Source organism: Qipengyuania sp. NPDC077410, from assembly GCF_044543405.1.
Classification (GTDB): domain Bacteria; phylum Pseudomonadota; class Alphaproteobacteria; order Sphingomonadales; family Sphingomonadaceae; genus Qipengyuania; species Qipengyuania pacifica.
This window is the reverse complement of record NZ_JBITWB010000001.1, coordinates 112,974-563,238: the sequence shown is the minus strand read 5'-3', so window position 1 is coordinate 563,238 and position 450,265 is coordinate 112,974. Positions and strand designations below refer to the sequence as shown.

The following is a 450,265-nucleotide window of genomic DNA, read 5'->3' as shown; positions in this document are numbered from 1 at the left end:
GATGCGCGGGCCGATCGCGATATTCTCGCCCACGCTCATGTGGGGAAACAGCCCGACCGACTGGAAAACATAGCCGATCCGCCGCCGCAGTGCGGCAAGCGGCAGGCTTTCTACCGGATCGCCATCAATCAATACCGTGCCGGAGCTCGGATCGACCAATCGGTTGACCGTCTTGAGCAAGGTGGACTTGCCCGATCCGGATGCCCCGACAAGCGCAACGAATTCGCGCCGGGCGACGGCGGCCGAGATGCCCGCTACCGCCTGGGTACGTTCATAGCTTTTACAGACGTCGCGAAATTCGAGCAGCGGTTGCGTCTGCTGGTTCACTCCGCCTGTTCCGATCCTTCGCCGGGCGGGGCGTATTCGACGCGCGTAAGTTCGATCTCGGTGTCGCCGCTTCTTGCGCGCATGGTATCCCCGTTCATTCGCTCGGGCCTCCAGCAGCGCTCCGCTCCGTTCTCGCTGTCGGGTGTGAAGCAAAGGAGCTTGTCTCCCTCGTCCTTCGAATACGTCCAGCTGCCGGTCTGCCACGGATCGCCATTGCGCAGATCGCGATAAGTGCCGTCGGGATCGATCTCGGTAACATAGCGTGCCCCGTCTTCCGCGATCGCTCGCCAGGCGGTGGAACTGAATGCTTCGGGGACAGTCCGGGAGGAAGATGGTTCGGTCGTTGCGACAGTTTCGAGCCCGTCGGTCCCGATAGTTCCGCCTGCCGTGTTCCCAGTCGGAGAACAGGCGGCCAGCGCAAGCGCAACAAACCCCGATGCAAATAGAAATCGCATATGTTCTGCTCCCCTTTGTATCGGCGTGTGGGAAAGCACAGCAATTGAGCTGGTGCAAGGCAGCTGGGATCAGTTCCCTATCGACTGCCGCGGGAAAGCGATACGCACGCGTAGTCCGCCGTCGGCAAATTCGCGCTCGAACGACCCCTTGAGCTGCCCTTCAACCGCCATCCGCAACAGGCGCGAACCGAACCCTTCGCGTTCCTGCTCGTCCGGAACCTGATAGCTCGGGGCGCTCTCTTCCCAGATCACGCAAATGTCGTCGCTATCGTCGCTATCCCCTTCGACGGTGACAGTCACCTTTCCTTCCTCGCTGGAAAGGGCGCCATATTTCGCAGAGTTCGTAGCAAGCTCGTGGAAAATCAGGGCGAGTGGCGTAGCGGCGCGTTCGCCGACGGCAACGCCGGGGCCGACGATGCTGAAACGCGCGTTTCCAGCGGTATCGTAAGGTGCCAGCAAATCGGACAGCAGCCCGGATAGCGTGCCGCCCTTGTGCCCATGGCCCGGGCGGACATAATCGTGGGCTGCCCCCAGGGCGCGAATGGTTTCACTCAATTCAGATGCGAATTCCGTAACCTCCGGCTTGCCGCGCGAACGGATTGCCACGAGGCCCGAAATGACGGCGAAGATGTTCTTGATACGATGCGAAAGTTCATTCGCCAGCAAGTCGCGGGCTTCGGCCATTCGGCGCTGGCGGTCCACGTCGATGACTGTTCCGAACCAACGCGGTTTTCCCGTTCCCGCAGACGTTCGAACGGCTCTCGAGAGCATCCAGCGATAATCGCCATCTGCAAGTTTCAGGCGCCATTCGTATTCGAAGGGTTCCCCGCTCTTCAGCGATGTCCGAAAGGCATCGATCGCAGTTTCCCAATCTTCGGGGTGAATGGCAGTCTGCCAGTCATCCAAATTCTGCGGCTGGGACAGACCAGTCAGTTCATCCCACTGCACATTGACGTAATCGAAATTACCCGATGCATCAGCCGACCAAGCAATCCCGGGAACGCTGTCGATCATCCGCTTGAGATCGCTTTCCCGCTCGTTGACAGCTTCCTTTGCCGCATCGCCCAGGCGCTGCTGGGATATGCGCCGCATCGTAGCCTTCGCCAGAACCGACAGCGTGTTTTGCTGAAGCTGGGACAGCCCGTCTTCGTGAGGCTCGCTATCGATGAGGCAAAGAGCGCCCAGGGCCGCGCCCTCGGCAGAGATCAGCGGCTGGCCGGCGTAAAAGCGGATATGCGGCTCACCCGTGACGAGCGGATTGTCCGCAAAGCGAGTGTCTCCCTTCGCGTCGCGAATGACCATAGCTTCCGTGCCCAGCATGGCATGCGCGCAGAAACTGGTCGAGCGCGGTGTTTCGCGCGCGTATATTCCCGTTCGAGCGAGGAACATCTGACGGCCCTCTTCGACCATGGTGACCATGACCATGGGTACATCGCAAACCTTCGCTGCAAGATCGACGATCTCCTGCAGTTCGGGATCGTCGATCATGGCGTCCGTACCGTGCGCAGCAAGGATCGCGAGGCGCCGTTCCTCGTCGCAATAGGCTTCCGAAGGGGGTTTGCCTTCGGGCCAAAGGATGTTTTCCTTACGGTACATGCTCTCGTCCAGAGGCGCTTTAGACTCAAATTTAAACGAATACCTAACGCAAAAAGCAAGTTCGCAGCTTCAGTCTGCCGTGCAGTCCAATCGGTTTGCTCCGCAGCCTTGGCTCGGCTATCGGCCCTGACGACAGTTACTTTCGCGAGCCCTTGAGGAGAGACGATGCGCGCGACCCCCCAGTTCGATTTCCAGCTCGGCGAAAGTGTCGAGATGATCCGCGAGGCTACGGCCCGCTTCGCAGACGAGCAGATTGCCCCGCTCGCCGAAAAAATCGATCGCGAGGACTGGTTTCCGCGCGACGAGCTCTGGAAGCAGATGGGCGAACTCGGTTTGCATGGCATTACCGTATCTCAGGAGGACGGTGGCCTGGGGCTCGGCTATCTGGAACATGTCGTCGCCGTGGAAGAAGTGAGCCGCGCCAGTGCCTCGCTCGGCCTTTCCTACGGCGCCCATTCCAATCTGTGCGTCAACCAGATCCGGCGGTGGGGCAACGAAGAGCAGAAGGCCAAATATCTTCCGGGCCTGATCAGCGGCGAACATGTCGGCTCGCTCGCCATGTCCGAAGCCAGCGCCGGATCCGACGTCGTTTCGATGAAACTGAAAGCGGAGGCGGTCGATGGCGGCTATGTGCTCAACGGCACCAAGTTCTGGATTACCAACGCGCCTTTCGCCGATACACTGGTGGTCTATGCCAAGACAGATGGCAGCGCGGGCAGCCGCGGTATCACCGCCTTCCTGATAGAAAAGGACGACCCAGGCTTTTCGATCGGGCAGAAGATCGAAAAGGTCGGCATGCGTGGCTCCCCCACATCGGAACTGGTTTTCGACGACTGCCGCATTTCCGAAGATCGGGTGATGGGGCCGGTCAACGGCGGTGTCGGCGTTCTGATGAGCGGGCTCGATTATGAACGCGTGGTGCTTGCCGGATTGCAGCTTGGTATCATGCAGGCGTGCCTCGATACGGTCATTCCCTATCTGCGTGAAAGAACGCAGTTCGGCAAACCCATCGGCAGCTTCCAGCTTATGCAGGCCAAGGTGGCCGACATGTATGTCGCGCTGCAATCGGCCCGAGCCTACACCTATGCGGTGGCCAAGGCCTGCGACAGTGAACAGACTACCCGTTTCGATGCGGCAGGGGCCATCCTTCTCGCATCGGAGAACGCGTTCCGCGTTGCGGCAGAATCTGTTCAGGCGCTGGGCGGGGCTGGATATACGCTCGATTGGCCAGTGGAACGGTATATGCGGGATGCGAAACTGCTCGATATCGGCGCTGGAACGAATGAAATCCGTCGGATGTTGATCGGCCGTGAACTGATCGGGGCATGACTTATGAGCGACACCGTCCTTACGGCTCTACAATATTACGGTGCGGGGGCGGCGCTGGTGGCGGCTTTCGTCGTGTCTTTGAACATCAGTACACGCGTGACTGGCTGTGCGTTCGTCTTATTCGTCACCAGTTCGATCGCCTTGGTTGCGTGGGGATTCCTGAAACAGGATGCAGAAGGAATCGGCTGGCAGAATATCGGTCTGCTCATCATCAACATCGTCGGCGTCTATCGCTATCTGATTGCAGCGGGCGGTAACGATGATGGATCCCAAGCAAGCCGCGGTTGATGTGCCGGACCTGCTGGGCGAATGCCCGTGCGGCAATTCAGCCTGCGCTTTCTGCGGGCGTTGCGGATCACCCGTGTATTCTCGCCGTAACAGCGTCCCGGGAAAATTGCAGCCGCGCACCGGACTGATCCTCGATTTCCAGCAACCCGAAGAATTGACTCGGCAACATGGCGAATTTGCCCTGCCGTGGATCGGCCCGCTAGCCCGCATGGCCGAAACGCCCCAGAAGGAAACCGCATGACCGCCCCCGTTCTTATGTCCACTCTCGATCGCGAAGCTCCCGAGGCCAAGGCGCGTTTTACACACAATGCGTCGCTCGCGGCCGACTTGCGGGCCAGCGTTGCCGCCGCTGCGCTGGGCGGTTCGGAAGGTAGCCGGGAACGGCATGTCGGGCGGGGCAAACTTCTCCCGCGCGAGCGCGTGGAGCGCCTGCTCGATCCCGGCAGTTCCTTCCTCGAAATCGGCCAGCTTGCCGCCAATGGCATGTATGGCAAGGACGAGATCAATGGCGCGGGTCTGATTGCCGGGATCGGGCGTGTCTCCGGCCGTCAGGTGATGATCGTGAGCAACGATGCCACCGTTAAGGGTGGTACCTATTACCCGATGACGGTGAAGAAGCACTTGCGTGCGCAGGAGATCGCGCAGGAAAACCGCCTGCCCTGTATCTATCTGGTCGACAGCGGCGGGGCGAACCTTCCCCACCAGGCCGAGGTCTTTCCCGACCGCGACCATTTCGGTCGTATCTTCTTCAATCAGGCGAACATGTCGGCGCTCGGCATTCCGCAGATTGCCTGCGTGATGGGATCGTGCACTGCCGGTGGAGCCTATGTGCCCGCCATGTCCGACGAGACGGTAATCGTGCGCAATCAGGGCACGATCTTCCTCGCCGGGCCACCGCTGGTGAAGGCGGCCACGGGCGAGGAAATCAGCGCCGAGGAACTCGGCGGCGGCGACCTGCATGCGAAGAAATCCGGCGTGGTAGATCATCTGGCGGAGAATGATGAACACGCGCTCACCATCGTGCGCGATATCGTGAGCCACCTCGGCGACAACTACGCTCATGCAAAGGATATCCAGCTGAAAGAGCCCCGCGCGCCGAAATTCGACGCCGAGGATCTTTATGCGCTGGTGCCGGAAGATGTGCGTGCGCCTTACGACGTTCACGAAGTCATCGCGCGGCTGGTCGACGGCAGCGAATTCCACGAATTCAAGGCGCACTACGGCAGCACACTGGTCTGTGGCTTCGCCCACATCTGGGGCATGCCGGTGGCCATCCTGGCGAACAACGGCGTGCTATTCTCCGAAAGCGCGCAGAAGGGCGCGCATTTCATTGAACTTGCCTGCCAGCGACGCATCCCGCTCCTCTTCCTGCAGAATATCTCCGGTTTCATGGTTGGCGGCAAATACGAGGCCGAAGGCATCGCCAAACATGGCGCGAAGCTGGTGACGGCTGTCGCGACCGCCAGCGTGCCCAAGGTGACCGTGGTCATCGGCGGCAGCTTCGGCGCCGGCAACTATGGCATGTGCGGGCGCGCCTACTCCCCCCGCTTCCTCTTTACATGGCCCAACGCGCGGATCAGCGTGATGGGGGGCGAACAGGCGGCATCGGTTCTGGCCACGGTGCACCGCGATGCCGACAGCTGGACGGCGGAACAGGCGGAAGAATTCAAGGCCCCGATCCGGCAAAAGTACGAAGACGAAGGCAATCCCTATTATGCCACTGCGCGGCTTTGGGACGACGGCGTCATCGATCCGGTGCAGACGCGCGACGTGCTTGGCCTGGCTTTTGCCGCAGCACTCGAAGCGCCGATCCCCGAACGCCCGCAGTTCGGGGTCTTCAGGATGTAGCGCCGCGGAACCGCATGGCCCTCACGCGCATTGCGGTTAGTAATTATGGGGATTGGGCGGGTGTCTAGGAGAGATATCCATGTCGGGCCAGGAAATTACCCTTGCCGTCGTTATTGCTGCAGCAGTTGTCATCCTGTTGCTCGTCTGGCTCTTCATGCGTCGGCGTCGCACGCAGGCGCTGCGCGATGCCTTCGGCGAGGAATATGATCGTACGGTAGAGGCGCGAGGAAAGCGGAGCGCTGCCGAAGACGATCTGATCGAACGCAGGGAACGCGTAGCGAAACTCCAGATACGCCCGCTCACTGCTTCCGAACGCGACGGCTATGCAAACGACTGGAATGAAACCAAGGCGTTGTTCGTCGATAGCCCGGTAGAGGCGGTGAGCCGCGCCGATCGCCTGCTGACCGATGTTATGAACACCCGCGGTTACCCGATGGGCGATTTCGAAAACCGCCACGCCGATCTGACCGTCGATCATGGCGATGTGGCCAAACATTACTTCGCCGGCCACGAAATCGCTGCCCGTTCGAGCGACGCGACGACCGAAGAACTCCGCAGGGCCATCAACCACTACGAAGCGCTATTCGCGGATATGACCAGCGAAATAGCCGACGAGACCGGCGCTTCTGGCGAAAGAGAAATCGATGGGGCCGACCGCCGGGAGGCTCCCACGAAGCCGGCGGCTTTCAGTACCACAACGCGCCGCCCCGGCGACTGAACTCCCGTATCGACCCGCTCTGGATTCCTGACAGCTCGGCACTCGCTTTCGCCGCGTCTTGGTCTATGGGCGGGTTCAGGGAGAGACCATGCCTACTGATCCAAACCGTCGGCCAGCGCTTTCGAGCCGAATGGTACAGCGCATCCTGCTGGGCCTTTACCGCTGGAAGGGATGGAAAATCGAAGGCCGCAGGCCCGATTGCGAAAAGTTCATAATTCTAGGCGCGCCCCATACTTCGAATTGGGACTTCGTTTTCTTTCTTGGCGCGGCAAACCAACTCGGTATCAAGCCAAGCTTCATGGGCAAGACCAGTCTGTTCAAATGGCCGATGACCAACTTCATGCTCGACATGGGGGGTGTGCCGGTCGACCGGACGAAGCGCGGAAAATATGTCGACCAGGTTGCGGCCGCCTTCGAGGCTTCCGATGAATTGGCGCTTGTGATCGCGCCGGAAGGCTCCCGCACCTTCAAGGGTGGCTGGCGAACGGGCTTCTACCATATCGCCGTGGCGGCGGGTGTACCCATCGTCCCTGCATGGGTTAACAATAAGACAATGCGCGGAGGTATGGGAGAAGCCATGATGCCAACCGGCGACTATCGGGCCGATCTTGCGCATCTTGCTGCATTCTACCGCGAGAAACGTCCTGATTGTGACCGCTTCGTCGCTCTTGAAAAGAGCGCGCAGACGCTGGGGGAGATGAAGGGTGATAGCTGAAGCGCTGCTGGCCAATGCGGCCATATTGTTCGGACTGGCCATGATCTTGTGGGTGGTCGCGGTACAGATCGACGATGTCAGCTTCGTCGACGCCTATTGGGGTGGGGGAATGGCTGTGATGGCTGCGGTCAGCTGGTTACGGCTGTTCGACCCGGGCCCTCTCGCCAGCTTGCTGATGGCGATGACGGTAATCTGGGGAATGCGGCTATGCATCCATCTGCTTATCCGCTGGCGGCGTGAAGGCGAGGATAAACGCTATGCGCGCATACTCAGGAAAGATCGGGAGAAGGGCCGCTTCGCCTCAGCCGCGCTGACAAAGATATTCCTGAGTCAGTCGGTGCTGCTGTTTCTTGTTTCGAGCCCCGCGCAATATGGGATCCTGGAAGCCAGCAGCTTGACGCCGATAAGCGGCCTCGCGCTTTTCGGACTTGGCCTGTGGGCGACCGGCATAGCGTTCGAATGGCTTGGCGATTGGCAACTCGCGCGCTTCAAGGCTGACCCCGAGAACAAGGGCAAGGTCATGGATCGCGGGCTTTGGCGATACACCCGCCATCCCAATTATTTTGGTGATGCCTGTGTCTGGTGGGGCATCTGGATTGCAGCTGCCAGTGCAGGGTGGTGGGTGGCCGCTGTCACCGTGGTCGGCCCCCTGTTCCTTACATTCACGCTGACGAAATGGTCCGGCGCTCCACTCCTCGAACGCGGCATGAAAGCCTCGCGCCCGGGTTATGACGAATACAAGGCCCGTACGTCGGCGTTCTTCCCGCTCCCTCCGAGAAAAAGATCGTCGCGTTCGCGGGAAGGGGTTTAACCGCCGCGCCTCCCATCCTAATTGAACTGGCAGGACGAGACGGGAGCGCCTTGCCGTGAGTGACGACGACATCCAGGAACTGCGGAGCCGCTTTGCGCGCGAGGCCATGCGTCTGATGGAGCGCCGCGGCGAGGAAGTAACCCGTACCAAGCTGGCCGCCGAACTGGGTGTCGCACGCGCCCGGCTCGATGCCGTATTTCCCGAAGAAGGCGATCTGCTGGAAGCGGTGACCGGCGAATGGTTCGCCCCCAAACTTGCCGTCATGGACGAAGTCATGGCTTCGGGTCTGCCGCCGCGGCGCAAGATGTATGAATTTATCGCGCGCCGATTCCTCCTGCTGCGACAGAATTATCGCGACGATCCGGCGACCTTCAATCTCTATGTCGAAATGGGTGAACGATATTTCGAATATGCGCGCAGCTATATCGATCTCGCCGATCACTATCTGTGCGAGCTGATTGCGGAGGCACAGGCCGAAGGGTATTTGCAGGGTCTCGAGGTCGATACCGCCTTGTCGCTCATCAACCAGATGGTGAACTGCTATCTTCAGCCCTACATGATCGCGATGATCGACGAACGGCTGAGCGAGGAAAAGCTGGCGCTGATCGTCGGTGCGATCTTCGATGGATTAAACGCGAAGGATGGCGGCGCTGGCGGTACTCAGGATATCCGCGCGGCCTGATCCGGCTGGTTCGTGGCCGCGGGCGAATTACCGCCTTCACGCTGCTCTGCGAAAATGCCCCAAGCGGCGAGGAACAGGCCGCACACCAGCGGGCCGACGACGATGCCCGACAAGCCCATCGATGCGATCCCGCCTAGTGTAGTCACCAGCACCAGCCAGTCGGGGATCCCCGTGTCGCGGCCCACCAGGATCGGACGCAATACGTTGTCGGCCATGCCGATGATCGCCACGCCTGAGATGATAACTACTACGCCCTGCCATACCGCTCCCGTCGCCAGCAGATAGATCGCTGCCGGCGCCCAGACGATCGCCGGTCCGACGGCCGGCAGCAGCGAAGCGATCGCCATGATCACGCCCAGCAGCAGGACGGATGGAATGCCCACTATCCAGAAGGTAATGGCCCCAAGCGCCCCCTGCACCAGTCCGACGACTACCGACCCCTTGATGGTGGCGCGAACGATCGTCAGGAAACGCAGCGCCAATCTGTCGGCAATGTTCCTGTCCATCGGCATCGAAGCAAGGATTGCCTCCCCGATCGTGCGCCCGTCGCGTAACAGGAAGAAACCGACGTAAAGGGCAATTCCGAAGCTCAACACAAAGCCGACGACACTACCGCCTATCGCCAACGCCTGTGCGGCGATAATACCCAGAGAGGCCTGGATGAAGGTCTGCGCGCGTTCCTGTATATCGCCCAGATCGCCGAACCCTGCGCTATCGAGCGAAGATTGAATGTTGGCAGGCAAGGCTCCAAACACCCGCTCGAAATACATCGCTACATCGATCTGGCCATCCTGGAAGGCAAGGAACAGCCCCGCTGCCTCGTCGATCACCGCGCTGCCGATCCACAGTGCCGGCAACACCACCGCAAATAGAATGACGAGCATGCTGGCAAGCGCTGCCTGCGTCGTTTTCAGCGGGCGCTTTGCCAGAAACCAGCGGTAAAGCGGCTGGAACAGGATCGCGGCGAGCGCGGCCCACAACATCGGCTGGAGAAAAGGCAGTACGATCGCCAGCAGCGCCAGCGATACGAGCGCGAGGAACAGCAGAAATCCGCCCTGTTCGACCTGCCTTGTTTTCGGATGATCGTGCAAGGTGTTCAGCGCCCTGCCATTGGGACGATCGCAAACGGCCACAAAACCGCTGCAGAAAGGTTGGGGCTGGTCCTGAACATGTCGCGTGGTCCGGCTTCGCCGAACTCGATCCTCCCGGTAGTTGCGCTTTAGATAAGCGCGGCGACGGATCGGCGCAAATGTGAAATTCGCTATATTAGCTCGCAGCTGACCGCTCGAGCATGGCTGCCAGTTTCCGCAGCGTCTGGACGGAAATATCGAACGCCTGAAGCTTCGCCATGTAACCTGCCACTACCGCCGGGTCGTCGGCCAGTTCATCGCCCAGTATTTCGAGGGTGTCCGCGACCTTTGCGACATCGGCCGCGGTCAGCGCGGTCGAGATGAGGGGCGTGGCTGATCTGGCAATCGGGGCGTGGGTCAGTTCTGCTTTGGTCTGCGCCACGGCGCGGTCTACGTCGGTCTGGGTGTTCTGGCCGGAGGGCAGCCAATCGGCGACTTTTGCCCGGCCGTGGAACTGCAGTCCGACCCTGCTGGCCTGCAGCCAGACGATCTGCGCTTCGAGCGAGATATCTCCGCGAATGAGCCGGCATGGCGTTCCTGGAGGGGGCAGGGCCGCGCCTTCCACCAGGGCGCCGCCGGACGAGATGTTGCGAACCTTCACCGTGCATACGCTGCCGCCCGCCGCCAACTTGGCCATGACGAACAGATTGGTCCGCGCTTCGGCACGCATGCAGTTCATATGCGGCGAAAGCGTTTCGTATGCTGCCGAGATCATAGTTAACTCCCTCGCTCCCTATTGACTTGGTGGAGCGAATTTTCGCTTTCCGGCGGGATCAGCGTTAACGCGTAGTCATTCTCTGGCCCGGCGGAAAAGCGTAAGGCCCGCCGCTCTTGCGAGCGACGGGCCTTGCTTCTCGTTGCCTGGGTTCAGGAGGTTAGCGGAGCAACGAGAGGACGTTCTGCTGGCTCTGATTGGCCTGTGCGAGCATGGCGCTCGAAGCCTGGCTCAGGATCTGCGACTTGGCGAGCGCGGTCGTTTCAGCCGAATAATCGGTGTCTTCGATGCGCGAACGAGCGTCGGAGAGATTGGTGACATTATTCGACAAGCTGTTCACCGCCGATTCCAGCTGGTTCTGTGCTGCACCCAAATCGGCACGAACTGTCGAAACCTGCGAAATGGCTTTATCAAACTGGTCAAGCCAGTCCACATCTGCACCAGCGTCGGTACCGTCGGCCGTTTCGAATTTCGTAAGGTCGATGGCGAGGGCAGTTGCGATGGCAGTCGGGTCATCGGCCGTGCCGTCGGCGTCCACGTCATCGGTGTTCAGGTTTCCAAAAGTCAGAGTAACTTTGTCTGCCGCGTTCGCACCTGCTTGGATTGTAACAGAGCCTTCGTCACCCGCTGTTCCGTCGAAGAGCTTGTTGCCATTGAACTCCGTATTGGTGAGAACGCTTCCAATCTGAGTGGAAAGCGCTGTCATTTCCTTCTGAATATTGGCTTTATCGCCGCCCGAATAGCTACCATTCTTTGCCTGAACCGTCAGCTCGCGCATACGCTGCAGCATGTTGGTGACTTCGTTGAGCGCGCCTTCAGCGGTCTGCGCCATCGAAATACCGTCGTTTGCGTTGCGGATACCCTGACTCATGCCGCGCACCTGCGAAGTCATCGAGCTGGCAATTGCGAGGCCGGCGGCGTCGTCCTTGGCGCTATTGATGCGCTTGCCGGTCGACAGACGTTCCATCGCGGTGCCCAGAGCTTTGCCGGCAGCGTTCGCGGAGTTTGCGGCTTTCATCGCGCCGATATTGGTGTTGATCACGTTCATGGCTAAATTCCCTTTGGTCTACGATCACTTTGTCTACGATCACTGCCCCCCAACAGGATGCGGCAGCCGAGAACCAGACCGGCAGGAATTTAACCGGCTTAAGGGTCAAATTTTTCAAGGCCTTAACGAACGTTAACCATAATACGTGTTTTCACTAGGCCTAAAATTATCCAAAAGTTGGACGTCCAGGCCGCAAATCCCCCTTCGTCGCTAAGACTTGCCAAGTGGGGGCACTGATGGACGGGATTACGAAAACCCAAAATTTTTCGAAAATACATGGGACGATCGATGCACGGATGGCGGGAATTGCCTCGTCCTTGTTCATGGATCGACCTGTGACGTTGGCCGATCAGGGCGATCGTTCATCGGATTGCGGTGGACGGACTATCCGATTGGCGCGTGGGGACGCGTCGGGGTTCGAACTGTCGGGCGCCGGTGGTACGATCACCTACAGCGATCCCATCGCCGAAAGCAGTATCGCCGCGCTGGTTGCGATGACATATGCCGGTGAAGGTCCTGTTGCTGCGGATCCCGCCTCGCTTTCCATCATCGCACTGGCGGATCGTCTCGCACGCACGAACATCCCGGTGCTGATCAACGGACCCACGGGTACGGGCAAGGAAGTGCTGTCGAATTTCATCCATCGCCGTAGCGCCCGCGCCGCCAAGCCCTTCATCGCTGTCAACTGCGCCGCCATTCCCGAAACCATGCTGGAAGCGATGCTGTTCGGCCATGAAAAGGGCTCGTTCACAGGCGCCAATGCCGCGGGCGAAGGCTTTTTCCGTGCTGCCGACGGCGGCACCCTGCTGCTCGACGAAATCGCTGAAATGCCGCTCTCGCTTCAGGCGAAGCTGCTGCGTGCCCTTCAGGAAGGCGAAGTCGTCCCGATCGGTGCGACCCGGCCGATCAAGGTTGATGTGCGCATCATTGCCTGCGCCAACCGCGACCTCCCGCATGAAGTTCAGGAAGGCCGTTTTCGTGCTGACCTTTATTATCGCCTCAACGTGTTTCCCATCGAAATGCTGGCACTTCGCGAACGCCGTGCCGATATCGCTCCGTTGGCATTTGCCATGCTGCTGCGCCATGTCGGCAAGGGCGAACGCATGCCCTGGATCAGCAATGCAGCGCTTGCCGCGCTGGCCAATTATCCATGGCCAGGCAATGTCCGCGAACTCGAAAACGTCATGCGCCGGGCACTCTTGCTGTCGCAGGGCCATGCGGAAATCGGTATCGAGCATATCGTCTTCGACATGACTGCGCGCGCCGTCGAAAAGCCGGTCGAAGCACCGGTTGCCGCTGAACCTGAAGCATCGGCAAAACTGTCGAAGATTGTCCAGATCTCCGAAGCGCGCGCCATCATGGAAGCGCTGGAATCGGTCGGCGGTCACCGCGCCAATGCCGCCCGCGCTCTGGGCATAAGCGAACGCACGCTGCGCTATCGCCTCGCGTCCTTCCGTGATGCCGGCATTGCCGTAGGAGCAGGTCGATGAACCCCGTAGGAGGCATTGGCGGTGGCGGATCGCTGGAGCAGATTATTGCGCTGCGTCAGCAGATCATCGATCGCTCCAAAGTCCTGCAGGACGTTCATCAGCCCAAGTCTGCCGGACCGGCCGAAGCGACGGGTGGGGCGCCCAGTTTTGGCGATTCACTCCGCACAGCGCTGGATAACGTCAATTCGGTCCAGGCAGAATCCGGCCGCATGACCGCCGCGTATGAACGCGGCGAGGAAACCGATATCGCCAAGGTGATGCTGGCCCGGCAGGAAGCCGGGGTCGCCTTCGAAGCAACTCTCCAGGTCCGCAACAAGCTGCTTGCCGCGTACCAGGAAACCATGCGGATGGGAATCTAATCCATGAACGGTCTGGTACCTGCCGAGAGCCAAGGCTCCGGCATGCTGACTCCGCTCACAGCCGGGGGTGGCTCGTTTGGCGACCGCCTTCGCGCCTTCACCGCGCAGCCAGCCGTGAAGCGGGCGCTGCCCTGGTTCGGCGGAATGGCCGGTCTGGGTCTGCTGGCACTGACGTGGGCGACGTTGTCCCCCGCGCCGCAGCGTGTCTTGTATTCCTCCCTTGCCGATTCCGAACGCGCCAGCGTGGTAGAGACGCTCGACAAGGCCGGGATCGATTATACGATCGACAATGGCACCGGTGCGCTGACGGTCGGCGAAGACGACGTCTATCGCGCGCGGATGCTGGTGGCGTCCGATGGATCGCTCGCATCCCCACAAAGCGGTACCGACCTTATCGAAAGCCTCCCGATGGGGGCCAGTCGTACGCTGGAAGGCGATCGTCTGCGCGCGGCGCAGGAACGCGAACTGACCATGACCATCGCGGAAATCGACGGCGTCGAAGCGGTCCGCGTCCATATCGCCAAGGCCGAACGTTCGGTGTTCGTGCGCGAAGATGTCGCACCTTCCGCATCGGTGATGGTCCGTCTGGCGCGCGGTCGCCAGCTTACCGACGGACAGGTCACGGCTATCACCAATCTCGTGGCTGCATCCGTACCCGGCCTTGGGATCGATGCGGTCAAGGTCGTGGACCAGCACGGCAAATTGCTGACTCAGGCTCGCGATCCGAACAGCGGCCGGCTCGATCTGCAGGCGCAGATGGAAGCAAAGCTTAATGCGCAGGTGGATCACCTGCTTGCACCGATGTTCGGCAGCGATGCCTTTACCTCGCAGGTTCAGGTAGAGCTGGACATGAACGAGGTCACCTCCGCGCGCGAAAGCTACGACAAGGATGGCACCGTCCGTCGCGAAACCACGCAGCAGTCGCAGAGCGGCAACGCACCTGCCGGCGGAATTCCCGGTGTGCTGGCGAATACGCCCCCTGCTGAAGGGGAAGCGCGGCAAGGCGCGCCGCAAGATACGCAGGGCGCCCAGGCTGCTGGCGGCGTGGGCGAAAGCAGTGCGACCCGGGTCTATGAAATGGGCCGCGAGGTCTCGGTTTCCAATCTCTCGCCCGGTTCGATTAAATATCTCTCGGTCGCCGTCGCAATCGATCAGGCTGCCTTAGCCAAGGCTAGCGCGGCGGACATTAACAAGGTCAAGGAACTGGTTACGGCAGCCGTCGGCGCGCGTCAGGATCGCGGCGATCAGGTGACCGTGGTGATGCGGCCTTTCGAAAAGGTGGAAGGGGATGAACTGCCCTTCTACGAAACGAGCTGGTTCGGCATGGCCGTGCGCAACGGCGTCGCCATTCTTGCCGTGCTGCTCGTCCTGCTTTTGGCCGTGCGGCCTGCGATCAATGCGCTGCGCAGCAACGCCAAGGATGGCAGCACGCTCGAACCGCAGGGCGCCGGTGGCGAGGTTGCCGCTCTGGGCGGTCCCGGCATGGGCGTCGTCACGCCCTACGACCGGGAAGCTCTCGACGGTCAGATCGAACTCGCCCAGCGCATCGCGCGCGAGAATCCCGATGATGCCGTCCTGGCACTACGTCGCCTGCTCGCCGAAGATATGCGCCAGGGAGCATCGGCATGACGGCGCCTGCACAGCATCTGCTTGGCGGCACCGACAAGGCGGCGATCATGGTGATGCTGCTGGCCGAAGAAGACGCGTCGCGAATTCTTAGCCAGCTGACCCCTGACGAACTGCGTCAGCTTGCGGGCACGATGTGCGGCATAGGCGAAGTCGAGCCGCAGGCGATCTCCGACGCCATCGCCGGCTTTTCGCGCTCGACCGAGCATAGCGGCATTTCCGGACATGGCCGGGTCGATAATGTCCGCCGGTTGCTGAACGGCGCCGTCGGCGAAGTGAAGACCGACAATCTCATGCGTCAGGTGGCTCCGGAAGCGGAAGAGGAAGGCTTGCCTGCCCTCGGCCTGCTGCGCTGGCTCGATCCCAAGATCATCGGTGAAATCCTCGCCGACGAACACCCGCAGGCGATTGCCGTTTTGCTGCTGCAGCTCGATACTGATGTCGCTGCTGCCGCCCTGGCTGCGCTGCCCGAAGATCTGCACACGCCGGTGCTGCACCGCGTCGCGCGTCTCGGCCCGGTGTCGCGCCAGGCGATCGAAATTCTCGAACACACGCTCAATGCCAAGATCGAGAAGCTGCATGGTACGATCCCGCTTAGCATGGGCGGTATTCGTCACGCGGCGGACATCATCAACCGTTCGCATCGCAGCATCGAGAAGAACGTTATGCCGAAGATCGGCAAGATCGACAAACAGCTCGCCAAGGAACTCGAGAACGAAATGTTCAAGTTCGAGCACCTGTTCGTGCTCGATACGAAGATGACCGGCGTGCTGCTGCGCGAAATCGAAAGCGATACGCTTATTCTCGCACTCAAGGGCCTGGAAGAGGAACAGCGCGAACAGTTCTTCGGTGCCATGTCCTCGCGTGCGGCAGACGGTTTGCGCGATGAAATCGAAGCGCGTGGCCGGGTCAAGAAAACCGAGGTCGAAGCCGCACAGAAGGACATCGTCACCATCGCCAAGCGCCTGATTGCCGACGGCGAACTCATCATGGGCGAAGGCGACGAAGACTATGTCTAGGATCGCCTACGCCGCCCTCGGCCGGCCGGGCAGTTTCGCCCGCGACGGACGCTATGCGAAGCCGCAGGTTCCCGAAGAACCGGTCGAGACCGAAGACGTGGCCGAAAAGGCCTATCGCGCTGGCTATGAAGATGGCCAGCTGTCCGCCCGTGCCGATTTCGATGCCCAGCTGACTGCCGAACGGGCTGCCCGATCGGCCATCGAACTCGCCTTCGCCCGCTTCGATGCGGAAAGCGAGCGTCAGCTGCGCGACCGTATGCTCGCGACCGTCCACGCGCTGTGCGAGGAAGCGGTACTACCGCTCGCCCTCGACAGCGAAGGGCTGGCCCGGCGGGTTGAAGCGGCGGCCGCCATGCTTCAGCGCAAGCACGACCAGCGGATCATCCATATCCATCCCGAAGATCTCGAGCTCGTCAAAGCCAGCGTCCCGGCGAGCCTGGAACTGGTTGCCGACGGCAGCGTCGAGCGGGGCGGATTGCGCGTCGAAACCGACGACGGCGGGGTCGAGGACGGACCGCAGCAATGGCGCCGCGCACTCGCCGAAATCTTCGATTCATGCACGCGCTGATCGATCGCACATTCTCGACCGTCGCCTCTGCCTCGCTCGATTTGGCCCCGCGCCGGTTCGGGCGGGTGGTCGCCTGCGATGGCGGCCTGATCGAGGTCTCCGGCCTTGGCGTACCCATCGGCACGATCTGCGCGATCGCGCAGGGGGAATCGTCCGAACATCGCGCCGAAACCATCGGCTTTCGCAACGGGCACACCATGATGATGATGCTCGGCGATACGGTTCTGCTGCGTCCCGGTGCGATCGTACGTCCCGAAGGGCGACCGGGCATGCTCGGTGTCGGGCAGGAATTTCTCGGCCGTGCGGTCGACGGATCGGGCGAACCGATCGATGGCGGCGGCCCGGTCATGGCCACCACCAGCTGGCCGGCGGGCGGTTACCGTGTCGGTGCGCTCGATCGGTCGCGCGTGACCCAGGTGTTCGACAGCGGCATCCGCTCACTGAACGCGCTGACCACCTTCGGCGTGGGCCAGCGCATCGGTATCATGGCCGGATCCGGCGTCGGCAAATCGGTACTGATGGACATGATCGTCGACAATGCGCAGGCCGATGCCGTCGTCGTCGGGCTGATCGGCGAACGGGCGCGCGAAGTCTCCGATTTCGTGACCCGGCACATGGCCGGCGATCGCGCGGCGAAAACCGCTATCGTCGCGGTTCCAGCGGATCACGCGGCCAATTTGCGACTGCGCGGCGCCATGCTCGCGACATCCATTGCCGAACATCTTCGCTCGCAAGGCAAGCGCGTTCTCCTGATCCTCGACAGTCTGACCCGCGTTGCGCATGCGGCGCGCGAGATCGGGATCCTGCTGGGCGAGCCGGGCGCGGCGCGCGGGTATCCGCCCTCGGCCCTGTCCGCCATTACCAAACTCATCGAACGCGCCGGCAATTCGGAAGAATCCGGCGGGGCCATCACCGGCATCTACACCGTGCTCGCCGATGGCGACGACCAGAACGATCCGGTCGTCGATACCGCCCGTGCGATCCTCGATGGTCACATCGTGCTTTCGCGGGAAATCGCCCAGCGCGGCCAGTATCCGGCAGTCGATGTCGGCGCCTCGCTCAGCCGCGTGATGAACGATATCGTTGCGCCCGAACATGCCGTGAATGCGCGGCGGTTCCGCGCGCTCAGTGCGACGTATGAGGCCAATCGCGATCTCGTGATGATGGGGGCATATCGGCAAGGGTCCGATCCCCTGCTCGACGAAGCCATCGCCCTTCATCCACACATGAGCCGGTTCCTGTCTCAGGGCCATGGCGAATGCGTGGATATCGCCGCCGCATCCGAACAATTGACGCAGCTCGTCAGCCGTGACGCCTGAACGCCGGAAGCTGAGGCGCGCCGAGCTCATCCAGCGCATCCGGTCGGTGGAGCGCATTCAGTCTGTCGCGGCCGCCAGCGAAGCGGAGGCCACCCGCGCGCGCCTGTTCGGCGTGGCAGAACGCACCCGCAGTCTCGCCGCGCACTATGCCCAGCGCGAAGGCGACATCGTCGGCGCCGATCTGCGCAGCGGCAAGGCCATGGGCGACCAGTTGCAGCGCCTTACCGAACTGAGTGAAAAACAGGCGGAAGAAGCCGAACTTCAGTCGCAGGCCAAGCGCGAAGTGCTCGCCCAGTCCGACATGCGTCTGCGCAAGGCCAAGGAAAGCCGGCGGGATCTGGTGCGCCAAATCGTTGCCAGCCTGGAAAAGGGGTAGCAGAGCGAGAGTTTGGCACGCTTCTTGATAGACTGTCCGTGAACCTAACACGGACTTGCCATGAACATCTCGTTTGCCCATTCGAAAACGCCCGACACCCAATCCGTCGCCGCCGGTCTGGATGGCGAAAGCGGGCGTAAAAACGGTGCTTCGCAGGGCGTGGACGGCTTCGCCGACCTGCTGAACCAGCTCGCATCGGTCTTGCCGGTCCTGCCGGCCGGACTCGGTATGGCAGAGAGCGGCACCCACGAGCGGCAGGACGGTGAATTGCCGACCGGCAATATCTTGCCGCTTTTGCCGGTCGATCCGGTTGCCGATGCCGATGTCGAACTTGCCCTGGTGGCTTCGCCCCTCATGTCTCTCGTGCCTCCGCCGGCCCAGGCTCCAGTTGTCGCAGGCTCGTCCGATACGCCGCTCTCGGCAGGCAAACCCATAAATAACGCTTCGGGCATCGCGCCCCAGGCCATCGCTGCCGAACTCGTCGCCACCGGGGTCGAGGCACCGTCTTCCGAAAGTTCCGAACCCACATCCTTCGTCGTGCGTATCGCCGCGGCCGACAAACCGGTAGATGCCAAGGCGGCCGATCTGCTCGTCACCGCGCCCGAGGGCAAGGCGCAGTCCGCTTCGCCTGCTCCTGCCACGAACGACCGCCTTTCCCAGGCCGTCGCGGCTGGCACGGCACAGGCTACGCCGGTCGATGCGAAAGCCGTATCGGCTTCTGCCACGACCAGCCAGCCAGCCGTCCAGCCCACCCTCGATCCCGCCAGCGGCGACCGCAAGCAGGATGGTGACCGTCCCGCCAGCGACAGGCAGGCTCCCGCCAGCCAGACCACAACGGCCGATCTCGCCAAGGTATCGCCGCAGCTCGTCTCGGCCCGTTTCGAAGATACGATGGTTGCCGCCCGGGCTGGCACTGTAACGCCGCGTACGGTGACCACCGACCAGTTCGCTCAGGTCGAACGCGTCGTCGAACATCTCACCGCAGCCCGGCAGATGGATCTGTCCAAACCTGCTGCCATCGCCGTGGCCCATAAGGAATTCGGCGCTCTGACCGTGACCTTCGATCAGTCCGCCGGCAAGATGAACGTCGAGATCGCAGCCGAAAATCAGGAAAGCCAGCGCGCGCTGGCGGCAGCGATGGCCAGCGATCGCGGAATGCCCCGCCAGCAGGATATGGGCGGTCATTCCCAATCCGCGCAGAACCAGAACAATCACGCCGCTGCGGACCGTCATGGCGGCAACGGCAATTCCAGCGCGGCATCCGGTCAGGGCAATGCGGGGGACAATGGCCGTTCGCAGCAATTCGACCAGCGTGGCCGCCACGATGAACGTGCCCGGCCGGGCACCCAGAAGCCTGCCAGAAACTCCGGCGATGACGCTCTCTACGCCTGATCTGTCAGCATTCCATTCAACAGGATTACCCCATGTCGAACGATAAAACTTCCGAAGAAACCGTGAAAAAGAAAAAGGGCGGCAAGCTCAAGCTGGTGCTTTTCTCGCTGGTTCTGCTGGGTGCAGGCGGCGGCGGTACCTATGCCGCATTCGCCAGCGGCATGCTCGGTGCGCACGGGGCGAAGGAAGAAGATCGCAATCCCAAGCTGGTGCTCAAGGGCGAAGAAGATCCCTATCCCTTCGTCGCAGAAGGCGGAGAGAAGGAAGCGGCGCCCGCCATCCACGGTGGCGGCGGGGGCAAATACCGCACGGCCTATTACAATTTTTCCGACGAGTTCACGTCCAACCTGGCGAATGGAACTGCGCTGATCCAGGTCAGCCTCGCTGCATCGACTCATTACGATGGGCGCGTGATGATGTGGCTGAACGAGCATGAAACCGCTCTGCGGTCGCGCATTCTGGCCGAGCTTGCCGCAACCAGCGAAGAAGATCTCGCCAGCATCCGCGGCAAGGAAGAACTGCAGAAGCGTCTGACCAAGGCGATCAATGAAACGCTTGAAGAACGCGAAGGCTTCGGCGGCGTCGACAGCGTCTATTTCCGGTCCTTCATCGTCCAATGATCACGACCGGTATCCCCGAGGCTGTGGCCCGGGCAGCATGTCACTGCGACGAGCTGCTCAGCCGCGCGGCAACTCCGCCCGAACTCGATATCGAGTTCGCCCGGTTTGCGCGCGGCATCGCCCAGCAGTCGCAGCATCAGCTGTCCCAACTGTGCGATGATCGCGGGCTTGCCGTGGACATTGCCGACGCCGAACTGCTGCCTGTTGGCGAATGGTTTGCAAAGGTCGGGGCGGCTCATCGCCACAGCTTCTATTCGATCGGGCAGGAAAGCCGTGGAATCCTGATTTCGGTCCGGATCGGCGAACTGGTTGGCCAGTTCGAACGGATCCTCGGCGGCACGGGCGAAGTGGACGAAAAATGCACCGTCCTGCCTGCCTCCGCCAACCGTTTCGCACAGCAGTTCGAGGACCGCATGGCCGAAGTCATTCAGGCAGCCAGCGATCGGCGCGGCATCGCGGCAAGCGCGAATGGCGAAGAAGTCGAACAGGTTGCACCCTATGCATCGGGCGATCGCGTCTGGACGGTAACGCTCACCATCACGTCTGCCAAAAGCGCGCGACCGTGGAAGGTCCGGCTTGCGGCGTGCAACTCGACGATCGCCGAAATCGTCGGCACGCGCGCCGTCTCGCCGGCTACCGGCCGGACGATCGGTGCACGCGGTCTCAATGGGTCGGCCATTGCCGAAGTCGATCTTCCGCTGCGCGCCGTACTGGTCGACGTTCCGATGTCGATCGCGCGGCTCGCCAGCCTTGAACCCGGCTCGGTCATCCCGGTCGCGGTCAACCGCAACGTCCCGCTGATGACCGGCAATCTCACCATCGCGCATGGCTGTGTCGGCGAACTCGACGACCGTGTCGCCCTCGAACTTACCCAAACATTCCTCTCGGAGTAGAACCCATGGTTTCGCACGCAGACGGCTTCGGCCTCATTCAGGACATCGACGTCCGCCTCACCGTTGAACTCGGCCGCAAATCCATGCGCCTGCGCGACGTGCTGGCTCTGGGCGAATCCAGCATCATCGAACTCGACCGCCTGACCGACGAACCGCTCGACATGTTCGTCAACGGCAAGCTGATTGCGCGCGGCGAAGTCGTCGCCCAGGGCAGTCGCTTCGCCATCCGCGTACTCGAAATCGTTGGTGCCAGTTCCAGCGAACCCGCGATCGACCGCCGCACTCCGCCGCTGATGGTCACGCCGACCGGTGCAGGCGAGCACGCCTGATGTTCTGGTACGTCCTCAAGCTCCTGATCCTGCTGCCGCTGATTGGCGCAATGATCTGGGGCAGCCTCAAGCTTGCCAAGAAGATGCAGGGTCAGTTCGGTGCCCCCGCTGGCGGCAGCAAGGCGGTTCGCATCGTGGAAACCACCATGCTTTCGCCCACCCTGCGTCTGGCCGTGATCGAATTCCATGGTCGCGAGATCCTCGTGTCCACATCGCGCAACGGCCTCACCCGCCTGGCCGAAGCGCCGGCACGCCCGCAGGCAGAGGAAACCGTTCAGTGATCGCCCGTTTCGCCAGGCTGACAGCCTTTCTGACTGCTCTCGCCTATCCGGCGCTGGTGCATGCGCAGGCCTCGGATACCGCGGTTTCGGGCGCACTCGACCGCGCCTTCGGCCAGATGGCAGGTGCTGGCGGCGAACCGCTGAGCCTGTCGCTCCAGCTGTTGCTGGTGATGGGCCTGTTGACGATCCTGCCAGCGCTTCTTCTGATGATGACGAGTTTCACGCGCATCATCGTGGTGCTGGCGATCCTGCGTCAGGCACTCGGTCTGCAGCAGTCGCCGCCCAACCAGGTGCTGATCGGTATCAGCCTGTTCCTGTCCATGTTCATCATGGCGCCGACTCTGGAAAACGTGAACCAGAACGCCATCGCCCCCTATTCGGCGGGTGAAATCGGCGCAGAGGTCGCGATCGAGCGGGCAGGCGACCAGTTTCACGCCTTCATGATCCGCCAGACGCGCGAATACGATCTTCAGATGTTTGCCGACATCGCCGATGCCGGCCAGTTCGCCAGCCCGCAGGACGTACCCTTCTCGATCCTGCTGCCCGCCTTCGTGACCAGCGAACTCAAGACCGCATTCCAGATCGGGTTCATGCTGTTCCTGCCGTTTCTCGTCATCGACCTCGTCGTCTCAAGCGTGCTGATGAGCCTCGGTATGATGATGATGAGCCCGATGATCGTTTCGCTACCCTTCAAGCTGCTGCTGTTCGTCCTCGTCGACGGGTGGGCACTGCTGATGGGTTCGCTCGCCTCAAGTTTCGGATAATATCATGGACGAAAGCGCCATCCTTCTTTCCATGGCCGACCGGATGCTGTGGATCGCCGCCCTCGTTGCGGCGCCGATCCTGATCGCCAGTCTTGCCATCGGTCTCGTCATCGGCCTCGTGCAGGCCGCGACCTCGGTCAACGAACAGACGCTGACCTTCGTGCCGAAACTCGGCGCGGTGGCCTTCGTGCTCGTTATTCTGGGGGCGTCGATGATGTCGGTCGTGGCCGATTTCACGCAGGACATCTTCACTGAAATCGCGCGGATCGGCGACTGAGACTGACGCGGTGAACGGGCTCGATCTCGGCATTGGTGCGCTGGAGCAGGACATGTGGCGGGTCGTCTTTCTGATGACCCGGCTGGGTGCGGCCCTGCTTGCCGCCCCGTTCTTCGGGGCGACATCGGTGCCCATGTCGGTGCGCATATCGATCACCGGCGCGCTTGCCATATTCGTGTCGATATGGATGCCCGCCATCGCCACGCCGCCGGCACTGCTCTCGCTCGACGGCGTTCTCACCATCGCCGGCGAGGTGATCGTCGGTCTGGCTCTGGGCTTCGTGTTGCAGCTCGCCTTCGCCGCGCCGACCGTTGCCGCCGAACTGATCGGTGGCGGGATGGGGATGAGCATGGCGGTGTCACAGGATGCGATGGGTGGGGGGACGACCACGTCCTTCGGTCAGTATTTCATGATCGTCCTGACGCTGATCTTCCTCGCGACCGGCGCGCATCTCCACTGGATCGCGCTGGTGACGGAAAGCTACAACGCGTTTCCGCCCGGACAGACCTGGCTCGGCGCCGAACGGTTCGGCGCCATCGCCGGTTTCGCCAGTTTCATGTTCGAAACCGCCTTGCGGATCGCGCTGCCGGTAACGCTCATCCTGCTGCTGGTGCAGGTGCTCACCGGCATCCTCAGCCGTTCGGCCCCCTCGCTCAACCTCTTCGCATTGGGATTGCCCGCAGGCGTCCTTGCCGGAATGGCCGCGCTCATCATTTCCGCCCCGCTCATCTACGACCAGTTCACCGGCCTTGTCGGCGACGCGCTGGACCAGACCGAAAGCGTGATTGTGCGATGAGCGAGGAAACCGCCGGCGAAAAAACTTACGCGCCCACTGAAAAGCGGCTCGTCGACGCCGCCAAGAAGGGGGATGTGCTCCGCTCCAAGGACGCCGGCACCGCCGCCGTCATGCTGCTCGGCGGCGCCTGGCTGGCCATCGCGGGCCCATGGCTCCTAGAAGGCCTCTCGCAGCTCGCCCGCGAAGCCTTCATGTTCGATATGCGCGATGTTAATGATTTCAGCGTCGACGCGCTCCTGCACCAGAGCCTGCTCCTTGCTCTCCCCGCTATTCTCACACTGGCCGTACCGGTCATCCTCGTGACCCTCCTGTCCCAGCTCGCATTCGGGCGGGGACGCTGGGTGGTCGACAATCTCAAGGCGAAGGGGCAGCGTATCAATCCCCTGTCCGGCCTGAAGCGCATGTTCGGCCCGCAAGGCCTTATCGAAATGGGCAAGGGCCTGCTCAAGATCGCCCTTCTTGGGAGCATCGCCGCTTGGTGGTGGTGGACCAGCATGGAGACGGTCGTCGGTCTGGGCAGAGGCAACCTATCCGCGCAATTGTCCGCGGCCTGGCATGCCATCATCTCGCTGATTTTCGCGCTGGCTGCCGGGCTCGTCGTGATCGCGTTCGTCGATCTTCCGATCCAGTGGATGCGCCAACAAAAGCGCCTCAAGATGAGCCATCAGGAAATGCGGGACGAAAACAAGGAATCCGAAGGCTCGCCCGAAATGAAAGCCGCCCGGCGCCAACGTCAGCGTGACATCGCGACCGGCTCCGTAGCTGGCGCGATGCGAGAAGCGCAGTTCGTCATCACCAACCCGACCCATTTCGCCGTCGCCATGACATACGATCCGCTAAAGGCGTCCGCACCGATCGTTCTGGCCAAGGGGCGCGGCGACAAGGCGATGGCCATGAAAGAACTGGCGCGCGAGCTCGATCTCCCGACACTCGAGATCCCGCAGCTTGCGCGTTCGGTCTATTATACGACCCGCGAACGGCAGATCATTTGCGAAGACCTGTACGGCGCGGTCGCATCGGTCCTTGCATACGTGTTCTCGTTGAAACGGGGCGAAACGCCGCCGCTGCCTGCCGTCGACGTGCCTGCAGCCTTGTGTTTCGATGCGGATGGTCGTTTGACGGTTAATCCGCACGCTGAAGCGTCGTTATCATAGCGATGAGTATCTCAGCTTCCTCTATCGCCTCCTCTCTCGGGATCGGCAGCGGCGTCGACATGACCGGCCTGGCGGTGCAGTTGGCTGAAGCGCAGTTCGCAGGTCGCAACCAGCGGCTGACAACCCAGTCCGAGACGCTCGAACGGCGCATCTCGCTTGCCGGTTCCATCCGCAGCAGTTTCTCGACCTTCGCTACGGCTTTGGGGGAGCGTTTGCGCACTGGCGACCTTGCACCTTTGCCGACCATCTCGAACCCCGCTGTTGCAGCAGTGTCGAGCCCGCTGGGCTCGATCGGGAAGGGTAGCTATTCGCTGGAAGTCACGAAACTTGCCAGTGGGCAGGTTCTGACCGGCGGCTCGTACGCGAGCGCGCAGGATACTGTCGGTGCCGGTACGCTGACGATCCGTTTCGGAGAAACGAACTCGGCCTCGTTTGCCGAGAATGCCGGCAAAGCTCCGCTGACGCTGGACATCGCTGCCGGTGCGACTTTGGCCGATGTCGCGCAAGCCATAAACGGCAAGAATGCCGGTCTCAGCGCCTATGTCGCCCAAACAGCTACGGGTGCGCAACTTGTCATAAAGGGTGCTGACGGGGCGAAGAACGGTTTCGTCATCGAAGCGACTGAGGATCCTGCAAACCCTGGACTATCCGCAATGGCGTGGCAGCCTGGGAGCGATCCTGCACGATTGGTAAAGACGTCGGCCGATGCCGAGTTCGCACTCGATGGGATCGCGCGCACGAGTTCGTCCAATAAAATAGACGGGATCGCGCCCGGTTTGTCGCTGGCGCTGACAGGTACCAATGTTGGTGCGCCAGCGGTCATCAACTTCAACAACCCCTCCAGCGCGCTTTCGTCTGTGATGCAAGACATCACCGGTGCTCTCAACGAAATTTCCGGTGAACTTCGCAGCGCCACCGATCCGAAGACGGGCGAACTTGCGCGGGACACCGGCGCGCGAGCGCTGAGGACCCAGCTGGCCGCGCTCGGGTCCACGGTGATCATGCCCAACGCCCCCGAAGGATCGCCACGGACCCTAGCCGAGCTTGGCCTTGCAATTCAGCGAGACGGTAGCTTCACATTCGACAGTTCCAAACTGACTGCTGCCATGGCCCGCGACCCCGCAGGCGTGGCCGCGATGTTCACCACTGGCCTAAATGGCGTTTATTCGACCATCGATCGGATGGCCCGGTCAAACAGCGTTTCCAGCAACCCGGGGACACTGGCGGGATCCGTCGCGCGCTATCAATCGCAATCGCAACAGATCAACCGTGATCTGGAAAAGCTCGCCGACCAGCAGGAAGCCTTACGAGCCAACATGGTCGCGCGCTTCGCAAAGGCGGACAGCCGCATCGCTGCATCGAATTCGACGCTTACCTTCCTTCAGTCGCAAATCGACGTATGGAACTCTCAGCGGGATTAAGATGCTTAGCCGGTCCAAACCCAATGAAGCCTATCGTCAGGCGAGTTTCGATGCCCGTCTTCTTGGCAGCTCGACAGAGGATCTCGTCATCTTCTGCCTCGAAGATTTCATCGAGAACCTCGGGCGGCTCGAAATGGCGGATAGCCGCTTCGATGCAGCCGGGCGAAGCCAGGCCATTACCCGCTGTGTCACTGCTTTGACCGCTCTGGAACTCGGCATCGACCGTACGGCCGAACTGGGAACCAGCCTCGCGCATCTTTACGGATCTGCCAAAGGCGTCTTGCTCAATTCGATCCGGCAGACCGATGTCCCTGCCGTCACGGCCATCAAGGACGATTTCAACGAAATCGCTGCTGCGTTTCGCGGCGCAATGCACAGATAGACTGACCTGGGCATAGGTATTTTCACCTATCCGCTTGGCAATCGGGTATGAACCATAATCCAGCAAAAGTAGCCCTACACCAATCGGGGGCTGTTATGGATATCGCTGACTTTACCTTTTACGTCATCGACCAAAACCTGCAGAGGCGAAATGCTCTGGCGCGCCTGCTGAGCAAATATGCGCGCGCTGTTCCGCTGGACAATGTCTCGGAAGTTGGTTCTGTGAGCGCCGGTAAACCCTGCTTTCTCGTTTATGACGAAGAAAGGCAGCTGCAGGCGTGTCTGGGCGAAAAGAACGTCCAGGAGGCACTGGCTGCGGTTCTGGCCTATTCCGAAAAGCCCGAGCTCGAGAGAGTATTCGAAATACTTGATCAGGGCGCGGGCGGATATTTCGATTATGATGGCGGGGAGGCAGATCCCACCCAATCGATCATGCGTCTGCTGCGTCGGAACGCAAAGTTCGAAGGTATGCGACGGCGCCGCCAGGCCGCAGCTCAGAGACTGCAGGCCCTGAGCCAACGTGAACAGGAAGTGCTTCGTGCCGTTTCCGAAGGGCAGTCGAACAAGGCTATCGCACGGCACCTGTCGGTCAGCCCCAGAACGATCGAAGTTCACCGGCGCAATATGATTGCCAAGCTCGACGTACCATGTTCGATTTCGGCGGTGCGGCTCGCTCTCGAAGCCGAACTCTGACCTAATCCGGCCTCGTCATTCAGGCCGGATCTTCTCGATCGACGCGCCTCCCAGAAGGAGAAGTGCGCGCGCGCAAGCTGCGACGAGCGCGATTGCCGGATCGTCTCCGAAGAAGTTGCCTTCTTCTATTTCTCCGGAAAAAGAAACCAGCGCCGAAGATGGGCCACTGGCCGCACGGGTAACAAGAATTCCGCAATATGGTCCCACGAGTTCCATCGCCGCGCAAACAAACGCGCGCGCATTGCACAGTTCTGCCAGACGTTCTTCAGTGACGGGTTGATCGAATAGCGCCGCGTATTTCGCCGGCGCTATTAAACGCAATTCAGCGAAAGCTTTAAGCGCAGCATGGGGATCATGCAAACGGCCTTCAACGCAATCATCGACAAATTGCTGAACACTAATTTCCCACGGCGACATTCGCCCATAGCTCCACTTTGTCTGGGGGATCATTGAAAATTTCAATAGATCAAATTGAGTGCGCCAACATACGTCAATGCACTTAAGTTCCCCAAGCTTTGGAGCCGGTGTCTACTTATGGCACGGAAATAAAGCTTCTAAATGGATTCGCGCGCCGTCAAACCGATGCGCAGTTTTTCAAGCGCATTTGCCTTGAGTTGATGGACCCGCGGAACACTCACATCGAGGATTGCTGCGATCTCGGTCAGATTGAGTTCTTCGAGGAAGTGCAATTGAATAACCAGTTGCAGACGCTCGGGAAGAGCCGCAATCGCGTGCGCCAAAGCGGCCTTGTCGGCAGCATCCAACAGCACCGCTTCGGCGGTGGGTTCTTCACTGGTGAAGGCAGGATTGCTATCAGAATAACTGCTCTCCAGATCGACTACACGAGTGGCAATCTGGTTTCGGGCCTTGTGGTACTCCTCGAGTGAAATTCCCATGGCATGGGCCATTTCATCGGCGCTCGGATCGCGGCCAAGCGTGCGCCGCAATTCGTCGGCGGTGCCGTCCATTTTGCGCCTGGTGGCCGCCGCGCCGCGTACGTGATGGGATTGCGATCGCAGGAGATCGATCATGGCGCCGCGAACCCGCATTTTAGCGTAGGCCGCAAATCCGTCCTCGCTCGGCCGTTCGTGTCGCTGCGCGCATTCGGTCAGCGCGATCATCCCGGCCTGCAGCAGGTCGTCCACGTCCAGCGACCCGCCGCAGCTGCCTTCGTAGAACCATGCCAGTCTGTGAACCATCGGCAGGAATTTCTCGATCCGTTCGTTTATCTCGCTCGCATAGGCGCGCTGCGCATTGAAATTGGCGTGGTCGTATTTCATGCTGCGAGGGCCTCCATTTCATGGCCAAGTTGTGCGGGTTGGGCCGGTGCTTCATCGCCAATTACGGCGATCACTTCGATCGGCTGCGCGGCGGGGAGTTCGTTGATGGATAGAACGATGCATTGTGGCGCGCGCAGCCGTAGTAGGGCCGAAAGCGCACGGCGCGCACGAGGTTGGACGATCAGTGCGGGACGCGTAGCCGCAGGATCGCGTTGCGAAAGGATCGCCGCAATCCGTTCGCCGATCGACCGGGCAAGATCCGGTTCGATCACGATTTCGCCCGATGCCGGATCCTGCAGTCCGCTTACCACCATATCCTCAAGCGCTGCTGCCAGCGTGAGCACCGGCAGCTTTGCGTCGGGTGGACAGACTTCGGCTACGATCATGGCGCCCAGATCTGCGCGAACGATGTCGATCAAGCGATCATGATCGGCTGTCTGCTGGGCAGCGAGGGAGATGCTGGAAAAAACACGCAGGCCGTGGCGCAGAGAGATGCCGTCTGCCAGCAGCGCTTTCAGCAGGCGCGTCACGGCGGCGAGTGACAGTGGCTGCGGCGTGATGGTCTCGATCAGTTGTCCATGCCGCGCGCGCAGATGATCGATAAGGTCGCGTACCTGATCCGGCCCGAGAAGATCCTGCGCGCGTGCGGCAAGCAATTGGTGGATCTGCGTCGCGATCACGCTTTCCGGATCGACCGCGAGGTATCCTTCGGCAACAGCCAGGTCCCGCGCACCAGGGTCGATCCACAGGGCAGGGCAACCGAAGCTCGGATCGATTGTCGATTCACCCGGAACGGCCTGCGAATGCATGACTTCTCCCGTGTCGATAGCGAGCATGTGGCCGGGCTTGATTTTGCCACCGCCGATGGTCGCGCCGCCCAGAGTGATGCGGTAGCTGTCGGGCTCGACCTCGAAGCTGTCCTCGATCCGGAACTGGGGAACGATGAAACCGAAATTCTGGCACATCTGCTTGCGCAGGCCTGTGAGCCGCGCAACCAGCGTGGCGCCACGCTTCTGATCCGTCATGCTGATAAGTCCGTAACCCAGCTGGATGGTGACCAGCGTCTGGTCGGTCACGTCCTCGATCCCGATATGTCCCGGATCGGGCGTGACGACCGGTTCCGGAATGTTCTGTGCGGCATGCTGGCGCTTGCGCAGAGTATGCCATAAGCCGAACGTGCCAGCAGAAAGTGGCAGTATGATCGATTGCGGCATGGCCGGAATACAGCCGATTGCGAGCAGAATGCAGGCAACCGGTAGCCATATTCTTGGGTCAGCCAACTGGCCGCCGATCTGTCCGGTCAAATCGCGAGCATCTGAAACGCGCGTGACGATAACTGCCGCCGCGATGGAAAGCAGGAGCGCGGGCACCGAAGCTACCAGAGCGTCGCCAACGGCCAGCGTGACATAGAACTCGGCCGCTTCACCAGCCGAGAGCCCATGCGTCGAAATACCCAGCACGAGACCGGCGATGACGTTGATCAGCAGGATCAGCAATGCAGCAACCGCATCGCCCTTCACGAATTTGCTGGCACCGTCCATCGACCCGTAGAAATCGGCCTCGGTGGCGATTTCGCGGCGGCGAGCCTTGGCTTCGTCGGCGGTGAGCAGACCTGCAGCCAGATCGGCGTCGATCGCCATCTGTTTGCCGGGAAGCGCATCGAGGGTGAAGCGTGCCGAAACTTCCGATACGCGGCCCGCGCCCTTGGTGACGACCATCAGGTTGATGATCATCAGGATCAGGAACACGAAGATGCCGACGGCGAAGTTGCCGCCGATAAGGAACGCCCCAAACGCTTCGATCACCTTGCCCGCTGCTGCGCCACCTTCGTGGCCATTCAGCAGCACGATACGGGTAGACGCCACGTTGAGTGCCAGCCGCAGAAGCGTGGCAAACAGCAGGACCGAAGGGAAAGACGAGAAGTCGAGCGGCTTTTGCGCGTTCATCGCCGCCATGAGGACCGAAACCGAGAGCGCGATGTTCATGACGAAGAACACGTCGAGGAGCATCGCCGGGATCGGCATGACCATCAGCAGAATGATCGTGAGGATCCCGACGGGTAGAGCCAGGCCGGGATTAAGGAACTGACGCGCGCTCACAGGCCGAATGCCCTGAATTTGCTATATGCGGCTGCTACCTGCTCGGTAGCCCGTCCGCCTCCCGAACTCACATCACCGAATGTCGCGCGAAGGGTATCGGCCATCGATGCTCGCCGCCCGCCGTCGGGAAGCGAGGGGACGGCAAAACCGCTTCGCGATGCACCGGGCTGGCGCATCGGTGACTGGGCGGCAAACCGTGCAAAATCGTAACCGGCCGGCTCTCCGTTGCGAGGAATGGATGTATCGCCGTAGGCTCCGGTAACCTTTTCCTGCATGACCGCCATGACCTCTCCTACCGAGCGGGGTGTACCGCCGGAAAAGAAGATCGATTTATTGGCGTGCGCAGCCTGTGGCAGCAGAGCAACCGCCGATTGAGAAGGGTTGCTTCCTAGGGCACCGAGGAACTGTTGCGCGCCGCCAAGGCCCAGAAAGTGAGCAAGATAGAGTTCGGCCGGTTGAGGTTCGCGTCCCAGCGTGGTGCGTAAACCTTCTGCATTTTCGCGCGTGAGCTCGGCCGCCATGAGCGAGGAAGTGTCGGCATCGTAGCGAAGCGAGAGGAGATGATTGCGAGTTGCCGCATCGGTCACACGCCCGCCCGGTCCGATGGCCGCATCCGCCCAGTCCATTCCGTGTTTGGCACCGTGCCGGTCAAGCGTCCGCAGCCAGGTTGAATCGATGAACTGGTACAGACCGGTCGCGCTCGAAGTCTGTGCCTTGGCGCTAGGGTCCAACCCAGATTCAAGCCTCGCCTGCGCCAGGAGGTAATCGAAATCGACCCCCGTACGCGTCGCAGCGCGGGCGATAGCGCCCTGCACTTCGGCGGTCTGGACTGGATTAATGGTAGGCACGCTTCCTCCGGGATCTGGTTCCCCGGAAGTTCAGCAAGATGCGTGCCAAAAAGTCCTGCGCCTAGCTAATGCCCTATCAGGCGAGCGCCATGCTCGTGCCCTTGCGCGGTAAGGCCGCATAGGGAGCATTGTTGCCGGTCAACGCGCCCAGACGGTTCTGCACATTGCTGGCGATGAGGTTACGCAAGCGCCGATTGATCTCGTTCAGGCGCCGAACCGCGTCGAGTACGCCGAGGCATTCTTCGTCCAGGCTGGCCTTCTCGACGGCTTCCAATTTTACGCACAGGTCCATCTTGCCGCTTGTGCATGTAACAATACGATCGAGGTCGAGAGCGGCAAGAGCCTGCCGCTCACCCTGCAAAAGTGCGAGCATCTGTTGCAGGGTTGCGAGCGTTTCCTGTTTGGCGGTCATTTCCCAATCTTTCCGTACATGCCCGCGGCGATGATTGCGTCGGCGATCTTGGTGGGGATCAGTGGGTAGGTGCCAGTTTCGAGTGCTTTGCGAATCTCTGAAACGCGATCGCTATCGATCGGAGCTTCACCACTTGTGGAGAGGCGCGATGTGGCAACGGCTGCTTCTGCTTCGCGCGAAGAGCCAGCCGCTTTCTGCACGGCGGAGACCTTCGCGGTTGGCTCCACGGCATTGCTTGGCCGCACCAACGCTCCTGAGAATTCCGGCAATCCGACAATACGCATCGTTTCGCTCCATAAGCTGGTTACCCAACAGAACGGCTCTTGATGCGATGGTTTAACTCCCCGGCAATGAATTTTGCCGATTACGGCAAATCAATGCCGACCTGGCCCGGGCGAAGGACGAGGGCGCGCAGCGTTTCCGTCCGTTGGTCGGAAGCGCGGACCTTGATCCACTGGCCTTCTGCACCGTCCTCAACGGCGGCACCCTGGCGGGTCAGCGTAAAGCCCTTTCCGCGGACCAGAATGCTCACGTTTTCACCGCGTTTGATGATCGCTTCGCCAAATTGCTGTGGCATCCGGTTCGCATTGGAAAAGCTCGCATCCACGGCGACATAGATACGCCATCCCGCACCCGGACACACGACCTGAACAGATCGCTGATCTCGCCCGAACCACTGCATATCAAGGGGGGACTCGCAGTTCGCTAGCTTCAGGCGCCGGTCCACCGGCAATTTGGCACCGCCCGGTTGACCGACTTCGGCGCCGGTAAAGTCCGCGACGGCACGATCGATGATCGTGAGGTCCATCGGCGATGCTGCTGCTGCGCCTGTCGCCAAAAGCGCGGTCAGGGCGGCTGCGAAGAAGGGTTTACGCATGGTCGTTACTCACTCCGGTTCACGGGGCCGCACGGTTATCGTGCCGTATCACGCTTGGGCGGAGCAAGGTTCGTGCCATTCCTTCATTGGTGTCGGAGATAATCGACCGTAATTACGACATCGTCTGTCGCGTTCGGCGTGGCTATCAAACGTGCTGGGACGCCCGCGCTGTCGGCCTCGGCCAGCAACCTTTCCGCCTCGGTCAGGGCTTCGGCCCGTTTTTCCTGAGTATATCCCACAGAGATCGTCGCCATCTGCCTCTGGTCCGTGGTCGAAGCGATCAGCCAGTCTCGAACGGACTCGCCCTTTTCCGGCCGATGCACCGCCAATGCGGACGAGGATGCAGGAGGCTGCCTTTCCTCCTCCGCATGGCTTTGCGTTGCGGGTTTCTTGCCAACGGCCTGCGCGGTAATCAGAAAGAGGATTAGCGCGAGGTCTGCTATGACGGTTTGCCAACCGGATGCGGCGCGCACAATCATGCCACTGCCTTGGCATGCTCGGCAAAAGTCACTGCCACCCCGCTTTTACGAATGCCGTGTTCCAGCCACTCCAGAACTTCGTCGCGGTCCAGTTCTTCACGTCGCGATTTGCGTGCAATGGCGTTGCCCAGTGGCGAGAAAAGGAAATTGGCCGCTATCAGCCCATACAGCGTGGTCACTACGGCCATTGAAATTGCGCCGACGATACCGGTCTGTTCTGACGCGGATCCCTGCGCATGGCCTAGAGCGATCAATGTGCCGGCGAGTCCAAGAATAGGGGCCAGTTCCGCCGCGTTGTCGAAGACGCGTATTGCAGTCTGAGCGGTGGCCACCCGTATTTCCTTGAATTTGTGATGTTCGCCATGCAGCGACTGGATCGATCGCTGGCTGATTATAAGATCCGACAGGCTGTCGAATTCATTGTCTCCGAAATGCTGCGGCTCGGCGCGCAGAAAGCCATCGTCGGCAATTTCGCGTATTTGGACGGAGAGCGCTGCCTTGGCCTGAGTTACGTTGAACGGCGTTTCGAAAAGTCCGCGCAGAGCGCTGATAGCTACACGGCTATCTGCCACCCCGCACCGAAGCAGGGTCGCAATGATCGTACCGACGAGAACTATGGCGATAGAGGCCGGGTCGAGCCAGGTTTCCAGCATGGGGTAGCTACTCCTTGCAGACAAGAACGGCCCCATTTCGCGCAGATTTACGGGGAGGACGAACTTTGCCGCTCCCCGGCAAAAGCTTGCCGCAATCTGCCGATATTGCCCTGTGCTGCCTCAATTTTGGATTTTGGCACGCCCCTTGCTGAACACTTCACGTAATCTTTTGCGGAGGCTCGTATGAGCGAAGGACTGTTTGGCATTCATGGAGCGGCGCTGGAAATCCGGTCGCAGCGCATGGGTGTGCTCGGCTCGAATATCGCGAACGCAGCGACGCCCGGCTACAAAGCGCGCGACGTCGATTTCGCTTCTGCGCTTCAGGCGCGCCTCGGCGGTGCCGAAGCTGAGCAGGCGACGGGTCGCTCGATCCAGTATCGCGTCCCGACCATGGCAACGCTCGACGGTAACACGGTCGAAATGGCGACCGAACAGGCCGCCTTTGCTGAAAACGCCGTTGCCTACTCGGCAACCCTCAACTTTCTGCGCGGGCGGGTGGAAACCGTAACCCGCGCGATCAGAGGCGAATGACGATGGCCGGACCGACATCCTTCTTCGAGGTGGGGCACCGCGCCATGTCGGCGCAGCTCGTGCGCATGAACACAGCTGCTTCCAACCTTGCCAATGCCGGCTCGGTCGCAGGTAGCGAAGCAGAAGCGTACCGCCCGATGCGTACCGTGTTCGAACAGGAACTCGACCGCGCAAGCGGCCTGTCCTCTGTCCGTGTCGGCGGTGTGGTGCGCGAAGATGTTGCACCCATTCGTCGCCACGACCCGGGTCACCCGCTGGCCGACGAGAATGGCGATGTCTGGGAAACTCCGGTCGATGAAAACGCCGAAATGGTCGAGATGCTCGAAGCGTCCCGTCAGTACCGCAACATGGTCGAAGCTCTGTCGACCGCCAAGCAGCTCATGCTGGAAACGATGAGGATGAAATGATCAATTCCGTCACCAACACCACGCCCGGGACAAGTTCCGTCGGCCAGGTTCAGGGCCGCGGCATGGACTCGCTCGGGCAGGGGGATTTCCTCAAGCTGCTGACAGTCCAGATGCAGCAGCAGGACCCGTTCGATCCGGTCGATAACAAGGAAATGCTGGCACAGATGGCGCAGTTCTCTTCGCTTGCCGGTGTCGCTGAAACCAATGCCTCTCTCGAGCGGATCGCGGACAAGCTCGACCTGCTCATCAAGTCCAACCAGTCGCCGTCCGACGACTGATCCAGGAGATAATCCATGTCCTTCTATACTTCGCTCAACGGCATGAAAAATGCGCAGACCTCGCTCGGGGTCATCGCGCACAATATTTCGAACTCGGAAACCTATGGTTTCAAACGTAGCCGTACGGAATTCTCCGAAATCGTCGCTGGTTCGGCGCTGACCAATCCGCGCATGATCCAGGGTATCGGCGCGTCGGTGAAATCGATCACGCAGAACTTCGCGCTTGGTCCGGTGGAACAGACCGGCTCGGCTCTCGATCTCGCGATCACGGGCGACGGCTTCTTCACGACCCGTTCGGCTACCGACGGATCGACGCTGTACACGCGAGCCGGATCGTTCACGCTCAATGGAAACGGCAACATCGTCAGCAACAGCGGCAACCGCCTCCAGCTGTTCCCGGTCGATGCGAACGGCCAGGTCACTGGCAATACGCTGGCCGATGCCAATCTCCCCCCACAGAACGCCGCCGGTTCGGAATTCGTCGGGGTTACGATCGACGATGTCGGCGTGGTGTCGGCATCTTATGCTGACGGTTCGGTCGAACCAGTCGGTGCCGTCGCACTTGCCACTTTTATCGCTCCCACTGGACTGAAAAAGGTCGGTGACGCGAACTGGGAAGGCACAGGCCTTTCCGGTCAGGCTGCCTACGGGTCGCCGGGAACCGGAGCGTATGGCTCGCTCTTGTCGGGCGCTCTTGAACGCTCGAACGTCGATATCGCGGAAGAACTTGTCGGGCTGATTACCGCCCAGCGCAATTTCCAGGCGAACGCCAAGGCAATCGATACTGCCACCCAGATCTCGCAGACCGTCATCAACCTGCGGACCTGATCGCCATGGACCGCCTTATCCACACCGCGCTTTCGGGCATGCGGGCATCGATGGACAGCCAGCGCGTCATCGCGAGCAACATGGCCAATGCCAATACGCTCGGTTTCCGTGCGGAACTGCTCGATCAGCGCGCCGTCACGATCGAAGGCCAGCCCCTCGAAGCCCGCGCGATGCAAGTCGCACGGGTGCGCGGTGCGGATATGGTCGCCGGCGAAATTATCGAAACGGGCCGCGATCTCGATATTGCGATCGCGACCGATGCCCTCATGGCAGTGCAGGCTGAGGATGGCACCGAAGCCTACACCCGCCGCGGTGACATGTCGATTTCGGCCACCGGCCTACTGGTCAATGGCGAAGGCCGTCCGGTGCTTGGCGATAACGGGCCGATCACCATTCCGCCGGTCGGAATTCCGGGCATTGCACCGGATGGTACGGTGACCATCGCGGATCCGGCAACGCCCGATCAGCCGCCGGCCGAAGTCGGCCGGATCAAGCTGGCAGCGTGGCAAGGCTCGCCGATCAGCAAGGGGCTCGACGGACTTTTCCGTGTCGAAGGCGGTGGAATTCTGCCGACCGACGAAGCGGCGACCGTTCAGGTCGGGGCGCTCGAACAATCCAACGTTAAAACCACCGAAGTGCTGGTGGAAATGATCGATGCTCAGCGGCTTTTCGCCATGCGCAGCAAGGTCATCGCGACGGCACGTGAAATCGACGAAAGCGGCGCGCAGCTCATGCGCCTCGGCTAACCAGACAAGAGGATAGTCAATCATGCCCATTTCAGCTCTGCAGGTCGCCCGCACCGGGCTCGAGGCTCAGGATGCGCGCATGCGCGTCATTTCGAACAACCTCGCCAACGTCGGTACCACCGGCTTCAAGCGCGACCGTGCCAACTTTGCGACTCTCGCCTATCAGGATGCCCGCGTTGCCGGCCAGCGTTCGTCGGGCGAAACGGCTTATGCAACCGGGCTCAACCTCGGTACCGGCGTGGCGGTCCAGTCCACCAGCCAGATCATGACGCAGGGCGCCCTTAACACGACAGGCAATGCTTTCGACCTCGCGCTCGATGGCGATGGCTATTTCCAGATCGAAATGCCGGGCGGCCGCATCAGCTATACCCGAGCCGGGAATTTCACGCTTTCCGCCGAAGGCCAACTCGTGACCCAGCAAGGGTATGCGGTCCAGCCAGCCATTACGGTGCCCGAGGGCGCTACTGCGATCGCAGTTTCACCGGACGGCATCGTCTCCGCGACGTTGCCGGGAGAAGCCGAGCCGGCCGAACTGGGCCAAATCCAGGTTGCCCGCTTTACGAATCCTTCGGGCCTTCAGGCCATCGGCGACAACTTCTTGGTCGAAACCGCAGCCAGCGGTGCCGCCGAACTGGCGCCGGGCGGTGAGAACGGCCGGGGCAACGTCCGGCAAGGCATGCTGGAATCTTCGAATGTCAACATCGTCGAGGAACTCGTCGAGATGATCGAATGTCAGCGTGCCTACGAAATCAGCTCGAAAATGGTGTCCGCCGTGGACGAAATGCTCCGCAACGCCAATCAGACCCTTTGAGTATCTTCACCATGAAATCCGCACTCTGTCTCGTCCCACTCGCTCTCGCCCTTGCTGGTTGCGGTGGCGGTTCTGCCCGGCCCGAAGGCTTTGCAGTCGCACTGCCGCCAGCGCCGCAGGTCGAGCCTGATCGCCACCGGGATGGCGCCATTTATCAGGCCAGTCATGGCTATGCGCCTCTGTACTATGGCAATCGCGCGGCGCGGGTGGGCGGCATCGTCACCATCGCACTGGTCGAACGGACGCAGACGTCGAAATCCACCAGCGGGTCGACCAAGCGCGACGGCAGCCTCGGACTTTCGCTCCCCAGCTGGACCGGAATCGATAGCAGCGACCTTAATGCTTCGGGTGGCGGGTCGTTCAAAGGGGCAGGCGATGCTTCTCAGGCGAGTTCGATCCGGGCCGATCTTACCGTTTCGATCGTGGAAGTACGCCCGAACGGGACGGCGCTGGTACGTGGGGAAAAGGTCATGCAACTCAGCCAGGGCGAAGAGTGGGTCCAGCTTTCGGGCATCATCCGGCTGGCTGATATCGATCAGGATAACCGCATTCCATCGATCCGCGTGGCAGATGCCCGCATTTCCTATTCGGGTGCCGGATCCGTGCAGCGGGCTAGCCGCGAAGGCTGGCTGTCGCGCTTCTTCGGCGTGATCTCGCCCTTCTGAGGATGTCGAACATGATCCGCCCCCTTATCCTTCTGTTCGCGGCTCTGGTTTCCGCGCTCCCGGTTCCGGCTATGGCCGAACGCGTGCGCGACCTTGGGCAATTTCAGTCGGTGCGCTCCAACCAATTGACCGGCTACGGTATAGTTGTTGGCCTGGACGGTTCGGGCGATGACAATTTCGCCTATGCGACGCAGGCCATGCGCGGCGTGTCGGGTCGTCTCGGGCTGCAATTGCCGCCCGGCGTCAATCCAGCTCTCAAAAATGCGGCCGCCGTCATCATAACCGCTGATCTGCCTGCGTTTGCAAAACCTGGTCAGCGCATCGACGTCACTGTTTCGACCATGGGTAGGGCCAAGTCTCTGCGCGGTGGTGCGCTGGTGATGACGCCGCTTTATGGTGCGGATGGCCAGATATATGCTATGGCACAGGGCAATCTTGCCGTTGGCGGCCTCGGCGTTTCCGGCAAGGACGGCTCGAAGCTGACCGTCAACGTACCCACTGTCGGCCGCATTGCCGACGGCGCGACTGTCGAACAGGCAGTGGCCAGCAATTTCGACTTTTCCGAAGTGCTGCGCTGGAACCTCTACAATGCCGACTTCCTGACCATCTCGCGCGTTCGCGATGCGATCAACGGCGCTTACCCCGGCATGGCGCAGGTCGAAGACGGCGTGACGCTGGCCCTGATGCTGCCGCCGGGCGCAAATACCCGTGCGGAAATCATGGCGCAGATCGAAATGCTCGATGTGGATCCGGCCGAACGCGCTGCGAAGGTCGTGATCAACAGTCGCACTGGCACGATCGTCATCTCCAGCGCCGTACGGTTGGCCCCGGCCGCGATCAGCCACGGAAGCCTGGTGGTCCGGATCGACGAGGATCCTGTGGTGGTCCAGCCCGCACCGTTCTCGCGCGGTCAGACCGCCGTTGAACCCAGCAGCACCATCACGGCGAGCCAGAAAGAGAGCGTCGTCTCGCGCGTCGGCCCGGGTGCTTCACTGGCCGAGGTTGTGGATGCGCTCAACGCATTGGGTGCGAGCCCCGCCGATCTGGTCGCGATCCTGGAAGGTCTCAAACAGGCGGGTTCGCTTACAGCGGAACTGGTGATCATATGACGAGCTTTCCGATAAATGTGGCCGGCGCTAGGCCGCTTTCCGAGCGCGAGGCGGCCCCGCTGAACAAGGAGTTGCGGGACGCTGCGCAGCAGTTCGAGGCAATCCTGCTCCGCCAGATGCTTTCGAGCGCGCGCAGCACCGATTTCGGGGGCAACGATCTGTTCGGCGGCGAGGGCGAAGGCACATTCCGTGAAATGCGCGATGCGCGCTTTGCCGAGCTGACCGCGCAGACCGGCCAGCTTGGCTTTGCCAGTGCCATCGAGAAGCAGCTTGCCCGCTTTCTTCCAAAGGGTGAAAACTGATGGCTTCTGACCTTCTTTCGATCGCCGTCAGCGGTGCCCGTGCAGCGCGCGGCGCACTCGACGTCACTGCGCAGAACATCGCCAATGCTTCGAGCGATGGCTATGTTCGCCGCAGTTTGCGGATTGAGGAGGTCTCTGCATCCGGTGGAGCAGGCCGGATTGGCGACATTTCGCTGTCAGGTTCGCGCATTGCGGAAATTCGCCGCAATGCGGATTCCTTTCTCCAGGGCGAAGTTCGCCGCACATCTGGTGATCTGGAACGTGCGAACACCGAACTGAAGGGTTTGCGCAATGTGGAAAGCGCGCTCGAACAGTCGGGCGTCTTTTCCTCCATCGTCGAATTCGAAGCAGCGTTGCAGCAGCTTGCAGGCGATCCGGTCGACCCATCGAGGCGGGCTGCGGTCATCGGCGAAGCGACAACGCTCGCAAGCAAGTTCAACATCACGGCGTCCAGTTTCGACGCAGTGGGCGAGGGCCTGCGGTTCGAAGCCGACGCGCAGGTATCCGAAGCCAACGTCATCGGCGGCGAACTGGCTCGCGTGAACCTGCGCCTGACGCGCGCGGGTGCGGGCAGCAGCGATCGGGCAGCCTTGCTCGACCAGCGCGATCAGTTGCTGGAACGGCTGTCGGGCTTCACTTCCATTACCACGAATTTCGAAAGCGACGGGACAGTTGCCGTCGCGCTCGGAGCCAGTCCGACCCAAAGCTTTGTGCAAGGAGGCACGTCGCAGACCCTGTCCTCTGCAGTGGCTGCCGATGAAACGCTCAGCTTCGCTGTCGACGGCCAGCCGGTCAGTCCGGGGTCGGGAAGTCTTGCTGGTGCCTCGCTCGCGCTGACCGAACTGGCATCGGTCCGCGGCCGTCTCGACACGATCGCGGCCAGCCTCGCGGATACCGTGAACAATGCCCAGGCGGCTGGTGTGGCGCTCGACGGTACGCAAGGTCAGCCGATCTTCTCCGGCACGACGGCAGGCACGCTGACGGTCGTCATGACGCAAGGTCAGGGCCTCGCGACCGCGCCGACCGGTGCTGGCGCGGGAAGCCGCGACGATTCCAATCTCAATGCCCTTCGCCAATCGCTGGCAAGCCTGAACCCGGCACAGCAACTCAACGGGCTTCTTTTCGACGTGTCCAGCAAGGTGGCTGGTCGCACGGTCACGCAGGGCGCGCTGGATACCATCGCGTCCTCCGCGCGCATCTCGCTCGAGCAGCAATCAGGCGTGGACCTCGACACCGAGGCCGCCAACCTGATCCGCTTCCAGCAGGCCTTCCAGGCTTCGGGACGCGCGATGCAGGCGGCGAGCGACATATTCGACACTCTACTGGGGATCGGCCGATGATCAATCTCAGCACCGGCGCGTTTTACGAACGTAGTAGTCGTCAGATCGGCGGCTTGCGGGCTCGCGCGGAAACGCTTCAGCAGCAGATCGGTACGGGGGAGCGGCTCGAACGCTCGTCGGACGATCCCGTGGCCGCAGCGCGGCTGCGCATGCTGAGCCGTACGGAGCGCATCGCCAATGTCGATACGCGCAACTCGCAGCTTGCCGAAGCAGACCTCTCGCTTGCGGATCAAACGCTTGATTCGGTCGTCGATATAGTCGTTCGGGTCCGCGAACTGGCCGTTCGGGCCAATTCCAGCACGCTGAACGACGAGCAACGCTCGGCGATCTCCACCGAAGTTGCCAGTCTGCGCGAAAATCTCGTCGTGCTCGCCAACAGCCGGAATATTTCCGGCCATGCCCTCTTCGGCGGCCAGACTGCCGGTAACGCCTATGTCGATAACGGCACCGGCGTCCAGTTTGTCGGTACGCCCGACATTACCCCGCTCGAGATCGGCGAGGGGCAGTCGGTCGAACCCGGCCTTGCCGGACCTGAAATATTCGAGTTCACGACGGCGAATGGCCCGACCGATCTGTTTGCGGTGCTGGGCAATCTGGCCGCGGCTCTCGCGACCGGCGGGCAGACGGCAATGGATGCCAGCTCTGCGGCGCTGGAAGAATTGGACATCGGGCTTGAAAAGGTAACGACCGCGCAGACCGTCGTCGGTTCACGGCTCAACTGGATCGACCTGATGTCGGATCGGCGCGAAAACAACGCGGAGCGTATTGCCGAAGAACGCGCCGACGTGGGCGGCGCGGATATCGCGGTAACCATGACGCGGCTCCAGGAAACCCTGACCATTCTGGAAGCGAGCCAGGCGAGCTTCGTTCGCCTCGCCAACCTTTCCCTATTCTCGATGCTGCGCTGATCGCGGCCCTATCTGACAGGAATTCAAAGTGTTTGCGGCAATCGGCATAGTCATCCTGCTGGTCATGGTCTTCGGCGGCTTCGCGCTGACGGGCGGTGCGCTGGGTCCCGTCATGGAGGCCGTGCCTCACGAAATGCTGATCATCGGCGGCGCCGCGATCGGCGCGCTGGTCGCCGGCAATTCCATGGACGGACTGAAGGCCATCGGCAGGTCCATGAAGGTCATCTTCAAGGGGCCGCAGCATACCAAGCAGGACCATATCGATGCCATCGCGCTGACCGCGCAGTGCATGAAGCTGCTCAAGAACGAAGGCCCGGTGGCGCTGGAAAGCCATGTCGAAAACCCGCAGGATTCGACGATCTTCAGCGCCTATCCGAACCTGCTCAAGAACGAGCCGCTGATAGGATTGATCTGCGACACGCTCACCCTGCTGGTCGTATCGTCCGGCACGCTGGAAACCCATGCGGTGGAAGAAGTCATGGACAATGCCATGAAGACGCATTTCCACGAGCTTCACGAACCCCAGCATACGCTGCAGTCGCTGGCCGACGCACTGCCTGCACTCGGGATCGTGGCCGCCGTCCTGGGTGTGGTGAAAACCATGGGTTCGATCGACAAGCCACCGGAAATCCTGGGCGGCATGATCGGATCGGCCCTTGTGGGTACGTTCCTCGGGGTTCTCTTGGCCTACGGCATCGTGGGTCCGCTCGCGGGACGCCTGAAGCAGGTGCTGGAGCAGGACGAACAGATTTTCCACGCGGTGAAGCAGGTGATCATCGCCTCGCTCTATGGCCATCCGCAGCCGCTGGTGGTGGAAAGCGCCCGTTCGGGTCTGGGCCATACGGTCCGGCCGGGGCTGACCGAACTGCTCGACGCGCTGCGGGGCCGGTAAGATGGCCAGCACCCCGGCGGGTCGCAACGACCCGGTCCCCATTATCGTCAAGAAGGTAACGGTGGTCGCCGCCGGCCATCACGGCGGCGCCTGGAAAGTCGCCTATGCCGACTTCGTGACCGCGATGATGGCGTTCTTCCTGCTGCTTTGGCTGCTGGGTGCAACGACAGAGGATCAGCGCAAGGGACTGGCGGATTATTTCACGCCCACTCTCGTCAAGACCAAGGAGCAGAGCGCAGGCGCCGATGGCGTGCTGGGCGGATCGTCCCTGGTCGATGTCGACAACTACCCGCATGCTGCGGGCCAGACCGGCACCAAGACGCTCACCGTCCCGCGCGATGCGACGGGCGGACCGAAAGAAGGCGCTGCCACGATCAAGCGCATTCGCGAACGTGTTTCGGAAGCGATCGCCGAGGAAGAGCGGCTGAAAAGACTGATGCGGCAGGTACGCATGATCGATACCACCACCGGGATCAGGATCGATCTGGTCGACGACGCCAATTTCTCGATGTTCTCGCTCGGCACGACTGTCCTGACCTCAGATGCGCGCGCTTTGCTGGATGTGGTGGCCGAGGCAATCTCGCCCGAAGGCGGCAAGATAACCGTGCGCGGCCATACCGATGCACTGCGCTATCGCGACCCGAGCCGGGTGAACAATTGGTCGCTGTCCGCCGGCCGGGCCGAAGCCACGCGGCAGACGCTGATCCGCGAAGGAATAGCGTTCAACAGGTTCCGCCGGATCGAAGGCGTCGCCGATACCGAACCGCTGATCGCAGACGACCCGGCGGATCCAAGAAATCGCCGGATCTCGATCTCTCTCGAGAGGTGAGATCAGGCAAAGGGACAGGCTTTATCGGCAATCGGCGGGTTGCCGCCAACCTGCCCCCCGTCCCGTTCAGACTTCCGACCAGTCCGGTGTTTCATCCTCGCGCTTCCATTCGAAAGACGCGTCGATCCCCGCCTCGAAGGTCTTGTCCGTGACAGTGGAGACCGTTCGATAATCCACTCGCGCCGAACCCGGACGCAGGGTGAGCAAGGTATATCCCTTTGCATCCTGATTGCAGTAGATCGTGTCCGGATTAGCCTGCTCGATATACCGCCCGATGCCCGGCAAGATGGATCCGTAAGAGGGACTGGTGATCGCGGTGCAGCCGGTTTCCAGGCCAACTATCTCACCGTCAGCGCCGCGCAGGCGGTTCGCCCAACCCGCGTGGCTGTCGCCTGCGAGGACAATCGGCCTGGAGCCTGCATCCCGAAACGTCGCATAGAGCCGCTCGCGTGCGGCAGGGTAGCCATCCCAACTGTCGAGATTGAACGGTACGCCCTTTCGATAGCCCACCTGCGCCGCCGCGATGCGATCGTCAAGTCCGCTCGGTAGGCTGGCAATCAGGTCGGCATATTGATCGGGCCCCATTCCTGCCTCCAGATCGGGACCGGCGACGCGGCCCATCACCACCTGGTTTCCGACCACCTGCCATGGCTTGCCTGCCGCGACCGAAGTGGACAGAGTATTCCTTAGCCAGTCGCGCTGCTCGTCCCCGATCAGTTGACGCGTCTCGTCCGCCAGCGTCTCGGCGAAGGCGGCATAAGCGTTTGCATCATCCGGATCGCCTGCGAATTCGAGTTGCTCGCTGCGGACCAGCAGGCGTGTTTCCAGCATGGCGAGCGTTGCCAGATCGCCGAATTCGAAGCTGCGATAGATTGCTTCCTTCGCCCGCGCCGCCGAAGGATCGCGGATGGGCATCCATTCGAAATAGGCCTGCATCGCTACCGCCTTGCGGCCCGCCCAGTCGCCTTCGGTTTCAGGCTGGTGGTTCTGCGCACCGTGCAGCCAGCCATCATTGGTGATTTCGTGATCGTCCCACACACAGATGAAAGCCGCACGCGCGTGCGCGGCCTGCATGTCCGGGTCGGATTTCGCCTGCGCATGGCGCAAGCGATAGTCTGCCAGCGTCACGATTTCATGCGGCGGATCGGGAAGCCGATTTAGGCGTCGGCCAATATCGGCGCCGTAACCGGCATCGCCATATTCGTAGATATAGTCGCCAAGATGAATGACCGCGTCGAGCCGCTCGGCACGAGCCATGTCGGCAAAGGCGTTGAAATAGCCGCCGGGGTACAACTGGCAGGAAGCGACCGCAAAGACGAGTTGGTCCACCGCACCCACGGGCAGGGTGCGGAAGCGACCGGAGGGTGACTGCGCGCCGTCGGTAGCATGGAAGGCATACCAGTATTCCCGGCCCGGTTCGAGACCGTCGACCTCCACCTTGGCCGTACGATCGGCAACCAAGCGTGCAATCGTCTCGCCTTCGCGGACGACCGGCCCGCCTTCGGTTTCACGGACTTTCCAGCGCAAGGGAACATCGCCTGTGCCATCGACACTTGCGCGGGTCCAGATCACTGCCCCGTCCGCAGCGGGGTCGCCGCTGGCGACCCCGTGATCGAAACGAACGGGCCCGGTTGCCTGTGCCGATGCGCCGACGGGTAGCGCGGCGGCTCCCGACGCGCCAAGCAGACCGAGAACCGTGCGCCGATCGAGGCCCCCGCTCACCGCCCGATCCGCGCGGTCAGCTGGACACCGTAGAAGCGCGGCTCGGCAGGAATGAAGGTCGGCCGTCCGAAGGCCCCGCCGGTATTGCCGGCATCGAGCAGATAGCGCTCGTTCGTGGCATTGCGGATGAAGCCAGCGACTTCGAACCTTTCATCGGCAAAGGAGACACCGGCGCGCGCATTCAGGAGCGTGACGGCTTCCTGCGAGATACGCAGGCTGTTCGGCACTTCGAAGAAAATGCGGCTACGGTGCGTAACCGAAGGCGTTGCGAAAATCCGTACACCGGGAGCGACGGGGTAATCGATGGTGAAACCGCCGGCAGCCTGCCATTCGGGCTGAAGACGGAAACGATCGCCCGCGACCGTTCCGTTGATCGGATCGTCGTCGATCCCGCCATCGATGTAGCCGACATTGGCGAAGACGCTCAGCCAGCTGGTGGGCCGTATGTTGATCTCCGCCTCGACACCAAGGTTGCTGGCCGAGCCGACGCTTTCCGTGACCGTGGTGCCGAGCGGCAGGCCAGAAGGATCGTTCGGGTCCGAGATCGTGCGCGTCGTCTGGAAATTGCTGTAATCCTGATAATAAACACCCAGCGAGCCGGAGACGGCGCGCGAACCGAACTTGATCCCACCTTCGTAGTTCCACACCACTTCCTGCGGGATGACATTAATGCTGGGCAGGACCTCGGTCCCGGCACGGCGTGCGCCAAGCGATACGACCGGGGAGCGGCGGCCCTTCGAAACCGTTGCGAAGACATTGAGGTCGGGCGTTATCCGATAGAGCGCATTGAACCGCGGCAGCACGGCGGAAAAACTGTCTTCGGCTTCGAACGTGCGGCCACCGGTATCGATCTGGCCAGGGATAAGCGGCGCGCCCGTCAGTACCGAATTGGGCACGGACGTAACGAAGCCCGAACGTCGCTGCTCGATCAGCAGGCGGGCGCCTGCGGTCAGTTCGAGCGAGGTGGTGGGAATGAAGGTCGCATCGGCGAAGAGCGAATAGCTCTGATTGTTGCCCTGGTTTTCGAACACGGAACTGTAGGGGATTGCGGTGGCGGCACCGCCGGTCGCGAGCTGGGTAACCTGTGCGGCGGGCACACTGCCGTCGGCGGCTACGCAGGGGATACCCGGAATGACCGGAGCCAGTCCCAGCGACGTGGTGAGGCACTGCAGGAAAGTGCCCTCCTCGGTCGAGAATGGCACGCGCTGGAGATTGTCCTCGGTGAAGAAATTCCAGCCGAAGGCTGCGCGCCATCGCGGATCGACATAGGTGAAGCGGCCTTCATGGCTGACCTGATGCCCCTTTGCGATCTCCGCAAATTCCAGGAACGGTGCCGGGCCGCCATCGGCGTCGAACACCTCATGGCTGTCGAATTCGCGATAGCCGTTGACGGTGGTGAAGGTCAGGCTGTCACCGATGAGGTATTCCGCCGTCAGATTCGCATCGTAGACTTCACGGTCGAGGCCGAGCTGGCTGTCCCCTAGGGCAGCTTCCGAATAGGGGGACCCGCCCAGGAAGGCGCGACCGAACGGATCTGCGGGCCCGTCGGGAGTGGCAAAAGTATCCGAGATGAACGGCGTGCCGCCGTGCCTTTGCCGGTCGAATGTGCCGATGAGGTCGACCGTCAAGCGGTCGTTCGGCGTGAAGCGGAGCGAACCGCGCGCGCCGAACTGGTCTTGCGCGTAAAGATCCTCTTCCTGCGAGGGGGCCAGGTTCTCGACATAGCCATCGCGGGTGCGCCATTCGAAGGCGATGCGGCCTGCGACGACATCGGATCCGGCATTCACGAAGCCCGAAACCAGCGTCTGGTCGAAATTGCCGTAGCCGCCGGTCACTTCGGCCGAGTAGCCGGCGCGAGGCCGCGCGGAGACGAGGCTGATCGCGCCGACGGCGGAGGCGGTGCCGAACAGCGTCGCCTGCGGCCCCTTGATCACTTCGACACGATCGAGATCGTAGATCGCCTGATAGGAACCGCGCGAGCGCGAGATATCGACCCCGTTGTAATATAGCGTGACGCGGGGTCCCTGCTGTGCGGACCCGCTGTCGGATGTGATCCCGCGGATCACGATGCCCGGATTGTTGGCGCTCTGTTCCTGAATGTTGAGCCCGGGAATATAGTTCGACAGTTCGTCGAGATCAGTGACACCCAGTTCCGCAATCGCATCGCCGGTGAGCGCGGAAATGGTAATCGGCACGTCGAGTGCGCGCTGTTCGATAAGCTGTGCCGTGACGATGATCTGGTTATCGGCAGGCGCGACATCCTCGTCGTCCGGTTGCGCCGGTGCCTGGGCCTGAAGGGCCTGAAAGGGAATGGCCGATGCTGCGCAAAACAGTGCGGCGTGGGAAAGCGATCTGATGTTCATGTAGCCCCTCGTTTTCGATGTGAGGGGCCTTTCCCAGAGCTAGGTGAAAAGCTCGCGACGGTTTTCTTTCAAACCGGAGACTGCGACGCGATTGGGGCGAAATACCTGTTTTTTGTGAAAGGTGTCTGCGGGTGGGAATTTCCGCATAAAAAGGGCCGGGATAGGCAATGACGCTTTTCCCGGCCCTTTCTAAGGCGACTTCAATGCTGCCGCATGCCCTGGCTGTGTTGAGCTCAGGTCATCAAACGTCCAGATTTGCCACGTTGAGGGCATTGTTCTGGATGAATTCGCGGCGCGGTTCGACGACGTCGCCCATCAGGCGGGTGAAGATCTCATCGGTCACGTCGGCATCCTCGACCTTCACCTGCAGTAGTGCGCGGTTGTCGGGGTCGAGGGTGGTTTCCCACAATTGCTCGGCATTCATCTCGCCAAGACCCTTGTAGCGCTGGATCTTCTGCCCCTTGCGCCCGGCGACCATCACCGCGTCGAGCAGCTGGGTCGGCAGGGTGATCGCGTCGTCGGTCAGGATCGGCGCATCGTCATCCGCCTCGTTCGCTTCGCCATCGTCGGGCTCTGTTTCCGCACTGCTGCGCACGAGGCGCAAGGGCGATGCGTATACATCGGCGAAATCCTGCGCGATCTTGTGCAGTTTGCGTGCCTCGGCACTTTCGAGAAATGCCGGGTCGATTTCGTGTACGTCCGTAACACCGCGCCAGACGCGGCTTAGGCGGACCTTGCCGTCTTCGCCCGTCTCGGCCTTCCAGCGAGCATCGGGATCACCCATCTGGAGGTGGGCGGCAGCACGATCGAGAGCAGCAGATCGATCTCCGGCAGGGTCGAGCGCGCCGGCCAGAGCCATCGCCTCGATCAGCTCCGAATTGTATTTGCGGGGTACGAAACCGAGCATGTTGCGCATGCGCAGACCGTGGTCGACCAGCGCCTGCAGTTCGCCGCCACCGCGAACCGGCCCCCCCTGCGCTTCGAGCACCCGCCCGTCGAGCCCCTGTGCGATCAGGTAACGGTCGTATGCCGGCTGATCCTTCAGATAGACTTCGCTCTTGCCTCGCGACACTTTGTACAGCGGAGGCTGAGCGATGAAGAGGTGCCCGGCCTTGACGATCTCGGGCATCTGGCGATGGAAGAAGGTCAGCAGGAGCGTGCGGATATGGGCGCCGTCGACGTCGGCGTCGGTCATGATTACGATCTTGTGATAGCGCAGCTTTTCGAGATTGAATTCGTCGCGCAGGCCGGTGCCCATCGCCTGGATCAGCGTGCCGACTTCCTTGGACGAGATGATCCGGTCGAAACGGGCACGTTCCACATTGAGGATCTTGCCCTTCAGCGGAAGGATGGCCTGTGTCTTGCGGTCGCGACCTTGCTTGGCCGACCCGCCTGCCGAATCGCCCTCGACCAGAAAGAGTTCGCAGTTTTCGGGATTGCGGTCCTGACAATCGGCGAGTTTGCCGGGCAGCGACGCGATGCTCATGGCGCCCTTGCGGCTCATCTCGCGTGCCCTGCGGGCAGCTTCACGCGCGGCGGCCGCGTCGATGACCTTCTGGATGATCTGCTTGGCGTCGTTCGGGTTCTCTTCGAGCCACTCCGTCATCTTTTCGCCCATGAGCGATTCGAGTGGCTGGCGAACTTCCGAAGACACCAGCTTGTCCTTGGTCTGGGACCCGAACTTGGGGTCCGGCAGCTTGACCGATACGATTGCGGTTAGCCCTTCGCGCATGTCTTCGCCGGACAGGCTGACCTTTTCCTTCTTCATCAACCCGCTGGCGGTGGCGTAATTGTTGAGCGTGCGCGTCAGCGCGGTGCGGAAGGCCGCAAGGTGGGTCCCGCCGTCACGTTGCGGAATGTTATTGGTGAAGCACAGGACGTTTTCGTAATAGCTGTCGTTCCATTCCAGCGCGACGTCGATGCCGATACCGTCTTTCTCAGCGCTTACCGAAATGGGTTCGGCGACCAGCGCCTGCTTGTTGCGGTCGAGATATTTGACGAATGCCGCAATGCCGCCTTCGTAGAACAGATTGTGTTCGAGCGGTTCTTCGTGCCGCTTGTCGCGCAGGAGAATTCGCACGCCCGAATTTAGGAAGGCGAGCTCGCGATAGCGGTGCTCCAGCTTTTCGAAATCGAATTCGATGACGTTCTTGAAGGTGTCTTCCGACGCCTTGAAGGTTACGCGGGTGCCCTTCTTGAAGCCTTCTTCGTCGGGATTCTGTTCGACCTTGGGAGCATCGCCCACGACACGCAGGCTTTCGACCGCGTCGCCATGTTCGAAGCGCATCCAGTGTTCCTTGCCGTCGCGCCAGATGGTGAGTTCGAGCCATTCGGACAGCGCATTGACGACCGACACGCCGACACCGTGAAGCCCGCCCGAAACCTTGTAGGCGTTGTCGTCACTGGTGTTTTCGAACTTTCCGCCGGCATGCAGCTGGGTCATGATGACCTCTGCCGCGGACACGCCTTCTTCCTTGTGCATGTCCACCGGAATGCCGCGACCGTTATCTTCGACCGACACGCTGCCATCGGCGTTGAGTTCGATCAGGACGAGGTCGCAATGCCCGGCAAGCGCCTCGTCGATCGCATTGTCCGACACTTCGAACACCATGTGGTGGAGGCCCGAGCCATCGTCGGTATCGCCGATGTACATGCCAGGCCGTTTGCGCACTGCATCGAGGCCTTTGAGGACCTTGATCGAATCTGCGCCGTAACCGTTTTTCTTCGGCGCTTCGGCGCCCGTGTATTCAGGGGTATCGTCCATATCGATCATATAGGCTTTCGAGGCCGAAATTCCAAAGTTTCAGCGTCGATTTTACCCACAGATTGCCGTCTGTCCGGCAGGAGCGGCAACTGGTTGATTTCAGGCGGTCGAAGGCGCATCTCGCCAGCCATGCTTTCAGTGCTCGATATCTTCCGAATTGGGATTGGTCCTTCGTCCTCGCATACGGTGGGTCCAATGCGGATCGCCCGCACCTTCGCGAGGGCGCTGGCAAAATCGGACAAGCTCCAGCGAACGGCCCGCATCGCGATCGAACTGCAGGGTTCTCTGGCGCTTACGGGCGTTGGGCACGGGACGGTCGATGCCAGCATTCTGGGTCTGATGGGGTTCGCACCCGACAAGACATGTCCTGACGAAGCGGCTTCGGCGCTTGCAAAGGTTCGCGCCAGCAAGCGGCTCGATCTTGGCGGGGGGCGTGAAATTGCCTTCGACCCTGCGGTGGACATCGATCTGGCCGGGCACATCATTCCCGACCTGCACCCCAACGGCATGAAGCTGACCGCCTTCGATGCCGATGGCGGCAAGCTGTCCGAGCGGACATACTACTCGACCGGCGGGGGTTTCGTCGCATCCGAAGCTCAGCTCAAGCGCAAGCCCAAGGGCGACCGCATCAATACCGGCACACAGGTTTCGCACGATTTCGGTTCGGCAGCAGAGCTTCTGGCGGCGTGCGACACGGCGGAAGTCTCGATCGCGGATCTGATCCTGACCAACGAAGACGCTTTCCGACCGCGTGATAAAACGCTCGAGGGTATCGACCGGATTGCAAAGGCCATGGATCAGTGCATCGACCGTGGCCTCACCCAGCGCGGGATATTGCCGGGTGGCCTGAAGGTCGAACGGCGTGCGCCGGACCTGTGGGACAAGCTTTCCGCGAACCCCCAGTCGAACGAGCGTGAACAATTGTTCGACTGGCTCAATTGCTATGCCATGGCCGTAAACGAGGAAAACGCTGCGGGCGGGCGCGTGGTCACCGCGCCAACCAATGGCGCGGCGGGCATCATTCCTGCTGTGATACGGTTCTATTGCGTCGCAAACGACGAACAGCCGTGCACGGATAGTCGGCGCACATTCCTCCTTACGGCAGGGGCAATCGGCCTGCTTTACAAACAGCGCGCGAGTATTTCCGGTGCCGAGATGGGCTGTCAGGGCGAAGTTGGCGTTGCCTGTTCCATGGCGGCGGGCGGACTCGCGGCCCTGTGGGGCGCATCGCCGGTGCAGGTGGCCTCGGCAGCGGAGATCGGCATGGAGCATAACCTCGGCCTGACCTGCGACCCGGTTGGCGGGCTGGTGCAGGTGCCGTGTATCGAGCGTAATGCCATTGGCGCAGTGAAGGCGGTCAACGCCGCGCGACTGGCCCTTCATCGAACGGGGGCGGAAAGCCTCGTGTCGCTGGATCAGGTAATTGAAACCATGAGGCAGACCGGGCTCGACATGAGTAATAAATACAAGGAGACGAGCCAGGGCGGGCTCGCGGTCAACGTGATCGAATGCTGATGCTTTTTGCCGTGGTGCTGGTGGTGTCGGGCGCTCTTGTCGTCGGCGCCGCATGGGGCATCTACGGCAAGCTGCCCGAACGCCTCGAAGGCTTTCTCGTCGCGCTGGCTGGGGGCGCGCTGCTGCTTTCGGTGACGACTGAACTCATCCAGCCCTCGATCGAGAAGTCCAGCGTATTTCACGCCATGCTCGGCGTTGGCGCCGGCGCAATCGTCTTCGCGATCTGCGATTATCTGATCGACGAAAAATGGGGTTCCAACGGAGGCGGAGGGTTGCTGGCGGCCATTACCCTCGACGGTATTCCGGAAAACCTTGCCTTGGGCGTCGCGCTCATCGGTGCGGGGGGACTGGAGATTGCCGCCCTGGCCGGATCGATCCTGCTGTCGAACTTGCCCGAGGCGGCAGGCGGGGCACGCTCGATGGCGCAGGACGGGCGGTCGAAGGGTAAGATCATGTTGCTGTGGGCAGGCACTGCCGTCCTGCTGTCTCTTGCCGCGATAGTCGGCAATCTGGCGCTGACCGGCGTGGGAGAAGGTGCACTGGCGCTTATACGCTGCTTTGCTGCCGGTGCAGTGGTCGCCAGCCTTGCCACCGAAGTTTTCCCGCAAGCGTTTCGGGAGGACCGGCACTGGGCCGGCATCGCTACTGCACTGGGGGTGATCCTGGCATTTTCGCTCGGCAGTCTATCGGGCGGCTAGACAGACGCGCGGTCAGCGATAAGGGTGTGGGTATGGGAGATACACAGATCGCCGCCAAGCTTGCCGAACCATTTGGCAGCTATTCGCAAATCATCGCCGACAATGCTGCTGAGTTGGGCGAAAAAATCGCCATTCGGGACGATGATGCCGAAATCACCTGGGCGCAGCTCGGCGAGAAGGTAGAGCGTATCGCTGCTCGGCTGTTGGAAGAAGGGCTGGAGCGCGGGCAATCGGTAGCGATCCTTGGGTATTCGTCCATTCCCTACGCGCTCGTATTTCTTGCGGCTGTGCGGGCGGGCGGAGTAGCGGCTCCACTGACTACCAGCGCCAGTCCCGATCAGCTGGCCGGAATGGCGAAGGATTCCGGCGCTACCCATATCTTCATGGATCGCGCGAAGTTGAACGAGTTGGGCGACGGCTGCTTTGCGGACATGACGCGTATCGCGCTGGACGAGGACCTCGACACGTGGATGGCGCCGGAAGGCGCCAAGGCCGCTTCGTTCGATCCTGAACCTGCCGATGCCTTCAACATTATCTATTCAAGCGGGACCACCGGCGTTCCCAAGGGTATCGTCCATTCTCACCAGATGCGGTGGCGCCAATTCGCTTCAACGGCATCGAGCTGGCTGGAGAACGGGATGCGGGTGTGCACCTTCGCATCCACGCCGCTCTATTCGAACACTACGATGGTTGCGTTCCTGCCGCCCCTGCTCGCTGGCGGCACCGTACGGGTAACGCGCAAATTCGACGCGCTGCGATGGCTTCAGTTCGCAGAGCAAGACGGCACGACTGCCACCATGCTGGTGCCGGTACAGTACCGCCGCCTGATGCAGGAGCCACGCTTCGACGAATTCGACCTCTCTTCGCTACAGCTCAAATACTGCACCTCTGCGCCGTTCCCAGCCGAACTGAAGCGGGAAGTGCTCGCTCGGATGCCGGGAGCGTTGGTGGAAATCTATTCCATGACCGAAGGCGGTGTGGTGTGTCTTCTGGAAGCCCACAAATTTCCCGACAAGCTTCATACTGTCGGTCGCCCCGCTCCAGGCAGCGAACTCAAGGTGCTCGACGATGAGGATAAGCCCGTAGCACCCGGTGAGGCGGGAAATCTCATCGGCAGAAGCCAGACGATGATGACGGGTTACAAAAACCAGCCCGACAAAACACGGGAAGGATACTGGACCGATCCTGAGACAGGCGAAATGTGGCAGCGCATGGGTGATATCGGGCGGATGGATGCCGAAGGTTTTGTTGAATTGGTGGGCCGCGCAAAGGACATGATCATTTCCGGCGGGTTCAATATCTTTCCCGTCGATCTCGAGGATGAACTGAGCAAGGAAGTCGATGTCGTCGAAGCGGCCGTCATCGGCGTTCCCAGCGAACGCTGGGGTGAGACGCCGGTTGGCTTCATCACATTGAAGGAAAGCGCCCGCGACTGCGATACGATTCGCGACGCGGTCAATTCCCGATTGGGAAAGACGCAGCGGCTGGCTCAGCTACATGTTATCGATGAAATGCCGCGCAGCCACATCGGGAAACTTCTCAAGACGGAACTTCGCGAGGAAGCGGTACGGCGCGGTTTGCCCGCGTGACGCTCGCGGTGGTTGCGGCTTTCGAGACGCGGCGCCAACTTCTTGGGGGGAGGGAGAGGAATGTCGGCGGCCGCGTCTCTACTCGCTGCCATATCGCCTCGCAGACCCGGTAGGCATGTTGCCGACCGCTCTTGGCGAGGAAGGCCAGAAACGCGGCTGCTTGGACTGCCGTCGTATCTGTAATTCGTCCGAAACGGCTCCTCATGGGTCGCCGTCTGGCTGTGAGGGTTGTAATAATCTTTCACGTCTTTGAACTAAAGTGTGAAAACTTGGATGGGTGTTGCGTTTTACGCAACCCATTTCGAGTATGTCCCTTGTTTATTACTGTGGTCGCCGAAGACGTGAGAATCCAATAGGTTGCATGGAAGTGCACATTTTGCCGTTGATCGCCACAGCGAGGCGATCAACAGCGCCTATCCCCGACCAGCCTCTTGTTGGCCATGGGGACAATTTCCTGAGCGTAAGAGCCAATGCTGGACAGCGGGCGCGCGCTGCCTTTAACGGACCGCATGCAGCCAGAGCACCTCCCCGATTCCATACTCATTGTCGACTTCGGCAGCCAGGTCACCCAGCTTATCGCACGCCGCGTGCGTGAGGCGGGGGTCTATTCCGAGATCGCGCCGTTCACGCAGGCCGAGGAAGCCTTTCATCGCCTGCAACCCAAGGGGATCATCCTTTCCGGGTCGCCTGCGAGCGTGTGCGACGAAGACAGCCCGCGCGCACCGCAGATTCTGTTCGATAGCGGACTGCCGATCCTTGGCATCTGCTACGGCCAGCAGGTGATGAGCCAGCAACTTGGCGGCGAAGTGCGTCCCGGCCACGAAACCGGCGATGGTGGAGAGTTCGGGCGAGCCTATCTGACCGTGACCGAGGAGTGCGCGCTTTTCGACGGCCTATGGAAGAACGGCGAACGTCATCAGGTCTGGATGAGCCATGGTGACAAGGTCACGCGCTTTGCACCCGGTTTCAAGATCGTCGCGACAAGCGATGGGGCGCCGTTTGCGGTCATCGCCGACGAAGAGCGCAAATATTACGGCACGCAGTTCCACCCCGAGGTGGTGCATACCCCCGACGGCGGAAAACTGCTGGCCAATTTCGTGCGCCATGTCTGCGGCCTCGCCGGCGACTGGACGATGGCCGAATTCCGCAAGACCAAGATCGAAGAAATTCGCGCGCAGGTTGGTGATGGCAAGGTTATCTGCGGCCTGTCTGGCGGCGTCGATTCCGCGGTTGCCGCAGTGCTCATTCATGAAGCGATCGGCGATCAACTGACCTGCGTCTTCGTCGACCACGGGCTGATGCGCATGAACGAGGCCGAGCAGGTCGTGACCCTGTTCCGCGACCATTACAACATCCCGCTCGTCCATGTGAATGCCGAAGAGATGTTTCTGGGTGGACTGGAGGGCCAGACCGATCCGGAAAAGAAGCGCAAGTTCATCGGCGGGGCCTTCATCGATCTGTTCGAAGCCGAAGCGAAGAAAATCGGCGGCGCGGATTTCCTTGCGCAGGGAACGCTTTATCCAGACGTAATCGAAAGCGTCAGCTTCACCGGCGGGCCGAGCGTCACGATCAAAAGCCATCACAATGTCGGCGGCTTGCCCGAACGCATGAACATGAAGCTGGTCGAACCCTTGCGCGAACTGTTCAAGGACGAAGTGCGGGAGCTGGGCCGCGAGCTGGGGCTGCCGGAGATTTTCGTCGGCCGCCATCCGTTCCCCGGGCCGGGTCTCGCCATCCGTATTCCGGGTGAAGTCACCAAGGAACGCTGCGACATCCTGCGCAAGGCGGATGCGATCTACCTCGAAGAAATCCGCAACGCCGGGCTTTACGACGCGATCTGGCAGGCCTTTGCGGTGCTGCTGCCCGTCAAGACCGTAGGCGTCATGGGGGACGGTCGCACCTATGACAGTGTTTGCGGCTTGCGCGCCGTAACCAGCACCGACGGGATGACGGCCGACATCTATCCCTTCGATGCCAGCTTCCTCAGCCGCGTTGCAACGCGCATCATCAACGAAGTGCAGGGCATCAACCGGGTGGTCTACGACTATACCAGCAAGCCGCCGGGTACGATCGAATGGGAGTGAATTGGAACTCCCGCTAGGGTCCGATCCCCGCACGGACGTCATACGGCGGCTCCAGGCGCTGCTTGTCCAACGGTTCGGACGTATCGAACGCGCTGCCGCCGCGTGGCGGCAACCGGAATGGGTACTGGTCCAGGGTGTGATCGGTGCGCAGACGAAATCGGAGATTTCGAACGCTGCTACCGATCGCCTGCTAAAGCGGTTCAAGAGCTGGGAAAAGGTTGCGACCGCTGCGCTGGACGAGTTGCAAGCCGAACTCGCGACGCAGACTTATCCCGGCGTCGCAGCCGAACGGCTGAAGGCCAGCTTGTCGGCGATTGTGGCCTCGCGCGGCAAGGTCGATCTTTCGCATCTTGGTGAAATGAAAACTCACGAAGCCATGAACTGGCTGGAGCAGCTACCCGGTGTGGGGCGCAAGATCGCTGCCGGGGTCATGAATGCATCCACACTTGACCGGCGCGCCATCGTTCTCGACGGTCATCACAAGCGTATCCTTCAGCGAATGGGCCTTGTCCCGCCGAAAGCAAACACGGAACGCGCCTTCGACGCGATCATGCCTGTAATGCCGGAAGAATGGTCCGGCGCTGACTATGATGAACACCACTTGCTGATGAAGAAGCTGGGCCAGACATGGTGCCGACCGTCGATGCCGGATTGCGTCACCTGTCCGGCCCTGGCCCTGTGCAAGACCGGCTTGACAAACACATGATTGCTGCATTGTCCCGCTTGCTGCAGAAAGGCAGTCGATGAAGCGCCTGGCCTCGATCCTGTTATGGTCCGCGATTGCGGCAGCGTTCATCGGACCGGGCACGGTCACGGCTGCCGCCAGCGCCGGTGCCGATGCCGGTACGGCGCTGCTATGGGCAGTGGTGTTCTCCGGCATTGCCACATTTACTCTTCAGGAATTCGCTGGCCGGCTGAGCGTAGCTACGGGCGATGATCTGGCGACTATCCTGCGGCGTCGGTACCCCACCGGTTTTGCACGCATCGCCACCCTTATCCTGATTGGTGGTGCTATCCTGCTGGGGTGCGCTGCCTATGAAGCTGGCAATATCCTGGGCGGTGCGGCGGGCGCGATGCTGGCGTTACCTTGGTCCAAGGAAGCTGTTACCCTCATCCTGGCCGCGATCGCTGCGGCCCTCCTGCTTTCGGGATCGCCGCAAGGCGTGGCCCGGACGATGGCGATTTTCGTAGCGCTCATGGGCGCGGGATTTCTCGCCGTGGCGATCTCGCTGGCGCCCCCGCTTGCGTCGCTCGTTGCCGGACTTGTGCCCACACCGGGCTTCGGCGACGACAGTGTCGCATTGCTTGGGGTACTTGCCCTGGTCGGCACCACGGTGGTGCCGTACAATCTCTTTCTCGGCGCTGCCTTGGCCCGGGGGCAGGGGTTGAACGAAATGCGCTTCGGACTGGCCGTGGCCGTCGGCCTCGGCCTGCTGATTACCGCTGGTATTCTCGTGGTAGGAACTTCGCTCACCGGCGAATTTTCGTTCGATGCACTGGGCGACGTTCTGGCAGTCGAACTGGGCGGTTGGGCGCGGACCGGTTTCGGGATCGGCCTGCTCGCTGCTGGCGTCTCGTCGGCAGTGACTGCACCGCTGGCCGCCGCCCTGACGGCGCGGGGCCTGTTCGGCGCGCCAGACGATGCCCATTGGCAGGCATCCGGATGGCGTTTTCGTTCAGTATGGCTGGTCATCCTGATCATCGGCGTGGGGTTCGGGCTGGCCGACATCCGGCCTACACCCGCAATCCTTGCCGCGCAGGCGTTCAACGGCGTGTTGCTACCGCTGGTCGCCTTATTCCTGCTTGCGGCGATGAACGATGGGGCTCTGTTAGGCGAGAACGCCAACGGACCTGTCGCCAATGCGTTCGGCCTGCTCGTCGTCGGGGTTGCTACCATGCTGGGACTGACTGCGCTGGTGCGCGCAGCCGGTACCGCCTTCGGCTTCGAATTGCCCGAGCCGGGCCTGATGCTCCCGGCCTTTGCCGTGGTCGGCGTATTCGTAGCGAGGGCAGTTATCCGGGCGGCGGGCCAGAAGGCCTTACCCGCGACCTGACCGGGCGATCAGCCTTCGGTGTCGATCTTTTTGTAAGGGACGAATTCGTCGAGCAGCAGGATTCCCGACAGGAAGCCATTGACCCGATCGACCAGCTTCACCTGATCGGTACGGCACAGGCTCGATCCGCTGAACCGGTCGATGACCATGATGTCGCGATCATCGATACTGTCGGGATTGCGCGTATAATTGACCCATACCGTGTCGCCGTCGCGATAGGTCAGGGCCGTGCCGTCGATCTGGCTGAGATTGCGACTGCCCAATGTGCGGATGCAGCTTTGCGGCTCGCCTGCAACGCGACCGTCAAGCAGCTTGGCCAGCTTCTCTTCGCCGCGTGTCATCTGGGCGTTTTCATCCGCCAGAACGGGCGAGGAGAGCATTCCGAAAGCGGCAGTGGCTAAGGCGATGTGCTTGAACATGTCGAATCTCCTGAAGGATGTTCGGATACTAGACCCTCGTGACTGAACCTTCGATGAGTCGAACGCCTGGCGGGGTCAGGCCGTTCCGCCCACGGTGATGCCATCGATAAGCAGGGTGGGTTGCCCAACGCCGGCGGGCACACTCTGACCTCCCTTACCGCAGACGCCGATGCCTTCATCGAGAGCCATATCGTTGCCGATACCGCGCACCTTGGTCAGCACGGTCGGCCCGTCACCGATCAGGGTGGCACCCTTTATCGGGGCAATCACTTTGCCCTTCTCGACCTTATAGGCTTCCGTACAGGCGAAGACGAACTTGCCGGATACAATATCGACCTGCCCGCCGCCGAAGCTGGTTGCGTAGATTCCGTCGTCCATACGGCTCAGAAGTTCTTCTGGATCGTCCGTTCCGCTTTGCATGAAGGTATTGGTCATACGCGGCATGGGCGCGTGTTCGTAGGACTGGCGTCGCCCATTACCGGTCGCCTCCACGCCCATCAGCCGTGCGTTGAGCCGGTCCTGCATGTATCCTTTGAGAATGCCGTCCTCGATAAGGACGGTTTCGCGTGTGGGGGTTCCTTCATCATCGATGCTGAGTGAACCCCGGCGGTTTGCGATGCTGCCATCGTCGATGACGGTGACGCCGGGCGCCGCCACGCGTTCGCCGATGCGGCCGGAAAAGGCGCTCGTGCCCTTGCGGTTGAAATCTCCCTCGAGCCCATGTCCTACAGCTTCATGCAACAGCACACCCGGCCAGCCGGGCCCGAGCAATACAGTCTTCTCGCCCGCAGGGGCCTCGATGCTCTCCAGATTTACCAGCGCTTGGCGCACAGCTTCATCGACCGCGTTCATCCACCGGCCTTCATCGAACAGAGTGTCGTAGAGATAACGTCCGCCGAAGCCGAAACTGCCGGTTTCGCGGCGCCCGTTCGCTTCGGCAACGATGCTGACGTTTAGTCGCACGAGGGGGCGAATATCGCGCGCCGTGAAGCCATCGGCGCGGATGATGTCGATCGCGCTCCAGCTGGCCGACATGCCCGCAGTAACTTGCGCTACGCGCGGATCCTTAGCTCGTGCAACAGCGTCGATCTTCTCGAGCAAGGCCACCTTTTCGGCGAACGGCACCAGATCCAGCGGGCTGGCATCGGTGTAAAGATGGCGATTGGTCCGTTCTGGCGGAGCGGAATGCGGAGATTTGGTCGCGTCCAGCAATTGCAGCGTCTCGCCTGCGCGGGCGATGGCTGCGGCGCTGATTTCGTTCGCATGGGCAAAGCCGGTTGTCTCGCCGGAAACGCCGCGCAGGCCGAACCCCGAATCTCGACTGTAATCAGCGGTCTTCAGCCGACCATCGTCGAAGGCGAAGCTCTCGGTCGCCATGAACTGGAGATAAAGCTCGCCATCGTCGCAAGGCGCCAGCAGCCGTGCTGTCAGTGCCTTGGCTTCCTCGGGGTCGAGCTGGTTGTAAAGAAGGGCGTGGGGATCGTTCGCTGGCGTCATACCATCCTATGTAGGGATGGCTGAAGCCAAAGGCGAGGGGCCACTGCCAGGCTTACGGGTGCCCGGGATCGGCGCCTTCGGAGATGTCCATCAGCTGCGACTGATCGACGCCATCTGCTGGTCCGCCGATCAGCACGAAGCGCCGGTCGCAATAGCCGCAATCGACGTAACCATGCTCGTCGATCTCGAGATAGACTTTCGGGTGACCGAGTGCGGCGGGCTTGTAATTCACGCCGGTACGGATGTCGGTTGCGCCATCGCACCACACGCGCCGCGTGGTGACCTTGGACAATTCGGGAGGAGGCAGGCTCATGAACAATGCCGATAATATGTGCATCGCGCCTACGCAAGCATTCGCCGCTTGTCGCATTGGCGCGCTGCACCTAGGTCGGCTGCATGACTACTCCCCCAGCGATACGCATTGACGACCTTGTCAAGGAATATGCACCTGCCGGCCCCGGCGAAAAGCCCAAGCTTGCGCTGAAGGGGGTAAGCTTCGATGTCCCGCAAGGTGGCATTTTCGGATTGCTGGGCCCTAACGGCGCAGGCAAATCCACCCTTATCAATATTCTCGCAGGTTTGGTCAGGAAGACCCGCGGCAGCGCCGAAATCTGGGGCTTCGATATCGGCGATAACCCGCGCAATGCGAAGCGATCCATCGGGATCGTTCCGCAGGAGATCGTCTTCGATCCCTTTTTCACGCCTTTCGAAGTGCTGGAAAACCAGGGCGGCTTTTACGGCATCCCCAAATCGGAGCGGCGCAGCGAGGAACTGCTGAAAGCTGTGCATCTTTGGGACAAGAGGGATGCCTATGCACGCACGCTATCTGGCGGGATGAAGCGAAGGCTTCTGATCGCAAAGGCGATGGTTCATTCGCCTCCGATCCTCGTGCTCGACGAACCGACTGCAGGAGTCGATGTCGAATTGCGCCGCCAGCTCTGGGAATTGGTGACCGATCTCAACCGGCAAGGTGTGACGGTCGTTCTGACTACGCACTATCTCGAAGAAGCGGAGCAGCTTTGCGATCGCATCGCGATCATCAACCATGGTGAACTGATTGCCGAAAAGCCGACGAGAGAACTGGTGGGAATGGCGCGGGAAAAAGTCGTGTCAATCACGGTGGACAAGGATCTGGGCGGTCCGATCATGGAAGAGGCTTTCACCAAAGCCGAAGTAATCGAACCGCGCAGGCTGGAAATCACATACGATCGCGACAAGGCGAGCGCTGGGCAGGTGCTGGCCCTGGTCCAGTCACATGGCTACGCTATCGAAGATGTCACCACGCGCGAGGCAGATCTTGAAGACGTCTTCGTCCAGTTGACCGGCGCGGGGTGATAACAACCGCTACATAAAGGCGCGGGGCCCCAGGCCAGCATCCTTTACCCGCTGAAGTTCCCAGTGATGCGGCTCGATCTCTTCCATCGGTGCCTTGCAATTACGGCAGCGCCCTACCTGCTGGCCTGCTGCGCGCTTTACATTCGTGCGATCTACGCTGTGCTTTCCGACAGCGCAGGCAATACGTCCCAGTCCCATTTGCGACCCTCTGCGTCCCTTGTGATATTCCCCTATCGATTCGTGCCTTAAGGCGGCCGTGACGCTGCGTTAACCGTGCTGCGCCGAATCGTGGCTGGCATGCTGCGAGTTTGAAATATCCGCGGCGAATTGAGCAGTTTCACTGTATTTCGCGGAAGTCTGTTTTTCTTGCCGCCCGCATTCTGGCCAGCCATGACGTTGTGATGACAGCAATTCCTCATGACGTCCTGGTGATCGGTTCAGGCGCTGCCGGCCTGACTGCGGCACTGGCCCTGGCCGAAACGAAAAAGGTGCTCGTTCTGGCGAAGGGGCGGCTCGACAGCGGTTCGACTGCTTGGGCGCAAGGGGGCATCGCCGCCGTTCTCGATGCGGGCGATACGTTCGAAAACCACGTTCGCGATACGATGATCGCAGGCGCGGGCCTCAATAATCGTGAAACGGTGGAATTTGTGATCGAGCGGGCACCCGCCTCGATCGACCGGTTGAGCGAACTGGGTGTTCCTTTCAATCGCGAAGCGGGCGATCTTCATCTTACTCGGGAAGGCGGGCACTCGCATCGCCGCATCGTCCACGTAAACGACGCGACGGGGTGGGCCGTGCAGGCAGCATTGCTCAAGGCGGCGGAGGAAAATCCTAATATTACCCTGCTGCCAGGCCAAAGCTGCGTGGACCTAATTACAGGACGCAATCAGGTCGACTATTCCGGTTCGGGTCGGGTGTGGGGTGCCTATGCGCTCGACGAGGAAACCGGCGAGGTCGTGTCACATGTCGCCCGCGCAACGGTGCTGGCGGCAGGCGGCGCAGGGCGCGTCTATCTGTTCAGTACGGCTCCACGGGGCGCGACTGGCGATGGTATCGCCATGGCCTGGCGGGCAGGCGCGCGCGTTTCGAACATGGAGATGATGCAGTTCCACCCGACGTGCCTCTATAATCTCGACGTCAAGAATTTCCTGATTACCGAGGCAGTGCGCGGTGAAGGCGGGCGCTTGCTGAACCCGATCACGGGCGAGCGGTACATGAAGAAATATGACCCGGAGCGGATGGAGCTCGCCCCGCGCGATATCGTGGCGCGGGCCAACGACGATCAGATCAAACGTCACGGCCTCGATTACGTCCATCTCGATATCAGCCACGAGCCGCCCGAATTCGTGATGGAGCATTTCCCCACCATCCACGAAAAGCTGCTCGGGCTGGGGATCGACATTACCAAGGGACCGATCCCCGTCGTCCCGGCTCAGCATTATACCTGCGGCGGCGTTAAGATCGGGCTCGATGCCAAGACCGATCTGCCGGGTCTGTGGGCGGCTGGCGAATGCACGGAAAGCGGGCTGCACGGCGCCAATCGCCTTGCGTCGAATTCGCTGCTCGAATGCTTCGTGTTCGGCGAGGCGGCGGCCAAGGACATCCTCGAATGCTGGGACAAGCTCGACGATCCGCCGGAAATCCTCTCCTGGGATGAAAGCCGGGTAACCGATTCCGACGAGGAAGTGGTGATCAAGCAGAACTGGACGGAAATTCGCCGGTTCATGTGGAACTACGTCGGCATCGTACGTACCACCAAGCGGCTCGAGCGCGCCGCGCATCGCATTCGTCTTTTGCGGGACGAGGTCGAAGATTATTACGGCCATTTCCGTGTGACGACCGATCTCATCGAACTGAGAAATCTGCTCGAATGCGCGGACCTCATCGTGAGCAGCGCATTGAAGCGGCACGAAAGCCGCGGGCTTCACTTTATTCTCGATTATCCCGAAACCAACCCGATCGGGCGCGATACGGTACTGGTCCCCTAGGGCGATGCCCTAGTCGGCAAGGCCCCGGTCGGGGCGCATGGGAGGAAACCCCCGGCCGAACTGGTCGACGGGTATCTCGTCCCGCGCATGCTGCAACGTGCCGAGCATGAAATATTTCACCGTGGCCTCGCCGATCGGGCGGGCAAACCCGATCCCGATTTCTTCGCCTTCCGCCCACATGACTTCGCCTTCAACCGCCACGCCTTCGAGCAGGGTAACCGTCACGGCTTCGCCCACCTCCGCATTGATGCGGGTGCCGGTGATCTTGCAGCCTTCGCGTGAGAGGTTGAGCATTCTGCCGCGCGCAGCAACGCCGTTGATGGAAACCATCACGTCGTCGTCGGTCTTGGAGCGATTGCCCCTACGCTTTTCCATCCCGGTGCCCCCGCGGATTGAGATCCCGCAATAGCAGAGCCAGACAGTTCGCGCGTTGTATTGTAGGAAGGCGACATAAGCGAAATAAAGGTGTCATTCTACCGTGACCCAAGCGCCGTATCATGCGGCTTATGGCATGCGCTCATTATTCTTATGTCGCACACTTCCCATGGACAACGCGTTGCTTTTCGGTTGAACCTGCGATTCTGTGAACCACGGGAGAGGCATGTGCCGAAGGCGACAGCGAACGGGATCGAAATCCACTACGAGGAAACCGGCAATCCCGCCGATCCAGCGATGCTGCTGATCATGGGGTTCGGCGCGCAGCTTACCCTGTGGCCCGACGAACTGGTCGAAAGACTCGCCAGTCACGGCTTCCGGGTAATCCGATATGACAATCGCGACATCGGCCTCAGTCAGAAATTCGATGGGGTAAAGGCACCCGGCCTGATCAAGCTGACCTTGATGTCCAAGATCGGCCTCACGCCCAAGGTTCCCTATACTTTGGCCGACATGGCTGACGATGGCGCCGGTCTGCTGGACGCGCTCGGAATCGACAAGGCGCATATCGTCGGCGCGAGCATGGGTGGAATGATCGCGCAGCATCTTGTGCATCGCCATGCGGACAGGTGTCTTTCGCTGACATCCGTATTTTCGACCAGCGGCAATCCCAAACTGCCGCCCGCCAGGCCGGAGGCGATGAAGGCGCTGGTGACCCGTCCCGACAGTACGGACGAAGACGTGCTCGTCGATCACGGGGTGATGCTGGCGCGAACCATCGGATCGCCCGGCTACCCGACGGCGGAAGACCGCCTGCGCGATCGCACGCGCGCCAGCATTCGCCGCAGCTTCTACCCTGAAGGGCCCACGCGCCATCTCTCGGCCATCGTGGCGGATGGGGACCGGCGGCCTATGCTGAGGGATATTGCCGTGCCCACCCTCGTGCTGCATGGCGAAGACGATCCGCTTGTGTCGTGCGAAGGCGGCAGGGACACCGCCGCATGCATTCCAGGCGCGACGCTGAAGACCATTCGCGGATGGGGCCATGACCTGCCTCTGGAACTGGTCGATGAGGTGGCCGATGCCATCGCCGGCCACGCCAAATCTGCGACAGGCTGACCCACTTCCTCACAAGCTGGCGCAGGTAATGGTCCTAAGGAACCTCGCAGCGAGCGGGACAGCGTTGGGTTGAAAATTGCGCGCCGGGATTCGAATGATTCTCAACCCGGCACGATGATTTTTGCCCGCAAAATTTTTTTCCCGGATTCATTTTCGGGCTTGCGTGTTCGGCAAGTCCAGCTTGATCCACGCGTCGCGGCGTTGCACCTGGATAAAGCACTTCGCCAACAGGCTGCCGACCTTCTTAAAAGTTCATTTACGGTCTTGCACACGAGTCCCGTCTGATTCAGTATCTAGTAGTCGGGATACCGGGGGTACCCACAAGACCTAGCTATCGGCGGTTTGCTCCCCATATAGGGAGAAGCCGCTTTCACGCCGGGGCTGTGGGGAAAAGCGGGATAAGTTTTTACCCTCGAACCGCACAAAATTGCTAGGTGGGAAGACAGTCCCGCCGACTCGAACACAAGCGGAACATGCGCAGCCCGGTCATGGGCGGGCGGTACACTCAAACGGCGGGGCAGACGATGGATTTCAAGAGCGGGAACGACACGGCGATGGCACTGGATCTGGATACGCACGACACTGTCGACGAGCCCACCACCAAGAAGAAGGCGGTCGCCATGGACAAGTCCGACAACGGTAGCGAACAGCTGGTTCAGGAAGCCGCGGGCGAAGCTCTTGCCGGCGCGGTTGCGGCCGTTGCTGCGCAGGCGACCAAGGAAGACAGCAAGAAGGTTCTCGATCGCCGTTTCGACGTGCAGATCGACGAAAGCCGCGATGCGCTGCTGACCGAATTCGGCAAGGAAACCCTGACCGACCGCTATCTGCTTCCGGGTGAGAAATATCAGGATCTGTTCGCCCGCGTCGCGGACTATTTCACCGACGATGGCGATCATGCGCAGCGGCTCTACAATTACATTTCGAACCTGTGGTTCATGCCCGCAACGCCCGTGCTGTCGAACGGCGGCACCACGCGCGGCCTGCCGATCAGCTGCTATCTCAATTCGGTGTCAGACAGCCTCGACGGTATCGTCAACACATGGAACGAAAACGTCTGGCTCGCCTCGAAAGGCGGCGGCATCGGCACGTACTGGGGGAATGTTCGCGGTATCGGCGAACCTGTCGGCCTCAACGGCAAGACCAGCGGCATCATTCCCTTCGTGCGTGTAATGGATTCGCTGACTCTCGCGATCAGCCAGGGTAGCCTGCGCCGCGGTTCGGCCGCTTGCTATATCGATGTCACTCACCCCGAGATCGAGGAATTCCTCGAAATCCGCAAACCCAGCGGGGACTTCAACCGCAAGGCGCTGAACCTGCATCACGGTGTGCTCGTAACCGATGCCTTTATGGAAGCGGTGCGCAATGGCGAGGAATTCGACCTCGTATCTCCGCGCGACGGATCGGTCCGCAAGACCGTGGATGCCCGCAGCCTGTTCCAGAAGCTGGTCGAAACCCGTCTCGCCACGGGCGAACCCTATATCGTCTTCTCCGACACGGTGAACCGGATGATGCCCAAGCATCACCGCGAACTGGGCCTCAAGGTTTCGACGTCGAACCTGTGCGCCGAAATCACCCTGCCGACCGGCATCGACCATCTCGGCAACGATCGTACTGCGGTGTGCTGCCTGTCCTCGCTCAACCTCGAAAAGTGGGACGAGTGGAACGGTGACAAGCAGTTCATCGAAGACGTCATGCGCTTCCTCGACAACGTCCTGCAGGACTATATTGATCGCGCGCCGGACGAGATGGCGCGCGCCAAATATTCCGCCATGCGCGAACGCAGCGTCGGCATGGGCGTGATGGGCTTCCACTCTTTCCTGCAGAGCAAGGGCATCGGTTTCGAAAGCCCGATGGCGAAGGTCTGGAACCTCAAGATGTTCAAACACATCAGCGCCAAGGCGGAAGAAGCCTCGCTGGTGCTCGCCCAAGAACGCGGACCGTGTCCGGACGCGGCCGAAACCGGCGCGATGGAACGCTTCAGCTGCAAGATGGCGATTGCGCCGACCGCGTCGATTTCCATCATTTGCGGCGGCACCAGCGCCTGCATCGAACCGATCCCGGCCAACATCTATACGCACAAGACGTTGTCCGGCTCTTTCATCGTCAAGAATCCCTATCTGGAAAAGATTCTCGACAAGAAGAGCAAGAACTCGACCAATATCTGGAACTCGATCCTGGAACGTGGCGGCAGCGTCCAGCACCTCGATTTCCTGACTGCGGAGGAAAAGGCCGCGTTCAAGACCAGCTTTGAAATCGATCAGCGCTGGCTGCTCGAATTCGCGGCCGATCGCGCACCCTATATTGATCAGGCGCAATCGCTGAACCTGTTCATCCCCGCCGATGTCGACAAATGGGACCTGATGATGCTGCACTTCCAGGCATGGGAAAAGGGCATCAAATCGCTCTATTACCTGCGGTCGAAGAGCGTGCAGCGCGCCGGCTTTGCTGGCGGCGTGGAAGCCGACAACACGGCCGATGCCGCCAAGTACGAACTGGCTGCCGGCGGCGAACAGACCGATTACGAGGAATGCCTCGCCTGTCAGTAAGGTGATGGACTGACCAAATCTGCGGCCCCGCGAGTGTTCGGCACTTGCGGGGCCGTCTGCTTCTTCGGAACCTATTCGCGCGCTCAAGCGCTCCTTTCAGGGTTCGAGGAGATTTCGATGGCAGCGCGCGCATATTGGCAGGGACAGATCAGGCTGGCGCTGGTTTCGATACCGGTCGAAATCTATTCCGCCACCAAATCGGGTGCGCGCATCAGCTTCAATCAGATCCACGAGCCCAGCGGCAAACGTATTTCCTATGAAAAGGTCGTCCCTGGCATCGGCCCGGTCGATCGCGATGAAATCATCAAGGGCTATGAAGTTTCCAAGGGTAATTACGTCCTCTTGGACGATGAAGAGATCGAAGCGGTCAAGATAGAAAGCAAGCGCACGCTGGAACTCGTCCAGTTCGTCGACGCGTGCGAGATCGACCCGCTCTATTTCGAGAAACCATATTATGTCGTCCCGAATGATGAGCTCGCCGAAGAAGCGTTCATCGTCCTGCGTGAAGCCTTGCGAAAATCGAAGAAGGTGGCGCTGGGTCAGCTATCCGTGCGCGGCAGCGAAAAACTGGTCGCCATCAAGCCATGCGGCAAGGGTCTGCTTCTCGAAACGCTCCGCTATGCCAACGAAGTCCGGCAGGGACAGTCCTTCTTCGATGACATCGGCGATGCGAAGCCGAAGAAGGAACTGCTCGACCTCGCCAATACGCTGATCGAACAGAAAAGCGCGCCTTTCGATGCAGGCGAATTCGAAGATCACTACGTGGAGGCGCTCCGCAAGCTGATCGACAAGAAGGCGAAGTCGAAAAGCAAAAAGGCCATCATCGAAGATGTCGACGAGCCCGAAGCCGCCGATGGCTCCAATGTGATCGATCTGATGGCGGCCCTCAAGAAGTCTGTCGGGAAGGAACAGCCCAAGAAGACGACGCGCCGCAAGAAGTCGGCCTGATCGATGGCCGCGCGCACGGATCCGCTGGCGGAATATAATGCCAGGCGCGATTTCAAGGCGACGCCCGAACCGGCCGGCCAGCGGAAAGGCGGAAAAGGGGGCAACCTCTTCATCGTTCAAAAGCACGACGCGACACGGCTTCACTGGGATCTTCGGCTCGAAGTCGATGGCGTTTTGAAAAGCTGGGCAGTTACCAAGGGGCCATCGCCAGACCCCGATATCAAACGGCTGGCCGTCAGGACCGAAGATCATCCCATGTCCTACGCCGAGTTTGAAGGCGTGATCCCCAAAGGCGAATATGGCGGCGGAACCGTCATGCTGTGGGACCGGGGGCAATGGCAGCCTGTAGCGGGCAAGACTGCCAAGGATCTCGACAAGGGGCACCTTCACTTCACCCTCGACGGCGAGCGCATGAAGGGCGAATGGCTGTTGATCCGGCTGAAGAAAAAGCCCGGCGAGAAGCGCGAGAACTGGTTATTGCGCAAATTGCAAGACGATCACGCCGAAGATGGTGACGCGCTCGTCCAGCGCGAACTGACCAGCGTTCTGACCGGGCGTGCAATGGCGGAAATTGCGGCGGACAAGAACGGCGAATATCCACTGGCGGGCAAGAAGGACGATGCCTTCCTGGCGCAGATGGAAAAGGCGTCTGCGCATAATGCGCGAAAGGCCAAGCCGAAGAGGCGCAAGTCGGCGCCGATACCGAAATACCGCAAGCCACAGCTTGCAACGCTCGTCGACGATGTCCCGGCCGGAAATGGCTGGATGCACGAAATCAAGTTCGACGGCTATCGCGCGTTGATTGCTGCGAAGGGCAAGACTGTTCGCGTTTACACTCGCAATGGGAAGGACTGGACCGACAAGTTCGGCCCCCTAGTTGACACTATCGCCGCACTCGATTTGCCGGCCTGCCTTATCGACGGCGAAATCGTCGCCCATGATGCCAAGGGCAATCCCGATTTTTCCAGCCTGCAGAAAGTCCTGAAGCGCGGCAAGGGAGCGCAGACCGCAGCGGACAGTCTCGCTCTCTATGCCTTCGATCTGCTTTCTCTGGACGGCGAGGATCTGACCGGCCTGCCCAACATAGAGCGCAAGGAACGGCTCGAAGCGCTGCTCGATACGGCGGAACCGCCGATCCATGTCGCGCAGCATGTCCTGGGGGCAGGTGAAAAGCTCTACCGGACCATGTGCAATGCCGGGCAGGAAGGCATCATCTCCAAGACCGTCGACGGCTCCTATTCCGGGCGTCGCAGCAAATCCTGGGTCAAGGTGAAATGCACGCGGCGGCAGGAATTCGTCGTGGTCGGGTGGAAGAAGTCTTCGGCCAAGGGCCGGCCCTTCGCCTCGCTGCTGCTCGCTCAGAACGAAGGTGGCGAACTCGTCTACAAGGGGAATGTCGGTACGGGCTTTTCCACAGACGATCTCGATGATCTGGCCGCGAAACTGAAACGGATCGAACGCAAGACCAGCCCCGTCGAAACAGACAAGGCGAGCGCGCGCGGCGTTACCTGGGTCACGCCCAAGCTGGTCGCCGAGATCGCCTTTGCCGAATTCACTGCGGACGGGAATGTCCGGCACGGCAGCTTTCTTGGCCTGCGCAGCGACAAGGATGCCGGCAGCGTCGAACCCGAACAGGCGAAAGCCTCTCCCGCTCCTGCCGCGAAGGTCGAAATTTCCAGTCGCGATCGGGTCGTCTTTCCGGATAGCGGCCAGACCAAGGGGCAATTGGCCGATTACTATGCGGCAGTTGCATCGATCATGCTGCCCTTCGCTGCCAATCGGCCCATCAGCCTCGTGCGATGTCCGCAGGGCCGCGCCAAGAAATGCTTCTTCCAGAAACACGATAGCGGCAGTTTCGGCGATGGAGTGCATCACGTTGCCATCCGCGAAAAGGACGGCGGCCACGAAGACTATCTCTACATCGACGATCCCCAGGGGCTGCTCCAGTGCGTGCAGATGGGGACCATCGAATTTCACGGCTGGGCCGCACGGTCGGGCGATGTGGAGGCTCCAGACCGGATGATCTTCGACCTCGATCCGGACGAGGGTCTCGGTTTCGACGAGGTCAAGCAGGCCGCACGCGACATTCGCGACCGGCTGGCCGATCTGGGGCTAACCAGTTTCGCCATGCTGTCGGGCGGGAAAGGCGTGCATGTGGTGGTTCCGCTGACCACCGGGCACGACTGGGATCAGCACAAGGATTTCGCGCGCCGCTTTGCAGAAGCGCTCAGCCTTGCAGAGCCCGATCGCTTCATCGCCACGATGAGCAAGGCGAAGCGCAAGGGGAAGATATTCATCGACTGGCTGCGCAACCAGCGCGGATCGACCGCGATCCTGCCCTATTCCGCCCGCGCCCGGTCCGGTGCGCCGGTGGCCATCCCGCTCGCTTGGAACGAGCTCAAGGGGATGAAGGACGCCCACCCCTATTCCATCGACGATGCGAAGAAACTGCTCGATCGTGCCCAGTCGAAATCGCTGCATGGCTGGGGCTTTGCCGACCAGCGCCTGCCGGACGTCTGACCCTGCAGCGAACGCCTATGTTTCGACCATTGTGCGGTTCCGCCCGTCCGCCTTGGCGCGGTAGAGGGCGGCATCCGCCGCGGACAGCATGCGGGCCAGATTGGGCGCCTCGGGCCCCTGATGCAGCGCGATCCCGATGCTGGAAGTGCAGGTGGCGGTCGACGTTGCGCCATGGTCTTCGATCTCGATCCGTTCGATCGCGACGCGCAGTTCCTCTGCAATGGCCTGGGCCCGGCCCGCATCGTCGGCGCGCAGCAGGAAGATGAATTCTTCCCCGCCGAAGCGCGCGGCGAGCCCGCCGTGGCGGCTGGCGGCGTGGCGCAGCACTTCTGCCACCGCCCGCAGGCACGCATCCCCGGCCTGATGGCCCCACCGGTCGTTGAACGCCTTGAAATGATCGAGGTCGAGCATGAACAGCGCCGGGCCCGCCTGTCCCGCCGTGGCGGGCATGGAATAATGTTCGGCAAAGGCCTGCTCCGCCCGGCGGCGATTGGCGAGGCCGGTCAGTGGGTCTTCCATCGACAGTTCGGTCAGCCGGGCGTTGCTCCCTTCCAGCGTCGCCGCGCGGCTGCCCGCTTCCAGCGTCAGCAGCAGATTGCGCCGTTCGAGCCAGTGTACGCGGTGCGCAATGATCGTCGCGGTCGCGGCGGTTACGATGGTGATCGCGGCGAAGGCGCTCGTCTTCACGATGTCGTGCTGGCTCATGTAGAGAAAGCCGCCGACCGCCAGCACATAAAGCAGGATGAAAGCGACCAGCGCCGGCCCGCGGAACGGCAGCACCGGCAGCGCCAGCGCCAGCAGAGTAACCACGCCCAGCGCCAGCAGCGCATCGCCGGGCGAGGGGACGAACAGGCTGGCGAACGCCATGCTCAGCCCGAACGCGATCAGCGCCAGCGCGATCATCACCTTCTGCAGCCCCACCAGCCGCCGCGGCAGAAGCAGGGCGATCCCGCTCAAGGGAAGGACCAGGCCGAGCCGCACGGCCGCCACCTGTCCCAGGTTCTGCGGCGCCACCAGCAGGTCCGTCGCCAGCGACAGCACGGCCACCACCATGATCACCACCAGCAGGAACCGCCCTTCGCGGTAATGCGTGTCGGCCAGGGCGTCTTTCAACGCAGCGCGCAGGCGATCGTCCCACGCAGACGGTGGGTTGTCGCCGGCAAGCGCGGCATGCGCTGCCTTGCCAAGGTTGAAATCGTGCGCCCGGTTCATTGTTGATTACGTACTTACCCGAATACCGCCTGCGCGCAATGATTTGGCTCGATTTTGGACCCGTCCCATAAGTTTTGGACCCGTCCCACAAGAAAGCCCCGCTCCGGCAAAACCGGGCGGGGCTTCATCCGATCCGCTGATGGGATCGCTATGTCGCGGGATCAGGCGCGTTCTGCGGCCTTGGTCCCCAGACCTGCGGGAATGCGTGCGCTTTCCTTCAGGTAAATGCGGTTGTCGTCGATCTTTTCGACATCGTCCATCGACAGGAAGTGGTGGATGTCATCGCTGCTGTCCGATTTGGTCAGCTTGATGGCATCGCCTTCGACTTCATCGACCGTGCCGACATGGATGCCCTTGCAATCGGCGACTTCCATGTGTTCCTTGATGCGTAGCTTCTCAAACATTGAAAACCCTTTTATTTTGTGTGACTTACACTAAACCAACGGGTGGCAGCGCATAAAAGGTCCACGGTCCGTCCGGCGTGAGGCACGCCCTGTTGGATCACCCCTCCAGACCGCCTGTTTCTGAACGATCGGCGCCGCGATGCATTGGGAAGGGGAAGCATCAAGGAGACAATTCGATGAATGACGACCGGCTATGGGAATTCGAACGCACGTTGTGGACCGGCGGGGCCGACGCTTATGAAACGCAGGTGGCAGAGGATGTGGTGATGTCGCTTCCGGCAGCGCCCTTCCTCTACGATCGCCGCGCGGCGGTGGAAGCGGTGAAGAACACCCCGCGCTGGGACGAGGTCGAATTTGCCGACACGCGGGTGGAACGCCATCAGGAAGGGCTGATCGTCATCGCCTATCGCGCCAGGGCGAAGGGCGGCGAACGCACCTATGATGCGCTGTGCACCAGCACGCTGCTGCGCCTCGATCATGAAGAATGGGTGGTCATCCAGCACCAGCAGACCCCGCTGGGCGTCGAAGTCGCCGATCCCAACGGCTGAGCTCGCACCGCGCCGTCCGCAGTCCTTGGAACATCCAAAAAAATTGGCGCCCCACCCCTCGCAGGAAGGGCAGGGCGCCGGGGGCTGCGGACATCGCCCGCAAAAGGGGAAAACCGAACGATGTCGCTATCCCCGTGATTGTCCTGCCGACCGGTGGCTCCGGAGACAGGACCGTCTGATTATCTAACCGGCCTCAAGCCCGCAGGTTCCTGCGATTCGTCACACCTGCTAGAGAATTCATGGCCAGCTTATCCCCGCCGAATCGACAAGGCTTGCCTTCGAATCCGCTCTCTGATTCACTATATGAGTCGTTCACGCGAATACGGAGACCCACAAGATGTCGTTGCTCGAAGCCCGCAAGACCTACAAGCCCTTCGAGTACCCCTGGGCCTACGAGTTCTGGAAACGCCAGCAGCAGGTGCACTGGCTGCCCGAAGAAGTGCCCCTGGGCGAGGATTGCCGCGACTGGGCGCAGAAGCTTTCCGATCACGAACGCAACCTGCTCACGCAGATCTTCCGCTTCTTCACGCAGGCCGATGTCGAAGTGCAGGATTGCTATCACGACAAATACGGTCGCGTGTTCAAGCCCACCGAAATCAAGATGATGCTGACCGCCTTTTCCAACATGGAAACGGTCCACATCGCCGCCTATTCGCACCTGCTCGACACCATCGGCATGCCCGAAAGCGAATATGGCATGTTCCTCGAATACGAGGAAATGAAGGACAAGCACGACTACCTTCAGGAATTCGGCGTCGACACGGACGAAGATATCGCCCGCACGCTCGCCATGTTCGGCGGCTTCACCGAAGGGCTGCAACTCTTCGCCAGCTTCGCCATGCTGATGAACTTCCCGCGCTTCAACAAGATGAAGGGCATGGGCCAGATCGTCAGCTGGTCGGTCCGCGATGAAAGCCTGCACTGCGAAGGCATCACCCGCCTGTTCCACGAATTCGTGCGCGAGCGGGACTGCCTGACCAAGGCCGTCAAGGAAGACATCATGGACATGTGCCAGAAAACGGTACGCCTGGAAGACAACTTCATCGATCTCGCTTTCGAAGACGGCCCCGTGCCCGGCATGACGGCGAAGGAAATCAAGCGCTACATCCGCTACATCGCGGACTGGCGCCTCAGCCAGCTCAACCTCCAGCCGATCTACATGATCGAAGATCACCCTCTGCCCTGGCTCGCCCCGCTGCTGAACGGCGTGGAACACGCCAACTTCTTCGAAACCCGTGCAACGGAATATTCGAAAGGCGCCACCAAGGGCGATTGGAACACGGTGTGGTCCAGCTTCGACAAGCGCAAGAAAGCCAAGGCTGCGAACGAACAGGAAGCCGAAGCCGACGACGGCCCGGGCCTGTTTGGTGAAGATGCTGGGGTACAGGCGGCTGAGTAGGTTAAATGCTTGAGCAATTCCGAATTTCTGATTTTTTAGAATGGCACGAAGCGAAGACGCTACTGATAAACAAAGATTTTCAGCGGGGTTCGGTATGGAAGCCCGCCGCGAAGATAATGTTAATTGATACCATCCTTCGCGATCTGCCGGTACCGAAGATTTATATAAGATCAATTATTGACCGCGATACTCGTAAATCAAAGCGAGAGATTGTCGATGGTCAGCAGCGATTGCGCGCCATCATCGATTTTGCTCAGGACAAAATAACACTATCTTCGCGCACTAAGGAGTATGCCGGCAAGAAATTCTCGACGTTAAGTGACGAGGATAAGGACCAATTTCTTCAATATCCACTATCGGTTGATCAATTGGTGAACGCCGATGATCAGAAGGTCTTGGAAATTTTCGCGCGGTTGAACTCCTATAGCGTAAAACTGAATGATCCGGAGCTAAGACATGCTGAATTTCAAGGTGACTTCAAATGGTCGGTGCACGAATTAGCTAACTCTCTTCACAACTTTTGGGTCGATAGCGGCCTTTTCTCTCCTGCGACTATGGTGCGAATGTCGCATACATCCCTGCTGGCAGAGATGTACGGTGTGGTATTGAATGGCATTCAAGATGGCGGTCAGCCGAAGGTACGCGCCTTATACCGGCAGTATGATAAGTCAGATAATTTCGAAAGAGAGGATGTCGAAGGTCAAATAAAGCGAGCGTTGGACTGGATATCTGAAAATATACTTGAGGACATCGAAGGAACGGTTCTGCTCCGTCCTGCTCATTTTCTTATGCTTTTTGCCGCCGTAACTCATTGCCTGGACGGCATCCCGAAGGGCGCTTTGAATGACGATGAGTTTGACGAACACGCGAAGATCGGCGACGCAAATGCAATACGCGAAGCGCTGACGGAGTTAGCCGCTACCGTTGAGTTAGATGAAGAACCAGATGAGCGTTCTGACTTCTGGAATGCCTCAAGCTCGTCGCTGCAACGAATATCTAGCCGACGTGTTCGCTTCCCATATTTTGTAGAGGCTTTGAGTTCTGAAGAATGAGTTCAACTGCTGTGCGCTCATTTGCGACCAGCGCACATAAACTCCTTGTTGATTTCCCTTTTTCAGCAAATCTGAGTGGCTGGAATGTGCAAGTCGAAAAGGCAAAAAGATATCAAGCAGCCTATCTTTTGATCGAGCTAAACGATTTGTGGGCTGATTTCTGCAGAACCCTGATCTTACAAAACGCGATGGGTCGAGCAACTGACCTCGGAGGCAATCCAATCGTTCCGGTCCGAAATTTCGCTACAGAAGAGGACGTTCTCAACGCTGTGCGTGATAAGAGAGGCTATGAGCCAAGGTGGCACAACGCTACTAAGGCTACTCGCGCAGAAGGGAATTGTGCGACCAATAAGAGCAGACAAATTAGAGACGCTCTAACCTCTAGTCAGTCGCCTGCCCCTATCGTTAACTCGGTTCGTAATTACCTCGCTCACCGCCGTTCTGACTGCCGTGAAATTCTTTCGAGCCAAAATGCCTACGTTTCAGCGACTAACTTCGACCCTTTCAAAATTGGAAATTTTCCAAAGCGAGATGGTCGCCGCACAATTGAATTTTGGGTCGATGAAATGATCACCATAGCAATCGCATGCTCGACATAATCTAAACACCACCCATCCCTGAACCCGCCCCAATAGCCCCGCGCACCGCCTTCGCGTTGCATATAGTCCGCCAGCCGGTCCTCGCTGCCATCGGGGCGCAGCCGCACGACGCTGCGTAGCGCGCGGCCATAGCGGTCGGTGGGTTCGTCCAGCCGCGCGGTCATGCGAAAAGGTCCGCGGTTGAGCCAGCCTTGCAGCGCCCTGGCCGATGCTTCGGCCTGCACCGCCTCCGCCGGGCATTCCGCATCCCGCTCCGCCGTGTCCACGCCGACCACGCGCACGCTGGTATCGCCCAGCTTGAAGGTGTCGCCATCCACCACGCAATAATACCCGCGGCCCGGTCCGCAGCGGGTGAAGCGCCCCTCGATCACCTGCGGTTCGCTCGACAGGAAGGCAGGCGCGGGCATCACGCCGGGCAGGGCAAAGACATAGGCCATGCTCGCCAACGCGATCAGCAGGATTGCCGGGCGCATGGAAACCCACGCCGCGCGCCAGCTCGTTCGCCGCTTCGCAAACCGCGCCGGACGGACCCTGCGCCCGCGCCGGGGCTTGCGCCGTCTCGGATTGAAGCGAAGGATTCTGCCCATCCGCTCCTTCATAGCGCCCTTCGCCAGAGGGGCCAGCGCCCAGGCTCGCTAGGGACATTTACGGGTATTTCCCCTACGGAACCGCCACTTGGCGCAATCCGGCCCCCTACTGTCGCAAGCGCTGAAACCCGATCGCACCGATACGCTTTTTCCGGTGCAGCACGGCTTTTCCGCGCCGCATATAACCCAAGGACCAAGCAGATGGACCAGAAGGACAAAAAGCCCGCACAGCCCCAGCAGGGCGATAAGGCAAGCAACGACCGCAACCCCCAGCAGGAACAGCGCGACAGCGGTTCCAAGCAGCAGGGCGGCGGCGGCAAGTCCGACAACAAGTCGCACCAGAACCGCTAAAGCTCGCCTTATACGCGCCACCCGGCGCAATGCAGCGGCCGCTCCTCACGGGGCGGCCGCTGTCGTTTGGGGGCGGGCGCGCAGCCGCAACAACCGCAGCCCCACACACATCCATTTTCCTACACGCGCGAAATCTGCTCCATCATCCGGGATGAAAACATATCCTCCCAAGCAGCCCCGCGCCCTTCCGCCCCGGCGGCGGCGCATTCCCGCCTTTCATCCGGTGCCGCTCAGCCCGCGCAGCGATGGCTGGACGCATGAACGCCAGGCGCAGTTCATCGGCGTCCTTGCCGAAACCCGCTCCGTCCTTGCCGCCTGTCGCCGTATCTGCATGGGCCGCGAAAGCGCCTATCGCCTGCGCAAGCGGCCCGGCGCGGCGGGCTTTGCCGCGGCGTGGGATGCGGCGCTGGGCAAGCCGCATGAGCGCGTGGATCTCTCGTCTGCCAAGTCCACAGGGCTCGATGCGGGAACGCGCTTTCAGTCGGGCCGCCTGCAGGTGGTCATGGACGCAGGCAAATTCGTCGGAATCCGCCGGAAACCGGACCATTCGGCCCATCTCCAGCATCTCGCCCGGCTCGACCGCGCCTGCGCGCATATCGATTGGAAGTGAGGAAAGTCACACTTTCTAAAACCCGAATGGGCGGTCCACGAAAGGCCACACTCGCGCGGCCCGCCGCCGCCTTGCCCGGCTCTCTACCAGCCCCAGGCAGGCGGCGGCGGGCTTACCGGATCGCGGGCGTCGAATTCCACGCGGAACAGGCGGGTCGGGTCGTTGGCGCGGGTGAGCTGATAGGCGAAAGCCGCATCGCTCGCGCTCGCCGGGTCCACCTCGACGCGCCAGACATTGGTCAGCGACACGTCCAGCCCCTCGCGGGTGAACAGTGCGATGCTTTCCGCGTCCACGGGGAAGTCCTGCGCCCCCGCGCTGCCCGCCGCGTCGGTGGCGCCGCCATAGAACGTCACCGCGTCCGCCTCGCCATCGGCATGGCGGTGATCGTGCTTGAGGGTGAAGCGCGTGTTGGCGCCCGAGCCCGTGCGGGTGAGGATCCAGGTGCGGCTGCGGTTCCATCCGCCGTGGGCATCCTCGTCCGCCACGTGGAAGGCGATGGCGATCCTCTCGTCGCTGCAGTCGGCCCAATGCGCGATCATGGGCTTGCCCGCCCAGTCGGCATCGCGCGCATCCTGCGTGGCGAGGCTGCCCGCATAGGCCTTGCCGCAATGGCTCGACAGGGCGCTCCAATAGGCCTCCTGCGGGCTGGCGGGCGCATCGGGCACGCTCGCACAGGCGGCGAGCAGGGAGGGAAGGGCGAGCGCGGCTATCGCGGACAAGGGGATCTGCATGGCCGCGACCCTAGCCGCGGATGGCGCGCATGCAAAAGGGGCGGCGGGATAATCCCACCGCCCCCGTGCGGCCAGCTCTCGGAACTAGGAGGGGTTTGTCCGATGCGGCCTGAAGGGTTGCGAAGCTTAGGCTTCCGGTTCGTCCACCTCGGCATCGGCCGCAACGTCGGCTTCGGTGTCGGTCACCGGCGTATCGGCTTCGACGCTGGCGTCCGCATCGACATCGGCTTCGGTGTCGAGCGTGTCATCGACCGTGTCGGTGGTCGTGTCGACGGTATCGGTGGTCGTGTCCATGGTGTGATCCATCGTATGGTCCATGGTGTCCGTGGTCGAATCGACCGTGCTGTCCATGCTGTCGATGGCTTCTTCGGTGGTCTGGACCGGCGGCGTCGTCTGGACGGTGGCGCTGGTGGTCGCATCGACATCGCCGGTGGCGGGCGAAACGATCTGGGCGCTGGCGGCGGTGGCGCCGGTCGTGGCGAGAAGGGCGGCTGCAAGAACTGTAAGCTTGGTCATAAATCTGGTCCCGTGGATTAGGATAGGAACCTCAATTACGGTTGCCGCAGACCCCGGCTCCCGCGGTTGCGCCGAAATGTGGCGGAATCTTGGCAGGGCGAGCCGGTTCATCTGCGGTTTAGCCCGCGTTCCCCTTTCGCCCCCGTTTTTAGGGGCCGCTATTCCTTTGCCTCCGCCGCCGCGCGCCGCTAATCGCCACGCGATGACCCAGACACCCGACATCCACGCCAAGGCCGAAACGCTGATCGAGGCGCTGCCCTATTTCCAGCGCTATGCGGGCCGCAGCTTCGTCGTGAAATATGGCGGCAATGCCATGGGCGACGAACGCGCCGCGCGCGAATTCGCCGAAGACGTGGTGCTGCTCAAGGCAGTCGGTATCAATCCCGTCGTCGTCCACGGCGGCGGACCGCAAATCGGTGCCATGCTGGAAAAGCTGGGCGTGGAAACCCGCTTCGTGGATGGCCTGCGCGTCACCGACAAGCAGACCGCGGACGTTGCCGAAATGGTTCTGTCCGGCGCGATCAACAAGGCGATCGTTGGCTCCATCGCCCGTGCCGGCGGCAAGGCGATCGGCATTTCGGGCAAGGATGGCGGCCTCGTCACTGCCACCAAGCTGCAACGGACACACCGCGATCCTGACAGCAATATCGAAAAAGTGCTCGACCTCGGCTTCGTCGGCGAACCGTCGCGGGTCGATACCACGATCATCGAAACTGCAAACGGGGCGGGCATGATCCCGGTCGTCGCGCCGATCGGTGTCGGCGAAGATGGGCATACCTACAACATCAATGCCGATACCATGGCGGGCGCACTGGCTGCTGCCCTCGGCGCGGCGAGGCTGCTGTTGCTGACCGATGTTTCCGGGGTTCTCGACAAGCAGGGCAATCTGCTCACCGATCTTACCCCCGCCGACATCGCGGATCTGCGCGCCGACGGGACCATATCGGGCGGCATGATCCCGAAGCTGGAAACCTGCGTCCAGGCCGTCGAATCCGGCTGCGAGGCGGCAGTCGTACTCGATGGCCGCGTGCCGCACGCCATGCTGCTCGAATTCTTCACCGCCCGCGGCGCCGGTACGCTGGTCGCGAAAGGTCGGTAACCCGCTTGTCGGGGGTGGCGCGCTCCGTATTGCTCTTGTAGGACGCGCAACACGGCACAATTCCACGGGAACGCTCGACGAAATGCAGGCACTCAGCACCGTTTACCAGATCATCGCGATGCTCACCAACATCCTGGTGATGCTGATCATCATCCAGTTCATCATCGGGCTCCTGTTCGCCTTCAACGTGGTGAACCGATCGAACGATTTCCTCGCCAGCTTCTACATGGCGATCAACCGTTTCCTCGAACCGGTCTTGCGGCCGATCCGGAACATTCTTCCCAATACCGGCGCGATCGACTTCTCGCCGCTCGTCCTGATCATCCTGCTGAACGTCGTCCTGATCGTTCTCGGAAATGTGATCCACGGCTGATGACTGCAGAGGTTATCGACGGGAAAGCCTTTGCCGCGCAATTGCGCGAACGTGTCGGCGTCCAGGCTTCTAAGTTCGAAGAGCAGGCGGGCCGCAAGGCGGGGCTCGCCGTGGTGCTGGTCGGGGAAGACCCTGCAAGCCAGGTCTATGTGCGCAGCAAGCACAAGGCGACCGTTGCGGCCAACATGGAAAGCTTCGAACATCGTCTGCCCGCGGACACATCCGACGCCGACCTGCTCGCACTGGTGGAGCGGCTGAATAACGACGCAGCGGTCGACGGGATACTCGTTCAGCTGCCCTTGCCCGGCCATCTCAATGAACAGGCAGTCATTGCCGCTATCAGCCCGGACAAGGACGTCGACGGGTTTCATGTCATCAATGCCGGCCGGCTGGCCGTTGGCCAGACCGGGTTCGTGCCCTGTACACCACTGGGCTGCATGATGCTGCTTGCCGATCGGCTGGGCGACCTGTCCGGCCTTGAAGCAGTGGTGATCGGACGCTCGAACATCGTCGGCAAGCCCATGGCGCAATTGCTGCTCGATGCGAATGCTACCGTGACCATCGCCCATAGCCGGACCAAGGATCTGCCCGGTGTGGTTCGCCGCGCGGACATCGTTGTCGCCGCCGTTGGTAGACCCGAGATGGTCAAGGGCGACTGGCTCAAGGACGGGGCGACAATCATCGATGTCGGCATCAATCGACTTCCGCCAGAGCCCGGATCTGACAAAGGCCGGCTGGTGGGCGATGTCGATTATGCGGCGGCACAGAATGTCGCATCCGCAATTACCCCCGTCCCGGGAGGAGTAGGGCCGATGACCATTGCGGTGCTGCTGCGCAACACGCTGGTTGCAGCTCATCGCAATGAAGGGCTGGACCTCCCGGAAGGCGCATTGTGAGAATTGCCGCGGTCCTGCTTGTTCTGGGAGTTGCCGGCTGCGCCGGTGGTTCCGGAGATTACTATTCGCGGCTGCTGAAGCCAGTCGCCAATCCCTCAAGGGTTGTCGCCGCCGAACTCGCCTTTGCAAGAGCGGCGCAGGACAAAGGGCAGTGGACCGCGTTTCGCGATTTTGCACATGACGAAGCCGTTATGTTCGTGCCGGAACCCGTGATTGCGCGTGACTGGCTGAAGGGGCGTGATAACCCCGCACAGGCGGTGAAGTGGCAGCCTCACCACGTATGGTCGAGTTGTGATGGATCACTGGCAGTGACACGCGGCGCGTGGCAACGCGCCGATGGTACCACCGGCTATTTCACGACTGTCTGGCAACGCCGTGCCGACGGTGAATATCGCTGGAAACTGGATCAGGGCGATACGCTCGAAACGCCGCTGGAAGCGCCCGAATTCGTGCGCACGGATATCGCCGATTGTCCCGACAGGGGCATGGCGGCGGAACTGCGCAATCAGGCCGAGCAGTCCCGCCCGGCAGGAGGCGGCACCTATTTCGATCAGGTAAGTGGCGACAGCAGCCTGTTTCTTACCTTCGTCGTATCGCCCGATCTGTCACGCCACTGGAAGCTGATGTTGTACAAGGACGGTTCGATGATCGATGCCATGGCCGGTAGCGTCAGCGCGTCGCGGGACGAATGACATGACAGCATTGTTCTTCTCTGCCTTCATCACGCTTTTCGTCGTGATCGATCCTCCGGGATGCGCCCCGATCTATGCCGGACTGACCAAGGGCGCGACCGCTGCCGAGCGCCGGAATATGGCCATTCGCGCCAGCGGCATCGCCTTGGTGATTCTCTTGGTCTTTGCGCTTTTCGGCGAAGATCTCCTCGGGGCTCTCCATATCGAGCTCGACAGCTTTCGTATCGCAGGCGGACTGATGCTGTTCTGGATCGCCTTCGAGATGGTCTTTGAAAAGCGCACGCAGCGGCGCGAGGATCGGGCCCAGAAGGTTGCCGCGACGCCCGAAGTAGAAGACGTGTCGGTCTTTCCCATGGCGATACCCATGCTGGCCGGACCGGGCGCGATTGCCGCAATCATGCTGTTGATGAACGAAGCGCGCGGGTTGCAGCAGGATCTGGTCGTTCTGGCTGCGCTTGCCGCAGTTCTGGCCATTACCATGATCGCGCTAATGGCCGCAGGACCGATTATGCGGTTGTTCGGCGACAAGGTGGAGGCGGCGATTACCCGCGTGCTGGGCGTGCTGCTATCGGCCCTGGCGGCGCAATATGTCATTGACGGCTTGCGCAACAGCTTCAGTATCTGAAGCGCTATTGCAAGGTGACGATTTCGTCTCCGTCATCGCGCAGGGCAAAGAACTGCATCAGCTGGATCATCAACTCGCAGCGCTGAGCGAGGTTGGGAGCTTCGAGAAGCGCCTGCTTGCTGGCAGCGTCGAAGGGTGCGATCTGGGCTACGCCGTTGATCAATGTTTCGTCGTCGAGCCGCTCGACCGAATCCCAGTCCACCGAATAACCCTGCATGTCCGCAAAACGCCGAGCTTCGAATTCGAAACCGGCCCGTTCGACGCTGGACAGGACTTCGTCCTCGGCATCGTCGATTATTTCCGCCTCGATCTGACGGAAGCTGGTCCGAACATCCAGTTCGCGCACAAGGCGAAATCGCGTCTCACCATCGAGAACGATGTTATAACGACCGTCCTCCAGCGCTTCGACATCGCCGATCCGCCCCAGACAGCCGATATCGTAAAGCGGGGCGCCATCTTTCGACTGCAGTGGCTGGATCATCCCGATCAGACGATCTTTGGCGAGCGCACTCCCGACAAGATCGCGATAGCGCGGCTCGAAGATGTGAAGCGGCAATTGCAGGCCGGGAAACAGGATAGCGCCTGGCAGCGGAAAAATGGGGAAGCGGATGATCGACCCCCTATCCAAAAAGGATCTTGGAAAGGCGGCGCCGGGTGGCGACTACCCAAGGATCCTCCAGCCCGACCGCTTCGAAAATCTGCAGCAGCTTTGTTCTGGAAGCGCCATCGTTCCATTCCCGGTCGGCTTCGAACATGGCAAGCAGTTCGTCAGCCGCCGCATCGCGATGGCCTGCTGCAAAGGCTGCCTCTGCGTAATCAAAGCGGGCTTGCATGTCCCCGCCTGCCGCGGCTTCCTTCAGGGCTGTAAGTTCACCTTCGTCAACTCTGTTGCCCGCCAGTTCCAGCGCGCTCCTGGCCTGCTCGATCTGCGGATCGGTAGCGATCGCAGGATTGGTCTCGGCCGCCGATAACGCCGCCTGAGCCTGTTCCACATGTCCTGCCTGGACCAGCGAACGAACGAGGCCCGCATGGGCTGCCGCATTGTCGGGAGCCATCTGCAGAACCTGGTCGAAAATACCGGCTGCCCGCTCGGCATCTCCATCGGCCAGGATCTGTTCGGCCATCGTGACGAATTGGGAAACGTCCTGCTCCGGCTTGGCGTCCTGCGCGGCACCCGCTTCTATCGGCAATTGCGACAGGATCTGATCTAGCGTCTGCTTCATCTGCGTTTCGCTACGTGCGTTGGTCAGGTCGGCGACCGGCTGCCCCTGAAACAGCGCGTACACGGTCGGTATGGACTGCACCTGGAACTGGGCGGCGATGAACTTTTCTTCATCGACATCGATTTTCTTCAGCACCACGCCCTTGTCGGCATACTCACCGGCAATCTTTTCGAGCATCGGAGCCAAGGCCTTGCATGGCCCACACCATTCAGCGTGAAAATCGAGGATCACGAGCTTGGTCATCGACGGTTCGACGACTTCGGTCTTGAAGCGTTCGACCGCCTTCTGCTCATCCATGCTCAGGCCCATGCTCGCCACGTAAGTCCACCTTTCAACTGAAAACCTATCCGCCCCATGTGGGCATTGCGGAGCAAATGTGAAGAAGGAGATGCCACCCTGCAAGCTGCGTAAAAAATCTGCAAATTTCGGCTTGCGGGACTCGTGGACCGCTGCTAGTTGGCCGCCTCCCCACCGGGCCATACGGTTTCGGTAGCGCCAGTGAGCGGGCGTAGCTCAGGGGTAGAGCACAACCTTGCCAAGGTTGGGGTCGGGCGTTCGAATCGCCTCGCCCGCTCCATTTTTCGTAGTCAATTCAATGGTTTAAAAGAACCGTTCTTGAAGCTGACTAGCGATTTTTACGGCAGGTGACCACCGGGTGACCACCGTTTTTACGCTGGAGAACAGGTCGTCTCGGACGGCTAGATATTCGCCAGACGCGTACCAACCCGTCCCACCGCCGATCCTGCGAGGGCACTGGCGATTCGCGACACGACTTTGACCTTCGGGGAATTCAGCGTGGGGGCACGGCATGTCGATGGTCTCGTCATGTGAGCTGTGGGGTATACCTCGTCGCACGCACACATCATCACCGCGCCGCAATCCGCCCAGCGGTATTTGCGGATCAGTTCATGCTGATTGAGGAAGGCGCGGTCTGGGTGATGGCAAGTAGAGGGAGGTTGCCTAGCCATCTTCGATTGCTAACCGGAAGCAGGTGGCAAAGCGGCCTCTGTTCGCAGGACTTAACCCCGCCTCTTCGAACAATGGCTGCCAGCGCGCTGCAACCATCACGCGTAACTCTTCGGTCATGGCCGAGGCCTCCTCGGGGCCGAGGTCGAATACTGCTGCTCCGGCAAGCGCATTTCCGATGGTCGCATTGCGTCCTTCCGGACCAACGCCCAGCACAAGGCGTCGCTCCGGCCCCACTTGGGGTTTGGGGACGACATCGTAGAGTGGAGACAACCGCCAACCAGTTCCGTCGCAAAGAAATCCGTGATTGCGCAGGTGGTCATTGTCATTCGTTACGAGAATATTGAACACCATTCGGCGGAACAGCTCATGGAGGTCTGCGCGGACCTTCGTCCCGTGCTGACGTATCGCGCCAGCGAGATCAGCGTAGCTGTAGCTGCTTACCTCGCTTTCATGCGCGCCCAGCATGGTGAGCCCCGACGCGAACGGTCTCCGCTCGAGCCAGTTGCCGTGCGGCACGCGGTCGAACCGTTCGATCAGATAGATATCGCGGTCAAGTAAACAGCGGAAATCGAGCGCGGGTACATTGAGGCCGCATTCGCTGGCCAGCTGCATAGTCGCCAGCTCTACGCGGCATTCAGGAAAGCTGTCGCCGTGCTTCTGGAATTTGGCGATCCAGGGTCGATCGCCGATTTGTGTTGCCGCCTTCGGACGGGCGCCGCCGAGCGACGAACCGGCAGCAAGGAGCGCGCGCAAGTTGTCATCCAGCTCATCGACGTGTTGCGCTCGTTCGGCTGCCTCGGCGAGTTTAGCGAGGGTGAACTCCTCGCCAGGAGCAGGACCATCGCCCCATGGAGTGATGCGCTCTGGTCGCTCCGGAGTTGGCCCGAATGCGAGCGCGCCGACGCGGTGTTCTCCCGAAGCAAGGATGAGGTCGATCTCGCTCGGCAGACGGTCGCCCATAGCCTTGTACATAAGATATTGGCCCCAGCCATCGGGAGCGGCGTCGCGGATGCCGCCGAAGACAGCAAACCCTTCCTCCGTGCGGAAGGTCCGGCTGGTCCCGGCATCGTGCAGCGGGAGGGCCACCGGATCGACGGGGATTCGGTCAGGGCGCTCAAGATACCGGCGTCCATAAGCGAACGTTGCAAATTGGTTGCGCGGTTCGTCGGTCATCGTCAGCAGTCCCGCCGGGACAGGACCTTCGGGAAGATGGACGAATACGTAGGAGCGGACGATTGTCATGACCGATCAGAAATCCAGCTCGTCATCGCTGGCTGCATGCGTTCGCTCGGGCAAGCGCGAGAGGTCCTCGCTTATGCCCGCTCGATCACTCTCTGGCGCAACCAAGCTGGCAAGGCGCTGGGTCATTCCCAGCACATGCAATGCGCTCACAAGGACTGCGAGACCAACTGTCGGATCACCAGCTTCGAGCCGCTGAAGTGTCTGAACCGACACCAGCATTCGTTCCGCCATCAACCGCTGCGGCATTTTGCGGCGACGCCGGGCAAGCGCGATGTCCTTGCCGAGCTGAGTTATAGCTCGCTGGCTTTGTGGCGGCAGTCCGCTAGCTGCTCTGGAAGCGCGTGGCATAGGCAGTACATGACATATCATGTTAATTTATGCAATAACGCATGATATGTCATGCATTCTATGACCAGACACGACAAGCTGTTGCGGTCGCCGCTTCCTGTCAGGGTACTGCGGACGCCAGTAAGAGCAGAGGTAGGCTGTGGGGAGCGAGCCAAAAGGACCGCATAACCCATGCCCACTCATGAAGCGACAAGACCCACACTGGAAGGGACCGCACGCCGTATCTGCGAAAGTCGAGGCGGCAGATGGTCGGGCACGAAGGGCATGGCCTGTTGTCCTGCACATGATGACAGCATGCCATCGTTGGGCGTGACGCTCGGTCGCAAAGCCATCCTTTTTCACTGCTTTGCCGGTTGCGATCAGCAGGCAGTGCTTGCTGCGCTGGCACGCAAAGGCTTCAACGCTTCCATCCTATTCTCGGACTCTTCGTCAGCTGACCAGTTCGAGCCAATTGAAAAACGTAATCTCTCGCCGGCGGCGCTGAGGATCTGGCGCGAAGCGGAGCCTGTGCGTTCCAGCCCGGCCAAAGCCTATCTGGAGAGCCGCGGCATCCTCGCCGCCTCTTCTGCTCTTCGGTTCCATCCACGAACACCGCTCGGGCCGAAAGGGCGAACCCGTTTTCTTCCAGCCATGATTGCGGCGGTAAGCCTCGACGAGGGGCCGGTCGCGATCCACCGCACGTTCTTGTCTACCGAGGCCTCAACCAAGGCCACCTTCGAAAGGCCAAAGCGCGCGCTCGGCTCGCTCGGTGAAGCTGCCGTCCGGCTCTTCGCCCCGGCGGATGGCAAGCTCGGACTCGCTGAAGGGATCGAGAGCGCGATGTCAGCTTATGCCCTGACCGGCATCCCCGCCTGGGCAACATTGGGCAATGAGCGCTTTGGTCTGATCAGCATTCCCGAAAGCGTGACCGAGCTTCATCTCTTCGTCGATCACGACGACGGTGGTCATCTCGCAGTCGAACGGGGCCTATCCGCCTATGCGCGAAAAGGCCGCACGATCCATGTCCGCACACCATCTGTGCGAGGCACCGACTGGAACGACGAACTCCAGGCATGGCTGCGCCGCAAGGCAGTGCGGTGAGAGGAGAGAGGGCTTTTCGATTTCCTGATCCGGCAGAGGGCGCGTGTCCCGATGCCTCAATCAGGAGGACTTTTCGCCATGTTTCAGTCAGACCTTTTTCCCGCCCACCGACAATCTCAGGCCGTTCCGTTGGCCTGCGCTATCGGCGTCAAAATTACCGAGCGCCTCGCTTCTGGACGTCATCTCACTCGAGCCGATATTTCCGCTTTGTTCGCTGACGAGACCGGAGTTCAGGACTGGGGCAGCGCCTGGACCATCGACGACTACAACAATGCGATCGAGTTAGGCTCCCTGCTCTGGCTGCGTGGATCTTCGCGGATCGATCTGACGACCGGCTTCCACGAAGCGAAAGCGCGCTTCGACTGGCTCGAGGCGGCTCTACCGCCTCGTCATGTGCGCAGCGAAGCCCAAGTCGAACTTCAGCAATTTTCGACCCCGCCGATGCTGGCCTGGCTGCTTGCGAAAGCCGCAGCGCTTTCCTCGCGCGACACCATGCTCGAGCCCTCCGCCGGCAATGGTGCTTTCGCGACCTGGGCCTACGGCCAAGCCGCATCGCTTACTCTGAACGAGATCGATGCTGGCAGACGCGACAGCCTGGCACACATCTTTCCGAATGCCGCGATCAACTCCTACGATGGCGAACTTATCGCCGACTTGCATCGCGGCCCGATCCCCTCGGTCGTCCTGATGAATCCGCCCTTTGCGCGTAGCGAGGAGCGCGGCAGCGACGGCGGTACAGCGCTGCGCCATCTTCGAAGCGCAATCCGGGCCTGCGCCCGTGGCGGCAGGATCGCCGCGATCATGCCAGATGGTTTCGACGCTTCGCGCTTTGCCAAGGCACAGGACAAGACTTCGCTGCTGCTCGATGTTCGATTGCAGCGAATGTTTGCCCGCACCGGGACGGGTATCGCCGTTCGCCTGGTCGTGTTCGATAAGGTTCCGGCGGGTAAAAGCCGACCGATCACCGGCGATACGTCCGAGTTGAGCCAGCTCCATGCACTCCTCGCGGGTCTTTCGCCTCGCGCCTTAATATCGGCCGATATACATCGCCTGCCGGTGCGAACTCTGCCGAGCCCCGTGGAGCATCGGATAGCGATCCGACCTTCGGCACCGTTTGCGACGAAACCAGTTGCCGAGACCGATGCGGTCGAACTCAGCTATGTTGCACTGGCGCAAGCTGCACCTGTGCCCGAGCAGGCAGGCATCTACCTTCCTTATCGCCCAAGCCGCATAGCGTTTGCCGATGCTCCGATGCATCCTACTCCACTGGTGGAATCGGTCGCGATGGGATCGGTCGCGGCACCTGTTCCGGAGGTCAGCCCGCTGCTCCCATCGAACTGGAAAGTGGATAAGCTCATCTCCGCAGCCCAGTGCGAGACGCTCATCTACGCCTGCAAGGCCTTTGATCGCGATCTGCCCGAACAGTTTCTACCGAGTCAGGAAGGGACGATGCTTGAGCTGGCCGAAGATGGCCATTCTTACCGACAGGGCTTCTTCCTTGGCGATGGGACCGGAGCGGGCAAGGGGCGGCAGATTGCGGCGGTCATGATGGATCGCTGGCTCGCAGGTGAACGTCGGCATATCTGGATCACCAAGAACGAGGCGCTGCTGGAAGATGCGCGCCGCGACTGGGAAGCGCTTGGCGGGCTGCCGCTCGATATCCAGCCCCTCTCGCGCTGGAAGCTTGGGCGACCCGTAACGCTGTCCGAAGGCATTCTGTTTGTCACCTATCCGACACTGCGCTCAGGGCGCGCCGAAGACACGCGCCTCGACCAGATCCTTGCCTGGACGGGCGAAGAGTTCGTAGGCGTGATCGCGTTCGACGAGTCCCATTCGATGGCCAATGCGCTCGGGTCTTCGAGCACGCGCGGCAAGGCTAAGGGATCGGAGCAGGGGATGGCGGGCCTGAGGCTGCAGAACCATCTACCGCGCGCCCGCGTGCTTTACGCCTCCGCCACCGGCGCCTCGGAGATCGCTAATCTTGGTTACACCGCGAGGCTCGGCCTCTGGGGTCCCGAAACCGCTTTCCCGACGCATGAAGGCTTCATGACCGAGATCCGCGCCGGTGGTGTAGCAGCGATGGAACTCGTTGCGCGCGACCTCAAGGCACAAGGTCTTTACCTCGCCCGCGCGCTGTCTTTTGCCGGTGTCGAGTACGATATCCTAGAACATTACCTGACCGAAGCGCAGATCAGTATCTACGACGCCTATGCCGATGCTTGGGCGATCATCCATCGCAATCTCGATGAAGCGCTCGAAGTGACGCGCGTTGTCGATGAGGACAGCGGCGATACGCTCAATCGCAATGCCAAGGCAGCGGCGCTGTCGGTCTTCGAGGGCACCAAGCAGCGCTTCTTTGCGCAGCTCCTCCTCTCAATGAAACTGCCAAGCCTGATCCCGGCCATGGAAGACGCGCTCGGCGAGGATCATTCGGTGGTCGTGCAACTGGTCTCGACCGCCGAGGCTATGCTCGACCGGCGTCTCGCCGATCTCACCGACGCGGAACGTGAAGAACTCGATATCGACCTTAGCCCACGCGAATATGTCATCGACTATCTCGCCAAGAGCTTCCCTGTTCGCCTTATGCAGGTGTTTACCGATGAGGATGGCAATCTGCGCTCCGAAGCAATGAGCGACGATGACGGCAACCCGGTTCTGTGCTCGCGCGCCATCGCCGCGCGCGATACGCTGATCGAGCAGCTGTGCGCGCTTCCGCCGATTGCGACCGCGCTCGATGCAATCATCGAGCATTTCGGGACCGAGGCCGTGGCCGAAGTTACTGGCCGCACGCGCCGTCTCGTCATCGGAAGGGATGGGCAGCAGCGCCTCGAACGCCGAAGCGGCAGTGCGAATGTCGCCGAAGCGCAGAGCTTTATGGAAGGCACCAAGCGTATCTTGGTATTCTCGGATGCCGGGGGAACGGGGCGATCCTATCACGCCGACCTCGACTGCCAAAACCAGCAGCGCCGCGTCCACTTCTTACTCGAACCAGGCTGGCGGGCCGATAATGCGATCCAGGGGCTTGGGCGTACCAACCGCACCAACCAGGCTTCCGCTCCACTATTCCGTCCAGTGACGACCGATGTGAAGGGCGAACGGCGGTTTATCTCGACCATCGCACGCAGGCTCGATGCGCTCGGTGCGCTCACGCGCGGGCAGCGCCAGACCGGCGGTCAAAATCTATTCGATCCGACCGATAATCTTGAGAGCGATTATGCAAAAGACGCCCTCAATCGCTGGCTCCACCTGCTCTATGATGGCAAACTGGAGGCGACGAGCTTCGGCGATTTCGTCGAGCGAACCGGCCTTCGGCTCGAGAATCCCGATGGCGGGCTGACCGACAACCTTCCGACTATCCAGCGCTGGCTCAACCGCATCCTTGCTCTGCCGATTGCGCTCCAGAATGCTATCTTCGATGAATATCTGGGGCTGGTCGAAGCGCGAATCGAGGCGGCGCGTGAAGCTGGAAATCTCGATCTGGGTCTTGAGACGGTCCGCGTCGATAGCTTCGAAGTTCTCAGCGACGAGCTTTTGCGAGCGGATCCTGTTACCGGCGCAGAAACCCGCCTTGTCTCGCTTGAGGTGAACCGCCACCTACGCCCGCTCCGACTGAAGCGTCTCGTGCGGATGCACGAGATCGGGTCGCTTCATGCCATCCCGTTACGCAATGCGCGATCGGGCAAGGTTGCTCTCTCGGTCCCGGCCCGGCGGCTCATTGCCGATGATGGCGCGGTGATCGAACGCCGTCGGCTGCTCCGGCCGCTCAAATCGGCTAATTGGACGATCGAGGCACTCGGTGAAAGCTTGTGGGAAGAGATCGGCGTGACCGAGTTCACCAAGGCCTGGTGCACCGAGGAAGATGAGGCTGCCGCTTCGCCAGTGACCGAGCGCCTCCACCTCGCAACCGGGCTGCTTTTGCCGGTCTGGAAGCGCTTGCCGGGAGATCATGTTTGCGTCACCCGGCTCGTTGCCGAGGACGGCCAGTCGATCATCGGGCGCGAAGTGCTCAATGTCGATCTCGCCAAAATCGCCGAAACGTTCGGGCTGGCAGGGGTGGCCGGTCCCGCTCCCGACGAACTCGGGAAGCTGGTTCTGGCAAGCGGGACGCCACAGCCGCTCGCCAGTCATGACGCGCTGATCGTCAAACGCTCGCTGGTCGGAGGTGAGCAACGGCTCGAACTCACCGGATACGCGCCTGACCGGCTCGACTGGTACAAGGCCAAAGGCTGCTTCACCGAGATTATTCGCTACCATACGCGGCTGTTCGTGCCAGTCTCCAAGGCATCGATCATTCTACCCGCGCTGACCGTCTGAACCTGCGGCCAGCCGCATGGCGATGGGTTAGAGGGGAGGGTGCCTTTGGGCTTGTCGGACCATGCATGCCGCATGGCTCCTTCCCATCAGGAGACTACCCATGATCCAGTCAATTTCCGTGAAAAAGCTTGTACCGAGCCCGCGCAATGTGCGCAAAACCAGCGATCCTGCTGCCGACGAACAATTGAAAGCCGATATCGCAGCACGAGGTCTCTTGCAGAACCTTGTCGTGCGCAAGGCGAAGCGCGGCAAATTCGAGGTCGAGGCCGGAGGTCGCCGCCTCGCGGCGCTTCAGGCGCTTGCCGAAGACGGTACCCTGGCCAAAACCCATGAAGTGACTTGCCTGGTCATCGAAGGCGAGGAAAGCGAGGTCCGTGAAGCAAGCCTTGCCGAAAATTTCCAGCGTCTCGCCATGAACCCGGCCGATGAAGCGCAGGCATTCTCGGCCATTATCGAGGCTGGTGGCTGCGTTGAGGACGTCGCGCGTCGGTTTGGCCTGACTGTCCGCTTCGTTGAAGGCCGCTTGCGTCTGGCCGCGCTTGCCCCCTGCGTGTTCGAAGCGCTTGCGGATGGCACAATCACCCTAGACATGGCCAAGGCCTATGGCGCGATCTCTGATGTCGATCGTCAGGCGCATGTCTACGCCGAACTGCAGGACGCTTGGTACCAGGTTACGCCGGACACGATCCGGCGCATGGTACTCGATGCCACCGTGCGCGGGTCCGATCCGCGCGCTGTGCTCGTCGGACGTGAGGCTTATATCGCCGCTGGAGGCCGGATAGAACGCGAACTGTTTGATGACGATGCCAGCGAAAGCTGGATCGATATCGCGTTGCTTGAAGACCTCGCTCACAAGGCGATGGACGAAGCGGCATCGAAAAGCGCCCAAGAGCATGGTCTTGCCTGGGTACGGCCCACGCTTGATTGCTATGTCAGCCACGACCTTGTTGAGGGTTTCAACCGGCTGCCATGCGAACCGGCTCCCTTGAGCGCGCAGGAAGCGCAGGAGCTGACCGAACTCGAGGCCGACTATGATCGTACTGCCGCGATTCTCGAGAATGAGGATAGTGACGAAGCCGAGGTCGCCAAGGCCGAAGAAGAACTGGTCGAAATCGATCGTGCAATGCGTGCGCTCAACGATCGGCCACCGGTGCTTGCCGACGATCTCAAGGCAGATGCCGGCGCCTTCCTCGTTCTCTCGCGCAATGGTGAGCCCGCTCTGGTCCCGCAATTTTACACTGAGAGCGAAGTAATTTCGGAAGACGACGGTGTGGTCGAGCCGGTCGCCGGGGGCACCGAGACCAAGGGTAGAGGCAATTCGCTCTCTCAGCGCCTGCTCGATGAGTTGGCCATGCAGCGCCGCGATATCCTGGCGATCCATCTCGCTAACGATCCGGCACTGGCGCTCGACTTCATGGTTTTCACGCTTGCCGATGCTGATGGGCAAGACTGGCGTGCGAAGAAGGCTTCGACGATCTCAGGTTCGGCAGAGACTGGCCCCGTTACAGGTTTTGAGGCCAAGGATGCACCCGCTAGCGCCGCGCTCGCCGAGTTCGCCGGCAGCCTCGACGAGAGCTGGCGCTCTGGCGAAAGCGATGTCGAACGGTTCGAAGCTTTCCGGGCACTGTCCCATGAAGCAAGGTCCGCATGGCTCGGCCATGTCGTGTCGCGCACGCTCGTAGCCAGCCTGGCTTGCGAGGGTGAGCGCTCGGCTCCTCTCCACGAGGCAATCGGCGGCTTGCTTGAAATCGAGACCGCACATTGGTGGCGACCAACTGCGGCAAATTATTTCGACCGCGTGGCGAAGGCAAAGACGCTCGAGGCGCTTGACGCTGCGGGCGGGCCTGAATTGGTCAGCCGCTATTCGGCTTCCAAGAAGGCTGAGCTTGCCAGCGCTGCCGAACGAATATTCTCGGGCAATTTCATCGGTGAGGCGGGCACCAAGGAGCGTGCGCTCGCCTGGGTTCCGGACATCATGCATTTCCGAGGAACCGCTGAACCCGACGAAACAGTCGATCCCGATGAAGATACCGAAAGCGATGGCGAGATCACCGAGCGGGCCGCCTGATCCCTCCTGACAGGTTGAAGCCGTTCGGTAGGCGGTCCGTCCCTTCGGGGCGGGCCGCCTTTTCTCGTTAAGACCAGCTTGGGTTCCGCCATCGGCAAGGATCAGAGGGGAGGGGGCTTTTGGGCATCTGGCCCGGTGCAATTTCGTCCGGGCAATCAGGAGATTTCTCATGCGCAAGTTCAAACGCTCGTTAGCCTCCCGTTCACCGGCCCAGTCTCCGGCAGTTCGGATTACGGCCACCATCATCGAAAAGCTTGAACAGGGCACCAAGCCCTGGGTCAAACCCTGGCGCGGAGTTCCAACGTCCCGCCCTCTGCGCAGCTGCGGCACGCCCTACCGGGGCATGAATACCTTCTGGCTGTGGATGATGGCCGAGGCGTCAGGCTTCGCTTCGCCTTACTGGATGACCTACCGCCAGTGCGCAAAACTCGGCGGACAGGTGCGAAAAGGCGAGAAGTCGAGCATCGCCATCTTCTACAAGACCTACGACAAGGAGGTGGAAGCGTCCGACGGCGGCGAAAAGACAGAGACACGCCGCGTTCTCAAATCCTACGCAATCTTCAATGCTGACCAGTGCGATGACCTTCCGGCCATGTACAGACCAGCACCGCTCATGGAGCCGGTAGAACCCGCCGGGCGACAGCATAAGCTCGATGCATTCTTTGCGCAGATCGATGCGCAGCTGCGGCACAAGGGTAGCGAAGCCTATTACGAGCCGGTCCGCGACCGCATCACCATGCCGCCTGCCACGCTGTTCGAGGGATTTGACCATTACTATGCGACGCTTGCCCATGAGCTGTCGCACTGGACCGGGCATTCATCCCGGCTGGATCGCGATCTCAAAAACCGGTTCGGTAGCAAAGCCTATGCCGCTGAAGAACTCGTAGCCGAGCTTTCTTCGGCGATCCTGGGCGCTGAACTGGGACTTCCCGTTACTCACCTCGACAATCATGCCAGCTACATATCGCACTGGCTGAAGCTCTTGAAATCGGACGACAGGGCCATGCTGATGGCAGCGGCTAAGGCTGAGGAAGCATCATCGCTGTTACTCCGTCTTGGCGGCCATGACGAACGCAGCGACTCTGCATTCGGCGATGATCTCGCCGAAGTTGCGTGAGGGGAGCACATCATGGGACGCTCTGTCAGCTACCCGCAAGGGGCCATCGTCGCTTTCCGCCTGATCGAGAGCGGAGCGAGGGGCGACCTCGACTGGCAATATGAATGCCTGGTCGAAGATGTTGTCAGCACTGCGCGCCAAGCCTTCCCCTCACTGTTGCCTTATGCTGGCTGGCGTGGACGCGAAGATCGGATACTGCTCCGGAATGCCTATGCCGATTGCGGCATTTCCACTTATTGCGGTCTCGCAGCCATCTGGCTCGTCGAACGGAATGACAGCTTCTACTGGGAAGCCGATTATGACCGACCCAGAACTGGCCGAGCTCAGCGATGGCTTGGCCAAGTGTCCGGCAACTTCTTGCAGATGTTCGGGGAGATTCGTCAGATCGGGCGCTTCTCCAATGGCGAAGGCGTATTCGAGCGGATCCATGTCTCACCGCAAAGGCCACGAGATCGGCAGGCAGCCGAAAACTAGTTGTTCGTGCAGGCCCCGCTGATGATGTTGGCAAAGGAACTACGTCATGCCTCGTGCCTGTCCGCCGGGAGAGGCCCTGGACCGGCCGTGGTCTGGCGCAACCTGCAAGGCTGCGGCCCGTGTGGCCCGCGCCAGCCTTGCCTTGCAGGTTTCCCGCTTCGCGGTGCGCCAACCCCCTTAAACCGGCCCTGATCGGGCTCCGGCGGACAAGGAGCGAGACATTCCGGTTTCGTAAGCTTTGCCGCCTGAGCACATCAGGAGGCTTAATCATGTACGATAGTTTTACCCAACAACTCGCCGGGCTCGACCTTGCAGGTCTAACCATCAAGCCTGCACCTTTCGATCCGTCCGATTTTCCAAGTGAAGAAGCAGTCGAGCAGACGCTCGCTGCCGTTTGGTCCGACATGTTTGTCATGTTCTCGGGAACATCGCTCGAAGCGGATGCCGAAGACGTGGCTTGGGGCTTCGTCAATCTGTTTCACCGTGCTGCCAGCCGTAAGTCTACGCAGCTCGACCGGGCGAGCGATGAAGTCCGGGCGCTCCTCGCCGCAGCTGACGGATCCGAAGTCCATTCAAGCAATCTCGAAGAGCAGATCGAACGCGCTCAGGCAGCCGAGGCAAGCATGATGGCATTTGAACAGATGCGCGAAGTTGCCGCATCGCTTTATCTCGATGAAACCGGTTCGTCATGGAAGCCATTTGGCGGTTCGCGTTCGAACCATTCGCGCAAAGTGACCTCTGCGGTTGTTGAGGCCCGCGATTTCCTGCGCGCGAGGGCTGAGCGGCGCCGGGATGCCCATAGTCCTGAGGGCACTGCAGTTATATTCGCCGGTGGGCGATCCTCCTTTGCCAGCGCCGACGAGGCCAAGGCCTTCGCTTCGAACGTATGGGCTACGCTCGACAAGGTGCGCGACCGGGTTCCGGATATGTTTATCCTGCACGGCGGCGACAGCAAAGGTGTTGACCGGCTGGCAGCCTCCTGGGCCGAACGCCACAATGTCCAGCAACTGGTATTCAACCTCGATAGGAGGCTCGGAGCCCGTGCCGGCTTCAAGCGCAACGAGCAGATGCTCAAAATGGACCCGCGCTATGTCATCGCCTTTCCCGGCAATGGCGTACTTGAGCGACTCGTGATTGAGGCAAAATCACGCCGGGTCAGCGTAGTTGACCGTCGTGGACCTCTTGGGACAAATCCTCGCGAGAGGTGAAACTCTCTGTCAGCAAATCCATGTACCGGCCACTCCAAACCAAGCGAGAAAATGAGCAATCTTCTCATTCATCCGCAGAAGCCTTGGTCGCTCCGTAGATCGATATCAAGCCAGTGATGGTTTGATACCTCTTGCATTCTGTGATGCTGAGAAATCCAGCTTGTTCCATAAGCGGTACAAGCGCGCCGTCCGCGTTTGGCTGCGTGTCTGAAACACCGTCGAGCTGCTGTATCGTTGCTCTGAACAGGACACGCATGAGGCGTGATTGCTGCTCGCCGTAGTCTGCTATGAACAGGCGTCCACCTGGCTTAAGTGCTTCGTTTATGTCGCACAGCAAGCGGAGCTTCTCTTCATAAGGCACTTGATGGAGAACGAGGCAGAGTGTGGCGATGTTCGGCGCTGGCCATTTGGCAACAGTGGCCACCGAGAATAATCCATGTTTGAATTCAGCATCTATTCCAGCTCGCCCCGCTTTCTTTCGTGCGATCTGGATCGCATCTTCGTCTGGATCGATCCCGAAGTACGTCGTGGCTGGGTTTTTCGTGGCCAGTAGTGGCGCCAGGCTGCCGGTACCCGCCCCAATGTCGAGCAGGACCTCGTTACACTTGGGCTCAATCAGGTCCACAAGGTCTCTACGCCACCTTTTTTCGCGGGTCGAAAGTCGGACCCCGATATCGTAGAGTGGCGTGAGAATAGGATAACCGGCTGGCGGCGTATAGACTGCATGTTGATCGGTCATGCCTGTCTCTCGCTTTGTGGGCCGAGCTCCGGCAGAGACTGTGCCTGCTTTCTAAATGGTTCGGCCAACTGTGCTAGATAGGCATCCGGATAATCTTCGATGCCAGCGAGGCCAATCGCCCCCGCTCTGATATGCTGGCTCGACCCAAAGCGCGCTGTACCAAGCAGAACATCCCAGAGCGTCAAGAAGAGACCGAAATTGACGTCGCCGTCCGTTTCGGATGCGAGGTGGTGGTGCCGATGGACTGGAGCGACGGCCCAGATATATGCCAACGGCCCGACCCGCATGTCGACGTTCGAGTGCTGTAACTGGAGCTGTATCAGCACCGCAAAGGAAGCCACGGCGGCGACATCGAGAGGGATTCCCAGAAGAAGCCAGGGCAACGCACCGGCGGTAACCTCGATGAACTGGTGGACTGGATGCTTCAGTAGCCCGTTGAAGCCGTACATGCGGCGTACCGAATGATGCACGGCGTGAAAACGCCAGAGAAACGAAACCCTGTGACTGGCGAAATGGGCAAGGGTAATCCCCACGTCGAGGAGTACAATAGCCATTGCTACATCGGCCCATAAGGGCAGCGTCTTTGGCCAGGCTGATTCCCAAGGGACAAGGCTTGTGATGAGCGGAAGAAGCAGCACCATAGCCACAAGAGATCCTTCATTCACGAGGGCATGCAAAATGTCTCTACGGCCATCGCCATGGCTCGAGTTCCACTGGTTTTCGAAAGGCGCGATACGCTCGGCGGCGAGCGAGGACCCAATCGCGGCGATGATCAGAACGAACAACCAGGCCGGCGAACTACCCGAGGACACGATCGCCGTAGCGCCCCCGACAAAGCCGAAAAAATAGAGCGGGCCATAGAGATAACGAAAAACGGCCATTGCAGCCTCCATCAAACGATGGTTCCGTCTACGCTCCCTTAGGGCCCCGGTATTGAACGTTTCGCTGGTGTCTTAACGCACGATGGTAATCTCGATTTTTGCGAGACCCTGTGATGGCGTCACGCCGAACCATTCGACCAAACGACGGGTAAAATGCGCTTGATCGGAAAACCCACCTGCGGCCGCGGCGGCAGCTAGACTATGAGACTGGTGGAAACCTTCGATGGCACGCTGAACTTGCAACCATTGCAGGAGCTTGGTCGTCGGCACTCCAAAATCTCGAATCGCAATTTCCCGCATCCGCGTGGTCGAAACACCGACGGCTTTGGCCAATTCCGAAGGTGTCGCCCCGGGTTCGATCCGTTGCAGCGTAGAGCGGAGGCGCGGGTCGATTTGGCTCGAACCCTTCCGGTTCAAAAAGCCTTCCATCCATTTGCGTGCCTCGTTCCCAGATCCAACCAGAGCCAATGCATTCGCTTCAGCGGTCGAAAGCCGTTCCAGTCCAACACTCTTGTTGAGGTCACGGGTTCCCATGAAAAACGGATCGACATACAGATTTCGCAGGATGGCACCGGATGGCGTCAAGCGGTGAACCGTGGTGGCAGGGATGAGAACAGCTTCACCGGGCGACAAGCGAAGATCTCGGTCAGCGTTAATGCTGCAAGAGTCGACCAGCGAAAGACTGATCTGGTGTGCCAGATGACTGTGCGGACGGTTCTCTCCTGTTTGGGCGTCGAGAAGTGCCCAGCCAAATCCGAGCATCATGTTGCCCTCCCATGAGGCGTCGGTGCTTCTCAAAGAGCGATTTCGTCTTAGCTGCTGTGCAATCGGACGTTCCTTTCTGAGAGATCTCAACGCGTTCCCGGCTCTCCTCAAGTCTCTTTCAAAGACCGCTCACTGCGCCGGATATCCTCGAGAATGATCTTGCTGCCTGGCAGCGCCGGCATCCGGGAACGATCGATGCGCAGATCCTGCGCGGGAAGCCGATATTCCATTTCGCAAAGAAGCATTCGCAACGAGCGCTCCATCACTTCGAGCACGACTGTCTCACCGGGGCAGCGATGATTTTTCGAGACATCGCCGCCGCCCTGAGGGATTAATGCGAACGCGGAAAAGTCTTCCTTGCGAAAGCGATCCGGATTGACGATTTCCGGCTCGTTCCAGAGATGAGGATCAGTGTTGGTTGCGTGTAAGTCGAGCAGGAAACGTCGGCCGGCGGGAAAACGGACATTTCGCCAGCGAAAGTCCTTTCGGCTCCTGGCAGCGACCGCAGGGAAGAACGGATAGAACCGGCGCACTTCCTGCACGAAACGGCCTAACTCAGAGCGATCGGATGCAGGGGTCGGAGCCACATCGGGAAATGAATGGAGAGCATGCGCCAGGAGAGTGATATAGACAGACGTAGCGACGGTTGGGCGCAGAACGTTCAGCAGTTCGACGGCAGCGATCCTGGGACTTAGCAGCGCACCATCCTCATCCCGGTGCGCAGCAATCACAGCCAGCGCCGATTCAGCGGGTGGGACCAGACGGCGGTCACGCGCATCCTTGATGACGCGAGCAAGCCACGCTTCGGAACGGCTGCGAGCGCGCCGGGCCCGAAAATGGCCCAAGCCGAGCGCGGCCGCGCGGTCGAAGAGTAGAACAAGGTCGCGAGTTCGCTTGATGCGCTCTTCAGCCGGTAGTGGCACACCGGCCCAGTCGCACACTGCTTCGGCCAATATGGGATGCAGCGCTTCGTAGAAGATTACCTGCGATTCCCGGGTCCATGCCGGGAGCTGGGCCAACCACATTTTCTCGAATTTCTCTCCCAGAGCCTCGACACGCTCTTGCGTCAGCAACGACACGAACATTTCCTTGCGCCGCAGATGCCGCTCGCCATCCAGACCCTGGACTCCGCCCTTGCCAGTCAAAGTCGCCCGAACCGGTTCCGGCATCGCGCCGTCGCGCGACATTCGCGCTTTATCGTAGAACATCTCGGCCGCAGCTTCGCCGCGCAGGCACACAGTCCGCCGGAGCAACAGGCGGGTTTCGAACATATTGCCACCGGTTCGCGAGCAGACCGTGTTTACGAAGTTATAGGGCCGCCTCAGGAAATGGAGTGTGCTGTCGAAGGGCCCTTGCGGTATGAGTTCTTCGCTCTGTTTTATGGAACGTTTCATAGACCAATACCGTCCTCTCGATTTGGCATATCGGTGCCGAGCCAGGCACCAACCGGCGCGCTTTTGATTATGCTCCCGCCGATAAGTCTCGCATTGCCCCTTATGCTGCGATCAATCCTGCGGCTGCGGTGTGACGCGCAGATAAGGTTTTACCGTCTCCCAGCCTTTGGGGAATTTCTCACGCGCTTCTTCATCGCTGAGCGAAGGCACGATGATGACGTCCTCGCCCTGCTGCCAGTTCACAGGTGTGGCCACGCTGTGGTCCGCCGTCAGTTGCAGCGAATCGATAATCCGCAAGATCTCTTCGAAATTTCGTCCCGTGCTCGCGGGATAAGTGAGCGTAAGTTTCACTTTCTTATCGGGACCGATGATGAACACCGAGCGGACGGTGAATGAATCATCAGCCTGCGGATGGATCATTCCATAGAGATCAGCGATTTCACGATCCGGGTCCGCGACCAGCGGAAAGTTGAGAGCATGACCCTGGGTTTCGGCAATGTCGCCCGCCCAAGCTCGATGATCTTCGAGCGGATCGACGCTGAGACCGATCACTTTGACGCCGCGTTTGTCGAATTCAGGCTTGAGGCGGGCAACCTCACCAAGTTCCGTCGTGCAAACAGGAGTGAAATCCGCAGGGTGCGAGAACAGCACCGCCCAGTCGTCACCCATCCATTCATGGAATTTGAGCGTGCCATCGGTTGTGTCGGCCTCGAAATCGGGTGCGGTGTCGCCAAGTTGAAGTGTCATTGAAAATCTCCTGTGGTGAGCGCTAAAGCAACGCAGCTACACGTACAGATGGGTGCTACAGTTGCTGTAGGTGCAACCGAGATCGCGACCAAGCGGCGTTCAGACGCGATAGACGGCATCGCCAGCGTGCTGGTGTGGCGACCTTCCGCGCTATGCGGAAGCGTTCGTCTTTTCTCATTGCGTCCGGTCTTAATCAGCTCGTATTCGCGCTGGTTTCAGGCTGGTCTTCGCCCACCAGGATCAAAAGCCCCAGTCCCGCTACGATCGCGACGTCGGCCAGATTGAATGATGGCCAATGAAAATTGTCCCAGTACAAATCGATAAAGTCCCTGACGGCGCCAAACATCAGCCTGTCTGCAACGTTGCCGAGCGCTCCGCCAATCGCCAAGCTCAAGCCGAGCGCATGGATGGGGGATCGGGTTCTCATCAGCCAAATCCCGAGCATGCCCGAAAGCAGAACGCCGATCGCGATAAGGATCACGGGGGCTGCTCCACCGGCCAGTCCGAAAGCCACGCCGCTATTGGCGATGGCGACTAGATTGAAGCCCGGGAACACTGCGATCACGTTACCCGAACCAACCAAAGAATGCGCCCAGGTTTTCGACAATTGGTCGAGGCCGAAGCTAACCAGAATCAAAACGGGCGCAAGCCGTTTCGCCGCGCTCAAGGTCATCGGACGCTGGATGGTGCATTCACGACCACCATCTTTTCTTCGCTCATATCGACCATCGTATAACCTATACCGCCTGTTCCGAGACCCGACTGACGACGTCCTGCGAACGGCATCCAGTCGACGCGAAATGCGGTATGATCGTTGACCATTACGGCTGACGCGGCCAGCGTTTCGACGCAGTAATCGGCCCAGGACATTCGGTCGGTAAACACAGCCGCCTGAAAGGCGTAGGGAAGCGCGTTCGCTTGGCCGATCGCAGCATCGACGTCGTCGTATCCGTAAATGCAGACCACAGGGCCAAACACTTCCTTGCGCGATACATCGGCGTCGCACGGCGGATCGACAAGGACCGTGGGCTGGTAAAGGGTGGAACCCATGCGCTTACCCCCTGCGGCGAGCCTGGCGCCGCCCTGAACGGCTGCATCGACCCAGGATGCGACGCGGTCGACTTCGGCAGGACGAATGAGCGGACCGCATTGGGTTTCCGCTTTGGTCGGATCGCCCACAGTCAGCGCTTCTGCTCCCTCAGCGAGCTCGGCAGCGAAGTCCGGCAGTTCGGCGCGCGGAACGAACACGCGCTGCACCGAGACGCAGACTTGTCCAGAATGATAAAAGCCGCCTTTCAGGAGAGGAGGAATTACCTTGCCGCTTGCGACGCCCTCATCGACGAGGACTGGAGCCGCGCCACCGTGTTCCAGTGCCAGGCGGGTGCCCGGCGCCAGTTTGGAGCGGAGCATCCAGCCAACTCTGGCCGAACCGATGAAGGAGAAAAATGCCGTCCGCGAATCGATGACCATTTGTTCGGCGACATCGTTCGAACATGGCACAAAGCGGCACCAGCGTTCATCGAGTCCGGCTTCATAAAGGATTTCGACGAAGCTCTTGCAGGAAAGGGGCGTGTCCTTGGCCGGTTTCACCAGAACAGGGCATCCGCTTGCGACTGCCGGTCCCACCTGATGGGCGATCAGGTTCAGAGGATGATTGAAAGCGGAGATCGCCACGACCGGCCCAATCGGCTCACGGAAGGTATAGGCTTTGCGTCCTGCCCCCGCCTGCGTCAGGTCCATCGGGATTTCGCGCCCGCCGCTGGCGAACAATTCGTGTATGCACAATTCGACGCTCTGAATGGCGCGACTGGTTTCCACGCGCGCGTCGACGATGGGTTTACCGCCCTCGAGCGCAATCTGCATTGCCAGTGTCTCCGCGCGCTCGCGCATCAGCCCGATGGCGCGCTGCAGGATGGCGATGCGTTCATGCGCGGGGAGCCGCGCTTGTCGGTCTTCGTGCAGCGCGCGCGCCTCGTCGAGCCAACGATCGACTTGCGGCCAGTCGACCAGCTCAACGCTGCCAATGCATTCCTGGTCGTAGGGATTGAGGACCTGCCACGTCATTGGGGACACTCCATCGCCTTGAGTTCATCGATCAGAACCTTGCGGTTCTCGGAGTAATCCACCGGCAAGTCGACAAGGTGAACGCCGCCGCTTTCAAACCCTTCATTCAAGGTCGGTACCAGTGCTTCGCTGCTTTCGATCCGGTGGCCCGTCGCACCATAACTCTTCGCATAGGTAACGAAGTCGGGGTTGGCGAAGCTCAGACCGTAATCGGGAAAGCCAAGTTCTTCCTGCTTCCACCGGATCATACCGTAAGCGGAATCATTGAGGATGAGTACGACGAGGTTGAGGCCGAGCCTGACCGCGGTTTCCACCTCCTGCGAATTCATCATGAACCCGCCATCGCCGCATACGGCGAGCACGCGGCGCTCGGGCGACAGCATCGCTGCCATCATCGCCGAGGGGAGACCCGCTCCCATCGTCGCCAGCGCGTTGTCGAGCAGAATCGTGTTCGGCTCATGCGCGATATAGTTGCGGGCGAACCAGATCTTGTAGATGCCGTTGTCGAGTGCGACGATGTCGTCGCGGCCCATGACCGCCCGTACATCTGCAACGATGCGCTGGGGCACCATCGGAAAGCGGCCATCGTCGCTGCCTTGGCGGATGTGCGCCGCGATGTCCTCATGGACTTTGGCGTAGGCTGCCGGGTCACTAGGGTGTTTGCCGCGCAGCCGGTTTCCCAGTCGCTCGACAGATCCGGCAATATCGCCGATGACTTCCAGCTGCGGGAAATAGACCTGGTCGACCTCTGCGGCCTTGTAATTTATATGGATAACAGTGCGTCCGTCAGGCTCCATGAAAAAGGGCGGTTTCTCGACCACGTCATGGCCGATATTGACGATCAGGTCTGCGCGATCGATGGCGCAATGAACATAGTCATCCGATGATAGAGCCGCCGTTCCAAGATACAGGGGGCTTGCCTCATCAAGCACTCCCTTGCCCATTTGCGTATTGAAAAACGGAAATTGGGTGTCGTCGACGAACTTTCGGAGCGCCTTACAAGCGCTACGTCGGTTGGCCCCGGCACCAACCAGTAGCAGCGGGCGATCGGCGGCCAGAATACGCTCGGCGGCTTCGTCTAGCGCGGCATCTCCGGCCACCGCATATTGTCGGGGGTGGGGCGCCACGACAGGTTCGGAGGTTTCTTCCTCGGCAATGTCTTCGGGCAGCTCCAGCAGAACTGCACCGGGTCGCTCTTCCTGAGCTCTCCTGAAACCTTCGCGCACGAGCGAAGGAATGCGCTCCCCATTCACGATCTGCTTCGCCATCTTGCACAAGGGAGTGAAAAGCGAGACAACATCGACGATCTGGAACTGCGCCTGCTTCGAGACCTTGATGGGTTTTTGGCCGGTTATCATGACCAGCGGGAAAGCGCCCAGAGCGGCATAAGCTGCGGGCGTCGTGAGGTTTGTCGCCCCTGGTCCCAGCGTGGCAAGGCATACGCCGGCTTTACCGGTAAGGCGACCGTAGGTAGCCGCCATGAAACCCGCCCCTTGCTCGTGCCGGGTAACGATCAGACGGATCGACGAGGTGCGCAGCGACTCCAGGAGATCGAGGTTTTCTTCGCCAGGCACCGCAAAGATATATTCGACGCCTTCGGCTTCCAACGCGGCGACAAGGAGATCGGATGCTTTCATGGAATAGTTCTCGCGTTGGTGTGAAAAGTCTTTGCTCTGCGTCTTATTCAGGATGTGCCGGTGAATTACCGCCTCATTCCGGCGTCTCCTTGTTCGAAGGTGTGTCAGCGGTACATGCAAGGCATATTCAAGTCGGTGTAGTCCTCGAACCGCAAAAGAAGCCGCAAGGCCTTGCCTAAATATAGGACAACCGTTCCATCTAACCCCTGTTCCGAGACTTCAGGCGCCGGTCGTTGCGGGATAGAACAAGGAGCTGCCCCTCGAATCGCACAGTCCAGCTGCATCCCGGTTCGATCGATTGATCGCCGATTCAGAAAAAGTGCGGCTTGCATTCATCAGAACCGTATCGTCGGCTTCCCGATGTCTTCGAAGTATTGCGAGACACCGTGGCGCAGATTGAGATCAAAAACCCGCTCGCCGCTTTCTCGTTCGTATGAACAAAGTGTAGGAATGTGAAATTGGCAGCGCTCGGTTACCGAAGCGAGCGTCGCACTCCTGCCTGTTAACAGGTCACGTCCGCCGTACACCGCTGTTCCCCAAGCACCAGCGCCAAGCACCGCAGCGCCAAAGATAGAATGTCTATCGATCATATCGCTTCCCTGCGCCCGGGGCGCAATCAACCGGTTTCGGCATGCAGTGTCCGAACTTGCGTGCCCTTTCTTTTGTTGCGCCAATATCCCAGCGCAATGAGGGCGAGCGTGAGAATTTGCGCGACCACCGGCTCGAGCGCCGGTGCCACACCAAGGATTGGTAAACGGGGCAGCCCCGGGAGCGGGGTGATGCGCATCAATCCGGCTTCCTGGAGGCCCGAGATACCCTTCCCGGCCAGAACAACGGCGAGAACGCCGATGAGGACCGAACTATACGCGAAGAAGGTTCCGATCGGCAGTCGGCGGCTGTAGCGCAGCATCACCCAGGCAATCAGCGCCAGTAACACGACTGCGGACGCGGAGCCGGCGAAAATCGCGCCGGTATGGCCTTGCGTCCAGAGCGCTGCGAAGAACAGGATCGTCTCGAAGACCTCCCGGTAAACCACGAGAAACGCCAGCCCAAACAGAAACCATGCGGACCTGCGCGAGAGAGCGTGCTGCATGGTTTTCTGGATATAGCGTTGCCATTCGCCGGCCTGCGATTTGCCGTGCATCCATATGCCGACCGACAACAGTATGAGAGCGGCAAAAAGCGATCCGAACCCCTCTACGAGTTCACGACCTGCCCCACTTATGCCGATCAGGTAAGTCGCTGCCACCCAAGTCAGGCCACCGGCGACAAGGGCCGACAGCCATCCGCCATGGACGAAGGGCAGAACTTCCGTTCTCTCGGCCTTGCGCAGGAACGCGATCATCGCGATCACGATCAGCAATGCCTCGAGCCCTTCGCGCAACAGGATCGCAAAGGCTCCTGCGAATGCCGACGCCTCACTGGCATTGTCCGGGGCGAGGACCGTCTCGGCGCGGTAGAAAAGAACGTCGAGCGCATTCACCCTTTGGGCGACGGCGGCCAGCGGATCCCCGCGACCTATTGCCGCTCGAAGCTCCGCCATGCCGGTTTCGACAGATGCGAGCAGGTCTGCATCGCGCGTGCTTAAAACGGCTTCCAATGGTTCGAAGCCATCCAGATAGGCCGAGAGTGCGAGTTCGCGCGCTTCGGCCTCATTACCCGCTTCGTAAGCGGCAAGACTTTGCTGCAAGCGTTTGCGTGCCAAAGCGAGTGAGCCGGTCGTATCGCTCGCCATGGCTTCGGGATGAGCCCGCAAATAGGCCATAACGGCATCGGCACGCTCGGTGCTGATCGCCTCGCCAAGGGTTGCCGGCGTAAGGCCGGATAGAGCGGCGAGGTCAGGAATACGCGCCCGGATTTCCGGATCGTCGTTCCAGATCCGTCTGCCGCGCTCCACATCCTCAAATGCGATCGACCCTGAATAGTAGGCCAGGCTCCAGCGATCTTCCGCCCCGAGATCGGAAAAGCCCGGCATGGCCGTTCCCTCCAGACCCTGTCCAATGACCTGGTAGAGCGCGAAAGCGCTTCGCTCGCGGGCACGGACGACGTCGTCGAACGCGATTGGCGGGGGATCGAGTCCCTCTGCCGCGGGGCCGTCGCCTCCTCCGCTCACGCCATGACAGCTTGCGCAGTTCTGGGCGTACAGCGCGGCACCTCGCGCGAGGTCGGGTGCCGCCTCGGGAGCAAGCGGAACGGGAAACGCCGCGATCAGCTCGCTTGCCAATCTGCGCGCGTCTCGTGCGACGACAGCAGGCTCCACCTTCGTCGAGATTGACTCGACGAGAGCCTCTGCCTCCGCAACCAGCTGGGCACGGTGCGCGTTTGCGGGCAGGGCAGCCATGCGTTCGGCTACCGAGGCAGAAAATTCCTGCATTTCGGCATACTCCAGCTCGTTCGTGACTTCACCGCCGCTAACGGCTTCGGTGTAATCCACGGCGATGTAATCGAGCAGGCGCCAGGTCGTCTGAACCGCGTCATGCGTGCCTGCAGAAGCGGGCATTGCGACTGCGATCGACAAGAAAGCGATCAATTGGACCGCAAAAGCACGTAGCGTCATTTGGAGGCGGCCTTTCCGAGAGCCGGAGCATGTTGCGCGCGAAGTTCTTCGGTCGCGCGTTTTACAATGAGGTAAGCCGAATGCAGGAAGATCAGGGCGATCACCGCTGCGACCAGCAGATCGGGCCAAGCTTGCCCGGTCCAGGCGACCAGGGCAGCAGCGATGATCACTCCGACATTGGCGATCGCGTCATTGCGGCTGAACAGCCAGATCGCGGATACATGTGCGTCGCCTTCGCGAAACCGCATCAGCACAAGCGCCGCCGCGATGTTGACTATCAAGGCTGCGACGGCGATCCCGCCCATCAAGCCGGCTTCCGGCGCGACCGCGTTAAGCGATCGCCAGACCGCCAGACCGATCACTCCGAGGCCTAGTACGCCCAGAAACAGGCCCTGTGCCAGCGCGACCCGGGCGCGCGTGCGGGCAGTCCACGCAAGAGCAAGGATGCCGATGAGCGTGATCGATCCATCGCCGATGAAGTCGAGAGCGTCGGCCTTGAGCGCTTGGCTGTCCGCCAGAAACCCGCCGAAGGCCTCGAAAACGCCAAAGCCCAGATTGAGCAATACGACGATCCAAAGGGCGCGGCGATAGGCGGGGTCTGCGCCTGCTCTTTGCGTATCGCCTGTGCAGCCGCAATCCGATGTTTCGTTATTCGACATGAGGCATTAGGTAACACCTCTAGCAACTGTAGGAGCAAGCCAAAATTGCGAATGGTTCGCGGTTTCGGAGCTGGAGGAGTGAGTTCATGCTTATCGGAGGTCTTTCGAAGGCGACGGGCACCAAGGTCAATACGATAAGGTTTTATGAGGATATCGGACTGATGCCCGAAGCCGCGCGTACGGCAGCGGGGCAGCGAACCTACAAAGAGCAGGACGTCGAGCGCCTTTCCTTTATTCGGCATGCTCGAAAATTGGGGTTTTCGATCGATGAAACACGCTCGCTTTTAAGCGTGAAGGCGAGACCGGATCAGAGCTGTGACGAGGCGGGTGACATCGCTTTGCGGCACCTTCGAGCCGTGGACGAGCGCATCAGTCGGCTACAAGCGCTTCGTTCCGAACTGAGAAGTGTGGTCGCGGCCTGCACGGGCGGCGAGGTTTCCGAATGCAAAATCATCGAAACGCTTTCTCGAAACCCAGCCGCCTCTTCCGCGGGTCGCTGACGCGAAAGCTATAATGGGACTATGGACACCGAACCCAGACAGCAAAAAAGTGCTTGCACCTCCAGTCGCTGGAAGCGTTATCATCGTGATAATCCAGATTCTGATGTCGTGATCTAGGATTGGATGGCTGATTATGACGGAACTTGGGTAATTTGAATATTAATCAGCTTTCGCCTTATAAGAACGCTGCATTCATTCCATGGAATTTGGTCGAAAAAGAAACTACTCGAACAATATTCATTGTCCGGACGCTTCGTGACAATATCACATTACAGCAACCGAGAAGATTTTTGTTTCAACTTTCGTTTCACCTTGTTAGGGGCCACAGGATGTTCGATCTGAACGCCTTGATTCCCGTCAGGATTGTCGCCGCCCTTTTGGCGGTCGCAGCGCTGATGGCGTCTCCGGCGGTCGAAGCAGCGCAATGTGCGGACGAGCTGTCAGAAATAGCCTATTCGGTCCAGATGTTCGACATTGATGCGGACGAGAGCCCGCAAAACGAAAGCCCGGAGCAGCAGGAATGCGCCCACGGGCATTGCCATCACGTCGCCGCAGCACTGAAATCGAAGCTTTTAAACGACATGCCCGACCGGCTTAACATCACGGTTGGGTCGCATATGGCCGAAGAATTATTCGGCGATGCGAGCAATTTACCCAAACGCCCTCCTCGCGCCTGACGACCGTCACTGCGCTGCTTGACGCAGCGCATTTCGATTTGTCAGCAGAGAGAGTTTTGAAAAATGCCAGCCATCAAATGGCGAGGGGCCCTAATAGCAGGGCTAACCCTCGCCGCAATTGTCACGCCTGTGGCAGCGCAGGAGCGGGAGCTTCTGACGCTCGACGAGGCGTTGGGCCGGACAGGCGTGGTTGCCGAACCCGCTAACACCGAGTTAAACCCGCGCATCGTCGGCCCTCGAGCGGAAGCCGAGGCGGCGCAGGCTCTTGTCGGACAGGCGCGGTTGCGGCCCAACCCTGAAATATCGCTCGAGGTCGAGAACATCGCCGGGAGTGGGGCCTTCTCCGGGCTAAGCGCCACCGAATATACGCTTGCTGTCGGACAGCGGCTCGAACTTGGAGGTAAACGCGGCACACGCGTCGAGGCTGCCCGGGCGCAGGCACAGCTGGCGGATCTGCGGGCTGACCTTGCGGGGGCCGAACTCGGATTTCTTGTCCGTGAACGCTACGTAGCAGCGGCTGCAGCAGCCTCGCGCGTCGAACTGGCCCTCGATGTGGTTGAGCGAAACGAAGAGCTCGCCCGCATTGCCGGTCTCCTCGTAGAAGTCGGGCGCGAGCCCCCGCTCCGTGCTCTTCGGGCCGAAGCGGCCTTGGCGGAAGCGCAAGCCGAACTTCAGGCCGCCGAAGCGACAAGTCTTGCAGCCCGAACGGCCCTCGCCTCGCTATGGGGCGATCAGGGGGCGCCGCCGCTTGTTCCGAGCAGGTTCCCCGGGATCGAACCGCCCGGTGCTGTAATGGCGACAGCAAGCGGTCTGCAATTGCGAGTGGCGCGTGCGGAAAGCACCGCCGCCGCCGCCGAGATCGATCGTGAGCGCAGCCTGCGCATTCCCGATCCCGTCGTTTCCGCCGGTGTTCGACGCTTCGAGGAAAGCAATGACAGTGCCTTTCTTCTCGGTGTCTCGATCCCGCTTCCCTTCTTGAATCGTAATCAGGGCAATATCGCTGCAGCCGAAGCAAGGCTGCGCGCCGCCAATGCTCGCGAGGCTGTAGCGTTGGCCGATTTCGAGCAAGCCGTGACGCGCGCACGATCGCAATATCTTGCTGCCGAAGCGCGCGTCGAGACGCTTTCCACGACATCACTCCCCCAGGCCGAGGAGGCTCTTCGGCTCGTCCGCATCGGTTATCGCAATGGCCGTTTTCCGTTGATCGAAGTGTTGAGCGCAGCCGAAGCGCGCGATGCCATTCGCGAGGCGTTGATTGCTGCGCAAGAAGACCGGGGACAAGCTGCCGCCGAACTGATCAGGCTGGCCGCACAATGAGGAATACCAAAATGAACCGCAAAAGACTGGCGATCATCGCCGGAATTGTCATACTTGTTTCGGCCTTGATGCTGATGTTCTGGCCTGACAGCCAGGTCGACACCCACGCGGACGAAGAGGTCGCAGAGACAGAACTGCCCGAGGGGCTCGTGCTAATCGAGCAAGAGCAGATCCGCACCGCCGAGATCGAGGTCGCAGCGGTGCAAACGGGTGCCGCTGTCGAACTCGTATTTCCTGCAACGGTTGCGGCAAGTCCGACCGCCAGCGCACGCATCGATGCACGGGCTTCCGGTGTCGTGCGCAGCGTTGGCAAGACGCTTGGCGATTATGTCCGGCAGGGCGAGACCGTCGCTCGGATCGAAAGCGCCGATGCGGCTGCACTCGCTTCCCAGCTTAGTGCCGCCCGCGCCCGCGTAACCGAGCTTTCGGCGGCCTATGAACGGGAGCGCCGGCTATTCGAAGCCAACGTGACCGCACGCCAGGATCTCGAAGCGGCGCGCGCCAATCTTGACGTTGCCCGTTCCGAACTGAACCGGTCGCAGGCGGCCGTCGCCGCGGCAGGCGTGAGCGGCGATGGACGCTCGCTCGCTGTCACCAGTCCGCTTTCGGGCCGTGTGACCGCCGCTCCAATCGTGCTCGGCTCGTTCGTCGACGCCGGGGAGGAGCTTTACAGCGTGGTCAATCCCAGCGGCTTGCAGATCGAGGTTGCGCTGCCTTCCGAAGATGCTTCACGCATCCAGCCTGGCGACGAGGCTGCGTTGATCCTCGGCGATGGAAGGGAGATCGGCGCTCGCGTCCGGTCGGTAACGCCTTCGCTCGATGCCGAGAGCCGTAGCGCGACAGCGGTTCTTACCTTGACGCGCGCCGTTCCCGGTCTGCAGCCCGGATCGTTCCTTCAGGCGCGTATTCGCCCCTCGGGCGAATTGGACCAGAGCCGTATCGCGGTACCCGAAGATGCTGTGCAGGTGCTCGAAGGACGCGATGTTGTCTTCGTGCGGACACGACGCGGATTTCAGGCTCGGGAGGTCGAGATCGGCAGCCGGTCTGCCGGAATGGTGACGATCCTCTCCGGGCTCGAGCCCGGTCAGCGGATCGCGACTGCCAATGCCTTCCTGTTGAAGTCCGAGCTCGAAAAGGAGGGCGCAGAACATGGCCATTGATCAAACCACGGCATCTTCTCCCATGTCTTCGGACGAAGGTAGCCACCGTCACGGCCCGATCGGAGTCATCCTCGATGTCGCCGTTCGTTTCCGCTGGGCGATCATCGTCCTGACCGTGTTCGCAGCGATCTACGGAGCGTTCAATCTGGTGCGCCTGCCGATCGACGCGGTTCCCGACATCACCAACACGCAGGTCCAGATCAACACCAGCGCTGCCGCGCTCTCACCTTCGCAGGTCGAGACGCAGGTGACCTTCCCCATCGAAACCGGACTTGCCGGGATCGAAGGCCTGGAGATGACACGATCGATTTCGCGCAACGGCTTCAGCCAGGTCACCGCGATTTTCGAGGAGGGCACCGACCTCTACTTCGCCCGGCAGCAGGTGAACGAACGGCTCGCGCCGATTGGCGCTTCATTGCCCGAAGGAGCGGAGCCTACCATGGGGCCGATCTCCACCGGCCTTGGCGAAGTGCTGATGTATACGATCGAGTATGAGCATCCCGGTGGCAAGGGTGCGACCACTGGTGGCCGCACAGGCTGGCAGTCCGATGGCAGCTTCATCACCGAACGCGGCGACCGCCTCGAGAGTGAGGTGGCTAAGGCGGCCTATCTGCGCACTGTGCAGGATTGGGTGGTCGCGCCGTTGATGCGCTCGATCGACGGCGTGGCCGGCGTGGATTCGATTGGCGGGTTCGAAAAGCAATTCCTTGTTCAGCCCGATCCGGCACGTCTCACCGGCTATGGCCTGTCATTCGACTCACTCATCGATGCTCTAGAAGCCGCCAATCTGGCGGCAGGCGCCAATTTCGTCGATCGTGCCGACGAAGCCCTGCTTGTCCGCGTGGACGCGAGGCTGGGCAGCATTGCCGACATCGAAGAAGCCGTCATTGCGACCCGCGAGGGCGTGCCCATCCGCATCGGCGATGTGGCCGATGTGGAGATCGGCGGCGACCTGCGAACCGGTGCTGCTTCACTGAACGGTGAAGAGGCGGTGGTGGGAACCGTGCTGATGCGCGCGGGCGAGAACAGCCGGACCGTTGCGGCTGGTGCTGCCGAGAGACTTGAAGAGGTCCGCGCATCGCTTCCGGACGGAGTTGTCGCTGAGATTGTCTACAATCGTTCCTCACTAGTCGATGCGACGATCTCCACCGTCGAAAAGAACCTGCTCGAAGGCGCATTGCTCGTGATCGCCGTCCTGTTCCTCTTGCTCGGCAATATCCGCGCCGCCATAATCACCGCACTGGTCATTCCCGTTTCGATGCTGATGGCAGCGGTGGGGATGAACCGGCTTGGTGTCTCAGGTAATCTGATGAGCCTGGGCGCGCTCGACTTCGGGCTGATCGTCGATGGTGCGGTCATCATTGTCGAGAACAGCGTCGCCCGGCTTGCGGCCCGGCAACATCGCGAAGGACGCTTGCTTACCTTGGGTGAGCGGCTGACCGAAACGCGTCTCGCAGCGCAGGAAATGATCAAACCGACCGTCTACGGTCAGGCGATTATCTTCCTCGTCTTCGCGCCGCTGCTGACCTTTACCGGGGTCGAGGGCAAGACGTTCTCGCCCATGGCGATCACGATGATGCTCGCGCTGGCTTCGGCCTTCGTTCTTTCATTGACCTTCGTGCCAGCGATGATTGCGGTCCTGCTCAACAAGAAGCTGACCGAAAAGGAGGTGAAGCCCATTCGCTGGGCCAAAGAGCGCTACGGTCCCGCCGTGCGCAAGGTCATTGCGCGGCCCTGGCCGATGATTGGTGCCGGGGTTGGTCTCTTCACAGTAGCGGTTTTTGTGTTCGGCTTTCTGGGCAGCGAGTTCACCCCGCAGCTCGATGAACGCGACATCGCGGTGCAATCCTTGCGCATCCCCTCGACATCGCTCGAACGCTCGCTGGCGATGCAGCGGCGGGTCGAAGACCGGCTCGAAGAGTTTCCCCAAGTTGATCTTGTGTTCTCACGGACGGGCACGGCCGAAGTCGCCAGCGATCCAATGCCCCCCAATGCTTCGGACGCTTATGTCATCCTGAAGCCTCGCGACGAATGGCCCGATCCCGATTTGCCGAAAGATGAGCTTGTTGGTGAAATGGAAAGCGCGCTCGGAGGCCTCATCGGCAATCTCTACGAGTTCAGCCAGCCTATCGAGCTGCGCTTCAACGAGCTGATCGCCGGTGTGCGCGGCGATGTCGCGGTCAAGCTCTACGGCGATGACCTCACTGCGCTCACCGAAGCTGCGGGCGAGGTCGCGGGCGTGCTTGGAGGTGTCGAAGGCGCCGCGGACGTGAAGGTGCAGCAGGTGACCGGCTTTCCTACGCTGGACATCGCCTTCGATCGCCCGACCATCGCGCGCTATGGTCTGACCGTCGAGGAAGTGGCACAGTCGGTTGCTATCGCGCTCGGCGGGCGGCCAGCAGGACTGGTGTTCGAGGGCGATCGCCGTTTCGATGTTGTCGTGCGCCTCGAGGATGCTACGCGCGACGATTTCGACCAGCTCGGCGCGCTCCCGATCGTGCTTGAAAACGGGGTCACCGTTCCTTTGCGGACATTGGCCGATTTTCAGGTCGTCGATGGCCTTGCCGAGGTTCGGCGAGAGCAGGGCCGAAGGCTTGTGATCGTCTCGGCCAACGTACGCGAGCGCGATCTCGGCTCCTTTGTTGAGGAAGCGCAGGAAAGGGTTTCGACCGGCGTCGATATGCCGCCGGCCTCCTTCATCGAATGGGGCGGACAGTATCAGAACCTGCAGGAAGCGCAGGCGCGGCTCACCATCGTCGTCCCGATTGCCTTCGCTCTGGTTCTCCTCTTGCTGTTCATGGCTTTGGGTGGATGGGTTCCAGCGCTTGCCGTGTTCAGTGCCATTCCCATGGCCTTGGCTGGCGGGGTGTTCGCTCTGGCGCTGCGAGGCTTGCCATTCTCGGTGTCGGCAGCGGTCGGCTTTATCGCGCTTTCCGGCGTGGCGGTGCTCAACGGTCTCGTCATGATGACCGCGATCCGGCAGCGACTCGACAGCGGGATGTCACTGGATGAGGCGATTGCCGATGGCGCGCTGGCGCGACTGCGACCGGTGCTCATGACCGCGTTGGTGGCGTCGCTGGGTTTTGTGCCGATGGCGATTGCCACAGGAACAGGTGCTGAGGTGCAACGTCCCTTGGCTACGGTGGTTATCGGCGGGCTGATCACAGCCACTGCGCTCACGCTGTTCGTTTTGCCAGCGATCGCTCGCCTGGTACTCGATGATGGCAAGGAGAAGCGAAGCTGGCGCCAAAGATGGTGGGACCGCCTGCGTCGCAACGTCACGCCTGAGGAACGTAAAGAACTTCGGGATGTTACTTGAAGGGGAGGGCTAATTGAAGTTAGCTAGGTCAATTTGTCTGCCTCAGATCGCTTCGGGACTGACAAGTCTCGAAGCGATCCGGTATCGGACTCAATTGCGGGCGCGCGGAGCCTCGGCAGAACGCCCGGCTGCGATACGGGCACGGCGTGGGTGTTTTTCGCCGATGGCTTCTATGCAGAGGTGCAACCTTCGGACGGTGATCTGTCCGCTGTCGGCATCTGGCGCGATGAGGGTGAGGCCATCGCATATACCATGACCATAAGCCCTTCGAACGGCATGCGCGGCCAATGCAAGTGCGCCATCTTACGATCGAAGATTGTAGCCCGGGACGGCCCTTCACCTGCAACTATCGAGGTTTCGAGCGCATCTTTTACCGCTGTCCAGAGGACGCGCCAAAGCCGCTCGACGGTCGCGCGGAACATTCAAGAGGAGAAATCGCCATGCTCACCGCAATCGAAGATAACGGTCTGTTGCTCATCAGGGCGGACGGAACGCTTTCCGATAGCGACTATGACCGCTTCGTTCCGTTTTTCGAGCGCGTCGCGGCGCGAGTTCCTGGGACGGTTCCGATGCTTATCGAACTTGCTCCCGACTTTTCTGGCTGGGATATGGGCGGTCTCTGGCGCGACCTGAAATTCGATGCGAAGCACAAGGACAGCTTCGGCCGGATCGCGATGGTCGGCGATAGTAGTTGGGAAGAGTGGGGCACCAAGCTTTTCGATCCGCTATTCCGCGCGGAGATGAGGTTTTTCACACCTGTCGAGCGGGTTGCCGCCGAAAGCTGGGCGAGAGACGGAAGGAATGCGTCATGAGCGGCGAAGGCGAACTCAACCTCGATTCGGCCGAAAAGCGCCGCACTCTCTGGATCGTTTTCTGGCTCAATGTGGCGATTGCGATAGGGTTTTTCATCACCGGGGTAATCGGCGATTCCAACGCGCTGATTGCCAATGGGCTCGACAATTCGTCGGACGCGATTGTCTATGCATTGAGCCTGCTTGCGCTCACCCGCTCCCGGGTCTGGAAGCGCGGAGCCGCGCGTTTTTCCGGGGTCATGCTGCTTGTGTTCGCAGGCGGTGTGATTCTCGATGCCATCCGGCGCTTCATGGAGGGTTCGGATCCGATCGGCGGCGTCATGATGGTGATGGCGCTGGTTGCCGGTGCGGTGAACCTCTGGTGCCTTTACCTGCTGAAACGTTTGCAGAATAAGGATGTCAATTTACGTGCAGCCACCACGTTCAGTTTGAATGATTTCGTTTCGAACGGCGGGATTATCATAGCGGGTATCGTAGTGTTTTTCACCGGATCGAATTGGCCCGATCTCGTCGTCGGGATCGGTGTGGCCTGCATAGCGATCTACGGCGGCATCGAGATCCTGCGCGATGCGCATATGGACATCCATGAGGAAGAGGGCACAGAGCACGAGGGCTGGCGCAAGTGATCGCGGTCTGGGCAGCGGTTCTCCTCGCCGCCGTCTGGGCCGCTCATTGGGGCGCGGAACGCCTGTCCGCACCGCTCAAGAAATTACGCAAGCAATGGGGGTTCTCCGTCGCGGCGGGGGGCTCCTTTTTAGGTCTAGCCGCCGCTTCGCCAGAGATGGGCATCAATGTGACGAGCGCTGCTCGTGATGTGTCCGATATCGGCCTTGGCGCCATGCTGGGTTCGACCGTTCTGGTGATTCCGGTGATCGTGACGACCGCTTATCTGGCGACCCGTAAAGGGGCCCTTGAAGGTGCTGACAAGGAGCACAAGAAGCATCGTCGTGATCATTACGTCGCGGTCGATAAGGGGGCTCTTACCGTCCAGGCGCTGCCTTACCTGGCGATCCTCGCGGTCTTCGCTCTACTGACGCTTCCCGCCCCTTGGCGCGGGTTGCAGCCGATCGATGGATGGCTGCTGCTGATCGCGTATCTCGCCTATCTCCTTCAGGCTCTCGTTCGGGGCCGAGAGAAGGGAGAGGAGGTAGAGTGGAGTCTAAAGGAGAAATGGATGGCCATAGCGGGCGTCGGCGCCCTGGCGGTCGGGGCCTACTTCACCGTATTCTCGACCGAAAGGATCGTGAGCGCACTCGGCATCCCGAATATCGTCGGCGGTCTTTTCATCACTGCCGCCGTCGCATCGCTGCCCGAGGTGTTCACGACCTGGAGCGTCGCGCGCTCCGGTCAGGTGACCTCCGCCAGCACAAGCGTGATCGGCGACCATGTCGTGACCATGACGCTCGCCTTCATCCCGCTCACCATCATCGGAACGCCGATCGAGAATTTTCAACTCTTCTGGGTCAGTCTCGCGTTCGTCGTGCTGATGGCCGCGCTATACGCTCTCTTTCTTTCGTTGGGAGACGAAGAGAAAAGAGGCTTTGGTCGATGGCACATCTTCGCGTTCTGGGCAGCCAATGCGGCTTTTATTGCCGTAATATTCCTGTGGGTGAAGCCTTTGCAAGTCTCCGGAGGAGCCGGATGAGCAATGACAACCGAGATCAGGGTGAACGGAGCGGCCATAGCCACCGCGAAGAGGATCATGACGATCAGCCCTTGCTTATGAGGACATCTCCCCGAAAAGATTTTGATGGAGATTTGCCTGTCGCGCGGAAGAAAGTCGCAGACGAACTTCCGGCGGTACGGGGTTTGAAAAGCTAATGAGCCTTTTCGACACTATCTTTGAGACACAAAGCCGATCGCATGTTTTGCTTCTTGCGATATTCGCAAGCACCGGCTTGGTCGTAGGGACGTTGTGGGTCGAACGTGTGGGGGCGGGATTGCGCCGGTCCGATCTGTTGTATCCTGCTGCTGCGGGCGTTCTGTTTGCGACCGCTGCGCTAGCGGTTACGCCGTTCGTCCAATCGGCAGTCGACAGCTGGGCCATCCCTGTGCTCTTTTTGCTCGGTGGAGGAGCCTATGTTCTTCTGTGCAAGGCAGCCGGCTATCTCAGAGGCCGTTTCGCGGACGGCAAAAGAAAGCAGCATGATCATGACGAGGATTTGTCCAATGTTGCTGTATCGTCGATCTTCTCCATCGTCGATCTGATCGGCTATGGTTTGACCCTCGGTATTGCAGCAGCCGCTTCCGTGACTTTGGCAATAGTCACCGCGGCAGGGTTGGCCATGGCGAATGTCTTGGTCAGTCGTCAGATTGGCTCCAGGTTCATAGCCGCTAGCTCAAGCCGAATGGACCGCATCGCGCTACAGGTCGGTCTCGCTCTGGCCTTCATCGGTTCTGCGCTGTTGGCATTCTGGATGGTACACAGTGTCGATAGTTTCGGGCTGCCTTGGCTCCTCACCGTCCTTGCAGGGTTGCTCCTGGCTGCGGCGGTAAGAGCTTTGCTTCTTCATCAAGCGGCACACACAGCGGGGCACTTCAAATCGCTTCTTGTTTTTCTCGTCGGGTTCGCCCTTCTCGCACTCATTTTCGCCGGGCTTGATGAATTATCAGACGCGGTGGATCTTCCGAATTCGGGTTTGGAGCATCCCGTAGAGCGACCGGCAGTCGCGTTTAGCATTGAACCCTTCACAATGGGACGCGAGTAATGGAGCAATCCCACGGTCACGCCGGACATAGTCACGGCGAAGAAAATCTCAGCGATCGCCAGCTGATCTTTGCAGTGGCGATCAACGTTTTGCTTACAGTTGCCCAAATCATTGGCGGGATCGTCTCAGGGTCGCTCGCGCTCATAGCCGACGCCTTGCACAATTTCAGCGATGCGGCTTCGCTTGGCCTGGCCTGGTTCGCGCGCAAAATCGGGCGGCGACCCGCCGACAAACTTATGACCTTCGGTTATGCGCAAGGCGAAGTCGTCGCCGCACTCATCAACCTCACGACCCTGCTTATCATCGGCTTCTACCTGTTGGTGGAGGCAATCAACCGGTTCGCCGATCCCCAACCGGTCGAGGGATGGACCGTCATAGGCGTGGCGGGCATAGCGCTGGTCATCGATCTGGTGACTGCCTTCATCGTCTATCGCGGTTCGCATGACAGCATCAACATGAAGGCGGCCTTTCTGCACAACGTCTCCGATGCTCTCGCGTCGGTCGGTGTGATCGTTGCTGGCGCGCTGATCCTGCTATACGATCTCTACATCGCGGATCTGATCATCACCCTAATCATCGCCGGTTATGTCATCTGGCAGGGGGTGACCCTGATGCCGCGGACAGTCCGGCTCTTGATGGGCGCGGTTCCCGACGAGCTGGAGTTTGATCGGATCGTTTTGGCACTCGAAAAGTTGGATGGGATCGACGGAGTACATCATGTTCATGTTTGGTCGATCGGCGAGCATCACCGGGCGCTGGAAACGCATGTAACCCCTGAAGGCGCTTCACTTGAGCAATTCGAGAAAGTGAAGGGCCGGGCTAGGTCGATGTTGAAAGAAGAATTTCAAATTGAGCATGCGACATTCGAAGCGTGCTTTGAAACGGACTGCGAAGCCGATCTCGTTCCCGCGCATCAAACCGCACATCCGCATGAAGTTGGCGGACCCCATCAGCCTTAGATTTGTGTGCGTATTCGATGACGTCTGCAGACCACGATAATTGCTGAAAAACCGGAAACCCGGGCCGTCAAAGCTCGGCCGCAAGGTTTGGGTGCGTACGAGTGTTCGTTGAACAACCCTAACTCAGGCTTGCGAGGATTGTCGGGCTTGCCATCGGCCTGGCCCTGCTCGTGCAAAAAGGACCGCGCTGCGCAAGGTGTTAAATGCGTTGCAGTTGCTCGGTTACAAAGGAAAACAGCCGACCGCAGGCTTACTCTTTGAAGCTCAGGTAAATCACCACATCCTTGCCTCATCGGTGTCGCAAATCCCCCGCGCTGCGCTGCACAGCTACGCGCACGAGCGCTACCGAGAAGTTTTCCCAAAGCGTGTTTTTGCTCTTGCGAGGCAATCGCAATAAGGTTAGGGCCCGGATTTCCACACTCGGAGAACAGGAAGTTTTTATGTATCGTACTGCCGTCTCGTCCCTCGCAATCGCTTTGTCCGCACCGGCGGTGGCACAAGAGACTACCGGGCCTGATGACGGAGAGGTGCGCGCCGAACAGATTGCAGACGAGCGCCGGGAGAATCCGGTGGATTCGATCATCGTGGTCGGCGGCCGGATCGATCCCTACCGTATCGCGGGATCGGCCGATCTTATCGACAGCGAGGATCTGCGCCGGTTCGATTACGGGGATGTAAATCGCGTCCTGCGGCAGGTCCCCGGCATCAACACGCAGGAGGAAGACGGGTTCGGCTTGTTCCCGAATATCGGTCTGCGCGGCAGTCCGGTCGAACGTTCGAGCAACATCACGCTCATGGAAGACGGCGTGCTGATCGCGCCTGCTCCCTATGCCGCGCCGGCAGCGTATTATTTCCCGGCCATCGGGCGCATGCAGGCGGTCGAAGTCACGAAAGGGGCCGCCGCCATTCGCTATGGGCCCCGTACGATCGGCGGGGCGGTCAATCTTCGGTCGACCGACATTCCGGCCGACGGGCTGGCTGGCTACGCTTTCGGGCAATACGGGTCGCGCGACTATTATCAGGGACAGGCCTGGGTCGGTGGAGACACGGACTACGTCGGCGCGCTGCTTGAAACCTACCAGCAGGGCAGCGACGGCTTCAAGACGATTGATGGGCTTCCCGACGCCGACACCGGTTTCGAGCGACAGGATTACCGTGGACGCTTGGCTGTTCACACAGCACCGGACGCGCCTGTCGAGGCGCGACTGGAATTCGTCTATGGCCGATCGGACCTTGAAGCCAACGAGACGTACCTTGGACTTGCCGACACCGATTTCGCCGCGGAGCCCTATCGTCGCTATGCGGCAAGCCAGCGCGACGCTTTTTCCGGTGAGCACGATCAATATCGCGTTACCGGCAGCTTGGCATTTTCTGACGGAACGAGGATCACAGCTACGCTGTACCGGAACGACTTTGCCCGCAGCTGGTCCAAGCTCCAGGATATCGACTTCGACGGCGATGGCAGCTTCGATTCAATTAGCTCGGTTTTCGTTAATCCAGAGGACAATGCCGGGGCGCTTAGCATCTTGCGCGGGGCGGATAGCTTCGAGGGCGCGGTTCGCATACGGAACAACAACCGCGTCTATCGCAGCGAAGGCGCTCAGATTTCGCTTGAGCGCCCCTTCGAGATGGGCGGCGCGAGGCACAACCTTGCCGTATCTGTCCGCTACCACGAGGATGAGGAAGACAGGCTGCAAAACGAGGAATTCTACTCACAGATCGGGGGTGATCTCGTCTTCGAACGGCAGACCGATCTTGGTCAGCAAGCCAACCGGGAAGCGAAAGCAAAGGCGATCGCGTTCTATATCGAGGACCGGATCGAGATCGGTGCCCTGACACTGACTCCCGGCTTGAGGTATGAAGGGATTGACCTGACCCGGCTCGACTATGCCGGGTCAGACCCGGATCGCTCGAATGGGCCCACCCGTGTCCGTCGGACCGATATCGATCAGTGGTTGCCAGGTCTTGGCGCCACCTACGAGTTGGGTGATGCCATATTGCTGGCAGGTGTGTCGCGCGGTTTCTCACCTCCCGGTCCAGGCAATCCTGATGCACGGGCCGAGGAAAGCTGGAACTACGAAGCCGGGGTCCGCTATCGGAGCGACAAGGTCCAGGTCTCCGCGATCGGCTTCTACAACGACTACTCGAACCTTCTGGGCAACTGCACTCAATCCGTGGGCTGCAGCGTCGGTGATATTGGCGATCAGTTCAATGGCGGCGCGGTTACGGTCAAAGGGCTGGAACTGTCGGCGGCGGTTGAACCTCGCCTTTCCAATTCGGTCTCGTTCCCGCTCTCGCTTGCCTACACGTTCACGGATGCAGAATTCGACAGCAGCTTCGACAGCGAATTTTTTGGCGACGTAAACGAAGGCGATGACCTGCCGTACATCGCGCGCCATCAGCTCTATGTCGAAGCGGGGGTAAACATGGGACGTGCGGCGGCTACCGTTGGCGCCAACTACGTTTCCGAGTTGCGCGACAATCCAGGAAGCGGAGCCGTTGCTGAAAACGAGAGGATCGATGATCGCATCGTCTTCGATATTGCGGGAAGTTACGCGCTGACTGACAAATTCTCCCTGTTTGCGCGCGTCGACAATGTTCTCGACAATCAATACGCCGTGAGCAGGCGCCCGTTCGGTCTGCGACCAGGGGTTCCGCGGCGCATTGTGGGTGGTGCTCGGGTCAGTTTTTAAACTCCGCGTGAGGCTTTTGGCGTTGATGTTCGCGCCCCCTTCATTTTGCGTGCTTGGAGGCGAGAACTGAGATGAAAGCTGACCCTAGATCGAATGCCAGACGGGATTGGGCAGGGCGGAACTCCCCACCAAGACTGTTGCGGACGCCTGGGGGTGAGCTCGTCCGCGAATCCTGGTTCTCGAACGACAATCGTATCCCTGAAAAGTCGACCGGTGTTTTCAGTATCAGGGATTCGTCGCGATCTTTCAGGCCACGCGTGGCGCGAAAAGGATGACTGTGGCACCGCCGAGGCAGATCAATGCTCCTAGCAGATCCCAGCGATCCGGCTGTGTATCTTCGACGAGCCAGAGCCAGCCAAGCGACGCGGTGATATAGACGCCGCCATAGGCGGCGAAGGCTCGCCCTGCAGCATCCGCCTCAATGCGAGCAAGGAGATAGGCGAACAACACGAGCGCCAATACTCCGGGAAGGAGCCACCAGGCGCTCCTGTCCATTCTGAACCAGGCCCAGAACGCAAAGCACCCCGCAATCTCGGCGAGCGCGGCAAGGGGATAGATCCATATCGCGTTCACGCTTCAGTCCCCTCGGCGAGCGCTTCAATGACCAGACAGGTGCCGACCGTTCCTTGCTCGCAGTTTTCCAGCATCCGGCGCAGTTCCCTTCGGAGAGCCTCCAGATCGGCAATCTTGCGGTTGACTTCGCCCAGGTGCGCTCGTGCCAGCGTGTCGACCGCATGGCAGGACCGCGACCGGTCGTCGGCCAGTTCGAGAAGGTCGCGAATGCGCGTCATGGAAAACCCCAGGTCGCGCGCGCGGCGAATGAAATTCAGCCTCCGGGCGTCCTTGGGACTGTAGTCGCGATAGTTGGCCTGTGTACGGGGCGGGGACGCGAGAATGCCCTCACGTTCATAGTAACGGATGGTTTCCGCTTTTACGCCCGCCGCGCGGGCGAGTTCACCGATCCGCATAGGCTTCCCTCGATCGCTTGACCTTGTAGCGACTACAAGGTGTATAAATCGATTCGACACAAGGAGTCGAGCGAATGGGAAAAAATTGCTGCGGTCCTGTCGAGGACGTCGAGGCGAATAATGATCCGCTGTGGCGCCGTATCCTGTGGATCGCTCTCATTCTCAATGCGGTTATGTTCAGCGTCGAAATCGTGGCGGGCCTTGCTGCTGATTCGCGTGCATTGCAGGCTGACGCACTCGATTTTCTGGGCGATGCGGCAAATTACGCCATAAGTCTCGGCGTTGCCGGAATGGCGCTTGCGTGGCGCGCTTGCGCAGCCATTGCCAAAGCAGCGACCATGCTGGCGTTCGGGCTATGGGTGCTTGGCTCCGCGATCTGGGGTTTCTTTGCCGGTGCCTCGCCGGACGCCGGGACCATGGGCATTATCGGAACCGTCGCGCTTGCGGTGAATCTCGCAGTTGCCGCGATGTTGTTCCGGTTTCGCACGGGTGATGCCAACATGCGCTCGGTGTGGATTTGCTCGCGCAACGACGCGATCGGCAATGTGGCGGTTCTGGGTGCGGCGCTGGGGGTCTTCGGAACCGGGCGCGCATGGCCCGACCTGGTTGTCGCCGCGATCATGGCGGGCCTTGCTCTCTGGGGCAGCATCGAGGTGTTTGCGCAGGCGCGCGGGGAGCTGCGCTCTACCTGAGAAGGAAATCCAAGAGGCAGTTACGTTATTGTACGACCTGTGCCGGCTTAGGCTGACTTCCTTACAAAGCCCGTTGAAGGCTGACCGCTTTTGATTATTGCAGGTAGCCGCATAAGTGCTGGTCCACCAAAACCTTCCTCGTGGTGGACTCAGGGAGATGATGATGTTCTCGGCGACGGGGCGACGATTTTCTCTCCTGGTGGAGACAGTCTTTATGCAATTCGTAGCGCTGCTCATCCTGGCGACCGGTGCTCACTAGGTATCACTTTCGATCGCTTCGACTAGGCTGACCCAAGTCCCATTTTCCGTGAGAGCCAAAGGGTCGCGGTCGGGACAAGGACCCACATGATTATGGGAACGAGTCCAATCTTTGTCCTAGGGACTAGCGGCATAGTGGGACTGTAGGTCCAGCCCCAGGCAGACCCAACGGCCAATATTTCGACCACGGATGTTATCGCCAGACCAATGGCGAGATAGATAAGGAAGCGGGATATTGGCCAGTCGACAAGCCAAGATGTTCGGCGGTTTCCCAACGAGGCGCCCAGATAGGCCGCCACCATGATGCCCGCGTCACCGAACGATGCCAGACCACATCGGTATGCGGCTTCAGCAGGACCAAGCCCGTCAGTGCTGTAGAACGGGAGCTGGAACATTTCCCAGGCGAAGGCAATCAGTCCGCCGAAAATGGCGATCCACAGGCGGGATGCGCGCCTCGCCACACTGCTTCGGGCCTACCCGTATTTATAGGATCCAAACCTCACCATCCTATTTCAAGCCTGCGCTATTACCATGCAGAACCGTTAAACGACGAACCGGTCGTAATTGACTGCTAGCTTCTTGACGATGGCTGACCCGATATATCCGCTCGAACCGGTGACGATCACGACAGGCTTGTCTGGATCACTCATGTGCGAAATGCCATCGTGCGAAGGTCGAGACGCAAGCCGATAATCATATGCAAGGGCTCACTTCCGCAGATATTTAATAAGCGCAGCGATCGCGAGCAGCAGGGCGACAATTACCAGTAACCAGACCAGGCCCATGCCGATCATCATCATGCCGCCTCCCATCATCGAACCGTCACCCATGATTGTCTCTCCCTTTTTTGCGGCGAAGCCGCAGTGTCGATACGCCTTCTACGCCCGAAGCGGCTTCAACCCTCACTCAAGGCGACTTCATATCGCATCCCTGGTAATCCCCGTGATGACATAAGTCTCACCGCTCTGGCCAAATTCGAAGTTCACGGGGTCGCCGACGGAGAATTTGTCGATCATATCCGGAGATTGCGCCACGAAGGTCATGGTCATCGCGGGCCATTCCATTGTCTCGACCGGACCGTGCGAGATCGTAATACGGCTGCCATCGATTTTGGTGATGTCACCGCTTCCTGTGTGGAGAGGTCCTTCGATCTCACCTGCTGGCGTCTGATCCTCTAAACCCGCTGGTACGCCTGCTGTCATGCCGTCTTGAGGCTCCTGCGTGGTGCCTTCCTCGCCACACGAAGCAAGCGCGAGCGAGGCGACAGCCATTATACCCAAGGCGATTTTGCTCATGTAATATTTCTCCGTTTTAAAAGCAGTGGGCGGCTTTTCGTCTAATGCGGCCAACGTTCATGGGCGCGAGAGTTTCCCTGGCCGGACTGTGTGACAGTTGAACTTATCCGATGAACTGCCTCGGCGCAGGCAACGACAGGAGAATTCTCATCGTGGAGGTCATTGGTGAGGGCCTGCTGCGCGCGAATTGGGGCCGGGCCGATCATTGGCTTCCCTGAAAACGGCCCTTGACCTTACCATGATGGGAAGCCCTATCTTTGCTACTGGAATACGAAAGTAGACTGATCGGAAGGCGCCAGATCATGGCAATGAGCATTGCAAAGCTGAGCCGCCGTGGCTTTCTCGCGGGTGGCGGAGCGGTGGCCGTGACTGGCACTGCGGCGCTGTTCATGCAGCGTGGCGGCAGCGTGATCGCGGGATCTGCGGTCCGCGGACCGGTCGATATGCGTCTGCGCGCATCCCCCGCGACTGTGCCGCTCCTCGGCGATGCGCAGGGCGGGGTCGACGTATGGGTCTACAACGGCCAGGTGGCGGCTCCTGAAATCCGTATCAGGCAGGGAGAGCGTCTGCGCGTCGCGCTCGACAATGACCTTGCGCAGGAAACCACCATTCATTGGCACGGTGTGCGGGTTCCCAATGCGATGGATGGCGTGCCGCATCTCACCCAGGATCCCGTCCGGCCGGGCCAGTCGTTTACCTATGATTTTGTGCCTCAGGATGCCGGCACGTTCTGGTATCATCCTCATCACCGTAGTTTTGAACAGGTCGCGCGAGGTCTTTATGCCCCGCTGATCGTCGAAGAGCGTGAACCGATCATGGTGGACAGGGATATAACCTGGATGCTCGACGACTGGCGGATCGGTGCAGATGGTCAGATAAATGATGATTTCGGGAATCCGTCCGACGCCTTCATGTCCGGCCGCGTTGGTAACACGATGACGATCAACGGGCGTCCGCCGCAGCCTTTTGTAGTACGCAGCGGGGAGCGCATCCGACTGCGGCTGATCAATGCCGCGAACGCGCGGATCTTCGCGCTCGATTTTTCCCGTCTCAATCCGCGGATCATTGCCTTGGACGGACAGCCGGTAGCTCCGCACGAGGTCGATGGAGCGCTGCACATTGCTCCGGGAATGCGGATCGATCTGATTTTGGATCCTGAGGGCGCGCCCGGATCGCGCGTCACGATCGGAGACAGTTTCTATGAGGGTCTCGAATTTGCGCTGACGGACGTCGTTTATTCGGACACACCGCTGCGCGCAGACCCGTTGACGACTCCGATTGCGTTGCCGCCTAATCCCATCCCTGAGCCGCAAACAGAAACGTCGACCCGCCACGAAGTTGTGTTCGGTGGTGGAATGATGGGACCATCGGCGACCGGCAAGATGGACTGGACCGTAAATGGCGTGGCGGCCTCGGGCCACAATCTCGACCCCGTTCTGACCCTACCCAGAGGCGAGAGTGTCATTCTGACCCTTCGTAACGAGACGGTCTGGTGGCATCCTATCCATCTGCACGGGCACAGTTTCAGAGTACTTTCCCGAAACGGCAAGCCGACGCGATATCGCGAATGGCAGGACACGGTGCTCATAGCACCAGACGAGATTGTGGAAGTCGCTTTCGTGGCTGACAATCCCGGAGACTGGATGTTCCACTGCCACATACTCGAACATCAGGCCGCAGGCATGATGGCGACAGTCAGAGTGACTTAGATCAAAGGAGACGAAAGATGAGAAATGTAGTGGAAATCTTCGCCGCACTGGCGGTTCTCGTAGCAACACCGGCCCTTGCAGCGCCCCCCGAGAAGCCGCTTGCGACCCTTTTCAAGAATCCGCAATGCGGCTGCTGCGAAAGCTACGCGGCGTATCTGCGGGAAAATGGCTACGAAGTGAAGGTCGAAGCGACCAACGACTTGGCGTTAATCAAGCAGAGGCAAGGTATTCCGCAAGAGTTGGGGGGCTGCCACACCACGTTCGTGGGAGGCTATTATGTTGACGGGCATGTGCCGATCGGAAGCTTCGACCGCCTGCTGGCTGAGCGTCCGGAACTCAATGGTATAACGCTTCCCGGAATGCCCGCTGGCTCCCCAGGGATGGGTGGAACAAAATCCAGCCCCTTCACCATCTTTGCTTTGGCTCAGGGCGGCGAGCGGTCGGTCTACGCTGTCGAATAGGGGGCGGTAAGGGGCGCCCGACCAGGGTGGCCTGATCAGCCGGAGCGCATAAGAGAAAATCGCGTCGATACGACGGGCAGGCTTTTGCCACCTACCTGGGTCGGCCGGTAAGGGGATTCGGCACTTGATAGGGTAAAATTGCATCCCATCATTGGAAGCTTGGAAAGTGCCGAGAAAATACCAATTCGCGGGACTGTGCCAATATGAAGGAGAAATGATCATGAACATCGGGCAGGCAGCCGACAAATCCGGCGTCTCGGCCAAGATGATCCGCTATTATGAAAAAACCGGATTGATTGAGCCAGCGGAAAGGGCGGCTTCGGGGTACAGGGTTTACGAGCCGCGAGACGTCCACACGCTTCGGTTCGTTCGCCGTGCCCGAGATCTCGGTTTTTCTGTGGAGCAAATCCAGGAATTGCTTGCACTTTGGCAGGATCGAAGCAGCGCCAGCGCCGATGTAAGGGCGGTGGCATGCGCTCATATTGAGCGTCTACGCGAAAAGATCGTCGGGATGCAGTCAATGGTTGCCACGCTCGATGAATTGGCGGCGAAGTGTACCGATGACGATAGGCCCGACTGCCCGATCCTTCGCGACCTCGCGCAGGGTAGTCCGTCCGATTGTGCGAGCGCTTTAGATCATCGGTTCGGTCCCGGGCGCCTGCAATAGGCCGGTACCCCGATCAATTGAAAAGGCGTGTGTTCGGGGAGCGCCAAGCGAACCGGCTTGCATACGCAACGGGTCGCGGATGTAATTGGAACCGAGAGCTTTTTTAGATCATTTACTACGCGAGCGCATAAATGCGCCGAAACACCAAAGTGGAGATGAACAATGGAAGCCCGAGATGTCATGACAGCCGACCCAGCCTGCTGCAGCCCATCAGATAGCGTCAAGGATGCCGCGACGCTGATGGTTGATAACGATTGCGGCGAAATTCCCGTCGTCGATGAAACCGGTGCCCTCGTCGGTGTCGTAACCGATCGCGATATCGCATGCCGCTGCGTCGCAGAGGGCCAATCAGCCGACACGCGGGTTGCGGATGTGATGTCCCCATCCCCTGTGACAGTCACCGCTGACACGAGCGTTGACGATTGCTGCAAGAAAATGGAGGACAACCAGGTCCGCCGACTTCCGGTGGTCGACGATGGAGGCAAATGCTGCGGCATCGTTTCGCAGGCCGACATTGCGCAAAACGCCGAGAAGAGCGAAACGGGCGATCTGGTCCGCGAGGTCTCGGAGCCTACAAAGGAAGCCGCTTCGGCGGGATGTTGCTAGGCAATTTTTAGGTCCTTGCTTCAAGCAGGTCACCGCAATCATGTACCATAGCTTTGTTGCTGACGCTGATTTCGGCGACGTCTAGAGTGCGCCGGTTGTCGATTAGATACGGCGCCGGTGCACTCTATGCCGTTTAGCACGGCGGACCAGACGAAGCCGAGCGATTGCCGACGAACAGTGTGCGCTAGCGCCAAGAAAGCCACCCTTTCTTCCATTTCAGAAAACTCTGAGAAAGGCCTTGACCTTCCCATGATGGGAAGGCCCATCTTGTGGCTATCAAGGACGAATCGAGGAGTACCCAAATGACGTCGAGTTCCACCGCGCTTGTTCCGTGGACGCCACAATTAGGAGCCCAGCAGCTTCAGGCGGCGACCTCGAAGTCATCGGGAGGCAAAAGTTGCGCGAGCCCTGCACGCTGGTCGACCAAGACGAAGTGGCTGATCGCCGCAAGCGTCGTTCTCGCTCTAGGCGCAGCAATACTGGGTTCGATGTGGTTCGGGTTCGCGGCGGTTTTGCCCCTGCTCTACCTGTTCCCATGCCTGGCGATGATGGCCATGTGCATGAAGGGTATGAAAAGCACGGGCCCAGAGGGCTCGGGCACCCAAAGTTGATTGAGCGCCTCCCTTTGTCACCGTATAATCTAAGGAGAATACCAATGTATCGTAATTTCAAAACAATGTTGACCGGCGCTGCTGTCGCTCTTGGTCTCGTTTCCACCGCCGCACTTGCCCAACAGGCTGACCGCGCTCCACAGGATGCCGATTCACACATGAATATGGACAGCGAAGCTGGAGCGGAAGGGGCAATGCCGCGGGGTGAGATGATGGCGATGATGCAGGATCCGGAAATGCGCCGCAAGATGATGGCGATGATGGAAAACTGCAAAGCCATGATGGAACGCATGGAGGCCATGTCCGCCTCGCAAGACATGTCGGCCTCGCGGGATATGCCCGCGTCCTCGCAGGATGAGAGGTGACGCGGAACCGGGCGCCGATCTATCCAGTTCGGCGCCGCTCCGTTTCGACCTTGTGCGCAGGCAGGCTGAAGGATGGTCCGTTAATGCGCATATTCGCAGAAGGGCTCACCGCCGGTTTCAGCGCACAGCGCTATCTGTTCTTCGACGGTCGCACCGTCATCCAAAACTCTTGGTGACCGAGGCTAAGGCTAAGATGCTTATCCATCGCTTCCATGATTGAATCAAAGGACGGACTTCAACGTGACATCGGGAAGCTTTCGTCAGCAGGCGTGGAACGCCATGAAATTTTCGGGCCATCAATCGGTCTTCGCACTTGCGTTTAATCGGCGGTCGACTTATCGCAAAAGAGTGTCGATAGGTCGTTTCCTTGCTGTTGTACTTTTTGGCCTCGGCCTTTTTGTACAAAGTGCTGCCCAAGCGGCGGCGGTTCCACAGTTGGGGGCAGCCGGGACCGTCCATTGCTCGGAAATGGGCGATATGATCATGGAAGGGGTGACGGATGGCAATTCGTCCGAAGAACCTCCATGCGACCAGAGGACACTCGATTGCGTCGTCGCGATGGGATGTCTTGCGCCAGCAAATATCCCCGGCACCAATGATAAGAGTATGGTTCCTTTGCGGGCCGATCGTGAGATCTATCTGACGGGCGATCTGATGGGTCTCCAGGGACGCCTGCTCACACCCGAATCCCCCCCTCCACAAGTTAACCTCGATATCTAGTCTTCTGTAGTCGGTGCCATGGTGCCGTATACAAGCTGGAATAGTCTATATCCGCTCGCTTCGCACCGCGAAGCGAGAAGCCTTGGACTGTCCAGCATCAGAAATTCTACGAGGTTACACAATGAAATGGCGAAGCAGCTGCGCTTTCGTGGCTCTCATATTTGTCGCTCAAGGAGCGCAAGCACAGTCTGTCGGCTACGAAGAGGCTTTGCGCGCGGCCCGCGTCGAACAGCCTGTCCTGCAGGCGCGTGAACTTGAGGTGGAAGCTCTGCGGAACGCGGCGGAGGCTGCAGACGAATTGCCCGATCCGCGGCTACGAGCGGGCATCGTCAATTTGCCGGTCACCGGGCCGGCGGCGTTCGATCTCGACCGGCAGCTTCCGACCCAAGTCCAGGTGGGTGTCGAGCAAGAAATTCCCAATCTAGCCAAGCGACGCGCGAGGGCTGGGCTTGCGGTATCGGATATCCGCTTGGCCGAAGCTCGCCTCGGCGTTGTTGGCCGGGATGTCGAAGTCGCCGCTGGTCGCGCGTGGATATCACTGGCTTATGCGCAGCAGCGACTGGCGCTGGCCGTCGAGGCTCAGGATGAATTGCGCGAGCTCGTGCCGGTTGCTCGCAGCGCAGTCGCATCGGGTTCGGCGCGCCCTGCGGAAAGCCTCGAGATCCGCCGTGCACTGCTCGAGATAGACGATGCCCGGACGCGCATCGAAGCCGATCGGGAAGCGGCGCAGGCGCGGTTGACGCGGTATATTGCAGGGGAGGAGCCGGTGGCGCAAGGTCCGGTACCGCCCGCCGATGTCGATCCGATCGAGCTGCGCACTACGCTAGAGAGCAACCCCGGGATCCGTCTGGCGGACACTGCCGAGCAAAGGGCCCGCGCAGCCATCGATCTTGCCCGGGCGGAAAAGAGGCCCGACTTCGGCGTCAATGTCAGCTTCGGACGGCGAAATCCTGATTTCGGGAATGTCGTCTCGGTCATGGGTTCGGTAACATTGCCGATCTTCGCCGGTCGGCGGCAGGAGCCACGCATTGCCGCGGCCGAAGCGCAAGCGGCTGCGGCGCTGGCCGAGCGCGCGGACGAGCTACGCGAACTTGAAGCCCAGTTCGCGGCCGATCTCGCTGCCTGGCGCAGCGCGGCGCGCCAATGGCAGCGTGCCCGCGAGGAACTATTGCCCCTCGCTCGTGACAGGGCAGACCTTGAAATGGCGAGTTTTGCTGCAGGTCGCGCCGATCTGATCGACGTCATCGAGGCCCGGACAGCCTTGGCTCTACTCGAACTGGAAATCCTCGAACGCGAAGAAGCGACGGTCGAAGCCGCCGCGACTTTGCGACTTACCTACCGGGAGCACATGCAATGAAAGCCGCCTGGCAAAAACTCACCCCTCGCCAAAAGTCCTACACGCTTGCAGCCGGCATAGTACTTGTGAGCCTCGGCGCCGGCTACGGCATCGCCCAGCTTGGGGAAGGTTCCTCCGGTGCTTCGACCGGAGACAGCGCCGCAGCGGGAGCAGGCTGCGAGGAAGTGCTCTACTGGTACGATCCGATGGTGCCTGATCAGCGCTTCGACGAGCCGGGCAAGTCGCCTTTCATGGACATGCAACTGGTCCCGAAATGCGCCGGTGGAGACAGTGCCGGAGCGGGGGGCGTCAGCATCGATCCGCAGCTCGTGCAGAATTTCGGCATTCGAACGGCCGAAGCGGAAATGGGCGTGCTCGAACCCGAGACGAACGTCACCGGCACACTCGCTTACAATGCCCGGGAGGTGTCGATCGTGCAGCCCCGCGCCAGCGGCTTCGTGCAACGAACCTATGGCCATGCGCCCGATGACATCATTAGACAGGGTACCCCTTTGGTGGATTTGCTGATTCCCGAATGGGGCGGCGCGCAGCAGGAATATCTGGCGGTCGCCGCGACCGGCGATGAAGCGCTTACTCGCGCGGCGCGCGAACGGTTGCGGCTTCTTGGAATGCCTGATGGCGTAATCTCGTCGGTCGCGCGCAGTGGTCGCCCACGTTCCACCCTGACGATTACGGCGCCTTCTTCGGGCGCAGTGACAATGCTCGGTGTGCGACCGGGAATGAGCGTGAGCGCGGGCCAGACCTTGGCCGAAATCACCGGACTCAATCCGATCTGGCTGGAAGCGGCGCTTCCCGAAATCCTTGCCGCCGACGTACGGGTTGGCCAGCCCGTAAGCGCGACTTTAACTGCTTATCCGGGGGAACGTTTCGCGGGGCGGATTACTGCGATATTGCCCAGCGCACAGGAGGCCAGTCGAACGCTCACCGTTAGGGCCGAACTGCGCAATCCCAACCTTCGACTGCGTCCTGGCATGTTCGCACAGGTTTCGCTTTCTCCGGCTCGCCGCGAAGCGGTGTTAATTCCTTCCGAAGCAATTATCCGCACTGGCGAACGCACGATCGTGATGCTGGCGCAGGACGAGGGTGGCTATCGCCCTGCCGAGGTGCAGATTGGCCGTGAAGCGGGCGGTCGGACCGAGATACTCGCGGGCCTCGCGCCGGGCGAGGAAGTAGTCACATCGGGCCAGTTCCTGCTTGATTCCGAAGCCAGTCTCGCGGGGCTCGATGTCCGCGGCATCGACGAAGTGCCGACGGCCGCGGGTGCAAGCGAAACGCAGGACGATGCTGACGAGCCGCGCACCTACCGGGCAAGCGGCACTATCGAGCGTATAACTGCCCGCAATATCACCTTGCGGCACGGGCCCGTTGCCGCGCTCGAATGGCCGGCGATGACAATGACGTTCGCGACCGAGGGGGCAGCGCAGGTGCGCGGCTTCAAGCGCGGCGACCGCGTCTCGTTCCAGTTCGTACAGGGAACGGACGGCCCACGCCTCACCGGCATCAGGAAGGCAGGCGACCAATGATCGCGCGCATAATAGAAAGCTCGATCGCCAATCGCATGTTCATCGTATTGGCTTCGATCGCCATCGCGCTCGCGGGGTTCTGGGCCGTGCGGACCACGCCTGTGGATGCACTGCCTGACCTATCCGACGTTCAGGTGGTTATTCGCTCAAATTATCCCGGTCAGGCGCCCCGGCTCGTCGAGGATCAGGTCACTTATCCGCTGGCGACGACGATGCTCTCCGTACCCGGAGCCAAGACCGTGCGCGGATACTCGTTCTTTGGTGACAGCTATGTCTATGTCATTTTCGAGGACGGGACTGACCTTTACTGGGCGCGTTCGCGCGTGCTCGAATATCTCAACCAAGTGCAAGGGCAGCTTCCCGCAGGCGTGGAGAGCAGCCTCGGCCCCGACGCCACAGGTGTAGGCTGGATCTACGAATACGCGCTCGTCGACCGAACCGGTGGCAACGATCTGGCGGGTCTACGGAGTCTGCAGGACTGGTTCCTGCGCTACGAGCTCAAGACCATTCCCGGCATTGCCGAAGTCGCCAGTATCGGCGGTATGGTCAAGCAGTATCAGATTGTCCTGCAACCCTATCGGATGGCATCGCTCGGTGTGACGCATGCCGACGTCGTGCAGGCGGTTCGGGCTTCCAACCAGGAAGCGGGCGGCTCGATCGTCGAGATGGGCGAAGCCGAATATATGGTGCGCTCATCCGGCTATCTTGGCAGCCTCGATGATTTTCGGGCGATCCCCTTGCAAGTCGCAAGTGGAGGAGTCCCGGTGACGTTGGGCGACGTAGCGACCATCCAGATCGGACCCGAGCTGAGGCGCGGGATAGCGGAGCTCAACGGTCAGGGCGAGGTCGCCGGCGGGGTGGTGATCTTGCGTCAAGGGGCCGACGCGCGATCCGCAATCACCGCGGTCGAGGCGAAGCTCGAACAGCTTCAGCAAAGCCTGCCCGACGGCGTGGAGATCGTTACCACGTATGACCGCTCGCAACTGATCGATGCGTCGGTCAAGAATCTCACCACCAAGCTGGCCGAGGAGTTCATAGTCGTAGGCCTGATATGCGCCTTGTTCCTGTGGCATGTACGTTCGGCGCTGGTTGCCATCGTTACATTACCGCTGGGTGTGCTCGCCGCTTTCGTGGTCATGCGCTTTCAAGGGGTCAACGCCAACATCATGTCGCTTGGAGGCATTGCCATCGCGATCGGCGCGATGGTCGATGCCGCGATCGTCATGATCGAGAATGCTCACAAGCATATTGAGCGCTGGACGCATGAAAACCCCGACAGCGTGCTGGCGGGCGACGAACGCTGGCGGGTCATCGGGGATGCAGCGAAGGAGGTTGGCCCGGCGCTGTTCTACAGCCTGCTGATCATCACCTTGTCCTTCATTCCCGTGTTCACCCTCCAGGCGCAGGAGGGCAGGCTGTTTGCGCCGCTCGCCTTCACCAAGACCTATGCCATGGCCGGTGCAGCAATCCTTTCGATTACGCTGGTCCCTGTGTTGATGGGCTGGATGATCCGCGGCAAGATTCCGCCCGAAGACAAGAACATCCTGAACCGGGGCCTGACCCGCGCCTATCGTCCGGGTCTGGACTGGGTAATGCGCCGGCCGAAGGCAACGCTGGTCATTGCGGCGCTGGTCTTCGCGACGACACTCGTCCCCTTTACCCGGCTTGGTGGCGAGTTTCTTCCGCCGCTCGACGAGGGTGATCTGCTCTACATGCCCAGTGCGCTTCCAGGCCTGTCTCCCGGGCAGGCTTCTGCGCTCCTCCAGCGGACCGACCGCTTGATCAAATCAGTGCCTGAAGTCGAAACGGTATTCGGCAAGGCGGGCCGTGCCGACACGGCGACTGATCCAGCGCCATTGACGATGTTCGAAACCACCATCCAGTTCAAACCGCGCGACGAATGGCGTGAAGGCATGACGCCGGACAAGCTGGTCGAGGAACTCGACCGGGTGGTGCAGGTGCCGGGTCTCGCCAACGTCTGGGTGCCGCCGATCCGCAACCGGATCGACATGCTCGCGACCGGGATCAAGAGCCCGATCGGGGTCAAGGTTTCGGGTGAGGACCTCAGCGATATCGACCAGGTGGCGCAGGCTATCGAACAGGTCGGGAAGCAAGTGCCGGGCGTGAGCTCCGCCCTGGCCGAACGATTGTCGGGCGGGCGCTATGTCGACGTTGATATCGATCGCTTGGCTGCCGCCCGATACGGCCTCAACATCGACGACGTTCAAATGATCGTATCTGGCGCGATCGGCGGCGCCAATGTCGCGCGCACGGTCGAAGGGCTGGCACGTTATCCGATCAATGTGCGTTATCCGCGCGAAATCCGCGACAGCGTGGGCGAACTCAGAGCGCTTCCTCTCCTGACACCGTCAGGGCAGCAGATCACGCTGGGTAGCGTAGCGCAAATTAGCGTAAGTAGCGGGCCGCCCATGCTCAAAAGCGAGCAGGGTCGACCGACGAGCTATGTCTATATCGATGTTCGCGGACGAGATCTCACTTCGGTCGTCAGTGATCTGCAGGAGGCGATCGCGGCAGAAGTCGATCTTCCGGCGGGCGTCAGCATATCCTACGCTGGGCAGTTCGAATATCTTACTCGCGCTGCCGAGCGTATGAAGATCGTTATCCCGGCGACGCTCGCGATCATTTTCCTGCTGCTCTATCTGATCTTCCGCCGCTTCGATGAGGCGCTGCTCATCATGGGTACATTGCCTTTCGCGCTGACCGGCGGGTTTTGGCTTCTGTATATGCTCGGCTACAACCAATCGGTCGCGACTGCTGTCGGTTTTATCGCTCTTGCCGGTGTTTCGGCAGAGTTCGGCGTGGTCATGCTGATCTACCTGAAGGCGGCGCTGGAGGAACGCCCTCCCAACCCTTCGGAAGATGAGGTTGATCAGGCGATCCGCGAAGGCGCGTTGTTGCGCGTCCGGCCCAAGGCGATGACCGTAGCGGTCATTCTTGCCGGACTGTTTCCGATCCTGATCGGCACCGGCGCCGGGTCCGAGGTGATGAGCCGTATCGCGGCCCCGATGATCGGCGGGATGATCACCGCTCCCCTGCTCTCGATGTTCGTACTACCCGCTGCATATCTGTTGATGCGGCGCCCCCGGACCAAACGGTCCAAACCCTCTGAAGGAGAAGAAGAATGCGTATTACAACCCTCGTGACCCTATTGGCTGCGCCGTTGGCTCTCGCTGCCTGCGATTCCGGCGACAATACCGAAGAGATGAACGAAATGCCGATGGCAGACGGCCAAATGGCAGACGGTCAGATGCCGATGGACGATGGCGATATGCCTATGATGGGATCGGATAGCGCCATGCAGACCGCCAGTGCCGAAGGAACCGTGACCGCCATCGACGCCGATGCAGGAACGATCACTGTCGATCACGGCGCTGTCCCCGCGATCGAATGGCCGGCCATGACGATGGGGTTCGAAGCCGATGAGCAACTGCGTCAGGACGTGGCGGTTGGTGACGCGATCTCGTTCGAATTCACTACCGGTGAAGGCGGCAACACGATCACTTCGATCACCAAGAAGTAATTTGCGAGCCGGCCCCGGACCGTATCCCCGGGGCCGGTATAATAGGAGAAGTACCATGATGAAGGGTGACATGCCATTGGCAATGATGGGAATCATGGGTCTGTTCTGCTTGTTGCTGATCGTCCTGGCGGTGTTAGGCATCGCTGCGCTGATCAAATATCTCCGGAGCAAGTAAGATGGACCAGTGGGCGAATGCATGGGGTCTCAATCGACGCGCCTTGCTGCGACGGGCCGGCGCGGCGGCGACCGGCCTGGTGACTCTTCCCCTTTCTGCATGCGAAGCGCAAAATTCGCTGCTTAGTGCCGATGGAGCCGGCGCCAATCCGCTCGCCATTCCCAAGCTCGATCAGGGAATTGTCGAACAAGGTGAGCGGGCCTTTCGACTGTCGATATCCGCGGGGCAGCAGGAATTCGCTCCCGGAGTCGCTTCGCCTACGATCGGAGTGAACGCGCCTTATCTGGGTCCGACATTGGAGATGCGCCGCGGCGAGCGCGTTCGGTTGCATGTCGACAACGGCCTGGACGAAGGAGCCACAGTCCACTGGCACGGGTTCGAACTCCCCGCCGCTGCGGACGGCGGGCCGCACCAGCTTATCCGCCCCGGCGCCCGCTGGAGTCCGTCTTTCGAAGTTCGCCAGCGTGCCTCGCTCTACTGGTATCATTCGCACCTGCATCGCGGCACGGGACCGCAGGTCTATGCCGGTCTTGCCGCACCGATCTATGTCCGTGATGATGAAGAGGACGCGCTGGACCTGCCGAGCGAATACGGCGTGGATGATATTCCGCTTATCGTTCAGGACCGCTTGCTCGATAGCTCCGGCAAGCTCCTCTATCCGCAGAACATGCATGCGCAGATGATGGGCGTGCGCGGGGATCGGATCTACGTCAATGGCACGCACAACGCGGTGTTCGACGCTCGGACCGGCCTGTTACGCTTGCGGATCCTCAACGGATCGAACGCTCGTTTCTACGATTTCTCGCTGTCCGGTGGTCAGACCATGCAGCTCATCGCCAGCGATGGTGGCTTGCTGGAACGTCCGCATGCGGTCCGCTCGCTCAGGCTCGCACCGGGTGAGCGGGCGCAGATCCTCGTCGATCTTTCCGAGGGGCGCCCACTCAGCCTTGTGGCGACCAGTCCTGACAATTCGATGGGCATGATGGGCGGCGACGGCGGCGGCATGATGGGCGGCGGTATGATGGGCCGAGGCCGCGAAGATACCCAGACGGACGAGCCGTTCCGCGTCCTCGATATCAGGCCCGCCGGCTCCTCGCCGCGAAGGAATCTTCCGCCGCAGCTTGCTGCGCTCCCAGCACTCGACCCTTCACTTGCAGTGCGAACCCGGCGGTTCGTGCTCGATATGGGAATGATGGGCGGCGGGATGTCTATCAATGGTGCCAGCATGGACATGAATGTCATCAACGAGCGGGTGCCGGTCGGCGAGTGGGAGATCTGGGAAATCGCCAATGCTTCGATGATGGCGCATCCGTTTCATATTCATAACGCGCAGTTCCGCGTGATCGACCGCAATGGCCGCACTCCGCCGCCATTGGAGACCGGTTACAAGGATACGGTTATTGTCGATCCGCGCGAGCAAGTGCGCCTGCTATTACGGTTCGAGGAACACACGGACCCGGACCTGCCGTATATGTATCACTGCCACATTCTCGAGCATGAGGATGCCGGAATGATGGGGCAGTTCGTCGTCGTGGACAGCTAGGAAGGAACGATCATGAGCAAGGAAGACAACGTCCTCGAAGGCACCGCGATTGACCCGGTCTGCGGCATGAGTGTTCAGATCGAAAACGCGAAATATGTTGCCGAGCATGACCACTCCCAGCATTATTTCTGCTCGTCGCGCTGTCTCGACAAATTCGAGATCGATCCGAAGCTTTATCTCTCAGGAGCGCATCTCGACGCGGTGGAGGACGTGCCGGAGGGCGCGATTTACACCTGCCCGATGCATCCCGAGATACGTCAACCGGGGCCCGGGTCGTGTCCCATATGCGGTATGGCGCTAGAGCCCGAAACCATCAGTCTCGACGAGGGGCCTGATCCCGAGCTTATCGATATGCGTCGCCGCTTCTGGTGGAGTGCGCTCTTCACCATACCGCTGTTTGCGTATGCAATGGGCGATCTCATCCCGGGGATCAGTTTCGAACGGCTGATCGAACCGGTCTGGGCGCAATGGGCTCAGTTGCTATTGGCGGCACCCGTTGTCCTGTGGGGCGGCTGGCCGTTCTTCGTTCGCGCCATCCAATCCGTGAAAACCCGCAATCTGAACATGTTTACGCTGATCGGGTTCGGCGTGGCGATCGCCTATTTCTTCAGCGTTGTAGCGACGGTAGCACCGGACATTTTTCCTGCAGCGTTCCGCGACCAATCAGGGCGCGTCGGCGTCTACTTTGAGGCTGCCGCGGTTATTACCACGCTCGTCCTCCTTGGCCAGGTGTTGGAGTTGAAAGCGCGTGGTTCGACTTCAAGTGCCCTTAGAGCGCTTCTTGAGCTTGCCCCGCCCAGCGCCGTCAAGATCTTTGGTGAGGGCGATGAACGCGAAGTTCCTCTCGATGAGCTGACAACAGGGGATCGCTTGCGCGTGCGGCCAGGCGACAAGGTTCCGGTTGATGGCGAAATCGAGGAAGGATCGAGTGCGATAGACGAATCCATGATCAGCGGCGAACCGCTGCCCGTGGCAAAATACGCTGGCGACACGGTTATCGGTGGCACTGTGAACCAGACCGGCGGCTTCATTATGCAGGCTATCAATGTCGGCAAGGACACGATGCTGTCCAAAATCGTGCAGATGGTTGCCGAAGCACAGCGTAGCCGGGCGCCGATACAGCGTTTGGCCGATCAAGTAACCGCATGGTTCGTACCTGCAGTCGTCGTTATCGCAATCGCCAGTTTTATCGTCTGGTCGATTTGGGGTCCTGCCCCAGCACTCGCCTATGCACTCGTCAATGCCATCGCGGTCCTGATTATCGCTTGTCCATGCGCTCTCGGCCTCGCTACGCCGATGTCGATCATGACCGGCACCGGCAAGGGCGCCCAGCATGGCATTTTGATCCGTAATGCCGAGGCGTTGGAAACGCTGGAAAAGATCGACACGCTGGTAGTCGACAAGACCGGGACGCTGACGATGGGTAAACCCGACCTGGTGGCCGTTCATCCGGTTGAAGGCATCGATGAAACCGAGTTCCTTGCCGCGGTCGCGGGCGTCGAGATGGGCAGCGAACATCCGCTTGCTCACGCAATCGTCGAGGGCGCGCGGGCGCGCGGGGTGTCGCCGGCCAGCGCAACGAACCTGGCTTCTACCACGGGGGAAGGCGTCGAGGCGACTGTTAGTGCCCGCCGCGTTGCAATCGGCAACGAGAAGATGATGCGGCGTGTTGGGGTCGAAGACGAGACCTGGCTTGGCTCGGCGGAAAGCGGTCGCTCTCAGGGGCAAACGGTGATGTTCGTGGCGTTCGACGGGCGGCCCGCCGGTCGCATCGCCGTGGCCGATCCGATCAAGCCGACAAGCGCCAACGCCATCGCCGCATTACATGCGCGCAACATTCGCGTGGTCATGCTGACAGGCGACAGCCGGGGAACTGCTGAAGCAGTCGCGCGGGAAATGGGCATCGACGAAGTGCACGCCAATGTCTCGCCCGAAGACAAGCATCGCGAGGTCGAGAGGCTGAAGTCCGACGGACGCCGTGTTGCGATGGCCGGCGACGGGATCAACGATGCGCCTGCGCTGGCGGCTGCCGATGTCGGCATCGCCATGGGCACCGGCACCGACGTGGCGATCGAGAGCGCCGGCGTCACGCTGGTGCGCGGCGATCTGACCGGCGTGGTGCAGGCGATTGTCCTGTCGCGCGCGACCATGCGCAATATCCGACAGAACCTGTTCTTTGCCTTCGCCTACAACACGCTGGGCATTCCGGTTGCCGCAGGTGTGTTGTTTCCCTTTACCGGCTTGCTGCTGAACCCGATGATCGCTGCGGCAGCGATGAGCCTGTCATCGGTTTCGGTGATCGGGAATGCTCTGCGGTTGCGGGGCTTGAAGCTTCCGGTTCTTGGGGGCCAAGGAGTAGACAGAGCTTAAACCATTGGATCGGCCTCGCTGGGGACGGGCTATGCACGTGGCTGCTCTCGGGCAATCAATTGAAACAAACCCATGCTTAGTCTTTTCAGCCTTGGGGGTGGAAACCGACCTGGCGACGAATTGTTGGAAGAATGGAATCTCGCAAGCCGGCCTTGACCTTCCAACGATGGTAAGCACTAGGTTTGCAGAACCCGACGATTCGATGCGGCGGTCACGTCTCCCAAAGTTCCTTAGGCGGATGCGGCTTCCCATCGAACGGAACGCCAAACCTTTGGAGAAACAGATGAAAACCAGCGAAATAATGACTAGCGATCCGGCATGCTGCAAGGAAGACCAAAGCCTTCAGGACGCTGCCAGGCTCATGGTCGACAATGATTGTGGGCAAATTCCGGTCGTCGACGATGATGGTGGTCTTGTCGGTGTGATCACCGATCGCGACGTGTGTTGCCGGGCTGTGGGCGAGGGAATGTCGGCGGAGACACGCGTCGGAGACGTGATGACCCGGTCGGTCGTGAGCGTTACCCCCGATACCTCTCTGGAAGACTGTCTGGCGTCCATGGAAAAAAACCAGGTTCGCCGTGTCCCGGTTATCGACGATGACGGGAAATGCTGCGGCATGGTTTCGCAAGCCGATGTCGCCCGTACCGGTAACGATGCAAAGACGGCCGAGCTCGTGCAGGAAGTTTCCCAATCACGCGCAGATGGGAAATCCTCCGGCTGTTGTTAGGGCGACGATATACAGCAGCCGCTCTTTGAAAGGGGGCGGCTGCCGTCTGCTTCGTACGGAAGTGGAACATCTTCCGGCTATTAAATCGAGGGCACTCCCATGGACAGGCGTATCGTTCTGATTACTGGCGCGAACGGATATATTGGCCGCGCGCTGACGCAGCGCCTTGGCAGCGCATATCGCGTCATTGGTCTCGACCGGTCTCCCGTCGAGGACAATCCCGATCTCACAGCCTCCTATTCCATGGATCTCGGCGATGACGCGTCCGTGGCTGCTGCCCTCGAAAAGGTCAGGGGCGATTTCGGAAACGAGCTTGCTGCCTGTATCCATCTGGCCGCCTATTTCGATATCACCGGCGAGCCCAATCCTCTCTACGAGAAGGTCAACGTTGAGGGTTCACGCCGACTGATCACGGCGCTGCAGGCCTTCGACATCGAACAGTTCATCTATGCAAGCTCAATGCTTGTACACGAGCCCAAACCGCTGCCGGGCGTACGTATCGACGAATCGAGCCCGCTCGGACCAACCTGGCCTTACCCCCAGTCGAAAGCCGATGCGGAACAGGTACTGCGCGAGAACCGTGGCGACATTCCGGTTGTATTCCTGCGGTTTGCCGGGGTCTACGACGACGAGGGGCATTCCGCCTTTCTCGCCGAGCAGATTGCCGGCGTGTATGAGCACCGCGTGTCGGCGCATCTGTATCCGGGCATGTTGTGCGCTGCGCAGTCGGCACTGCATCTTGAAGATCTGACCAAGGCGGTCGAGCAGACTATCGCGCGTCGCGCTGACCTCGAGGGCGAGACGCCGATACTTGTCGGCGAGCCCGAAACGCTGGGCTACGCCGAGATTCAGGACATCGTCCATTGCCGGATCCACGGCGAGGAATGGACGACAGTGCGCATTCCAAAGAGCGTGGCGAAACTGGGCACGTGGATCGAGGAAGAAGTCCTTGGCCATGACGGATTCATCAAGCAATGGATGGTCGATGATGCCAATGCTCACTACATCCTTGATATCTCCCGTGCCCGGAACCTGTTGGGGTGGGAGCCAGAACATTCGCTCCGCGACACGCTTCCGACCATCATCGACGCGTTGAAAGCCGACCCGCAGGACTGGTACGAAACGAATAAGCTGAACACGTCCCGCGTGGCTTGGCATCCAAAGAGTTCGGATGCAGGGAAGACCGAACCGGCGCGGCCCCAATCGCATGACACCGATATGGCTCATGATGGGCACCAGATGGACGGCGACATGCACGACATGGACGGCCCCCAGCGTGGTACCCGCTGGACGCAGTTTGCTGTCATCGGGCTCGGCCTGTGGCTCGCTGCAAGTCCGGGTGTCTATGACGTCGTATCCGCCGATACTGCCCGTGCGTCGGTCGTAGCGGTCACTCTGGAGCGGGGTTTGCCATCGATCGAATGGCGGGCCAACGCTCTTGCCCTAAGCGATATGCTGAGCGGGATCGTATTGATGATCTTCGGCGCGATGTCGCTTTCGAAGCGCACCGCCTGGTTCGGACAGTGGGCGACAGCCTTCATCGGCATCTGGCTGCTTTTCGCGCCCTTGTTCTTCTGGAGTCCGAGCGCGGCCCAATATCTGACCAATCTGCTTGTCGGTACACTGGCGATCGCATTTTCGGTGCTGGTGCCAATGATGCCCGGCATGAGCATGGAAGGGATGATGGACAAGAAGTCCATCCCGCCCGGGTGGACCTACAGTCCCTCGACAGATGCCCAGCGATTCCCGATTGTTGCGATGGGCATTATCGGCCTGTTGATATCGCGCATGCTCACCTCCTACCAGCTTGGCCATATCGATGTGGCGTGGGAACCGTTTTTTTCCGGATCGCTCGCCGATCCCAAGAACGGGACCGAGGAAATCATCACTTCGGATGTATCCAAGGCCTGGCCGATCCCGGATGCCGGGCTTGGCGCGGTCAGCTATGTGCTCGAAATCCTGATGGCGGTCATGGGAACCCGCGCGCGCTGGCGCACGATGCCGTGGATGGTCACCTTTTTCGGCATTCTGGTCATTCCGCTGGGCGTGGTCAGTATCTACTTCGTGATCATTCAGCCGATCATGATCGGAACGTGGAGTACGCCGGCTCTGATCGCTGCCCTTGCGATGCTCATCATGATCCCGTTCTCGCTCGATGAGGTCATCGCCATGGGACAGTATCTCTACTGGTCGAAAAAGGAAGGCAAACCGCTTATCCGAACCTTCTTCAAGGGCGGCGCAGTGTCACACGGCGAAATCGACGATACCGACTATATGACCGATGCGCGCTCGATCTGGAACAACACGGTGCGCGGCGTGACCTTCCCCTGGACCCTGATGGCCAGCACGGCTCTGGGAGCCTGGCTGATGCTGACAAGGATCACGCTTGGCAGCGAGGGCGCGATGGCTAACAGCGATCACGTGGTGGGTGCTTTGGTGATTACGGTGGCAATCATCGCGACTGCGGAAGTCGCGCGCGCCCTCCGCTTCATCAATGCTGCATTCGGTGCCTGGCTTGTCGCGGCGCCATTCCTCCTTGCGGGGGCGTCGTCTGCCGGAACGGTGGCGTCGGTTGTGGCCGGCCTGCTCTTGATCGGACTGAGCCTGCCTCAAGGCAAGCGTAGCGGTGAGCATTATGCTGGCTGGGATCGGTTTGTCGTATGACCGGTTGACCCGAGCAAAGCGGATCTGGTGCCCATCTTTGAGGAACAGGATGAAGACGAGGTCGGACCCGCATTCTTCTCAGAGCATCGCTAGTAATGAGCCCTGAGTTCCCACAAGATAAATAGGAGTATCTACATGACCCTTTCAATTGGCTCGACAGCCCCCGACTTCACAGCTCAGACCACACAAGGCAGCATTCACTTCCATCATTGGATGGGTGACAGCTGGGCAATCCTCTTTTCCCATCCCAAGGCATTTACACCGGTTTGCACGACCGAGCTTGGTTACATGGCCGGGCTCGGCGAGGAATTTGCCAAACGCGGCACTAAGATTATCGGCCTGTCGGTCGACAGCAGCCAGGATAATCGCGATTGGCTTCCCGATATCGAGGAGGTGAGCGGAAATAAGGTCGACTATCCCGTGGTCGGCGACAGCGACCTTCAGGTCGCCAAGCTTTATAATATGCTGCCGGCCGACGAAACGGGCAATGCGGAGGGGCGAACCGCAGCCGACAATGCCACCGTCCGCGCTGTCTATATCATCGACCCAGACAAGAAAATTCGTGCCATGCTGCTTTATCCGATGAGCAGCGGGCGGAATTTCGATGAAGTGCTCCGGCTGCTGGATTCGGTTCAGCTCACCGAACGCAAGGGCGTCGCGACGCCGGTCAATTGGCAAAAAGGTGATGACGTGATCATCCCGCCTTCCTTGTCGGACGAGGATGCGAAAGCAAAATACCCTGCTGGCTGGGACGAAAAGAAACCGTATTTGCGCGTGATCCCAGAACCGCTCGACTGATTGAGCGAGCAGGTGACCGGCGATTGAGTGTTGGCGAGAATGCAGCATGCTCATGCTAAGTTTTGCGTGCGTCGCCACATCTACGAGTGGATCTATCCGTTCGAATTATGGATTTGCAAAAAACGTGAACGCTCAGGTGCAGCGAACAACCAAATCCGTTCCCGGCCGGATTGCTCCTCGTTAATAGAATGGCGGCCCCGTCTCCCCCCGAGCCCTGCGGGTCGCAGGTGTCCCGGGGCCGTTCAGGAACCCCGCGCTTGACCCAACCCTGGGCGCGGGGTTCCGTCTTTCTGGTACAATGGGTGTTGGGCGCAGCTATGCTGGCCAAAGGACTGCGGTGTCCAGCAACCTAGGACACCAGGGCTGCGTAATGCGGGCTTCAGGAGCTGCCAGAAAGTTGGGACGCAATTGACCTCGACCTTCAATTGGTTGAAGGCTATGCCACATTCGCGAAATACGAAGAACCCTTGCTTGGAAAGCCTCTGGTCGAAAGAGTACTATGGCAGATCTATTTAAAGATCACATGTGGTTAAGGGCCGCCCGTGGCGACTAGTCGTTCCATGGCTAAACAGATTAATGCTGTCGAGACATTTCCTTTGAATGAAGGCAAGACCGCCTTTGTGAGTGTCATAAGCAGTTCGGCTGCTGTTTTGGCAGCTTGCTCTTGCTGCATTCTACCGTTGGTGCTGGCCGCTGCCGGATTAAGTGCGAGCTTGAGCAGTATTTTGACGCCTCTGGGCTCGCTTCACTGGCCAATGACCGCCCTTTCGATGATTGCGGTGGCGGCTAGTTGGCTCATTTTTCTACGGAAATATCGGCGCAAATGTCATTGCGATTCCCAAGCCGCACATAAATGGTTCTTGAACCCTCAGATAATTATGCTCCTAGTTGCAACTGCGTTGACCTTCATCGCTGCCGCTTGGGGCTTGTTCGAGCCAACTCTTATGAAAGCATTTATGTAGTCTCATGCTCTGAGAGAACGCCACTCGCATGTATGCTCCGTTTGATGCGATAGCTGAAGCCAGCGTAGAGATTCGATGGGCCATTGCGCAACGATGGTTCCAGACGCTTTTCGGCCTGCCATGTCATGCAGGCTGATGCTGCCTGGCAAGGTTTGAGGGGAAGCGTTTCCGTTATCGAGCGGATCCAAGGCGATCTTGATTTCGACGGATTTGGAAAAACTCATCGATCCCGAAGCATAGCAGTTCGATTTGCCATCCAGACATGGTTCTGGTGATCGTCTCCCAGTTCGATCAAATGATGGGTGCGCGCGGATAGCGCGCAATAACCGGCGCAGGCTTTCGTGCGATCTATGGCAGGCCAACCTATCCCTGCGGCGACTTCCCGCCGAGCTCATGCAATTGCTCAACCGCTTCTTCGACGCAATCTCCGCATTTCAGATTGGCAGGCACGGCCACGTCGATCTTCTTGGGATAGGGCAGGTCAAGATCGGCCATGATTTGCTGGAATTCGGCAAGCGAAACATCGTCATTCAAGCGGGGATTGCGTGTGCGTTCCTGCATGATCGTCGAAACGCGGCGACCAGAATAATCATGAGCTGGATAGACCAGCGTGTCTTCCGGGAGGGCGAACAGCTTTTCGCGGACAGACCTGTAAAGGGTTTCGGAATCGCCGTTCTGGAAATCGGTGCGGCCGCAGCCATCGATCAGCAGCGCGTCACCTGAGAAGATCTGCCTATGCCCGCCCTGCTCTATCAGATAGCAGTGATGCTTGTCAGTGTGGCCGGGTGTAAACAGCGCGCGGATGGTCAGGTCGCCTACCGCTAGGGGCGCCTCTTCGCTCACTTCCACATCCGCACATGAGATATTGTCATCGACAGGGTAAGCTACCTTGCACCCTGTCAGACTGCGCAGTCGGCATGCACCCGTGATGTGGTCAGCGTGGATATGCGTGTCGAGCGTGAAGGACAGGTTGAGACCCAATGCAGCGACGGCTTTCAGATCCCTGTCGTACGTCTCGATGACGGGGTCGAGCAGAACCGCCTCACCCGTGTTCTCGCATCCGATCAGATAGGTATAGGTAGAGGACTCCCGCTCGATAAGCTGTCTGAAAATCACGCTTGGGCCTCACTTTCTACGAGCATTGGCGATAGCTCGGCTTCGCTGATGTCCAAGCCCGATTCCCGCCCGCGATCCGCAGCGGCGGATGCACCGCAATTGTGCTGATGCGCCCACGATACAAGCGCCATCAAGCTGGCCCGGCGGCCACTTGCACAGTGAATGGCCACGGGACCGGGAAGCTGTTCGAGCCGAACTGCAAGACCCTTCGCCTTCGCCGCCGTCAGATCGGGCGGCGAGACGGGATAGTGAAGATATTCGAGGCCAGCTTCGCGCACTTCTTCCGCTTCGGTCTGCGGGCTCAGCTTTTCCCCTTGCTCGCCTGCCTGTCTGAGATTGACGACAGTCTTGAAGCCAGCCTCTGCAAGATTTTGCATGTCGTGCGCTTCAGGCGGAAAATTCAGTACTGAAAGGTCATTGTCAATCTTGACGCGATCCATGGTGGCTCTCCTCTGAGCGTTTTAGTCATATCTTTCGAACCTATGCCTCGCAGCCGGGTTCCGCTTACAATCAACTCCGCACAATCAGCTCATACAAACCGATCACGAGGACAGCGCCGACGAGTGCTCCGATCACCGACAGCACATGTGGCAGCCGCAGGGCAAAAAATGCATCGTCAATCCATGATGTGAACTTGAGCGCGAGAGGCTTGTGCTGCGGCTTAACGACTACTTCAGGCTCGAAGATTTTCGCCGCGCGGCGACCGCTTTCGACCGCTCCCTCGATGCTCCAGATATCCGCCTCGGTGTCCGTATGGGCACCCGCCAGGACGAGGTTTGGTATCGATGTCGCCTGACAGGGCCGATGGTCGCGGGTGTTCGTGGTGGTCACCCATTTGGGCTGCTCTGGCCTGATGCCGGAAGGGTCGAATTCCCATTCGTCCCAGACTTCGGTCTTGAGGATTGCAAACTCCTCCATTCCGCGACCGCCATTCGTCCTTCGAATCATTCCGTCCAGCACTTCCGATGCGCGTATCTGGGCGAGAACTTCGTCGATAAATTCGCTTTTGGTACAATTGCGAAGCGGCTTGCCGTGGATTATTCCCGGAACGGTCGCAACGCATGCGGTACACGTCCAGAGCGATTGCACCTCCTCGCCTAGATCGATGTGGGAAGGCCACGATTGCTCATTTGCGAACAGCGTGATGTTGAAGGGAGAATCAGTCAGCGCGATCGCGGTGCGTTCGCGCGGCCAGGCCATGCGTTCAGCGAAGGCGATACGAAAGGAAACCTGAGTGTGCGGGCCGTCCTCGATTAGCGGCCTCAGTTTCGCCAACTGGGGGTCAACCAACAAAGCGGGCGTTCGCTCTACGATTTCGGCAGACGAGAACGGAGTGCTGGCCAAGACGTATATATCCGCACGCACTCCATTGCCTGAAGATAGGCTTGCGCCGGTGATCCGCGCTCCATCAAACTGAAGCGCTTCGAGGGGTGCCCGCCAGTGAAACGCTACGCCGCTTTCTTCCAGATGCTCGACCCAATTGTCGAACCACACTTCATTGCTCGGCCCCTTGAGGAGCGACCATCCCCCATCGATCGGTGTTCCCAGGCCGCGCCGTTTTCATCGGCGGGATGCTTGTGCGCAGGACCCGACCTGATGTTGCGCCCGAAAAATAGACCGACATGGTGCAGGGACGCGTAAGGCCAATCTGCACCGATCCACGGCCCGAACAGAGCCTTCCAAGTTTTATGACCTGTCAAGGTCATGCGTGGCTGCCAGTAGGCTGCCGCATTCGTCTGAGCATACCGGTGTTTTGACCGCTTGTTAACGGACCAGGCCTTGAGGATGCCCCAGGCGAGAGAAACCTTGTCTGATAGCGACATGCGAAATGCGCCCGGCTTTTCAAAGAAAGCGGCTATTTTCTGGTCGTCATTAAACCTGTTCGGGACAACCGCATATTCCATCGGCCTCGACAGAACGCGGTCATACAGTGATGCCTCGTCATCAAAGGGTATCTGGCGAAGAACGTCGAAGGTGTTGTGATACCAAGGACCAAAGCCATGCCACGAATATTCGGTCGGCAAGTTGTCGGTTTCACGGCGGGTACTGCGAAAAAAACCACCGGCGGTGTCGTTGCGTTCGTACACCGACACCTCGTATCCGCGCCGGACAAACTCATGAGCTGCTGTCAGGCCGCCAACACCAGCGCCAAAAATTGCTACCTTCCTGGCCATTATATTTTCCCTTTTGCCGGTAAATTTCTTTTTGCGAGCATTAATAGTCTTTGGAAAAGCGGTGGCTGCGTTTGTCTCCTTGTCACTTTTGGATGCTACTGCATGTTGCATGGCCAACAGCCGGGATCCTCTGGCCGATTGCGCTTCGGTTACTGGTGGGCTGTTCAATCCAACTCGAGTTCTACTTTGAGGGCACTCATCTCCTCAAACCGCTCCGCTTCGGGTCGGCCGATTGCGGGCTTCGCCTTCAGCCAGGTTCCCTCGGCTACGAATTCGATGAGGCTTTCAGCAAGGTCGCCGTGGCGGCACCGGAAACAACGTTCCGCCAAGCGCTCGTCCGTTATGATTGCTTCACCCGTATAGGGTTCATCAAGCAGCCAGCCGGGGCGCGCGGAGGTCCAATCGAGGCCGACTTCCTGCTCGAGCATGTCTTCCATGGCTCCCATCTGTTCGAGTATGTTGAACAGGGCGGAGCGCGCGGTGAGCTCAAACCATGCTGGTATGCTCGGCTGGTGTACGACAAACGCAGCCGAGATCACGACAATCCGTGTGATGTCGGTCTCTCGCATGGCCTCCAAAAGATGGCGCGTGCCATCGGTGTAAAGAGGTGGCGGATCTATGGCGGTTGAGGGACTGAACCCGATCCCCAGCGCGGATATCACTGCGCCGCAACCCCGAAGCTGGTCGGCGAAGGAATCCTTGAGCACATCGCACTGGACGTATTCCACCCCTTCTACGCGATCACCTGGCTCGGGTAGATTGTGCTCGAAGGCGCGGACTGCGAGCCCGCCCTGCCGGGCGCGGTGCAAGACTTCGGTTCCGGCTTTGCCGCCGGCTCCGAAGACGGCGATGGGTGACGAAATGCTCATGAGCTCATGTCCGCGGTTTGAAGTTGATTGATCCAATCCGTGCAGCACTAGAATGAGTTTCTGCACGTCCTTGCCGGACAGCGGACACCGGACGTGACCGGTGTCCGCCTATCCGTTTGTCAGGCGGGATCGCCGCTGCAGGTCGTGTAGCCCCAGAATCCGAGCTCGTCTTTGGCTCTTGGGGCCGCGACGATCAGCTCCTGCATCTGCAGTCCGGCAGTGCCCTCGTCGTCTAGCACGCGGATCTGGATACGCAGCTCCCCGCTTGCATAGCTGTCGGGACCGCTCGCGGTGACCGGAATGAGCTTTCCGTTAATCTTGATTGCGCCCCGTCCGTTGCCATCGTAAACGAAAGATGGGAACGCCACTTCGGTCAGCCGGAACTGGCACGAATTTTCCGCGCCGAGCGCAGAAAGGTCAGCATCGGTCATCGTCTCGGGAAGCATCAGGCCGGGACTCAGATTGGCAAGAGCGCTGGCCGCGCTCTCGATCGGGGCCGCGGTTGCAGGCGGGTCCAGCTGCGCTTCACGGTCGTTTCCAGGTGCGGTGTTCGAATTGCAGGCGGCGAGCGGCAGCGCGAGCACTGTCATGTATGCGAACTTGTTCATTGTTGCATCTCCTCTGGCAGGCGTTCTTCGGTCCTTGGGCCGTTCTCCTCGATATCATCGATCAGATATTTCATTTCAGCGATCTCACGGCGCTGCGCGACGATGATTGCCTGCGCGAGTTCGCGCACCCGGGGATCCTTCAGACTGGCGCGCTCGCTGGTCATGATGGCGATCGAGTGGTGCGGGATCATTGCGGCCATGTATTCGGTATCATCGACCGTCGTCTGGCTGCGGACCAGCCACAGCGCCAGGGCCATGGTGATCGCGCCGACACCCAGAATGATGAAGTTCTTAGTCCGGTCCTTGTACATGCCCCACATGAAAAGGAGCATCACGATCATCATCGCGCCGCCCATGACGAACATCATCCAGAAACGCGTTTCGCTCCAGAACAGGTCGTCGGCATCGAAGCTGTTGGTGTACATCAAGAAAAACATGATGACGGTCGAGGTCGAGACCATCGCCATGAAGCGCCAGTAATTGCCGCCCCCTCCCTTGTCCGAATGTGAATCTTGGCTCATTTACCTTCTCCTTCCTTCATCATTTTCCAGAAAAGCTGCGCCGAGCAGCTGATAAGCGCGAACCCGGTCAGGGCTTCGATCCCTGCGATCACCCGCAGGTGATCAGTTGGATAAATGTCGCCCAGTCCGAGTGTCGTCAGATTGATCAGCGAGAAATAGAAATAGTCCATCCAGTTCATGCTGGAGGTTTCGTCGAAACTCCCCAGACCCCATTCGGCGCCCAACCAGAAGCCTACTGCAAACAGGACAGCGACGAGCAGGTGCGAAAACAGCACCAGGAGGGATATGGTGAGCTTTGCCAAGAGATCCTGACGCTCGCTCGCAAGAGAATGACCGACACCCAGGATCGAAAGGTGCGCGTAAATGGCGACCAAAAACAACACGATACCAAGGAGTAAGGCGGCTATGATGTGAACACCTTGATGCTGATCCAGAGGCCCATTGTGCTCATGTGTCTTTCCCGGAGCTTTTGCTGCTATCGCGAGGCGTGTTTGCGTTTTTCGCTAGGTAGATCCACTCGGCCAGAAAGACGGCTGCAATCCCCAGCACTGCGTAGGCAACGACCGCCGGATCGCTCTTTAGTTTCACCCAGGTAAATGCGACCAGCACGACCGCATCGGCCGCGAGTGCCGCGAGCAGGATCGATGCACGTGCGCCGACTTCACCGCGCAGACGGCGAAACACGCCCCAGTGAACGAGCATGTCCATAATCAGGTAGAAAAACGCCCCCAGCGAAGCGATCCGGGACAGGTCGAATAGAACCGCAAGCGTGCCTGCGATAACCACGGTGTAGACCAGCATGTGGCTGCGGATCCCGCCGCTCATGCCAAAATGACTGTGCGGGATCATCTTCATCTCGGTCAGCATGGTGAGCATCCGTGAGACGGCAAAAACGCTTGCAATCACGCCCGACGTGGTCGCGGCAATTGCAATCGCAACAGTGAAATAGAAGCCCAGCTCCCCCAGTGCCGGACGCGCCGCCGCCGCGAGCGAGTAGTCGCGTGCTTCGGCGATCTGTGGGATCGTGAGGCTTGACCCGACAGCCACAGCGACAAGCAGATAGACCACGATGCATACGGCGATCGAGATGATAATCGTACGTCCGACATTCCTGTGCGGATCCACGATCTCACCGCCGCTATTGGTGATCGTGGTGAATCCCTTGAAGGCAAGGATCGAGAAGGCGACGGAGGCGAGCAACGCCTCGAAATTCGTAAGTGCGGCAGGCTGCGTAAATGAGCCGCCACTGATGCCGCTGGCCCAGATCGCGGCTACAGCGAACAGCGCGATACCGCCGATCTTGATCGCCGACATGACTACCGAGAAACCGCTTACCGACTTGTTTCCTGCGGCATTGACGAGGTAGGCAAAGACGATAAGGGCGAGCGCGGCGGCGGAAACGAGCCAGCCGGTGCTTTCCAGACCGAACGGGCGAAGCGCATAGGTGGCGAAAGTACGCGCAACCAGGCTTTCATTGATGACCATCGAGAGCGCCATCAAGAGCGATGCCGAGGCTGCCACTACGCCTGGACCATAGGCTTTTTGCAGGATCATCGCGATACCGCCCGAGGATGGCCAGCGGTTCGACATCTTGATGTAACTATAGGCCGCAAGCGATGTAACGAGGGCACCGGCGATGAACGAAAGTGGAAAAAGCGGGCCGGCAAGCTCGGCGATCTGTCCCGTAAGCGCGAATATTCCTGCGCCGATCATGACGCCGGTTCCCATCGCGATACCGCCCAGCAGCGTTATGGATCCGGCGGTATTGCCCGTTCGATGGTGACCATGGTCTTGCAATACATCCCCCTATGGATGTCCTCCCGTCCGAGAAACATCATTGCCGAACCGTACGTTCGGCAGGGCTTCACCCCTCAAAAAAGATTCTGTGAAACTCCAGGCACCTGCGTGCGACCGGGTTATAGTCACATCGGCCCGGCTTCTCTTCGTTGAAGGTGCGCCTGAGCTTCGCGAACATCCAGCTCCCGGGTACTGTTTCCGGTGCGCAGCATGAGATGAGCGACACCCCCTTCGGTGTAGTAGACCGGATGCACGCTTTTCTCGACGATCACCCTGCAAACGGTCAGCCCGCCAAGCCCATGAAAACGACTATGGACCAGGGCACAAGCATCCCCGCCCAGGGCGTCTCTTGCAGTGTCCATCAAAAGTCGTTCGAATCCATCCTGGTTCGCGTGCTTGAGCGTTCGCATATCCGCTTCAATTCCCGCAACAGTCCCGTCATCTTCCACGCCGATCAAAAGCGTGCCACCTTCATGGTTGAGAAAACCCGCTATCGTCTTCACGACAACCTGCTGCAGGCGCCGGTTTACGCGCTCTTCGCGTCTGTCCCAACGCATAGACGACTTGAACTCGACATGCTCTCCTTCGCCCCGGGCAATGAGCAAGGGTAGTTCTTCTTCGAGCTCGCGTTCGAGGAAACGAACTTTCGAGCGTTCATCCAAAAGGCGGCTGTGATAAATACCAAATCCGAGCCCAATCGCAGCGCCCAACGCCACATACACAGCGCTCATCGTTAGCATTTCGAACGCGAATGCCGAAGACAGGCGGTCAAGCAGAAAAGCGAGCGCGTTGCTTTGGGCAGCAGTGTTCGAAGCGCCGAATTCGTACCAGTAGACAAGTGTCGTCGCCGGATGAAGGATCGCGAAACCCATGACTGCGCCTATGGCAGTGTGCAGGAGCAGACCCTGTATATCGTCGCTGGATCGATGTCGCGAAATTGTTCCTCTCCTGTTGGGGGCGTCTTTACTGGCTGGTGCCGCCGGCCTGCTTTTGACGCATCAGACATCCGCGCGAAATCGAGTGCTCGATCCGATCGAGAGAGCGCCGTTTCAAGCCAGTTTGATTTCCTCAAGCGTTATCTGAAGTACCGGTACAAAGGCACCACGATCACGGCGATGTACCACCCATATAAGAAGCTGCCGATTGCGCCTGCGAGAAATCCAGGGAGTGTCAGCCATTCGAATCCGGGAAGCAGCGGTTCCCAGGCCTCATGCATATGGAACCGTTCGGGCGCGAGCAGGCCGAAAGCTATGCAGATCAAGTAGCTGAGGAGCAGAAACAGGCTGAGTGTCCAGCCCCAGGCGAGGATCGACGATTTGAGCGAGCGGTCTTGCATGAGTGATCTCCTATTGCATTGCGATTATACAGATCGGGTGGCGGTCACGGATAGGATGCAAAGACTTTGTGGCCGTCCGGACCAAAAGCGATGACCTCATAGGGCTGCACTCGATCGCCCATTTCCATGCCGGGGGAGCCTAGCGGCATTCCGGGAACGGCGAGGCCGGTTACGCCCGCGGGCCGTTCACGCAGGAGCCGCGCGATCGCTTCGGCGGGCACGTGACCTTCGATGATATAGCCCTCGACTTCCATTGTGTGGCACGACCACAGATCCTGCGGTACGCCCTTGGCTGCCTTGAGCGCACTCATATCGTCAGTATCGACCGAAGCCACTTCTGCTTCCATGCCGCCCTCGACATGTCCTGCCCAGCTCAGGCAGCAACCACATCCCGGATCCCGGAACATCGTGTAGGTGGCGGCCTGTGCGGCATTCGAGCACGCCGCAAGCGTGAGAAGAACCGATGCCGTCAGCGAACGGCGCAGCGGCTTCGATGGGTTGTCTTTGATCATGTTACATTGCCTTTCCTGGAGCCGCGCCAGAGCGAAATGGTTCCGGTTGCGGTGTGGATCTGAGCGAACAGCTCTGCGCTTGCAAAAATTTCGCCGAGCAGTTTCTCGACTGCTCCGTCAGCGCTCGGCTGGGTATCCTCGACGCCGTCGAGGAATTGGACGGTTGCCCGGAACAGGGCGCGCATCAGCGGATGGTCCTGCCGCATATAGTCCGCGACCAGTGCTACACCGTTCGCCGAGAGCAACCTCTCGATCTCTTCGAGAATCGCGCGTTTTTCCGGCAATGGAACCTGGTGCAGGACGAGGCTGCTGACTATTATGTTGGGCCGCCAATCATCGGCAAGCACGAGGCTGTCGAGAAAGCCGTTGTGCCACCGTACCATATCGGCACCCTGACCGAACTTGCTGCGGGCTATGGCCAGCGCGGCAGGGTCGGGTTCGACGCCGACCAGGCCCGCTTCGGGACAGTCTGCCATCAAGGCCCGCAGTAACGTACCTGTGCCACACCCGACATCGATGACGCGGTCGCCAGGTTGAAGCCGAGCCTGACTGACGATCTCCCGGCGCCATTTCGCCTCACGGGTGAATATACCAATTGCACGATCATAGAACGGTGTAAGCCAGCTCTTGCCAAGCAGCGGAGTGAACTCCCGTTCCGCTTCTGTGAGGCGTGCATTTTTCACCAGATGATTCCCGATCTATTCAGACAGACTTCGCTATTGTCCGTTGCACGTTCTGATACGCACAGCCGGGCCCCAGCCCTCAAAAAAGAAACTTAAGGGTTCGGGTATTCTATCGCGTATAGGATGCGGGCAACCGACAGGAGCAATGGATGCGTGACAATCAGACACTCGATGCGATGCTTGGGACGCTGGGCACACAGGACTCCTTCGAAGTCCCGGACGATTTCATGACCGGCGTATGGCAACGGGCAGGCCAGCTTGGCGAAATCGTTGAAAGACGCCGCAGGATGGCCTTGTTCGCGGGCCTGTTCGTCGTCGGTCTGGGAGCCGGCGCAGGCACCAGCGGGTGGCCCGCACAATTTGCTGGTTCGCAACCTGGCATAGCAGATAGTATCATTGTCGGAGAGCGGCTCTCGCCCTCCGCGCTGCTGCATGTGGAGCGCTAGACATTGAAGAAATTGCATATTGCCCTCGCGGTGCTGCTCGCGGCGCTCGCCGGTAGTCTCGGTGCGCTCGGCGCGGATCGCTGGGCCAATCACGATGCTGATACGGGCCTGCATGCGTTCGTGCATGATGAACTCACGCTAACCAACGAGCAGAAGCAACGCCTTGAGGCACTCGAAGCGCGCTTCGCTGTGGAACGGGCCAGGCTCGAGGCCTCTGCGCGCGCTGCCAACGCCCAACTCGCGCAGGCGATGGAAGCCGAGCACGAATACGGCCCGGAGGTGGGGGCGGCCATCGACGAGGTTCATGCCCGCATGGGCGATCTCCAAAAAGCAACGGTTCGCCATGTCTTCGACATGCGTGAAATTCTCGACCCCGATCAGCAAAGACGATTTGACCAGCAAGTGTCCAAAGCTCTTACCGACAGCCCGCGCAGCTGACCCCGCATGCCGGCAAAAAAGGGGGGCAATTCAGAACAAACACTTGTCGCGCAGGTAGTGGCCGGCAGCAGGCAGGCGTTTTCGTCTCTTGTCGAAGCGCACATCGCGCGGCTGATTGCGTTGGCGACGCGCATGCTGGGGTCTTCCTCGTCCGCTCAGGACGTGGTCCAGGACAGCCTCGCATCGGTCTGGCTCACTCGGCATCGTCTCGATGCCTCCAAGCCCATCGGCCCTTATCTTACAACCATTGTCCTGAACCGGTGTCGCGACCGAGTTCGCCGAAGGAAGATCGTCGGTTTCTTCGGTTTTTCGGGTTCCGGCGAGGTACAGGCGGTGGCCGACGATACGCCCGATCCCGAAAACCTTGCAGCCAGCCGTGAGCAACTCAGGCTCGTCGAGGCGGAGATCAGGCAGTTACCCATACGCCTGCGCGAAGCGCTCGTGCTCGTCAGTGTCGAGGGCCGAAGCCAGGCCGAGGCCGCCGCGCTGCTCGGGACGACCGAGAAGGCGATCGAGACCCGCATCTATCGCGCCCGGAATCGTTTGAGAGAACGGGTTAAAAACTTTGAGGGGTTCAGCTGACGGGCGCGTAAGGGTCGGTGTATGTCACATCAGGAGCCGCACGTATGATCTCCGTCAATCGACGAAAATTTCTTGGCGCAGGAGCGGGCGGCATGGGCCTGCTTGGTCTGGCCGGCGCTGTTCCGGCCTGGGCGCGCGGAGCCGATCTGCTGACCGGCGCGGCCCGCAAGGGTATCGACGAGGCAACTGGCCCCAATATCGATCTGACGGTGGCGCGATCGGCGTTTTCAACCGGCAACCGCCGCGGCGGTGCTATCGCTGTCAATGGCAGCATTCCCGGACCCCTCCTGCGCCTGAAGGAAGGGACGACAGTCCGGCTCAACGTTCACAACCAGCTTGAGGAAGATACGTCCATTCACTGGCACGGTCTCCTTGTGCCGTTCGAGCTCGATGGCGTCCCGGGTGTGAGCTTCCCGGGCGTCAAGCCAGGCGAGACCTTCACGGCCGAATTTCCCGTGCGGCAATCGGGAACGTACTGGTGGCATTCGCACAGCGGCCTTCAGGAACAGGCGGGCCATTATGGGCCGATCGTGGTCGATCCGGCGGGTGCCGATCCGGTTCAGGCGGACCGCGAATATATCGTCGTGCTGAGCGAATTCAGCGAGATGTCGCCGCACACGATCTTCGACAAGCTCAAGAAGGGCGAAGGCTACTTCAACTACAACCAGAACACCTGGACGGATGATTATCCGCTGTCGGGTGAGGACCGGCGGATGTGGGCGAAGATGCGCATGATGCCGACTGACATCCTCGATGTATCGAGCGCGGCCTACACTTATCTGCTCAACGGTCATGGGCCGCTCGACGGGCTGGAATATCTGTTCCGGCCCGGCGAACGCGTGCGTCTGCGCTTTATCAATGCAGGGGCAATGACGTTCTTCAATATCCGCATTCCCGGCCTGCCGATGACCGTGGTTCAGGCAGACGGGCAGAATGTCGAGCCGGTCGAGGTCGACGAGTTCCAGATCAGCGTGGCCGAGACATATGATGTCGTCGTGACCCCCGGTGAGCAGGCTGCATATACGCTAGTGGCAGAATCGATGGACCGCTCCGGCATGGGCATCGCGACGCTGGCGTCTGCGCCAGGTGCGCGCGCCGCCATTCCTCCGCTGCGTGATCCGCCGCTGCTGACCATGGCCGACATGGGCATGAGCGGTATGGATCATGGCAGCGGCGACAGTGCCACGGCGGGCATGGATCACGGCGATGGCGATATGGCCGGTATGGATCATGGCTCGGGCGACACCTCTGGTACGGAAGGTATGTCGGGAATGTCCGGTATGCAGATGCGTGACACGTCGCGCCTGCCTGCCGACGTGGAAGTCGGACCGGGCCTTGATATGGTCGCCATGAACCCGGTCGACCGGATGGGCGATCCCGGAATTGGCCTTGATGATGTTCTGCACCGCACACTCGATTACCGCAAGCTGCGCGCTCTGACGCCGCATCAGGAGGGCAGAACGCCTTCGCGCCGGATGGAGCTTCACCTGACCGGAAATATGGAACGCTATATGTGGTCGTTCGACGGGAAGAAATTTTCGGCGGTAGCGGACGAGCCGATCCGCTTTGCCTACAACGAACGCGTGCGGGTTAAGCTGGTCAACGACACCATGATGGCGCACCCGATCCATCTGCACGGGCACTTCTTCGAGCTGGTCAATGGCGCACCTGACAACCGCCAGCCATTGAAGCATACGGTGATAGTGCAGCCCGGTGGCAGCGCGCAGTTCGATCTGACCGCCGATGAGCCGGGCGACTGGGCGTTCCATTGTCACCTGCTTTACCACATGCATGCCGGGATGTTTCAGATCGTCACCGTCGCCAATCCGGCTGGAGGCGAAGCATGAAGAAAGTCGCCATAAGTCTGATCGCCTCCCTCGCCGCCGGAACCGCGGCCACGCCCGCTCTGGCGCAGCACGCTGGCCATACCACCAGCGAGCCGCAGCAAAGCGCCGAACAGGCGGCAGCCGACGAAGCTGCCGCGCAATGCGCACTGGAAGCACAGCGCCACCGCGCAATGGGCCACCAGGTCCCGGAAGGCGCGTGCGAACCGGAATCCGCCACGCCCGGTTCGATGGATCACGGCGCTATGGATCACACCGAGATGAACCACGGGGCAATGGCTGCAGACGCGGCAGAGACTGGCATGACCATGCCGATGGATCAGCCTGAAATGGATCATAGCCAAATGGATCAGGGCCAAATGGATCAGGGCTCGATGGCGACCGGCAGCATGGAGGGAATGGATCATTCCGCGATGCAGGACAGTTCCAACTCCGATGCCGCGATCCCGCTACTGCCTGCGCCGCCAGAAGCCGGTAGCGGGCCCGCCCGCGCGGCAATCGCGATCTGGGGGGCAGAAGCTATGGAAGAGGCTCGCGAAGCCTTGATCAGGGACACCGACGGCGGCATGCGCCTGTGGTTCCAGGGAGACCGTCTCGAATATCGTGTGCGCGCGGGCGAGGATGGTTATCTGTGGGATGTGCAGGGCTATTACGGCGGTGACATCAACAAGTTCTGGTTCAAATCCGAGGGCGAAGGCAGTTTCGGCGAGCCGGTTGAGGGAGCCGAGGTCCAGGCGCTTTGGAGCCGGGCCATAGCCCCCTTTTTCGATCTGCAGGGCGGTATCCGGCAGGATCTGACCGGACCGGAACGCACGCATGCAGTCATCGGCATTCAGGGCCTGGTCCCATACCAGTTCGAAGTCGATGCCGCAGCGTTTGTGTCGAACAAGGGCGATGTTACCGCAAGGATCGAAGCCGAAGTCGATCAGCGGATCACCCAGCGATTGATCCTTCAACCTCGCGCCGAAATCGCTCTGTCCGCTCAGGATATACCTGAGCTTGGAGTGGGTGCAGGCCTCGATACGATCGAGGCGGGCTTGCGCCTGCGCTATGAATTCGCGCGCGAGTTCGCGCCATATATCGGCATCTCTCAGGAATGGCGGATTGGCGACAGCGCCGATTTTGCGCGCGCTGAGGGCGAAGATCCCAGCGTGACGAACTACGTCGTCGGCCTCCGGTTCTGGTTCTAGAAAAGGAAAGACCAATGAAGAATTCGATGATCATTCACGGTTTGATGGCTTCGGCCCTCGCAGTTTCCGCAGTACCGGCGATGGCGCAGACCATGGATCATTCGGCGCATCAGGAACAAGCTGAAGCGATGGAGATGGACCATTCGGCGCAAGGCATGAACCATGCCGATCACATGGCGGCCATGAACGACGATGTCGCCGGTGCAGAAGCGGTTCTGGTCGCCTACCGTGAGGCATTGGTTGCCCGCGACGCTGACGCAATGGATGCTCTTTTTGCCGACGAATCTTTCGTTTACGAGAACGGCAAGGACGAAGGCAGCTTCACGCATTATATGGAGCATCATCTCGGGCCCGAACTGGGTGCAATTACAAGTTTCACCTTCGGTGATCCGACCGTTGCGGTCACCCGCATGGGACATCACGCTTACGGGCGCGAGACCTATACCTACCGGATCGAACTGACGGATGGGCGGGTGATCGACCGCGAGGGCGTGGCAACATCCGTACTTGCCCATGACGCCGATGGCTGGAAGATCGTGCAATACCATTCTTCGTCGCGCGCGCCGCGCAACCGCTGATCGGAGTGCGAGGGGCCAACCGGGTGGCGAAGCGCTCGTTCAAGCTGCGCCTGCATATCCTGGGCAGCAAGCTGCACAAATGGCTGGCGATCTTCGTCGGCCTTCAGGTGCTTCTGTGGATGGCCACCGGAGCTCTGATGTCCTTTCTCGATCTGGAGGAAGTACGATCCGAACACGTCATCTCGCGTGCAGCACAGACGCTTCCCGCCGATGCCGCCATCCCGCGATGGCTGTCCGACAGCGATGACATTACCGCAATCACGACCCGGGCCCTTGATGGCGAGACTGTTACTGAAGTGCGGCGAGCCGATGGCGCCGTGAGCCTGCATGAGCCACAAAGCGGTCGGATATTATCTCCCATTCCCGCAGCCACGGCACGTTCAATTGCGCGGCGCGCCTGGGTCGGTCCGCAAACATCCATCCATGCGGCGCGCCTGGTCGACGAAAGCGTCGGCACCGAATTCAGAGGTCCGTTTCCTGCATGGCAAATCACCTATAATGACGTGGCTAACACGCGCGTCTATGTCGATGCATCGAGCGGTGCGGTCCTTTCCGCGCGAAGCGACACGTGGCGGTTCTTCGATTTCATCTGGGGGCTGCACATCATGGACTGGACACAGCGCGACCGGATCAACAGCTGGTGGCTTTTGCTGTTCGGCATCGGCGGGACAATTATAGCGATCTCGGGCTTCGTCTTGCTGGCCAACAGGTTCCCGAGGATTAAGCGCCGGGCGAGACATGGCCAAGTCGCTCGTTGAGACTGCTTTCAGTTCAGTTGCGCGCGTTTTGAGCAAACCGAACCAGAAGGATCGTCAGCGCAGGCACGATCGTCCACATCGCGATCGGGATCAGCGCCATGCCGGTCAATGGATCATGGGGCATCAGATCGCTATAGCGCCAGCTCAGCAGGCTGTCTGACGGTAGCGACGTCGCCATGATTTCGACAGCGATTGCAATGACAAGGCCGAAACCGAAGTAAATTGCATAAGATATCTTGGCGCCTTGGCGAAACCAGGCGCGCCCGCCCTTCAGGGCTGCGAGCGAGTACGCTGCGAGCAGGATAAGTCCATCGCCCAAGCTCGCAATGCCGCAGCGAATGGTCTGTTCATAGGGTTCGAGATTGCCCGGAACGAAAAACGGCATCTGGTAGATTTCCCAGACGAACGCGATCAAGCTTCCGCAAATATAGACAAGCCAATGGGTTCTGGTCACCTTGCCAGGACACCGCAGATTTGTGCATCACAAAGCCGCGCCCGGCCTGCATTCTCGGCCCTCAATCGCGTCTCCATTGCCAGATTACTCAGCCTCTCCATGATCCGCGCTGTCGGTAAGCCGAGCAGCACGGTCAAGAAATTTGCGCATGTCATTGGCTGCCAGTTCGGTGAGGGGGTGCCTGCTCGCCCCGGGGCGCGGTTCAATCATGTCCGCGCGCTTTCTGATCTGTTCGATCTGCTCACTGCTCGCTCGGGACAGCAGGCCAAGAACGATGTTTTCGAGCGTTATGAGACGAATGCGCATCTGCACCAGTTCGGCCTTGTCCGGTTCCGGGACTTGCCAGCTGCCATCCTTATTGACCGCGCTCATGGCAGCATTCCCGGCGCCTTTTCCGATGTCATGACGTTACCTCTCTTTTTTCTCCCGGCTTCTGCCGAAAACTTGGCTGAAAATCAGCAATGCTGCAACCGGTCGGCTGTTGGCCTAGCCTTCGCCATGGCCATCTTTTGCGTGATTGTTTGAGGGGAAGGCGCGTCCGCTGCGTAAGATTTATGAATGCACAAGGCATCCACCACATGCCCATAGAAGGGAATTCGACGATGAACCGCACAGCCCTGGCCCTCTTGCTCGCAACGGGCCTGACAGCCTCCCCGGTAATGGCACAGCAGCAGCACGACCACACAAATCAAGCTGCAGCACAGCAGCAGGATCACAGTGGCCACATGATGCAGGATTCCGAGGCCATGACGGCCCATCGTGAGAAGATGGCTCAAATGCGCGCACTGATGCAGCAGGCCCGCGCGGCGAGCGATCCTGCCGAACGCCAAAGGCTGATGGCCGAGCACCGCGAAAAGATGCAGGAGCACATGGCGGGCATGATGCAGGGGGACAACGCCGGCATGATGGCGGCCTGTCACCAGCGCATGACGATGATGCACGATATGATGGAGCAGATGGCTGCGCAGCAGGATATGGCGCAGCAAGACTAGGAACCGGCGACCCGGGTCGGTGCTGACGCTCCTCCGGGCTGCGATCGCTGCAATGGGACGCAATTCGGGCAGACGTTCCATTGCCCGAGCACACAAAATTCGAATGCATCCCGCGCTAGCGCACCCTCAATAAATTGTTCTGAGGGGTGAGAGCTCCAGATGCGTAGTAATCTGCATGGGCAGCGGTAAGCCGCCATGAAAGGGCACCCGTCAGTATGAAACCAATCCAACTGCTGGCGCTTGTTTGCGCAAGTCTTCTTTGGGTCAGCCCGGTGCACGCGCATGGCGACGAAGCGCATGGCGGGGCCGAGAGCGCAGCTGCGCCTGCGACAGGCAGTCCAGCAGACAACTCCGGTGAAGCCCAGGAATTATCGAATGGAGCATCGGGCGACGCCCATGCTTCCGGCGGGCACGACGAAGCATCGGGAGAGACCGCCAATGTGAACCAGGAGGGCTTCGTTGGTGTGCTCAAGAGATTGCATCCCGCCACGATACATTTCCCGATAGCTCTGTTTCTGATGGCAGCGCTGACCGAGCTCTTCGTCGGTAAGCGAAGAGAAGCCGGCTTGGAGCCCGCCGTACGCGTGCTCATTTACGGCGGTGCGGGCGGCGCCGTCATTGCGGCCATATTCGGGTGGATACACACCGGCCTGTGGTTTGGCGGTGATACGGCTATGCAGCTCCATCGCTGGAACGGCATGCTCATTGCCGTTCTGGGTGTTGTACTCGCCATGCTGGCGCACCGCCGCCCGGAGAGTAGGACGGTGCTGCGCATTGCGCTTGTTTCGATGGCTGGGCTCATTCTCGCCCAGGGGTTCCTCGGAGGCGAACTGGCGCACGGCCAGAACCATCTCGGCATTTCCTGGCTGTAGGGAATCGTATGATACGCAAAAGCAAATCGAAGATGATAGCCGCCGGTCGCGCTCCAGCTGTGGCTGCTCTGTTTTTCCTCGCCGGGTGTGACGAGTCGCAGGTTTCGGCACCTGACGCGCAGACGCCAATTGCCATCGGAACTGCGCCATCGGCTGCCACAGCTTCCCTCGCTGTTGATGGCACGGAAAATTCCTCGGATGCTAACGGCGAGGCGCAGCCGGTGACTGCAGGAACTTCCCCTGAGAGCATGGACGAGGTCTCAAACAGGCCGCGCTCCGGCAACTCGCGCGCGGCACCAGTGCCGCCTGTTCAGCCGACAGATGCCAGCGCGGTCACGCCGACGGCCGAGCCCGCCGACCCGCATGCAGGTCACGATATGCGGACGATGCCGGATCACGACATGAAAGACATGTGACGCGAGCGGGAAAGAACATCGAGCGTCTTTTGCATCGCTCACCGAACAGGCGGTCCCGACGTCCCCCCGGAGCCCTGCGGGTCGCAGGTGCAATGGGGCCGCTTTGAAACCCCGCGTATGACACGCTCATGCGCGGGGTTTCTTCTGCACAAGGTAATTTTCAGGAGAGCCGCGATCTGAAATGAATATTGTGTCGTGCAAGTGCCATCCCTGTCCCGAACAGGCGACCGGAACAGTGCTATCGGCGCTGTGATACTAACGGTTCTGTAGACGCTGGGCCTCTGCCCGATACGATGATTGACTGCTGGGTCGCCGCTTCAATTTGGAGAATTCCATATGGTGATCGAGAAGAAGGATAGAGACATTTTGCGATGGGAAGAAGAAGGCGGCGCGCTGCCTTGTGGACCGCAAGAAGCTGTGGGAGCTGCATGTGACAAACGCGATAGTCCCGAACGCTCTGATGCAAGCAACGTAACGCCTGATGGCGCAGAAATGAAAATCGGCTAGCTTGTCACCGTAACTGCCAGTGATTTCCTTTTACGCTATGTCCTTGGCAACCGATGTGTCGCCGGTTAGCCCCGATATGATGGCCTCGGGTGTCGAGCGCTGTCGGATCAATTTCGGCCTTGAGCATGGCCGGGAGAAGCGCTTCGCTTGGTAGCGGTTGACGCATTGGCTTGGGTCTGCGCCCGAATTTGAGCCGTGTTGGAGTCTCCTGATGATTGCGGCGCTGCCCGCGATTTCATGGACCTTCTTGCTGCAAGCGGAGGCACCGCGGCCTGCGAATAAAGCGTTGGACCATGGCGCTGCCTTCATGCCCACTCCGAACCCAGTCCGGCTTTTCATGCGAACCTGTCTGAACCAGGTCAGCTGAGCCCGGCAACCCATTTTCTTTCCGGCCGTGTTGCCCGCTGCGCGGGCTGCCCGCACCACCCGGCGTAAACGGGTTTCCCTTGGCGCTGCGCGCCTGCGGTGCAGTCCTCCCATGCCCTGTTTCTCATCGACGGTCGCAAGCCGGAAATGGTTTCCGGGTTGAGAGCTGAAGGAGAATTTATCATGACCAATATCGTTATCCTCACCGGCCGCATTGCCCGCGATCCCGAAACACGGGAAACCAAGAGCGGGACCAGCGTCACCGGGATCACCGTCGTCACCGATCGCCCCGCACGCGACAAGGACGGCAAGACCTACAAGGATGACAACGGCTACACCGCCAAGGACAGCGAATTTCACCGCGTGACCTGTTTCAACGGCCTCGCCAAGACTGTCGGCCAGTATTGCTCGAAAGGCCAGCTGGTGTCGGTACAGGGCCGCCTGCACTACACCCAGTGGGACGATCAGGACGGCGTGAAGCGGTACGGCTGCGAGATTCTCGCCGACAAGGTCGACTTTCTCTCGCGCGGCAACCCTCAGAGCGGTGAATCTGGCGGCGAAAGCGACAATCGCGACGCTCCCGAAATCGACTGATCTCTCCCAGTCGATCTCTCCCGAAGGGGTCCTGTCCTCACCGGACAGGGCCCCTTCTTGTGTTGTTCAGGAGCGTAAGAGCGGGGAGGGGCTGACCCACGGAAATCTGATCATGACGGGCGTGCAGCCACCGCATCAAGGACGGCGGGGCCCCACCATTTTGTCTTCTTTCGCTGCGCTGCAGTTCGACAAAATCGTTCCCCCCACCGCCACTTCGTGGTCGCCCGTGCGGGCGATCCTGTGACCCGGTACCTGCACGCCCGTCTGCCGGTCCTCCTGCCGTTTCAAGGCAGACATCAGGAGGATATCATGGCTACACTCACTCAATCTGTACCGAGCTCGGACAGCTATTTCGCAGCTCTGGCTGTTGCCGAACGGCGTGCTTTGCACAGCTTCTTTGACCAGCACGTCGTCGAGGATGACGATCTCGGTCACTTCGCCTTCGATGAGGGCGACTACAATGCGCTGCCGGCGCATCTGGCAAGCCGCATAGTGCATACTGTGCCCGGTGCGATGCTCGAGTTCTGACGCGCGATTGGGCAGGAGCCCTCTCCGGTTCCTGCCTTTTTGCGTGTCCGCATGCATGAGGGATGGCTGTGAAAAGCGGAGCGGGGCTGGGGACGCGCTCTGTCCCGCGCTGCCTCTAGCAGCGCTCCTGAGGGCGCGGCATATTCGTTTTGGGCCCCGCGTGCACTGCGAACCGGCAGCGGGTCGGACCGGCGCGAAGCTGGCGGGACCGACAAGTCCCGGTCCCTGGCTCCGCACGCAATCCTTTGCCGCCGCCTTGTTCGCGGTGCGGAGCTTGTTGGGGGCATCGCTCATGATCGGGTGGGCGGATAGACTCTCGTGCGTCCGCACGGCCAGCGACACATATTTGGCGGCAGGGCAGCAAGGCACGGGCGACAATTGTTCTCGCGTAGTTCTGTCGCTCCCCCATGGGACCAATTGCCCGCCATCACTCTCTGCAACAAGCGGCAGCTCGCCGCACCATCCACCCCATGTTTTGCGGAGATTACCCATGACCGCCGTTCCAGAACCAGTTCGCCCCCGTTTCCTGCGAACGCCCGACGCCGCTGTGCATCTGGGCCTCTCACCCAGAACGCTTGAGAAACACCGCTGCTACGGGACCGGTCCCGTTTACCACAAGCTGGGCGGGCGGATCGTCTACCGGCGCGAGGATCTCGATGCCTGGGCTGAGCAAGGGGTGCGCCGCTCTACCAGCGATCCGGGCAAGGGCGTGGTCCATCCGGCCAAAAGGATTGACGGCTACACCGGCCCAGTTCGGCGCTGAGGGCCTGTTCCATGACGGCCCGCACGACCTTTGCCAGCGCAGCACAGCAGCTCGATCTGTTCGTCGGAACCAGCGCAGCAATCGCGGCGCGCGATGCGCAGGATCTGATGGCATGGCCCTTTTTCAGCCTCGCCAAATCGAAGCGGGTGAAGCCCATCGACTTTCGCATGGGCGACATCTCAATTCTTGTCGAGGCAACTGCCGAACATGGCATGGCAACCATATGGGACGCCGATGTGCTGATCTGGGTGGCCAGCCAGATCGTCGAGGCGCGCGATGCCGGAAAGCCGACGTCGCGGCTCATTTCCGCCACGCCGCATGAAATTCTCGCCTTTACCCGCCGCGGTACCGGCAAGGCCGCCTATGAGCGACTGAAAGCCGCGCTCGACAGGCTGCAATCAACCAGCATCGCGACATCGATCCGCCAGCTGGGCGCACGCCGTCGCCACCGCTTTTCCTGGATCAACGAATGGCGCGAATGCCTCGATGGCAATGGCCGCGCGCTCGGCATCGAGATGATCGTGCCGGACTGGCTCTATGAAGCGGTCATCGACCGAGCGCTCGTACTCACGATCGACCCGGCCTATTTCACGCTGACCGGGGGCCTGGAGCGCTGGCTATACCGGATCGTGCGCAAACATGGCGGCAAACAAAAGGGCGGATGGAGCTTCGACATTGCCCATCTTCACCTCAAATCTGGTGCGCTTTCACCGCTCAAACGGTTCGCTTTCGAGATGCGCGCAATCGTCCGGCGCCAACCGATCCCGGGCTATACCCTCTCGCTCGACCACCAGCTGGGCCTTGAGCGGCTCAGCTTCGTGGCAATTCCCGTCGATCCCTTCGATATCGCCCGTCGGCGGATCGGCATGCCCCCTGTGGACAAGTCGGTGTGATGTTCGGACTATCAGGAACCGCCGCGCACGGACTATCAGGAACCGGAAGTTCGGACTATCGGGAACCGAAATCGACCGCAAACCCGCAGAAATGCTGGCCTTGCGAGCTCCTTAACTATCCTAACAAGGAATCTTATCGATTCCTGCTAACGTCGCCGCGCCTGTGTACGGTCGGCCGACTGACACCGCCGCGCAGCAGCGCCGGGCGATGCGGCGGCGATCCGCCGCTGACCCACGTCACACTGGTGTGGCAGGAAGGCCTGCGCGAAGACTGGCTGCGTTTCGGCAAGCCGGTCGGTCAGCGCATTATTGATCGCAGGACACGGGTCGAAAGCTATAAGCCGGGGCAGCTCTTCGCTTTCGTGCGCTGGGCATCCAACGAATATGGCACCATCCGTTCGGCTCTCGCCATTGCGCGCGCGGTCGCAGCTGGCGACACCTATTCCACTGTGCCGCAAGTCGATCCGGGTGCAGAGATACTGCTCTCGGTCCGGGGCTGGCCGAAAGTGCGCCGGGTTCTTGGCCTGATCGATGGAATCGAGCAAGGCGGCACCGATCCGTGCGATGTCGCGCCCGAGCACTGGCGGCATATGCACAACCGGCTTGCGGCTGGAATGCAGCCGCGCGCCTATCATCCAGACCGGCACGGCGTCTGGCTGCGCTATCGGAATCTTCGGCCATGAAGCGCCGCACTCTCATCATCGCATGCACTGTCTGTGCCGCCGCTTTGGTCAGCGCCGCGCTACCCCTCTCGCGCATTCTGATCTGGAATACGACCGCCAGTGTGCCGACGGGGCTGTATCATGTCCGCGGCACGGCAGGTCTGCAGATTGGCGAGCGCGTGGCGATCGATCCGCCGCCTCGGCTGCGCGATTACCTTGCGACACGCGGCTATCTGCCGACGGGAATTCCGCTGCTGAAGGAAGTCGCGGCGCGTCCCGGCGACACTGTCTGCAGGCAGGGTCTGGCCATCACCATCAATGGTGCACGCGCCGCTGTGGCGCGCTCGGCAGACAGCATCGGGCGCGCTCTGCCGGTCTGGCAAGGCTGCCGGACCATCGCAGCAGGCGAGATATTCGTCATGAACCGGCGCGCGTCAGGCAGCTTCGACGGGCGCTATTTCGGACCCATCGCGCGCGACCGCGTGCTTGGCCGGGCCAGTCCTGTCTGGACCGACGAGCACGGTGATGGCGCGCATATCTGGTTCGCGCAGCCAGGCAATGTTGCAACCTCAATCAACAACCAAGGAGACGATCAATGACTTATATCGGCACATTCACAGCGACGCGCGATGGCTTCGAAGGGCGTTTGCAGACGCTCACACTCGATACAAGGCTCGCCCTCATTCCTGCAGAACCGTCCGAAACCGAAAATGCGCCGGACTACCGGATCATGGTGGGTGACGATGACGCCGTCTACGAAGTCGGTGCGGGCTGGAAGCGCGTTGGCGACAAGGCCGGCGACTTTATCGCGGTGCTGATCGACGATCCGGCGTTCGCCCGGCCGATACGCGCCAATCTGTTCGCATCCGATGACGGCTCCCACGTTCTGACGTGGTCGCGCCCTGCGCGGCGCGCCAGCAAGGCTTGAGCCGTGCGCCACGGTATCGCGCTAACCGCGCTTCTCGCCGCACTGGCGCTTGCGTACCCGCTGCACGCGAGCGGGCAATCGCGCGCAGTGCAAACGCCCGCAGCTTCGATTGATATCGCAGCGCATGTGCGCGAGGCCTCGCAGCGCTTCGGCATTCCCGAGCACTGGATCTATGCTGTGATCCGCATTGAAAGTGCGGGCCGGACGCGCGCAGTATCGTCGGCAGGCGCGATGGGATTGATGCAGCTCATGCCCGGCACCTGGGCGCGCCAGCGCGATCGGTACTCGCTCGGCAGCGATCCTTTCGACCCGCGCGACAATATCCTCGCGGGCACATCGTACTTGCGAGAAATGTATGACCGCTACGGCGTAGCTGGCTTTCTTGCAGCCTATAATGCGGGGCCGGGACGCTACGAGGCCTGGCTTGCCGGACGGCGCTCGCTTCCCCTCGAAACCCGCCGTTATGTCGCGAAGATTGCGCCCCTGCTGCAGATCGAGCGCATCTTCGTCGCGGCGGGTTCACACTCTGCGGACGCTCCGGGCGCGCCCGATGCACCTGTTTCCACTTCGGATTATGCCCCCGGCGATCGGGGTCTCCCGGAGGCCTCGGGCACCGCTTTTGTCCGCCCGGTACGGCCCGCGCATGATCTTTTCGCGCCCATATCGACAGTTGCCGACCAATGACAGCCAGGCGGGCATCCCTGCGTTCTGCGTCGTCCGCTAGCGAAGTTTTGCGAACGGGTTGCGGGCTGGTCAGAAAGGGTACGAGAGGATGGCGAGATAAAAGCAGCGCCGTCGGCCGGGCTGCATGTGGTTGGTTTTCTTGGAAAGTTTGCGCCGTCTTTTTTAACGTCCTGCCGTCGCTTCTGGCAAATTCTGCATATTATTCAGCGCTAAATGCGCCGTCGCTCGTCAATTTTGAGCATGGTTGACGAGGATTTCAACGTCAGGCCGGGTCGCTCGGGCGACAGCGGGGAGCGCCAATATCGCAAAGCCAGTACGCTGGTCGGCCGCGTTCTTCAATCATCTCGACGGGCCGGCCACACACCGCTTCACCAAGGCAAGGGTCGGACGGGAACGGGCCATTTCGGTCGGGGCAGACACGCGGCACTCGGACTCCGCCGAAGTCCCGTCCAGCGCCGTGTGGTGATCAAGGCGCGCGTTGTGCGGCATGGGGGTGCCCGTTTCCGGTCGGCGCCGCTCGCACGTCATGTCTCCTATCTTGAGCGCGATGGTGTCACGAAGGACGGATCGCATGGCCGGATGTTCGATGCCGCTTCCGACCAAGCCGATGGGGACAGCTTTGCCGAGCGCTGCGAGGACGACCGGCACCACTTCCGCTTCATCGTCTCTCCTGAGGATGCTAACGAGATGGGCGACCTGCGCGCCTTCACTCGCGAGATGATGAACGACATGGCGAGCGATCTGGACACCAGGCTCGAATGGGTCGCGGTCGATCACTGGAACACCGACAATCCGCATATCCATGTGCTGGTGCGCGGCGTCGCAACAGGCGGTGAGGACCTCGTGATCGACCGCGCCTATATCAGCGAGGGGATGCGCGCCCGCGCCGAGGAACGCGTGACCATCGAGCTGGGACCGCGCAGCGAGCGTGATATCCGCAAGGCTCTGGCGCGCGAGGTTGACGCTGAACGCTGGACCAGTCTCGATCGCCGCCTGCACAAGCAACGCGGCGCGTTTGGCGAGATCGATCTGCGGCCCGAAGCCGGTTCGGCAGCACGTAAGGATCGCTCGATCTTGATTGGACGCGCCAAGGTCCTCGAACGCATGGGACTGGCTGAGCAGGTGGGACCAGCAAGCTGGACGCTGGCATCCGATATCGAGCCCACGCTTCGGGCACTTGGAGAACGCGGCGACATCATCAAAACGATGCACCGGGCCATGACCGGGAAAGGCTTGGATGCGCACCCGGCGCGGCTGGCTTTGCATGACGATGCGAACGGCGGGCGTGTGATTGGCAGGCTCGTCGAGCGCGGGCTGCATGACGAGCTGTCTGGCAAGGCCTATGCCATCGTCGACGGGACCGATGGGCGCATTCATCACCTGCGTTTTCCCGACCTCGAGCGGACAGGTGATGCCGCGCCGGGCGCCATCGTGGAGACGAGCGCATGGACCAATCGGAAAGGACGGCAACAAATGAGCCTGCTTGTTCGCTCCGACTTCACTCTCGAAAGACAGATCGGTGCAGGCGGTGCGACCTGGCTTGATCGGCAACTCGTATCGCCCCGCCTCAAGACCGTGGCAGGCGGGTTCGGGTCGGAGGTGCGCGAGGCATTGGGCAGGCGGGCCGATGTCCTCCTGGAGCAAGGTCTTGCCAAGCGTCAGGGGCAAAAGATCGTCTATGCTCGCAATCTGCTTGGTACTCTGCGCGGACGGGACCTGGCCAATGCGAGCGATGCGCTCGCCGCGCGTTACGGAAGCACCATGCAGAGCGCGAGTACCGGGGATCATGTCGCAGGCGTTTATCGGCAACGCGTCACACTCGCTTCGGGCCGGTTTGCGATGATCGACAACGGTGTGGGTTTCCAGCTCGTCCCCTGGCGGCAGGATCTGGAGCGCCATCTGGGCCAGACGGTAACTGGCAGGGTCAACGAACGCGGCGGTGTCGACTGGAGCTTCACACGTTCCCGGGGGCCTTCTGTCTGACGGGGCTGTGCAGACAAATCTGTCCTTGACGAAACACCATGTGAGGCGTATATAAGCGTCAGGAGATGCGATATGGCAAGTATAGCATTAGAGCAAGCCGAAGCACCGCGAGGCATTCAGACCTTCGCGGCCAGTGATGATCGTGACCGCCTGACGGGCGCGGCGGTCAAAGCCGTTCTGCGGCTTGTCGACGCCTGGGGTGGCAGTAATGCCGAGGGCGCTGCGCTGCTCGGTGTCTCTGAAAGTACCTGGGACCGGATGAAGGCCGGAACTTGGGAGGGCGCGCTTAGCCAGGACCAGTTGACGCGCGCTTCGGCGTTGATCGGCTTGTTCAAGGGGCTGCATCTGCTGTTTGCCGACGACATGGCCGATCGCTGGCCCAGGCTCGTCAATACGGCACCCGTGTTCGACCGGCTTTCGCCAGTCCAGGCGATGATCGAAGGCGGTATCCCGCGTATGCTTGAAACCCGCCAGTATATTGACGCGCTTCGTGGCGGGCTCTGAGAGCGATCCCGAATTGCCGTCGGCCGATCTGGCTACCAAACGAGAAGCGTTCGAGCGCACCATCCGGCTGGTTTCGAGTGCGCGCCTGCGCGATGCGGTGATGGCGCCGCTCGCTGACGATGACGATGAACTTGCGCTGCTTGCGGAGATCGAAGGAGCGACTAGCTCGCGCCTGATAGCCGAGGAGCGCGGCCATGGCGGCCTTAGCGCCGAAGAATTGGTGCACGGCGTGCCGCATGCCAAGTTCATCAATGCGAGTTTCGCTTACGCCAAACCTCGCGAGCCGGGGCGATTTAACCCCGCAGATCGCGGGGCTTGGTACGCGGCCCTGGCAGTCGAAACCTGCCTGGCCGAGGTCGGACATCACCTGACCCAGGCGTTGGCGGATGCAGGCGATTTCAATGCCGTGGTGGAATATGGCGAGATGATTGCAAGTATGTCCGGCATCTTTCTCGATCTGCGCGAAACGCCCGGCCACCCGTCGCTCGATCCGGAAAAGAGCAAGGGCTATCCCGTCGGTAATGCCCTGGCAGCGCAAGCCCGCGCCGAAGGTCATAACGGCATCATCTATTCCTCGGTTCGCCATCCGGACGGGACCTGCATCGCGGCGCTATGGCCCAATGTCGTGCAGTCGGTGACGCAGGGTGCCCTGTACCGTCTGACCTGGTCGGGTAGTCCTGAATTTACATGGGAGGCCGCGTAGGTTCTAGACGCTCACTCTGTCTCAGCGGTTGGGCGGGACGGACATCTCATTCTCACTAATCTGCCGATTTCGCATGCTCGACTATCATCAGGACAAGCCCTGCGAAAACCAACCCGAAGCCCAAAAGGTGAGACCAGCGAAATGATTCGCCAAGTAGGACGTAAGATAGGACAAGCGCGCTAAGGGGCATGACTGCCATCGCACCTGCCGTGAGTGCTCCTGGCGCTTTGCGGGCACCATTATACCATAGAACAGGAGCGAGCCCTCCTGTGGCCGCACCCCAAAAGGCGAGCGCGAAATAACCATCCCGACCTACGCCGGAAAAATCGAACGGTCGGGAATCGAAAACAAAAGCCAGAACGACAAAGAGCAAAGCGGCAATGAGCGATGCGGCCAGTGTTGCTTCCAGCGAGCTGATCCCGTCGGACAGTTTACGTGCAAGCAGGGTGTAGGCTGCCTCGAAGCACACGGCCATTGCGACAAGCGCTGCGCCAAGAATCGGCGCTTCGGTGGCTCCGCTTCCCCCGGTTCGCAGCAGATTGATCATCACTATCCCCGCGACCGCAAGGGCCAATGCTCCTGATGTGCGCCAGTTCATTGCGGCACCGAAGAAAACTACGGCCGCGGCGGCAGTCACTGCCGGTGTCGCGCTCATGATCGTGGAGCCAATCACGCCTGTGGTGAGACGCATGCCAAAAAGCATGGCTGCGGTGAAACCGACCATCCCGAATAATGAGATCGCGACAATCACCCACCAGTCCGACCGCTTCGCATGAGCAAACCTTTTCGTCAGCAACCATGTGAATGGAGCAAGGACCAGACAAGCGATCAGCATGCGCATGCATGACGCTGTGAAGACCGAGAACTGCTGCCCGATTAACTTGCTGAGCGGCGTTGCACTGCCAAAGAGTGCCATGCCCAGCAAGAGCTGCACGACAATCGCAGGAGTGGTCAAGCGTCTCTCGTATACCATGATACTGCAAAGACTTAACACGCGGGGCTCTGTTCGGAAACATGGTCGTGTTTGTATGCGAAAGTTGCTGGCGCAAGTTTTACTATTGATTGCTTTCGGCCGTACCCGGCCTGCGGCGCGACAAGGCGACGTTCCGCATGGGCTACTATTCCATCGCCGTGCTAATGGCTTATGACGCGGGGATGGCGGTAATCCTGGGCGGAGTTTTCGCCGAATAGCTAGCCGACGATTGCGGGGAGCAGACTGAACAGGATTCCGGTGGCAGAAATGGCTATGCCAAGGCCAGGGATGGACGCCCACGAGGCGACGGCTCCGCGCCGCCACAGCCACCACAATGTTCCCAACGCGGGCAGGGTGAGGATCGCCGCGATCCAGCGGGCCGCCGGTTGGTCTGGCAGCACGCTACTCGCCGCCCAGAGGAGCAAGAAGTGCGCGGCCCATGCGCACAGGGCCAGCGTCGGCGTCAGCCAGTCGATGTCGTTGCGGTATTCGCGCATCGTCTCAACCTCCCGGAAACAGCCGGACCACGAGCGCAACGGCGAGGCCCTGTAGCGCAGCATAGCCGATGAAGCGCACCACAATGTCGAGCGTGACGCTGGCAGGTGCCACCAGCAAGCCCCTGCCGCTGCGATAGCCAAGATAGAGCGCCATGATGGCGGCGATCACAGCGGTGCAAGCCTGGAAAGCAAGCAGCGCGAAAACCGTAGCGCCCTGTCCGCTGGCGGTCGGGTCGAGCCCCGCGCCGCTCCAGCCCCTCCAGTCCCACCAGATCGCTCCGCCGAGCAGGCAAGCGCCGACCGCCGCCATCAGCCAAGGACCCTGTCCGGGGAATGTCGCCTTGGGCTTGGATGCGAGGATCCGGCGGGAGAGCCATGCCGAACCCAGCGCCAGTAACAGACACATAACGATCCCGGCGGTCTGCGCGAGACCGGGAGGGGCAATCCAGACATCCGGATTGATGCCGTAGAGGTAGAGATAGCTGAAGATCGCCATGAAGACGATCATGCCCATGACCACAATCAATGTATTGAGCGCCCACCACCCGTGGCCGGAGGGTCCGGTAATGCCGATGGGCACCACGATTCCCGCGCCGATATCGGCCGTCTGTTGCTGGATCGGGCGGTCGGTCTCCCACAGCCAGCGCAACACGCAGGCGAGTGCCACGACGCCGGCGAAGGCGGAAAAGGCATAGGCCTGCACGGTCAGCGCAAGGAAGAAAGCCGCAGTGAAGACGGCCGCACTCACCGGCCAGGGCGAAGGGCCGGGCATCAGCTGGAGATATTGCGGCTCTGCATTGATTGGCGAGGTGATAATCGTTTCGCGCAGGCCCGTGGCGCTGTTCGGGAGGAAATAGCGGCCTTCCTTCACATCGTCGCAGATATGCGGATCGTCCCAAAGTGGCTCGCGGCTCTTCACCAATGGGATCGAACGGGTCGAATACATCCCAGTGGGGAGCCATTCGAGCGTCCCGCCGCCATAGGTGTTGCCCGCGTCCTGATCGGTCGTGAACCGGAACCTGCGCGCCAGGTCGATCAGGAACAGCAGCACGCCCGCCGCGATCACGAAAGCACCGATCGTCGAGACGAGGTTGAGCAGGTCCAGCCCGCGATCGGGAAGATAGGTGTATACCCGCCGCGGCATGCCCATAAGGCCGGTCAGATGCATCGGCAGGAAGGTGATGTGCAGGCCGGTGAACATCAGCCAGAACACCCATTTGCCTAAACGTTCGGACAAGGCGTTCCGGCTGGTCATTCCGTTCCAGTAATAGAACGCGGCGAACATTGGGAAAACCATCCCGCCCAGCAGCACGTAATGGAGGTGCGCGACGATGAAATAGGTGTCGTGTGCCTGCCAGTCGAAGGGCACCATGCCGACCATCACGCCGCTCAGTCCGCCCATGACGAAAATCATAATGCTGCCGACCACGAACAGGGCGGGCGTCGACCAGCGGATTTTCCCTGCCGCCAGTGTGGCGATCCAGCAGAACACCTGGATTCCTGCCGGGAGGCTCACCGCCATGCTCGCGGCGCTGAAATAGCCGGTGGAGACGCGCGGCATGCCGGTGGCGAACATGTGGTGCGCCCAGACGCCGAAGCTGATGAAGCCGGTCGCCACCAGCGCCAGGACGTTGAGGCGGTAGCCGACCAGTTCGGTGCGCGCGATGGTCGCGACCATCATGCTCATCAGGCCTGCGGCGGGAAGGAAGATGATGTAAACTTCGGGATGGCCGAAGAACCAGAACAGGTGCTGCCACAACAAAGGGTCGCCGCCTCGGGTCGGATCGAAGAACGGCCAGTTGAAGGCGCGCTCCAGTTCCAGCAGCAGCGTGCCCAGGATAATGCTGGGAAAGGCGATCACAATCATTACCGCGAAGACCAGCATGGCCCAAGCGAACATCGGCATGCGGTCGAGCGTCATCCCTGGCGCGCGGGTGCGCAATACACCAACGATGATCTCGATCGCCCCGGCGATGGCGCTGATCTCGATGAAGCCGATCCCGAGCAAATAGAAATCCGTATTGATTTCGGGACTGTAGGCGATGGAGGTAAGCGGCGGGTACATGAACCAACCGCCATCGGGCGCGAGACCGACGAAAATGCTTGCGAAGAAACACAGTCCGCCCACGAAATAGGCCCAGAAGGCGAAAGCGGAGAGGCGCGGGAAGGGCAGGTCGCGCGCGGCCAGCATCTGCGGCAACAGCATGATGCCGATTGCTTCCACCATCGGCACTGCGAACAGGAACATCATCACCGTGCCGTGCATCGTGAAGAACTGGTTGTAAGTATCCGGCGGCAGGAATTCCTGCATCGGCGCGGCGAGCTGCACCCGCATGCCGAGCGCGAGAATACCCGCCAGCAGGAAGAACAGGAAAGCGGCCGCGACGTAGAAGAAGCCGATGTAATTGTTGTTGACGACCGTCAGCAGTCCCCAACCCTTGGGGTTGTCCCATATCTTCTCCAGTTCCTCCACCTCGCCTTCGGGGCGGGGCCGGTGCGTGGGAAAGAGCCGGTAGAGTTCGTGATCGAAGCCAGTTTCGGACGTGCGCCCTTCCATGGCGCCCTGCGTCCTGTCCAGCGGACCTGTGCTCATCGCTGTTGCTCGAGCCAGATTGCGATGGCTTCCAGTTCCTCGGCCGAGAGCATGTCGTAGCTCGGCATGCGATTGCCCGGTTTGATCGACTGGCTGTCGCCGATCCACCCGATCATCGTGCCGCGATTGTTGGGCAGGATGCCAGCACCAAGCGTCAGGCGGCTGCCGACATGCGTGAGGTCGGGACCGATCAGACCGTTCGCTTCGGTCCCGGCTACACGGTGGCATGCAGCGCATCCGCTATCCATGAACAGCTGGCGTCCACTCAGGGCATTGGTCGCAGAATGCGCGACAGCAGAGGTGATGGCCGGCACCTCTCCCGGTACGTCCTGGTCAGCGACACGAGGCCGTGAGCGGCTCCGCCCCGCGATCCAGTCGTTCCAATCCGCACGGTCATGCGCCACGGTGACGAAACCCATCAACGCATGCTGGCCACCGCAATATTCGGCGCACACGCCCCCATACCGGCCCGCGCCATCGGCCTGGATCACGAGTTCGTTCAAGCGGCCGGGAATCATATCCTCCTTCCCGGACAGATTGGGCACCCAAAAGCTATGGATCACATCCTCGCTGGCAAGTTCGACCACCACGGGCTCACCGACCGGCAGGTGCAGCTCGTTGGCATCGCGCATGATCACATTGCCTTGCTCGTCGAGATATTCGACGTCAAACCACCACATATACCCCGTCACGCGGATGCGCATCGCGTCCTCGGGTACGGGCTCTGTCAGCGAAGCGGTCAGCGTGAGCCCCCAGACCAGCAGGCCGGTGAGGACCACGCCGGGAAAGGCGATGCCGCCTATCCAGATCGCCTTTTCACCACCCAGCTTCGCTTTCCAGCGGTCGGGCCCCTTGATCGCGACATAGACCGCGGCGACCACGATAGCGGTCACCGCGACGCCCATGCCGATCAGCGCCCAGGCCAGCACCACTACGCTGTCCGCATAGGGACCGGCCGGGTCGAGAACGGGTGGCGGCCAGCCCCACCAGGCATCGAAAATGTCGGAAGACCCACTAGTCATCGTCGAGACCATAGAGATACTCCGCGACATCGCGAGCCTCTTCTTCGCTCAGCGGCATGGCAGGCATGGCGGAGCCGGGCTTGGCCGCAGGCGCGTTGCGGACGAAGGCGGCGAGGTTTTCGGGCGTGTTCGGCAGCGCACCGGCGATTAGGCCGATGTCGTCGAAGCCGACCAGCGAGGGACCGGTGCGACCTTCCGGCCAATCGATCCCGGGAATCTCGTGACAGGCGGCGCAGCCCACGCGCTCGATAGCCTCCAGCCCGCGCTCCGCCGTCTCCCTATCGGGCCCGTACCGCGACCCGGGAGGCTGCTTGCAGGCCGCCAGGCCCGCACATAGAGCAACGAACAAACTGATGGACAGATACGCGCGCAAGATGCTCCCCCAGGTCAAAACGGGAACCAGCCCGTCGCGCCGGAGGTTCCCGAAAGGATGCACAAATCATCCGCGATATCCATGAGCATTGCCATGCTGGCGTTGATCGCAGCGTGCAATGAGGCCGAACCGACTATCGACAGGTACGAGATCTCCGGCGAGGTTATCGCATTGAGCGGAGGGGATGCGGGTGCGCGTGGGGCCTGCGTCACCTGTCACGGCCTCGAAGGGGAAGGGGACGGTAATCTGGTCCCCCGCCTCGCGGGCCTCGACCCCGGATACCAGCTTCGCCAGCTCGCAAATTTTGCCGAGGGCCAGCGCCGGCATCCGCAGATGGTCTGGATCGCCGACCACCTCGACCGGCCCGCCCGCGAGAAGGTTGCAAATTACTACGCCGGTTTGCCGGTGCCCGAAGGTTCCGCGAGCGCGCCGGACGCGGGCGATTGCGCGGCGGCGGAGCTTTATCTGCGCGGCGATCGCGAACGCGGGCTTGCGGCTTGCGCCAGCTGTCACGGTCCGGACGGCGCGGGGGTCGGTTTGGGCAATCCGCCGCTTGCTGCGCAACCCGCGCCTTACCTGCAAGCGCAGTTGAAAGCCTGGGCGAATGGCGAACGCTATGGCGGCGACAACACCATGACGCGGATCAGCCAGCTTCTGACGGAGGCCGAGATGGCTCGCCTGGCTGGCTATAGTTCGGCCCTCCCGGGTGCCCGTGGGTATCCGGAACCTCCGGAAACATGCCCTCGAACACGTCGTCCCGATCCCAATAATGATGCTTGATGGCCGCAAAGGCATGGGCCGGGATCAGTGCGGCCAAAAGCACGACGCAGAAGACATGGATATCCTCTGCCACATCGAGGATCCAGAACTGCCATTCGGGCGACATGTCCTGGAACGGCATGGCCGGAACCGGAACGATACCCGCCAGGCGAAGCTCGCGAGCCGGCTGGATCGCCGACCACATCGCCCATCCGGACAGCGGCAAAAGCGTAAAGAGTGCATAAAAGATCGCGTGGGTCGCATGCGCGACGGTCGTTCGCCAGCCCTGCTTGTCTGCATCGTTGATCGGCCCGGGAACGATCAGCCGCCAGAGCAGGCGCAATGCCCCGAGCACCAGCAGCGTCAGCCCGACTTCGGAATGCACTGCGTAGGCTTCCAGCTTGTCCGGTCCAACGAGATAGCGCTGCATCCTCCAACCGGTGACCAGTTGCCACATCACCACGGCGGCCATGATCCAATGAAAGGCCACGCCGACCGGTGTGTATTTTCCCCGCTCGCGATAGCTGACCGACCACTCCCGCCATTGCTGGACCCAAGGCTTCATCGCGCGTAGGCTGGTTGCATCGATCGATAGAGAATGGCGAGCGCGATCAGCAGATAGGCCGCCGATGCAGGCGCCCACATGATGAGGCCCGCGATTTGCTGATCTTCCAGCGGTGTCCAGCCCCATGCCTGCGTCGTCGCAAAATGTGGAGCGTAGAAGGCCCGCCCGGCGAACGTCAGGAGAGCGCCGAGCGCACCCATTTGCACCATGGTAGCCAGGGTCGCCGCAACGGCTGCGGGAACCTGCGCCTGGCGCATCGAAGCCCACCAAAACGCCGCGGCCCCCGTCAGACTCAACTGCATTACCCAGAAAACGATGTCGCTGGATAGCGCGGCGGAATACACCGGCGGTGCGTGCCAAAACCAGAAGATGATCGCCTGGATACCGGTCAAGGCACCCAGCGCCCTTGGGCCGACAAATCTTCTGAGATCAAGAGATCTCGCCAATAGCGGGGCCAGAATCAGCGCCAACGCGACATGATGGATTGTGCGTATCGAAAAAAGCGCGGATCCCAGGGCACAAAGCGGTGTAACGAACAGGATTAAAGCGACACCGGATGCGGCGAAGTGATACTTTTTTGTTTGCGGAGCATACCTGAGACCCAATCCGAGGCAGAGAGTGATCATGAGAATCAGAATAGGATCACCATTCCAAGCTCCTAGCCAGTCAGCGGGAACAGGTGCAACGCCGCAATATGGCGTCCAGGAATGGGAGCTTCCGTGCATTAAGAAGACTCTACCTCATTTGGTTCCGTCCTGTCACGAGGGTAAACCTAGCGTTTGTTACGTTCTGCCCGAAGCAGTAAAAATCCTCGCAGAGAACGAAACAAATCTACAAGAATCGCCTGACGACCGCATGCGCGCCTTGCGGCGCTATCATCGCAGATGCGAGGAGTTGGTTTCGCAATTGCTCGGTCGGCTCTCGGACAGGTTCCGACGATCAATCCTGCGCCGCTTTCCACGCGCCCATCGAACCCAGGTACACATCCACATCGTCAAAGCCGTGCGCATCGAGCCAACCCGCCGCCACTGTCGCCCGCATTCCGCTTGCGCACATGAGGGTGTAGCTTCGGGCCGGGTCCAGATCCTGCCAGCGCTTGGACAGTTCGCCGACATAGATATGCTTTGAGCCGTCGATCGCGGCTGCCGCCCGTTCATCGGCATCACGCACATCGAGCAGCGTCCATTTGTCGTGTTCGTCAGTCAGTCTCTGCTTGACTGTCTCGGTATCCACCATTGGAATGGATTGCATCGTCTTGCCCGAAGCGGCCGCGGGCACCACGCCGACGTAACCACCGAGGACGTTGTCCAGTGCGATGCGAACCAGATGTTCCATGGCAGCATTCAGCTGATCCTGCGACGACGCGACCAGGGCGACACTCTCCCCTTCGCCGATAAACCACCCGGCAAAAGCGGGGATCATCCCAACCGGCAGATTGATACTGCCGGGCAGATGGCCCGACGCATAGGCGAGCGGCTCGCGGATATCGATGAGGTGATCCGCGCCGCACTCGCCCAGCTCCCGTAGCGATATTGGTTTCGGCTGCATGACCTGCGGAGCGGGATCGCCGCCCTCTAGGTTCAGCCGTTCCATCAGTCTGAAATAGGGAGGCTGGTAGTGGTTCTCCCCAACCTTGTAGTCGATGAAGGCTTCTCGGTCCTGAATTTGCAGACCCGGGTTATTGCACCGCTCGTGTCCGACGGTCGAGAACTCGCGCTCGGCCATGCCCGACCCGCAGACCGAACCGGCACCGTGGGCCGGATAAATGATCGCCTGATCGCCCAGGTCGCAGATCTTGCGCAGCGAATCATAGAGCAGGCCTGCGACCTCGCGTTTGCGATCGGGATAGAAGTCGGTGCGTCCCACATCTCCGACGAACAAGGCATCGCCCGTAAACACCCCAACGGCTTTTTCGGGATATTCGCTGTCAAACAATGCGTAGACGACATGATCGAACGTATGGCCTGGCGTCTCCAATACACGGATTTCTAGCTGGCCGATCCGGTAGTTGTCGCCTTCGTACGCCGTTTGCGCATAAGCGACTTCGCCATCGGCGTTCGGTCCGTGCAGCACCTTTGCCCCGGTCATTTTGGCCAGGACCGGCGCGCCGGAAACAAGGTCCTCATTGCGATGCGTCTCGAAAATATGCGTGATGGCTAACCCTTCTGCGCGAGCCTTCTCGGCATAGATGTCGCAATCGCGGCGGGGATCGATCACCGCCGCCTGCCCGCCGGACCCGACGAGATAGGAGAGGTGAGACAGGCCGGGCGTCTTGATTTTTTCGAGAAGCATGTTGGTTTCCTTCTGGTCGGTTTACGAGGGTATATGGGCTGGGCCGAAAGCAGGATTCTGAATAAACCGGTTGGCACCTGTAAAGGGATGCGGGTTCATGGGAAAAGTGCCGCCTCTGCGCACGATGAGAAAAGCGGGCGCGGCCGAAACGCCTATGCCGATTGATGGCATCAGATATGACAATCTCGATTTCCTCTTTCGATATTTATTCAAATCAAGCCTCGGGCGATATCGTCGGGCGGAGGCGGGCCCCCGTTGTTTCGTGACAATTCGTGAAAGGCGCGGTTCTGCGACAGGAACACACGCCCGCCGAGCTCCTGAAGAAAATCGGTTCGCTTGAGACGATCCATCACTGGCCCCTTAACTTCCGACAAATGGAGGTCGATCCCGGCATCTGCGAGCCGGTGATTGATCGCCTCGAGGCTTTCTAACCCCGATGCATCCACTTCGTTCACTGCACTGCACATCAGGACGACGTGGCGTACTTCTGGCTGGTCCGCGACGCGTTCGAGCACATATTCCTCTAGCCAGCGAGCGTTGAGATAGGTCAGGCTTTCGTCGATGCGGATCGACAGGACATGCGGAACGGTGAAGACCTTATGCCGCTCGACATTGCGGAAATGTTCCGTCTCCGGGACACGCCCGACGATTGCCGCATGCGGCCGCGATGCGCGCCAGAGATACAGCAGCAGACCAACCGCGACGCCGGCAATGACGCCCAGTTCTACGCCAGCCAGCAGAGTGATGACGATGGTAGACAGATGCGCCGCGAAATCCGCTTTCGAATAGCGCCACAGCTGACCGGGTGTCTTTAGATCGACCAGGCTGAGCACCGCGACGATGATCGTTGCAGCGAGCGTCGCGATCGGGAGGCTGAAGAGGAGCGGTGTGAGAAAGACCGACGCCAGGGCAATCCCGATGGCCGTATAGGCGCCTGCGGCCGGCGTTTGCGCGCCTGCATCGAAATTGACCGCAGACCGGGCGAATCCGCCCGTCACCGGATAGGCGCCCGAAAAAGCGCTCGCAATATTCGATGCGCCCAGCCCGATGAGTTCCTGGTCTGGCGAGATACGCTGACGTCTCTTGGCGGCCAATGTCTGCGCAACCGAGACGCTTTCCACGAAACCGATAATTGAGATCAGAAGCGCAGGCACCCATAGCCGCGCGATCAGGTCCATATCGGTCGACGGGGTCGCAAAAGGGGGCAAACCCTGCGGAATGGCCCCGACCAGGTCGACGCCTTTCTCGCCAAGATCGAGGACAAAAGCCGCCAGAATAGCGAGCGCCACCGCGATTACCGGGCCAGCTTTTGCGGCGATATCGGCAGCGCGCGGCCTCAGGCCGATGCGGATCAACGCCGGTTGGAGCCCACCCCTGACCCAGAACAGGAACAGCGTGGCCGGGATACCGATGGTCAGCGCCCAGGGATTGGTGAGGCCAATATTGGACGCGAGCGATCCGAGCATTTCCGGCCAAGTGTCGCCGCCGCCCGAAATTCCGAGAATGTGCTTGATCTGGCTGGTGGCGATCAGGACGCCGCTGGCCGTGATGAAGCCGCTGATCACCGGATGCGAGAGCAGGTTGGCGAGGAAGCCAAGCCGAAGAAAGCCCAGCACTGCCAGCATGATGCCCGACAAAGCAGCCAGCGTGATCGCCGCTTCAAGATATTCGGCCGTGCCCTGGGCAGCAACAGCCCCTGCCGCCGAAGCCGTCATCAGCGACAACACTGCGACCGGACCCACCGCTAGTGTACGGCTCGTTCCAAACAGCGCGTAGGCCACCAATGGCAGGATCGAGGCGTAGAGTCCAACGACCGGCGGCAGTCCGGCCAGCAAGGCGTAAGCGAGACTTTGCGGGATGAGCATGATCGTGACGATCACCGCCGCCACCAGATCGTTCGTCAGAACCGCGCCATTATAGGTTCGGCCCCATTGGAGAATGGGAAAGTAGCGTGCCAGCAAGGGGGGTTCAGCCATGGCTTCGACTACTCCGGCAACACTTTATGACTGCCGCTCAATCAGGCGAACGATCATCATCCCGGCCAGCATCGCCGCGACGAAAGCCGCCGCCTTTGCCGGCACGATCACAAGCGCGGCGAAGCCTGGACCGGGACAAAGGCCTGCTATCCCCCAACCGGTGCCGAACAGCGCCGCGCCGCCGATCAGGCGAGGGGTGAGATCGCTCCGGTCGGGCAGGGCAAATTTCGCAGCGAGCAAGGGCTGCGCCATGCGTGCCTGAATCCGCCAGGCAATCGCCATCACTATCACCGCTCCGCCCATCACGAAGGCCAGCGTAGGATCCCAGTCCCCAAATATGTCGAGAAAGCCGCGCACACGCGCCGGGTCGACCATTCCGCCCAGCGCCAGCCCGGCACCGAACAGGCTGCCCGAAAGCAGAGCCACCAGCCAGGAGCGCGTCATGACAGCACCTCCAGCCCTAGGGCGTTCATGATGGCGACGGTCGCGATACCGGCCGCCATGAACGTCGCCGTGGCGACGAGTGAGCGCTGCGACAACCGGCTGACGCCGCATACGCCGTGGCCGCTGGTGCAGCCGCTGCCGATGCGCGTTCCGATTCCGACCAAAAGACCCGCCGCAACGAGTGGGAGGTATCCGGCAAAGCTTGCCTCGATACTGCCGCTGATCCACGCAACCAGCAAGGCGCCGAACGGCAGGCCCAGAACGAACGCCCACGCGCCGGTCTGCGGCATTCCGTCCCCGCTGACACCGAAGGCGCGTGCGGCGATACCGGACACGCCGGCAATCCGCCCTGCACCCAGCAGCATCAGCGCGGCGGCCAGGCCGATGAGCACACCGCCGAGCAATCCTGCGAGCGGGGCGGCATCGGGAAATCCAAGCACCATCACAGCTTGTTCACGGGCACCTTGAGGTAGGATGTGCCGTCGCTTTCGGGCGGCGGCAGGTGGCCGCCGCGCATGTTCACCTGAATGGCGGGCAGAATCAGGCGCGGCATTTCCAGCGTCGCATCGCGCTGCGTGCGCATTTCGACGAACTGATCCTCATCCACGTCTTCGTGAAGATGCACATTGGCTGTGCGCTGTGCGAGCATGGTGGTCTCCCACACGAACTCGGTGCGATTGGGCGCCTTGTAATCATGGCACAGGAACACCCGCGTCTTGTCCGGCAGGCGCATCAGTCGCCTGACCGAGTGGTACAGCTTGCGAGCATCGCCGCCGGGGAAGTCAGCCCGGGCAGACCCATAATCCGGCATGAACATCGTATCGCCGATAAAGGCCGCATCGCCGATAATATACGCCATGTCAGCGGGGGTGTGACCGGGAACGTGCAGAGCGATCAGCGGAATATCGCCGATCATCAACTCGTCACCATCTTCCAGCAGGCGGTCGAACTGCGAGCCGTCGCGCTCGAATTCGGTACCTTCGTTGAATACCTTCCCGAACACGCCCTGCACGGTCACGATCTCGCGACCGATGACGAGTTCGCCGCCGAGCTGTTCCTGTAGATACGGCGCAGCGGATAGATGATCGGCATGCGCGTGGGTTTCGAGGATCCAATCGACGTTAAGACCTGCCTCGCGTACATAGCCGATGAGTTCGTCAGCGGCTTCAAAACTGGTACGACCCGAAGGCTGATCGAAATCCCAGACGCTGTCGATGATGGCCGCGCGCTTGGTCTGATCGTCGCTGACCACATAGGTCGCGGTAAAGGTCGGCTCGTGAAAGAATGCCTTGACGTGAGGCGCCCGCGGATCGCCCGCAAGGACGCCGTTCACCTGCTTGCAAGCCTTTTCGATATTCGTGTCTTCACTCATGTGTTGTCTCCGCTATCATCGCTCGGCTGAGGGGATTGACCAAGCTCGGGGCAAAAGATCTCGTGCAACAATTCGAGAACCCGCTGCGCATTGGGATCGCGGACCCTGTAGAATACCGACTGGGCTTCCTTGCGCGTCGCGACCAACTTGTCTTCGCGGAGTTTCGCAAGGTGCTGCGACAATGCGGACTGGCTCAGCCCGACGCGCCCCGCCAGATCGCCCACGGAAAGCTCGCCGGCTTCGGCCAGAAAGCATAGAACGAGCAGGCGCGATTCATTGCCCATCATTTTCAGCAGGCGGCTGGCCTCGCTGGCCTGGCGCGTGAAATCGGTGGGAGAATCGGTGGTGCTCATCGCTGCCTCTTTTAGGAATTCCTAATTTAGGAAAGCCTAATGGTTCGTCAAGGATGCAATTGCCTTATTCGGATGGATCGTCGACTTCTTCGTGCACGGCCTCGGAGTTTAAATTGTCCCATGATTCGTGCACTGACGTGAGGCTTGAGTAACCATGATTGACGCCCGCCTCTTGCTTGGTTGTCGATAAAGCAAATGGCGAAGAGTCTCGCAGGCCAAGGCTAGTTTCGTGCCCAGAGCGCATCGATTATCGGACATTCGGGCACATCGGAACCATCGCATTGCGCCGCCACTTCCGAGAGGGTCTGCTCAAGCTTCATCAGATCGGCAATCTTGCTTTTCACACCTGCGATATGGTGCCGTGTCAGCTCCAGCACCTCGCCGCAGGTATAGCCGTGAGAATCGACGAGACTCAGCAAGCTGCGCAATTCGTCGATTGAAAACCCCAGTTCTCGACCGCGCAGGATGAACCCTAGCCGTGCCTGATCTTCGGGAGAATACACTCGGTGGCCGCTCGTCGTCCGTTCGGACTGATTGAGTAACCCGATGTTCTCGTAATAACGGATCGTTTCGATATTGCAGCCTGCGCTTTTGGCTAATGCACCTCGCTTGATCGGTCGATGATCGGTCAAAAACCTCACGCCCCAAAAAAAACTGCTTGAACCTGCAGTTACTACAGACCCTATATTCAAGGTCACTGAGTAGCAATAGAACCAGGCAGGCCGAAAACGCAATGGACGCCAATTTGAGAAATGTTGCCCGGGCTCAGGACGATCGTCGCCAGCGGTGGTTCGCCACCGGTGGCATTGTCGGAGCCATACTGGCTTCGACCTGCTGCATCGTGCCGCTGGTCCTGGTCGTGCTGGGCAGCGGCGGTGCCTGGGTAGGAACCCTTACCAGTCTTGAGCCATACCAACCCTATTTTCTCGCCCTGGCGGCGGTGTTTCTAGGTCTGGGATTTTGGCACGTCTATTTTCGCAAGGCGCCCGCCTGCGAAGACGACTCGTACTGTGCGCGACCATCATCATTGATCGTCACCAAGACGGTGCTCTGGAGCGCCACCGTGCTTATCATTTTGACGGCGACCATGGGGTGGTGGGCCCCGCTATTTTATTAGGAGAAATGTCATGAACCGTACCGCGATTGCATTAGTTGCTACAGCCACGCTCGGATTGGGAGGCCTTGGGGCGGTCACCCTTTTGCCCGAGACCGCCGCGCAAGCCGAGGCGTCCTCGACACTGCGCACGCAGGTGTTCTCGATCGAGAAGATGACCTGCGCAACATGCCCGATCACAGTCAAAACCGCGATGGAGCGCGTGAAAGGCGTGCGTTCCGCAAACGTCGACTTCGATACGAAGACCGCAACGGTAGTCTATGATCCGCGCGTCACCAATCTTGGAGCAATTGCCGCAGCCTCTACCAATGCTGGTTATCCTGCACGCGCAGCGGGCGGATAAGGCTGCGGACGATCGGACAATCCTGCGCCTTGGTGTAATCGGCACCATCATCATTGCACTCTGCTGCTTTACCCCGATCCTTCCTATTGGTCGCTGTGGTAGGTTTGTCCGCAATCTCGGGCTATCTCGACTACGTGTTGGTGCCCGCGTTACTATTTTTCGTCGCCCTTACGATCTTTGCCGTCCGGCGGCGTAACCGCGACACCAATCACAGCTAATCGGAAATAATTATGACTGAGAAACGCGCGTCGGGCACCGGCGAACACTACGACCTTGCCGTCATCGGGGCTGGATCGGCAGGCTTTTCTGCCGCAATTACCGCTTCCAACGAAGGAGCAAAGGTTGCGCTTATCGGCCACGGCACAATTGGCGGGACGTGTGTGAACGTCGGATGTGTGCCATCCAAAACGATGATCCGTGCCGCCGAGGCGCTGCATCACTCCAAATCGGCTAGTCGGTTCCCCGGGCTTTCAGGCGAGGCTTCTGTCACCGACTGGAAATCCCTGATCGCGGCCAAAGATGACCTCGTTACGACCTTGAGGCAGAAGAAGTATATCGATTTGCTGCCAGATTATCCGGGGATCACATATCTGGCAGGCGCTGCACGGCTGGTCGATGGCGGCGTCAGCGTGGACGATGAACTCGTCAAGGCCACAAAAATCATCATTGCGACTGGCGGTCGCCCAGCGGTGCCGGCCATTCCGGGGATCGAGAAGGTTCAGTATCTCACCAGCACCACCGCGCTGGAACTTACCGAGCAACCGCGATCGCTTATGGTAATCGGGGGCGGCTATATTGGCTGCGAACTGGCTCAAATGTTTGCCCGAACCGGGACCAAGGTGACAATGGTTACCCGGTCGCATCTTCTTCCCGGGGCTGAACCGGAGATTTCCGATGCCTTAGCCCGCTTCCTGGCCGATGAGGGCATCGTTGTTCGCACCGGCCTGGACTATCGCGAAATCCGACAGTCCGATGACGGGGTTTTGCTGACCGTCGAGACTGCCAATGGTATCGAGACACTGCCTGCCAAACGGGTTCTGTTGACGACGGGGCGCACACCCAACACCGCCGGTCTTGGGCTGGAGGAAACCGGCATTGCCACGGCGCGCCGTGGGGGCATCGAGGTCGATAAATACTTGCGCACTTCGACGGCGGATATCTACGCAGCAGGCGATGTTACGGGACGAGACCAGTTCGTTTACATGGCCGCCTACGGCGCCAAGCTAGCGGCGCTCAACGCGCTAAATGGCGACAGTCATGTGTACGACAATGCGGAGATGCCTTGGGTAACCTTCACCGATCCGCAGGTTGCAGCTGTCGGCTTGTCCGAGGCTGCCGCTACGCAAGCGGGGTTCGACGTCAAGATCTCGATTGTCCCGCTCGATCAAGTGCCGCGAGCGCTCGCGGCCCGCGACACGCGCGGGTTGATCAAACTGGTCGCGGATGCCGAAACCGACAGGCTCCTTGGCGGCCAGATACTTGCGCCCGAAGGTGCGGACAGCATTCAGACTCTCGTTCTGGCGATCAAATTCGGAATGACCGTTCAGGCGCTGGGGGAGACAATTTTCCCTTATCTGACGACGGTCGAGGGGCTGAAGCTGGCCGCGCAGGGGTTCGGCAGAGATGTGACAAAACTCTCCTGCTGCGCAGGCTAAAGACTCCGCGCTGACCGGTGTCTCGCTATCTGAGCGCAGTGGTTGGGAAACTTCCCTAAAGCATAACCAACAATAAAGAGAACTCTATGATCGACGCCAGGCAATCGAATGACGACAACCCAACCCGCCTTGATGTCGTTTACGATCATCTCAACACATCGGATGATGCACGCGAGAGGTTGGCAAAAGCGAAATTGGCCTTCCATGTGAACATTCCGGTTCGTATGGATGACGGGTCGCTGCGGACCTTCGAAGGCTGGCGAGTCCAGTATGACGATACCCGCGGTCCAACTAAGGGCGGGATTCGATTTCACCCTCAGGTGACTGCTGAGGAAGTGACTTCGCTTAGTTTCTGGATGACCATCAAATGCGCGGTTGTCGATCTGCCTTTCGGCGGAGCGAAGGGCGGCGTAAATGTCGATCCAAAAAGTCTCTCCCGGCTCGAACTGGAGCGTCTTTCTCGCGGATATATTCGCGCGGTCTATGACGTCGTCGGTCCCGATCGCGACATCCCGGCGCCCGATGTCAATACGAACGCCACAATCATGGGCTGGATGGCAGATGAGTATGCTCAGATCGAACGCCGCCAGGTCCCGGCGGTCATCACCGGCAAGCCGCTAGGCCTCGGCGGGTCCGAGGGCCGTGTAGCTGCTACGGGGCGCGGTGCGCTTCAGGTTCTGAATATCTGGGCCAAGCGCGAAGGCAAATCTCCCGAAGATCTGACTGTCGCAGTGCAGGGCTTTGGCAATGCAGGTTATCACTTCGCACGTCTTGCGCATGAGGCGGGATACAAGATCGTTGCCGTCTCTGACTCCAAAGGGGCAATTTACTCGGATGAAGGCCTCGATCCCGAACCGATCTGGCGCCACAAGCACAAGACCCGCAAGCTCAAGGGAATGGTTTATTGCGATGCTTCGGTCTGCGAGGAGGCCGCATTCGACACCCTTACAAACGATGAGCTTCTCGAGCTCGATGTCGACATTTTGGTTCTGGCCGCTTTGGAGAACGTGATCACCAAAGACAATGCGAGCAAGCTAAAGGCGGCCGCGATTCTGGAGATTGCGAACGGCCCGGTAAATTTCGAAGCCGATGAGACCTTGGAGGACAAGGGAATTGCGGTACTCCCTGACGTGCTGGTCAATTCCGGTGGTGTAATCGTAAGCTATTTGGAATGGGTCCAGAACCGCAGCGGCGATTACTGGCCACAAGACGTTGTTGAAAAGCGGTTGGCCGAACGTCTCGACCGCGAAGCCGAGGCCTGTTTTCAGCTGGCTGCCGACAAAAAAGTGTCCTTCCGAACCGCCGCTTACATTCAGGGCATTGGTCGCATCGCCGAGGCCATGGGCCAACGCGGAACTGCGAGCTACTTTGGCGAACAAGACGGAAGAAAGTCAGCGTGATCGTCCCTAATTTGGGGACCTATATACGTTTGTGACCACTAGGCTGGGCGCGGGCCGAATAGAATGATCGCCGCGCCACCTAGGCAGACCGCCGCTCCAATCACATCCCAACGATCCGGTCTCCCGCCTTCGATCACCCACAGCCAAAGCACAGCTGAAACGATATAGACCCCGCCATAAGCAGCGTAGGTCCGTCCTGCGTGCTCTGCTTCAATAAGGGTCAGTAGATAAGCGAATAGCGCCAGCGAAAGAACGCCGGGCGCGATCCACCACGGCGATTTGTCCATGCGCAGCCAAGCCCAGAATGCGAAGCACCCGGCGATTTCGGCAATGGCTGCGCCAATATAGGCGAAGGCAGTCACTTGCATTAGCTCTTGAAATACTCACCGACGAAATCCAGCCACTTGCGGGTGATTTTGAACCTGCCTCGGATATCCTGCGCGTAGGCTTGGTAGATGGAGTTTGATTTGCTGTTTTGTGCGATTTCAGGTTGCGCCCGATTTGGGAGAACTTTGAGTCTTTTTCGGTTTTCATTAACCGCAAGGTGCTCATCAGACAGAGCGATGTAGTCCGGCAGTGCCTCAATCATCGCGGAAGTTTTCATTTCACTGTCAGATTGCACAGAAAGCACCAGAAGTCCACATTTCCAGAGGTCCATCGTAAGGTCGATTTCGATTGGCGTTGCCTCACTCGGGCGCTCAAAGGCTGCGAGTAAGTGCAAGCGTTTCCTCTAAAGCAATCTCCCTGTGGCGTCCTGCGCGTCCTCTGTCTTGGCCATCGGGCCGGCCGCAACGCGTCGCGGCACCGTAGTCACGCCAAAGGACTCTTTAACTCGCTAGCGACGCCACAGCTTAAGGGTCATAGCATGTAACCAATATCCGATGCCCCGGTCGGGTACGCGAACATTGTCGTCTTGATCTGCTCTGCCGTGATTCCGTTGCGGATGGCGAGCGCGAAAAGGTTTATGACCTCCTCGGCGTGCGGGCCGACCAAGTGCGCGCCTAGTATGAGGTCGGATTCATCGTCCACCAGCACCTTAAATCCGTAGACTTTCTCGGCCGCCTGACGGGCCGTAAACCAGTTCTCGGCACGTTCGCTTTTCAGTTGAAACTTGAGGCCTTTGTCTTTCGCCTCGGCTTCGGTGAGCCCCACCGCCGCTATCGGCGGAATGGTGAAGGCGACGCTTGGAACTCCTTTATAGTTAGGCGTTTCAGTATTTCCATTAAGCAGGTTGGTTGCAACCACCTTGGCATCGTGGCTGGAGACAGGGGTAAGGGGCGGACCCATTTGAGCGGCATCGCCGGCGGCGTAGACGGCGGGGTTCGAAACACTTTGCAGGTGCTCATTCAGCACGAGCCTCCCTTTCTCGTGCCTTATTTCCGCGGCATCGAGATCCAGCGAAGCAAGGGCCGGCTTGCGGCCAGCCGCATGAACTACGAGGTCGGCGTCCACTGTGGTTTCGCCGTTCGCGCCCTTCGCCGTGACCCGATAGCCGTCTTGCGTTTTCTCGATCGAGGTCACCTCCATTTCGGTTCGAACGTCGATCCCCAGTTCATCGAACTTTGTCATGAGCCATCCGACGAGATCGGGATCGAACTGCTTCAGCATCCGCTCGCCGTGCTGGAGGATCGTGACCTTTGCGCCGGCGCGAGCGGCAATGTGCGAAAATTCCGAGGCGATGTAACCCCCGCCGACCAGCACAATCCGCTTCGGTAGGCGCTCGAGTTCGAGGAACCCCTCGTTGTCGACCAGATGCTCCTCGCCCGGGATTTCAAGCGGTATCGGCTTGGCTCCGGCGGCAATCAGAATGTGCTTTGCTTCGACAACCGCGCCTTCGATGTCGAGCGTGTTCGGTCCGGTAAACCGCGCCCGCCCATGGTACGTATCGATGCCCTTGTCCTTGTAACGCTGCTCGTGTTTTCCGGGGACCGGATCGGTAAAGCTGCGCTTGAAGGACAGGAGACCCGGCCACTCGAGACGGGTATCGCCTTCCACGCCTTTGTCTTCCATGCGCCACGCGTGGTCCACCGCCTCCGCGCCTCCAATCATCATCTTCTTCGGGTCACACCCTCTTAGCGCGCAGGTTCCCCCGAAGGGTCGGAAATCCACTACCGCGACGCTCCATCCCTCGGCGCGCACGCGCATGGCAGCGACCATTGCCGCAGTTCCGGTTCCGATGATCAGAAGGTCATAATTCGTGGCCATGTTCATTCCTTTGGGTGAAATTTGCGGCACTGGGGGTGTTATTCGGCCTGACCCGATGTGTTGTCGGACATACCGGCGCTGGGTCGGCAGAAATTAGATAACGCAAGTACGGACGCCTGCGTTCCGCGATGTGAGCCCTTCCGGCGGAGGGGCTTGTGCTCAGCAGCGCGCTTCGACCGATCGGCATTCGTGCCGGTAAGAGCTTCAGCACCCCCCCGTTCGTGAAGCTCAAGATGAATGGCGCTGTTGATGAGAGCGAGGTGGGTGAAGCCCTGCGGAAAGTTCCCGAGAAAGGAGCCACTGGCAGGCGCAATTTCTTCGGCGTAAAGGCCAAGATCATTGGCCTTCGCCGACAGGCGTTCAAACAAGCTTCTGGCCTCGTCAGCGCGCCCGATCGCCAGCAGAGCATCGACAAGCCAGAAGCTGCATATCAGAAAGGCACCCTCTCCGCCGGGAACGCCGTCCGGAGTCCGGTACCGGAGGACGTAATCTCCTTTGCGCAGTTGCTCTTCGACCGACTCGATCGTGCGTGCGATAAGGCTTTGGTCGATCGGCGCACCAAATTGCGGCGTGAGCAGAAGCGCCGCATCAGCCTCGCGATAGCCGAAAGCCTGAGTCAGCCCCTGATCGGGATCGACTCCTTCTTTCAGGATCGCTTGCAGCAAAGCGTCTTTCTCCGTCTCCCACCTGTCGTTGGGCCCAAGGAGCCGGAGCGCCCTGTCAAGCGCCACCCAGCCCATCAGTTTGCCATGTACGTGATGGCGCGGCTCGCCGCGCATCTCCCAGATCCCCTGGTCTGGCTCCTGCCAGCTTGCAGCGACATGGTCCGCTGCGCAACGAACCATAGTCTTCAGAGTGTCGTCCAGCGGTCCGCCGAGCGCATGATACATAAGCGCCCAATCGGCGATCTCACCATAAATGTCGGCCTGCCGCTGGTTGTAAGCGGCATTTCCGACGCGGACCGGCCTACTCCCGCCGTAGCCGTCGAGGTGCTCAAGCGTGCGCTCGGGAAGTTCTGTTTCTCCGCGGACACCATACATAATCCGCAGATGGGGCAGTGTCTGCACACAGCAAAGGCGCAGAAACTCGCAATAGCGGCGCGCCTCGCCGACGAAGCCAAGAGCGGCCAACGCCTGCAGGATGAACGCCGAATCGCGCAGCCAGCTGTACCGGTAATCCCAGTTACGCACACCACCGGGTTCTTCGGGCAGAGACGACGTGGGCGCTGCGACAATCGCTCCGGTGGGTGCGAAGGTAAGAAGCTTGAGTGTTAGAGCGCTTCGCAGCACCTTCGATTGATATTGGCCTCCGTATTGGCAACCCTCGCACCACTCTCGCCAGAAGGTCCGGGTAACATGCAAGAGCTGCTCCGCCACGCCGACTGGATCTGCATCGGCAGCCGCCGAAGGGGCCAGCACAAAGATATGCCGCTCTCCGGGCGCAAGTCTGATTGTTTGGTCGACCTCTCCCGGCGATCCGAGACAAGCGCTCGATGTGTAAAGCTGGAAGGTTTGGTCGTTCGTATGGGTGCCCTCGGCGGAAGGCGCTTGCTCGAAGGGTTCCGCCGCTTCCTGTAGCCTGATCCTCGCCCTCGGCTGCCCCTCTTGTCCTTCGACAATCCTTACGAGCCAGCCCGGCGCGGACAATGTGACGAAGTCGTCCGGCTCTGCATTCGGCGCACGCCCGACCGGGAGGAAATCCGTGACGGTGAAGCGCCCATCTTGCACCGTCCAGTCCGTCCGCAGGATGTTGGTGTCGGGCAAATAGGCCCGCCGGGCCTTGCCCCCTTCGGCGGGTGCGATTCCGAAGCAGGGTCCCTTGCGCTTGTCGAGGAGGCGCCAGAGTGTCGGCTCTTCGTCGAAGCGCTCCCGGCACCACCAATCCACACTGCCGTCATAGCCTACGAGCGCAGCGCCATGACAGTCTCCGATCAGGGCATAATCCTCGATCGGCAGATAGCCACTTCTAGGTTCAGAGCTGAACAGCCGTTCGCCGATGCCATCGCGAGGCACCGATCAGCCCCCTTTCCGGAAGCCAGGGTAAAGCATCATGCCGCCGTCGACAAAGAGCGTCGTTCCGACAACATAGTCCGACGCGTCCGAGGCGAGCCAGACGGCGGCTTGGCCAACGTCCTCTGGTTCGCCGATGCGTTGATAGGGGATCAGCTCCAGCAGCTTTCTGCGCGCCTCCTCGTCTTCCCAAGCATCCCGGTTGATATCGGTCTTGATGGCGCCTGGAGCGATGGCGTTGACACGGATCTTCTCACAGGCGAGCTCCTGCGCCATGGTTTCCATCAATAATTTGAGACCGCCCTTGGCTGTCGCATAGTTCGCGTGTCCCGCCCACGGGATCTCCTGGTGTACGGAGTTCGTGAAGATGACCTTCCCGAGCGCAGGGGATCGATCTCGATCAATCCCCTGTTGACGGAAGCGACGTATCGCTTCCTGGGCGCATAGAAACTGCCCGGTGAGATTGACGTCTATCACCTTGCGCCAGTCCTCCAAGCTGAGATCGGTAAAGGCGGCATCGCGCTGTATCCCGGCGTTTGCGACCACGATGTCGACTCCGCCGAACAGCCGGTCCGCCGCATCGAAGAGTTTCTCACAATCCTCCGGCTTCGAGACGTCCGCTTGGACCGGTTCGGCTCGACCGCCGGTCTCCCGGATTTCACTGGCGATCCGCTCGGCAGATTCCCTATCGGAGCGGTAGTTGACGATGATAGAAGCTCCCGCCGCGGCGAGAGCCCGGGCGATGCCTTCGCCGATGCCGGAACTGGCACCCGTTACGATGGCACGATTTTTCTCAAGTGATAGCTGCAAGATTCCCGACCTCCGTTAGTTCAAGCGATTTTGTCCAGCGAGAGCTGGCGTGAGGCGGTAAAGCCCTTCGGCCGTGCCCGCGACCGCAAGGCCGTAGACGAGGTGACCCAGCAGCCCTCGGACATGGGCTGCGGCGGGATAGTCCTCGTCCGGCGCGCTGAAGCCTAGCGCCGGCGTCAGGAATTCGTCGAGGATGAGCGACATACTCATACCCGTCGCCACTCCCGCCCCTAGGGGCTTTATGCCGAAAGTCCTGCGCAGCAGGCAGTAGACAGGACCCCATCCGATGCCGGAGGCATAATGAAAGGCCTTCCCGAGACGCTTCGTATCCTGTTTGTCGAGCTCAAGATTTGCAAGACTTGCCGACTTTTCCGCCGCCACGCGGTAGGGCGGCCCAGGACGAACGCGCTGTTCCCTTTGTCTCGTTTTCTCGGGCGTAGCGGCCCAAAGCGCCTTCTGGGCATATTCTGTCACCTTTGTGGCCAGTAAACCGGCGACCAGGCCAATGCCAATGTCGAGAATAAGGTTACTCTTCATGATCCGCTCCGTTGCGCATAGGACATGAACGTGCCGGTCGCCGTTGGTTTCCAAATTTGTTCTGCCGTTCTCCTGCGATGTTCCAGCCTGACTGGTCAGACTCAGTTACAGCTTGTGTGTTGCGAGCATCCTGCCAGAGGCGTAGGATCTGTAGGGAATACAGGATTGAGGGCGAACTCGATGGTGGACAGAGGCATTTTTCAGGATCTGGTGCCCAGAATCGGCGTGATGGCGCGGAAAACTGGCTGCAACATCGAAACCATTCACTACTACGAAAAGGCTGGTGTTATCCCTCATCCAGCTCAATCGGCGAGTGGTCATGGTCGATATGGCAGCATCTGAAGCGGCTGGCCTTTGCCATGAAAGCCCGCGTGCTTAGCTTCACGCTTTCGGAAGTGAAAGCGTTGCTGCGGCTGATCGACGAGCGGGACTGCTCTTGTGCTGAAGTCCGCGATGTGACGGCTTCGCATCTTCAAGATGTTCAAGCAAAGCTTGCGGATCTCCGTCTCATGGCGTCAGTGCTAAGGAGCTGGTGGTCAGCTGCGACAAAGAGAAATCCACCGACTGCCCCTTAATCGAGCGCATGTCCGATGAGCCCGAGATACTGCAAAGTGCCGAAGGACGCGCGTGCCAGGGTCGCAAGGCCGCCAACATCCGCTCCGCGCCGACCTCCCCGCATCTTCCATCCTAGCCGGGCCACGATGGTTACTTAACGCGATATCAAAGCTCGGGGCTCGCTCAGAAGCATGGCATAACTCGGACCTTAGCTACCAAGCTGACGGCCATTCGGGCCTGTAACTTCCGCACAGATCTGAAATTTAGGCCTTGCATCTGTAGCCGCTACAGGACCTATTAAGGATCTGCCGAGAATCGAAACCAAAGCTCCTGGTGCATACAAATCATTGAGCCATACACTGCGCCTGTTGCATCCAAGTACAACCATGTCGGGAGCCTAGGCTCAGGACCCATTGAAGGGATTCCCCAGGGCTCGCTAATCTGATTGTGCTCCGCACGCCTTCGGCTCCACCGGCAACCCTAAGGAGGCGTTGTTGTGAGTGATCTGTTCTGGTTGTCGGAGGCGCAGATGCGCCGGATCGAGCCGTATTTCCCGCTGGCGCATGGAGTGCCGCGGGTCGATGATCGTCGGATCATTAGCGGGATCATCTTCGTAATCAGGAATGGGTTGCGCTGGCGGGATGCGCCGCGCGAGTATGGTCCGCACAAGACGATCTACAACCGGTTCATCCGCTGGAGCCGGCTGGGCGTGTTCAACAAGATCTTTGCCGCGCTCGCCGCCAAGGGCGGCAAGCCGGATCAGCTGATGATCGATGCCACGCATCTCAAAGCTCACCGAACAGCTGCCAGCTTCTTAAAAAAGGGGCTCTTCCCAGACGTATCGGACGCACCAAAGGCGGCCTGAACTCCAACCTTCATGCGGTCTGCGATGGCCAGGGGCGGCCTCTCGTCATGCTGCTCAGCGAAGGCCAGATGAGCGACTTCAAGGGCGCGGCGCTGATGCTCGACGCGCTTTCCAAGGCCAGCGCACTGCTTGGCGACAAGGGCTATGATGCCGACTGGTTCCGCGCCGCTCTGGCCGACCGCGGGATCACAGCCTGTATCCCGTCAAAGGCCAATCGAAGGGTCCAGATTCCGCACGACAGGACCCTCTATCGCCAGCGCCACAGGGTCGAAAACATGTTCGGCAAACTCAAGGACTGGCGCCGCATCCATACCCGCTACGACCGCTGCGCCCACACCTTCATGTCCGCCATCTGCATCGCCGCAACCGTCATCTTCTGGCTCGATCAACGAGTCCTGAGCCTAGAATGAACTCATCACGCAACGAGATTGATACGTCCGATACGACGGATCACAGTGCGAAGCCACCCATGGGCTTCACCATCGTGGCACTGAGCGCACTTCACGTTCTATGCTGTGGGCTGCCACTGCTGTTGCTGTCGGGCGTGTCCTTGGCCACCGTCTTTCCAACCTGGCCCGCCATCGGTGGCGCTCTCGTGATTCTCGGGCTCGTGGGGTTCGCCTGGTACCTGAAGAAGGGCTGCGCGACCTGTCCGGGTTCGCGCAGTTGCCGAGCACAAAACCAGCAAAAAAGGAAACCCGATTAGGAGAGGTCCATTGCAAGATGAATTTGACGAAATAGAGCTGCTGAAATCGGTCGTCCGGAAGGTAAGGCACCCGACAGTGGCTACGCGGAAGAGTGCTATGATAAGATCAGAAACAAGCGCGACGCTTTAAGCACGAGCGAAGTGATACTGGTAAATGCTCTTCGTTCGGATATGCCACTGAACATAAATGGCGACCGGCTGGTCGCCCCTTTTCGGCGGCGCCGATGACCTATGTAGTGACCGAGAACTGCATCAGATGCCAATACATGGATTGTGTCGAGGTTTGCCCGGTCGATTGTTTCTACGCCGGCGAGACGATGCTGGTGATCAATCCGGACGAATGCATTGATTGCGGTGTATGTGAGCCGGAATGCCCCGCCGAAGCCATTCTCCCGGATACCGAGTCGGGGCCGCAAAAGTGGCTGGAGCTGAACGCCACTTTTGCTCCCAGATGGCCAAACATCACCGGTAAAGGCGTTCCGCCGGCCGACGCTGACGAGCACAACGGAGAGCCAGATAAATACCAGAAGTATTTTTCGCCCGCGCCCGCTTCGGGGGCAGGGTAGGTCGTGGAGGCGCTAATGGCAGCAGAGCATCGGGGCGGCACTATAGGAGCGCTCGCTATCGGCACCCTTTCCCTCGCGTAACTACGCTTCAGTTCCCGCAGAGTGGAAGACGATCCTGCTTCATACCGCTCGCTCAAGCGGCGCTCACAACATAACCGGGTTCTGCATCAGAAAATCGCACCACGCATGTCTGACGGAGATCCACCTCGCCGCAGTCTTGCAAATTGCTCAAGCTGCAGTCCGGAACTCGCCCAAATAACAAGGAAAGCCGCAGCATGATCGAGAAGCTTCTCGGTACTGTAACTTGACGTCTGGAAATTCGTTTGAGGCGGGTGCGATGCGCCTCTGCTGGGGCGAGCCCCAGCAGAGGCGGTCCAATCTGGTATTCCATGGAGTTGGAACACAACCATGGAGCAGAAAGAATGGACAGACAGAAGGATACGGCCTTTGAGGCAGTCTTGGAACAGTTGATTGAGCATGGGCCAGGCGACATCGCCTCGGTGTTTGCCCGGGCCTTCGAGCTGGCGATGCAGATCGAGCGCGAGCGCTTTCTCGGCGCGGGCCTTTACGAGCGCACAGCGGAGCGTCAGGGCTATGCCAACGGCTACAAGCCCAAGCGGATCGATACGCCCGTAGGCACGGTCCACGTGCAGGTGCCCAAGACGGCCGGGCATGACGGGGAGCCGTTCTACCCGCAATCGCTGGAGCGCGGGCGCCGCTCGGTCCGGGCCGTCATGCTGGCGGTGGCCGAGATGTACATCAAGGGCGTCTCCACCCGCGAGGTCGAGGCGGTAATGCGCGAGTTCGGGATCGAAAGCCTGTCGTCCTCGCAGGTCAGCCGCGCCACCAAGATGCTCGACGAGGAATTGCAGGCCTGGCGCGACCGCCCGCTCGGCGAGATCAAATACCTCATCCTCGATGCGCGCTATGAGAAGATGCGCCATGGCGGGATTGTGCGCGATGTCGCCGTGCTCTCGGCCATCGGCATCGGCCCTGACGAGCGCCGGCGCGTTCTGGGCGTCTCGGTTGCCCTGGCGGAGGCCGAGGTCCACTGGCGGGCCTTCCTCGAAAGCCTGGTCGCGCGTGGGCTGCGCGGGGTCGAATTCATCGTCTCGGACGACCACAGCGGTCTGCGCGCCGCCCGTCGTGCCGTGCTCGGCGGCGCGACATGGCAGCGCTGCCAGTTTCACCTCGCCCGGAACGCCATCCACCACGCGCCAAACGTCGAGATCCGCAAACGCATCGGCAGACAGCTGAAATCGATCTGGACGGCGGACGACCTCGCCAAGGCCGAAACCGCCTTGGCCGAGCTGGTCGCCAGCTATCGCGACACCGCGTCGAAGCTGGCCGATTGGCTTGAGAAAAACGTCCCCGAAGCCCTCGCTGTCTTCACCCTAGCCGAACACCATCGCAAACGGTTGCGGACCTCAAACCCGATCGAGCGGTCCGTCCAGCAGGAGCTGAAACGGCGCACCGTCAAGGTCAGGGTCTTTCCAAGCGAAGACGCCCTCCTGCGGCTGGTCAGCGCCGTGCTGGTCGAGATCGACGAGAAATGGGCCTCCGACACAAAGGCCTACATCAAATGGGAATGCCAGGATGCATGACCCCCTCTCAGCAGAATTTCCAGACAACAGGTTGCTCAATCCTCTCGTTGCGCCAGCGCTGCGCAACTCCGACGACCTCCAGCGCGCGGTCCATGAAGCCCAGCGCATGGTAATGGCTGTGAAAAGCCTGTCCATAACGGCGCTACGCGACTGGTGTTGCTGATTGCCACGACGATGATCGGCCTGTCCGCGCTATGGAGCTTTATTGAACAACCGCTAATGCGCGCTCGGAGGAGCGTGATGCAGACTGTTTCCACGATCACGTGCCCCTGTTGCGTAGCGCTCACGACCGAAACCATGCCGACAAACGCATGCTGGTTTTTCTACAAGTGCCCGCATTGCCACAAAAGGCTGAAGCCGCTGGCCGGAGACTGCTGCGTCTTCTGCTCTTATGGGGATGTGCCATGCCCGCCCATTCAGGAGGCGCGGGAAAATGGCAGCGGTTCTACGTGCTGCACGTCGCAGTAGAGACTCACATCGTCCACGATGCCTACGAGACGGCTGTTTGATCGCCGAGAGCTTGGCGCTTTTCGTCTTTCCGCTCTTGGCGCTGGTCGATGCCCGCAACGCCTGCTTGCAAACCTCTCACATGGTTCGCCCCCGTCCCCCCAGCTTAGGGTCAGGATTTGAAAGAGTTGAAATGCAGGCCACAGGCCCCAACAATGACGGATGAGGTTTGCCAAATGGCACTATATGCGCTATATGATGCCATATAGGAGCATCACGATGACTGCATTTCAACCGGTCGACACCACGATCCGTGATTTCCGGCCCGTGCCGATTACCGATGACGAGGCCGCGGCGATGTTTCGTGCGGTGGTAAACCTGTTCGAAAAATGGGACGTGACCGACGAACAAGCGTCCACACTGCTCGACGTCACCGTGCGGTCTTACCGCCGCTGGAAAGCCGACGGTCAGCCTGGCCGGATCGACCGCGACAGCAAGGCGCGATTGTCCAACCTGATCGGTATCCACAAGGTGCTGCGCTATATGTTTCGTGAGACACGGCGCGCGTATGACTGGATCAAGGCACCCAATAGCGCTTTTCAGGGTCGCTCCGCGCTCGATATCATGCTGGGCGGCGAACTGACCGATCTGATGCGGGTGCGCCGCTATCTCGACGCCGAGCGTGGCGGCTGGTGATCGATCCCGACACGGTCCCGGTTTCCACCATCGAATGGCAAGGCGCGGTCCGTATCATCCGCAGCATTCACCCGCCGATCGATCTGTTCGAGGATATTGCCGATCCCGCCGACTGGCCGCTGCTCATATCTGCAGAGCAAAAGACCAATCCGAGATTAATGGAAAATATCGGCAATCTCGACCTCGTGCCGCAAGAGCGCCGTGTCGGCGGACCGGGAGCGACGTATCTCATGGCGCCGTTCACGCATGTCAGCCAAGACCGGCCCACGCGATTCAGTGATGGCAGCTATGGCGTGCTCTATGCGGGCAATAGCTTCGAGGTCGCGCTGCTCGAAACCATCCATCATCATAGCCGCTTCATGGCGCGCACGAACGAAGCTGCGGGCTGGACATCGCAATTCCGCGAGATCGTGATGGACATAGATGCGCGGCTGCATGATCTCCGCGCGGGTGACGGACGGTTTAAGGAAGCCGTCGATCCGAACGACTATTCGGCAAGCCAAACGCTGGGAGGGCGATTACGGGCAGGCGGATCGAACGGCGTGGCCTATCCGAGTGTGCGTCGCGATGGCGGCGAATGCGCGGGCCTGTTCTATCCCGACCTCGTCGCACATGCGATCCAGGGTCGGCATCTCGATTATCATTGGGATGGGGAGCGAGTTGATCTCTACCGCGATACCGGCACGGGAGAAGTGTTCCGGATCGTGTGACATGTGAGATGCAAATTTTCGGCGGAAATTTTGGAAGGGACGCGGCGCTGACCATACGCCCACAGCTCTGGTTTAATATTGCTGTGGGCGGCCTGTCGATATCCCCGCGACTGCCTGCTCCATCATCAATCGTGTCGAACGCAAAGCGCAATTCAACAAAATGCGATCTTCTTGAGTGCGGCCGATATAAATTCGCGCGTCTTCGGGATCGACAAGCATATCGATCAGAGCGGTTTCGTCGACGCTTCGATCGCCATCTTCGCCAGCAACAATGGATCGTTTCATAGTCGCTTCGCAAAGAGTCATCAGGCTATCAAAAACCGGGACGAGAATTTCAAGCCGATGCCGCGCCAGTGTCTCGTATATGTAGGGCTGAACCGCTTCGCCATGATCCTTGGCATCGCGCCAGCATCGCATGACGTCCAGAATTATGCCTTCCGGCATATCCAATGCTTCATCGAAGCGGACCGCGTGAGCCTCCGCCATTGTTTAAAGCCTCTCTAGTCTCTCGAACAGAGTCTTGGGTCAGGACGCGCGGAACCAATTCCTTGTATCACATACCGAGCGTTCGCCTAATCGACAAAGCTCCAGTACGGCGATACCGACAATCAATCATCCTTGTCGGCATGCTCGGGTTTCCCTTGGCGCTCGCCCTTGGCGAAATCCTCAAGTTCGTCCTCGCTCATCGAGTCGTACATGTCTTTCGAAGCGCCTTGCAGATCGCTCACCTTGGTATCGCCGCGCTTTGCGGACAGAGCTGCTCCTGCGGCTTTTTGCTGGGCTTTCGATTTTGCCGGAATGGTATCTGCTCCTTGTCTCCACTCAATATGCTTCTCGGCACTTCGTACGCGCGAAGTGCGTGGCTTTCGTCACCAGTAAGGTGTGACCGCCCAATAGTCGTACGACCGCGTCTGGTAATCGCGGTCATAAGCGGTGTCGCGCTCGCTTTCCTTATAGGTTGGCGCGCCCTTCAACTGATCCTCGGTCACGTCAAGCTGATAGCCACCCAGATCGGTATTGTAGTCGAACTTCTCCCAAGGAAGGCTGTGCAACTCGCCGCCCATACCAAGGAAGCTGCCCACCGAAATCTCGACGTCACGGGCCTGACCACTGCGTTTTTCGATCAGGACACTTTCGACAGTACCAATCTTGTCGCCATCGGATCCATAGACTGCCGTTCCTTCGACGCGGTCGCTGCCAATCAGATCGCTGCTCCTTACGTTTTCATGCGACATCGTGATAACTCCTTTCCGACTGAAATTGACCAAGAGAGACTTGATCACAGCGGAGTAACGCTCGCACCGCGATGATAGTTTCTCCGGTCGTCGCAAAAATCCTCTATGATAACAAAGGTTAGACACTGAAGCAGTAGGCTGATCGCCATTTAATATGAGCAAGGCGCTCGAACGGCGCGGCGGTTTTCTCGTCGAGAATGGTCTGGCAGCACGGCAGGAAAGCGCGTCAAGTTTGCGCGCAACTTGCTGGGGGCGCGCCGCGCGATCACATTAAGGCGGCTCTGAGAATCCCTTTATCGGTCCGGAGCCTAATCTGCCGACTTCGAATGCTCGACTATCATCAGAACAAGCCCTGAGAAAACCAACCCAAAGCCCAAGAGGTGAGACCAGCGAAAGGGCTCGCCGAGCAACAAATAAGATAGCATAAGTGCGCTAAGGGGCATGACCGCCATAGCACCTGCCGTGTGTGCTCCCGGCGCTTTGCGGGCACCATTATACCATAAAACAGGAGCAAGCCCCGCTGTAGCCGCGCCCCAGAATGCTACCGCAAACCACCCCGTCTGACCTACGTCGGAAAAATCGAACGGTTGGGGGTCGAAAACAATAGCCAGAACAACAAAAACCAACGCAGCAATCAACGAGGCTGCCAGCGTAGCTTCCAGGGAGCTTATTCCGTCGGACAGTTTCCGAGAAAGCAAGGTGTAGGCAGCTTCAAAACACACGGCCATTGCGACAAGCGCTGCCCCAAGGATCGGAGCTTCCGTAGCGCCGCCTCCTTCGGTTCGCAGCAGATTGATTGCTACTATCCCCGCGACCGCAAGGGCCAGTGCTCCCGACGTCCGCCAGTTCATTGCGGCACCGAAGAAAACTACGGCCGCGGCGGCAGTCACTGCCGGTGTTGCGCTCATGATCGTGGAGCCGATCACGCCTGTGGTGAGACGCATGCCGAAAAGCATGGCTGCGGTGAAACCGACCATCCCGAATAATGAGATCGCGACAATCACCCACCAGTCCGACCGCTGCGCGTTGCCAAACCTTTTCGTCAGCAGCCACGTGAATGGGGCAAGGACCAGGCAAGCGATCATCATTCGCATGCATGATGCCGTGAAGACCGAAAACTGCTGCCCGATTAACTTGCTGAGCGGCGTTGCACTGCCAAAGAGTGCCATGCCCAGCAAGAGCTGCACGACAATCGCAGGAGTGGTCGATGGTCTCTCGGATACCATGATACTGGAAAGATTTAACATGTCGGGTTTTATTGGCAAATCATAGCCTTGTTCTCTTATCCGGCACAGGGTCCAGCAAGTGGGTTCCGTGCTAGCCGCGCTGGATTGATCCGTGTTGCAACGACCCCTCCTCCTGCTTCTTTTGCTACGCTGGACCCCGATCACACGCATTCGAACTTGATACCGGCGTTACAACTGCCTCCAGTTATTGAACGAAAGGAGGCGACTGTGTCGGCAACCAAGATCCTGTGGGGCCAGATCCTGGCTGTATTTGCGCTTACGCTCGCTGGAATATGGGCGGCCACCCAATGGACTGCTGCAACGCTCGGCTACCAGCAAGAGCTCGGTCCAGCATGGTTCACCGCGTTTGGTCACCCGGTCTATCCGCCATATTCGATCTTATGGTGGTGGTTCAGCTACGAGGCCTATGCTCCGCGAATATTCGAAACCGGCGGGATGATCGCCGCATCGGGCGGTCTGATTGCGGTGGTTGTGGCAATCGCCATGTCGGTCTGGCGTGCCCGGGAGGCCCGGACCAGCGCAACCTATGGCTCCGCGCGCTGGGCAACCCGCTCCGAGATCGCCCGCGAAGGGCTACTCAGCGGCAAAGGCGCAGTGATTGGTCGCCATGCCAATCTCTATTTACGGCATGACGGACCCGAGCATGTGCTGTGTTTCGCCCCAACCCGCAGCGGCAAGGGCGTGGGGCTCGTTGTCCCGACGCTGCTGACCTGGCCGCATTCGGCCATCGTTCACGACATCAAAGGCGAAAACTGGGACCTCACCGCAGGCTTTCGTTCGCGTTTCAGCCGCGTGCTGCTGTTCGATCCGACCAATGAAGCCTCGGCGCCATACAATCCGCTGATGGAAGTGCGGCGGGGAATTAACGAAGTGCGCGACGTGCAGAACATCGCCGACGTGCTGGTCGATCCCGAAGGCTCACTCGAACGGCGCAACCATTGGGAAAAGACCAGCCATGCCTTGCTGGTCGGAGCGATCCTCCATGTCCTCTATGCCGAGCCCGACAAGACCCTGGCCGGAGTGGCGTCGTTCCTGTCCGACCCGAAACGCTCGATCGAGACGACGCTCACTGCAATGATGGCTACGCAGCATCTGGGAGAGGAAGGCGTCCATCCGGTCGTGGCGAGCGCCGCGCGCGAACTGCTCAACAAGTCGGAAAACGAGCGATCAGGCGTGCTCTCAACCGCCATGTCCTTCCTCGGCCTCTACCGCGATCCGGTGATCGCGAAAGTCACGCGGCAATGCGACTGGCGGATCGCCGATCTCGTCGATCCGGCGCGCCCCGTCACACTCTATCTCGTCGTGCCGCCGTCCGACATCAGCCGCACCAAGCCGCTCATCCGGCTCATTCTCAACCAGCTGGGCCGCCGCCTGACCGAAGACCTGAACGAAGGATCGGACCGCAACCGATTGCTGCTGATGCTTGACGAGTTTCCGGCGCTCGGCCGTCTCGACTTCTTCGAAAGCGCGCTTGCCTTCATGGCAGGCTACGGCATCAAGGCATTCCTGATCGCGCAATCGCTCAACCAGATCGAGAAGGCTTACGGTCAGAACAATGCGATCCTCGACAATTGTCATGTCCGGGTCTGTTTTGCGACCAATGACGAGCGCACGGCGAAGCGCATTTCTGAATCGCTTGGCACCGCTACCGAACTGCGCGCGATGAAGAATTACGCCGGGCACAGGCTCTCGCCATGGCTTGGTCATCTGATGGTCTCGCGCAGCGAAACCGCCCGGGCCTTGCTTACCCAGGGCGAGATCATGCAGTTGCCCGATACCGACGAGATTGTGATGCTTGCAGGCGCGCATCCGATCCGGGCGAAGAAGGCGCGCTATTATGCCGATCCCAGATTGGCGAAACGGGTCAAGCCGCCGCCGGTGGCCAAACAATCGCCCAGTCAGCCCGGCGCCGGAGAATGGGAAGGGGTGATTGCGCGCGCACCCAAGCAACCGCTTGTCGCGTCGGATGCCGCTGAGCCGGAAGATCGCGACACGGTTGCCGATGGCGGTGTCCGGCGCGAGCCCGAACTACCCCAGCATGAGGATATAGCGCCCGCGCCACCGCCACCGCGCAATGAATTCGACTTCGACGACCGGCGCGATGACGAAGAGGCGGGTAGAAACCGCCGGATCGCCGACCAGATGCGCGCGAATGCACAGCGGGCGGCGCTCGATCCCGATGACGGGATCGAATTGTGAGCAAGGGCAACCGCATCAAGCACACTTTCCGCCTGCCGCCCGCTCTCTCGCGGCAACTCGCCGACTTTGCTGGGCGCAAGCGGGTATCGCAGGCTTCGTTGGTGGAAGCGGCGATCGCTTCGTTCCTGTCGCCCGACGGGTCTGAGAGACTCGAGGCGGCATTCAGTCGGCGCCTCGACCGGATTTCGCGGCAGATCGACAAGCTCGACTATCACGTCGAGGTCGGCAACGAGGCGTTTGCTCTGTACCTGAGGCGCTGGCTTGAAGTCACGCCTGCACTCGGCGCCGGTGCCTCTGCGGCAGCACGCGCCGACGCCGAGAAACGCTTCAGTCATCTCGTCGAGGCGCTGGCACGCAGAATGGAAACGGGAAAGCACCTGTCCGATGAGCTCATTCGTCTGGAGCCAGCACATGATGAAGAGGGAAATGGGCAATAGTCCATTGGAAGCGCGCTTCGATGTATTCACGGCAACTTCGCGCGCGAAGACGCGCAGACCTTAGTCAAATGTTTCGGTTGGGTGAGAGCAGAGGTGCGCTCTGGAGCAGGGCGAAATGCCGCTGCGCCAGTCTATAGGTGCAACTATTCCAACTGCTTGCTAGAGGTTGTGTCATGCGCACCGAACTCAATCATCTGCCACCGCAAAAACAGCGCGAGCTTGAGCGCGTGGTGCAGCTGATCTTCGAAGAATTCGATGACGCCTTCGCGCTGGCCAAGCATGACTGGAAGAAGGCCGGGCGCATTCTGAAGGTCATTCTCTACGGCAGCTACGCGCGCGGAACATGGGTCGATGAACCCCATACTGCCAAGGGCTACCAATCCGATTACGATCTGCTCGTCATCGTCAACGACAAGCGCCTGGTCGATCGCATCAAGTACTGGTCCAAGCTCGATGACCGGCTGATGCGCGAATACGGCGTCACCAAAACGCTCAACACGCCAGTCAATTTTATCGTCCACACTCTGCAGGAAGTGAACGACGGGCTCGCGCACGGGCGGTATTTCTTCATGGACGTCGCGAAGGACGGGGTGGCGCTCTACCAGGCGGACGACACCGAACTGCATAAGCCTAAGCCAAAGACGTCTGAGCAAGCACTCGCGATGGCGCAAGAGTATTTCGATGAGTGGTATCCAAGTGCACTCGTCTATCTCAAGACCGCGCGTGGCCTTTGGGAAGAGGGGCGTACAAAAGAAGCAGCCTTCATCCTCCACCAGTCGTGTGAGAGGCTGTATCATACGGTCCTGCTGGTCTGCACTTTCTACACACCCCACGTACACAACCTTGGCTTTCTCCGCACCCAGGCCGAGCGGATCGATCCGCGACTGACGTATGTCTGGCCCCGCGACACCCGCCGGGATCGAGCGCGGTTCGAGAAGCTCAAAGAGGCCTACGTCAAGGCCCGCTATTCAAAGCACTACCGCATAACGAAGGAAGAGCTCGAATGGCTTGGTGAGCAGGTCGAGGAACTTGGTAGAGTGGTGCACGAGATATGTTCTGAGCGGCTCGCCACATTGCGAAGCGAGATCTTGTAGACTTCTGCCATGGACCGATGGGAGCGCGCGATCCCGACCCTGCGGTGGTAATTACCGGCGCTTAGAGGTTGGTCCAGCGTACTTCTCTAGAATTAAGGCGGAGCTTCTATCGTTGCGCTATGACGCTCTAAAAAATCGGCGCACAGCAAATGATAATGCCACACAAGGTTCAAAAGCCACTTTCTCGTGATCCAACTGTCAAGACAAGCCCCTTGGCGAGCGCATCGTTCTTAGTAACGTTTGCTGGCAATGGCTCGCCATTCCAGACTACCGTGACCAGAGGTAATTCTCCATGCTTGGTGTTCACCTTACAGGGCTCCTTGTGTCCTGGCTTCAGTCCTTTTAATTCAATCCCGTGCTCGAGTATTTCATATAAACTGTTGGTTGATTTAAGAACTTCGATTGAATTTTTTGCGTTGGGCGCAACTAAGTTTTGATCGACGTTGTCAAGCTGGCCAATGAGCTGGTCGCACCCCGTCTCGGACAAGACGACCCTCGCGACTTGGTTCGATTTGGCATCTCGTCCGACAAAGCACATACTCTCACTCTGTATGTCCGGCGTATCGAGAGGCGTGAGCTCTAACTTGTCCGAGTAGTAGAATGCCCGGACATCAAGCGGGAGGACGGCTGGAAGATGCGCCGGGAGGCCAACCCGTCCCAATGACGACAATAGCTTCTGCTGAATCTCTAGTGCATGCTGTTCGCGCAATCGGGCAATCCGAATAAGCGATTCCTCGCGATAGAGAGTTGTCGCCGCGGCAAGCGGCATCGTTTCGTATTGGAGTAGATTCCAATCTACTCGATAAAGATTACCACCAATATCGAGCGCAGGGCTTCTGACGCCTTTATAGAGCCAATTATCCTCGGATATCGGTTTTGCCTTACCTTTAAGTAGTAAAATGGATTCTGCATCGCCGCGAGCTAGATCGCAGGCCGCGGTAACTACTAGAAGCAGATCGCCAGTCTCAACCTGTGCAACGGTTGGATACGACGACTCTGCATCGAGCGTTAACGTGCCTCCAGAAACACCGCTTTCGGCTTCTTCCAACGCAGCGTCCGCCAACGCGTCCTGCATTTCGTTTGCGGCCCGAAACAGAACATCGCCAAAAGTCAAAGGGAAATCCCCGCTACCTCCAAGCGGTAGTCGTTCCGGAGCCTGCGCAGTCATTCGTTTGACGACTTCCTGGAACCGCATTGGGCTGGCGATATATGGGGGCCCCGAGTTTGCTCTATCGAACCTATTAAGCTCAATCGCTGCGTCAATGATTTCGCTTTGCGATTCAATTTCATGCTGCAAGACGCGGTCAAACACGTCGACCAAATAACCACCCATCGGACGCCCTTCAAACTCTAACAGTAGTTGGCGAATTTGCGCCAGATCGGACAGTCCAAGTCCGCGCATCTTTGTGAGCGTATCTTGTGCTGCCTGCTCCATGCTTCGATTGAGAGCGTAAAAGAAGCGCGCGAGGAGCTTTGTTTCGTCTTGTCTTTCAGCTAGTCTCTCCAACTGCCGAAGGAGAGGAGCAGGGGTTTCGAGCTCGTCCTTTCTGAGAATACGAAATCCAGATTCGAGCAGTTGGGCTTCGTCTCGATAGACGCCCCGATTTTCAGTCAGACGGCTACTGTTGGAAAATAGCAGGACCGGAGGCATATCTGCCTGCCTTTGCTCAACGGTTTCTCTTAATCTATCTTTTGACAATTTGGACGCGTCGTCATCTTGAGCAGCGCCGAGAAACAAATCTATGACGATCAAATCGGCTTCTAGAGCAGCATCAACAAAATCGCGTCCGCGTCGCTCGCTCGTTAGTCCTAAATCTGCGAGGTAGCCTTCAAGTGCGTTGACAGACTTCAAGTCGTGCCGTTGTTTTGAATTGTAGTCCTCGAATAGCGGGCGAATGTTTTCGCCCAGTTCATCTTGCTTCATCCAGAGAGCGGCAATGTAAGTGTCGTCTTGGCGGAGCTGAAAGGGTTCTTCGAGATCTCCAAAATACGCGCTGCTTATGACGGCCTCGATGTCTTCGTTCCAGTCATCGTGAAAATTCGCCCACGCGTCTTCGACTCCGACGAGGTCATTAGCTAGTGGAATTTCATCAATACAGTCATCGACCACTAGAACCTTCTTTATGCCCCTTGCATTAAGCACTTCTTGAAGGTTCATCATCGAGCTGCCTCTTCGGGTAGTTCCAATATAAAGCGATGCAATCGGCCGGTGCCTTCGTCAATGTGGTCGGACAAAGTTAGATCACCCTTATGATATTTCGCAATTTCGCGGGCGATGAAGAGACCGAGCCCGCGCCTTCTGCGCTTGTCCTTTAATGAGAAAAACGGGTGGAAGACCTTTTCCGCGTTCTCCAGACTAATACCCTGTCCGTTATCCTCAAATACGATGGCCGGTGGATGGGAGACGACCGAAATCCGTATTTCTGGTTCAAGGCTGGCATCGCGTTTGGCGCGCACATCGAGCCAATGTACGGAATTTGAAATCAGATTTTCAAGGACTTGGATAATCATTCCGCGAACGGCATGAACACGCACTGCCCCTTTGTCGCCGTTGTGAACGACCGTGATTTTATGGCGTGAGAATTGTGTGAAGTGGGCTTCCTCGATTTCTGAAACAAGCGCCTTCAGATCGAATGTTTCACGAGTTTGGCGGCCGGACACGCTCATTGGATCGAGAATTCGAATGCGTTTGCCAAGCGATTTTAACGCCGATTGCAGCGTGGAAAGCTGCGCTTGAACATCGTCGGGCATACCTTCGTCGTCTAGCCCCTTGAGAACGCTCAGAGCATTTTCCGATGACCGGGCGAGCTCGTGCGCAACCACTTCCACCATCAGTCCCACGCCTGCCATATCAAGAAGGCGCCGCCCTTCCTTTTCCGCTTCATCAATGCGGGAGCGGAGCAATGCTGCAAAGGCGAGAAGCTCTCGAAGCGTATGCTGGACCTCGTCGACGCTATCCATCTCGTCAATTGGTACGACCCGCTTCAAACCGCTTACTGCATTCTTAACACGGCTTTCGAGTTCCTTCAGGCGGTCGGCAGCGCCCACTATCTCGGTTTTATCGATCTTGTATTCGCGCTCAGTCGTAGCGATTGCATCACCAAGCGCGTCTTGGATAACCCAACGGAGCATTTCTAGAAATATTTGCTGCTCGTTATTCTCACGGAGCCCTTCTCTGTTGGTTTGGTCTATGAGCTTTGAGTTGCGAGTCCGTGATATAGAAACACGACCGATGAACTGGGTTTTGTTGAGCAAGTAGCCGCTACGTCGCAGGGCTTTTCGATCGAGATCGAGCCAGTCGTCCCGATCCTCGCCGTATGGGAAAACGCGAAATCCATTGCGGAAGAGCATGATGCCGGACCAACGGTTTTGCTGATCGCGCAACGACATCGTGGTTCCGGTGCTATCCGCGCGGCTGAGTCGGCGCCGATTGTACCAGTTCATATCGAACTTAAACGGCCCAAGACCGTGCAACGCTTCATCGAAGGTCTCACCGAGCTCTTCACCGAACGTACTTTCCATTTCTTTCAAGCCCAAGACATAAGTCTCGGTGTAGACAGGGTGCTCAAAGCCCAGATCGCGTATTTCCGCAGTACAGGTCAATATCGGTTCGCCATCTTGGTATTCGAGGCGACCCTCAATACGGGCGTGCGCAGCGTCGAGAATAGATTTTGGCATCCTTGGAATACTTACCCGCTCACCGTTGAAGAACACGGTGACCTTTGGTCGCTTTTTCTGCGGCATCCGCGGATCAATAAGCCGCGCAAAATCATATTGGCAAAGCTCATAGACCTTTTCGAATGACCAGGACGCCTGCAGTTTGCCGATCACGAGCTTAGTCCCGTGATAAATCTCGTCGTCCTTTTCGTCCCCCTGCTCAGGTTCAATGTCGATTTCGCTGAGCATAGCCTCAGGCTTCGCAAAATCGTTCCAATCGATCTGCAGAAGATTGTAGTGCGTATCATCTTTGGTCGCACTGATGACCGCTAGTGTATCGCCCAACCGCATGGCAGAGAGACGGCCAATTCCTTTTTCACCAAGGTAGGGAGCATCGTCCGCCCCCGTCTTGATAGCAGCTTCTACGTCCGTTCTGCGCGATGAAGTGCCAATTACGAGAAAGGCATCTTGGAGATCGCCTGCTGACATTCCGCTCCCGGTGTCCTCCACAATGACGCGATTGTACTTGGAAGGTGCCCGTGACACGATTGCTTGCGCCGCTGAAAGCGTTTTTGCCTTCGCAAGTTCGCCGGTGAAAGCCTCGACGAGGGCTTTAGGAGCATTATGTTCTAGAGCTTCTTCAACATTCTCTTTTAATACTGCGACACTATCAACTTTTATTCGCAAGGCAGCCTGCGCCGCCTTTTGAGTGAGTAAAGTCTCGAAGCGAATCGCCACGCCATTTTTGGACCCAGCGTCGAAGCCGTTTTTGATCAGCTCGTAAAAGGCGATAACGTCAGATGAGATCAGTTCAGCACCAAGTTCGAGGACGGTCCTGGCAGTTACTGTGAACATTCTACCTCAACTAGTTACTGAATCATTTTCGTGAGCGCATTTTCGAGCCATTGTAAATAACGTATTACCCCAAGAGGCGCGGCACCGAGAATTTAGAACGCAAAGAAAGCGGCTATTTGTGACAAACGAGGCAGCCGCTTTCGTCTTCCTCCAGGGCCTCGTCGATACCCGCATCGGCAAGGCGCGCTCGTAAGAGGTTCGGCATACGTCGCGCACGAGCTTGCGCCCTGCGTTGTTCATGTTGACGCTCGATCTCCGACACTCTTTCGGGCCGGGAAAGTTCGTCCAAGCTTTCATTGGCTGTCCATGTGAACGGCGATCCGTGCTCGATCGCCGACTTCTCGTAGCGCTTGGCTTCTTCAAAAGCATCTGGGTGCTCACGCATCAAGCGGACCCATTCGATCTTCTGCTGGTAGAAACAGAACGTGCAGCCGCTGCGCGAGCGCCAGCGGTAGTAGTCCGGAAGACCCAAACCGGAGTTCTCCAGCAATCCGATGACCGATGCTTTGTCGAGCCCGGCTTCTCTGAGAGGGAAGTGGACGTGCATGTTGGGGTGCGTGGCGATCATACCTGACCGGCTCGGTTCGTCCGCCCGGATGGCAACGTAGGAATGCACCTCGACCCCTGCATCGAGATGGGGCTTGAGCCACTTCTGGAATGGCTGGATCTTGAGCTGCCGGGTGCACCAGCGGGTGCGCGGGGAGGGCAGAAAATGACCGTACTCGGTCAGCCAGAAATCGAAATCCCGCCCCGGGTTGAGCATCTCGATGGTTTTGCCGAGGAACCCTTCGAGACGTCCCAGATAATCGTAGACTTCAGGAAGTTCCTTGCCGGTGTCGGTGAAGAAATACTGCACGTCGAGTTCGGGCCGGTGATCGCGCATCCAAACGGCAAGCGCAGCGCTGTCCCGCCCGCCGGAAAGTCCCAACACATGCATCGCCTGCTCCGTCATGCCTCCTTCTCCTTACTGAGGGTGGCCGTAACGTCGCGCTCCCCATCATCCTGGATGTGGCGCTGGGCGAGTTCCGCGATCACGGCGAGCACCATGTCGGGTTCAAGCTGTGCGGTGTCCAGCGTCTTGCCGATCTCGTCGAGGAGAGGCTCGAGCCGCTTCTGCGCTTCGGTCGCGATTTGTGCTCGGCGCACAACGCTTCTCTCGGTCGACCCGACCCCCGCCATCACCATTACTGCGGTCTGGGTGGGTTGCTGACCGTTGTTGCCAAACAGCTCCACGCGGCGGAACCGGTAGGCATATTCCGAAAGCTGCATGGCTGCGCGGCTCGGTTCAAGATCGTGCCAGGTCGTGACGGGCTTGCCCATCACGAGCCCGCATATGTCTGCCATGCCCTCGAGCGACCCATCGAACTCGGCAAGCCTCGTAATGAAGCCCCGGAGCTTGAGGTCGTCTCCGCCATGTCCTGCAATTCGCGTGGCCCGTTCCACCAACTCACCGAGATTTGCTGCATCGCCGTGCTTCAAGCGCTCCAACATTCGGCCTTTAAGGTCATCAATCATGGCCGGGTAAGCGCGATCGAGTTCCCCCAATACCGTGCGCAGCGCTGGCGCGATGTCATTGCCCGAAACATCCAGGACTTGGGGAATATCGACAAACAGCAGCTGGTAGGGATCGTCTGCATCAAGCAGCAAGCGGCGTACGTCGATCGCCTGCCTAGAGAGCGTGGCCTGCGCTTTACGCGACCAGTTAGGAAGCGTGTAGGCAAATTGTACGAGGGCCTGCGCTATTTCGAGCGGCTCCTGCGACGGCGGATCATCGACGAACTCGGCCGCAACGGCTGCATATTGTTTCAGCACGGCCGAGTTCGCGGCATCGCTCGGAACAGATCGCAGCGCGATCTGCTCGGGGTCCTGCAAGAGCAGGTCCATGACCAGATCGGAAATGGCTGGCTGGAAGGCCTCCTTCGCATAGACAGCCGTGCTGGTGCGGCGCGAGAAAAGAAAGGTTACGAGCAGAAGCGGCATCACGCCCTGTTGGACGCCGTAAGGCGGCTCACTCCACCTTTGGTAGATGTCGGCAACGCAAACCTGCTTGCCTGCTTCAAGCAGCCTGTCGGTCAGCGACCAAAGAGGGGCAAACGTACTGTCGTCGCTGGGCGGAACGAAGTCCCATCGGTCGCCTTGCCGTGCATACAGACCTGATCGTTCCAGAACGGTGACCGCTAGACCCTTTTCCGCGGGATATCCCTTGATCCCGAAATGCTGCTCGCCGCGGGCGACCGCCATAGCGTGGAGCAGCGCTCGCAGGGCCGCATTCGTGTTGCTAGACGGCCGCCGCCTATTGATTAGCTCGGAATGCACAATCGGTGCCTGCCCAAAAGTCCGCCGGGCAATGTCGCTCGCCGCCTGCGACAGTCCGTAGGAGAGTGATTTGATATCGAGCGGTTCACCGTTGTCGAACCAGTCCGCGCGCTCGAATCCTTCTCTCAGTAAACCTTCCAGTCGTGCGGACAGATAGGCTATTCGAGCATCAATTTCGCGTCGGGCAGCCGCATCGCCTGCAAGTTCCGGACTCTCATTGCGTACGTCACGTGCCGCCTCGAGCTCGATAGCGGTTTTGCGTATATCCTTGCTGTTCGAAGCAAGACCGACAATCACGGGCAGGCCGTGCCGATGCTCCGCCTGTGAGGCCTCAATGACACTCGTCTGTGCCTTTTCCAATTCGACCTCGACCCCAGGCAGAAGCAGCAGAAACTTGCCGGCCGCTCCGGCGCTGATCCGACCGTCTTTCGGGCTAAGTCCTTGCTGCGGCAGCTCGGCTATCTGGGCATCGAACCAGCGGGGCGTGCCGTATTCGGCGTAATGTCGCTTTGCCAAGATCGGCTGTAGCGAAGCGAGGTCGTTCACCGCCGCTATCTCGAGCCGTCCACGCTCGGCAATACGAGCCTCGATTTCCCCTTCGATGTCGAAATCACTTCCGGCATATATCGCGTAGGCCCCGAGATGGCGGCGATAAACCAGTGCCGAAATTTTGACGAGCTCGGTGAGCTGCTTTTCGGTCTCGGCATGAGGCTGGTCGAAACTTGCCGCAATCGTTTCAAAGGAGGCTGCCAATCCAGATCCATTGCTGAAAAGATCGATAACCGCGACGGTCTTCGCGATCTGCAACCGCAGACCATTACCGTCACGGCCAGCCCTCGCGATCGCCTCCGCGGCCTGTGCCCAGCGATGGCCGTCGGGCGACGCCATGATCGCCGGCTCGAGATTGACCTGGAGATAATCCCACAGCTCGGCTGGTCCGAACGTTTCCCCCGAGGCGATCGTCGTGCGCTGGAGGAATTCGGTGAGGCCATTCGGCTCGGCCGAGGCCAAAAACCCGAACAGGCTGCGCTCGTTCTGGCTGAATCGCCGGCGGGTAATTGGGCCCAGGAGCGCTGCTGCGACAGGATGTATCGGCCAACAATCGTCGAGCCTTTCTGCAAGGTCCTGCGGAACGCCCGGACGACGTCCTGCAATCTCTCTGGCGACGACGGCAGCTACTTCGTGCGACTGGGCGTGCGCGCACTCTGTCGCGACGGCACGGCCCACAAGTTCGATAACCTCGTCGACCGCCGTGATAATCGGCACATCCGCAAAGCGGCCCTGGATCTTGCGCCATTCATCCTGGACGCCCTGGCCGAGACGATCCGCATATCGCTCGAAAGCCTGGTGCAGCACGCCGACCACGATCAACTGTCCGTCGCTACGATTAGCGGCCTCTGCGAGGTCCTGGAAGAAGTGAATATCAATGGCGTGATCGGCAGCGCCATCCAGGTATTTGCCAAGCTCGTCGATAATAACGAGTACGCCGCCCTTGGGACGGGCCTCGACCTCGCGCTGCAAGCGCTCGACGATATCGCGCCCGTCGGCAGCTTCCGTCTTCGACCTCTTGGTCCGAGCGCGGCCCGGGTCGCTACTGATCGCGACTGCGAGCGCTTCGCGTAGATCGAAGACCGGATCACCCCGGCGCCCGCTCAGCGGCACGCAAAGCCAGTCCTTGGGGGCGCTCCCAAAGACGTCTGTTACCTCGGGCACATTGCCAAGAAGTTTTTTGGCTTCCTTGTAGGCAGGTCCGCGTCCAAGCGAGTAGGAGGCAAGAGCGAGCGCGAGGCTCGACTTGCCCCCGCCATAAGGACCTGTCCAGGTAAACGCGCCCTGGCCATTCGCCGCCAGACGCAGCGTCGTGGCCAAAGCATCACGCGCTGATCCTTGCAGAACATAGCCGGAAAGAGGGTCGGCCTGGCCGAAATCGGCATCAATCCTGACAGATCTCTGGTAGCGCGCGGCGACCGAAACATGGTCTGCGAGATAGGCCTGGCTCATGCCGCTAACGCCTTGATGCGCGGGTATGCGCTGGCGAGAAATGAGGCCGGATCGGGCAAGTGCTCGTTCCGTCTGGCAATCGATCGCACGCCTGCGCTATCGGTCCACAGAAATGTGCCCTTGGCGGTCCTTTCGATGTCGACAAGCCGGTCGATCAGCGCGTCTTCATCAAGCTTGAAGATCCGGCCCGGCGAACCCGGCTCGTACACAAGCGTATCGATGGCGAGCGTCGCCTGCTCGGGCGCACGCCTTTTCCAGAAATCGGCAAGAGCGAACAGGAAGATGCCGTCGGGCAGGCCGGGCTTGGGGCCGTGCCGAAAAGCGAAGGAGCGCGATGACACTTCGCGCATGAGGCCAAGCTCGCCGAGCACGGTCTCTACCTGATCGTCGACAGCCCCTGCGCCGACCTTGGCGACATACGACCTGACGAAGCATTCGACATCGCGCTTGATCGTCGTCGAGGACGCTCGAGACCGGTCGAGCTGCGCACACAGTACTCTGATCGGTTCGGCGATGCCATCACGGTCAAACCCGTGTGCATTCAAATGATTGAAGGCATAATACCAAGTCGTGGCGCGTTCGAAATTGCTGGCGATCTGCCAATGGAATAGCCATGTCGTAGCGAGGCTCTCCATGAATGGATCGAGCCCAGCATTTCTGTCGAAGATGAGATCGCCGAGGTGCGTAGTCGCAAACGCACCGGCGCCTCGCTCAGGGTTTTCTTCGACGATCCTGCATGAAAGGGCCCAATGCTTGATAGCAGCGACCATATTCTTGCCGACCCCGAACCGGATGATCCCCTCGTCCTTGTCGAATGTATTGGGCGTCGGATCGCCTGCGTCCTCGCACACGGCGTCATAAGCCTTACGTAACCACAGCCGACGGAGCGGGAAAGTTTCATGTCCCGCGAAGCGCGTCTTGACGCCGGGTTGTCCAAGAGGTCCTCTGAGCATGATTTGTTCCTACTGGTGATTTCCCCCAGTTGGCAACCCTATCGCGCCTCTTGTTCGAAATTTAGCGCCTCATGCAGCAGCGCGGTAGGCTGTCTCGTGCGCGGCAAACAAGGCGAGGACGGCCCGGTCGATGTCAGCTTCGGTGGTAGTGCGGCCAATCCCGATGCGCATGGAAGCCGAGGCCTCCTCGAAAGTAAGGCCTTGAGCCATGAGAACGTAGGAAGGCTCGATGCTGCCTGAGTTGCAGGCCGAACCTGTCGATGCCGAAATCTCGGAGCGAGCATGAAGGAGAATGTCTTCGGCATTAACTCCGTCGGCGCGCAGACTCGTGCAGCCGGGGATCCGTTCGGCATGCGAATTGATGATGAATGGCCCGCTGTCACGTGCCATCCGATCTTCGAAAAGTCTTTGTAATGATTGAATATGTGCGCCGGCGGACTGTCCGTGACGCTCATATAGGCGGGTCGCCGCAGCAAGCCCGGCGCAAAGCGGGGCCGGTACCGTGCCGCTGCGGCCGAGAGGTTGCTGGCCGCCGCCGTCAAGCTGCGGTACGAGCTGAAACGGTGCCGCGCGCGAGACGATTAGGCCGCCGATACCTTTCGGACCGTAGAACTTGTGACCCGAGAAACTCAGCAGATCGGCATCGATATCGTCGAAATCAACATCGATCTTGCCGACGGTCTGCGCAGCGTCTGTGTGAAAGAGAATGCCATATTGGTGGCAAATTTCGGCGATTTCGCGCACGGGCTGGAGCACGCCGGTTTCATTGTTCGCATGCATGACCGAAACGAGAGCTGTATCGGGTCTTAGAGCCTGCGCGACCGCTTCCGCGCTCACGAGGCCATCGGTGTCTGGCTGGACTTCGGTCACCTCGACACCGCTCTGGCTGAGCGAATACGCTGCTTCCAAGACACATTTGTGCTCGATCGATGTCACTACCAGATGGTTTCCGCGTCGTGCGGCGGAGGTCATGACCCCCTTGACGGCGAGATTGTTCGCCTCCGTCGCTCCGCTGGTGAAAAGGATCTCGTCCGGGTCGGCACCGAGCAGCGCGGCAATTGCTTCCTTGGATTGGTCAACAATTTTCGAGGCCTGAAAGCCATGCGCGTGATCCGAGTGAGGATTGCCCCAGGTCTCGCGCATAGCTTCGGCCATGACATCGATCACGGACGCATCGACGGGCGTCGAAGCCATGAAATCGAGATAGACGGGATCGGAACGGCGCAAAGCAAAACCTCTTTCGTAAACGCGGCGATATCACCAAATCTTGAGTGTCAACGCAACCAAGATCGGTCTTATTGCGGTGCGATGGTATCGAGCAAGGCTAGATAGGCTCGCCAATTACTTTTTCCTTTTCGCAACATCGCGATCAATAGGCTTCGTTTTCTCCAGTTGCGGTCCTTCTGGCATTATAACCCAACAGACAGGAAACAGCCCGTAGCTGAAAAACCATACAAGCTACTTCGATTGCGAGATCCGCTTGCAAGCGGGTCCGACCATCGACCAGATGGTTTCGATCACTTCCTCGAGGCTGACTTTTTCCAGGTCGATTGACTCGGCGTATGCGGCCCATTGGCTTTGCTTGGTTCCATCCTGCGTCATCTCTTCCGACAGGCCGGGTGGGCGATCGGTTGGGATTGCGGTCCCTCTGCGTGCGAATGTCGCCGCTATGGCAGCGTCGAGCTCGTCGTCCGAGATGTCGAGGGCCTGGGGCATCGCCCAGAGGTCGTAATAATCCTTCATACGTCCGTTCGCGATGCCCAGCTGAACCATCGCCTGAAATTTCTCGGCTATCACTGTGGCAGGCGGATAGGCGCGAATGTCGGGCGGTGGAAGATCGAGCAATGTCGGGTAGGCGAGTTCATGGGATGGGTCGGCAAGGGCGTCACCAAATCCGATGTCGATGGTCACCGGGATCCTCGTTCGCTCGAGATAGGCGAAGGTCTTGAGCCTCGTCCCGCCATATTCCATCTCTTCTCTGATGGGATTGGCTTTCAGAGCGTCGAGATCGAATTCTATGCCGTCATCAACCGCGATGCTCATGATCTCCCGAAAGTCCGCAACGAGTTGCTCGGGGCCTTCATCGCCATGACCCAGGAAGTCGGCATCGCGCGTTTCGCGGCTTTCGCTTTCCAGCCAGACGGTAACCAGCATTCCGCCCTTGAGGACGAAGCGTTCGCGATGGGCGGACTGCGACAGGCGATAAAGCAGGCGTTCGAGCGCAAAGCGAACGAGGACAACGTCAAACACCCGGCCGTTCGCACGTGCGATGTTGAGCAGCCGGTCTTTGACCGATTTTGCCAGATTGATGGGCTTCTCAGCCATTCGAGGTCAGCGCCTCGAGATAAGGCTTCATCGTGCTCCAGGCTCCGCCTTCAATCGCGGCCTGAGAGATTTCAGCCGGTGTGGCCTTGCGCTGTTCAAGCGCGGCCTTCAGTCCCTCAATTGCGACTGATCGATCGACGAGCTTTGGGTTTCGAAACATATCGGCAAGCGTCTTCGGCACAGAATATATCGGAACGGATACGCCGGAGACCTTGTGATGCTCGATCCCTTGCTGGTGATAGGAATCGCTAAATCGAACAGTGCGTGTAGGGGGATAGGAGGGGGCGGGAGACCAGTCGCTGCTGCCGATAGCAACCCACACTTTGCGCGGCATCTGATCGGTCAGTTCATGAAAGGCGAGCGCTGAGACCATGGCGATCACGCCATTGGGGATGCGTTTTGCAATTTCAGCGAGCGATTGGTCGGCATCGATGTCTGCGTCGGCGGTCTGGTAGAGCCCGCGCGAGATGCGGTTGATCTCTCCATCGTCGACCGCCCGGGCTATGGTTTTTCCATCGACACCCGCTTCGCGCAGCTCGCGCGCGCGCAGGATCGGTTGCTGCGCAAAGAGCCCGCGCATGATCTCACGTTGTGTGGGTTGGGTCGCCGCCTTCATGTCACAAATCCTTACACTCGACATGCCCCTATCAGAGGTTTTGTGACAAGTCACGGTGAAGGGTTTTCGAAAATCGGGAACGCCTAAGATACCATGAGCAGGCGCCATTGGGGGCAAACACGAGAAATTCACAACCCAGCAAGCGAGGGCGGCATCGACACGAGAACCGTACCTGCTGGATGTCGCACCGCCCTTTCCGGCCAATTTCACTCTACTCTACGCTTCGCGCAAATTCCTGTTGCCTGACAGCATTTTGATGTCCTTTTGATCTGCCTCGCGAGTGCAGCCGGTGGTCGGTTGCCGCAATTCGAGGCAATTCATGAGCGTTATTCCGATCCGGTCCGAGGCATTGTCGCGCGGCGCGCGCATGCTGCGCACGGCGCTTGGCTGCGAGATCGCACGCTGGCTTGAAGAGCCTGCGGTGATCGAAGTGATGCTCAATCCCGATGGCCGTCTGTGGGTCGACCGGCTGGGCGAAGGCCTTGCCGCGACCGACTGCCTGATGAGCGCCGCCGACGGAGAGCGGATCATCCGGCTCGTTGCCCATCATGTCGGCGCCGAGGTGCATACTGGAGCTCCGCGCGTCTCGGCAGAGCTTCCCGATGGCGGCGAACGCTTTGAAGGTCTTCTGCCACCGGTGGTCGCCGCGCCGAGCTTTGCCATCCGCAAGCCTGCTGTCGCCGTCTTCACGCTCGCCGACTATGTCTCGGCGGGAATCATGGATGCATGGCAGGCCGAGGCGCTTGGCGCTGCGGTTGCGGAGCGAAAGAACATCCTGGTCGCGGGCGGCACGTCGACCGGCAAGACGACGCTTACCAATGCTTTGCTCGCCGAGGTCTCATCGAGTCCCGACCGGGTTGTCTTGATCGAGGACACGCGCGAACTGCAATGTGCCGCGCCCAATCTCGTCTCGCTGCGGACCAAGGATGGCGTTGCAACTCTGTCCGATCTGGTCCGCTCGGCGCTGCGTCTGCGCCCCGATCGCATTCCCATTGGTGAAGTGCGCGGCGCTGAAGCGCTCGATCTGCTCAAGGCCTGGGGAACGGGTCATCCAGGCGGGATCGGCACAATCCACGCAGGCTCTGCGCTCGGTACGCTGCGGCGGCTCGAACAGCTCATTCAGGAAAGCGTGGTGACCGTACCGCGCGCGCTCATCGCCGAGACCATCGACGTCATCGCTGTGCTGGTGCGCGATGGCGCCGGACGGCGGCTCGCCGAACTGGCCGAGGTCCGCGCTCTCGATGCTTCGGGCGAATACGTCCTCGTCCCTCTTCCCAATACCCAAGGAGACCCTTCATGATGATTATTCTGTCGCGGGCGCGATCGCGCCTTTCCGCTATCGCTCTTGCCGGTGTTGTCGCACTTACGCTTGCCGCGCCGGCCCATGCCGCCGGCTCGTCGATGCCATGGGAAGCACCGCTGCAGGCGATCCTGGAATCGATCCAGGGGCCGGTCGCCAAGATCGTTGCGGTGATCATCATCATTGCGACCGGTCTCGCTCTCGCTTTCGGCGATACATCGGGCGGCTTCCGGCGCTTGGTGCAGATTGTCTTCGGCCTGTCGATTGCCTTTGCAGCTTCCTCGTTTTTCCTCTCCTTCTTTTCGTTCGGCGGCGGAGCGCTCGTCTGATGGGCGCCGGTTCAACTGGATTGCCGCCAGGCTTCGCCGTTCCCGTCCACCGGGCACTGACCGAGCATATCCTGCTGGGCGGTGCGCCGCGCGGGCTCGCGATTGCCAATGCGACACTTGCAGGAGCTATCGGGCTCGGTCTGCAATTGTGGATCGCAGGGATAGCCTTCCTCGCGCTGGGCCATATGGCCGCGATGTGGGCGGCGCGGCGCGACCCGCAATTCGTGGATGTCGCCCGGCGGCACTTGCGCTTCCCCGCGCATCTGCAGGTCTAAGCCATGCTGAGCTTGCGCGAATATAGAAACAAGGCCGAACGGCTGGCGGACTTCCTGCCCTGGGCGGCCCTGATCGGTCCCGGCGTGCTGCTCAACAAGGATGGCAGTTTCCAGCGCACCGCGCGTTTCCGGGGACCTGATCTCGATAGCGCAACGCCTGCTGAGCTGGTTGCAACGACCGCGCGGCTCAACAGTGTGCTGCGCCGCCTTGGCTCGGGCTGGGCGCTGTTCGCGGAAGCAGTCCGCCGACCTGCGCAGGAATATCCTGCATGCAATTTTCCCGATCCTGCTTCTGCGCTGGTCGAGCGCGAACGCGCGGCCCAGTTTGCCGAAGAAGGCGCGCATTTCGAAAGTCGCTATTTTCTGACGCTGCTCTGGATGCCGCCTGCCGAGGATGCCGCGCGCGCCGAAAGCTGGATGTATGAAGGCAAGGCCCAGAAAGGCGTCGATCCCCGTGAATTGCTCGATGGCTTCATCGACCGGACGGACCGTTTGCTGCGCCTGTTCGAAGGCTTCTTTCCTGAAGTCCAATGGCTCGATGATGGAGCAACGCTGACATACCTTCACAGCTGCATTTCCACGCGCATGCAGCAAGTTCGCGTACCCGAAACGCCGATGCATCTCGATGCGCTGCTCGCCGATGAACCGCTCTGCGGAGGGCTCGAACCGCGGCTTGGCGCAGCGCATCTGCGCACGCTGACTGTAGTCGGGTTTCCAAGCGCGACATTTCCGGGACTGCTCGACGACCTCAACGCGCAGGGCTTCGCCTATCGCTGGTCGACCCGCGCGATCATGCTCGACAAGAGCGACGCGGCCAAACTGCTCGGAAAAATCAGGCGGCAATGGTTCGCCAAGCGCAAGTCGGTCGCCGCGATCCTCAAGGAGGTGATGACCAATGAGGCCTCGGTGCTTGTCGACAACGATGCAGCCAACAAGGCCGAAGGTGCCGATGCAGCGCTGCAGGAACTGGGGTCGGACCATGTCGGGCTGGCATTGGTCACGGCAACCGTCACTGTCTGGGATGAAGACGCATCACTCGCAGCCGAAAAGCTGCGGCTCGCCGAAAAAGTCATCCAGGGCCGCGACTTTACCTGTGTGACGGAAGGCATGAACGCGATCGAAGCCTGGCTTGGCTCGCTGCCGGGCCATGTCTACGCCAATGTTCGTCAGCCACCGATCTCGACGCTCAACCTCGCGCACATGCTGCCGCTTTCGGCAGTCTGGGCAGGGCCGGAGCACGACGAGCATCTCGATGCGCCGCCGCTGTTCTACGCGCAGACCGAAGGCTCCACCCCGTTTCGATTTTCGCTTCATGTCGGCGATGTCGGTCACAGCCTGGTGGTCGGCCCAACCGGCGCCGGCAAGTCTGTCCTGCTGGCCTTCATGGCGATGCAGTTTCGCCGCTATGCCGGCGCGCAGATATTCGCCTTCGACTACGGCGGGTCGATCCGCGCCGCGGCGCTTGCATGCCGCAGCGACTGGCAGGATCTCGGTTCAAGCCTTTCGCAAGACAGCGACGATGCCGTCCTCCTGCAGCCGCTTGCGCGCATCGACGAACCGGCCGAACGAAACTGGGCCGCCGAATGGCTGCAGGCTATCCTTACCTCGGAAGGTGTCGCGGTCGATCCGGCCACCAAGGACCATCTGTGGACTGCATTGACCTCGCTCGCCACAGCGCCTGTTGCAGAGCGAACGCTTACCGGCCTCGCGGTCCTGCTCCAGTCGCAGGCATTGAAGCAGGCGCTCGCGCCCTATTGCATCGGCGGCCCGTTCGGACGGCTGCTCGATGCCGAAAGCGAACGGCTCGGTGAGGCGCGCTTCCAGGCGTTCGAGACAGAAGGGCTGACCGGCTCTGCGGCAGCGCCTGCGGTCCTTTCCTATCTCTTTCACCGGATCGAAGGGCGGCTAGACGGATCGCCTACCCTCCTTATCGTCGATGAGGGCTGGCTGGTGCTCGACAGCCCTGCCTTCGCTGCGCAACTGCGCGAATGGCTCAAGACGCTGCGCAAGAAGAATGCGAGCGTGGTTTTCGCGACCCAGAGCCTCGCTGATATCGAAACATCGGCGATTGCGCCCGCCATTATCGAAAGCTGCCCGACCCGCATCTTTCTGCCCAATGAGCGCGCGATGGAGCCGCAGATACAGGCGATCTATCGCCGCTTCGGGCTCAATGACCGGCAGATCGAAATCCTTAGCCAGGCCGCGCCAAAGCGCGACTATTATTGCCAGTCGGCACGCGGCAATCGCCTGTTCGAACTCGGGCTTGGAGAGGTGGCGCTCGCTTTCACGGCTGCCTCTTCGAAAAGCGATCAGCTCGCCATTGCCCGGATTGCCGAAAACGAAAGGCTCGCAGGTTTTCCCGAAGCCTGGCTGAGGCATCGCGGCCTCGACTGGGCCGCAGAGCTGCTCGCTATTCCCGAGCCGAATTCGGCTTTTTCAACCCCCCAGAAAGAAGGAGACTTCCAATGATCTTTCATAAGAATTTGAACGGACTGGCTACCGGCCTTGCGCTTGCTGTCGCCGGCGTGGTTGCCACAGCACCGATGCCTGCTCATGCGCAGTTCGGCGGTATCGTCTACGACCCGTCCAACTATGCCCAGAACGTGCTGACCGCGGCGCGGACCCTCGAGCAAATCAACAACGAAATCCGCATGCTGCAGAACCAGGCGACTTCGCTCGTCAACGAAGCGAGGAACCTGCAGAGCCTGCCGCTCAATATCGTCCAGCCCCTGCGGGAGCAAATCCAGCAGACCCAGCAATTGCTGCAGCAGGCCCAGCGCATCGCTTACGATGTGCGCGAGATCGAGACGACGTTCGAGGCGCAATACAAGAACATCCCGCTCGGTGCTTCGCAGCAGGCCTTGGTGACAAGCGCCGAGGCGCGCTGGCAAAATAGTGTCGCCGCTTTCGAGGATGCGCTCAAGGTGCAAGCGGGAGCGGTTGCCAATATCGAAGGCTCGCGCGAAGCGGTTAATAGCCTGCTGGGCGCGAGCCAGTCGGCCGCCGGTGCCTTGCAAGCTGCGCAGGCCGGGAACCAGCTGCTCGCGCTGCAAACACGCCAGCTCGCCGATCTTACCGCGACCTTGGCGGCCATGGGACGAGCGCAAGCACTCGACGCTGCCGAACGTGCGGCGGCGAAGGCTCAGGCGCGCGAGCAGTTACGGCGCTTTCTGGCGACCCGCCCGCGCGATCTTCCGACCAAATCGGACTGACCCACCATGGACAGCAAACTCCTCGCGCGCACCGGTGCAGCCGTTTTTGTCGGCCTCGCTATCGCCATGACGCTCGTGCAATTGCGCGAGGAGCCTGCAGCGCGCCCTGAAGCTGCCCCGACCATTTGGGAGCCCGACGGCGATCCGCTGCCCGCGCAGCTCAGGGCCTGCGCGCAAATGGGCGAGCTCGCGCTGTCCTCGCCCGACTGCCGTGCGGCCTGGGCCGAGAAACGCCGCCGCTTTTTCGGGGTTGAGCACCCCGACGCTTACGTCCCAGTTGGTGAGAATTCCGTGACGAGCGCTCCTGCGCCTCAGTCTCCTACGCCTCAATCGCGCGGGGAGAATTGACATGGGAGGCACCGGCGTCGTCGACCGTTTTCTGGCGATTTTCTCGCAATATATCGACAGCGGGTTCGGCCTGCTTTCGGGCGAGGTTGCCTTCATCGCGACGACGCTGATCGTTATCGATGTCACGCTCGCTGCGCTGTTCTGGAGCTGGGGCGAGAATGACGACATTATCGCGCGCCTCGTCAAGAAGACGCTCTTCGTCGGAATCTTCGCCTATATCATCGGCAATTGGAGCGCGCTGGCCAATATCATATTCCAAAGCTTTGCCGGACTTGGCCTCAAGGCCAGCGGTTCTGGCCTTGGCGCTAGTGATCTGCTGCAGCCGGGATGGGTCGCGCAGGTGGGGATCGATGCTGCCGCGCCTTTGCTTGCGTCGATGGCCGATCTGCTCGGCTATATAAGTTTCTTCGAGAACTTCCTGCAGATCATCATCCTGCTGGTGGCCTGGGCCTTGGTGGTCATCGCCTTCTTCATTCTGTCGATCCAGCTCTTCGTGACGCTCATCGAATTCAAGCTGACGACGCTTGCAGGCTTCGTGCTCATCCCTTTCGGCCTGTTCGGCAAGACCGCTTTCATGGCCGAGCGCGTGCTTGGGAACGTCGTCTCTTCAGGGATCAAGGTGCTCGTGCTCGCCGTGATTATCGGGATCGGCTCGACGCTTTTCGCTGAGTTTACCAGTGCCATTCCGGGCGAGCCGACCATTGAAGATGCGCTGGCGATCGTGCTCGCCAGTCTTACCCTGCTCGGGCTCGGCATATTCGGTCCCGGTATTGCCAACGGCATCGTCGCAGGCGGCCCGCAGCTCGGCGCAGGGGCCGCGGCAGGCACCGCTGTGCTGGCCGGCGGGGCAGCCGTCGGCGGCATTGCCGGCGGCAAGCTTGCGGGCGGCGCTGTAGCCAGCGCAGCATCCTCGGTCGCCAGTGGCGCATCGCGCGCTGCAGGAGGCGCCACCATGGCCTATGCGACAGGTTCGGCAGGCAAGAGCGGCGGCGCCGCTCTTGCAGGCGGCATGGCCGGTGTCGGACGCGCCGCAGGCGGTGCTGCCCTCTCGCCTCTGCGTAGGGCGGCGGATAGCGCCAAAGGAAATTTCCGCGAAGGAGCGCGTGCAGCAGCCAGCAATATGGGTGGCCGGGTCGCCTCCTCGCCGCCGTCTTCGCCAGCGTCCAAAAACGGCCCGCCGAACTGGGCGAAATCCATGAAGCAGCGCCAGTCTCTGGGACATTCCGCGTCGCTCGCCGCGCACACCGTTCGCTCTGGCGACGGGCACGGCGCAGGCGCTTCCATCGACACTCAGGAAAAGGACTGACGCCTCATGTTTAAACGCCCTTCGATCCGATACGGCAAGACACCGCAAGCCGAGACACCTTACCAGCGCGCGGCCCAGGTCTGGGACGAGCGCATCGGTTCCGCGCGGGTGCAGGCGAGAAGCTGGCGCTATGCTTTTTTCTGTGCGCTTGGATTATCGGCAATCCTGACTGGCAGTCTCGTCTGGCAGAACGCGCGGGGAACCATCGTTCCCTGGGTGGTCGAAGTGAACAAACTCGGCGAAGCGCGCAGCGTTGCGCCCGCCAATGCCGCATTCGACCCAAGCGATCCCCAGATTGCGTTTCATCTTGCCCGGTTTATCGAAAACGTGCGCGCCATTCCCGACGATCCGATCGTGGTGCGCGAGAACTGGCTGTCAGCCTATGATTTCGCCAGCGACAAAGGTGCGCTTGCGCTCAACGACTATGCGAGGGCCAACGATCCGTTCGCCGCGATCGGCCGCGAACAGGTTGCGGTCGATGTCACAAGCGTAATCCGCGCTTCGCCAAGGAGCTTCCGCGTTGCCTGGATCGAGCGCCGCTACCGTGACGGCTCGCTCGCCGAGACGAGCCGCTGGACCGCGATTCTGGGCATCGCCGTCCAGCCACCCACCAACGCGGATGCGCTTCGCAAAAACCCGCTCGGAATTTTCGTCACTTCCATCAACTGGTCAAAGGAGCTCGGCTGATGTCCCGCTCGCATACAATTCCCGCAGTCGGCCTTTTCGGCCTTGTCTCCCTCGCTCTTGCCTCGCCTGTCGCGGCGACACCTGCCCCGCAAGCGGCGGCGTCAATCGAAGCATTGGGCGCGCTCGCAAGGGCTTTCCCGGTCCTGCAAGACAACATCGGAATTCCTCACCTTTTCAGTTCGCGGCAGTCCTCCCCCACTGCCGCGCGCCGCTCCCCTGGCTCTGGCCCCGCCCCTGACCCCCAAAGCCAAGTGGGAGCGGCGAACGATGCCGCACGGGTCGAGCCCGACGATGTCGGATTCGACAATGCGATCCAGCGCTATCCCTATACCGAGGGCGCGCTGTTTCAGATCTATACCAAGCCGGGCCAGGTGACCGATATCGCATTGCAGGAAGGCGAAAAGCTCGTCGGTCCCGGACCGGTTGCTGCCGGCGATACGGTGCGCTGGATGATCGGCGATACGCTGAGCGGGACCGGCGCTACCGCGCGCGTCCACATCCTCGTCAAACCCACCCGGCCCGATATTGCGACCAATCTCGTGATCAACACCGATCGGCGAACCTATCATGTCGAACTGCGGGCCAACCCCAGTGTCTATATGGCGTCGGTCAGCTGGAGCTATCCGGCAGACGAATTGATCGCTCTTCGCCGGGCCGAAGAGGACGCAGCGCGCGCCGCGCCGGTTGCAAGCGGATTTGCGCTCGAGAATCTCAATTTCGACTACCGGATTTCGGGCGATAGGCCCGACTGGCGACCGGTGCGGATATTCGATGACGGGCAGCGCACCCTGATCGAGTTTCCGCCCGATATTGCGCAAGGCGAGATGCCGCCGTTCTTCGTTATCGGCGAGGATGGGCAGGCGGAGCTGGTCAATTACCGCGTTTCGGGCCGCTACCTGATTGTAGACCGCCTGTTCGAGAAGGCCGAACTGCGGCTCGGCGCCAAGCGCAGGCAGGTTCGGGTCAAAATCACCAATCGGGCGTGGGGCCGGTCATGAACAGTGAAGCCGAACCGGACCGGCCTAGTGATGCTGAATCCATCGTTCGTTTACGCGGAGAGGGACCGCGCGTCGTCCGCCTCTCGCGCAAAGCCATCGGCATCGCCAGCGCCGCTGCTCTGACACTGGTTGGCGGCGCGTTGATTTACGCCCTGCAACCGGTCTCGGAGGCAGGGCCGGATGAGCTGTTTGGAACCGAAACAGTGGCGGTCGCCGACGGTCTTGCATCGGGCCCGAGCGACTATTCGCAGGTACCGCGTCTCGGCCCGCCGCTTCCCGGCGATCTCGGCGAGCCCATCCTCAATGCTCAGGACCGCGGAGCTGTCGCTGCGCTTCCACCAGTCGGAGCGCAGCCCGCCCCGCCGCAGACGCAGGGAATAAGCCCTGCAGAGGCAGCGCGCCAGCGCATCGAGCAGGAGCGCGAAGTGGCGCGGGGCAGCGAGCTGTTCTTTGCGGGCGCTACGGCGGTTTCAAGCACCGATGCATCGCCCACAGCCAATTCGAACGCATCGCAGCTTGTGAGCCGGGCCGATGCCGTGGGATCTGCGCCCGCTTTCCTCGACCGCCCGGCCGATCGGCGCACCTCTGCATTGCAGCAGCTCGCCGCGGCGCCGACGGATGCAGTGCTTCAGGCAGGCTCGGTCATTCCTGCAGCGCTTATCACCGGCGTCCGGTCAGACCAGCCCGGCCTTGTGACCGCGCAAGTCACGCAAAATGTCTATGACAGCCTCACAGGGCGGATTCTGCTTATTCCTCAGGGCACACGCCTGATCGGCGACTATGCGTCCGATGTCGGCTTCGGGCAGCGCCGCGTGCTTCTGGCATGGAATCGCCTGATCCTGCCTGACGGGCGCTCGCTCGTTCTCGAACGCCAGCCCGCCACCGACCCTTCAGGCTATGCCGGGCTCGAGGACGGCGTCGACTATCACTGGGGCGGGGTGGTCAAGGCTACTCTTGTCTCAACCCTGCTCGGCATCGGCAGCGAACTCGGATTGGGCGGTGACAGCGATCTCGTTCGCGCGCTTCGCCGGGGCAGCCAGGACACCGTCAACCGTGCAGGGGAGCAGATCGTCTCGCGCGAGCTCGATATTCGTCCGACGCTCACCATCCGCCCGGGCTACCCGGTACGGGTGCTGGTGACGCGTGATATTATCATGGAGTAGGTACGGTGACCCGGCTCAAACTCTCCGACATTACCGACGTCAAACCAGTCAAACTGTCGATCGAGATTTCTGCGCGCTTGCATAGTGACCTTGTCGCGTATGGTGTCGTGTTGAATGGGGGGAACGAAAGGGATGCTCCTCCACCGGAGCAACTCATTGCGCCCATGCTCGAGCGTTTCGTGGCTACCGACCGTGACTTTGCGAAGGCACGTCGTGCCGCAAAGCGAGCAGAGGTTTAGCAGTAGTCTCGCGTCGAGATTTTCGGTGGGTGGGCTGTCTCTCTGCGACTCAAATCGGGCCACTCAATTGCGAAGAGCAAATGCTCAGCCAATTGTCTTTGGCGATCATTCGCTGGCGGGCTCCACTGATCTGCCCAGCGCCGCTGAGAGAGTAGCGCCTACCCGGTCGGCGGCCTCTTTGGCCGGATCATAATCGATGTGGGCATAAATCATGGTCGAGCGCATATTGGCGTGGCCGAGGATAGCGCCAGTCATAGCGAGGGCTTCGCCACTCGAAGTGGCGATCGCACCCATGGTATGGCGCAGTGTGTGCGGCGTCACGTTCTTGAGACCGGCCTTGGCAACGATCTTTGGCCATAGTTTCTTGGTTCCCTGGAAGTAGCCTTCCCCGGAGTCCGCTGGGAATACATATTCGCTGTCGTCGTTTCTTGAGATCGTCCTGATCAATCCGAGCGCCGCCCCTGAAAGTGGCCGAGTCGATTGCCCGGTCTTGCTGTCGGCCAAGACCAGCAATCCACGCTCGAAGTCTACTTCGTCCCATTTAAGCTCGACGATCTCCTGGCGTCGACAGCCGGTCAGGATCCACATGCGGGTGATGTTGAGAGCCTTCGGATTAAAGCCCTCTCCCTCTAGCTTGTCACAAGCTTCGCCGAGCTTCCTGATTTCGGCGAGTGACAGAAAACGCGTCCTTCGACCGTCGGTTTTCTTGACCACGGCTTTCTCGCAAGGGTTCGAATCGACCAGTCCTCGTCGGACTGCGAAGCTGTACATGGCAGAAAGGTCCCGAAATGCTTTTCGGGCAGCACCGGGACCGCCTCGCACGACAATACGTTTTCGGTGGCCGATCTTCTGGTCCTTACGTGACTTGCCCTGCTCGACATCGCGGAAGAAACGTTCGATATCGCCAGCGGTCAGTTCGTTGATCCGCTTATGACCGAGCAGGCGAACCACGTGATGACGCAAGCGACCAATCGTGTGTTTCTTGGTCAAAGGTTTCATCGGCTCGCCCTGCCGTAGACCGCGCTGGATATAGCATCCTTCTTCTTCATAGAGATCGACCAGCCCGGCGATCTTCAGTTCAAGGCGCTTGGCATTGCGTTCGGCCGCAGGGTCGGCACCAAGAGCTGCTGCTGCAAGAACCTCCTTCGCGCGCTTTCGTGCCTGCTCGACAGTCAGCGCACCAAATCGACCGATCGACACGAAGCGTTTGGGTGCCGAGCGACCGCCGCCTTCGGCCCGGTAGCGAACAACGAAAGTCTTGATCCCGCTTGGGCCTACTCGCACTCCGAAACCCGAAATCTGACTGTCCCAGATCTCATAGCGCCTAGATCTTGGCGCCGTCGCATCAAGCAAACGCTTTGTGATCAAAATCGACTTGGGACTCGCCATTTTATGCTCCGTCAAGCGACCCCAACCTTGGGTGTCGGGGTGACCACCGGGTGACCACGGGAACGGAAATCGCCGGTCACCTCTGGAAAAGCCTAGCGTAGGCGAACTCAAAAAATAATCAAGATATCAGACATTTGATGGCATTTTGGCGTAGAATCGAAAAGCATAGAAAAGGCGACTGGAAAGTTTGCCAAGGTTGGGGTCGGGCGTTCGAATCGCCTCGCCCGCTCCATTTTTCTTTAGAAAATTGAACCGCTTAAGCGGATCGCAAGTTGGCGAATTCTGCTTCCCCGCTCTGTCGGTTGCTCCGGGGAAGCGCGGGGGAAGCACAAATCGGAGTTTCGTGGCGCACTCTGGCGTTTGCATTGCGACACACTGAACCTCCCGATTCCAAGGTGCAAGGATTGGTTTGGCGTGTGTCCAGCTTGGAGTGCGATCAGTGAAGGTGTCCAATCTGATTGCCCAATTCGCTTGTAATTTGAAGCGGCGGAATTTGGGCCGGTTGAAGACGGTCCGCTTTTAGGTGGCTGAGTGCTGAATGCTGCTGGTGCATCTTCGTTCTAAATTGTCTTGGATCAATTACGCCTTCGTCGACCCGTCCTATCCTTAAGGGAGTTCGGACGGAACTCTCCGTCCGTGTTGGAGGGCAAATGATGAAAACGATCCTATTCAATGCCTATAACGACGAAGATTACCCACGGCGCTTGGATCTGGTTCTCGATCTGGCCCGATATCTTGATGGCCATCTCACCCTTCTGAACTCGATGCCGTTCGAAACGACTGTTTCAGCCGGTCCCTATGGCGCGGCGTTCGCAGCTATGGTGCCAATTTGGCGTGAGGAAGCACGCAACCTTCGCAAGAAGTCCGAAGTCGATCTCGCAAACGAGAATGTGCCTTGGGACTGGATAGAGGATAGCGGCCCAGTTTCGCATGCCATGCTTCGCCGTTCGGCTTTGACGGATATAATAGTTCTAGGTGCTCGAGAGCCTAGGGTTGGTGGATCGCTACCGTCATACACGGCGGGTGAAATCGCACTGACAGCTGATTGTCCAGTGCTTGTCCTGCCGGAGAACATCGAACGGCTTGAGTTAGACCAGCCAGCCCTTGTCGCTTGGGACGGGTCGGCGGAGGCATCCCACGCGCTGCGTGCAGCCACCCCACTGCTAAAGCGTTCGAAAAGTGTATTCCTGGTCACCGTCGCGATGAAAAAGAAGAAAGGGGCGCAATTCGATTTTCCCCCGATCGCCGGGGCAGAGTACCTCTCTCGGCACGGTATCGAATGCGATATGGTTGAACTTCAATTCGATGGCATGCCAGTGGCGCAGACGATAACAGAAGCCGCGGCCGCGAGAAGATGCGGGCTAATCGTGTTGGGCGCTTATGGCCGCATGCGGATCACTGAACGCATTTTTGGTGGTGTCACCCATGACATGCTTTCGAACTTAAGCATTCCTCTTCTTCTGCGGCATTAACAACAACACGCGTTTTCCTGGGAAGAGTACCAGCGATAATGCAAACGCGGCGCTGGGCGTTTCATTCGGTGGGTTAAGCGCAGTAAACTGGCGCAATGATAGCCAATCTTGAAGCCATGGCTCTGAGACTATTTGCGCTCCGGTCTGGACGCGACCTCCGCTAAAGATGCTGATGGCGGTAGCTTGCAAAAACGTAGTTCACTAGACGCAATCAGCGCGTTTTAGCTGTCAGCGGGAGCCCACAGGCGAGCGAATACAAACCGGTAATGCCACGCCACTACGCCCCACCAAATGGGTTCATGAAACCTGACCGGTTGAGTGCGCCCGTGAAATCTCCCGCGGCTTCGACTTGCTCCGATGGATGGTTGCCGCCAAATTGGATCACAACAATTAGCGTCAGGCCTATAAGGGAAAGACCGAATAAAACGCGAGTGAGGTTCGAGCCGATCCATTTCCATCGCATTGCTGCAGTCCCCTACGATGCCACAAAGGGTAAATAGAAGCATATCAGTTCTAACAAAAGTCTGAGCAGGGTTGCCATACCGGGAGCGGACAAATGCGTTCACCAAGCAAGTTCAATGTGATTGCTCATCGTGGGATTGAATAACGAACGCGCTGCTGTTTCCTCACCAGTGCATGTCGCACATGACTGTTTAAATTCGGCGGTAATGTGCGACCCCGCGGAACGCCGTCCGTTGCGCGTATCCTTCTATGTCATACGTATTGTGGGAACTTTCATTGCCCCCGGCGGCTTTGAGAATTCGCGGACCGGGCCCCTCTAACGATGTAATACAATCGTGATGTCGGACCGCATCGGTTTATCCGGTGTCGGGGTGCAGGCTTGGGCTATTCGCCACGCCGTTCGATGCCGATCGTGCAGGTCAATCCTACCCATCCGGTTCGGCGCGACCGATACCTGCGATCTAAATCGGGCCAACGCTAGCCCCACGCTGATGAGGATAATATGGACGAAGATGCTATGTCGGTTTGGTCTGGTTTCAAGCTGGTTCTCGGTAAGGCAGCTGGTTAGCGAATGGAGAAGCTTTCCGCCCTGCTCGAAAATACCGCTGAGACCATCGAAGATGCAGATGCGGCTCTTGTCGAGAAAGTAGCGCCGTCGGACAAAGCTGCTGTCCAAGCGCTCTCCCTGATTGGTGAGATCGGCGATCAGCCGCCCATGCGCGCCCTGTGCGCTTCAATTATCATCTTTGGGCTGATCAGGCGCGATGCGAAGCTGACGCTGGCCGGAGTACGTATGCTTACCGCCCATACGATTGCGACCAAGGCCAAGAATGTTCTGAAGAAGCGCGTCGACCGGGTGCGCCCGGACGCGCGCGAAGGCGAAGACGATCATCGCGTGAAAGCAGGCGTTTCCGCCAGTCATGACGAGACCAGTTTTCCATCGGGGCACTCGGCGGGCGCACTGGCCGTGGGCGCAGCGTTCGGGCGCGCTTTCCCCGAGCATAAGGCTGTCGCCGTGGGATCCGCCACCGCTATAGCGCTCCTACAAGTGCCGCGCCGCTCTCATTATCTCAGCGATGTGATCGTGGGCTCGGCGATCGGCTTGGTATGCGAAGGTGTAGTAGACCGGCTGATACGCGGCTTTGGCTTATCCGGCAGGCGCCGGCGCGCCTAATGAAGGGACCAGGCGGTTAGCGGCTTGGTCCAAGCAATCAGCTGCGGCTTGCGGGGGCATTCGTCAGGCGCCGGTTACATTTGCGCGAACGTGAGCGCTGCCGGTCTTTTTGATTTATTCTGTAGAGGAAGAAGTCCGTTGAGACTCAATGAAGGCGCCGACTGCACAGGCGACCGCGTTCTCTGCGCGACGCGGCTCTCGAGCTCCGAGGAGCGTGATTCGAAGACGATATTTTCCAATCTCGCTGGTGCCAAGTTCAATGTCGCAGCGTTCAGCCTCCACTTGGCTCGAAGAGCTATTACCCTCGGCTGCGACGGTTTTAGCGAGGGCCTCAACTGCAATAGCACGAAGTTCGTGAACCCTCGAAAATAGATTGACGTCGGGTTCGAAGGTCATGGTGAATGCATGCTCTATGCGTGCGCGAGAGTGGGGCAGGACTTTTGCCGGGGACGAAAACAGAAGACTGTACGGTAGGGTCACAATACGGCCGGTTGGCACAACTGAACCATCGATGCCTTCGAACTCTCTCAGCTGGGTTGCAAGCAGGTTTAGATCGAGCACCTCGCCTTTCGTTGTGCCGACCTCAATTATGTCTCCGACCGAGAATGCTCTCGTGAATGTCCGAAGGGCAGCGCCGGAAAGGCACAAGATCAGTTCCTTGGTCGCCACAACGATCGCGACTGCCACCGCTGTCAGGGATAGGGCGAAAGTTCGTAGCTGCGGCGCCCAGATCATGATCAAGCCGACCACGGCGACGAGGATGAGAACGTTGCGCACGTTTGCGGTCCACCGCCGGGCGACCTTTTCCGTTATATCGTCGCGCCTCAGCAAGGCGCGGCCAGCGATCATGCGTGAGGCGAGGAGACCCAAGAGCAGACAGGCAGACGCCAGCACATCGGAGTTGAAAAATGTCGAGGGCAACTCAAAGCTCATTTGTTTCCATCCGCTACGCGAGGCTGCCTTCTATAGAGGCACCCGAGAACTGCTCAACGCGGTATGGCTTGGAAATGAGGACGGCCCCGGATATTGGGCGATGATCATCGGCTAATTTGGCTTCTCCAAATGTACTTCAACTGAGTCTAGTGGCGGCTAAAGATGCAAGCCTGTCCTATGCACAATCCAACATGCGAGCACGGCGCTGCATTGATGGTTTCGGGCATGGCGCTCAAGCGGATCTAGCAGCGGCGGTACGCGTACACTACCGCATTCGCATCGTTGCGGCACTCGCCGCAACGGCTCTGACACGCTAAGCGCGCGCATCGGTACGGACCTTAAGCCATGACTTACTTACTGCTTTTACTTGGTCTCGTTCTGCTCATCGGAGGAGGTGAGCTACTTGTGCGAAGCGCCGTTCGCATCGCGGAACATCTCGGCCTCTCACCGATGCTCATCGGCCTGACGATTGTCGGCATGGGAACATCCATGCCTGAATTGGCGGCGAGTATACAGGCAGCCTTGGCTGGCTCGCCTGGGCTGGCCCTTGGCAACATCGTCGGCTCGAACATAGCAAATCTTCTGCTCATCCTCGGTGTAGCAGCTGTGATCGCGCCATTTGCAGTGCCGCGAAGGGTTCTCTGGCGTGATGGCGGAATGGGATTGCTTTGCATCGGCATGCTGATCATTGCTGGCCATACGGTCGGTCTGACCCGAGCCGTCGGAATGTTCTTCGTCTTCGGTATAGTTGGATATATCTATCTTGCCATTCGTCAGGAGCTCGCAGGTGGTGAACACGGAGCTGTCTTCGATAAGGCCATGGCGCTTGAAGAGGTTGACCCCGCGCTTGTCCCGAGGGCGGAATCGCGCGGCTCGGTAGTCCTGGCAATCGTTTTCCTGCTCGCAGGAATGGCTCTGATCATCTGGGGCGGCAGCATGCTCGTCGATGCAGCGATTACCATCTCGGCCAGTTTGGGCGTATCGGACGAAGTGATCGGCCTGACAGTAGTGGCAGTCGGTACATCACTGCCGGAATTGGTGACGTCGGCGATCGCAGCGCTCAAACGCGAAGGCGAGATCGCTCTCGGCAACGTATTGGGTTCGAACATCTACAACGTTCTTTTTATCGGGGGCATAACCGGGATGGTATCGCCGACGCGAATACCTGCGAGCATTTTGCAGTTCGATCTTTGGGTCCTGCTATGTGTATCCGCGCTGGTGATGGCCTTCGCTTTCACAGGCAAACGGCTGTCCAGACTGGAGGGTGGTTTTCTGGTGGCGGGATACGCGGGGTATACTGCATTGACAGCTGGGCTTTGGGGATAGGAACGGGGCGGTCGGGATCACTTGTGAAGGGAGATGCGTTCTCTCGCGCGCACGGAGGCTTACTTCGTAGAGGCCCTTCTAGAAAACCAAGAAAGCTAGGGGGAATTAGTGAGGCTGGAGCGAATGCAGCCGTATCAGAAACGTCCTGTCCTGTCCTGTCGAACGAGAGACGAACTTCACAATCTGACAATTCTGAATGGCCTACGCCCAAGCGCCCGGTCGGGGATGCAATGCGTACCCATGCCGGCGTACAGCTGAAAATACACTTTGACAGGTGTGACGAAATTTGGCGCTTGGGAGTTGGCTACAGGATGTTCAGTCGAACAGTTCCTCAAGGAAGCTCTTCTTGCGCTTGCGCCCTGAATGACCGTGCGAGGAATAACTTCCGCGATTTCCAAAGTCGTGCGAAGGAGATGTAGGCTGTGCCGGTGCCCGCGAGGGGGCGGGCTGCGCACTACGTTCGATGATCTTGTCCAGCTCCCCGCGGTCGAGCCAGACGCCCCGACATGTGGGGCAATAGTCGATCTCGATGCTCGAACGTTCGCTCATAACCAAGGTGGTTCCATCCACTGGGCAGGTCATCCGGCCATTTGCTGCACTCATCTTTTGTGTCCTTTCACGGGCTCTCGGCCTGTGAAATGGTAACTGGATATGGAATTCCAACTGCTACCGGAGACCCGGCACACAAGATCGGTACCGATCGATCATCCGCACAAACGGCGTAAAGGGGCATCAAGCAATGTGTAAGCAGCCCTTGGCAGAACTGTGCGTGAAGCAGCCCAGATAAATTATCTGAGATCTAATTTTCGTAGTTTCGCTCAAGCTTTCGGCCGGACGTTTGTGCCGTACTGAACGTAATCGGTATCCTCTTAAAAAGCGGAGGTTCTGCTTTCGAGCGTCTTTACTCTTCATCCGGATGTCCGGAATGAGGGCGCATAGCTGTCCGAGGGCCTCTGGGCCGTGAGCTGCCGTATAGCTATAGGCGGCTCGAATGGGTTAACTGCTAGTAGACTCTGGCGGAAAAACACGAGATTTTGAACGAAAGTGCTTTGGTCGCAGATGAGGCTCAAAGGATTGAACCGGCGATCCGCAAAAAAAGCACACTTGTGAGCGTAGCGCCGCAGCTCGCCGCGCTGCGCGGAGTATTTGTGCCAAAGGCGTCCGGCAGGAGAGGCGAGAGGTTTTGCGGGCGTCTCTAGAACACTGCGCCTTCAGTTGCGCACAGCAATACCCACTGCGTTCACCAGCTTTCGGGTTTTCCAATGGCGATCGCCAATGGCATGGCCGTCGCAGGAATTAAGGAGTTGATCCGGACGAATAGAGCTCAAAAGGGAAGAGTGCAGGCCATTATAGCGATTTAAATCGCTGCTCCCGCTGTAGCCGAAACTACTATAGCCGGGAGTACGCCCATGAATGTGCTGAACACGTATTTTGATCGACCAAGTGAGCCCAACGCACATAACGCCGTAATGATAACGTGGGGGATGCCAATGATGCGTGCGCCGATGATCGGGAGAATACCTGCTTTTGAAGTGAACTGTTCTGCGCGCGCCAGCCTGTCAGCGTAACGCTCTAGCAACGCAGCTTGCGAGCCGCGCTCAAAAAGCAGGTACAACACTAGAGAACCTACGGTCGCGCCCAATGCCACGACCAGGATGGCCAGCCATCCACCTAGCAGAGCTCCTGACGAGAATGAGATCGGAAGAAGTGTGCCGGGTATTCCAGAGGCAAAGGCTGAAGCGGTCACGCCAACAATTGCGGCAGCCAACCAAACTTCAGCAAACGGTAATGTACCTGCCAACAAAACATCAAATGAGAGAGAAGTGGCAAGCGATGGATCCATAACGCATAAGCGTATGGATCAAGCGGGCGGTTCCCGCAACTAAGGCGTTTTCGCGCCACATCGTGCGCAATTTCCGCCCACTTGGTTTTAATGAAACATCACTAAACTTGGCCGAGAGTGATAACCCCTTCGAGATTGCAAAATAATGTCTCCGCATCCAATCAAGCGTGTACTGTGCCTTCACAATCCGAAGGCGCGACAAGGCGTCAGGGCGCTCCAGCCAGTGTGCGACCGACTCGAAGCTGGAGGTTTGACTCTCACAGTAGAGCCGTTTCAAAATCTCCCGGAAATTGCTCGAGACATTGCGCGGCTTCATCAGACCGCTGACGCGGTAGTTGTTTGCGGGGGAGATGGGTCGATTTCGTCTGCAGCCCCAGCAATAATGGAAAGCGGATTGCCGCTCGGGATCATTCCGGCAGGCACTGCGAACGATCTGGCAAGAACTCTTTCCATTCCGCTAGATCACGCAGCGGCTGCCGACTTGATCGTAAGGGGGTATACCCGTCGAATTGATGTCGGCTTGGTCAATGGCCATGCGTTTTTTAATGTCGCAAGTATCGGACTTAGCAGCGAGTTAGCCGAAAAACTCGATCCCCAAACCAAGAAACGTTATGGGCGGGTTGGCTATGCAGTTGCAGCCTTTCGTGTGCTGAGCCGTGCAAAGCGCTTCAGCGCCCGAATTGTTGAAAAGGGCCAAGAAACTAACGTTAAAACCTATCAAATCGCGATTGGGAATGGCCGTCTCTACGGAGGGGGTAATGTCATAGCGGACACTGCAGCGATCGACGATGGTAGATTGGATCTCTATAGCCTCGAGATGTCCAACCTATGGAAGTCGGTACTGATGGCGCGGGCTTTTCGCGCTGGAACGCATGGTGCATGGCAAGAGGTTCGAACTGCGCGGTGTGTCGAATTCAAAGTGGAAACGCGGCGCACGATGCCGATAAACACCGACGGTGAGATCGTTACTGCTACCCCAGCCCATTTTCGAGTCCTGCCTGGCGCGATTAGTGTCTTTACCTCACCACAGCTTGATCAAGGATCCCGAACTCTTCCGCTGCATCATCGTTGATGCGAAAGGAGTTGAAGGAGAGGGCGCCGGAGCAATAGTTCGAAGGATTAACTGCCATACCGTATCCTATGACGGATCTCGACGATGATAGTCCTGTGCCGTAAGGATCGATCACATCGATGTTTTCCCAAAGAAGTGATCCGATCCATCGAACTAGCCCAATGAGCAGGCTGCTATGACGACCAAGTATCTCACGGGCATGTTGGCCAAGAACGATCGTTCAAATTTGGAAGAGCGCACCACTCGCGAGCATCTTTTCCAATTAGCTTATGGGGCGCTGCAGTGGCCGTGGCTGCTCAAAAGTCTTTACGGAGGCACTCAGGCCGAGAAAATCAGGTTGTTGGATCGGTTGGAGCTCGGTCGCGATGCTCTTCCGCATTTGGGGAGCTGGAAAGCAGATACATACTTCCTGAACCGGATCGTAGATACGATAGAGGAAATGAAGCCCGCAATAACGGTGGAGCTTGGTGCGGGTGCCAGTTCACTCGTAATTGCAAAGGCGCTCCAACAACACGGTGGAGGCCGGCTTCTCAGCTATGATCAACATTTGCCATTTGTCGAAAAAATGGAGGCTTGGCTGGCCGAACACCATTTGAGAGCGGATTTTGAACACGCTCCCTTGACCCAGCGCGATCCGCGCTGGCCTGGCTTATGGTATGATCTTCCTGAAATGCCAGCGAGCATCGATTTGCTCATCATCGATGGGCCACCTTGGGCGGTGCATCCGTACTGCCGGGGAATTGCCGAACGCCTTTTCCCCCTGATCCCGCCAGGCGGCGCAATAATGCTGGACGATGCAGCTCGGCCGGGCGAGCGTTACGTAGCACGAAGATGGCACCGGAACTGGCCAAATTTCGATTTCATCTACGAGGGTGAAGGAGTGAAAGGTCTTCTCATAGGTCGGAGGGACAAGATTTAACGGGAAGGGCAAAAGCCAAACCGGAAGGCAATACGGACATAACGGCGAATAGATTTGCTGAATGCCCAGCTTTTAAAGAACTTACGATCACTCCTAAAGTAGGACGTGATCAGGGGTAATAGCCAGTCTCGTACAGGGGCCTAGGATGCGGAGCATGTCATTGCGCGTGGCAATTGGCGGACACAACGCCCGAGCCGGCGCGCATGCGGCTGAAACTGGAAATGAGAACTGGCAATTGTTGCTCTGGCAGCTTTCGCTCGAGCCTAATGGTCTGGGATATGCAGGGTGACGATGCGAACGGTGATGGGCATCCAAACATCGAAGAATATCTGAACATGCTGGCAAAGGACGATTTCCATTGCGAAACGCGGTTCGACAGTTCCCGGCAATTGCCAGCACCAGACTGTGGTCGGGGTTGAACGGGAAAGCCAACTCCTCCCTCGGCACTAGGCGGGATGCATTTCCCAGCTCTGGCAAATCAGGTGGAGGGTATACCAAAGAGAATTTGAGTTTGCGGCTGGCGGCGAGCAAATGACGCTGATCTACCGGGCACTGGTAAAAGAAGCGCAGCCTGCCGTGAACATAACAGACAGGAGTAGCCTCTCGTCTCAATAGCGGGCGCGCTTCGGCGTGATCGCCTTTCAGAGGAGATCATTCTCATGCTTGCTTCGATCCAAGACCTCGACGGTGCGCTCCAAAGTCCCATCACTGGAGAGGCGCTTAAATTCGAAAACGGACGCGTGAGCCGCCGGACCTCGGTCGGCGGAAGCGAGCCCTGCGACTTTCCAGTAACCCGTGGAAAACCCGTGCTTATCGATTTTGCGAATTCGGTAATCCGCCGCGAAGATCTTGAAACAACGAATGCAGAAAGCGCGATCGCGCGGCCACGATATTCCTTCGCCACGAGACTGATCAAATCCCTGCTGTCGCCCGAAAAGAAATCGACGCGCAGAAATGTCTGTCGTCTGATTTCCGAACTCAAGCGCCGGTCCGATCGTCCCAGGGTTCTCGTGATCGGTGGCGGGAGCGAGGGACAGGGAATGAAGGCGCTCTATGCCGACCCCGATGTGAAAATTTTTGCCTTCGACATCTATTCGACGCCGCAGGTGCAGTTCGTCGCCGATGCGCACGATATTCCGATCATCGATGGCTATTTCGATGGGGTCGTGGTGCAGGCTGTGCTCGAACACGTCCTGGAGCCGCAGCGAGTGGCAGACGAAATCTGGCGGGTGCTGAAGCCCGGAGGCCTGGTTTATGCCGAGACCCCCTTCATGCAGCAGGTCCACGAAGGGGCTTACGATTTCACCAGATTTACCGAGAGCGGTCACCGCTATCTGTTCCGCCGATTTGCCCTGATCGATTCAGGCGCATCCGGCGGACCGGGAAGACAGTTGATGTGGGCAGTCGATTATTTCGTGCGCAGCGTTTTTCGCTCACGCGCCGCCGGCAAGATCGCCAAGCTGGCCTTTTTCTGGGCAGTCTATTTCGACGCGATCATCCCTGGCGACTATGCCATCGACGGTGCCAGCGGAGTTTATTTCCTGGGCACGAAATCTGACCAGACGGTCGGTCCGGATGCCATCATCGCGCATTATGGTGGGGCGCAATAGCTGTTTCACCCGAGTGAACATCATACAGCGCCACATCCAGGCACGATGCATGTAGTTCCTCATAAGCAGCGCCGAACTTTTCGAGCGCGTAATCTCTCGCCACGGTGGATGGCGGGTCATTTGCAGCAATGGAATGAGGGCGCAAATGCGATCGTGGTACCTTGTTCAAACATCCCAGGACCCGATGGATGCCTTTCTGATCCAACCACGAACAGGACAACACAAATGCGTTGGTCCAGAAAGCCCAACAAATGCTCGAAGGTTTCTCTGCTAAAGGCTTCACGGATGACTGTGAGCAATCGAAGACGGGTGCCGCAGAAAGCGTACCCTTTGCTGGCAGCAAAAAGGCCGCTTCCGGACAGTCCGCTTTTGGGTTCGCTAATGCAGGAAGCGGACTTTCGGGTAACGACCCCATTACGGACATTCACTGGACGGGTGATGGCCAGCATTCAAGACGCGTGTTGTCGGTCGAGTTCATTCCCCGTATTACGAAATCAGGCAGTTGTTGCAGTCGAGCCAGGACCTCAGTCTCGCCGGTCGCCATCTGAGGAAAGGCGACCTTTGTTTGGCCGGTGTTGTCGTTGAGAAGCCACCAAACGTCTGCTCCCCAAGGGCCATCATCTTTGGTCTCTACATAAACAGCAGCAAGGTCTGTCATCTTGATGCGCTGCTCGGCCTGCTTGGGCGCTCGACAGACAATCTCATCGTCCGCTGTCAGTTCGACCACGAATTGCGCTTCAGGATGCTTCATCCGAGCATGATGCCTTCAGGAAGGGTCTGGCGCAATGTCCGCTTCCCACCCCAGTTCTTGCCGTCTCCGCCCAGTGCGGTGCTAATCAAAAGCAGACATTTTGCTAAAAAGGCCGTTGCTGCCCGTCAGCTTTTGGAGCAGTTACTTATTAATGCCATTTTCGATACGCCTGCCAACCACACTTCTCAGCCTTGTTCTAATCGGCTGCGTGGCGGGGGAAGCTGAGGATCAACCCGAGATGGCAGCGTTCGAGATGGCCTACGCCGATGCGCCATTAACTCCACGGCCGGATGACGTGCGATTTTTCGAAAGACCAAATCTTCTTTCGGAGATGCGAAATGGGCAATCACCCATGGCTGAAGTCGTCTTGGTAGAGCGTGATCCATGGAAACAGGTGATTGGGTCCGACTCACCTAGGTTCGCCCTCTATGAAGATGGCCGGGTCATTTATCGTGAAGGTGATGAATATCGCTCCGTGGAACTGAGCGCAGCAGAATTAGAGTCATTCCGCAAATCATTCGCGACTGCGCATAATTCGGCCCTTTCGGGTGGCTATGACGTTGCCTTGGCGACCGACCAGCCTGACAATTCGCTGCTGCTATATCGCGGCGAACCAGTTTATCTCAATGTGTATGGCTCGCTCGACGACGAACAAGTGATTGCTCGCCTACCTCGTTCCGTGCGCGATGCGTATGAAACCGTGCGCACATTTAGCCACACCCGCTCTGAACCATGGATGCCCGAAAAGATTGAGGTCATGGTCCAGCCATACGAGTATGCGCCGGAGCCATCGATAAAATGGAACGAGGATTGGCCGGGACTCTCTCACCCGACTACGGTTCAACGGGGCGAAAGCTACAGCTTGTTCTTGCCCACTTCCGAGCGGAAGAACCTGCAACAGTTTCTTGCCGCTAGGAACGAAAGGGGGGCTATCGAGATCGATGGCCGCAAATGGGCGGCCTCAACTAGAATACCTTTCCCCCGCGAAGAGCTTTGGATGGCCCCCAACCAGGAAGTTGACGGCACGCCGAACTAAGTCCGACTGTCCGCTTCCCACCCTATAATCGGACGTTTGCGTTGCTCAGTGCCGAAGCAAAGCTGTCGGTCCGCTTTTAGGTGTTCTCAAGAAGAGCCTGAACGTCCGGAATTGGGGCGCGTAGCTGCCATAGCCAGAGAGCCTAGGATCGCTGCGAAAGCGCAATCACCAATCTGGCGGCCAGCGCTTCTTCTGCGTTTGCACGCCGCGCTTTGATCTTCGAGACCAGCTGACGTTTGGAATGATCTGGCATGCTCACGATTGCGGCAAGCACCACAGCTTTCAGCAAGTCAGGATGCGCCGTAATCATATAGCGGTCCCCGGTACCTGATCGGCAGGACGACGTAGCCGCTCAACCAGCGAGCGCAGGCTGGCTGTGAGCACGAGGGTTGCGCTCCCCATCTTGATGATCTCGATCTCGTCTCTGGAAATGAGCACATAGAGTGTGCTGCGTCCGATCCCGAGATAGCGACAGGCTTCGGGTACGCGCATGGCGATCGGTTCGATGGCCTGGGGCCCGCATTGCTCGCAAGGATGCTCTGTCGTGCTCGCAGATGGCATAGCCGTCGATCCTTTCATCTTTCGGGTGATGACGGACCGACCTTGGGAAGCATGGAGGGAACAGGCCGGCCCGCCATCAGCACTGAGTATCGATCGATTAGGGCACCCTGCGCCACATGACGTTCCTACGCCGCAGCTGTCGTTCTTTCGCCGCAGCGCAGAGGCGTGGGGGCAAGCACTCCAGTCAAATGCACCGATGCTCATCGGGACGGCGAAGGACGTCCGGGCGAAAGCGGGTTACCGAACGAAAACAGCGCAGAACGCCAAGCGCCGTCGCCAATCTGTTTGATAGCAAAGAACTTTTTGAAATTAGCGCCGCAGGGGCAATATGGGTGCCGTCGCATATTACTGAACGAAACCAACCACCTGCGCCCCGACCGACGGCGGCGCTTTTATCTCGCCCTCATTTTCTTTCTTCAAATCAGACGCTTACGGACAAATACCCCACGCCGATTACGCCTGCAAGCGGAGTGCATCGCGACTGTATCCGGCGCTGCCAGCGACCTGCAGTGATAGCGTTGCGAGTGTGCTTCTGATTAGCAACCAAGCTGCAAAGTTTCTGTAGCGGCAGTGTCTAAGAGCGTCGCTAAATGATGCAACGCCAAGGCAGCGCAACGACGCGATCATCGCACACCAAGCGCCAGATATTCGGATTACGAGCGCACACGGGATACTCGACGATTGGTTGCAGCCACGCTCGTGGACGGCCTATGTGTCAGCTTCTGGGTCAATAATGTTGACGCTTTAATGTCGTGGTTTAGGGTGGGTGTGCGACGGTCGGCTTTTAGGCCGCGCATTCAATATAGAGGACATTGAACCGGCGACGAAGTTGGACCGTATGCGATCTGTCCGGCTTGCGCATTAGAAACTAAAATGCTGCCGTACGGCTTCCGACACCATTCGCGATATTTAAGAAAGGGTTGAGAATCGATCTCAGACGAAAGCGAAAGCTGGTGCCAATCCAAAGGTCGACGGATCAACATCTGGGCATTTCAGTTGGTGACCTAAACAGATACGATGGATTAAGTCCACCTACCCCCTAAAACGGCGACCATCGTCTTGCTGCGTTGCTCTGGAACTGCGCGCTTGCCGCTCATTCGACCAAAGTCTATGAGACGAGCGTCGGCAGAATCAAATGTCGATAAAGCGTGCCGGTAACGGGAACGCAGTGAGGTCTCGATAGGCCAATTCTGCGGCTGTCCCTGCAACTGTAAGCGGCGAGCGCGTAACATGGGTGGGGTTGGCTCCACAACCACTGGGCGGCAATTGTCGTCTGGGAAGGTATGTTTCGTGCGACAACCCGTGAGCCAGGAGACCGACCGGCGCGTGTCGCTCTTGCCGGGCTCATGGGATTGGCCAGGCGCGAAACGAATTTCGTCCGGGCGACGAGTAGCGGTTGGAGCCGCATCGGCAGGACTGCCGGGGGATGCACGCGTCCGTCCCTAGCAGTCTCGTCGACCGCACTCGTGCGGACGCTCCGGCCAAGTCGCCCGGCGCCCCGGAAATTCGTTCTCATGAAATACATTCACCTGTCGCTTCTGTCTTCCGTGCTTCTGCCGGCTCCATCGCTCGCTCAGACCATCGATCCCGCTGCCGATCCAGAGACATCCAACACCTCGATCGTCGTCACCGGGAACCGCGCCACCGATCCCATGCCGCTCGACCGGATCGGCGGATCGGTCACCGTCCTCGACGAGCAAATCCTCGACCGGAGGCAAGTCCGCGAGGTGTCCGACGTGCTCCGCGACGTCCCAGGGGTCGCGGTCGGACGGGTTCCCGGTCAGACACAGCTTCGGTTGCGCGGTGCTGAAGCCAACCATACGCTCGTCCTCGTTGACGGGATCGAGGTGTCGGATCCCTATGCCGGCGAGTTCGATTTCGGAACGCTTATCGCCGACGAGGCTTCGCGGATCGAGGTGCTGCGCGGACAGCAGAGCGCGATCTACGGGTCGGACGCGATCGGCGGCGTCATCCAGTACATCACTCTCGACGGCCGCGATGCGCCCGGGGCGGTCGCGCGGATCGAAGCCGGTTCGTTCGGCATGGTGAACGGTGCTGCCCGGATCGCTGGATATAGTGGCGATCTCGACTACGCGCTGTCCGCCACACTCAATACCACCGATGGCACGCCAGGCGCCCGGAACGGCACGCGCGATCTTGCGAACGACAGTGGTGCGGTCTCGCTGAAGACGACGTTCGCGCCATCAACCAATGCACGCCTCACTGGTGTATTACGCTACGCGCGCACCAATGCCGAATTCAACGACAGCGATTCCGATCCGGGAAGTCCGACCTTCGGATTCCAGGTCGATAGCCCCGGCAACCGCTTCGAGAACGAGGCTATCTATGTGCTCATCAGGGGCGAGCTAGACTTGCTCGACGATCGCTGGACCCAAGCGTTTTCGGCCCAGATCGCGGATACCCGGCGCGACGGTTTCGCTTCGACTGGACGCAGCTATGGCAGCGAGGGCCAGAGGTTGAAAGGGTCCTACGATACGACGTTGCGTATCGAGGCTGGCGGTCTGACCCACCGGGTCACGGCGGCTCTCGATGTCGAACGCGAACGCTTCCGTAACACCGATCCGACCGGCTTCGCATTCACCGGTCGCCGACAGATCGACAATGTCGGTCTCGTCGGCCAGTATGCGATCGATCTCGGAGACCGAGCGAGCGCGTCCGCATCCATCCGCAGGGACTGGAACGACCAGTTCGCCGATACAACCACGTACAGGCTTCAGGCGAGCTATCGGATCGCTGCGGCTACGCGAGTGCGCGGGGCCGTCGGATCGGGGGTGAAGAACCCCTCGTTCTACGAACTATATGGGTTCGTGGACGGCCGTTTCATCGGCAATCCCGACCTCAGGCCCGAGAAGTCGAGCGGATGGGAGATCGGGATCGACCAGTCGCTGTTCGGTGAGCGCGCTTCAATCGGGGTCACCTATTTCGAGAGCGAACTGGACGAAGAGATCTTCACTTCTTTTCCGCCCCCGAACTTCGTCGCCAGCCCTGGCAATCGCGATACCGTATCCAAGAGAAACGGCGTCGAAGTGTTCGGCGAGGCGCGCTTCGCGGAAGCTTGGCGCGTCAATGGAGCCTACACCTATCTGCGTTCCCACGAGGATGGCGCGCGCGAAGTGCGGCGGCCCTCCCATACCGCCAGCCTGGCTGTCGACTGGCGCGCTCCCAAGGATGCCGGAGGGGTCACGCTCGTTGCGCGCTACAATGGAGAGACGATCGACAGCGCTTTCATCGATCCCTCGTTCGTGCCGGTTCGCGTGCAACTGGACGACTACTTTCTGCTGAACGTCAACGCCGACGTGAGGGTGATGGATAATGTCGAGCTGTTCGGCCGAGTCGAGAATTTGACGGCCGCCGATTACGAGGATGTCTTCAGTTTCGCGACGCCCGGACGCTCGTTCGCCATTGGCGCGCGCGCGCGTTTCTAAGGAGAATTTCGATGACGGATGAAATGATAGCAAAGTCCGACATTGCGAGGTTCGCATGGCCTGTCACACTTGCCTTGGCGACGGTGGGCGGATCGCTGGTTGCCGCCTGCATGATGCCGTTCGTGGCTGTTACGATCGTGACCGCCGCGACCATGCGCCGCTCGCTCGCGTTAACGACGATCCTCGCGATCTGGGCGACCAACCAGTTGCTGGGGTTCACCGTCCTCGGCTACCCGCACACGGGATATGCGTTCGCCTGGGGCGGTGCGCTGGGCATCGCATCTATTCTCGCCATGCTCGCCGGTGCCATCATCATGGGAGAACAAAACGAGCTGAGCACCCTTCGGACATTTGGCGCCTTTCTGATCGGCTTCGCTGTTTACGAGGCTGCGCTATTCGGGTTTGCTTTGGTGGTAGGCGGGACAGAGACTTTCACGATGGCGATCGTGGGACAGATCTTCGCGAACGATGCATTATGGTTCGCAGGACTGTTGTTGGCGTCCTGGCTCCTCGCCAGAGCCGCTCCCACGCTATTCGGACCTTCTCCGCGAATACGGTTCGCCTGACATGGCGCAGCCGCGCATCGTGTCCCTCCTGCCGAGCGCGACCGAAATCGCCGTCGCACTCGGATTGGGAGAGAGCCTCGTCGGTCGCTCGCACGAATGCGATTATCCGCTTTTCGTAAAGGCATTGCCGGTCGTCACGTCGACCAGACTCGAGAAAGGACTGACGTCGCGGCAGATCGACGACCGGATCCAGGAAATCGTGAGGCAAGGACTGTCGGTATACGAAGTCGATACCGCGCTTCTGCGGGACTTGCGGCCCGACCTCATCTTGACCCAATCGCAATGCGCGGTCTGCGCGGTCACCCCTGCCGATCTGGAAGAAGCACTCGGCGACTGGATCGGAACCGCCCCGACGCTGCTGTCGCTGGCACCCGATACATTGGAAGATGTATGGAGCGATTTCGCTAAGGTCGCCGAAGCGGCGGGAATTCCCGAGCGTGCATCATCGGTCGTCGGTGACTTGAAGGAGCGGATGTCAGGGCTATCCCGAAGTAGCGCGGAGAGGATGGATCGCCCGCGTGTCGCCGCGATCGAATGGATCGATCCGCTGATGGCCGCAGGAAACTGGGTACCCGAACTAATCGAGGCGGCCGGCGGTCACCCATTGTTCGCGCGAGCCGGAGAACATTCCTCGTGGCTGAATTGGGACGACTTGATTGCCGCCGATCCCGATCTGATCGTTGCGATGCCCTGCGGATATCTGTTGCCACAAACGCTCGCCGATCTGGGGTCGCTCGTCGACCACTTCGGTTGGAAAGACCTTACCGCGGTTCGCAAAGGGAAGGTCTTTGCCGTTGATGGCCACCATCTTTTCAATCGTCCTGGCCCACGACTCGTCGAGTCGGCTGAACTGATCGCGCAGTTGGTTGGGGCGACGCCAACACAGGCATTGGAGATGGGACGGGATTGGATCTCCATCGATGGGGTTTGACGATGTTTTTCGCGCTATTCGACGCGAAACGAGCGCATCAGCCCTTGTTTTCAAAGCTGCGTACCGATACTCAAAATCAGCTGCATGCAAAGTTGCGCGCATTCAGCTTCAAGTTCGCACCGGTAACGGGAACACAGTGAGGCCCTCCAAGGTCAAATCTGCGGCTGTCCCTGCAACTGTAAGCGGCGAGCGAGAAATACTGGCGGGTCACTCCGCAACCACTGGACTGATTGTTTGGTTCGGGAAGGTGTATTTCAAGTGATGACCCGCGAGCCAGGAGACCGACCGGAGCGAGTCGCTCTTGCCTGATTCATGGGATTGGTCAGGCGCGGAATCATTTTCGTCGGAGCGACGATAAGCGGCTTGGATTGCTCCGAGCACGCCCGGTCGGCGTATCGCGTCCGTTGACCAGGCTGCTCGGCCGAGGTCCGGAGATCCAAGCCACTATATCGGCGTGAAGGGCTCAGAGCCCACGGAGAAAATACCATGTTCAAAACTAAAACGAGGGTTCTGGCACTCTCGGCTGCAATCGCATTTGGCTCTTCTGCCGCGGTTGCTCAGCAAACGGATATCGGGCCATTTCTACCCGAAGTGGGACAGGCCATAGCTGCGGCCGAGCAAGGTGCGCAAAACATCTGTGCTTCGAATGGCGGTCTGGCATCTTTCAACGTCATTCGCATAATCCAGAACGCCGGTTATTTTGCGGCGCAATTTGAGTATTCATGCAACGGTTGATTCTCAGGCCACTTCGCATTGAATGAGAACGATGAACGGCGCTGGCTTAAACCCGGCGCCGTTTTCGACTGCGGTTCGCGACCGCCCTTTTGTCGACCGCTGACATTCTGAATTTTTCGCGACGATTTGTTGTGTCTCGGAGAGTGTAGCGCGTAGCTGCCGCTATACGATCAACTGTTTTTGGGCGTTCAGATCTCGTACCAGAATGGCTGGGATTGAGGCGCGTTACCAACGACAACCGGTTCTTCATGAACGACCGCTTTTGGCGATAGGTCGAATGCGCTGCTACCACCGAAATGGGGTCGATAGCCGAAGGTCTGCTTCCGGCAAGCCAGATCGATAAGCTGCCGGCCAATCAAATCGGCGTCTACTGCTTATCCGGGCACGATTTGGCATCGGCTTGAAGCTTTTCGAGGCGTTCTGTGCATACATCGTGGACGACGCGACCCAGCTCTTCGACTTGCTCACCGAGCCAATCGAGTTCTTCCTTGTTGATGCGGTAGTGCTTCGAGTAGCGCGCCTTCACGTAAGCTTCCTTGAGCTTCTCGAAGCGTGCGCGATCACGCTTCGTTTCACGCGGCCAGACGTAAGTAAGACGCGGGTCGATCCGTTCAGCCTGGGTGCGCAGGAATGCAAGATTGTGGTTATGCGGCGTATAGAAGGTGCAAACGAGCAGAACGCAGTGATAAAGGCGCTCAGCCGCTTGGTGCAGTTCAAACGCTGCTTTCTTGTTCCAGCCTCTTTTCGTGGCCTCGTTCCCCTGGATGAGAAACTGCTCGGCTGACGGCATCCACTCGTCAAAATACTCCTGAGCCATCGCCAGCGCCTGTTCCAGCGTCTTCGGCTTGGGCGTATGCAGGTCGGTGTCGTCGGATTGGTAGAGCGCAACCCCGTCCTCCTTCACATCCATGAAGAAGTAGCGCCCATGTGCCAGCCCGTTATTCACCTCTTGCAGGGTATGCACGATAAAATTGACCGGCGTCTGGAGCGTACCGGTAACGCCATATTCGCGCATTAGCCGGTCATCGAGCTTCGCCCAGTACTTCACCCTGTCAGTGAGTCGCTTGTCGTTGACGATGATCAGAAGATCAAAGTCGGAGCGGTATCCCTTGGCCGTGTGAGGCTCGTCGACCCAGGTCCCGCGAGCATAGCTGCCGTAAAGAATGACCTTAAGTATCCGCCCGGCCTTCTTCCACTCATGCTTAGCGAGCGCGAAGGCATCGTCGAATTCTTCGAAGATAAGCTGCACGACGCGCTCGATCTCGCGCTGCTTTTGCGGGGGAAGATGATCGAGGTCGGTCTTCATCGTTTAATCTCTAGCAAGCAGCCGCGAAGCTTGCACCTGCCGAGTGCATAAGGCGCGCAGTGACGGCGCACCCCAAAGCGCTGAGGAGCCGCGCGCCGCTGTGCCTAGTGTTAGCAACAATCCGAGAAGGATTGTCGTTAGCATTGTTAAGGGATGCTGGAGCCAAGCATTTCTGCGGGTTTGAGGCCTGTTTCGGTTCCTGATCGTCCGAGCTTTGGGTTCCTGATAGTCCGTGAATCCCGGTTCCTGATAGTCCGAACAGACCACAAGCTTATCCACAAGGCCCATCCCCATTTCTGGAGACGGGCTTTGATTTGGAGCGCTATCCACGAGCTACCGCAGTTTTTCAATCTGACTTTTGGGCAATCTTAGCCAAGTAGGCGTCATGCAACTGCACGCAAAGCTGCCAGTGTGCGCGCTTGCTTGATCTCCCGCACGCTCCGCAACTCGCCACCGTCCAATAGTCGCGCAATCTCTGCCGCCACTTGATCCGCCGCGATGATGAGCGCGGTATCCAGGTGCACATAGCGCTGGGTTACGCCGCGCGGGGCGTGACCGAGTAGGCCCGAGATGGTCAGTTCACTGAAACCTTGCGCCGCTGCCATGCTGGCAAAGCTGTGGCGCAGGGTGTGCGGTGTCACTTTGTCCAGGCCTGCACGCGCGCAGACTCGGCCCAGCACCCGAACGACGCCTACGAAATGCCCATCGCCCCAATCCGCCGGGAAGATGAAGGGCGAATGACTGGACAAAGCCTGAGCCTCCAGCACGTGCATTGCTGAGTCTCCGGCCACGCGGATCTGCGGACCGGACTTGGTATCCGGAAAACGGACGAGATTGTCGTCGGGCTGAACCCATGCCTTGTGCATTGCCAGCACTTCCATGCGGCGAAAACCGGTGAGAAGCATGACGCGGATCGCAGCGAGGCCGGCCGGGTGTTCGCCCTCGCGTTCCATCTGCGTCATCACCTTGCCAAGGTGACGGATTTCGCCAGCGCTCAGATATCGCTTCACCTTCTGCGAGGCCATGATGCGCACGCCTGTTGCCGGACTAACCTCAATAATGCCGAGGCGGCGGGCGTGATTGAGTAGAGCGCGAAGCGTGCTGATGGCGCGGGCAGCAACGCCTGAGCCGCCAGCCGTTTGCCCACCTCGGCTTGTGCGCCTCGCTCGGGCGGTTCGACCAGCCGCAATATCACCTTGCAAGCGTTCAATATCTGCCAATTTCAATTGGCTGACCACGCGATTGCCGATCAGCGGCTTAATGTGGAGTTCAATACGGCTTCGATCACCTGCGACCGATGACGCCTTGATGGGGCGGCGGTTTCGTCCGATCAGCCGACCGGCTTCGGCCTCGGCAAGATACCAATCGCAAACTGCTGCGATTGTCAGCCCCGTACGGACCGAGTGCCGTTCGGCGGATGGGTCGGCCCCGTCGATCACAGCGGCGAGCTTCTTTTGGGCGAGGTCGCGGGCTTGCTCGACAGTCAGAACACCATATTGGCCTATAACACAGCGACGGGTCCTCGCCTCTTGGTTTCGATATTGGATGATAAATGTTTTGGTGCCGCTGGGTTTAACGCGAACGCCAAAACCGCGCAGTTCGCTGTCCCAAAGAAAGGTGTCGCGCTCTCGGTTGGATTTGAGCGCCTCGACGGTGCGTTTAGTTAGTCTGGTCATGCGATTTGTCCTTGATTTGAGTTGTCATTCCTTTCGAAGTTGCTCCTGCGCTCCGGTGGCCCACGCGCTTGATATTTGCTTCCCCACACAGGTGCAGCATGGCCGGGGAAGCAGGGGGGAAGCAGTAGGAGGGAAACCGCCGGAAATCGCAGCGTACCAATGGGGACTCGATGTGAGAAACAAGCAATTGATATTGCCTGGAATATCGTAGATTTTACTGAATACGAAAACGATAGCGAAAATGCCGAGAGGCAGTTGCCAAGGTTGGGGTCGGGCGTTCGAATCGCCTCGCCCGCTCCATTTTCTCCGGATATTCGAGACATAACTCATGCGCGTGCGCGTTTGACGCAGTGCTATGCCGGCGGTGGTGAGCCGCCGACGTTACGTTCGCGCACTTCAATCTGGATCAGGCTGGACGTGTGGGACGATCATCGTGGACTACGGTGGTCGTAGCCTCGGCCTTTCCTTCTGCTCGCGCCGCTTTGATTTCGGCATCATGAGCACGGTCCCGTTCTCGCCATACGCCGACCTGGCCACGAACCTGACCATAAGCAAAAACCATGAGCAACCCGCCGATCACGGCCAGGTTCTTAAGTGCCATTGCCGCCTGTGCCTGATCGGTGACCCGTTCGTGGAAGAACAAAGTGGCCAGTGCCGTGAAAACAATCAATGCGACGCTGGCGATACGGGTCATGAAGCCGCTTGCCAGAACCAGGCCGGCAACGATCTCGAACACGCCGACGGCGAGCGCCAAGCTGCCGGGGAAGGGCGATTCCGCTTCCATGTAGGCTGCCGTGCCTGCCGGATCCATAACCTTGCCGAGCCCGGCGAAGACGAACAGTGCGCCGAGCAGTATGCGCCCGATGAGCGCCGCGATGGTAGCCATTGATGCTTCTCCCCTTGGATATGGTTTGAAAGCACCTGAGGGTATGTAGTTCCCTACTCTTCTACCGCAAAGGTCAGTGCGGCGTGCTCCCGAAGGCGTTCGACCAGTGCTTCGCCCAGGAATGCCCCCGGCGTGCCCACACCCCCTTCGGCGTCGCTTTTAAGCAGTGCGATCCCGGTTTCGGCGAGCATTCGGCTGGTTGAACCATAGCCGGGATCGTATCGGCCTTTCACGCCATAGTGCAGGCGCTGCCCATCCGGCCATTCGCCGATGAACACTACGTCGTAATGACCGTTCTCGCGTTCTTCCTTGCTCGGACCTTCGCCAGGTTTGGGGGGCTTGGCGCCGAACGGGTTCTTGAGCATGTCTACCACAGCATTGGCAGCGGCCTTGCCGGCGTCGCCAGGACTTGTGAGCATCATTTCGTCGTAACGAAAATCTTTGCCATAGGGGTGGCCGAGTAGGAAGTTGGTGCGGTGGACGTTCTTGGTATTGATCGTCGCCATGATGAAGGGAGCGGCCCATTTGCCCAGATCGTCTTCGTAATGAGGGATCATTCCGCCGGGCTGGTCAGGGCCATCGAAGTCCGGCGTCAGGCCGAAGGGATTATTGAGTACCTTGATGATTCCCGGGTTTCTTGCGGCGGCCTTCATTGTCGCAGTCAGGCTGGCTGCGGTTCCGCCGGAAAAGGTGCCTTGCATGCTGCGTACGCGGCCGCGAACGCGCGGGGCCGGCGAGCCATGGCGGGAGATACCTTCCTTTTGCAGCATGAGAACACCCAGGTCGAAGGGTATGGAATCGAAGCCGGACGAGAAGGTAATCCTCGAACCGGATTTCCCGGCTGCCGCATGATGAAGGTCGATCTGCTCACGCATCCAGGCCGGTTCGCCGCAGAGATCGGCATAATCCGTGCCCGTCGCCACACAGGCTGCCACCAGTCTGTCGCCATATAATTGATAAGGGCCAACGGTCGTCAGGATGACCTTGACCCTTTTGCACATCGCTTCGAGACTGGTTTTGTCATCGGCGTCGGCAACGACCAGCGGGATGGTTTCTGGTGCCCCGATCTCGTCGCGGACAGCCTCCAGCTTGCTCAAGCTGCGGCCGGCCATCGCCCACTTGGGGCCATCGACGGTCGAGCCGTATTCGCGCAAGAAATGCTCTGCCACCAGGCGTCCCGTATAGCCCGTGGCGCCATAGACGATGATGTCGAATTCACGATCTGCCATAACACTTCTCTCCTCGGCCGGCATGATTGCGCGTGCCCGAAGGGAGAGTCAAAGACGCAGCGTCAGGGCCGCTTTGCCTAAAGCCTAGGCAGCGTCACCCCGCGCTGGCCCATGTATTTGCCAGCACGATCCTTATAGCTCGTTTCGCAGCGTTCATTCCCTTTAAGGAACAGGAACTGGCACGCCCCTTCGTTCGCGTAGATTTTTGCTGGCAGAGGCGTGGTGTTCGAGAACTCCAGGGTCACATGGCCTTCCCAGCCCGGTTCCAGCGGTGTCACGTTCACGATGATCCCGCACCGGGCATAGGTGCTCTTGCCGAGACAGATGACGAGAACATCCTCCGGCACGCGAAAATATTCGACCGTCCGGGCGAGCGCGAAACTGTTGGGCGGGATCACGCAGATGTCGGTTTCGCGATCGACGAAGCTGTTGCTCGCGAAATCCTTGGGATCGACCACCGCAGAATCGACATTGGTGAAAATCTTGAATTCGGGAGCAACGCGCGCATCGTAGCCGTAGCTCGAGAGGCCGTAACTGATCACGCCTTCGCGACGCTGCGCTTCGACGAAAGGCTCGATCATGCCTTCGTTCTGCGCTTTGTCGCGGATCCACTTATCGGAAAGAATCGCCATAAAGGGACGATTCCCCAGCCGCCGCCATTGGGCAAGCGGCCGGGGCGATTTATCCGCCTTTAGCTGGCAAGAAGGGTGGCGTTTCCGCCCGCCGCCGTCGTGTCGACGCACACGACGCGTTCCGTCGCGAAGCGTTGGACATAATGCGGGCCACCGGCCTTCGGACCCGTGCCGGACAGTCCTTCGCCGCCGAAAGGCTGACTTTCGACGACCGCGCCGATCTGGTTGCGGTTCACATAGAAATTGCCGACCTTGACCCGCGCTTCGACAAAGGCACGCGTGTCGTCGTTGCGGCTATGAAGACCCATCGTCAGACCGAAACCGGTAGAATTGATATCTTCGATCACACGCTCCAGATCGGCCGCACGGTATCGCACGACGTGGAGAATCGGTCCGAAATTTTCTCGCTTCAGGTCGAGGATCGAATCCATCTCGATGATCGTGGGGGCCACAAAGCAGCCGGCGTTGGCACCGCGATGCAGGCGGCGACGCCACACCGGACGGCCACCCTTCTTGCGCCGGGCGATATGACGTTCGAGCGAAGACTTAGCATCCGGATCGATTACAGGGCCAACATCGGTGGCCAGATGTTCTGGGTTGCCGATCGTCAGAGCTTCGAAACCGCCGCGGATCATACGCAGCATTTCGTCGTACACATCGTCTTGAATGTACAGAACACGCAGTGCCGAACAGCGCTGTCCGGCGCTTTGGAAGGCCGACGCGACGACATCGCGCGTGACCTGTTCGGGCAAAGCCGTGGAATCGACGATCATGGCATTCTGACCGCCAGTTTCGGCAATCAAGGTCGCGATGGGCCCATCACGCGAAGCGAGGCTGCGATTGATGGCCTGTGCCGTCTGGGTCGAGCCGGTAAAGGCAACGCCCGCAATGCGTGGATCCGACGTGATCATCTCGCCGACCTCGCCCGCTCCGGGGAGAAGCTGGAATGCTTCCTCAGGGATGCCGGCCTCGTGACAAAGGCGCACGGCCAGTGCGGCAATCAAAGGGGTCTGTTCGGCAGGCTTGGCGACGACCGTATTGCCTGCTGCCAGCGCAGCCGCAGGTGTGCCGATGAAAATGGCGAGCGGGAAGTTCCATGGACTGATGCAGGAAAAAACGCCGCGACCATGCAGGCTCAGCCGGTTTTCTTCGCCGGTGGGTCCGGGAAGAATGATGGGGCGGGTGAACTGACGCCGCGCTTCGTTGGCGTAAAACCGCAGGAAGTCGACTGCTTCGCGCAGTTCCAGAACGGCATCCATCAGTGTCTTGCCAGCCTCACGCTGACACAGGCTGAGGAAATCGTCGGTGTGCTCTTCGAACAGGTCTGCTGCCGCTTCGAGCAGGACGGCGCGCTTTTCGCCGCCGAGCCGGTCCCAGCCGGGCTGGATCGCCTGGGCACGTGTGATTGCTTCTTCCACTTCGAAGTCGAGCGTGTCGCGCCGCGTTCCGACTTCCGCAGTCAGATCGTGCGGCTTGTTGATAGGCGCGATTTCCGCTTCGGAACCCGACTTGAACGTCGGCTCTGCAACCCAGTGCTTGTTTTCGAGTTCGGCCAAGCGTTCCTGCAAAGGCTCGAGTACGAGAGGATCGGACAGGTCGATCCCTGCCGAATTGCGACGGTCCGCGAAGATGTCGGCTGGCAGGGGGATGGTCGGATTACGGTATGGTTCGAGTGCCGCCATGTCGGCCATGGGATCGGTAGCCAAGTCGCTTGCCGGAACTTCGGCATCCGCCATCCGGTTGACGAACGAGCTGTTGGCGCCGTTTTCGAGCAATCGCCGTACGAGATAGGCGAGCAGGTCCTTATGCGTCCCGGTCGGCGCATAAATTCGAACGCTCGTGCGTTTGTTGCCTTCCATCTGCGCCAATGCACCGTACACATCCTCGCCCATGCCATGCAGGCGCTGGAATTCGAGGGGCTTTTCGCCTGCAAGCGCCTTGATTGCGCCGATGGTGTAGGCGTTATGCGTTGCAAACGCCGGATACATTGCATCGTCGGCCGCGAGCATTTTCTCTGCGCACGCAAGGTAGCTGACATCCGTGCCCAGTTTGCGGGTAAACACCGGAAAATCCTTGAAGCCGCCAACATGGCTAAGCTTGATCTCGGTGTCCCAATAGGCCCCTTTCACAAGCCGGACGAAGAATTTGCGGTCATGCTTTCGAGCAAGGCGGGCAACCCAGTCGACCATCGGCACGCCGCGTTTCTGATAGGCCTGGATAGCGAGGCCGAAACCTTCCCAACGGCTGCCGTCCGGCCGGGTGAAGAGACTGTCATCACGTGCCAAAGCTTCGATGAGATCCATCGAAAGTTCGAGCCGGTCAGCTTCTTCTGCGTCGATCGTGAAATGGATGTTCGCATCGCGCGCGGCCGTGGCCAGATCGCGTACGATCGGCAGCAAATCGGCAATCGCGAGATCTGCGTGGAGGAAGGTGTACTTCGGGTGCAGTGCCGAAAGCTTGACCGAGATACCAGGCGACGTGCGGACATCTCCTGTCGCTTCGCGGACCAGCCGGTCGATCGCCTTGTGGTAATTGACGCGATAGCGTTCGGCATCGTCATAGGTCATCGCCGCTTCGCCAAGCATATCGAAGCTGTGCGTCAGGCCCTTTGCACGTTCTGGCTTGGCACGCTTGAGCGCTTCGTCGATCGTGCGACCATAGACAAACTGCCCGCCGAGAATGCGCATGGCCTGCAAAGTGGCCGTGCGGATCACGGGTTCGCCAAGCCGATTGACCGCACGCTTGAGCGTCTTGCCCATCCCCCTCTGCGCTTCTTCGGGGCGCTCGAGAACCTCTCCCGTCAGCATCAGCGAGAATGTCGCTGCGTTAACGAAGGTGGACGAACTTTCGCCCATGTGCTCCGCCCAATCGATGTGCCCTATCTTGTCCCGGATCAAAGCATCTGCCGTCGCAGCATCCGGCACACGCAGCAGAGCTTCGGCGAGGCACATCAGCGCTACGCCTTCTTCCGTCGCAAGACCGTATTGCTGCAGGAATGCATCGATCCCACTGGCTTTGCGCTTGCGCGCGTCCTCGATCAGCCGGATGGCTATCTGCGCTGCTTCCGCGTGTTTGGCGCTTGCGCCGGATGCCTGTGCCATGCGTTCCGCGACACAGGTATTTTCTTCCGCTCGGTAAGCTTCGCGAACGGACTGACGGGAGATGGGGGACAGGCGGACAGGATCGTGCAGGGCCATACGACTCCGAAAGGAAAGGAGGATTAAAGCAAGCCCCTTGGACCCGCCGTGTTTCCCTTACAAGCTTTGTGAAACGTCCTTGTTCCGTAGCGGCTTATGAGGTTTGGGCCGCAAACCAGTCTGCGACCGCCTGCTGGGCGGCAACAGGCAGATGAAGACCGAGTTTGCTGCGTCTCCACAATACGTCCTGCGCCGTACGCGCGTATTCGGCGTCCACAAGGTAGTGCAATTCGGCCTCATAGAGATTTCCGCCCATGTGCGCTCCAAGCTCCCCAAGTGAGCCAGCCGAGCCGATGACGGCTTCAATCCGCGTACCGTAGGCGCGTGCAAGGCGAAGGAGCATTTCCGGCGGCAGCCATTTATAGCGCTCGCTAATGCGCCACAGGAAGGCTGCAAAATCGCCATCCGGCATGTCACCACCAGGTAGCGGGGCGTTAGCGGTCCAGGCTTTTCCGGGCAAAGCCAGCACTCTCCCAAGCTTTTCCAGCGCATGTTCTGCAAGCTTGCGGTACGTTGTGATCTTGCCGCCGTATACCGACAGGATCGGTGCGCCGCCCTCGTTATCGAGTTCGAAGACGTAATCACGGGTTACGGTGGAGTTGCTGGCGGCATGATCTTCGTAGAGCGGACGTACGCCAGAGTAGGACGAGACAATCTCGTCTTCGGTAATTGCACTGGAAAAATATCGGGAAGCCGCCTCGATTAGATACGCGATTTCCTTTGGAGAAATGACCACGTCATCGAGATCGCCTTCGTACAGGAGATCGGTGGTGCCGATCAGTGTGAAATCCCGTTCGTAGGGTATGGCGAAGACGATCCGCCCGTCCGTTTGCTGGAAGATATAGGCATGATCTCCGGCAAACCGACGCGAAAGGATTATGTGGCTACCTTTCACCAGTCGCAAATGCGCTGGCGTTCCTTGCCCGAGTGCGGTCACGGCTACGCGGTCGACAAAGGGGCCGGCCGCATTGACGACAGCCTGCGCAGTTATGCTGCGTACCCCCGCCCCGCCTCGCAGATGCGCAGTCCAGTTGCTCGCATTACGTTCCAGACCGGTGCATTGGGTACGAACCCGGATTTCGGCGCCGCGCTCCTCCGCATCCTTCGCCGTCAGCACGACAAGGCGGGAATCTTCCACCCAGCAATCCGAATATTCGAAACCGGACTTCAGCCGCCCCTGGAGGGTGTTGCGGTGGGGAGCGATACGCAAATCGACGCTCTTGCTCTTGGGCAGGCTCGTTCGGCCGCCGATCCGATCGTAAAGGGCGAGGCCAAGGCGCAGCATCCATTTCGGGCGCATGCTGGGGTCGTGCGGCATCACGAAACGCAGGGGCCAGATGATATGCGGCGCATTGCGAAGCAGCACTTCGCGTTCGCGCAGGGATTCCGCGACCAGTCGGAATTCGTAGTGTTCGAGATAGCGCAAGCCGCCATGCACCAGCTTGGTGCTGGCGGAAGATGTATGCGAAGCCAGATCGTCCTTCTCGACAAGTAGAACCTTCAGGCCCCGCCCTGCAGCATCCCGCGCGATCCCGGCGCCGTTGATCCCGCCGCCGATGACGAGGAGGTCGTAGCTATCGGTCATCCTTGCCGAAACAACCGCCCTGCAACCGCGTCGAGCTTGGCAAGTACCGCCTTGTCATGTCTTTCGGGCGCGGTGATGACGGCGTCGGTCAGGGCATGATCGATGGGGGACGGGCTGCGTTTCTTCGGCAGGCCCTTGCAGAAAGCTTCGATCGCTTTCCTTGCCAGTTTCGCGTTGCCGCGCATCTGTTCGACCACTTGCGCAACGTCCACCGTATCGGCATCGTCCTTCCAGCTGTCGTAGTCGGTAACCATAGCCAGAAGGGCATAGGGCAGTTCCGCTTCGCGAGCGAGCCGGGCTTCGGGCATGGCCGTCATTCCGATCACTTCGGCACCCCAATGCCGGTACAGGCGGCTTTCGGCACGAGTTGAAAACTGCGGGCCCTCGATAGCGACATAAGTCGCGCCCTGCGCACATTCACCGCCAGCGGTGGCAACGGCCTTTGCAGCGTGTTTCGACAGCCGTGGGCACACCGGGTCGGCCATCGACACATGGGCAACGAATCCATCTCCGAAGAAGCTCGATGGGCGCCCGCAGGTGTTGTCGATAAACTGATCGATGGTGACGAACCTGCCCGGAGAAAGTTCTTCCGAAAGCGATCCGACTGCGCTCACGGCAAGGATGTCGGTGCAGCCCGCGCGTTTTAGCGCATCGATGTTCGCCTGTGCATTGACGGTAGAAGGGGCCAGACGGTGGCCACGTCCGTGCCGCGGCAGAAAGCGGACGCGAACATGCCCGATTTTGCCGCACAGGATTTCGTCGGAGGGCTCGCCCCAAGGCGATTGAACCGGGATCCATTGCGCATCTTCGAGGGCATCCATGGCATAGAGCCCAGATCCCCCGATGATGCCGATCGTCCAATCGCTCATGAGTTTTCTTCGTCTCGCATAATCCCGGTCATCGGTAACGGGTGGGCCTTGCGACCTTTTGTGTCCAGCCCTTTAGCGGTTGATGACGTCCCTGCTCATCGGTGCCAGCTTGGACAGGAAACGGTTCTGGGCAGCGAACGGCACATCCTGTTCCCGCATCGCCTGCTGGAGGTTCTCGACTATGGCATTGAGGTCGGCCTTGCGCGAGCCAAGCCCTTCGTGAGAGCTTTTCATATCGCGTCCGGTATAGTCGCAGCCAGCGTTCAGGATGTAACAGAACTGTTCGAAAATCGTGCGCCGCAATCGGACTTCGTCGTGGCCGGCGAATATGCCCTGAATGCGCGGATCGGCGAAATTGATCTCGACGAACCTTTCGGCGATCTGGCGGATGCCGTCACGGCCGCCGAACGTTTCAGCCATGTCATCGCCGGTGAATGGCTTGGCGCCGGCGTTTTCGTTATTTTGCTCGTAAGGTTCGACGGGAATTTCCCTGGTTGCAGGATCGCGTTCGACTTCTTCGACGCCGAATTCGGCATCCCAGTCGACATTTTCTGCAGGAGCTTGCTGCATGAGCAAGAGCGAGAGGGTGGCAGTGAGCAACATGGGCATAACTCCTAGAATGCGACCTGCGCCTGCAGGAATGCGCCGCGCTGACCCGTGAATGTCGCGATCGAGCCAAGATCGGCATATGCTGCGGTCACGGTCAGATTGTCGCTGGGCGCATAGGCGGCAAAGACATCGAACCAGTCGCCTTCGCCAAGGCCGAGATTGTCCGGCTTGGTGCGGAACTCGGTCCCCAGAACGAAGCGACGGGAAAACTGATAAGCGACAGCGCCCTCGAACTGGACCGCGTAACTGTCGTCTGAAACGCTGCCGAACCCCAGCAAGCCGTTCTGATTGGCCTTTGTCAGCCGCGCCGTCGTATTGACCAGCACGCTGTGGCTGAGAAAAAGCTTGGTCGCGCTCAACGTAACATCGACACCTTCGTCATGCGCTGCCCCCACCGCGCTGCCGACGGCGCCGTCGAGACTGCGTTTATACTGTGCGCCCACAGCGACCTGAGGGACCATTGTATTGCCGTAGACGACGTCACCGAACAGTCTGACCTTGGCGCCGAATACATCCTGATTGAGCATATAGCCCTGTCCAATGCCGAGCGCGGCACCGACATCCTGCGTGTCGAAATTCTGTCGTGCGTAGCTCAGCTCGATCCTGTCGGCGATTCCCAGCGCCACCCCATGCGACTGATAGAAGAAGTCCGGCAGAAGCACTGCCGTCAAATGAGCCTGAACGCCCACGCCGCGTGTTTCCTGCCGTCCTGCGATGGTCGCCCAGTTCGAAATGCCGCCACCGCTCGCACCATCGACGGCGCTGACCGCGTTGGTTAGCAGTAGTTTGGCATTGTATTCCGGGAAGGTTCCGGCCTGGTCGACAGTTTGCGTATCCGAAGGAACTTCCTGAGCGCAGAGCGACATCGGCAGCAGAGCGAGAGGCGCCACGATCAAGCAGGTGGCAAAGTGATTGAAAACAGGGGTCATGCGCAATTGATGGCAGGATGTGGTGCAAAAGTTATTAACCGTATGCGGACACTTTCTTAACTCCTGACCCCGTACGATACCGGGGATGTGGACGCGTTTTGCCTTTCTCGCAGCCCTTGTGGCGATACCGGCTTCCTTTGCATGGGCGGCCTCTGTCGGCCCGGTCCGGGTCCAGGTGGTCGATGAACGCGGTGTCCCGGTGCGCGATGCCGTGGTCGAACTGGACGCTGCGGGCGGACGCGCAGGGCGCATCACCTTCCCCTGGCGGATGGCGATGGCGCAGCGGAACGAGCAATTCGCGCCCGGTACACTGGTGGTCGCACGTGGCAGCACCGTGGCCTTTCCCAACCTCGATAAGGTGCGCCATTCGATCTACAGCTTTTCGAAGCCTGCACGCTTCGAGATCGACCTCTATGGCCGGGACCAGACCCGAACCCATACCTTTCCCATTGCCGGCGCCGTGGCGCTCGGGTGCAATATTCACGATGAGATGCGCGGTTATATCCGCGTGGTCGATACGCCCTTTGCAGGCAAAACCGATGCCAATGGCTACGTGACCCTGGCCAATGTGCCCTCGGGATCGGCCAAGCTGACCGTCTGGCATCCCCGACTGCGCGGTCCGGGCGGTGAAATGTCGAAGCAGATTTCCGCATCGGGTAATCACAAGGTGGCGGTGCAGCTGCGGTGATGGCCATGCTCGCGACGATCAAGTTGCCGCGCTTCGCTTCACTGAAGCTGCGGATTGCCATACTTTACGCAGGCCTTTTCGCGGCAGTGCTGGCGGTGGTGCTGGCGCTGGTCAACGTCAGCATCGAGCGTTTCGGGGAGAACAGCGCGAGCCGCGATCTCGCCGCCAGTGCGCGCGTTTTCGACGAGATTATCGAACTGCGCGCGCGGCAGATGCGCGGTGCGACAGATGTCCTGGCGCGCGATTATGGGTTTCGCGAAGCCCTGGCGACGGAGGATGAGGCCACACTCGCCAGCGCCTTGCGTAATGTGCGTGACCGGACGAACGCCAGCTCCGCTTTCGTCGTTGGGCTCGACGGGGACATCATCGGTGATGGCTCGGGCGCACTTCCTCCGGCAGAACCGATCTGGTTCGCTTTGGATTCTGGCGAAAACAAAGGGGTGATCCAGCTCGGCGACACGCTTGCGCTTGCCGCTGCGTCGCCGATCGAGGTGCCGGATCTGATGGGCTGGCTGGTCCTGGCATCGCCGCTCGACAAGGCGGAAATGGCACGCCTGGGCGAATTGGCGGCGGTCGATTTCCACTCGGAGGTCCTGCTCCACGATGACTTGCCGGACATAGCAGCCTCACAGCCGCCGGGGACCGTGATTGAAGCTCACGACGAAGCCCGAAATCTTTTCCGCGTCAGCGTTCTTCCAAGCCTGCAGGATGGGCTGGATCCTCGCCTCGTTCTGCGCCACTCGCTGGCATCGGCGATGGCGGAATATGCCGTTCTGAAATATCTGATCGTGCTGGTCGGTACATTGGGACTGGCGCTGGTCGTGGCACTCGGGTGGCGGATCGCACGCGGCATTACCAAACCGCTGTCCGCGCTTGACGATGCCGTCCGGCAGTTCGGCCGCGGCGAAGAAGCCGTATTGCAGGCCGAAACCGACGACGAGGTCGGCCGGCTTGCGACAAGTTTCAATTCCATGGTCGAGGCAATTGCGGAACGCGAACGCGAGATCATTCATATCGGTTTGCACGACGGGCTCACGAACCTGCCCAACCGCAAGCTGTTCGTCGAACAGCTGGGGCAGGCTTTGGCGCGGCGCAAGGAGGGCGAACGAGTCCTTGTCGCATATTGCGATCTCGACGATTTCAAGGTGGTCAACGACACGCTGGGCCATCCAGCAGGCGATACCCTGCTTCGGCAGATTGCCGCGCGTCTCAACTCCGAACTCGGCAATGCGCGGATTGCGCGGCTGGGCGGGGACGAGTTTGCCGTTCTTACGGTGGTCGAGAACGAGAACGAAAGTCTGCTCCCCATCGCTCAGCATATCCAGAACTGCTTCGCCCAACAGGTAGAGATCGGCGGCCATACGGTCGATTGTTCAGCCAGCGTGGGCGTCGCGGTTGCGCCGATAGACGGCGAAACCGGCGTCGACCTTCTGAAGCATGCCGACCTTGCGCTCTATCGGGCCAAGCGTGGGGGCAAATCGGACTTCCATTTCTTCGAGCCTTCGCTCGATGAACAAGCCCGTGTCCGCCGTGAGATGGAGCTTGATCTCCGCCTGGCCATAAAAGACGGCGGCTTCGAGCTCTATTTCCAGCCGCTTTACAGTCTCGCGCGGGAAGAACTGGAAGGGTTCGAGGCTCTGATCCGCTGGAACCACCCCAAGCGCGGCATGATCAGCCCGGCAGAATTTATACCGCTGGCCGAGGAGACCGGCCTCATTCTGCAAATAGGCGAATGGGTCGTGCGCGAAGCATGCCGATCGGCGCGCGAATGGCCGGAGCATCTGTCGGTCTCCGTCAATGTTTCGGCGAAACAGTTCTCGACACCCGGCCTCACGACGACGATCTTGCAGGCCCTCACCCAATCGGGCCTCAGACCGAACCGGTTGGAGCTGGAAATTACCGAGAGCATATTCATTGCCGATGTCGAAAAGACATTGAGTACGCTTCACAAATTGCGGGATCTCGGGGTCCGCATCGCCTTGGATGATTTCGGCACCGGGTATTCCTCACTCAGCTATCTGCGCAGTTTCCCGTTCGACAAGGTCAAGATCGACCAGAGCTTCGTGCGCGATCTGAACGTGGAGGGGAACAATGCCCACGCGGTCATTCGGGCGATCACCACGCTTGCGTCAGCGCTGGGCATGCGCACGCTGGCTGAGGGCGTGGAGTATGCCGAGCAACGTGAAATCCTGAGGCGAGAAGGGTGCGAATATATCCAGGGCTTTCTGCTCAGCAGGCCGGTGCCTGCGAGCGATGTGGCTGCGCTCATCAACTGCCGGGATGTCGGGGGATTGATCCGCGCGGTCGGATAATGTCACCTGCATCCGTATTCATGCGGCTCGCGAAGCTCGTATCTTGACACAAAGGCAGCGTTGCCGCGGAACTCGCACCCGGATCCAGGGGTAGAGTAGAGCAATGGCAGAAACGACAATCGAACCGACCCTCGCAAGTCTGAGCGATCGCCTCAGGGTGCTTCATCGCCAAACTCGCGAGACTCCGCTCTTCAATCCGGTTTTCCAGCTTTCGCTCGATATCTCGCGAAAGCTGGAGAATGGCGAACTGGATATCGGACAGCTTGCCGGGTTGGTCGATGAACTCGAAGCGCAGTCGCTCGATGCTCGGGCGTCACGGCTGAAGAAGCTCCTTCGGCCCGACCGCGCAGGCGAAAGGCTTTCGCAGCTCTCGGCCCCGAAAGGCGATTTCGAAGCATTCAGAGCGTTCTGGGAACGCCCGCACATGCATGCGGTCTTCACCGCTCACCCGACCTTCCTGTTATCGCCGCAGCAGAGCGATGCGGTCGCCGCCGCGGTCGGCAACGGGGGCAAGGCGACGGTGCGCGATGGCGAAAGGCCGGAAATCACCCTGCGGTACGAGCACGGGTGCGCGATGTCAGCGATGGCCAATGCGCAGGATGCCCGCGACAAGTTAATCGCCACAATACTACGTCAGGCGGGGGAGGCATTCCCCGACCGGTGGACCGAACTGCAACCGCTGCCGTTCCGGTTCGCCACCTGGGTTGGCTACGACATGGACGGGCGTACCGACATCAAATGGTACACCTCCATCGCTTTCCGCCTCGCTGAAAAGGCCGAGCGGCTGGAGCGTTACGCTGCCAGCCTGGAGGCGATCGATCCCTCGCACGAACTGATCGCCACATTGCGCTCGGCGCAGGAGCGGGCGCAGACCAGCGCGGACGAATTCGCGGGCGACCTTTCTGCCCCCGAAAACATGTCGGCCGCGGCCAATCGCCTTACTCAGGATCACCCCGACAAACTGCTTTCCCTGGCTCCGCTTATCGAGCGCCTGGAAGGCGAGGCGGACGATCAAGGTGTCGATACGGCGGTGGCGCTTCGCACGCTTGCGGCTGCCATGCGGGCCGATGGCTTGGGGATGGGTTGGATCCATTTCCGGGTGAATGCCAAGCAATTGCACAATGCCATCCGTACACGGCTCGGCGATGCGGCGGATATCGACCTTTCCAGCCGCGGGGCAGTCGCGGCGCTGCGAGAATTGCTCGCCGAGGTCGAACCGCAGAGCGCCAATTTCGCCAGCCTTGCGGTAGAAAGCTCTACTGCGATCAGGCAATTTCTCGTCATGACGCAGATACTGAAGCACGTCGATGCGGATGCGCCGATCCGCATGCTCGTGGCAGAATGCGAACAGCCGTCGACCGTGCTCGCCGCACTGTATTTCGCCAGGCTCTTCGGCATCGCGGACAGGGTCGATGTCTCGCCGCTGTTCGAGACCGAAACCGCGCTGGAACATGGGGGGCGTTTTCTCGACCTGCTGCTCTCCGAACCTGACTATCAGGCCTATGCGAAGACGCGTGGGCGGATTGCCATCCAGACCGGTTTTTCGGATGCGGGTCGGTTCGTTGGCCAGATCCCTGCAAGCCTCGCGATCGAGCGGCTGCAGGGTCGGCTGGCGGAAGCGATGGCGGCGAACGGTCTCACCGATGTAGCCGCACTGATCTTCGACACACATGGCGAAGGTATGGGCCGCGGGGCGCATCCTTCCAGCTTCGAAGATCGCATCGAATGGGCACTAAGCCCTTGGGCACAAAGGCGTTTCACGCGCGCCGGGATCGCGCTCGAGCCCGAGGCGAGCTTTCAGGGCGGGGACGGCTATCTGCTCTTCGCGACCCCCGAAATCGCGCTGGCGACGCTTACGCAGGTGGTTGCGCATAGTCCGGCGCATACGGATCCGGATGTGCCGACGGACCCGTTCTATCGCCGGACCGATCTCAGCCTGGATTTCTATCGGGCGATCAAGGAGCACCAGCGCGACCATCTGGAAAGCCGGACCTACAGCCGCGCGATCACCGCGTTCGGGCTGGGCCTGCTGAACGAGACGGGCAGCAGAAAATCACGCCGCCAGAGCGACTTATCCGCCGATCGCGAGATGAGTCTGCGGCAGATCCGCGCCATCCCGCACAATGCCATTCTGCAGCAGCTGGGCTATCCGGTGAACATCATAGCCGGGGTCGGTAGCGCGGCCGAAAGCCAGATCGAGGAGATGGGCGCCCTGCTTGCCGACAGCCCGAGAGGCATGCAGATCATACGTTTGATCAGGGCATCGAACGCCCTTGCAAGCATCAAGACAGTGGCGGCGTTCGGCGAATTGTTCAATTCGGCCTATTGGGCTAGCCGCCCCTATCGTGGGACCGAGCCGCATCTGGCGGAAGCCTGCGAAGCGCTGGCCGAATATCTCATCAAGGACGATCGCAACGGCGTGTTCCGCCGCCTGTCGTCCCGCCTGCGCGTCGATGCGCTCAAGCTGCACCGGCTGCTGGACCTCGTGCCGGACGACGATCCGCATCCCGAACGGGAAAGCGTGCGCCGCGCAATCGGCGTCTTGCAGGCCGTGCGGCTGGCGCTGCTCCAGCACATGTTCTTAAAGGTGGTGTCGGTGCCGGCCTTCAGCCGGGCCAACGACATCAGCCGGACGGATGTGCTGGAAATGGTCTTCACACTGCGGATCGACGATGCGCTGGCACAGCTGCGCCGCGCCTTCCCGACCAGTTTCCCGCGTAAGGACGACTTCGCGCTGGAGGAGCCCGGACAGTATCCGATCGGCGCGGGCGAAGGCTATGCGGCTATCCGCGAGAAGTACATCGACCCGATCGAGCAGGCCTATGCACTGTGCCTGCGCATCTCGACTGCCATTGCAAATGAGTTCGGCGCGCACGGGTGATTGCCGGGTTTATTTGCGCACTACGATTCTTCGCGGAACGTCCATCGGCAGCGCCGGTTCTGGAAGGGTACGCAAACGCGAAGGATTCCTGCCATGGCCGATACCCCCAAATGCCCATTCACCACGACCGACGCCGGCATTCCGGTTCAGAGCGACGAACATTCGCTGACGGTCGGGCGCGACGGCCCCATTGTCCTCAACGATCATTACCTGATCGAGCAGATGGCGAACTTCAATCGGGAGCGCATTCCGGAGCGCCAGCCCCACGCGAAAGGCTCGGGCGCATTCGGCACGTATGAAACCACGGCGGACGTGTCGAAATACACCAAGGCGAAGATTTTTCAGAAGGGCGCGAAGGCCGAAGCGGCAGCGCGCTTCAGCACGGTTGCCGGTGAGCGCGGCAGCCCGGACACCTGGCGCGATCCGCGCGGCTTTTCGGTCAAGATCTATACCGAGGACGGCAATTTCGACATGGTCGGCAACAACACGCCGATCTTCTTCATTCGCGATCCGCTGAAATTCCAGCATTTCATCCGCAGCCAGAAGCGCCGGGCCGACAATGGTCTGCGCGATCATGACATGCAGTGGGATTTCTGGACCCTGAGCCCCGAAAGCGCGCATCAGGTCACCTATCTGATGGGCGACCGCGGCATTCCGAAGAACTGGCGCGAGATGAACGGCTATTCCAGCCACACCTACATGCTGGTCAATGAGGAAGGCGAGAAATTCTGGGTCAAGTTCCACTGGCACAGCGATCAGGGCGACGGGAATGCGCATCTGACGCAGGATGAAGCCGACAAGATGGCCGGGCAGGATGGCGATTATCACCGCCGCGACCTGTTCGATGCCATCGCGAAGGGCGATCATCCCAGCTGGACCCTGAAATGGCAGATCATGCCGTTCGAGGATGCCAAGACCTACCGCATCAATCCGTTCGACCTGACCAAGGTCTGGCCGCACAAGGATTACCCGCTGATGGAAGTCGGCAAGCTGACGCTGACCGAAAATCCGGTCGACTGGGACACCCAGATCGAACAGCTCGCCTTCGAGCCCAACAACATGGTCCCCGGCATCGGCCTGTCGCCCGACAAGATGCTGCTGGCCCGCGGATTTTCCTATGCCGATGCGCACCGCGCCCGGCTGGGGGTCAATTACAAGCAGATCCCGGTCAATCAGGCGAAGAATGCCGAGGTTCACAGCTATTCCCGCGCGGGACAGGGGCGCACGGTCAATGCCGTCGACCCGGTCTATGCACCCAATTCCTATGGCGGCGCCGGCGCGCAGCCGCAGGTTGGCGGCGAAGCGACCTGGATGTCCGATGGCGACATGGTACGCCAGGCATATACGCTGCGCGAGGACGACGACGACTGGAGCCAGGCCGGTGCGCTGGTGCGCGAAGTCATGGACGACGCGCAGCGCGACCGGTTCGTCGACAATGTCGCCGGGCACCTTGCCGATGGGGTCAGCGAGCCGATCCTCGTGCGTGCGTTCGATTACTGGCGCAATGTGGACAAGGCCATCGGCGATCGCATCGAAAAGGCAACGCGCGATCTGGTCGGCGGCAAGTCCAAGGCCCCCGGCATGGCAAGCGCAGAGTCCATCAAGGGCTATGCGGGCGTGCCGGCGACGTCGGATCTCGCCAAGGGCGAAGGCGACAAGAACGCAGCGAAGAACCTGCGCGAGCCGGCCCCTGCCAACTAACGACATATAACCCGTCGATATCGACGCGGTGACAGATCGCCAGGTCCGGCAATGTCCGGGTCTGGCGATCATCGTATTGGAACAAGATAGATGCCTGAGCGGATTAGGGCTTTTGCTATGTGTCCGCATTGGTTACGCCACGCGGCATGGGTTCCATAATTCGACCGCTCGGCCTTTTGGGCGGGATACTTCTTGCAGGCTGTTCGCCAGAGGGCGCAGAACGTGCGGAAGAGGCGATCCCGGTGGTGGCCGAAACAATTCGCCTGTTGCCGGAACAGACCCGGATCGAGGCAATCGGCACTGCGCGGGCCGTTACATCCGCCCAACTGTTTCCCGAAACGGCAGGCCGCGTAACCCGCGTGATGTTTTCCGCCGGCGACTATGTGCAATCGGGCCAGCCGCTGCTGGAACTGGATGCGCGGCAGGAACGGCTCGCCGTGGATGCCGCGCGCGTCCAGGTACGCGAAGCGGAGCAATTGCTCGGGCGATACCGGCGGATCGAAGATACAGGCGCAATATCCGAAAGCCAGATCGAAGCGGGAGAGACCGCACTCGATTCTGCGCGAGTGGCATTGCAGCAGGCACAGGTCGCGCTGGCGGACCGGACCATCCGGGCGCCGTTTTCGGGCCATATCGGGCTGACCGATGTCGATCCGGGCGACCGGGTGAGCGACGCGACCGCCATTGCACAGCTCGACCAGCGTAGCCGCCTCTATATCGACTTCCCGGCACCCGAAGAGGTGTTCGCCTCGCTCCGCGAAGGGCAAGTGGTCGAGGCAGTGGCATTTTCCGAACCCGGAACAACGCGCGATGCACGCATCATCTCGACCGACAGCAGCATCACGAACGACAGCCGCAATTTCACCGCGCGGGCAGAAATTTCGAATTCGGACGATCGCCTGCGCCCAGGAATGAGTTTTCGCGTGACCTTCACGCGCAACAACACCAGCCGCCCTTCCGTCCCCGAAGAAGCCATAGTCTGGGGCGGCGAGGGATCACATATCTTCGTGGTCCGCGACGGCAAGGCCGTACGCGTTCCGGTCACCATAACCTCGCGCCGCGACGGTCAGGTGCTGGTCGACGGCAAGGTCAATGCCCGGGACCGGGTCATCGTGAAGGGTGTGCAGAAGGTCCGCGACGGGCAGGCCATCCGCCTGGTGCGGCCGACCCGTGTGCCGGCCGAAGATGTCGAACTGCGGCCCAGCGGCCAGTCCGAAGCCGGTAACGATGGCGGATAGATCCGACCTGCCGATGCTGGCGGTCAAGCGGCCGCTGCTGGTGGGCGTCCTCAATCTGCTTATCGTCATTGCCGGGCTTGCCGCCTTCGCCGGGATCGAAGTGCGCGAATTGCCCAATGTCGACCGGCCCATCGTGTCGGTTTCCGCGACCTTTCCCGGCGCTGCCCCCGAAACGATGGACCGGGAGGTGACCAGCATTCTCGAAGACGCGATCGCGCGCGTAACGGGCGTGAGGCAGATCCGGTCTTCCAGCGAGGAAAACAACAGCCGCATTCGCGCCGAATTCAATCCCGGGGTGGATCTGGACACGGCAGCATCCGATGTCCGCGAGGCGGTCAGCCGCGTGACGCGCGATCTTCCCGACCGGGTGGAACAGGTCAATATCGTCAAGGCGGATGCCGATGCGCAGCCGATCATGACGCTGGCCGTGTCGAGCGAACGCTATGGCGAGGCCGAGCTCACCCAGCTGGTCGAAAACGATGTCGTGCCGGAACTGCTTACCGCCGACGGCGTGGCGAGCATCGACGAGTTCGGCACGCGCGCCCTGCAGATGCGCGTTTCGGTAGACCCCGCGCGGCTCAACCGTTTCGGCCTGACCATGAGCGACGTTTCCACGGCGCTGGAAGGCGCGCCGTACGACGTGCCGGTAGGATCTTTCCGGTCCAACGCGCAGGAACTGGTCGTGCGCGCCGATGCCAGTGCGACCGATCCGGGCCTTGTCCGCGACGTCATCGTGGCGGGCAACACGCGCATCGGCGATGTCGCGGACGTAACGCTGGCCCCTGCCGATGCGACCAATTTCGTGCGGCTGGACGGGCGCCCTATCGTGGGACTTGGCGTGGTGCGGCAGGCCAGTTCGAACACGATCCAGATTTCCGATTCCATCCGCGCGTCGGTCGACCGGATCAATGCGCGTTACGAGGACATAACCATCAGCATCGTGTCCGACGATGCCGATTTCATCAAGATTTCGGTGCGCGAGGTGCTGATCACGCTGAGTTTCACCGTGCTGGTCGTCGTGGGCACGATGCTGCTGTTCTTCCGCGCATGGCGGCCGACCGTGATACCGAGCACGACCATCCCCGTGGCACTGATCGGCGTGCTGGCGGGTATCTGGGCGCTGGGATTTTCGGTCAATCTGGTGACGCTGCTGGCGCTGGTGCTGGCAACGGGGCTGATCGTCGACGATGCCATCGTGGTGCTGGAGAATACCCAGCGCCTGCAGGACAAGGGACTGGGACGGCGAGCGGCCGCGGTTGTCGGGACCCGGCAGGTCTTCTTTGCCGTCGTGGCCACGACGGCGGTACTGGTATCGGTATTCCTGCCCATCAGTTTCCTGCCATCGGAAGCGGGCCGGCTGTTCCGCGAATTCGGTTTCGTGCTGTCTTTCGCGGTGATCATTTCATCCTTCGTCGCCCTGTCGCTGGTACCCGCGCTGGCGGCCAAGTTCGACCTGCGCACGAGCGGCGATCGATCCGACCGCCTGTCGCGCTGGGGATCGCGAATGCGCGACCGCTACATCGCCGCACTCGCTTGGTGCCTCGACCGCGGGAAAGCCGTGGTGGGCGGCGCGGTGCTGGTCACGGGCCTGACCGCGCTGCTGTTCACGCAGCTCGACAGCGAACTGGTACCCGATGAAGATCGCGGCGTGATCGAGGTCGATGCGACCGGCCCCGACGGCGTGGGACTGGACTTCATGGATCGCGAACTCGACGAGATCGAAATGGTCCTCCAGCCCTATCTGGACAGCGGCGAAATCGAGAGCACCTTTTCCATCGTGGGCAGGTACGATCCCAACCGGGTGCGCGTGACCGCGCAGCTTGCCGATTGGGGCGAGCGCGATCGCGGCCAGTCGGACATCGTCGAGGAGCTGAACGGACCGCTGCGTGAAATTCCCGGATCGCGGACCAATGCGCGCGGGCGCGGCACACTGAGTTTCGGTGGTGGAGGCGGCGGAAACATCGAAGTCGCCCTGACCGGCGCGGAATATGACCAGATCTACGCCTCTGCCCTGAAGCTGAGCGAGGCGATCGACACGCAATCCACCATATTGTCGAACCCCGACATCTCCTATCAGCCGACCCAGCCGCAGCTTTCGATCCGCATCGATCGCCAGCGGGCGTCGGATCTGGGCGTGGACCTCGACGATGTCGCCCAGACGTTGCGGGCGATGGTCGGCGGGGACGAGATCGTCGATCTGAACGTCGGCGATCAGGCCGTGCCGATCTTCCTGACATCGCAGGCGACGACGATCACCAATCCCTCCGATCTGCGCAACCTCTATGTCCGAACCGAAGGCGATGCGCTGGTGCCGATGTCGAGCATCACGCAGATCGTGGAACAGGGGGTCGCTGCCGAACTGAATCGCACCGCTCAGCGCCGCGCGATCGAGGTGGAGGCCGATATTGCCGAGGGAACACCCCTGCAGGACGCCATCGACGAGATCGAACGGCTGGCGGCAGAAACGGTCGCGGACGATACCGACATGATCCTGCAGGGCGATGCGGAAAGCCTCGAGGAAACGTCGAACGACGTCCTGCTGACCTATCTGTTCGCGCTGGTGATCGTGTTCCTGGTGCTGGTCGCACAGTTCGAAAGCCTGACGAGCGCGCTCGTCGTGCTGCTGACCGTTCCCTTCGCGCTCGTCGCGGCCATCCTGGCGCTGTTCCTGTCGGGCATCTCGCTCAACATCTATTCGCAGATCGGCCTGGTGATGCTGATCGGCCTGATGGCGAAGAACGGCATCCTGATCGTGGAATTCGCCGACCAGTTGCGCCATCAGGGCCGCACTATCCGCGAGGCCGTGGAAGAGGCGACGGCCATTCGCCTGCGGCCGATCGCGATGACGCTGATTTCGACCGTGGTCGGGGCAGTTCCGCTGATCCTCGCGTCCGGCGCCGGTGCCGAGGCGCGCCAGTCGATCGGCTGGGTGATCTTCGGCGGCCTGGGCATTGCCGGGGTCTTCACCCTGTTCCTGACGCCGGTGATCTATCTGGGCGTGGCGCGCTTCGGCAAGCCGCGCAGTGTCGACCTCGCCAAACTGCAGGAAGAGATCGACGACATCGACGAAGACATGACGATGGCGCCTGCATGATCGCTGCGCGTTTCCATCTGTGCGCGCTCGCGCTTGTGCTCGGCGGATGTGCCGCGGTTCCGACCGACTTGCCCGAGGCGCAGATCGCTCCGCCGGAAAGCTACCGGGCGGACTTGCCGCCTGCCGGCATGGACGGCGTGTGGTGGCGTGCCTTTTCCGATCCGGTGCTGGATGCGCTGGTCGATCGCGGCCTTGCGGCGAACCTCGATATTGCAGCGGCGGAGGGACGGCTGGCAGCCGCCGAAGCCCTGCTGCGGGCAGAGCGCGCGGACCGGCTTCCCACGATCGACGGGTCGGCCGAGGCAAGCGTCGATGTGGGCGAGGGGACTTCGCGAACGGGTGCAAGTGCCGGGCTGTTCGGCACGTTCGACCCCGATTTTTCCGGGCGGCTGCGCGCGGAAGTGCGCGCGGCGGCTGCGCGCTATGCCGAGGCGGGATATATTCGTGCCGATCAGCGCCGCCTGATCGCCGCCGCCATCGCCGCGCAATATGTGGAATACCGCCGGACGGGGGCGCAGCTGGAATTGCTGGCCGAATCGACCGATCTCCAGCGGCAGACGCTGCGGATCGTGACCCTGCGCTTCGAAGCCGGGCTGTCGGCCAATCTCGACGTGCGCCGCGCTGCAGCCGATCTGGCACAGACGGAAGCGCGGCTGGGCCTGATCGAAATCGCCCGGGCGCAGGCAGCCCATGCGCTCGCGATACTGGTAGGCGAGGCGCCGGGGACGCTGGTGATTGCGGAGCCCGAAAGCGAGACGACCATACCCAATTACGGCGATGGACCACCGCTCGGCGGACCAGCCAATCTGCTGCGGCGGCGCGGCGATGTGCTGGCGGCCGAGGCGAGGCTGGCTGCCGCGGCGGCGCAGGTCGGGATCGAGCAGTCGGATCTCAGGCCTTCGCTCGTCGTGCCGGGATCGATCATCATCGGCGACGGCTCGATCGATGGCCTGTTCTCGGAATTTCTCGCAACGCTCGGCGCAGCGCTGGATCTACCGCTGTTCGACGGTGGGCGGCGGCGGGCCGAAGTTGCGGCGGCGCGGGCGGAACTGGATGCGAGCCTGGCCGAATATCGCCAGGCCTTCCTGGAGGCGCTGGGCGAGGCCGAAACGGCGCTGGTCGCAATCACCGCCTACCGCGCCCGTGCCGGATCGCTATCCGAGGCGATCGAGCAGAGCGAGACCGCGCTCGGCCAGTCCAACGCCTTGTACCGCGAAGGGCTCGCCTCGCTGTTCGATGTGCTCGATGCGCAGCGCCAGCTGATCTCGAGCCGGGAATCGCTGCTCGACAACGAGGCGGCGCTCGCGAATGCGTTCATCGCACTCCACTCGGCAGCGGCCAGCCCGGATGACGAAGCGGTGGCGGCTAGCGCTGGCGGCGCCCCTCCTCCGCAATGACGGCTGCCACTTCGGCATAGAGATCCGAAAAGGCTGCACTCGCGCGCCATGCGGCGGCAATGCTGCGATGCTGTTCCCACCCCGCCGGTTCGGCGATGCGCACGACATCGAGGCCGCCCGCTTCCGAGCGGATGTAGAAATGCGGGAGGATGGCCAGACCCAGACCTGACCCGACCATCTGTTGCAGGGCATCGAGGCTGGTGCCTTCGTAATCGGCCAGAATGGTGGCGCCGAGATTCTTGCAGATATCTTCGAGCTGGCGGTGGTAATGATGGCGATGGTCGAGCGAGAGGAACATGCGGCCTGCGAAATCTTCCTTCCGAAGTTCCGGCAGGGACACCAGCGGATCGTCGGGCGGAGCGATGATCCGCAAGCGTTCGCGGAACAGCGGTTCCACCCTGAGGCCCTTGCCTTCGATGGGCATGGGCGAAAGCAGCATGTCCAGTTGACCCGCGGCCAGATCCGCCTGCTGCTTCGACGGAATGCCTTCGCGGATGAAGAGGCGCAGATCGGGATAGCGTTCGTGGAGGATCTTGATGACGCGCGGCATGAGATAGGGGCCGAGCGTAGGGCTGACGCCAAATCGTATCGTGCCGGCGGGGCGAGCGGCAATGTGATCGGCCGCATCGGTGAAGTCGCGCGTACTGGCAATGACAGTGCGGGCCTGCGCGAGCAGCTTGCGCCCGCTGGGTGTGAGTTGCATGCCCTTGGGCACGCGTTCGAACAACTGCAGGTCGAGCTTTCTTTCGAGCGCGCGCAACTGCTGGCTGAGAGCGGGCTGGGTCATGCCCAGCGCGGTGGCGGCTTCGCCCATATTGCCGATGGCGGCGAGCCTTACGAAGATATCGATCTGTTTGAGCGTCACCATGGTCGACGTCATTAGTAAAACTTATCGATAGATGGCAAGTTTTCGAATTGGATTATCGCCCGCGAAGCACGCATATGTACCCTACCAAACGAAGGAGAGCGCGATGAGCAAGACGCCCGACGAGAAGATCATGATCCCGTATCTGCGCAAGCTGGTGCGCGAGCATCGCGCCCTCAACCGACTGATCGACACGACCAAGGCGATCGGCGCGCGCGACGATTTGAAATCGCTGAAGCGCCTGCGCCTGCGCCTCAAGGACAAGATCGTCGCACTACAGCGCCATTATTACGGTCGCAGCTTCGCTTAGCTGCGGCATAGGGCGGCGGTCCGTTCCCTCCCCCCCACACTTGACGGATCGTCGCCCGCTTTGATCATATGACCAGACAGACCCCCACGCAGCGCCTTCGCGCTTTCATCGCCAGCGAGAGTGCAGGCGGCATCGTGTTGATCGTTGCCGCCGCAATTGCGCTTGTCATCGCCAATTCAGCGCTGCTTGCCGGCTATCAGAGCCTGCTTGCCACGCCGGTGAATTTCACGGCGGGCGAACTCGTTTCTATCGACAAGCCATTGCTGCTGTGGATCAACGACGGCTTGATGGCGCTGTTCTTCTTCCTGATCGGCTTGGAAGTGAAGCGCGAGATCGTGACCGGTCAGTTGTAAAGCTGGAAGCAGGCATCGCTTCCGGTTTTTGCCGCGGTTGGCGGTATGGTCATTCCTGCGCTGGTATTCGTGGCCATCAACGCCGGTTCGCCGGACAATATTCGCGGCTGGGCCATTCCCGCCGCAACCGACATTGCCTTTGCGCTTGGTCTCCTCGCTCTGCTGGGCAGCAGGGTACCGGTCGCGCTGAAGGCGCTGCTGCTGGCCATCGCCATCATCGACGACATCGGTGCGATCGCCATCATCGCGCTGTTCTATACCGAAAACATGAACGTGGGCGCACTGGCGCTTGCACTGGTCCCGGCGGCGGGCATGCTGTTGCTCAACCGCGCCGGAGTGGCGCGAACCATTCCCTATTTCCTCCTCGGCGCCTTTCTGTGGGTTTGCGTGCTGAAGTCCGGCGTGCATGCTACTCTGGCGGGTGTCGTGACGGCCATGTTCGTCCCCATCGCGACAGGTGACGAACAGCCGCTCGAACGGCTGGAACACGCACTGCATCCCTGGGTCGCTTTCATGATCCTGCCGATCTTCGCCTTTGCCAATGCCGGCGTCTCTTTCGCTGGAGCCGGGCTGGAGGCGCTGTTTGCGCCGCTATCGCTCGGCATTGCGGCAGGCCTTGTGGTCGGCAAGCAGATCGGCGTGTTCGGCGCATGCTGGCTGGCAGCGAAAACCAAGCTTGCATCCATGCCGCCCGAAGTGACCTGGCGCCATATCTATGGCCTGTCCTGTCTGGCTGGTATCGGCTTTACCATGAGCCTGTTCATCGGCGGCCTGGCCTTCATCGATCCGGACCAGATCGATGCGGTGAAGATGGGCGTTCTGGTCGGTTCCCTGATTTCGGCGGTGATCGGCATGACAGTGCTCGCCACCGCTCCGCGCGCCGCGACCAGACCTCTAAACGAGGTGCCGAGTGCCTGATTTCCTGCTGGCGTCATGGCTTGGTACCCCGGTCTGGTTCTGGGGTGCCTTTCTTGCAATCGTCGTCGTACTGACGGCCTTCGATCTCGGCTTCCTGCATAAGGAAGACCGGGAACTGGGCATTGCAGAAAGCCTGAAGCTGTCGGTCTTCTACATCACCGTGGCGCTGCTGTTCGGCGTGTGGGTGTGGTTTGAGCGCGGCGAGACCGCGGGCATGCAATATTTCACAGGCTTCTTCATCGAGAAGGCACTGTCGATCGACAACGTCTTCGTGATCAGCCTGATCTTCACCTATTTCGCCATCCCGGCGAAGTATCAGTACCGGGCGTTATTGTGGGGCATCATCGCGGTCATCATCCTGCGCGGCCTGATGATCGCCGGGGGCGCGGCCCTGCTGGCCGAAGCCTATTGGGTGCTGTACCTTTTCGCCGCCTTCCTGGTGTTCACCGGGATCAAGATGTTCTTCGCCGGCGACGAGCCGATGGATGTCGGAAGCAACCCCGTCGTCCTCTGGATCAGCCGTCACATGCGGGTGACGCCGGATCTGCACGGACAGAAGTTCCTGGTGAAGGTGCAGGACGAGAAGACGGGCAAGATGGTCCGCGCGGCCACACCGCTGCTGCTGGCGCTGGTCGTCATCAATCTGGCCGATCTCGTGTTCGCCGTGGACAGCGTGCCGGCGATCTTCGCGATCACGACCGACACGTTCATCGTCTATACCAGCAACATTTTCGCCATTCTGGGGCTGCGCGCTCTCTATTTCGCTCTCGCCGCCATGATCCACCGCTTCCACTATCTGAAGTATGCGCTGGCAGCGATCCTGGTGTTCATCGGCAGCAAGATCTTCGTCACGGACTTCCTGATGGACGGTGAGAAATTCCCGGCCTGGATCAGCCTCGGCGTGACGTTCGTGCTGATCGCAGCGGGCGTGCTCTATTCGCTATGGAAAACGCGCGGGCACGAGGAAGCGGACTGGCCAGCAGAACCGGAAGACGAACCGCTCGCCTAGGTCGGGTGGCAGGCGTCACGGGCGTCAGCCCCTTAGACCATCGCATTGATCGCAAGACAGGTCGCCAGACCTACCACGACATTCATGGGCGCACCGATCTTCAAGAAGTCGGCGAAGCGGTAATTGCCGGCGGCATAGACGATGGTGTTGGTCTGATAGCCGACGGGCGTTGCGAAGCTGGCCGATGCGGCGAACATCACGGCGAAGAGCAGCGGGCGCGGTTCGACCCCGAGATCGGTGGCGAGCGCCAGCACGATCGGGGTCATGATGACCGCGACAGCATTGTTGGTAACCGTTTCGGTCAGCACGGACGTCAGCAGGTAGACCGCAAGCAACAGGTAAAGCGGCGACAGATTTGCGAGTAGCGGCAGGGCGGCATCGACGATCAGGTCGACGGTCCCCGCGCTTTCCAGACCCAGACCGACGGCAAGCATGCCGAAGATCAGCACGATGACATTGCCATCGATGCTGCGCCAGGCTTCTTCCGGATCGATGCAGCGCGAGAGCAGCACGATAGCCACGCCCGTTATGGCCAGAAGTTCGATCGTCCATACGCCGAGCGCGGCGAGCACGATGATGCCCATCATCGTCACAACCGCGATCGGTGCACGCAGGCGCCGGAACGGGCGCGTGTCCGGCGTGGAGATGTTGATCAGATTGATATTGTTTTCGATCGCGGCGATGCTAGCGGGACTGCCTTCGATCAGCAGATGATCGGCTGCGCGGATCCGCGCATCGGACAGGGTGGGGCCGGGGAAGTGCCGCGCGCGCGACAGGCCGAGAATGCGGGCGCCCGTCTTGGTGAGGAAGGGTACTTCCGAAAGCTTGCGACCGAGGGTCGGATGGCTGGGCGAAATCGCGGCTTCGACGATACGGTTTTCATCGGATGCGGGTGCGGCACGTGCAGAAAGGCCGAGTTCCGACCCGCGCCCGGCGGCTAGCGACAGCATTTCGGCCTGATCGGCGGCGATCTGCATGATGTCGCCTTCCTCCACAATCAGCTCGTCGAGGTCGCTGCGCAGGATGGCACCGCCGCGTTCCAGACCGACGAGGCGCAGCCCGGAGCGACCGAACTGGGAAAGGTCGCCATAGGCCTTGCCGATATCCTTATCGTCTTGCGTCACGCGCAACTGCGTAAGGTAGCGTTCCTCCAGCGGTCGGCCGCTGTCGCGATCCGCGGCATCTGGCCGGTTGGGCAGAAGAAACCGCCCGCTGACGAGAAGAAAGATGGTGCCGGTCAGTGCCGCGACCAGGCCCACGCCGGTTAGTTCGAATATGCCGAAGGGCGGCTGGCCGGAGCGCTGGGCCACGCCATCGACGAGAAGGTTCGTCGACGTGCCGATGAGCGTGAGCGTGCCGCCGAGGATCGAGAGATAGGATAGCGGGATGAGGAGGCGGCTGGCCGTACTGCCCGCCAGTCCTGCGATCTTGCGAATGACCGGGACCAGAATGATCACCACCGGCGTATTGTTGACCAGCGAGGAGGCGAGGAACGTGCCGCCGAAGAGTTCCGTAATCGACCGGCGCGGATGGCGTTCGGTCCGGCGCTCGGCGATGCTGGCCAGCGCTTCGACAACGCCGGTACGGATCAATGCACCCGAGAGGATGAACATGGCCGCGATGGTGATGGGGGCGGGATTGGCGAAAACCTGTTCCATCTCGCTGCGCGGAAGATAGCCCAGCACCAGCATGACGGCCGCGCCGCCCACGGCGACGGTCACCGGCGGAAACCGTTCCGTGGCGAACAGAATGAACAGCCCGACCAACAGGCCGAGGCCGATCCAGGCCGAATAATCGGTAAGGAACGTTCCTAGCATCGGCGCCCCCTAGCAGGTCTTTGTCAGGGAGCCGAGTTGGAAAAGTCCCGGATTATGAAGGCGTTTCCACGGCCAGGCCGCCGCCCAGCGCCACGAACAGCGACGTGCCGTTCTGCAGAAATGCGCGCTGGGTGGTGAGCAATTGCTGCTGCGCGGTGAAAAGATTGCGTTCGGCATCCAGCACTTCGAGATAATCCGCCACACCTTCGCGGTAGCGCAGGCGCGCAAGCCGCGTAATGCGTTCCTGCGCGGCGACACCCTGCGTCAGCGCAGCCACCTGTTCGGCCAGCCAGCGCCGCCCGGCAAGGGCGTCGGATACCTCTCGGAAAGCTTCCTGCACGGTCTTTTCATAAACGGCGACCTGTTCCACTTCGCGCGCCTTGGCCAGATCCAGATCGGCTTCGCGGGCGCCCCAGTCGAAAATCGGCAGGGAGATCGATGGGCCGAACGACCAGGACAGCCCGTCGGAAGAAAAGAGATTGTCGAGATCGTTGGACGAGAAGCCGGCGTTTCCAGTCAGGGAAATGGTCGGGAAGAAAGCTGCACGCGCCGCGCCGATATTGGCGCGGGCCGCGCGAAGCTGCTCTTCCGCAGCGACGATGTCCGGACGGACCAGCAGAAGGTCGGATGGCGTCCCGGGATCGAGCTCCATGCCGTTTTCCTGACCGCTCATCGGAAGGGCAACGGGGAGGTTCTCCGGCGTGGTTCCGCCGACGAGCACCGAGAGCTGGTTGCGCTGCTGGGCCTGCGACAGGCGCTGTGCGGCAAGTTGCTGTTCGGCCGTCGTCAGCAGCGTTTCGGACTGCCGGAAGGGCAGCGCGGAGGTGACGCCCGCATCGAGCCGGAGCCGGGCAATCCGGAGACCCTCCTGGCGGCTCTCGAGGGTGGCCTGCGCCAGATCGATCTGCGCTTCGCTTTCGAGCAGGGCGAAATAGGTCGTCGCGACATCGGCGATGAGCGAGAGGTAGAACGCGCGCTGGTTGGCCTCGGCAGCCAGGTACTGGGCGCGGGCAGCCTCCGACAGATTGGCGATGCGGCCCCAGAAATCGAGTTCGAAGGACGAAACGCCGACGCCCACGTCGTAGCGGTTGATAGTTACCGAGCCGGGCGTACCGGGCGCGATCGAGCCAAGCGGGATGCGGCTGCGCGTTGCCGCGGCATCCGCCACGGCGGTGGGCAGGCGGCGGCTGTCCTGAATGCGGTACTGCGCCCGGGCCTGCTCGATCCGCGCGGTGGCGGCGACGAGATCGCGATTGTTCGCCACTGCGGTATCGATGAGCGAGACGAGCCGCGGGTCGCTGAACCATTCCCGATAGGACAGGGTCGAGGCGACCACCGTGCCATCCGGCCGGAATTCCGGATCATAGGCGGGCGCGCTGGCGAGGGCAGGCCGTTCGTGATCGGGGGCAAGGTTCACACACCCCGCCAGTGCGAGCGCCATCAGGCTGGCAGATAGCTTGCGGATCATGCGCCATCTCCTTCGAGTGTGCCGGCCGGCTTGGGCTGTCTCCCGCCGATCCGCGTGCGGATGAGCATGTAGAGGAGCGGGATGACGAAGATGCCGATCGCGGTCGCGGCGATCATTCCGCCCATCACGCCCGTGCCGACGGCGATGCGGCTGGCAGCGCCCGCGCCGGTGGAGATCACCAGCGGGACCATGCCGAGAATGAAGGCGAGCGAGGTCATGATGATAGGGCGCAGGCGCAATCTGGCAGCTGCCTTTACCGCTTCCATCGGGCTCTTGCCTTCGGCCTCTTCCTCGATCGCGAATTCGACGATCAGGATGGCGTTCTTCGCGGCAAGCCCGATGATCGTGATCAGCCCGACGTTGAAGTAAATGTCTGCCGACAGCCCCCGCAGCATGGTGAAGAGGACTGCGCCGAGAACCCCCATAGGCACGATCAGCAGCACCGCAAAGGGGACCGCCCAGCTTTCATAAAGCGCCGCAAGGACAAGGAAGACGATGATGACCGACAGTCCGAGCAGCAGGCCGATCTGGCCGCCGGCCTGTTTTTCCTCGTAACTGATGCCGGTCCATTCGAACCCGATGCCTTCCGGCAACTGGCTGGCAAGCTGTTCCATCTCGGCCAGCGCGGCGCCCGACGATTCGCCCGGCGCGGCGGTCCCGGAAATGGTCATGGCCGGATAACCGTTGTAGCGCGCAAGGCTGGGCGGGCCGGCCGTCCACTCCGCCATGGCGAAGGAACTGAACGGTACCAGTTCGCCCTGGGCATTCGGAATGCGCAGCGAAAGCACGTCTTCAGGCGTCATGCGGTGTTCGGCATCTGCCTGCACCAGCACCTGCAGCACGCGCCCGTCCCGGTTGAAATCGTTGGCGTAGGCCGAACCGAAATTGATCGACAGGGCATTGTTCACGTCGGTCATCGACAGGCCCATGGCACGGGCCTGAACCCGGTCCACTTCCACATGCAATTGCGGTGCAGGCGGCTGGTCTTCGGGGCGAAGATCGGCGAGCAGGCTGCTTTGCATCGCCATGCCGAGCATCTGATCGCGCGCTGCCGTCAGGGCTTCACGCCCTACACCGGCGCGGTCCTGCAGCTTCATGGTGAAGCCGCTGGCCTGTCCGAGCGACTGGATCGCGGGCGGCTGGATGGAGAAGACCATCGCATTGTCGATGCCCATGAAGGTGCCCATCGCACGGCCAACCAGCGCCTCCGCCGAACTTTCCGAGCCGCTGCGTTCGCTCCAATCCTTGAACGGGGTGAACATGATGGCATTGTTCTGACCCTGACCGAAGAAGCTGAAGCCGCGCACCACGACGACCCGTTCGACTTCTTCCTGCGAAGCCCAGAAGCTTTCGACCGGGGCGATGGCTTCATCGAGCCGTTCCCGCGTGGACCCTGTGGGGGACTGCACAATCGTAATGGCAAAGCCCTGGTCTTCGGTCGGGAGGAAGCCGCCCGGCAAGCGGAAGAACAGCAATGCCGTGACAAGTGCCAGCATGAGGAAGACGGCCAGGCCGCGCATGGGCCGACCGAGAATGCGTTCATTGGTCCGCCCGTATTTTTCGGTCATGCGCCCGAACCAGCGGTTGAACTTTCCGAAGAAGCCACTGCTGCGCCGCCGCAATTGTTCGACACGGCCGCGCCATCCTTCTGGAATCGGTTCCTGCTCGGCGTGGTCGTCGAACTCGTGGGCGTCGTGGGCTTGGATATCCTTGGTGCGCAGGAATGTGGCGCAGAGTGCCGGCGTCAGCGACAGCGCGAGGACCGCGGAGAAGAAGATGGAAATAGCCAGCGTGACCGAGAACTGGCGGTAAATGCCGCCTGTCGATCCGGGGAAGAAGGCCATCGGCACGAAGACTGCAACCAGTACCAGCGTGATCCCGATGATCGCACCTGTGATCTGATCCATCGCCTTGCGGGTCGCCTCGACAGGGTCGAGACCCTCTTCGCGCATGATGCGCTCTACGTTCTCGATCACGACGATGGCGTCGTCGACCAGAATACCGATCGCCAGCACCATGCCGAACAGGGACAGCACGTTGATCGAAAAGCCGAACAGCCACAGGCCCAGACAGGCGCCTGCAAGCGCAATGGGCACTACCAATGTCGGTATCAGCGTGGCGCGCCAGTTCTGCAGGAACAGGAACATGACCAGGAAGACGAGGACCATGGCCTCGACCAGCGTCTTGACGACCTCTTCGACCGAGATCTGGACGAAGGGCGTGGTGTCGTAGGGAATGGACCAGGAGATGTCCTGCGGCAGGCCGTTGCCCAGTTCTTCCATCCGCTCCTTCACGCCTTCGGCGGTGGCCAGGGCATTGGCGCCGGTAGCGAGCTGGACGGCCATGCCCGCCATGGGCTGGCCGTCGAGAGTGGTGGAGGTGGCGTAGCTCTGCGCGCCGATTTCCACGCTTGCGACATCGCCCAGGCGAACGCTGGCACCCCCGCTATCCGCCCGCAGGATAATGCTGCGGAACTGTTCTTCGGTCTGGAAGCGGCTTTCCGTGGTAATCGTCGCCGTGATCTGCTGCCCTTCCTGCAATGGCAGGTCGCCGATCGCACCACCGGCCGTCTGGGCGTTCTGTTCGCGAATTGCCGACACGACTGCGCTGGGCGAGAGATTGTAGGAAGCCAGCTTTTCCGGATCGAGCCAGATACGCATCGCGTAGGCAGAGCCAAACAGCGTGACATCCCCGACGCCGGCGACCCGGCGCAGTTCATCGATCACCTGATTGGAGGCGATATTGCCCAGATCGGTCGTGTCCAGAGCGCCGGATTTGGACGTCAGGGCGACGATCATCAGGAAGCCGGAATTCGCCTGACGGACGGTAATACCCTGTCGCCGGACCTCCTCGGGCAAACGCGCCTCGACTGTGCTCAGACGGTTCTGAACTTCGGTCTGGGCGATGTCGATATCAGTGCCGGCTTCGAAGGTTAGCGTGATCGAAGCCGTGCCGTTGGAGAGGCTGGACGAGGCCATGTAAAGGAAGCCTTCGACCCCGTTGAGCTGCTGCTCGATTACCTGCGTGACGTTCTGTTCAAGTGTGGATGCGTCGGCGCCCGGGTATACGACGTTGATCGCCAGAGACGGCGGCGCGACCTCGGGATATTGTTCGATCGGCAAGGCCCGCAGGGCGATGAATCCCGACAGGAGAATGGCCAGTGAGATGACCCACGCAAAGATGGGTCTGTCGATGAAATAGCGTGCCACGATCAGTCAGCCTTGGCCGTTGTTTTCGGGGTAGCCGCTGCGGGTTTGCGGCCGGTCGCGGCATTGGCGATCTGAACGGGCATGCCGGGCTGCAGTTTTTGCAGATTGGATACGATAACCCGATCGCCGGGCTTGAGCCCGCTTTTGATGACCCATTTTTCACCCACGAGTTCACCCAGTTTGACCGGGCGGACGGCAGCTTTGCCATCCTTGTCCACGATCATGACGGTGCCGCCATCGTCGGCCACGGTCACGGCGAGCTGGGGGATCGCGATGATGTTGGTCAACTTGCCTGCGAAGATACGCGCCTTCACGAACTCGCCCGACAGCAGCAATCCTTCAGGATTGGGGAATTCGGCGCGCAGCTGGACCGTGCCGGTGGCTTCGTCTACCGAGAAGTCGAGAAATTCGATCAGGCCCGGCGTGCCGTATTCGCTGCCATCGGGAAGGGTCAGACGCACTTCTACCGCATCGCCCGGCTGCAGGTCGAGCTCGCCGCTGGTTATGGCGCGCCTGATCTGGAGAACTTCCATGGCCGATTGCGAGAAGGAGACATAGATGGGGGAAATCTGTTCGACCCGCGTCATCAGAGTGCCTTCGGGCTGCGAAACCAGTGCGCCCTCCGTCACCACGGCGCGGCCGGCCCGGCCCGCAATAGGCGCACGCACGGTTGTGTACCCCAACTGGAGCGATGCAGCGCGAAGCTGAGCCTGGATCTGCGCGACATTGGCATTTGCTTCACGTGCAGCAGCCTGGGCCGCGTCGAATTCCTGCCCGCTGATGGCGTTTTCCGCCACAAGGGGCCGGTATCGCGTAACGACGGCGTTGGCGTTCGCGGCCGTGGCGCGTGCCCGATCGAGGCTAGCCTTGATCTGCGCGTAACTGGCCCTGAGCTCGGCCGGATCGATGCGGAACAGGGCCTGGCCCTCGCTGACATCCGTTCCTTCCTCATAGGTTCTTTGCTGCACGATGCCGGTGACACGGGCCCGCACTTCGGCAACCCGGACGGGCTGAACACGGCCGGGAAGTTCGATCACATTGTCGATATTCGTGGCGGATACCGTGATGGTCCGCACCGGAACGGCCTGTCCTTGCTGCGCAGTTTCCTGCGATCCGCAAGCGGCAGTCACGAGCCCTAGCACGAGCAGGAGCAGTGTCCGGTAAAACGACATGGAGTTCCCTCATAAAACGAATCACCGCCCCACCGACGGCTCGACAATTGCGCGCTTTGACATTTCCTATACAAATGTAAATTGACAATTTTGCATCATATGTCCATCTGCCTGCATGGAAGAGAGAGCATGCAAGATAGCAGCCGCTGGTTATGCGGTCATCAGCCAGTACGGCGTACGGCGCGCGACCATGAACGATATAGCCGAAGCGGCAGGCGTCTCGCGGCAGACCGTCTACAACATATTTCCCAATCGCGAGGCGCTGCTGACCGGGGTCGTGCGATTTCATTTCAACTCGAAATGGGACGCCATCCTCACGCGTTGCTCCTCCGAGCAGGACCGCAAGACCCGCTTTTCGATATTGCTCGACGAGATCGTGATCGAATCGTGGAAATCCATGCAGGCGATGCCGCATGCCGACGAGCTCGAGCTGGAACTCGCGACCACCATCAAGGAAGAACTCGCCGACATCCATGTCGAGGCGCGTCGCAATCTGTGCGAATTTCTCCTGCCGTACGAAGCCGCGCTCGAAAGCCGTGGCATCACGGCCAAGGGGATGGGCGAAATGCTCCATCATTCTATCATGGGGCTGAAGCTGAGCACGACGACGTCGGAAGAAATCGAATCCGCGACGGCAACCATGCTGGCGTGCCTTATGGCTGTTACGGACGCACCGGCGACGGTCCAGTAAGCCTCACGCCACCAAATGCGAATCGCCATATACGATCTCGACAATACGTTGACGCGGCGGGCGACCTTTACGCCTTTCCTGATCTTTGCGGCGCGGCGCATCACGCCATGGAGGCTAATGCTGCTTCCGGTCTGGGTCGCCATGATGATCGGCTATCGCGCCGGGCTGTACGATCGTACGACACTCAAGACCGGCGGGATGAAGCTGATGGTCGGCAAGGTCGGGATTGCGACGTTGCAGGATGTCGGACGAGAGTTCGCCGATCGGCGCGTTGCCGATGATGGCTTGATGCCGGCGACACTCGCTCTGCTGGAGGAAGACCGCCGGCAGGGCGCGCGCATCGCCATTGCGACCGCGGCGTTCGAATTTTACGCGGCGGCCTTCGCCAAGCATCTCGATATCGACACCGTGATCGGCACGCGCTGGGATGGTCGCTCCATCGTGGGCGGCAATTGTTATGGCGAGACCAAGCTGGCGCGGGTCCGGGCATGGGCGGCGGAGCAAAATCACCAGCTGGAAGACGCAGAGTTGCGCTTTGTGAGCGACAGTTTCGCGGACGCGCCGCTGCTCGATCTGGCCGATGAGGCGATCTTCATCAGCGCAAGTTCCCGCAAGCGGGAAAAGGCCAAAGCGCGGGGCTGGCGGATAATCAGCGCCGACTGACCAAGCCATCGAGGCGGCGAACGATCTCAGCCGCGTTCAACTCGAACCTCTCCTGCGAAAATCTGTTCAGCACCCGTTCGCGCGCCGCGCTTCCCATTGGGGCGAGGCTATGCGGAGTATTCAGCAATTCGCCCAGCGCCGCGGCCAGCGATTGCGCATCGGCAACCTCCACCACTCGCCCGATAGTGGGCGTGTCGACCGTAAGCGGCATTTCGCCGGTTTTCGAAACGATCACGGGCAGGCCCGCCTGCATGGCTTCATGCGCGGCGATACAGAAGCCTTCGCGGCGCGAGGGTTGAACATAGAGGTGCAACCCCGCCAGGAAATCAGCGCTCGTGTCGGAAAATCCCGCGAAGTCGAGCTGATCCACACCCCGGTCCGCCGCAAGGCTGCGCAGGCTAGCTTCGTCAGCCCCTTCCCCCGCGATCGCGACGCGGTAGGGCGGCATTGCTGGCGTGGCCGCCGCGTTCACCTTGGCAAGGGCCTCGATCAGAATGTCGTAGCCCTTGTTGGGGTGAAGCCTGCCGAGGCTCCCGATCAGCAACGTTTCTCCGGGCTGCCACGGCCTGGCCTGGGGCGCATCGGGATCGGCGGCGAAGATCGGCCAGGTGACCAGCTTTTCTGCAGCTACTCCGAGACGGTCGAGAGTGAGGGCCGCCACCTGCGCGCTGTCCGCCACCCACAGATCGGCCGCATCCGCACGCCAGCGCAGGAGCCGCTCGTTCCAGGGCTTGAGAAAGGCGTTATGCTGCCAGCTCACCACCGGGATTCCCAGCCGCCTGCCCGCGATCTGGCCCAGCAGCGTCGCCCGCGTCAGCGAGGTCCAGATCGCATCCGCCCCCCATTCCCGGGCCTGTTCGCAGATCCAGCGATAGGCAGCGATCTGGTCGCTTTCACCACCTTCGCGCACGAGCGGATCGATGCCAGCGGCTTGCAACCGTTCGATCGCGTGCCCGTTTCGCCGCGTCAGGGCGAGGACACGCACGCGTGCTCCCGCCTTTGCCAGTGCGGCGACGATCTTCGGCAGCGGGGTCTGCGCGCCGCCGCCCTCCATCGAATTGATGACGTAGGCTATCCGCATCACATAGCGCCGTTTCGCCGCGCAATGGCGGCGGCGATGGCATCGGCCGCGCGCTGGGATGCTGGCACTTCGGACAGCGCGAAAGTGTGTGCGATCAGTCGCTCCTGCTCGGCACGGTAACGCGGCCCGATCTCGTCCCACCCGCCGATCGCCGATCCCAGATCGTTTACGCTCTCCACCCTTGGCCCGGTGCGCAGGAAGGGCAGCACGTCCTCGCCCTGCGAGCCGAGCGCGGCGTTCGGATCGAGCAGGAATACCGGCCTTGGCCGCATGAGGAACTCGTAGATCTGGCTCGATGCATCGCCGATATAACCGTCTGCTGCGAGCATGTAGGACATGTCGAACAGGTGCGGGCCATCGGTGTCGATCAGAATATTGGGCGCTGCCCGCGCCTCGTCGGGGATGTCCGGGCGGACCCTGCCTACCTTGTATTCAGGGGAGATGTGGACCGACTTGCGGAACAGCATCACATGCGGTGCGAAGATCAGATTAAAGGCCTGCCCCGCCTCGCTGGCGAACCAGCGCAGCACGTCGGGCCCGGCATCGTACCAGCTCGACAGATGCGGATCGAAATGGGGGTTGTAGACGATGGTGGGGCGACCGTTGCCGAAGAAATCGGGCTGCGCATCGAAATCGATGCCCTCGAACTTGGAATAACCGGTGACCTCGATTTTCGCCGCATCGACGCCATTGGCGACGAGCTGTTCCTTCAACTTCGGTCCGGCCACGAGGCTGAGATCGAACTGGCGATGGTCGGGATGGAATGTGACGCTGCGATCCCCCGTCCCATGGGGCACCCTGATGAACAGCGGTGCGGTGCCGGGGCGCAGCCGGCGTTTTACCCTCAGGCAGGTCCGCTCGGTCGAAACGACCGCATCGCTCGCCCTGAACAGCGGCTGGTGCAGGCGAAGACGGGCGAGCCGCGTCACCGGGGCGATCTTGTCCAGCACACCGGTCGCGGCTGCGATGGGGCGGGGCAGGGCGAGTTCGTGCCAGCCCATGCGCGCGGCATCTTCTGGCCGGACAAGTCGTTCGATCTGCGCACGAACGGTCTGGCTGGCATAGGCGACCGTCGTCTCGACTTCGGGGTGATGCCGCGCCATAGCGCCGGCGATCGGCGCGAGGTGAGACACCTGATGCGCCGCATCGTGATTGAACAGGAAAACTGCCCGGGCCATAGGCGGCGCGGATAGGGCAACCGCCCGCCGATGCAAAGTGAATAGCCAGCGCCCGGCATTTGCGTAGAATGATCGCAGCCGCTACCGCATCGCCGACTATCGGCGCACATGCCGCATTAGGATTGAGAATGACACTTGCGGCAATGGAGGAAGATCGAACCGGTCCGCACCGGCGCGGCGGTCTGCTCAACATCTTCAAGAATGTCGCCTGGCTGATGGGGGGCAAGGGCTTCGGGGCGATCTGCTCCATCGCCTATCTCGCCATCCTGTCGCGCTCGCTCGGTCTCAAGGACTTCGGTCACTTCTCGCTCATATTCGCGACCGGCCTTGCGCTGGTCGCCGTGGCGAGCTTCCAGACCTGGCAGACCGTCGTGAAGTTCGGCGCCGAACCGTCGCGCCTCAAGGACTGGCGCAGTTTCGGGCGGATCGTGTGGCTGTGCGGCGCCATCGATGTGTCCGGCGCGATGCTCGGAACGATGGTCGCCTTCGTCGTCTATTACGGCTTCGGGGAAGCGCTTTCGCTCAATCCCGAATTCATCGACATGGCTTTCTGGTTCAACGTCGCCCTGCTGTGGTCGCGGATGACGACGCCCAATGGCATCGTTCGCGTGCTCGACCGGTTCGATCTGGGCACCTATGTCGAAGCCGTGGTTCCTGCGGGCCGATTGATCGCGTCGCTGATCATCATTCTGGTCGGGCCGACCGTGGGGCGCTTTCTGTTCGCCTGGGCCTTCTTCGATCTGCTCACGGGATTGCTCTACTGGATCGTCGCCTGGCGCCTGGTGCCCAAGGCGCTCAATCGCGAAAACTTCGGCCATTTCCGCGAAACCGTGTCGACGCACCCCGATCTGCCCAAATTCTTCGGCATAACTTACGGCAGTTCGACGCTCGATGCGATCTACAAGCAGGGGCCGGTGCTCGCCGTCGGTTTGCTCTTGGGTACGAGCGCGGCCGGTCTCTACCGCCTCGCCGACCAGCTGGGTCAGGGCATCGGCAAGCTGTCGGGCATACTGACGCGCGCGATCTTCCCCGAATTCGCGGTCGCACGCACCACGCAGGCCATCGACATGTTCCGCAAGCTGGTGCGCCAGGTGTCGCTGATTGCAGCGTTGAGCGGGGTCTGTGTCACTCTGGTCGCCATTTTCCTGGGCGAACCGCTGCTGATGCTGATCGGCGGCGATGCCTATATCGCCGGTGCGGCAGTGCTCATCCCGCTGGCGGTCGCGGCGTCGTTCGAACTCGCATCGGTCGCCTATGAGCCGATGCTCTATTCGACAGGGCATGCCCAATATCCGCTGATGATCCGGCTGGCGGCTGTCGCCGTTCTAGGGGTAGGGATCATGCTGCTGTCACCGATGGGACCGATCGGCGTCGGCATCGCGGTAGCTTTCGGCATGGCCGTATTGTGGGTGCTGATGAGCGCGACCGTGTGGCATGTGATGCGCAGTCTGGTGAAGGCGGAGCAGACCAAGTGACATCGGCACTGGTGCTGGCCGGCACGCGCGCAGGCGGCGATCCGCTTGCCGGACTGGAAGGCAAACCGCACAAGGCGCTCATAGAGATAGAGGGCAGGCCGCTGCTCGAGCGGGTCGTGGCGGCGCTGCGACTGGCCGGGATGGAGCGCATCGGCGTGTCATGCGACGAAGGACCTGTCGCAGACCTCGCCCGATTGCTGGAATGCGAGGTTGTGCCCACAGGGGCGGGGCCGAGTGAAAGTGCCGCAATCGGCTTTGTCCGGTTCGGCGCACCGCTCGTCCTGACCACCGCCGATCATGCCCTGCTGCGTCCGGAATGGGTCCGCGAACTGGTGGATGGGACCCCGGACGATGCCGATCTCGGCGTCGCGCTGGCGAAACGGGATGACATCGAACGCGCCTTGCCGGGAAGCCGGCGAACCTATCTGCGGTTTGCCGACGGGGAATGGTCGGGCTGCAATCTGTTCTACCTGCGAACCTCCCGGGCCCAGCACGCCCTTGCGACGTGGAACAATGTCGAAAAAGATCGCAAGCGGCCATGGCGGATAGTCGGCAAGCTTGGGGTGTCCACGCTTGTCTCATATGCCTTGGGCCGTCTCGGTCTGGGCGATGGCATTGCGCAACTGGGGCGGCGGATCGGTATCGAAGCGCGGTTGGTAAGGGCTTCCAACGGGCTTGCTGCCGTCGATGTCGACAAGCTCCAGGACCTCGAAGATATCCGCGGCTTGCTGGCGCGGTCCTCGGCCTAGTCGGATGGGGCGGGTCTGCCTGACCGCGGGCTACTGGATGCCCAGGATCAGGAAGGCGATCAGGATAAACCCGATCCCGATGAGCGCCACCGACAGCGCACGCCAGCGGCCCATGCCCTGCCACATGCCTGTAAAGCCCCGCCGGATCGCTACCCTGTCACCTCGCTCGCGTGCGATCCGCAACGAATAGATGGCGGCCCCCGAAACGGACAGCGCCGTCATCGCCAGACCGAACAGGAACCACACCAGCTTGGTCCAGTAGCCGCCGAAAGATCCGAAATGCAGCGGGTCTGCCATTTCGCCGATGCGCTGGTGAAGGCTGAGATCGCGTCCATCGGTCGTCAGCAGCACCTCGTTCGTGTTGGTGTCCACATAGACCGCGTTCGAACGTGGGCGGACCAGCACCGCTTCGAAAACGCCGTTGATCTGAAGTACCGCATCGTCGGTGGGCAAGGCTATCGCCTCCACGCGAAGGCCCGGATAGGCTGCGAGCGCGGCATCGATTGATGCACGCAAGTTTCCGCTGCCGGTCCGCTCGCCGGCGACGGCTTCGCGTTCTACCTTCGGTTGGGGAGGAGCCTGGCCACCCAGGCTTTCAATGAAATACCAAACGCCGGTCAACGAAATCAGCGCGACGAACCACAGCGACCACACCCCTGCCAGGCGGTGAAAGTCGCCCCACCACGTACGGGCGTCGCGTTTGCGCAGCGGCTTGGCAAAGCCCCTCCACCACTTCTTGTACACGAAGAAGGACGTGATCAGGGTGATCAGCAACAGGAAGGCGAGCGATGTGACGATCGGCACGCCAAGCCACGTGGGCAAGTTGAGATGGCGGTGCATGTTCCTGAGCACACGCTGCGCGCCTGCCCAAGGGCCGGTTCCCTGAATTTCGCCGGTCGTGGGATGCGCGTGCAGGAAGAACAGCTCGCCATTCTTGTTCTCGACCGTGACCTTCGCTGCAAAGGCCGAAGCGGTTGGCGCGTTGATATATGTGACCTTTGAAACCCCGGGATATTCGGACGCATTCTCGGCGATGTCCGCCCAGGCGACCGGGCCTTCGACAGTGGAGGGCGCAACCCGCAGGCTCGGCTGGAGGACCCAGTCGATTTCCGCGCTCAACACGGCCAGCGTCCCGGTAAAGAGAATGAAAGTCATGAACAGGCTGAGCTTCAGCCCCGTCCACTGATGCACGACCCACCATATGCGCGCAGCCTTGGGCCTGGGCTCGGATTTGTCGAGCGGGCGTACCCCGCTATCGAGCGTGCGCGCCATGTCCATCAAAAGCGGTAGCCGATTTCGAGAAAGGCCGAACGCGGCTCGCCGGGGAAGTGTCCGGTGCGCGAGATGAAACCCGAGGCGGCGTAAGTCTTGTCGAACAGATTGTCGACGCGCACCATCGCCCTGATCGGGCCGGTCTCGTAGATGAGCGAGGCGTCGAACACCATGTACGCATTGACCGGCTGGCCATCGATGCTCACCCGGCTCGATACGTAATCGCCGCCGACTGCCGCCGCCAGACCGAGCATGGGAAACTGATAGCGGGTCCAGAAGCCGAGCTGATGTTCCGGTGCGTTGGCGAAACGGTCGCCTACAGCGTTCGAAAAGCCGCCACCGCCATTGTCCGCAGTGATGCGGGTGTCGTTATAGCCATAGGCAACCGTGACTACCCAATCGGGCGTGATGTCCGCCGCCAGATCGAACTCGATCCCTTTGCTGGTGATTTCGCCAATCGACACGAGATCGTCGACCCCGTCATCGCCGATATCGCCCCGTGGGTCGGTCTGCAGGATATTCGTGCGCCGAATGCGATAGGCGGAAAGGGACGATTGTATGCGGCCGCCCATCAGCGCGGTTTTCAGCCCACCCTCGTAGATGTCGCCCTCGGTCGGTGCGAACGGGCCGCCGGCCAGCGGGTTCTGCGAACTCGCGCTCTGCGGCTCGAAACTGGTGGCATATTGCCCGAAGGCGGAAATATCGTCTGTGATCCGATAGACTGCACCTGCGCGATAGGTCGTTTCCTTGTCTTCGAACACCGTTCCGTCGGCATCGTCGCGGAAGCTGTCGCGGCGAATACCCCCTGTAAGTATGAGACTGCCGATCGTGAGTTCGTTCAACAGGTAATAACCGGTGCGCGTCCCTTCGGTCAGCGTCACATTGAACGGCCCCTGCTCGTAGGTTGCAGGGTCGGACAGGCCGTATTGCGGATCGAACAGGCTGATGGGGTTGGGGAGGCCGGGTGTGGCCTGCGTTGTCCCGCGCAGCGAGCGGCCCTGGAAATACTGGTCCGAAATGAAATGGTCGAACCCGGCAAGCACACGGTTTCCGATCGTGTCGGACAGTTGCGTTGCCCAGACCGCATTGCCCCCGAACGACCAGGTTTCCTGCGTGCGCATCTGGTCGCGAAATTCGCGGATCGACGCATCGATCACGCCGTCCCCGTCGGAATCGAACAGGCCGCGCGGCTCATGATAGTTCTGCACCTCGACCGCATTGTTGTAGCGTGCCGTCGCATCGAGCGAGAGACCATCGAACGGTTCGGCTTCGAGGCGCATCTGGAACACATCGGATTCGAGATTCAGGAAATCGCCCGGCTCGTTGTGATTCCACCGCCGATCGGTGAGGAACTTGCCGTTATTATCCACCGGCACACCGCGGATGCGGTTGGCGTCGAGCTCCTGGTCGTAGTGGGTCGCCTGGATGTCCACACGGATCGGACCGGGATCGAACGACACCCCGCCATCGGCAATCAGCGTGCGCGAAGCGGCATTGAACCGGAAGGTGCCGCGATCTTCGTAGAACAGGCCGCCGCGTGCAGCGAAGCCTCGACCAAGCGGCACGTTGAGTTCGGCCGAACCGCCCCAGCGATCTTCGGTGCCGGCGATCGCCTTGACCTGACCTTCGAACCTGTCGGCCTGCGCTTTCTTGGTGATGTAGTTGAACAGGCCGCCCGGAGCGCCGGGGCCATAGAGCATTCCGCTCGGTCCCTTCAGGAATTCGACCCGCTGCACGTTGAACAGCTGCGGAACGGAAAAACCGGCATAGGGGTCGCCGCGCAGCCCGTCATAGAAGATTTCCTCCTGCCGGAAGCCGCGCGCCGTCACCCCGGCGTAGGAGAAGAAACTCACGCCGGAAATGTTCCGATAGAGATCCTGTGCATCCCGCGCGCCCTGATCTTCGATCAATTGCTCCGTGATCGTTGTGATGACGAGGCTGGATTCGAGAGGCGGGGTGTCGAGCTTTCCCGAGCTGGTCTCTTCCACCCGGTACAGCTTCTGCGCGCGCCCGGTGACGACGATGGCATCCGCATCGTCATCGGAAATGGCGCCCACACCGTTCTGCGAGCCTGGGGCCGTTTGATGCTGTTCGACCGGCTCCGCTGCAGCCGGCGCATTACGCAGGGCTGCACCTGCCGCGCCGATCTGCGGGCCTTGACCCGCATCACGCTGTTTGACCTGTCCCGCTGCAGCCGGCGCATGAAGCAAAGCCACAGCCGCCGCACCGATCGATAGATAACCCCTCACGAACACCCTCCTGCGAATCGTTCGCAAGTCGCCTAGGTGGATCGCACGGTGCCGTCAATGATAATGGCTCTCAATAGCAGGGCCGCGCACTCGCTATGGCTGAGTTTGAATAGGATCAACGCCGCGCCAGCACCTCGATCGAAGCCGGCCGCACGCGATCGAGCGGCGCATCCGTGGTCAACGCGGCGCCGCGATCAACGCCATCCGATGGCTCCGTCGTCGGAGCCGATTGTCAGGGGGATGGACTGTTTGGTGCGGTCGAGAAGACTCGAACTTCCACGGCCTTGCGGCCACAACGACCTCAACGTTGCGCGTCTACCAGTTCCGCCACGACCGCACACAGTCTGCTCGGGAGCGAATCCGCTTGGCGTCGCCCCCGTCGGTAGGAGCGCGCCACTAGCAGCGGTGCATCGCCCCGGCAAGCATCTTTATTGCGTGAAATGGAAACCTAGCGCGGTGCCCAGCCCACATCGGCGAAAACCGCCGATTTGGGCACGTCGGTTACCGCTTCATTGATCGTCAGATCCTCGCCTGGCGCAAGGCTCGACTGCGGCGGCTGCACGACCCAGCTATAGACCTGCCGTTCGCGCTGATCGCGCAAAACGATCAGGATCGGCGGGATTGGCCGGGTTTCGCGCGCCGTGTTCTTGACGATGATCCGCGCCCCGAAAAACTCGGTGCCGTTGGGAAGCGTGCGTCGTTCCTGCTGCTCGACGGGGAACGATAGTTCGAGATCGGGTTGGGCAGCGCCGAACAGTGGACGCGTGACCGGCACCCATTCGGGCACGCCGACGTAATTGACCGCCACCACGGTCCCCAGGGCGATCACCGCAAAGATCGCTGCCGCCCAGGTCCACAGGCGATTGATGTTGAGCCGCCGCCTGAAGGGCGGGGCATGATCGAAGCGCGACGGCCCGCGCTCGTCTTCCGGCCTGGGGGGAGGAGGCAGATCGTCCTGCACATCGCCATAGGGCGGGGCAGTCTCGTCGAAATCCGGTCCATCCCGCGGCGGCATCTCTTCTGCTGCGGGAGCCCGATTTCCGCGATCCGCCACTGCGGGATCGGTGTAGACCGCTGCGCTGGTGCGGGGTGGCGAAGCCTTGGGCGGCGCCGGCGGCGGAGCGGGCGGTGCGGGTGACGGCGCAGGAATATCCTGAACTGCCGCGAGCCGATCCGCATCGGGCCCATCCTGGAACCAGCTGTGCTTGCATTTCGCACAGCGCACGGTCCGCCCTTCGATACCGATAGCGCTGTCGGGAACGACGTAGCGCGTGGCACAGGCAGGACAGGCAATGATCATGATGACCCAAGCCTTAAGGTGCCATGCGAATCACGACAAGCGACGGGCCTGTTCGCAAAGCGCAAGAACCGCTTTTTTCCACATGCAAGCGTGGTTATAGGCTGTTTGCGACGATGGCGGGTGCTCCTTTTCTCTTTATCCCACTGGCCGGGCAGTGAGCATGGCCGAAGATGAGATCGTGCAATTCGACAATGTCGGCTTGCGTTACGGTACTGATCGCGAAGTGCTGTCCAACGTATCGTTCACTCTGTTCCCGGGCCGTTTCTATTTTCTCACCGGAGCCAGCGGGGCCGGCAAGACGTCTTTGCTCAAGCTGCTCTATCTCGCCCAGCGTCCCTCGCGCGGGGCGATCCGGATGTTCGGCACTGACGTGATCACGCTGCCGCGCGATCGCCTGCCCGCCTATCGCAGGCGCATGGGCGTGGTGTTCCAGGACTTCCGCCTGGTCGACCATCTGTCTGCCTTCGACAATGTCGCCCTGCCCCTGCGCGTTGCCGGCGTGCGCGAAGCGGATTTGCAGGCGCCAGTTGCCGACATGCTGGAATGGGTCGGGCTCGCGCAGCGGGCCGATGCGCGGCCCGCCATTCTTTCGGGCGGCGAGCAGCAGCGTGTCGCCATTGCTCGCGCGGTAATCGGACGGCCCGACATGCTGGTGGCTGACGAGCCGACCGGAAACGTCGATCCCGAAATGGCGCTCAAGCTCATCCGCCTGTTCGAAGCGCTCAACCGGCTGGGCACCACCGTGGTGGTCGCGACCCACGATGTGCATTTGCTGCGCAAGGTTCCCGATTCGCTGATCATGCGGCTCGACAAGGGAATGCTGGCCGATCCGACCGGCGCCCTTCGCTATCCCCCGCGCCGGGTCGGGGCCGGTACATGACCAAGCCGCCGGCGCTCACCCGGGCTGTGGAACGCGGGCTCGCGCCCTTTCGGGGGCGCCGCGCTGCGCATCTGCTGCCCCGTGCACGACTGGGCGGACCGATGCCTTGGGTCATCGCGATCATGGTGGCGCTGACCGTGCTTGCCGCGGGCGGAGGGCTGGCGCTGGACAATCTATCCGATCGGGCACGCGGCGATCTGGCAGGCAGCGCAACAGTTCAGATCGTCGAAGCCGATCCGCGCCAGCGCGACCGACAGGCGCAGGAGGCCGCCGCCATTTTGTCGCAGGACGGCGCTGTCGAAGAACTCGAGATCGTGCCTCGGGAAACTGTCGAGCAATTGCTCGAACCCTGGCTGGGTACCGACAACCCACAGGATACCGTCCCTATCCCGGCATTGATCGATCTGCGGCTGACCGACGACGCCGACGAGGCGACACTCGAACGGCTGCGCGACCTGCTGGCCGAGCGTGCGCCCGCCGCGCGTATCGATGCACAGGCGCAATGGCTTGCGCCGGTTCTGTCTGCATTGTCGGCACTGGGCTGGGCGGCATTGGGGCTGATCGGCCTGCTGGCCTTCACCGGGGCAGCCGCCGTCTGGCTGGCAGCGCGCAATGCGCTCGGCACCAATCGCGACACGATCGAGATCGTTCACTTGCTTGGCGGTAACGACGACCAGATCGCGCGGATCTTCCAGCGATCCATCCTTGCCGATGCGGCAGTCGGCGGAACGCTCGGCTTCGTGATCGGCGCTGCAGCGGTCTGGCTGATGGGCCTGCAGTTCTCGGCGCTCGATTCCGGCCTGGTTGCAGGGGGCGGGCTGCAAATGTCGGACTGGCTGGTCTTGGCACTTGTCCCCGTGGGGGCGGTTGTTCTAGCGGTGCTGACGGCGCGGTTCACCGTGCTTGCCACGCTCAGGAAAATTCTGTGATCCTCCGTTTCTTTGCCGCCGCTTTGCTGGTTTACGCATTCGGCTTCCTCGGCTTTGCCGTTTCGCTGCCAAAGCCCCTCGCGGGCGAGCCGACCGATGCCGTCATCGTACTGACCGGTGGTCCAGGCCGGATTGCGCGCGGCCTGTCGGTTGTGGATCAGGGGCTCGCGAAGGAAATGTTCGTGTCCGGTGTCGATCCCGAGGTTCGTCCCGCCGAATTTGCAGCTGAATTCGACGTGTCGCGCGGCACGATGGAATGCTGCGTAAAGCTCGGCTACCTTGCCGTGGATACGCGCACCAATGCGGGTGAAGCCGCCCAGTGGCTGCGTGAAAACAAGTTTACCTCCGTCCGTCTGGTGACGACCGATTGGCACATGGCCCGCGCCAGTTCGGAATTCGAAGAAACGCTGCCACCCGATATCCGCGTAGTCGAGGATGCCGTCTCGTCCCACCCCAGCCTGGCGACGCTGTTTCTGGAATATAACAAGTTGCTCGCCGCAGTGGTGTCGCAAGGCTTGCCGAGCTGATCCGTGATGCGCCTCATCCGCAATATCGCCTTTTACTTCGCTTTTTACATCGGCAGCCTGCTGATCACCTCCGCATCGCTTATCGCCCTGACTTTCAGCGTCGAGGCCTTCCGTCGGCGCGTGCGCAACTGGGCGCAGTGGCAGCGCTGGTGTCTGGTCAATCTGCTCGGTTGCGAACTGGTATTGGAAGGCGCCCCGCTTGAAGAACCGGTGCTCTATGCGATCAAGCACGAGAGCTTCTTCGAGGCGATCGATGCGCCTGCCCTGTTCGACACGCCAAGCGTGTTCGCCAAGCAGGAACTCTTCAACATTCCGCTATGGGGCCGCGCCGCTGCGTCTTTCGGCCTTGTGCCTGTGGCCCGCGAGGCTGGCGCCAAAGCGCTAATGCAGATGATCCGATCGGCCAAGGCACTGGTTGCTGACGGACGCCCGCTGGTGATCTTCCCCGAAGGCACGCGCGTACCCCATGGCGAAGTACGCCCGCTGCAATCGGGCTTTGCCGGACTTTACAAGATGCTCGGTCTGCCAGTGGTCCCCGTCGCCGTGAATAGCGGGCCGGTCTACCATAAACGGCTGAAAAAGCCTGGCCGGATCATCTACCGCTTCGGTGAGCCGATCCCGCCGGGGCTGCCCCGTCCCGAGATCGAAAAACGCGTCCTCGCGGCAATCAACGCGCTCAATGAAGAGGGGCTCTGATATCGCGCCTCGATTATGATCTGCTGAGGCAGGGACTAGGATTCGCGATCGAGAGTAGTTGCAAGCTCCAGTAATCGGGTGCCCTCAATCTCGCCGACCAAGGCGAGCGCGGCCTCGCCATCTTCCCAGTACGCAACCGGAACACCGTTGTTCAGCTCCATCGAAGGGCTGTCGCCGATGGATGTGTCTTCTTCTGCTGCAAACAGGGATACTCGCTCGTCATCTGCCGTGACCATGGTCAGGACGACCGAATTTCCCAGATCGGAAGGGTAGAGCTGGGCATCGGTCACGACCCAGTCGACGGGAATTTCGGGCAGATCGACACCGGTGGCATCGAAAATCTCGCCTTTGTCGACGGCGCTGGTCTCTATTTGCGAAACCATTTTCGCGCGCACGCTGCTCGCGACATAGGCTTCCTGTGCTTCACTGATAAGCGATGCCGCGCTCGCGGGCGGTGCGAAATTCGCATCGAGCTCGTTGGCGATCCAACCGCTGGCGAACAAGGCGACTGCTGCGGCCAGCCGCATGAATCGCTCGCGGCGATGGTTGTCGTTGCTCGCACGCAATTCGGTGTTCTGCGCCAGTCCAATACTGGCGATGGTAGGTGCCTGGATCTGTCCTGTGGTGGGAGCAAGTTCCTTCCCGGAGAGCGCCACCTTCTCTTTGCTGTAATAACAGGCAAAGAACGGATGGAGGTGCCGGTCTATGTAGGCATCGACATAGGCGATGTCTTCGCTGGAAAGATAATCGACATAGCCGCCCACTTTCCCTCGGCGTACCTTGAAGCTTTCCGGATTATGCGGATCTGCCGGGCGTAGGCGTTCATGGCGGAAGCTGTCATGCAGCTCGGCCTTGCGCATGTTTCGGAACGATGCCTTTTCGACGATTTCCCGAAGCAGGGCTTCGTCCGGATCGGGAAGACCGAGAAATTTCGCCGTGCTGCGGATGACCTGCCGAGGATCTGCATGCATTTCCTCGTAAGAAACCCAGAGGAAATCACGCGGCACATAACGCGCATCGGCCCAGACATTATAGAACGCTACGATTGCGTCGATGCTGCCCTTTTCTTCGTGAATGAAGGTCGAGATGTCGCAATCGATCACCTTCATTCTGTTCTTGGCGTCGAAATAGTAGGATACCAGAACGTCACGCGGGTCGCGCGTGAGTAGCAGAACCCGCTTATTGCGATAGCGGGACTTGTCTTCTTCTACCTCGTGCCCGAACTTGAGGTTGGGGCTGTCGTCATGAGTGAAGCCGATATTCGGAATGTCTGACGAAAGTTTCCAGAAGTGCTGAAGCTCCATCGGGTTTTCGACCTTGAGCCCATATTGAGCGCACACCATGCTGCCGAGCATCGTTCGAAGCCAGGTTCTGCCGGACTTTGGATAGGACAGGACATAACCGTCTCTCGCCCACGCACTCGCTAGGCGCCTCATCGCGAGCAGCGCGCCTTTGTTCCGGATCGATTTGGGTAGAAGCAACTCGCCTGCCGAAAACGCGAAATCCCGGAAAAACATGCGAATCGCCATCAGACATGGCTCCGAGGTTGTTGATGTGCAAGCGAGCTCAGTCAGTCGACAATATAACGTCCCAGCCTTCTTACCAGACCCGCAAATGGGGGTATCATTATGGTTAATGGGCGCGCCGAGACGGTACAATTCCCCTGACGATGCAGCGCTTCAATGATCTCCGCGTCCGAAATCGGGTCTGGCATCGTCCTGGCCTTCCTCGATGATCGAGCGGCGGATGGTGCGGGTCTTGTCGAACAGGTCGAACAGCGTGTCGCCGTCGCCATTGCGGATGGCGCGCTGAAGGCGGCTGAGATCTTCGGTGAAGCGGCCCAGTACTTCGAGCACGGCATCGCGATTGGACAGGAAGACATCGCGCCACATGGTGGGGTTGCTGGCGGCGATACGCGTGAAATCGCGGAACCCGCCGGCCGAATATTTGATCACCTCGCCCCGCGTCACATCCTCCAGATCGCTGGCTGTGCCTACGATCGTATAGGCGATGAGGTGCGGAATATGGCTGGTCACCGCGAGCACGAGGTCGTGATGTTCGGCATCCATGATCTCCACCGTCGCCCCCAATCCTTCCCAGAACCGGGTGAGCGCGTCCACAGCGTCCGGCGGTGTATTCTTGTCGGGCGTGACGATGCACCAGCGATGCCGGAAAAGTTCGGGAAATCCGGCATCCGGCCCGCTATTCTCCGTCCCGGCAACGGGGTGCGCGGGAATGACGATGGCATTCGGAAGGGCAGCCGCAAGGGCGTCGCCAACGCTGCGCTTGGACGATCCGACGTCGCTGACGATCGTGCCGGGTTTGAGATGCGGTGCGATCGCTTCGGCAGCATAGCCCATCGCGCCGACGGGTACGCAAAGGATCACCAGATCCGCCCCGCGTACCGCCTCGGCAACCGTGTCGCAGACCTCGCCCACAAGCCGGCGCCCGGCTGCGCGCTGGCGCACATCGGCATCGGCATCCCATCCCGTCGTTGTCATGCCGGGTAGCATCTGCTGCACCGCCAGCCCGACCGATCCGCCGATCAGCCCGAGCCCGACGATGGCGACGCGTTCGATAGTCATGCCTGCGCTCCACAAAGACCGCGCAGCACGGCAGCGATCTCGTCCATCTGGGCCGATGTGCCGATGGTGATCCGCAGCGCCTGCGGCAGGCCCTGGCCGGGCAGATGGCGCACGGCGTAGCCGGCCGCGGCGATGGCTTGCAGCGCAGTTTCCGCCGCAAGCGCGCCCTCGAATACGACAAACACGAAATTGGCTTTGCTCGGCAGCGCGCGAAGGCCATGATTTCCCAGCGCCTCGATCTGTCCGACGAAGCGGGTGCGTGCCGCAATGTTCGCATCCCGCGACGCGGCGACGAAGCTCTGGTCGGACAGCGCCGCCAACGCTGCACGTTGCCCGCTCGCCGTGATATTGAACGCCCCGCGCAGCCGGTTCAGCCCATCGATCAGATGCGGCGCACCGGTCGCCCAGCCCACGCGTTCGCCCGCGATGCCATAGGCCTTGGCGAATGTTCGGGTAACGAGCACATTGTCGTTGTTCGCGGCCAGATCCATACCCCCATCGTCCTCGCCTTCGTCGAGGAATTCGGCATAGGCCTGGTCGATCACCAGCAGCACATTCGTCGGCAGCCCGGCATGCAGTCTGGCGACTTCGTCACGCGACAGCCATGTGCCGACCGGGTTGTTGGGATTGTCAAGCAGGACGACCCGTGTGCGCTCCGTCACCGCGGCGAGCAGCTTGTCCACGTCGGGCGCATAATCCGTGTCTTCAGCCAGCACGACCGTCGCGCCGACCTTGTGCGCAAGCAGGGGGTAGAGCGAAAAGGAATAGCGCGGGAACAGGACCTCGTCGCCGGGGCCCGCGAACGCCTGTACCGCGCCATGGAGGCATTCGCCAGAACCGGTGCCGCACACGATCCGCGCCGCATCGATGCCGTGAAGTGCGCCGATCGCTTCGCGCAGCGCCGTGGCGTCGGGGTCGGGGTAGAGGCTGGGTTCATGCCCCTGCGCCAGAGCGGCGAGCACAGCCGGGCTGCAACCCATCGGGTTCTCGTTGGCCGACAGCTTGATCAGCTTGCGCCCGTCCTCACCCCTGGACTTGCCCGGAACATAGGCATGGATGCCCTCGATCCAGGGTTTCATGTTGGGCCGGTCCATTTTCTCGCTCGCTGCCATGTCAGTTTCTTCGCATGAAAGAATATCGGCCCTTCGACAAGCGCAAGGCTAGGCGATAGAGACAGGGTTTGATTGTTTCACCCCAAGGTCCGATTTGAACGCCCACTCGCAAACACTGACGCTCCCCGGTTCGCTGCCGCTCGATGGCGGGGGCGAACTGACGCGCGTGGAACTGGCGTTTGAAACCTATGGCGAACTGAATGCGGACCGGTCGAACGCGATCCTTCTGTGCCATGCCCTCACGGGGGACCAGTATGTCGCCTCTCCGCATCCGATAACGGGCAAGCCCGGTTGGTGGGAACGGATGGTCGGGCCGGGCAAGCCGATCGACACGGACCGTTTTCATATCATCTGTGCCAATGTCATCGGCAGTTGCATGGGTTCTACGGGCCCGGCGAGCGAGGCGAGCGATGGCCATCCTTACGCCATGCGCTTTCCCGTCATCACCATCCGCGACATGGTCCGCGCGCATATCGGGTTGCTGGATATGCTCGATATAGAAACGCTCCACGCCGTGGTCGGCGGTTCGATGGGCGGGATGCAGGCCCTCAGCCTGGCGGCGAACTGGCCCGATCGGGCGCGCCGCGTGCTGGTGATTGCATCGACCAGCCGGCACTCGGCGCAGAATATCGCCTTTCACGAACTTGGCCGTCAGGCGATCATGGCCGATCCGCGCTGGCAGGACGGGAGTTATTACGGCGGCGATGGGCCGGACAACGGCCTGGCCGTTGCGCGCATGGCAGCGCATATCACCTATCTTTCCGAAGAGGCGCTGACGGGCAAGTTCGGCCGCAACCTTCAGGATCGTGAGGCCAAGAGCTTTGGCTTCGATGCCGATTTTCAGGTCGAAAGCTATCTGCGCTATCAGGGCAGCGGATTTACCCGCCGCTTCGATGCCAACAGCTATCTCTATATCACGCGGGCGATGGATTATTTCGATCTGGCCGAAGAACACGGCGGCAAACTGGCCGATGCTTTCGCCGGGACGGATGCGCGTTTCTGCCTCGTCAGCTTCGACAGCGACTGGCTCTACCCAACCAGCGAAAGTCGCCATGTGGTGCATGCGCTCAATGCTGCAGGGGCTGCGGTCAGCTTCGTCGAACTGTCTGCACCGCATGGGCATGACAGTTTCCTGCTCGATGTGCCGGCGCTTGACCGGGTGATCGGGGGGTTCCTGGGATGAGCGTGGCGGCAATCGATCAACGTCCCGATCTGGCAGCGATTGCCAGTCGGATCACGCCCGACAGCAGGGTTTTGGATATCGGTTGCGGGGACGGCGTGCTGATGATGGCTCTGCGCAACAAGGGCTGCGACGTGCGCGGGATCGAGATCGACGGCGCCTGTGTCGAGCGCTGCGTATCGCAGGGCCTTTCGGTGGTGCAGGGCGATGCGGACAGCGACCTCGGCGATTATCCCGACAAGGGCTTCGATTATGCGGTCCTCAGCCAGACGCTGCAGACCGCCTCGCGGCCCGACCGGATGCTCGACGAATTGCTCAGGGTGGGCACGCGGGCCTTCGTCAGCTTTCCCAATTTCGCCCACTGGCGCACGCGCGCGGCGCTGATGTTCGGCGGGCGGATGCCGGTGACGCGGAGCATTCCGGTAAGCTGGTATGAAACGCAGAACATCCACCACGTCACGGTCCACGATTTTCGCGAACTTGCGCGCGAAAAAGGCGCCACGATCGTGCGGGACTGGTATTTTGCCGGCAAGCGGCCGGTATCGCGGGCGGGCGCCAATATGCGCGCCGAATTCGCTGTCTTCGAACTTTCGCGCTGATCCTTCAGGCCGACTTCTTCGGTACGGCCGCCACCACCGGGTCGTGACCCCAGTGCCGCACCAGCGCGAGCACGTCGGCGCCAGCAAGGCCCAATGTCCCGGTATTGCGCAAGGGATGGACGTTCATCCGGTCGCTTCTGGCCAGTTCCTCGTCCACCACCACGGTGATGCTGCCCGGCTGCGCCTCGATCATCGCCAGCGGCGTCACAGATCCGGGCGCTACGCCCAGCAGGCGCTCCATATCGTCGGCCTTGCCGAAACTGACGCGTTTGCAGCCGATGGCATGGGGAAGGGCTTTCAGATCGACCCGGGCCTTTGCGGGAACAGTAACCAGCCAGAAAGCCCCGCCTGCATCCTTCAGGAATAGGTTCTTGGTGTGGGCGCCGGGAATATCCGCGTCGATCGACCGGCTCTCCTCGACGGTGAAAACCGCGGCATGCTCATGCGCGGCAAACGGGATCGCAAGCGTCGCCAGGTCGGCCAGCAATCCCGCTTCGCCTCTTTGCACGTGGTTTTACGATCCGATGCGGTGAAGGGCGCACAGCTTGTTGCCATCGGGATCGCGCAAATAGGCGAGATACATGCCCGAACCGGGGCGTTCGCCCGGCGGGTCCTCGATCGCGGTGCCGCCGTTCGCCACGCCAGCGGCGTGCCATGCATCCGCCTGCTCCGGCGTCATCGCAAACCCTACGGTGCTGCCGTTGCCGGGGGTGGCGTCCTTGCCGTCTATCGGCTTGGTGACCAGGAAAGCACCGCCGTTATGAAGATACATAAGGCGCCCTTTGTCGTCGACGATGGCTTCCTTTCCGCCGATCGCCTTGAAGGTCGCGTCGTAGAATGTTTTCGACCGATCGATGTCGTTCGAACCCACCATCATGTGACTGTACATCCGGTACTCTCTCCTTTGAGTTTCGATTCGCCACCTTAAGCGCTCGCCATAGGCTGGCAAGCCGCGATTGGCGCTGGTCGCTTGCGGTTCAGACTGGCAGGTCTAGAAGCGCGTCATGCTGACCTTTCTCGCCCCCATCGCCCTGACACTCGCCCAAGCGACGACCGGCGCGCCGCCGCTGCCGAAACTTACGCTCGAACAATCGAGCGCGCTGCGCTGTTCGGTCGCCTTCGGCATCGTTCATCGCCAGCAGGCTGATGGGGACGCTGCGGCAGCGCAGTATCCCGCCATGGCGCCCCGGGGGCAGGAATTCTTCGTCCGCGCCACTGCACGGCTGATGGACGATCTCGGCGCGGATCGCGAAACCATCATGGCGCTCGTGAAAAGGGAGAGCGCGGATCTGCTCGATACGCCCGAACGGATCGACGAGGTTATGCCCGCCTGCCTGATGATGCTGGACGCATCGGGGCTGTGAAGGTGCGTTCAGACAAAAGTCACCGCGCGCGGCCTAGATCGCTGACCGAATCGCAGATTTCGCCGGGGTCTTTCATGCGCAAACTCGTACTTCCCGTGATGCTCGGTGCGCTCGCGTTGCCCGCTCCTGCCATTGCGCAGGCTAATGTGGATGATGCAGTGGCGGCACTTGGCGATCTGAGCCACCAGTTGCGCGACCCGGAGCGCCAGCGCGAAATGAAGCTGATGATGCAGGCAATGACCGAAGTGCTGCTCGACATGCCGATCGCCCCGCTGGCGCAGGCTGCCGCCGATATGGCGGGTGAGAAAGCGCAGGATATCGATCCCGCTCTCACATTGCGGAAGATGGCACCCGAAGCAGGCCGTGTCGGCGGTGACATGATGCGCAGCCTGCTACGCGCTGTGGAAGCTAACGAAGAACGTCGCGAAGGCGGGAAATAAGCCCCCTCTTTTCGGGTTCGCGCAGCAAATCGACCAGAATGGCGGCATCGTAAGGCTTTTCCAGAACGCAGCCGAGCGCGGCGATATCTTCGGGAATGTCCTGCGGCGCACCGGTCGAAAAGATGATGCGCGGGCTGTCCGGCCCAAGGGTGCGGACCAGTTCGGCAATCGCCCAGCCGTCGTCTCGGTCGGCCAGATGAACGTCCAGCACGATCGCATCGGGGCGCTCGTCGCGAAGATGTTCCATCGCCTCTTCGGTAGAGGTCGACAAGGCGACCTGCTTCACGCCGGCATCCAGCAGCGCATTCTCTATCGTGAGGCCCAGCACCGCGTCATCTTCGACCACCAGCACAAAGGCAGGCAGCTTCTTACGCGCGGTCGTAACGGATTGCTGCTTCATCGGGTCTCTTGAAATTGGCGAGTGCCGCGCTTCATCCAACAACGGGATGGTGGCCGCCGGGGTTCCCGGCAGTTGCATTTCAGTTCCACGCCGTGGCACAAATACGACAGCCGATAACTCTCAGGAGTTCAGCGACTTTTCGAAAATGGCATATTCGCGATTGATGGTGCTCTGGATGGCATCGGCAATCGCCATCATCCCCTGATTGTCGTCGAGGATCCAACCAATTTCCGCCCGGCGGGTCTCGTATTTGTCTACCGCCACGTCGCGGATCTGGCTGATCATCATGAAGGCCAGCTGGCTGGCGAGCCGCGAATTGTGCAGCTCTCGAAGCACGCCCATGAGTGGTACACGCATGCCCATCCGCCGCGGCTTGCGTAACCAGCGAAGGATATGGAACCAGCCGAACGGAAACAGCTTGCCATCCACCTTGCGCAGCACGTCGTTCATATCCGGGAACGTCAGCATAAACGCGACCGGCTTGCCGTCCAGTTCGGCGATCAGATTGAGATCGGGGTGGATGATCGGCTTCAGTTTTTTGCCGGCATAGGCGATCTCGGCATTGGTGAAGGGCACGAAGCCCCAGTTGTTGGACCACGCATCGTTCAGGATGGCGAGGATAGTTTCCACTTCCTCGTCCCATCGGCTCACATCGACGGGCCGCAGGGTGATGCGGTCGTTACGCTGCCCCGACTGCACGATGCGGCGGATCAGCGGCGGAAATTCGCTGGTTACGTCCAGATCGTATGTCAGCAACGTCTTCGTACGCGAGTAGCCTGCACTTTCGATCCATTCGCGGTAGATGGCCGGGTGGTGCCCCATCATGATCATCGGATCGTGATCCTGCCCTTTGACCAGCAGACCCGGTTCTTCCCAGATCGACATCGATATCGGCCCGATGGCACGGTTCATGCCCTGGCTGGCGAGCCATTCTTCGGCGCGTTTCAGCAGAGCATGGGCGACGGTTTCGTCCTCGGCGTCGAAATAGCCGAACATGCCTGCACCCGGGCCAAATCCCTGCTCGCGCGGCAGTTCGAGCGCCAGGCGGTCGATATGCGCGGAAATGCGGCCTACCGGCTTGCCGCCGCGACGGGCCAGGAAAAGCTGGTGTGCGGCATGGCCGAAAAACGGGTTCTTTTCCGGATTGACCAGTTCTAGCTGTTCGGAGCGCAGTTGCGGGACCCAGTGTGGTTCACGCGCCGCAAAGTCGCGACCGGTGTCGACGAAGGCCGCCCGCCCCGCCTTGCCCTCGACCAGTTCAATCACCACATTTGCTTCGGACATTCGCGCAATACCTTCGTTCAGATTGCGTTAGCCCTGAGTGCGCTAGCTGATCTTTGTCAAGGAAACGCGGATGTGCGATCACTATGATCGACAGCGGGTGCTGTATCGCTCGCGTTATTTCGGCTAAGGCCTCCCGGGAAGCTTAATAATGAACGTGCAACAGACACAGATTTCGGCCGCCGATATCGTCTCGCGTCGTGACGCGGGATCGGGCTGGCACGCGCAAATTCCGGATGACAAGGCGATGCTCCGGGCCGCGCGCGACTTGACCAAGGACATCTCCGAACATCGGGCGGACATCTACTGGCCCGATATGATCGGATCGGCGCTGGTCGGCTATGGCCTGCTGGCGGGCGCGATTCTGGTCGAAAGCGTGCCTTTTGCCGTCGGTCTGGGCGTTCTGGCGGTGCTCGCGCTTTATCGTGCGCTGTTGTTCATCCACGAAATTTCGCATTTCAGAAACGGCGCCTTGCCGGGTTTCAGCACCGCATGGAACGCGCTTGTCGGTGTCCCGATGCTGACGCCTTCCTTCATGTACGAACAGGTGCACACGCTGCATCACAAGCGCACGCAATACGGGACCACCGCGGATCCCGAATATCTGCCGCTGGCGCTGATGAAGCCACTCAGCCTGCCAACCTTCGTGCTCGTCGCGCTTCTTGCGCCTGCTGCGCTGCTGTTCCGCTTCGCCATGCTGGTGCCGCTGGGCGCGCTTTTTCCGCCCGTGCGCCAGCTGACGTGGCAGCGTTTCAGTGCGCTGGCGATCAATCCCGAATTCCGCCGCCGCCCGCCCGAAGGCGATCTGCCGCGGCGGGTGTTCTGGCTCGAGCTGGGCGGTATGCTGTGGAGCTGGGTGCTGATCGGCAGCATCTTTGCCTTCGGCTGGAAGCCCTTGCTGGTGGCCCTGGCGATCTTCTCCGTGGTTGCCGTGCTCAACCAGTTGCGCACGCTGGTCGCGCATCTGTGGGAGAACGAAGGCGACGCGATGACTGTCACCGCGCAGTTCCTCGACAGCGTCAACGTGCCGCCGCCCGGACGCATCGCCGAACTGTGGGCCCCCGTGGGCCTGCGCTATCATGCGCTGCACCATCTCATGCCCTCGATGCCCTATCACTCCCTCCCCGAAGCGCACCGCCGGCTGGTGGCGGAGCTGGAGAATACTTCGAGCTATCACGGTGCGAACCATGCCGGGATGGGCGTGCTGGTCGCACGGATCGCGCGCAACACCATGCGCCCGCGCGGCTGACGGCGCGCTGCGCAGCAAAAAGGCCGCTCCCCTCGGTGGGTGGGAACGGCCTTCGCATTTCACCCTGCCATCGACAGGGTAAACCAAACTTTTTCCCGGCCTATTCTTCCGTGCGGATAAGCACGGTTTCCCCGATCAGCAGGAATAGCAGGAACGGCGACCAGGCTGCAAGGAAGGGCGGATAGCCGCCAAAACTGCCCATGGCCAGCGCTGCGTTGTCGACCACGAAATAGGCAAAGCCCAGCGCCATCCCGATCACCGCGCGCACGAACAGCTGGCCCGACCGCGCCAGTCCGAAAGCGGCGACAGCGCCCAGCAGCGGCATGAGGAAAGCCGAGAGCGGCCCGGAAATCTTGTGCCACCATTTCGCGCGCAGTTCGGACGTGCGGCGCCCGGCGCGTTCGAATTCCGCGATCGAGCTTCCCAGCGTCCAGAAGGGTTCGCCATCGGGGTCGATCTTCGCCAGGTCGATCTGTTCGGGCAGCAGGCCTTCGCCCACCACGACGCTGGCCGGATCGTCGGTCACGGCATTCTGGACGTTGAAACGGGTCAGTCCCCCTTCGAGCCGCCATCCCGGCCCGGCATAGCGTGCCCGGTCGGCATCGATCTGTTCCACGATCATCCCGTCGGGATTGCGCCGGTACCAGGTCACCTTGCGCATGGCGATCGCCTCGCCTGATCCGGCGACATAGGCGGCGGTCAGGATATTGTCGCCATCGGTCAGATAGACATTGGTCTTGACCCCGCTTTCCGTCGGGATCGGCCCGTATTCGACCGCCTCCCACGCCTTCAGCGTCTGGGTCGATTTCGTCACGACCTGTTCGTTGAAGACGAAGGTCGCCACCGACACGATGCCTGCCGTCAGCAATAGCGGCGCCAGCACCTGATGCGCCGACAGGCCGGCCGCCTTCATCGCGATCACCTCGCTGTTCTGGTTCAGCGTCACCAGCGTGATCAGCGTCGCCAGCAGCACGGAATAGGGCAGGAAGCGTGAGATAAGCTGCGGCACGCGCAATCCCGCATAGGTCAGCAATTCGCCTTGCCCGTTACCCGGTACGGCGAGGATTTCGCCGCTCTTCGACAGCAGGTCCAGCATCAGCAGCACCAGCACCAGCACGAACAGCATCGCCGCGATGCGGACGGTGAAGAGCTTTGCCAGATAGACGGTCAGCGTGCGCGAGGGGAAGAAGTCGAGTTGCATCGGATCCCGTTATTCGGCCGCAGCCAGATCGATCTTGACCGAACGGCGACGGAACAGCCTGCCGATCCGCTTGGTCATCTTCTCGAACCAGATTTCCAGCGCACCGATGGCCTGCCCGCCGGGTACATGCGCCACCCGCCAGTACATCCATATGATCAGTGCCGCGAACAGGAAGAATGGCCCCCACAATGCCAGGATCGGATCGACCCGGCCCAGCGCGGCGACATCTTCGCCGTACTGGTTCACCTTGTGATAGGCGACCACCATCACAATGGACAGGAAAACGCCCAGCGCGCTGGTAGATCGCTTGGGCGGTACGCCCAGCGCCACGGCCAGTAGCGGCATCAGCGCCATCATCACCACTTCCACCAGCCGGAAGTTGAAACTTGCCTGGCTAGCGTCGCGCTGCCCTTCCGGCAGCGATGAATTCCACCCGATCCGCAGCAGTTCGGGCAGGATATATTCGCGTTCGGCATCGCCGCGGGCACGGAACTGGTCGACCGTGGGCAGGTCGATCGGCAGATCGTGCCGGGTAAAGGTAAGGACGCGCGGCGTCTGGCTGCCGGTTTCCTGCACGATGGTACCATTGGTCAGGCGCAGGATGATCGTGTCGGGATTGTCGGACGTTGCCAGGAATGCGCCTTCCTTGGCGGAAATCGACAGCACCTGGTTCTTGTCGTTCGCCACGCGGGCGAAAATGCCCTGCAGCCGGCGTCCGTCGTCTTCGCTGCCGTCGATCCGCAGCGCCATCCGGTCGGCCAGCGTGGTGAATTCGCCCACCTTGATCGATGCGCCCAGCGCACCCGATCGCAGTTCGTATTCCATCTGCTCGTAATAATAACGGCTGACCGGCTGGATGAAGAACACCAGCGCCACATTGACGATCATCAGCACGGCCGTGATCGCAAACGGCACGCGCAGCAATCGCCCATAGCCGAGGCCGACGGCGCGAAACACGTCGAGTTCGCTGCTGGTCGCCAGCTTGCGGAAGGCGAGCAAAACGCCCAGCAGCAGTCCCAGCGGAATGGCCAGGCTGGCATATTCGGGCACCAGCGCGATCAGCATCTTGAACACGACGCCGACAGGACCGCCTTCGACCGCGACGAAATCGAACAGCCGCAGCATCTTGTCGAGCACCAGCAGCGATGCCGCGATGGCGAAGACCGACAGCATCGGCACGATGACGAGCCTGAAGATGTAACGGTCGATGCTGGGCAGGAACTTGAGCAAGATTTCGCCGGATCAGTTGTCTTGGACCACGGCCCTAGCGCGCTTTTGAGCGCAGGTCATGCCCTTCGTGGGTGTGGCCGGGCATTCAGGCCTTTTCGAGCGTGCATTGCAGCGGGTGCTGGTTCTGCCGCGCGAAATCCATCACCTGATGGACCTTGGTCTCGGCGACCTCGTACGGAAAGATCCCGCATACGCCCACGCCCTTCTGGTGAACATGCAGCATCACCCGGGTCGCTTCTTCCATGTCCATCTTGAAGAACCGCTTCAGCACGATGACGACGAATTCCATCGGCGTGTAATCGTCGTTCAGCAGCAAAACCTTGTACTGGCTCGGCTTCTTGGGCTTGGCCCGGGTCTTCGTGGCAATACCCAGCTGGCCTTCGCCGTCACGCGATTCGTCGTCGTTTCCGGCGGCGCGGACGGGCAGGCGGGGCGGGGAATAAAACATTACGTGACCCATTATCGTATCGGTTTGCCAAATCGCAAGGCGTCAGCGGCCAGCAAAGCCATTTGCAGGACAAGAAAGCACGGCTGCGCGGCGTAAACGACAAAAAATGGGCCGGATGGTTCGAAACCATCCGGCCCACGGTGTCCAATTCGCCGGGCTTTGGGAGAGAGGAGAGAGGGCCCGGCGCAATTGAATTCGGTCGAACGCGCTCAGGCGGCCTTCGAAACCTTGTCGACGGCCAGGCTCATGCGGTTCGAAACCGGTGCGAAGGCTTCGTTGGCCAGCTTCAGCATGGCTTCCGTGTTCTTCGACGTGGTCGAAACCATGGCGTCGAAATTGCGGCGGGCGATTTCGCCCTGCAGCTGGAACAGTTCGGTCGGCGATTTGATCGCAGCGAACTTCTTGACGTCGCCCTGGACGGTTTCGGCAGCCGACTTGGCTTCGTCCATATAGGTGCGGCCCATGTCCTGCATGCCGGCAGCCAGGATCTTGCCCGATTCGACCAGCGCTTCGATGTTGCCCTTCTGGAACTCGACGGCGTCCTTGGTCATTTCGGTGCCCTTTTCATAAGCGGCCTTGGCGCGGGTCTGCATGTCGGCAGCCATTTCTTTCGCCTTGGCGGTATATTCGATATTGGTGGTCTTGTTGGCAGTGGCCATGATCGTATCCTTCAACTGGGAAATCGAACTGCGCTTGGCGGGTGTCGCCTTGGCAGGAGCGCCCTTGGTCGAGGACGCCGGTGTAGTCTTGGCAGCAGCGGTTTTCGGTGCGGCCTTCTTCTTCTTTGCAAGTGCCTTCTTCGGCTTGGTCTTTCCTGCAGATGCCTTCGCCTTGGGGGCGGGCTCGGCAGCAACGGCCTTGGCGACGGCATCGGCCTTGACCGGAGCGGAAGCTCCGGCATCGACAGCCTTTTCGACTGCCTTGGCGTCTACCGGCTGCTTGGCCGAATCCGCGGTCTTTTTCTCGGCGGCGTCGGCAAATGCCTTTTCGGCGGCCGCATCGATTTTACTCTGGCTATCAGCCATGGGAGACCTCGCTTTGTTGCACTGCACAAAATAGGCATTGCACCCGCGAAGTCAAGGATTTTTTGTGCAGTGCACAATAATCCGGAAAGTCTATTCGCGTCCGCTACTTAGCGTGTCGAAACATACCGTCCCGGCGCATCTTCGATGACCGTGTCGCCCTTGCCGCCGGGCTTGCGCTTGCCCTTTGCGGGGACGGTCGCATCGTCCTGCTGACGCAGCCAGTCGATCCAGTCGGGCCACCAGCTTCCGGGATGTTCTTCGGCGCCCTCGCGGAACTCTGCCAGCGTGCGCGGCGATCCGTCATTGGTCCAGTACTGGTATTTCTTCGCATCGGGCGGATTGACCACGCCCGCGATATGGCCCGAACCTGCCAGGACGAACTTCAGCGGTCCGCTGAAATGATCGTTGATCCGCCAGACGCTTTCGGCAGGGGCGATATGGTCTTCCTTGCCGGCCTGGACATAGGTCGGTGTTTTCACCAGCCCGATATCGACCGGCGTGCCGTCCACGCTCAGCGCGTCCGCCTCGACCAGCTTGTTGTCGCGGTAAAGGTCGGTCAGATATTGCTGATGCCATTTGGCGGGCAGATTGGTCACATCGCCGTTCCAGTGCAGCAGGTCGAAGGCGGGATAATCCTCGCCCAGCAGGTAATTGCTGACCACGTAATTCCAGATCAGATCGGTGCCGCGCAGCATGTTGAAGGTCGCGGCCATATAACGACCGTCCAGATAGCCGTCGGCGCTCATCGCCTTGACCATGCCCAGCTGGTTGTCGTCGACGAAATTCAGCAGTTCGCCCGCCTTTTCGAAATCGACCTGTGCAGTGAAGAACGTCGCGCTCTTCACCTTGTCCTGCTCGCCGCGGCGATGCAGCAGTGCCAGCGTCGCCGCCAGCGTGGTGCCGGACACGCAATATCCGATGGCGTGCACGTTCTTCACGTCCAGCCGCTCGCGGATGTGGTCGATGGCGTCCATCTGGGCGCGCACGTAATCGTCCCAGATCACGTTCTTCATGCTGGCATCGGCCGATTTCCAGCTGACCATGAACACCGTGATGCCCTGTTCCACCGCCCAGCGCACGAAGCTCTTCTTGGCGTTGAGGTCCAGGATATAGAAACGGTTGATCCAGGGCGGGAAGATCACCAGCGGCACGTCCAGCACCGTTTCGGTCGTCGGGGAATACTGGATCAACTGGTACATCGGCGTTTCGTGAACGACCTTGCCGGGCGTTACGGCGATATTCTCGCCCAGCTTGAAGGCGCTGGCATCGGTATGGGACAATTGCCCACGGCGCAGATCGGCCAGCAGATGCTCCATGCCTTTCACCAGATTCTCGCCGCGCGTCTCCAGCGTGCGCTCCATCACTACCGGGTTCAGCAACGGAAAGTTCGCCGGGCTTGCCGCTTCGGTGATCGTGCGGGTGGTGAAGCGCAGCTGTTCGCGCTTGTCTTCCGACAGGCCCTCCATCTTGTCGACCATGTCGGCCACGCGTTCGGCCAGGAACAGATAGGTCTGGTGGATCAGCGCATAGGCGGGATGGGCACGCCAGCGCGGATCGGCAAAGCGCCGGTCCGTGCGCGGCAGGTCGGGCTCGCCCTTCGCTTCGGGCTGGCCATCCGCACCAAGGCCGTACTGTCCCAGCACCTGCTGCCACATCGCCATGCCTTCCTGCATCAGCGCCTGTTGCTGCGCAGGGTTGGCGATCGGCATCTGGCGGTACCAGTCCTGCGCCAGCTTCATCCAGCGGGTCGGGTCAATATAGGCGGCCAGCGCCTGCGGATTGGTCAGCTGCTCGGTCTGGTATTCCAGCCACATCCCCTGCAGCTTTGCGCCGACGGCGGTCCACTCGCGCATGTCCTCCGCGCTCAGCGGCGTTCCGGAACTCGCCTCCGCGAAGGGCGCGAACATCGTGCGCGCGAATTTCGCGGGTGCTTCGAACATGTTGGTGAAGGGATCGGGGCCGTCGTCGGTCATTCTCGCTCCTCTGGCGTTTCAAGCGCCTGTTTGGGCAGCAATAGGATATTACGCGTCTGCTTGCACCTGCGGCGTTTGCACCTGCATGGTGAATAGGTAATCAGTGTGACTCAACCAACGCCCGAAAGAGCTCGAATGTCCGACGAATTCTACCGCATCAAGCGCCTGCCACCTTATGTCATCGCCGAAGTGAACGCGATGCGGCATGCGGCGCGGCGCTCGGGCAAGGATATTATCGATCTCGGCATGGGCAATCCGGACCGCCCGCCGCCCCAGCATGTGATCGACAAATTGTGTGAAGTCGCGGCCAAGCCCAGCGCGCACGGCTACTCCCAGTCGAAAGGCATACCGGGCCTGCGCAAGGCTCAGGCGAATTACTACGGTCGCCGCTTCAATGTGGATCTCGATCCCGAACGCGAAGTCGTGGTGACGATGGGATCGAAGGAAGGCCTGTCGTCCATGGCGACTGCCATCACCGCGCCGGGCGATGTGGTGCTGGCGCCAAGCCCCAGCTATCCGATCCATACCTTCGGCTTCATCATTGCCGGGGCCACCATCCGCAGCGTGCCGACCACGCCGGACGAACATTACTGGAAGGCGCTCGACAACGCGATGGCCTATACCGTCCCGCGCCCGACGGTGCTGGTGGTGAACTATCCCAGCAATCCCACGGCGGAAACGGTCGATCTCGCCTTTTACGAAAGGCTGGTCGCTTGGGCGAAAGAGAACAAGGTCTGGGTTCTCTCGGACCTCGCCTATTCCGAACTCTATTACGACGGGAAGCCCACCCGCTCGATCCTCGAGGTGCCCGGCGCCAAGGACGTGGCGGTCGAATTCACCTCCATGTCCAAGACCTATTCGATGGCCGGCTGGCGGATGGGTTTCGCGGTCGGCAATCAGGAACTGATCTCGGCGCTGACGCGGGTGAAAAGCTATCTCGATTACGGGGCCTTCACTCCGATCCAGGCGGCCGCCTGCGCCGCGCTCAACGGGCCGCAGGACGTGGTGGAAGAAAACCGGGCGCGCTATCAGCATCGCCGCGATGTGATGGTCGAAAGCTTCGGCCGCGCCGGATGGGATATTCCCTCACCGCCCGCCAGCATGTTCGCCTGGGCACCGATCCCGGAAGCCTTCCATAATGTCGGCAGCCTGGAGTTTTCCAAGCAGTTGCTCGAACATGCCGGCGTCGCGGTCGCGGCAGGTGTGGGTTATGGCGAAGAAGGCGAAGGCTTCGTACGCATCGCCATGGTCGAAAACGAACAGCGCATCAGACAGGCTGCCCGAAACGTGAAGCGTTTTCTCGCCGAACACGGCTGATCAAACGTATGATTGACATGTAGGCGGCGAACCGTCGGCGCCGGGAGAGAGGATTTAGGCATGAATTTCCAGGATCGCGTTTCGATCGATCTCGCCGATAATGGCGTGGCACAGGTCCGCTTCACTCGCGGCGACAAGATGAATGCGCTTGATGGCGCGCAGTTCGAAGCCGTGCTGGAAGCAGGCCAGGCCCTGCGCGAAATGAAGGGTTTGCGGGTGGCAGTCCTATCGGGCGAAGGCCGCGCCTTCTGCGCCGGGCTCGATCTGTCCAGCATGGCGGCCGGCGGCTCGAACCCGCAGGCAAAGCTCGTCGACCGCACGCACGGCAATGCCAACCGCGCGCAGGAAGCCGCGATGACCTGGCGCAAATGCCCCGTCCCCGTCATCGCCGCCGTCCACGGCGTCTGCTTCGGCGGCGGCCTCCAGATCGCCAGCGGCGCCGACATCCGCGTGGTCCATCCGGCAACGCGCATGGCGGTTATGGAAATGAAATGGGGCCTCGTCCCCGACATGGGCGGCTATGCCCTGTGGCGGGGCCTGGTGCGTGACGACATCCTTCGCGAGCTGACCTATACCAACCGCGAATTCTCTGGCGAAGAGGCTCTCGGCCTGGGCTTCGCCACCATGATCGACGAAGATCCTCTGGCCAGGGCCACCGCGCTGGCGGAAACCATCGCCAACAAGAACCCCGATGCCATCCGCGGCTCCAAGCGCCTGTTCAAGGTCATGCAGGAAGAAGGCGAAGATGCCATCCTTCTGGCGGAAAGCCGCGAACAGGATGGCATCATGCGCACGCCCAATCAGGTCGAGGCGGTCATGGCGGAAATGGAAAAGCGCCCGCCGCGCTTCGCCGACTGAGGCGCTGGCCGCTTGCACTTTGCGACATCCGTCGCCAAATTGCGAGCGCGGCCCGGTATGGCCGAACTGACAGGAGCAAGGCATCGATGAACATCTGAGCGAAAATTCGTCCTTTCTGACAATTCTCTGCTCCGGTGATCCATGCCCAATCTCGTTCTCGATTCCGTGTCCGTCGCGACTCCCGACGGTACTCCGCTTTTCCCAGCCCTATCGCTGACCGTCGGTCGCGAAGCCGTCGGTCTGTTCGGTAGGAATGGATCGGGCAAGACCACGCTGCTGCGCGCGATCGCGGGTGACGGATCGTACTCCGGCTCCATCCTATGCAATGGCGCCGTCGGCTTTCTGCGGCAGGAAAGCATTGCAGGGGATCGCATCGTCGCAGATGTGCTGGGTGCTACAGAAGACCTGGCACGGCTGCGGCGGATAGAGGAGGGCAGGGCGCGCGACGACGATATCGATCGTGCCGACTGGACCCTGTCGGCACGACTGGAAGCGGCGCTGGCGCAGGTCGATCTCCCCACAATCGACTGGACCCGCCCCTATGCGGGTTTCAGCGGCGGAGAGCGGATGCGGTTGAAGCTGGCCGCGCTGCTGGTTCCCGAACCCACTATCCTGCTGCTCGACGAACCGACCAACAATCTCGACCGCGACGGGCGCAATGCCATTATCCGGCTGTTGACGGGGTGGCATGGGGCGATCCTGTGCGCCAGCCACGACCGCGAACTGCTGGAAAACGTCAACCGCATCGTCGACCTGTCCACGACCGGGGCCACGGTGTTCGGCGGTGCCTGGTCGGCATTTTGCGATTATCGCGATGCGGAGCGCGCTCGTGCGATCGACGCGCTCGAGACGGCAAAGGCGGATCACAAGGCGGCGCAGCGCACCCAGCAGCGTGAACTGGAAAAGCAGGTTCGCCGCGACAAGCGCGGCCGCGCCGTCGCCGCGCGCAAGGCGGAACCCAAAATGCATCTCCATGCCCAGCAGCAGCGGGCGGAGAAGACTGGCGCCCGCACGCTGGCTGTCGGGGAGGATTTGGCCCGCACAACGCAGGAGGCGCTGCGCGATGCGCAATCGCGGGTCGAGCGCGTGGTGCCCGTGCATATCGAGCTTGGCTCCTGCGGGCTGTCCTCGCGCCATGTGCTCGTCGATGCTTCGGGTGTGGCATGCGATTTCGGCCCGCGCCGCCTGTTCGGCCCGCTCGACATCCATATCCGCGGCCCCGAGCGTATCGCGCTCGTCGGGGCGAACGGATCCGGAAAGACCAGCCTCATCCGCCTGCTGACCGGTGCAGCCGAACCCGTCACCGGGCAGATCGAAGCGGACCGGGATCGTATCGCCGTGCTCGACCAGCACCTGGCATTGCTGGGTGATGATGAAACGCTGATTGCCGCGATGCGACGGCACAACCCGGCGCTGGATCGGCAGGAGGCGCATGCTGTGCTGGCCCGGTTCGGCTTTCGGGGCCACTGGGCCGACCGGCTGGCAGGTGCGCTGTCCGGCGGGGAGAAGGTGCGGCTGGCTCTGGCCTGTCTGTTCGCGCGGCCGGATCCGCCGCAATTGCTGATCCTCGACGAACCGACCAACCACCTTGATATCGACGCGATCGAATTGCTCGAAAAGGCCTTACGCGATTATGACGGAGCCATTCTGTGCGTCAGCCATGATGAGGCATTCTGCAGGGCTATCGTGCTGGAGCGGGAAATCTGTCTCTAGCCGGAACAGAGAGGGCTCGGCGCCCGCTCGATCTCCCCCATTTACCCGAAGATCGCGGCGCTCTGCATACCGTCCAGCACTTGATGGCCATCGGCATTCCAGAGGCGAAGCCGCTCGGAAGAATAGCCGTGATCGGCGTGCTGGCTGGCATTTTCCGACAGGAACCAACCATCCCGCGTGGTCGGATTGGTGTCGAGCAGGTTGAATGACCAGTTGATCGAACTGAGCGGACCTTGTCGTTTCATGACTCGCATCGCGCCTGGCGGAAGCACATCGCCCATCAATATGAGCTGCGATATCGGATCGAGCGCGTCGCGATCGGTCAGGCGCGCCCACCGCCGCACGATCGGCGCGCCCGGGCCCCGCACATCCTGGGCGCGGCGAATCTCGAAATTATTGGTGATGAAGGCCGGCCCCTTCCCATTCATGGCATCCTCCGCATCTTCGGGCGGCCCGGGCCATTCCTCGATCGGTGAGGCGGGATGGACTGCATTCGCCTCGCGCAGGGTGCCAAACAGCCAGAAAGCGCTCAGCGCACACTGGCCTTCGCACCACAGTTCGCTGCGCACCTGCGTCACATTGCGCCCCTGCCGCACGATTTCGCGTCTGACCTCGATATCTGATCCAGTCGGCGCCACGAAGGCGACCTGTGCGGCGCGAAGGGGTGGCAGATCGGGAAAAGCGCGGGTGGCTGCAGTATAGGCGACAAGCGCCGATGCACCGCCATAAAGCGTCCGGCCCTGCATCCACTGGTCGAGACCGGAAAAGCGTGTTTGCCCGCCTTGGGCTGTGATCGGATCGAGAAGATTGGCAATGCTCATGGTCGATCACATTGCCGCTAACCGGCCACGCGTAAAGACTGACGTTACGTAAGGTGTCATGTGGTGATTGCCTTTGGGTGCGAGAATCGCTAGTGCGCCGCTTCCCGTGCCGAGAGGCCGGGCGAGGCCCGATGGCGGAGTGGTTACGCAGAGGACTGCAAATCCTTGCACGCCGGTTCGATTCCGGCTCGGGCCTCCACTTCTCGCAGCAGTGCGAAAGTGCCGCTTTAGCTCAGTTGGTAGAGCACATCATTCGTAATGATGGGGTCAGGTGTTCGAGTCACCTAAGCGGCACCACTTTCATTGTTGACTGAAATCCTGCCATGTCCCTGGCGGCCCCATTCATGACCGCCGAGAACATTTGAGCAATAGCGGCAGGTGTTTGCTTGACCCAGCATTACACTGTCGCACCCATCCGCAATTGCTGTATCGGCAAGGCAGTGCCAACCCTCCTCACCTTGTTCGTAAATGCCTTGCCTCCCGGCGCCCGGAGGATGTTGGTACGTGCCGATCCCGGGCTGCTGCGGACTGCCCGCGGTGCGCGTGCCATGTTCGCCTTTGTGTTGACGATGGCAGTGACCGTTTTGGCCGGTGGGGCGTTTGGAGCACCCATCACGGCGTTTCTCATTGCCTTTCCCGTCACGGTTTTCAGCTGCGCGGCGATAAGCGACGACGAGACGCGGGCGCGGATTGGCAAGATACTCGCCTTGTCCGCATCAGCTGGTGCGATGTTTACGCTTTCGGCTCTGCTACATACGAGTTGGATAAATCATTTCGTTTTCGTGCTGCTGATCGGAGCAGTGGCATATGCACGTCAATTTGGCGGCCCCTGGATCCCGGTCGGGCTTGCCGCGAATGTCAGCTATTTCTTCGGTGCGTTTCTCAAACCCGACACGCAGATGCTCCACTGGCAGTGGGTCGGAGTGGTAATCGGCGCAGTTTGCGCATTGATCGTACATCAACTGGTCGTGCCGCACAGGCCCTGGCGGCGTATGCGTTGGGCAGTCAGCTCGATACGGATGCGCATGGGGGGAATGCTGGAAGCGGCTGCACGCTTCGGTGAAACGCAGAAAGTTCCTCACTTGAAGTGGGAATTGGCCCAGGTTGCCAATGCGGTGAACATTGCCGAAAACGAGTTGGACAATCTTCCGGGCGGGCGGCTTGCTCACCGGCCGCTTGCCGAAGCCCTTCTATCCATCCTGGCTCTGGCAGAGCGTTTTGCATTACAGCTTCAGGACCAGCTGGAACGGGTCGGCATGCCGAATGTCGACAAGCGCGAACTGGAGAGCCTTTCGAAAGCGCTGATCGATTACACGCCACTCTCGCACAACGGTGATCTTGCCTCGATTGGCTCTGGGATAGACAGGCTCGAGCAAGCGCTGCTGCTACCGCCTGATCTCGACGCCGCGAGGTCGCGAAAAGTGCCACCGGCCGCGCCAGTGCGAGCGCAATTTCGTTCCGCTATTCAATCGGCGGCGGCTGCAGCGCTCGCTATCCTGGGCGGGGTGATGCTCTCGCCCGAACGCTGGTATTGGGCGGTCATAACCGTGTTCGTTATGTTCACAGGCACATTTTCGCGCGGCCAAGCGCTGGCCAAGTCCCTCCAACGCACATTCGGAACCTTGGCAGGCATTTTGGTGGCAATGGGCGTTGTCTGGGCCCTGCAGGGTAACATTCATGTCGCTCTGGCGCTGATGCCGCTCGCGATTTTCGGCGTTTTTTACGCCTTCACTCAATCGTATACCTGGATGGCTTTCTGGATCACGGTGACCGTTGCCTTGCTGTTTCTGGCAACGGGGCGCTTCACCGACGCATTGATGGTGCTGAGGCTTGAAGAAACGGCGATCGGTGCAACTGCCGGGATCATCGTCGCAGCGTTCGTGCTGCCGAAGAGCACAGATGCCTATGCCCGTGAGCAATTGAACGATCTTCTTGATACAACCCGTGCTGTGCTGGAAACATCACTACCGGATGGCCCGATTGACCGGTTGCAGCTGACTGCCGCACTGCATGATTTCGAGGCGAAGGTTTCGAACATGCGGGACGTGATCGAGCCATTGCGTATTTTTCCGGGGGCGCGCGCCAGCGGCCAGCGGGACGGGATAACGCGCCAGCTCGTCCTTACCAGCTATTGGGTTCATGAAATCGCGCTTGCGGTGCGCGAACTGGATAGCGCCGGCGTGAAGCGATCGCCAGCTTGCGCTTTGGAAGCTTCGGCAAAGTTGGAAGCCGTGATAGAACGCCTTCGTGTCCCCGGACATGATGAAACTGCGGTGGAGACTGCCGATGCGCCGCCACCGTTGGCCCGTGAGACGGGCGGCGACCCGATGCAAGTGATCGCTACTGCATGCCACGGTGCCGCCGTCTCTCTGACAAGCGTAGCGCGCCTCGTCACCGATCGAAGCATGCATAGTCGCGCGTTTCGGTTCTGAAGCTCTACGTTGTAGCGAGCAAGGTGCTCGTTGCACAAATTCGCCGGGCGACTGCTCCGCTGCTGGCGAAGTCAAAAGCACCCACGTCGGCATCCAAGCAGTCACGGCATGGTCGCAAATCAGCATTTTGGTATCGGGAGCTTTGCTGCCATAGTGATGGCAAGGCAGGAAAACAGGAGGCGCCCATGGCTCAGGACGGATTTCTCAAGGTCTCTCGCAGGGGCGTTCTGGCAGGGGGAGTGGCTTCGGCAGCGGCCAGCCGAGCGTCGATCGCATTTGCGCAGGAAAATTCCGGGGCTTCTGCCGTTGAGGCTACCGTGCCCCTCAAATTTACCGTGAACGGCGAAGATCGCCAGCTCGACCTCGATACGCGGACAACGCTTCTGGACGCCTTGCGTGAGCATTTGCAGCTAACCGGCACGAAGAAGGGGTGCGATCATGGCCAGTGCGGCGCCTGCACGGTGATCGTGAATGGCGAGCGGATCAATTCGTGTCTCAGCCTGGCGGTACAGCACGAGGGTGACGAGGTGACAACGATCGAAGGGCTCGGCTCTGCCGACAAGCTCCACCCGATGCAGGCCGCATTCGTGAAGCATGATGGCTATCAGTGTGGCTATTGCACTCCGGGGCAGATCTGTTCGGCGGTCGCTGTATTGGATGAAATCCGCAAAGGCATACCGAGCCATGTCACCGAAGATCTCGATGGGGCAATGCAGCCGAGCAATGTGGAGATGCGCGAACGGATGAGCGGCAATATCTGTCGCTGCGGCGCCTATTCCAACATCGCCGAGGCGATGGCCGAAGTGGCGGGAGCCTGATCATGCGCAGCTTTACTTACGAACGGGCGAAAACGGCGGCAGACGCGGCAAAGACGGTTGCAGAAACACAGGGTGCCAAATTCATCGCCGGCGGCACCAATCTGCTCGATCTGATGAAGATCGAGGTGGAGACGCCCACTCATCTCGTCGATGTACAGGACCTGGGCTTCGATGCGATCGAGGAAACGCCGGAAGGCGGGTTGCGGATCGGCGCGCTTGTTTCCAATACTGCCCTGTCTGCCCATCCTGTCGTGCGGCGGGATTACGCCGTGCTGACGCGGGCGATCCAGGCAGGCGCGTCGGGACAGTTGCGCAACAAGGCCACCACCGGCGGAAACCTGTTGCAGCGGACCCGCTGTGCATATTTCTACGACACCAACATGCCCTGCAACAAGCGCAAGCCGGGCGATGGCTGCGCCGCGCTAGGCGGTTTTTCGCGGCAGTTGGGTGTCATCGGCATTTCTGATGCCTGCATTGCCACTTACCCCGGAGACATGGCCGTGGCGCTGCGGGTGCTCGACGCAGTGGTCGAAACCGTGAAACCAGACGGGACGGCGCGGGCGATACCGATTGCCGATTTCCATCGCCTCTGGGGCGACACCCCTCAGACCGAAACGGTGCTTGAGCCCGGCGAACTCATCACGGCCGTGGTTCTGCCGGAGCCGCTGGGCGGACAGCATTTCTACCAGAAAGTCCGCGATCGTCGGTCATACGCCTTTGCGCTGGTGTCTGTGGCGGCGGTCATACAGGCTGACGGCACAGGACGCGTTGCTTTCGGCGGTGTAGCGCCCAAGCCGTGGCGTGTGGAGGCAGCGGACGCGCTGCTTCAGCAAGGCGCATCGGCTGTGGTGGCCAAGGCTTTTGCCGATGCCCGTCCGACCGAACAGAACAAGTTCAAGATCCCGCTCGCCGAACGGGCACTTGCGGGCATCCTTGCAGACGCGAGAGGCTGATCAGATGGAATTTAACGCTCCTGCGACTGAGAACCTGTTCGACCGCGCCAAGCTGGTCGGCAAGTCCACTCCGCGTATCGACGGGCCGCTCAAGGTGTCGGGCGCCGCGCCCTATGCGGCCGAGCGGCACGACGTCGCCGCTGGTCAGGCCTATGGCTGGATCGTCGGCGCGGCGATTGCCAAGGGCCGGATCCGGTCGATGGAGCTGGCCGATGCCCGCCGGGCGCCCGGGGTCATCGCGATCGTTGCGGCGACCGAACATGAGCCGGTTGGGACCAGCCCCTACAATCATGCACCGCTCTTTGGCGGCCGCGACATCGCCCATTACCATCAGGCGATCGCCGTCGTGGTGGCCGAGACGTTCGAACAGGCCAGAGCCGCCGCCAGTCTGATCCGTACGCAATACGATGCCGCCGATGGCGTCCACGATCTTGCCCGCGTCAAAAGCGCGGCCAAAATCGGCACCGGCTTCAGCGGCGAATCGATGAAGGACACCCTGGGCGATTTCGATGGGGCTTTCGACGGTGCGGCCGTGAAAATCGATGCCACTTACACCACGCCTGACGAAGCGCATGCGATGATGGAACCGTTTGCCACCATAGCTGCCTGGGAAGGCGACAAGCTGACGGTGTGGACGTCGAACCAGATGATCAACTGGGGCAAAAGGGCGCTGGCATCGATCCTTGGTATCGAGGCGGACAATGTGCGGGTCGATTCGCCATATGTCGGCGGTGGTTTCGGCGGGAAACTGTTCATCCGCGCCGACGCGGTGATGGCCGCGCTGGGGGCCAAGGCCGCAAAGCGCCCGGTCAAGATCGCGATGCAGCGTCCGCTGATGTTCAACAATTCGACCCATCGCCCGGCCACCATCCAGCGCGTACGCCTGGGGGCGGGATCAGATGGCAGGATCACCGCCATCGCGCATGAATGCTGGTCGGCAAATATCACCGGCGAGGATGGCGAGCATGGCACGCTGCAAACGCCCAAGCTCTATACCGGAGCCAACCGGCTGACCGCTTCCTATGTCTCGCAGATCGATCTTCCCGAAGGCAATGCCATGCGCGCGCCGGGCGAAGCGCCGGGTCATATGGCACTCGAGGTCGCGATGGACGAACTGGCCGAACAGGCGGGGATCGATCCTGTGGAGCTGCGTATCCTCAACGATGCACGCGGTGTCGTTCCGGGCGACCCCGAAACCAAGATATCGGATCGCCATCTCGCCCGCTGTCTGAAGGAAGGGGCCGAACGCTTCGGTTGGTCCAAACGCAAGGCGCAGCCGGGCCAGGCGCGCAACGGTCGCTGGCTGACCGGCATGGGCGTGGCTGCCGGATACCGTGCGGGTCCGACGGCCAAATCGGCTGCGCGTGTCAGCCTGTCCGCGGACGGCAAGCTCAAGGTCGAAACCGACATGACCGATATCGGCACCGGATCCTACACCATCATTGCGCAGACCGCCGCCGAAACCATGGGCCTCCCGCTCGATAGCGTAACGGTTGAGCTGGGTGACTCGAACTTCCCCGTCTCGTCGGGCTCCGGCGGCCAATGGGGCGCGGCGAGTTCGACGGCGGGCGTTTACGCAGCCTGCGTCAACCTACGCCGGATGATTGGCGAAAAGCTTGATTTCGATGGTGATGCGGCGGATTTCCAAGGAGGCCGCGCGACGCTGGATGGACAGGGCTGGCAGATCACCGAAGCCGGGGCACTCAGTGCCGATGGCGAAATGACCTATGGCGATTTTAAATCGGATTACGACGTGGGCACCTATGCCGCCCATTTCGCCGAAGTGCGCGTCGATGCCTTTACCGGCGAAGTGCACATCACGCGCATGCTGGCCGTTTGCGATGCCGGGCGCATCCTGAACCCGCTGTCTGCGCGCAGTCAGGTCATCGGCGGAATGGTCATGGCAGCGGGCGCGACACTGATGGAAGACCTGCATGTCGACAAAAGGTTCGGCTTTTTCGCCAATCATGATCTGGCCGGTTACGAAGTGCCGGTTCATGCGGACATTCCTCATCAGGAATGCATATTCCTCGACACGCTGGATCCCATCGTTTCCCCGATGAAGGCGAAGGGTGTGGGCGAACTTGGTATTTGCGGTCCCAATGCGGCGGTTGCCAATGCCGTCTACAACGCCACCGGTGTGCGGGTGCGGGAATACCCGATTACGGTCGATAAATATCTCGACCGGTTACCGGCGCTTGCGTGATCGCATCAGACGGGATGTAGATCGCAAGGATGGCTGAAGACTCTGCCTGGCTGATGAGCGGGCTCGAAGACGATGTCCGGCCGCGTATGTTCGAGGTGGCAGATCGGGGCGAAGCCTTTGCCCTGGCCACCATCGTGAAGGCCGATGGCGGCCCGCGGCCAGTTGGTGCACAGATGGTCGTCACCGCGCGAGAAAGCTGGGGCTTTCTGTCGGGTGGCTGCATCGAAGACGACGTGGCGCTGAATGCGCGCGAGGTAATCGATGACGGGCAACCCCGCACTATCGTCTATGGGACCGGAAGTCCGCTGATTGACATCCGCCTGCCGTGTGGCGGCAGTATCGAAGTGATCATCGAGCGGGTGTCGCCGACCGATGCGGCGCTTGCCGATCTGCGATCGCTTACATCTGCGCGACGACCTGCTGTCTGGATCAGCGATGGACGGCTGCGAAAATGCATTGCGCTGGGCCATGGCGACGACACCGCGCCCGCCCTGATTGTCCGTCATTACTTTCCGTGTCAGAGGCTGGTGGTCATCGGCTCCGATCCCTTTGCGCTGGCGATTGCGGGGCTCGGCCAGACAGTCGGCTGGGACGTATCCATTCTCGCTCCCTTCGGACCGCAAGCCCATCCGCCCATTGGCGTATCCTATGATCGGCGGACCCTTGCAGAGGCTATGAACGATCCGGCGCCCGACCGCTGGACGGCCGTCGCCGTAGCGACGCACGATCTCGAACAGGATGAAAGCGCTTTGATCCCAGCCCTGCAATCGCCTGCAGGCTATGTCGGAGTGCTCGGCTCGCGTCGTAAGCTGGACCAACGCCTTGCCGGCCTTCGGTCTGCCGGGTTGGATCAGCGAGCGATCGCACGGCTTTCGGCTCCCATTGGTCTGAACATCGGGGCGTCGTCTCCATGGGAGGTGGCACTGTCGGTCGTCGCCGAAATAGTTGACGCCTGCCGCGGGGACACACGCCGTGTCGTTGCTCCATCGCGCAAACCGCATGTCGCTGCCTGAAGCGACCGGGTGCCATGCCATCGTCCTCGCCGCGGGGACGGGTAGTCGATTCGGAGGCGGGAAACTGCTTGCCCCTTTTCGTGGACGCCCGCTTATCCACTGGTCCGTCACAGCAGCCCTTTCATCCCGTGTAACCAGCGTAACGGTTGTTCTTGGAGCGCAGGCCGATGACGTCGCGGCAGCCTTGGCACCGTTCGCCGATCGCCGTCTTTCTCTGGTTCGCTGCAGGCATTGGGAAGAAGGGTTGTCGGCGTCGCTGACATACGGGCTGCGAACGCTGCCACAGGACACGCGCGCGGTAGCGATCTTCCTGGGCGACATGCCCGATCTCGATCCCGGACTGGCCGATCGTGTGCTGACAGAGGTAGTTGGCGGCGCCCCGGCAGCGTATCCCGAGTGTAAAGGTATCCCGGGGCACCCGGTGGCTTTGTCCAGCGAGCTATTTCCTCTGATCGAAAGTCTTAAGGGCGATCAGGGCGCTCGCGCCGTTCTTGCCGGCCAAAGCGGTGTTATCCGTGTTCCAACCGACGATCCCGGCTCCATTGCCGATATCGACACAAGGCACGATCTGAAGCGGTTGGGACCTTAGCCCGTTCGTTTCGACCTAGATCGTGAAATTCAGCCGATATCCGGGAGTATAGTGCAACGCCATGGTCGTGACAGAGCGTTCGCCGAGCCACGTCGTTCGGCGCATGGTGAAAAGCGCCTCTCCGCGCCCGATACTCAGCATTTGCGCTGTTCTCGCTTCAGCCGATATCGCCGACAGTTCTACCTCGCCGCGCGTGAAGGGGACTTTGCGAACCAACCATTCGTTTGCGCTCAGCGTGCCGAAGTCGGCAGTTTCGAAATCGGGTACCGTAGCAAGGTTTACCCAGCGTGTTTCGAAAGCGAAAGGCTGCCCATCCGCAAGATGCAGTGTCTCCAGATAGGCTGCCGATCTGTCTTCCGCGATCTGAAGGTTAAGCGAAATTGGGACGGGTGGCCGGATCGTCCGGCGCTTTACGATCTCGCAGCTGTAGGTTCGTCCCATGTCTTCAACCTGTTCGCGCACCAGCGGAATGCGGACCTGCGCCTGGGGGAGGGGCAGTGGGCGTACGCGGGTGCCGCCCTTGCGCTTACGTTCCACGATGCCTTCTTCGGCCAGGGCCTGAAGAGCGCGATTCACCGTGGTCCGCGAACAGCCATACTGCTCGGCGAAATCGACCTCGCCCGGGATCAGTTCACCCAGTTTCCATTCGCCCGCCACGATGCGGGCACGAATGGCTTCGCGAATGCCGCGGTGGGTTTGTGCATTCACAGGGCGGCGCCCAGTTCCCGGATAGTGCGGGCGAAGCGCGCACGGATGTCGGCAGCGCGAATATGCTCACCGCCTTGTACGATATGGCGGCCCGCGGACCAAAGGTCGCTAACGGCGTGTGCTTCCACGCCGAAAATCCACGCATCGAGCCGCTGGTCCGGTTGCGGCCAGTCGAGGAAGGGCAGATCATCGCGCAGGCCGACGATGTCGGCCCGCATCCCGATTTCGATAGTGCCTGCTTTCCGTCCGATTGCCTGCGCACCGCCGCGAGCCGCCCGCTCGTAAAGATAGCGCCCGTTGGACCGGGTCGCGTCATCGGTCAGCACCGCGCGCTGGCGGTGCTTCAGTCGCTGCGAAACTTCGAGCATGCGCAGTTCTTCCGCAAGCGACAGGCGAATGTTGGAATCCGAACCGATGCCGTAGCGCCCGCCAGCCGCAAAATAGTCACGGGCTGCGAAAATCCCGTCGCCAAGGTTCGCCTCGGTGGTCGGACAAAGGCCCGCCACCGCGCCCGAAGCGGCAAGGGCCTTAACCTCGTTTGCATCGAGATGAGTTGCATGGATCAGGCACCAGCGCTCGTCCACCGGCATATTGTCGATCAGCCAGCGAACAGGACGCGCGCCCAGATGGCCCTCTACCTCTTCAACTTCCCTGATTTGCTCAGCGGCATGTATATGGATGGGCCCTTCAGGGCAGAGCGCCAGGCATGCCTCGATCCCGTCCCGATCGACCGCCCGGAGCGAATGCGGCGCAACGCCAAGGCGGAAGTCTTCCGGAAGACTGCGGCTGTTGTCAGCGATCCGCGTATACAGCGCCTCGAACTGATCGACGCTATTGCCGAACCGCAACTGACCACCATTCAGCGAACGCCTGTCCAACCCGCCATAAGAATAGAGCACCGGCAGGTGGGTGAGGCCGATGCCACTGGTCTGGCTCGCCGCAAAGATGGCGTTGGACAATTCGGCGATGTCGTCGAACTTTTCGCCGCCGACCTGGTGGTGCACGTAATGGAATTCGGCCGATGCGGAATAGCCCGCCTGTGCCATTTCCATCTGCACGAGTGCGGCGACGGATTCGATGTGGTCCGGCGTCAATATATCCAGAAACCGGTACATCACTTTCCGCCAGGTCCAGAAATCGTCTGCCCCCTGCGGGCCCCGCGCTTCGGCTAGCCCCGCCATGGCGCGCTGAAAGCTGTGTGTGTGGATGTTGGCGAGGCCGGGCAGGGCAGTTCCGACAGCGGTGGCGGGATCGAAACCGCGCGGGGATATTTCCGCGATAGTGCCAAGCTCGTCGAGGTGAATGGCATGGTCGGCAAGCCATCCAGAGGGCGTTAGAACCTGCCGTGCGGAGATGATGCCAGCCATTTACCGTTGCGCCTTTCTGGTAATATGTGCATACATAATCATACGGTAAGGAGATGCGCAAGAGTATGGCAGGCCGAGTCTTCACCCACTGCAAAGCCGCGACGCTGGTCGCAGGGGCTACGGGCTATGGTCTGGTCGAAGATGCTGCGATTGCAGTCCAAGAGGGGCGGATTTCCTGGGTCGGGGATACAAGCGATCTGCCGCAGGATTACGCCGACTGGGAGAAGGACGAGCTGGAGGGGGCACTCGTTACGCCCGCGCTGGTCGATTGCCACACGCATCTCGTTTTCGGCGGCGATCGCAGCCGCGAATTCGCACTTCGTCTCGAGGGCGCGAGCTATGAAGAGATCGCGAAGGCCGGTGGCGGCATCCGTTCGACTGTTTCTGCGACGCGGCAAGCGACGGATGAGGACCTGCTTGCCAGCGCCGTGCGCCGCGTCGACGATTTGCTCGCAGACGGTGTCGCGGTGATCGAAGTGAAATCGGGCTATGGCCTGACCATCGAACAGGAAATGCGCATGCTGCGCGTTGCGCGCGCGATCGAGGGGCACCGCCCCGTCCGCATCCGCACCAGCTGGCTCGCGGCCCACGCGCTGCCTCCCGAATTCGAGGGCGAGGCCGACCGCTACATCGACGAAATCGTGATCCCGGGCCTTGAAGCCGCCGTCGCCGAAGGTCTGGTCGATGCGGTCGACGGGTTTTGCGAAGGCATCGGCTTTTCGCCCGCGCAGATCCGCAAGGTCTTCGACAAGGCACGCGAACTGGGCGTGCGGGTCAAGCTGCATGCCGAGCAACTGAGCGACCTCAAGGGCTCGGTAATGGCCGCCGAATATGGCGCCTTGTCCGCCGACCATCTCGAATGGCTCGCGCCCGAGGACGCTGCCATCCTAGCCGAAAAAGGCGTGGTCGCGGTCCTCCTGCCGGGGGCATTCTATGCCCTGCGCGAAACGCGCCTGCCGCCGCTGGACGCATTGCGCGAAAACGGTGTGGCGATGGCGCTCGCCACCGATTGCAATCCGGGCAGCTCGCCCTTGTCCTCGCTGCGCCTCGCCATGAACATGGGGTGCACCCTCTTTCGCATGACGCCCGAAGAAGCGCTGGCCGGGGCGACCCGCCATGCCGCGAAGGCGCTGGCGCTGGAGGAAGACCACGGCACGATCGAGGCGGGCAAGCGCGCCGACCTCGCGGTATGGGACGTCTCCCACCCCGATTATCTCAGCTACTGGATCGGCGGGCATTTGCTGCGCGGCCGGATCACTGCAGGATCATATCACGATGCTTGAATTGTCGCCCGGTTCGCTGGGGTTGGCGCAGATCGAGGAACTGTACCGTTCGCCCGGCCCCTTCCGGATCGACCAGTCGGCGATGGATGCCGTGGCCCAATCGGCCGACCGTCTCGGCGCGGCGCTCGGCTCGGGCGAGGCGATCTACGGCGTCAACACCGGCTTCGGCAAGCTCGCCAGCGTCCGCATCGGCGAAACCGATCTCGGCACGCTCCAGCGCAATCTGGTGCTTTCGCACAGCGCGGGCTTCGGCCCGCCGCTCGATCCGCAGATCGTGCGCTTCATCATCGCGCTCAAGTGCCTTTCGCTGGGACGCGGAGCGTCCGGGGTCCGGCCCGTGGTCGTCGAACGGTTGCAGCAGCTGGTCGAGGCTGGCGTGACCCCCATGGTCCCGGAAAAGGGATCGGTCGGCGCATCGGGCGATCTTGCCCCGCTGGCACATGTCGCCGCCACGTTGATCGGGGAAGGCGACGCCTTCTACAGAGGCGAACGCATGGCGGCGGGCGCGGCCCTGCAGCGCGCAGGCCTCGAACCGCTCGTGCTCGAAGCCAAGGAAGGGCTCGCGCTGCTCAACGGCACGCAGGTGTCCACCGCTCTGGCCCTTGCCGCGTTGTTCGACAGCTGGCGGCTGGCGATCAATTCGCTCGTCACCACGGCGCTGTCGCTCGATGCGGCGATGGGTTCGACCGCGCCGTTCCATGACGAGATCCACCGGCTGCGCGGCCATCGCGGCCAGATCGTGGCGGCGCAGATCATTCGCGACCTGCTGGACGGATCGCAGATCCGCGAAAGCCACCGCGAAGACGATCTGCGTGTGCAGGACCCCTACTGCCTGCGCTGCGCACCGCAGGTGATCGGCGCCTGTCTCGACCAGTTGGCGCATGCCGGCGAAGTCCTGCGGATCGAGGCCAATGCCGCGACCGACAACCCGCTGGTGCTGAGCGACGGCTCCATCGTGTCGGGCGGCAATTTCCACGCGGAACCCGTCGGCATGGCGGCCGACGGTATCGCCATTGCCGTTTCGGAAATCGGCGCCATCGCCCAGCGGCGCATCGCCCTGCTGGTCGATCCGACCTTGAGCTTCGGGCTGCCCGCCTTCCTTGCGCCGTCGCCGGGCCTGCAATCGGGACTGATGATCGCCGAGGTCACCAGCGCCGCGCTGATGAGCGAGAACAAGGCGCTGGCCAATCCGCGCGTGGTCGATTCCACCCCCACGTCCGCCAATCAGGAAGACCATGTGTCTATGGCCTGCCACGGCGCGCGCCGCCTGATCGAAATGAACGGCAATCTGGCCGCCATCGTCGGGATCGAGGCGATGACGGCAGCACAGGGGGTCGAGTTTCGCGCACCTCTCGCCACCAGCGACACACTGGGCGCGGTCATCGCGCGTATCCGCGACGTCTCGCCCACGCTTACCGAAGACCGGCTGATGGAACCCGATATCGCCGCCATGGCGCAATTGCTGGGCACCCAGCTCCTGAGTGAAGGCATAGCCTGTTCCTCGATCGCGGACTTTACCCGGTGAACCCGGTCACGGTCATCGCAGGCGATGGCCCGATCGTGCTGGCCCAGCCGCATTCGGGCACTTTCGTGCCGCAGGACATCGCGGCGAACCTGACCGCGCGGGGCCGCAAGCTCGCCGATACGGACTGGCACATTCCGCAGCTCTACGACGGCCTGTTGCCCAATGCCACGATCGTGCGGGCCGAATTCAATCGTTATGTCATCGATGCCAACCGCCCGCCCGATGGCGCGACGCTTTATCCCGGGCAGAACACCACCGGGCTGGTCCCGATGGTCGATTTCGAAAACCACCCCCTGTGGCTCGAAGAACCGGGCGACGCCGAAATCGCGCGCCGCCGCGAGGCGTTTCATCGCCCCTATCACGCGGCCCTCCAAGCCGAACTGGACCGGGTGCGCGGCCTCCACGGTTTCGCCGTGCTCTACGATTGCCATTCGATCCAGTCATGCCTGCCGTTCCTGTTCGAAGGCCGGCTGCCCGATCTCAACATCGGCACCGACAATGGCGCGACCTGCCATCCCGCGATCGAGACCGCGGTCGCCAGCGCCTGCGCCGACGGGCCCTACAGCCATGTCGTCAACGGGCGGTTCCGCGGCGGCTGGACCACGCGGCATTACGGCCGGCCCGACCGCAAGGTTCACGCGATCCAGATGGAGATCGCGCAATCGACCTATCTCGAAGCGGAGGAACCGCCCTTCGCCTATTCCCCCGACAAGGCCGCCAGCCTGCGCGATACGCTCGCCGCGGTGTTCGGCGGCATCCAGAGCACATTCGGAGACATTGCATGAGTATCGACCGCCGCAACGCCCGCGACATCAAGGCGCCGACGGGCCCGGAACTCACCTGCGGCAGCTGGCAGACCGAGGCGCCGTTCCGCATGATCCAGAACAATCTCGATCGCGAGGTGGCGGAAAACCCTGACGAGCTGGTGGTTTATGGCGGCATCGGCCGCGCGGCGCGCAGCTGGAGCGATTTCGAAGCGATCCTTTCGAGCCTCAAGACCCTGGCGGACGATGAGACGCTGCTGGTGCAGTCGGGCAAGCCCGTCGGCGTGTTCCGCACGCACGCCGATGCCCCGCGCGTGCTGATCGCCAATTCGAACATCGTGCCGCACTGGGCGAACTGGGACCATTTCAGCGAGCTCGATAGGAAGGGCCTGATGATGTACGGCCAGATGACGGCCGGTTCGTGGATCTACATCGGCACGCAGGGCATCGTTCAGGGCACCTACGAAACCTTCGTCGAGGCGGGCCGCCAGCATTATGGCGGCGATCTAAACGGCAAATGGATCCTGACCGGCGGGCTTGGCGGCATGGGCGGGGCGCAGCCGCTCGCCGCGGCGATGGCCGGGGCCTGCTGCCTGGCGGTCGAATGCAATCCCGAGAGCATCGATTTCCGCCTGCGCACGCGCTATCTCGACGAGAAGGCCGAAAGCCTGGACGAAGCGCTTGCCCTGATCGAGCGCTGGACCGCCGCAGGCGAGGCGAAGTCGGTCGGCCTGCTGGGCAACGCCGCCGAAATCTTCCCCGAACTGGTGAAGCGCGGGGTGCGGCCCGACATCGTCACCGACCAGACCAGCGCGCATGATCCGGTCAACGGCTACCTGCCCGAAGGCTGGACCATGGGCGAATGGCGCGCCAAACGCGAAAGCGATCCCAAGGCGGTGGAGAAGGCCGCGCGCGCATCCATGCGCAGGCAGGTCGAAGCCATGATCGCCTTCTGGGAGGCGGGCGTGCCGACCCTCGATTATGGCAACAACATCCGTCAGGTCGCGCTGGAGGAAGGGCTGGAAAATGCCTTTGCCTTCCCCGGCTTCGTGCCTGCCTATATCCGCCCGCTGTTCTGCCGCGGGATCGGCCCGTTCCGCTGGGCCGCGCTGTCGGGCGATCCGGAAGACATCTACAAGACCGACGCCAAGGTGAAGGAACTGCTGCCCGACAACCATGCCTTGCACAACTGGCTCGACATGGCGCGCGAACGGATCGCCTTCCAGGGCCTGCCGGCACGGATCTGCTGGGTCGGGCTGGGCGACCGCCACCGCCTGGGCATGGCGTTCAACGAGATGGTCGCCAGCGGCGAGCTGAAAGCACCGGTGGTGATCGGTCGCGACCATCTCGACAGCGGATCCGTCGCCAGCCCCAACCGCGAAACCGAAGCGATGAAGGACGGCTCGGATGCAGTCAGCGACTGGCCGCTGCTCAACGCGCTGCTCAACACGGCAAGCGGGGCGACCTGGGTCAGCCTGCATCACGGGGGCGGGGTCGGCATGGGCTTTTCGCAGCATTCGGGCATGGTCATCGTGGCCGACGGGACCGAAGACGCCGCGCGCCGGCTCGAACGCGTGCTGTGGAACGACCCGGCCAGCGGCGTGATGCGACACGCCGATGCGGGCTACGAGGATGCGCTCGATTGCGCGCGGGAAAAGGGCCTGCAGCTTCCCGGCATTCTGGGCGCATAGGTCCACGTATTTCGCGGACCCTTGCCGACCGTTGGTCGAGAGGGCTTTGCTACCGGAGCGAGTGCAGCTAGCCTCCCGGCGCATATCTGGGGAGCTACATCAATGAGCCGTAATTTCAGCCGCCTCGCATCGGCGATCGCCATCGCTTGCGCCACCGTGTCCGTGCCTGCCTTCGCACAGGATCATTCGGGGCACCCTGCCGGCATGTCTGCAAGCGAACACGATGCTGCCAAACTGCATGCACTTTTCGAGCGCAGCGAAGCCGAAGCGCTCGATCGCAATCCCATTACCGCCTTCTTTCGCGGGGACTTTTCCGATGCGGACAAGCTAGGAGATTTCTCTCCCGCCAGCTACGCCGAAGAGCGCGCCGCTGCGGAGGCGAATCTGGCCGAACTGGCGACCGTGGACCGCGATGCACTGAGCGAAACCGATCGCATCGCCTATGATGTCTTCGAATACACCCAACAGCGGACGCTGGCGATGACCTCGCCCGAGATACTGCCCACCGTGCTTGCGCTGCCGATCGATCATTTCCGCGGGATGCATGTGTTCTACCCGCGTTTTTCCGCGCCCGGCGCGCTGATGCCGTACGACACGGTCGAGGACTACGAAAACAATTTCAGCCGTCACCGTGAAATGGCGAAGATCGTCGATCAGGCGATCGCGCGCTTCAAGACTGGCGCAGCATCGGGCATCACTTTGCCGCGCATGTCGGTAGAATTGATGATCGAACAACTCGATCTTCAGCTCGATGCGCCGATCGAAGAAAGCCCCTACTGGTCTCCGGTTGCAAGTTTCCCCGACAGCATTTCGCAGGCCGAACAGGAACGGCTGACGAAGCAGCATCGCGAGGTACTTACCGGCACGTTGATGCCTGCGTTCAAGAAGCTGCGGGATTATCTGGCCAACGAATATCTGCCGCAAGCGCGCACTAGCATTGCTGCAACCGACAACCCCGGCGGCGAAGCTTACTATGCCTATCGCATCGAGGATAACACGACCCTCCCGCTGACCGCGCAGCAGGTCCACGACACCGGTCTCGCCGAAGTCGCGCGCATCAACGCTGCGATCGAGGAAGCGAAAGCGGAGGCCGCAGGGCGTACGGGTGAAACCTATACCAGCAAGGCGGACTTGCAGGCCGCGTGGTATGACGTCGCCGAACGGGTCGATCCGTTGATGGATCAATTGTTCCTCCGCATTCCAAAGACCGAACTGCGTATCGAACCTTACGAACCCTACCGTGAAAAGTTCAACCTTGCCGCCAGCTATATGGCTGGCAAAGCCGACGGATCGCGGCCAGGCACCTTCTATTTCAGCGGCTACAATCTTGCAGAGCGCAAGCTGGGCACGTCGATCGCGCTGTACATGCACGAGGGCAATCCCGGCCATCACTTCCAGTCTATGTTCGCTATCGAGAATGAGGATTTGCCCGAATTCATGCGCTACGGCGGGTTCACCGCTTTCAGCGAAGGCTGGGGCCTGTATGCCGAAAGCCTGGGTTACGAACTTGGCCTGTATGACGATCCGGTCGATCGTCTTGCAGCCCTTCAGGGCGGTGAATTGCTGCGCGCCGTGCGGCTGGTTGTCGATACCGGTATGCACGCCCTCGGCTGGAGCCGCGATCAGGCGATCGAATATATGGTTGCCAACGGGCAACCCCGCGATTTCGCCGAGAGCGAAACGGCGCGCTACATCGTGATGCCCGCGCAAGCACTCGCCTACAAAACGGGTGAACTGAAGATCAAGGAATTGCGCGCCAAGGCGCAGGCCGCATTGGGCGAAAATTTCGACGTGCGCAGGTTCCATGAGCAGGTGCTCAATACAGGCGACATGCCGCTGCCGGTGCTGGAATCCAAAATAGACGCGTGGATTGCCGGGGGTGGTCAGTGAGCGCAGCGAAAAGGACCCGAACGGCCATGAACCGCATCGCTCTAAGAGCCGCTTCCGCGTTTGCCATCGCTGTTACTGCGGTGGCGGCTCCGGCTGCGCTTGCCCAGCCTGGCACGGCTCCAACCGCTCAGCACAGCGAAGGACAGAAGCTGCGCGATCTTCTCGCCCGAAGCGAAGCTGCTGCACTCGACCGATCGCCCATATCCGCATTTTACAGGGGCGATTTTTCGGATGCGGACAAGCTCGGCGATTTTTCGCCGGCAAGCTTTGCGGCTGACCGCGTAGCAACCGAAACAGAGTTGGCCGAACTGGCAACGATCGATCGATCCACGCTGGGCGCACAGGACCAGATCGCCTACGATACGTTCCGTTATGCCGGTGAGCGTACGCTCGCCGGGTTGCAACCGGAAATCCTGAAAATCCGCTTGGCGCTGCCGCTGGATCACTTCACCGGCATTCAGGGCGATTATCCGGGATTTTCCGCCCCCGATGGTGTGATGCCGTTCAAGACGCCGGGCGATTACGCCGCCAATATCGCTCGCCACGAGGCTTACGGGCAAATGGTGGAAGACGTCATCGCGCGGTTCGATAACGGGCTGGAACAGGGCATCACCCTGCCGCGACTGACGGTCGAGATGATGATCGAACAGCTCGACACACAGCTTTCGACGCCCGCCGAAGAGAATGCCTATTATGCGCCGCTGCGGGCACTGCCTGACAGTTTCACCGATGGTCAGAAACAGCAGGCTCGTGCAGATTTGACAGCGTCGATCGATCAAACGCTCTATCCGGCAATCCGTCGGCTGCGGGCTTATCTGGCAGATACCTATCTTCCCAAGGCACGCGATACGGTTGGTCTTTCTGCCATGCCGGGCGGCGACGCCTTTTATGATTATCGCATCGCCGAAATGACCACTCTGCCGCTTACCGCGCAAGAGGTTCACGATCTCGGCCTGTCTGAAGTCGCGCGGATCAGCAAAGCTCGCGAGCAGACGATTGCGGAGCGAGGTGAACGTCGCCCGCAAATCTACAAAACGAAGGATACCCTGCAGGCAGCCTGGTACGAAACCGCCAAGGAAGTCGACAGCAAGATCGGACCGATGTTTCTCAGCGGACCCGAAACACCGCTGCGGATCGAACCGTACGAACCCTATCGCGAACAGTTCTTCCTCGCGGCGTCTTATCAGGCTGGCGACCCCGAGCGCGATCGCCCGGGCACCTTCTACTTCAGCGGCTGGAACGCTGCCGAACGCGAACTGAGCCCCTCGGTCCGGCTGTACATGCACGAAGGCAACCCCGGCCATCACTACCAGATCATGTTCGCCATCGAAGACGAGAACCTGCCCGATACGCTAAAGCACGGCTGGTACACCGCGTTCGGCGAAGGATGGGCACTTTACGCCGAAAGCCTCGGGTATGAATTGGGTCTCTACGATGATCCGGTGGAGCGGCTGCAGGCCCTGGAGGATGGCGAGTTGAAACGCGCCGTCCGGCTGGTTGTCGATACCGGGATCCATGCCCTCGGCTGGACCCGGCAGCAGGCGGCCGATTACATGGTCGAGAACGGCAGTGCGCGCGATTACGCGGAAAACGAGGTCGCTCGCTACATCGCCATGCCGGGACAGGCGCTTGGCTACAAGATAGGCGAATTGAAAATAAAGGAACTGCGTGCTCGCGCCGAAGCGACGCTAGGCGATGGTTTCGACGTTCGCCGGTTCCACGACCAGGTACTCAACAGCGGCAACGTCCCGCTGGCGGTGCTGGAAGCCAAGGTCGATGCATGGATCGCAGCCGGCGGTCAATAGCCTGACCGTGCAGTGGTAAAAAAGGGGGCCGCGCGATCCAGTGTCGCGCGGGCCACTTTTTTGTCTCTTAGGCGTCAGTCCGCGCTGGCGGTGCCGGTCGTGCCTGCAGGAAGATCGGGACGGGTGGCGGGTAGTTTCGCCTTGCGGTCGCCCGTCTTCAGATAGGTGTCGAACCAGCGCATCATACGCAGGTTATAATCGTACCGGGCGGCGGCCCTGCTATTGCCGTGACCTTCGCCCGGAAACAGGACGAGCCGCACTGGCACGTCGGGCTTGCGCACCTTCATGCTGCGATAAAGCTCGTAGCTCTGACTGGGGGCGACGCGGGTGTCTTCGGCGCCGTGCATGATCAGCAGCGGCGTGTTCGCCTTGTCGACATGGTAGATCGGCGAAACCTCCAGCATGGCCTGCCAGTCGTCCCACGGCCATTTGCCCGAATGCACGTTGTACATCTCGTATGGGATGTCGGTCGTTCCAAACTTGCTCACCTGGTTGGAAATGCCCACGAACATGACGCCGGCGGCGAACTCGTCGCTCAGTGCGGTTGCGGCCCAGCCGGTGGCGTAGCCGCCATAGGATCCGCCGGTGATGCCGGTACGGTCCGGATCGGCTATTCCCGCGTCGACGAGGGCGCGCTTGGCATCGACCAGATCGGTGAATTCCGGATCGGTGTAATTGCCGGTGTGCTGCTTGGAAAAAGCCGTGCCGTAGCCGGTGGAGCCGCGATAATTGGGGAGGAACACGGCATAACCCTGTCCAGCGGCAACCTGTCCCGGCTTCGAATAGGCGGTCTGCCAGCCATTGCTGTCATGTGCTTCCGGGCCGCCATGGACGTTAAGGATCAGGGGCGCCCCACCGCGCTTGGCCCCGCCCACGGGTTCGATCAGAACGCCTTCGACTTCCTGACCATCACGCGCGGTATAGGTGAAGGCGCGCTGCTTGCCGAAGTCGATGTCCTTCAGCCAATCGTTATGGGTGGTCCAGCGCTGGAAGCCGTCGTCCTTCCAGACGAAGAGCTCGGTCGGATGCTGCGGGCTGCTCGCTTCCACCGCGATAGTGTTTCCGCCAGCCTGAATGCTCGACAGGATAAGCTCGCCCCCATCGTGTTCCGCAGCGACCGAACCGTCGGCATTATAGATCCGCAGGGCGCTCTGTGCGCCCTTGTGGATCACTGCCGCCAGCCGTCCGTCGGCCAGCCATTCGGCGTCGACCGCGGCTTCGGGCGCACCGGCGTTGAGCGCGCGATACTGCCCGGTTGCCATGTCGACCAGATGCAGCGTCGTCTCAGCAGGATCGTTCATGTCGACCCCGGCAATCATGGAAAGCTGCGTCCCGTCCGGCGAAATCTCGATATCGCCCAGCTTGCCGGGCGTTTCGACCACGCGCAGCACCTTGCCGCTCGTCAGGTCGAGGATATGCGCGCGTTTCGAGGTATAGGCATCGTCGATCTGCGGAGTGGGCGCGCTGTCGACCACGGCATGGCGGCCATCGGGCGCAACGCGGAAGGCGCTGACATAGCCGGGGATCGTCACGGCTTTCGGATCGGTATCGAGCGTTTCGCCAACGCGGGCCGAGAACAGGCGCGTCAGCTTCGCTTCCTCTTCGTAGACGATCGCATTGAAGCCGGCCTTGGACTGCTTGTCGCGCGCCTTGTCTTCCTCTGCTCCGGCGAGCATCCAGATTGTCGTGCCGTCGGGTGACCAGGCATAGGAACGCACGCCGGCGCCATCCACCGCAGCAAGTTTGCGTTGACCGCCGCCGTCGACCGGGATGCCCCATACGGCAGACTTTTCGTCTTCGTCCGCCCAGACGAAGCTGATCATCCGGCCATCGGGCGAGAAGGAAATGCCCGACACGTCGATGTCTTCGGGCAGGAAGGCGCGCGCGTTATCGGGGCCATAAGCGAGATTGAGGCGCTCTTCGGTCGAACCGTTCTCTTCACCGTCGGTCACATCGGGCAGGCTTGCGGTGGTATAGGCGATGCGGCTGCCATCGGACGACACGGCAATCGTGCCCACGCTTTCCAACCGGGCGACATCTTCCGGCGTCATCGGCCGGGCCTGTGCCTGCGCGGCGAGCGAGGCGGTGGCGAGCAGAATGCCCGCAGTTAACGGCGCGCGAAAAGTCATGTGTGTGCAATCCTCCTGAAACGTGTGGGACCGCTATACCGATCAGGGACTAGGGGGCAAATTCCGGCACCGCGGGCTTTGCCTTGACGATTGTCGATCTGCGCGATGCCATCAGCGCGATCGCCACCACCGCCAGGGTCACGATCCAGAATATGGCCACGAAGGGCGCTTCATTGCCCGTCGTCATGCGCGCAGCCAGCGTCGCTGCGATGCCCAGCGGCATGCCGATCGTGATCCCCCACCAGCTTGCCCTGATGGACGGGCGCGGGCTGCCCTTCCGGTCCTGCTTGTTCAACCAGATGAAGGTGCCCGTCGACACCACGATGGTGAGCGCGATCCCGAACACGATATAGGCCAGCTTTACCGCCAGGCCGCCGAAATTCCCGAAATGCAGATTATAGATCGACGCCGCGATCTGCTGGCCGAGCGTCCCGTCCGCCAATCCGGCGGTGCCATTGAATGTCCCATCTGCGCCGAACGCGTAATATTCGCCGAAAATCAGGCGCTGGCCATGTACGCCGACAATCTGCACATGCTGCCCGCGCGTGCCGGGATCGTGCAGGATGGCATAGGAAACGCGGACCTCGGGATAGTTGCGGGCCATATAGTCCAGGGCGGGCGTCACCTTGGGCAGAGGCGCTGCTGCCTCGTCCTCGTCCGGTTCCGTTCCGAAAACAGGCGCAATCGCAGCCTCGCTATCCCCGTCATAGTCCGCTGCTGCCAGGCTGTAGCCCGAGATGTAGAACAGCCCGATCATCGCTCCCGTCAGAGCAATCGCTAGTGCAAAAGGCAGGGTCCACACCGCCAGCCTGTTATGCCAGTCGAGCGTGGACACTTCATCGTTACGCCGTGCGCGCAGACGAAACGCATCGCGGAAAATGCGCGGGTGCGCCACGATCCCGCTGACAGCCAGCGCCACGATCATCGCGCCGAACAGTCCCACCAGGCTCATGCCCCAGACGGACGGCAGGTTGAGCCGGTAATGCAAGGCCAGCAGGAACTCCGCCCAGGCGTTTTCTTCCGGCACGGCAATCGCGCCCTGCGCATCGATATGAAAGGCCTGCGTGTCCGTGGTGATGGTTGTACGGGGCAGCGCTTCCGTCGGCATGTGTACGTAAAGATGGGTGGTCGGTGTCGCGCCTTCCTCGGCTGCCACGACATTGGCGATACCCGCATCGACCGCTTGCGGTGCGATCCGGTCCATTTCCGGCGCACCCGGCTGTTCGAACCGCTGCATTTCCTCGAACAGCACGATGGCCGTGCCGGTCACACAGATCAGGTAGAGCAACGCGCAGCAGACGAGGCCGATGGCGGAATGGGCGGAAACCCCTTTGCGAACGGTTTGCTTGGCGAAGAGTGGTTTCACGAGCGGCCTCCCAGCAGGATGAGCGGAACGAGCGACAGGGTGAGCGGGATGGCCAGCAGGGCGATCTGCGATGTGCGCTTCGTGCTCATCAACATCGCGAAGGTCAGCAACGGCCAGACGAGCGGAACAAGGCCGAGTACCATGACATTGCCATCCGCTTCTGCCACCGGCCAGCGCATGGCCAGATCGCGTGCGGCAAGGGCGATGGCGATTGTCACGACCAATGCCGCTGGTCCCGTCAGCGCGAAAGTCATCAGGCCGCGGCGCCAATCCCCGGCTTCTGCGCCGCTCGCCCCGTTTGCCGCGGCCTTTGCTCGCCGCGAAGCCTTGGGCATTTCAAAGGCGCCCGGGGCCAGCGCAATGCAGGCTGCTGCCGTCCCAACCAGCATTATCACGGTCAGACCCCACGCTCCTGCGCCGCTCCATCCGCCAGCGGCACCGACGGCGAGCAAAAACCACCCGGCGGTGTTGTGCGGGACAGATCGACCTGTGCGGCGCCAGGAGTATCGCAATATCGCGATGCCGAGGATAGCAGACCCGGCGCCTGCGAGAATGAGCACGTCCCCCGCCATCAGAAGCGGTAGCTCACGGTGCCCATCACATTGCGTTCGCTGCCGACGAAGCAGTCGCCGCGTGCGAGGCAGGCCGAATAATAGCTTTTGTCGAACAGATTGGTCGCGTTGATGGCCACGCTCCAGTTCGCGAATGCGACTTCGGCCAACGCATCGACCAGGGTGAAAGACGGCGTGACGATGCCGTCCGGAAAAGCCGGTCCGAAGGATCGGTTCTTGCCGACATGGCGCACGCCTGCGCCCAGCAGCAGCGAGACGTCATCCCCCAGCGCAAAACCCTTCGTCGTCCAGAGCGATGCGTTGACCTTGGGCACATTATCGATCTGGCGGTCGGTGCCGGCTATTTCGGCCTCGTTATAGCTCGCATTGGCGATGACGGTCAGCTTGCCGGGCAACGATGCGCTGCCTTCGAACTCTATGCCTCTGGAATTAAGTTCGCCGATCTGGATTTGGTCGAAGGGGTCTGGGGTGCTGTCATCCGAAACGGGACGATTGCTTTCCCGGATGTCGTACCCGGTCACCGTGATCAGCACGGCATCGGTCGGGTGGAATTTGATGCCCGCCTCGAACTGGCGCCCTGTCTTGGGAATGAAGGCGCTACCGTCGCTGGCTGTACCTGCGATGGGCTCGAAGCTTTCGGTATAACTGAAGAAGGGCGAAACGCCCTCGACCACTTCGCCGATTATACCTGCCCGGAACGTCGTTGCAGAATCGCGCCGTGCAGGGCCGCCCATGCTTCTGGCGCTGGTCCAGTCACGCCGCGCGCCAAGTACGATCGACACCCGGTCGGCAAAGCGGATCTGGTCCTGAAGGTAAATGCCCACCTGATCCTGATCGACATCTTCGGCGACATAGGCAGGGCTGGGCAGGCCGCCACCAAAGTCGGACAGGGCGCCGTAATCGATATCGTAGATATCGAACACTTCGGTGGCGAAGCCGCCGGTCTTGTAAACCGAATTGGTGCTGTAATCGACGCCCGCCAATACCGTGTGCTCGATGCCCGCTCCCGTAGCGAAATCGAACTGCACGTTATTGTCGGTGGAGAAAATTTCCATCCGGGCGAGGGTTCCGTCCGCATACAGTCGCATCGTGCGCTGTTCGGGATCGGGCACGAAGCCGCCTTCGTCGTCGAGTACCGGTTGGCCGGTTGCCGGATCGAGCAGGACGAAGGGGTTTGCCGGGTTGGTATAGCTATCGGGATAATGCGTGAAATAAGTCAGGTCGCTGTCGATATACCTGGCTTTCAGATTGACCCGGACACCATCGCCGAAGCGATGCTCGAGCAGCGCGGTGCCCTGCAGCAGTCGGCCGTCGTACCGGTCCCATCCTGGTTTGCCGACAAACAGGTCGTTGGGAAGCTGCCCGTTGGGATTGGGCAGGATCGTGCCGACCAGCGGCAGGAATTGCGACGTCGAACCGCTGTCGTCTTCTTGGTAAAGGCCGATCAGGGTGAGTTCGGTGTCGGATGTCGGCTGGAAGGTGATGGATGGCGCGAACAAGATCCGGTCATCCGGCACGTAATCGGTCTGCGTATCGGCATCGCGGACCCGCGCGACGATCCGGGCTGCAACCGTAGCGCTCACGGGGCCGGTTACATCGACCAGCGCTTCCTTGCGGTCGAACGAACCGTAGCGCAGCGAAACCTCTCCCCCGGCTTCGAATTCCGGACGCTTGGACACGAGATTGATGATCCCGCCCAGCGCGCCCTGACCGAACAGGACCGACGCCGGGCCGCGGACCAGTTCGACCTGGTCGAAATTATACGGGTCGGAACGGATGCTGGCGTAATAGCTGAAAATGTCCCGCATACCGTCGCGGAACTGCAGCGCGTTGATCCCGCGCACCAAAGCGCCATCGACACGGCTGTCGGGGCCATACGGGTTGGCCGTCACGCCGGAAACATAGTTCAGCGTGTCGCCGATACTTACTGCGCCCTGCGCCAGATACAGTTCGTCATCGATAACCGTTATCGGCTGCGGCGTTTCGATGATCGGCGTGTCCGTCTTCGTGGCGGTCGTACCTTGATCGCGCGCACCGGTCACGATGATGGTGCGCTGTTCGCTCTCGTCGGCAACGTTGGCCAGCGCTGGGACCGGGACAAGCGCCGTTGCGCACAGCACGGCGGACTTCAACATTCGCATTGTAAACCCTCACGTTCGAATATGAGGGCCCGCTACTGCGAATTAATTGCAAGAGTCAAGGCTAATGAGAATCATTCGCAGATAAGTCTTTCGCTTATTCGGAGCATGAGCGTATTCGCTTCAACCCGCATATCGACGAGGGTAATGTGCGATCATTCGATGACCATCCTGTATCGCAGGGTGAAACTGGGATGCGCAGTTCCGTTCGATGCCCTTAACATGCCCGAAGGGGAGAAACGGATACCGGTCACGGCAGGATCGAAGGGTGCTAGCGGGGAATAACCGGTGACGGTCCCGCCGGGCTGGTTGGAATAGGCGACGTTGCTCCCGCCGTTGAACGCAAGTCCGCTTACCGTCGCGCCATCGATAAAGACCGGTGGGAAATCCGTCCGCCATGCCAATGCGGCAGAGGGTATATCGACGAGCCGCAGGGTGGACGCGTCTGTTGGCGCATCGCCCGAATTGGTAACCGTCACCGTATATTCGATCACTGCCCCGGGGATCGCCTTTGGATTGGCGCTGCCGGTAGGGTCGGACACGATGCGCGACGTCTTGTCGACCGAAAGGATCGGCCGTGCCGCGGACCGGGTGTTCGTGATCGTGCAAGTGATCACATCTCCTAGTTGCGGGGTCAGCGTTCCCGCGGCGCCCCCGGCGGGCAGCGCCGTCGTCGATGTCGCATTGCGATTGGCGCATGCCAGCGTCGGAGAATAGCGGGCCAGAACGGTCGAACCGTTCGCGGTTTCCGAAAGCAGATAGGAATTACCGGCAATCGCGCCCAGCAGGCCTGTGGCCGCGGGCGTGGCCGTTGTTCCCGTTCCGGTCGTGGTAAAGCTTGCCAGCTCGGTATTCGCCGTCTGATTGCGGATTGCCAAGGTGAACTGATCGGTGCCGAAAATCCGGCCGGGCGCGGCGATCGCCGTGCGCAACTGCAGGCGTGGCAGCGGCGTGTTGGTAAAAACGCAATCGACGAAATCGCCGAACTGCAACGTGCCGAAATTGTAACTGTTCGTCACCACGTCGCGGGGCAGGATCGTGGTCGAACCGCTGTTGATATTGGTGCAGGTCAAGCTGGCACGATAATCGGCCAGCGCACTGGTGCTGCCTGCCACCATGGCTTCGCGAAGCACGAGCGGCACGCCGGATGTCGAGGAGAAGACCGCGGCCGGAAACGGCCCGAGATCGGTTCCGCTCGTCTGTCCCGACGCATAGGTGGTCGCGCCGTTCTGGGATTCGATCACGAAGCGGAACTGGTCGTTGTCTGCGATCCGCGTCCCGGCGATCGTCTTGCTCAAGGTGATCGAGGCGAACCGGATCGCCAGCATCACGCCCTGCAGACCCGACCCTTGCATCGTGATGGTCACCGATGTGGGGTTCAGCGAACTGACGATATACGCGCCCACATTTCCTGTCTGGCCCCCACCGGCGGTGCGGAAAGTGGTTGTGTTGATCCCGGTGCTGACCGGATATTGCGTACCGCTGCGCGGTGCCACGCGGTCGAGCAACTGCCAGGCACCGCCATTCGTTGTATATTGCTGGTATTCCGAATTGTCGGTCGATTCCGCGTCGGCCACTACGAACGCATACTGGTTGGCCTGCGACACCCCGCCGGGGGGAATGATGGCGATATTGGTCAGCGTCAGCGTCGTTACGGTACCATTCGTGGCCTGATATAGGATCGGGCGTCCCGGAATGTTCAGGAAGCTGCTGTTGCCGACCGCCGCCCCGGTCCAGCTCGGCGCGGCCGCGCTGACCAGAGCGGTGCCGGTGGCGGTCGGCGTCACGGCGACCTGGAGGCGGAACGTCAGGCGCGATCCATCCGGCAGAACATAGCTCATCGGCTGCCCGGTCGAACGCGCCTGCGCATCGCTGTAATTGCTCATGTTGAGCCAGCAGTAGGTCTGCCACGACGATGGCGCCGCCCCGCGCGCACCGGCTCGCGAACAATCCTGCGCACTGGCGTCCTGCGGGGCCAGCAGCATGACTGCGGCGATCAGGACGCACAGCGCGGCGATCCATTCCCTGGCGCGCCGGGCAAGGGGGCGGGCTACACCCGCAAAAGCGACACGCTGGCAAATCACGACGCCGCGCCAATAACCCGGGCGCGCTTAAACTACGGTAAATAACGTAGAAGCGCTTACGCGGCGCCCGCGCGTGACCGGTCCTATTGCGTGCCGGCGCGCAGACCCCTACACTCGTGCACATCCCCGGGGAGCCAGTGTTGGCTGAGAGGCAGGTGTCACGCCCTGCGACCCGTTGAACCTGAACCGATTAGCATCGGCGGAGGGAGTGGAGCGGCAACGGAATTCCGCTCTTTCTCCGCCTCGAGGAGAGCAAGCGCATGGCCGACATCAACAGCAAATTCGACATCGGCGTCACCACCGGCCCGATCCGTGGCAGCCGCAAGGTCCATGTCGGCGCGCAAAGCGGCAGCGGCGTGCGCGTCGCCATGCGGGAAATCGACCTCGAAGGCGCCGAACCCAGCATCCGCGTCTACGATACCTCCGGCCCCTATACCGATCCTGCCGCCACCATCGATATTCGCGCCGGGCTCGAACAGAAGCGCCGCGAATGGATCGTGGCCCGCGGCGATGTCGAGGAATACGCCGCGCGCAAAGTGAAGCCGGAAGACAACGGCCAGCTTGGCCCCGACCGCTCCGGCGGCGTCCCGGCCTTCCCCAATGTCGCGAAGAAGGTCCTGCGCGCGAAACCCGGCATGAACGTCAGCCAGATGCACTATGCCCGCCGCGGCATCGTCACGCCGGAGATGGAATATGTGGCCGAGCGCGAGAACCTCGGCCGCGCCATGCTGCGCGATGAAGCCGCCCGTCTCGAAGCGCGCAATGACGGCCAGCCGTGGGGCGCCAGCCTGCCCGACTACGTCACCCCGGAATTCGTGCGCGACGAGGTCGCCCGCGGCCGGGCGATCATCCCCTCCAACATCAACCACCCCGAAACAGAGCCGATGGCCATCGGGCGCAACTTCCTCGTCAAGATCAACGCCAACATCGGCAACTCCGCCGTCGCGTCGGATGTCGCCAACGAAGTCGACAAGATGGTCTGGTCGATCCGCTGGGGCGCGGATACCGTGATGGACCTTTCGACGGGCCGCAACATCCACGACACGCGCGAATGGATCATCCGCAACAGCCCCGTCCCCATCGGCACCGTGCCGATCTATCAGGCGCTCGAAAAGGTCGGCGGCATTGCCGAGGACCTGACGTGGGAAATCTTCCGCGACACGCTGATCGAACAGGCCGAACAGGGCGTCGACTATTTCACCATCCACGCCGGCGTGCGCCTGCCCTATGTGCCCATGACCGCCAAGCGCGTCACCGGCATCGTAAGCCGCGGCGGCTCGATCATGGCGAAATGGTGCCTCGCGCATCACAAGGAGAGCTTCCTCTACGAACGCTTCGACGAGATCACCGAGATCATGAAGGCCTACGACATCGCCTATTCGCTGGGCGACGGCCTGCGCCCCGGCTCCATCGCCGACGCCAACGACGAGGCGCAGTTCGCCGAGCTCTACACGCTGGGCGAGCTGACCAAGCGCGCGTGGGAGCAGGACGTGCAGGTGATGATCGAAGGCCCCGGCCACGTGCCGATGCACAAGATCAAGGAGAACATGGACAAGCAGCTCGAAGCCTGCGGCGAGGCCCCCTTCTACACCCTCGGCCCGCTCGTCACCGATATCGCGCCGGGCTACGACCATATCACCAGCGGCATCGGCGCGGCGCAGATCGGCTGGTACGGCACTGCGATGCTCTGCTACGTCACGCCCAAGGAACACCTCGGCCTGCCCGACCGCGACGATGTGAAGGTGGGCGTGGTGACCTACAAGCTCGCCGGCCACGCCGCCGATCTTGCCAAGGGCCACCCCGCCGCCAAGGTCCGCGACGACGCGCTTTCGAAAGCCCGCTTCGAATTCCGCTGGCGCGACCAGTTCAACCTCAGCCTCGACCCCGACACGGCCGAGCAGTATCACGACCAGACCCTCCCCGCAGAAGGCGCCAAGACCGCCCATTTCTGCTCCATGTGCGGGCCCAAATTCTGCTCGATGAAGATCACGCAGGAAGTGCGCGACTTCGCCGCCAAGCAGAACTCCGACAGCTATCTTGCTGCGACCGCGCCAATTGAGAACGTGGATGCCGGAATGTCCGATATGGCGGAAAAATACCGCGATGGCGGCGACCTCTACATCCCCGCAGGAACCGATAAATAGTCCAATTCGCAAGCGTTCGAATCTTGCGGAAGTCTCGATAACGGACCTGCTTGAAGTTGCACATGGCTCCAAACCGGGCTCAATATCGGGTGACCGTCGGCAAGCGAGGTGCGACAGTTCTCCGTCAAGGGAGACTGCCGCACATGCCCAGCATATTGAGGATCGGCCCATACCGCTTCTATTTCTTCAGCAACGAAGGCGAGGAGCCGCCGCACGTCCATATCGATCGCGATGCGGCCACCGCGAAGGTCTGGCTCGGTCCGCTGGAGCTTGCGCGCAGCCGAGGGTTCCGTCCAAGAGAGATCAATGCCATAATGCAGATCGCGGCAGAGTATCGGCTCCCGTTGCTGGAGGCATGGCATGACTTTTTCGGAGCGAGTGATTGACGAACGCGTAGCCGATGTGCGCGCCACTGCCGATACGCTCACCGTGGACCTGATGGATGGCAGGAGTATTTCGGTGCCGCTCGCCTGGTTTCCGCGCCTCGTCGCTGGCGACGCCGACCAGCTTGCGCGATGGGAAACCTGCGCCGGAGGGCTTGGCATCCACTGGCCAGACCTCGATGAGGACATTTCCACGCGCGGTCTGCTACTGGGCACCAAGCCACCGAAGGCAGCTTGACGGCAAGCGCCAATTCCGCTGCCGCGACCAGTCCAATCTCAGCCTGACACAGCCCAGCAAAATTAAGACCCGACGCTTCGCGCAGATGGCGCCCCGACCGCGCATTTCTGCTCCATGTGCGGCCCGAAGTTCTGCTCGATGAAGATCACGCAGGAAGTGCGCGACTTCGCCGCCAGACAGAACTCCGACAGTCACCTCGCCAGCATGAACTTGCGGGCCTGAACCCTTCAAAGGAAGGTGGAAAAACGCGCGTCGACAAAAATGACGAAGATTAAACGGAATCAAAGAAAAAAGCTAAACTGCCAGAATTAAAACGTAACGCAAAAACTGGCGAGAGAATGTAATCCCGACAAAATGAACATCGGTTCATCCCAGCTAAATAACTAAGAGTTATCATTAGAATAACGCACGATTGGGGGAGGGGTGAATGATTGATCTAAGCTTACGTTGCAACAGCGTGTGGTGCCGCCAGCTGTCGGGTTTTTTCGGCATGCTGGCCGCAACGGCAACGGTGATACCGTCACCAGTCGCCAGTCACGAAAATGATCCGGAAAATTCCAACGAAATTGTCGTAACTTCGCGCAAAGTAGACTTGTTGAGCGAATCCGAAATTAAGGACGTCGCGAGTGAATTTGTGGATACACTGACGGTCGTTTCCCGTGGTCAAGGCCTGCCACGATATCAGCCCGAGGTTTACTGCCCTGCAGTTATTGGCATGAGTGAAGCGGTCAATTCACAAATTGAGGCGCGAATGAAGCAGGTGGCACAAGCGGCCGAAGTGAAACCGGCCGGAATCAGCTGCAGGACTAGCGCACTGGTAATATTCGTCGATGACAAAAAGACATTTCTCGATGCCTTCAGGGAAGCTTATCCAGTATATTTCCGATCCTTGAAAGATAGGCATTGGAAGCTGCAGGATGAAGAGGGGCCCGCAATCGCTTGGCATCTGGCTCAACTACTCGACGAGCAAGGTAATCCAATCCAGCGGGATCAAAATGGTGTCGCTTGGGTCTCGTCGTATACGCATGCCAGCCGAATGCGTACGATGACCAGGTCGGTAATGGCTATGTCGGTCACGATTGTGGAGCGTGATGCTTTGATCGGGCTAACTGCGACGCAGATCGGAGACTACGCATTTATGCGAAGTATGAGCGATGCTAGTCCGGCTTCTCTAGAACGCACCACTGCGCCGACCATTCTAACTGTGCTTTCAACTGAGATGGGTGAAGCCGCTCCAGCTTCGCTGACTGATTGGGATTTGGCTTACGTCAAGGCTCGCTATGAAGGAGATTGGGGCGCCGAGGGGCACAAGTCTGGGGTCGAAATTCGGACTGCAGTACAAAAGACAGCAACTAGTCGAGGAAATGACGCGTCGTCCGATTGGGCCGAGTAAATGTAACTTGGTCGCTCTCAAAATAAACAGTTCTTACGCGGTAGTTGAGATGACCTACGTCTTCAGGTGCTAAATGCGGCATTTAATCACTATAACGGCCGAACATACTGGGTAGCCTGTTCAAAACCTTACGGGAACACCCCGGAATCTCCACCCGTTGGTCTTTCAAAGGAGGCCGACAATGGCACGCAATACAGGTGACGAACACCGCATCGGCTCGGTCGACGATCGCAGTCAGGTAAAGAACACCGCGACGGGAAAATGGACCAAGCGCAATCGTGAGGACGGCTCGGCAGATGCTGGGCAGTTCATGGACGTCAAATCGGATGGCGAGCCGTTCAAGGGGGTCGCCAAGGAACGCGATGGGCGGCGCAGCGACGAGGAGTGATCGCCGCACGCCCCACTGGCCAGCGCGCGTCGATGCGCCCATAGGCACCGGCATGGCCGATCTCTATCTAAAGAATCTCGAATCCGAACGCCGCCAGCTCTGGGCGACCTGCCGCCTCAAGGGGCTGGCCAAGGACACGCCCGAGCGGCAACGGATCGCCGCGATCGACGAAGCGATTGCCGCGCATAAGGCCAAGAAATCGGGCTGAGCCTGCTCAGCCCTTGCGGCGCATCGCGGTCAGCACCTTGTCCAGCGCCTGCAGGAAACGCGAACGGTCGGCCTTGCTGAAGGGCGGCGGGCCGCCCCCGATCCCGTCCATTCCGGCGCGCAGATCCGCCATGATCGCGCGCGTGGCCACCGCACCGCCGATGCTGGCGGCATCGAACGGCTTGCCGTTGTGTGCCAGCACCTGCGCGCCTTCTTTCAGGCAGCGCTCGGCCAGCAGGATGTCGGCCGTGATCACCACGGTGCTTGGGCTCGCATTCTCCGCAATCCAGTCGTCGGCGGCGTCGAAACCGTCGCTCACCACCACGCGCTTTACGCGCTCGCTCACCGGCACGCGGAAGATGTCGTTGCTCACCACGCGCACATGCGCGCCATGACGTTCGGCCACGCGGTATATCTCGTCTTTCACCGGGCAGGCGTCGGCATCGACCAGGATGGTTTCCGGCATATCGCCGGTATCGTCGGGGCCGGGTCGATCGGGGGATTGGGGCGCGGGCATCGGTGCCGCCTTAGCACCGCATGCCGCCCGCGCATAATTCGGCCGCTTCAAGGCGTGCCGCAGCCTCAGCTGTTCTTCATATTCTCCAGGCCCTTGATCGCACCCGGCTTCTGCGATGGTTGGGACGCGTTGGTCTTGACCTTTTCCTTTTTCGGCTTGCGCGCTTCTCGGCTCTTCTTTGCTTGGCCTTTGGCCATGATCGTTTCCAGTCGGGGCGGCATGCCCCGCACGCACCCTACGCTCTTTCCCGCAATCGCCTGCATCAATTCGGCAGACGCCGGGAAACCCGCCCCGCCGCGGTCCGGCCCGGCGAATGCAAGGACGGCCTAGCGCCGCCCCATCCGGGCCATCAGCGATACGAAGAATGCCGTCGACCAGCCGAGCAGCAGGATCCCGTTGATCCCCTCGATCGCGGCGACCAGTTGCCACGCCCGCTCCAGCCCCTCGTCGTCATAACCGATCGTGGCATAGGTGATGGTGCTGAAATAAACCGATATGTGCAGGTCCGGCAGCGCGCCCGTCAGCCAGTAGAGCAGGGCGTAAAGCCAGATTTCGACCCCGTGGATCGCAAACAGGCCCATCACCAGCGCAAAGGTGAATATCATGCCCGGCAGGCTCACGGGCGAAAGGTGTTCCTGCCGTTCCTCGCGCTGTTCGATCCGCAGCAGCCGGTTCAGCAGCACCAGGCCGCCCCCATGGATCGCCACCGTTGCCAGCACCATGCCCGTCGCAATCGCAAGCTGCTCGATCATCCCGGCCCCTCCTGCCGCGGCAATAGCATATCCGGGCCGCGCGCACAGTCGCTCCGTCATAACCGGATCGCAGGAAGGGTGCGCCCCACACCGAAAAGCCCGCCCCGGATCGCTCCGGGACGGGCCTTCGCAAAAAACGGACAATTGCGCTGCGCTTACATCGTCGTGTTGTTGACAGCGCTCATGTCGGCGTCGGGCAGGGCAGCCAGATCGGCGGCTGTCATGGTTGTCTGGACATCGCCGTCGGTGGCATTGCCGCGCAGGGTCAGGCCGTCCATCGGGATTTCGACCCAGCGGTCGGGATCGGTGTCTTCCAGTTCGATCACCAGCCCGGTCACAGTGCCATTGTCGTCACGGCGAACCAGCGCGACATCGCCCAGATCGGTGCCGTCGGCGGTCACCAGATCGGCATCCAGCAATTGCGCTTCGGTCATGCCCAGCGCCGCCTCGTCCGTGCCGGCGGCTACCGCGCTACGGTCGGCTTCCATTTCGATCTGGTCGTCCATGGTGTCGGCTTGCTGCTCGGCCGGCGTTTCACCGCAGGCGGCCGTCAGGGCAGTGGCGCCGACGATGCTCAAAAGGATTGGCTTGGGCAGTTTCATGAACGGTTCCTTTCACTTTTGTCATGTGTCCAATGCTCGTCGCGTCCCCGCGTTCCGCCCGGACGGCGTGGTGCCGGGAACGCAGGCGCGCATACCGGCGTTTGCTGGAAATGAAGATCCTCGCACCCCTCGCCGCCGCGCTCGCCATCCCTCTGGCGGCCTGTGCCACCGTGCCCTCCAGGGCCGATGTGGTGACGGTTTCGGGCGAAGCCACCTATCGCGAACGCATCGCCCTGCCGCCGCAGGCGGTGATGTCCGTGCGGATCGAAGATGTCTCGCGCGCCGATGCACCCGCCACGGTTCTGGCCGAAGAAATCATGCCCACCAACGGGCGTCAGGTGCCGCTGCCCTTCAGCGTGGAGGTGCCGCGCGACGCCTTGCAGGGTGCCGTGCGCACGACTGCCCGCGTGCGGATCGAAGATGGCTCGGGCCAGCTCCTCTGGATCACCGATACCAATACGCCCGTCACGCCGGCGGCGGGCAGCGACCGTGTGGATCTCGGCAGCCTGATGCTAGTGCGCACGCCCGGCTGATACGAAAACATTTTCCTACACACCCGGTTTTGTGGCTCATCCTGCCGGATGACCGATGAAACCAACGCGCCACCTTCCTCTCCCGCCCGCCCGAACAGGCGGGCGCGGCAGTGCAATGCCGATTATCGCTGGACCGTGCCCAAGGTGAAGGCCTTCCTTCTCGCGCTCGAACAATGCGGGCGCGTGGCGGAGGCGGCGCAGGCCGTGGGGATGAGCCGGCAGTCGGCCTATGCGCTGCGCGCCCGGCTCGACGGGCCGAAATTCCGCGAAGCGTTCGAAGTGGCCCGGCGCAAGGGGTTGCGGGCCCGCGCGGCTGCCAGCAGGCAGCGTCTGCACGCGGCCCGCTCGCGCTGGGAAGGGCCGGGCCTTGCCGCGCTCGACTATCTGCGCGCAGCCCCCTCGCAAGCCGACATATCCGCGGCCTATGCCGACATGCTGGCCGCGCAAGCCGACATGCGGGCCGAACAAGCTGACATGATAATGCATGAAGCCGACGCTGCGGACCCGTAAGCCGACGCCTGTTCGCACAAGCCGACAAAGTTTTCTCCCTGGACTGTGTAACACCCGGTCCATGTCTCCTCCCGACGCTGCACCGAACCCGGTCGGAAATTTGCTCATTCGCGTCGAAAATGCGGACCGGAATGCGCCTGCCGGGCGTTGAATAGACAAGCATGCAAAAGGAGAGACAACGCCATGCAATTCCAGTTCAATTCGGACAGCAGCGTCATGGGCACCGACGACGTCGCCGAGCGCATCGAAGCACAGGTGCGCGAAAAACTGACGCGGTTCGAAGAACGCCTCACCCGCCTCGAAGTGCACGTCCACAACGAACACCATCACACCCATGGCAATGACGACAAGGGCTGCACCATCGAAGCGCGCCCCCGTGGCGGCAAGCCGATCGGCGTGACCGAGCATGGCTCTTCGGTGGACGCCGCCGCGCGCAAGGCGGCCAGCACCATGGCCCAGCGCCTCACCCGTCTGTTCGGCAAGGAAGCGAAGCACCGGCATGAGGCACGTCCCGAAAAGGTAATGTAACCGCGCGCGCCCGTGCATCGACAGTGCGAGTGGCCACATGTCATTCGTCGCGTCGGTGCACCGGCTCGCCACATTGTGGCAGGATTTGGGCACATTCATCCTCGGCGCTCGTTGGATGGAGCGACGATAAGGTCGGCACCGCCGGCCAATACGTTCTCGGAACCAATAGAAAAGGGACCCGGATATGAATAAGCTCGCAATAGCACTCGCCTCGGCCGCATCGCTCGCCATCGCCGCCTGCGCGGAAGAGCCTGCCGATAATTCCGCCATGGACACTGATGCCGCCGCTGCGGATCAGATGGCCAACGACACCACCACCGAACCCGGCACCATCGTGGAAGTCGCTCAGGGAAACCCGGATTTCTCCATGCTGGTCTCGGCCGTCACGGCAGCCGATCTCGGGTCAACCCTCTCGGGTGATGGACCCTACACGGTATTCGCACCGACCAATGCCGCCTTTGAAAAGGTGCCCAAGGCAACCCGTGACGAACTGCTCAGTCCGGCCGGCAAGTCGGACCTGACCGGTATTCTCACATACCATGTAGTCGAAGGCGCAACGCCTGCCAGCGAGCTGACGCAGGCAATCGAGGGCGCCGGTGAAGACGGCTATGAAATCACCACCGTGAACGGTGCCAAGCTGACGGCGACCATGGAAGGCGGCAATGTCGTTCTTACCGATGCGGCTGGCAACAAGGCCACCGTCACCATGACGGATGTCGAAGCGTCGAATGGCGTTATCCATGCGATCGACACTGTGATGATGCCGTCGTAATCGACTGCTGATCTGAAAATGCGAAGGGCGATCCGTTCGGGTCGCCCTTTTCTATGTGGGTGACGGGTTCACACCGCGGCGTTGATCCACAATCAGCCCCACGACCATCACGATCAGGCACGGTAGGGACCAGAACCCTGCGATGCGCTCGGCCACCATTTGCGGTATAGGCGAAAGCACCAGCGCCAGAACGGTGAACACGACCGATGTCATATGAAACGCCGCAAACCAGATGGGCCAGTATCGGCCACTCGACAATGCGTATCGCATCACGACGACCAAAAGCAGCACATCGACGGCTGCGACGAGGGGAAGGGAAATGCGCTCCTGCAAGAACAGGCTCGCGCCAGCCGAAATTATCGCTGCTGCCGCAATCGCAATAATTACCCTGCGGTCATGGCGATTACCCGCCTGCCATCCGAGTGTCAGTGCCGTGAGCAGAAACAGCCAGAAGGCAAGCAGGAAAATCACGTCCATGGTCAGGCAGCCAGATCCACGGCAACATCGTCTGAAAGGCGAGCGCTTGCTTTATGAAGCGGTGGGCATCCGAACGCCACCGTTTCCAGATTGGACGCATTCTGGATCTTGATCAGTTCCCTGGTGGCGCGGCTCAGGTCTTCCCGGCTGCTGATCGCTTTCGTCAGTCCCGTTCCGGCCATTGCAAGGGCGCCCTGCGCCGTACTGATGGGAAGGCGTGACGCTTTGCTCACCTCGACAATGCTGGCGCATAGATGTGCAAGCGACATCACGGCCTGATCGACTGCCTCGACCGATTTCTGCGTATCGCTGGCGACTACCTGGCCCGCTGCTGGTTCGATATCATGCATGGTTATGTCCTTTCTCGCCGTCTCCACGATTGGAGAATGCAGGGGGCATGAAATCATCCGGATACGTGCCTGACCATCTCGGAAAGGCCCAAAATGAATACAACCGCGAGGCAGGTCAGCATCAGGCTGAGGATGCCGATGCGGATTATCCATATGATACGATCTTTGGTCGACGCTGCGTTCACCCCACCTCCGATCGGAGGGAAAATGGGAAGATAGCCTGATCTCCGGTAAACTTCGCTAGGGCGAGGGAGCGGGCCCAGGTGTTGCTGGCGCTTATCGCGCGACGGTGCTTGAGGAGGTTCGGTGCCTTCCGAGACTTCCACAAGCTCTTGATCGTGAAGGAGGGAAACAGCTTCCAGACGACTGTGAACGCCCAAATTTTCAAGCGCAGCCGAAATGTGCTGGTCTACTGTACGCGGGGAAATGCCCAGTTCACGGGCGATCTGCTTTGAGCTTAGCCCATCCTGAAGCAGCAGCATACATTCTTTCTGGCGCCCAGTTAATGGGTCATCGTGATGCTGCGGTGCTGCTCGCATCTATTCCTTTCCTCCATTGTCGAGTGAATTGTTGGCTTGCGGAAATGTTCCCACGATTGGGTATGGAATATAAGTATGATATAGGTTAACCGCGCAAGTATTTCATAAAGTTCCAGAGGGTGTACGGCCGACTCTCGCTCTGATTTGCAATCGCAGGGGAACCAGCGGCCTTGAAAGGCGCTAATGTCGTCATGAGATATCTAGCCATTCCTCTCGCCGCAGCTCTTTTGACCGCGTGCTCATCGCAGGACGATAACTCTTCTGCTGCGACGCAATCCGAGGCAGCTACCGAAGCCATCGCCAGTCCGGCATCCGACAAGACAGTGTCGCCCGGGCCAAAAACACTGACGCTCGAGGGGCTGGGAGGCCTGACAATTGGGCAGCCGGTACCCGCCAACAGCAGTTTTACTGCGGGCGACGGTCAGATCGGAAATGGGTGCGAAACCCTGTCATCTCCCGAATGGCCGGGGGTTTACGCCATTCGAACCAACGGAGAAGTGCGCCGCATTTCAGTCGCTGATGGTAGCGGCGTAAAGCTCATTGAAGGCATTGGTCCAGGTTCGACCATCGAGGACGTGCGTGCTGAATTCCCGAGCTTCCGGGAAGAACCTCACAAATATACCGGTCCTGAAGGCAAATACCTTACCCAGCCCGGCGATGAGCCCAGACTTCGGTTCGAGATTAACCCGGACGGGAAGGTTTCCATCATCCATGTCGGTGTGATGCCCGAGCTGGGTTATGTTGAAGGCTGTGCCTAAATTATCGCCGTCGCTGTTCTACCAAGCGAGCGCCCACACAGACCAGTTTACTGCGTGACCGCGGGGCGCGGCGAGATAGGAAGAGGTTCTCCAATCTCGGCATCGCTTCTGCGCACATTATCAGAGCCTGGAGGTCGCTGGCTCTTAATTGAGGCGTCGGCCACCTGCATTTTTGCGCGAACAGATTTGATCGCGGGCGCCTCTTTCGACCCGGTTTCTGCGTTTTCGCTGAATGCGTTCTTTGTCCGATCGGATTGATAGGCGCGATCGAACGCTTCAGTAGCTCGATTGTTTGTGGGGTGCCAGTCCGCCAAACGATCAATCTCGTTATTGTCGAGTTCCCATTCCTGCTTGGTATCGACCCCGCTTTCGCCGAACGGGCCGCGCCATTCATTTCGTGAATTACGCAAGCGCCCATGCCTGGCCAATTCGGCAACGGGAATAGTCCCGGAGGGTGTCACCAATGGATAGTGATTGGGCAGTTTTCGGCTGTCAGATGGCTGGTGATCCCCAATGGCAGAATTTCCCGACATGTCGGGAAGAACTTTAGTCGGCTTTTTCAGACTAGTTGTTGAGCCGATGGAGGATCCGCCTAACGCCCCCGCGCACACGACGGCAAACACGGCGGGGGCGGCGTACCAGACGAAATGGTGGCGCGTCGACTTCATGTATGCAGTGTTTCATCTGCATACCCGCAAGGCAAGCCATTGGTACGTTCCGTTCTATTGGCCGGTCCTTCGCAGGGGGAAAAGATATGTGCGAATTAAGGGTGATGGAGCTTATAGGGGACCTGGCTTCTCTCCCGGCTGCCGCATTCTTCAAGGCAGACAAACAGTGGGAAGGCGCAAAAACGCATTGGTTATCACAGGAAAAGCGATGAAGTTGCAGATTCTAGTGGCAAGCTCTTTGATCTTGCTGGCTGCTTGTACCGCGGACGATGGGGCGTCGAACAGCGTGAAGGATGGTGGCACATTCGATGCAATCTCGGCTGGTGAGGTCATCCACTATACTGGAACTGAGCCGTTCTGGGGAGGCGCATCCGGAGCGGGCATGGCCACATATTCCACCCCCGAAAATCCTGACGGAAGTGAATTTCCGGTTGAACGTTTTGCTGGCAATAACGGCCTTGGCATCAGCGGCAGCCTGAACGGAGCGAGCTTCGATCTGATGATCACTCCCGGCGAATGCTCCGATGGCATGAGCGACCGCATCTTTCCCTATACTGCCACCCTGCTTGTCGGTGGGGAGCAACGGCAAGGGTGCGCGTGGACGGACAGCCAGCCCTTTAGCGGGCCCGAGGCTCCGTAGTGGGCAACGTTCCCCGGATGCCACGCTGGCTCGGCCTTGCCGGTTTGTTGCCTCAGTTCATCTGTGTCGCTGTCCTCTATTGGGGGCCAGATTATAGCCGTGAACCGGCACAGATCATCAGCGTAGCTTATGCCGCACTGATCCTGGCTTTTCTGGGTGGAACATGGTGGGGAATAGCAGCCATGGCCCCGGCCGCCGAACGCAGGCGGGCTCTTGGCTGGGTTTGGATTGCAGCGGTTTTGCCGGCTCTTGTCGGACTTGCTTGTTTCCTACCCTGGCTTCTGGGTTGGGAATGGCCTGAGCCGTCGCTGATCATGCTCGCCGGCGGGCTTCTTGTCAGCCTCGGTGTCGATGCAAAGCTAAACTCTCTCGCGCCGCCATGGTGGATGGCACTGCGGGTGCCGCTATCTATCGGCTTGGGACTACTGACCCTGGCAGCCGCATTGGCCTAGCTTGAGGTGACACCAGCGGCGTCAAGTTCGCGGCCTAGCCTGCCCGTCAGCCACAACCACCACATCTGGAAGTCGGCCCTCAAGCTCCACAACGGGTAGGTGAACGTCGCGGGCCGGTTCTTCTCATGAGCAAAATGCGCGATCCATGCGAAGAAATAGCCAGCTACCGGCATGGCGAGTAACCACCACCACCTTCCCGTCACCACGGCGCCAACCGCTACCGCCACGACCAGGCTGGTGCCGATATAATGCAACGCGCGTGTGCCGGGGCGGGAGTGTTCGCGTAGATAAAAGGGCCAGAACTGGGCGAAGGTGGTGTAACGCTCTGCCATCACTGCAAGCCTGGTATCTCGATTTGCGCGGAATTGGGCGCGGCGGGCATCATCAATTGGCTCGTATCCGGTGCCGCACTTCTGGCAGTGGTCGAACCGGGAGCCGAACCGATCGCCGTGCAGCTCCGGCCGGCGAGGAAATCGAGCGCCGTAGCGATGGAAGCTTCCCGGGGATCGCCCAACTGTCTCGAGATATCGTCCTCGGCCCGGCATGTCCGCGGCATCACACTGGCGAGGCCGTCATAATAATCCCCGCCGCCGTTGGCATTCACTGTGCGAAATGCGACGACCCGAAAGCGATCGTCGCAGGCTGAACGGTCGCGCGCGATCTGGCCCACCGGCTTGCCGAAGGTATCCGACCCGACAAGCGCGATATTGTTGCCGAGATAGGGAATAAACGCATTCGGTACCAACTCGCTGGCTGATGCCGTGCCGTCGGTACCGATTACGGCGATCTTGGTCGCTGAGATTGCTTGCGGCTCGGAATTGAACAGGCGCGTTTCGTCGAACTGGCTTTGAGAATCGCGGAATACGGTTTTGCTGAACACCTGACCGACCTTGTCAGACGCCAGCAGATCGCCAAGCAATTCGGCGACCGAAACGAGACCCCCGCCGTTATAACGGAAATCGAGGATGATCTGGGTTACGCCCTCGTCTCGGAACACCTGAAATGCTTCCCGTAACTGGCGAGTGGCATCTTCAATAATGAAGGTTCGCAAGTTAACGTAGCCGACCCTGGTACCGCCATTGTCGAAGATCTTGGCACCATATCGATCCGAAATCGGATCGAGCGAGAATTCGGTTTTCGTCACCGATGCTGTCAGTTCGGTGCCGTCGGGCTGACGCACGGTCAGCTCCCGGGTTACGCCCGGATCGCTAGGGCCCAGCGCATTCACCACGGCTTGCGGCCCGCCACTGGCCATAAGCTGGCTGACGCTTTGCCCATTGATCGCGATGATCTCGCTGCCGCGGTCGATCCCTTCGGCCAGTGCCGGAGCGCTCTCGAACGCTTCCACCACGAAAACCTGCTGAGATGCCTGTTGGTAAGACAGCCGGATGCCGAAGCCTGCGCTTGACCCGCTACTGATGAGGGCATTCTCTTCCGCGATCGACGTAATGTAGGTGAAAAACCGGTCGCGCTGCTGGGCGCGGGCTGGCGCGACCAGAGCATCGATATAGCTTTGGACCGTCGAATAGTTTGCACGGTTAACGGTCTGATCGATCAGGGTGGGGAAGAGATAAAATTCGTTCAGCTGCTGAAGCGCCCAGTCCTGCCGACTTGCAAGAGAGCAGGCATCGGCACTGGTGCCACCGCCAGTAGTCCCGCCAGTTCCGGTGTTGCCGCCGCCGCCACTGGAATTACCACCGCCCCCGCATGCGGCCAGTGAGACTGCCAATGTTGCGCTTAGAACGGTGCGACCCAACCCCATAATTCTGCTCCCCTTGCTATCCGCCTTAAATCCCGACGATCGGCCTTCTTCTGACCATGACGGCTTAATTGAGGGTGAGCAATAGCACGAATAAACGCCTGCAAGGCCCATTTCCCCGTAAAATCGGTGCAAATTTCGCCCCATGGGATGGTTTGCACCCCCGAGCTATGCCTTAAGGGCAGGCCGAAAGATGCCCGCAATAGCGGAAAAGAGGAGATTTCATGGCGAGCGGCGTAGCGCCTTGGGTGCTGAATGCGGTTGGCGGGGTTCCCGTCGGCCATACTCTAACACTGGAGAAGGTTGCCGACGAGCGCGTGCTCGGGCGCGGCGGCTTTGCATTGACCAGCGCAGCTTTTCAAAACGGCGGCGAACTCGACCCATCGTTTACGGCGATCGAGGAGGATGCGGTCGCTCCCCCTTTGGAGTGGACGGCGCCGCCCCCAGGAGCCCAGGAAATTGTTCTCGTGGCCGAGGATGCCGACAAGGGCCATGTCCACTGGACGGTCTGGGGCCTTCCCCCGCAGAAGGGCAAGCTGATGGAGGGCGAAACGCCCCCCCGTACCGGCAAGAATGCGCATGGCAATTCGGAGTGGCTGTTGCCCGATCCTCCGCTGGGCGAGGAACACCGGTATGTCTTTCAGCTTTTCGCGATTGATCTCCCGCTCACACTGATGCCGGGGGCAACGCATGAGGAACTCGTCCGTAATCTGGACGGACACGTGACCGCCGCTGCGGTTCTCACCGCCCGGTTCGAAGGCCATGAGGTCGAGGAACTGGACGTCGAGGATCTCGGCGACGTAGATTGAAGCATAGCCTAGGAAAGGATTAGTCATGGCTGGCAAGAACAACGCACTGCAGAAGCCGGTAAATCTATCGCCGGAACTGGAGAATGTCGTGGGTAAGGGTCCGATGACCCGTGCGCAGGTCACCTCCAAGGTGTGGGATCACATCAAGGCTAACGACCTTCAGGATTCCAAGGACAAGCGCATGATCAACCCCGACGACAAGCTCGGCGCGGTGATCGGCAAGGAACAGATCTCCATGTTCAAGATGACGGGCGCCGTCTCTAAGCACATGAGCTAACAACTGGCTATCGGCGGTGTAACGGCCAGTCCGTTACGCCGCCGGTCCATAGCGCGAGCCAGACCAGGATCGGCTGCGCGATCATCCTCGGTATGTGATAGCCGAGCCCAAATCCGCCATCGGCGCGGGCCATATCCAAAGCGAAATGATGGATATTGGCGGGAAATACGCAAACGGCATAAGCCGCAAGGCCGATCGCTCCGGCCCTCCGCAATGCCAGGCTTGCCGGTTGTACCAGCGCCGCCGCACCCAACAGTTCGGCAACACCCGTCCAGAAAACCACTGCGTGCGGCATCGGCACCCAGCCCGGCATAATCGACAGAAAAGGCTGCGGGTCGGCCAGATGGATGACGCCTGCAAACGCATAGAAGGCTGCCAGTAGCCAACGAAGTCCGGTCCTGATCATGAGCCCCGCTATCAGTATGCGATTGCCGGTTCCAGACAATCGATCGTGAAAAGGCAAAGATCCCGGCGCCAAAAAGTGGCTCTATACCTCTTGGGGATTAGCCCGTGCTCCGTTCACCCGTCGACAACCTCGACGCCCTTCCAGAAAGCGATGCGGCCCTTTATTTCGTCCGCTGCCTCCTTTGGTTCGGGGTAATACCATGCCGCATCCGGATTGATCTGCCCGCCGGCGTTGATCGAGTAATAATTCGCCGTGCCCTTCCACGGGCACTCGCTGGTGGTGTCGCTGGGCACCAGAACATCGCGCGCGACATCGTCTGCAGGGAAGTAATGGTTTCCCTCCACGACGATCGTTTCGTCGCTGCGGGCAAGCAGCTCGCCATTCCAATGCGCAGAGACGGTCATGGGCGAAGCCTTTTCTTGTTGTTCGTGTTTGCTAGGACAGTCCGCGAAACAACAAGGGGTTCCTGTCCATGCGCCGTTTCCTGCTAGCTTCTGCGGTTGTCGCCATCGCGTGCGGCTCCCCGGCATTCGCTCAAGACAATGCCGAGCGCATCGCTGCAGCCGCTCTCGAAGCGGCTCCGGTATGGGACGGGCATAACGATGTTCCCATCCAGCTGCGTTCGCGGGTTGGCAACGTGATCAACGATTTCGATTTTCGCGATACGCTCAATACGGCCTCTGCAGATCATTCGGCCATGCATTCGGACCTGATCCGCCTAAAGCAGGGGAAGGTCGGGGCGCAGTGGTGGTCCGTTTATGTCAGTGCAAACTTGTCGGAGCCCGAAGCTGTTCAGGCTACCATCGAGCAGATCGACGTCACGAAGCGCCTCATCGCGCGCTATCCCGACGATATGCAGCTCGCGCTGAGCGCGGATGAAGTAGAAGAGACAATGGCGGCCGGGCGTATTGCCTCGCTCATCGGGATGGAGGGTGGCCACTCGATCGGGTCGAGCCTCGCCGTATTGCGGCAAATGTTCGATCTTGGCGCGCGTTACATGACGCTGACGCACGGGAAGACCTTGAGTTGGGTCGACAGCGCCACCGACGCTCCCAGGCATGATGGGCTCAACGCGTTCGGCAACGATGTCGTGCGCGAAATGAACCGCATCGGGATGCTGGTAGATCTGAGCCATGTCAGCGAAGCATCGATGATGGATGCGCTCGATGTGGCTCAGGCGCCCGTCATTTTCAGTCATTCGGGGGCACGGGCCGTCGCGGGGCATTTGCGCAATGTTCCGGATGGTGTGCTTGCCCGCATGCCTGCAAACGGCGGTATCGTGATGGTCGTTGCATTGCCGTGGTTCATCAAGGAAGACCTTCGGACTCATTCGGCCAATCGAGCAGGCGAAGAAGCCCGTCTGAAAGCCCTTTATCCGGGCCTTCCAGATACAGTCGAAGCCCAGCTTGCCAAATGGGATGCGGAAAATCGCGAACCGGTCGCGACCATTTCGGATATGGCTGACCACATCGATCATATTCGCGCTGTTGCCGGCATCGATCATATCGGCATCGGGGGCGATTACGATGGCATGCCGAGCGGCCCCGTAGGAATGGAAGACGTCACCGGCTACCCCGCTCTGTTTGCGGAACTCGCCAGGCGTGGGTATTCGCAGGATGATCTCGAGAAGATTTCATCCCGCAATATGATGCGGGTCCTGCGTGAAGCGGAAGCGTTCGCCGCCAGCGTTTCCGACCTCCCCCCGATCGAATACCCGGCTGGCGAACCTCGCGACGATAGCGAATGAACGCCAACATGCGATGCCCAGGCGACAATCCGTAAGCTGGCGCTGGAGACGCCGTCAGAGTTTTGCCAGTGTGAGGGGATCGCGCTCACCGTCGTAGAACTGTTCGAGCGCTTCGGAGAAGACTTGCGCGTCTTCATCTCCGCAGGCGAGTTCGAAAAGCGTCATGCAGCTTCGAAACTTCAGTGCATCGACAGGTCCAAGAATATCTTCCGCTGACATTGTGCCGGCCCAGTCCAGCATGGCTTCCGTCGCTTCAAAAAGCCGCGGGCCAAGTTCGTCATGGGTACAATAGGACGTCGCTTCGGCCTTGTCGGCAAGCGCGAATCTCCGGGCGTTTGCACTGCTGCCTAGCCCGGCAATCTGGGGAAAGATGAACCACATCCAGTGGCCCACCTTCTTGCCTTCGCGAAGTTCGGCAAGGGCAGCGTCGTAAGCGCCGCCGTCCTGAGCGTTCAGGAAATGGGCGAACTCGCTACGTTCAGTCGTCTTCGTCGACATGGTCGGGGAGCCCGTCGAGCTTAGTCGAGGCATAATCCTCGAGCTCGTCTTCACTCATGCTATCGTACATGTCTTTCGAAGCGCCCTGAAGGTCACCGACCTTTGTCTCGCCTCTCTTGGCGGCCAACGCAGCGCCGGCCGCGCGTTGCTGGGCTTTCGATTGTGCAGGCATCAGTTCTGCGCCTCCAGTTCGGATCCTAATTTCAGGACTTCGTCGCCATCATCCTGCCGGACGAGATAAGCCGGATTGTCTCCGTCGCCATCCTTCGTCACTTCCGCACCCTGCAGGGTGCGGGTGACTTTCCGTTCGAACCGCTCCGAAATCTGGCCCTTGCCTTTGCCGTTACCCCAGCTCCATTCGACATATTGGCCGGACCTGAAACTGTTTGAATTGCTCATGCGACCTCTCCGCAGATGCTCAGTTTTTGACGACTTCCAGTCCGTCTTCGGTGGTGGTGCGGTCTTGTTGCGTTGTCACCTCGTCATCGCCCAGATCGGTCACAATGCTGTCGGTATCGCTGCTACCGTCTTCCATGGACGAAATCTGACCGCTCACGGTGCCTTCTTCCTCGACATCGCCGGTGGTCATTGCGGGAATAATCCAGGTAATCGACAAAAGGATCACTGCCAGAAGCAAACCTCCGGCCAGCACCCAGCGTACGACGCCCTCTTTCGAGCCACCGCTTGCTTCGGTTTCGTCGATGTGGATCTCTTCGCCTTCTTTGTGCACGCGGTAATACTCCCTCAAAAATGTGCGAACCCGCAGGTATCAGGGAGATTTACGCTTCCGTGCGGGGAATGTTCCTTTGCGCTAATCGCGCAGCAGATCGTTGATCCCAGTTTTCTCTCGCGTCTGGGCGTCCACCGTCTTGACGATCACGGCGCAGGCCAGGCCCGGGCCGCCATCCTTGCCCGGCAGGGCTCCGGGTACGACCACCGAGTAAGGGGGTATATGTCCGCGGATGACTTCGCCGGTGTCGCGATAGACGATCTTGGTCGACTGGGTGATGAAAACGCCCATGGCGACGACACAGCCTTCACCGACAATCACGCCTTCGACGATCTCGCTCCGTGCGCCGATGAAGCAATTGTCGCCGATAATGGTGGGATTGGCCTGCATCGGTTCGAGTACGCCCCCAATGCCCGCGCCGGCCGATATGTGGCAATTTTCGCCGATCTGGGCGCAGCTGCCGATGCTGGCCCAAGTGTCGACCATCGTGCCCTTGCCGACATAGGCTCCGATATTGACGAAACTGGGCATCAGTACGCAGCCAGGGGCGATGTAGGCACCTTCACGGGCAATTGCGCCGGGTACAACGCGGAACCCGGCCTGGCGGAAACGGGCATCGTCCCAGCCGGCGAACTTGCTGGGAACCTTGTCGAATGCAGGATGGCCGGCGCTCCCGCCTTCCATGACCTGGTTGTCGTTGAGGCGGAAGCTGAGCAGAACAGCTTTCTTCAGCCACTGGTTGACGGTCCAGCCGCCTTTGCCATTGGGTTCTGCAACGCGGCCTTCGCCGCTGTCGAGCAAGGTGAGCGCCGCTCTGACCGCTTCGCGCACGTCACTCGATTGCGGAGTGACATTGGCGCGGTCTTCCCACGCAGCTTCGATGCGGTTTTCGAGGTCGGCGCTCATCTTCGTCTCCGGATAATTCGGAGCACGCGTTAGCAGCGTTGCTGCGCTAGTCCATCCCTGCTGCCGTGGCGAATTGGTATGCCCTGTCGACTAGCGGCGCGACACGTTCGGACATCGACTTCGCATGAGCGGATGACGCGGTACCATCGATCACGCGTTTCTTAATACCCTGCATGATGCCCGCCAGGCGGAACAGATTATAGGCAAAGTACCAGTCCATCGGCGGTACGGGATAGCCGGTGCGCGCTACATAGCGCTCCACTGCTTCGTCCTGCGACGGGATGCCAAGTTCCTTGAGGTCGAGACCCTCCAGCCCAGCGCGGCCATCACGAGGGTTATGCCAGTTCAGCATCAGATAGCTGAAATCTGCAATCGGATCGCCGAGGGTGGACAGTTCCCAATCGAGCACTGCGAGTACTTCGTTGGAATCTGACCGGAAGATCATATTGTCGAGCCGGTAGTCACCATGGACCACGCTGCTCTCGTGCTGCGGCGGGATGGTCTCGGGCAGCCATTCGATAAGCCGTTCCATCTGGGGCATGTGCTCGGTTTCGGAGAGCTTGTACTGCTTGGACCAGCGGCTGATCTGACGTGCGCAATAATCGGTCGGCTTGCCGAAATCCCCAAGCCCGATGGCAATCGGATCCTTGGTGTGGAGATCGGCAAAAGTGTCGATCATCGAGTTGTAGATTTCTCTTCGCTCGGCCGGCGTATTGTTGGGCAGGGAGCCGTTCCAGAGACTGCGCCCGTCGGCGAGACCCATGACGAAGAACTTCGAACCGATAACCTCAGGATCTTCGCACAGGCCGTATGTCTTGGGCACGGGGAAGCCGGTGGGCCCGAGGGCATGCATCACCGTGTATTCCCGGTCCACGGCATGCGCGCTTGGCAGCAGCTTGCCGAAGGGCTGGCGGCGCAGCACATAGCTGCGCGCCGGCGTGTCGATCCGGTAGGTCGGGTTGGACTGACCGCCCTTGAACTTGGTATAGCTCAGGGGGCCCTCGAAACCTTCGACATTGGCCGCAAACCACTCTGACAGCGCGTCGAGGTCCATCCGGTCGGCTTCGGGAACCTCGATGGTGCCGACCATTTCCTTGTCGAAATCGATCGCCTGTTCTTCGGCCATCAGTCGAAGACCACCACGCTGCGTGCGGAGGTTCCCTGCTTCATCTTTTCGAATCCCTCGTTGATCTTCTCCAACGGGATACGCTCGGCGATGATCGTGTCGAGATCGAGGAGGCCGCGCATGTAGAAATCGACGAGGCGGGGCAGATCGACCGGGAAGTGGTTCATGCCCATGATCGCGCCTTGCAGTTTCTTGCCCGACAGGAGGTCCATGGCACCGAGGCCGACCTTGCAGTCCAGCGGCATCATACCGAGGATCGTGGCGGTGCCGCCGCGGCGGAGGATCTTCACGCACAGGTCGGCGGAGGCCTGGCGGCCGACGGCTTCGATGGCGTGGTGCACGCCGCCGCGGGAAATCTTCATGACTTCCTCGACCGCGTTATCGGCCATGGCATCGACCGTGTGGGTGGCGCCAAGTACTTGAGCGAGTTCACGTTTTTCGGCGAGTGGATCGATGGCGATGACTTTGCCCGCGCCGGCGATCTTGGCTGCGTTGATCGCCGCGAGACCGACGCCGCCGCAGCCGACCACGGCCACGGTTTCGCCCGGGACGACCTTGCAGGCGTTAAAAATCGTTCCCGCTCCGGTAGTTACGGCACAGCCGATGATGGCCGCACGGTCCAGCGGCATGTCCTTGTCGATGGCGACGCAGGCATTTTCGTGGATCAGCATCTGTTCGCAGAAGGCGGACAGATTGAGCATCTGCCCTACAGGAGTCTTGTCAATCGAACGTATGATCCGGGGTGTTTGGTCGGCCGAACGGCGCGTATCGGCCCCAAGACACAGGGCCATACGGCCGGTGACACAGAATTCGCAGTGTCCGCAGAAGACGGACAGGCACGAAACCACGTGATCGCCCGGCTTCACCGTCTTCACTTCCGACCCGACCGCGCGCACCACGCCCGCCGCTTCGTGACCCGGAATGGCAGGAAGCGGATGCGGATAGGCACCGTCGATGAAGTGGAGGTCGGAATGGCACAGGCCGCATGCCTTGGTGTCGATCAGGACTTCATGCGGTCCGGGATCGGCGAGTTCCACCTCGCCGATCGTGAGCCCGCCGACCTTTTCAAGAATAGCTGCCTTTGCCATCAGCGTGTCGCCCCCATGTCGCCCGAGCTGTGGTTGTCGTTGCCCGATGTTGGCGCCGCACCTTCGCGCAGGGCATTGGCGGTGGGACCGGCTTCGGGAAGATGCTTGGCAAATTCCATCCGCGCGATCGAGCGTGCGTGCACTTCGTCCGGACCATCGGCAAGGCGCAGCGTGCGCTGATGGGCATAGGCATTGGCCAGACCGTAATCGTCCGACACGCCGCCGCCGCCATGCGCCTGGATGGCATCGTCGATGATGCGCAGCGCCATATTGGGCGCCTGCACCTTGATCATGGCGATTTCCTGCTTGGCTGCCTTGTTACCGACCTCGTCCATCATGTCTGCGGCCTTGAGGCAGAGCAGACGGGTCATGTCGATGTCGATACGGGCACGCGCCACGCGTTCTTCCCAGACCGAGTGCTTATAGATCGGCTTGCCGAACGCTTCGCGTTCCTGAAGGCGCTTGCACATCTTGGCGAGCGCTTCTTCGGCAACGCCGATGGTGCGCATGCAGTGGTGAATGCGGCCCGGCCCGAGGCGGCCCTGCGCGATTTCGAAGCCGCGGCCTTCGCCCAGCAGCATGTTGTCGACCGGAACGCGAACGTCCTTCAGTTCGACTTCCATGTGGCCGTGCGGGGCATCGTCATAACCGAAGACGGGCAGGTGACGCAGGATGTTCACGCCCGGCGCATCCATCGGCATCAGAAGCATCGATTGCGCGGCGTGACGCCCGGCGGAAAAATCGGTCTTGCCCATCACGATGGCAACCTTGCAGCGCGGATCGCCCACGCCCGAAGACCACCACTTGCGCCCGTTGATGACATATTCATCGCCGTCGCGTTCGATCCGGGTTTCGATGTTGGTCGCGTCCGACGAGGCGGTGAACGGTTCGGTCATCAGGAAGGCAGAGCGGATTTCGCCGTTCATCAGCGGCGTCAGCCACTGGTCCTTCTGCGCGCGCGTTCCGTAACGATGGAAGACTTCCATATTGCCGGTCTCGGGCGCGGAGCAGTTGAACACTTCCGAAGCGAAGCCAATGCGGCCCATTTCTTCCGCGCAGAGGGCGTATTCCAGATTGGTAAGGCCCGGGCCTTCGAATTCGAAGCTTTCTTCGACGTGGTGATGGCCGTCGTTGCGGGGCGGCATGAAGAGGTTCCAGATGCCTTCCTTTTTCGCCTTGGCCTTGAGATCCTCGACCACCGGAATGACTTTCCAGCGTTCGCCTTCGGCATCCTGTTTCTTGTAGGTCGAGACGGCCGGGCGAACGTGATCGTCGATGAAATTCTTCACCCGGTCGCGCCAGTATGCTTGCCTCTCAGTGGGTTCGAAATCCATCGTATCTGTCCTCTTCTCTCAATTCGGTTGCGCCATGAAACTGGCATAAGGTTAGTGCCAAGCCAAGCCCGCTTGGCCGGTCAGGGGGTTATCGAATGCGCATCCGGGTCGGCGCGCACGGCATCATCGATCGGGTCGTTTTCTTCGGTTGGCGGGCGCCGCGACAGCCGGTTCGCCACCCGCGCTTCGTGCTGGGCCCGCGTGATCGGGAAGCGCCCCAGCCAGAAGGCTGCGAAGAGCGCCAGCGCGCTGGCCGCGATGACGAACAGTACCACCAGTTGCCGCACGGCATCGGGCGAAACAGCGGCCTGCGGCGTGCCCGGGGCGATATCGACCGATTGCACGATCAGGCTGGTCAGCATGATGCCGCCACCGGTGGCGCATTTCTGCACCAGCCAGTTGCCCGAATAGAACGTGCCTTCCGCCCGCTTGCCGGTACGTTCTTCGAACGCCTCGACAATTTCAGCGACCATGGAGGTGGCCGAAATGATCGAGATGACGCTGGAGGTATTGGCGACGATCAGCAGCGCGAACAGCAGGACGGTGGAAGCGGTCGTTCCCGGAGGCGGCCATGCGCCTGCCAGCAGCAGGAAATAGGGGCCGCAGTAGAATACCAGACCGACCAGCGCGGAGACGGCGGCGGCTTTCGGCTTGCCCCAGCGGCGATGGATGGGGCTGACGATCAGGAACATGAGCACGACCGACAGGAACAGGACGGCGGGATAGAGCTTGAAGGCCAGATCGCTGAACTGCCACACGTAGAGGTTCACATATTGCGTGATCGAAAAGGTCATGCCCTGAAGGATGTAAGCGGCCAGCCCGCCAAGCGCGAAAATGACGAAGGCCTTTTCGCGGAAGGCATCGAAGATTTCCGAAAAAGCATTGCGGATCGAGAAGGCAGGGGGCCGATGCGGCGGGCGATGCGCCACGACGCGGTGCTGGGCCGCCGCCGAACCGATGACCGAAAGCGCGATCAGGCCCGCCCCGAACATTCCGTAGAGCGCATAGCCTTCGGGCTGGAGCTGCGATTGCGGGGTGGGCAGGAACAGAGTGAAGGTCAGCACCATCATCAGCAGGCCGCCAAGCCAGCCCGACAGGAAGCGATAACGGAACAGCGTGGTGCGTTCATCGTAATCGTCGGTGATTTCGGGCACCAGGCTGACCGACGGCACTTCGCAGGCCGACAGGAGCAGGCGCACGCCGACAGCCAGTGCGACGATATCCCAATAGCCCGGCGCGCCGGTAAAGGGCGGCGACCACAGGAGGGTCCACAGAACGGCCAGCGGGATCGGAGCGAGATAAAGCCACGGCAGGCGGCGGCCCCATTTCGTATAGGTACGGTCCGACAGATGGCCGAGAAGCGGATCGACCAGCGCATCGATCAGCAGCGCTGTCGCCAGCGCCGCCCCGACCGTGCTGGCGTCCACGCCGAGAACGAGATTGTAGAAGGGCAGCAGAAAGAAGCTGAAGCCCGAATCCTTCACGCCGAAGGCCACGGCCCCGAAGCCGTGGGCCAGCTTCAGACGCTGGGGGAGGGGGCCTTTGACGAAGGACATCAGGGGGCTTTCTGCGCCTCCCTGGCCTGCGCTTCCATCGCTTCGAGAGAGGCCAGCAGGCCGGGTTCTTCGGGGTCCCAGCTATGGCGCGGGCCGACTATCAGACCGCCGTCCACCAGCAGCGAGGTTCCGGTTACGAAGCCGGCGTCCTCGCTGGCGAGGAATGCGACCGCATTGGCGATATCCATCGACTGGCCCCCGCGCGCCACGGGCTGGGCGTTGGCGGACATCTGCGCGATCGCGGCCTTGGCCATCGCTTTCATCTCGCCCGTCAGTTCCAGGCTGGCGGTGAAGATATTGGTATTGATAAAGCCGGGCTGGACTGCGTTTACGCGAATGCCGTGCCGGGCGAGGTCGGTCGCCGCGCATTTGGTGAGATGCAGAACGCCCGCCTTGGCCACGGCATAGGCGGTGGGGGAATAGCCCGGGCCGACAGCCGCCACGCTGGATACGTTGACGATACTGGCCCCCTTGCGCCCCTTCATATGCGGGACGGCATAACGGATGCCGAAGGCCACGGACCGCAGCAGCAGGTCCATCGTGCGGTCCCAGTCATCCGGTTCCATTTCGGAGATGTCGGCACGGGTGCCGCCGGCGCCGGCATTGTTGAAGACGACGTCGATACCGCCCGTTTCATGGCCTGCACGGTCCATCAGCGCCTTTATGGCATCAGGATCGCAGACATCGCATTGGGCGAAGCGCACGTCACCCGGAGTATCGGCGGCCAGTTTCTCGCCCCCGTCGACATCGATATCGGCGGCGAAAACGATGGCACCTTCGCTGGCGAACAGCGCGGTTGCAGCAGCGCCGATTCCCGACGCTGCGCCAGTAACGATTACGGTCTTGCCCGAGAATCGCATGCCTACTCTCTCCCCGAATTTCTCCGTTTCAAGCTTAGGGGAGCGCTGCGCCGCGTCAACGCATTCCGGCTGACGTTACGGCAATGCGGACCGTCGCCAGTGGTCTTGCACATGCCATGCGAATCACCCTAACGTAAGCGTCAACATACCGCTGCTTTAGAAGAGAGGATTCGGCACATGTCCGACAGCGATCTGGAAGCCTTCCGCGCGGAAACGCGTGAATGGCTCGAGGCCAACTGCCCACCCGAAATGCGTGAACCCGTCCGTGACGAGGGCGATGTCTATTGGGGCGGCCGCAATGCCAGCTTCAAAAGCGATGCGCAGAAAGCCTGGTTCGAGGCGTGCCGCGACAAGGGCTATACCGTGCCCGAATGGCCCAAGGCCTATGGCGGTGCGGGCCTGACCCCGCCCGAAGGCAAGATCCTGCGGCAGGAAATGGCGCGCATCAACGCCCGCCCGCCCCTGTCCAGCTTCGGCATCTGGATGCTTGGCCCGGCGCTGCTGCATTTCGGCACCGAAGGCCAGAAGCAGAAGTTCCTCAACGAAATCGCGCGCGGCGAAATCCGCTGGTGCCAGGGCTATTCCGAGCCGGGCAGCGGTTCCGACCTGGTTTCGATGCAGACGTTCGGTGAAGACAAGGGCGACCACTGGGTGGTCAACGGCCAGAAGATCTGGACGTCCTATGCCGACGAAGCCGACTGGATTTTCTGCCTCGTCCGGACGGACAAGGAGAACAAGTACCAGGGCATCACCTTCATGCTGTTCGACATGGAGAACGAGGGCGTCAGCACCAAGCCGATCAAGCTGATCAGCGGCAACAGCCCGTTCTGCGAAACCTTCATGGACGATGTCACCGTCCCCAAAAGTTATGGCGAGGACATTCCCGGCTATGTCGGCGAGATCAACCGCGGCTGGGACGTGGCGAAATATCTGCTCGGCCACGAGCGCGAGATGATTTCGGCTACCGGCGGCGGCGACCGTGCTTCTTCGCTGGGTGCCGTGACGTCGCGTGCGGGCCTGCTGGATCCGGTGCTGCGCGCCGAAATGGCCATGTTCGATGTGGATGCCTTGTCCTTCACCGCCATGAGCGAGAAATTCATGGACGAACTGAAGGCCCGGAAGGGGCATCCCGCCCAGCCCAACATGCTGAAATATGCCGGGACCGAGCTGAACAAGCGCCGCCACGAACTGCTGATGGCAGCGGGCGGCAGTGCGGCGCTGGAATGGGAAAGCGAAGAGAGCAACGGCGGCAAGACCGCCCGCAGCTGGCTGCGCACCAAGGCCAATTCCATCGAAGGCGGTACGAGCGAGGTCATGCTCAACGTCATTTCCAAACGTATTCTCGACCTGCCGGGAGCCTGATCGATGCCTCTGTATTACGACGACGACCAGACGATGCTGGCCGAAACCGCCAACCAGTTCATGGCGGAAGAAGGGTCGATCAAGAACCAGCTGCGCCACTGGCGCGACCGCAACTGCAAGGACGGTTTCGGCCATGCCCTGTGGAAGCAGTTTGGCGAGATGGGCTTCACCGGCATGCTGGTGAGCGAAGACGACGGTGGGCTCGGCATGGGCCAGGTGGAAGCGAACATCGTGCTCGAGGAAATCGGGCGCAATCTGACGCCGTCGCCCTTCCTGTCTTCTTCCGTGCTGGCTGCGACTGCGCTCAAGCATGGCAGCAACGATGTGAAGGGCCGCTGGCTTCCGGACCTGATTTCGGGAGACAAGGTCTATGCCGTCGCCATCGACGAAGGGCCCAAGCACCGTCCCGAAACGATCGCCTGCAAGGCCGAGAAATCGGGCAACGGCTTTCGCCTGTCGGGCAAGAAGGATTTCGTGGTCTATGGCGCCAGCAGCGAGATGATCGTGGTGGCTGCCCGGACTTCGGGCAGTGACAGCGACGATGACGGCGTGACCCTGTTCGCCGTGCCGCAGGATGCCGCGGGCATGAGCCACGACAGCGTGCGCCTGGTCGACAGTTCGATGGCCAGCCACATCACTTTCGACGGCGTGGAGCTGGACGGCGATTCCGTGATCGGCGAAGTCGATGGCGGGCGCGAAGTCCTCAACGCCATGCTGATGGCGGGCCGCGTCGGTTCGGCAGCGGAAGGCGTGGGCGTTGCCCGCGGCGCGATGGACATGACGATGGATTACCTGCGCCAGCGCAAGCAGTTCGGCAAGGTGATCGGCGAATTCCAGGCGCTGCAGCACCGCGCCGCGCATCTCTATTCCGAAGTCGAGATCGCCCGCGCGGTCACGATCAAGGCAGCCCAGCTTGTCGACGGCGCCAGCGAAAAGGCCGATCTGATGGCATCGGTCGCCAAGGCCAAGGTGGCCAAGGTGGCGGGACTGGCCGTGCGCGAAGGCGTGCAGATGCATGGCGGCATCGGCATGACCGACGAATACGACATCGGTCTCTACATGAAGCGCGACCGGGCGCTGCAGGAATTTCTGGGCGACCAGTATTACCACGCCGGCCGCGTTGCCGAGCTGAGCGGTTATTGAGCGGGAGAGACATGATGACGCTTGAAGACCTGTTCAGCCTCAAGGGGCGCGTTGCGCTCGTCACGGGCGGGAGCCGCGGCATCGGCAAGATGATCGTCGAAGGCTTCCTCGCCGCCGGGATCGAGCGCGTTTACATCAGCGCGCGCAAGATCGACGAGATCGAGGAAACTTGCGCCGAGCTGGGCGACAGGGTGATCGGCATCCAGGGCGATCTGTCGACGATCTCGGGCATCGAGGCGCTGGTGGAAGAGCTGTCGAGCCGCGAGAGCAAGCTCGATATCCTCGTCAACAATGCCGGGGCGGCCTGGGGCGTCGACTATCTCGAATTCCCGGAAGCGGGCTGGGACAAGGTCATGGACCTCAATGTGAAGACGCCGTTCTTCCTGACCCAGAAACTGCACACGCTGCTGACCGCCGCCGCCAGTGCGGACAAGCCGGGCAAGGTGATCAACATCACCTCGATCGACGGGCAGCGGGTCAATCCTTGGGAAACCTACAGCTATCAGGCCTCGAAAGCCGCGCTGATTCACCTGACCCGCCGGATGGCGGCACGGCTGGTGAAGGACCATATCTACGTCACCAGCCTCGCTCCCGGCGCCTTCCCCTCCAGCATGAACCGTGCAGCGCGCGACCATGAGGAGAAATCGGCCGCCGGCATCCCGAGCAAGCGCGTGGGCGACAAGCTGGATATGGGCGGCACCGCCGTATACCTCGCCAGCCGGGCCGGGGACTATACCATCGGCGAGACGCTGACGGTCGATGGCGGCATCGTGAATGCTCTCCTTCCGACGCACTTTGCCGATCCGGGATAAGGGTTCGAACCGTTGATCCGATAAGCGCCACTACCCGTTGAAGGAGGGCGGAATTTCCTTGCGGGTGGCGTTGCTGCCAAGCTAACTGGCGCGAATATTTTTCAAGCAGTCAGCCGGCATTCGCCAGCGGTGAGGGGTCGATAAAGTGCGTAGTGTTTCTGTCCGTGCCATCAGTGCAGCACTTTGCTGCGTTCTCGTAACCGCATGCGGCGGTGACGATTCGCCGACCCCGACGCCCACCGAAAGCCCGACGCCCGGGCCCTCGCCGAGCCCCACGCCGACGCCGACCGAAGTCGATTTCGATTTCTCGACCGATTTCACGTCGAGCATCACCAACTCGGCCTATGCCTTCGCCTATTTCGCGCCGGAAGGCGGCACCGAAGTGTGGAGCGACGGTTCGCGCCGCAACGGCCAGAGCACGATCACATATGAGGTCGCGCCGGAGAACGTCGAATACACCTGGCCCGACACGCTCGAGCTGGAAAGTTTCACGGCAGCAAACCTGCTGAACTCGGCCCCCACGATCAGGACGTATCGCAAGGGAACCACAGATGGGCTCCAGATGGAGCTGCCGTTCGAGCACGTTCTGCGCGTGGCCTATGAAAAGTCGCAGTCATTCATCCGCGACACGGTGCCCGGCACGCTGCGCAGCTTCCGCTATGCGCTGTTTTTCAATCCGGTCACGACGGATACCACTATCACGGCGAACCTTTCCTATACAGGTACGCCGCAAGCCACCGGCGGCGAGGCAGGCGTTACGCCGTCCGGCGTCATCACGTCGCCCGAAACCACGCTGGTCGTCGGTCCTGACGGGAACAACATCAAGATCAACGGCACGATCCGTATTCTGGAAACCGTCAATGGCAATAACGTCGTGCGGGCCGTTCTCCCCATTTCCGGGAACGTGGGTACCAACGGATTCTTCAATGGGCTGATCGAGGACGAGGCCAATGGCTTCGCCGGCAATTTCGTCGGATCGCTCGCCGGACCTTCGCGCGAGGAAGTGTTCGTCGTCTTCTATGTCGTCAAGGTGGACGATGAAGGCGAGGAAGACGAGGACGATGTGCGCAAGTACATCGGATCGCTGATCGGCAGCTGATGCATAAAAGGACGGGCAGGGCGACCAGCCCGCCCGTCCGCTAGTTCATGAGTTCGCGAACGAAGGGGATCAGCCCGGTCTGGCGCTGGCGCTTCATGCGTTCGGCATCGAGAATTTCGCGCACTTTCGCAAAACACGCGTTCACATTTTCATTGATGACGACGTAGTCGTAAGCATCCCAGTGGCTGATTTCCGCGCGCGCACGTTCCATGCGGGCGGCGATCACATCATCGGCATCGGTACCCCGGCTACGCAGCCGCCGTTCCAGTTCGGCGATGCTTGGCGGGAGGATGAACACGCGGACGACGTCCTGCTGATCCTTCTGGTAGAGCTGCTGCGTGCCCTGCCAGTCGATGTCGAACAGAAAGTCCTGGCCTTCCTTGAGCGCGCCGCGGATCCGCCCCTTGGGCGTCCCGTAGCGATGGCCGAACACGGGCGCCCATTCGTAGAAATCGTCTTCTTCGACCATGCGATCGAATTCGGCGTCATCGACGAAATAATAATGCACCCCGTCGATTTCGCCCGGACGAGGAGGGCGCGTAGTCGCGCTGACCGACAGTTTGATCTCTTCGTCGGCGCCCAGCAGCATACGGCTGATCGTCGTCTTGCCTGCACCGCTGGGCGATGAAAGGATGAAGAGCAGGCCCCGCCGGGCCAGTTTGTCATGCGAAATCGTGGAATCGGTCATGCGCGCTGTTGGCGCATCAGGCGCAGGCGAATCAAGTCCTGCCGACGGATAAGTTTCAGTTCTTGTCGTCGCGCCCGGCCTGCCTGCGCAGGGACCGGTCGCCTTCTCTGCGGGCCTTGCGCTTCGACTGACTGCGATCGAACAGCACTTTCAGGGCAAGGCCGGTGCCCACCACCAGGGCCCCCGGAACAGAACGGGTAGCGACTTTGGTCACGCCGTAAGCAGCCAGCGTTTGCAACATGGAGCGGTTTTCGACCGCTTCCTTGGCAAACTTCGTGCCGTACTGTTTGCCAAGGACGGCTTTCTCAACCGCCATCCGCGACAGGCGCCCGGCACTGCGCAGCGCAATGTCATGAATGATGAGATTGGTGGCGGGGTTCGTGCTGGGCCCGGCAACCACGTGCCGATGCCTCGCGGCGCGATCGGGTGCACTGATGGGTTCACCGACCATGTCGGTGATGTGATCTGGTTTGTCCTGCCTGTTTTTCCGGCGTTTCGCCATGTCCTGCCCCGCTTGCCGGGAAGGCCCGGCGCCTACTTCTTGCGGCCGAAATCGACCGTGACGACATTCGAACCGTCGTCTGCTCCCTTAACGCCTTCCTCTGCGGCCTGTTCCGTACCGTCATTGTCGGGGTGTTCGGTTGGAGCGGGAGCCATGTCGTTGACAGTGGCCTGAAACTGGAGCCCGAAATCCACGGCAGGATCGACGAACTGCGTGATAGCCGCGTAAGGAATGTCCAGTTCTGCCGGCACCTGATTGAACGAGAGGCCGACGGCAAAACCGTCTTCCCGGACATTGAGGTTCCAGAATTTGTTCTGGAGCACGATCGTCATTTCGTCAGGGAACCGTTCGCGCAGGCTGGCCGGGATGGATACGCCCGGAGCGTGTGTCTTGAAGGTGATGTAAAAATGATGGGCGCCGGGAAGTTCGCCGCCGCCATCTTCGATTTCACTCAGCACGCGCCCGACGACGGCGCGCAAGGCTTCCTGGACGATGGAATCGTAAGGGATCAGGCTGTCGGGCGTCTCTTCGCTCATGCGCTGCTAGGTGGAGCGAGGCGCGTCATGGGTCAAGCGCTTTAAGCGCGCCTTTACCCTGCCGATATGCGCAATTTCTTGCGCCCCGCCCGCCACCGCTCTAGCGCGGCTGCCATGCGTACAGGCCGTATCGAGCGTAACACTGCGGAAACCAATATTCTTGTGGACGTCAATCTCGACGGCACAGGAAGCTATGACGTTGCAACGGGCATCGGTTTCCTCGACCACATGGTCGAACAATTTGCGAAACATTCGCTGATCGACGTGACGCTGAAGGTCGAAGGCGATCTGCATGTCGATCAGCATCATACGACCGAGGACAGCGCATTGGCGCTCGGCCAGGCACTGTCCGCCGCTCTGGGCGATAAAGGCGGTATCGCGCGTTATGGCAGTGCCTATTCGCCCATGGACGAAACGCTGGCCCGGGTAGCGCTCGACATTTCCGGGCGACCGTATCTCGTGTGGCGCGCAGGCTTCAGCCAGGAAAAGCTTGGCGAGTGGGACACCGAGCTGATCGAACACTGGTTCCATTCGGTCGCGCAGACCTGCGGCCTGACACTGCATGTCGAACTGCTATACGGTACCAACAACCACCATATCTGCGAGGCGATCTACAAGGGCTTTGCCCGTGCTATGCGGGCTGCGGTCGAGGTCGATCCGCGCAAGGGCGGCACGATCCCGAGCACGAAAGGGCAGCTAGGTGGCTGAGATAGTCGCCCTCGTTGATTACGGCGCGGGCAATCTGCACTCGGTCGAGAACGCGCTCCGCAAGGTCGGCGCGAAGGTAAAGGTCACCGCCGACCCGGACGTGCTGCGCGCAGCAGACCGGATCGTTCTGCCGGGCGTCGGGTCGTTCCGGGCCTGCGCCGAAGGACTGCGGGCCGAACAGGGCGTGATCGAGGCGATGCACGAACGTGTCTTCGTCGGCGGGGCGCCCTTCCTGGGCATTTGCGTCGGCATGCAGTTGCTCGCCGCGCGGGGGCTGGAACACGGCGAGACACCGGGTCTCGGCTGGATCGACGGGACCGTTCGCCTGATCGAGCCGATCGATACCAGCGTAAAGGTGCCGCATATGGGCTGGAACGATGTGGCACCCCTGCCGCATGCACGAAGGCACGAAGTCGTCGCCGAAGGCGAAGCCTATTTCCTGCATTCCTACCACTTCAAGGCGCGTTACCGCGAAGATGTGCTGGCGATGAGCGATCATGGCGGCGGGCTGGTGGCGGCAGTGGGCCGCGACAATGTGGTCGGCGTGCAGTTCCATCCCGAAAAGAGCCAGGCCTACGGGCTGGACCTGCTAAGCAAGTTTCTGGAGTGGAAGCCGTGATCGTTTTCCCTGCAATCGACCTGAAGGGCGGCGAAGTCGTCCGCCTTGCCGAAGGCGATATGGACCGCGCGACAGTCTATGGCGATGATCCGGCCGCGCAGGCCAGGCTTTTCGACGCGGCCGGGGCAGGCCATCTGCATGTCGTCGATCTGGACGGCTCGTTCGCGGGTTCGGCGCAGAACCGCGAAGCGGTGGAGGCGATCGTCGCGGCTTTTCCGGGTTATGTGCAATTGGGCGGCGGCATTCGCACGCCAGCCGATGTCGAAGGCTGGTTCGAGGCGGGCGTTGCGCGCATCGTGATCGGGACCGCGGCGCTGAAAGATCCGCAATTCGTCAAGGACATGGCCCGCGAGTATGAAGGTGGGATAGTCGTAGCGGTCGATGCGCGCGACGGCATGGTCGCGACCGATGGCTGGGCCGAAGTTTCCGATGTGTCGATTGTCGACATGGCGCGCCGGTTCGAAGACGCGGGCGTTGCCAGCCTGTTGTTCACCGACATCGGGCGCGATGGCCTGCTTAAGGGCGTGAACATCGACGCGACCGTCGATCTCGCGAGGCGCGTCGATATCCCGGTCATCGCCAGCGGCGGCGTGAAGGGGCTCGACGACATCCATGTCCTTTCGCTCTACGCCAATGAAGGCATCGAAGGCGTCATCACCGGCCGGGCGCTCTATGACGGGCGCCTGGACCTTGCGGCAGCGCTCGCCATGGCGGCAAGGCAATGAGGGTGAGGGTTTTGCCATGACCGTGAGGGTTCGCGTCATCCCCTGCCTCGATGTGCGCGACGGGCGCGTGGTGAAGGGCGTCAATTTCGTCGATCTCAAGGATGCGGGCGATCCGGTAGAACAGGCCCAGGCCTATGACCGGGCAGGCGCCGACGAACTTTGTTTTCTCGATATTTCGGCCAGTCATGAAGGGCGCGGCACGCTGCTCGACATGGTACGTCGCACGGCGGAGGTCTGTTTCATGCCGCTGACCGTCGGAGGCGGCGTGCGCAGCGTCGAGGATGCCCGCGCATTGCTGCTGGCTGGTGCCGACAAGGTCGCCGTCAATTCGGCTGCCGTATCCCGCCCTGAGCTGGTGCGGGAGATTGCCGAAAAGTTCGGTAGCCAGTGCGTGGTTGCCAGTGTCGATGCCCGCGCCGCAACAAGCGGTTCGGTGCGCGGCTGGGAGATATTCACCCATGGCGGACGCAAGCCGACCGGTATCGATGCCATCGAACACGCGGTCAGGCTGGCGGAACTGGGCGCGGGGGAATTGCTCGTCACATCGATGGACGGCGACGGCACCAAGCAGGGATACGATGTCGAACTGACAAGGGCGATCGCGGATTCGGTTTCCGTGCCGGTGATCGCCAGCGGAGGCGTCGGCACGCTAGAGCATCTGGTGGAAGGCGTGACGCGCGGCCACGCCAGTGCCGTTCTCGCCGCCTCGATCTTTCATTTCGGGGAACATACCATCGCAGAAGCGCATGCTGCCTTGCGCGCGGCTGGGTTGCCAGCGCGCGGTTAAGGGTTTCGTCCCGTGGCGGGACGACGCGACTTGATTGCAGGCGCCAGGCAAAGAAGGTGGTAAGGGCGCCCCATGACCCTCCAGTTCGTCTCGCTTGCTGCGCATATTGCGAATATCGGAGGCTCCACTGCCATGCACATGCAAATGGTCGAACCCAGTGCCATGGTGCTGGTTCTGATCGGGCTGGCCGGTGTAGTGGTCGGACGTTTCCTGCTGGGACGCAACCCGGATTGACGCTGTAAGGGCGGTCCGTGCATAGCGCGGGCCATGGAAACGTTATCCCGCCTTGAACAGACGATCGCGCAGCGACGTACGGCCGATCCGTCACAGAGCTATGTGGCGAGCCTCCATGCCAAGGGCCTGCCGCAGATCGCCCGCAAGCTGGGCGAGGAAGGCGTGGAAGCCGCGATTGCAGTCCTTTCGGGAAGCGATGAGGAACTGGTCGGCGAAGCAGCCGATATTCTCTTCCATCTGATTGTCGCCCTGAATGCGCGCGACGTTCCGCTTGCCGATGTTCTGGCCGAACTCGACCGGCGCGAGGGCGTTTCGGGTATTGAGGAAAAAGCCAGCAGGAGCGCGTAATGCCGATCGATCCGACCCAGCCGTATGACGACGACAATATCTTCGCCAAGATCTTGCGGGGCGAGATACCGTCGAACAAGGTCTACGACGATGAATGGGCTTACGCCTTCGAAGATATCAATGCGCAGGCGCAGGTCCATGTGCTGGTCATTCCCAAGGGGCGATATGTCAGCTGGGACGATTTCAGCGCGAAGGCGGAGCCGGACGAGATCGCCGGTTTCGTCCGCGCTGTCGGCAAGGTCGCCCGCGATCTCGGGCTGGTCGAGCCCGGCTATCGCATGATGGCGAATATCGGCGCGCACGGGGGCCAGGAGGTCCCGCATCTGCATGTCCATATCTTCGGCGGCGAGCCGCTGGGACCGATGATTGCGAGGGGACGCGGGGCAGGTAAGTAAGTCGACCCGGTCCTGCGGCGAAGCCGGAAAGAGGTTGACCGAATCCCTGGGGCCGGTTAACGGGCTGCTTGATTTCGGCGCGTCGGAGCACCATCTCCGGCGCGCATTTATTTCACGAGAGACATCATGAAGATCCGCAACAGCCTCAAGTCGCTCAAGAGCCGTCATCGCGATTGCCGCGTGATCCGCCGCCGTGGGCGCACCTATGTTATCAATAAGACCAACCGCCGTTTCAAGGCCCGCCAGGGCTAATTGCGGCTCCGCCCGATAAGGGCGGATGCGTTGTTCGACCGGCCCGGCTCCGACGAGGAGTGCGGGCCGTTCGTGTTTGAGGCGGCGTGATGCAGGTCGAAGCGGTCGTGTTCGATGTGGGGCGAGTGCTCTATCAATGGCGTCTCGCCCAGCTGTTCGAGAAGATCGTCGACGATCCGGTGCGTTTACAGACACTGCTCGATGACGTCGTGACCGAGGAATGGCATTTCCAGCACGATCGGGGCAAACCTCTGTCGGAAATGGTGCCGGAACGGATCGCGCAGTTCCCCGATTTCGAACCGGAAATCCGTGCTTATGCCGCACGTTTCAACGAAACCATTCCCGGGCCGGTGCCCGGCAGCCATGCGCTGGTGGATCGGCTCGACAGACGCGGTGTGCCGCTATTCGCGATCACCAATTTCGGACATGAATTCTGGGCGGGCTTCAGGCCCACGGCACCCATATTCGATACGTTTCGCGATATCGTGGTGTCGGGTACGGAAAAGCTGGCCAAGCCCGACGCGGCAATCTTCGATCTTGCCGAGACGCGTTTCGGCTATCCGGCAGAGGCGATGCTCTTCATCGACGACAATCACGCCAATATCGAAGGTGCGGCGAACTGCGGCTGGCAGGTGCATCATTTCGTCGACGCGCCTCGACTGGAGGCAGATCTCGAGAGGCGGGGGCTGATATGAAAAAGACCCCGGCCTGAGCCGGGGTCCTGAGTTGCCACCCGATGGAGAGGGGTGGGGATCGACTGGATCAGGCGTTGCACTTGGCAAGATTGTCGGCATCCAGCGCTTCATCCTTGGCAGTGAAGGATGTGATCTGGCCATGTTCGCGCTGCAGTTCGCGGCAGACGCGGAGCGGGCGCGAGTTGCTTTTCTGCGCGACACAGGTGGTGCCCTTGCAAGCCCAGGCCACGCCGCCGGCGATAGTGGTCGATGTCTTGGTCACCGGCTGTGCCAGTTCGACGGTGTAGAACATGGAACCGGATTTTGCTTCCGCGCTGGACGGGGCGATGGCGGCACCGAAGATGAGCGTGGTGTAAGCAAATGCGGCCGCAAGCGCGCCGATATTGGTTGATCGTGAGAGAGTGGTCATGAGAAGTCCCTTTCTAATTGCAAATTTTTCAACGGAGATTGCTGTTGTTGCAACTAGGTTGCAATTCGCAACTTATCCTGAAAGACCGGATAGCGATATAGGTTTCGTAATGCAACCTAAACTTGAAGAATTTGGCAAAATGGTTTTTTGCGCTAGACAGGTTTCTGGAAAAGGACTGAAATTATGGGCGAGATCCGCGAACCGCTGCGTGAACTGACCGAATGTGGCCTGCCGCAGGCGTTGGAGGCGATGGGTGAACGATGGTCGTTCATGATTCTTCGCGCGAGCTTCAACGGGCTGCACCACTTCGAAGAATTTCTCACTGAACTGGGCATCGCCCGCAATATCCTGTCCAACCGTCTCGCCAAGCTGGTTGAAAACGGCATTCTCAAGCGCGACCCCTGTGCCGACGACAAGCGCAAGATCGAATATCGCCTGACCGAAAAAGGGCTGGACCTGCTCCCGGCCATGGTGGCTCTGCGCCAGTGGGGGCAGAAATACGGCGCAGAAGTGGTCGAAAATCCTGTGCTCGTCGACGAACGCGACCGGCTGCCGATCGGGCCGACGTCGATCCTCAGTCACGATGGCCGCATTCTCGGCCCGGCAGACCTTCACCTCGTCGAACGGAACAATCTCGGAATTCGTGCGGATGGATCAAAAGCCGAGGGCGGCGAGCCGATCGATCGGGGCGACGTCGTACAATTTACCGGCGGGCAGAAGACCAAGAACGCTGCTTGAGCAGTATGTACCCGCACAATCGGGCGAGGTGCCCCTGCTCACACTGGTCTATCGCGCTGCAGCGCCTCTGATTCCGTAATCGATCCTTATTCGCACCCATTCGCCCACCATGGGGCGACCGCCTTTTTGCGGTGGGCGGACCTTGAATTGCCATGCCGCCGCCTGGACCGCGCGTCCAATGCCCGAGCCCTGAGGCGATTCGCCGACGATGACGCAATCCTCCACGCGGAAGTCGGGTGCGGTCCTGCAGTCGATCAGGCCCCAGCCGGGGCCCTGGGCAGTAGAAAGATAACCGGCCAGTTCGTCGTCATACGGTCGCCTGTACCAGCGAGCGGCATATAGCGGTTCGCCATTGGGCCCGCTGCCGGCGATGCGGGGCGTGTCCCCGGGAGCGGGAGTGTCTGGCGGGCCATAGGCCGGTGCCGGCGGACCCTGCGCCGGGGAAGCGGGCGGCGCCTGTCTCGGCGTTTCCTGGAGCGAGAAATCGTTCCGCAGGATCGGTCTGGGGGCTGGCACCGGCTGCGAAACGGGCGGCTGCGGTGTCGTTTCGTCTTGGGGTGGCAGTTCAGCAGTGGGCTGTTGCGGCGATGGGTCCGGCGCGGCGGCAGAAGGTGCCGGGGATTCTTCAGGCTGGTCTGCCTCATCGGGGGCGGACGTGAAAGCAACCAGCGTGTCGCGAACCTGGCCTGCCTGTTCTTTCACCGATCCAAGTGAAAGCAGTATAAGAACCAGCAGGGCTTCGAGCGCCAGTGCCAGCGCCAGCGCGGGCAACCGCTGGCGCAGCTCGGGACGTAGCTCGTCATAGCGTCGCCGCAGCGAATCGATCGGGGTGGTGCGTTCTGTCACGGATACTGCGGCGTTCTGACGTCTGTGCCTCTAGCCGGCGCAAGCCGACAATTCATGCCTACCCCACGTATTTCCGCATGGGCCAAACGATGCGCAGTTACAAGAAAAGCATAGGGGCGTGTGAATATCACCGCTCAGTGCCACCGTGACGTCATCGTTAAAACGATCTCAACACGTCGCCGTCACAAAATGGCATTTCGCGAATCCAACCCTGCAGCGCGGACGGGCCATTGTGATCGAAATCGAAGTTCAGAATGAAACGCACCAGGACGTGCATCGTATCAAGGCGATGTGTGTGCCGCGCATTGGCGAAGGCATCCGACTGAAAGAGCCGAACGGGCAATGGGCGTCCTACGACATTCTCGATGTCTGGTATCAACAGGCCGAATTCGGCGAAATATGGGTGCCGTACATTCATGTCCGCATGACCCCGGAAGAATTGAAGGCGATCGAAATGTCGCGGGCGAACCCGCTGGTCGATCGCGGTCAGCAGATGCCGATCGAAGATTTCCTCAAGAAATTCGAAGGCGATTACGAACACGAAACGGTCAGGCTCAACCTCGACATGAGCGAGGATTGATTGCCACGCGTCATGGCGCTGCGGCATAGAGCCATCAGGCTCTGGGCGCCTGTCTGCGATAACTGAGCGCCTCTGCAACATGGATCCGGCCGACTTCCTCTGCACCGGCGAGATCGGCGATCGTACGCGCCACGCGAAGCATGCGCGTATAGCTGCGTGCCGACAGGCGCATGGCTGTTGCCGCCTGCATAAGTAGTTGCCGCCCGGCCTCGTCAGGTGTGGCAAACCGTTCCAGCGCGTCCCCTTCGAGATCCGCATTGGTCCGGGCCTTCGTCGCATCGAGCCGCGCTGTCTGCCGCTCTCGCGCCTGTGACACGCGCGCGGCAACTTGTGCGCTCCCCTCTGCCGGGGGCGGAAGGGCAAGGTCGGCGGCGCTGACCGGATCGACTTCGACATGCAGATCGATCCTGTCGAGCATGGGGCCGGAAACCTTGCTTTGATAATCGGCGGCACACCGCGGCGCTCGGCTACAGGCCAGTGCGGCATCGCCCAGATGGCCGCAGCGACATGGGTTCATAGCCGCGACGAGCTGGACGTTGGCGGGAAAGGACACGTGCGCATTGGCGCGCGCAACATCGACCTTGCCTGTCTCGAGCGGCTGTCGCAGCGAATCGAGCACGGCACGCTGGAATTCCGGCAATTCATCGAGGAACAGGACGCCGAGATGCGCGAGGCTGACCTCGCCTGGCTTGACCCGCAACCCTCCGCCAGTGAGCGCTGCCATGCTCGCCGAATGGTGCGGCGCACGAAACGGACGGGAGCGGCTGATACGCCCTTCTTCCAGCGTTCCGGCCACGGACTGCACCATGCTGACCTCCATTGCTTCCGGCGGGGAAAGCGGAGGGAGAATGCCGGGAAGGCAGCTGGCCAGAAGGCTCTTGCCCGCGCCGGGAGGCCCGATCATCAGGAGATTGTGTCCGCCTGCCGCAGCGATTTCCAGCGCGCGCTTTGCAGTTTCCTGCCCTTTGACCTGCTTGAGATCGCTACCGGCCGGTTCGCTTTCGACCACGCCGGGTTCCGGATCGGGCAGACGCTGAGTGCCCTTCAGATGATTGAGCAGACTGGCGAGATCGGGGGCCGCGCATACCGGGACTTCGCTCGCCCAGCGTGCTTCCGACCCTTGAGCCCTGGGGCAGATAAGTCCGACTTCCTGCTCGCTTGCATGGATGGCCGCGAGCAGGACGCCAGGCGAGGGTACGATTCGCGCGTCGAGCGCCAGTTCCCCTACCGCGATCCAGTCGCCCAACTGTTCCGCATCCGTGACCCCCATTGCGGCAAGCAGGGCCAGTGCGATGGGAAGATCATAATGCGATCCTTCCTTCGGCAGGTCGGCCGGGGACAGATTGATGGTGATTCGCTTGGGCGGCAAGGCAAGCCCCATGCTCGACAGCGCGGCGCGAACGCGTTCCTTGCTTTCGCCGACGGCCTTGTCCGCCAGCCCGACGATATTGAACTTGGGCAAGCCCGGCGCGACGGAGCATTGCACCTCTACGCTGCGCGCTTCCAACCCTAGATAAGCGACCGTTTTTACTAGTGCGACCAGAGTTAACCCCCACCCCGAATTCGCCCGTGTGATGACGGCAAGCCAGACGAATGTCGAGCGGAAAGCGGGTTCAGAACCACGGCGAAGAATCATGCCTAACAACACTTTAGGCATATGCATTGGCAAGCTGGAAACTTGCTTTGCTGCACGCATGCGACATGTTTCGCTTTGCTGCGCTCCTGCTGTCCACCCTCGGCGCTCTGATCGCATCGCCGATTTCCGCCCAATCGCTGGCGCTGGTCAATCTGCCAGTGGTGTATGTGTCGATGCCCTCCATCCAAAAGACACATCAGGGGCAGGCGATCGCTTCGACCGGGGCAGCCCGACCGACGGTCCCGCAACATGCAGAAACCCTGCAGTTCGCTGCGATCCGACCGCAAGCCTATGAGGCTGCGGCCTTGCCCGCCTGGACACCGCCCGCATTCGTCGACCGCCGTTTCCGCAGTTATCGCGACGGCATCGCACAATATGGGCCGTTCCTCGTACTCGACGACAGGCGGGTAGCCATGATCGGTGAAACCGATGCTTCCACGCCCGGCCAGTTTCGCGCGATGTTGAGGGATTTCCCCCGTCTGCGCCAGCTCGACCTGGTTGAATGTCCGGGCACCCAGGACGATCGCGCAAATCTCAGCTTGGGGCGCATGATTCGCGCTGCGAGGCTGGTAACGCATGTTCCGGCCATCGGGTCGGTACGGTCGGGCGCGGTCGAGCTTTTCTTCGCCGGCATTCAGCGGGACATAAGCCAGGGGGCCGAATTCGCAGTGCATAGCTGGATGGATCCCTATGGCCGCGAGGCGGGTGATTTTTCGATCGATTCACCGGAAAACCGACAGTATCTCGAATACTATCGCGAGATGGGCATGAGCAGCGATCAGGCCCGTGCCTTTTACGATTTTACCAATTCCGTACCGCATCACGGCGCGTTGTGGCTTGGTGCCGGCGACATGCGCCGCTGGACTGCGCACCCGCAGCCTGCCACGGTGCGCGCGCAGTCAAAGCCGGTGCAACGGGCCCCGAATCTGGCCTATGCCGACGTTACTTTCTCTTGACGACAAGGCGGGCTTCGCCTAATCGCGCGGCCCTGTAGGCGGTCGCTGGCAGCAGCGGCCCTTTTTCTTGGCGCGATTCGTACGTGCCGAAACTGAACGAAATTCTTTTGTAAGGACGATCCGATGAAGCGGACATTCCAGCCCTCGAACCTCGTGCGTGCACGCCGCCACGGTTTCTTCGCTCGCAAGGCTACTCCGGGTGGCCGCAAGGTTCTCCGCGCTCGCCGCGCCCGCGGCCGCAAGAAGCTCTGCGCGTGATATGAGCCGCTGCGCCTCAGGCGTGGCGACAATCACCGAAAATGCTGGCGGGCTCCCATTCGGGGGCCCGTTCGCGTATCTGGCTTCCATGCATCCATCTCTTTCCGTGATCGGCAAGCGCAGCGACTTCCTTGCTGCGAATCGGGGGTTGCGCGTTGCGCGCCCAGGTTTCGTGCTGCTGGCCAATCCCAATGGCGGGAAGGGCAAGCGGTACGGCATAACGGTGACCAAGAAGATCGGTAACGCCGTGGTCCGCAACCGGATGAAACGGCGCTTTCGCGAACTCCTGTGGGCGGCGCTGCCGGAAGGCGGGCTGCCCGACCATGACCACATCCTCATCGGCCGTGACGGCGGTGTGGAGCGTGATTTCGCTGCCTTGCGCACCGAACTGGCCGCGGCCCTGACCCGCGCCGCGGAAGGCAAGGGCGACCGCCCGCGCCCGCCGCGCCACCGCCGGAGCCGCCGGGCATGAAGTATCCGCTCATCTGGATTGCCCGCTTCTGGCAGTTGGGGCCCAGCCTCATTCTGCCTTCCACCTGCCGCTATCAGCCATCCTGCAGCCAGTACGCCATAGAGGCGTTGACGAAATACGGTGCGATCAAGGGTGGATGGTTGGCGACGAAGCGTATAATGCGCTGCCACCCCTGGGGCGGTCATGGCCACGACCCGGTGCCCTAGCACTGTCTTGACAGGCTAAGACACCGCCCCACATTCAGATTTTCGACCGGACATAGACGGGACCGACCTTGGACAACCATCGCAACGTGATCATCGCCATTGCGCTTTCCTTCCTGCTGCTCGTGGGCTGGACTTCGGCGATGGACTTTTTCTATCCGCAGCCCGAACAGGCGCTGGTTCAGGACAAGGCCGATACCCCGGCCGAACAGGCTGCCATTGCCGATGGGCAGGCGCCTGCTGCCACGCGCCACACGCGCACCGGCGGGCTTGTCGATCCGGCGCTGCAGGCGCAGGAAAAAGCCGACCTCAAGACGGCGCTGGCCAGCCCGCAGCGTATCCGCATCGATGCATCGCGCGTTGCGGGCTCGATCAATCTGCGCGGCGGCGTGGTCGACGACGTGGTCCTAAAGGATCACATGGAAGGAACAGGCGACGACAGTGAGCCGGTACGCCTGTTCTCGCCGAACGGGACGCCTGCCCAGCAATTCGCGCAGTTCGGTTATCTCATTAACGGCACGCGCATTGCCGACGATGCCGTCTGGCAGGCCGATGGCCGTGTCCTCACCAGCGAAACGCCGGTGACGCTTACGCACGATCTGGGTGACGGCGTCAGCGCGTCGATCCGCTATTCGATCGACGACGAATACATGTTCACGGTCGAACAGAAAGTTACCAATACCGGGCCGAACCCGGCGGTCGTCCAGCCCTATGGCTACGTCAACCGGACCAGCCGCACGGCGAGCGAGGATCTCTGGATCGCGCATTCCGGACCGATCGGCGTGTTCGCCGACGCGGCCGATTACGGCATCGACTATGACGATGTCGACGAAGCGCAGACCATCACACCGGCCGGTCGGCCGAGCTGGTCGGGCTTTGCCGATATCTACTGGCTGTCGGCCCTGGTACCGCAGACCGGCAGCGCGCCCACCGCGACATTCCGGGCGCTCGGTAACGAAATCTACCGTGCCGACATGATCTACGATGCGGTGACGCTTCCCGCAGGCCAGGCGCTGACGACTACGTCGCGGCTGTTTGCCGGGGCGAAGGAAAGCGTCGTGCTCGATCGTTATGAAGACGCGGGCCTGCAGAAATTCGGCCTCGCCATCGACTGGGGCTGGTTCCGCTGGTTCGAAAAGCCGATGTTGTGGCTGCTGCGTACGATCTACGAAGCCGTCGGCAATTTCGGCATCGCGATCATCGCGCTGACCTTCATCGTGCGCGGGCTCATGTTCCCGATCGCCCAGAAGGGCTTTGCGAGCATGGCCGAGATGAAGGCCATCCAGCCGAAGATGAAAGCCATCCAGGAAAAGTACAAGGACGACAAACAGAAGCAGCAGCAGGAGATCATGGCCCTGTACAAGCAGGAGAAGGTGAACCCTGTTGCCGGGTGCCTGCCCATGCTGTTGCAGATCCCGGTCTTCTTCGCGCTCTACAAGGTTCTGGTTCTCGGCATCGAGATGCGGCACCGCGAATTCCTCTGGATCAAGGATCTGGCCGCGCCCGATCCGGCAAACCTCGCCAATGCGCTCTCGCTCGTCGGTATTCAGGTGCCGCAGTTCCTGATGATCGTCTTCGGCGTCGGCGTGCTGGCTGTCATGCTGGGCTTCACCATGTGGCTGACGTTCAAGCTCAATCCGAGTGCTATGGATCCGATGCAGCAGCAGATTTTCAACATCATGCCGTGGATCCTGATGTTCGTGATGGCACCCTTCGCAGCCGGGCTGCTGCTGTACTGGGTCACCTCGAACATCCTTACCGTGGCGCAGCAGAAATACCTCTACTCACGGCATCCGCAGCTGCGCGCTGCCATAGACGAGGAAAAGGCAAAGAAGGCTGCCGAAGCCGAAGCGAAGGCCAGGGGATGAGCGACGAACAAGCTGCCGAACGGGCCGAGCTCGAACGGCGCGCGAACAAGCTGTTTTCGGGGCGGGTGGATTTTCTCCTCTCGGCCCCGCAGCTAAAGTTCCTGCCTGAACCGACCGTGCCGGAGATCGCCTTCTGCGGTCGTTCCAATGTGGGCAAGAGTTCGCTGCTCAACGCGCTGACGGGACGCAAGGCTATCGCACGCGCCTCCGTCACGCCCGGGCGGACGCAGGAGCTGAACTTCTTCGAAGTCGGCGACCCGACCGTTTTCCGCCTGGTGGACATGCCCGGCTATGGCTTTGCCAAGGCGCCGGTGAAAGTGGTCGAAAAGTGGAAGGCGCTGGTCCGCACCTATCTGCGCGGCCGGCCCGTCCTCGCGCGCACGCTCGTGCTGGTCGACGGGCGCCATGGCCCCAAGGATGTCGACCGCGAAATGATGAAGATGCTCGACGAGGCGGCAGTGGGTTACCGCGTCGTCCTGACCAAGGCCGACAAGATGAAGGCGAGCGAACTCGCCAAGATCATCGAAGCCACGCAGGCCGAAGCGCGCAAGCATGTCGCTGCCTATCCCGACATCCACGTAACCAGCGCGGAAAAGGGCATGGGCATCGCCGAGCTGCGCGCTGCCGTGCTGGGGGATGCGGGGGTCTAGCAGACCGCGGAACCGGTCCTTTGTTCGCGTCCGCGGATGGCCGGAAGCAGTTGTTTCCGCACACACGAAAACATCCGGCGGCGAGCCCGGACTGTAATGCCTACAAAACAAGATCACGCGGCCGGGGCGAACCTTGCGCGAGACGCGCGGCGTAGCCCGGGAGCGGGATGGCGGTGGCCGGGAAGTATCGGCGCGGTTCGCGTGGCTGCCTGCCGGGCCTCGTGCGAAGGGGCGGTAAGGCCGCATCGCACGGATATTTCATGCACTGCCGGAGCCTTCAGGCGGCAGGGCATGAACACGAACCTGAACCCCGATTATACTCGAGTGCGACATGGGCAATCGGTGCGACGGGGAGGGTTCGCCTTACAAAGCGTGGAGCCCCTGCCGCTGTCCGCGCGGGCGAAAGGGCCCCGCAACCGCTATCGTACTGCCTGCCGCATCCGGTGAAGGAGGAGAGGTGTCCTTGCGATCCGGATGAGGTCATCCGATCCCGATCTGGACGCCCGCGCCTTTCGCACCGGCCGCGTCGCCCTTCCGGACACCGCCGTCGCGGGCCATGGGGGCAAGGAAGGGGGTGCACCAGCTTTCGCGCCCTCCCGATCCGGCGGGGTCTATGCCGAAAAGGTGCATGAAAGTCAAGTATTTAGCGCAGAAATAGGATTGTTCGAGAGGGGGTCCTACGGCTGGTGGCGGGGACGGCTGCAGTCATTGGCGAGACGGCGATGACGCGCCGGGCCAGGCTGGATTTCCGCCTGCGCGGGAATGACGAGAGCGGGTGGGTGTACTCTTGGCTCGACAAGCCCCGGCCGTTTTTGGCGGAGGCTCTCGATAACCTACATGAAAAAATTATACTTCACTATCGCGTACAATACAGCGCCAACAGCCACACCCTGCATCGAGGCCCATACCAATTCGGGTGACGGCATCTTAAGGAACCTGGACATTAAATCCCCTCATCATGTCTTTGAAATTCCGATCAGGATTGTCACCCTCACTACCGGGTAACAACCCTTTCGATTACCTCAGCCTGTTCTGACCAGTCCAATATAGCTCGTCAATTGCCGATCGAATGACATATTGCGCATAACGCCACAGCGATGAAGAATGACCGGTAGGTGGCGTTGCGTTCGTCCGTTCTGGCCTAAATTGCGGTGGGAAGCGGGCTGGTCGATGCTTCGCTCGGTAAGCCTTGGGCCTAATTGTCCACGAGCAATTTGATGAAGACCAAATTATATCTTCCAGATTTCTCTGCGGGAGCGATAGCGATGCTCATCAGTTCTTCTCGGCTTGCAAGATTGACACTCTTTAGAACCATCTTTCCGTTAGTCATCTTACGGCTCTGGATCTCCCATTTCCTCTCAGTGAGTTGTTTTTCGTAGAACGTCACGATTTCCTCGAAGCTGGCGTCCGACCGGATACTCAGGCTCATGCCGTTCATCATCGAAGCAACAACTTGTGCGCCGGGATAAAGGTCGAAGCCATAGCCGGGCCGGGCATCGGTAGCAGCTTCTCCGACACGGATGCTCTTCGCGAGGGTGTCGGTCATTGCGTCCTGCTCGGACTGCTCACTGCACGATGCGAGAAATAGGCCAATGCCTAGCAGGGCGTGTTTCCAAAGCATTGTTTCGTCTGTTCCTTCGCGATTGTTCCGGTGGCTTCACATGACAATCGATCATCGATGGAACGACTGCAAGGGGGGCGGCGGCTGATGCGGCTCTAGGCAAGAGTGTTTCGAAGCTGCCAGCTGACGTTCAGGCAATGGTCCGACGCAGTTCAAAGGCCGCGCGGGGGTGAATAGCCGGTAGGAGCTTGGGCTTGCTCCGGCAGGCGGGCAGCTAACTTTCTAGCTGCGGTGCGAGCGAGACTTTCACCCGCATCCATTCGGCCAAGGAAAAAAGAACGAGAACGACCAAGACCGCCCAAATGCCAACATGCTTTCCCAACAACCCGATCAGAGCGAAGCCGCCGAAAAAGAATGGGATGCTAACCTTTGGCAGGATCAACTGCGTGCCGCACCCATTGCAACCGAAGGGAACGCCTCTCCTCAGCAAGTTCGCTCGAGCGAAGGTGATCGGGGCGCTGCATGAAGGGCACTGGCCTCTAGCCTGCGGAACGTCTGGACTGCTCATACTCTCAATCAAATCAGGTAATGCTTTGGTTCACAAGGGGGCCGCTGACAGGCTGTCTGGCTCAGGCCATCACTGACGAAAGCACGTTTCGAGGGGCGCAGGGCGCATTTGCCGGAAGCTCTACCTTTGTCCCGAACGGAACCTCGCCTTCCGGTTGCCATTGGTAGAAGGAGAGTTCGCGCAGACGGATTGCAGGGAGAGGTCGACAACCTTGTACGGGGAAAGCCGAATGCTCGACCGGATCAATGATTTCATCGGTGCCGATATCGGCCTTCATGGAGAGGTGGCGGAAGCGGTTCTGATCGCCGTGCTCGTCGCGATGGTTGCATTGGCTATGCATTGGCTGGTGTTCCGCGGGCTGCAGCACCTTTCCGATGCAAGTGGCAGCAAGGCCGACAACATCGTGGTGTCCCGGCTCCGGCGTCCCACGCGTTTCGCCATTCTCGCGCTCGCTCTGATTATCGTGGCGCGGGAATTGCCGCTTCTGGACGAAATCTGGCAGAAGGTCGCCGGCTTCGTCATGCCTGCCCTGATCGGCTGGATGGTTCTGGCGGTCCTGCATGCCCTGGTGAATACCATGGCCCTGAGCGCGGACGTTTCGGTCGAAGACAATCTGCGCGCACGGCGAAGGCGGACCAAGCTCGCCATGTTCAACCGCATCGCCACATTCCTGGTGATTTTCGTAACGGTCGGGGTGATGCTTCTATCGATCCCGGGGGTGCGCGATATCGGCATGACACTGGTCGCGTCGGCCGGTCTTGCCGGCCTGGCGGTGGGTGCTGCTGCACAGCCTGCGCTGCGTTCGCTCATCGCCGGGGTGCAGATGGCAGCCACGGAGCCGATCAACATCGACGATGTCGTGATCATCGAGGGTGAGTGGGGCTGGATCGAAGAAATCCGCACGACCTATGTGGTCGTCAAGATATGGGACGAAAGGCGACTGATCGTCCCCACCACCAAGTTTCTCGAAGAGCCATTCCAGAACTGGACGAAGACGACAGCCAAGCTGCTCGGCACGGTCTTTCTCTATCTCGACCCGGCAGCGCGCGTGGAACCGATCCGGCAGGAATTCGAAAGGCAGATCAACGCCAACAAGCGCTGGGACGGACGCGTTCAGGTTACGCAGGTGACGGAGACGACGCGCGATACCAAGGAAGTCAGGCTTCTGATGAGCGCCAAGGATTCGCCAACCCTGTTCGATTTGCGGTGCGATATCCGCGAAGGGATCACCGACTGGATATCGCAAACCTGCCCCGAAGCCTTCGCGCGCAATCGATGGATCGACGAATCCGGGAGAGAAGCGGCCAGTTCTTGAGAGACTTGGCGGGAAGGTGCCCCAAACCGACTACGTCGCAAACAGCATTGCATCGTCGGCGAAGGCCTTCATCTCCAGGGCATTACCGCTGGGATCGCGGAAGAACATCGTGGCCTGTTCGCCGGGCTGGCCCCTGAAGCGGATCGTCGGTTCGATCGCGAACTCGACCCCGGCCGCCGTCAGCCTGTCGGCCAGGTCCTGCCAGTCTTCCATGGCGAGCACGATGCCGAAATGCGGCACCGGAACGCCGTGGCCATCGACGTGATTGCTTGTCCGGTCTCCCGCCCCGCCGGGGGCGAGATGAGCGACGATCTGGTGGCCGTAGAAGTCGAAATCGACCCATTCGTCGCTCGAGCGCCCTTCGCGGCAGCCCATGGCATCACCATAAAACTCCCGCGCCGCGGCGAGATCGTGGACGGGAAAGGCGAGGTGGAACGGGCGCAATGTCATGGTGATGGAATAGGCGAGCGTTTGACATTTTCCTACAGCCACCTGCGCCTGGCGCCATGGGCTTCCTGTTCAAACCCATCGCTCCGTATAATGCCAGGATCTGCTCCACCGTTCAGCATCGACAGCGACCGGATGAACGCCTAACCCCCAGACGAATCGCAAGGGGCACCGCATGAAGCTCATCATCGGCAACAAGAACTATTCCAGCTGGTCGCTGCGCGGGTGGCTGGCCGCCAAGCAATCGGGCCTGTCGTTCGAGGAAATCGTCGTCCCGCTGTTCGGCGAGAACTGGGAAGCCGACAAGCATGGCGGGCAGATCCGACCGTCGTCGGGCAAGGTGCCGCTGCTGTGGGATGGCGACGCGGTGGTGTGGGACAGCCTCGCCATACTCGAATATCTCGCCGACAAGGTCGGGCGCGACCGGTTCTGGCCCAAGGATGCCGTGGCGCGGGGCATGGCCCGATCAATGGTTTCCGAAATGCACTCGTCCTATGCCGCGCTGCGCGGCGAATGCCCGATGAATGTGCGCAAGCGCTTCGACGGCTTCGAGCCGAGCGAGGCATGCAAGGCCGACATCCTGCGCATCCTCGGCCTGTGGGCCGAAGCGCGCAGCCGTTTCGGCAGCGGTGGGCCGTTCCTGTTCGGCACTTTCGGCGCGGCGGACGTATTCTTCGCCCCGGTAGTGTCACGTTTCATCAGCTATCAGATCCCCGTCCCGGGTTTCGCCGCCGCCTATATGCAGGCGCTGTGGGAACATGAGTGGATGGAAGCATGGATCGCCGCATCGGAAAACGAAGAATGGGTTATCGAACAATACGAAACGGTTGGCTGACCGCCATCGCTGCGCTGGGCGCGCTGTTCTTCCCCGCGCAGGCGCAGGCATGGGGCTTTTACGCCCATACCGTGACCGCCGATATCGCGATGGAGAACGTGCGGCCTGAAACGCGGGCGAAGATTGCACGGCTGCTTCGGCCATCGCCGATGCTCGGCACACCCGATTGCGCCATCGAAACGTTGCAGGATGCGGCCGTATGGCCGGATTGCCTGCGCGGTGCCTACTGGCGGTGGGGTTACACTTTTTCGTGGCACTACCAGACGGAGCCGGTGACCGAGGAATACGACGCGCGCAAGAACTGTTCCGGCCTCAATTGCGTCAGCGCGCAGGTCGAACGCAACCAGCGCATCCTTGCCGATGAAAGCCTGCCCGACAATGTGCGCGTGGAGGCGCTGGCGTTCCTCGTCCACTTCATCGGCGACATCCACATGCCGCTGCATTCGGGCGACCTCGACGATCGCGGCGGCAACGATCGCGAAACGACCTACGGGATCGTGCCCGGGCTCAATCTCCACTGGGTGTGGGACGGCCCGCTGGCCGAACGGGCGATCAGCGGCGATCCCCCGGTAGCCCGGCGGTATACGGCGCAGGAGCGCGCCGAACTGGCCGGCGGCACGTCCGCCGACTGGGGGCGTGAAAGCTGGGAAATCGCGCGGGAATTCATCTATCCCGAAACCTTTGGCTGCGATCCGTGCGAGGGGGATCTGCCTGACGAGGTCGACATGTCGCAGGCGATCATCGACCGCTCGCTGCCGATCGCCCGGCACCGGGTATTACAGGCCGGACTGCGCATGGCCGATTATCTCGACGCGGCGTTCGAGCCCGGCCCCCTGCCGGAGCCGGCGAGCGATTAGGGAAGGCGTTTGGTAGGGTAGGGCGTGCCGTCCCTACGGGTATAACCATCCGGCCCGAAGACCATGTCGATATCCGGATATGCGCCCGAATCGCGGGCCTTGTCGCCCGCGCTCACCGCCACGAACACGCAATCGGACGTGGACCGATTGTGCAGCCGATGCCCGTTTTCCACGCCCGCCGCCCAGGCAAGGACATCGCCCGGTCGAACGATGCTCTCTCCCTCGTCCTCGATCAGCACGGCCTCGCCGGCGAGCATGACGACCAATTCGTCTTCGAGGCGGTGCCAGTGCCGCTGCGAAGAAAAGGCGCCCGGCTTGAGCGTAACGTGGCTTGCCCCCATGCGGGTGAGGCCCGATGCCGGAGCGAGGCGGCGATACCAGCGCCCTTGTACGTCCGCATCGAACGGCGCCGGATAACCGGTGGCATTGGTCTGGGGAATGGCATCGAGATCGAGCTTGGGCATTGTCGTACACTCCTGCTAGCGACGCAGGAATGACGCAAGTGATCGACCTCGCCAAGCGACTGATGGCCGCACCCAGCATCACCCCGGCTACCGGGTCGGTGTTCGACGCGATGGAAGCCATGCTCGCCCCTCTCGGTTTCGAGGTCACTCGCTTCATGCGCGGCGACGGGGAGGAGGGCACTCCCGAAGCGCCGGTGGAGAACCTGTTCGCCATCCGGCGCGGCCCCGAAGGGTCGAAGCATTTCGCTTTCGCCGGACATCTGGACGTCGTCCCGCCGGGCGGCGGCTGGGCGAGCGAGCCGTTCGAGCCCGAAGAGCGCGGCGACCTGCTTTACGGGCGCGGCGCGGTCGACATGAAGGGCGCGATCGCCTGCATGGTCGATGCGGTCGCGCAGGTTCCTGCCGATGCCGGCACCATCAGTTTCATCATTACCGGCGATGAAGAAGGCCCCGCACTGCATGGCACAAGGGCGATCATCGATTACATGGCCGCGGAGGGCATAACGCCCGATCTGTGCCTGGTTGGCGAGCCTACCAGCGTGAACCGCCTTGGCGACATGATGAAGATCGGCCGGCGGGGTTCGGTCAATATCTGGCTGGAGGTCGAGGGCACACAGGGGCATGTCGCCTATCCGCATCTTGCCGACAATCCGATCCCGAAGCTCGTCGCCATGCTCGCCGAACTGGATGCACTGGTACTCGATGAAGGGACCGACTGGTTCCAGCCGTCCAACCTCGAGATAACCGATCTCGAGGTCGGCAATCCGGCGCATAACGTCATCCCGGAAAGAGCAAAGGCGCGGATTTCCATCCGTTTCAACGACTGCCATTCGGGCGCGTCACTATCCGAACAGATCGCCGCCATCGCCAGAAAGCATGGCGGCACCGCCCTGCCGATCGTCAGCGGCGAACCCTTTCTGACGCCGCCGGGACAGTTTTCGGACATCATCCATGCTGCAGTAAAGGCGGAAACCGGCGTCGAGCCCGAACCTTCCACCACTGGCGGAACGTCGGACGCCCGTTTCCTGCGGGCTGTGTGTCCGGTCATCGAATTCGGCCTGTGCAACGCAACCATGCACAAGCGTGACGAAGCAGTAGCCATGGCCGACCTTTCGACGCTAAGCCGCATCTATACGCGCATTGCTAGGGATGCGCTGGCCCGCTAGCGGGCACGAGGGAGGGATCGCATGCTGAAGACCTGGTTCGAAATTCCGCTGTGGCAGCGCGTGATAACTGCGCTCATCCTCGGCGTGCTCACCGGCTGGGCGTGGGGCCCGGATGCGGAATCGATCAAGTGGATCGGCGATTTCTTCATCAGGTCGATCAAGATGCTGGTCGTTCCGCTCATCTTCTTCAGCCTCGTGTCGGGCGTTGCCGCTATTGGCGACCTGCGCAAGCTTGGCGCAGTCGGCGGGCGAGCGATGCTTCTCTTCGTCGTGACCGGTCAAATCTCCGTATGGCTGGGCCTGGGGCTCGGCACACTGGTCGCACCGGGCAGCGGGGTGGACACCAGCGCGATCGAAATGGGCGCAACGCCCGAACCCAACCCGACCACGGCAGTCGACATGATCCTTTCGATCGTGCCCGAAAGCCCGGTACAGGTCATGGCGGACGTTTCGGTCCTCCCCCTGATCGTGTTCAGCATGCTCATCGGTATCGGCATCCTGATGGCGAAGGAGGAAGGGCTCCCGGTTCAGAAGGTCTTCGATAGCGGGGCCGTCATCATGCAGAAGGTGACGATGGTGGTGATGGAACTCACCCCCTTCGGCGTTTTCGCCCTGATGGCGTGGGTGGCAGGAACCCTGGGCTTCGATGCGCTGCTAGCGCTCGGAAAACTCGTGGCGCTCAACTACGCGGGATGCCTGCTGATCATTTTCGTCATGTATTCGGCGATGATCAAGTTTCTCGCCAAATTGCCCGTGCGCGATTTCTTCCGCGGGATCATCGATGCGATGGCGGTGAGCTATTCGACCGCCAGTTCCAACGCGACGCTCCCGGTGACGCTGCGCTGTGCGGAGCGCAATCTGGGCGTATCGAACTCCGTGGCGAGTTTCGTGATTGCCCTTGGCGCGACCATCAACATGAATGGCACGGCGATGTATCTGGGGCTCGCCACGCTGTTCGGCGCGCAGATCTTCGGCGTCGACCTCAGCTGGGCCGATTACTTCCTCATTTCGATCCTCGCGACGTTGGGCGCGGTGGGCGCTGCAGGCATCCCGGGTGCCGGACTGATCATGATGGCACTGGTCTTCGGTGCCGTCGGCGTGCCGCTGGAAACGATCGCCTTCGTCGCCGGCGTCGACCGGATAATGGACATGATGCGCACCACGACCAATGTCAGCGGCGATGCTGCTGTGGCGACGACCGTGGCGGTGATGACCGGCGAAATCGACACAGGGGAAATGGTGTCGGCGGACGACGTGTGACGATCAGCTCGCTTTAGCTGGCTCCACGGGCACGAATTCTCCCAGCGCGCATGATACACCGCGTTGGGATGGGCTGCCGGGGCCGTCCAGCACGTAAATTACCTCGCCTTCGCAGAGCGAGTTGCCGCGTACGTCGTAGCTGATGGCGCGCCGGATGCCGAGGTGCAGGCAGCTGTTGGGAAGCGTATTGCGCCAGGTTCGCGAGCCTACCTTGAAATCGATCGTGCGGTCGTCATGCACAATGGTCCGGCTGATCGTGGAGGCATTGAGGCACCGCTGCGGTTCGCCGGTGACGGTGGCTGCAGGGGCCTTGCTGACGAAGGGCTGATCGTCTTCGACGGGTGCACAAGCGAGCACCGCAAGGGGCAGAACGAGAACGGTGGCGGTACGGATCATCGCGCATCTCCAGCTGACCCGGCCCGTCACATCAGCCCGGACCGGTCTTTGTGTTGCCCCTGCCTGGCTTCTCTAGCACCTTCTTGCGGTAACTGCACAGGTCCACCACGGTGCACCGCCAGCATTCGGGCGTGCGCGCCTTGCAGACATACCGGCCATGCAGGATCAACCAGTGATGCGCGCCCAGCCTGAAGGGTTGGGGCACACGCTTTTCGAGCTTTGCCTCGACCTGTTCGGGCGTCTTCCCCTTGGCCAGGCCGGTGCGATTGCCGACGCGGAAGATGTGGGTGTCGACCGCGAAGGTCTCCTGCCCGAACCAGCAATTGAGGACCACATTGGCCGTCTTGCGCCCGACACCGGGCAGCCGCACGAGATCCTCGCGGGTGTCGGGCACCTTGCTGTCGTATTCGTCGACGAGCAACTGGCTGAGCGCAATCACGTTCTTCGCCTTGGAATTGAACAGGCCGATGGTCTTGATATGCTTTTTCAGGCCATCTTCGCCCAGGGACAGCATCTGTTCCGGCGTTTCCACCTCGCGAAACAGAGCGCGGGTGGCCTTGTTGACCCCGACATCCGTCGCCTGTGCGGACAGGGCAACCGCGACGACCAACTGATAGGCATTGCCGTATTCCAGTTCGGTTTCGGGCGAAGGATTGTCTTCGGCAAGCCGGCGGAAGAACTCGAAAATCTGGTCCTTCGTCATTGAAGACCCAAAACCTCTTCCATCGTATAGCGGCCCGCCTCGCGCGCGAGCATCCACTCGGCAGCGCGCACGGCGCCGCGGGCGAAGATGCTTCTGTTTTCCGCGCTGTGGGACAATGTCAGCCGCTCTTCCTCGCCTGCTAGGATCACGCTGTGTTCGCCGGCCACGGTCCCGCCGCGCAGACTGGCGAAGCCGACGGCCCCTTCCTGCCGCGCACCGGTATGCCCATCGCGCCCGCGCTCGGACTGCTCGGCAAGGTCGATCCCGCGCCCCTGTGCTGCCGCCTCGCCCAGCAATAGCGCCGTGCCGCTGGGCGCATCGACCTTGCGGCGATGGTGCATTTCCAGAATTTCGATATCCCAGTCCGGGCCAAGCCGCGCCGCGGCCTCTCGCACGAGATGCGCCAGCAGCGTCACGCCGAGCGAGGTGTTTCCCGTCTGCAGAACGGCGACGACCCGCGCGGCATTGTCGATTGCATCATGGTGCGATGTATCGAGACCGGTCGTGCCGATGACAATGGGGATACCGGCACCGATGGCGGCGTGAAGGTTCGCATCCAGGGCTTGCGGAACGGAGAAATCGATCAGCACGTCGCTCGCATCGGCCAGCCCCGCCGGATCGCCACCGCGGTCGATACCGCCGGCCAGTTCGTGTCCGCTCGCCGCGACGACGTGAGCCAGCGCATGGCCCATGGCACCTTCGCTTCCGATTATCCCGATCCGCGCCATTGGTTCTCCATGTGAGGTTTGATTTGGTATCGCTGTTTGCAGGTGGTTTGAATTGCCCTGCGCCTTCGCTACTTGAGGGCAATGGCCGATATGCGCAACATCGTGATCCTGACCGGGGCGGGAATTTCCGCTGAAAGCGGGATCGACACCTTCCGCGATGCAGGGGGGCTCTGGGAACAGCACAAGGTCGAAGACGTCGCGACACCTGAAGCTTTCGAGCGTGATCCGGACCTTGTGCTGCGCTTTTACGATATGCGGCGAGAGGCGATCCAGGCCAAGCAGCCCAATGCGGCGCATGAGGCGCTGGCGAAGCTGGATGCCGCGTGGGACGGCGGATTGCTGATCGTCACCCAGAATGTCGACGATCTGCACGAACGGGCTGGCGCGAGCCGTGTGTTGCACATGCACGGTACGCATCTCAATGCGTGGTGCACGGCCTGCGATATGCGGGCGAAATGGACCGGGCCGATGCTCGACCGGCCGGCCTGCCCCGAATGCGGCGAACGTGCACTGCGCCCCGACGTCGTTTGGTTCGGCGAAATGCCTTACGAGATGGACCGCATCTACGCTTCCTTGCGCAAGGCGGATCTTTTCGTGAGTATCGGCACGTCGGGCGCGGTGTATCCGGCGGCCGGCTTTGTGCAGGAAGCGCGCGAAATGCGCGTGCGGACACTCGAACTCAATCTAGAGGCAAGCATGGGTTCGCGCTGGTTCCACGAATCGCGTCATGGCCCGGCCACGCAGCTGGTGCCGCAATGGGTCGACGAGGTGCTAGGCGGCTGATCCGCAGGCGCTGCAGGCCGGGTCCTTGGCGATGGCGAAACTGCGCATGCCGGGCTTCAAGCCATCCAGCAGATGTACGCGGCCCCAATCGGTATCGCCCAAGGCGCTGACGCCGTCGAGCAGGATGCGGATCGCCTGCATCGCTGCAAAGGTGGCAACCCATCCCGCCATGGCGCCAAGCATGCCGTCCTCGGCGCAAGTGTCGCAGTCTTCTGCATCGAAAGCGTCGCCCACGAAACAGCGGTAGCAGGCTTCCCCGGCGAGATGTCCGGCAAAGGCGCCGACCTGCCCCTGGAAGCGACCGACAGCGGCCGAGAGGAGGGGTACGCGCTCTGCTACGCAGGCGTCGGAAACGGCAAGGCGCGTGGCAAAATTGTCGGTCCCGTCGAGTACGAGGTCCGCCCCGATCACGAGATCGGGTGCATTGGCTACCGTGATCCGCCGGTCGCTGATCTGCACGTCCAGTTCGGGATCGAAGCCGGTTACCCAACGCTTGGCGATAACCGCCTTGCCATGACCGATGTCGCGTTCGTTGAACAAGGTCTGGCGCTGGAGATTGCTGGCATCGACACGGTCGTCATCGACCAGGGTCAGTTTCCCGATCCCCGCACCCGCGAGATATTGCAAGGCAGGGCTGCCGATACCGCCAAGCCCGACCAGCACGAGATGCTTTTTCGCCAGGGCGATCTGCCCCGCGCCGCCGATTTCCGGCAGGACGATGTGGCGCGCAAAGCGATCGAGGCGTTCCGGTGACAGGCTCACGCGCGTTCGTCCTCGCCCTCGGGCGCACGTTCCTTGCGAAAACCATGCATGCCATGCCACCACTGCATGGCGATGACCGCGCCCTTGGACGGCTGGAGCAGCGCCAGCAACATGGCGATGGCGAGCGGGATGATGATCGAAACGATCGCCATGGCCGAAAGGGCGAAATCGCTGGCCAGCATGATCAGTACCGGCGCGAGCAAATGCCCTGTCACGAAGATGGAGATGTAAGCCGGAAAATCGTCTGCGCTCTGGACCGAAAGATCGAGCGCGCAGGCGGCGCAGCGATCATGCGGCTTGAGCCATTTGCGGAAGATCTTCGCTTCCCCGCAGCGCGGACAATCGCCGCGCGCACCGCGGATGAGCACGGCGGCGAAGGAATGCGGCAGGTCGATATGCGCTCGCGGGGCAGGGGAGTCGTGATGCGGCATCCGCAGCCCTTTGGCCTGTCACGCGCAGCCTGTCGACAGGTCTGTGTATGGCCCTGTCGACAGGCGGTGCATGGATTGTGGAAGCGGCCCGAAGAGCTGCAGGATTTTCCTGTCAGCTTTCCAGCTGTCTCAACAGGCTGCGCACATCGCCATCCATATCGGCATCGCGCTGGCGGAGGTCTTCGATAAGGCGGACGGCATGGATGACGGTGGAATGATCGCGGCCACCGAACTTGCGCCCGATTTCCGGATAGCTGCGCGGCGTCAGAACCTTTGAAAGATACATGGCAACCTGCCGCGGACGGACCACGGCGCGCGCACGGCGCTTGCTGCTCATTTCGGACCGGTCGATCCGGTAGAACTGGCACACGGTGCGCTGGATTTCGTCGATCGTGATCCGGCGGCGATTGGCCGAAAGGATATCGGTCAGCTGTTCTTCGGCAAGCTGCAGGGACACTTCCTGTCCCGTCAGCTGCGCATAGGCGATCAGCTTGTTGAGGCCGCCGACCAGTTCGCGCACATTGCGCGTGATCGTCCGGGCCAGGAAGTCGAGCACATCTGCCGGCACTTCGAGCGGCGCGAAGCGGGTAAGCTTGGATGTGAGGATCTTCTTGCGCAGTTCGATATCGGCCGCCTGGATATCGGCCACGAGCCCCATCGAGAGACGCGAAAGCAAGCGCGGCTCCACCCCGTCCAGTGCCTGCGGGGCACGGTCTGCGGCAAATACCAGCCGCTTGCCTTCGGCGAGCAACGCATCGATCGTATAGAGCAGTTCTTCCTGCGCGCTGGCCTTGCCGATGATGAACTGGATGTCGTCCACCAGCAGCAGGTCGAAACTGCGCAGGCGGGCCTTGAATTCCAGCATCTGGTTGGCCTTCAGCGCCTGGACGAATTCGACCATGAAGCGTTCGGCGCTGCAGTAGAAGATGCGGCTGCGCGGATGAGCCTGCAGGAAGCTGTGGCCGATTGCGTGGAGCAGGTGCGTCTTGCCCTGGCCCGTAGCGGCCTTGAGATAGAGCGGCGAGAACTGCGGCTTCTCAGTGGCGCCCATGCGCTGAGCTGCGTTGAAGGCGAGGACATTCGCTTCGCCGGTGATGAATGCCGCAAAGGTCAGCGACGGGTCGAGGCCGACCGAGCTGGTGAAGCCGGTATCGCCCAGCGTATCGGCGCCGATTGCCATCATCGAGGTATCCGCGCCGTCGTTCGCCGGACGGCGGCCATCGGAATGCAGGCGCAGATCGGTGACCTGACGGCGACCCGGATGCACCTGGATGCGGACATCGCGCACTTCGCTGCGAGCGATCTTCCATGCCAGGCTCAGGCGGTCGGCAAAGCGATCCTTGACCCAGTTGGCGCTGAATTCGGTGGGCAGGAAAAGGTCGAGCGTGCCCGTATCCTTTTCGATGCCGCCGACCTGGATCGGCTTGATCCACTGGCTGTGAAGCTGGTGTCCCAGATCCTTTCGCAGGCCCTGGCTGATGTCCGCCCAATCCGCCGCCAGGTTTACCGCTTCCAGATCTTCCATGAAATCGTCCTGTGCCTTTTTGGTCGCCCCGGATTTCGCTGCGTCGCGCATTCTCGTACAGTCCCCCGAAGGGCGCCGTGCGGCACCCTTGAATTGATGGTCAGCGAAAGAGGCACAGTTTGGCCATGCTCCGGAATCGGTGCTTCCGGAGGTCTCCCTCACTTTATCGATTTTCTAAGAGCCCGGGCTGTCCCGTCCCGAGCCGATGACCATTGTCTAGGTCGCGGGCCGGATGAGTCGCAAGGGGGATAACTGTAAAAAACCTGAAATATACTTGTTGACTCAGATGTAAGCCGCAGGCCCCCGTTCAAGTCGATGAATTTGCTCGCAATTGCTCGAAATCAGGATGCGAATCGCGGGTTTCTGGTGCTTCTTCCCGAGGCCGCCCGAAAGGTGCGTACCAAAACGAAACGCGAAAACGACAAAAGGGCCGCCGGTTCGACCGGCGGCCCCTTTTGTCTTTCCCTGCCGGCGTGCTGGCGGGGGCGAATCAGAGCGCGGAAACGCGCTTCGACAGGCGGCTCATCTTGCGAGCAGCGGTGTTCTTGTGGAACACGCCGCGAGCGACACCGCGTGCCAGTTCCGGTTGGGCTGCCTTGAGCGCGGCCTGGGCATTGTCCTTGTCGCCGCCTTCGATTGCGACTTCCACCTTCTTGAGGAAGTTGCGGATGCGGCTCAGGCGGGCACCGTTGATGTCGGCGCGCTTTTCGTTGCGACGGATGCGCTTCTTGGCTTGCGGCGTATTGGCCATGTTTGTCCTCGTCAGGCCGCACGGCATGCGCGGCGAAATCTCTTTGGGTGCGTGCGAATGGGCGGCACGGGCCGCCGGAAAGCGGCGCACTTAGCGGCGCCCCTGCGAATCGTCAAGCGAATCGTGGTGGCGACCGGAACGCGGTTGCGGAACTGCGTGCATCGGCTCCGGTTGCTCCTATATGTAGGACCTCCGGCAAAAGGACAAGTATGTGAGCGACAAGCCCGACACCAGCGATGCCGAATGGCGCGAAAAGCTGACCCCCGAACAGTACCACGTCCTGCGCGAAGCGGGGACCGAACGCGCGTTCACCGGCAAATACGACAAGCATTACGATGCCGGCGAATATTACTGCGCGGGCTGCGGCCAGAAGCTGTTCGAGAGCGACGACAAATATAACAGCGGCTGCGGCTGGCCCGCCTTCACCGCTCCGGCCGAGGGTGAGGTCGTGGACGAACACCGCGACATATCCCACGGCATGATCCGTACCGAAGTGACCTGCTCGAACTGCGGCGGCCACCTGGGTCACGTCTTCCCCGACGGCCCACCCGATCGCGGAGGCATGCGTTACTGCATCAATTCGGCTGCGCTGGATTTCGAACCCGACGACTGACGCTTCACGCGCATCCATTCAGGCGGGATTAGACCTCGCCATGCGATGTCCCGATATTTATAGGGCCTCCGACTGGAGCCGGCGACTAACAATGGGTATCTGCATAACCGATGGATAAGAGAGGGAGCCGCCGCAAGAGCGCCGCGCGCAAGGATGGCGCATCGCGCGCAGCAGCGGACGAGCCGCAGAGCCGGGTCAAGTTCTGGATGCGCCGCCTTGTCATCTGGGGCGGGGCGCTGGCGGTCCTTGTGGCCCTGTTCGTCGGCCTGGCCGTCGTCTTCGCGGCCCGGTCGATGCCCGGCTATTATCAGCTCAAGGCGACGCAGACGGCGCAGACCATCGTCGTTCGCGCACGCGACGGGACCGAAATCGTTGAACTCGGCCCCAGCTACGGCAAGTGGCTGACTTCCGACGAAATCCCACAGGTGATGAAGGACGCGATGATCTCGGTCGAGGACCGCAGATATTATTCGCATTTCGGGATCGATCCCTATGGCCTCGTCCGCGCCGTCTATACCGCGGCGACCGGTGACCGGCGCGTGTCGGCAACCTCGACCATTACCCAGCAGCTGGCGCGCAACGTCTTTCTCAACAACAACCGTTCGCTCGATCGCAAGCTGCGCGAAGCTGTGCTCGCCATGGCGCTGGAGGCGAAATTCTCGAAGGAACAGATCCTCGAGCTTTATCTCAACAAGGTCTATTTCGGCGGCGGCGCCTATGGCGTGGATTCTGCCAGCCGCAAATTCTTCAGCCATCCGGCGACCGAACTCTCCACCGCCGAAGCGGCGATCATCGCAGGGCTGGTCAAGGCGCCCAGCCGTTATTCGCCCACGGCCGATGTGAATGCCGCAGTGGGCCGCGCCAGTGTCGTCCTGCGCCTGATGAAGGAACAGGGCCGCATCCCCGCCGATGCGACCGTCGATCCCAGCGCCGTGAAGCTCAAGGAAGAAGCGGGCCAGAACTCGGTCCGCTATTTCACCGATTGGGCTCTGCCGCAGCTCGACCTGCTGCTGCCCGAAACGTTCGAACCGATCGAGGTGTGGACCACGCTCGATGTGGGGATGCAGCGGGCCGCCACCGCATCGATAAAGTCCAATACGCCCGATGGCGCGCAGGGTGCGCTCGTCAGCATGGACCGCGACGGGGCGGTGCTCGCGCTGATCGGCGGCACCGATTACATCCAGACCAATTACAATCGCGCCACCGATGCCCGTCGCCAGCCGGGCTCGTCGTGGAAGCTGTTCGTCTATCTCGCAGCGCTCGAAGCCGGTTACACGCCCGACGACCGCGTGGTGGATACGCCGGTCAGCATCAACGGGTGGAGCCCGCGCAATTCGTCGGGCCGCAATGTCGGTGAAATCGATCTGCGCACGGCCTTTGCCTATTCGATCAACACCGTCGCCGCGCAGCTCGGCAACGAAGTCGGCTTCGGTACGGTCGCGTCCATGGCGCGGCGTTTCGGAATCACGACCGAAATCAACACCTATCCATCGATGGTGCTTGGCACGAACGAGGTTCGCCTGATCGACATGACCCGTGCCTTTGCCGCGGTGTCGGCAGGCGGCAATTCGGTCGAACCCTATGGCATCCTGAAAGTCGAAACGACCGATGGCGACCTGCTTTACGAGCACGAGCGCAACACGCGCAGCACGCAGCTGGTGCCCGATTATGTCGCTGCCGGGATCACGGATCTGCTGCAGACCGCAGTCGCCACCGGGACCGGCCGCGCCGCTGATATTGGCAGGCCGGTAGCGGGCAAGACGGGCACGACAAGCTCCAACAAGGATGGCTATTTCGTCGGCTTTTCCTCCGGCATCACGACCGGGGTCTGGATGGGCCGGGACGACAATGTGCGCGTGGGCGGATTGCAGGGTGGTACTGCGCCGGCGCGCGCCTTTGCCGCCTATATGCGCTATGCCGTCAAGGATCGCCCGGTGGAACAGTTCGACACCGATCTGCAGCTTCCGGAATGGCAACTCGAACCGGATGACGAGTACATGCTCGGCGATCCGGAAGATTACTATTTCATCGACGAGCAGGGCAATCTGATCGAACCCGGCACATCGGACACACCGCGCGAAGATCCCTTCGGCGACGAGTTCGACCGCACGCTCGAAGGCGACCGGCCGCGTCAGCCCGTACCGGGTCAACGGCCGCCGCAGCAGCCGCAGCAGCCGCAACAGCCTCCGCGCGGGGTCGATGGCGCGCCTCAGGCGATCGGGGACGACTTCCTCAACGAAGCCACGGGGGCGAGGCGCGACCAGCGCCCATAGCCCCGGCGGCGCCAGCGCCGCCCCGAAGGCTCAATGATTTGGCCCGGGTACGAAAAAGGGCGACCCCCATTCCGGCGGCCGCCCTTTTCCTGTTCGTGTTGCTGATGCCTCAGCGAAGGCGCACGGCCACATACTGCGGCGGACGGCCACGGCGTTGCACCCGCAGCAGCAAGGCCTCGCGGTTCTCGCTCTGTGCGGTGCGTACCGCATTCTCCAGGCCTTCCAGCGTGGTAACCGGACGGTAATTCGCCGTCAGGATGATATCGCCGCGCTGCAGGCCCTTGCGGGCTGCGTCCGAATTCTGATCTACACCGGCCACGACGACACCCTGCGTATCGGCATCGACGCCAAGCTGGCGCGCGATCTGACCCGTGAGCGGGAGCACCTGCAGGCCGAGGTTGTCCTCGATCACCGCATTGTCGCCCGGCTCCATCGAATCCTCGTCCTGCGCATCGGGATTGAACTGCTGCTGCTGGCGCAGTTCCTCTTCCGACGGGCGCCGGCCGACGGTCAGATTGACGCGGCGGGTTTCACCGTTGCGGATCAGTTCGACCGGGATGGTCGTGCCGGGCCGGATATTGGCGATGAGGAAGGACAGCGTCTGTTCGGGCGTCACATCCTTGCCGTTGATCTTCGTCACGATATCGCCAGCCTCGATGCCGGCCTTTTCGGCCGCTTCGCCGGGCTGGACCGACTGGATGAATTCACCGCGCTTCTGCGCAATGCCCAGCGATGCTGCCAGATCGTCGGTTACCGGCTGGATCTGCACACCCAGATAACCGCGTTCGATTTCCACGCCGTCACGCAGCTTCTGCACGATAGGCGCGGCGATCTCGGCGGGGATGGCAAAGCCGATGCCCACGCTGCCGCCCGAAGGCGAGAAGATCGCGTTGTTGATGCCGATGACATTGCCCTGCATGTCGAACAGCGGACCGCCTGAATTGCCGCGGTTGATGCTGGCGTCGGTCTGGATGTAGCGGTCGTATGCGCCGCCCTGTCCGGTGACACGCTGGATGGCCGAAATGATGCCGGACGTTACCGTTCCGCCCAGGCCGAAGGGATTGCCGATGGCCACGACCCAGTCGCCCGGCCGCGCCTGACGCGAATCGCCGAATTCGACGAAGGGGAAAGCCTTGCTGCCGCTGATCTTCAGCACCGCGAGATCGGATGATGCATCGGTGCCGACCAGTTCGGCACTATGTTCGGTCCCGTCGGGCATGATGACGGTAATCTCTTCCACCGTCCCGCGCCCCGTCGGGCTGACGACGTGGTTGTTCGTCACGACGTAACCGTCGGCCGAAATGATGAAGCCCGAACCCAGCGACTGGCCTTCGCGGTACTGCGGTTCCTGCTGCGCTCCGCCGCGCTGGCCGAAGAGGCCTTCGAACGGCGTGCCTGCAAAAGGGTTGCCCGAGCTGGTCGGCACTTCGATCCGCTGCCGGGTCGAAATGTTCACCACCGCCGGCTGCAACTGCGCCGTCAGGTCGGCGAAACTCTCGGGGGCACCGGCGCGCGGGACGACACGGGCCATATGGCTGTCGTCGTTCTGCGCAACCTGGGCTCCAGCCGGAAAACCGGTCGCGAGCGAGATCGCGGCGCCGCCTACCAGCAGCGCACTCGTCACGGAATATGCATATCGCACTGGCTTCACGTCCTTTTCGTCCTCTTCAAATACTTGCACCGACTCTACCGACGGCAGACTTACCGCCTAACGAGCCTGACGTTCCGGCGAACGACTGTGTCGCTGGCCGCTGAATGCCGATTGAACGGCACCGGGATCGTTCGACGAACGATCAACGCCGACCGCGGAACTGCCGCAGATACTCGTTGTCCGGCGACAGGATGATGCTGCTCTCCGACGGATTCTCGCTGTTGGAGAACGTCGCATCGTAGCTCTGCATCGCACGGTAGAAATCGTAGAATTCCGCATCCTGACCGAAGCTTTCGGCATAGATCCGCGCGGCTTCCGCGTCGGCATCGGCCCGGATGATCCGGGCATCGCGGTCGCCCTGCGCCCGGATCGTCCGCGCTTCACGGGCACGGTCCGATTCCATGCGGCGGAAGGCCGACTGCAACGGCGCTTCGGGCAGGTCGGTGCGCATGATCTTCACATCGACCACTTCGGCACCATACTGGCGCGCCTGACGGTCGAGATTGGCGCGGACATTGGCCAGCGCGCTGCCGCGCTCTGCCGTCAGCATGGCCTGGAAGGTCCGGCGGCCCAGCTCCTGACGCAGGACGGAGTTCAGGATCGGCTGCAGCGCGTTGCGCACGCCGTCCGTCGATCCGGCACGTTCCACCATGCGGACCGGGTCGGTGATGCGGAAACGGGCATAGGCGTTTACCAGCAGACGTTGCTGGTCGGCGGACAGCACTTCCTCGTCGGTCATTTCCAGATCGAGCAGCCGCTTCTCGACGCGGCGAACGCTGTCGATGAACGGTACGCGGAAATAAATGCCTGCATTGGTCGTGCCGTTGGGCGTGTTGACCGTGCCGACCGGTTCACCGGTGCGGATGATGACGGCCTGTTCTTCCTCGGGCACGATGTAGGCGCTCATCATGAAGATGACGAGCAGTACGCCCAATGCGATGACCGTGTAGCGGTGGTTCTGCAAAAAGTTGCTCATGTCACTGGCCCTCCGGTGCTGTCACAACGGTGGCAGGTGAACTCTGCTGGGCGCGTCGCCGGATTTCGGGAAGCGGCAGATAGGGTGTCACATTGCCGGTCTCGACGATGGTCTTGTCGGTCTGGCTCAGCACACGCTCCATGGTTTCGTAATAAAGACGCTGGCGGGTGACCTGCGGGGCAAGGCGATACTGCTGGTACACCTTGTCGAAGGCTTCCGCCTCACCTTGTGCCTGTGCCAGAACCTGCTGCGCGTAACCGCGCGCCTGATTGCGTGCGGCATCGGCATTCTGTTCGGCGACCTGCACGTCACGGAAGGCATCGACGACCTGTGCGGGCGGGTCGGCCTTTTCGATTTCGACGCCGAGCACGTTGACGCCGGCCCGGTAGCCGTCGAGCGTGCGCTGCATGCGCTCGCGCACATCCAGCTCGATCGCGGCGCGGCCCTGGCCAGAGAAGGTTTCGTCCAGCTCGGTTTCGGCAACCGCCGCGCGCATGGCGGCTTCCGCCGCTTCGTTGACCGTGTCGACGGGATCGACAACGCGGAACTTGAAGTCCGACAGGTCCTTGATGTTCCAGCGTACGATATAGCTCAGGTCGACCAGGTTCTGATCGCCGGTCAGGATCAGCTTGGCCTGATTATCATTGCCGGGGATACGGACGGAACGCACGCCTTCGACATCTTCGACTTCGACCGTTTCGATCGGGAAGGGGGCCGAGAAATTGAGACCCGGCTGCATGGCGCGGGTATAATTACCGAGCGTCTTGACGACTGCCTGCTGTTGCGGTCCGACCAGATGCACGCTGGTCGCCAGCACGCCGATGCCGATGATCGCGATCACGGCGATCGGGAACCAGCTCTTGCCGCCGGGCCGCTGCGGGAAGCGCATGTTCGGGCCGCCGGGGCCACCGCCACCGCCGCCGCGGCGCCGTGGGCCCTCGGGACCGCGGCTCTTGAAGATATCCTCGATATTGGGGCCGCGGCGACCATCGCCGCTGCCACCGCCGCTACCGGGTGGCAGCCATGGATTGCGCGGACCCTTCGGCTTGTCGCCGCCTTCCGAACCCGTCGGCTTGCCGCCGTCGCTGTCGCCGTCATCCCCGGAGCCTCCGCCCCAAGGGCTTTTCTTGCCCGCCATTGCCAGGGAAACCCTGTGTCCGAACCCGTCAAAAATTCTCATGCGAACCCTTATAGGTGTGGTTCGGCGGAAAAACAGGGGTTGCCGCGCGCTTTTCGATGCTACAGCAGCCTCGCCCATGAGTTCGACCGACCCGAAATCGCTACTTCCCGCCGGCCTTGCCGAACACGTCACCACGCTTTCCGTCAAGGACGGCAGGGCTATTGCCGTCGTCGACGCTGCCGGACTGAACGAGCATCAACGCGACGAAATCAAACGTTTGATTGACATCCGTTTGCTGGAGTATGACGACATTTCCGACGTCCGCATCGTCATGACTGCGGAGCGCAAGCAGCGCCGCCTGATCGCCATCGGCAGCGGCAAGGGCGGCGTCGGCAAGTCGACCCTGACCGCCAATCTCGCTATCGCGCTGAAGAAAGCGGGCCGCGCTGTCGGGCTCGTCGATGCCGATATCTACGGCCCGTCGCAGCCGGTGATCTTTGGAAATCAGGGCGAAAAGCCCATCGCGCGCGACAAGAAGCTCGTCCCGATCGAAAGTTCCTTCGGCGTTCCGATGCTGTCCATGGGTCATCTCGTGGAGCCCGGCCGCGCGCTTGCATGGCGCGGGCCCATGGCGGGCAATGCGCTCTCGCAGTTGATCGATGCCCATTGGGGCGATGTCGATACGCTGCTGGTCGATCTGCCCCCCGGCACCGGCGACGTCCAGCTCACCATGCTCCAGCGCTACAAGCCCATGGGCGCCGTCCTCGTCTCGACGCCGCAGGACCTCGCTCTAATCGACGCGGCGCGGGCGGGCCAGTTGTTCGACCAGGCCGGCGTGCCGGTAATAGGGCTGGTCGAAAACATGGCCGGCTATGCCTGCCCGCACTGCGGCGAGGTTTCTGACCCTTTCGGTAAAGGCGGAGTGGAAACGGCGGCGGAACGGCTGGACCTGCCTTTTCTCGGGCGCATCCCACTCGACCTCGCCATTCGGCAGGGAAGCGATCGCGGTACACCGCCGGCCGCAGGCGATGATGCGCTTGCGAAGCCCTTTCACGACATCGCTGCCAAGGTCGACGAATGGATTGGCGCGAAAAGTTAAGCCAGCTCCCCGTGACCCGGCGCGGCCTTATTGCAGGCGCAGCGGCGGGTGGCGGGCTTGCTGTCGCGTGGTGGCTCTGGCCGCGTCACTATTCGAGCCCCCTAACGCCCGGACCGGACGAGCGCGAGTTCGGCGGCTGGATCACCATCGGCCGGGATGGCGTGGTGACGGTGGCCGTTCCCCAATTGGAGATGGGGCAGGGGGTCACAACCCTGCTTGCACAGGTCGTGGCCGTCGAGCTTGGCGCGGACTGGCGACAGATTGCCGTCGAGCCCGCGCCGCCTTCCGGTCTTTACGCGAATATTCCTCTCGCTGCGAAATGGGCGCCGCTCTGGTCCAATCTGCCTAGTCTTGCCGATGATCCTGGCAGTCGGCTGGCGGAAAACTTCGCCCGCAGCAACGCCTTCATCGCAACGGCAGATGGCACTAGTTTGGCAGGATACGAGCCACCCCTGCGCGAAGCTGCTGCCACCGCAAGGTCGCTGCTCGCCATGGCAGCGGCAGCGCGATGGAATGTTGACTGGGAGGAATGCGAAGTTGTTGGCGGCCTCGTCCGCCATGGCGACCAGCAATTTGCATTCGGCGATCTGGTGGTCGATGCAGCGCAATTCGATCCGCCCGAACCGCCGCCGGTGAAGGTCGAACGCGCCGCCGAAGATCCCTCGCCTGCCGAAGCCGAACTTGCCCCGGCTTTCCCCCGCCTCGACCTTCCTGCCAAGGTCGATGGCAGTTTCCTTTTCGCAGGCGACATCCGGTTGCCGGGAATGGTCTATGCATCGATCAGGCATGGCCCTCTCGGTGCATCGCACCTGCTGCGGTTCGACACCGAGGCGGTAACGGGCATGTCGGGTGTCGTCGCCGTGGTGAAGTCGCAGAAATACCTCGCAGTAGCAGCCGAGAGCTGGTGGATCGCCGAGCAGGCGTTACGCAAAATCTGGCCCGTCTTCGGCGGGGATGGCGCTGTGGAAAGCGACGCCGCGATGGAAGCGCTGGAGGCCGCGCATGGTGCCGTCGATGCCCAACGCACCATCGATGTGGGCGATGCCGACGATCTGCTGGCTCGTCCCGATTATGCGGAAACCTACACGGTCGCTCCGGCAGTCCACGCTGCCATCGAGACGGCCAGCGCCACCGCAAGTTTCGACGGCAACACGCTCGAATTATGGATTGCCGCACAGGCACCGGAAATGACGCGCCGGGCGGCGGGAAAGGCGATCGGACTGTCACCGCAAGATGTCGTTCTCTATCCCACGGCGGCGGGGGGAAGCTTCGATGCCCGCCTCGAGAGGCAGCATGCCATCGAAGTCGCGCAGATCGCCAAAGAGGTTGGCCGACCAGTGCAACTGACATGGCCTCGCGTGCAGGAGTTTCAGTCGGTGCCGGTCCGCACCCCTGTCAGTGCGCGCATGGAGGCCGCATTCGTGCCAGCCAGCGGTGGGCGCATAGCCGCATGGCGCGCACGCCTTGCCATGCCCGCCACCGCTCGCGAATTCGGCAGACGGCTGTTCGACAACAAGACCGCCGAAGCTGCAATGAAACACTCCCAGGGGAAAGCTGACGTGCTGGCCTGTGAAGGCGCCGTTCCGCCCTATGCGATCGATAACGTGGCGATCGATCATCTGCCCGTTTCATTGCCATTTCCAACGGGGCGACTGCGCGGCAATGCGCCAGCCTACACGGCGTTCTTTACCGAATGCTTCATCGATGAACTGGCAGAACGCGCAGGGCGTGATCCATTCCTCTATCGCATGGAGATGCTGGGCCGCATGCCGCGCATGGCCGATTGCCTACGCCGGGCGACCCGGCTTGCCGGTTGGGACGGCGGCAGACGCGGCACCGGTCAGGGGCTGGCCATGGTCCGAATGGGCTCTCCCGACAGCGGCGGGCGTATTGCCTGCGTGGCGCAGGCAGCACTGGGCGAGGGCGGGGTCCGTGTCACGAAACTGCATGCGGCCGTCGATATCGGACGGATCGTCAATCATGACATCGCCCGGCAGCAGATCGAAGGCGGACTGATTTTCGGGCTATCCCTCGCGACCGGGTCCAGCATCGCGTATGAAGACGGCAAACCTGTGCCAAACCGTCTGTCGGGACTGTCGCTTCCGACGCTGGCGGATTGTCCGGACATCGTTGTCGAGTTCATTACCAGCGATGCGCCCGCGTTCGATCCTGGCGAACTCGGCGTGGCGGTTGCTCCGCCTGCAATTGCGAATGCCCTTTACTCTGCGACCGGAGTCCGCTTTCGCCGTCTGCCACTGCTTTCGGAGGGCATATGACCTGGCGTGATCAACAGCTTCCAGCCGACCATCCGCCGGTGAAATCCGGGGCGATCGGCGTTCTTCTCGTCAATCTGGGTACGCCGGATGCGGCAGAGCCTGAGGCGGTCAAACGCTATCTTGCGGAGTTCCTTTCCGACAGAAGGGTTGTCGAGATACCGCCCATTGCCTGGCAGCCTATTCTGCGCGGCATCATCCTCAATACACGGCCCAAGAAAAGCGCGCACGCGTACCGCCAGGTCTGGACCGACGCTGGGTCACCATTGGCGGTGATTACGCGTCAGCAGGCTGAGGCTATGCAGGCGAGGTTGGGGAACGAAGTGCACGTCGACTGGGCCATGCGGTACGGAACGCCATCGATTCCGGACCGTTTGCAGGCTCTCAAAAATTCCGGTTGCGAGCGAATTCTGCTCGCTCCGCTTTACCCGCAATATTCCGGGGCAACGACAGCCACTGTTGTGGACAAGGCTGCGGATTGCCTGCGGACAATGCGTTGGCAACCAGCGCTGCGCACTCTGCCACCCTATCACGACGATCCCGCCTATATCGATGCGCTGGCATCCGATTTGTCGAAGCAGCTCGATGCGCTCGATTTCGAGCCGGAAGTGCTCCTGCTGAGCTTCCACGGCATGCCCGAACGCACACTGCATCTTGGCGACCCGTATCATTGCCATTGCCAGAAGACCTCGCGCCTCCTGCAGGAGAAGCTGCATAGTCCGGGCCTTAAATTCCGAACCACGTTCCAATCGCGTTTCGGCCGCGCGAAATGGCTCGAACCCGCAACGGATACGGTGCTGGCGGAAGAGGCAAAGGCAGGAACGAAGCGACTGGCCATCGCTGCACCGGGCTTTTCTGCCGATTGCCTGGAAACGCTGGAAGAGCTGGCGATCCAGGGCCGCGAGCAATTTGCCGAGGCCGGCGGCGAGCAATTTGCCGCGTTATCATGCCTGAACGCATCCGATCCCGGCCTCGCCATGCTGGAGACGCTTTTGCGACGCGAATTGTCGGGGTGGATTAGCGCCTAGGAATTACTTACACTAAGGTAAGTTGTCAGGAGCTACCTATGGCTACGCTTGCCGCTCATCAATCCATCGACGCTGCACCCGCGCATTGGACGCAGGGCAATCCGGATGAGGATACGCTTGCCCACATCCCGGGCGAAAAGGGCTGGCCGCTTGTCGGCAATACCTTCAGAATGCTTGCGGATCCTCATGGCATGGCCAAGGCGATGGTCGCCAAATATGGCCGGGTCTACAAGAACAAGGCCTTTGGCGGCTGGAACGTGGCGCTGATCGGGGCGGACGCCAATGAGCTGGTCCTCTTCGACCGCGAGAAGCTGTTTTCTTCCGAACAGGGGTGGGGCCCCATATTGGATCGGCTGTTCCCTCGTGGGCTGATGCTGATGGATTTCGATCACCACCGGGCTGACCGCCGCGCGCTGTCGATCGCATTCAAGCCGGGACCGATGCGCCACTATGCCGATGCACTCAATCGGGGGATCAGCCGACAGGTCGAGAAATGGGGCGCGGGAGACATGCGCTTTTACCCCGCGATCAAGGAACTGACGTTGGATCTTGCGGCAGACAGTTTCATCGGCATTTCCTGGGGCCCGGAAGCAGACCGGATCAACCGCGCCTTTGTCGACATGGTGCAAGCCAGCGTGGCGCCCGTACGAAAGCCGCTTCCCTTCACGCAGATGAAAAAAGGGGTCGATGGACGGGCGTTCCTCGTCGACTATTTCACGCAGGAAACGCATCGCCGCCGGGCCCAGGGCGGGGGGCAGGATATGTTCAGCCAGTTCGCCACGGCCGAGTATGACGACGGTAGCCTGATGCCTGTCGACGAAGTCGTCGATCATATGAATTTTCTGATGATGGCCGCGCACGACACGATCACGTCTAGCGCGACGTCGCTATTGTGGCTGCTCGCCAAGAACCCTGAATGGCAGGAAAAGCTTCGGCAGGAAGTGGAGGCCGTCACCGGTGGTACGGGCACTGACGGGAGACCACGCGACCTTGCTTACGAGGATCTGGGCAAGCTGGAACTTACCGAAATGGCGTTCAAGGAAGCCTTGCGCTTCGTTCCCCCGGTGCCGTCCATGCCGCGCCGTGCCTTGCGAGAATTCGAGTATGGCGGTTACCGAATTCCTGCCGGGACGCCCGTCGGCATCAATATCCACTGGACGCACCATAGCGAAGAGTACTGGGATGAACCGGAAAAGTTCGATCCGATTCGCTTCACGCCAGATCAGGTAAAGGCGCGGCATAAATATGCCTGGGTACCGTTTGGTGGCGGCGCGCATATGTGCCTTGGCCTCCACTTCGCCTACATGCAGGTCAAGATATTGATGGCGCAACTGCTGCCGCGTTACCGGGTAGAACTGGCCGATGGCGATCCGGAATGGCAGGCCTGGCCAATCCCGAAGCCGAAAGATGGATTGAAGATCAGGCTGACAGCGCTCTGATCAGAAATCGATTGCGATGCCATCCTTGACCCAGTCGCCGTAGCGGGTCGGACTCAGTTCTTCCTCGTCCGTCCCCTTTTTCGGTTCGGGCGGGGGATCGTTGGTCCAGTGCGCGGGCTTTTCGAAACCCTGCGGACGCTTGCTCTCTTGCTTCGTCATGTCCTCTAGATGATGGTGCTGGCGGCATTGCGCAAGTCCGCGTAAGGGCGCGGCCGATGGCTGAACTCCAAGGTATCCATGCTCGCCGCGCTGCGCTGCGCCTGCTCGATGCAGTCCTGCGGCGCGGTGAAACGCTCGACATCGCCTTCAACGGCGCGACCAAGGACGTGCGCAAGTTCGAAGACAAGGCTCTCGCCCGCGCAATTGCCGCCGAGGTCCTCCGTTGGATGGTGGATCTCGACGGGCTGATCGACAGCGCCACGAAAAAGCCTCTGCCCGACGATGCTAAGGTGCGGATGGTTCTGCGCATGATGCTCGCTCAATGGCTTCGGCTACAGACGCCGCCGCATGCCGTTGTGGCGACGGGGCTGGATTTGCTGGCCGGCGGTCCAAGGCGGCTTGCGCATGGAGTTTTCTCAACGCTCACCAAACGCGAGGTCGCTTTGCCGCTCGCCCCGACCTTGCCCAAAGAGGTCGCTACCCGGTGGGGTGATCGTGCCGCGTCCATCGCAGCCGGACTTGCCGATCCACCGCCGCTCGATCTGACCTTGCGCGATCCGGCAGAGACGGAGCACTGGCAGGTTCAGCTATCCGCAGACAGCCTGATGCCCGGCCACTTGCGCCTGGCGCGCGGCGACAACATCGAAAAACTGCCAGGCTTTGCCGAAGGTGCCTGGTGGGTACAGGACATCGCCGCGTCTCTCCCAGCAAGGCTGCTTGGAGATGGAGAAGGCCGCCACGTGCTCGACCTGTGTGCAGCACCGGGCGGCAAGACTTTGCAACTGGCGGCGCAGGGCTGGAAGGTGACTGCGCTCGATATTTCCAAGCGGCGCCTCGAACTGCTCAAATCCAATCTGAAACGCACCGGGCTTGCGGCCAGCACCGTTCGCGCGGATGCGCTGACATGGGAGCCGAAACATCAGTTCGACGCGATTCTGCTGGACGCACCCTGTACGGCCACCGGCACCGCGCGGCGCCATCCAGACGTGCTCCATCGTATCGGCGCTCGGCAGATAGCGGAAATGGCAGAACTGCAGGCGGCCCTGCTAGACCGGGCAAAGGGATGGCTTAAGCCGGGTGGCATATTCGTCTACGCAACCTGTTCGCTGGAACGCGAAGAAGGCGAGGATCAGACGAGCGCCGTCGATCTTGCGCCGCTGCCGATCGGCTTGGAGAATCTCCCGGCTGGTCTCGAACCGACCGCCGAAGGCTGGTTGCGCACCGATCCGGGCATGCTTGGGGAAGTTGGTGGCCTCGACGGATTTTTCATCGCGCGCTGGGGTACATAGCTCTTCGCAATTTTGCCGATGGGGTGAGGCCCAGAAAAAACGCCCCGCCCGAGGGCGAGGCGCTAAAGGTAAAAGGGCTGTTACGCCCTCCGGGTCGCACCTCGATTTGCCCACGCGCGGAGAAGAGTCGCAAGCCGAATTAATTTGGGGTTGATTGCGTATCTGTTTGCGCCAAACTGATGAGCGGACCGCATTCCGGTCGAGAGGTTTTCCGTGCCGCCCGCTCACCTGCTTCCCGGTCGTTCAAATTTTCAAGGTTCCCTTGCATCGTGAGGGATGCAGGCAGTTCGGAACCGGGCAATTGCCGCGCTTCGGATCCCTGCAAGGTGCTGATTGTCGATGATCACCCGATAGCCCAGGGCGGGTTGCGTTCCGTCTTTGCCACGAGCGACCGCTATAAAATTGTCGGCGTGCTCGACAATGGGGCTCCAGTGAGCGCCTTCGTTCGCTCGCAGGAAGTCGATCTGGTGGTGCTGGACATGAATATGCCTGGCCTGCGCGGCATAAATGTATTGGCGGAAATCGTCGGTTCCAATGACATGACCGTGATTATCCTGACCGGCGAAACGCAGTTCACGGAGATCGAGTACGCGCTTAAACTGGGCGCTCGAGGTGCCGTCAGTAAAAGCGAGCCTGCGGCGGAAATTCTACGCGCGTGCGATGCTGCTCTCGATGGTGAGGTCTATCTGTCACCAATGATGCAGAGGGGGCTGGCGTCGGTGCAGGCTCCAGAGATCGCTTTGTCTCCGCGCCAGATGGCGATCCTTCATTATCTGGCTCAGGGGGAAACCAATAAAGAGATTTCCTACCGCCTGTCGATCGCGCAGCCGACAGTCTCTTTCCACATTGCCGAACTGCGCCGGAAGCTCGACGTGCCTAGCAACCGCAAGATCGTGGACCGGGCGCAGGAGCTAAAGCTGCTGTGATTCACGCTTCAGCAGGGGATGGTCGGCCATTTCGCAGCAGAGCGGCTTTATCAGGATGACATCGACAGATCGACTGAGCCTTCCTCGTGTTATGGTAGTATCGTCGTAGGTTGCTGCTGCAAGCTTACGCCCATCCACCCGACGTGCGATCAATGTTTGGTCAGCCGGTACTCGGTCCACATCGATAATGTGCCATCCCGGCGCCCGGCCTTCGAGCTCGGCGATCGTGCACGACCGGTTCTGCCCGAAGGCGCCGGGAAGGATGGCACGAATAGTGGTGCCGTCGGGTCGGGACGCCACGATAGTCAGTTCCCCTCCCAATCCTTCGATCAGGCGCTTGGCCGACCGGAACCCGGAACCGGTACCCTGGCGTTTCTCTCCTGCCGTTGCGCGGTTGGCGTGATCGTCGTGCAATTGTTTCAGCACGCTTTCTTCGATGCCTTCGCCCGTGTCCGTTAGCTCAATGATCAGCTTACCGCCGACCACGCGCATGGATAATCGGGCGCCGCCGGAACTGGTGTAGGTGTAGGCATTACTCAAGATGTTCGCGAGAGCACGCATAAGTACCGGTCGGTCGGACACGATGCTGGGACCCTCTTCGATATCGTCCTGCAGTGTCAGCCCCTTGGCGGCGAACGAGCCACGGAACATCATGATCAGCGGTTCAGCCAGGTGGCGCAGACTGAAGCAGCTCAAAGTCGCCGCACCAGAATTTTCTCCGACGATCGCAGCGCCCGACATCGTCGTCGTTGCGATTTCAGCCAGATAGTCTGCCGAGCTTCGGAGCATGTCGGCCAGTTCGCGGTTGTCGGGATCGCCGCTTTCATCGAGCACATGAACCGCACTGTTCAGCGCCAGAATAACCTGCTGACTGTCATGGCCCGAGGCGTGCAGCAGAGCGTTTTGACTGTTCACGGTGGCCAGTGCGAAAGCTTTCTCTTCGGCAAGACGCTGCGCATCTTCGCTGATCGCCAGGCGCTCGGCCATTGATTGCGCATAATTGCTATCCGCCTCGCGCTTGTCAGCCTGAAGCTTTTTGAGATGAAGACCGAGAGCAAGCGTGACCATGAGGGATTCGAACAATCCGACGGGGCCTGCCAAATGCCAGTTTATCGGCAGCCAGTCGAATACACCCATCGATGCAACGGCGGCATATACGATGAATAATGCGAGACTTCCCCAACCGATCAGCAAGGGCCAGAGCTGCCGCCCGATCGTCCGCATGCCCGCCACGGCGAGGAAGGGGAGGTAAAGCGCGACGACGACCGCAACCAGCCAAGCGATGGCATGGATGGCATTGCGCAAAGCAGGTTCGTAGATCGCTAGCCCGGCCTGTAAAGCGATCACCAGCAGACTTACTGCAATCACGATTTTCAGAAACATGTCGCGCCGCGGAAAGAGTTCGGCAGTGCGCATGAAGCTGCGGGCGAACTGCGTCATGGCCGCCGCGAATCCGCATTTGATCGCGTCTTCTATCGCCACGCCGAGCATCGGGCTGTCCGGTAGGAAGAATATCGTCAGGTACCCTTCCGCATGGACTGTATTCAGCGCGAACAGTGCTTGAGCCAGCGCCAGCCATGCGAACTCGCGATGTCCGGTTATGGAAAAGAAAACGAAATTCAGAAAGATCAGTACCAGAACGCCCAGCACAACGCCTGCCACCATGGCGATGTTCGTGCGGCGATCTGAAAAGAAATCGCCATAGGTCTGGATGACCAGTGGCATGTAGGTCGAGTTTTCCGACCGGAAGTCGATGACGATCGTCCGTTCTTCGTTCGGCTGCAGAAGCAGTTCGCTGCTGAAGGCCTGGTAGGTACGTAAATTTTCCGCTGCCGCCGAAGGATCGGTGCCATCCACCAGCAAAGCGAGACGATCCCCGCGGCTTTCGTACATGCGGAAATAGCTGAGCGATCCGCGCCCGGTCGAAACGATCCAGCTGCCAGCCTTCTGGCCCACGTTACGAACCCGGATAGCGAGGGCTATCCGGTCACCCGGCGCCCCGAAATGAGCCGCGCTGCCGGAAATCGGTTGCAGCCGTTGGTTCAGGAAAGCCGTTAGGCTGAGGCCTTCGAGCGCGTCCTGGTCACGCGTGTAGCGGATGTGTGCGACCACGTCGGTTGCGCTGACGTCTGGTTTCAGTTCGATTGCTGGTGGCAATTCATCGGCGCGTAACGCTTGTGGCCAGAAAGCCAGTACAAATGCGACCAATGCGGTAAGCCACGAGTGCGACGCCATTGCGCACGCAATCTTCTACGCAATCGTGTCGGTGTCAATTCGCAATCAGTTTGGTTTGCAACATGGGCCGCTTGGTTTACCCGTTATCGCCATGGTGATGGGTATTTGAGCAAATGGCGGCAACCGAACAACTTCGAACGCGGCATGTCGAAAAGCCTTGGGGGCGGAAGCGGCTCGCGGCGCCGTTCGACAAGACGCCCGGAGGTACGATTGGGGAAATCTGGTTCGAGCCTCCCACTGAGGCCGACGAACTGCTGCTGAAGTATATTTTCACCAGCGAGCGGTTATCGGTGCAGGTGCATCCCAATGACGATCAGGCCATGGCAGCGGGTCTGGGCCGGGCGGGCAAGGAGGAATGCTGGTACGTGCTCGATGCCGAGCCCGGGGCGAAGCTCGCTATCGGTTTCAAGCGCTCCGTTTCGCGCGATGAGATGCAGCGCGGCGCGGAGGATGGGTCGATCATGGATTTGCTTGCCTGGCATAACGTCAAACCGGGCGACTTCTTCTACATCCCCGCAAATACCGTACATGCGATCGGGGCGGGCATCAGCATCATCGAAATCCAGCAGAACTCCGACGTGACCTATCGGCTGTACGATTACGGGCGCCCTCGCGAACTTCATCTCGACGATGCCTTGGCAATCGCACAGCGCGAACCTTACGACATGTCACTGCATTGCCAAGTAGGTGACGTGGGCAATGCGTTGCTCGTTGACGGCCCTTACTTCCGCCTTTGGCGGGTGGATGGGGCGTCGAATGACGGTAAGCCCGCCAGTTCCGGCAAGGCCTTTGTCTTGCCATATCGCGGTTCGATAACGGTCGGGTCTGAACGGGTTGAGCCCGGGCAATGTATGTTTGCACAAGATGCGGGTGAGATAAGTTTTTCGCCGGGCGCTCTCGGTTTCATGGCCCAGCCTTTGTGATCCCGGTTGCACCGCGCGTAGGCGCTGCTGCGGGTAGCCGGTGCGTCAGGGAGCCGATGTCGCCAGTGCCAATTGCGCTAGGCGAATGGCCCCGAGCGGCCCGGCATCTTCGCCCAGCTTCGCGGTGACGAGAAACTCCGGCATCTGAGCTATCCGAGCGCCGTGCGCATATCCAGCGAGGCTCGCGTTCAGCTTCGCCCGAATGACTTCAAGCAGATATGGTCGGTTGATAGCGACACTGCCTCCCAGCATGATACGCTCCGGGACCACTGTCACAGCGAGATTATGGCACAGGGTCGCAACGATCTGTGCCACATCGTCCCAGATATCGTCACTGTCTGGGATGTCCGATGCGGGCTGGCCGCAACGGGCCTCCAATGCAGGCCCGCTAACGAAGCCTTCGACGCAGCCATCGTGAAAGCTGCAGCTTCCCGCCCAGCCCGCCTGCGGCGAGGGGACGATCATATGGCCGGCCTCGGCATGTCCGAGGCCGAGCACCGGTCGGCGATCAATAATGGGGGCCACGCCGACCCCGGTTCCGATCGTGATATAGCACCAGGATCGCACATCGCGTGCCGCGCCCCAGACGCCTTCGGCGAGGGCCGCGCCGTTGACGTCAGTATCGATGAGGAATGGAATGTCCCAGAGTAGCCTGCGTAAATCCGCCCCGGCCCATCCCGGTTTGGGAGTGGCGAGCAACTGGCCATAGTTTGCGGAGGCGGGATCCGTATCGAGTGGGCCGAAGCTGGCAATCCCGATTGCCGCGATGTTATATTCACGGCGCCAACCGTGAAGAACCGTCTCGATCCGCGAAAGGGTTTCGCTCGGATGCCCCGTCGCCACCCTTTCCTGCGCGAAGATGGCGCCGGATGTATCCGCAAGAACGCATATACATTTGGTACCGCCAAGTTCGACCCCGGCCAGATATGGCCCGCCGGTCTGTCGATGATTTGCCACCGTCGTTCCCGTAAATAATTGACGTGTCGATCTGTGGGGGGAAGTCGCCAGTGGCGCAAGGGTTTCGCCCCGCAGGCCCTGGTCGAGATCGCCAGGTGGGCGGGACGGGTTCGGACACCGCCCCTCCCGATAATCATCGCACGCGTTTGCTGCGCCGTTTCCCGAAACGACCGACCACGCGTTCGAGCGCCAAAATTGCCAGTAATGACAGGCCGAACAGGGGTAACAGCAAGCCGAGCAGCACCACTACGATGATCAGACCGGGACCATGAGGAACCGATGATCCTGTAGGTGCACCCAGTTTACCCGACGGCTTTCGCTTGAGCCACATGATCACGCCAAGCACCGATAGCCCGATCAAGGCGAATGCGGTCATCAGACCTATGATCTGATTGGCGAGGCCGAATAACTGCCCTTCATGCCAGGCAATTCCGTAGTTGATCGCACGGTCGATCGGATGTTTGTCTGCAAAGTCGGTGCGCGAAACCTCTCGCCCATCAATCGGATCGAAAGTGGCACTTTGCGTCAAGGGACGGTTCTGCGTTTCCGATTTGATCGTCCATACATCACCTGTTGGCGGGCCGAAACGCTGCGGGGCGTGAGGCGGGAGTACCAGCACCGGAAACGCCATCTCTTCTTCACTGGCTTTCGAGACGAAGCTTGAGAGCGGCAGCGGATCGCCCTCGGTGGCCTGTCGTGCTGGCATCGTTGGCGCTGCCATGTCGCCGTGGTCGTGCCCGGCATGGGCATGGGCCGCAGGGGCAATCCAGTTGCCTGCCGGTTCATGCCGAACGATCTCTGGCCCCGACCCGATCTTCCAGTCCTGGGGGCCTTCCACCAGCCCCAGTTCGGTGCGTGCCCATTTGAAGACGCTGCCCCATGTGCCTGCCCATGGCAAACCGCTAGCAAGCATGACCAGGACCAGCCCTGCAATCCAGAAACCTGTCACGCGGTGCAGGTCCTTCATCAGCGCACGTCCTTTGAGAGAGAGGCGCGGCCAGAACGTGCCCGCTGCCCTGAACGGACGCGGCCACCACAGATACAGGCCGCTCAGGATCATTACGATGGTCCAGCTCGCTGCAAGTTCGACCAGCCGATCGCCCCAATCCCCGAGCAGAAGCGAGCCGTGGAATGTCGCGATGACATTCGGGATGCGTTCGGTCGGATCAAGCGTACCCAGAACTTGGCCTTGCGGAGAAACAAAGACGTCCGTCAGCGCCCCGCCGGGTAGACCAAGCTGGATCATGGCGGCATCGCCAGCATGTTCCGGCATGCGGTAATGGTGAAAGCTGCCTTGCGGATAAGCCGTCTGTGCGGCTTCAAGCTGCCGGTCGGCCGACACTGCGCCTTCGAGCGATAGGCCGCGATAGTTACGCTCTTCCCACCGGTCGATCTGTGGCTTGAACAGATAGATCGACCCGCTCAGCGACAGGATGAGAATGAAAGGAAGGACGAACAGGCCGGCATAGAAATGCCAGCGCCAGATCGTACGGTAGGTCGCAGTATCGGCCACGGTCTTATCTCCCCCTAGAACCGTGCGCGTACGCCGCCGAAGACGGCGCGGCGTTCCACGGGATAGAAGACGACGGATGCCGGTGTAGCCGTTATGGCCGCACTGATATCGCCGACGGCTTTCTCGTTAAGCAGATTTCGGGCGTCGAGGAAAAGGTCGACCCCATCGGTCACCGTTGCTCCGGCAGATAGACCGACCAGCGCATAGCCATCGGTTCTCAACGAGTTGGTGTAGTCCACCCATGCACCTTGCGGCACCCACTCCACATTGGGCGCAACATGTACTCTGTCGGTTCCGAGACGCAGTTCTGCACGATAGACATGGCGCGGTACCACCGGCAGCCGATTATCGTCGTATTGTGCATCATCCTTGAAGCGGAAGTCGCTGTACTGGTACACCTGCCGCAGTTTGGCCCATTCCCCCAGATCGATGGAGAGCGCCGCCTCGATGCCCTGGTGGAGGGTTTCGTCGGCGTTGAAGGTCGATGCAGGGATATCGGGGCCGACATTGAATTGCAGCAACTCGCCGCGAATGTCCGCGCGATAGGCGGCCACATCCCATTCGGCGATCCCCGCACGCCCCCGAGTTCCGACTTCGAAGCTCCACGCCCTCTGTGGGTCGAGATGCACGAAGCTTGCCACCTGCGCCAGTTCGATGAAACCGGGAAATTCCACCGAACGGCTGTAATTGGCGAACAGCTGGATGCCGTCGGCCGGTTCGTACAGCACGCCAAACTTGGGTGAAAACGCGTTGAAGTCTGCCGAGCCGGTGACATCGGTGGCCCCGCCGGCAAAGCTGTCGAACAGAAGATGTTGTTCGCGCTGGCCATCGGCATAGATACCGCCCGCAATGAGCTGGAGTCGGTCGACTGGACGGAAGCGGAATTCGCCATAGATGTTGGCGGTCCGCGCTTCCTGCTTGGCTTCGAAAGTCTTTGCTCCGCGTTCGCCGTCGATATTGACGAAGCGTCTTGAATCGACGTCGCCGAAACGCGCCTCCCCGCCGAGCGTCAGTTCGAATGGACCGGCAGCATAATCGAACCGTGCATAGGCTCCGCGATCTACGGATTTCTGGTCCACGACCTGAAAGATCGGGTGTTGGAGCGACTTGGCATTGATAAACACACCGGCGTCGAGCTGGCCATCGGCGAAACTGAACCGGGTGCGGTTTTGCAGTCGTAGAGAGTCGATGTCACGCGCCTGATCGTTGACGAAATTGCCGGTTTTCGGCGCCGTCAGTGCGGTCGGCAGGTCGAGCGCGCCGGGAAGTTCCTGATCGATGCGGTTGATGCTGGCATAGGTGCGGTTCTCTACGCCATCGGCGATCTGCAATCCGACATTGCCGTGAAAGCGCAGGCTTTCGCGATGGGCATGGTCCCGGTCGCCATTGGAATGATCGTAGCTGACAGCGGCCCACATATCGCCAGCGCCGCTCGCTGCGCCGTATGAGGCCAGACCGCGCCAGGTGTTGAAGCTACCGGCGTCGGCGCGCAGGTACATGCCACTGGCCGTCATGCCGGTGGGTGTCACACCATTGATCGCTCCTCCAAGCGTGCCTGACCCAAAGCGCAACGCGTTGGCGCCACGATATACTTCGAGATAGTCGAAGAAAATCGGCTCCAGTTCCTGGAAGTCGCCATTGTCATCTGCGAGATTGATCGGAACGCCATCCTGCAGCAGTGTGATGCCGCGCATGTGATAACCGCGCGAAAGACCCGAGCCCCGGATCGAGATGCGAACCTCTTGGCCGTAACGTGGCTGGAGATAGACGCCGGGCGAGAAGGCAAGCGCATCGCGCAGGCTCACCAGCGACTTGTCGGCATAGTCTTCATGCGTGACGACATCGGTGCCACCCGGCGTGGCATCGGCGCGCCGCTTGGCTTCGCTCGACGTATGCTGACCGGTCACGATGATCGTACGGTCCGACTCGCCAGCGGCATCGCTTTCGGATGTCTCGGCATAAGCGGGAGCGGCCACGGCGAAGGTTGCCGCCCCAAGGACGAAAATAGAAGATTTCACGGTAATTCCCCTGCTGCGCGGTGCGGCTCGGCGCACGCATTCCCGCGCAATTGATCTGAAAGTTTACGGGTTCAGATCGACGCCGGTGGTCCGCGCAAGGGCGGGCGGAGGTAGGGAATGGGCGCAACGGGCAGGCGTCCAAGCGGTGCCAGACCCAGCAGAATGATCGCTGCCAGCGCAATCGCGAGCAGTACGGGCGGTATGCCGCCGAGCAAGGGCTGGGCGAGGGAGGAAAACGCGCAATGCGTATCTTTCGCGTCCGGTGAATGCCGGCTTTCGTCCGCATCGGTCTTCATGGGTATGGCAATGGTGGCGAGGCTGCGCTCGCCGGTACCGCCATGGCAGATGGAAACCTCGACCAGCTTTTCGGTCGAAGGCGCGATCATGTACCCGGCAGGGATCGCAGCCCGGACGCAGAACGCCAGAACCAGCAGCAGCATCAAGAGATAGCGGTGGTCTTCAACCAGGCCGCGAACGCGTTTCATGGCGGCCCCATATGCAATCGAAGGTCCGTTGTCAGCACCTATCGCGCAGCGCGTTTTCTCAGCCGCCCGTGGCGCTCATATGGCGTGCCAGGGCAGGTTCGGCGCGGTCTATGTCGAAGTCGTGACGGAGCGGTTTGCCGGCCAGCAGACGATCGAGGGCATCGTCCAGCGTGCCGGGACCTTCTGCGCGCAGGATTTCGCGCAGTTCGACCTTCTGATCGTGGCCGAGGCATCCGTAAACCGTGCCGGTGGCGGCGATCCGGATGCGGTTGCAGCCCGAGCAGAAATTGTCGCTCAGCGGGGTGATGAAACCGATACGGGTGCCGGTTTCGGCAACGTCGAAATAGCGAGCCGGACCGCCGGTGCGGTGGATGGATGGGGAAAGGGTAAACCGTTGTTGCAGCAGCTTACGCACTTCGGTCAGATCGAGATGGGTCGACTTGCGGTCGACGGAGACGTCACCGAGCGGCATGGCTTCGATCATCGCAAGATCGAAGCCGCGTTCACCGCACCATGCGAGCAGGGCTGGCAGTTCGCCGTCGTTCACGCCGCGCATCGCGACCGTGTTGATGCGCACGGCGAGGCCGGCGCTGCGCGCGGCGTCGATGCCGCGCATGACCTTGTCGAATTCGTCGCGCCGGGTCAGCTCTGCAAAGCGTGCCGGATCGAGCGTGTCGAGGCTGACGTTGATCCGGCGGATACCGGCGGCTGCCAGATCGTCGGCCAGTTCGGGCAGCAGCGTTCCATTGGTCGTCAGTGTGACTTCGTCCAGCCCGTGCTCGCGCAGATTCGTGAGGCGGGAGACGAGATCGACGATGCCCTTGCGGACGAGGGGTTCGCCGCCGGTGAGGCGGATACGCTTTACGCCGCGGCCGACGAGGTGGAGGGCGAGGCGTTCGATTTCGTCGAAAGTGAGCAGATCCCGGCGCGGCATGAACTGCATGTCCTCGGCCATGCAATAGGTGCAGCGCAGGTTGCAGCGGTCCGTCACCGAGAGGCGGACGTAGTTGATCCGGCGTCCAAATGCATCGTGCATGGCGACGCCCCTACACGGTGCAGGGCCATCCCGAAACGGAAATAGTGGACCCTACACCAGAAATCACATGTCAATCATACGTTTGATTGTCAGGCCGAACGACGCATTCGCCCGAACAGTGCAGGGAAAGGCTCCAGCGAGCGCGCCTTGCCCATCGCTTCGGCAACCGTCGGCGGAATGGAGATTTCCGCCGCATGCGCCTGTCCTTCGCTGAGACCGACGGCGATCACGTAACTGCCGGGATCGATGACAAACCGGCCATTGCGTTCGAACCGGCCGAGCTGGTTGCCGCCCAGTTCGAAAAGCAGGCGACGATTTTCGCCGGGCAGCAGCGATATCTGCTGGAAGTCTGCCAGTTCCGAGGGACCGCGGTCCCGCGATGCAGGTCGCTTGAGATAGACCTGCACGGTTTCCTGCCCTTCGCTGTCCCCTGTGTTGTAGAGGACGGTGCTGGCGATGAGGCGATCATGGCTCAGTTCGATGCTGTAATCTTCCAGCTCGAATTGCGAGAAGCCCAGACCGTGCCCGAAGGGAAGGCCAATCCGGCCCTTGTCGATGAGGGCGACGGGCAGGCGTCCGCGCGGGGCGAACGCCCCGGTCAGAACCAGAGCGATGGCGTGGCCCGACGCGCTGCCCAGCTGGCCTGCATGCAGGACGCAGGGCAGCTTGTGCCCACTCACATCGGGATCGAGCGGGCGCGAACCGAGCGCGACCAGCACGAGGTTTTTGTTGGCGGCGTGCAGTGCATCGAGAAGGGCCTGAGCCGCTTCGCCGAGGCTGTCGGTTTCGCCGAGCGCCATGATGACCGTCTCCGATCGGCGCGCCGCTTCGCTGGCCATGCCGATGGCCATCCGGTCGGCATTGACCAGCTTGCCCGATTGCGAGCGTTCCCCTTCATCGCGAAGAGCGAGGCCCGGAACATATTTATAGCGCAGACCGAGGCCATCGAGGCCGTCGAGAAGGCTTGCCCCGTCCGCCATCGCATCGCCCATGGAAAGGGAGCGCTCAGCGGCCGCCGTACCCACCACGAGGATTTCGTGCGGCCCTGCATCAAGCGGGAGAACCGCCGGTTCATTGCGCAGCAGCACGATCGAATGCAGCGCTGCATCGAGCGCGACGGCGCGCGGGTCGAGCGGCGCGGGAGCCGGCATTGGCGGGCTGCGATCCGCGCGGCCATGCGAGCGGAACAGGCCGAGATCGTATTTTGCCCCGAGCACCCGGCGAACCGCGTCGTCGACCTGCAACTGCGTGATGCGACCGGCCCGGAAGGCGGCCATCACCGCATCGACCGAGAGGCCGATATAGGGGCCGCGCCGATCGTCCTGACCGGCCGCGCGGGCGATGGCGGCCCATTCGGAAAGGTCGATGCCTTCATACCCGCCCGGCCCGCCGATGGAGAAGGCAGGATCGTCCGCGCCCGCAATATCGAGCGCGTACTGAGTTGCCGGGTCGAGCGCGACGCTGGCAGGGGTCGAGATGCCCAGAATGCCTGCAACGAGGCGGAATTTATCGATTATGGCGTCGGGCATGCGGCGATCGGTCCAGGACGGATCGTCCACCCGCAGGCAAGCCAGCGAGCCCCCGCTTTCATCATCGTCGTTTTCCAGCCCGCGCACGGTGGCCGCAGCAAGAGTGCGCGCCAGAAATTCCGATGCGCCCCAGGTAGCGGCGCCATTGCGGTCGGCCGACAGATGGCTGAGCACGACATCGGGGCCGAGCAGCCAGTTCTTGCCCGTTTCACGCGCTTCGTCGGCGACGACCGCGGCTGCGCGTTCGACGATGTCGGGCGACCAGCTTGCGGCCAGAGCAAAGGGACTGGGCATGACGACGGCGTCCCCTCGGCTCACCTCGTCAGCAAAGAGCAGCGGAATGCCGAGCCGGGTTTCTTCGACCGCAATACGCCGGAAGGTGGCACTTTCGACCTGCGACGCGCTGCCAATCAGGCCGCCGAGATGACCACGCTTCAACTGATCGCGGATGTGCCGGATGTCCTGCGGATCGTCGGAAGTGGGCAGCGGGCGCAGCACCAGCTGACCGATCTTTTCCTCCATCGACATGATGTCGAGCAGGTCTTCGACGAAGCGTTCGCGCTTTGCGCCATGGTCGGTTGGGCGGAGTGCCATAGCCAACCGGTTTCGGCTCTAATGGTAAATATCAGGTTTGGATTTGAGATTTCGTCGCTCGCCCGGCTCATTTCGGCGACTGGCCATGGAAGCGATTTACAGATATAAAAATATCTTTATATCCATTTCATCATGCGGACCGAGACCATCTTCAGGGCCCTTGCCGATCCCACGCGCCTGCGGATCATGCGCCTGCTGGGTTCGATGGAACTTGCGGTGGGCGAGGTGGCCCAGGTGCTGGGACAAAGCCAGCCGCGCGTTTCGCGCCATATCGGGATATTGTGCGACGCCGGTCTGGCAGAGCGTCGCCGCGAAGGCAGCTGGGTATTCCTGCGCGCCTGCGCCAATACGAACGATGCCCCGCCGCTGAGCACGGCAATTGCCGACCTGCTGGTGAAAGCGGAAGCCAGCGATTCGCAGTTCGCCGAGGAATGCGAACTGGACCGGCGGCGGCTTGCCGAAATTCGCGAGCACCGCGAAAACGAGGCGCAGGCCTATTTTTCCGATCACGCCCATGACTGGGACGAATTGCGCCGGATGCATTCATCGGACGAAGCGGTCGAAAAAGCGCTGACCCTTGCGCTGGGCGACATGCCGATGGGGCGCCTGCTGGATATCGGGACGGGTACGGGCCGCATGGCGGAACTGTTTGCGGAACGGGCAGAGCGGATCGTAGCGCTCGACAAGAGCCTGGCCATGCTGCGGGTGGCGCGGGCCAAGCTGCATCATTTCCCGACCGAGCGCGTGGAACTGGTTCAGGGCGATTTCGGATCGCTTCCCTTTCCGGCGGCCAGTTTCGACACGGTGCTGTTCCATCAGGTGCTGCATTTTGCGCAGGCACCCGGCACCGTCCTGATGGAAGCCGCGCGCGTTACCCGACCCGAAGGCCGCATCGCGATCGTCGATTTCGCCGCACACCAGCGCGAGGAACTGCGCGACAGGCATGCCCATGCGCGCCTCGGCTTCGAAGACGGGCAGATGCGTACCCTGCTGCATGAAGCGGATTTCGAACCGGCCGATCCGATTGCCCTGGAAGACGGCGAACTCGTGGTGAAAATCTGGATTGCGCAGCGGCGCACCCAAAGCAGGAAGGCAGCAGTGTGAGCCCGACCCTTGACCAGATGCGCGAGGCACAGCGCGCATTGGAAGCCCCGCTTTTTTCCGGCCTGCCCGGCGATATCGAGGTGAGCTTCGAATTCTTCCCGCCAAAGAGCGACAAGATGGGCGAGACCCTGTGGCAGAGCGTGGAAACGCTTGCGCCGCTGGGCCCGCGTTTTGCCAGCGTTACCTATGGCGCAGGCGGATCGACGCGCGAGCGCACGCACCAGCAGGTGGTGCGGATCCAGAACGAGGCCGGCATTCCGGCCGCCGCGCACCTGACCTGTGTCGAGGCGACGCGAGAGCAGGTGGACGACGTTGCCCGCCATTACTGGGAAGAAGGCATTCGCCACATCGTGGCCCTGCGCGGCGATCCGCCCGACGGACAATCGCGTTATTCGGCGCATCCCGGCGGTTATGCCAATGCCGCCGAACTGATCGCGGGCCTGAAGAAAGTGGCCGATTTCGAAATTTCGGTCGCGGCCTATCCCGAAGTCCACCCGGATTCGTCCGACCGGAAGGCCGATCTCGACAATCTGAAGGCGAAATTCGATGCCGGTGCGACGCGGGCCATCACGCAGTTCTTTTTCGAGCCGGAATGTTTCTTCGATTTCCGCGATCAGGCGGCAGCGGCCGGCATCAAGGGCGAGATCGTGCCGGGCATCATGCCGGTGATGAGCTTTGCCGCCGTGCAGCGCATGTCGGGTCTGTGCGGCACCGCCATCCCGCACTGGATGGAAGGCCTGTTCGAAGGCCTCGACGAACGTCCGGAGGCGCGCCAGCTTGTGAGCGCAACGATCGCTGCCGAGATGTGCCGCCGCCTTTATGCAGGCGGGGTGCGCCAGTTCCATTTCTACACCTTGAACCGCGCCGAGCTGAGCTATGCGATCTGCCACATGCTCGGCCTGCGTCCGAAGGCCTGACCATGACCAAACGCGAAGAATTCGAAGCCGCTGCCAAGCAGTTCATCCTGATCAAGGACGGGCCCTACGGTACGGCGATCCAGCGCGCGAAACTGGCGCCGGAGGACTATGCAGGCGATACCGGGCTGGCGGACGACCAGAAGGGCAATAACGATCTGGTCAACCTGACCCAGCCGCAGGTGATACGCACGATCTGCGACAGTTATATCGATGCCGGCGCGCATATCCTGGCGACCAATACCTTCAACGCCAACCGCATCAGCCAGGCCGATTACGGTGCCGAGGGACTGGTGCGCGACATCAATATATCGGCAGCGCGGATCATCCGCGAAGCGATCGATGCGCGTAACGATGGCGTGCCGCGCTTCGTTGCCGGGGCGGTGGGGCCGACCAACAAGACGCTGTCGCTGTCGCCCGACGTGGAAGACCCGGGCTTCCGCGAGGTGACCTTCGACGAGATCGTGGACGTTTACCGCGAACAATGCGCCGCACTGGTCGAGGGCGGAGCCGATTTCATCCTGATCGAAACCGTGTTCGACACGCTGAACTGCAAGGCTGCGATCATGGCGGTGAAGCAGCTGGAGCGCGAACTGAACCGCGACATTCCGCTGATGATATCGCTGACGCTGACCGATCTTTCGGGCCGCAATCTGTCGGGCCATACGGTAGAGGCGTTCTGGTACACGGTGAGCCACGCCAAACCGCTGACCATCGGCCTCAATTGCAGTTTCGGCGCCGAACAGCTTCGCCCGCATGTACAATTGCTGTCGGACATCGCCGACAGCTGGCTGATGGCCTATCCCAATGCGGGCCTGCCCAACGATCTGGGCGAATATGACGAGATGCCTGAAACGACGGCGGCGCTGACCCGGGTCTGGGCCGAAAACGGGCGCATCAATGCGCTGGGCGGCTGCTGCGGATCGACGCCTGCGCATATCGCAGCGATGGCCAGGGCGGTCGAAGGGCTGGCCCCGCGCAAGCGCCCGAGCCGCAATCCCGAAATGCATCTGGCCGGGCTCGAGCCGTTCACGATCGCGGCATGACCGGGTTCGACGCCAGCAAGGTGGTCATCCGGGAGGCCGGGGCAGCGGACGCGGGCCGCCTGTCGCTGGTGGCCGATGCCACGTTCCTGGAAACCTTTGCCGGCATGATCAGCGGCGAGGCGCTGGTCGCGCATTGCGAACGGGCACATGCGCCGGATTATCTGCGCCAGCTGCTGGCGGCAGGGGCAAAGGCCTGGCTGGCCGAACTGGACGCGGCGCCGATCGGTTATGCGCTGGTCAACCGGCCCGAGCTGGACGCGGCGGAACCCGGCGACATCGAATTGAAGAAAATCTACCTGCTGTCGCGTTTCCACGGCAGCGGCATTGCCGGGCGGCTGTTCGAGGCCGCGCTGACCGGGGCTGCGGGCCATGACCGCCTGCTGCTGGGCGTGAAGCAGGACAACGAGCGGGCCATCGGTTTCTACAGGAAGCAGGGCTTCGAACAGATCGCCACGCGTCGTTTCGACGTTGGCGGAACCTTTTATGACGATGTCGTGCTGGCGCGCGCACTCGACCGGACTTTGAGATCATGAGCAACAAATCCACCGCCCGGTTCGTCAACATCGGCGAACGCACCAATGTGACCGGATCCGCCCGGTTCAAGAAACTGATCATGGCGGACGATTACGAAACCGCCGTCGAAGTCGCGCGCGAGCAGGTGGAAAACGGTGCGCAGGTGATCGACGTCAACATGGACGAAGGCCTGCTGGACGCCGAAAAGGCGATGACGACCTTCCTCAAGCTGATCGCCGCGGAACCCGATATCGCACGGGTCCCGGTGATGATCGACAGTTCCAAATGGAGCGTGATCGAGGCCGGACTGAAGTGCGTATCGGGCAAGCCGATCGTCAATTCCATCAGCATGAAGGAAGGCGAGGACGCGTTTCTGGACCATGCGCGCAAATGCATGGATTACGGGGCCGCAGTCGTCGTCATGGCGTTCGACGAGACGGGCCAGGCCGATACGAAGGAGCGCAAGGTCGAAATCTGCGCGCGGGCTTACGACCTGCTGACGGACATCGGCTATCCGCCCGAGGACATCATCTTCGACCCCAACATTTTCGCCGTGGCGACCGGGATCGAGGAGCATGACCGTTATGGCCTCGACTTCCTCGAGGCGGTGGCGGAAATCAAGGCGCGCTGCCCCCATGCGAAGACGAGCGGGGGCCTCTCCAATCTCAGCTTCAGTTTCCGGGGCAACGAGACCGTGCGCCGCGCGATGCATTCGGTGTTCCTCTATCATGCGATCCCCGCCGGGCTCGACATGGCGATCGTCAATGCCGGGCAGCTGGACGTTTACGACCAGATCGACCCGGTGCTGCGCGAGGCCTGCGAGGACGTGATCCTGATGCGCCGTTCCGATGCGACGGAACGGCTGATCGATCTGGCCGAAAGCTACAAGGGCAAGAGCGCGGCCGACGAAAAGGCAGCCGAGGAATGGCGCGGCTGGGAAGTGGGCCGCAGGCTGGAACATGCGCTGGTCAAGGGGATCGACGCGCATGTCGTCGCCGATACCGAAGAAGCGCGCCAGCAGTTCGCGCGGCCCATCGAGGTGATCGAAGGCCCGCTGATGGACGGCATGAACGTCGTCGGCGACCTCTTCGGCAGCGGCAAGATGTTCCTGCCGCAAGTGGTCAAATCGGCCCGCGTCATGAAGAAGGCGGTGGCGCATCTCATCCCCTTCATCGAGGCGGAAAAGGAAGCGGGCGCCCGCGCGAAGGGCAAGATCATCATGGCCACGGTCAAGGGCGACGTGCACGACATCGGCAAGAACATCGTCGGCGTGGTCCTGCAGTGCAACGGATATGAAGTGATCGACCTCGGCGTGATGGTGCCGTGGGCCAAGATCCTCGAAGCCGCGAACGAAAACGATGCGGACATGATCGGCCTGTCGGGCCTGATCACCCCCTCGCTCGACGAGATGGTGACTGTCGCGGAAGAGATGAAGGCGGCCAACATGACCATGCCGCTGCTGATCGGCGGGGCGACCACCAGCAAGGTGCACACCGCGCTGCGGATCGATCCGGCCTATCCCGGGCCGGTCATCCACGTTCTCGACGCCAGCCGCGCGGTGGGTGTGGCGAGCCGTCTGCTGTCGGATACGCAGTGCGAGGAATTCGTGTCGACCACCGCGGCGGACTATGCCCATGTGCGCGATACGCGGGCGGGCAAGGGGCAGAGCGAATTGCTCAGCCTGGAAGATGCGCGGGCGAATTTCTACGATGCCTATCTGTCGGACAAGGCCGCGCCGCCGCTGCAGCCGGGCACGCATGTGTTCGAGGAATGGGACCTTGCCGAACTGCGCGACTATTTCGACTGGACGCCCTTCTTCCGCGCCTGGGAACTGCACGGGACCTATCCCAAGATCCTCGACGACGACGTGGTCGGCGAAAGCGCGCGCAGCCTGAAGGCGGATGCCGATGCCATGCTGGAGCGGATCATTGCGGAAAAATGGCTCACCGCCCGCGGTGTCGCCGGCTTCTGGCCCTGCGCACGCGATGGCGACGATGTCACCATCCACGATCCCGATGGCGAAACGCACACGGTGCTGCCGTTCCTGCGCCAGCAGGTGAAGAAGAGCCGGGACAGGGCGAGCATGTGCCTGGCCGATTTCATCGACCCGGCGGGCGACTGGATGGGCGGTTTTGCGGTCGGCATCCACGGGATCGAGGAGCATTCGAAGCGCTTCCTTGCGGACAAGGACGATTATTCCGACATTCTGCTCAAAGCGCTGGCCGACCGGTTTGCCGAGGCGTTTGCCGAGAGGCTGCACCAGCATGTCCGTTCGGAACTGTGGGGGTATGCGCCGCAGGAGCAGTTGACCAACGAAGCGCTGATCAAGGAAAAATACCGCGGCATCCGCCCGGCGCCCGGCTATCCCGCCTGTCCCGACCACAGCCTCAAGCCGATGCTGTTCGACCTGCTCGATGCCGAAGCCAATACCGGGATCACGCTGACCGAGAATTTCGCCATGTATCCCACCGCGGCCGTGAGCGGGTTCTATTTTGCCCATCCCGAGGCGCAGTATTTCGGCGTGGCCCGCATCGGGCGCGATCAACTGGAAGACTATGCGCAGCGGCGCGGCGTCGATATGGCGACTGCCGAGCGATGGCTGCGACCCAATCTGGACTGACCGCGCTCCCCAGGGGGAGGCTGGTGCTGATCGGCGGGAGCATATTGCTCGCCGTCTGGCTGCTCCTGCTGTTGCTCGTTCCCTACGATGCCGACCTGCTGCGCAGGCTGTGGTTCCTGCCCGGCATCGGTGTGATCGGCGCAATCATCGCGAACACGTCGGGGACCGGCGGGGGCGTGGTCTTCGTGCCGGTGTTCAATGCGCTTCGCGAATGGTCGGTCATGGACCTGCAACCGCTGCAGGTCGTCGGCGTATCGATGGCCATCCAGAGCTTCGGCATGACCATGGGCGCTTTGCGCTGGACCGACCGGCTCTATCACCAGCCAGAACCCGCGCCGCTGCACGCACGGGTCGCCCCGCGCGATTTCTTTACCGTCGCACTGGCGGTTCTTGCCCTGTCGCTTCCCGCGATGCTGCTGACGCAAAGGCTGACGGCATTCGATCAGCATGCGGTGCTGATGGGTTACAAGGCGTTTTCCATCCTGCTCGGCCTGGCGCTGATCGCGTCTACATGGACGGTCAATCTCACGCGACCGGAACGCGGGACGCTGCGGCGCGGCGATCTTGTGGTGCTCATCCTGCTGGCCATTCCCGGCGGCATCCTGACGGCGCTGTTTTCGGTGGGGGTGGGGGAGATGGTCGCGCTCTATCTCTTCATCCGCCATTATCCCGTGCTGCTGTGCACCGGTGCCGCGTGCGTCATTTCGTCTGTCAGCGTGATCGCGGGCTCGGTCTGGCATATCGGCGCCGGCACGATCCAGTGGGAGGTCGTCCTGCTGGCGGGGCCGGCCGCTGCGGTCGGCGGGTTTTTCGCCCGTCCGATCGCCCTGTGGCTGGGTGCGCGCCGGCTCAAGACGCTGGACGGGGCATGGATCGTCGCATCGGCGGCATATTTGCTGTGGCTGAACCGTATTTGATGCAGCTGGGCGATTGACCGTTACCGCCGAATATCGCAGTGCAGCAGGCGTCGGCTGCAGAGGCGATTCTGCGGCAGGCGCGTACGGGAGAGTTCGGGTGGCGGCGTCCATCCGGCGCCGAAGGAGCAACCGCCCCGGAAACTCTCAGGCTAAACGGACCGTGCGCACCATCGACACTCTGGAAAGCGTCTCCGCTCCAGCGGGGGCCACCGAAGGGGTAAGCGCACCCATTAGTGCGTCAGTCTCTCAGGTTTCCCGACAGAGGGGGCATGGGTTTTCTTAGCGCACCTTTGCGGGGCGCACCCATGCTTTGCGAAGGACGGGACTTGAGCGACGATACTGACGATACCATTGCCGAAACCGAAACGCTGCCGCTGGATGCATGGCATCGCCGCAAGGGCGCGCGCATGGTGCCGTTTGCCGGCTATTACATGCCGATCCAGTTCGACGGGATCGTGTCCGAACATAACTGGACCCGCAGCCAGGCAGGCCTGTTCGACGTGAGCCACATGGGCCAGATCATGGTCACCGGCGGAAAGGCGGCCGAAGAGCTGGAAAAGCTCCTCCCCGGAGCGATTGCGTCGCTGAAGCCGGGCAAAGTGCGCTATTCGCTGCTGCTGGACGAGGATGGCGGCATACTCGACGATCTGATGGTCACCAATGCCACGCCCTGGATCGAAGGTGATGTGGATGCAGGCGACGAAGGTCACTGGGGCGAGCCTGCCTATTATCTCGTCGTCAACGGTGCGACCAAGTGGGAAGACATCGGCCACCTGCGCGAGTTCATCGACGACGATGTCACGCTCACCCATATGGACGAGCATGCGCTTATCGCGCTGCAGGGCCCCAGTGCCGCAACCGCGCTGAACCGCGTCATGCGCAATGTCATCGACGATATGGTCTTCATGGAAAGCGTGACGCACGAGTTCGGCGAATGGCCGCTGCGCATCACGCGTTCCGGCTATACCGGCGAGGACGGGTTCGAAATTTCCGTCCCGGCAGAATTCGCGGAAAGCCTGGCCGATCGCCTGTGCGCGGAAATCGAAGTGCGGCCCATCGGCCTTGGCGCACGCGACAGCCTGCGGCTCGAAGCAGGTCTTCCGCTATATGGCCACGACATTACGACCGATACCGACCCGGTGTCTGCCGACCTCGGTTTCGCGCTGACCAAGAAACGCCGCGAGCAAGGCGGCTGGATGGGGCACGAAAAGGTCATGCAGGTGCTGGAAAACGGCCCTGCGCAAAAGCGTGTCGGCCTTGCCATCGACGGGCGCATGCCAGCCCGTGAAGGCGCGCCGATCTATTCGGGCGAAACACAAGTCGGCCGGATCACTTCGGGCGGTTTTTCGCCCACGCTCGAGCGGCCCATCGCCATGGGATACGTCGACACCGCACTCACCTCCGAGGGAACCGAACTCGAAGTCGAGGTTCGTAACAAGAGATTGCCAGCGAAGGTCACCAAGCTGCCCTTCGTCCCCCACCGCTATCACAGAGGAAACTGACCGATGGCCCGTTACTTCACCGATGAACATGAATGGATCGATGTCGAGGGCGAAACCGCCACTGTCGGCATCACGGATTACGCACAAGGCCAGCTGGGCGATATCGTCTTCGTCGAATTGCCGGATGTCGGCACCGTGATCGACAAGGGCAAGGATGCCGCCGTAGTCGAAAGCGTCAAGGCCGCCAGCGACGTCTACGCCCCCATCAGTGGCGAGGTCATGGAAACCAATGCCGCGCTCGAAGACGATCCGGCGCTGGTGAACACCTCGCCCGAAGAAGATGGCTGGTTCTTCAAGATGACCATTGGCGACAAATCGCAATTCGACGGTCTGATGGACGAGGCCGCCTACAAGAGCTTCTGCGACGGATTGTAACCGCCCTCCCGGCGCGAGCCGGGATCGCCCGGCTGCCACGCCGGACATAGCTGCACGAGATCCCAGGCTTTGCCGGGATGACGGGACTTTGAAATGCGCTACCTACCCCTGACCGATACCGATCGTTCGGCAATGCTGGACGTGATCGGCGCACCGGACATCGACGCCCTGTTCGCCGATGTACCCGAAGAGGCCCGCCTTTCCGGACCGATCGAGGGCCTGCCGATGCATGCCAGCGAGATGGCCGTCGAAAAGCATATGCGGCGGTTGTCGAAGAAGAATCTGGCGGCATCGGATGCGGCCTTTTTCCTGGGGGCGGGGGCTTACAAGCACCACATCCCCGCGAGCGTCGATCACATCATCCAGCGCGGCGAGTTCCTGACCGCCTACACGCCCTATCAGCCGGAAATCGCGCAGGGCACGCTGCAGATGCTGTTCGAGTTCCAGAGCCAGGTTGCGCGGCTTTACGGGTGTGCGGTGGCCAATGCATCCATGTACGACGGTTCGACCGCGTGCTGGGAAGCGGTCGCCATGGCGGGCCGCGTGGCGCGCGGCAAGAAGCGCAAGGTTGTGCTTTCGGGCGCACTGCACCCGCACTACGCGGAAGTCGTGCGGACCATGGCGAAGTTCACCGACGACGAGATCGCCGGTGCCCCGCCGAGCCTGACCGCCAAGCCCGACGATGATGGCCTGATTGCCCGCATCGATTCCGATACGAGCTGTGTCGTGGTGCAATATCCCGACATTCTCGGGCGTCTGCCGGACCTCGCGAAGATTGCCGCAGCCGCGCATGACAAGGGGGCCCTGCTGATTGCAGTCAATACCGAACCTGTCGCACTGGGGGCAATCAAGTCGCCGGGCGAACTGGGGGCGGACATCGTGGTCGGCGAAGGCCAGGCGATCGGCGTGGGCCTGCAGTTCGGCGGCCCTTACCTCGGCCTGTTTGCCGTGCGCGACGAAAAGCATGTGCGCATGATGCCGGGGCGCCTGTGCGGCGAAACGGTAGATGCGGAGGGCAAGCGCGGCTTCGTGCTGACCCTGTCCACCCGCGAGCAGCATATCCGCCGTGAAAAGGCGACCAGCAACATCTGCACCAATTCGGGCCTCTGCGCGCTGGCTTTCAACGTCCACATGACCCTGCTTGGCGAAAAGGGCCTGCGCCGACTGGCAATGGAAAACCATCGCCTGGCGTGCCTCGCCGCGGACCGTCTGGCCAAGGTGCCCGGCGTAACGGTGCTGAACGATACCTTCTTTAATGAATTCACGGTCCTTCTCGGCACCGATGCGCGCACGGTCGTGCGTCAACTGGCCGATGACGGCGTTCTTGCAGGCGTGTCGCTCGGCCGCCTGTTCCCGGGAAGCGAGAATCTGGCAAACGGACTGCTGGTTGCCGTGACTGAAACCACCACCGAGGAGGACATCGAAACGCTTGCCTCCGCACTCGAGGAGGTGCTGGCATGAGCACGCCCAATGCATCGGGCTGGAAGCCCGGCACCCCCGTCGAAGGCCATAACGCAATGAGCGGTCCCGATACGGCCACCGGCAATCGCGCGCTGATGCTGGAAGAGCCGCTGCTGTTCGAGATCGGCCATGTCGAGACGACCGGTGTGGACCTGCCGGATCCCGGGAGCGGGGCGAACCGGCTTGGCGGTTTCGAGCGGAGCGAGGCGATCGGCCTGCCGGGCCTGTCCGAACCGGAAACCGTCCGGCATTACACGCGCCTGTCGCGGCAGAATTACGCGATCGACCTCGGCCTTTTTCCGCTGGGTTCGTGCACGATGAAGCACAATCCGCGGCTCAACGAAAAGATCGCGCGCATGCCCGGCTTTGCCGACGTGCATCCGCTGCAGCCGGTCGACACGGTGCGCGGTGCGCTCGAAGTCATCAATGAACTCGCTCACTGGCTCATCGATCTTACCGGCATGCACGCCGTCGCCATGAGTCCCAAGGCGGGCGCCCATGGCGAATTGTGCGGTATTCTGTGCATTCGCGCCGCACTCGAAGCGCGGGGCGATGCACGCGAGGTGATCCTGGTGCCGGAAAGCGCGCACGGGACCAATCCCGCGACGGCCGCCTTTGCCGGTTACAAGGTGGAGGACATTCCCGCGACCACCGAAGGCCGCGTCGATCTGGAAGCGCTCAAGGCGCGGCTGGGCCCCGATGTCGCTGGAGTGATGATCACCAATCCGAATACGTGCGGCCTGTTCGAGCGCGACATGAAGGCGATCTCCGATGCAGTCCATGCGGCGGGAGGTTTCGTCTATTGCGATGGGGCGAACTTCAACGCCATCGTCGGCAAGGTCCGCCCCGGCGATCTCGGCGTCGATGCGATGCACATCAACCTCCACAAGACCTTCTCCACCCCGCATGGCGGGGGCGGCCCGGGCTCGGGCCCGGTCGTCCTTTCCGAGGCACTCGCTCCGTTCGGACCGCTGCCCTACACGGCGCGGACCAAGGACGGCGTCGTCCACCTGATCGAAGAAGAGGATGCGGAAGAGTTCGCCAAGGAACATTTCGGCGGGGCGCTGCAGCACTTCGGCCGGATGACCGCGTTCCATGGCCAGATGGGCATGTTCACGCGGGCGCTCGCCTATATCCTCAGCCACGGGGCGGACGGGTTGAAGCAGGTTGCCGAAGATGCCGTGCTCAACGCGAATTACATCCTGCGCAGCCTGGACGATGTGCTCGACGCGCCATTCGGACCAAGCGGCCCGTGCATGCACGAGGCATTGTTCAGCGATAAGGGCTTTGCAGAAGGTCTCTCCACGCTCGACCTGGCCAAGGCCATGATCGACGAAGGCTATCACCCGATGACCATGTATTTCCCGCTGGTCGTCCACGGGGCCATGCTGGTCGAGCCAACCGAAACGGAAAGCAAGGCGGCGCTGGACCAGTTCATCATGGCTCTGCGCAGCGTCGCCGAGCGCGCGAAAGAGGGCGACGAAAGCCTGAAGACCGCGCCGCATTACGCGCCGCGTCGCCGCCTCGACGAAACGCAGGCTGCGCGCAAGCCGGTGCTGGCCTGGAACGATCCCGATATGGCATGATGCTCCGGGGGCTGCCGCTAGCAGGCGGCGAGCCCGCGGGCATATCTTTGGACGTCGTCCCTTCCAGCACCGCGTCGATGTGGCGCCCGGTCAGACGCTGGCGGATGGGGCGGCACGTCGGTGCGGCCTGAGTGTCAGGCCGTGGCGAGGCGTTTCATCAGCAGCTTTTCGGTGACGTGCAAACTGTGCTCATCGTTTACGGCGATCGCGCAGTAGCCGTGCTCCATCACGATCGGAGCGAGTTCGAAGCCGTCGCGCTCCGACGCTTCGGCCAGGCGGCCGGTATCCTTCGCAAACTCTCCGCCGCTGCACATGATCTGCGCCACGGAGAGTGCGCAGGCATCGGCGATCCAGTAGGTGTTGCAGGTCGAATATCTGCCTTCGGAGAATTCATAGCATCTCCCCTGCCTGTCCGGATCGACTGCGATCACGTCTTCCTCGCGGGCAATCGCGGAAGCAGCAGCGGCCTTGCTCGCGATGGCCTTGTCGGCAAACTCGGTAAAGTCCCGGGGAAGCCACAGGCAGTTGTCCGCCCTCGTGATCAGGATCGGATAG

General features: G+C 60.9%; 449 protein-coding genes, 4 tRNA genes, 3 pseudogenes and 4 riboswitches (2 of these 460 only partly in view). Of the genes and pseudogenes, 264 read left to right on the top strand and 192 right to left on the bottom strand.

Annotation, left to right across the window (positions count from 1 at the left end):
• From ACIGGE_RS02825 to ACIGGE_RS02815, 3 genes are all read right to left on the bottom strand, one after another.
• Window positions 1-327 carry the 5' portion of an ATP-binding cassette domain-containing protein gene (locus ACIGGE_RS02825; RefSeq protein ID WP_397489364.1) on the bottom strand. It extends 441 nt beyond the left edge of the window, so the window shows 327 of its 768 coding nt (coding positions 1-327); the start codon lies at window positions 325-327; its stop codon lies off the left edge, out of view.
• Window positions 324-782, bottom strand: coding sequence for a hypothetical protein (locus ACIGGE_RS02820; RefSeq protein ID WP_397489363.1), 459 nt, complete (start codon window positions 780-782; stop codon window positions 324-326). Before ACIGGE_RS02820 ends, ACIGGE_RS02825 begins: the two co-directional genes overlap by 4 nt.
• Window positions 783-851: 69 nt before the next feature.
• Window positions 852-2,378 carry a sensor histidine kinase gene (locus ACIGGE_RS02815; RefSeq protein WP_397489362.1) on the bottom strand — a complete coding sequence of 509 codons (1,527 nt, stop codon included), beginning with the start codon at window positions 2,376-2,378 and terminating at the stop codon, window positions 852-854.
• A gap of 165 nt (window positions 2,379-2,543) precedes the next feature.
• Here ACIGGE_RS02815 and ACIGGE_RS02810 point away from each other — a divergent pair, with 165 nt between their 5' ends.
• The 8 genes from ACIGGE_RS02810 (at window position 2,544) to ACIGGE_RS02775 (ending at window position 8,769) form a co-directional block, all read left to right on the top strand.
• The gene (locus ACIGGE_RS02810) at window positions 2,544-3,707 is read left to right on the top strand and encodes an isovaleryl-CoA dehydrogenase (protein WP_196847096.1); all 1,164 of its coding nucleotides are present in this window, start codon (window positions 2,544-2,546) and stop codon (window positions 3,705-3,707) included.
• Window positions 3,708-3,710: 3 nt separating this feature from the next.
• On the top strand, window positions 3,711-3,995 hold the full coding sequence (locus ACIGGE_RS02805; protein WP_397489361.1) for a hypothetical protein: 285 nt from the start codon (window positions 3,711-3,713) through the stop codon (window positions 3,993-3,995).
• Entirely contained in the window at window positions 3,967-4,236 is a 270-nt protein-coding gene (locus tag ACIGGE_RS02800; RefSeq protein ID WP_397489945.1) for a hypothetical protein, read from the top strand. Before ACIGGE_RS02805 ends, ACIGGE_RS02800 begins: the two co-directional genes overlap by 29 nt.
• Complete coding sequence (locus ACIGGE_RS02795) at window positions 4,233-5,843, top strand: carboxyl transferase domain-containing protein (protein ID WP_397489360.1); 1,611 nt, start codon at window positions 4,233-4,235, stop codon at window positions 5,841-5,843. Before ACIGGE_RS02800 ends, ACIGGE_RS02795 begins: the two co-directional genes overlap by 4 nt.
• Before the next feature lie 79 nt (window positions 5,844-5,922).
• The gene (locus ACIGGE_RS02790; protein WP_397489359.1) at window positions 5,923-6,561 is read left to right on the top strand and encodes a hypothetical protein; all 639 of its coding nucleotides are present in this window, start codon (window positions 5,923-5,925) and stop codon (window positions 6,559-6,561) included.
• Between the two features lie 88 nt (window positions 6,562-6,649).
• A complete protein-coding gene (locus ACIGGE_RS02785; protein ID WP_397489358.1) occupies window positions 6,650-7,276 on the top strand; it encodes a lysophospholipid acyltransferase family protein in 627 nt (208 codons plus the stop codon).
• Complete coding sequence (locus ACIGGE_RS02780) at window positions 7,266-8,087, top strand: DUF1295 domain-containing protein (protein ID WP_397489357.1); 822 nt, start codon at window positions 7,266-7,268, stop codon at window positions 8,085-8,087. Before ACIGGE_RS02785 ends, ACIGGE_RS02780 begins: the two co-directional genes overlap by 11 nt.
• Window positions 8,088-8,142: 55 nt before the next feature.
• On the top strand, window positions 8,143-8,769 hold the full coding sequence (locus ACIGGE_RS02775) for a hypothetical protein (protein ID WP_234036446.1): 627 nt from the start codon (window positions 8,143-8,145) through the stop codon (window positions 8,767-8,769).
• Here ACIGGE_RS02775 and ACIGGE_RS02770 read toward each other — a convergent pair.
• The 3 genes from ACIGGE_RS02770 to ACIGGE_RS02760 form a co-directional block, all read right to left on the bottom strand.
• Complete coding sequence (locus tag ACIGGE_RS02770) at window positions 8,748-9,902, bottom strand: AI-2E family transporter (protein ID WP_397489356.1); 1,155 nt, start codon at window positions 9,900-9,902, stop codon at window positions 8,748-8,750. The two genes, ACIGGE_RS02775 and ACIGGE_RS02770, sit on opposite strands and share 22 nt — an antisense overlap.
• Before the next feature lie 133 nt (window positions 9,903-10,035).
• The gene (locus ACIGGE_RS02765; RefSeq protein WP_103024022.1) at window positions 10,036-10,614 is read right to left on the bottom strand and encodes a PilZ domain-containing protein; all 579 of its coding nucleotides are present in this window, start codon (window positions 10,612-10,614) and stop codon (window positions 10,036-10,038) included.
• Window positions 10,615-10,774: 160 nt separating this feature from the next.
• Complete coding sequence (locus ACIGGE_RS02760) at window positions 10,775-11,662, bottom strand: flagellin (RefSeq protein ID WP_397489355.1); 888 nt, start codon at window positions 11,660-11,662, stop codon at window positions 10,775-10,777.
• A 236-nt stretch (window positions 11,663-11,898) separates the two neighbouring features.
• Here ACIGGE_RS02760 and ACIGGE_RS02755 point away from each other — a divergent pair, with 236 nt between their 5' ends.
• The 19 genes from ACIGGE_RS02755 to ACIGGE_RS02665 all read left to right on the top strand — a co-directional run bounded on the left by ACIGGE_RS02755 (window position 11,899) and on the right by ACIGGE_RS02665 (window position 27,420).
• Entirely contained in the window at window positions 11,899-13,152 is a 1,254-nt protein-coding gene (locus ACIGGE_RS02755) for a sigma-54 interaction domain-containing protein (protein ID WP_397489354.1), read from the top strand.
• Window positions 13,149-13,511, top strand: coding sequence for a flagellar hook-basal body complex protein FliE (gene fliE / locus ACIGGE_RS02750; protein ID WP_103024025.1), 363 nt, complete (start codon window positions 13,149-13,151; stop codon window positions 13,509-13,511). Before ACIGGE_RS02755 ends, fliE begins: the two co-directional genes overlap by 4 nt.
• 3 nt (window positions 13,512-13,514) lie before the next feature.
• Complete coding sequence (gene fliF / locus ACIGGE_RS02745) at window positions 13,515-15,140, top strand: flagellar basal-body MS-ring/collar protein FliF (protein WP_397489353.1); 1,626 nt, start codon at window positions 13,515-13,517, stop codon at window positions 15,138-15,140.
• Window positions 15,137-16,156, top strand: a complete 1,020-nt coding sequence (gene fliG / locus ACIGGE_RS02740) for a flagellar motor switch protein FliG (RefSeq protein WP_397489352.1) — start codon at window positions 15,137-15,139, stop codon at window positions 16,154-16,156. Before fliF ends, fliG begins: the two co-directional genes overlap by 4 nt.
• On the top strand, window positions 16,149-16,724 hold the full coding sequence (locus tag ACIGGE_RS02735) for a FliH/SctL family protein (RefSeq protein WP_397489351.1): 576 nt from the start codon (window positions 16,149-16,151) through the stop codon (window positions 16,722-16,724). The genes fliG and ACIGGE_RS02735 overlap by 8 nt, the downstream gene beginning before the upstream one ends.
• Window positions 16,712-18,043: a FliI/YscN family ATPase gene (locus ACIGGE_RS02730; protein WP_397489920.1), complete on the top strand. Its 1,332-nt coding sequence runs from the start codon at window positions 16,712-16,714 to the stop codon at window positions 18,041-18,043. The genes ACIGGE_RS02735 and ACIGGE_RS02730 overlap by 13 nt, the downstream gene beginning before the upstream one ends.
• On the top strand, window positions 18,033-18,419 hold the full coding sequence (locus ACIGGE_RS02725; protein WP_397489350.1) for a hypothetical protein: 387 nt from the start codon (window positions 18,033-18,035) through the stop codon (window positions 18,417-18,419). Before ACIGGE_RS02730 ends, ACIGGE_RS02725 begins: the two co-directional genes overlap by 11 nt.
• Window positions 18,420-18,479: 60 nt before the next feature.
• Window positions 18,480-19,811 (top strand): hypothetical protein, encoded by a 1,332-nt coding sequence (locus tag ACIGGE_RS02720; protein ID WP_397489349.1) that lies wholly within the window; start codon window positions 18,480-18,482, stop codon window positions 19,809-19,811.
• Between the two features lie 32 nt (window positions 19,812-19,843).
• On the top strand, window positions 19,844-20,431 hold the full coding sequence (locus tag ACIGGE_RS02715) for a flagellar basal body-associated FliL family protein (RefSeq protein WP_221596468.1): 588 nt from the start codon (window positions 19,844-19,846) through the stop codon (window positions 20,429-20,431).
• Window positions 20,428-21,324, top strand: coding sequence for a FliM/FliN family flagellar motor C-terminal domain-containing protein (locus ACIGGE_RS02710; RefSeq protein WP_103024032.1), 897 nt, complete (start codon window positions 20,428-20,430; stop codon window positions 21,322-21,324). Before ACIGGE_RS02715 ends, ACIGGE_RS02710 begins: the two co-directional genes overlap by 4 nt.
• 5 nt (window positions 21,325-21,329) lie before the next feature.
• Window positions 21,330-21,653, top strand: a complete 324-nt coding sequence (fliN, locus tag ACIGGE_RS02705) for a flagellar motor switch protein FliN (protein ID WP_397489348.1) — start codon at window positions 21,330-21,332, stop codon at window positions 21,651-21,653.
• Window positions 21,653-21,934 carry a flagellar biosynthetic protein FliO gene (locus tag ACIGGE_RS02700; protein ID WP_103024033.1) on the top strand — a complete coding sequence of 94 codons (282 nt, stop codon included), beginning with the start codon at window positions 21,653-21,655 and terminating at the stop codon, window positions 21,932-21,934. The genes fliN and ACIGGE_RS02700 overlap by 1 nt, the downstream gene beginning before the upstream one ends.
• On the top strand, window positions 21,931-22,698 hold the full coding sequence (gene fliP, locus ACIGGE_RS02695; RefSeq protein ID WP_103024034.1) for a flagellar type III secretion system pore protein FliP: 768 nt from the start codon (window positions 21,931-21,933) through the stop codon (window positions 22,696-22,698). Before ACIGGE_RS02700 ends, fliP begins: the two co-directional genes overlap by 4 nt.
• Window positions 22,699-22,702: 4 nt before the next feature.
• Window positions 22,703-22,975, top strand: coding sequence for a flagellar biosynthetic protein FliQ (locus tag ACIGGE_RS02690; RefSeq protein WP_103024035.1), 273 nt, complete (start codon window positions 22,703-22,705; stop codon window positions 22,973-22,975).
• A 10-nt stretch (window positions 22,976-22,985) separates the two neighbouring features.
• On the top strand, window positions 22,986-23,771 hold the full coding sequence (gene fliR, locus ACIGGE_RS02685; RefSeq protein WP_397489347.1) for a flagellar biosynthetic protein FliR: 786 nt from the start codon (window positions 22,986-22,988) through the stop codon (window positions 23,769-23,771).
• Entirely contained in the window at window positions 23,768-24,925 is a 1,158-nt protein-coding gene (locus ACIGGE_RS02680; RefSeq protein ID WP_196847082.1) for a flagellar biosynthesis protein FlhB, read from the top strand. The genes fliR and ACIGGE_RS02680 overlap by 4 nt, the downstream gene beginning before the upstream one ends.
• 2 nt (window positions 24,926-24,927) lie before the next feature.
• On the top strand, window positions 24,928-26,346 hold the full coding sequence (gene fliD, locus ACIGGE_RS02675; protein WP_196847081.1) for a flagellar filament capping protein FliD: 1,419 nt from the start codon (window positions 24,928-24,930) through the stop codon (window positions 26,344-26,346).
• Between the two features lies 1 nt (window position 26,347).
• A complete protein-coding gene (locus ACIGGE_RS02670) occupies window positions 26,348-26,728 on the top strand; it encodes a flagellar protein FliS (RefSeq protein ID WP_397489346.1) in 381 nt (126 codons plus the stop codon).
• Window positions 26,729-26,823: 95 nt separating this feature from the next.
• Window positions 26,824-27,420: a LuxR C-terminal-related transcriptional regulator gene (locus tag ACIGGE_RS02665; protein ID WP_196847079.1), complete on the top strand. Its 597-nt coding sequence runs from the start codon at window positions 26,824-26,826 to the stop codon at window positions 27,418-27,420.
• Window positions 27,421-27,435: 15 nt separating this feature from the next.
• Here ACIGGE_RS02665 and ACIGGE_RS02660 read toward each other — a convergent pair whose 3' ends face one another.
• The 9 genes from ACIGGE_RS02660 to ACIGGE_RS02620 all read right to left on the bottom strand — a co-directional run bounded on the left by ACIGGE_RS02660 (window position 27,436) and on the right by ACIGGE_RS02620 (window position 34,068).
• A complete protein-coding gene (locus ACIGGE_RS02660; RefSeq protein WP_158246637.1) occupies window positions 27,436-27,741 on the bottom strand; it encodes a hypothetical protein in 306 nt (101 codons plus the stop codon).
• Between the two features lie 233 nt (window positions 27,742-27,974).
• Window positions 27,975-28,700 carry a sigma-70 family RNA polymerase sigma factor gene (locus ACIGGE_RS02655; RefSeq protein WP_397489345.1) on the bottom strand — a complete coding sequence of 242 codons (726 nt, stop codon included), beginning with the start codon at window positions 28,698-28,700 and terminating at the stop codon, window positions 27,975-27,977.
• The gene (locus ACIGGE_RS02650) at window positions 28,697-30,799 is read right to left on the bottom strand and encodes a flagellar biosynthesis protein FlhA (RefSeq protein WP_103024043.1); all 2,103 of its coding nucleotides are present in this window, start codon (window positions 30,797-30,799) and stop codon (window positions 28,697-28,699) included. Before ACIGGE_RS02650 ends, ACIGGE_RS02655 begins: the two co-directional genes overlap by 4 nt.
• Complete coding sequence (locus ACIGGE_RS02645) at window positions 30,796-31,647, bottom strand: transglycosylase SLT domain-containing protein (protein WP_397489344.1); 852 nt, start codon at window positions 31,645-31,647, stop codon at window positions 30,796-30,798. Before ACIGGE_RS02645 ends, ACIGGE_RS02650 begins: the two co-directional genes overlap by 4 nt.
• Before the next feature lie 76 nt (window positions 31,648-31,723).
• A complete protein-coding gene (locus ACIGGE_RS02640) occupies window positions 31,724-32,059 on the bottom strand; it encodes a hypothetical protein (RefSeq protein WP_103024044.1) in 336 nt (111 codons plus the stop codon).
• Window positions 32,056-32,343 (bottom strand): flagellar biosynthesis anti-sigma factor FlgM, encoded by a 288-nt coding sequence (locus tag ACIGGE_RS02635; protein WP_196847076.1) that lies wholly within the window; start codon window positions 32,341-32,343, stop codon window positions 32,056-32,058. The genes ACIGGE_RS02640 and ACIGGE_RS02635 overlap by 4 nt, the downstream gene beginning before the upstream one ends.
• A gap of 80 nt (window positions 32,344-32,423) precedes the next feature.
• Entirely contained in the window at window positions 32,424-32,936 is a 513-nt protein-coding gene (locus tag ACIGGE_RS02630; RefSeq protein ID WP_397489343.1) for a flagella basal body P-ring formation protein FlgA, read from the bottom strand.
• An 83-nt stretch (window positions 32,937-33,019) separates the two neighbouring features.
• Window positions 33,020-33,415, bottom strand: a complete 396-nt coding sequence (locus ACIGGE_RS02625; RefSeq protein ID WP_397489342.1) for a hypothetical protein — start codon at window positions 33,413-33,415, stop codon at window positions 33,020-33,022.
• Window positions 33,412-34,068 (bottom strand): MotA/TolQ/ExbB proton channel family protein, encoded by a 657-nt coding sequence (locus ACIGGE_RS02620; protein WP_222827086.1) that lies wholly within the window; start codon window positions 34,066-34,068, stop codon window positions 33,412-33,414. Before ACIGGE_RS02620 ends, ACIGGE_RS02625 begins: the two co-directional genes overlap by 4 nt.
• Window positions 34,069-34,251: 183 nt before the next feature.
• On the opposite strand from ACIGGE_RS02620, the gene ACIGGE_RS02615 reads away from it, so the two are divergent.
• Genes ACIGGE_RS02615 through ACIGGE_RS02555 form a run of 13 tightly spaced genes read left to right on the top strand, consistent with a single transcriptional unit; the run spans window position 34,252 to window position 43,714 of the window.
• Entirely contained in the window at window positions 34,252-34,599 is a 348-nt protein-coding gene (locus ACIGGE_RS02615; RefSeq protein WP_103024049.1) for a flagellar basal body protein, read from the top strand.
• Between the two features lie 2 nt (window positions 34,600-34,601).
• On the top strand, window positions 34,602-35,006 hold the full coding sequence (gene flgC / locus ACIGGE_RS02610; RefSeq protein ID WP_103024050.1) for a flagellar basal body rod protein FlgC: 405 nt from the start codon (window positions 34,602-34,604) through the stop codon (window positions 35,004-35,006).
• Window positions 35,003-35,284 carry a flagellar hook assembly protein FlgD gene (locus ACIGGE_RS02605; RefSeq protein ID WP_196847072.1) on the top strand — a complete coding sequence of 94 codons (282 nt, stop codon included), beginning with the start codon at window positions 35,003-35,005 and terminating at the stop codon, window positions 35,282-35,284. Before flgC ends, ACIGGE_RS02605 begins: the two co-directional genes overlap by 4 nt.
• Before the next feature lie 15 nt (window positions 35,285-35,299).
• Entirely contained in the window at window positions 35,300-36,112 is an 813-nt protein-coding gene (locus ACIGGE_RS02600) for a flagellar hook-basal body complex protein (RefSeq protein WP_103024052.1), read from the top strand.
• A 5-nt stretch (window positions 36,113-36,117) separates the two neighbouring features.
• Complete coding sequence (locus tag ACIGGE_RS02595) at window positions 36,118-36,858, top strand: flagellar basal body rod protein FlgF (protein ID WP_397489341.1); 741 nt, start codon at window positions 36,118-36,120, stop codon at window positions 36,856-36,858.
• Window positions 36,859-36,880: 22 nt separating this feature from the next.
• Window positions 36,881-37,669 carry a flagellar basal-body rod protein FlgG gene (gene flgG, locus ACIGGE_RS02590; protein ID WP_397489339.1) on the top strand — a complete coding sequence of 263 codons (789 nt, stop codon included), beginning with the start codon at window positions 36,881-36,883 and terminating at the stop codon, window positions 37,667-37,669.
• A gap of 11 nt (window positions 37,670-37,680) precedes the next feature.
• Window positions 37,681-38,334: a flagellar basal body L-ring protein FlgH gene (locus ACIGGE_RS02585; RefSeq protein WP_397489338.1), complete on the top strand. Its 654-nt coding sequence runs from the start codon at window positions 37,681-37,683 to the stop codon at window positions 38,332-38,334.
• 11 nt (window positions 38,335-38,345) lie between these two features.
• Window positions 38,346-39,443 (top strand): flagellar basal body P-ring protein FlgI, encoded by a 1,098-nt coding sequence (locus tag ACIGGE_RS02580; RefSeq protein ID WP_375246386.1) that lies wholly within the window; start codon window positions 38,346-38,348, stop codon window positions 39,441-39,443.
• The gene (locus tag ACIGGE_RS02575) at window positions 39,440-39,745 is read left to right on the top strand and encodes a rod-binding protein (RefSeq protein ID WP_221596442.1); all 306 of its coding nucleotides are present in this window, start codon (window positions 39,440-39,442) and stop codon (window positions 39,743-39,745) included. The genes ACIGGE_RS02580 and ACIGGE_RS02575 overlap by 4 nt, the downstream gene beginning before the upstream one ends.
• Window positions 39,745-41,085, top strand: a complete 1,341-nt coding sequence (gene flgK / locus ACIGGE_RS02570; RefSeq protein ID WP_397489337.1) for a flagellar hook-associated protein FlgK — start codon at window positions 39,745-39,747, stop codon at window positions 41,083-41,085. Before ACIGGE_RS02575 ends, flgK begins: the two co-directional genes overlap by 1 nt.
• The gene (gene flgL, locus ACIGGE_RS02565) at window positions 41,082-41,993 is read left to right on the top strand and encodes a flagellar hook-associated protein FlgL (RefSeq protein ID WP_103024057.1); all 912 of its coding nucleotides are present in this window, start codon (window positions 41,082-41,084) and stop codon (window positions 41,991-41,993) included. The genes flgK and flgL overlap by 4 nt, the downstream gene beginning before the upstream one ends.
• A gap of 28 nt (window positions 41,994-42,021) precedes the next feature.
• Window positions 42,022-42,885: a flagellar motor stator protein MotA gene (gene motA, locus ACIGGE_RS02560; protein ID WP_103024058.1), complete on the top strand. Its 864-nt coding sequence runs from the start codon at window positions 42,022-42,024 to the stop codon at window positions 42,883-42,885.
• 1 nt (window position 42,886) lies between these two features.
• Entirely contained in the window at window positions 42,887-43,714 is an 828-nt protein-coding gene (locus ACIGGE_RS02555) for a flagellar motor protein MotB (protein WP_103024059.1), read from the top strand.
• A gap of 66 nt (window positions 43,715-43,780) precedes the next feature.
• On the opposite strand, the gene ACIGGE_RS02550 is transcribed toward ACIGGE_RS02555, so the two are convergent.
• The 3 genes from ACIGGE_RS02550 to gyrB all read right to left on the bottom strand — a co-directional run bounded on the left by ACIGGE_RS02550 (window position 43,781) and on the right by gyrB (window position 50,572).
• Complete coding sequence (locus ACIGGE_RS02550) at window positions 43,781-45,436, bottom strand: alkaline phosphatase D family protein (RefSeq protein WP_397489336.1); 1,656 nt, start codon at window positions 45,434-45,436, stop codon at window positions 43,781-43,783.
• On the bottom strand, window positions 45,433-47,799 hold the full coding sequence (locus ACIGGE_RS02545) for a TonB-dependent receptor (protein WP_397489335.1): 2,367 nt from the start codon (window positions 47,797-47,799) through the stop codon (window positions 45,433-45,435). Before ACIGGE_RS02545 ends, ACIGGE_RS02550 begins: the two co-directional genes overlap by 4 nt.
• Before the next feature lie 241 nt (window positions 47,800-48,040).
• Window positions 48,041-50,572 carry a DNA topoisomerase (ATP-hydrolyzing) subunit B gene (gene gyrB / locus ACIGGE_RS02540; protein WP_234003184.1) on the bottom strand — a complete coding sequence of 844 codons (2,532 nt, stop codon included), beginning with the start codon at window positions 50,570-50,572 and terminating at the stop codon, window positions 48,041-48,043.
• Between the two features lie 120 nt (window positions 50,573-50,692).
• Here gyrB and ACIGGE_RS02535 point away from each other — a divergent pair, with 120 nt between their 5' ends.
• The 6 genes from ACIGGE_RS02535 (at window position 50,693) to ACIGGE_RS02510 (ending at window position 58,503) form a co-directional block, all read left to right on the top strand.
• Complete coding sequence (locus ACIGGE_RS02535; RefSeq protein ID WP_397489334.1) at window positions 50,693-52,078, top strand: L-serine ammonia-lyase; 1,386 nt, start codon at window positions 50,693-50,695, stop codon at window positions 52,076-52,078.
• Window positions 52,072-52,776, top strand: coding sequence for a ZIP family metal transporter (locus tag ACIGGE_RS02530; protein ID WP_103024063.1), 705 nt, complete (start codon window positions 52,072-52,074; stop codon window positions 52,774-52,776). Before ACIGGE_RS02535 ends, ACIGGE_RS02530 begins: the two co-directional genes overlap by 7 nt.
• 32 nt (window positions 52,777-52,808) lie before the next feature.
• Window positions 52,809-54,365 carry a class I adenylate-forming enzyme family protein gene (locus ACIGGE_RS02525; protein WP_397489333.1) on the top strand — a complete coding sequence of 519 codons (1,557 nt, stop codon included), beginning with the start codon at window positions 52,809-52,811 and terminating at the stop codon, window positions 54,363-54,365.
• 509 nt (window positions 54,366-54,874) lie between these two features.
• A complete protein-coding gene (guaA, locus tag ACIGGE_RS02520) occupies window positions 54,875-56,449 on the top strand; it encodes a glutamine-hydrolyzing GMP synthase (RefSeq protein WP_196847062.1) in 1,575 nt (524 codons plus the stop codon).
• Window position 56,450: 1 nt separating this feature from the next.
• Window positions 56,451-57,155, top strand: coding sequence for an endonuclease III domain-containing protein (gene nth / locus ACIGGE_RS02515; RefSeq protein ID WP_397489332.1), 705 nt, complete (start codon window positions 56,451-56,453; stop codon window positions 57,153-57,155).
• 37 nt (window positions 57,156-57,192) lie between these two features.
• A complete protein-coding gene (locus ACIGGE_RS02510; RefSeq protein WP_397489331.1) occupies window positions 57,193-58,503 on the top strand; it encodes an NRAMP family divalent metal transporter in 1,311 nt (436 codons plus the stop codon).
• Window positions 58,504-58,511: 8 nt separating this feature from the next.
• On the opposite strand, the gene ACIGGE_RS02505 is transcribed toward ACIGGE_RS02510, so the two are convergent.
• The 3 genes from ACIGGE_RS02505 to ACIGGE_RS02495 all read right to left on the bottom strand — a co-directional run bounded on the left by ACIGGE_RS02505 (window position 58,512) and on the right by ACIGGE_RS02495 (window position 60,732).
• Window positions 58,512-58,922 (bottom strand): hypothetical protein, encoded by a 411-nt coding sequence (locus ACIGGE_RS02505; protein ID WP_222827112.1) that lies wholly within the window; start codon window positions 58,920-58,922, stop codon window positions 58,512-58,514.
• A gap of 75 nt (window positions 58,923-58,997) precedes the next feature.
• On the bottom strand, window positions 58,998-60,419 hold the full coding sequence (gene tldD, locus ACIGGE_RS02500) for a metalloprotease TldD (protein ID WP_301643300.1): 1,422 nt from the start codon (window positions 60,417-60,419) through the stop codon (window positions 58,998-59,000).
• Between the two features lie 52 nt (window positions 60,420-60,471).
• Window positions 60,472-60,732 carry a zinc-finger domain-containing protein gene (locus ACIGGE_RS02495; protein WP_103024069.1) on the bottom strand — a complete coding sequence of 87 codons (261 nt, stop codon included), beginning with the start codon at window positions 60,730-60,732 and terminating at the stop codon, window positions 60,472-60,474.
• Window positions 60,733-60,815: 83 nt separating this feature from the next.
• On the opposite strand from ACIGGE_RS02495, the gene ACIGGE_RS02490 reads away from it, so the two are divergent.
• Window positions 60,816-61,754, top strand: a complete 939-nt coding sequence (locus tag ACIGGE_RS02490; RefSeq protein WP_196847048.1) for an ABC transporter ATP-binding protein — start codon at window positions 60,816-60,818, stop codon at window positions 61,752-61,754.
• A gap of 401 nt (window positions 61,755-62,155) precedes the next feature.
• A complete protein-coding gene (gene nadB / locus ACIGGE_RS02485) occupies window positions 62,156-63,742 on the top strand; it encodes an L-aspartate oxidase (RefSeq protein WP_397489330.1) in 1,587 nt (528 codons plus the stop codon).
• Window positions 63,743-63,751: 9 nt separating this feature from the next.
• Here the strand turns inward: nadB and ACIGGE_RS02480 are convergent, their stop codons facing one another.
• The gene (locus ACIGGE_RS02480; RefSeq protein ID WP_397489329.1) at window positions 63,752-64,117 is read right to left on the bottom strand and encodes a PilZ domain-containing protein; all 366 of its coding nucleotides are present in this window, start codon (window positions 64,115-64,117) and stop codon (window positions 63,752-63,754) included.
• Window positions 64,118-64,345: 228 nt separating this feature from the next.
• On the opposite strand from ACIGGE_RS02480, the gene ACIGGE_RS02475 reads away from it, so the two are divergent.
• From ACIGGE_RS02475 to ligD, 5 genes are all read left to right on the top strand, one after another.
• Complete coding sequence (locus ACIGGE_RS02475; RefSeq protein WP_397489328.1) at window positions 64,346-65,236, top strand: alpha/beta fold hydrolase; 891 nt, start codon at window positions 64,346-64,348, stop codon at window positions 65,234-65,236.
• Between the two features lie 69 nt (window positions 65,237-65,305).
• Window positions 65,306-65,521: a hypothetical protein gene (locus ACIGGE_RS02470; protein WP_397489327.1), complete on the top strand. Its 216-nt coding sequence runs from the start codon at window positions 65,306-65,308 to the stop codon at window positions 65,519-65,521.
• A 269-nt stretch (window positions 65,522-65,790) separates the two neighbouring features.
• The gene (locus tag ACIGGE_RS02465) at window positions 65,791-67,782 is read left to right on the top strand and encodes a ribonucleoside-diphosphate reductase subunit alpha (RefSeq protein WP_397489919.1); all 1,992 of its coding nucleotides are present in this window, start codon (window positions 65,791-65,793) and stop codon (window positions 67,780-67,782) included.
• A 117-nt stretch (window positions 67,783-67,899) separates the two neighbouring features.
• A complete protein-coding gene (locus ACIGGE_RS02460; RefSeq protein ID WP_196847041.1) occupies window positions 67,900-68,730 on the top strand; it encodes a Ku protein in 831 nt (276 codons plus the stop codon).
• 3 nt (window positions 68,731-68,733) lie between these two features.
• Entirely contained in the window at window positions 68,734-71,250 is a 2,517-nt protein-coding gene (gene ligD / locus ACIGGE_RS02455) for a DNA ligase D (protein WP_397489326.1), read from the top strand.
• Window positions 71,251-71,265: 15 nt separating this feature from the next.
• Here ligD and ACIGGE_RS02450 read toward each other — a convergent pair whose 3' ends face one another.
• Together ACIGGE_RS02450 and ACIGGE_RS02445 are read right to left on the bottom strand one after the other, a co-directional pair.
• Window positions 71,266-72,462, bottom strand: coding sequence for a diguanylate cyclase (locus tag ACIGGE_RS02450; RefSeq protein WP_221596407.1), 1,197 nt, complete (start codon window positions 72,460-72,462; stop codon window positions 71,266-71,268).
• Between the two features lie 161 nt (window positions 72,463-72,623).
• The gene (locus ACIGGE_RS02445) at window positions 72,624-72,866 is read right to left on the bottom strand and encodes a DUF2171 domain-containing protein (RefSeq protein WP_196847038.1); all 243 of its coding nucleotides are present in this window, start codon (window positions 72,864-72,866) and stop codon (window positions 72,624-72,626) included.
• A gap of 176 nt (window positions 72,867-73,042) precedes the next feature.
• Here ACIGGE_RS02445 and ACIGGE_RS02440 point away from each other — a divergent pair, with 176 nt between their 5' ends.
• The 3 genes from ACIGGE_RS02440 (at window position 73,043) to ACIGGE_RS02430 (ending at window position 75,865) form a co-directional block, all read left to right on the top strand.
• Window positions 73,043-73,414 (top strand): DUF4440 domain-containing protein, encoded by a 372-nt coding sequence (locus tag ACIGGE_RS02440; protein ID WP_103024080.1) that lies wholly within the window; start codon window positions 73,043-73,045, stop codon window positions 73,412-73,414.
• A gap of 337 nt (window positions 73,415-73,751) precedes the next feature.
• Entirely contained in the window at window positions 73,752-74,813 is a 1,062-nt protein-coding gene (locus ACIGGE_RS02435) for a ribonucleotide-diphosphate reductase subunit beta (protein WP_103024081.1), read from the top strand.
• Between the two features lie 5 nt (window positions 74,814-74,818).
• Window positions 74,819-75,865 carry a DUF262 domain-containing protein gene (locus ACIGGE_RS02430; protein WP_397489325.1) on the top strand — a complete coding sequence of 349 codons (1,047 nt, stop codon included), beginning with the start codon at window positions 74,819-74,821 and terminating at the stop codon, window positions 75,863-75,865.
• A 475-nt stretch (window positions 75,866-76,340) separates the two neighbouring features.
• Here ACIGGE_RS02430 and ACIGGE_RS02425 read toward each other — a convergent pair whose 3' ends face one another.
• A complete protein-coding gene (locus tag ACIGGE_RS02425) occupies window positions 76,341-77,051 on the bottom strand; it encodes a thermonuclease family protein (protein ID WP_397489324.1) in 711 nt (236 codons plus the stop codon).
• A gap of 201 nt (window positions 77,052-77,252) precedes the next feature.
• Between ACIGGE_RS02425 and ACIGGE_RS02420 the strand changes: the two genes are divergently transcribed.
• Both ACIGGE_RS02420 and ACIGGE_RS02415 read left to right on the top strand, forming a co-directional pair.
• Complete coding sequence (locus ACIGGE_RS02420) at window positions 77,253-77,402, top strand: hypothetical protein (protein ID WP_222827122.1); 150 nt, start codon at window positions 77,253-77,255, stop codon at window positions 77,400-77,402.
• Between the two features lie 151 nt (window positions 77,403-77,553).
• Window positions 77,554-78,012, top strand: coding sequence for a hypothetical protein (locus ACIGGE_RS02415; protein ID WP_397489323.1), 459 nt, complete (start codon window positions 77,554-77,556; stop codon window positions 78,010-78,012).
• A gap of 83 nt (window positions 78,013-78,095) precedes the next feature.
• Here the strand turns inward: ACIGGE_RS02415 and ACIGGE_RS02410 are convergent, their stop codons facing one another.
• Window positions 78,096-78,743: a hypothetical protein gene (locus ACIGGE_RS02410; RefSeq protein WP_397489321.1), complete on the bottom strand. Its 648-nt coding sequence runs from the start codon at window positions 78,741-78,743 to the stop codon at window positions 78,096-78,098.
• 126 nt (window positions 78,744-78,869) lie between these two features.
• Complete coding sequence (locus ACIGGE_RS02405; RefSeq protein ID WP_221596400.1) at window positions 78,870-79,259, bottom strand: hypothetical protein; 390 nt, start codon at window positions 79,257-79,259, stop codon at window positions 78,870-78,872.
• Window positions 79,260-79,461: 202 nt separating this feature from the next.
• Here ACIGGE_RS02405 and argB point away from each other — a divergent pair, with 202 nt between their 5' ends.
• The 5 genes from argB to ACIGGE_RS02380 all read left to right on the top strand — a co-directional run bounded on the left by argB (window position 79,462) and on the right by ACIGGE_RS02380 (window position 82,944).
• A complete protein-coding gene (argB, locus tag ACIGGE_RS02400) occupies window positions 79,462-80,358 on the top strand; it encodes an acetylglutamate kinase (protein ID WP_103024089.1) in 897 nt (298 codons plus the stop codon).
• A gap of 82 nt (window positions 80,359-80,440) precedes the next feature.
• Window positions 80,441-80,731 carry a YggT family protein gene (locus ACIGGE_RS02395; protein ID WP_103024090.1) on the top strand — a complete coding sequence of 97 codons (291 nt, stop codon included), beginning with the start codon at window positions 80,441-80,443 and terminating at the stop codon, window positions 80,729-80,731.
• Window positions 80,731-81,627 (top strand): bifunctional methylenetetrahydrofolate dehydrogenase/methenyltetrahydrofolate cyclohydrolase FolD, encoded by an 897-nt coding sequence (gene folD / locus ACIGGE_RS02390; RefSeq protein ID WP_397489320.1) that lies wholly within the window; start codon window positions 80,731-80,733, stop codon window positions 81,625-81,627. The genes ACIGGE_RS02395 and folD overlap by 1 nt, the downstream gene beginning before the upstream one ends.
• Window positions 81,624-82,319: a hypothetical protein gene (locus ACIGGE_RS02385; RefSeq protein WP_397489319.1), complete on the top strand. Its 696-nt coding sequence runs from the start codon at window positions 81,624-81,626 to the stop codon at window positions 82,317-82,319. Before folD ends, ACIGGE_RS02385 begins: the two co-directional genes overlap by 4 nt.
• A 1-nt stretch (window position 82,320) precedes the next feature.
• The gene (locus tag ACIGGE_RS02380) at window positions 82,321-82,944 is read left to right on the top strand and encodes a MarC family protein (protein WP_103024092.1); all 624 of its coding nucleotides are present in this window, start codon (window positions 82,321-82,323) and stop codon (window positions 82,942-82,944) included.
• 4 nt (window positions 82,945-82,948) lie between these two features.
• On the opposite strand, the gene ACIGGE_RS02375 is transcribed toward ACIGGE_RS02380, so the two are convergent.
• Together ACIGGE_RS02375 and ACIGGE_RS02370 are read right to left on the bottom strand one after the other, a co-directional pair.
• The gene (locus ACIGGE_RS02375) at window positions 82,949-83,554 is read right to left on the bottom strand and encodes an LON peptidase substrate-binding domain-containing protein (RefSeq protein WP_397489918.1); all 606 of its coding nucleotides are present in this window, start codon (window positions 83,552-83,554) and stop codon (window positions 82,949-82,951) included.
• A gap of 10 nt (window positions 83,555-83,564) precedes the next feature.
• Window positions 83,565-84,476 (bottom strand): tetratricopeptide repeat protein, encoded by a 912-nt coding sequence (locus tag ACIGGE_RS02370; RefSeq protein ID WP_397489917.1) that lies wholly within the window; start codon window positions 84,474-84,476, stop codon window positions 83,565-83,567.
• 193 nt (window positions 84,477-84,669) lie between these two features.
• Here ACIGGE_RS02370 and ACIGGE_RS02365 point away from each other — a divergent pair.
• Window positions 84,670-84,744: transfer RNA gene (locus ACIGGE_RS02365), tRNA-Gly, on the top strand.
• Window positions 84,745-85,127: 383 nt separating this feature from the next.
• On the opposite strand, the gene ACIGGE_RS02360 is transcribed toward ACIGGE_RS02365, so the two are convergent.
• Both ACIGGE_RS02360 and ACIGGE_RS02355 read right to left on the bottom strand, forming a co-directional pair.
• Window positions 85,128-86,378 (bottom strand): type II toxin-antitoxin system HipA family toxin, encoded by a 1,251-nt coding sequence (locus ACIGGE_RS02360; protein WP_397489318.1) that lies wholly within the window; start codon window positions 86,376-86,378, stop codon window positions 85,128-85,130.
• A gap of 6 nt (window positions 86,379-86,384) precedes the next feature.
• On the bottom strand, window positions 86,385-86,726 hold the full coding sequence (locus ACIGGE_RS02355; protein ID WP_156493942.1) for a helix-turn-helix domain-containing protein: 342 nt from the start codon (window positions 86,724-86,726) through the stop codon (window positions 86,385-86,387).
• A gap of 171 nt (window positions 86,727-86,897) precedes the next feature.
• On the opposite strand from ACIGGE_RS02355, the gene ACIGGE_RS02350 reads away from it, so the two are divergent.
• The 6 genes from ACIGGE_RS02350 to ACIGGE_RS02325 all read left to right on the top strand — a co-directional run bounded on the left by ACIGGE_RS02350 (window position 86,898) and on the right by ACIGGE_RS02325 (window position 96,987).
• Window positions 86,898-87,806 carry a toprim domain-containing protein gene (locus tag ACIGGE_RS02350; protein WP_397489317.1) on the top strand — a complete coding sequence of 303 codons (909 nt, stop codon included), beginning with the start codon at window positions 86,898-86,900 and terminating at the stop codon, window positions 87,804-87,806.
• Between the two features lie 78 nt (window positions 87,807-87,884).
• A complete protein-coding gene (locus ACIGGE_RS02345) occupies window positions 87,885-92,120 on the top strand; it encodes a strawberry notch-like NTP hydrolase domain-containing protein (RefSeq protein WP_397489316.1) in 4,236 nt (1,411 codons plus the stop codon).
• Between the two features lie 100 nt (window positions 92,121-92,220).
• Window positions 92,221-94,188, top strand: a complete 1,968-nt coding sequence (locus ACIGGE_RS02340; RefSeq protein ID WP_397489315.1) for a ParB/RepB/Spo0J family partition protein — start codon at window positions 92,221-92,223, stop codon at window positions 94,186-94,188.
• A 169-nt stretch (window positions 94,189-94,357) separates the two neighbouring features.
• A complete protein-coding gene (locus ACIGGE_RS02335) occupies window positions 94,358-95,305 on the top strand; it encodes an ArdC family protein (protein ID WP_397489314.1) in 948 nt (315 codons plus the stop codon).
• Between the two features lie 12 nt (window positions 95,306-95,317).
• A complete protein-coding gene (locus ACIGGE_RS02330; protein ID WP_063506145.1) occupies window positions 95,318-95,779 on the top strand; it encodes a hypothetical protein in 462 nt (153 codons plus the stop codon).
• Window positions 95,780-96,048: 269 nt separating this feature from the next.
• Entirely contained in the window at window positions 96,049-96,987 is a 939-nt protein-coding gene (locus tag ACIGGE_RS02325) for a DUF2493 domain-containing protein (RefSeq protein WP_397489313.1), read from the top strand.
• Window positions 96,988-97,051: 64 nt separating this feature from the next.
• Here the strand turns inward: ACIGGE_RS02325 and ACIGGE_RS02320 are convergent, their stop codons facing one another.
• From ACIGGE_RS02320 to ACIGGE_RS02270, 11 genes are all read right to left on the bottom strand, one after another.
• A complete protein-coding gene (locus ACIGGE_RS02320) occupies window positions 97,052-97,726 on the bottom strand; it encodes a class I SAM-dependent methyltransferase (protein ID WP_063511937.1) in 675 nt (224 codons plus the stop codon).
• On the bottom strand, window positions 97,723-98,607 hold the full coding sequence (locus tag ACIGGE_RS02315; RefSeq protein WP_067468557.1) for a sterol desaturase family protein: 885 nt from the start codon (window positions 98,605-98,607) through the stop codon (window positions 97,723-97,725). Before ACIGGE_RS02315 ends, ACIGGE_RS02320 begins: the two co-directional genes overlap by 4 nt.
• 72 nt (window positions 98,608-98,679) lie before the next feature.
• Window positions 98,680-99,372: an AraC family transcriptional regulator gene (locus ACIGGE_RS02310; RefSeq protein ID WP_082835443.1), complete on the bottom strand. Its 693-nt coding sequence runs from the start codon at window positions 99,370-99,372 to the stop codon at window positions 98,680-98,682.
• Between the two features lie 107 nt (window positions 99,373-99,479).
• Entirely contained in the window at window positions 99,480-100,766 is a 1,287-nt protein-coding gene (locus ACIGGE_RS02305) for a cytochrome P450 (protein WP_397489312.1), read from the bottom strand.
• 111 nt (window positions 100,767-100,877) lie between these two features.
• The gene (locus ACIGGE_RS02300) at window positions 100,878-101,513 is read right to left on the bottom strand and encodes a peroxiredoxin (RefSeq protein ID WP_063506149.1); all 636 of its coding nucleotides are present in this window, start codon (window positions 101,511-101,513) and stop codon (window positions 100,878-100,880) included.
• A 193-nt stretch (window positions 101,514-101,706) separates the two neighbouring features.
• Window positions 101,707-102,150, bottom strand: coding sequence for a signal peptidase II (gene lspA / locus ACIGGE_RS02295; protein WP_160728995.1), 444 nt, complete (start codon window positions 102,148-102,150; stop codon window positions 101,707-101,709).
• Window positions 102,151-102,182: 32 nt separating this feature from the next.
• The gene (locus tag ACIGGE_RS02290) at window positions 102,183-103,577 is read right to left on the bottom strand and encodes an aldehyde dehydrogenase family protein (RefSeq protein WP_397489311.1); all 1,395 of its coding nucleotides are present in this window, start codon (window positions 103,575-103,577) and stop codon (window positions 102,183-102,185) included.
• On the bottom strand, window positions 103,574-105,214 hold the full coding sequence (locus ACIGGE_RS02285; RefSeq protein WP_397489310.1) for an acetolactate synthase large subunit: 1,641 nt from the start codon (window positions 105,212-105,214) through the stop codon (window positions 103,574-103,576). The genes ACIGGE_RS02290 and ACIGGE_RS02285 overlap by 4 nt, the downstream gene beginning before the upstream one ends.
• Window positions 105,215-105,549: 335 nt before the next feature.
• Complete coding sequence (locus tag ACIGGE_RS02280; protein WP_397489308.1) at window positions 105,550-105,804, bottom strand: hypothetical protein; 255 nt, start codon at window positions 105,802-105,804, stop codon at window positions 105,550-105,552.
• Between the two features lie 26 nt (window positions 105,805-105,830).
• Complete coding sequence (locus tag ACIGGE_RS02275; RefSeq protein WP_397489307.1) at window positions 105,831-107,771, bottom strand: FTR1 family protein; 1,941 nt, start codon at window positions 107,769-107,771, stop codon at window positions 105,831-105,833.
• Complete coding sequence (locus ACIGGE_RS02270) at window positions 107,768-108,430, bottom strand: cation transporter (RefSeq protein WP_397489306.1); 663 nt, start codon at window positions 108,428-108,430, stop codon at window positions 107,768-107,770. Before ACIGGE_RS02270 ends, ACIGGE_RS02275 begins: the two co-directional genes overlap by 4 nt.
• An 86-nt stretch (window positions 108,431-108,516) precedes the next feature.
• On the opposite strand from ACIGGE_RS02270, the gene ACIGGE_RS02265 reads away from it, so the two are divergent.
• The 11 genes from ACIGGE_RS02265 (at window position 108,517) to ACIGGE_RS02215 (ending at window position 122,575) form a co-directional block, all read left to right on the top strand.
• The gene (locus ACIGGE_RS02265) at window positions 108,517-108,930 is read left to right on the top strand and encodes a helix-turn-helix domain-containing protein (RefSeq protein ID WP_050600446.1); all 414 of its coding nucleotides are present in this window, start codon (window positions 108,517-108,519) and stop codon (window positions 108,928-108,930) included.
• Between the two features lie 329 nt (window positions 108,931-109,259).
• Window positions 109,260-109,607, top strand: a complete 348-nt coding sequence (locus ACIGGE_RS02260; protein ID WP_050600445.1) for a hypothetical protein — start codon at window positions 109,260-109,262, stop codon at window positions 109,605-109,607.
• A gap of 63 nt (window positions 109,608-109,670) precedes the next feature.
• The gene (locus ACIGGE_RS02255; protein WP_050600444.1) at window positions 109,671-110,924 is read left to right on the top strand and encodes a TolC family protein; all 1,254 of its coding nucleotides are present in this window, start codon (window positions 109,671-109,673) and stop codon (window positions 110,922-110,924) included.
• An 11-nt stretch (window positions 110,925-110,935) separates the two neighbouring features.
• A complete protein-coding gene (locus ACIGGE_RS02250; RefSeq protein ID WP_050600443.1) occupies window positions 110,936-112,084 on the top strand; it encodes an efflux RND transporter periplasmic adaptor subunit in 1,149 nt (382 codons plus the stop codon).
• 22 nt (window positions 112,085-112,106) lie between these two features.
• Entirely contained in the window at window positions 112,107-115,403 is a 3,297-nt protein-coding gene (locus tag ACIGGE_RS02245) for an efflux RND transporter permease subunit (protein ID WP_050600442.1), read from the top strand.
• A 440-nt stretch (window positions 115,404-115,843) separates the two neighbouring features.
• Window positions 115,844-116,215 carry an STAS/SEC14 domain-containing protein gene (locus ACIGGE_RS02240; RefSeq protein ID WP_050600441.1) on the top strand — a complete coding sequence of 124 codons (372 nt, stop codon included), beginning with the start codon at window positions 115,844-115,846 and terminating at the stop codon, window positions 116,213-116,215.
• The gene (locus ACIGGE_RS02235; protein WP_050600440.1) at window positions 116,212-116,841 is read left to right on the top strand and encodes a cation diffusion facilitator family transporter; all 630 of its coding nucleotides are present in this window, start codon (window positions 116,212-116,214) and stop codon (window positions 116,839-116,841) included. The genes ACIGGE_RS02240 and ACIGGE_RS02235 overlap by 4 nt, the downstream gene beginning before the upstream one ends.
• Entirely contained in the window at window positions 116,838-117,860 is a 1,023-nt protein-coding gene (locus tag ACIGGE_RS02230) for a sodium:calcium antiporter (protein ID WP_050600439.1), read from the top strand. The genes ACIGGE_RS02235 and ACIGGE_RS02230 overlap by 4 nt, the downstream gene beginning before the upstream one ends.
• A 406-nt stretch (window positions 117,861-118,266) precedes the next feature.
• Entirely contained in the window at window positions 118,267-118,923 is a 657-nt protein-coding gene (locus ACIGGE_RS02225) for a hypothetical protein (protein ID WP_397489305.1), read from the top strand.
• Window positions 118,923-119,882: a cation diffusion facilitator family transporter gene (locus tag ACIGGE_RS02220; protein WP_050600437.1), complete on the top strand. Its 960-nt coding sequence runs from the start codon at window positions 118,923-118,925 to the stop codon at window positions 119,880-119,882. The genes ACIGGE_RS02225 and ACIGGE_RS02220 overlap by 1 nt, the downstream gene beginning before the upstream one ends.
• 440 nt (window positions 119,883-120,322) lie before the next feature.
• Window positions 120,323-122,575 (top strand): TonB-dependent receptor family protein, encoded by a 2,253-nt coding sequence (locus ACIGGE_RS02215; RefSeq protein ID WP_397489304.1) that lies wholly within the window; start codon window positions 120,323-120,325, stop codon window positions 122,573-122,575.
• Window positions 122,576-122,821: 246 nt separating this feature from the next.
• On the opposite strand, the gene ACIGGE_RS02210 is transcribed toward ACIGGE_RS02215, so the two are convergent.
• Window positions 122,822-123,148 carry a YnfA family protein gene (locus ACIGGE_RS02210; protein ID WP_050600435.1) on the bottom strand — a complete coding sequence of 109 codons (327 nt, stop codon included), beginning with the start codon at window positions 123,146-123,148 and terminating at the stop codon, window positions 122,822-122,824.
• Window positions 123,145-123,543, bottom strand: a complete 399-nt coding sequence (locus tag ACIGGE_RS02205; protein ID WP_397489303.1) for a helix-turn-helix domain-containing protein — start codon at window positions 123,541-123,543, stop codon at window positions 123,145-123,147. Before ACIGGE_RS02205 ends, ACIGGE_RS02210 begins: the two co-directional genes overlap by 4 nt.
• Before the next feature lie 74 nt (window positions 123,544-123,617).
• Between ACIGGE_RS02205 and ACIGGE_RS02200 the strand changes: the two genes are divergently transcribed.
• On the top strand, window positions 123,618-124,235 hold the full coding sequence (locus ACIGGE_RS02200; protein WP_397489302.1) for a cation transporter: 618 nt from the start codon (window positions 123,618-123,620) through the stop codon (window positions 124,233-124,235).
• Between the two features lie 965 nt (window positions 124,236-125,200).
• Here ACIGGE_RS02200 and ACIGGE_RS02195 read toward each other — a convergent pair.
• Window positions 125,201-125,323: a hypothetical protein gene (locus ACIGGE_RS02195; RefSeq protein WP_397489301.1), complete on the bottom strand. Its 123-nt coding sequence runs from the start codon at window positions 125,321-125,323 to the stop codon at window positions 125,201-125,203.
• An 87-nt stretch (window positions 125,324-125,410) separates the two neighbouring features.
• Window positions 125,411-125,788, bottom strand: coding sequence for a copper-binding protein (locus tag ACIGGE_RS02190; RefSeq protein WP_397489300.1), 378 nt, complete (start codon window positions 125,786-125,788; stop codon window positions 125,411-125,413).
• A 302-nt stretch (window positions 125,789-126,090) separates the two neighbouring features.
• On the opposite strand from ACIGGE_RS02190, the gene ACIGGE_RS02185 reads away from it, so the two are divergent.
• The 17 genes from ACIGGE_RS02185 (at window position 126,091) to ACIGGE_RS02105 (ending at window position 146,587) form a co-directional block, all read left to right on the top strand.
• Window positions 126,091-127,497, top strand: a complete 1,407-nt coding sequence (locus ACIGGE_RS02185; protein WP_397489299.1) for a multicopper oxidase family protein — start codon at window positions 126,091-126,093, stop codon at window positions 127,495-127,497.
• A gap of 29 nt (window positions 127,498-127,526) precedes the next feature.
• Window positions 127,527-127,958 carry a DUF411 domain-containing protein gene (locus ACIGGE_RS02180; RefSeq protein ID WP_397489298.1) on the top strand — a complete coding sequence of 144 codons (432 nt, stop codon included), beginning with the start codon at window positions 127,527-127,529 and terminating at the stop codon, window positions 127,956-127,958.
• Window positions 127,959-128,178: 220 nt separating this feature from the next.
• Window positions 128,179-128,625 carry a Cu(I)-responsive transcriptional regulator gene (cueR, locus tag ACIGGE_RS02175; RefSeq protein WP_397489297.1) on the top strand — a complete coding sequence of 149 codons (447 nt, stop codon included), beginning with the start codon at window positions 128,179-128,181 and terminating at the stop codon, window positions 128,623-128,625.
• A 180-nt stretch (window positions 128,626-128,805) separates the two neighbouring features.
• Window positions 128,806-129,231 (top strand): CBS domain-containing protein, encoded by a 426-nt coding sequence (locus ACIGGE_RS02170; protein WP_397489296.1) that lies wholly within the window; start codon window positions 128,806-128,808, stop codon window positions 129,229-129,231.
• Between the two features lie 302 nt (window positions 129,232-129,533).
• Window positions 129,534-129,842: a hypothetical protein gene (locus ACIGGE_RS02165; protein ID WP_348035560.1), complete on the top strand. Its 309-nt coding sequence runs from the start codon at window positions 129,534-129,536 to the stop codon at window positions 129,840-129,842.
• A 44-nt stretch (window positions 129,843-129,886) separates the two neighbouring features.
• Window positions 129,887-130,207: a hypothetical protein gene (locus tag ACIGGE_RS02160; protein ID WP_348035561.1), complete on the top strand. Its 321-nt coding sequence runs from the start codon at window positions 129,887-129,889 to the stop codon at window positions 130,205-130,207.
• A gap of 240 nt (window positions 130,208-130,447) precedes the next feature.
• On the top strand, window positions 130,448-130,927 hold the full coding sequence (locus tag ACIGGE_RS02155; RefSeq protein WP_348035562.1) for a hypothetical protein: 480 nt from the start codon (window positions 130,448-130,450) through the stop codon (window positions 130,925-130,927).
• Window positions 130,928-131,075: 148 nt separating this feature from the next.
• The gene (locus ACIGGE_RS02150) at window positions 131,076-132,284 is read left to right on the top strand and encodes a TolC family protein (RefSeq protein ID WP_348035564.1); all 1,209 of its coding nucleotides are present in this window, start codon (window positions 131,076-131,078) and stop codon (window positions 132,282-132,284) included.
• Entirely contained in the window at window positions 132,281-133,807 is a 1,527-nt protein-coding gene (locus ACIGGE_RS02145) for an efflux RND transporter periplasmic adaptor subunit (protein ID WP_253520361.1), read from the top strand. Before ACIGGE_RS02150 ends, ACIGGE_RS02145 begins: the two co-directional genes overlap by 4 nt.
• Window positions 133,804-136,971, top strand: coding sequence for an efflux RND transporter permease subunit (locus ACIGGE_RS02140; protein WP_397489295.1), 3,168 nt, complete (start codon window positions 133,804-133,806; stop codon window positions 136,969-136,971). Before ACIGGE_RS02145 ends, ACIGGE_RS02140 begins: the two co-directional genes overlap by 4 nt.
• The gene (locus ACIGGE_RS02135) at window positions 136,950-137,348 is read left to right on the top strand and encodes a copper-binding protein (RefSeq protein ID WP_397489294.1); all 399 of its coding nucleotides are present in this window, start codon (window positions 136,950-136,952) and stop codon (window positions 137,346-137,348) included. The genes ACIGGE_RS02140 and ACIGGE_RS02135 overlap by 22 nt, the downstream gene beginning before the upstream one ends.
• Before the next feature lie 176 nt (window positions 137,349-137,524).
• On the top strand, window positions 137,525-139,066 hold the full coding sequence (locus tag ACIGGE_RS02130) for a multicopper oxidase family protein (protein WP_397489293.1): 1,542 nt from the start codon (window positions 137,525-137,527) through the stop codon (window positions 139,064-139,066).
• Window positions 139,067-139,078: 12 nt separating this feature from the next.
• Window positions 139,079-141,436 carry a heavy metal translocating P-type ATPase gene (locus ACIGGE_RS02125; protein ID WP_397489292.1) on the top strand — a complete coding sequence of 786 codons (2,358 nt, stop codon included), beginning with the start codon at window positions 139,079-139,081 and terminating at the stop codon, window positions 141,434-141,436.
• A 283-nt stretch (window positions 141,437-141,719) separates the two neighbouring features.
• Window positions 141,720-142,163 carry a CBS domain-containing protein gene (locus ACIGGE_RS02120; protein ID WP_253520350.1) on the top strand — a complete coding sequence of 148 codons (444 nt, stop codon included), beginning with the start codon at window positions 141,720-141,722 and terminating at the stop codon, window positions 142,161-142,163.
• A 99-nt stretch (window positions 142,164-142,262) separates the two neighbouring features.
• On the top strand, window positions 142,263-144,827 hold the full coding sequence (locus tag ACIGGE_RS02115) for an NAD-dependent epimerase/dehydratase family protein (RefSeq protein WP_253520348.1): 2,565 nt from the start codon (window positions 142,263-142,265) through the stop codon (window positions 144,825-144,827).
• Between the two features lie 135 nt (window positions 144,828-144,962).
• Entirely contained in the window at window positions 144,963-145,625 is a 663-nt protein-coding gene (locus tag ACIGGE_RS02110) for a peroxiredoxin (protein ID WP_185884339.1), read from the top strand.
• Between the two features lie 560 nt (window positions 145,626-146,185).
• A complete protein-coding gene (locus ACIGGE_RS02105; RefSeq protein WP_253520346.1) occupies window positions 146,186-146,587 on the top strand; it encodes a hypothetical protein in 402 nt (133 codons plus the stop codon).
• A 363-nt stretch (window positions 146,588-146,950) separates the two neighbouring features.
• On the opposite strand, the gene ACIGGE_RS02100 is transcribed toward ACIGGE_RS02105, so the two are convergent.
• The 13 genes from ACIGGE_RS02100 to ACIGGE_RS02040 all read right to left on the bottom strand — a co-directional run bounded on the left by ACIGGE_RS02100 (window position 146,951) and on the right by ACIGGE_RS02040 (window position 156,203).
• Complete coding sequence (locus tag ACIGGE_RS02100) at window positions 146,951-147,703, bottom strand: MBL fold metallo-hydrolase (RefSeq protein ID WP_253520343.1); 753 nt, start codon at window positions 147,701-147,703, stop codon at window positions 146,951-146,953.
• Window positions 147,700-148,143 (bottom strand): beta-lactamase hydrolase domain-containing protein, encoded by a 444-nt coding sequence (locus tag ACIGGE_RS02095; protein ID WP_253520341.1) that lies wholly within the window; start codon window positions 148,141-148,143, stop codon window positions 147,700-147,702. Before ACIGGE_RS02095 ends, ACIGGE_RS02100 begins: the two co-directional genes overlap by 4 nt.
• 70 nt (window positions 148,144-148,213) lie before the next feature.
• Window positions 148,214-149,197, bottom strand: a complete 984-nt coding sequence (locus tag ACIGGE_RS02090; protein WP_397489291.1) for an FAD-dependent oxidoreductase — start codon at window positions 149,195-149,197, stop codon at window positions 148,214-148,216.
• On the bottom strand, window positions 149,152-149,988 hold the full coding sequence (locus ACIGGE_RS02085; RefSeq protein ID WP_397489916.1) for an NAD(P)-binding protein: 837 nt from the start codon (window positions 149,986-149,988) through the stop codon (window positions 149,152-149,154). Before ACIGGE_RS02085 ends, ACIGGE_RS02090 begins: the two co-directional genes overlap by 46 nt.
• 53 nt (window positions 149,989-150,041) lie before the next feature.
• A complete protein-coding gene (locus ACIGGE_RS02080) occupies window positions 150,042-150,746 on the bottom strand; it encodes an NAD(P)-dependent oxidoreductase (RefSeq protein ID WP_253520338.1) in 705 nt (234 codons plus the stop codon).
• A gap of 119 nt (window positions 150,747-150,865) precedes the next feature.
• Complete coding sequence (locus tag ACIGGE_RS02075; protein ID WP_253520336.1) at window positions 150,866-151,354, bottom strand: DUF6692 family protein; 489 nt, start codon at window positions 151,352-151,354, stop codon at window positions 150,866-150,868.
• Window positions 151,351-151,815, bottom strand: coding sequence for a DUF305 domain-containing protein (locus ACIGGE_RS02070; RefSeq protein WP_397489915.1), 465 nt, complete (start codon window positions 151,813-151,815; stop codon window positions 151,351-151,353). The genes ACIGGE_RS02075 and ACIGGE_RS02070 overlap by 4 nt, the downstream gene beginning before the upstream one ends.
• Window positions 151,816-151,871: 56 nt before the next feature.
• On the bottom strand, window positions 151,872-152,258 hold the full coding sequence (locus ACIGGE_RS02065; protein WP_253520332.1) for a potassium channel family protein: 387 nt from the start codon (window positions 152,256-152,258) through the stop codon (window positions 151,872-151,874).
• 64 nt (window positions 152,259-152,322) lie between these two features.
• Entirely contained in the window at window positions 152,323-153,672 is a 1,350-nt protein-coding gene (locus ACIGGE_RS02060; protein ID WP_290845720.1) for an APC family permease, read from the bottom strand.
• 125 nt (window positions 153,673-153,797) lie between these two features.
• On the bottom strand, window positions 153,798-154,544 hold the full coding sequence (locus tag ACIGGE_RS02055; RefSeq protein WP_253520330.1) for a helix-turn-helix domain-containing protein: 747 nt from the start codon (window positions 154,542-154,544) through the stop codon (window positions 153,798-153,800).
• A 203-nt stretch (window positions 154,545-154,747) separates the two neighbouring features.
• On the bottom strand, window positions 154,748-155,008 hold the full coding sequence (locus ACIGGE_RS02050; protein WP_253520328.1) for a DUF5676 family membrane protein: 261 nt from the start codon (window positions 155,006-155,008) through the stop codon (window positions 154,748-154,750).
• Window positions 155,009-155,052: 44 nt separating this feature from the next.
• On the bottom strand, window positions 155,053-155,520 hold the full coding sequence (locus ACIGGE_RS02045) for a DUF411 domain-containing protein (protein ID WP_253520326.1): 468 nt from the start codon (window positions 155,518-155,520) through the stop codon (window positions 155,053-155,055).
• Window positions 155,517-156,203: a class I SAM-dependent methyltransferase gene (locus tag ACIGGE_RS02040; protein ID WP_253520323.1), complete on the bottom strand. Its 687-nt coding sequence runs from the start codon at window positions 156,201-156,203 to the stop codon at window positions 155,517-155,519. The genes ACIGGE_RS02045 and ACIGGE_RS02040 overlap by 4 nt, the downstream gene beginning before the upstream one ends.
• Before the next feature lie 149 nt (window positions 156,204-156,352).
• Here ACIGGE_RS02040 and ACIGGE_RS02035 point away from each other — a divergent pair, with 149 nt between their 5' ends.
• Genes ACIGGE_RS02035 through ACIGGE_RS02005 form a run of 7 tightly spaced genes read left to right on the top strand, consistent with a single transcriptional unit; the run spans window position 156,353 to window position 162,039 of the window.
• Window positions 156,353-156,649, top strand: a complete 297-nt coding sequence (locus ACIGGE_RS02035; RefSeq protein ID WP_253520321.1) for a hypothetical protein — start codon at window positions 156,353-156,355, stop codon at window positions 156,647-156,649.
• A 3-nt stretch (window positions 156,650-156,652) separates the two neighbouring features.
• Window positions 156,653-157,087 carry a Spy/CpxP family protein refolding chaperone gene (locus ACIGGE_RS02030; RefSeq protein ID WP_253520319.1) on the top strand — a complete coding sequence of 145 codons (435 nt, stop codon included), beginning with the start codon at window positions 156,653-156,655 and terminating at the stop codon, window positions 157,085-157,087.
• Window positions 157,088-157,093: 6 nt separating this feature from the next.
• The gene (locus tag ACIGGE_RS02025; RefSeq protein ID WP_253520317.1) at window positions 157,094-157,669 is read left to right on the top strand and encodes an RNA polymerase sigma factor; all 576 of its coding nucleotides are present in this window, start codon (window positions 157,094-157,096) and stop codon (window positions 157,667-157,669) included.
• 44 nt (window positions 157,670-157,713) lie between these two features.
• Window positions 157,714-159,516 carry a copper resistance system multicopper oxidase gene (locus ACIGGE_RS02020; protein WP_301298749.1) on the top strand — a complete coding sequence of 601 codons (1,803 nt, stop codon included), beginning with the start codon at window positions 157,714-157,716 and terminating at the stop codon, window positions 159,514-159,516.
• Window positions 159,513-160,703: a copper resistance protein B gene (locus tag ACIGGE_RS02015; protein WP_290845736.1), complete on the top strand. Its 1,191-nt coding sequence runs from the start codon at window positions 159,513-159,515 to the stop codon at window positions 160,701-160,703. The genes ACIGGE_RS02020 and ACIGGE_RS02015 overlap by 4 nt, the downstream gene beginning before the upstream one ends.
• A 14-nt stretch (window positions 160,704-160,717) precedes the next feature.
• On the top strand, window positions 160,718-161,281 hold the full coding sequence (locus tag ACIGGE_RS02010; RefSeq protein WP_397489290.1) for a YybH family protein: 564 nt from the start codon (window positions 160,718-160,720) through the stop codon (window positions 161,279-161,281).
• Between the two features lie 23 nt (window positions 161,282-161,304).
• Window positions 161,305-162,039 (top strand): PepSY domain-containing protein, encoded by a 735-nt coding sequence (locus tag ACIGGE_RS02005; protein WP_397489289.1) that lies wholly within the window; start codon window positions 161,305-161,307, stop codon window positions 162,037-162,039.
• Between the two features lie 13 nt (window positions 162,040-162,052).
• Here the strand turns inward: ACIGGE_RS02005 and ACIGGE_RS02000 are convergent, their stop codons facing one another.
• A complete protein-coding gene (locus ACIGGE_RS02000; protein WP_397489288.1) occupies window positions 162,053-162,493 on the bottom strand; it encodes a hypothetical protein in 441 nt (146 codons plus the stop codon).
• Window positions 162,494-162,577: 84 nt separating this feature from the next.
• A complete protein-coding gene (locus ACIGGE_RS01995; RefSeq protein ID WP_397489287.1) occupies window positions 162,578-162,865 on the bottom strand; it encodes a hypothetical protein in 288 nt (95 codons plus the stop codon).
• A gap of 230 nt (window positions 162,866-163,095) precedes the next feature.
• Between ACIGGE_RS01995 and ACIGGE_RS01990 the strand changes: the two genes are divergently transcribed.
• The 15 genes from ACIGGE_RS01990 to ACIGGE_RS01920 all read left to right on the top strand — a co-directional run bounded on the left by ACIGGE_RS01990 (window position 163,096) and on the right by ACIGGE_RS01920 (window position 173,888).
• Window positions 163,096-163,485 carry a hypothetical protein gene (locus ACIGGE_RS01990; RefSeq protein WP_290845746.1) on the top strand — a complete coding sequence of 130 codons (390 nt, stop codon included), beginning with the start codon at window positions 163,096-163,098 and terminating at the stop codon, window positions 163,483-163,485.
• A gap of 215 nt (window positions 163,486-163,700) precedes the next feature.
• Window positions 163,701-164,357: a DUF2231 domain-containing protein gene (locus ACIGGE_RS01985; protein ID WP_397489286.1), complete on the top strand. Its 657-nt coding sequence runs from the start codon at window positions 163,701-163,703 to the stop codon at window positions 164,355-164,357.
• A 32-nt stretch (window positions 164,358-164,389) separates the two neighbouring features.
• Window positions 164,390-164,773, top strand: a complete 384-nt coding sequence (locus ACIGGE_RS01980; RefSeq protein WP_290845750.1) for a hypothetical protein — start codon at window positions 164,390-164,392, stop codon at window positions 164,771-164,773.
• A gap of 336 nt (window positions 164,774-165,109) precedes the next feature.
• Window positions 165,110-165,280, top strand: coding sequence for a hypothetical protein (locus ACIGGE_RS01975; protein ID WP_290845752.1), 171 nt, complete (start codon window positions 165,110-165,112; stop codon window positions 165,278-165,280).
• A 549-nt stretch (window positions 165,281-165,829) separates the two neighbouring features.
• Window positions 165,830-166,240 (top strand): single-stranded DNA-binding protein, encoded by a 411-nt coding sequence (locus ACIGGE_RS01970; RefSeq protein WP_290845754.1) that lies wholly within the window; start codon window positions 165,830-165,832, stop codon window positions 166,238-166,240.
• Window positions 166,241-166,549: 309 nt separating this feature from the next.
• Complete coding sequence (locus ACIGGE_RS01965) at window positions 166,550-166,768, top strand: hypothetical protein (RefSeq protein ID WP_397489285.1); 219 nt, start codon at window positions 166,550-166,552, stop codon at window positions 166,766-166,768.
• A gap of 490 nt (window positions 166,769-167,258) precedes the next feature.
• Complete coding sequence (locus tag ACIGGE_RS01960) at window positions 167,259-167,531, top strand: AlpA family transcriptional regulator (RefSeq protein WP_063510871.1); 273 nt, start codon at window positions 167,259-167,261, stop codon at window positions 167,529-167,531.
• Between the two features lie 11 nt (window positions 167,532-167,542).
• On the top strand, window positions 167,543-168,424 hold the full coding sequence (locus tag ACIGGE_RS01955) for a replication initiator protein A (protein ID WP_397489284.1): 882 nt from the start codon (window positions 167,543-167,545) through the stop codon (window positions 168,422-168,424).
• On the top strand, window positions 168,424-169,107 hold the full coding sequence (locus tag ACIGGE_RS01950) for a DUF2840 domain-containing protein (protein WP_397489283.1): 684 nt from the start codon (window positions 168,424-168,426) through the stop codon (window positions 169,105-169,107). Before ACIGGE_RS01955 ends, ACIGGE_RS01950 begins: the two co-directional genes overlap by 1 nt.
• On the top strand, window positions 169,104-169,685 hold the full coding sequence (locus tag ACIGGE_RS01945) for a S26 family signal peptidase (protein WP_397489282.1): 582 nt from the start codon (window positions 169,104-169,106) through the stop codon (window positions 169,683-169,685). Before ACIGGE_RS01950 ends, ACIGGE_RS01945 begins: the two co-directional genes overlap by 4 nt.
• Complete coding sequence (locus tag ACIGGE_RS01940) at window positions 169,682-170,014, top strand: DUF736 domain-containing protein (protein ID WP_397489281.1); 333 nt, start codon at window positions 169,682-169,684, stop codon at window positions 170,012-170,014. The genes ACIGGE_RS01945 and ACIGGE_RS01940 overlap by 4 nt, the downstream gene beginning before the upstream one ends.
• Window positions 170,015-170,017: 3 nt before the next feature.
• On the top strand, window positions 170,018-170,698 hold the full coding sequence (locus ACIGGE_RS01935) for a lytic transglycosylase domain-containing protein (protein ID WP_397489279.1): 681 nt from the start codon (window positions 170,018-170,020) through the stop codon (window positions 170,696-170,698).
• A 240-nt stretch (window positions 170,699-170,938) separates the two neighbouring features.
• Window positions 170,939-172,681 carry a relaxase/mobilization nuclease domain-containing protein gene (locus tag ACIGGE_RS01930; protein ID WP_397489278.1) on the top strand — a complete coding sequence of 581 codons (1,743 nt, stop codon included), beginning with the start codon at window positions 170,939-170,941 and terminating at the stop codon, window positions 172,679-172,681.
• A gap of 72 nt (window positions 172,682-172,753) precedes the next feature.
• On the top strand, window positions 172,754-173,185 hold the full coding sequence (locus ACIGGE_RS01925) for an antitoxin Xre-like helix-turn-helix domain-containing protein (RefSeq protein WP_050600394.1): 432 nt from the start codon (window positions 172,754-172,756) through the stop codon (window positions 173,183-173,185).
• The gene (locus ACIGGE_RS01920) at window positions 173,172-173,888 is read left to right on the top strand and encodes an RES family NAD+ phosphorylase (RefSeq protein WP_397489277.1); all 717 of its coding nucleotides are present in this window, start codon (window positions 173,172-173,174) and stop codon (window positions 173,886-173,888) included. Before ACIGGE_RS01925 ends, ACIGGE_RS01920 begins: the two co-directional genes overlap by 14 nt.
• A 55-nt stretch (window positions 173,889-173,943) precedes the next feature.
• Here the strand turns inward: ACIGGE_RS01920 and ACIGGE_RS01915 are convergent, their stop codons facing one another.
• From ACIGGE_RS01915 to ACIGGE_RS01895, 5 genes are all read right to left on the bottom strand, one after another.
• Window positions 173,944-174,843, bottom strand: coding sequence for a DMT family transporter (locus ACIGGE_RS01915; protein ID WP_397489276.1), 900 nt, complete (start codon window positions 174,841-174,843; stop codon window positions 173,944-173,946).
• A 236-nt stretch (window positions 174,844-175,079) separates the two neighbouring features.
• A complete protein-coding gene (locus ACIGGE_RS01910) occupies window positions 175,080-175,358 on the bottom strand; it encodes a hypothetical protein (protein WP_397489275.1) in 279 nt (92 codons plus the stop codon).
• Window positions 175,359-175,362: 4 nt separating this feature from the next.
• The gene (locus ACIGGE_RS01905) at window positions 175,363-177,951 is read right to left on the bottom strand and encodes a cbb3-type cytochrome c oxidase subunit I (RefSeq protein WP_397489274.1); all 2,589 of its coding nucleotides are present in this window, start codon (window positions 177,949-177,951) and stop codon (window positions 175,363-175,365) included.
• Window positions 177,948-178,973, bottom strand: a complete 1,026-nt coding sequence (gene coxB / locus ACIGGE_RS01900) for a cytochrome c oxidase subunit II (protein ID WP_397489272.1) — start codon at window positions 178,971-178,973, stop codon at window positions 177,948-177,950. The genes ACIGGE_RS01905 and coxB overlap by 4 nt, the downstream gene beginning before the upstream one ends.
• A complete protein-coding gene (locus ACIGGE_RS01895) occupies window positions 178,966-179,346 on the bottom strand; it encodes a c-type cytochrome (protein ID WP_397489271.1) in 381 nt (126 codons plus the stop codon). Before ACIGGE_RS01895 ends, coxB begins: the two co-directional genes overlap by 8 nt.
• Window positions 179,347-179,403: 57 nt before the next feature.
• On the opposite strand from ACIGGE_RS01895, the pseudogene ACIGGE_RS01890 reads away from it, so the two are divergent.
• Window positions 179,404-179,976 (top strand): annotated as a pseudogene (locus ACIGGE_RS01890) (c-type cytochrome); the annotation flags it as partial.
• 13 nt (window positions 179,977-179,989) lie between these two features.
• Here the strand turns inward: ACIGGE_RS01890 and ACIGGE_RS01885 are convergent.
• The 9 genes from ACIGGE_RS01885 to ACIGGE_RS01845 form a co-directional block, all read right to left on the bottom strand.
• On the bottom strand, window positions 179,990-180,670 hold the full coding sequence (locus ACIGGE_RS01885) for a cytochrome b (protein ID WP_397489270.1): 681 nt from the start codon (window positions 180,668-180,670) through the stop codon (window positions 179,990-179,992).
• Complete coding sequence (locus ACIGGE_RS01880) at window positions 180,667-181,296, bottom strand: cytochrome c oxidase assembly protein (RefSeq protein ID WP_397489269.1); 630 nt, start codon at window positions 181,294-181,296, stop codon at window positions 180,667-180,669. The genes ACIGGE_RS01885 and ACIGGE_RS01880 overlap by 4 nt, the downstream gene beginning before the upstream one ends.
• A gap of 313 nt (window positions 181,297-181,609) precedes the next feature.
• A complete protein-coding gene (locus ACIGGE_RS01875; protein ID WP_397489268.1) occupies window positions 181,610-182,962 on the bottom strand; it encodes a rhodanese-like domain-containing protein in 1,353 nt (450 codons plus the stop codon).
• Between the two features lie 209 nt (window positions 182,963-183,171).
• Entirely contained in the window at window positions 183,172-184,938 is a 1,767-nt protein-coding gene (locus tag ACIGGE_RS01870) for a SulP family inorganic anion transporter (protein WP_397489267.1), read from the bottom strand.
• 24 nt (window positions 184,939-184,962) lie between these two features.
• On the bottom strand, window positions 184,963-185,382 hold the full coding sequence (locus tag ACIGGE_RS01865; protein WP_397489266.1) for a DUF6691 family protein: 420 nt from the start codon (window positions 185,380-185,382) through the stop codon (window positions 184,963-184,965).
• On the bottom strand, window positions 185,379-185,825 hold the full coding sequence (locus ACIGGE_RS01860) for a YeeE/YedE family protein (RefSeq protein WP_397489265.1): 447 nt from the start codon (window positions 185,823-185,825) through the stop codon (window positions 185,379-185,381). The genes ACIGGE_RS01865 and ACIGGE_RS01860 overlap by 4 nt, the downstream gene beginning before the upstream one ends.
• Window positions 185,825-186,754, bottom strand: a complete 930-nt coding sequence (locus tag ACIGGE_RS01855) for an MBL fold metallo-hydrolase (protein WP_397489264.1) — start codon at window positions 186,752-186,754, stop codon at window positions 185,825-185,827. The genes ACIGGE_RS01860 and ACIGGE_RS01855 overlap by 1 nt, the downstream gene beginning before the upstream one ends.
• On the bottom strand, window positions 186,751-187,107 hold the full coding sequence (locus ACIGGE_RS01850; RefSeq protein WP_397489263.1) for an ArsR/SmtB family transcription factor: 357 nt from the start codon (window positions 187,105-187,107) through the stop codon (window positions 186,751-186,753). Before ACIGGE_RS01850 ends, ACIGGE_RS01855 begins: the two co-directional genes overlap by 4 nt.
• 221 nt (window positions 187,108-187,328) lie before the next feature.
• A complete protein-coding gene (locus ACIGGE_RS01845) occupies window positions 187,329-187,739 on the bottom strand; it encodes a helix-turn-helix domain-containing protein (RefSeq protein WP_397489262.1) in 411 nt (136 codons plus the stop codon).
• 101 nt (window positions 187,740-187,840) lie between these two features.
• Between ACIGGE_RS01845 and ACIGGE_RS01840 the strand changes: the two genes are divergently transcribed.
• From ACIGGE_RS01840 to ACIGGE_RS01820, 5 genes are all read left to right on the top strand, one after another.
• Window positions 187,841-188,224 carry a mercuric transporter MerT family protein gene (locus ACIGGE_RS01840; RefSeq protein ID WP_397489261.1) on the top strand — a complete coding sequence of 128 codons (384 nt, stop codon included), beginning with the start codon at window positions 187,841-187,843 and terminating at the stop codon, window positions 188,222-188,224.
• A gap of 10 nt (window positions 188,225-188,234) precedes the next feature.
• Entirely contained in the window at window positions 188,235-188,564 is a 330-nt protein-coding gene (locus tag ACIGGE_RS01835; RefSeq protein ID WP_397489260.1) for a heavy-metal-associated domain-containing protein, read from the top strand.
• Window positions 188,565-188,659: 95 nt separating this feature from the next.
• Window positions 188,660-188,782: a mercury resistance system transport protein MerF gene (gene merF / locus ACIGGE_RS01830; protein ID WP_397489914.1), complete on the top strand. Its 123-nt coding sequence runs from the start codon at window positions 188,660-188,662 to the stop codon at window positions 188,780-188,782.
• 12 nt (window positions 188,783-188,794) lie between these two features.
• Window positions 188,795-190,219, top strand: coding sequence for a mercury(II) reductase (merA, locus tag ACIGGE_RS01825; protein ID WP_397489259.1), 1,425 nt, complete (start codon window positions 188,795-188,797; stop codon window positions 190,217-190,219).
• A gap of 86 nt (window positions 190,220-190,305) precedes the next feature.
• On the top strand, window positions 190,306-191,619 hold the full coding sequence (locus ACIGGE_RS01820; RefSeq protein WP_397489258.1) for a Glu/Leu/Phe/Val dehydrogenase: 1,314 nt from the start codon (window positions 190,306-190,308) through the stop codon (window positions 191,617-191,619).
• A gap of 38 nt (window positions 191,620-191,657) precedes the next feature.
• Here ACIGGE_RS01820 and ACIGGE_RS01815 read toward each other — a convergent pair whose 3' ends face one another.
• The 6 genes from ACIGGE_RS01815 to ACIGGE_RS01790 form a co-directional block, all read right to left on the bottom strand.
• Window positions 191,658-191,987, bottom strand: a complete 330-nt coding sequence (locus ACIGGE_RS01815) for a YnfA family protein (protein WP_397489257.1) — start codon at window positions 191,985-191,987, stop codon at window positions 191,658-191,660.
• Complete coding sequence (locus ACIGGE_RS01810) at window positions 191,987-192,340, bottom strand: hypothetical protein (RefSeq protein WP_397489256.1); 354 nt, start codon at window positions 192,338-192,340, stop codon at window positions 191,987-191,989. The genes ACIGGE_RS01815 and ACIGGE_RS01810 overlap by 1 nt, the downstream gene beginning before the upstream one ends.
• A 137-nt stretch (window positions 192,341-192,477) precedes the next feature.
• The gene (locus ACIGGE_RS01805) at window positions 192,478-193,824 is read right to left on the bottom strand and encodes a dihydrolipoyl dehydrogenase family protein (RefSeq protein WP_397489255.1); all 1,347 of its coding nucleotides are present in this window, start codon (window positions 193,822-193,824) and stop codon (window positions 192,478-192,480) included.
• 38 nt (window positions 193,825-193,862) lie between these two features.
• Window positions 193,863-195,836 carry a glycoside hydrolase family 15 protein gene (locus tag ACIGGE_RS01800; RefSeq protein WP_397489254.1) on the bottom strand — a complete coding sequence of 658 codons (1,974 nt, stop codon included), beginning with the start codon at window positions 195,834-195,836 and terminating at the stop codon, window positions 193,863-193,865.
• 3 nt (window positions 195,837-195,839) lie between these two features.
• Window positions 195,840-196,643 carry an SDR family oxidoreductase gene (locus ACIGGE_RS01795; RefSeq protein WP_397489253.1) on the bottom strand — a complete coding sequence of 268 codons (804 nt, stop codon included), beginning with the start codon at window positions 196,641-196,643 and terminating at the stop codon, window positions 195,840-195,842.
• A gap of 15 nt (window positions 196,644-196,658) precedes the next feature.
• Window positions 196,659-197,180, bottom strand: coding sequence for a DUF1440 domain-containing protein (locus tag ACIGGE_RS01790; protein WP_397489252.1), 522 nt, complete (start codon window positions 197,178-197,180; stop codon window positions 196,659-196,661).
• Between the two features lie 180 nt (window positions 197,181-197,360).
• Between ACIGGE_RS01790 and ACIGGE_RS01785 the strand changes: the two genes are divergently transcribed.
• The 9 genes from ACIGGE_RS01785 to ACIGGE_RS01745 all read left to right on the top strand — a co-directional run bounded on the left by ACIGGE_RS01785 (window position 197,361) and on the right by ACIGGE_RS01745 (window position 203,329).
• The gene (locus ACIGGE_RS01785; RefSeq protein ID WP_397489251.1) at window positions 197,361-197,522 is read left to right on the top strand and encodes a MerR family DNA-binding transcriptional regulator; all 162 of its coding nucleotides are present in this window, start codon (window positions 197,361-197,363) and stop codon (window positions 197,520-197,522) included.
• 17 nt (window positions 197,523-197,539) lie between these two features.
• Window positions 197,540-197,755, top strand: a complete 216-nt coding sequence (locus ACIGGE_RS01780) for a MerR family DNA-binding protein (protein WP_397489250.1) — start codon at window positions 197,540-197,542, stop codon at window positions 197,753-197,755.
• A 476-nt stretch (window positions 197,756-198,231) separates the two neighbouring features.
• Window positions 198,232-199,010 (top strand): IS5 family transposase gene (locus ACIGGE_RS01775; RefSeq protein ID WP_397489249.1). Its coding sequence is split into 2 segments (ribosomal slippage): window positions 198,232-198,565 and window positions 198,565-199,010, totalling 780 coding nucleotides; the frame shifts between segments, so codons are not numbered across the junction.
• Window positions 199,011-199,530: 520 nt separating this feature from the next.
• On the top strand, window positions 199,531-199,872 hold the full coding sequence (gene fdxA / locus ACIGGE_RS01770) for a ferredoxin FdxA (protein ID WP_397489248.1): 342 nt from the start codon (window positions 199,531-199,533) through the stop codon (window positions 199,870-199,872).
• A gap of 458 nt (window positions 199,873-200,330) precedes the next feature.
• Window positions 200,331-201,476: an IS256 family transposase gene (locus ACIGGE_RS01765; RefSeq protein ID WP_397489247.1), complete on the top strand. Its 1,146-nt coding sequence runs from the start codon at window positions 200,331-200,333 to the stop codon at window positions 201,474-201,476.
• Window positions 201,469-201,639: a hypothetical protein gene (locus ACIGGE_RS01760; RefSeq protein WP_397489246.1), complete on the top strand. Its 171-nt coding sequence runs from the start codon at window positions 201,469-201,471 to the stop codon at window positions 201,637-201,639. The genes ACIGGE_RS01765 and ACIGGE_RS01760 overlap by 8 nt, the downstream gene beginning before the upstream one ends.
• A 77-nt stretch (window positions 201,640-201,716) precedes the next feature.
• A complete protein-coding gene (locus tag ACIGGE_RS01755) occupies window positions 201,717-201,944 on the top strand; it encodes a GDCCVxC domain-containing (seleno)protein (protein ID WP_397489913.1) in 228 nt (75 codons plus the stop codon).
• A 258-nt stretch (window positions 201,945-202,202) separates the two neighbouring features.
• On the top strand, window positions 202,203-202,619 hold the full coding sequence (locus ACIGGE_RS01750; RefSeq protein ID WP_397489245.1) for an antitoxin Xre/MbcA/ParS toxin-binding domain-containing protein: 417 nt from the start codon (window positions 202,203-202,205) through the stop codon (window positions 202,617-202,619).
• Complete coding sequence (locus tag ACIGGE_RS01745; RefSeq protein ID WP_397489244.1) at window positions 202,616-203,329, top strand: RES family NAD+ phosphorylase; 714 nt, start codon at window positions 202,616-202,618, stop codon at window positions 203,327-203,329. Before ACIGGE_RS01750 ends, ACIGGE_RS01745 begins: the two co-directional genes overlap by 4 nt.
• A gap of 72 nt (window positions 203,330-203,401) precedes the next feature.
• On the opposite strand, the gene ACIGGE_RS01740 is transcribed toward ACIGGE_RS01745, so the two are convergent.
• From ACIGGE_RS01740 to ACIGGE_RS01725, 4 genes are all read right to left on the bottom strand, one after another.
• Window positions 203,402-203,815, bottom strand: coding sequence for a hypothetical protein (locus ACIGGE_RS01740; protein WP_397489243.1), 414 nt, complete (start codon window positions 203,813-203,815; stop codon window positions 203,402-203,404).
• 122 nt (window positions 203,816-203,937) lie between these two features.
• The gene (locus ACIGGE_RS01735; protein WP_050599382.1) at window positions 203,938-204,129 is read right to left on the bottom strand and encodes a DUF3008 family protein; all 192 of its coding nucleotides are present in this window, start codon (window positions 204,127-204,129) and stop codon (window positions 203,938-203,940) included.
• Between the two features lie 69 nt (window positions 204,130-204,198).
• Entirely contained in the window at window positions 204,199-204,564 is a 366-nt protein-coding gene (locus ACIGGE_RS01730) for a PRC-barrel domain-containing protein (protein ID WP_397489242.1), read from the bottom strand.
• Between the two features lie 308 nt (window positions 204,565-204,872).
• Entirely contained in the window at window positions 204,873-205,811 is a 939-nt protein-coding gene (locus tag ACIGGE_RS01725; RefSeq protein ID WP_397489241.1) for a DMT family transporter, read from the bottom strand.
• 207 nt (window positions 205,812-206,018) lie between these two features.
• Here ACIGGE_RS01725 and ACIGGE_RS01720 point away from each other — a divergent pair, with 207 nt between their 5' ends.
• The 3 genes from ACIGGE_RS01720 (at window position 206,019) to ACIGGE_RS01710 (ending at window position 209,541) form a co-directional block, all read left to right on the top strand.
• Window positions 206,019-208,010, top strand: a complete 1,992-nt coding sequence (locus ACIGGE_RS01720) for a conjugal transfer protein TraG (protein WP_397489240.1) — start codon at window positions 206,019-206,021, stop codon at window positions 208,008-208,010.
• Window positions 208,007-208,447 carry a CopG family transcriptional regulator gene (locus tag ACIGGE_RS01715; protein ID WP_397489239.1) on the top strand — a complete coding sequence of 147 codons (441 nt, stop codon included), beginning with the start codon at window positions 208,007-208,009 and terminating at the stop codon, window positions 208,445-208,447. Before ACIGGE_RS01720 ends, ACIGGE_RS01715 begins: the two co-directional genes overlap by 4 nt.
• Window positions 208,448-208,620: 173 nt before the next feature.
• Window positions 208,621-209,541, top strand: coding sequence for a HEPN domain-containing protein (locus ACIGGE_RS01710; protein WP_397489238.1), 921 nt, complete (start codon window positions 208,621-208,623; stop codon window positions 209,539-209,541).
• 169 nt (window positions 209,542-209,710) lie between these two features.
• On the opposite strand, the gene ACIGGE_RS01705 is transcribed toward ACIGGE_RS01710, so the two are convergent.
• The 8 genes from ACIGGE_RS01705 to ACIGGE_RS01670 all read right to left on the bottom strand — a co-directional run bounded on the left by ACIGGE_RS01705 (window position 209,711) and on the right by ACIGGE_RS01670 (window position 222,264).
• Window positions 209,711-211,702 carry a hypothetical protein gene (locus ACIGGE_RS01705; RefSeq protein WP_397489237.1) on the bottom strand — a complete coding sequence of 664 codons (1,992 nt, stop codon included), beginning with the start codon at window positions 211,700-211,702 and terminating at the stop codon, window positions 209,711-209,713.
• Window positions 211,699-214,053, bottom strand: a complete 2,355-nt coding sequence (locus tag ACIGGE_RS01700; RefSeq protein ID WP_397489236.1) for an ATP-binding protein — start codon at window positions 214,051-214,053, stop codon at window positions 211,699-211,701. The genes ACIGGE_RS01705 and ACIGGE_RS01700 overlap by 4 nt, the downstream gene beginning before the upstream one ends.
• Window positions 214,054-214,165: 112 nt before the next feature.
• Entirely contained in the window at window positions 214,166-215,005 is an 840-nt protein-coding gene (locus tag ACIGGE_RS01695; RefSeq protein ID WP_397489235.1) for a phosphoadenosine phosphosulfate reductase family protein, read from the bottom strand.
• On the bottom strand, window positions 215,002-218,370 hold the full coding sequence (locus tag ACIGGE_RS01690; RefSeq protein ID WP_397489234.1) for a hypothetical protein: 3,369 nt from the start codon (window positions 218,368-218,370) through the stop codon (window positions 215,002-215,004). Before ACIGGE_RS01690 ends, ACIGGE_RS01695 begins: the two co-directional genes overlap by 4 nt.
• Window positions 218,367-219,323: a DUF4007 family protein gene (locus ACIGGE_RS01685; RefSeq protein ID WP_397489233.1), complete on the bottom strand. Its 957-nt coding sequence runs from the start codon at window positions 219,321-219,323 to the stop codon at window positions 218,367-218,369. Before ACIGGE_RS01685 ends, ACIGGE_RS01690 begins: the two co-directional genes overlap by 4 nt.
• Before the next feature lie 69 nt (window positions 219,324-219,392).
• Window positions 219,393-220,550, bottom strand: a complete 1,158-nt coding sequence (locus ACIGGE_RS01680; protein ID WP_397489232.1) for a cysteine desulfurase family protein — start codon at window positions 220,548-220,550, stop codon at window positions 219,393-219,395.
• 231 nt (window positions 220,551-220,781) lie between these two features.
• Window positions 220,782-221,648, bottom strand: a complete 867-nt coding sequence (locus ACIGGE_RS01675) for a nucleotidyl transferase AbiEii/AbiGii toxin family protein (protein ID WP_397489231.1) — start codon at window positions 221,646-221,648, stop codon at window positions 220,782-220,784.
• Entirely contained in the window at window positions 221,641-222,264 is a 624-nt protein-coding gene (locus tag ACIGGE_RS01670) for a type IV toxin-antitoxin system AbiEi family antitoxin domain-containing protein (RefSeq protein WP_397489230.1), read from the bottom strand. The genes ACIGGE_RS01675 and ACIGGE_RS01670 overlap by 8 nt, the downstream gene beginning before the upstream one ends.
• Before the next feature lie 319 nt (window positions 222,265-222,583).
• On the opposite strand from ACIGGE_RS01670, the gene trbB reads away from it, so the two are divergent.
• From trbB to ACIGGE_RS01615, 11 genes are read left to right on the top strand one after another with little or no spacing between them, the layout of a single operon-like run.
• Complete coding sequence (gene trbB / locus ACIGGE_RS01665) at window positions 222,584-223,564, top strand: P-type conjugative transfer ATPase TrbB (protein ID WP_397489229.1); 981 nt, start codon at window positions 222,584-222,586, stop codon at window positions 223,562-223,564.
• Window positions 223,561-223,893 carry a TrbC/VirB2 family protein gene (locus ACIGGE_RS01660; RefSeq protein WP_050599508.1) on the top strand — a complete coding sequence of 111 codons (333 nt, stop codon included), beginning with the start codon at window positions 223,561-223,563 and terminating at the stop codon, window positions 223,891-223,893. The genes trbB and ACIGGE_RS01660 overlap by 4 nt, the downstream gene beginning before the upstream one ends.
• A complete protein-coding gene (locus tag ACIGGE_RS01655) occupies window positions 223,893-224,168 on the top strand; it encodes a VirB3 family type IV secretion system protein (RefSeq protein WP_050599507.1) in 276 nt (91 codons plus the stop codon). Before ACIGGE_RS01660 ends, ACIGGE_RS01655 begins: the two co-directional genes overlap by 1 nt.
• A gap of 3 nt (window positions 224,169-224,171) precedes the next feature.
• Window positions 224,172-226,637, top strand: coding sequence for a conjugal transfer protein TrbE (gene trbE, locus ACIGGE_RS01650; RefSeq protein ID WP_397489228.1), 2,466 nt, complete (start codon window positions 224,172-224,174; stop codon window positions 226,635-226,637).
• Window positions 226,634-227,380 (top strand): P-type conjugative transfer protein TrbJ, encoded by a 747-nt coding sequence (gene trbJ, locus ACIGGE_RS01645; protein WP_397489227.1) that lies wholly within the window; start codon window positions 226,634-226,636, stop codon window positions 227,378-227,380. The genes trbE and trbJ overlap by 4 nt, the downstream gene beginning before the upstream one ends.
• Window positions 227,381-227,386: 6 nt before the next feature.
• Complete coding sequence (trbK-alt, locus tag ACIGGE_RS01640; protein ID WP_397489226.1) at window positions 227,387-227,728, top strand: putative entry exclusion protein TrbK-alt; 342 nt, start codon at window positions 227,387-227,389, stop codon at window positions 227,726-227,728.
• A 1-nt stretch (window position 227,729) separates the two neighbouring features.
• Complete coding sequence (gene trbL, locus ACIGGE_RS01635) at window positions 227,730-229,034, top strand: P-type conjugative transfer protein TrbL (protein ID WP_397489225.1); 1,305 nt, start codon at window positions 227,730-227,732, stop codon at window positions 229,032-229,034.
• Between the two features lie 6 nt (window positions 229,035-229,040).
• Window positions 229,041-229,721 carry a conjugal transfer protein TrbF gene (gene trbF / locus ACIGGE_RS01630; RefSeq protein ID WP_397489224.1) on the top strand — a complete coding sequence of 227 codons (681 nt, stop codon included), beginning with the start codon at window positions 229,041-229,043 and terminating at the stop codon, window positions 229,719-229,721.
• Window positions 229,721-230,719 carry a P-type conjugative transfer protein TrbG gene (gene trbG, locus ACIGGE_RS01625; protein ID WP_397489223.1) on the top strand — a complete coding sequence of 333 codons (999 nt, stop codon included), beginning with the start codon at window positions 229,721-229,723 and terminating at the stop codon, window positions 230,717-230,719. The genes trbF and trbG overlap by 1 nt, the downstream gene beginning before the upstream one ends.
• Complete coding sequence (locus tag ACIGGE_RS01620) at window positions 230,716-231,882, top strand: TrbI/VirB10 family protein (protein WP_397489222.1); 1,167 nt, start codon at window positions 230,716-230,718, stop codon at window positions 231,880-231,882. Before trbG ends, ACIGGE_RS01620 begins: the two co-directional genes overlap by 4 nt.
• Before the next feature lie 5 nt (window positions 231,883-231,887).
• The gene (locus ACIGGE_RS01615) at window positions 231,888-232,121 is read left to right on the top strand and encodes a DUF2274 domain-containing protein (RefSeq protein WP_050599499.1); all 234 of its coding nucleotides are present in this window, start codon (window positions 231,888-231,890) and stop codon (window positions 232,119-232,121) included.
• A gap of 105 nt (window positions 232,122-232,226) precedes the next feature.
• Here the strand turns inward: ACIGGE_RS01615 and ACIGGE_RS01610 are convergent, their stop codons facing one another.
• On the bottom strand, window positions 232,227-233,510 hold the full coding sequence (locus ACIGGE_RS01610; RefSeq protein WP_397489221.1) for a tyrosine-type recombinase/integrase: 1,284 nt from the start codon (window positions 233,508-233,510) through the stop codon (window positions 232,227-232,229).
• Window positions 233,511-234,160: 650 nt separating this feature from the next.
• On the opposite strand from ACIGGE_RS01610, the gene ACIGGE_RS01605 reads away from it, so the two are divergent.
• Both ACIGGE_RS01605 and ACIGGE_RS01600 read left to right on the top strand, forming a co-directional pair.
• Window positions 234,161-234,982: a universal stress protein gene (locus ACIGGE_RS01605; RefSeq protein WP_230280034.1), complete on the top strand. Its 822-nt coding sequence runs from the start codon at window positions 234,161-234,163 to the stop codon at window positions 234,980-234,982.
• A 1,033-nt stretch (window positions 234,983-236,015) separates the two neighbouring features.
• On the top strand, window positions 236,016-236,618 hold the full coding sequence (locus ACIGGE_RS01600) for a phosphatase PAP2 family protein (protein ID WP_230280033.1): 603 nt from the start codon (window positions 236,016-236,018) through the stop codon (window positions 236,616-236,618).
• Between the two features lie 114 nt (window positions 236,619-236,732).
• Here the strand turns inward: ACIGGE_RS01600 and ACIGGE_RS01595 are convergent, their stop codons facing one another.
• The gene (locus ACIGGE_RS01595) at window positions 236,733-237,551 is read right to left on the bottom strand and encodes a mechanosensitive ion channel domain-containing protein (RefSeq protein ID WP_230280032.1); all 819 of its coding nucleotides are present in this window, start codon (window positions 237,549-237,551) and stop codon (window positions 236,733-236,735) included.
• A gap of 345 nt (window positions 237,552-237,896) precedes the next feature.
• On the opposite strand from ACIGGE_RS01595, the gene ACIGGE_RS01590 reads away from it, so the two are divergent.
• Complete coding sequence (locus tag ACIGGE_RS01590) at window positions 237,897-238,877, top strand: calcium/sodium antiporter (RefSeq protein ID WP_230280031.1); 981 nt, start codon at window positions 237,897-237,899, stop codon at window positions 238,875-238,877.
• Window positions 238,878-239,192: 315 nt separating this feature from the next.
• Here ACIGGE_RS01590 and ACIGGE_RS01585 read toward each other — a convergent pair whose 3' ends face one another.
• Both ACIGGE_RS01585 and ACIGGE_RS01580 read right to left on the bottom strand, forming a co-directional pair.
• Complete coding sequence (locus tag ACIGGE_RS01585; RefSeq protein ID WP_370638030.1) at window positions 239,193-239,426, bottom strand: zf-TFIIB domain-containing protein; 234 nt, start codon at window positions 239,424-239,426, stop codon at window positions 239,193-239,195.
• Window positions 239,427-240,234: 808 nt separating this feature from the next.
• A complete protein-coding gene (locus ACIGGE_RS01580) occupies window positions 240,235-240,720 on the bottom strand; it encodes a VTT domain-containing protein (RefSeq protein ID WP_301642080.1) in 486 nt (161 codons plus the stop codon).
• A 145-nt stretch (window positions 240,721-240,865) separates the two neighbouring features.
• Here ACIGGE_RS01580 and ACIGGE_RS01575 point away from each other — a divergent pair, with 145 nt between their 5' ends.
• The 3 genes from ACIGGE_RS01575 (at window position 240,866) to ACIGGE_RS01565 (ending at window position 244,321) form a co-directional block, all read left to right on the top strand.
• On the top strand, window positions 240,866-241,792 hold the full coding sequence (locus ACIGGE_RS01575) for a lipid kinase (RefSeq protein WP_301642081.1): 927 nt from the start codon (window positions 240,866-240,868) through the stop codon (window positions 241,790-241,792).
• 175 nt (window positions 241,793-241,967) lie between these two features.
• A complete protein-coding gene (locus ACIGGE_RS01570) occupies window positions 241,968-242,711 on the top strand; it encodes a class I SAM-dependent methyltransferase (RefSeq protein WP_301642082.1) in 744 nt (247 codons plus the stop codon).
• Window positions 242,712-243,370: 659 nt separating this feature from the next.
• A complete protein-coding gene (locus tag ACIGGE_RS01565) occupies window positions 243,371-244,321 on the top strand; it encodes a class I SAM-dependent methyltransferase (protein WP_301642083.1) in 951 nt (316 codons plus the stop codon).
• Between the two features lie 424 nt (window positions 244,322-244,745).
• Here ACIGGE_RS01565 and ACIGGE_RS01560 read toward each other — a convergent pair whose 3' ends face one another.
• Window positions 244,746-245,072 (bottom strand): hypothetical protein, encoded by a 327-nt coding sequence (locus ACIGGE_RS01560; protein WP_301642084.1) that lies wholly within the window; start codon window positions 245,070-245,072, stop codon window positions 244,746-244,748.
• 238 nt (window positions 245,073-245,310) lie between these two features.
• On the opposite strand from ACIGGE_RS01560, the gene ACIGGE_RS01555 reads away from it, so the two are divergent.
• The gene (locus ACIGGE_RS01555; RefSeq protein WP_301642085.1) at window positions 245,311-246,108 is read left to right on the top strand and encodes a hypothetical protein; all 798 of its coding nucleotides are present in this window, start codon (window positions 245,311-245,313) and stop codon (window positions 246,106-246,108) included.
• A 142-nt stretch (window positions 246,109-246,250) separates the two neighbouring features.
• Here the strand turns inward: ACIGGE_RS01555 and ACIGGE_RS01550 are convergent, their stop codons facing one another.
• Together ACIGGE_RS01550 and ACIGGE_RS01545 are read right to left on the bottom strand one after the other, a co-directional pair.
• A complete protein-coding gene (locus tag ACIGGE_RS01550; RefSeq protein ID WP_158586864.1) occupies window positions 246,251-246,418 on the bottom strand; it encodes a hypothetical protein in 168 nt (55 codons plus the stop codon).
• Window positions 246,415-246,669: a helix-turn-helix domain-containing protein gene (locus ACIGGE_RS01545; protein WP_119587909.1), complete on the bottom strand. Its 255-nt coding sequence runs from the start codon at window positions 246,667-246,669 to the stop codon at window positions 246,415-246,417. The genes ACIGGE_RS01550 and ACIGGE_RS01545 overlap by 4 nt, the downstream gene beginning before the upstream one ends.
• Window positions 246,670-247,804: 1,135 nt before the next feature.
• A riboswitch (cobalamin riboswitch) is annotated at window positions 247,805-248,008 on the top strand.
• A 175-nt stretch (window positions 248,009-248,183) separates the two neighbouring features.
• On the opposite strand from ACIGGE_RS01545, the gene ACIGGE_RS01540 reads away from it, so the two are divergent.
• From ACIGGE_RS01540 to ACIGGE_RS01525, 4 genes are all read left to right on the top strand, one after another.
• Entirely contained in the window at window positions 248,184-250,115 is a 1,932-nt protein-coding gene (locus tag ACIGGE_RS01540) for a TonB-dependent siderophore receptor (RefSeq protein WP_037447551.1), read from the top strand.
• Between the two features lie 11 nt (window positions 250,116-250,126).
• A complete protein-coding gene (locus tag ACIGGE_RS01535) occupies window positions 250,127-250,681 on the top strand; it encodes a hypothetical protein (protein ID WP_051749615.1) in 555 nt (184 codons plus the stop codon).
• A 1-nt stretch (window position 250,682) separates the two neighbouring features.
• Complete coding sequence (locus ACIGGE_RS01530) at window positions 250,683-251,612, top strand: cobalamin-binding protein (protein WP_037447548.1); 930 nt, start codon at window positions 250,683-250,685, stop codon at window positions 251,610-251,612.
• A gap of 93 nt (window positions 251,613-251,705) precedes the next feature.
• Window positions 251,706-251,917: riboswitch (cobalamin riboswitch) on the top strand.
• Window positions 251,918-252,098: 181 nt separating this feature from the next.
• Window positions 252,099-252,347 (top strand): hypothetical protein, encoded by a 249-nt coding sequence (locus ACIGGE_RS01525; protein WP_301642086.1) that lies wholly within the window; start codon window positions 252,099-252,101, stop codon window positions 252,345-252,347.
• Window positions 252,348-252,714: 367 nt separating this feature from the next.
• On the opposite strand, the gene ACIGGE_RS01520 is transcribed toward ACIGGE_RS01525, so the two are convergent.
• The 10 genes from ACIGGE_RS01520 to ACIGGE_RS01475 all read right to left on the bottom strand — a co-directional run bounded on the left by ACIGGE_RS01520 (window position 252,715) and on the right by ACIGGE_RS01475 (window position 265,265).
• Window positions 252,715-253,653, bottom strand: coding sequence for a HEPN domain-containing protein (locus ACIGGE_RS01520; protein WP_119587875.1), 939 nt, complete (start codon window positions 253,651-253,653; stop codon window positions 252,715-252,717).
• A 383-nt stretch (window positions 253,654-254,036) separates the two neighbouring features.
• Entirely contained in the window at window positions 254,037-255,329 is a 1,293-nt protein-coding gene (locus ACIGGE_RS01515) for a site-specific integrase (protein ID WP_119587876.1), read from the bottom strand.
• 406 nt (window positions 255,330-255,735) lie between these two features.
• Window positions 255,736-256,215, bottom strand: coding sequence for a DoxX family protein (locus tag ACIGGE_RS01510; RefSeq protein WP_103022207.1), 480 nt, complete (start codon window positions 256,213-256,215; stop codon window positions 255,736-255,738).
• Between the two features lie 53 nt (window positions 256,216-256,268).
• Window positions 256,269-257,444 (bottom strand): saccharopine dehydrogenase family protein, encoded by a 1,176-nt coding sequence (locus tag ACIGGE_RS01505; protein WP_397489220.1) that lies wholly within the window; start codon window positions 257,442-257,444, stop codon window positions 256,269-256,271.
• A gap of 77 nt (window positions 257,445-257,521) precedes the next feature.
• Window positions 257,522-258,076: a dCTP deaminase gene (gene dcd / locus ACIGGE_RS01500; protein ID WP_103022209.1), complete on the bottom strand. Its 555-nt coding sequence runs from the start codon at window positions 258,074-258,076 to the stop codon at window positions 257,522-257,524.
• 59 nt (window positions 258,077-258,135) lie between these two features.
• Window positions 258,136-261,273, bottom strand: coding sequence for a bifunctional proline dehydrogenase/L-glutamate gamma-semialdehyde dehydrogenase PutA (gene putA / locus ACIGGE_RS01495; RefSeq protein WP_397489219.1), 3,138 nt, complete (start codon window positions 261,271-261,273; stop codon window positions 258,136-258,138).
• 94 nt (window positions 261,274-261,367) lie between these two features.
• A complete protein-coding gene (glpD, locus tag ACIGGE_RS01490; RefSeq protein ID WP_397489218.1) occupies window positions 261,368-262,858 on the bottom strand; it encodes a glycerol-3-phosphate dehydrogenase in 1,491 nt (496 codons plus the stop codon).
• Complete coding sequence (gene mtnP / locus ACIGGE_RS01485) at window positions 262,855-263,727, bottom strand: S-methyl-5'-thioadenosine phosphorylase (RefSeq protein ID WP_397489217.1); 873 nt, start codon at window positions 263,725-263,727, stop codon at window positions 262,855-262,857. Before mtnP ends, glpD begins: the two co-directional genes overlap by 4 nt.
• Before the next feature lie 72 nt (window positions 263,728-263,799).
• Window positions 263,800-264,330 carry a group 1 truncated hemoglobin gene (locus ACIGGE_RS01480; protein ID WP_397489216.1) on the bottom strand — a complete coding sequence of 177 codons (531 nt, stop codon included), beginning with the start codon at window positions 264,328-264,330 and terminating at the stop codon, window positions 263,800-263,802.
• Between the two features lie 11 nt (window positions 264,331-264,341).
• On the bottom strand, window positions 264,342-265,265 hold the full coding sequence (locus ACIGGE_RS01475) for a DUF3034 family protein (RefSeq protein WP_397489215.1): 924 nt from the start codon (window positions 265,263-265,265) through the stop codon (window positions 264,342-264,344).
• 85 nt (window positions 265,266-265,350) lie between these two features.
• Here ACIGGE_RS01475 and ACIGGE_RS01470 point away from each other — a divergent pair, with 85 nt between their 5' ends.
• The 7 genes from ACIGGE_RS01470 to ACIGGE_RS01440 all read left to right on the top strand — a co-directional run bounded on the left by ACIGGE_RS01470 (window position 265,351) and on the right by ACIGGE_RS01440 (window position 278,576).
• Window positions 265,351-265,953 carry a methylamine utilization protein gene (locus ACIGGE_RS01470; RefSeq protein ID WP_397489214.1) on the top strand — a complete coding sequence of 201 codons (603 nt, stop codon included), beginning with the start codon at window positions 265,351-265,353 and terminating at the stop codon, window positions 265,951-265,953.
• A complete protein-coding gene (locus ACIGGE_RS01465) occupies window positions 265,953-268,265 on the top strand; it encodes a putative bifunctional diguanylate cyclase/phosphodiesterase (protein ID WP_397489213.1) in 2,313 nt (770 codons plus the stop codon). The genes ACIGGE_RS01470 and ACIGGE_RS01465 overlap by 1 nt, the downstream gene beginning before the upstream one ends.
• A gap of 103 nt (window positions 268,266-268,368) precedes the next feature.
• A complete protein-coding gene (locus tag ACIGGE_RS01460; RefSeq protein WP_397489212.1) occupies window positions 268,369-271,146 on the top strand; it encodes a phosphoenolpyruvate carboxylase in 2,778 nt (925 codons plus the stop codon).
• A gap of 93 nt (window positions 271,147-271,239) precedes the next feature.
• On the top strand, window positions 271,240-272,847 hold the full coding sequence (locus tag ACIGGE_RS01455; protein ID WP_397489211.1) for a catalase: 1,608 nt from the start codon (window positions 271,240-271,242) through the stop codon (window positions 272,845-272,847).
• A gap of 146 nt (window positions 272,848-272,993) precedes the next feature.
• A complete protein-coding gene (locus ACIGGE_RS01450; protein ID WP_397489210.1) occupies window positions 272,994-274,085 on the top strand; it encodes an efflux RND transporter periplasmic adaptor subunit in 1,092 nt (363 codons plus the stop codon).
• Entirely contained in the window at window positions 274,075-277,179 is a 3,105-nt protein-coding gene (locus ACIGGE_RS01445; RefSeq protein WP_397489209.1) for an efflux RND transporter permease subunit, read from the top strand. Before ACIGGE_RS01450 ends, ACIGGE_RS01445 begins: the two co-directional genes overlap by 11 nt.
• The gene (locus tag ACIGGE_RS01440) at window positions 277,176-278,576 is read left to right on the top strand and encodes an efflux transporter outer membrane subunit (protein ID WP_397489208.1); all 1,401 of its coding nucleotides are present in this window, start codon (window positions 277,176-277,178) and stop codon (window positions 278,574-278,576) included. Before ACIGGE_RS01445 ends, ACIGGE_RS01440 begins: the two co-directional genes overlap by 4 nt.
• Here the strand turns inward: ACIGGE_RS01440 and ACIGGE_RS01435 are convergent.
• Window positions 278,545-279,444 (bottom strand): hydrogen peroxide-inducible genes activator, encoded by a 900-nt coding sequence (locus ACIGGE_RS01435; RefSeq protein WP_397489207.1) that lies wholly within the window; start codon window positions 279,442-279,444, stop codon window positions 278,545-278,547. The two genes, ACIGGE_RS01440 and ACIGGE_RS01435, sit on opposite strands and share 32 nt — an antisense overlap.
• A gap of 103 nt (window positions 279,445-279,547) precedes the next feature.
• Between ACIGGE_RS01435 and ACIGGE_RS01430 the strand changes: the two genes are divergently transcribed.
• From ACIGGE_RS01430 to ACIGGE_RS01420, 3 genes and pseudogenes are all read left to right on the top strand, one after another.
• Window positions 279,548-279,751, top strand: coding sequence for a YdcH family protein (locus ACIGGE_RS01430; RefSeq protein ID WP_103022220.1), 204 nt, complete (start codon window positions 279,548-279,550; stop codon window positions 279,749-279,751).
• Window positions 279,752-279,819: 68 nt separating this feature from the next.
• A pseudogene (gene nhaA / locus ACIGGE_RS01425) lies at window positions 279,820-281,022 on the top strand (Na+/H+ antiporter NhaA).
• Window positions 281,015-282,031: a TerC family protein gene (locus ACIGGE_RS01420; RefSeq protein ID WP_221596374.1), complete on the top strand. Its 1,017-nt coding sequence runs from the start codon at window positions 281,015-281,017 to the stop codon at window positions 282,029-282,031. The pseudogene nhaA and the gene ACIGGE_RS01420 overlap by 8 nt, the downstream one beginning before the upstream one ends.
• A 32-nt stretch (window positions 282,032-282,063) precedes the next feature.
• Here the strand turns inward: ACIGGE_RS01420 and ACIGGE_RS01415 are convergent, their stop codons facing one another.
• Genes ACIGGE_RS01415 through ACIGGE_RS01400 form a run of 4 tightly spaced genes read right to left on the bottom strand, consistent with a single transcriptional unit; the run spans window position 282,064 to window position 289,697 of the window.
• A complete protein-coding gene (locus tag ACIGGE_RS01415) occupies window positions 282,064-283,848 on the bottom strand; it encodes an SLC13 family permease (protein ID WP_397489206.1) in 1,785 nt (594 codons plus the stop codon).
• Between the two features lie 52 nt (window positions 283,849-283,900).
• Window positions 283,901-285,316 carry an efflux transporter outer membrane subunit gene (locus ACIGGE_RS01410; RefSeq protein WP_103022224.1) on the bottom strand — a complete coding sequence of 472 codons (1,416 nt, stop codon included), beginning with the start codon at window positions 285,314-285,316 and terminating at the stop codon, window positions 283,901-283,903.
• A complete protein-coding gene (locus ACIGGE_RS01405) occupies window positions 285,313-288,525 on the bottom strand; it encodes a multidrug efflux RND transporter permease subunit (protein ID WP_397489205.1) in 3,213 nt (1,070 codons plus the stop codon). The genes ACIGGE_RS01410 and ACIGGE_RS01405 overlap by 4 nt, the downstream gene beginning before the upstream one ends.
• Before the next feature lie 2 nt (window positions 288,526-288,527).
• Window positions 288,528-289,697, bottom strand: a complete 1,170-nt coding sequence (locus tag ACIGGE_RS01400; protein ID WP_397489204.1) for an efflux RND transporter periplasmic adaptor subunit — start codon at window positions 289,695-289,697, stop codon at window positions 288,528-288,530.
• Window positions 289,698-289,812: 115 nt separating this feature from the next.
• Here ACIGGE_RS01400 and ACIGGE_RS01395 point away from each other — a divergent pair, with 115 nt between their 5' ends.
• Window positions 289,813-290,388 (top strand): TetR/AcrR family transcriptional regulator, encoded by a 576-nt coding sequence (locus ACIGGE_RS01395; protein WP_272019845.1) that lies wholly within the window; start codon window positions 289,813-289,815, stop codon window positions 290,386-290,388.
• A gap of 15 nt (window positions 290,389-290,403) precedes the next feature.
• Entirely contained in the window at window positions 290,404-291,051 is a 648-nt protein-coding gene (locus ACIGGE_RS01390) for an HAD family hydrolase (protein WP_397489203.1), read from the top strand.
• Here ACIGGE_RS01390 and ACIGGE_RS01385 read toward each other — a convergent pair.
• Both ACIGGE_RS01385 and ACIGGE_RS01380 read right to left on the bottom strand, forming a co-directional pair.
• Window positions 291,038-292,132 carry a glycosyltransferase gene (locus ACIGGE_RS01385; RefSeq protein WP_397489202.1) on the bottom strand — a complete coding sequence of 365 codons (1,095 nt, stop codon included), beginning with the start codon at window positions 292,130-292,132 and terminating at the stop codon, window positions 291,038-291,040. The genes ACIGGE_RS01390 and ACIGGE_RS01385 overlap by 14 nt on opposite strands.
• A complete protein-coding gene (locus tag ACIGGE_RS01380) occupies window positions 292,132-293,310 on the bottom strand; it encodes a hypothetical protein (RefSeq protein ID WP_397489201.1) in 1,179 nt (392 codons plus the stop codon). Before ACIGGE_RS01380 ends, ACIGGE_RS01385 begins: the two co-directional genes overlap by 1 nt.
• Before the next feature lie 128 nt (window positions 293,311-293,438).
• On the opposite strand from ACIGGE_RS01380, the gene ACIGGE_RS01375 reads away from it, so the two are divergent.
• Window positions 293,439-294,785, top strand: coding sequence for a lipopolysaccharide biosynthesis protein (locus ACIGGE_RS01375; RefSeq protein ID WP_397489200.1), 1,347 nt, complete (start codon window positions 293,439-293,441; stop codon window positions 294,783-294,785).
• Window positions 294,782-295,534: a nucleotidyltransferase family protein gene (locus ACIGGE_RS01370; protein WP_397489199.1), complete on the top strand. Its 753-nt coding sequence runs from the start codon at window positions 294,782-294,784 to the stop codon at window positions 295,532-295,534. Before ACIGGE_RS01375 ends, ACIGGE_RS01370 begins: the two co-directional genes overlap by 4 nt.
• 30 nt (window positions 295,535-295,564) lie before the next feature.
• Here the strand turns inward: ACIGGE_RS01370 and ACIGGE_RS01365 are convergent, their stop codons facing one another.
• The 4 genes from ACIGGE_RS01365 to ACIGGE_RS01350 all read right to left on the bottom strand — a co-directional run bounded on the left by ACIGGE_RS01365 (window position 295,565) and on the right by ACIGGE_RS01350 (window position 300,355).
• Window positions 295,565-296,812 (bottom strand): PepSY-associated TM helix domain-containing protein, encoded by a 1,248-nt coding sequence (locus tag ACIGGE_RS01365; protein WP_397489198.1) that lies wholly within the window; start codon window positions 296,810-296,812, stop codon window positions 295,565-295,567.
• The gene (locus ACIGGE_RS01360; protein WP_397489197.1) at window positions 296,812-299,055 is read right to left on the bottom strand and encodes a TonB-dependent siderophore receptor; all 2,244 of its coding nucleotides are present in this window, start codon (window positions 299,053-299,055) and stop codon (window positions 296,812-296,814) included. The genes ACIGGE_RS01365 and ACIGGE_RS01360 overlap by 1 nt, the downstream gene beginning before the upstream one ends.
• Window positions 299,056-299,305: 250 nt before the next feature.
• Window positions 299,306-299,392: transfer RNA gene (locus ACIGGE_RS01355), tRNA-Leu, on the bottom strand.
• 111 nt (window positions 299,393-299,503) lie between these two features.
• Window positions 299,504-300,355 (bottom strand): zinc-ribbon domain-containing protein, encoded by an 852-nt coding sequence (locus tag ACIGGE_RS01350; protein ID WP_397489196.1) that lies wholly within the window; start codon window positions 300,353-300,355, stop codon window positions 299,504-299,506.
• 160 nt (window positions 300,356-300,515) lie between these two features.
• Here ACIGGE_RS01350 and ftsE point away from each other — a divergent pair, with 160 nt between their 5' ends.
• Genes ftsE through ACIGGE_RS01330 form a run of 4 tightly spaced genes read left to right on the top strand, consistent with a single transcriptional unit; the run spans window position 300,516 to window position 303,387 of the window.
• Window positions 300,516-301,235, top strand: coding sequence for a cell division ATP-binding protein FtsE (ftsE, locus tag ACIGGE_RS01345; protein ID WP_397489195.1), 720 nt, complete (start codon window positions 300,516-300,518; stop codon window positions 301,233-301,235).
• The gene (locus ACIGGE_RS01340) at window positions 301,232-302,164 is read left to right on the top strand and encodes a cell division protein FtsX (RefSeq protein WP_397489194.1); all 933 of its coding nucleotides are present in this window, start codon (window positions 301,232-301,234) and stop codon (window positions 302,162-302,164) included. The genes ftsE and ACIGGE_RS01340 overlap by 4 nt, the downstream gene beginning before the upstream one ends.
• Window positions 302,161-302,691, top strand: coding sequence for a YdcF family protein (locus ACIGGE_RS01335; protein WP_196846976.1), 531 nt, complete (start codon window positions 302,161-302,163; stop codon window positions 302,689-302,691). The genes ACIGGE_RS01340 and ACIGGE_RS01335 overlap by 4 nt, the downstream gene beginning before the upstream one ends.
• Before the next feature lie 6 nt (window positions 302,692-302,697).
• Window positions 302,698-303,387 (top strand): lysophospholipid acyltransferase family protein, encoded by a 690-nt coding sequence (locus tag ACIGGE_RS01330; RefSeq protein ID WP_397489912.1) that lies wholly within the window; start codon window positions 302,698-302,700, stop codon window positions 303,385-303,387.
• 35 nt (window positions 303,388-303,422) lie between these two features.
• Here ACIGGE_RS01330 and ACIGGE_RS01325 read toward each other — a convergent pair whose 3' ends face one another.
• The 3 genes from ACIGGE_RS01325 to ACIGGE_RS01315 form a co-directional block, all read right to left on the bottom strand.
• Window positions 303,423-304,904, bottom strand: coding sequence for a sulfotransferase domain-containing protein (locus tag ACIGGE_RS01325; protein WP_397489193.1), 1,482 nt, complete (start codon window positions 304,902-304,904; stop codon window positions 303,423-303,425).
• A 162-nt stretch (window positions 304,905-305,066) separates the two neighbouring features.
• On the bottom strand, window positions 305,067-305,972 hold the full coding sequence (locus ACIGGE_RS01320; protein WP_397489192.1) for a prephenate/arogenate dehydrogenase family protein: 906 nt from the start codon (window positions 305,970-305,972) through the stop codon (window positions 305,067-305,069).
• Window positions 305,969-307,084: a pyridoxal phosphate-dependent aminotransferase gene (locus ACIGGE_RS01315; RefSeq protein WP_397489191.1), complete on the bottom strand. Its 1,116-nt coding sequence runs from the start codon at window positions 307,082-307,084 to the stop codon at window positions 305,969-305,971. The genes ACIGGE_RS01320 and ACIGGE_RS01315 overlap by 4 nt, the downstream gene beginning before the upstream one ends.
• Window positions 307,085-307,178: 94 nt before the next feature.
• Between ACIGGE_RS01315 and ACIGGE_RS01310 the strand changes: the two genes are divergently transcribed.
• A complete protein-coding gene (locus ACIGGE_RS01310) occupies window positions 307,179-308,267 on the top strand; it encodes a homoserine O-acetyltransferase (protein ID WP_301642118.1) in 1,089 nt (362 codons plus the stop codon).
• A complete protein-coding gene (metW, locus tag ACIGGE_RS01305) occupies window positions 308,264-308,863 on the top strand; it encodes a methionine biosynthesis protein MetW (protein ID WP_103022239.1) in 600 nt (199 codons plus the stop codon). The genes ACIGGE_RS01310 and metW overlap by 4 nt, the downstream gene beginning before the upstream one ends.
• 4 nt (window positions 308,864-308,867) lie before the next feature.
• Here the strand turns inward: metW and ACIGGE_RS01300 are convergent, their stop codons facing one another.
• Both ACIGGE_RS01300 and ACIGGE_RS01295 read right to left on the bottom strand, forming a co-directional pair.
• The gene (locus tag ACIGGE_RS01300) at window positions 308,868-309,350 is read right to left on the bottom strand and encodes a prolyl-tRNA synthetase associated domain-containing protein (protein ID WP_397489190.1); all 483 of its coding nucleotides are present in this window, start codon (window positions 309,348-309,350) and stop codon (window positions 308,868-308,870) included.
• 27 nt (window positions 309,351-309,377) lie between these two features.
• Window positions 309,378-309,752, bottom strand: coding sequence for a VOC family protein (locus ACIGGE_RS01295; RefSeq protein WP_375245368.1), 375 nt, complete (start codon window positions 309,750-309,752; stop codon window positions 309,378-309,380).
• Window positions 309,753-309,867: 115 nt separating this feature from the next.
• Here ACIGGE_RS01295 and ACIGGE_RS01290 point away from each other — a divergent pair, with 115 nt between their 5' ends.
• Both ACIGGE_RS01290 and ACIGGE_RS01285 read left to right on the top strand, forming a co-directional pair.
• Window positions 309,868-310,227, top strand: coding sequence for a hypothetical protein (locus tag ACIGGE_RS01290; protein WP_397489189.1), 360 nt, complete (start codon window positions 309,868-309,870; stop codon window positions 310,225-310,227).
• Between the two features lie 74 nt (window positions 310,228-310,301).
• Window positions 310,302-310,667, top strand: coding sequence for a hypothetical protein (locus tag ACIGGE_RS01285; RefSeq protein ID WP_397489188.1), 366 nt, complete (start codon window positions 310,302-310,304; stop codon window positions 310,665-310,667).
• On the opposite strand, the gene ACIGGE_RS01280 is transcribed toward ACIGGE_RS01285, so the two are convergent.
• Entirely contained in the window at window positions 310,636-311,067 is a 432-nt protein-coding gene (locus ACIGGE_RS01280; RefSeq protein WP_272019826.1) for a response regulator, read from the bottom strand. The two genes, ACIGGE_RS01285 and ACIGGE_RS01280, sit on opposite strands and share 32 nt — an antisense overlap.
• A gap of 120 nt (window positions 311,068-311,187) precedes the next feature.
• The gene (locus ACIGGE_RS01275) at window positions 311,188-312,351 is read right to left on the bottom strand and encodes an N-acetyltransferase (RefSeq protein ID WP_397489187.1); all 1,164 of its coding nucleotides are present in this window, start codon (window positions 312,349-312,351) and stop codon (window positions 311,188-311,190) included.
• Window positions 312,352-312,499: 148 nt separating this feature from the next.
• On the opposite strand from ACIGGE_RS01275, the gene ACIGGE_RS01270 reads away from it, so the two are divergent.
• Window positions 312,500-313,597 carry a fatty acid desaturase family protein gene (locus ACIGGE_RS01270; RefSeq protein WP_397489186.1) on the top strand — a complete coding sequence of 366 codons (1,098 nt, stop codon included), beginning with the start codon at window positions 312,500-312,502 and terminating at the stop codon, window positions 313,595-313,597.
• A gap of 100 nt (window positions 313,598-313,697) precedes the next feature.
• On the opposite strand, the gene lptG is transcribed toward ACIGGE_RS01270, so the two are convergent.
• From lptG to ACIGGE_RS01245, 5 genes are all read right to left on the bottom strand, one after another.
• Window positions 313,698-314,798: an LPS export ABC transporter permease LptG gene (gene lptG / locus ACIGGE_RS01265; protein ID WP_103022247.1), complete on the bottom strand. Its 1,101-nt coding sequence runs from the start codon at window positions 314,796-314,798 to the stop codon at window positions 313,698-313,700.
• A gap of 9 nt (window positions 314,799-314,807) precedes the next feature.
• Window positions 314,808-316,028, bottom strand: coding sequence for an LPS export ABC transporter permease LptF (gene lptF, locus ACIGGE_RS01260; protein ID WP_103022248.1), 1,221 nt, complete (start codon window positions 316,026-316,028; stop codon window positions 314,808-314,810).
• Between the two features lie 85 nt (window positions 316,029-316,113).
• Window positions 316,114-316,476 carry an ATP-dependent Clp protease adapter ClpS gene (gene clpS, locus ACIGGE_RS01255; protein ID WP_196846962.1) on the bottom strand — a complete coding sequence of 121 codons (363 nt, stop codon included), beginning with the start codon at window positions 316,474-316,476 and terminating at the stop codon, window positions 316,114-316,116.
• Window positions 316,477-316,685: 209 nt separating this feature from the next.
• Window positions 316,686-317,501, bottom strand: coding sequence for a phasin family protein (locus ACIGGE_RS01250; protein WP_272019822.1), 816 nt, complete (start codon window positions 317,499-317,501; stop codon window positions 316,686-316,688).
• Window positions 317,502-317,608: 107 nt separating this feature from the next.
• Window positions 317,609-319,474: a PHA/PHB synthase family protein gene (locus tag ACIGGE_RS01245; protein ID WP_397489184.1), complete on the bottom strand. Its 1,866-nt coding sequence runs from the start codon at window positions 319,472-319,474 to the stop codon at window positions 317,609-317,611.
• A 135-nt stretch (window positions 319,475-319,609) separates the two neighbouring features.
• Here ACIGGE_RS01245 and ACIGGE_RS01240 point away from each other — a divergent pair, with 135 nt between their 5' ends.
• The 3 genes from ACIGGE_RS01240 (at window position 319,610) to ACIGGE_RS01230 (ending at window position 323,362) form a co-directional block, all read left to right on the top strand.
• Complete coding sequence (locus ACIGGE_RS01240; RefSeq protein ID WP_103022252.1) at window positions 319,610-320,791, top strand: LL-diaminopimelate aminotransferase; 1,182 nt, start codon at window positions 319,610-319,612, stop codon at window positions 320,789-320,791.
• Window positions 320,792-320,851: 60 nt separating this feature from the next.
• Window positions 320,852-321,649 (top strand): crotonase/enoyl-CoA hydratase family protein, encoded by a 798-nt coding sequence (locus ACIGGE_RS01235; RefSeq protein ID WP_397489183.1) that lies wholly within the window; start codon window positions 320,852-320,854, stop codon window positions 321,647-321,649.
• Window positions 321,650-321,790: 141 nt separating this feature from the next.
• Window positions 321,791-323,362 carry an ABC-F family ATP-binding cassette domain-containing protein gene (locus ACIGGE_RS01230; protein WP_397489182.1) on the top strand — a complete coding sequence of 524 codons (1,572 nt, stop codon included), beginning with the start codon at window positions 321,791-321,793 and terminating at the stop codon, window positions 323,360-323,362.
• A 41-nt stretch (window positions 323,363-323,403) separates the two neighbouring features.
• Here ACIGGE_RS01230 and ACIGGE_RS01225 read toward each other — a convergent pair whose 3' ends face one another.
• Window positions 323,404-324,183, bottom strand: coding sequence for an acyl-CoA thioesterase (locus tag ACIGGE_RS01225; protein ID WP_397489181.1), 780 nt, complete (start codon window positions 324,181-324,183; stop codon window positions 323,404-323,406).
• A 125-nt stretch (window positions 324,184-324,308) separates the two neighbouring features.
• Here ACIGGE_RS01225 and ACIGGE_RS01220 point away from each other — a divergent pair.
• The 8 genes from ACIGGE_RS01220 (at window position 324,309) to ACIGGE_RS01185 (ending at window position 332,194) form a co-directional block, all read left to right on the top strand.
• A tRNA-Cys gene (locus tag ACIGGE_RS01220) sits at window positions 324,309-324,382 on the top strand.
• A gap of 22 nt (window positions 324,383-324,404) precedes the next feature.
• Window positions 324,405-324,480 (top strand) — tRNA-Thr (locus tag ACIGGE_RS01215).
• 89 nt (window positions 324,481-324,569) lie between these two features.
• Window positions 324,570-326,615 (top strand): FUSC family protein, encoded by a 2,046-nt coding sequence (locus tag ACIGGE_RS01210; protein ID WP_397489180.1) that lies wholly within the window; start codon window positions 324,570-324,572, stop codon window positions 326,613-326,615.
• A gap of 185 nt (window positions 326,616-326,800) precedes the next feature.
• Complete coding sequence (paoA, locus tag ACIGGE_RS01205; protein ID WP_397489179.1) at window positions 326,801-327,433, top strand: aldehyde dehydrogenase iron-sulfur subunit PaoA; 633 nt, start codon at window positions 326,801-326,803, stop codon at window positions 327,431-327,433.
• A 2-nt stretch (window positions 327,434-327,435) separates the two neighbouring features.
• Window positions 327,436-328,386: an FAD binding domain-containing protein gene (locus ACIGGE_RS01200; RefSeq protein ID WP_397489178.1), complete on the top strand. Its 951-nt coding sequence runs from the start codon at window positions 327,436-327,438 to the stop codon at window positions 328,384-328,386.
• Window positions 328,387-328,390: 4 nt separating this feature from the next.
• Window positions 328,391-330,592: an aldehyde oxidoreductase molybdenum-binding subunit PaoC gene (gene paoC, locus ACIGGE_RS01195; RefSeq protein ID WP_397489177.1), complete on the top strand. Its 2,202-nt coding sequence runs from the start codon at window positions 328,391-328,393 to the stop codon at window positions 330,590-330,592.
• A gap of 29 nt (window positions 330,593-330,621) precedes the next feature.
• A complete protein-coding gene (locus ACIGGE_RS01190) occupies window positions 330,622-331,605 on the top strand; it encodes an XdhC family protein (protein ID WP_397489176.1) in 984 nt (327 codons plus the stop codon).
• Window positions 331,592-332,194 carry an NTP transferase domain-containing protein gene (locus ACIGGE_RS01185; RefSeq protein WP_397489175.1) on the top strand — a complete coding sequence of 201 codons (603 nt, stop codon included), beginning with the start codon at window positions 331,592-331,594 and terminating at the stop codon, window positions 332,192-332,194. Before ACIGGE_RS01190 ends, ACIGGE_RS01185 begins: the two co-directional genes overlap by 14 nt.
• Window positions 332,195-332,209: 15 nt before the next feature.
• On the opposite strand, the gene ACIGGE_RS01180 is transcribed toward ACIGGE_RS01185, so the two are convergent.
• Complete coding sequence (locus tag ACIGGE_RS01180; RefSeq protein WP_397489174.1) at window positions 332,210-332,902, bottom strand: GntR family transcriptional regulator; 693 nt, start codon at window positions 332,900-332,902, stop codon at window positions 332,210-332,212.
• On the bottom strand, window positions 332,899-334,269 hold the full coding sequence (locus ACIGGE_RS01175; protein ID WP_397489173.1) for a formimidoylglutamate deiminase: 1,371 nt from the start codon (window positions 334,267-334,269) through the stop codon (window positions 332,899-332,901). The genes ACIGGE_RS01180 and ACIGGE_RS01175 overlap by 4 nt, the downstream gene beginning before the upstream one ends.
• A gap of 65 nt (window positions 334,270-334,334) precedes the next feature.
• Between ACIGGE_RS01175 and hutI the strand changes: the two genes are divergently transcribed.
• The 6 genes from hutI (at window position 334,335) to ACIGGE_RS01145 (ending at window position 343,227) form a co-directional block, all read left to right on the top strand.
• Complete coding sequence (hutI, locus tag ACIGGE_RS01170) at window positions 334,335-335,552, top strand: imidazolonepropionase (RefSeq protein WP_397489172.1); 1,218 nt, start codon at window positions 334,335-334,337, stop codon at window positions 335,550-335,552.
• Window positions 335,545-337,077, top strand: a complete 1,533-nt coding sequence (gene hutH / locus ACIGGE_RS01165) for a histidine ammonia-lyase (RefSeq protein WP_397489171.1) — start codon at window positions 335,545-335,547, stop codon at window positions 337,075-337,077. Before hutI ends, hutH begins: the two co-directional genes overlap by 8 nt.
• Window positions 337,074-337,862 carry an N-formylglutamate deformylase gene (gene hutG, locus ACIGGE_RS01160; RefSeq protein ID WP_397489170.1) on the top strand — a complete coding sequence of 263 codons (789 nt, stop codon included), beginning with the start codon at window positions 337,074-337,076 and terminating at the stop codon, window positions 337,860-337,862. The genes hutH and hutG overlap by 4 nt, the downstream gene beginning before the upstream one ends.
• Entirely contained in the window at window positions 337,859-339,532 is a 1,674-nt protein-coding gene (hutU, locus tag ACIGGE_RS01155; protein WP_397489169.1) for a urocanate hydratase, read from the top strand. The genes hutG and hutU overlap by 4 nt, the downstream gene beginning before the upstream one ends.
• Before the next feature lie 102 nt (window positions 339,533-339,634).
• The gene (locus ACIGGE_RS01150) at window positions 339,635-341,422 is read left to right on the top strand and encodes a DUF885 domain-containing protein (protein ID WP_397489168.1); all 1,788 of its coding nucleotides are present in this window, start codon (window positions 339,635-339,637) and stop codon (window positions 341,420-341,422) included.
• 26 nt (window positions 341,423-341,448) lie between these two features.
• On the top strand, window positions 341,449-343,227 hold the full coding sequence (locus ACIGGE_RS01145; protein ID WP_397489167.1) for a DUF885 domain-containing protein: 1,779 nt from the start codon (window positions 341,449-341,451) through the stop codon (window positions 343,225-343,227).
• 74 nt (window positions 343,228-343,301) lie between these two features.
• On the opposite strand, the gene ACIGGE_RS01140 is transcribed toward ACIGGE_RS01145, so the two are convergent.
• The 5 genes from ACIGGE_RS01140 to ACIGGE_RS01120 form a co-directional block, all read right to left on the bottom strand.
• On the bottom strand, window positions 343,302-345,356 hold the full coding sequence (locus ACIGGE_RS01140) for a S9 family peptidase (protein WP_397489166.1): 2,055 nt from the start codon (window positions 345,354-345,356) through the stop codon (window positions 343,302-343,304).
• 49 nt (window positions 345,357-345,405) lie between these two features.
• Window positions 345,406-346,722, bottom strand: a complete 1,317-nt coding sequence (locus ACIGGE_RS01135) for a PepSY-associated TM helix domain-containing protein (protein WP_397489165.1) — start codon at window positions 346,720-346,722, stop codon at window positions 345,406-345,408.
• Window positions 346,719-347,282 carry a hypothetical protein gene (locus ACIGGE_RS01130; protein WP_397489164.1) on the bottom strand — a complete coding sequence of 188 codons (564 nt, stop codon included), beginning with the start codon at window positions 347,280-347,282 and terminating at the stop codon, window positions 346,719-346,721. Before ACIGGE_RS01130 ends, ACIGGE_RS01135 begins: the two co-directional genes overlap by 4 nt.
• Window positions 347,283-347,293: 11 nt before the next feature.
• On the bottom strand, window positions 347,294-349,435 hold the full coding sequence (locus ACIGGE_RS01125; RefSeq protein ID WP_397489163.1) for a TonB-dependent siderophore receptor: 2,142 nt from the start codon (window positions 349,433-349,435) through the stop codon (window positions 347,294-347,296).
• 152 nt (window positions 349,436-349,587) lie between these two features.
• Window positions 349,588-351,516: a CshA/CshB family fibrillar adhesin-related protein gene (locus ACIGGE_RS01120; protein WP_397489162.1), complete on the bottom strand. Its 1,929-nt coding sequence runs from the start codon at window positions 351,514-351,516 to the stop codon at window positions 349,588-349,590.
• Window positions 351,517-351,633: 117 nt separating this feature from the next.
• Window positions 351,634-351,742, top strand: a riboswitch (TPP riboswitch).
• A gap of 34 nt (window positions 351,743-351,776) precedes the next feature.
• On the opposite strand from ACIGGE_RS01120, the gene thiC reads away from it, so the two are divergent.
• From thiC to ACIGGE_RS01085, 7 genes and pseudogenes are all read left to right on the top strand, one after another.
• Window positions 351,777-353,660: a phosphomethylpyrimidine synthase ThiC gene (gene thiC / locus ACIGGE_RS01115; RefSeq protein WP_397489161.1), complete on the top strand. Its 1,884-nt coding sequence runs from the start codon at window positions 351,777-351,779 to the stop codon at window positions 353,658-353,660.
• Between the two features lie 143 nt (window positions 353,661-353,803).
• Entirely contained in the window at window positions 353,804-354,046 is a 243-nt protein-coding gene (locus tag ACIGGE_RS01110) for a DUF4160 domain-containing protein (RefSeq protein ID WP_397489160.1), read from the top strand.
• Window positions 354,021-354,281: a DUF2442 domain-containing protein gene (locus ACIGGE_RS01105; RefSeq protein WP_397489159.1), complete on the top strand. Its 261-nt coding sequence runs from the start codon at window positions 354,021-354,023 to the stop codon at window positions 354,279-354,281. Before ACIGGE_RS01110 ends, ACIGGE_RS01105 begins: the two co-directional genes overlap by 26 nt.
• A gap of 10 nt (window positions 354,282-354,291) precedes the next feature.
• Window positions 354,292-354,497: pseudogene (locus ACIGGE_RS01100) on the top strand (phosphomethylpyrimidine synthase ThiC); the annotation flags it as partial.
• 211 nt (window positions 354,498-354,708) lie between these two features.
• Window positions 354,709-355,674, top strand: coding sequence for a hypothetical protein (locus ACIGGE_RS01095; RefSeq protein WP_397489158.1), 966 nt, complete (start codon window positions 354,709-354,711; stop codon window positions 355,672-355,674).
• A 181-nt stretch (window positions 355,675-355,855) separates the two neighbouring features.
• The gene (locus ACIGGE_RS01090; RefSeq protein ID WP_272019792.1) at window positions 355,856-356,062 is read left to right on the top strand and encodes a hypothetical protein; all 207 of its coding nucleotides are present in this window, start codon (window positions 355,856-355,858) and stop codon (window positions 356,060-356,062) included.
• Complete coding sequence (locus ACIGGE_RS01085) at window positions 356,037-356,270, top strand: hypothetical protein (RefSeq protein ID WP_397489157.1); 234 nt, start codon at window positions 356,037-356,039, stop codon at window positions 356,268-356,270. Before ACIGGE_RS01090 ends, ACIGGE_RS01085 begins: the two co-directional genes overlap by 26 nt.
• Before the next feature lie 6 nt (window positions 356,271-356,276).
• On the opposite strand, the gene ACIGGE_RS01080 is transcribed toward ACIGGE_RS01085, so the two are convergent.
• The 4 genes from ACIGGE_RS01080 to ACIGGE_RS01065 form a co-directional block, all read right to left on the bottom strand.
• The gene (locus ACIGGE_RS01080; protein ID WP_397489911.1) at window positions 356,277-356,735 is read right to left on the bottom strand and encodes a YaiI/YqxD family protein; all 459 of its coding nucleotides are present in this window, start codon (window positions 356,733-356,735) and stop codon (window positions 356,277-356,279) included.
• Window positions 356,736-356,851: 116 nt separating this feature from the next.
• Window positions 356,852-356,983: a hypothetical protein gene (locus ACIGGE_RS01075; protein WP_255407905.1), complete on the bottom strand. Its 132-nt coding sequence runs from the start codon at window positions 356,981-356,983 to the stop codon at window positions 356,852-356,854.
• A gap of 129 nt (window positions 356,984-357,112) precedes the next feature.
• Window positions 357,113-357,538 carry an ion channel gene (locus ACIGGE_RS01070; RefSeq protein WP_103022292.1) on the bottom strand — a complete coding sequence of 142 codons (426 nt, stop codon included), beginning with the start codon at window positions 357,536-357,538 and terminating at the stop codon, window positions 357,113-357,115.
• 155 nt (window positions 357,539-357,693) lie between these two features.
• Entirely contained in the window at window positions 357,694-358,140 is a 447-nt protein-coding gene (locus ACIGGE_RS01065; protein ID WP_397489156.1) for a PRC-barrel domain containing protein, read from the bottom strand.
• A 110-nt stretch (window positions 358,141-358,250) separates the two neighbouring features.
• Here ACIGGE_RS01065 and ACIGGE_RS01060 point away from each other — a divergent pair, with 110 nt between their 5' ends.
• From ACIGGE_RS01060 to ACIGGE_RS01045, 4 genes are all read left to right on the top strand, one after another.
• Window positions 358,251-358,673, top strand: coding sequence for a YbaY family lipoprotein (locus tag ACIGGE_RS01060; RefSeq protein ID WP_397489155.1), 423 nt, complete (start codon window positions 358,251-358,253; stop codon window positions 358,671-358,673).
• A 48-nt stretch (window positions 358,674-358,721) separates the two neighbouring features.
• Window positions 358,722-359,183, top strand: a complete 462-nt coding sequence (locus tag ACIGGE_RS01055) for a hypothetical protein (protein ID WP_397489154.1) — start codon at window positions 358,722-358,724, stop codon at window positions 359,181-359,183.
• Between the two features lie 183 nt (window positions 359,184-359,366).
• Complete coding sequence (locus ACIGGE_RS01050; RefSeq protein ID WP_103022295.1) at window positions 359,367-359,711, top strand: HPF/RaiA family ribosome-associated protein; 345 nt, start codon at window positions 359,367-359,369, stop codon at window positions 359,709-359,711.
• Window positions 359,712-359,895: 184 nt separating this feature from the next.
• Window positions 359,896-360,483: a fasciclin domain-containing protein gene (locus ACIGGE_RS01045; protein ID WP_272019785.1), complete on the top strand. Its 588-nt coding sequence runs from the start codon at window positions 359,896-359,898 to the stop codon at window positions 360,481-360,483.
• Window positions 360,484-360,534: 51 nt separating this feature from the next.
• Here ACIGGE_RS01045 and ACIGGE_RS01040 read toward each other — a convergent pair whose 3' ends face one another.
• The 3 genes from ACIGGE_RS01040 to ACIGGE_RS01030 are packed head-to-tail and all read right to left on the bottom strand — an operon-like array spanning window position 360,535 to window position 361,849.
• Window positions 360,535-360,960: a hypothetical protein gene (locus ACIGGE_RS01040; protein WP_397489153.1), complete on the bottom strand. Its 426-nt coding sequence runs from the start codon at window positions 360,958-360,960 to the stop codon at window positions 360,535-360,537.
• 2 nt (window positions 360,961-360,962) lie between these two features.
• Entirely contained in the window at window positions 360,963-361,310 is a 348-nt protein-coding gene (locus ACIGGE_RS01035) for a hypothetical protein (RefSeq protein ID WP_103022298.1), read from the bottom strand.
• Between the two features lie 53 nt (window positions 361,311-361,363).
• Window positions 361,364-361,849, bottom strand: coding sequence for a LuxR C-terminal-related transcriptional regulator (locus tag ACIGGE_RS01030; RefSeq protein ID WP_397489152.1), 486 nt, complete (start codon window positions 361,847-361,849; stop codon window positions 361,364-361,366).
• 191 nt (window positions 361,850-362,040) lie between these two features.
• Here ACIGGE_RS01030 and ACIGGE_RS01025 point away from each other — a divergent pair, with 191 nt between their 5' ends.
• A complete protein-coding gene (locus ACIGGE_RS01025) occupies window positions 362,041-362,607 on the top strand; it encodes a hypothetical protein (RefSeq protein ID WP_397489151.1) in 567 nt (188 codons plus the stop codon).
• Between the two features lie 47 nt (window positions 362,608-362,654).
• Here ACIGGE_RS01025 and ACIGGE_RS01020 read toward each other — a convergent pair whose 3' ends face one another.
• Window positions 362,655-363,275 carry a hypothetical protein gene (locus ACIGGE_RS01020; RefSeq protein WP_397489150.1) on the bottom strand — a complete coding sequence of 207 codons (621 nt, stop codon included), beginning with the start codon at window positions 363,273-363,275 and terminating at the stop codon, window positions 362,655-362,657.
• Window positions 363,276-363,483: 208 nt separating this feature from the next.
• On the opposite strand from ACIGGE_RS01020, the gene ACIGGE_RS01015 reads away from it, so the two are divergent.
• Both ACIGGE_RS01015 and ACIGGE_RS01010 read left to right on the top strand, forming a co-directional pair.
• Window positions 363,484-363,915 carry a COG3650 family protein gene (locus ACIGGE_RS01015; protein ID WP_301642160.1) on the top strand — a complete coding sequence of 144 codons (432 nt, stop codon included), beginning with the start codon at window positions 363,484-363,486 and terminating at the stop codon, window positions 363,913-363,915.
• Window positions 363,915-364,367: a DUF3429 domain-containing protein gene (locus ACIGGE_RS01010; protein ID WP_346729458.1), complete on the top strand. Its 453-nt coding sequence runs from the start codon at window positions 363,915-363,917 to the stop codon at window positions 364,365-364,367. Before ACIGGE_RS01015 ends, ACIGGE_RS01010 begins: the two co-directional genes overlap by 1 nt.
• Here the strand turns inward: ACIGGE_RS01010 and ACIGGE_RS01005 are convergent.
• Together ACIGGE_RS01005 and ACIGGE_RS01000 are read right to left on the bottom strand one after the other, a co-directional pair.
• Window positions 364,364-364,699 carry an Mpo1-like protein gene (locus ACIGGE_RS01005; RefSeq protein ID WP_397489149.1) on the bottom strand — a complete coding sequence of 112 codons (336 nt, stop codon included), beginning with the start codon at window positions 364,697-364,699 and terminating at the stop codon, window positions 364,364-364,366. The genes ACIGGE_RS01010 and ACIGGE_RS01005 overlap by 4 nt on opposite strands.
• Complete coding sequence (locus ACIGGE_RS01000; RefSeq protein WP_397489148.1) at window positions 364,699-366,096, bottom strand: S41 family peptidase; 1,398 nt, start codon at window positions 366,094-366,096, stop codon at window positions 364,699-364,701. Before ACIGGE_RS01000 ends, ACIGGE_RS01005 begins: the two co-directional genes overlap by 1 nt.
• A gap of 254 nt (window positions 366,097-366,350) precedes the next feature.
• Between ACIGGE_RS01000 and ACIGGE_RS00995 the strand changes: the two genes are divergently transcribed.
• Window positions 366,351-366,935, top strand: coding sequence for a YbhB/YbcL family Raf kinase inhibitor-like protein (locus tag ACIGGE_RS00995; protein WP_196846921.1), 585 nt, complete (start codon window positions 366,351-366,353; stop codon window positions 366,933-366,935).
• Window positions 366,936-366,960: 25 nt separating this feature from the next.
• Window positions 366,961-367,212 carry an SWIB/MDM2 domain-containing protein gene (locus tag ACIGGE_RS00990; protein ID WP_067463687.1) on the top strand — a complete coding sequence of 84 codons (252 nt, stop codon included), beginning with the start codon at window positions 366,961-366,963 and terminating at the stop codon, window positions 367,210-367,212.
• A gap of 7 nt (window positions 367,213-367,219) precedes the next feature.
• Here the strand turns inward: ACIGGE_RS00990 and ACIGGE_RS00985 are convergent, their stop codons facing one another.
• The gene (locus ACIGGE_RS00985) at window positions 367,220-367,618 is read right to left on the bottom strand and encodes a DoxX family protein (protein WP_397489147.1); all 399 of its coding nucleotides are present in this window, start codon (window positions 367,616-367,618) and stop codon (window positions 367,220-367,222) included.
• 113 nt (window positions 367,619-367,731) lie between these two features.
• Window positions 367,732-368,022 (bottom strand): DUF427 domain-containing protein, encoded by a 291-nt coding sequence (locus ACIGGE_RS00980; RefSeq protein ID WP_397489145.1) that lies wholly within the window; start codon window positions 368,020-368,022, stop codon window positions 367,732-367,734.
• Between the two features lie 68 nt (window positions 368,023-368,090).
• Between ACIGGE_RS00980 and ACIGGE_RS00975 the strand changes: the two genes are divergently transcribed.
• Complete coding sequence (locus ACIGGE_RS00975) at window positions 368,091-369,365, top strand: dipeptidase (protein WP_397489144.1); 1,275 nt, start codon at window positions 368,091-368,093, stop codon at window positions 369,363-369,365.
• Between the two features lie 54 nt (window positions 369,366-369,419).
• Here the strand turns inward: ACIGGE_RS00975 and ACIGGE_RS00970 are convergent, their stop codons facing one another.
• From ACIGGE_RS00970 to ACIGGE_RS00925, 10 genes are all read right to left on the bottom strand, one after another.
• Entirely contained in the window at window positions 369,420-369,863 is a 444-nt protein-coding gene (locus ACIGGE_RS00970) for a DUF1810 domain-containing protein (RefSeq protein WP_397489143.1), read from the bottom strand.
• The gene (locus ACIGGE_RS00965; RefSeq protein ID WP_103022311.1) at window positions 369,844-370,035 is read right to left on the bottom strand and encodes a DUF3008 family protein; all 192 of its coding nucleotides are present in this window, start codon (window positions 370,033-370,035) and stop codon (window positions 369,844-369,846) included. The genes ACIGGE_RS00970 and ACIGGE_RS00965 overlap by 20 nt, the downstream gene beginning before the upstream one ends.
• Window positions 370,035-370,262: a DUF2945 domain-containing protein gene (locus tag ACIGGE_RS00960; protein WP_103022312.1), complete on the bottom strand. Its 228-nt coding sequence runs from the start codon at window positions 370,260-370,262 to the stop codon at window positions 370,035-370,037. The genes ACIGGE_RS00965 and ACIGGE_RS00960 overlap by 1 nt, the downstream gene beginning before the upstream one ends.
• Window positions 370,263-370,281: 19 nt before the next feature.
• Entirely contained in the window at window positions 370,282-370,593 is a 312-nt protein-coding gene (locus ACIGGE_RS00955; protein ID WP_397489142.1) for a hypothetical protein, read from the bottom strand.
• Window positions 370,594-370,674: 81 nt separating this feature from the next.
• A complete protein-coding gene (gene dapD, locus ACIGGE_RS00950; RefSeq protein WP_397489141.1) occupies window positions 370,675-371,499 on the bottom strand; it encodes a 2,3,4,5-tetrahydropyridine-2,6-dicarboxylate N-succinyltransferase in 825 nt (274 codons plus the stop codon).
• Window positions 371,500-371,545: 46 nt separating this feature from the next.
• On the bottom strand, window positions 371,546-372,625 hold the full coding sequence (locus ACIGGE_RS00945) for a phosphotransferase family protein (protein ID WP_397489140.1): 1,080 nt from the start codon (window positions 372,623-372,625) through the stop codon (window positions 371,546-371,548).
• A complete protein-coding gene (locus ACIGGE_RS00940; RefSeq protein WP_103022314.1) occupies window positions 372,625-373,713 on the bottom strand; it encodes a Zn-dependent alcohol dehydrogenase in 1,089 nt (362 codons plus the stop codon). The genes ACIGGE_RS00945 and ACIGGE_RS00940 overlap by 1 nt, the downstream gene beginning before the upstream one ends.
• Entirely contained in the window at window positions 373,713-375,047 is a 1,335-nt protein-coding gene (locus ACIGGE_RS00935) for an acyl-CoA dehydrogenase family protein (RefSeq protein ID WP_397489137.1), read from the bottom strand. The genes ACIGGE_RS00940 and ACIGGE_RS00935 overlap by 1 nt, the downstream gene beginning before the upstream one ends.
• Window positions 375,048-375,127: 80 nt before the next feature.
• A complete protein-coding gene (locus ACIGGE_RS00930; RefSeq protein ID WP_397489136.1) occupies window positions 375,128-376,603 on the bottom strand; it encodes an MFS transporter in 1,476 nt (491 codons plus the stop codon).
• Window positions 376,603-377,463: an SDR family NAD(P)-dependent oxidoreductase gene (locus tag ACIGGE_RS00925; RefSeq protein ID WP_397489135.1), complete on the bottom strand. Its 861-nt coding sequence runs from the start codon at window positions 377,461-377,463 to the stop codon at window positions 376,603-376,605. Before ACIGGE_RS00925 ends, ACIGGE_RS00930 begins: the two co-directional genes overlap by 1 nt.
• Window positions 377,464-377,640: 177 nt before the next feature.
• On the opposite strand from ACIGGE_RS00925, the gene ACIGGE_RS00920 reads away from it, so the two are divergent.
• The 4 genes from ACIGGE_RS00920 to ACIGGE_RS00905 all read left to right on the top strand — a co-directional run bounded on the left by ACIGGE_RS00920 (window position 377,641) and on the right by ACIGGE_RS00905 (window position 381,879).
• The gene (locus ACIGGE_RS00920; protein ID WP_103022318.1) at window positions 377,641-378,825 is read left to right on the top strand and encodes an acyl-CoA dehydrogenase family protein; all 1,185 of its coding nucleotides are present in this window, start codon (window positions 377,641-377,643) and stop codon (window positions 378,823-378,825) included.
• Window positions 378,826-378,828: 3 nt separating this feature from the next.
• Complete coding sequence (locus ACIGGE_RS00915) at window positions 378,829-379,968, top strand: acyl-CoA dehydrogenase family protein (RefSeq protein ID WP_397489134.1); 1,140 nt, start codon at window positions 378,829-378,831, stop codon at window positions 379,966-379,968.
• 14 nt (window positions 379,969-379,982) lie between these two features.
• Window positions 379,983-380,780 carry an SDR family oxidoreductase gene (locus ACIGGE_RS00910; RefSeq protein ID WP_196847947.1) on the top strand — a complete coding sequence of 266 codons (798 nt, stop codon included), beginning with the start codon at window positions 379,983-379,985 and terminating at the stop codon, window positions 380,778-380,780.
• A gap of 145 nt (window positions 380,781-380,925) precedes the next feature.
• On the top strand, window positions 380,926-381,879 hold the full coding sequence (locus ACIGGE_RS00905) for a hypothetical protein (protein WP_397489133.1): 954 nt from the start codon (window positions 380,926-380,928) through the stop codon (window positions 381,877-381,879).
• Window positions 381,880-381,919: 40 nt separating this feature from the next.
• Here ACIGGE_RS00905 and gmk read toward each other — a convergent pair whose 3' ends face one another.
• From gmk to ACIGGE_RS00890, 3 genes are read right to left on the bottom strand one after another with little or no spacing between them, the layout of a single operon-like run.
• A complete protein-coding gene (gmk, locus tag ACIGGE_RS00900; protein WP_103022321.1) occupies window positions 381,920-382,567 on the bottom strand; it encodes a guanylate kinase in 648 nt (215 codons plus the stop codon).
• Window positions 382,568-382,622: 55 nt separating this feature from the next.
• Entirely contained in the window at window positions 382,623-383,069 is a 447-nt protein-coding gene (locus tag ACIGGE_RS00895) for a hypothetical protein (RefSeq protein WP_103022322.1), read from the bottom strand.
• A gap of 32 nt (window positions 383,070-383,101) precedes the next feature.
• A complete protein-coding gene (locus tag ACIGGE_RS00890; RefSeq protein WP_103022323.1) occupies window positions 383,102-383,605 on the bottom strand; it encodes an SspB family protein in 504 nt (167 codons plus the stop codon).
• A gap of 114 nt (window positions 383,606-383,719) precedes the next feature.
• On the opposite strand from ACIGGE_RS00890, the gene hisB reads away from it, so the two are divergent.
• From hisB to ACIGGE_RS00845, 9 genes are all read left to right on the top strand, one after another.
• Window positions 383,720-384,313, top strand: coding sequence for an imidazoleglycerol-phosphate dehydratase HisB (gene hisB / locus ACIGGE_RS00885; protein WP_103022688.1), 594 nt, complete (start codon window positions 383,720-383,722; stop codon window positions 384,311-384,313).
• Window positions 384,306-384,932, top strand: a complete 627-nt coding sequence (hisH, locus tag ACIGGE_RS00880) for an imidazole glycerol phosphate synthase subunit HisH (RefSeq protein WP_196846908.1) — start codon at window positions 384,306-384,308, stop codon at window positions 384,930-384,932. The genes hisB and hisH overlap by 8 nt, the downstream gene beginning before the upstream one ends.
• On the top strand, window positions 384,929-385,657 hold the full coding sequence (gene hisA, locus ACIGGE_RS00875) for a 1-(5-phosphoribosyl)-5-[(5-phosphoribosylamino)methylideneamino]imidazole-4-carboxamide isomerase (protein WP_196846907.1): 729 nt from the start codon (window positions 384,929-384,931) through the stop codon (window positions 385,655-385,657). Before hisH ends, hisA begins: the two co-directional genes overlap by 4 nt.
• Window positions 385,658-385,673: 16 nt before the next feature.
• The gene (gene hisF / locus ACIGGE_RS00870) at window positions 385,674-386,444 is read left to right on the top strand and encodes an imidazole glycerol phosphate synthase subunit HisF (protein WP_103022325.1); all 771 of its coding nucleotides are present in this window, start codon (window positions 385,674-385,676) and stop codon (window positions 386,442-386,444) included.
• A gap of 72 nt (window positions 386,445-386,516) precedes the next feature.
• A complete protein-coding gene (locus ACIGGE_RS00865; RefSeq protein WP_196846906.1) occupies window positions 386,517-386,678 on the top strand; it encodes a hypothetical protein in 162 nt (53 codons plus the stop codon).
• A gap of 33 nt (window positions 386,679-386,711) precedes the next feature.
• Window positions 386,712-387,026, top strand: a complete 315-nt coding sequence (locus ACIGGE_RS00860; protein ID WP_397489132.1) for a phosphoribosyl-ATP diphosphatase — start codon at window positions 386,712-386,714, stop codon at window positions 387,024-387,026.
• Window positions 387,026-387,421, top strand: a complete 396-nt coding sequence (locus tag ACIGGE_RS00855; protein ID WP_397489131.1) for a histidine triad nucleotide-binding protein — start codon at window positions 387,026-387,028, stop codon at window positions 387,419-387,421. The genes ACIGGE_RS00860 and ACIGGE_RS00855 overlap by 1 nt, the downstream gene beginning before the upstream one ends.
• 126 nt (window positions 387,422-387,547) lie before the next feature.
• The gene (ykgO, locus tag ACIGGE_RS00850) at window positions 387,548-387,673 is read left to right on the top strand and encodes a type B 50S ribosomal protein L36 (protein WP_006833921.1); all 126 of its coding nucleotides are present in this window, start codon (window positions 387,548-387,550) and stop codon (window positions 387,671-387,673) included.
• An 89-nt stretch (window positions 387,674-387,762) separates the two neighbouring features.
• Window positions 387,763-388,368, top strand: a complete 606-nt coding sequence (locus ACIGGE_RS00845; protein WP_196846903.1) for an HAD family hydrolase — start codon at window positions 387,763-387,765, stop codon at window positions 388,366-388,368.
• Between the two features lie 67 nt (window positions 388,369-388,435).
• Here ACIGGE_RS00845 and ACIGGE_RS00840 read toward each other — a convergent pair whose 3' ends face one another.
• Window positions 388,436-388,777 (bottom strand): CC_3452 family protein, encoded by a 342-nt coding sequence (locus tag ACIGGE_RS00840; protein WP_301642179.1) that lies wholly within the window; start codon window positions 388,775-388,777, stop codon window positions 388,436-388,438.
• A 183-nt stretch (window positions 388,778-388,960) separates the two neighbouring features.
• Here ACIGGE_RS00840 and ACIGGE_RS00835 point away from each other — a divergent pair, with 183 nt between their 5' ends.
• Window positions 388,961-389,515: a helix-turn-helix domain-containing protein gene (locus ACIGGE_RS00835; RefSeq protein WP_221596192.1), complete on the top strand. Its 555-nt coding sequence runs from the start codon at window positions 388,961-388,963 to the stop codon at window positions 389,513-389,515.
• A gap of 48 nt (window positions 389,516-389,563) precedes the next feature.
• Here ACIGGE_RS00835 and ACIGGE_RS00830 read toward each other — a convergent pair whose 3' ends face one another.
• Window positions 389,564-390,361, bottom strand: coding sequence for a hypothetical protein (locus ACIGGE_RS00830; RefSeq protein ID WP_397489130.1), 798 nt, complete (start codon window positions 390,359-390,361; stop codon window positions 389,564-389,566).
• Window positions 390,362-390,593: 232 nt separating this feature from the next.
• On the opposite strand from ACIGGE_RS00830, the gene ACIGGE_RS00825 reads away from it, so the two are divergent.
• Window positions 390,594-390,941, top strand: a complete 348-nt coding sequence (locus tag ACIGGE_RS00825; protein ID WP_199797711.1) for a hypothetical protein — start codon at window positions 390,594-390,596, stop codon at window positions 390,939-390,941.
• 34 nt (window positions 390,942-390,975) lie between these two features.
• Here the strand turns inward: ACIGGE_RS00825 and ACIGGE_RS00820 are convergent, their stop codons facing one another.
• Window positions 390,976-392,484 (bottom strand): YifB family Mg chelatase-like AAA ATPase, encoded by a 1,509-nt coding sequence (locus tag ACIGGE_RS00820; protein WP_397489909.1) that lies wholly within the window; start codon window positions 392,482-392,484, stop codon window positions 390,976-390,978.
• A gap of 119 nt (window positions 392,485-392,603) precedes the next feature.
• Between ACIGGE_RS00820 and ACIGGE_RS00815 the strand changes: the two genes are divergently transcribed.
• The 6 genes from ACIGGE_RS00815 (at window position 392,604) to yihA (ending at window position 396,984) form a co-directional block, all read left to right on the top strand.
• Window positions 392,604-393,533 carry an alpha/beta hydrolase gene (locus ACIGGE_RS00815; RefSeq protein ID WP_397489129.1) on the top strand — a complete coding sequence of 310 codons (930 nt, stop codon included), beginning with the start codon at window positions 392,604-392,606 and terminating at the stop codon, window positions 393,531-393,533.
• Between the two features lie 123 nt (window positions 393,534-393,656).
• A complete protein-coding gene (gene rpmH / locus ACIGGE_RS00810; RefSeq protein WP_057884309.1) occupies window positions 393,657-393,791 on the top strand; it encodes a 50S ribosomal protein L34 in 135 nt (44 codons plus the stop codon).
• Window positions 393,792-393,879: 88 nt separating this feature from the next.
• The gene (rnpA, locus tag ACIGGE_RS00805; protein WP_103022692.1) at window positions 393,880-394,263 is read left to right on the top strand and encodes a ribonuclease P protein component; all 384 of its coding nucleotides are present in this window, start codon (window positions 393,880-393,882) and stop codon (window positions 394,261-394,263) included.
• Window positions 394,260-394,469, top strand: a complete 210-nt coding sequence (yidD, locus tag ACIGGE_RS00800; protein ID WP_103022332.1) for a membrane protein insertion efficiency factor YidD — start codon at window positions 394,260-394,262, stop codon at window positions 394,467-394,469. Before rnpA ends, yidD begins: the two co-directional genes overlap by 4 nt.
• A 68-nt stretch (window positions 394,470-394,537) precedes the next feature.
• Complete coding sequence (gene yidC, locus ACIGGE_RS00795) at window positions 394,538-396,334, top strand: membrane protein insertase YidC (protein ID WP_397489128.1); 1,797 nt, start codon at window positions 394,538-394,540, stop codon at window positions 396,332-396,334.
• On the top strand, window positions 396,331-396,984 hold the full coding sequence (gene yihA, locus ACIGGE_RS00790) for a ribosome biogenesis GTP-binding protein YihA/YsxC (protein ID WP_103022334.1): 654 nt from the start codon (window positions 396,331-396,333) through the stop codon (window positions 396,982-396,984). The genes yidC and yihA overlap by 4 nt, the downstream gene beginning before the upstream one ends.
• A 480-nt stretch (window positions 396,985-397,464) precedes the next feature.
• Here yihA and ACIGGE_RS00785 read toward each other — a convergent pair whose 3' ends face one another.
• Together ACIGGE_RS00785 and ACIGGE_RS00780 are read right to left on the bottom strand one after the other, a co-directional pair.
• Window positions 397,465-397,614 carry a hypothetical protein gene (locus tag ACIGGE_RS00785; RefSeq protein WP_397489127.1) on the bottom strand — a complete coding sequence of 50 codons (150 nt, stop codon included), beginning with the start codon at window positions 397,612-397,614 and terminating at the stop codon, window positions 397,465-397,467.
• 565 nt (window positions 397,615-398,179) lie between these two features.
• Window positions 398,180-398,530, bottom strand: coding sequence for a hypothetical protein (locus ACIGGE_RS00780; protein ID WP_397489126.1), 351 nt, complete (start codon window positions 398,528-398,530; stop codon window positions 398,180-398,182).
• A gap of 812 nt (window positions 398,531-399,342) precedes the next feature.
• Here ACIGGE_RS00780 and ACIGGE_RS00775 point away from each other — a divergent pair.
• Window positions 399,343-400,428 (top strand): mechanosensitive ion channel family protein, encoded by a 1,086-nt coding sequence (locus ACIGGE_RS00775; RefSeq protein ID WP_397489125.1) that lies wholly within the window; start codon window positions 399,343-399,345, stop codon window positions 400,426-400,428.
• A 30-nt stretch (window positions 400,429-400,458) separates the two neighbouring features.
• Here ACIGGE_RS00775 and ACIGGE_RS00770 read toward each other — a convergent pair whose 3' ends face one another.
• Window positions 400,459-400,878 carry a VOC family protein gene (locus ACIGGE_RS00770; protein WP_397489908.1) on the bottom strand — a complete coding sequence of 140 codons (420 nt, stop codon included), beginning with the start codon at window positions 400,876-400,878 and terminating at the stop codon, window positions 400,459-400,461.
• A 172-nt stretch (window positions 400,879-401,050) separates the two neighbouring features.
• On the opposite strand from ACIGGE_RS00770, the gene ACIGGE_RS00765 reads away from it, so the two are divergent.
• Window positions 401,051-401,710 carry a glutathione S-transferase family protein gene (locus ACIGGE_RS00765; RefSeq protein WP_103022340.1) on the top strand — a complete coding sequence of 220 codons (660 nt, stop codon included), beginning with the start codon at window positions 401,051-401,053 and terminating at the stop codon, window positions 401,708-401,710.
• Window positions 401,677-402,567, top strand: a complete 891-nt coding sequence (locus ACIGGE_RS00760) for a S1/P1 nuclease (RefSeq protein WP_397489124.1) — start codon at window positions 401,677-401,679, stop codon at window positions 402,565-402,567. The genes ACIGGE_RS00765 and ACIGGE_RS00760 overlap by 34 nt, the downstream gene beginning before the upstream one ends.
• Here the strand turns inward: ACIGGE_RS00760 and ACIGGE_RS00755 are convergent.
• On the bottom strand, window positions 402,564-403,031 hold the full coding sequence (locus ACIGGE_RS00755; RefSeq protein ID WP_222828263.1) for a cupin domain-containing protein: 468 nt from the start codon (window positions 403,029-403,031) through the stop codon (window positions 402,564-402,566). The genes ACIGGE_RS00760 and ACIGGE_RS00755 overlap by 4 nt on opposite strands.
• A 29-nt stretch (window positions 403,032-403,060) precedes the next feature.
• Between ACIGGE_RS00755 and dapE the strand changes: the two genes are divergently transcribed.
• Window positions 403,061-404,197: a succinyl-diaminopimelate desuccinylase gene (gene dapE, locus ACIGGE_RS00750; protein ID WP_196846894.1), complete on the top strand. Its 1,137-nt coding sequence runs from the start codon at window positions 403,061-403,063 to the stop codon at window positions 404,195-404,197.
• A gap of 21 nt (window positions 404,198-404,218) precedes the next feature.
• Window positions 404,219-405,457 carry a dicarboxylate/amino acid:cation symporter gene (locus ACIGGE_RS00745; RefSeq protein WP_397489123.1) on the top strand — a complete coding sequence of 413 codons (1,239 nt, stop codon included), beginning with the start codon at window positions 404,219-404,221 and terminating at the stop codon, window positions 405,455-405,457.
• Between the two features lie 3 nt (window positions 405,458-405,460).
• On the opposite strand, the gene ACIGGE_RS00740 is transcribed toward ACIGGE_RS00745, so the two are convergent.
• From ACIGGE_RS00740 to dapB, 3 genes are read right to left on the bottom strand one after another with little or no spacing between them, the layout of a single operon-like run.
• Window positions 405,461-405,853, bottom strand: a complete 393-nt coding sequence (locus ACIGGE_RS00740; RefSeq protein WP_397489122.1) for a hypothetical protein — start codon at window positions 405,851-405,853, stop codon at window positions 405,461-405,463.
• 31 nt (window positions 405,854-405,884) lie between these two features.
• Window positions 405,885-406,556 carry an endonuclease III gene (gene nth, locus ACIGGE_RS00735; RefSeq protein WP_397489121.1) on the bottom strand — a complete coding sequence of 224 codons (672 nt, stop codon included), beginning with the start codon at window positions 406,554-406,556 and terminating at the stop codon, window positions 405,885-405,887.
• Window positions 406,553-407,284 (bottom strand): 4-hydroxy-tetrahydrodipicolinate reductase, encoded by a 732-nt coding sequence (gene dapB, locus ACIGGE_RS00730; RefSeq protein WP_397489120.1) that lies wholly within the window; start codon window positions 407,282-407,284, stop codon window positions 406,553-406,555. The genes nth (ACIGGE_RS00735) and dapB overlap by 4 nt, the downstream gene beginning before the upstream one ends.
• An 81-nt stretch (window positions 407,285-407,365) precedes the next feature.
• Between dapB and ACIGGE_RS00725 the strand changes: the two genes are divergently transcribed.
• On the top strand, window positions 407,366-408,067 hold the full coding sequence (locus ACIGGE_RS00725; RefSeq protein WP_397489119.1) for an NAD-dependent deacylase: 702 nt from the start codon (window positions 407,366-407,368) through the stop codon (window positions 408,065-408,067).
• Here the strand turns inward: ACIGGE_RS00725 and ACIGGE_RS00720 are convergent.
• The 4 genes from ACIGGE_RS00720 to rpsT form a co-directional block, all read right to left on the bottom strand.
• Entirely contained in the window at window positions 408,056-408,829 is a 774-nt protein-coding gene (locus tag ACIGGE_RS00720; protein ID WP_397489118.1) for a HesA/MoeB/ThiF family protein, read from the bottom strand. The genes ACIGGE_RS00725 and ACIGGE_RS00720 overlap by 12 nt on opposite strands.
• The gene (locus ACIGGE_RS00715) at window positions 408,826-409,260 is read right to left on the bottom strand and encodes a DUF983 domain-containing protein (RefSeq protein WP_397489117.1); all 435 of its coding nucleotides are present in this window, start codon (window positions 409,258-409,260) and stop codon (window positions 408,826-408,828) included. The genes ACIGGE_RS00720 and ACIGGE_RS00715 overlap by 4 nt, the downstream gene beginning before the upstream one ends.
• Window positions 409,261-409,372: 112 nt before the next feature.
• On the bottom strand, window positions 409,373-410,836 hold the full coding sequence (gene dnaA / locus ACIGGE_RS00710) for a chromosomal replication initiator protein DnaA (protein ID WP_103022350.1): 1,464 nt from the start codon (window positions 410,834-410,836) through the stop codon (window positions 409,373-409,375).
• A 439-nt stretch (window positions 410,837-411,275) separates the two neighbouring features.
• Complete coding sequence (rpsT, locus tag ACIGGE_RS00705; protein WP_103022351.1) at window positions 411,276-411,536, bottom strand: 30S ribosomal protein S20; 261 nt, start codon at window positions 411,534-411,536, stop codon at window positions 411,276-411,278.
• 211 nt (window positions 411,537-411,747) lie between these two features.
• Between rpsT and msrB the strand changes: the two genes are divergently transcribed.
• Together msrB and ACIGGE_RS00695 are read left to right on the top strand one after the other, a co-directional pair.
• Complete coding sequence (msrB, locus tag ACIGGE_RS00700) at window positions 411,748-412,149, top strand: peptide-methionine (R)-S-oxide reductase MsrB (RefSeq protein WP_103022352.1); 402 nt, start codon at window positions 411,748-411,750, stop codon at window positions 412,147-412,149.
• A gap of 110 nt (window positions 412,150-412,259) precedes the next feature.
• Window positions 412,260-414,422, top strand: coding sequence for a transglycosylase domain-containing protein (locus ACIGGE_RS00695; RefSeq protein WP_397489116.1), 2,163 nt, complete (start codon window positions 412,260-412,262; stop codon window positions 414,420-414,422).
• A gap of 109 nt (window positions 414,423-414,531) precedes the next feature.
• Here ACIGGE_RS00695 and ACIGGE_RS00690 read toward each other — a convergent pair whose 3' ends face one another.
• From ACIGGE_RS00690 to hflK, 3 genes are all read right to left on the bottom strand, one after another.
• Window positions 414,532-416,064 (bottom strand): Do family serine endopeptidase, encoded by a 1,533-nt coding sequence (locus tag ACIGGE_RS00690; protein ID WP_397489907.1) that lies wholly within the window; start codon window positions 416,062-416,064, stop codon window positions 414,532-414,534.
• 151 nt (window positions 416,065-416,215) lie between these two features.
• Entirely contained in the window at window positions 416,216-417,049 is an 834-nt protein-coding gene (gene hflC, locus ACIGGE_RS00685) for a protease modulator HflC (RefSeq protein WP_103022354.1), read from the bottom strand.
• Between the two features lies 1 nt (window position 417,050).
• Window positions 417,051-418,229: a protease modulator HflK gene (hflK, locus tag ACIGGE_RS00680; protein ID WP_397489115.1), complete on the bottom strand. Its 1,179-nt coding sequence runs from the start codon at window positions 418,227-418,229 to the stop codon at window positions 417,051-417,053.
• A gap of 76 nt (window positions 418,230-418,305) precedes the next feature.
• On the opposite strand from hflK, the gene ACIGGE_RS00675 reads away from it, so the two are divergent.
• The 4 genes from ACIGGE_RS00675 to ACIGGE_RS00660 are packed head-to-tail and all read left to right on the top strand — an operon-like array spanning window position 418,306 to window position 424,008.
• Window positions 418,306-419,268, top strand: coding sequence for an Mrp/NBP35 family ATP-binding protein (locus ACIGGE_RS00675; RefSeq protein WP_397489114.1), 963 nt, complete (start codon window positions 418,306-418,308; stop codon window positions 419,266-419,268).
• Complete coding sequence (locus ACIGGE_RS00670) at window positions 419,247-421,544, top strand: molybdopterin cofactor-binding domain-containing protein (RefSeq protein WP_397489113.1); 2,298 nt, start codon at window positions 419,247-419,249, stop codon at window positions 421,542-421,544. The genes ACIGGE_RS00675 and ACIGGE_RS00670 overlap by 22 nt, the downstream gene beginning before the upstream one ends.
• Window positions 421,541-422,569, top strand: a complete 1,029-nt coding sequence (hemH, locus tag ACIGGE_RS00665) for a ferrochelatase (RefSeq protein WP_397489112.1) — start codon at window positions 421,541-421,543, stop codon at window positions 422,567-422,569. The genes ACIGGE_RS00670 and hemH overlap by 4 nt, the downstream gene beginning before the upstream one ends.
• A 38-nt stretch (window positions 422,570-422,607) precedes the next feature.
• A complete protein-coding gene (locus tag ACIGGE_RS00660; RefSeq protein ID WP_397489111.1) occupies window positions 422,608-424,008 on the top strand; it encodes a cytochrome P450 in 1,401 nt (466 codons plus the stop codon).
• Here ACIGGE_RS00660 and ACIGGE_RS00655 read toward each other — a convergent pair whose 3' ends face one another.
• A complete protein-coding gene (locus ACIGGE_RS00655; protein ID WP_103022359.1) occupies window positions 424,009-424,167 on the bottom strand; it encodes a DUF1674 domain-containing protein in 159 nt (52 codons plus the stop codon). It abuts the gene before it with no gap.
• A 56-nt stretch (window positions 424,168-424,223) separates the two neighbouring features.
• Between ACIGGE_RS00655 and ACIGGE_RS00650 the strand changes: the two genes are divergently transcribed.
• Window positions 424,224-425,456, top strand: a complete 1,233-nt coding sequence (locus ACIGGE_RS00650; RefSeq protein ID WP_397489110.1) for an RsmB/NOP family class I SAM-dependent RNA methyltransferase — start codon at window positions 424,224-424,226, stop codon at window positions 425,454-425,456.
• Between the two features lie 326 nt (window positions 425,457-425,782).
• Window positions 425,783-426,382 (top strand): response regulator, encoded by a 600-nt coding sequence (locus tag ACIGGE_RS00645; protein WP_397489109.1) that lies wholly within the window; start codon window positions 425,783-425,785, stop codon window positions 426,380-426,382.
• Here ACIGGE_RS00645 and ACIGGE_RS00640 read toward each other — a convergent pair.
• A complete protein-coding gene (locus ACIGGE_RS00640; RefSeq protein WP_397489108.1) occupies window positions 426,368-428,617 on the bottom strand; it encodes a sensor histidine kinase in 2,250 nt (749 codons plus the stop codon). The two genes, ACIGGE_RS00645 and ACIGGE_RS00640, sit on opposite strands and share 15 nt — an antisense overlap.
• A 113-nt stretch (window positions 428,618-428,730) precedes the next feature.
• Here ACIGGE_RS00640 and ACIGGE_RS00635 point away from each other — a divergent pair, with 113 nt between their 5' ends.
• Window positions 428,731-429,540 (top strand): class I mannose-6-phosphate isomerase, encoded by an 810-nt coding sequence (locus ACIGGE_RS00635; RefSeq protein WP_397489107.1) that lies wholly within the window; start codon window positions 428,731-428,733, stop codon window positions 429,538-429,540.
• Window positions 429,541-429,585: 45 nt separating this feature from the next.
• Here the strand turns inward: ACIGGE_RS00635 and ACIGGE_RS00630 are convergent, their stop codons facing one another.
• From ACIGGE_RS00630 to ACIGGE_RS00605, 6 genes are all read right to left on the bottom strand, one after another.
• Window positions 429,586-430,497: an ROK family protein gene (locus tag ACIGGE_RS00630; protein WP_397489106.1), complete on the bottom strand. Its 912-nt coding sequence runs from the start codon at window positions 430,495-430,497 to the stop codon at window positions 429,586-429,588.
• A 133-nt stretch (window positions 430,498-430,630) separates the two neighbouring features.
• On the bottom strand, window positions 430,631-432,010 hold the full coding sequence (locus tag ACIGGE_RS00625) for a PepSY-associated TM helix domain-containing protein (protein WP_397489105.1): 1,380 nt from the start codon (window positions 432,008-432,010) through the stop codon (window positions 430,631-430,633).
• Window positions 432,011-432,024: 14 nt separating this feature from the next.
• On the bottom strand, window positions 432,025-434,034 hold the full coding sequence (locus ACIGGE_RS00620) for a TonB-dependent receptor family protein (protein ID WP_397489906.1): 2,010 nt from the start codon (window positions 434,032-434,034) through the stop codon (window positions 432,025-432,027).
• 65 nt (window positions 434,035-434,099) lie between these two features.
• Entirely contained in the window at window positions 434,100-434,513 is a 414-nt protein-coding gene (locus ACIGGE_RS00615; RefSeq protein ID WP_103022365.1) for a DUF2946 family protein, read from the bottom strand.
• A 58-nt stretch (window positions 434,514-434,571) separates the two neighbouring features.
• On the bottom strand, window positions 434,572-435,549 hold the full coding sequence (gene moaA / locus ACIGGE_RS00610) for a GTP 3',8-cyclase MoaA (protein WP_397489104.1): 978 nt from the start codon (window positions 435,547-435,549) through the stop codon (window positions 434,572-434,574).
• Between the two features lie 89 nt (window positions 435,550-435,638).
• Window positions 435,639-437,672, bottom strand: coding sequence for a glycoside hydrolase family 3 C-terminal domain-containing protein (locus ACIGGE_RS00605; RefSeq protein ID WP_397489103.1), 2,034 nt, complete (start codon window positions 437,670-437,672; stop codon window positions 435,639-435,641).
• A gap of 132 nt (window positions 437,673-437,804) precedes the next feature.
• Between ACIGGE_RS00605 and ACIGGE_RS00600 the strand changes: the two genes are divergently transcribed.
• The 10 genes from ACIGGE_RS00600 (at window position 437,805) to gcvPB (ending at window position 449,710) form a co-directional block, all read left to right on the top strand.
• On the top strand, window positions 437,805-438,776 hold the full coding sequence (locus ACIGGE_RS00600) for a metalloregulator ArsR/SmtB family transcription factor (protein WP_196846873.1): 972 nt from the start codon (window positions 437,805-437,807) through the stop codon (window positions 438,774-438,776).
• 17 nt (window positions 438,777-438,793) lie between these two features.
• Window positions 438,794-439,693 carry a methylenetetrahydrofolate reductase [NAD(P)H] gene (metF, locus tag ACIGGE_RS00595; protein WP_173829945.1) on the top strand — a complete coding sequence of 300 codons (900 nt, stop codon included), beginning with the start codon at window positions 438,794-438,796 and terminating at the stop codon, window positions 439,691-439,693.
• Between the two features lie 2 nt (window positions 439,694-439,695).
• On the top strand, window positions 439,696-440,736 hold the full coding sequence (locus ACIGGE_RS00590; RefSeq protein ID WP_397489102.1) for a homocysteine S-methyltransferase family protein: 1,041 nt from the start codon (window positions 439,696-439,698) through the stop codon (window positions 440,734-440,736).
• Entirely contained in the window at window positions 440,733-441,269 is a 537-nt protein-coding gene (locus tag ACIGGE_RS00585) for a GNAT family N-acetyltransferase (protein WP_397489101.1), read from the top strand. Before ACIGGE_RS00590 ends, ACIGGE_RS00585 begins: the two co-directional genes overlap by 4 nt.
• Window positions 441,266-443,869, top strand: coding sequence for a methionine synthase (gene metH / locus ACIGGE_RS00580; RefSeq protein ID WP_397489100.1), 2,604 nt, complete (start codon window positions 441,266-441,268; stop codon window positions 443,867-443,869). The genes ACIGGE_RS00585 and metH overlap by 4 nt, the downstream gene beginning before the upstream one ends.
• Entirely contained in the window at window positions 443,845-444,786 is a 942-nt protein-coding gene (locus tag ACIGGE_RS00575; protein WP_397489099.1) for a sulfite exporter TauE/SafE family protein, read from the top strand. Before metH ends, ACIGGE_RS00575 begins: the two co-directional genes overlap by 25 nt.
• Before the next feature lie 74 nt (window positions 444,787-444,860).
• A riboswitch (glycine riboswitch) is annotated at window positions 444,861-444,957 on the top strand.
• A 134-nt stretch (window positions 444,958-445,091) separates the two neighbouring features.
• Entirely contained in the window at window positions 445,092-446,288 is a 1,197-nt protein-coding gene (gcvT, locus tag ACIGGE_RS00570; RefSeq protein WP_397489905.1) for a glycine cleavage system aminomethyltransferase GcvT, read from the top strand.
• A 3-nt stretch (window positions 446,289-446,291) separates the two neighbouring features.
• Window positions 446,292-446,663 carry a glycine cleavage system protein GcvH gene (gene gcvH / locus ACIGGE_RS00565; RefSeq protein WP_222828286.1) on the top strand — a complete coding sequence of 124 codons (372 nt, stop codon included), beginning with the start codon at window positions 446,292-446,294 and terminating at the stop codon, window positions 446,661-446,663.
• A 93-nt stretch (window positions 446,664-446,756) separates the two neighbouring features.
• Window positions 446,757-448,124, top strand: coding sequence for an aminomethyl-transferring glycine dehydrogenase subunit GcvPA (gcvPA, locus tag ACIGGE_RS00560; protein WP_397489098.1), 1,368 nt, complete (start codon window positions 446,757-446,759; stop codon window positions 448,122-448,124).
• A complete protein-coding gene (gene gcvPB, locus ACIGGE_RS00555) occupies window positions 448,121-449,710 on the top strand; it encodes an aminomethyl-transferring glycine dehydrogenase subunit GcvPB (protein WP_397489097.1) in 1,590 nt (529 codons plus the stop codon). Before gcvPA ends, gcvPB begins: the two co-directional genes overlap by 4 nt.
• 134 nt (window positions 449,711-449,844) lie before the next feature.
• Here the strand turns inward: gcvPB and ACIGGE_RS00550 are convergent, their stop codons facing one another.
• Window positions 449,845-450,265, bottom strand: the 3' portion of a protein-coding gene (locus ACIGGE_RS00550) for a hypothetical protein (protein WP_397489096.1). Its footprint extends 347 nt past the window's final position; 421 of the gene's 768 nt are visible here — the last part of the coding sequence; its start codon lies beyond the right edge, outside the window — the gene reads right to left on this strand; its stop codon occupies window positions 449,845-449,847.

Excerpts from the sequence above, each read along its gene's own strand:
- ACIGGE_RS02130 (WP_397489293.1), top strand. The coding sequence starts at position 137,525 with ATGGACCAGTGGGCGAATGCATGGGGTCTCAATCGACGCGCCTTGCTG.
- ACIGGE_RS02265 (WP_050600446.1), top strand. The coding sequence starts at position 108,517 with ATGCTTATCGGAGGTCTTTCGAAGGCGACGGGCACCAAGGTCAATACG.
- ACIGGE_RS01385 (WP_397489202.1), bottom strand. The coding sequence starts at position 292,132 with ATGCGGATAGCCTACGTCATCAATTCGATGGAGGGCGGCGGCGCGCAG.
- ACIGGE_RS02700 (WP_103024033.1), top strand. The coding sequence starts at position 21,653 with ATGTTCTGGTACGTCCTCAAGCTCCTGATCCTGCTGCCGCTGATTGGC.
- gmk (WP_103022321.1), bottom strand. The coding sequence starts at position 382,567 with ATGACCGATTCCACGATTTCGCATGACAAACTGGCCCGGCGGGGCCTG.
- ACIGGE_RS02530 (WP_103024063.1), top strand. The coding sequence starts at position 52,072 with ATGCTGATGCTTTTTGCCGTGGTGCTGGTGGTGTCGGGCGCTCTTGTC.
- ACIGGE_RS01805 (WP_397489255.1), bottom strand. The coding sequence starts at position 193,824 with ATGGCCACGAATTATGACCTTCTGATCATCGGAACCGGAACTGCGGCA.
- ACIGGE_RS02055 (WP_253520330.1), bottom strand. The coding sequence starts at position 154,544 with ATGGGTTTCGCGATCCTTCATCCGGCGACGACACTTGTCTACTGGTAC.
- ACIGGE_RS02395 (WP_103024090.1), top strand. The coding sequence starts at position 80,441 with ATGCAGGCACTCAGCACCGTTTACCAGATCATCGCGATGCTCACCAAC.
- ACIGGE_RS01150 (WP_397489168.1), top strand. The coding sequence starts at position 339,635 with ATGAGCCGTAATTTCAGCCGCCTCGCATCGGCGATCGCCATCGCTTGC.
- ACIGGE_RS00590 (WP_397489102.1), top strand. The coding sequence starts at position 439,696 with ATGACCAAACGCGAAGAATTCGAAGCCGCTGCCAAGCAGTTCATCCTG.
- ACIGGE_RS02015 (WP_290845736.1), top strand. The coding sequence starts at position 159,513 with ATGAAGAAAGTCGCCATAAGTCTGATCGCCTCCCTCGCCGCCGGAACC.
- ACIGGE_RS02140 (WP_397489295.1), top strand. The coding sequence starts at position 133,804 with ATGATCGCGCGCATAATAGAAAGCTCGATCGCCAATCGCATGTTCATC.
- ACIGGE_RS01015 (WP_301642160.1), top strand. The coding sequence starts at position 363,484 with ATGAAGTTGCAGATTCTAGTGGCAAGCTCTTTGATCTTGCTGGCTGCT.
- ACIGGE_RS00855 (WP_397489131.1), top strand. The coding sequence starts at position 387,026 with ATGCCGATCGATCCGACCCAGCCGTATGACGACGACAATATCTTCGCC.
- ACIGGE_RS01515 (WP_119587876.1), bottom strand. The coding sequence starts at position 255,329 with ATGACCAGACTAACTAAACGCACCGTCGAGGCGCTCAAATCCAACCGA.
- ACIGGE_RS02135 (WP_397489294.1), top strand. The coding sequence starts at position 136,950 with ATGCGTATTACAACCCTCGTGACCCTATTGGCTGCGCCGTTGGCTCTC.
- ACIGGE_RS01565 (WP_301642083.1), top strand. The coding sequence starts at position 243,371 with ATGCTTGCTTCGATCCAAGACCTCGACGGTGCGCTCCAAAGTCCCATC.
- ACIGGE_RS01790 (WP_397489252.1), bottom strand. The coding sequence starts at position 197,180 with ATGAAGAGTAACCTTATTCTCGACATTGGCATTGGCCTGGTCGCCGGT.
- ACIGGE_RS00635 (WP_397489107.1), top strand. The coding sequence starts at position 428,731 with ATGGCGGCAACCGAACAACTTCGAACGCGGCATGTCGAAAAGCCTTGG.
- ACIGGE_RS01655 (WP_050599507.1), top strand. The coding sequence starts at position 223,893 with ATGGGCGCCGGTTCAACTGGATTGCCGCCAGGCTTCGCCGTTCCCGTC.
- ACIGGE_RS01610 (WP_397489221.1), bottom strand. The coding sequence starts at position 233,510 with ATGGCGAGTCCCAAGTCGATTTTGATCACAAAGCGTTTGCTTGATGCG.
- ACIGGE_RS00655 (WP_103022359.1), bottom strand. The coding sequence starts at position 424,167 with ATGACGAAGCAAGAGAGCAAGCGTCCGCAGGGTTTCGAAAAGCCCGCG.
- ACIGGE_RS01080 (WP_397489911.1), bottom strand. The coding sequence starts at position 356,735 with ATGCCGGAAACCATCCTGGTCGATGCCGACGCCTGCCCGGTGAAAGAC.
- ACIGGE_RS00695 (WP_397489116.1), top strand. The coding sequence starts at position 412,260 with ATGGATAAGAGAGGGAGCCGCCGCAAGAGCGCCGCGCGCAAGGATGGC.
- ACIGGE_RS01190 (WP_397489176.1), top strand. The coding sequence starts at position 330,622 with ATGGCTGAAGACTCTGCCTGGCTGATGAGCGGGCTCGAAGACGATGTC.
- ACIGGE_RS02070 (WP_397489915.1), bottom strand. The coding sequence starts at position 151,815 with ATGGTCTCGACCTCGACCGTCATCATGTTTTTCTTGATGTACACCAAC.
- ACIGGE_RS01185 (WP_397489175.1), top strand. The coding sequence starts at position 331,592 with ATGTCGCTGCCTGAAGCGACCGGGTGCCATGCCATCGTCCTCGCCGCG.
- hemH (WP_397489112.1), top strand. The coding sequence starts at position 421,541 with ATGACCTGGCGTGATCAACAGCTTCCAGCCGACCATCCGCCGGTGAAA.
- nth (WP_397489121.1), bottom strand. The coding sequence starts at position 406,556 with ATGACGAAGGACCAGATTTTCGAGTTCTTCCGCCGGCTTGCCGAAGAC.
- ACIGGE_RS01695 (WP_397489235.1), bottom strand. The coding sequence starts at position 215,005 with ATGACGGAGCAGGCGATGCATGTGTTGGGACTTTCCGGCGGGCGGGAC.
- ACIGGE_RS02535 (WP_397489334.1), top strand. The coding sequence starts at position 50,693 with ATGCTTTCAGTGCTCGATATCTTCCGAATTGGGATTGGTCCTTCGTCC.
- ACIGGE_RS02720 (WP_397489349.1), top strand. The coding sequence starts at position 18,480 with ATGAACATCTCGTTTGCCCATTCGAAAACGCCCGACACCCAATCCGTC.
- ACIGGE_RS02165 (WP_348035560.1), top strand. The coding sequence starts at position 129,534 with ATGACGTCGAGTTCCACCGCGCTTGTTCCGTGGACGCCACAATTAGGA.
- hflC (WP_103022354.1), bottom strand. The coding sequence starts at position 417,049 with ATGAGCAACTTTTTGCAGAACCACCGCTACACGGTCATCGCATTGGGC.
- ACIGGE_RS01940 (WP_397489281.1), top strand. The coding sequence starts at position 169,682 with ATGACTTATATCGGCACATTCACAGCGACGCGCGATGGCTTCGAAGGG.
- ACIGGE_RS00780 (WP_397489126.1), bottom strand. The coding sequence starts at position 398,530 with ATGACCGACACCCTCGCGAAGAGCATCCGTGTCGGAGAAGCTGCTACC.
- ACIGGE_RS02450 (WP_221596407.1), bottom strand. The coding sequence starts at position 72,462 with ATGAACCGGGCGCACGATTTCAACCTTGGCAAGGCAGCGCATGCCGCG.
- lptG (WP_103022247.1), bottom strand. The coding sequence starts at position 314,798 with ATGCAACTCGACTTCTTCCCCTCGCGCACGCTGACCGTCTATCTGGCA.
- ACIGGE_RS02795 (WP_397489360.1), top strand. The coding sequence starts at position 4,233 with ATGACCGCCCCCGTTCTTATGTCCACTCTCGATCGCGAAGCTCCCGAG.
- gyrB (WP_234003184.1), bottom strand. The coding sequence starts at position 50,572 with ATGATCGATATGGACGATACCCCTGAATACACGGGCGCCGAAGCGCCG.
- ACIGGE_RS02285 (WP_397489310.1), bottom strand. The coding sequence starts at position 105,214 with ATGAAAGCATCCGATCTCCTTGTCGCCGCGTTGGAAGCCGAAGGCGTC.
- ACIGGE_RS01675 (WP_397489231.1), bottom strand. The coding sequence starts at position 221,648 with ATGGCTGAGAAGCCCATCAATCTGGCAAAATCGGTCAAAGACCGGCTG.
- ACIGGE_RS02250 (WP_050600443.1), top strand. The coding sequence starts at position 110,936 with ATGAACCGCAAAAGACTGGCGATCATCGCCGGAATTGTCATACTTGTT.
- ACIGGE_RS01980 (WP_290845750.1), top strand. The coding sequence starts at position 164,390 with ATGATAGCCGCCGGTCGCGCTCCAGCTGTGGCTGCTCTGTTTTTCCTC.
- rpmH (WP_057884309.1), top strand. The coding sequence starts at position 393,657 with ATGAAGCGGACATTCCAGCCCTCGAACCTCGTGCGTGCACGCCGCCAC.
- ACIGGE_RS02765 (WP_103024022.1), bottom strand. The coding sequence starts at position 10,614 with ATGATCTCGGCAGCATACGAAACGCTTTCGCCGCATATGAACTGCATG.
- ACIGGE_RS02580 (WP_375246386.1), top strand. The coding sequence starts at position 38,346 with ATGATCCGCCCCCTTATCCTTCTGTTCGCGGCTCTGGTTTCCGCGCTC.
- ACIGGE_RS02820 (WP_397489363.1), bottom strand. The coding sequence starts at position 782 with ATGCGATTTCTATTTGCATCGGGGTTTGTTGCGCTTGCGCTGGCCGCC.
- trbJ (WP_397489227.1), top strand. The coding sequence starts at position 226,634 with ATGATCTTTCATAAGAATTTGAACGGACTGGCTACCGGCCTTGCGCTT.
- ACIGGE_RS02020 (WP_301298749.1), top strand. The coding sequence starts at position 157,714 with ATGATCTCCGTCAATCGACGAAAATTTCTTGGCGCAGGAGCGGGCGGC.
- ACIGGE_RS01085 (WP_397489157.1), top strand. The coding sequence starts at position 356,037 with ATGGGCGGCGCAGCGACGAGGAGTGATCGCCGCACGCCCCACTGGCCA.
- ACIGGE_RS02655 (WP_397489345.1), bottom strand. The coding sequence starts at position 28,700 with ATGAAATACGACCACGCCAATTTCAATGCGCAGCGCGCCTATGCGAGC.
- ACIGGE_RS01925 (WP_050600394.1), top strand. The coding sequence starts at position 172,754 with ATGGCAAGTATAGCATTAGAGCAAGCCGAAGCACCGCGAGGCATTCAG.
- ACIGGE_RS01340 (WP_397489194.1), top strand. The coding sequence starts at position 301,232 with ATGACCAAGCCGCCGGCGCTCACCCGGGCTGTGGAACGCGGGCTCGCG.
- fdxA (WP_397489248.1), top strand. The coding sequence starts at position 199,531 with ATGACCTATGTAGTGACCGAGAACTGCATCAGATGCCAATACATGGAT.
- ACIGGE_RS01095 (WP_397489158.1), top strand. The coding sequence starts at position 354,709 with ATGATTGATCTAAGCTTACGTTGCAACAGCGTGTGGTGCCGCCAGCTG.
- ACIGGE_RS01995 (WP_397489287.1), bottom strand. The coding sequence starts at position 162,865 with ATGAGCGCGGTCAATAAGGATGGCAGCTGGCAAGTCCCGGAACCGGAC.
- ACIGGE_RS01045 (WP_272019785.1), top strand. The coding sequence starts at position 359,896 with ATGAATAAGCTCGCAATAGCACTCGCCTCGGCCGCATCGCTCGCCATC.
- ACIGGE_RS02115 (WP_253520348.1), top strand. The coding sequence starts at position 142,263 with ATGGACAGGCGTATCGTTCTGATTACTGGCGCGAACGGATATATTGGC.
- ACIGGE_RS01760 (WP_397489246.1), top strand. The coding sequence starts at position 201,469 with ATGCATGACCCCCTCTCAGCAGAATTTCCAGACAACAGGTTGCTCAAT.
- ACIGGE_RS02360 (WP_397489318.1), bottom strand. The coding sequence starts at position 86,378 with ATGACAATCGTCCGCTCCTACGTATTCGTCCATCTTCCCGAAGGTCCT.
- ACIGGE_RS02510 (WP_397489331.1), top strand. The coding sequence starts at position 57,193 with ATGAAGCGCCTGGCCTCGATCCTGTTATGGTCCGCGATTGCGGCAGCG.
- ACIGGE_RS01440 (WP_397489208.1), top strand. The coding sequence starts at position 277,176 with ATGATCGCTGCGCGTTTCCATCTGTGCGCGCTCGCGCTTGTGCTCGGC.
- ACIGGE_RS01480 (WP_397489216.1), bottom strand. The coding sequence starts at position 264,330 with ATGTTGCTCACTGCCACCCTCTCGCTCTTGCTCATGCAGCAAGCTCCT.
- ACIGGE_RS01090 (WP_272019792.1), top strand. The coding sequence starts at position 355,856 with ATGGCACGCAATACAGGTGACGAACACCGCATCGGCTCGGTCGACGAT.
- ACIGGE_RS02445 (WP_196847038.1), bottom strand. The coding sequence starts at position 72,866 with ATGTTTGAGAAGCTACGCATCAAGGAACACATGGAAGTCGCCGATTGC.
- hutH (WP_397489171.1), top strand. The coding sequence starts at position 335,545 with ATGCTTGAATTGTCGCCCGGTTCGCTGGGGTTGGCGCAGATCGAGGAA.
- ACIGGE_RS02635 (WP_196847076.1), bottom strand. The coding sequence starts at position 32,343 with ATGCGTATTGTCGGATTGCCGGAATTCTCAGGAGCGTTGGTGCGGCCA.
- yihA (WP_103022334.1), top strand. The coding sequence starts at position 396,331 with ATGAGCGACGAACAAGCTGCCGAACGGGCCGAGCTCGAACGGCGCGCG.
- ACIGGE_RS02275 (WP_397489307.1), bottom strand. The coding sequence starts at position 107,771 with ATGACGCTACGTGCTTTTGCGGTCCAATTGATCGCTTTCTTGTCGATC.
- ACIGGE_RS01060 (WP_397489155.1), top strand. The coding sequence starts at position 358,251 with ATGAAGATCCTCGCACCCCTCGCCGCCGCGCTCGCCATCCCTCTGGCG.
- ACIGGE_RS02045 (WP_253520326.1), bottom strand. The coding sequence starts at position 155,520 with ATGATCAAAGACAACCCATCGAAGCCGCTGCGCCGTTCGCTGACGGCA.
- ACIGGE_RS02815 (WP_397489362.1), bottom strand. The coding sequence starts at position 2,378 with ATGTACCGTAAGGAAAACATCCTTTGGCCCGAAGGCAAACCCCCTTCG.
- gcvPA (WP_397489098.1), top strand. The coding sequence starts at position 446,757 with ATGCGCTACCTACCCCTGACCGATACCGATCGTTCGGCAATGCTGGAC.
- ACIGGE_RS02480 (WP_397489329.1), bottom strand. The coding sequence starts at position 64,117 with ATGGAAAAGCGTAGGGGCAATCGCTCCAAGACCGACGACGACGTGATG.
- ACIGGE_RS02050 (WP_253520328.1), bottom strand. The coding sequence starts at position 155,008 with ATGCAAGACCGCTCGCTCAAATCGTCGATCCTCGCCTGGGGCTGGACA.
- ACIGGE_RS01240 (WP_103022252.1), top strand. The coding sequence starts at position 319,610 with ATGTCCGACGAATTCTACCGCATCAAGCGCCTGCCACCTTATGTCATC.
- ACIGGE_RS00785 (WP_397489127.1), bottom strand. The coding sequence starts at position 397,614 with ATGCACCTTTTCGGCATAGACCCCGCCGGATCGGGAGGGCGCGAAAGC.
- ACIGGE_RS01670 (WP_397489230.1), bottom strand. The coding sequence starts at position 222,264 with ATGAAGGCGGCGACCCAACCCACACAACGTGAGATCATGCGCGGGCTC.
- ACIGGE_RS00640 (WP_397489108.1), bottom strand. The coding sequence starts at position 428,617 with ATGGCGTCGCACTCGTGGCTTACCGCATTGGTCGCATTTGTACTGGCT.
- gcvH (WP_222828286.1), top strand. The coding sequence starts at position 446,292 with ATGGCCCGTTACTTCACCGATGAACATGAATGGATCGATGTCGAGGGC.
- cueR (WP_397489297.1), top strand. The coding sequence starts at position 128,179 with ATGAACATCGGGCAGGCAGCCGACAAATCCGGCGTCTCGGCCAAGATG.
- ACIGGE_RS02435 (WP_103024081.1), top strand. The coding sequence starts at position 73,752 with ATGTCGTTGCTCGAAGCCCGCAAGACCTACAAGCCCTTCGAGTACCCC.
- ACIGGE_RS02600 (WP_103024052.1), top strand. The coding sequence starts at position 35,300 with ATGTCCTTCTATACTTCGCTCAACGGCATGAAAAATGCGCAGACCTCG.
- ACIGGE_RS02025 (WP_253520317.1), top strand. The coding sequence starts at position 157,094 with ATGCCGGCAAAAAAGGGGGGCAATTCAGAACAAACACTTGTCGCGCAG.
- ACIGGE_RS01725 (WP_397489241.1), bottom strand. The coding sequence starts at position 205,811 with ATGTTAAATCTTTCCAGTATCATGGTATCCGAGAGACCATCGACCACT.
- ACIGGE_RS01235 (WP_397489183.1), top strand. The coding sequence starts at position 320,852 with ATGAATTTCCAGGATCGCGTTTCGATCGATCTCGCCGATAATGGCGTG.
- ACIGGE_RS00945 (WP_397489140.1), bottom strand. The coding sequence starts at position 372,625 with ATGGCCGAAGAACAGGCGATCGATTTCGACAAGGAAATGGTCGGCACC.
- flgC (WP_103024050.1), top strand. The coding sequence starts at position 34,602 with ATGGCCGGACCGACATCCTTCTTCGAGGTGGGGCACCGCGCCATGTCG.
- ACIGGE_RS01200 (WP_397489178.1), top strand. The coding sequence starts at position 327,436 with ATGCGCAGCTTTACTTACGAACGGGCGAAAACGGCGGCAGACGCGGCA.
- ACIGGE_RS01815 (WP_397489257.1), bottom strand. The coding sequence starts at position 191,987 with ATGCAAGTGACTGCCTTCGCCTATATTGGCGCAGCCATTGCCGAAATC.
- ACIGGE_RS02620 (WP_222827086.1), bottom strand. The coding sequence starts at position 34,068 with ATGCTGGAAACCTGGCTCGACCCGGCCTCTATCGCCATAGTTCTCGTC.
- ACIGGE_RS01700 (WP_397489236.1), bottom strand. The coding sequence starts at position 214,053 with ATGTTCACAGTAACTGCCAGGACCGTCCTCGAACTTGGTGCTGAACTG.
- ACIGGE_RS02080 (WP_253520338.1), bottom strand. The coding sequence starts at position 150,746 with ATGAGCATTTCGTCACCCATCGCCGTCTTCGGAGCCGGCGGCAAAGCC.
- ACIGGE_RS02810 (WP_196847096.1), top strand. The coding sequence starts at position 2,544 with ATGCGCGCGACCCCCCAGTTCGATTTCCAGCTCGGCGAAAGTGTCGAG.
- ACIGGE_RS02755 (WP_397489354.1), top strand. The coding sequence starts at position 11,899 with ATGGACGGGATTACGAAAACCCAAAATTTTTCGAAAATACATGGGACG.
- argB (WP_103024089.1), top strand. The coding sequence starts at position 79,462 with ATGACCCAGACACCCGACATCCACGCCAAGGCCGAAACGCTGATCGAG.
- ACIGGE_RS00920 (WP_103022318.1), top strand. The coding sequence starts at position 377,641 with ATGTCCGACAGCGATCTGGAAGCCTTCCGCGCGGAAACGCGTGAATGG.
- ACIGGE_RS01450 (WP_397489210.1), top strand. The coding sequence starts at position 272,994 with ATGGGTTCCATAATTCGACCGCTCGGCCTTTTGGGCGGGATACTTCTT.
- ACIGGE_RS01575 (WP_301642081.1), top strand. The coding sequence starts at position 240,866 with ATGTCTCCGCATCCAATCAAGCGTGTACTGTGCCTTCACAATCCGAAG.
- fliD (WP_196847081.1), top strand. The coding sequence starts at position 24,928 with ATGAGTATCTCAGCTTCCTCTATCGCCTCCTCTCTCGGGATCGGCAGC.
- guaA (WP_196847062.1), top strand. The coding sequence starts at position 54,875 with ATGCAGCCAGAGCACCTCCCCGATTCCATACTCATTGTCGACTTCGGC.
- ACIGGE_RS01070 (WP_103022292.1), bottom strand. The coding sequence starts at position 357,538 with ATGATCGAGCAGCTTGCGATTGCGACGGGCATGGTGCTGGCAACGGTG.
- hutI (WP_397489172.1), top strand. The coding sequence starts at position 334,335 with ATGGCAGGCCGAGTCTTCACCCACTGCAAAGCCGCGACGCTGGTCGCA.
- tldD (WP_301643300.1), bottom strand. The coding sequence starts at position 60,419 with ATGACGCCAGCGAACGATCCCCACGCCCTTCTTTACAACCAGCTCGAC.
- ACIGGE_RS00990 (WP_067463687.1), top strand. The coding sequence starts at position 366,961 with ATGGCTGGCAAGAACAACGCACTGCAGAAGCCGGTAAATCTATCGCCG.
- ACIGGE_RS01365 (WP_397489198.1), bottom strand. The coding sequence starts at position 296,812 with ATGGACATGGCGCGCACGCTCGATAGCGGGGTACGCCCGCTCGACAAA.
- ACIGGE_RS02630 (WP_397489343.1), bottom strand. The coding sequence starts at position 32,936 with ATGCGTAAACCCTTCTTCGCAGCCGCCCTGACCGCGCTTTTGGCGACA.
- ACIGGE_RS00765 (WP_103022340.1), top strand. The coding sequence starts at position 401,051 with ATGAAGCTCATCATCGGCAACAAGAACTATTCCAGCTGGTCGCTGCGC.
- ACIGGE_RS00960 (WP_103022312.1), bottom strand. The coding sequence starts at position 370,262 with ATGAGCAATTCAAACAGTTTCAGGTCCGGCCAATATGTCGAATGGAGC.
- hutU (WP_397489169.1), top strand. The coding sequence starts at position 337,859 with ATGAGTATCGACCGCCGCAACGCCCGCGACATCAAGGCGCCGACGGGC.
- ACIGGE_RS02355 (WP_156493942.1), bottom strand. The coding sequence starts at position 86,726 with ATGCCACGCGCTTCCAGAGCAGCTAGCGGACTGCCGCCACAAAGCCAG.
- ACIGGE_RS02595 (WP_397489341.1), top strand. The coding sequence starts at position 36,118 with ATGGACCGCCTTATCCACACCGCGCTTTCGGGCATGCGGGCATCGATG.
- ACIGGE_RS00740 (WP_397489122.1), bottom strand. The coding sequence starts at position 405,853 with ATGATCCGTACCGCCACCGTTCTCGTTCTGCCCCTTGCGGTGCTCGCT.
- ACIGGE_RS01970 (WP_290845754.1), top strand. The coding sequence starts at position 165,830 with ATGACCAATATCGTTATCCTCACCGGCCGCATTGCCCGCGATCCCGAA.
- ACIGGE_RS02440 (WP_103024080.1), top strand. The coding sequence starts at position 73,043 with ATGAATGACGACCGGCTATGGGAATTCGAACGCACGTTGTGGACCGGC.
- ACIGGE_RS01605 (WP_230280034.1), top strand. The coding sequence starts at position 234,161 with ATGATGAAAACGATCCTATTCAATGCCTATAACGACGAAGATTACCCA.
- rpsT (WP_103022351.1), bottom strand. The coding sequence starts at position 411,536 with ATGGCCAATACGCCGCAAGCCAAGAAGCGCATCCGTCGCAACGAAAAG.
- ACIGGE_RS01875 (WP_397489268.1), bottom strand. The coding sequence starts at position 182,962 with ATGCTTCTCGAAAAAATCAAGACGCCCGGCCTGTCTCACCTCTCCTAT.
- metF (WP_173829945.1), top strand. The coding sequence starts at position 438,794 with ATGCGCGAGGCACAGCGCGCATTGGAAGCCCCGCTTTTTTCCGGCCTG.
- ACIGGE_RS02405 (WP_221596400.1), bottom strand. The coding sequence starts at position 79,259 with ATGACCAAGCTTACAGTTCTTGCAGCCGCCCTTCTCGCCACGACCGGC.
- ACIGGE_RS02545 (WP_397489335.1), bottom strand. The coding sequence starts at position 47,799 with ATGAACATCAGATCGCTTTCCCACGCCGCACTGTTTTGCGCAGCATCG.
- ACIGGE_RS00845 (WP_196846903.1), top strand. The coding sequence starts at position 387,763 with ATGCAGGTCGAAGCGGTCGTGTTCGATGTGGGGCGAGTGCTCTATCAA.
- ACIGGE_RS00970 (WP_397489143.1), bottom strand. The coding sequence starts at position 369,863 with ATGTCGACGAAGACGACTGAACGTAGCGAGTTCGCCCATTTCCTGAAC.
- hflK (WP_397489115.1), bottom strand. The coding sequence starts at position 418,229 with ATGAGAATTTTTGACGGGTTCGGACACAGGGTTTCCCTGGCAATGGCG.
- dapD (WP_397489141.1), bottom strand. The coding sequence starts at position 371,499 with ATGAGCGCCGACCTCGAAAACCGCATCGAAGCTGCGTGGGAAGACCGC.
- ACIGGE_RS00835 (WP_221596192.1), top strand. The coding sequence starts at position 388,961 with ATGGGCGAGATCCGCGAACCGCTGCGTGAACTGACCGAATGTGGCCTG.
- ACIGGE_RS01740 (WP_397489243.1), bottom strand. The coding sequence starts at position 203,815 with ATGGCGGAGGCTCACGCGGTCCGCTTCGATGAAGCATTGGATATGCCG.
- ACIGGE_RS02340 (WP_397489315.1), top strand. The coding sequence starts at position 92,221 with ATGATCCAGTCAATTTCCGTGAAAAAGCTTGTACCGAGCCCGCGCAAT.
- ACIGGE_RS01140 (WP_397489166.1), bottom strand. The coding sequence starts at position 345,356 with ATGACTTTTCGCGCGCCGTTAACTGCGGGCATTCTGCTCGCCACCGCC.
- ACIGGE_RS02310 (WP_082835443.1), bottom strand. The coding sequence starts at position 99,372 with ATGATGCTCGGATTTGGCTGGGCACTTCTCGACGCCCAAACAGGAGAG.
- ACIGGE_RS01330 (WP_397489912.1), top strand. The coding sequence starts at position 302,698 with ATGCGCCTCATCCGCAATATCGCCTTTTACTTCGCTTTTTACATCGGC.
- ACIGGE_RS02315 (WP_067468557.1), bottom strand. The coding sequence starts at position 98,607 with ATGGCCGTTTTTCGTTATCTCTATGGCCCGCTCTATTTTTTCGGCTTT.
- paoC (WP_397489177.1), top strand. The coding sequence starts at position 328,391 with ATGGAATTTAACGCTCCTGCGACTGAGAACCTGTTCGACCGCGCCAAG.
- ACIGGE_RS01035 (WP_103022298.1), bottom strand. The coding sequence starts at position 361,310 with ATGCATGATATCGAACCAGCAGCGGGCCAGGTAGTCGCCAGCGATACG.
- ACIGGE_RS01550 (WP_158586864.1), bottom strand. The coding sequence starts at position 246,418 with ATGATTACGGCGCATCCTGACTTGCTGAAAGCTGTGGTGCTTGCCGCA.
- trbL (WP_397489225.1), top strand. The coding sequence starts at position 227,730 with ATGGGAGGCACCGGCGTCGTCGACCGTTTTCTGGCGATTTTCTCGCAA.
- ACIGGE_RS02670 (WP_397489346.1), top strand. The coding sequence starts at position 26,348 with ATGCTTAGCCGGTCCAAACCCAATGAAGCCTATCGTCAGGCGAGTTTC.
- ACIGGE_RS01505 (WP_397489220.1), bottom strand. The coding sequence starts at position 257,444 with ATGGCAGATCGTGAATTCGACATCATCGTCTATGGCGCCACGGGCTAT.
- ACIGGE_RS02085 (WP_397489916.1), bottom strand. The coding sequence starts at position 149,988 with ATGCAACATGCAGTAGCATCCAAAAGTGACAAGGAGACAAACGCAGCC.
- ACIGGE_RS02270 (WP_397489306.1), bottom strand. The coding sequence starts at position 108,430 with ATGTCGAATAACGAAACATCGGATTGCGGCTGCACAGGCGATACGCAA.
- ACIGGE_RS00965 (WP_103022311.1), bottom strand. The coding sequence starts at position 370,035 with ATGCCTGCACAATCGAAAGCCCAGCAACGCGCGGCCGGCGCTGCGTTG.
- ACIGGE_RS01295 (WP_375245368.1), bottom strand. The coding sequence starts at position 309,752 with ATGTACAGTCACATGATGGTGGGTTCGAACGACATCGATCGGTCGAAA.
- flgK (WP_397489337.1), top strand. The coding sequence starts at position 39,745 with ATGGCTTCTGACCTTCTTTCGATCGCCGTCAGCGGTGCCCGTGCAGCG.
- ACIGGE_RS00975 (WP_397489144.1), top strand. The coding sequence starts at position 368,091 with ATGCGCCGTTTCCTGCTAGCTTCTGCGGTTGTCGCCATCGCGTGCGGC.
- ACIGGE_RS02075 (WP_253520336.1), bottom strand. The coding sequence starts at position 151,354 with ATGAACAAGTTCGCATACATGACAGTGCTCGCGCTGCCGCTCGCCGCC.
- ACIGGE_RS02640 (WP_103024044.1), bottom strand. The coding sequence starts at position 32,059 with ATGACCGCCAAACAGGAAACGCTCGCAACCCTGCAACAGATGCTCGCA.
- ACIGGE_RS01660 (WP_050599508.1), top strand. The coding sequence starts at position 223,561 with ATGATGATTATTCTGTCGCGGGCGCGATCGCGCCTTTCCGCTATCGCT.
- ACIGGE_RS01950 (WP_397489283.1), top strand. The coding sequence starts at position 168,424 with ATGTTCGGACTATCAGGAACCGCCGCGCACGGACTATCAGGAACCGGA.
- dapE (WP_196846894.1), top strand. The coding sequence starts at position 403,061 with ATGACGCAAGTGATCGACCTCGCCAAGCGACTGATGGCCGCACCCAGC.
- ACIGGE_RS01250 (WP_272019822.1), bottom strand. The coding sequence starts at position 317,501 with ATGGCTGATAGCCAGAGTAAAATCGATGCGGCCGCCGAAAAGGCATTT.
- ACIGGE_RS01380 (WP_397489201.1), bottom strand. The coding sequence starts at position 293,310 with ATGGCCCGGGCAGTTTTCCTGTTCAATCACGATGCGGCGCATCAGGTG.
- ACIGGE_RS02760 (WP_397489355.1), bottom strand. The coding sequence starts at position 11,662 with ATGAACGTGATCAACACCAATATCGGCGCGATGAAAGCCGCAAACTCC.
- ACIGGE_RS02035 (WP_253520321.1), top strand. The coding sequence starts at position 156,353 with ATGCGTGACAATCAGACACTCGATGCGATGCTTGGGACGCTGGGCACA.
- ACIGGE_RS01750 (WP_397489245.1), top strand. The coding sequence starts at position 202,203 with ATGACTGCATTTCAACCGGTCGACACCACGATCCGTGATTTCCGGCCC.
- ACIGGE_RS01435 (WP_397489207.1), bottom strand. The coding sequence starts at position 279,444 with ATGGTGACGCTCAAACAGATCGATATCTTCGTAAGGCTCGCCGCCATC.
- ACIGGE_RS01865 (WP_397489266.1), bottom strand. The coding sequence starts at position 185,382 with ATGACGCGCTCCTGGCTGGTGGCTCTGCTTTCGGGCAGCCTGTTCGGT.
- ACIGGE_RS02625 (WP_397489342.1), bottom strand. The coding sequence starts at position 33,415 with ATGATTGTGCGCGCCGCATCCGGTTGGCAAACCGTCATAGCAGACCTC.
- ACIGGE_RS00650 (WP_397489110.1), top strand. The coding sequence starts at position 424,224 with ATGGCTGAACTCCAAGGTATCCATGCTCGCCGCGCTGCGCTGCGCCTG.
- ACIGGE_RS02010 (WP_397489290.1), top strand. The coding sequence starts at position 160,718 with ATGAAGAATTCGATGATCATTCACGGTTTGATGGCTTCGGCCCTCGCA.
- ACIGGE_RS02220 (WP_050600437.1), top strand. The coding sequence starts at position 118,923 with ATGGAGCAATCCCACGGTCACGCCGGACATAGTCACGGCGAAGAAAAT.
- ACIGGE_RS01945 (WP_397489282.1), top strand. The coding sequence starts at position 169,104 with ATGAAGCGCCGCACTCTCATCATCGCATGCACTGTCTGTGCCGCCGCT.
- trbG (WP_397489223.1), top strand. The coding sequence starts at position 229,721 with ATGTCCCGCTCGCATACAATTCCCGCAGTCGGCCTTTTCGGCCTTGTC.
- ACIGGE_RS00585 (WP_397489101.1), top strand. The coding sequence starts at position 440,733 with ATGACCGGGTTCGACGCCAGCAAGGTGGTCATCCGGGAGGCCGGGGCA.
- ACIGGE_RS02245 (WP_050600442.1), top strand. The coding sequence starts at position 112,107 with ATGTCTTCGGACGAAGGTAGCCACCGTCACGGCCCGATCGGAGTCATC.
- ACIGGE_RS01445 (WP_397489209.1), top strand. The coding sequence starts at position 274,075 with ATGGCGGATAGATCCGACCTGCCGATGCTGGCGGTCAAGCGGCCGCTG.
- ACIGGE_RS02665 (WP_196847079.1), top strand. The coding sequence starts at position 26,824 with ATGGATATCGCTGACTTTACCTTTTACGTCATCGACCAAAACCTGCAG.
- ACIGGE_RS01955 (WP_397489284.1), top strand. The coding sequence starts at position 167,543 with ATGACGGCCCGCACGACCTTTGCCAGCGCAGCACAGCAGCTCGATCTG.
- ACIGGE_RS02235 (WP_050600440.1), top strand. The coding sequence starts at position 116,212 with ATGAGCGGCGAAGGCGAACTCAACCTCGATTCGGCCGAAAAGCGCCGC.
- ACIGGE_RS00895 (WP_103022322.1), bottom strand. The coding sequence starts at position 383,069 with ATGGCGAAACGCCGGAAAAACAGGCAGGACAAACCAGATCACATCACC.
- gcvT (WP_397489905.1), top strand. The coding sequence starts at position 445,092 with ATGCTTTGCGAAGGACGGGACTTGAGCGACGATACTGACGATACCATT.
- ACIGGE_RS02525 (WP_397489333.1), top strand. The coding sequence starts at position 52,809 with ATGGGAGATACACAGATCGCCGCCAAGCTTGCCGAACCATTTGGCAGC.
- ACIGGE_RS01755 (WP_397489913.1), top strand. The coding sequence starts at position 201,717 with ATGCAGACTGTTTCCACGATCACGTGCCCCTGTTGCGTAGCGCTCACG.
- ACIGGE_RS02800 (WP_397489945.1), top strand. The coding sequence starts at position 3,967 with ATGATGGATCCCAAGCAAGCCGCGGTTGATGTGCCGGACCTGCTGGGC.
- ACIGGE_RS01905 (WP_397489274.1), bottom strand. The coding sequence starts at position 177,951 with ATGAGCACAGGTCCGCTGGACAGGACGCAGGGCGCCATGGAAGGGCGC.
- ACIGGE_RS02505 (WP_222827112.1), bottom strand. The coding sequence starts at position 58,922 with ATGTTCAAGCACATCGCCTTAGCCACTGCCGCTTTCGGAATGCTCTCC.
- ACIGGE_RS02110 (WP_185884339.1), top strand. The coding sequence starts at position 144,963 with ATGACCCTTTCAATTGGCTCGACAGCCCCCGACTTCACAGCTCAGACC.
- ACIGGE_RS01175 (WP_397489173.1), bottom strand. The coding sequence starts at position 334,269 with ATGGCTGGCATCATCTCCGCACGGCAGGTTCTAACGCCCTCTGGATGG.
- ACIGGE_RS01075 (WP_255407905.1), bottom strand. The coding sequence starts at position 356,983 with ATGGCCAAAGGCCAAGCAAAGAAGAGCCGAGAAGCGCGCAAGCCGAAA.
- ACIGGE_RS02430 (WP_397489325.1), top strand. The coding sequence starts at position 74,819 with ATGCTTGAGCAATTCCGAATTTCTGATTTTTTAGAATGGCACGAAGCG.
- ACIGGE_RS00930 (WP_397489136.1), bottom strand. The coding sequence starts at position 376,603 with ATGTCCTTCGTCAAAGGCCCCCTCCCCCAGCGTCTGAAGCTGGCCCAC.
- ACIGGE_RS01290 (WP_397489189.1), top strand. The coding sequence starts at position 309,868 with ATGCTGACCTTTCTCGCCCCCATCGCCCTGACACTCGCCCAAGCGACG.
- thiC (WP_397489161.1), top strand. The coding sequence starts at position 351,777 with ATGGCCGACATCAACAGCAAATTCGACATCGGCGTCACCACCGGCCCG.
- ACIGGE_RS01835 (WP_397489260.1), top strand. The coding sequence starts at position 188,235 with ATGAACCGTACCGCGATTGCATTAGTTGCTACAGCCACGCTCGGATTG.
- ACIGGE_RS00670 (WP_397489113.1), top strand. The coding sequence starts at position 419,247 with ATGGATTGGCGCGAAAAGTTAAGCCAGCTCCCCGTGACCCGGCGCGGC.
- ACIGGE_RS00600 (WP_196846873.1), top strand. The coding sequence starts at position 437,805 with ATGCGGACCGAGACCATCTTCAGGGCCCTTGCCGATCCCACGCGCCTG.
- ACIGGE_RS00995 (WP_196846921.1), top strand. The coding sequence starts at position 366,351 with ATGGCGAGCGGCGTAGCGCCTTGGGTGCTGAATGCGGTTGGCGGGGTT.
- ACIGGE_RS00890 (WP_103022323.1), bottom strand. The coding sequence starts at position 383,605 with ATGAGCGAAGAGACGCCCGACAGCCTGATCCCTTACGATTCCATCGTC.
- ACIGGE_RS00715 (WP_397489117.1), bottom strand. The coding sequence starts at position 409,260 with ATGCCGCATCACGACTCCCCTGCCCCGCGAGCGCATATCGACCTGCCG.
- ACIGGE_RS01785 (WP_397489251.1), top strand. The coding sequence starts at position 197,361 with ATGGTGGACAGAGGCATTTTTCAGGATCTGGTGCCCAGAATCGGCGTG.
- ACIGGE_RS02370 (WP_397489917.1), bottom strand. The coding sequence starts at position 84,476 with ATGGGCCTGAGCATGGATGAGCAGAAGGCGGTCGAACGCTTCAAGACC.
- coxB (WP_397489272.1), bottom strand. The coding sequence starts at position 178,973 with ATGACTAGTGGGTCTTCCGACATTTTCGATGCCTGGTGGGGCTGGCCG.
- ACIGGE_RS02495 (WP_103024069.1), bottom strand. The coding sequence starts at position 60,732 with ATGAGCCTGCCTCCTCCCGAATTGTCCAAGGTCACCACGCGGCGCGTG.
- ACIGGE_RS02280 (WP_397489308.1), bottom strand. The coding sequence starts at position 105,804 with ATGATCGATAGACATTCTATCTTTGGCGCTGCGGTGCTTGGCGCTGGT.
- ACIGGE_RS01570 (WP_301642082.1), top strand. The coding sequence starts at position 241,968 with ATGACGACCAAGTATCTCACGGGCATGTTGGCCAAGAACGATCGTTCA.
- ACIGGE_RS01540 (WP_037447551.1), top strand. The coding sequence starts at position 248,184 with ATGAAATACATTCACCTGTCGCTTCTGTCTTCCGTGCTTCTGCCGGCT.
- ACIGGE_RS00935 (WP_397489137.1), bottom strand. The coding sequence starts at position 375,047 with ATGGATTTCGAACCCACTGAGAGGCAAGCATACTGGCGCGACCGGGTG.
- ACIGGE_RS01850 (WP_397489263.1), bottom strand. The coding sequence starts at position 187,107 with ATGAGCACCACCGATTCTCCCACCGATTTCACGCGCCAGGCCAGCGAG.
- ACIGGE_RS01525 (WP_301642086.1), top strand. The coding sequence starts at position 252,099 with ATGTTCAAAACTAAAACGAGGGTTCTGGCACTCTCGGCTGCAATCGCA.
- ACIGGE_RS01780 (WP_397489250.1), top strand. The coding sequence starts at position 197,540 with ATGAAAGCCCGCGTGCTTAGCTTCACGCTTTCGGAAGTGAAAGCGTTG.
- ACIGGE_RS02710 (WP_103024032.1), top strand. The coding sequence starts at position 20,428 with ATGATCACGACCGGTATCCCCGAGGCTGTGGCCCGGGCAGCATGTCAC.
- ACIGGE_RS01145 (WP_397489167.1), top strand. The coding sequence starts at position 341,449 with ATGAACCGCATCGCTCTAAGAGCCGCTTCCGCGTTTGCCATCGCTGTT.
- paoA (WP_397489179.1), top strand. The coding sequence starts at position 326,801 with ATGGCTCAGGACGGATTTCTCAAGGTCTCTCGCAGGGGCGTTCTGGCA.
- ACIGGE_RS00675 (WP_397489114.1), top strand. The coding sequence starts at position 418,306 with ATGAGTTCGACCGACCCGAAATCGCTACTTCCCGCCGGCCTTGCCGAA.
- ACIGGE_RS02160 (WP_348035561.1), top strand. The coding sequence starts at position 129,887 with ATGTATCGTAATTTCAAAACAATGTTGACCGGCGCTGCTGTCGCTCTT.
- ACIGGE_RS01410 (WP_103022224.1), bottom strand. The coding sequence starts at position 285,316 with ATGATCCGCAAGCTATCTGCCAGCCTGATGGCGCTCGCACTGGCGGGG.
- ACIGGE_RS02305 (WP_397489312.1), bottom strand. The coding sequence starts at position 100,766 with ATGAAACGTTCCATAAAACAGAGCGAAGAACTCATACCGCAAGGGCCC.
- ACIGGE_RS02170 (WP_397489296.1), top strand. The coding sequence starts at position 128,806 with ATGACAGCCGACCCAGCCTGCTGCAGCCCATCAGATAGCGTCAAGGAT.
- ACIGGE_RS01885 (WP_397489270.1), bottom strand. The coding sequence starts at position 180,670 with ATGAAGCCTTGGGTCCAGCAATGGCGGGAGTGGTCGGTCAGCTATCGC.
- ACIGGE_RS02185 (WP_397489299.1), top strand. The coding sequence starts at position 126,091 with ATGGCAATGAGCATTGCAAAGCTGAGCCGCCGTGGCTTTCTCGCGGGT.
- ACIGGE_RS01475 (WP_397489215.1), bottom strand. The coding sequence starts at position 265,265 with ATGACCCCTGTTTTCAATCACTTTGCCACCTGCTTGATCGTGGCGCCT.
- ACIGGE_RS01350 (WP_397489196.1), bottom strand. The coding sequence starts at position 300,355 with ATGATCATTGCCTGTCCTGCCTGTGCCACGCGCTACGTCGTTCCCGAC.
- nadB (WP_397489330.1), top strand. The coding sequence starts at position 62,156 with ATGACAGCAATTCCTCATGACGTCCTGGTGATCGGTTCAGGCGCTGCC.
- ACIGGE_RS02190 (WP_397489300.1), bottom strand. The coding sequence starts at position 125,788 with ATGAGCAAAATCGCCTTGGGTATAATGGCTGTCGCCTCGCTCGCGCTT.
- ACIGGE_RS02730 (WP_397489920.1), top strand. The coding sequence starts at position 16,712 with ATGCACGCGCTGATCGATCGCACATTCTCGACCGTCGCCTCTGCCTCG.
- dapB (WP_397489120.1), bottom strand. The coding sequence starts at position 407,284 with ATGGCGCGGATCGGGATAATCGGAAGCGAAGGTGCCATGGGCCATGCG.
- ACIGGE_RS01245 (WP_397489184.1), bottom strand. The coding sequence starts at position 319,474 with ATGACCGACGACGGCCCCGATCCCTTCACCAACATGTTCGAAGCACCC.
- ACIGGE_RS02195 (WP_397489301.1), bottom strand. The coding sequence starts at position 125,323 with ATGGGTGACGGTTCGATGATGGGAGGCGGCATGATGATGATCGGCATG.
- ACIGGE_RS02555 (WP_103024059.1), top strand. The coding sequence starts at position 42,887 with ATGGCCAGCACCCCGGCGGGTCGCAACGACCCGGTCCCCATTATCGTC.
- ftsE (WP_397489195.1), top strand. The coding sequence starts at position 300,516 with ATGGCCGAAGATGAGATCGTGCAATTCGACAATGTCGGCTTGCGTTAC.
- ACIGGE_RS02790 (WP_397489359.1), top strand. The coding sequence starts at position 5,923 with ATGTCGGGCCAGGAAATTACCCTTGCCGTCGTTATTGCTGCAGCAGTT.
- ACIGGE_RS01065 (WP_397489156.1), bottom strand. The coding sequence starts at position 358,140 with ATGAAACTGCCCAAGCCAATCCTTTTGAGCATCGTCGGCGCCACTGCC.
- ACIGGE_RS01030 (WP_397489152.1), bottom strand. The coding sequence starts at position 361,849 with ATGCGAGCAGCACCGCAGCATCACGATGACCCATTAACTGGGCGCCAG.
- ACIGGE_RS02680 (WP_196847082.1), top strand. The coding sequence starts at position 23,768 with ATGAGCGAGGAAACCGCCGGCGAAAAAACTTACGCGCCCACTGAAAAG.
- ACIGGE_RS01585 (WP_370638030.1), bottom strand. The coding sequence starts at position 239,426 with ATGAGCGAACGTTCGAGCATCGAGATCGACTATTGCCCCACATGTCGG.
- ACIGGE_RS01560 (WP_301642084.1), bottom strand. The coding sequence starts at position 245,072 with ATGAAGCATCCTGAAGCGCAATTCGTGGTCGAACTGACAGCGGACGAT.
- ACIGGE_RS01600 (WP_230280033.1), top strand. The coding sequence starts at position 236,016 with ATGGAGAAGCTTTCCGCCCTGCTCGAAAATACCGCTGAGACCATCGAA.
- ACIGGE_RS01465 (WP_397489213.1), top strand. The coding sequence starts at position 265,953 with ATGGCCATGCTCGCGACGATCAAGTTGCCGCGCTTCGCTTCACTGAAG.
- trbE (WP_397489228.1), top strand. The coding sequence starts at position 224,172 with ATGCTGAGCTTGCGCGAATATAGAAACAAGGCCGAACGGCTGGCGGAC.
- ACIGGE_RS02105 (WP_253520346.1), top strand. The coding sequence starts at position 146,186 with ATGGCTAAACAGATTAATGCTGTCGAGACATTTCCTTTGAATGAAGGC.
- ACIGGE_RS01110 (WP_397489160.1), top strand. The coding sequence starts at position 353,804 with ATGCCCAGCATATTGAGGATCGGCCCATACCGCTTCTATTTCTTCAGC.
- clpS (WP_196846962.1), bottom strand. The coding sequence starts at position 316,476 with ATGTTTTATTCCCCGCCCCGCCTGCCCGTCCGCGCCGCCGGAAACGAC.
- ACIGGE_RS01710 (WP_397489238.1), top strand. The coding sequence starts at position 208,621 with ATGCGCACCGAACTCAATCATCTGCCACCGCAAAAACAGCGCGAGCTT.
- fliF (WP_397489353.1), top strand. The coding sequence starts at position 13,515 with ATGAACGGTCTGGTACCTGCCGAGAGCCAAGGCTCCGGCATGCTGACT.
- merA (WP_397489259.1), top strand. The coding sequence starts at position 188,795 with ATGACTGAGAAACGCGCGTCGGGCACCGGCGAACACTACGACCTTGCC.
- ACIGGE_RS01455 (WP_397489211.1), top strand. The coding sequence starts at position 271,240 with ATGGCCGATACCCCCAAATGCCCATTCACCACGACCGACGCCGGCATT.
- ACIGGE_RS01040 (WP_397489153.1), bottom strand. The coding sequence starts at position 360,960 with ATGGACGTGATTTTCCTGCTTGCCTTCTGGCTGTTTCTGCTCACGGCA.
- ACIGGE_RS01975 (WP_290845752.1), top strand. The coding sequence starts at position 165,110 with ATGGTGATCGAGAAGAAGGATAGAGACATTTTGCGATGGGAAGAAGAA.
- ACIGGE_RS01230 (WP_397489182.1), top strand. The coding sequence starts at position 321,791 with ATGCCCAATCTCGTTCTCGATTCCGTGTCCGTCGCGACTCCCGACGGT.
- hisB (WP_103022688.1), top strand. The coding sequence starts at position 383,720 with ATGCGTACAGGCCGTATCGAGCGTAACACTGCGGAAACCAATATTCTT.
- ACIGGE_RS00865 (WP_196846906.1), top strand. The coding sequence starts at position 386,517 with ATGACCCTCCAGTTCGTCTCGCTTGCTGCGCATATTGCGAATATCGGA.
- ACIGGE_RS01555 (WP_301642085.1), top strand. The coding sequence starts at position 245,311 with ATGGCAGCGTTCGAGATGGCCTACGCCGATGCGCCATTAACTCCACGG.
- ACIGGE_RS01685 (WP_397489233.1), bottom strand. The coding sequence starts at position 219,323 with ATGCTCAGAGGACCTCTTGGACAACCCGGCGTCAAGACGCGCTTCGCG.
- ACIGGE_RS01595 (WP_230280032.1), bottom strand. The coding sequence starts at position 237,551 with ATGAGCTTTGAGTTGCCCTCGACATTTTTCAACTCCGATGTGCTGGCG.
- ACIGGE_RS00940 (WP_103022314.1), bottom strand. The coding sequence starts at position 373,713 with ATGGCAAAGGCAGCTATTCTTGAAAAGGTCGGCGGGCTCACGATCGGC.
- ACIGGE_RS01985 (WP_397489286.1), top strand. The coding sequence starts at position 163,701 with ATGAAACCAATCCAACTGCTGGCGCTTGTTTGCGCAAGTCTTCTTTGG.
- trbF (WP_397489224.1), top strand. The coding sequence starts at position 229,041 with ATGTTTAAACGCCCTTCGATCCGATACGGCAAGACACCGCAAGCCGAG.
- ACIGGE_RS02460 (WP_196847041.1), top strand. The coding sequence starts at position 67,900 with ATGGCAGCGCGCGCATATTGGCAGGGACAGATCAGGCTGGCGCTGGTT.
- ACIGGE_RS02490 (WP_196847048.1), top strand. The coding sequence starts at position 60,816 with ATGACTACTCCCCCAGCGATACGCATTGACGACCTTGTCAAGGAATAT.
- ACIGGE_RS01025 (WP_397489151.1), top strand. The coding sequence starts at position 362,041 with ATGAGATATCTAGCCATTCCTCTCGCCGCAGCTCTTTTGACCGCGTGC.
- ACIGGE_RS00755 (WP_222828263.1), bottom strand. The coding sequence starts at position 403,031 with ATGCCCAAGCTCGATCTCGATGCCATTCCCCAGACCAATGCCACCGGT.
- ACIGGE_RS02125 (WP_397489292.1), top strand. The coding sequence starts at position 139,079 with ATGAGCAAGGAAGACAACGTCCTCGAAGGCACCGCGATTGACCCGGTC.
- rnpA (WP_103022692.1), top strand. The coding sequence starts at position 393,880 with ATGCATCCATCTCTTTCCGTGATCGGCAAGCGCAGCGACTTCCTTGCT.
- ACIGGE_RS01840 (WP_397489261.1), top strand. The coding sequence starts at position 187,841 with ATGGACGCCAATTTGAGAAATGTTGCCCGGGCTCAGGACGATCGTCGC.
- ACIGGE_RS01005 (WP_397489149.1), bottom strand. The coding sequence starts at position 364,699 with ATGGCAGAGCGTTACACCACCTTCGCCCAGTTCTGGCCCTTTTATCTA.
- ACIGGE_RS02615 (WP_103024049.1), top strand. The coding sequence starts at position 34,252 with ATGAGCGAAGGACTGTTTGGCATTCATGGAGCGGCGCTGGAAATCCGG.
- ACIGGE_RS00910 (WP_196847947.1), top strand. The coding sequence starts at position 379,983 with ATGACGCTTGAAGACCTGTTCAGCCTCAAGGGGCGCGTTGCGCTCGTC.
- ACIGGE_RS00725 (WP_397489119.1), top strand. The coding sequence starts at position 407,366 with ATGGCCGATATGCGCAACATCGTGATCCTGACCGGGGCGGGAATTTCC.
- ACIGGE_RS02325 (WP_397489313.1), top strand. The coding sequence starts at position 96,049 with ATGTACGATAGTTTTACCCAACAACTCGCCGGGCTCGACCTTGCAGGT.
- ACIGGE_RS02690 (WP_103024035.1), top strand. The coding sequence starts at position 22,703 with ATGGACGAAAGCGCCATCCTTCTTTCCATGGCCGACCGGATGCTGTGG.
- ACIGGE_RS01430 (WP_103022220.1), top strand. The coding sequence starts at position 279,548 with ATGAGCAAGACGCCCGACGAGAAGATCATGATCCCGTATCTGCGCAAG.
- ACIGGE_RS00575 (WP_397489099.1), top strand. The coding sequence starts at position 443,845 with ATGGCTGCGACCCAATCTGGACTGACCGCGCTCCCCAGGGGGAGGCTG.
- folD (WP_397489320.1), top strand. The coding sequence starts at position 80,731 with ATGACTGCAGAGGTTATCGACGGGAAAGCCTTTGCCGCGCAATTGCGC.
- ACIGGE_RS00760 (WP_397489124.1), top strand. The coding sequence starts at position 401,677 with ATGGGTTATCGAACAATACGAAACGGTTGGCTGACCGCCATCGCTGCG.
- ACIGGE_RS01315 (WP_397489191.1), bottom strand. The coding sequence starts at position 307,084 with ATGGCAGCGAGCGAGAAAATGGACCGGCCCAACATGAAACCCTGGATC.
- ACIGGE_RS02320 (WP_063511937.1), bottom strand. The coding sequence starts at position 97,726 with ATGACCGATCAACATGCAGTCTATACGCCGCCAGCCGGTTATCCTATT.
- ACIGGE_RS01280 (WP_272019826.1), bottom strand. The coding sequence starts at position 311,067 with ATGAAGCAGCAATCCGTTACGACCGCGCGTAAGAAGCTGCCTGCCTTT.
- flgL (WP_103024057.1), top strand. The coding sequence starts at position 41,082 with ATGATCAATCTCAGCACCGGCGCGTTTTACGAACGTAGTAGTCGTCAG.
- dcd (WP_103022209.1), bottom strand. The coding sequence starts at position 258,076 with ATGGCGATTCTTTCCGATAAGTGGATCCGCGACAAAGCGCAGAACGAA.
- ACIGGE_RS02380 (WP_103024092.1), top strand. The coding sequence starts at position 82,321 with ATGACAGCATTGTTCTTCTCTGCCTTCATCACGCTTTTCGTCGTGATC.
- ACIGGE_RS01535 (WP_051749615.1), top strand. The coding sequence starts at position 250,127 with ATGACGGATGAAATGATAGCAAAGTCCGACATTGCGAGGTTCGCATGG.
- fliE (WP_103024025.1), top strand. The coding sequence starts at position 13,149 with ATGAACCCCGTAGGAGGCATTGGCGGTGGCGGATCGCTGGAGCAGATT.
- flgG (WP_397489339.1), top strand. The coding sequence starts at position 36,881 with ATGCCCATTTCAGCTCTGCAGGTCGCCCGCACCGGGCTCGAGGCTCAG.
- ACIGGE_RS01820 (WP_397489258.1), top strand. The coding sequence starts at position 190,306 with ATGATCGACGCCAGGCAATCGAATGACGACAACCCAACCCGCCTTGAT.
- ACIGGE_RS01275 (WP_397489187.1), bottom strand. The coding sequence starts at position 312,351 with ATGTCCGAAGCAAATGTGGTGATTGAACTGGTCGAGGGCAAGGCGGGG.
- ACIGGE_RS02205 (WP_397489303.1), bottom strand. The coding sequence starts at position 123,543 with ATGCGGATCGGTGAACTCGCCCGCGCGGCGGGCGTAAAAGCGGAAACC.
- ACIGGE_RS02240 (WP_050600441.1), top strand. The coding sequence starts at position 115,844 with ATGCTCACCGCAATCGAAGATAACGGTCTGTTGCTCATCAGGGCGGAC.
- ACIGGE_RS01855 (WP_397489264.1), bottom strand. The coding sequence starts at position 186,754 with ATGAGTGAAGACACGAATATCGAAAAGGCTTGCAAGCAGGTGAACGGC.
- ACIGGE_RS01870 (WP_397489267.1), bottom strand. The coding sequence starts at position 184,938 with ATGGCTGAACCCCCCTTGCTGGCACGCTACTTTCCCATTCTCCAATGG.
- ACIGGE_RS01960 (WP_063510871.1), top strand. The coding sequence starts at position 167,259 with ATGACCGCCGTTCCAGAACCAGTTCGCCCCCGTTTCCTGCGAACGCCC.
- ACIGGE_RS02715 (WP_221596468.1), top strand. The coding sequence starts at position 19,844 with ATGTCGAACGATAAAACTTCCGAAGAAACCGTGAAAAAGAAAAAGGGC.
- ACIGGE_RS02350 (WP_397489317.1), top strand. The coding sequence starts at position 86,898 with ATGCCCACTCATGAAGCGACAAGACCCACACTGGAAGGGACCGCACGC.
- ACIGGE_RS01930 (WP_397489278.1), top strand. The coding sequence starts at position 170,939 with ATGGTTGACGAGGATTTCAACGTCAGGCCGGGTCGCTCGGGCGACAGC.
- moaA (WP_397489104.1), bottom strand. The coding sequence starts at position 435,549 with ATGCACGATGCATTTGGACGCCGGATCAACTACGTCCGCCTCTCGGTG.
- ACIGGE_RS01055 (WP_397489154.1), top strand. The coding sequence starts at position 358,722 with ATGACCGATGAAACCAACGCGCCACCTTCCTCTCCCGCCCGCCCGAAC.
- ACIGGE_RS01705 (WP_397489237.1), bottom strand. The coding sequence starts at position 211,702 with ATGATGAACCTTCAAGAAGTGCTTAATGCAAGGGGCATAAAGAAGGTT.
- metH (WP_397489100.1), top strand. The coding sequence starts at position 441,266 with ATGAGCAACAAATCCACCGCCCGGTTCGTCAACATCGGCGAACGCACC.
- ACIGGE_RS02255 (WP_050600444.1), top strand. The coding sequence starts at position 109,671 with ATGCCAGCCATCAAATGGCGAGGGGCCCTAATAGCAGGGCTAACCCTC.
- ACIGGE_RS01530 (WP_037447548.1), top strand. The coding sequence starts at position 250,683 with ATGGCGCAGCCGCGCATCGTGTCCCTCCTGCCGAGCGCGACCGAAATC.
- ACIGGE_RS01225 (WP_397489181.1), bottom strand. The coding sequence starts at position 324,183 with ATGAGCATTGCCAATCTTCTCGATCCGATCACAGCCCAAGGCGGGCAA.
- ACIGGE_RS01620 (WP_397489222.1), top strand. The coding sequence starts at position 230,716 with ATGAACAGTGAAGCCGAACCGGACCGGCCTAGTGATGCTGAATCCATC.
- ACIGGE_RS00980 (WP_397489145.1), bottom strand. The coding sequence starts at position 368,022 with ATGACCGTCTCTGCGCATTGGAATGGCGAGCTGCTTGCCCGCAGCGAC.
- ACIGGE_RS02425 (WP_397489324.1), bottom strand. The coding sequence starts at position 77,051 with ATGGGCAGAATCCTTCGCTTCAATCCGAGACGGCGCAAGCCCCGGCGC.
- ACIGGE_RS02215 (WP_397489304.1), top strand. The coding sequence starts at position 120,323 with ATGTATCGTACTGCCGTCTCGTCCCTCGCAATCGCTTTGTCCGCACCG.
- ACIGGE_RS00770 (WP_397489908.1), bottom strand. The coding sequence starts at position 400,878 with ATGACATTGCGCCCGTTCCACCTCGCCTTTCCCGTCCACGATCTCGCC.
- ACIGGE_RS01470 (WP_397489214.1), top strand. The coding sequence starts at position 265,351 with ATGTGGACGCGTTTTGCCTTTCTCGCAGCCCTTGTGGCGATACCGGCT.
- ACIGGE_RS00615 (WP_103022365.1), bottom strand. The coding sequence starts at position 434,513 with ATGAAACGCGTTCGCGGCCTGGTTGAAGACCACCGCTATCTCTTGATG.
- ACIGGE_RS02330 (WP_063506145.1), top strand. The coding sequence starts at position 95,318 with ATGGGACGCTCTGTCAGCTACCCGCAAGGGGCCATCGTCGCTTTCCGC.
- metW (WP_103022239.1), top strand. The coding sequence starts at position 308,264 with ATGAGCGTGGCGGCAATCGATCAACGTCCCGATCTGGCAGCGATTGCC.
- ACIGGE_RS02575 (WP_221596442.1), top strand. The coding sequence starts at position 39,440 with ATGACGAGCTTTCCGATAAATGTGGCCGGCGCTAGGCCGCTTTCCGAG.
- ACIGGE_RS00775 (WP_397489125.1), top strand. The coding sequence starts at position 399,343 with ATGCTCGACCGGATCAATGATTTCATCGGTGCCGATATCGGCCTTCAT.
- ACIGGE_RS01880 (WP_397489269.1), bottom strand. The coding sequence starts at position 181,296 with ATGATCACTCTCTGCCTCGGATTGGGTCTCAGGTATGCTCCGCAAACA.
- hisF (WP_103022325.1), top strand. The coding sequence starts at position 385,674 with ATGACCGTGAGGGTTCGCGTCATCCCCTGCCTCGATGTGCGCGACGGG.
- ACIGGE_RS01590 (WP_230280031.1), top strand. The coding sequence starts at position 237,897 with ATGACTTACTTACTGCTTTTACTTGGTCTCGTTCTGCTCATCGGAGGA.
- ACIGGE_RS02145 (WP_253520361.1), top strand. The coding sequence starts at position 132,281 with ATGAAAGCCGCCTGGCAAAAACTCACCCCTCGCCAAAAGTCCTACACG.
- ACIGGE_RS01395 (WP_272019845.1), top strand. The coding sequence starts at position 289,813 with ATGGAAGAGAGAGCATGCAAGATAGCAGCCGCTGGTTATGCGGTCATC.
- ACIGGE_RS02335 (WP_397489314.1), top strand. The coding sequence starts at position 94,358 with ATGCGCAAGTTCAAACGCTCGTTAGCCTCCCGTTCACCGGCCCAGTCT.
- ACIGGE_RS02410 (WP_397489321.1), bottom strand. The coding sequence starts at position 78,743 with ATGCAGATCCCCTTGTCCGCGATAGCCGCGCTCGCCCTTCCCTCCCTG.
- ACIGGE_RS02095 (WP_253520341.1), bottom strand. The coding sequence starts at position 148,143 with ATGGATCGCGTCAAGATTGACAATGACCTTTCAGTACTGAATTTTCCG.
- ACIGGE_RS02465 (WP_397489919.1), top strand. The coding sequence starts at position 65,791 with ATGGCACTGGATCTGGATACGCACGACACTGTCGACGAGCCCACCACC.
- ACIGGE_RS00985 (WP_397489147.1), bottom strand. The coding sequence starts at position 367,618 with ATGATCAGGACCGGACTTCGTTGGCTACTGGCAGCCTTCTATGCGTTT.
- ykgO (WP_006833921.1), top strand. The coding sequence starts at position 387,548 with ATGAAGATCCGCAACAGCCTCAAGTCGCTCAAGAGCCGTCATCGCGAT.
- ACIGGE_RS01580 (WP_301642080.1), bottom strand. The coding sequence starts at position 240,720 with ATGGATCCATCGCTTGCCACTTCTCTCTCATTTGATGTTTTGTTGGCA.
- ACIGGE_RS01400 (WP_397489204.1), bottom strand. The coding sequence starts at position 289,697 with ATGTCGTTTTACCGGACACTGCTCCTGCTCGTGCTAGGGCTCGTGACT.
- ACIGGE_RS01990 (WP_290845746.1), top strand. The coding sequence starts at position 163,096 with ATGAACCGCACAGCCCTGGCCCTCTTGCTCGCAACGGGCCTGACAGCC.
- fliG (WP_397489352.1), top strand. The coding sequence starts at position 15,137 with ATGACGGCGCCTGCACAGCATCTGCTTGGCGGCACCGACAAGGCGGCG.
- ACIGGE_RS00840 (WP_301642179.1), bottom strand. The coding sequence starts at position 388,777 with ATGACCACTCTCTCACGATCAACCAATATCGGCGCGCTTGCGGCCGCA.
- ACIGGE_RS02415 (WP_397489323.1), top strand. The coding sequence starts at position 77,554 with ATGAAAACATATCCTCCCAAGCAGCCCCGCGCCCTTCCGCCCCGGCGG.
- ACIGGE_RS02260 (WP_050600445.1), top strand. The coding sequence starts at position 109,260 with ATGTTCGATCTGAACGCCTTGATTCCCGTCAGGATTGTCGCCGCCCTT.
- trbB (WP_397489229.1), top strand. The coding sequence starts at position 222,584 with ATGAGCGTTATTCCGATCCGGTCCGAGGCATTGTCGCGCGGCGCGCGC.
- ACIGGE_RS01690 (WP_397489234.1), bottom strand. The coding sequence starts at position 218,370 with ATGAGCCAGGCCTATCTCGCAGACCATGTTTCGGTCGCCGCGCGCTAC.
- ligD (WP_397489326.1), top strand. The coding sequence starts at position 68,734 with ATGGCCGCGCGCACGGATCCGCTGGCGGAATATAATGCCAGGCGCGAT.
- ACIGGE_RS01375 (WP_397489200.1), top strand. The coding sequence starts at position 293,439 with ATGACACTTGCGGCAATGGAGGAAGATCGAACCGGTCCGCACCGGCGC.
- ACIGGE_RS01965 (WP_397489285.1), top strand. The coding sequence starts at position 166,550 with ATGGCTACACTCACTCAATCTGTACCGAGCTCGGACAGCTATTTCGCA.
- ACIGGE_RS01460 (WP_397489212.1), top strand. The coding sequence starts at position 268,369 with ATGGCAGAAACGACAATCGAACCGACCCTCGCAAGTCTGAGCGATCGC.
- ACIGGE_RS01125 (WP_397489163.1), bottom strand. The coding sequence starts at position 349,435 with ATGCGAATGTTGAAGTCCGCCGTGCTGTGCGCAACGGCGCTTGTCCCG.
- ACIGGE_RS02735 (WP_397489351.1), top strand. The coding sequence starts at position 16,149 with ATGTCTAGGATCGCCTACGCCGCCCTCGGCCGGCCGGGCAGTTTCGCC.
- ACIGGE_RS00915 (WP_397489134.1), top strand. The coding sequence starts at position 378,829 with ATGCCTCTGTATTACGACGACGACCAGACGATGCTGGCCGAAACCGCC.
- ACIGGE_RS01910 (WP_397489275.1), bottom strand. The coding sequence starts at position 175,358 with ATGCGCGAATACCGCAACGACATCGACTGGCTGACGCCGACGCTGGCC.
- ACIGGE_RS02420 (WP_222827122.1), top strand. The coding sequence starts at position 77,253 with ATGGACCAGAAGGACAAAAAGCCCGCACAGCCCCAGCAGGGCGATAAG.
- dnaA (WP_103022350.1), bottom strand. The coding sequence starts at position 410,836 with ATGCGCGACGCAGCGAAATCCGGGGCGACCAAAAAGGCACAGGACGAT.
- ACIGGE_RS00860 (WP_397489132.1), top strand. The coding sequence starts at position 386,712 with ATGGAAACGTTATCCCGCCTTGAACAGACGATCGCGCAGCGACGTACG.
- ACIGGE_RS02805 (WP_397489361.1), top strand. The coding sequence starts at position 3,711 with ATGAGCGACACCGTCCTTACGGCTCTACAATATTACGGTGCGGGGGCG.
- ACIGGE_RS01860 (WP_397489265.1), bottom strand. The coding sequence starts at position 185,825 with ATGGTGCTTGGATTTCCCGATGCCGCCCCGCTCGCAGGATTGCTCGGC.
- ACIGGE_RS01730 (WP_397489242.1), bottom strand. The coding sequence starts at position 204,564 with ATGTCGCATGAAAACGTAAGGAGCAGCGATCTGATTGGCAGCGACCGC.
- ACIGGE_RS02605 (WP_196847072.1), top strand. The coding sequence starts at position 35,003 with ATGATCAATTCCGTCACCAACACCACGCCCGGGACAAGTTCCGTCGGC.
- ACIGGE_RS02290 (WP_397489311.1), bottom strand. The coding sequence starts at position 103,577 with ATGACGTGGCAGGTCCTCAATCCCTACGACCAGGAATGCATTGGCAGC.
- putA (WP_397489219.1), bottom strand. The coding sequence starts at position 261,273 with ATGGCCCTGCACGATCCTGTCCGCCTGTCCCCCATCTCCCGTCAGTCC.
- gcvPB (WP_397489097.1), top strand. The coding sequence starts at position 448,121 with ATGAGCACGCCCAATGCATCGGGCTGGAAGCCCGGCACCCCCGTCGAA.
- ACIGGE_RS01020 (WP_397489150.1), bottom strand. The coding sequence starts at position 363,275 with ATGAAGTCGACGCGCCACCATTTCGTCTGGTACGCCGCCCCCGCCGTG.
- trbK-alt (WP_397489226.1), top strand. The coding sequence starts at position 227,387 with ATGGACAGCAAACTCCTCGCGCGCACCGGTGCAGCCGTTTTTGTCGGC.
- ACIGGE_RS01510 (WP_103022207.1), bottom strand. The coding sequence starts at position 256,215 with ATGGCTACCATCGCGGCGCTCATCGGGCGCATACTGCTCGGCGCACTG.
- ACIGGE_RS00745 (WP_397489123.1), top strand. The coding sequence starts at position 404,219 with ATGCTGAAGACCTGGTTCGAAATTCCGCTGTGGCAGCGCGTGATAACT.
- ACIGGE_RS00605 (WP_397489103.1), bottom strand. The coding sequence starts at position 437,672 with ATGGCACTCCGCCCAACCGACCATGGCGCAAAGCGCGAACGCTTCGTC.
- yidD (WP_103022332.1), top strand. The coding sequence starts at position 394,260 with ATGAAGTATCCGCTCATCTGGATTGCCCGCTTCTGGCAGTTGGGGCCC.
- ACIGGE_RS02785 (WP_397489358.1), top strand. The coding sequence starts at position 6,650 with ATGCCTACTGATCCAAACCGTCGGCCAGCGCTTTCGAGCCGAATGGTA.
- ACIGGE_RS01390 (WP_397489203.1), top strand. The coding sequence starts at position 290,404 with ATGCGAATCGCCATATACGATCTCGACAATACGTTGACGCGGCGGGCG.
- ACIGGE_RS01415 (WP_397489206.1), bottom strand. The coding sequence starts at position 283,848 with ATGCTAGGAACGTTCCTTACCGATTATTCGGCCTGGATCGGCCTCGGC.
- ACIGGE_RS01105 (WP_397489159.1), top strand. The coding sequence starts at position 354,021 with ATGACTTTTTCGGAGCGAGTGATTGACGAACGCGTAGCCGATGTGCGC.
- glpD (WP_397489218.1), bottom strand. The coding sequence starts at position 262,858 with ATGACCGATAGCTACGACCTCCTCGTCATCGGCGGCGGGATCAACGGC.
- fliN (WP_397489348.1), top strand. The coding sequence starts at position 21,330 with ATGGTTTCGCACGCAGACGGCTTCGGCCTCATTCAGGACATCGACGTC.
- ACIGGE_RS01520 (WP_119587875.1), bottom strand. The coding sequence starts at position 253,653 with ATGAAGACCGACCTCGATCATCTTCCCCCGCAAAAGCAGCGCGAGATC.
- ACIGGE_RS01545 (WP_119587909.1), bottom strand. The coding sequence starts at position 246,669 with ATGCCATCTGCGAGCACGACAGAGCATCCTTGCGAGCAATGCGGGCCC.
- ACIGGE_RS02300 (WP_063506149.1), bottom strand. The coding sequence starts at position 101,513 with ATGACACTTCAACTTGGCGACACCGCACCCGATTTCGAGGCCGACACA.
- ACIGGE_RS01270 (WP_397489186.1), top strand. The coding sequence starts at position 312,500 with ATGAACGTGCAACAGACACAGATTTCGGCCGCCGATATCGTCTCGCGT.
- ACIGGE_RS00925 (WP_397489135.1), bottom strand. The coding sequence starts at position 377,463 with ATGCGATTCTCGGGCAAGACCGTAATCGTTACTGGCGCAGCGTCGGGA.
- mtnP (WP_397489217.1), bottom strand. The coding sequence starts at position 263,727 with ATGAGCGATTGGACGATCGGCATCATCGGGGGATCTGGGCTCTATGCC.
- ACIGGE_RS02585 (WP_397489338.1), top strand. The coding sequence starts at position 37,681 with ATGAAATCCGCACTCTGTCTCGTCCCACTCGCTCTCGCCCTTGCTGGT.
- ACIGGE_RS01050 (WP_103022295.1), top strand. The coding sequence starts at position 359,367 with ATGCAATTCCAGTTCAATTCGGACAGCAGCGTCATGGGCACCGACGAC.
- ACIGGE_RS02120 (WP_253520350.1), top strand. The coding sequence starts at position 141,720 with ATGAAAACCAGCGAAATAATGACTAGCGATCCGGCATGCTGCAAGGAA.
- ACIGGE_RS01325 (WP_397489193.1), bottom strand. The coding sequence starts at position 304,904 with ATGTTTTTCCGGGATTTCGCGTTTTCGGCAGGCGAGTTGCTTCTACCC.
- ACIGGE_RS01320 (WP_397489192.1), bottom strand. The coding sequence starts at position 305,972 with ATGACTATCGAACGCGTCGCCATCGTCGGGCTCGGGCTGATCGGCGGA.
- ACIGGE_RS02200 (WP_397489302.1), top strand. The coding sequence starts at position 123,618 with ATGGGAAAAAATTGCTGCGGTCCTGTCGAGGACGTCGAGGCGAATAAT.
- ACIGGE_RS00660 (WP_397489111.1), top strand. The coding sequence starts at position 422,608 with ATGGCTACGCTTGCCGCTCATCAATCCATCGACGCTGCACCCGCGCAT.
- ACIGGE_RS01285 (WP_397489188.1), top strand. The coding sequence starts at position 310,302 with ATGCGCAAACTCGTACTTCCCGTGATGCTCGGTGCGCTCGCGTTGCCC.
- ACIGGE_RS02345 (WP_397489316.1), top strand. The coding sequence starts at position 87,885 with ATGTTTCAGTCAGACCTTTTTCCCGCCCACCGACAATCTCAGGCCGTT.